This is a genomic window from Acidocella sp. MX-AZ03 (assembly GCF_027626035.1).
GTDB lineage: Bacteria > Pseudomonadota > Alphaproteobacteria > Acetobacterales > Acetobacteraceae > Acidocella > Acidocella facilis.
In genome coordinates, this window is sequence record NZ_CP110774.1 from 1898018 (window position 1) to 2351908 (window position 453891).

Below are 453891 nucleotides of genomic sequence, written 5' to 3' on the forward strand. Positions count from 1 at the left end.
GCAACGCTTCGGCGGCGACCGGACAATCCGTTGCCTTATGCACCTCAAAAAACTTTCGCCGTGCATGTGCCAGGCAAAAAGCCAGCGTCACAGGGCCGCCGGCACGGCCGCGCCGGGTCAACCGATTATATCCGGCATAGCCGTCAACCTGCAGCACGCAAGCTTTGCCCGCGAGATGTTCCTCGACATGCTGACCTTTGCGATCCTCTGCATATAAATACACCACCGCCGGCGGCAGTGCTCCGCCCCAGGGGCGGTCATCGATCGCATAGGCCCAGATCCTTGCGATGCGCGTTCGTTTGCGGGTGCGATCCTGAACCGGCAAGGGCGTGTCATCGCAGAATAGTTTTGGCGCGCTCAAAACGATGGCGCTCAGCAATTCATGCAATGGCTTGCACCACCAAGCCAGCCGGGCGACCCAATGCACCAAAGTCGAGCGGTCGAGCATGATCCCCTGGCCGGCCAGCATCTGCGCCTGCCGGTTCAGCGGCATGTGCCAGGCGAATTTCATCACCGCCACATGCACGAGCAGCGCCGGGGTCGGCAGCCCGCCATCGACCGGTCGCGGCGGCGCCTTGGCCTGCACCACTGCCCCTTCACAAGAGCGGCAGCCATAGCGCGGCCGGTGAATGCGTTTTACGCGTAACACTGCCGGAACCACGTCGAGCATTTCGCTGACATCCTCGCCGATCACATGCAGCTTGCCCTGACAGCAAGGGCAAGCCTTGCGCTCCGGCTCGATCGTGATGTCCACCCGCGGCAGATGCACCGGCAGCCCGCCAATATTGCGCGCCGCCTTTCGCTGCGGCGGCCGGTTTGCGTTCGCCGGCGTTGGCGGTTTGGCGAGTTCCACCGGCGTGCCGGAAAGGTCATCCAAAGCGAGCGGTAACTGGGCCTCGGGCTCAACTTGTTTCTCGGATCGTGCACCAAACAAGGCCCGCTTCAAAGCCGCCACAACGGCCCGGAGGTTCTCGTTCTCCGCCCGCAGGGCTGTATTCAATGCCAGCAGATGCGCTGGATCATGCGGGGAATGTTGGTCATCCGACATGCACGCAAGCTACCAAACAGGCCCGCTGTGCCGCCAGCAAATTACAGCAATTTCTGCGAATTTTCCGCCGGGATCGAGGGCCTCACCAGCGCCGGAGAGCGTGCTGCAATCTGCGTCCAATCCATGCCAGCAAACAGCAGGCGTATCTGCGCGGGGCTCAGTGTGACGGCCCCGTCCTGCACCGGCGGCCAGGTAAATCCGCCTGCCTCCAATCGTTTGGTCACCAGGCAAAGCCCCGTGCCATCCCAAAGCAGCAGTTTAAGCCGGTCCGCGCGCTTGGCCCGGAACACGAAGACATCGCCCGCAAATGGATCGGCCGCCAAAACTTGCGCCACCAGGGCAACAAGACCATCCATGCCTTTACGAAAGTCGACCGGCTTGGACGCCACCATCACCCTTAACCCCGGCCGGGCCGGAATGCCCAGGATCATCGGGCTGGCCCGATCAGACCAAGCACCTGCCGCAAAACAGCCTGGTCAACCGCGCCTTCCACCCGGATCCGGGTACGCCCGATCTCTATCTCAATCGATCCCACGGCTTGATCCCGGGCCGAGGGCGGTCCAGCCGGTTCAGCCATAGGGCAACCAGCCACATCATCCACAATGCGCAACGGAACAAAATCCCCCGCCATCGCCAAATCATTCATCGCCTGGCGACGCCATGTCCAAAGTAAGCCCCGGCTCACCCCATAACGGCGCGCAACCTGCGTAACCACGGCACCAGGCGCAGCACTCGCGGCAAGAATCTCCGCCTTCTCCTCCCGCGTCCAATCCCGCCGCCGACGCCGCCCGGTGATCAGCTCAACACGATGGTAGCCATTGTCCTCATGACTGTGCTGATGTCTGGCTTTAGGACCGTCATTATCCACAATATCGCCCCACACAAATTCAGGGGCATACTGTCCAGTAAATCAAACCGCGCCGCGAGGTGGCGGACTCGCATCGGTTACATTGTGAGTAAGCGGCTCCACTGAGCCTGCAAAAACACCAAAATTTCCAATGAAATCAATGGCGTGCCATTCGCCATGAAAGCGATAACTGGAAGGCTTTGAATTCGTTATAAAAAAAATTTCGACTACTACGCTTAACCTGAACTTACCCGCAATCCGTCCTTTTCGAAAATTCGTGGAACCATGGAATTACTTTATGGGTGCCGCGTGTTTTGACGTAAAAGAGGATCGGACGCGGTGTGAAACGGCGATATTCTGCCCACCGAGCCCAGCTATTTCGGCTGGCGCAATTGTGGGGTTCCGGCAGGCCCCATCACCGCGTCTGTTTGCTCATGCGCTGTGTAACGAGGATGCAAGTCGCAGGCTGCTTCAAGACCACCGCCGCCGCCCTCCCCGCCGGAATGCCAAGCTCGTTATCGCTCCTGCGACAAGCGGTAGAGCCGGCGTCCCAAATCGATGATATCATCGCGCCAGATGAGGGCGTCCAGCCATTCGGTCGGGATGCCGCTCATCCCATAATGGGCGCCAGCAATCTGCCCAGCGACCGCCCCGACTGTGTCGGCATCGTCACCCAAATTCACCGCGCGCAGAACGATGGCTGCAAATCCGTCAGCGGGTGCAAAAGCCCACAGCGCTGCCTCGAACGTATCCAGCACATAGCCGGTGGATTTCACATCCGCGAGCGCACGGGACGCGATCATGGGGGACACGATCTCGACCGTCTCAGCATGGATTAACCGGAAAAGACATGTCGCGAGATCGGCCGCTATGCTTCGGCACGTCGCATTGCGATGGGTGAGATCGCTCTGGCGCTGCGCGATGTGCACCGCCGCCGCCATTGTGTCTAAATGCGCCAACACCGCCGGGGCCAGGCGCATGATGCCGCCATTGCCGGCACTCCACCCTTCATGTTCCGGAAATGTTCCGTGGTCTCGCCATGTGCCCAGGGCGCTGGCTGTCTGGTTGCCAATGTCAAAGCAATCGCCTGTATGGCTGAAATGGCCGTGCTGCCACCAGCTTAGCCAATTATTCATCAGCGTTGAGGCATCGCTCAAAGTGCGGTCCTGTAGCAGCGCCTCCCCCAGTGCCAGCGCCATCGACGTGTCGTCTGTCCAGCCCCCAACCGGCATATTAAACGCACCGCCACCGCGCATGCCGGTGACGGGGTAAAGCTGCCACGTGGCCTGAATTCGACAGAGGTGCCGAGTGCATCGCCGACAGCCAAACCAACCAACGCGCCCACTGCGCGATCTTCCAGCGTGCCAGGTTCAATCATGCGGGTCATTCGGAATCCACCATAGAAAACAAAAGAGTAAGCTCTTTTAAGTCTATTCAGACCTTGACAGCCAATTCATATTTCACCCGTGGCGATTTCAAGCCCGGCGATGCCATTCATTTGCACCCACGCGATGCTTGGCGTTCCGTCAATAGTGCCTGAATGGACACGACACAGGTGGCTAAAGTTGAGTCGCCAGTGGCGAATGGCTCTCAGAGCGCCATCCCTAATTACCATAAAAGGCCGCCTCATTCCCGCGTGGGCGGGGAACGCGCTGTCGAGCGTGAAACCCCGCGGATCCCCTGGGCTGAAACAGCCTCTTACTGAAGCGTCTTCAGAAAACTCTTCTGATAAGAGACGAACGCAACCAGGCACATCAGAACGACAACCCCGAAAGCCAGAACGAAAAGTTGAAATTCGGCGGCCTGAACCAGGTACGCCGTCATCACGAGGAGCACGCCCAAGGGTATATCCAGTGCCATCAGAATCTTGAGAATCAGAACTGGGACCTTCCCGTAGTTCCGCAGCGCGGAGGCCCAGAATGTCAGCGGTATGGCCAGGATCCAGAACAAAGGCTGAGCCTGGGGAAACGGATTTGGCGGCGTCAAACCCAATAACATCAGGCAGAGCGCCAATGATGCCAGATAAACCGCCACCGAGCAGATGAAGGTCGGTATGTCGCGCCTCAGCCGTTCCCATTCCGGGCTGCCGTTGCGACCTTTTTTCACGCGCGCCTGCGGCATGTCACTTGTCCGGTGGAGATGAAATCCAGATGATCAAATCATGGGTAGAACCCGTCAGCGCCGAACCCGCCATGCCGATGCCGGCCGAAACGGCCGACAGGAGCCGCAGCTTGATCACGCTGCTGATCTTGGTGGTACTTACCCGCTTCGCGCCCTGCAACGCCAGTTGCTGCGTAACGCGCAATCTTTGCGGCCGGGACATTTGCGCCCCAAACACATTTTGCCACGTGACACCGGTTTCCTTCATGGTTGCGTCCGCTTCCATGATGTCGGTGATGGCCCCCTTTGCCCCGAGCAACGCAACAACATCCAGGCCGCGCATCGTCCACACATATGCGCCGCTGTTATCGAGCCTGGTATTGACGTTTTCATGCCCGCTGAGCATCGCCCCAACCCTGAACACCGATACGGAACAGGATGCCGTCGATGCCACCGCGCCGCCCCAGAGAAACGAGGTGCCCCAAAGCGATTGGCCACCGGTGACAGGCGCGGTCGCGGCGGTCCCCACAACGCCAACCCAGGCGAGCGCGGCGCCGCCGCAATTGAAGCCGAAGGATAGCCATTCCTGAGCCGGAGACGTACTGGCTGTGCGCGGCTTCGCTGCCACGGTCTTGAGAGCAGGGCTTGGACGGACTTCGAAAATGACCGTATCGCCCCTGGAGGGGCTGGCACGCAACGTGCGGGTCATGGCGTTCGCAATTAAAACGATGCCCATGCCCGCGTTTCGGGCACGGAATCGACGGCTTTGACAAGCACGCTGTCCAAGGGGGGCATCACCAGCCCGAAGCTCAGTTGCGAGGGTTCGGACTTGATAAGGAAGCGCTCATGATGATCATTCCCCTGGGTATTGGCCTGGGATAGTTTGTGGCAGCATGAGCGCCGTTGCAAGCACTGAAGAGCTCCAGAATGGCTTTTCAACGCCCCGCGTAATTGGCGTTCCGTCAATAGCGACCAATGGGCCCGCTGAGCCCTTCGACGGACTGCGCGGTCGATGTTTCGATCGTCGCCCCCGCGTGGGGGCGACTACGCAGGCCTGGGCCATTTTTGCGCCCAAGGCGTTTCGATCCACGCCCCCGCGTGGGGGCGACTCGATTTTGCGCGCTGCCAGCCGTCGCTGAAAATGTTTCGATCCACGCCCCCGCGTGGGGGCGACGGCACGACGGTGTCCGATGTCGTGCTTTTGCGTGTTTCGATCCACGCCCCCGCGTGGGGGGCGACGCTCCAGCGTGGCTTTCTCTTGCGGGGTCATTTGTTTCGATCCACGCCCCCGCGTGGGGGCGACATCCGATGTCGCCTAACGTAACCACGCTGATGCCGTTTCGATCCACGCCCCCGCGTGGGGGCGACTATCGTCGACGGCGAGATCCGCGACCTGGTGGTGTTTCGATCCACGCCCCGCGTGGGGGGCGACTCCAATCTGGCGTTTATCTCAAGGGCACCCTTGAGTTTCGATCCACGCCCCCGCGTGGGGGCGACCTGCACATCCGCGCCGGCAACGTCGAGAAGGTTGTTTCGATCCACGCCCCCGCGTGGGGGGCGACGCGCCGGGATCTTCCGGCAGACCTACGCGGCCATGTTTCGATCCACGCCCCCGCGTGGGGGGCGACTCCAGGCAGATGCCTGCCGGGTCGCACACGGTGGTTTCGATCCACGCCCCGCGTGGGGGCGACTCCAGGCCGGTTTCTGTCCTGCGGTCGAGAGTGAGTTTCGATCCACGCCCCCGCGTGGGGGGCGACACGGCTTCACCGGCACCATCAAGACCCTCACCCTGTTTCGATCCACGCCCCCGCGTGGGGGCGACAGGCCCATGCTTTCCTCGCCGTTCCAGCGGATCGGTTTCGATCCACGCCCCCGCGTGGGGGCGACCCATCCATGCAGATTGGGATGTTTGCGCCAGTAGTTTCGATCCACGCCCCGCGTGGGGGGCGACGCGTGATCGGCTACAAGAGCTTCGATTATGCGTCGTTTCGATCCACGCCCCCGCGTGGGGGGCGACCCGTGCTCGTCGCCGTGGTGCTCTCCTCAACCGGGTTTCGATCCACGCCCCGCGTGGGGGGCGACTTGCCCCTCCCCTCGCCTTCACACGCCAGAAAAGTTTCGATCCACGCCCCCGCGTGGGGGCGACTTGTCTGGCGGCTTTTACGCGCGCGATAATTGCCGGTTTCGATCCACGCCCCCGCGTGGGGGGCGACACTAAAAGATCAAGCAAAAGAGCAAGATTTGGTGTTTCGATCCACGCCCCCGCGTGGGGGGCGACTGCCGCCACTTAAATATTCCATGGCTTTTGACAAGTTTCGATCCACGCCCCCGCGTGGGGGGCGACTGCATTGGTGCCAGCCGCGTCGCGCTTGCCCATGTTTCGATCCACGCCCCCGCGTGGGGGCGACTAACCAGGGATAACGCATTGACCATTCGAAGATGTTTCGATCCACGCCCCCGCGTGGGGGCGACAAACGAGCGTAATCGGCGCTGGCACGTCGATAGAGTTTCGATCCACGCCCCGCGTGGGGGGCGACTATGACCATAGACGCCGTTGGGCTCTTGGCAGACGTTTCGATCCACGCCCCCGCGTGGGGGCGACATTTTAGAATAATCAATGTCTTGCTTCTGACCAGTTTCGATCCACGCCCCGCGTGGGGGGCGACCACTGGCCCGATGTTGTATTTTTTCAATTCCATGTTTCGATCCACGCCCCCGCGTGGGGGGCGACTCGATTTTGCGCGCTGCCAGCCGACGTTGAAAAGGTTTCGATCCACGCCCCCGCGTGGGGGCGACGGTCAGCTGGAACGATTTCCAGGCCGGGTTGATGTTTCGATCCACGCCCCGCGTGGGGGCGACCCCTTGATTATATTCATAGAAATTGCCGGCGTCATTTTTTGCAAATGCGCGAACATCTCACGTCTAACCTCGAAGAGGAGGTTAAATTAACTGCTTCAAAAATAACATATTCAATTATCAAAGATTTTTGTTCTGCGAACCGGCCTGGAGGTAGTTGTCCGCTTCAGGTTCGCGCGGCTAAAATAGCAGAGGGCCTTCTAAATCCACTACTAGCTTTGCACCTACATGCTCAACACGCCGCCGACCATCCGCACCCAGCCGATAAAAGCGCAAACTATCCTCTTTGAGCAGAACCTCGTTGATCAACCGGGCACGCAACTCGACCCACTGCGCAGGGTCTACCTCACATTCAAACACCGAGTTCTGCACGCGTTGCCCATAGTCAAGACAGGCTCGCGCCACTCTCCGCAGCCGCCTCCGACCAGCGGGGGTCGTTGTGCCAACATCGTAGGTAATAAGCATCAGCATGGCCGCTATTTCCAGATAAAGGCCGGATAACCGTCCAGGTCTCCCCGCAAATGTCTCGCCAATAACTGCGCCTGAATATGCGGCACCAAGCCAAGTGTAACCTTCTCGTTCAAAAACGGATGCACCAACTCGTCCTTTTTGCGCTCCTGGTACGCCACCAACACCGTCTTACGGGCATCGTCGGTCAACCTTACCGCTCCCCCTTCTTCAATGACGAAGTCACGCGACGTAAGTTGGCGGCGGTTAATCAGGCTCAGTACGAGGCGATCCGCCAGGATAGGTCGGAACTCCTCCATCAAGTCCAAAGCCAGGCTAGCTCGCCCGGGCCGATCAGCATGGAGAAACCCGACTTGCGGATCGAGCCCCACCCCCTCCAGCGCCGAGCGGCAATCATGCCCCAGCATCGCATAGAGAAAAGAGAGCAAGGCGTTTACCGGGTCCAGCGGAGGACGGCGGGAGCGCACGGAAAAGGAAAACTCTTCAGCGCGGATTAGGTGAGTGAACACGGCAAAATAGACTTGGGCCGCCTCCCCTCCAGACCACGCAGCAAGGCGACACTATCATTGAGCAATACGCGGCGGACAACGTCCGAGAGCCGCGTCTCTGCACGGGCTAAAGCCCCACAAGCCTCGTCCGTGAGAGTTTCGCCGTGATCTCGGAGTGCCCGACGGACAACGGCGCGCTGGTTGGCCGTCTTGGCCGCGACAATACCCCTTACGATGGGAACGCTACGCCCCCCATCGTCGGCAGAACGGTATTGACCGCGACGGAGCAAGACATTGCCACTGCGCGCGCCTTCCATCCGGGCAAGAAAGCGCCCATTTGGTTCAAGGAACGAAACACAAATTCCTGCCTCGGCGCAGGCAGCCAGGGCGGCCGGCGAAGCGCCTGCTCGACTAAAGCAAATCAGGCCAGAAAGCATATGGAGAGGTGCACGGCCTAACTCCTGCGCTTCAGCCTCCACAACCAAATTTTCACCATCCTTGCGGACCCAGGCATTTTCAGTTGTCACATAAATCGTGTTGAGGTGCCTGCGCATGCTCAACGTCCGATCTGACGTTCGAGCCAGGAGGCGATGCGCGGCGGCGACTGCAAACTCTCTGGAGTGCAAAGATCATGCAGCGAACAATTAGCGCAGCTCGGCCTGAATACCGGCGCGGGCGTTTGACCTGACGTCATTAGTGAGCGGGTCTGCCGTGCAATATCCTGTGTCAAGGTGCGAAGGGTATCGTCAAACGCGACCTCCACACGCCGCCGCGTAACGCCATAAAACAACGCGCCTCGGGTACAGCGGTACTGAACATCTCCTCCAGACAGATGGCTTGTGCGCAGAGTTGCACCTCGTCGGCACGGTGTGCCTTTGGCTTGCCGCGTTTGTACTCCACGGGGTAAGGCTGACCATCGCGCAGTTCCACGATATCCGCCTTACCTGTCACGCCCAACCCGAAAGACCGAAGAGTAAGCGCACGCAGAATTTTGACATTCTGCCGACGCTCCGACGGTGCAGTATCGGCACGTTGGTGCATAGCCCGGCCTTCTGCCGTGGCTCTATCCTCTGCCCAAAGCTGCTCCACATGAATGAGAGCACACTGCCGAGGGCAGAACAAAAAATGCTGCAAGGCCGACAGCGGAATCAGCGCCTCTTCCTGCGCATCCGTCCCTGGCACCAGGGTCAACGCTCGATCAACTCCACGCCAGCGGGCAAATTGTCACGATCAACGCGAATTTCATAATCATCGAAGCTTCGAGCCGGAGGCCAGTTATCCGTAGCCTCATCGCCGATCGCATGGGTCTGCCCCTTGAAGCGACGCAACGTGGTGATTCGTCCGAACAATTCGTGGGACGGCGCGTTACCGAGAGGCGATTCGTGCCTAAAAATTAACAGCTTACGCTTAGCCATCTCGCCTCGCGCGGCGGAGCGGTCGTGCTCGAACATGTTCTGATCGAGCGCCTCGAACAAAACCTCCAGATCGTCCTGGGTGAAACCCGTGCCCTTCGTGCCGTGTGACGCGAGAGGCGCGGAAACATAGCCATGCACGCGATAAAGCCCGTAGGGGATGATATGTTTGCGGCCCATGGTTCGCTTGTCACCACGCTTTTCGTCATCGCCTTCGGCAAGGTCCTTCTTCTCCTTCTCGCTGGTCGCGGCCATGCGGGTAATAGAGATCTCCAGCGGCAATACCGGCTCGACGGATTCGGCAAAGCTCAGCTGCACCGGGCCCCTCACCTGGCCGCAATTGATACCGGTCGAGAGGACGGCGCCAAAGGCACGGATGTCAAAGAAATTGTCGCACATGAATTTGCGCAGCTTCAGGGCGTCTTCGTCGCTTTTTGGTGTCAGCTTTGCCGCCGTTTTCACGTCCTTGTAGTCCGGGCATTCGGCGATATAGGCTTCACGGTGCTTTTCGTTGAGCACTGCCCCTCGGTCACATAAATACGATAGCGCGCTCGATCCTCGCGGCTTAGTTCGACCCAATTGCGGATTTTGCGCTTAAGGCAGACATCTGTCACTAGCCCTCGGCTGGTTTCCGGGTCCAAGCGCGGCATGTTGCCGGCATCCGGGTCGCCATTGGGATTGCCATTGGTCACATCGAAGAACAGCACAAAATCGTGCCGCTGCGTCAGGAGCGCGCTCATTCCTTGTTATCCTCTTCCTGTGGCGAAGCGTCGCCAGGACCACGCCAGGCACGCTCATGATAATAACCAACCGCAAAACGCCCCTGCGCTTCGAGGCTTAACGTTTTTGGGAATTCCGTCGGCAAATGAGCAAAAATATCATCTAAGCGACGCTCGACCCACTTACCCTTGCCGCGCTTCATGGCATCAGAAATATGGTTGCGTGCGTTACGCAGGAGGGTTCCGAACACGCGCGCGGGCGTCGCCGAGGCGGCGCCATAATAACGGTCGGCGATGGTGGCATTCACCTTGCCGAGCGCCGCGTATTGCGCGGCTTCGAGCACCGCGAATAGGCGGCCAAGCTGATAGGCCGAATCTGGGTATTCAGTATCGCGTGCCACGGGCAGCGTCTCCTTGGAACGGCGGTTGATACAGGCTTTAATGATCGCGGCGTGCCAGCCGGTAAATGTATCGCCGGCGCGCAGCCGCATAATCACAGCGGCGAGCAATGTGCGCGGATAAGGCTGCCCAGAGAGCACGGCGCGGGTTGTTTCTGCAGCCAGGAGTGGCGGCACATTGTCCCATTTTTCCTGCAGGGCCGTGGTACGGACAAGCAGGTAGTTAATGGATGGCGTGCGCGTCCAAGGCTCAGGCTCGATTCTCAGCGCCTCGAAATGTGAGCCGAGGCGTTCGAAGAAATTACCGAAACTGTCCTCCAGCCAAAACCGTACGGCCAGACGGGCGGCATTGGGGGCCAGACCAAGGATATAAAAGCGCGTATTGGGCTCAAGGGCTGGAAACGCCCCGGGCAGCCGCCCGGCACGGATATCCGCCAAGGTTTCGCGGAGCTTATTGGCCTCGGAGGGATCATCTGGCGGCTCCATGAACATCGCCATAGCCTCTTCGGCGGCGCGGGCGGAGGCTTCACCTCCCCCATCCGCATCGGCCCAGAAGGCGATCGTCGTATCGCCGATTTTGAGCCGATTGCGGCTGTCGCGGTCCAGGAGACGGTTCAGCGCCGTGCCGTAGCGAAAAGCTGCCTGAACAGAGGTCGGAGCATTGGCTCCGCTATCGGCCCCATAAGAGGTAAAAGCATCCGCATTATACGAAACCAACCTCGCCCGGAACTCTGCGCGCCGTCAACGCCTTGAATGGCGGGATGCAGCCGCTCGATAGGCTGTTTTTCACCCGTCACCAAGCAAATGCTGGCTTTCCACACCTGTGCTGGCACTCCGATCAGCCGTTGTGCCGCCGAACGCTCATGCAGATATTCAAGCGGCCCACCCGCCAGGCCGAACACGACGTTCTTATCCAACATGTCCGGCGTGAATCGACCATCCTCGGAGAATGTTTCAGGCCGCCATGAGTCGATAAAAGTCAACAAAGCCGCCAATCCAGCATCGTTCGTGCCCGCCAAACGCTCGTGATGCAGGCGTGCGAATTCCGCGTGCTCCTTCTCGAAAAATCGAACTGATTTCTTGTCTTTGTCCCGCCCAATGCCCAGCGTATAAGCCGTCTTGTCCCAAAGAAAATTACTGCAGACACCAGAGGTACGGATCACTTCCTGCGGTACCGCCAGCCTGCGCGCTTGCGGCTTCTTTTTTGTATAATCGTTCAGATCCTCTACCTTGGCGATGGTGCCATCTGGGTTCAACCACAGGCAAAGTTCGATGGACTTCCTTGAATATCCTGGGGCTCGGCATCACCCCGCGCCGCCATACGGCCATAGTAACGATTGAGCGACTGAAGAATCGTCACGCCACCATCCCTCGGCGGCTAATTTGGCGACGTCGAGCACCCCCTCTTCAAGTCGGGCACGAAAGAAGCGTGAGGTATTGCCGTTGACGAAATCGATATCGTGCAGCATCCAACCCAGATCTCGGTTTTGGTCGGCCACAGGCAAGGTGCTGGCGGGCATTGGCGCGCCATCCTGGATCAAAGCGAAATCGGCGGCGAACTCCCGCGTCCCTAGGCACGGCCGGTGAAAACATTGCCCACTTGCCGCCCGGCGGTTGAACATTGAAATATGCTTGGCTTCGGTATCTTCAGCGCCGGCTTTGTCGGTAAGGCTAAAATGCGCCTCTATGACATAAGCGGCATCCCGCAACAGCGTTGTCGAGCGCTGGGTACCAATGCCGCCTCCAGCCGACAGCCACACCCCCTTCAGGTCGCGGCGCTTCATGGCGCTTCGCGCCGTTGATTCCGAGATTTTGTCGTTCACCTCGTTACGCCGGATGGTTTGAAAGCTAATCGGCTTCAACACGTGAATCCGGTCAACATGCCACCGGAGCGCGGGCTTCCAATGAATCGCCTCCAAAATCCCTCGCGCGGCGGAGGGCGTCATCACATCGTATGAAACGCGTTCAACCTTCATCTCGGGCGGGTAAAGCAGGCATATTGCCCCCACACATGCAGACGGATGCCGTAACTCATGAGAGGCCGCTCCGAATCCCTTTATTTACACGCCCAGCGTGTCTCAAATCTCAAAACCGCGCAACCTCATATTAAAAGAACTTTAAAAAATCAGTACCCCCTCATCACTGGTCAGCAAACCCGTCGTGTCATCATATAGACGGGAATTCTCAACCAGCATGAACCGCTCACCATAGTCTTCGGGGCGAATTGGCTGGATGCCGCCACTTGCACGCAGGACCTTCCACATCGCCTCTGGCACCGGCACCGTGAATAGCTGGAGTTTGCGCATGACGTTGCGGGGCGGCACAGGGGCGGCTCTCAGCGCCGCCAGTGCCTCAGTCACACGGCCTTGCCAATTGACGATAACGCCTCGCATCGTTTCGTCGATTAATTTGAAGGCCTCTGCGATACTCGCGAAGGGGAGATCAGCATCGCTGATGGCCTTTAAAACACCCGGAAGCCCGTCGATCATCAACGCATCCAGACGCTCCGCGCCTCTATTAAAGTAAAGCTCTCGAAAGTAGCGATGAACCGCATCGAGCCCGAGCGGATCAGGCATGTTCAGCGCGCCTTCAGCGGCCTGTGCGAAGGCGCGAAAGGCTTTTGGCGCTTGCCTGGCGGCCGGTGTGAACACGACCACACGCCCCAAACCCGCCTGCTTGCCTTCCCTGTTACAGCGCCCCGCCGCCTGGGCAATCGAGTCAAGGCCAGTTCTGGCCCGCCAAACCTCGGCGAAATCGATATCGACTCCGGCCTCGATCAAGCTCGTCGCGACCAGCCGAACCGGGCGTTGGTCAGCCAAATCTTCGCGGATTTGTGTCAGCACCTCGCTCCGATGGGCGGCGCACATCAAGGTTGTCAAATGCCGTGCGCCGGGCAAAGCTGCAATTTCATCAAACAACGACTTGGCATGGGCTCTACTGTTGACAATGCACAGCATGCGCTCCTGCTCAGCGAAGCGGGCCGCGATGTCGGCATCCGTCACCGGAGAGGGCAAGACCTCAACACGCACACGCTTCAGCGCTGCGAACAGGCCGACTGGGTCTGGCGCTAATTCCCGACTCTGAGGGATATCGAGCCCTAGCTGACGGGAGCCTTTGATGCTGGGCAATGCACCGTCCTGCCGCCGCCAAGCCGGTTGAGTGGCGGTGCACAGCACGACGGAGGCACCGTAATTCAGTGTCAGCTCCTCCAGTGCCGCCAGACACGGGCGCAACACCGGCAAAGGTAGGGTCTGGGCTTCATCGAGCACGATCACGCTCCGCGCCATATTGTGCAGTTTGCGGCAGGCCGAAGGCTTAGCGGCGAACAAACTCTCGAAAAACTGCACCGCCGTAGTCACGATGATGGGCGAGACCCAGTTTTCCGTTGCGTTGCGGAGTTTCTGGACACCGTCAGGGTCGCCTTCCTTCTCCGCCTCCTCCCAATCCAGGCCGCTATGATGTTCGAGCACATCCTCGTCGCCCAGGGCATTCTTGAAGACCTGCGCGGTCTGATCGATGATCGACGTGTATGGCGCGACATAGATAACGCGGCACAGCCCATGCTTTACCGCATGCCTCAGAGCGAAGGAGAGCGACGCCAGAGTTTTGCCGCCCCCCGTTGGCACAGTCATGGTAAATAGCCCTGGCGGCAATTCGGCGCGCGCCACCGCATGTGTCAAAATTTGATGGCGTAAGCCGTTGAGCCCCAGCGCCTGATCCTTGGTAATCCCCGCCATGAAGCGGGCGAGACGGGTTTGGAGCGTAGAGATGGCGGAGAAGCCATCCCGCTTCAGAGTGGCTCCGGGACTATAGAACGCCTCGGTGGCCAGAAAATCCGCGTCCACCAAACAGGAGAATAACATCCGTACGAAAAACGCTTGGCTAAAATTTTTTTCCGGGTTTCGCCGTTTATCTGCAAGCGAAGTCAGCGCCGGTAGGGCACCTGTATACGCTTCCCAGCCAGTGTATTTTTCCAATTTCTTGCAGAGCCGCTCGTTTAGCATCTTGCCGTCAGCTAAGCCGGCATGGTGTCCAGCGATCGCAAAGGCCAAAAACCGCCCCGGCAACCCAAATTGCTGTACAGCTTCCCGCGCTCCCGCTGTGCTGTGGTCAGGACTGCTCCCCTTGCCTCGAATATAGGATTGATAAGCATCCGAGGCTTTGCCGATGTCATGTAAAAGACCCGCAACATGTGCCCAAACGCCCAGGCCCAACGGATCTCCAAATTTTCCCGCCATGCCCGCGACATCGCGCAGGTGATCGCTCAACGGCTCCCATAGGGTCTCATCGGAGAGATTTGGCACCGAGTGGGCAAACCGTTTCATAACCGCACAATAACCCGGCAGCCAGCGATATACGATACGATAAGTCCGAATTTGTCGATTTTCGGGGGAGGATCACGATCTGCACCACTTGGCAGACACTGCCCCGGCCCCCCGCGAATCGGACGCCATGATGCCTCGTTCACTTTCACGAGGTATCCATGACCAATGCGTTCCGTTCTTTTCTCCCGGCCCAGGCCCGCACTGCGGCTGACCGCCCTGTCGAGGGGCTAATCAAGCTCGCGGCAGCCGCCAAGCTTCTCGGCGTCTCGGCCGTGACCATTCGCCGCCGGGTGGCCGATGGCTCGCTTACGCCCGTGCGCATCAACGGGCGGCTCTACTTCGAGCCCGCCGAACTGCGCGTCTTCATCGCACGCCACCGCGAGCTTTGAACGCCATGACCCGCCAGAGGGATGTGCGCGTCTGATCACGTCTGAGCGCGTTCGATCAGGCGCACACAATAACACCGGCCCTCTTCAACAAAAAAAAAACCCCTACCCCTTCTTGTGACTGATAAGGAATGATCATGTTTGATTGCGTAAGTAACGCGACGATCACCCCGGCCATCGATGCGCCGGTTCTAAATCCCTCGCCCGCGACCCGCTTCAGCGACGTGCTGATCGCCGTGCAGAACGCCCCCGGCCTCACTCCAAAGGTCCGTGAAAACCTGCGCGGCGCGGTGACCAAAGCGGCCAGCCTCGTCTCAGCCCAGGGCCTGCACGGCCCTGTTGATATCGAAAAGCTTCGCCGCAAATTCGAGCGCCTGACCCCTGCCCTCCTGGGCATGAAGACCGACAACGCCATGGCGGCGTTCAAGTCGAATCTGCGACGGGCGCTGCGGCTGGCCGGCCACGATATCATGCCCGGCCGGCATGTCACGCCGCTCTCGCCGGACTGGACCGCGCTGATGGCCAAGCTTGGCGGCGCCCCATCGCCATCAAACTCAGCCGCTTCGCCCATGTCGCCTCAGCAAAAGGCTGGGCACCCGATGAGATCACCCAGGCGCATCTGACCCGCTTTGGCGCCATTCTGCGAGAGACCAATCTCGGCTCCAAGGCGGACAAGCTCGTGCGTGGCACAGTCGCCGCCTGGGCGCATGGTCGCCGGCACTGCCCTGACTGGCCCGGCATCGATCTCGGCGCCCCACTCGCCGAAACTCGCTTTTATGCGCTGCCCTGGTCGAGCTTCCCGGCAGGCTTTGCCGAGGACGTAGAGAGTTGGCTGGCCCGCCCGGAGGCTGAGCTCGAACATCTGCTCGCCGCCATCAGCAAGACTGGCTCGCTGCCCGTGCCAGCCTCTCCCAAAGGCCGCAATAATGGCACGCTACGTGCTAGGACCATATCCAACTATCGCGACGCGCTGCGCCGGGCAGCCTCGATCCTGGTGCGGACGGGGCATTGCGACGCGGCACACATCACCAGCCTCACCACAGTGGTTGGCGTCGCGGAACTTCAATGCGTGCTGAGCTTTCTCGCGGCGCGGACAGGCCGGCAGAAAGGTGGCCATCTCGGCTATATCGCCTTCCTCTATTACTTCATCGCCCGGGATTATCTTCGGCTGCCTCAGGGCAAAATCACGCAGCTGGAATATCTCTGGACGAGCCTGCGCGGCGCCCCTGGCGAGATGTCCCCACGCAGCTTTGAGCGGCTGTGCCAATTCGATGATGACGCCAAGACCGTCAACATGGCGCTATTGCCCACATCCCTGGCCCGCGCCGCACGCAAGCGAGATAAGGTCGATACCAGGGCGATCAAGCTGATGCGTACCGCGCTATTCACGGCCATCGCGCTGGATACCGGGCTTCGCGTCGGCAACATCGTCAATTTGCAGCTCGACAAGCACGTGACATTCGCCACCCGCAACAAGCAGCGCATCGCGGTCCTGACCAATCCCGGCGAGGAGGTCAAAAACGGCCGCACGCTGATCTCGGAATTGCGCCCGGAGAGCACGGCGCTGCTGGATCTCTGGCTGGCCGAATATCGACCGGGTACATGCGCGCCCGAGCGCCTGCAGGCTCCCTACCTGTTCCCCAGCCAGTCCGGCGGGCATCTGGCGACCAGCCTGGCGCTGCAAAGCTTCAAGGATCTTGCCGCCTACCATGCCGGGCTCGATGTGACGCCCCATGTGACACGCGCCTATCTCGGCAAACTGCTGCTGGAGGAGAATCCGGACGCGCACAGCACCGTGCAGGCCGTGCTGGGCCATAACAGCGTGGAGACAACGCTGCGTTTTTACGCGCCGGTCCGACCGCTGCTCGCCAAACGCCGGGCGCAGAGGCTGTTGCTTGCCAAACAGCAACAGCGTTCCGGCCAACGCGCACTGCTGAAAGGACAACAGAATGAGCGCTGAGTTAGCACCACGCCGCGCCATGCCATTTGCGGAGTGGCCCGAGCAGGACCGCGTTGCGTGGCTGGCGGCGCAGCAGCCCAGCCCGTTCATGGTCCAACCGCCACCGCTTTGCCGTTGGTGCTCCCGGCAACGCCACGAAGCCGGCAGGCATTACGGCGTGTGGCTGCGTCATCTCGAACAAAACGAACCTTCCCTACTGGCACAGCCATTGGCCAGCCGGATGACCACCGGGCGGCTGGCGCTCTTCCTTCAGGCGCGCGGAAAACAGCTCCAGCCCGGCACACTCGCAAAATCCGTCAACGATCTTTACGGTGTCATGCGCAGCCTGGCGCCGGATCACGACTGGGGCTGGCTGCAGCAGATGCGCAACCTTCTCTCCAGCCATGCCAAACGCCAGCCAGCAAAAGCCAAGGCTCTAACCCACGCCAATGAATTGCTGAACGTCGGGCACGAACTGATCGAAGCGGCCTTCGCTGGCACCGCCACGATCCAGGACCCGTTGGCCTACCGGGACGGGCTGATCATTCTGATGCTGATCCTGGTGCCCGTGCGCATCACCCAGTTCTCAGTGATCCGTCTGGATGAGCATCTGCATCAGGCACAAGATGGCGAATGGCGGTTGCAATGGGCGGCTGAGGAAACAAAAACCCGCAAGGCCGCCATTCATCCTTTGCCACCGGAGCTGGTTGAGGTGTTGCACTTATATATAGAGCAGGTGCGCCCCCGCCTGCTCGCCAAGGCGCCTGCCTGTACCGACGACGGCGCGCTCTGGATCGGTGTGAGCGGCCGGCCGGTGAGCGCTCAGGTCTTACGCAAGATCATCGCGGCGCGCACAAAGGCCGCCCTCGGCTATAGCATCAACCCGCATGCCTTCCGTGCCTCGGCGGCAAGTACCTACGCTATCGAGGCGCCAGACCATGCCCGCGAAGCGCCCGCTCTGCTCGACCACAGCAACCCGCGCACCACCGAGCGTTATTATCTGCTCGGCCAACGCGCCAAACATCTGCTCGCCGCGCATGAGGCACTGCGCCACGCGGGCCGACAAACAAGGTGACGCCTTGCGGCCTCGTGTGGGCCGCCCCCTTAGAACGGGGCAGCCCCTTGCGAGAAGAAGACCGGAGCTTCCGATTAAGCTGCTGTTTTAAAAGCATTTATTTTTCATTTCTCAAGCTTTTTCTCTTGCCCTGGCCTGGCTGGCGGCTAAGATTCCGTTTTTAACCCAAAAGGAGTTTTGCTTTGACACTCGTGCTTTCCATCGAAAGCGGTGAGCGTATCACCGTGGGCGATGATCACTTCACCGCGTTCACCGCGCCACCGCGCCTTGTCTCGTCGGAGACCACCTACCTTTTATCTGAAGACGGCATCGACCTGCCCGGCGGTGTCACTGTGTCCCTGTCCTCCTTGCCGGCGCGCTCCGGCGTGATGCTGTGCTTCATCGGCCCCGCGCATGTACGCATCATCCGTCACCGTCAGGGGCCTGCGGCATGAGCGGATTGAATGGACGGGTCTATCATTTTGACCTTCTCATCGAGATCACTGACGCTTTGGCCTTCTCCTCAGGCGAACTCGCCGCCCACCTCGCAGAGGCGATCTTCGAGCTGGACCACCTCAACTTGCTCTTCCCCGGCCTCAACGTGCCGGAACCCGGTGAGCGCGTTCTCGCTGTGAGCCTGCAACAAACCGGATATGGCCGCCGCGCCTCCATGCCCAGCGCCGCCAGCCTACCGGCAGCCTCACCCCCGCCAGTGCTGAGCAGCAGGACTTGCTCTCGTCTCTGGAAGATGCCGGCATGCGCGTCGGCGACATGATGCGGGATCTGCGGCTGATCAAAGCCAAGGCCGAAGCCTTCGTGGAACGCCTGACTGCAAATACCGCCTGGACCAAACCGCAAACCAAGATCGCCACGGATATGGTGGCGGCAATTGAGGCGCTTCTCGAATCGCACGCGACGCATATCGCGCCGCAGCTGTAGTTGTGGCGGCTTGAACACGACGAGTCGCAACCACGAAGCCCTCAGCCGCCGGATCAAAAAATCCGGCGGTCCCCTCTGATGTCGTATTTTTCCGCTGATCCAATTGCAAAACACCTCGTTGCAATTGGAATTTGGCTCGAATTAGGTGCCACGGTGCAGGCCACCCAAAAATTTTCGGTGCAGCACCTCGATACTCGCGCCCATGCGCAAGCGTGGGAACACCGAATCGGGCCTGCCAAGCCGCCGGGAGCAAAATCTCCCGGCGGTTGAGCGCGTGGCTGCGCCCACCCTACCTGTCACCGATCAGGAACACGCCTTGTTCGCAGCTTTATTCGGCAACCTGATCAATCAGATCCTCTCGGAACCAGACAAATGAAGCTCCGCATTGCTCCCGCCCCCGCGCCTGCCATCACGGCCAGGCGCGGGGTGGTCTACGCCCGCGTCTCCACCGTCCGTCAGGCGGAAGCCGATCTGTCCATCCCCGATCAGATCGCCCAGGCCAGATCCTGGTGTGAGCGCCAGGGGCATGAGCTGGTGCGCGAGTATATCGAGCCGGGTGCCTCCGGGACCGATGAGAGCCGGCAGGTCTTTCAACAATTGCTCGCCGATGCCCGCCTGCAGCCGCGCCCGTTCGACATCGTTGTCGTGCACAGCTTCAGCCGCTTCGCGCGCGACAATCTGGCCTACGCGCTGGCGAAGCGAACATTGAGCAAAGCCGGCATCGCCATCCAATCCATCACCCAGCCTCTCGCCGATGACCCTACCGGCCAGATGGTCGAGAGCATTCTCGTCGCCTTCGATGCCTACACTTCGAAGGAGATTGGCAAACACACCGCCCGCGCCATGAAGGAGAATGCCCGCCAGGGATTCTGGAATGGCAGCCGCCCGCCCTTTGGCTATCAAGTTGTCCAGGCCGAACAGCGCGGCCAGAAGGTCAAAAAGCGGCTGGAGATCGTCCCGGCCGAGGCCGCGCTCGTGCGCCGCATCTTTGGCCTCTACCAGGGGCGGAAGGCGTGCAGCTCGGCGTGAAGGCCATCGTTACCAAACTGAACGCAAGCGGCGAGCGTTTTCGGGGCAAACCGTTCATGATCTCCAACATTCATCGCATCCTGACCGGCGAGACCTACATGGGCCAGCATTGGTTCAACGTGCAGGACAGCCGGACCGGCGCCATTCGCCCGCGCGAGGAGTGGATCAGCGTCGAGGTGCCGCGCATCATCTCCCGCGAAACCTGGGAAGCGGTGCAGGCGCAATTGCGCGAACGCGCCCCGAACAGAACGCCCGCGCGGGTGGTGAGCTCGCCAACCTTGCTGACCGGCATTGCCATCTGCGCCCATTGCGGCGCGGGCATGACGCTGCGGACCGGCAAAGGCTATCGCTATTACACCTGCGCCGGACGCGCCCAGAAGGGGCCTACGCGCTGCGGAGGCTGCACCGTCTCGATGCCCAAGCTCGACCACGCGGTGATCGACACGCTGTCCGAGCGCATCTTCGCGCCTGACAGGCTTGCCAACCTCGTCTCTGCTTATCTCGACAAGGCCAAGGCCGACGCCCAGCAGCAGCGCAGCCAACTCGGCCAGATCAAGGCCGACCTGACCGAGACGGACGGCGCCATCAAGCGCCTGCTGCGCATGGTCGAAGACGGGCTGATGGAGGTCGACGATCCCGCGCTGCGCGAACGCATGACCGCGCTGAAAGCCAAACGTAAAACCCTCACCGCGCAGCTTGACCAGGCGTCCGCCCTGCAACCGACCAACCGCCCGCAGCTTACAGAGGCCAAACTCCAGCGCCTCAGCGAAACCGTCCGCGCCACTTTGCACAAAGCGCCGCCGGACCTGCGCAAGGCCTACATCAAATTATTCGTGGACAAGGTTGTCGTCAGCAAACAGGCGATTGAACTCACCGGGCCGAAATCTCTGATTGTGCGGGCTGCTCTTGCTGACCTGCCAAACACGCCGAACGAAGTTATTACTTTTGTTCGGGAATGGCGTCCCCAAGGGGATTCGAACCCCTGTTACCGCCGTGAAAGGGCGATGTCCTAGGCCTCTAGACGATGGGGACTAAAGGTGGGGCGCTGCTTAATCTACCGTGCGGGGCCTGACAAGCGGCAAAGCATCTTTTTTTGCGCGCTCATATCGCCCCTCCCGGCAGGCGGCGGAGCAATATTTCACTTGGTCCCAGGTTTTCGCCCATTTCCGCCGCCAGGCGAAGGGGCGGCCGCAGGCCGGGCAGATTTTTTCGGGCCGCGCGCTCTTCACGGCCCGGCCAGCACCGCATGGCTCTGGCCGGTGGCGGGGTCCAGCAGCAGCACGCGCTCGCCCTGCGGGCCGCGCACCCAGATCGCCAGTTCCGCCCCGGCGCTGGCGATTCCCGCCACGCGCTCGCCCGGTTGCAACGCCACCATGCCGCCCGCCGCCGGGCCGCCGCCGGCCGGCACCGCCGCGCCCTGCGCCACCACGCCCTGCACCACGCCCTGCACGGCACCCGGCGCCGGCACGCTGGCCGCCGCCACGCTCGGCGTCGACGGCGCGGAAAATCTGGCATAGAGACGGTGAATGATCGTGCCGATGACGACCGTGGTGCCGATGACGATCAGCACCCCCATAATCCCCACCGCCGCCTTCAACCCGCGTAGATTCTGTGGCTGATCCTGCATCTCACTCCATCCTGGCTGGCCCGGACGCATCCGGGCAGCGGCTTGATTCCTACCTTGCCGCGCGCATCGGCACCATCTCGCGCTCCCGCGTCAAGGCCTTGATCCTGGAGGGGGCCTGCAGGCGCGACGGCATCGTCACCACCGACGCCTCCGAGACCGTGCAGCCCGGCACCCTCTACCAGCTCGCTTTGCCCGCCGCCGCGCCCGCTTTGCCCCAGCCCGAATCGCTGCCGCTGGACATTCTTTATGAGGATGACGCCCTGCTCATCCTCGATAAAGCCGCCGGCATGGTCGTCCATCCCGCCCCCGGCAACCCGGACGGCACGCTGGTCAATGCCCTCATCGCTCATTGCGGCGAGAGCCTTACCGGCATTGGCGGCGAGCGCCGGCCCGGCATCGTCCACCGGCTGGACAAGGACACCTCCGGCCTCATGGTGGTGGCGAAAACCGAGCTTGCCCTCACCCGCCTCTCCGCCACCTTCGCCGCCCGCGACATTGAGCGCCGTTATCTGGCGTTGTGCTGGGGCCTGCCCAATCCCGCCAAGGGCCGAATCGAGGGTGATATCGGCCGCGACCCGAAGGACCGCAAGCGCATGGCGGTGGTCAAAAGCAACGGCAAACACGCCGCCACCAATTATCAGGTGCTGGAGCAGGCGGGCTGGCGGCTTCGTTGATCGCCTGCCGGCTGGAGACCGGGCGCACCCACCAGATCCGCGTGCATCTGGCCCATATCGGCCATCCGCTGATCGGCGATCCTGTCTATCTGCGCCGCCGCCCGGCGGCTGCGAAATTGCTGCCGCCGGAGGTCCGGGACATGGCTCTGGACTTCCCCCGCCAGGCCCTGCACGCCGAAACTTTGGGCTTCGCCCACCCCATCACCGGCGCGGCTTTGCGCTTCACCAGCCCCCCACCCAGCGATTTCAAAGCCTTGCAGGACGCATTGCTCGCATGCGCCTGAAACAGGACTAAGACGGTCGTTTTTATTGACGCCTCCGGACGAACGTACGTACACTCCGCCTCGACGCGTTCAGTTCATGAACATTCCTGACCATTTGTTTAGCTGCTTTTAAGCGGCGCCGCGGGATAAGTTTGTTAATGTCTGAGCGTTGAAAAAATTCAAATGACGTTTCCTTTGCCGGCGCCGGATTGGCTGGGCCAGAGCGGAGGAGACGAAAGCCGAGGAGTTTCCGTATGGCCTCCACAATGTCCAGCCTGGCGCCCGATGCCAGCCTCTCCCGCTATATGCAGGAGATCCGCAAATACCCGATGCTCTCCCACCCGGAGGAGGAGGCGCTGGCCCGCTCCTGGCGTGACCATGGCGACCACCAGGCCGCCCACAAGCTGGTCAATTCTCATCTTCGTCTCGTCGCCAAGATCGCCATGGGCTATCGCGGCTACGGCCTGCCTGTCTCCGAGCTGATCTCCGAAGGCAATGTCGGCATGATGCAAGCCGTCCGCCGGTTCGATCCGGATCGTGGCTTCCGCTTGTCCACTTATGCGATGTGGTGGATCCGCGCGGCCATCCAAGAATATATCCTGCATAGCTGGTCCCTGGTGAAAATGGGCACCACCGCCGCGCAGAAGAAACTGTTCTTCAATCTGCGCCGCCTGAAGGGCCAGATGCAGGCGATCGATGACGGCGACCTCTCCCCCGAGCAGGTCACCAAGATCGCCACCGTGCTGGATGTGCCCGAGCAGGATGTGGTGAACATGAACCGCCGCATCTCCTCGCCGGATAATTCGCTGAACGCGCCGATCAAGATGGATGGCGAGGGCGAATGGCAGGATTGGCTGGTGGACGACTCCGAAAGCCAGGAAACCGAGTTGGCGGAGCGCGAGGAGCTGACCGGCCGCAAGGCCTTGCTCGCCACCGCGCTCAAGACCCTCTCCGAGCGTGAACGCCATATCCTGGTCGAGCGCCGCCTGAAGGACAACCCGACCACGCTGGAAGATCTCTCCCAGCATTATGACATCTCCCGCGAGCGCGTGCGCCAGATCGAGGTGCGGGCGTTCGAGAAGCTGCAGAAATCGATGAAGGCCCAGGTGGCCGAGCAGCGCCAGGTGGCCAATGCCAACGCCGCGGCGCTGCGGCTCAACTAATAAAAGTTTTTGGGGCGCAGGCGCCCAGGGTTCCATCGCTGCGTAGCGGCGATGGAAAGGCGCAGGAGGGGTGGGGACTTTTTACAAAAAGTCCCCACAAGCGTTTGGGGTGGTGGCGCTGTCCGTGCCACCGCCCCAAACGTTTTGCGCCCCTTTTTTGAAAAAAAGGGGCGCCCCCAAAAAACTTTTGCAACTTATTTATCGGGCACAAAAAACCGGGGCATTTGCCCCGGTTTTTTGTGCCTAGTCGTCGCGGTGAACTTTTTCCATCCGCTCATGGCGCTCCTGCGCCTCGATCGACATGGTCGCGATCGGCCGCGCCTCCAGCCGCTTCAGCCCGATCGGCTCGCCGGTTTCCTCACAGAACCCGTAAGAGCCATTCTCGATCCGCAGCAGCGCCTGGTCGATCTTGCCGATCAGCTTGCGGGCCCGGTCCCGGGTGCGCAGTTCCAGCGCCCGGTCGGTCTCAACGCTGGCACGGTCGGTGATGTCGGCTTCGAGAATCCCACCCTCGCCCAGCGAGGCCAGCGTCCCATTAGCTTCCTTTACCAGATCAGCCCGCCAGCGCAGCAATTTCTGGCGGAAATACTCGGTCTGCATCGGATTCATGAACTCTTCGTCGTCCGATGGCCGATAATCCGGCGGTAACGAAATCAACATTCCGTCAGATCCTTAAATCTTATAGGCGAGTCCTGTTACCCGCCCCCTTATGGTCGAGCGGGCTTATAGCGATGCACAGGGAACAAGCCAAGCGGCGCGCCGGCTCTTGCGGCCCGCGCCAGCGCGGGCCATGTCACAATTCGCAATGCAAACGGGGTGAAACGCCATAGATACGCCCCAATGCTGATTGTTAATGCCATCATGAACATCGATCCGCGCCCGATCTCCGAAGCCGATTTTGCCCTTGGCGCACCGCTGATTTCGGTCGTGGTGCCGGTGCATAACGAGGCCCCCAACCTGAAGCCGCTGATCGAGGCGATCAGCACGGCCCTGGCCGGGCTCGCCCACGAGATTCTGTATGTCGATGACGGCAGTTCAGATGCCACGCCGCGGATCCTGGCCGAAATCGCCCAGACCCTGCCCACCCTGGTACGGCTGCGCCACGCCAAGAGCTGCGGCCAGAGCGGCGCCGTCATCACCGGCGTCAAGCACGCCAAGGGCACCTATATCGCCACGCTGGATGGCGATGGCCAGAACGACCCGGCGGATATTCCCGCCATGCTGGAGGCCATCCGCACCGCCGAGGCCAAGGGGCCGTTGCCCGTGCTGATCGCCGGCCACCGCGTCAACCGGCAGGATACCAACGCCAAGCGCTATGGCTCACGTCTGGCCAACCGCGTGCGCGCCTGGGCGCTGAAGGATGCCACGCCCGATACCGGCTGCGGCGCCAAGCTGTTCCGCCGCCAGGCCTTCCTGGAGCTGCCGCATTTCGACCATATCCACCGCTTCCTGCCGGCTCTGTTCATCCGCGCCGGCGGCCAGGTGGTCTCGGTGCCGGTGCGCCACCATGCCCGCGCCCATGGCGCCTCGCATTACAATAACTGGCAACGTCTGAAGGTCGGCATCGTCGATCTCGCCGGGGTCGCCTGGCTGCAGCGCCGCTGGAAGGTACCCCAGGTCGAGATCGTCGAATGAATAAAGAGCAGCCCTCCCGCGCCATGGGGCTCGCCGCCGTCACCTCCAAGGCGCTGAAACCGGCCTTGATGGCGGGGGGCTGATCGCCATTGCCGCCGCGCTGCCGCTGCTCGGCCATGGCGCCGCGCAGAGCACGCTTGCCAGCCTGCTGGCCCAGGGCGGGGCGCGCGGCCAGGGGCTGTTCCTGGTGCTCTCCACTTTGCTCATCGCCATCGGCCTGCCCCGGCAGATCCCCGCCTTCGCCGCCGGCTATGCCTTTGGCCCGCTCTATGGCACCGCCATCGCCCTGGTGGCGCAGGTGCTCGCCTGCAGCCTGGATTTCATCTGGGCCCGCGCCGTGGCGCAGGATTTCTGCCGGCGCAAATTCGGCAAGCGCCTGGCCTGGCTGGATCGCACCTTGGTCCGCCACCCTTTCACCGCCACACTGATGCTACGGCTGATGCCGGTGGGCAATAATCTGCTGCTCAACCTCGCCGCCGGCCTCACCTCCGTGCGGTTGCTGCCGTTCCTGGCCGCCTCCGCCATCGGCTTCATCCCGCAAACCGTGGTTTTCGCGCTGCTGGGGCGCGGCAGCGCGCCGGACCATGCTTATATCCTGATGCTGGGGGCCACCACCTTCCTCATCTCCGCCCTGCTGGGCGTGGTGTTGTGGCGCCGGAGCCGTCCCGCCATATAGGCGGCCATGCAAGGCGCCCCCTCCCCACATCCCGGCCTCTCCTTCGGCGCCTTCGTCGCCACCATCGCCATCATCCAGACCATTGTGGCCCTGGCCATCGACATGATGGTGCCCGCCTTGGGCGCCATCGCCACCAGCTTTCATTTGGGCGATGGCAATCAGCGGCAATGGGTCATCGCCATTTTCGTCATCGCCTTCGGCGCCAGCCAGCTCGGCTACGGGCTGGTGGCGGACCGCTTCGGGCGGCGAAAGCTGCTGCTGGGCTGCCTCGGGCTCTACACGCTCTGCGCCTTCGCCGCCGCTCTGGCTGGCAGCTTCAATGCCCTGCTCGCCGCTCGTGCCGCGATGGGCATCGCCGCCGCCGGCTCGCAGGTGATGGTCACCGCCTTGATCCGCGACTGCTATGCCGGCCGGCAGATGGCGAAGGTGAATTCGCTCTCCTTCATGGTGTTTCTCGGCGCCCCGATCATCGCCCCTTCTCTTGGCCAGGCCTTGCTGCTGGTCGCCCCCTGGCGGGCGATTTTCGTGGCGCTCGGCCTCTATGCCGGGCTCACCGCCCTCTGGGTCGCCTGGCGGCTGCCGGAGACGCAGGCCCTGGCGGATCGCCGCCCCGTCGCCTGGCGGCCCTTTCGTAGCGCTGCGATTGCGACGCTACGTAACCGCACCGCGCTCGGCTACACACTGGCGGCGATGCTGCTGCTCGGCGCCTGGCTCGGCTTCATCTATTCCGCCCAGCAGGTCTTCGCCGAGATTTTTCACCGCCCGGCTCTGTTTCCCCCCATCTTTGCCATCTGCTCGATCAGCATGGCGCTGGCGGCGCTGCTGAATGCCCGGCTGGTCGAGCGTTTCGGCATGCGCCGGCTTGCCCATGGGGCGATGCTCGGCTTCATCCTCACCGCCGCCGCCCAGGCCGGCGCCGCCTTCGCCGGCACCGACACGCTCTGGCATTTCGCCATCATCCAGACCGCGATGATGTTCTCCTTCGGCCTGCTGGCCGGGAATTTCTCCGCCATTTCGATGGAGCCGCTCGGCCATATCGCCGGCACCGCCGCCGCGGTGCAGGGCTTCATCAATATGCTGGGCTCGGCGCTGATCGGCATCGTCATCGGGCTGCAGTTCGACGGCACGCTGCGGCCGCTGGCGCTGGGCTTCTGCCTCTGCAGCCTGGCCGGATTCGCGGTGGTGGCCATCGCCGAACGCGGGCGGCTCTTCACCCCGCACAATGTTCAGCAAGAAATCTAGAGCATCAAGCTTTTAGCTTGATGCTCTAAGTTTTGTTTCGGCGAGCAATTTCATGTGTTTAGGTGGACGCTGTCGCGTCAACCTAAACACATATTGCTCTAGATCACCGCGCCGCCAACGAAGGCGCGCCAAGCAGATCCTTATAGATGTCCAGATACTGCGCCGCCATCTCCGCCCGGCCCGGCGGCGGGGTGATGGCGCGGTGCATCTTGTCCCATAATTTCGGCTCGGTCGCCGCCCTGCGCATGGTCTCGGCCAGGGCGCGGGCGTCGCCCAGCTCAAACAGCAGCCCGGTCTCGCCATCGGCGATGCGCTCCGCCGGGCCGCCTTTGTTGGAGGCGATCACCGGCCGGCCACAGGCCCAGGCCTCCGAGATCACCAGGCAGAAAATCTCCCACCAGGTCGAGGGCACCACCACCCAATCCACCCGCGCCATGCGCGCGGCAAGCTGGCTGTGATGATAGCCTCCATTGAAACGCACGTGCTGCGCCTCCAGGGGCTTGGCGGCCTCCTTGGCGAAGAACGCCTCCATCTCCTGGCGGCGCTGCGGGCTGGCGAAATGCATGTTCTCGCCGTTGATTTCCAGGGAAAAATCACTGAACCCCTCGGCGCGCAGAATGGTCACCGCCTCCAGCAGCACATGGATGCCCTTGACATCGATCAGCTGGCCGAAAAACCCGAACCGGTTGCGCCGGGCGGGGGCGGTTTCGCGCACCGGGGCCGGCAGCTCCAGCCCGTTCGGCACATGCCGGAATTTCGCTGCCTGCAGCCCCCAATCGGCGAATTTTTGGATCATGAAGCGGCTGGGTACGGTGAACAGGTCGACCACCGCCAAATGGGCCTTCATCCAGTGCTCGCGCAGAAAAAACTCTTCCGGGCTGCGCTGGGGCAGGCATTGATGGCAGCGCACCTGGCTGGCTTTGTCGCAGAGCGCGCCATCGGTCTTGCGCACCATATGGCCATCCAGCGCGCAGATGGTGAGGAACTCATGCGCGGTAAACACGATTTTCGCCGCCGGCAGCGCGCTGCGCGCCAGCGAGAGATAATCGATGCCGTAGGTCATGAAATGGTGGAAATGCACCACATCCGGCTGGAGGCGCCGCAGGAAGTCGAAAAAGGCTTCAGCCTGCAGCGGCAGCGGCAATTTCTGCCAGACATAGTCATAATCATGGCTGAGAAACAGGAACTCATCCGGCCGTCCGTCAAAGCCGGTGATCCGCGCCCCGCTCTTGAACATCGCCGGGCTGTTATGGTCGGCCGAGCAGAGCAGCGTCGGCGCGACGCCGGGTGTATCCCGCAGCGCCTGGAACAGCTCATGGGCCACCTGCTGGGAGCCGCCGCGCACCAGCTCAGGATGATACATGGCGATGATCAGCACCTTCATGCCGGATCTCCCTGCAAAGCCTCATGCGAAGGGCTTGGCCCCATCAGCGCGCGCGCCGCCAGCGCCCCCCAGCGAAGATTGAACAGCCAGCGATTCACCGCCGCCCCGCCCTCATGCTGGCTCTGCCGCGCCCCGCCTTTGCCTTCCAGATGATAGAACCGCAGATCGCTCTGGAAGGCCGGCTGCCCGGCTTCCAGGCTGCGCAGGCACAAATCCGCATCCTCGTAATGGCCGAAGATGTAATCCTCGGAGAAGCCGTCCAGCGTCTCGAACCAGTCCCGCGCGATCGACATGAAGGCCCCGGTGATCGCCGGCACGAAGCGCGGGCGCAGCAGCGCCGCATCCTCGGCCGGCGCGCCCTTGCCGTAATGCTCCACCCGCAACAGGGTCAGATCCTCCCGCCGCGCCATGGCAAAGCCGGGGCAGCGATCCGCCTCGAAATACATGCCGGCATGCATCAGCGCGCCGTCATCGTAATAAAGTGCCGCGCCAAGCAGCCGGGTCTGCGCCGGCGGCGCGCTAGCGACGAGTTCAAGATGCCGCGCCATCTCGCCAGCGGCTTTCGGGAACACGTCCGGGTTCAGCAGCAGCAGCAGCCGGTCGGTGCGGGCATGGCTGGCGGCGAGGTTGTTGGCGGCGGCGAAGCCGGCATTCTCCGGCAGCAGAATCAGCGTGATATCCAGCCCATGGGTGAGATGGGCGATGCGCGCATCCTTCTGCAGCCGCTCCGCCAGCTCCGGACTGTTGCAGACATAGATATATTCATAATCCCCGGCCCCCGCCTGCCGGGCCAGCAGCGCCTGCTGCAGGATCAGATAATCCGGCTTGCCGAACAGGCAGACGATGACGGAGCCGGAAAGCGCCCGTCCGGGCTGGTGAAACCGCTCGATATAAGGCGCGCTCACCGCGCGGCGGGTCAGCATCCGGCTGAAATCCACCAGCTGCTCGCCGATCCCCGCCTCGATCGCGGCGACGGCGTTGAAATAGCTCGGCCCCGGATAATGCCCGCTGGCCAATTGCTGCAGCACGATGCCGCGCAGCGCCAGATCCTCCATCGGCTCGATGCTGACGATCACCGCCAGCTCGGCGCCGGATTTCAGCCGCATCACCAGATTGCATTTGCCCGGCATCAGCCGCTGCCCGGCATAGAGAAAGCCCCAGAAGCCGATGGCGTGCGGCTGCTGCAGCCCCAACGCCTTTTCCGCATCCGGCCGGCGGGTGCGGGCCAGCCCGGCGGCGGAAAACGCCATCGACCAGCCGGCGACGTAAAGCTCGATCGCATCCAGCCGGTCCAGCGCGTCATTGACCCAGCCAATGACATAGAGCCCGCCGGAGGCAGAGAGCTGCACCGCGTCGATCGCCCCGGCGGGCACGCGCGGCGCGGCATCCGCCTGGCCGGGACGGGCGGTGATGATGACGCGGTCCCGCGGCAGCCCGCCAGGGGTGAAGGCAAGCCGGCCCTCGGCGCGGCCATAATGCTCATAATGCTCGCGCCCGGAGCGGAACTTGCCTTCCGCCACCGCCACCAGCACGTCCGGGTTCAGGCGCAGATAGGTCTGCTCATCGAAATCCGGCGGCACCGGCGCCAAGGCCTGGCCCTTCGCCGGCTTTTTGCCCCCCTCACTCATGCCACTCTCCGCCCAGACGCATCACAGCCTCATTTTTGCTTCGGCGGCTTCACCTCGTTGAGGAACGCCCCCACCTGCCCCGCCTGCTGAAAGGTCAGCGCGCAGGGCATGATGCTCCCGCGCTGCACCGGATAGCGCAGCCCGCTGAGGGCGAAATAATCCCTGCCCGGCGCCAGCGTGACGCTCTGCCGGGCGGGGATGCGCAGCTCAGTCAGAGGCTTGCCGTCCTTGTCCAGCAGCGCGGTCTTGTCGGCATTGCTGCAATCCCAGCCGGTCAGCACATCGTCGGTCGAGCCGTCATTATGGATCTGCAGAAAGCCTTGCGTGCTGGTCTGCTTATCCTTGGTCATATAGACCGAGCCGTGATCCACCCGGATATTGATCGCCGGGTGGTGGTGGCGGCCAGGGCGCCCTGCCCCGCAAGCAGGGGGGCAGCGAGCAAGGGAACGGCCAGAACCGGCAAGGCCAGCAGAGTTTTACGCAGCATCATGCGAGGCTCTCATATTTCTCGAGTTTCCAGGAGTCCGGTTCTTTTGCCGCGATCTCATACCATTCCGCAACCAAAGGATGTGCGCGCACCGCGACGCAATAGGCCTTGGAAGTGTGCGAGAGCGTCGGCTGGAAGGTGAGGAAGCGCGCCACCACCGGGGCGTACATCGCGTCGGCGGCGGTGAAGTCCGCCCCGAACAGGAACGGCCCGCCGGCGCCGAATTTCGCCCGGGTTTCAGCCCAAATCGCCTCGATGCGGGCGATATCGGCCAGGCTCTCTTCATTTCGGCCGAGCCCGGCATAATCCGGGCGGCCCAGCACCATCGGCATGGCAATGCGCAAGGCGCGGAAGCCCGCATGCATCTCAGCGGCGATGGCGCGGGCCTGCGCCCTGGCCAGGCGCTCCGCCGGCCACAGGCTGGGGGTGATCTCGGCGCAATATTCGGCGATGGCGAGGCTCTCCCACACCGTGGCGCCCTCATGCTCCAGGCAGGGCACCATGCCGCTGGGCGAGATTTTCTTCACCTCCGGGGAGTTGCCGCCGGCCAGCGGCACGAAAATCTCCTGCGCCCGCAGCCCGGCCAGCCGCACCAGCAGAAAGCCGCGCAACGACCAGGAGGAATAGCGCGCCGTGCCCAGATAAAGCTTCGCCGTCATTCAGCACCTCCTTTGAACTTGCTCCCAGCAAAGGCCATATCCCCCGGCGCGTGGCAAGGCTGGCCCCGGCGCGGCCCGGCATGATACGGGCCGGCATGGCAGACGCACCGAAAATCTGGGCCGGGCTGGCGCTGACGCGGCCGCTGGTGATGGGAATCCTCAATGTCACACCGGATTCCTTCTCCGATGGCGGCGCCCATGCCAGCCTCGATGCCGCCATCGCCGCCGGGGCAAGGATGCTGGCGCAGGGGGCTGATATTCTCGATATTGGCGGCGAGAGCACCCGGCCCGGCGCGGCCTTGGTGACGCCGGAGGAGGAAATCAGCCGAATCCTGCCGGTGGTGCGGGCGCTGGCGGCGCAAGGCGCGGTGATTTCGCTGGATACACGCAACGCCGCGACCATGGCGGCCGGGCTGGAGGCCGGGGCGCGGATCGTCAATGACGTCTCCGCCCTGCGCCACGATCCCGATGCGGCAAGGCTGGTGGCGCAAACCGGCTGCCCGGTGGTGCTGATGCATATGCGCGGCACCCCGGCGACGATGAACAGCCTGGCGGTCTATGACGATGTGGTGGGCGCGGTGGAAGCCGAGCTGCTGGCGGCGCGCGACGCCGCTCTGACGGCGGGGATCAAGCTGGAGGCGATCTGCCTGGACCCTGGTTTGGGCTTCGCCAAGATCGGGGCGCAGAACATCGTGGTGCTGAAGGCCACCGCGCGGCTGGCCGCCCTTGGCCACCCACTGCTCATCGCCCTCTCGCGCAAGCGGTTTCTGGGGAAATCTCAGGGGAAACCGAGGCCGGGTTGCGCGACCCGGAGAGCCTCGCCGCCGCGGCCTATGCCGTGAGCCAAGGGGCGCATATATTGCGCGTGCATGACGTGGCCGGGACCGTGAAAGCCTTACGGGTCTGGCGGAGTTTAGAGAGAGACGATGGATAAACAGCCCCAACGCCGCCTGTTCGGAACCGACGGGATTCGCGGCACCGCCAATAAAGCGCCAATGACGGCGGAAATGGCGCTCCGGCTCGGCCAGGCGGCCGGGCTGCTCTTCACCAGGGGCAATCACCGGCACCGTGTCATCATCGGCAAGGATACCCGCCTCTCCGGCTATATGCTGGAGCCGGCGCTGACCGCCGGCTTCATCTCGGCGGGCATGAACGTGACCCTGGCCGGGCCGCTGCCGACACCTGCGATCGCCATGCTCACCCGCTCGCTGCGGCTGGATCTCGGCGTGGTCATCTCCGCCTCGCATAACCCGTTCGAGGATAACGGCATCAAGCTCTTCGGCCCGGACGGGGCCAAGCTCTCGGACGAGACGGAAGCCGAGATCGAGGCGCTGATGGCCGAAGACCTTTCGGAGCGCATGGCGCCGCCCGAGAAGCTGGGCCGCGCGGCGCGGCTGGTGGATGCGGCCGGGCGCTATATCGAGGCGGCGAAATTCTCGCTCCCGCGCGGCCTGCGGCTGGACGGCCTGCGCATCGTGCTCGATTGCGCGCATGGCGCCGCCTACAAGGTCGCGCCGGCGGCGTTGTTTGAACTCGGTGCCGAGGTGATCCCGCTCGGCGTCTCGCCCGACGGCTTCAACATCAACCGCGAGGCTGGCAGCACCGCGCCGAGGGCGCTGTGCGAGGCGGTGCTGGAACATCATGCCGATATCGGCATCGCGCTGGATGGCGATGCGGACCGCGTCATCCTGGCCGATGAGCGGGGCGAGATCATCGATGGCGACCAGATCCTGGGCCTCATCGCGCGCGACATGGCGCAGGCGGGCAATCTGCGCGGCGGCGGCATCGTCGCCACTGTGATGTCCAATCTCGGGCTGGAGCGGTTTCTGGCGGATCTGGGCGTCAGCCTCACCCGCACCAAGGTCGGCGACCGGTATGTGGCCGAAGCGATGCGCACGGAGCAGAAAAATCTGGGCGGCGAGCAATCCGGCCATGTCATCCTCTCGGATTTCGCCACCACCGGCGATGGGCTGGTGGCGGCCTTGCAGGTGCTCTCGGTGCTGGTGCGCTCGGGCCAGCGCGCCTCCGAGGCCTGCCGGGTGTTCGCGCCGCTGCCGCAGCTTCTGCGCAATGTCCGCTATCGCGGCGCCTCGCCGCTGGCCTTGCCGCACATCAAGGCCGCCATCGAGGCTGCGGCGAAGCGCCTGCAGGGCACCGGCCGGGTGCTGATCCGCCCGTCGGGCACCGAGCCCTTGATCCGGGTGATGGCGGAAGGCGAAGACCAGGGGCTGATCGAGGAGATCGTCGAGGGCTGTGCGGCGAGATCGCCGCCGCCACCGCGCAGGCGGCGGAATGATCGCGCGTGTCCTTACAGTTGCCGGCTCGGATTCCGGCGGCGGCGCCGGGATCGAGGCGGATCTGAAAACCATCACCGCGCTCGGCGGCTATGGCTGCACCGCCATCACCGGCCTCACCGCGCAGAACACGCTGGGGGTGAAGGATGTGCATCCGGTGCCGCCGGACTTCGTGGCGCTGGCGATGCGCTGCGTGATCGAGGATATCGGCGTCGATGCGATCAAGCTCGGCATGCTGACCAATGCGGCCATCATCCGCGCCGTCGCCGCGACGCTGCCCGACAGCGTACCGATGGTGCTGGACCCGGTGATGGTCGCCACCTCAGGCGCCGTGCTGTTACCCGATGAGGCGATTGCGGCGCTGATCGAAACGCTGATCCCACGTGCGGCGCTGATCACCCCGAATCTGCCGGAAGCGGCGAAGATCACCGGGCTGCCGGTGGGCACGCAAGCCGAGCGCCTGGCCGCCGGGCAGCGTTTGCTGGAGATGGGGGCAAAGGCAGCGCTGATCAAAGGCGGGCATGGCACGGGGCGGCGCTGACCGATCTGCTGGTGACCAGGGACAGCGTCGTCGAGATCACCCTGCCACGCATCGAGAGCCGCAGCACCCACGGCACCGGCTGCACCATGTCCTCGGCCATCGCCACCTCTCTGGCGCAAGGGCTGGCGCTGGAGGCGTCCGTACGGCGGGCGCGGGACTATCTGCAGGCGGCCATCGCCACCGCGCCGGGGCTGGGGGCCGGGCATGGGCCGGTCAATCATCTCGTTTCGATCGAGGCCGTTCGGCTTTAATCCAATCTTAAAAGCGGCCTGCTGTATTGCCCGTACCTTCCACAAGCACGAGCAAGCCGCATGTCCATGATCAAGGCGTTGAACGACCGGCTGAGTTTCATCAAACTATCCGAGCCTCTGCGCGCCCGGCTGCGCGGCGCGAAACCCATCGTCATGGCCGCCCTGCCGGAGGCGCTGGACGCCTCCTACACGCAAATCCGCAAAACCCCGAGGCCGCGAAATTCTTCGCCTCCGAGGAGATGATGCGCCACGCCAAGGAGAAGCAGCGCGCCCATTGGGACGGCATTACCGATGGCCGGCTGGACGAAGCCTATGGCCGCGCCGTCACCTTCATCGGCGAGGTGCATGCCAGGATCGGGCTGGAGCCGCGCTGGTATATCGGCGGCTATAACATCGTGCTGGAGCATCTGCTCACCGCGCTGCTGGAAGCGCGCTGGCCCAAGGCGCGCTTCGGCGCGGCGCAAAACCAGATGCGCCAGCAGGCGATCGAGGAAGCCGTCGCCGTCACCAAGACGACGCTGCTCGATATGGAAATGGCGATCACCGTGTATCTGGAGGTTTCCGACCGCGCCCGCCTGGCCGCCGAAACCAAGGCGCGGGAAAATGCCGCCGCGGTGGTGCGGACGATGAGCCAGGCGATGGAGGCGATGGCGGCGGGCGATCTCACCCACCGCATCGGCAACACCATGCCAGGGGAGTATGACCGGCTACGCGATGATTTCAACGCCGCGCTGGACAAGCTCGCCTCCACCCTCTCCAGCATCCCGAACTCCTCGCGCACCATCAACGGCAATATCGAGGAACTGTCCCAGGCGGCGGACAACATGGCCCAGCGCACCGAGCAGCAATCCGCCAGCCTGCTGGAATCCACCACCGCGCTGAACGTGCTGACCGAAGGCCTGCGCAAGATGGCCGGCGGCGCCGCGGAAGCCAACAAGATGGTCAGCCACGTGAATGCCGGGGCGGCGAATTCGCGCAATGTCGTCGCCGAGGCGGCCAAGGCGATGGGGCAGATCGAAAACTCCTCGCGCGAGATCGGCCAGATCATCGGGCTGATCGACGATATCGCCTTCCAGACAAATTTGCTGGCGCTGAATGCCGGGGTGGAGGCGGCGCGCGCCGGCGATGCCGGGCGGGGTTTCGCCGTCGTCGCCTCCGAGGTCCGCGCCCTGGCGCAGCGCTCGGCCGAAGCCGCGAAAGCGATCAAGGAGCTGATCTCCACCAGCTCCTCGCAGGTCAATCAAGGTGTCGATCTCGTGCGCAAGACCAGCGATACGCTGGATGGCATCATGAGCGGGGTCGGGCAGATCGACGGGGTGATCTCCGACATCGCCAATACCGCCGCCAACCAGTCCGGTGGCCTGAGCGAGGTGAACGAAGCGCTGGGGCAGATGAGCAATGCCGTGCAGCAAAGCACCGCGATGGTGGAGGAAACCACCGCCGCCGTGCATTCGCTGCGGGTGGAGATCGACGGGCTGAACGCGTCGCTGGCGGCGTTCCGCCTGGGCAGCAACGCCTCCGCCCCGCCCAGCCTCAACCGCCTGCCAACCCCGGCCCGCCGGCGGGTGAACGCCCAGGCGGCAAGCCGGGTTTGAAATCCGTCGAAGTCGGGCTAAAGAGAACCGCCTTGGCCAGGTCCGGCAGCGCCGGAAACCAGCCGAGGCGGTTTTTTCTTATGTCTCCGTAGCTCAGCAGGATAGAGCACAGGATTCCTAATCCTGGGGCCGTGGGTTCGAATCCCGCCGGGACATTCCCCCCTGCCCGACAGCGCTTCGGCCCCGCCCACCTCTTGCCCCGCATAGACCTGGCCGCTGCGTCCATCGGCACTGCGTCCATGGGTGATGAAACGCTACCCTCGCCAAAATTCCGCGCAGGGGGTTGTGGCCGGCCTTGATCGTTCCAAATCTCCGAACCATCGGCCGCAGGGACCAGAGAACGGCCCTGCATGATGAAGGATATTCGATGACGAGCTTGAACGAACGGCTTTCCTGGCGCTATGCGACAAAGGCCTTTGACCCGTCCCGGCAGGTGCCGGCGGAAAAACTGAACGCCATCCTGGAAGCGGTGCGCCTGGCGCCGACCTCCAGCGGGCTGCAGCCCTTCGAGCTGCTGGTGGTCACCAACCCCGAGATCCGCGCCAAAATCCGCGCCGTCGCCTGGGACCAGGCGCAGGTGACGGATTGCTCGCATCTGCTGGTCTTCGCCGCCTGGGACGATATCACCCCGAGCGCGTGAACATGATGTTTGACCTCACCAACGAGGTGCGCGGCTTCAAGAACGAAGGCTGGGAAGCCTACCGGCAGAAACTGCTCGGCATCGTCGCCGAACGCGGCACCGAGGCGAATTACCAGGCCGCCGCGCGCCAGGCCTATATCGGGCTCGGCGCGGCGCTGATTGCCGCCGCCTTCGAGAGGGTGGACGCCACCCCGATGGAAGGCTTCGACCCCGAAGCGGTGGATGAGATTCTCGGGCTGAAGGCGCGGCATCTGCGCAGCGTGCTGCTGCTGCCGCTGGGCTACCGCGCGGCTGAGCGCGACTGGCTGGTGAATTTGCAAAAAGTCCGTCGTCCGGCGGAACAATTCATCAGCTACGTGAAATAACACGCCCCTGGCAGCGGCGCGCCCGCGCCGCTGCCGCAGGCCGGGTTTTTCTGTTTGCGCGGACCGGCCCATGCACCTATGGCTTGCGCATGACCGCAGCCTCCGCTCCCCCCTTGCTCAGCACCTTGATCATCCTGCGGGCGAAGCCCGGGCGGGAGAATGCGATCCGCGAGGCGCTGCTGGATCTGGCGGAGCTGACCGGGCTGCAGGAGCCGGGCACGCTGCAGCTGAGCCTGGTTCAGGACCCGCACGATGCCGGGCTGTTCGCCCTCACCGCCCGCTGCCGCGACGAAGCCGCACTCTCCGCCTATCATAATTCCGACCCGATGAACCGCTTCCTGTTTTTCGCCCGCGATCTGCTGGATGGGCCGATGATTCGCGTCGCCGGGCCCGAGCTGTTCGCCTTGGGCTGAGCCGGGAGCCCCCATGCCGCCCGCGCCCGATGCCGCCCGCCCGCTGAATGACCGCGCTTTGCGCTATTTTCTGGCGGTGGTGCGGCTGGGCTCGATCCGCGCGGCGGCCGAGGCGCTGCATGTCGCGCCCTCGGCGATCAGCCGCCAGATCGCCGAGCTGGAGGCCAGTTGCGGCGCGCTGCTGCTGGAGCGCCTGCCCCGCGGCGTGGTGGCGACCGAGGCCGGGCGGCTGGTCGCCGAACACGCCCAGCGCCAGCAGGATGAAGCCACCGCCCTCACCGACCGTCTGCGCCAGCTGCGCGGGCTGCAGCAAGGCATTGTGCAGATTTGCTGCGGCGCCGGATTTCTGCCCGATCTGATGGAAAACGCCCTGGCCGGGTTCGCCCGCGAATTTCCCGGCATCAGCTACCGCATCGTGCTCGGCACCACGGATGCGATCACCGCCGCCGTCGCGGCTGGCGAGACCGATATCGGCCTCGCCTACAACCCCACCGCCCATGCGGATGTGCGCACGGTGGTGAAGGCGCACCAGCCCATCCGCGCCATTCTGCCGCCGGGGCATGAGATGGCAGGGCACCGCAAGCCCGTCAGTCTGCGCAGCTTCGCCTATGAGGCGACGGCGCTGCTGCCGCCCGATCATGGCATCCGCCAGCTGATCGGCCGGGCCGAGGCGAATGGCGGCTTCCGCCTGATCGCCAGGCTGGAGAGCGCCTCCTTCGAAGCGCACCGGCAATTCGTGACCGCCGGCATGGGGGTGGCGTTTCTGCCGGAATTCGTGGTGTTTCCGGAGTTGCGGGACAAGAGGGTGACAGCGCTGCCGCTCTCCGATCCGCTGCTCGCCGAGGCCATGGCGCATTTGCAGGTGCGCGTCGCGCGGCGGCTGCCGGCGGCGACGGAAACGCTGCTGCATTGGCTAGGGGAGCGGCTGCTCGCGCTGCATCCGGCATCATCGTTGCCGTAAAAGCAACAGATCCTTCGAAATTAAGTTCTTTTCCTGAACGCTCCTGGCCGCGAAGCTCCTGCCGAGACCAAGGGGTGTATCGCATATGGAACTACGCAGGATCGGCGTTATCGGGCTGGGCAATATGGGGTTCGGCATGGCCGCCTCGCTCAAGCGCGCCGGCTTTGAGGTGCTGGGCTTCGATATCAGTCCGGCCCGCCGGGCGATGATCGAAGCCGAGGGCATCATCTTCATCGAGGACCAGCTGGCTTTGCTGCGGCAGGTGGACGCGGCGGTGTTCTCCCTGCCCTACGCCAAGGATGTCGAAGCCGTGGTCACCGCCGAAGGGGGCTTGCTGAGCCGCAAGGATGCCTCGGTGCTGGTGATCGACACCTCCACCTCGGACCCCGGCACAACCCGCCGCCTCGCCGCCGCGCTGGCCGCGGCCGGGCATGGCTTGCTGGATGCGCCGGTCAGCGGCGGCCCCTCGGGGCGGCTTCCGGCAGCCTGACAATGATGATCGGCGGCACCGAGGCTGATGTCGCCCGGGCCGAGAAGGTGCTGGCCGCGATGTCCGCCAAGGCCACCCATGTCGGCCCCAGCGGGGCGGGCAATATCGCCAAGCTGGTGAATAATCTGCTGGTGGCGGCGCATCTGGTGACCACCGGCGAGGCGCTGCGCCTTTCCGCCGCCGCCGGGCTCGCCCCGGAAGCGGCGCTGAAAGTGGTGAACGCCGCCACCGGCCGCTCCGCCATCAGCGAGGTGATGGTGCCGCGCTGGGTGTTACCCGCCAGCTTCGATAGCGGCTTCTCCGCCGGGCTGATGCGCAAGGATGTACGCCTGGCGATCGAGCTGGCCGAGGAAAGCGGCGTGGCGCTGCCGCTCAGCCAGCATGTGAAGCAGCTCTGGCAGGAGGCTGGCTGGCTCGCCGACCAGGATGATTTCACCCGCATGGCGGATTACCGCGACCGCAAGGAGATGGCGTGATGCCCGATACGATGACCATGAGCCACGCCGCCGCGCGTGTTGAGGCGCTGATCGGCCAGCTGCTGGGCGGCAAGATGGGCAGCTATATTGCAGGGGAGATCATCCCCGGCACCGGCGCCGCCCTGACCCTGACCAACCCGGCCGACGGCAAGGCCCTGCTCAGCTTCGCCGATGCCGGGGCTTCCGTGGTGGAACAGGCGATGCAGGCCGCCCGTGGCGCCCAGCGCGCCTGGATGGCACAGACCGCCGCCGCGCGCGGCCGGGCGATGAACGAGATCGCCCGTCTGGTCCGTGCCCATGCCGAGGCGCTGGCCGAGCTGGAAATGCTCTCCGCCGGCAAGCCGATCCGCGATACAAGCGGCGAGGTCGCCAAGGTAGCGGAGATGTTCGAATATTATGCCGGCTGGGCCGATAAGCTGCATGGCGAGGTCATCCCGGTTCCCAGCTCGCATCTGAACTATACCCGCCCGGAGCCGCTGGGCATTGTGGTGCAGATCACGCCCTGGAACGCGCCGATCTTCACCGCCGGCTGGCAGATCGCCCCGGCCATCTGTGCGGGCAATGCCGTGGTGCTGAAACCCTCCGAGCTCACCCCGCTCACCTCTCTGGTGCTGGGCAAATTGTGCGAGATGGCCGAGGGCGTGCCGAACGGCTTGGTCTCCATCCTCGCCGGTGCCGGCCCCACCACAGGTGCCGCCGCCGTGGCGCATGCTGATACGCGGCTGGTCGTGTTTGTCGGCTCCGCCGAGGCGGGCGCGCAGATCGCCGCCGCCGCCGCGCGTAACATTGTCCCGAGCGTGCTGGAGCTGGGCGGCAAATCCGCCAATATTGTCTTCGCGGATGCTGACATTGAACGCGCCTTGATCGGCGCCCAGGCCGCCATCTTCGGCGGTGCCGGGCAGAGCTGCGTGGCGGGCTCGCGCCTGCTGGTGGATCGCCGCATCCACGCCCAGTTCGTCGAGCGTCTGGCCGCGGCAGCGGCGAAAATCCCGTTCGGCCTGCCGAGCGATCCCGCCACCCAGATCGGCCCGATCAATAATCGCCGCCAGTTCGAAAAGATCGGCGCGATGGTGGAGGCTGCCACGCAGAGCGGCGCCTTGCTTGCCACCGGCGGCTTCTGCCCGGCCGCGCTGCAAAATAGCGGCGGCTATTTCTATGCCCCCACCATCCTGGCCGATGTCGCGCGCGATGCGCTGATCGCCCGCGAGGAGGTGTTCGGCCCGGTGCTCGCCGTGCTGACCTTCGAGGACGAGGCAGATGCGGTGGCGCTGGCCAACGACACACCTTACGGCCTGGCCGGGGCGGTGTGGACGCAGGATCCGGGCCGCGCCCATCGCGTGGCCGGGGCGGTGCGCGCCGGCACCTTCTGGATCAATGGCTACAAGACCATCAATGTCGCCTCGCCCTTCGGCGGGTTCGGGCGCTCCGGCTTTGGCCGCTCCTCCGGGCGCGAGGCGCTGAGCGCCTACACCCAGATCAAGAGCGTCTGGGTCGAGACCGCCGCCAACCCCGCCGCGCCCTTCGGCTATGTCGGCTGAGCTCCCCGGCTGGGCCGAGTTGCGGGCGGACGCCAAGGCCGGCCTTGGCGACGCGCCGGATCTCGGCCCCATTCTGGCGCCACTGCTGGCGGCGCGCAGCCCGGCTGAGGGGCTGGCCTGCATGCTCAGCCGGCTCCCCCGGCCAATTGGCTGCCCACCGAGCGGCTGCGCGCCATCGCCCTGGCCGCCTATGCCGCCGATCCGGACGCGGTGGCGGCGAGCTTCGCCGATCTGGAGACCATCCACCGGCTGAATTTCGAGCCGGGCGGGCGGCTGGGCATCTGGCTCGGCGGGCGCGGCTTTCACATCCTCGCCGCTTGGCGTGTTGCCCATGCGCTGTGGATGAACGGCCAGCGCGCTCTGGCTTTGGCCTGGAAGACCGGGGCGGGCGTGCTGGGCGCGGATATCCACCCCTCAGCACGGATCGGCCCCGGGATTTTTCTTGATCACGGCATCGGCGTGGTGATCGGCGAGACGGCGGTGATCGAACCTGAAGTCTGCCTCTGGCATGGTGTCACCCTCGGCAGCACGCTGATGCAGGAGGGCGACCGCCATCCGAAAATCCGCCGTGGCGCCATTCTCGGCGCCGGCGCCACCATCCTGGGCAATATCGAAATCGGCGAAGGCGCGGTCGTTGCCGCCGGCAGCATGGTGCTGGCCTCGGTCGCGCCCTTCACCACCGCCGCCGGCAATCCGGCCCGGCCCCGCAGCGCCTACGCCCACCCTTACGGCTATACGAAACAGGACCATACGCTGTGACCACGCTGCCCGGCATCGACCATCCGCTCATCCTGGTCCGCGACATCGAGGCGGCCCGAGCCTTCTATAATTCGCTCGGCTTCACCCTCACCCCGGTCGGCCAGCATCCCTGGGGCACCAGCACCAGCCTGGCGGTGATGGAACGCTGCGCGCTGGAGCTGATGGGCATCTATGACGAAACCTTGATCGACAATCTCGAAATCGGCGGCTTCGCCTTTGGCCGGCACATGCAAGAGGCGCTGGCCGAGCGCGAGGGCATGGCGCTGGTGGCCCTGCACAGTACGGATAGCCGCGCCGACGCGGCGACGCTGAAAGCGCGCGGGCTGATCAGCCAGGGCCCGGTGGATTTCCGCCGCAAGGTTCGCCCGCCGGGCATGGACTGGGACGAGGCTGTGGTCTCGCTGGATATCTTCCTCGATCCTGCTCTGCCGCGCGCCTCGCATTTCCTGGCGCAGCAACATAAGCCGCATCTGCTCTGGCGCCCGGAATGGATGCAGCACGCCAATGGCGCGCATCACATCGCCGCCGTCACCTATCTGGCGCAGGCGCAGGAGAAAGCGCTCTCGCGCCTCACCGCCATGTTCGGCCCCGCAAATCCCGGCCCCGCCGGCTGGGAGGTGCCGACCGGCCAGGGCGTGTTCCGAGTGCTGCACCCGGCGGATTGGGCCTCGGTCTATGGCGACACGCCGCGCCCGGTGCTGGCGCCGAACGTCCCGGCGGGGCGGCGATCGACATCGCGGTGCAGGATCTGGCGGCGGTGCGCGCGCTGCTGGCGCGGGCCGGGCACGATGTCTGCGAGACCGCCTCCGGCCCCGCCGTGCGCGATGTCGCCGCTTGCGGCAATGTCGTCATCCGCTTCGTGAAAGGCTGAGCCCATGACCTCCCGCATCGAAGCGCTCGAAAACGCTGCCGCCGCCTTCGATGCGGGGGACTTCGAAACCCACCTGGCCGGGCTCGTCGCCATCCCCAGCTCCTCGCAGGACCCCGCGCGCGCGGCCGATCTGGGGCGCTATCTGCAGCAGGGCATCGGCCCCTGGCTGGATGCGCTGGGCTTTCACTGGGAACTCCACCCGAACCCGAAGCCGGGGGTCGGGCCGATCCTGCTGGCCGAGCGGCTGGAGGGCGAGGATCTGCCCATCGTGATCACCTACGGCCATGGCGACACGGTGCGCGGCATGGAGGCGCAATGGAGTGCCGGGCGCACGCCCTGGGAATTGCGCCGCGAGCAGCACCCAGACGGCGCGCGCTGGTATGGGCGCGGCAGTGCCGACAATAAGGGCCAGCACGCCATTAATCTGTTCGCGCTCGAACAGGTGCTGCAGGCGCGCGGCGGGAGGCTTGGGGCGAATGTGAAGCTGGTGCTGGAAACCGGCGAGGAGGTGGGCTCGCCGGGCCTGCGCGACTTCGTCGCCGCCCATGCTGCGCGTTTGGCCGCCGACGTCTTCATCGCCAGCGACGGCCCGCGCGTGACCCCGACCACGCCCACCCTGGCCACTGGCACACGCGGCAATTATCATTTCGACCTGGTGGTGGCGCCGCGCCAAGGGGGCGTGCATTCCGGCCATTGGGGCGGGCTGACCACGGACCCGGTGATCGTGCTCTCACATGCGCTGGCCTGCATCGCTGATCGCAATGGCCGCATACTCGTGGAAGGCTGGCGCCCGGCGCCGCTCTCTCCCGAGATCAAATCCATGCTCGCCGGCTGCCCGGTGGATATGGGCGGCGCGGCGGCGACGCTGGAGCCGGGCTGGGGCGAGCCGGGTCTCTCTCCGGCCGAAAAACTCTATGCCTGGAACAGCTTCATCGTGCTGGCGATGCTGTGCGGCGCGCCGGAGGCCCCGGCCAATGCGCTCGCCCCGCGCGCCCATGCGCATTGCCAGATCCGCTACGTGCCGCAGACCGACCCTGAGACGCTGATGCCGGCCTTGCGCGCGCATCTGGATGCGGCGGGCTTTGCCGAGGTGAAGATCGAAAATCCGCGCATCGGCATGGCGGGCAGCGCCTCGGATGCGAACGACCCTTGGGTGGGCTGGGCCGTCGCCAGCATGGCGCGTTCGCTCGGCCACAAGATACAGCACATTCCAGCGACCTCCGGCGGCATGCCGGGGAATGTGTTCCAGGACCATCTGAACACGACGCTGATCTGGATTCCCCACGGCCATAATGGCTGCCAGCAACACGGGCCTGACGAACATCTGCTGGTGGCGGCGGCGCGGGAGGCCGTGCTCGCCTTCGCCGGGTTGTGGTGGGACCTCGGCACCCCGAGACCGCAGAGGGTGCGCCGCCACGAAGAGGGCGGTGATGCAACAAGGACGATCAACAGGACCACACGGTTCCCATGTTTTTTGCGGTGCCGAGGCGGCACGAGGAGTGAGAGATGGAAAACACCACGATCTATGAGGGCACAGCGCCGCCGGCGCAGGGCAATCTGTTCACCAGCTGGACGGTGCATGGCTGGGCGCTGGCGATGACGGTGATCGCCGAGCTGATCGGGCCGATCAACGTGCCGCTGGGCAGCATGAAAGTCACGTTGCTGCCGCTGGTCTGGGGCATGCTGCTCGGCATTTTCGCCGGCATCATCGCCACCAAGCTGCCGCAGGGCCTGGGCGTGCGCCGGGCCGAGCAGCAGAAGGCCTCCGCCATCATTCAGGTTGCGGTGCTGATCTTCGTCGCCGATCTGGCGCTGCTGGTGGGGGCGGCGCTGCCGAAGCTGATCCAGTCCGGCTGGGCGCTGGTGTTCCAGGAGCTGGGCCATTTCCTCGGCACCATCATCATCGCGCTGCCGCTGGCATTGCTGCTGGGCATCAAGCGCGAGGCGGTGGGGGCCACCTACTCCGTCGGGCGTGAGCCGAACCTCGCCATCATCGGTGAAAAATACGGCATGAGCTCGCCGGAAGGGCGCGGCGTGCTGGCTGAATATGTCACCGGCACGGTGGTCGGCGCGGTGTTCATCTCCGTGCTCGCCAGCCTGATCGCCAGCACCGGGCTGTTCAACCCGCTGGCGCTGGCAATGGGCGCTGGCGTCGGCTCCGGCTCGATGATGGCGGCAGCGACCGGCGGCATCGTCGCGCAGTCCCCGGCCGGCATGGCGCATGACATCGCGGCCTTCGCCGCGGCCTCGAACCTGATCACCACGACGGTTGGCACCTATTTCACATTGTTCATCTCGCTGCCTTTGGCGAATTTCATCTATCGCACGCTGGAGCCGATGATCGGCCGCAAGGCTGTCGGCCAGCCGGATGCGAGCCTCTCGGTGAATGACGCCAAGGAGATCGCGTTCGGCTGGGGCACCATGGTCGGGCTGCTGGCCATCGTCGCCTTCATCGCGCTGGTGGCCGGCAACTGGATCACCTACAAGACCGCGCCGCAGGCGGCGCTGCTCGGCACGGTCATCATCGTCGCGGTGGCGGCTTTGGGCGCGACGCTGGCGCGCTTCCTGCCGGTGAAGATCCCGGCGGTGTTCTGGGCCACCTTGATCGGCATGGCGCTGACCGCGCCGTTCTGGCCGGGGGCGCATGCGATCACGCTGCTGACCGGGAAGATGCATTTCCTGGCGCTGGCGACGGTGGTGCTGACCTATGCCGGCATGTCGCTGGCCAAGGATATCAAGCTGTTCAAGGCGCTGGGCTGGCGGATCGTGCTGGTCTCGCTGGTGGCCAATGCCGGCACCTTCATCTTCGCGAGCCTGATCGCGGAAGTCACTTTGCCGAAATAAGGTCGCAAAAGTTCTGGGGGGGTTGTTAATCCCCTCGCAATAGCGGGGCGCCCCAATCGGAGCGCTCCGTTTTTTGTCAGAGCATCATCAAACTCGCATTCCCCCCGGCCGCTGCCAGATTGATGGACAGCGAAACCTCCTCCACCAGAAACTCTGGCCGATACGGCAACGCCTGATCACCGCGCAGCGCATGCACCGGCAGCACAGCCCCCGGCCGGTTTGCGATCTCCTTTGCCACAGCCTGCACATTTCCCGCCTCGGCCAGCACCGCAGCCACCTCATCCGCGCGCGCGGTGAAATGCTGCGCCAGCGCGGGCGGCAGAGCCGGCAGCGCCATGCCCTCCACACAGCCGCGATTGCCGGTGGCGAGGCAGGCGATGATCTGCGCGTAGAGCCCGTTCAGCGTGGCTGGCCGCAGCAGCAGCGCGCCGCGCGGATGCAGCGCGTAGCGGTTACGCTCCCCCACCGGGCCGGGCAGGTCCAGCATTACGCCGGGGAGTGGGGATGCGGCGTAGAGCCGGGCCAAGGCGGCGGCCTCATCCTCGCCCGCCGCATCCGCCCAGGCGATGAAGTCCAGCAACGGCGCGGGGGCAGGCGCGTGGAAGGGCGGCAAAGCGGGCGCGCGCACCAGGCGACTGAGATAAAGCGGCCCGCCGGCTTTCGGCCCGGTGCCCGAAAGCCCGCGCCCTCCGAAAGGCTGCACGCCCACCACGGCGCCGACCATGTTGCGATTGACGTAGAGATTGCCGGCCTTGATCCGCGACGTCACCGCCGCCTCGGTCGCGGCGAGACGGGTATGCAGCCCGAAGGTGAGGCCGTAGCCGGTGGCGTTGATGGCGCTGATCAGGTCCGGAAGCGCGGCACGGCGATAGCGCAGCACATGCAGCACTGGGCCGAACACTTCGCGCTCAAGCTGGGCGATATGGTCGACCTCGATCAAAGTAGGCGCGACGAAATGCCCCTGCCCTGCCGGTGCGGCAAGCCGGGTGACCGGCGCGCCGGATTTTCGTAGCGCTGCGATATGGGCTTCGATACCGGCCTTCGCCTCAGCCGAGATCACCGGGCCGATATCCACCGCCAGCGCGTCCGGCCGGCCCAGGCGCAGCTCCGCCATCGCGCCTTTCAGCATGGTGAGGATGCGATCCGCTGCTTCCTCTTGCAGGCACAGCACACGCAGCGCCGAGCAGCGCTGGCCGGCGCTGTCAAAGCCAGAGAGCAGCACATCCGCCACCACCTGCTCGGGCAAAGCGGTGGAATCGACGATCATCGCGTTCTGGCCACCGGTTTCGGCGATCAGTGGGATGGTCTGGCCGGTTGCGGTGAGGCGCCCGGCGAGCTGCGCCTGGATCAGCCGCGCCACTTCGGTGGAGCCGGTGAACATCACCGCTTGCGTTTCGGGGGCGGCGACCAGGGCAGCCCCGATGGCGCCGTCGCCGGGCAGGAGCTGCAAGGCCTCGGGGGAATGCCGGCCTCGTGCAGAATCGCCACCGCCTGGGCGGCGATCAACGGGGTTTCCTCGGCCGGCTTGGCCAGCACAACATTGCCTGCCGCCAAAGCTGCCGCGATCTGGCCGGTAAAGATGGCCAGCGGGAAATTCCACGGGCTGATGCAGACCACCGGGCCGAGCGGGGCCTGGCCGTCCTGCAGCGTGGCGCGGGCCCGCACGGCGTAATAGCGCAGAAAATCCACCGCCTCGCGGATTTCGGCGATGGCGTTGGGCATGGTTTTGCCGGCCTCGCGGATGATCAGGCCAAGCAGCGGCGCGGAGCGCGCCTCCAGCAGATCAGCCGCACGCTCCAGCGCGGCGGCGCGGGTGGCGACGGGTTCAGCGTGCCAGCTTGCGGCGGCGGCGACGCGCATGGCGTCGGGGATTTGCGCGGGCGTGGCGTCGCGGACCTCACCGACGATGTCGTTGAGATCGGCCGGGTTCAGCACCAGGCGGGGCGCGCTGCCGCCTTGCGCCGGGGCGGCCTGCCAGCGCGTGGCGACACTTGCCTGCAAAGCGGCGGAGAGGCTGGCGAGGGTGGTTTCGTCGCTGAGATCGATCCCCGCGGAATTCCGACGATCAGGATAGAGCGCGGCGGGGGCTGCGATTTTCTCGTGCGGCGCACCGGGAATGGGCGATGCGGCCAGAATCTCCGCCGGGTCGGCCACCAGGGCCGCAACCGGCACCGCCGGATCGGCGATGCGGTTGACGAAGGAGGAGTTCGCGCCGTTTTCCAGCAGCCGGCGCACCAGATAGGCCAGCAGCGTTTCATGGGTGCCAACAGGCGCATAGATCCGGCACGGGCGGCTCCCCACCATTTGCTCATAAAGCGGCTCGCCCATGCCGTGCAGGCACTGGAACTCGTACTGCCCCTCATGAAAATCCGGCCCGGCGAGATGATGGATGGTCGCCAGAGTCTGCGCATTATGCGTGGCGAATTGCGGGAAGATCGCATCCGGCGCGGCGAGCAAAGCGCGCGCGCAGGCGATATAGGCGACATCGGTATGCAGCTTGCGGGTATAGACCGGGAAATCCGCCAGACCGTCCTGCTGGGCACGCTTGATCTCGGCATCCCAGTAAGCGCCCTTGACCAGCCGCACCATCAGCCGGCGCCTGGCGCGGCGTGCCAGATCGACCAGCCAGGCGATCACGGAGGGGCAGCGCTTGCCATAGGCCTGGATGACGAAGCCCAGCCCCTGCCAGCCCGCCAGCGCCGGGTCCAGCGCCAGCGCCTCCAGCAGGTCGAGCGAAAGCTCCAGCCGGTCGGCTTCCTCGGCATCGATGTTCAGCCCGATATCGTAGCGCTTCGAAAGCAGCGCCAGAGCGCGCAGGCGCGGCAGCAGCTCCGCCATCACCCGCCCGGCCTGGGCGCGGCCATAGCGCGGATGCAGGGCCGAGAGTTTGATCGAGATGCCCGGCCCGGCAATAACGCCCTTGCCCGAAGCCGCCTGGCCGATGGCGTGGATCGCGGCCTCATAATCGGCGAAATAGCGGGTGGCGTCCTGCGCTGTCAGCGCCGCCTCGCCCAGCATGTCATAGCTGTAGCGAAAGCCCTTCGCCGCAAACGGGCGGCCATGGGCGAGCGCCTCCTGGATGGTCTGGCCGCTGACGAAAGCGGCCCCCAGATGGCGCATGGCGCGGTCCATCGCGGCGCGGATCAGCGGTTCGCCGGCGCGCCCCACCAGGCGGGTGAGGGCTGCACCCAGGCTGGCCTCGGGGTGCGGCGCCACCAGCCGGCCGGTGAGCGCCAGCCCCCAGGAGGCCGCGTTGACGAACAGGCTTTTCTCAGCCCCCAGATGCGCGCCCCAATCGCCGCCGGCGAGCTTGTCGCGGATCAGCGCGTCACGGGTGGGGGCGTCGGGGATGCGCAGCAGCGCCTCGGCCAGGCACATCAGCGCAATGCCTTCCTCGCTGGAGAGGGCGTAATCCTGCATCAAGGCCGCCATCGGGCTGGCGGGTTTTTGCGCCCGCAGGCGGGTGACCAGGGCGCTGGCGGTTTGCGCGATGGCGGCGCGGTCCTCCGGCGCCAGCGTGGCGGCGGCGAGCAGTGGCGCCATACAGTCCGGCTCGGCGCGGCGATAGAAGGCGGTGATGGCCTGGCGCAAGGCGGTTTGCGGGCCGATGGGCGGGGCGAAAGCGGCGAAAAGCGGGGCGTGGATCATGTTTCACGGCTTAGCATTCGCAGCCAAGGCGATTTGCCTTATAATGACAGTTAGAAATGCTTTTATGACTTATTTTCTTTATATTTTTAGGCAATATTTATGCAAAATCCCGTTTCTATAGCCAATTTAGATGAGTTCGACCACAAGCTCCTCGCTTTGCTCTCCCGCGACGGGCGGATGAGCGTCACCGCCCTGGCGGAGCAGGTCGGCCTCTCCAAAACCCCCTGTCAGGCGCGGCTGAAAAAGCTGCAAGAAAGCGGCGTGATCACCGGATTCCGCGCGGTGCTGGACAGTGCCCGGCTCGGCCTCACCCATATCGCCTTCACCGAGATCAAGCTCTCCGACACGCGCGAGGCGGCGCTAAGCCAGTTCAACGCGGCGGTGCGGCGCATCCCCGAGGTGGAGGAATGCCATATGATCGCCGGACCCTTCGATTATCTGCTGAAAGTGCGGACCGCCGATATTCAGCGCTACCGCGCGGTGCTGGGCGAAGCGATCTCGGCGCTGCCCTTCGTCGCCTCCAGCTCCACCTACGTGGCGATGGAAACCGTGAAGGAACGCTGAGCCAGGCAGGCTTGACAACCTTGCCGTGCGGGTGCTCCCTTGCCCGCACCGAGGGGGGCTCTGCGAGAGAGCTGAGATGTGGCCAGGGGCTTTTGCCCACCGCCGCGGACCCTTTGAACCTGATCCGATTAACATCGGCGGAGGGACGGGGGATGAATTCGTGAATCCATGCACCCGTGCTCCGCTACAAAGGGAGACGTGCCGTGGATATCGAGACCAAGACCCTCAGCGTAACCACTGGGCCGATTGCAGGATCGCGCAAGATCTATTCCCCAGCACCGGGACATCCTGACATCGCGGTTCCGTTCCGAGAGGTGGCACTGCACGCCAGCGCGCAGGAACCGCCGCTGCAGCTTTATGACACGTCCGGCGCCTACACCGACCCGGCTGAGCCCCTCTCGCTTGAGGATGGATTGCCGAAATTGCGTAATGCTTGGCTGAGCAAACGCGGTTTACGCGCCTATGCAGGCCGGCCGGTGAAGCCTGAGGATAATGGCCATGCCAGCGCGGAGACGCTCGTGGCCCCCTGCCCCGCGGCGCATGACGTGCGGATAGGCGATGAGACGGCGCTGGTGACGCAATATGAATTCGCCCGCGCCGGCATCGTCACCGAGGAGATGATCTATGCCGCGCACCGGGAAAATCTCGGCCGGGCAGCCGCGCATGAGCAGGCGCAGGCGAGGGTGGCGGATGGCGAGAGCTTCGGCGCCGCCTTGCCGGAATTCGTCACACCTGAATTCGTGTGCGCGGAAATCGCCGCCGGGCGGGCCATTCTGCCGGCCAATATCAACCATCCGGAGCTGGAGCCGATGGTCATCGGCCGCAATTTCCTGGTGAAGATCAACGCGAATATCGGCAATTCGGCGGTGACCTCCGATGCGGCGGCGGAGGTGGAGAAGCTGGTCTGGGCGATCCGCTGGGGCGCGGATACGGTGATGGATCTCTCCACCGGCCGGAATATTCACAATATCCGAAGCTGGATTCTACGGAATTCACCCGTGCCGATCGGCACGGTGCCGCTTTATCAGGCGCTGGAAAAAGTAGGCGGCGATGCGGCGAAGCTGGATTGGGTGCTGTATCGCGATACGCTGATCGAACAGGCTGAGCAAGGGGTGGATTATTTCACCATCCATGCCGGGGTGCGGCTGGCGCATGTGCCGCTGACGGCACGGCGCGTCACCGGCATCGTCTCACGTGGCGGTTCGATCATGGCGCAATGGTGCCTGGCACATCACCGGGAAAGTTTCCTTTACGAGCATTTCGACGAAATTTGCGACATCATGCGCCGCTACGACGTGTCGTTCTCGCTGGGTGACGGGCTGCGCCCTGGCTCGAACGCGGATGCGAATGACGCGGCACAGTTTGCCGAGCTGGAGACGCTGGGCGAGCTGACGCGCAGGGCCTGGGCGAAAGGCTGCCAGGTGATGGTGGAAGGCCCCGGCCATGTGCCGATGCATAAGATCAAAGCCAATATGGAGAAGCAGCTTGCCACCTGCGGCGAGGCGCCATTCTATACGCTGGGTCCGCTGACCACGGACATCGCGCCCGGCTATGATCATATCACCTCGGCGATCGGCGCCGCGATGATCGGCTGGTTCGGCACCGCCATGCTCTGCTATGTCACGCCCAAGGAGCATCTCGGCCTGCCGAACCGGGAAGATGTGAAAACTGGGGTGATTACCTACAAGCTGGCGGCCCATGCGGCGGACCTGGCGAAGGGCCATCCGGCGGCGCGGCTGCGTGATGACGCGATTTCGCGGGCGCGTTTCGAATTCCGCTGGGAGGATCAGTTCAATCTCGGTCTGGATCCGGATACAGCACGAGCCTTTCACGATGAGACGCTGCCGAAGGAGGCGCATAAGAGTGCGCATTTCTGCTCAATGTGCGGGCCGAAATTCTGCTCCATGAAGATCAGCCAGGATATCCGCGCCGAGGCGCAACGCCAGGAGGGGATGGAAGCAATGCGCGCCGCCTTCACCGAGGCTGGCGGCGCGCTTTATGTGACAGCCAAAGACAAAGGATGACGAATGCCGGGCGGGAGCAGATAGCAACGCCTCCGCCCCCTTCCTGCCCTGCCAGTGACGAGCCCCCGCAGCGCCGCGAATCACCATAACGGCGCCGTCGACAAGAAATACAGGGCATGGCGTTGTTCGCGAAGCAAAAAAGATCCTGGCGACCTAGACATGCTATGCTCGTCGAGTCTGCAGACCACGAGGGAGGCAAGACACTAAATCGCCGAACGACCAAAGTTAAACCTCAGAAACCAGGTTGATCGCCTCACTCGCCATTCCAGCGTTAACGCAGGCGAAATTGATATGACATCGAATGCACAGGCTTGCACCCCTCCTCCCGAAGGAACGATAGAAGCCAAATACAAGCTTTCTTCTATCTGCATTGAAAGTCGGTAACCAGTATTGAACCTTATCCCACACCTCCAATTTCTGACTCCACTGGCTTTTAATCAGGCTTTCTGAGCGATCTGTTCGGATCGCACACTGCCTTTTCCAAGAAAGGCGAGAACAATGCCGGCAAGGAGTGGTGCGATGGATAGCCATGACGTAAAGCCTATATTATCTTCCTTAGATCTTTCGGAAGTGAGCACCGCAAGCTCCAGGCCGTTTTCTCTCTTCTGTTCTGGTCAACAAGGCGATTTCGAGATTGCATATGACCTAGGATTCACGCACGCCCTTATTGACAACGGTGCGCTGATCAATAGCGTGCTCAAAACAGGCCTCGTTCCAATTATGCGAGCGCAGGATACCGAAGCCGCCAGGATGCTGGGTTGGCTAGAAGAGGGCGTTGGAGGATTTTACGTAGAGGCGCTGTCACGGTTATCAGCTGCGACCGTCAATATGTGCTTGAAAGACATCAAGACATATAATAAAAATGTGATTTTCATCGCGGATTGCTTCGGCGCCTCGCCGCAGGAGCTGAAATCTTATGAAGCAGGCGAGTTTGCCTTCGCGAACTCCTCCTCATGCTATTGGGATTTCTCCTCGGGCTGGTTAAATCAGGATACAAACAGAATAGAATCGATCGCCTCGGCTCTTGCCCACGCTTCACCCCCTGGATCCCGTGATTGGAACGGCGCGGCAGCCCGGCGTGCATTGCGGTTTTCAGCATTATTTGCCCCAGGCTGGGCAGTGGATCGCACATTCTTGTTTCAAGGCGATCCAGATTTTCTTAATGAAACTAAAGACCTCTTGGAACTCCGTTGTAAACTTGATCCGATGTCAACGCGGCGTGCGGCACGGCTTATTTCTGCCCCCGGAGGAACGCCAGCGCTTTTGCGGCGCGGTGATCTCGTGATTGGAGTCAATCAATCTCTGGATCGTGCGGCGGCAATGCCCGCGGCCCACATTCTTCCATACCTAGACTGCGCCCTGCTTCAGGATAGCACTGGAGTTGGCGTAACCGCCTCGGGTAACATCACTTTAGCACCGGGTGAAGTAGCGCACTTTATCCGTCAAGCGCTTAGCTTTTCGCATGTCCGCGCACCCATATTGAACACCAACGCACCGCGCATCGCTATTGAATCACTCGCACCTAGCGTTGATCAAGGCCGCTTTCCGACGCGGCGAATTATTGGAGAATTGGTCAAGGTCAGCGCTGATTTGATCACTGATGGCCATGATAAGATCGCCGCGGAACTGGTTTATCGTGCGGGGCCTAACGAAGCTTGGCATAGCTTAGCAATGAACCATAGCGGCAATGACTCTTGGCAAGCTTCCTTTCCGTTAGAAAGGCTCGGGCAATATGAATATTTCGTACAGGCTTGGTTTGATCGTTTTGCAACATTAACCGACGGATTGAGGAAAAAAATTGCCGCTCGACAAAACGTGACGCTTGAACTGCGTGAAGGACTTGCGTTGGTTGACGAAGCCGCTGCCGCGGATACCAGGCTCAATTCAATCGCAGCTCGGTGCAAAGGGCTTGATCAATTAAATTTACAAGAATGCCTTTTGAATCCGGAGTTCGAGAGTACAATCCAAGTCGCATTACCTCGCAGATTCCTTTCAGTCTCTTCAATTATGAAACTCGACTGCGAACAGGCCGGGGCGCGTTTTGCCAGTTGGTATGAAATATTTCCTCGCAGCCAGAGTGGAGACGTAACACGCCACGGCACCTTTACAGATGTAATCTCGCAACTTCCACGTATAGCCGCGATGGGCTTCGATGTGGTTTATTTCCCGCCCATTCATCCAATAGGAAAAACAAACCGAAAAGGGCCAAATAATAGTCTTCAGGCGCAAGCTAGTGACCCCGGAAGCCCTTACGCTATTGGTGATGAAACTGGCGGGCATGACGCGTTGCATCCAGAACTGGGTACGTTAGCTGAATTTAAAAACTTAATCGCTGTGGCGGATAAGCACGGGTTATCAATCGCATTGGATTTCGCGATCCAATGTTCCCCAGACCATCCCTGGTTAAAAACGCGCAAGGAGTGGTTCGACTGGCGGCCAGATGGCTCACTACGTTATGCAGAAAATCCGCCAAAAAAATACGAAGACATAGTCAATGTCGATTTCTACGCTCCTGGTTCTATTCCAGACCTTTGGCTAGCTCTGCGCGATATTGTGCAGTTCTGGGTCGATCAGGGTATACGCTATTTCCGTGTCGATAATCCTCATACCAAACCTCTACCTTTTTGGGAGTGGATGATTGCCGACATCCGCAGCAGACATCCGGACACAATATTTCTAGCTGAAGCATTTACTCGCCCAAAATTGATGTATCGTCTCGCCAAGCTCGGTTTTTCCCAGTCATATACCTACTTTACATGGCGCAACGAAAAACAAGAGTTGATTTCCTACATGGGAGAATTAGCCCATGGGCCGGCCAAAAATTTTTTCCGGCCACTTTTTTTTGTGAATACGCCGGATATCAATCCGATCTTCCTGCAGCGCAGTGGACGCGGAGGGTTTCTTATCCGCGCTGCGTTGGCAGCTACTTTGTCGGGCCTATTCGGTGTCTATAATGGCTTTGAATTATGCGAAGCTGCACCAGTTCCTGGAAAAGAAGAATACCTCAATTCTGAAAAATATGAAATAAAAGCTTGGGATTACGCCAAGGCTGGCAATATCATTTCTGAAATCACGACTTTGAATATGATCCGCCGGGAGACAACGGCATTGCAATCTCATCTCGGGATCGAGTTTCTGCACTGCGAAAATGAAAACATTCTTTATATGAGACGGTATTCAGAGGATGTTAGTTTTATTCTTGTTGTGATTAGCTTGGATCCGCACCAGGTACAGGAGACATTGATTGAAATTCCGCTTTGGCGAGTTGGACTTCCGGATGATGGCGTCGTCGTCGTTGAGGACTTGACTCGATCCAGCAGCTTTTTCTGGCATGGAAAACATCAGAATATCCGTTTAGATCCGCACGAGTTGCCATACAGCATCTGGCGCCTACAGCCATAGAGGACCGAAACATGAATCCGCTTCGCTCTACAGCCGCTGATCCACAATGGTATAAGGATGCCATTATATACCAGTTACACGTGAAATCATTTTTTGACGCCAACAACGATGGTGTTGGAGATTTTCGTGGACTTATTCTGAAGCTGGATTATATCGCTAGTCTGGGTGTTAACACAATTTGGCTGCTTCCATTTTACCCCTCGCCGCGCCGTGACGACGGTTATGACATCGCCGATTATCGTGATGTACACCCCGAATATGGATCAATTGCCGACGTCAAAGCATTCATCCAAGAAGCGCATAAGCGCGAGATGCGTGTCGTAACCGAGCTCGTGATCAATCATACGTCTGACCAGCATCCGTGGTTTCAGCGCGCACGTTTGGCTAGGCCGGGATCTGCCCATAGAAATTTTTATGTCTGGTCTGATAGCGACAAAAAATATGAGCAAACACGTATTATTTTCATCGATTCAGAAAAGAGTAACTGGACATGGGACGAAACCGCTAATGCATTCTATTGGCACCGCTTTTATCATCATCAGCCTGATTTAAATTTCGACAATCCACAGGTTGTAAAAGAAGTTTTAAAGGTCATGCGCTTCTGGCTTGACCTTGGAGTAGATGGCTTGCGCCTGGATGCAGTACCTTATCTGATTGAACGCGACGGCACGAACAATGAAAATTTGCCCGAAACCCATGCAGTTTTACGTCAGATCCGCGCAGCGTTGGACGCTCACGCACCGGGCCGCATGTTGCTCGCAGAAGCCAATCAATGGCCAGAAGATGCCCAGCAATATTTTGGAGATGGCGACGAATGCCACATGTCTTTCCATTTTCCCTTGATGCCTCGAATGTACATGGCGATCGCACAAGAAGATCGTTTTCCAATAACAGATATTATGAGGCAAACACCAGAAATTCCGGCATCTTGCCAGTGGGCGATTTTCCTTCGCAATCACGACGAACTGACGCTAGAAATGGTAACGGACTCGGAGCGTGATTATCTCTGGAACACTTACGCTGCCGACAAGCGCGCCCGCATCAATCTCGGCATACGTCGACGCCTGGCGCCATTAATGGATCATGATCGTCGACGCATTGAATTGATGAACGGGCTCTTGCTCTCGATGCCCGGCACGCCCGTCATCTATTACGGTGATGAAATCGGCATGGGCGACAATATTCATCTTGGCGACAGAGATGGGGTACGCACTCCTATGCAATGGTCACCCGATAGAAATGGAGGCTTTTCGCGTGCAAATCCTGCAGATCTCGTACTTCCAGCTGTCATGGATGCAATCAGCGGCTTCGATGCTATTAATGTCGAACGCCAATCGGCAGATCAATATTCGCTGTTGAATTGGATGCGGAGGATGCTGACCGTACGCAAAAGACACAAATCTTTCGGTCGCGGGATACAGCAATTTCTTTACCCTGCCAACCGTAGAATTCTTGCATTTCTACGCCGCTTCACCAACGAGTCTGGAGACGAGGAAAAAATCCTCTGCGTTTATAACTTATCACGCACGGCGCAAGCGGTGGAGCTGGATCTGTCTGCACTCGAAGGACTTGTGCCCGTGGACCTGATTGGCGGTTCTGGGTTTCCAGCTATTGGCCAACTAACTTATCTTCTGACGTTACCACCGTTTGGATTTTACTGGTTTGCGCTCACCACGGAAGAGGCCTTACCGCCCTGGCATATTAAGCCTTCCACACCACTGCCAGAATTGACGACACTTGTCATCCGCAAAGACGTGAATGAAATCGCCACGGCGCCTGCAAGGCGAATTTTGGAAACCGACATTCTTCCCTCCTACTTAGTCCGTAGGCGTTGGTTCCCGGCCAAGGACCAGGACATTTCCGAAGTACGCTTAACACGAATGCAGCTCATTTCCGAGCATTTGCAAGACGTTTTGCTCACTGAAGTCGAAGTGGAAGTGCGGGGCCATTTGCAACGGTTCAATCTGCCGTTAGGAATTTCTTGGGACGGGGAGACAAATGCACCATTGCCTTCACAATTGGCATTGGCGCGCGTGCGCCAGGGGCGCCGGCTCGGCTATCTTACGGATGCATTCGCGTTAGATTCTTTTCCGGCCTTGATGGTGCGCGCACTCCGCGCTGGACAGACTGTCCAGGTCGCTGATGGAGCTACTATCGTTTCCCGCCCTGAGGCGCCGCTTGCCGCAATCGAGCTACCCGCAGAGCCGGAAATCCGCCGCCTTTCCGCAGAACAGTCCAACAGCTCATTGACCCTCGCACAGAAAATCGTTGTTAAATTGATACGACGAGTGAACTCTGGCATCAATCCTGAAGTCGAAATGATGCGACATTTGACCAAACAAGGCTTTGCCAATACGCCTTCGCTGTTAGGGGAAATTATGATGACCAAACCTGATGGTGAGGTGCATTCAATTGTCGTGGCACAGTCATTTCAAGAGAATCAAGGTGATGCCTGGCAATATACATTGAATTATCTTGATCGGTTTATCGATCAGATAGGCATTGGCGGCCGTAATTCCGAGGATGAAGCAGATCTCATGAATGCCTACGCGAGCTTCGCCCGCGCCCTCGGTACTAGATTAGCAGAGCTACACGAGGTCTTAGCCCGACCGTGCGCAGACAAATCCTTCCATCCAGTGACCGTGTCGCGTAACGAGGCTAAGAAATGGGGCGAGGCTGCGTTCAAACAGTTTGAGGCTGCTTTGGCAGCAATCGAGAAGCTGAAAGAATATTCTGATGAGCAGACGGCGAGGTCAGCAAGGTTTCTACGGGACTGCTCGGGCGATCTACAAAAATTGCTGCCAAGCCTTGCATTGACGGGCGAAGGAACATTGGCAACGCGCGTCCATGGCGATTTTCATTTAGGGCAAGTGCTCGTCAATAGGGGTGACGCCTGGATCATCGATTTTGAAGGCGAACCGTCAAAACCTCTAGCAGAGCGGCGCGCGAAGAGCGCACCGGCTCGCGATGTGGCCGGGCTGCTACGCAGTTTCGATTACGCCATTGCTGTCGCTCAACAAGGACAGAAGACCCTGGAAAAGGCCCAGGCCGAAGCTCCGCTACATCGCTTCTGTGAGACGATGCGCGCTGAGTTCAGCGGGGCATACACAGAAACAAGGCAACAAAGGCAGGACGAACTTCTTCAACTTTTCTTGGTCGAGAAGGCAGCTTATGAGATCTGCTACGAGGCTGCTAACCGACCAAGTTGGACCGGAATTCCGATACGTGGTCTCGCCGCTATTGCATCACGGATTTTAGTGCGGGAAGAACATGATGCTTGATCCGGCGCTTCAAGCTTTGGCAGAAGGGCGGCATGGCGATCCGTTTGCGTTGCTTGGGCCTCACGGAACGATTGTTCGTATGTTGTTGCCGTATGCCAGCCGCGTGGAATTGATAGGACCTACCGGCGTGTCGTTCGCCGAAGCACAGCATCTTGAGCAGGGCGTGTGGGAGGCACGGGTTGATGCGCCAACCGCCTACCGTCTACGGGTCGATTGGGGGGGGTTAGCGAGGAGTTCGAGGATCCCTACAGCTTTGGAACTTTGTTGTCCGACTTCGATCTTTTCTTGCTTAGCGAAGGGAGGCAGCATCTGCTGGCAGATTGCCTCGGCGCGCGGATACTGGAAATTGACGGAGTCCCGGGCGTGCGATTCTCGGTTTGGGCGCCGAATGCGCGACGCGTTTCCGTGGTTGGCGGCTTCAATGGCTGGGACGGGCGACGCCACGCCATGCGCCGGCGCGATGGTGGTGTGTGGGAAATTTTCATACCGTGCCTACCGGCGGGTAGTTTGTATAAATATGAAATTCTCGGGCCGCATGGCTTGCTGCCCTTAAAAGCCGATCCGGTGGCTCGACAAGCGGAATTGCCACCGGCGACGGCGTCGGTTGTGGCGGCACAACTGCCGGCCGTGCTGCGGCGCGCGCCTCTTCCCGATGATGCGCCACTCTCCATCTATGAGGTACACGCGCCCTCTTGGATGCGTCATCACAATGGTGCGAGTTACGATTGGGACGAGTTGGCGGAGCGGCTTGTACCCTACGCGAAAGATCTTGGTTTTACGCATATTGAACTTTTGCCCGTTATGGCCCACCCGTTTGGTGGGTCCTGGGGGTATCAGCCTCTCAGTCAATTCGCGCCGATGCCTAACATGGGTACACCGGACGCATTTGCACGCTTTGTCGGTGCCTGTCACGAGGCAGGTTTGGGTGTGATCCTGGACTGGGTTCCGGCGCATTTTCCATCCGACGAGCACGGGCTGGCGATGTTTGATGGCACCCACCTCTATGAGCATCAGGACCCACGGGAAGGTTTCCATCAGGATTGGAATACGCTGATTTACAATCTTGGCCGCACCGAGGTGAAGCAATTCTTGATTGCCAGCGCGTTATTTTGGTTGGAACAATATGGGGTGGACGGGCTGCGGGTGGATGCTGTCGCCTCCATGCTGTATCGTGATTATTCGCGCGCTGAAGGGCAATGGGTGCCTAACATCCATGGCGGCCGGGAAAACCTCGAAGCTGTGTCATTTTTAAAGGAGCTATCAGAGACGATCGCGGCGCGGGTGCCCGGTGCGTTGCTGATTGCAGAGGAGTCCACCGCTTGGCCTGGAGTCAGCCGTCCGGTGGCCGAAGGTGGGCTAGGCTTTACGCATAAATGGAATATGGGGTGGATGCATGACAGCCTGCATTACGTGCAGGAAAATCCGATCCATCGGGCCTACCATCATGGGCAGCTGACCTTCGGCTTGGTGTATGCGTTCTCAGAGCGGTTTGTTCTGCCAATTTCGCATGATGAGGTAGTGCATGGCAAAGGTTCGCTGCTTGGCAAAATGCCGGGCGATGAATGGCAGCGCTTCGCCAATCTGCGCGCCTACCTTGCCTTCATGTGGGCGCATCCAGGCAAGACGCTTTTGTTCATGGGTTGCGAGTTTGGCCAACCTACCGAATGGAACCATAATGCCGAATTGCCCTGGCACTTGCTGCAATATGCACCGCATGCCGGAGTGCAGGGGCTGGTTCGGCGGCTCAATACAACGCTGGCGAAAAATCCGGCGTTGTATCAGCGTGATTTCACGTCGGACGGGTTTCGCTGGGTGATCGAGGATGATGCCGGGCAGAGCGTCTATGCATTTCTGCGCCAGGGCGCGCCGGACGGGAAACGGGTTCTGGTGCTCAGCAACTTCACCCCCTTGCCGCGCCATAATTATCGCGTCGGTATACCGGAAGGACGGTGGGAAGAGATTTTGAATTCCGATGCGATGGAATTTGGCGGCTCCGGTGTCGGCCATTGCGGTGTGCGCGAGAGCGAGCCGCATCCTTCTCATGGCCAACCGGCCTCCTTGTCCCTGTCTCTGCCGCCACTCGGCGTACTCTATCTGCGGGAGCTCTAGACCATGCCTTGGACGATGCAAAAAATGCTGCCTGGAAAACCATACCCTCTGGGCGCGCATTGGGACGGGCTTGGGGTAAATTTCGCGGTGTTTTCCGCGCATGCGCAGCGGATCGAATTATGCTTGTTCAACCCGGCCGGGCGCAGGGAGGTTCGGCGGATCGAGCTGCCGGACTGCACGGATGAGATTTTTCATGGCTACCTGCCGCAGGCGGGGCCAGGTTTGCTTTATGGCTATCGCGCCCATGGCCCCTACCAGCCGGAGGCGGGGCATCGCTTCAACCCGAACAAGCTTCTTCTCGATCCCTACGCAAAACGTCTTTCTGGCACTTTAACTTTTTCAGAATCGCTGTTTGGTTATAATGTTGGCTCGACGCGCGGCGACCTCTCCTTCGACCGGCGCGATTCCGCGAATTTCATGCCCAAGGCCGTGGTGGTCAACGAGACCTTTCCCTGGGGTCGTGACGCGCCGCCTCACCGGGCTTGGGAAGAGAGCGTGATCTATGAAGCGCATCTGCGCGGCTTCACCAAAACCCATCCTGACGTGGCCGAGAGCGAGCGTGGCAGTTTCGCCGGGTTGGGCAATCCGCGCGTTATCGAGCATCTGGTCAAACTTGGCATCACCGCCATCGAGCTGCTGCCGGTGCACGCCTATCTGCAGGATCATTTCTTGCAGCAGAAGGGTCTGCGCAATTATTGGGGCTATTCCACCCTCGCCTTCTTCGCGCCGGAGCCCGCCTACGTGGCCAACCCAGAGTCCGGTAGCCGGGAAATTCGCGAGACGGTGCGCAAGCTGCATGAGGCCGGGATCGAGATCATTCTCGACGTCGTTTATAACCATACCTGCGAAGGCAGCGAGATGGGGCCAACCCTCTCCTGGCGCGGGCTGGATAATCTCTCCTACTACCAGCCAGTGGCGGATAAGCCGCGCTATCTGGTGAATGACACGGGCTGCGGCAACACGCTGAATGTGGCGCATCCGCGGGTGCTGCAAATGGTGCTGGATTCGCTGCGCCATTGGGTGGAGGAATACCATGTCGACGGGTTCCGCTTTGATCTCGGCTCGACGCTGGGGCGCGAGAGCCATGGCTTTGATCCGCATGGCGGCTTCTTTGACGCCATCCGGCAGGACCCTGTGCTCTCCAGGGTGAAGCTGATTTCCGAACCCTGGGATATCGGCCCTGGCGGTTATCAGCTTGGCAATCATCCGCCGGGCTTTGCGGAGTGGAACGACCAGTATCGCGATACGCTGCGCCGCTATTGGCGCGGCGATGCCGGGCAGCGCGGGGCGCTTGCCGGCAAGCTGATGGGATCGAGTGAGATTTTCGAGCATCATCGCCGCAAAAGCTGGGCCAGTATCAATTATATCGCCTCACATGACGGGTTTACCGTGCATGACCTCGTCACCTACGCGGAGCGCCATAACGAGGCGAATAGCGAGGATAACAAGGACGGGCACGGCGAAAATTATTCCGCCAATTACGGCCATGAGGGCGAGACCGAGGATCAGGCAGTCAATGATACCCGTGCTGCGCTCAAGCGCGCCTTGCTGGGCTCGCTGTTTCTCTCCCACGGCACGCCGATGCTGCAGGCCGGCGATGAGATGGGCCGCACCCAGCAGGGCAATAACAACGCCTATTGCCAGGATAATGAAATCTCCTGGCTCGACTGGTCAAAAAAGGATGAGTGCCTGATCGCGTTTGCGAGCAAGGTGATCGCCCTGCGGACGGCGCATCCGAGCCTACTGCCAGGACATTTCATGCATGGGCGCAAGGAGATTTTGCCCGGTATTCAGGATGCGAGCTGGTTCGATGAATCCGGCAACATGCTGGATGAGGCGGCCTGGGCGGATGCGTCGGCGCAGATGTTCTCGCTGCGCCGCGCGGTGAGAAGCGATGAGCAGCTCGATATCACGCTGGCGATGTTCAATGCCGCCGCCGAGGCACGCGACTACACCCTGCCCGGCCCGGCCATGGGCTGGACATTGGTGCTGGATAGCGCCCGGCCGGATCTGGAGCCGGTGCGCGTGGAGGGCGACAAGGTGCATGTGGCGCCGCGTGCGGTGCTGCTGCTGGTTGCTGACGCGGCGTCATGAGCCTGATCCAATTCGGCGCGCGCCCGCTCAGCACAGTGCAAACCCGCTTCACCCTCTGGGCACCGCAGGCGCGCATGGTCGAGCTGATGCGCGATGGCGCAGCGCAGACCATGCAGCGTGGGGAGACCGGATTATGGACCATCGACGCCGACGCCCCCGCCGGCAGTGCCTACCAATATCGGATCGATGGCGAGACGCTGGTGCCCGACCCGGCCTCCCGTGCCCAGCAGCAGGATGTGCTTGGGCCGAGCCTGGTGGTGGATCTGACCTACGCCTGGCGGCACCCGGAATGGCACGGGCGGTCGCTCAGCGAGACTGTGATCTATGAGCTGCATGTCGGCGCGATGGGCGGGTTTGCCGGTGTCATCGCACATCTGCCACGTCTGGCCGCGTTGGGCGTCACCGCCATTCAACTGATGCCGGTGGCGGATTTTCCCGGACGCTGGAACTGGGGCTATGACGGCGTGCTGCCCTACGCGCCGGATGCGGCCTACGGCACCCCGGCTGAGCTGCAAGCGCTGGTGGATGCGGCGCATGGGCACGGGCTGCAGGCGTTTCTCGATGTCGTCTATAATCATTTCGGCCCGGACGGAAATTATCTGCACGGCTACGCCAGCGATTTCTTTCGCGCCGACCGCTCTACGCCCTGGGGCGATGCGATCGATTTCCGCCGCCGCGCGGTGCGGGATTTCTTCATCGGCAATGCGCTGCAATGGGTGTGCGATTACCGGTTCGACGGGCTGCGCTTCGATGCCGTGCACGCCATCGCCGATAAAGACTTTCTGCATGAGCTAGCCGGCGCCATCCGCAGCGCCACGCCAGGGCGGCATGTGCATCTGATCCTGGAAAATGAGGAGAATGATGCCAGCCTGATCGGCGGCGGGCCGAAGAACTTCGATGCGCAATGGGATGATGATTTTCACCATTGCCTGCATGTGCTGCTGACCGGCGAAAAGGATGCCTATTACGAGGATTTCCAGGATGCCGCGCGGCTGCTGGCGCGCTGCCTGGCGGAAGGCTTCGCCTACCAGGGCGAGCCCTCGCCCCATGCTGGCGGGGCGCCGCGCGGCAGTGACAGCACAAGCCTGCCCACCAGCGCCTTCGTGATCTGCCTGCAGAATCATGACCAGGTCGGCAACCGGGCGTTTGGCGAGCGGCTGCACGCGCTGGCGCATCCGGATGCGCTGCGCGCCGCGGTGGCGTTGCTGCTCTTCACCCCGCAGATCCCGATGCTATTCTTTGGCGAGGAGAGCGGCGAGACCACGCCCTTTCTGTTCTTCACCGACCATCACGATGAACTGCGCCAGGCGGTCACCGAAGGCAGGCGCAAGGAATTCGCGAAATTCCCGGCCTTTTCCGATCCCGAGGTGCGCGAGACCATCCCTGACCCGAACGATCCCGCCAGCTTCGAAGCCAGCCGTCCGCATTTTCCCGAGACCAGCTGGACCGCCCTCTATCAAAGCTGCCTGGCGCTGCGGGCGCGGGAGATCGCCCCGGGTCTGCAAGGCTGCCGCAGCCTGGGGGCGCAGGCGCTGGGCCGGCATGCGGTGCGTGCAAGCTGGCGGATGGACGATGGCAGCCTGCTCACCCTGGCGGCGAATTTCGGGCATGATGCGGTTGCCCTGCAAGCCGCGCCCGGCCGCCAGCTTTACGGCCCGCCAGTGACCGACGCCTTGCCCGCCTGCACCACCTGCCTGTGGCGGGGCGCGTGACGGCGCTGCACCGCGCCGCCGCCCAGGCCGGCATTGCCCGGCGCTGGCTGGATGCTGGGGGTGAGACGCAAATTGTCAGCGACGAGACGCTGCGCCTGGTGCTGGAGGCGCTGGGGGAAAGCCGGGCCGATCAGCCGCAGGCGCTTCACACCGCCTGGGTTGGCCAGGCGCTCCGCCTGCCAGGGCGGCCAGGCGCAGCGCGGGTGATTTACGAGGACGGCAGCACCCAGGCGCTGACAGCGCTGAAGGCGCCAGGCGGTATCGTGCTGCCGGGGCTGGAGCGGGCGGGCTATCATCGCATCGAGATCGGCGCGCGGACGCATGACATCGCGATCGCACCGGGCCGCGCGTACGGCTTGGCCCAACGCAGGGGCGGCTCTGGGGCTGGCCTTGCAGCTATATGCGCTGCGCCGGACGGATGATGGCGGCATCGGCGATTTCGCGGCCCTGGCAGCGCATGGGCGCGAGGCGGCGGCGCAAGGGGCGGATGCGATCGCGCTCAGCCCGGTGCATGCGTTGTTCGCGGGCGATGTCACGCGCTATGCGCCCTATGCGCCGTCCAGCCGCATCGCGCTGAATGTGCTGCATATCGCCCGCGATGCCATCGCCCCGCCGGATGAGCTGATCGACTGGCCGCGCGCCGCCGCGCGCAAGCTCGCCTTGCTGCGGCAGGATTTCGACCATGGCGTCGACGAGGCCGGACTGGCCGCCTATCGGGCACAGGCCGGGGCGGATCTGGAGCAGCATGCGCGGTATGAGGCGCTCAGCCTGCATCTGGGCAGCTGTGACTGGCGGCGTTGGCCGGAGGCGTATCGGCATCCGGACAATCCGGCGCTGGCGGATTTCTCTACCACCCATGCCAAGGAGATCGCCTTCCATGCCTGGGTGCAATGGCAGGCGGAGGCGGGGCTGGAGGCGGCCCAGCAGGCCTGCCGTGGTGCCGGGGCGCGGATCGGGCTGATCAGCGATCTGGCGGTGGGCACCAGTGCGGATGGCGCCCAGGCCTGGGACGGCAGAGCGAGATGCTGAACGGGTTGGAAATCGGCGCGCCGCCGGACCTGTTCAACCAGGAGGGCCAGGGCTGGGGCATTACCGGTTTCTCGCCGCTGGGGCTGCGGCGCAGCGGGTTTTCCGGCTATCTCGCCATGCTGCGCCACGCGCTGCGCCATGCCGGCGGCGTACGCATCGACCATGTGATGGGGCTGAAGCGGCTCTGGGTGGTGCCGCTGGGGCGCTCGCCGCGCGAGGGCGCGTATCTGTCGATGCCCTTTCAAGATCTGCTGCGCCTGACCGTGCTGGAATCGACCCGCCATCGCGCCATCGTGCTGGGCGAGGATCTCGGCACGCTGCCGCGGGGGCTGCGGGCGGATCTGGCGCGCGCCGGGATTGCCGGGATGCGGGTGCTCTGGTTCGAGCGGCGTGGCAAGAGCTTCATTTCCCCGTCCCGCTGGTCGCCGGAGGCGGTGGCGATGACCACCACCCATGACCTGCCAACGGTGGCCGGCTGGTGGCAGAGCGAGGATATCGCCTGGCGGCAGCGCCTGGGGCGGGCCGGCGAGGATGAGGCGGCGCGGGGGAATATCGCGCCGCCTTGTGGGCGGCGTTTCGTCGCTCCGGCGTCACCCGCGCGGCGCAGCCTAGCCCGCAGGAGGCCGGGCCGGTGACGTTGGCGGCGGCACGGCATCTCGGCAAATCCGCCTGCGCGCTGGCGCTGCTGCCGATCGAGGATGCGCTGAGCAGCCCGGATGCACCCAATTTGCCCGGCACCACCGATGAGCACCCCAACTGGCGCCGCCGCCTGCCCGCGGATGCGCCAAGCTTATTCGCCCGGGAGGATGTGAAGGCCCGGCTTTCCGCCCTCGATCAGGCCCGCAAGGAGGCAAAATGACCCTGCGCACCACGCCGCGCGCCACCGCCCGGCTGCAATTCCACAAGGATTTCACCCTCGATGACGCGGTGGCGCTGGTGGCGTACTATGCGGCCCTCGGCGTTTCGCATCTCTACGCCTCGCCGCTGCTGACCGCCCGCGCCGGCTCGATGCATGGCTATGACGTGATCGACCCGACCCGGATCAACCCGGAGCTGGGCGGCATGGAGGCGTTGGAGCGGCTGGTGGCGGCGCTGCGGGCACATGAGATGGGGCTGCTGCTGGATATCGTGCCCAACCATATGGCAGTGGGCGGGGCGGATAATCGCTGGTGGCAGGATGTGCTGGAGCATGGGCAACGCAGCGCCTACGCGAATTTCTTCGATATCGACTGGGATAATCCGGACCCGCTGCTGAACAGGCGGGTGCTGGCGCCGTATCTTGGCTTGCAATATGGCGAGGCGCTGCAATCCGGAGAGATCAAGCTGGCTCTGGCCCAATCGGGCGGGCTGGTGCTGCGCTATCATGAGCATGAATTGCCGCTCTCTCTGGCCAGCATCGCGCCATTGCTGCGCGGGCTTTCCGCCCCGCTGGCGCAGCATTTCGCCGAGGCGGCGCAGGCCGCAAATCCGGCCCAGGCCGGTGCGGCGGCCAAACAGGCGCTGCGGAACTTCGCCACGGCACAGAAGGAAGCGCTGGCGCCGCATCTGGCGGGGTTTTCCAGCCCCGGCCGGCTGCACCAGCTCTTGCGCCGGCAGCATTACCGGCTGGCCTGGTGGCGCACCGCCGCCGCCGAGATCAACTGGCGCCGTTTCTTCGACATTAACAGCCTGGCCGGGCTGCGGGTGGAACGCCCGGAGGTGTTTGACGCCACCCATGGGCTGATTCTGCAGCTTTATGCGCGCGGGCTGATCGACGGGGTGCGGGTGGACCATGTGGACGGGCTGGCAGCACCGGGCACCTATCTGCGCAAGCTGCGCCGGGCGATGGCGGCTGCGGGGGCACAGCGCCCTGCAAGCGCCGCGCAGGGCGCGCCTTATATCGTGGTGGAGAAAATCCTGGCCGCGGGCGAGACGATGCCGGCGCGCTGGCAGGCGGATGGCACCACCGGCTATGACTTCATGGATCAGGTCAGTGCCGTGCTGCACGACCCGTCCGGTGAGGCGGAGCTGACAGCGCTCTGGAGCCTGACCGGGCGCGGCGCGGATTTTATGCAAATCGAGGACCAGGCGCGCCGGCAGATTTTGCGCGACAGCCTGGCCGGAGAGCTGACGCGTCTGGCGGGGCTGCTCACCCGGCTGGCAAGGCAGGACCGCGCCACCACGGATTTCTCCTACTACGTGATCAAGCAAGGGCTGCAGGAGCTGCTGGCCGCCTTTCCGCTCTATCGCATCTATGCCGGCCCGGCCGGGGCGGATGCGGAGGATAGCCGCGCTTTCGACACGGCGATGACGCTGGCCGCGCAGCGCATCCGCCGCGCGGACCGGCAGGTGCTGGACCTGCTGCGCCACTGGCTGCTGGAGGCCCGGCCCTGCGCCCTGCCCGCCGGCCCGGCGCGCGCATTGCTGCTGCATACGCGCATCGCCTTTCAGCAACTCTCCTCCCCCACCGCGGCGAAAGCGGTGGAGGATACGGCGTTTTACCGGTTTGGGCGGCTGCTCTCACGCAATGAAGTCGGCTCCAGCCCTGGCCAGTTCAGCCTCAGCCCGGCCAGTTTCCACGCCCAGGCGGCCTGGCGCGGCGCCTTCACCCCCGGCGCGATGCTCGCCACCGCCACCCATGACCATAAGCGCGGCGAGGATACCCGCGCGCGCCTGGCCGTGCTCTCCGAAATCCCCGGCGAATGGGAGCTGGCGGCGACGCGCTGGATGCGGCTGAACGCGGCGATCCGTGAGCCGGTGGGGCCGGATGCGGCCGATGAGCTGATGCTCTACCAGATGCTGGTGGCGGGCTGGCCGCTGGGGCTGGAGGCGCAGCATCAGGCCGGGATCGAGGCCTATGGCGCGCGGGTGGCGGCCTGGCAGCAGAAATCCCTGCGCGAGGCCAAGCTGCATTCGGAATGGGCGGCGCCGAATGAGGAGTATGAAGCGGCCTGCGAGCGCTTCCTGATGGCCTGCCTGGATGCCAGGCGGCCGATGCTCTACGAGCTGATCGCCTTCGCCAACCGCATCGCCGCCGCCGGGGCGATCAACGGGCTGACGCAGACGCTGCTGCGCCTGACCGTGCCGGGGTGCCGGATCTCTATCAGGGTACGGAATTCTGGGACCAAAGTTTTGTCGATCCGGATAATCGCCGGCCGGTTGATTTCACCGCGCGCATGTCCGGACTGCGGCAAGGGCCAGAGGATCTCACCGCCTGGCGGGATGGGCGGGTGAAGCAGAGCCTGATCGCCCGCGCCCTCGCCGCCCGCCGCGAGATGCAGGGTCTGTTCGCCCATGGCAGCTACGAGGCGCTGGAGGCGGACGGCGATATGGCGGGGCATCTCATCGCCTTCCGCCGGGCGGATTTGCAGCATGAGGTGCTCACCCTCGCCACCCGGCTGGCGGGGGCTTCATGGTGCAGATTCCGCTGCTGCCGCCTTATGTCTGGGGCACCACCAGCCTCGCGGTGCCGTCCGGGCGCTGGCGCGATGAGCTGACCGGCACCGCGTATGAAAGCCCCGGTACGCTGCTGTTGCGCGAACTGCTGGCCAAGCTGCCGGTGGCGCTGCTGCGGCGGGTTTGACATCGCGCGGCGCACTCGATCTCGCTTCTGCGGATCGACGGCGCTAAAGCATGATCTGTTGCGGTGGACGTGACAGCGTTAAATCATGAATTGAAATTGTTTGTAGAAAACAGTGCATCAAGCTTGATGCTCTGTTTCCTCAGGTCGCCGCTTGGTGGCAAAAAAACGGGGCCTCGCGGCCCCGTTTTTGGTTATTTGCGCATCAACCAGCCGGCGAGGAAGGAGACGCCGGCGACAGCCGCCAGTGCGGCCAGGGGCTTGTCCTTCACATTCTCGATCACATCATCGACCGTGGCGCCGAAGCTGCGCTGGGCTTGCCCGGCGGCCTGGTTCCACTTGCCCTCGGCCTGGGTCTTGGCATCGCCGGTCAGGCCGCCCAGCGCATCCTGCACCCGGCCACCAAACTCGCGCGCCGCACCTTTGATTTCGTTTTCGTCCATCACATAAACCTCCTTGGTCTAGCTTGCATGTAGGCGGCGGGAGGCGGCGGCCAATGACGGGAAGATTAAGAGTTTGAAGTGCGCCCCGGCGTATGGCTGTGGCTGTGCGCGCCATGCTCATGCGCCGGGGCGGGGATGAGGTGTAGATGCGCGTGGCGCACCCCGCGCTGGGCGGTCAGCGCATCGGCATGGCGCTGCAGCGCCCGCGCCGGGCCACGCAAAATCGCCACCTCCAGGCACTCATCATGGCCGAAATGCACATGGGTGGTGGCGACGCTGAGATCATGCTGATGGTGCTGCGCCTCCACCAGGCGTTGCGGCAGGTCGCGCTGGGTGTGGTCGTAAACATAGGTCAGGGTGGCGATGCAGGGTGTGGCGCCATCGCGCAGATGGTCCTGGCGCGCCGCCTCGCGCAGCATCTCCCGCACCGCCTCCGAGCGGCTGGCATAGCCGCGCAGCGTCGCCAGCGCGTCCAGCTGGGCGAGAAGCTCGTCATCGATGGTGATGGTGACCCGTTCCATGTGCGGAGTGTGCGGCGAATGCGGGAGCGGTGCAATCTGCGTCAAAAAGCGTATGACAGAATTTTATTTTCCTCATACGCTTGAGGAGACAGGCGATGGAGGCGGAGCTTATGCTGGGCGCGTTGAGGCAAGCAATGGCGGGCGGCGCCGGCAGGCGCGGGGTGCTGATGCTGCTGGGTCTAGCGCTTGCCAATGCGCTGCTCTGGGGCGGGGCACTCAGCCTGTTGCGGCATTATCCGTTGCTGCTGGGCACCGCGCTGCTGGCCTACGGCTTCGGGCTGCGCCATGCGGTGGACGCTGACCATATCGCCGCCATCGACAATGTCACCCGCAAGTTGATGCAGCAGGGGCAGCGCCCGGTTGGGGTGGGGCTGGCCTTTTCGCTCGGCCATTCCACCGTCGTCGTCGCGCTTTCCGCCGCCGTGGCGCTGAGCGCGGCGGCGCTCCAGGGGCGGTTTCACGCGCTCTCCAGCTGGGGCGGTCTGTTCGGCACGCTGGTCTCCGGCCTGTTCCTGCTCGGCATGGCGGCACTCAATCTCAGCATTCTGCGCGGGTTGTTCAAAAGCTTCCGGCGGGTGCGCAAGGGGGGCGCCTACCGGGAGGAGGAGCTGGAACTGCTGCTGGCCCGGCGCGGGGTTTTCGCCCGGCTGTTCCGGGGCCTGTTCGGCATGGTCACGCAGAGCTGGCAGATGTATCCGATCGGCCTGCTGTTCGGATTGGGCTTTGATACCGCGACCGAGGTGGGGCTGCTTGGCATTTCCGCCGCCGCCGCCAGCAAGGGACTGCCGATCTGGACGATCATGATCTTCCCGGCGCTGTTCACCGCCGGCATGGCGCTGATCGACACGGCGGATTCCATCCTGATGCTGGGCGCCTATGGCTGGGCCTTCATGAAGCCGATGCGCAAGCTGTTCTACAACATGACCATCACGGCGGTCTCGGTGCTGGTGGCGGTGGGGATCGGCGGGATCGAGCTGCTGGGATGGTCCAGGGCGCCTTCGTGCTCACCGGGCGGTTCTGGGACCAGGTGTCCTGGCTGAATGGTGATGCTGTCTTCGGGCTGCTCGGCTACGGCATCGTGGCGGTGTTTTTGCTGGCATGGCTGGCATCGGTCGCGATCTACAAGTTCAAACGCTATGACGAGCTGGAGATCGCGCCGGGCGACTAGAGCAATATGTGTTTATCTTGACGCGCCAGCGTCAAGATAAACACATGAGATTGCTCGCTCAAACAAAACCTAGCGCCCTTTCATTCGCCGCCGGCCGCGCCACATTCAAACCTGCAGCATGAGGGGGAGCGGATGCAGGCGCGCACGCGACACAGGCGGGGGCTGTCCCTCGCCATCCTGATCCTCGCCGGATGCGTGAATTATCTGGACCGTTCGGCGCTTTCCATCGGCAATCCGCGGATCCGCCAGGAGCTGCATCTCTCCTACGCCCAGATGGGGCTGTTGCTGGCGGTCTTCGCCTGGGCCTATGGGCTGGCGCAACTGCCGGCCGGGGCGGCGATCGGCCGGTTCGGGGCACGCAAAGTGCTCAGCGCCGGGCTCGTCCTATGGTCGGCGGCACAGATCAGCGCGGGGTTCGTTACCGGGCTGGGGTCGTTTCTGGCCGCGCGCGTCGCGTTGGGGCTGGGGGAATCGCCGATGTATATTGGCGGCACCCGGGTCTGCGCGGATTGGTACCGGGTGAGCGAGCGGGCCTTGCCGATTTCGCTGTTCAACGCCTCCTCCGCCTTTGCCCCGGCGCTGGCACCGCCGCTGCTCACGCTGCTGATGCTGGCCTGCGGCTGGCGCGGCATGTTCGTGGTCGCCGGGCTTGCAGGCCTGGCGGTGGCGCTGGGCTGGGTGCTGTATTACCGCGATCCGGCCCAGGCGGGGCTGGCGCCGGATGATCTCGCGCAGATCGCGCCGGAGGATGCAAGCGAGGCCGCCGGGCTGGGCTGGGTGCTGCGCCAGCCGACCAGCTGGGCGCTGTTTTTCGGGTTCTTCGGGATCATCTATGTCTCCTGGCTCTATGCCACCTGGCTGCCCGGCTATCTGGAGACGGCGCGGCATCTCTCCATCCGCCAGGCCGGGTTTTTATCGAGCTTGCCGTTGCTGGCGGGGTTTGCCGGGGCGGTGCTGGCGGGGTTTCTGGCGCGCGGGCTCGGCCGGCTTGGCTGCAGTCCGGCCTGGGCCTGCCTGGCGCCGGTGATCGCCGGCATGGCGCTGGCCGGGGCCTGCACGCTGGCCGCCGCGTTGGTCTCCGGGCTGGGGGCGGCGATCGCGCTGATCGCGGCGGGGCTGTTCGGCGCCAATCTGGCCTCCAGCTGCGGCTGGGCCCTGGCGGCGATCATCGCGCCGAACAAGGCGGTGGCGACGTTGGAGGCGGTGCAGAATGTCGGCGCCTCGATGGGTGGGGCGCTGGCACCGCTGGTGACCGGGCTGGTGGTGCAGGTCACCGGCTCATTCACCCCGGCCTTTCTGCTGGCGGCGCTCATTGCGCTTGCCAGCGCCGCGATCTATGCGCTCGGCGCCCGGCGGCAGCTGGTTTGACCACGCATCGCCCGCCCTATAGCGATCTGGCCAGACGCAGCCCGGTGAATTGCCAGCGCGCCTCGGTGGGGAAGAAATTCCGGTAGCTGACGCGGGCATGGCCCGGCGGCGTGGCCAGCGAGCTGCCGCGCAGCACATATTGGTTGACCATGAACTTGCCATTATACTCGCCCACCGCCCCGGCCGCCGCCTGGAAGCCCGGATAGGGCGCGTAGGCGCTGCTGGTCCATTGCCAGGCGGCACCGAAAAGCTGCGGCAGGTCCGGCCGATGCCGTGCCGCTGTCTCCCATTCGGCTTCGGTGGGCAAGCGGGCGCCGGCCCATTGCGCATAGGCAGCCGCCTCGAAATAGGAAAGATGCAGCACGGGCGCATCAGGTTGCAAAGCCTCCAACCCGCGCAGGCCGAAGGCGCGCCAACCTTCCGCGCCGGGGCGCCAGTAGAAAGGATGGCTCAGCCCGTTGGCCCGCACAAAATCCCAACCGGCGGAAAGCCAGAGCCCCGGCTGGGTGTAGCCGCCATCCTCGATGAAGCGCAGATATTCGCCATTGGTCACCAGCCGGTCGGCCAAGGCGAAGGGTTCCAGAAAGACGCGATGGCGCGGCAGCTCGTTATCGAAACAGAACCCGCCTTCCTGATGGCCGATCCGCACCAGACTTTCCGGGAACGCCACCCATTCCATCGCGCCGGGCGCCATAGCGGGCTGCGGCGCCTCGTCGTCATAGACCGGGTAGAGTGGGTTCTGCGCCAGCAGATGCAGGCAATCGGTCAGGATCAGCTCCTGATGCTGCTGCTCATGCTGCAGGCCAAGCTCCACCAGAGAGGCAGCTTCCGCCCCCAGCCCGGCCGCGAACAGCCGGGACATTCGCTCCTCCACATTCGCCCGATAGGCCAGAACCCGTGCCAGGCCCGGCCGGGTGAGCAGGCCGCGCTGCGCCCGCGCGAATTTCTCACCGACGCCGTTATAGTAAGAATTGAACAGCACCCTGAAGGCCGGATCGAACGCGGTGAAGCCCGGCTCATGCGCCTCCAGGATGAAGGTTTCGAAGAACCAGCTGGTATGGGCGAGATGCCATTTCACCGGGCTGGCATCGGGCATGGATTGCGCCGCGCAATCCTCTTCCGACAAGGGCGCGGCCAAAGTGCGGCTATGCGCGCGCACCGCCGCGAAGCGCGCCGCCAGGGCGCTGGCGCTTGGCGCTTCAGCCCGCGCGCGCATGGCAGACCAGATAGGCATCATCAGGGTCGCTCCAGCAGGCGATGTCGCTGAAGCCGGCGCTGTGCAGCATCTCCTCGATCCCGGTGCAGGTGAATTTGTAGCAATTTTCGGTATGGATGGTCTCGCCGGCGGCGAAATCCCGGCCACCGCCGGGCCAGCTGACATGGCAGGCGGTGGCGGCCTGCAAATGCATTTCCACGCGGCTATGGTCAGCATTGAATACGGCCTTGTGGCGCCATGAAGCCAGATCGAAATCGCTGCCGAGCAGATGATTGGTCTGGCGCAGCACGTTGCGGTTGAAGGCGGCGGTGACCCCCAGCGCATCGTCATAAGCCGCTTCCAGCATTGCGGCGGGCTTCACCAGATCGAGCCCGATCAGCAGATCACCGCCGGCGGCGCGCAACGTTTCCAGAAACAGCCGCGCCTGCACCGGCGAGAAATTGCCGAGCGAGGAGCCGGGATAGAAGAACAGCTTGTTGGGCAGCGCCTGCACTGCGGCGGGCAAAGCGAAACGCTCCGAAAAATCCAACGCGACCGGGTGGATCTCCAGATCCGGATAGGCCTGCGCCAGTGTCTTCACCGCCTCGCTCAAAAACGCCGTGGAAATATCCACCGGCACGTAATGCCGCACCCGCAGCCGGGCGAGCAGCTTGAACGCCTTGGCGCAATTGCCGGCGCCGAGATCGATCAGCGCCACATCCGCCCCGGCCCGCTGGGCGATGGCGGCGAGGTTCTGGCTTAATATCCGCGCTTCGGTGCGGGTGAGGTAATATTCATCGAGTTCGCAAATCGCCTCGAAGAGTTTCGAGCCCTGGGTGTCGTAGAAATATTTCGGCGGCAGAGTGGCAATTTGACGGGATAGACAAGATGCCAATTCATGCCTGGCGTGCGCCGCATTGATTGCGATCTGGTCGCCCAGTTCGCGCCTCGGGGGTGTGGCTTGTTGCAACGTCGCCGCCCTTTCAAAGATAGCTCCGCGCCACCACTTGGGCAGCCCGCTGCCGCCCCGCAAGAGGAAAGCGTCTGCCACGTGCTACAACGCGGCAATGCGGGGGTCATGAACATGGCGGCAGAAACCCCGGTGGCGTGGATGCCCCGGCTCAGCCGTGGCGGCTGCCGCCACGGCCACGGGCCTGTTTGGTCAGGCCGCGCCCGTTATCGACGCGCTCGGCCAGCCAGTCGCGGATGATCTGCGCCAGCGCGTCCTCCTCCACCTTACCGGCGGCCTCCTGGGCGGGAAACCAGACCCGCCGGCAATGGGGTTTTTCCGGCCAGGTGGCGGCCTCGTTGGAGACCAAAAGCGGAAAGATCTCCACCTCCGCACTCTGCTCGCCTCCCTCCGGCAGGCGCCAGGCCGAGGCATAGGGGCCGAGCGCTTTGCGCGACATCGCCCCCGCACCCCGGCCTGCTGAAACGCCTCGATTTCAGCGGTGCGGTGCGGGTGGCGCGCATCGCTGGGCGCCCCCTTGGGAATGCTCCAGCCGCGCGTCGCCCGGCTGTTGATCAGCAGGATCTCCAGCCCGTGCCGGCCAAGGCGATAAGGCAGGGCGGCAACGAGCGGCAGAGCGGGAGGATCGAGATTCACCATGCCCCGGTTTGGCCAATCGGCGGCGCGATGTCCAGGCTCTTAAGCGCCCCCGCAGGATCTCATGCCGAAAACAACGCCGCATAACGCTCCGGCTTGAACCCGACGATAATCTCGCTCTCACGCACAAGCACGGGACGCTTGATCATCGAAGGCTGCGCCTGCATCAGCGCCAGCGCCTTGGCTTGAGTCAGATCCGCGCGCGTTTCATCAGGGAGTTTGCGAAAGGTGGTGCCGGCGCGGTTGAGCAGCAGCTCCCAGCCGATTTTATCCGCCCAGATGGCCAGTAGCGTCGGCTCAATGCCCGCCTGCTTGTAATCGTGAAACACATAATCGATGCCATACGAATCCAACCAGGACCTGGCCTTTTTCATCGTGTCGCAGGCTTTGATGCCATAGAGTGTCGGTTTGCTCATCATCGCCCTCATCCTCCGCTTCGATGCCATTATACATGACCGGGTCTCCGATAAAATTCCGCGGCGCAGCAAAAAACAAGCTGAAAAAATCTCTTTACACCTGCCGGGCTTGTCAATATTAAACGTTTAACCTGCGAAGATCAGGCGGCCAAGCCACGTTGAAGCAATACGTCAAAACAAGCGGCGCGAAATGCCGCAGGGGGAAATGATGAACCGTTCGATACGCCATATTCTGGCGGGGGCCGCGTCCATTTGCGCGCTCACCTTCGCCACCACAGCACTCAGCCACGCCCAGACCGCGAAGCCGCGGATCGCCATCGTGGTGCGCGATTTCAACAATCCCTATTGGCGGGCGCTGCGCGATGGCGCCGTAGCCGAGGGCAAGAAGCTGGGCGTGCCGGTGAGCGTGCAGGCCGGCGCCAGCGAGACCGACGCGGTCGGCGAGAACGCCAAGATCTCGACCATGGCGAATGAGAATTTCAGCTGTTTCGGGGTGGTGCCGGTGAATGGCACCAATGTCATCACACCGCTGATCCCGATTTCACAGAAGAACATCCCGATCATCAATCTCGATACCGGGCTGGATCCTGACGCGGTGAAGGCGGCGGGGCTGAAGATCACCAGCTTCATCGGCTCGGACAACACCAATGCTGGCGAGCTCGCCGCCAATTATATGCTGGGGCTGCTCGGCGATCATGGCGATGTCGCGATTTTGGAGGGCATTCCGGGCGAGCATAACGGCATTCTGCGCGAGGGCGCGTTTCGCAAAACCACTGCCGGCAAGCTGAACATCGTCCAGGCCGAGGCGGCGGATTACGAGCGCGACCGGGCAATGACCGAGACCGAGGCGATGCTGCGCGTGCACCCCACGCTGGCCGGCATTTTCGCCGCCAATGACGAGATGGGGCTGGGCGCCGCCCAGGCCATCGCCAATGCCGGCAAGTCCGGGCAGATCAAGGTCGTCTCCATCGATGGGGTGAAGGAAGCGCTGCAGGCCGTGCAGTCCGGCAAACTTTCAGGCTCCGTCTCGCAATATCCTTATGCCGAGGGCGAGATGGCGGTGCAGGCTTGCGATGCGCTCTCCCAGGGCAAAGCCGTGCCCGCCCAGATCACCGCGCCGATTAAACTGATCACGCCGAAGAATGCCGACGCCGCGCTGAAATCCTTCCCGCGGCCGTTCTTCAGCTTCACCGACCCCTTCGGCGCGCCGTGAGCGAAGCCGTGGCCAGGCCGGGCGGGATCGCGCTGAAGCTGCGCGATCCCGGTTTTTGGGGCGATAATGCCGCGCTGATCGGGCTGATCGTGATCGGCGCGGCCTTTTCGGTGCTCACCCCTTATTTCCTCACCTGGGCGAATATCAGCGATCTGCTGGTCTCCGCCTCGATCCTGCTGGTGCTGGCCACGGCGCAGCAATTCGCCATCGTCACCGGCGGCATTGACCTCTCCATCGCCGGCAATCTGCCCTGGGCGGCGGTGATCTTCGGGCTCGCCTATAATGGCGGGTTCGGCATCGCGCTCTCGGCGCTGGCCGCGATTGTCGCGGGCACGCTGGTCGGGCTGGTGAATGGCCTGGTCATCGCCAAGCTGAAAGTGAATGATTTCATCGCCACGTTGGGCATGCTGGGGGTGATGAACGGGCTGGCGCTGATCGTCAGTTCCGGCCAGTCCTTCAGCGTCACCAGCCCGTTCCTGCAGGCGCTCGCGCTGGGCTCGATCGGGCCGGTGCGGTATTTCTATCTAATCGCCCTGCTCATCGCCGCCGGCGCGCATCTGCTCTTCACCCATACCGCCTTCGGCACGCATGTGCTGGCCACCGGCGGCAACCGGGAGGCGGCGCGCAATATGGGCATTCCGGTCAACCGCATGCGCATCGCCGTGTATGTGATCGACGGCGCGCTGGTCGGGCTGGCCGCCATCCTGCTGGTGGCGCGCACCGGCGGCTCGGACCCGTCGCTGCAAACCTCGCAGCTGCTCACCTCGATTGCCGCGGTGGTGCTGGGTGGCAGCTCGCTGTTTGGCGGGCGGGCGGCGATTTTGGGCACCGTGGCCGGGGCGCTGGTGCTCACGACCTTGCTCAACGGCTTCACGCTGTTGCAGATTTCGGAATTCTATCAACCCATCGCGGTCGGCATCGTCGTCATCGCCGCCGCCATTCTCAGCAGGTTGCAACGATGAGCCCGGTTCTGGAGGTGAAGGATCTGCGCAAGCAATTCGGCGCGGTGGAGGCACTGCGCGGCGCCGCGCTGTGCTGCCCGGCCGGGGAAGTGACGGCGCTGGTCGGCGATAATGGCGCGGGCAAATCCACGCTGATCCGCTGCATCACCGGCGTGCATCCGCCCGATGGCGGCAGCATCAGCTTTCGTGGCGAGGCAGTGCGCTTTAGCGCCCCCACCGAGGCCCGGGCCAGGGGCATCGAGACGGTCTATCAGGATCTCGCTTTGATCGAGGATCTCGCCGTCTGGCAGAATATGTTCCTGAACCGGGAACTGACCGGCGGCTTCGGCCCGCTACGCTGGCTGCAGCGGCGCCGGATGATCGAGGAAACCCAGGCGCGGCTGGGACGGCTGCTGGTGAACATGCCGCCGGTGCGCGCCAAGGTGCGCCGGCTCTCCGGCGGGCAGCGCCAATCCATCGCCATCGGCCGCGCCGCCTCCTGGGGCTCGGCGCTGGTGATCATGGATGAGCCGACGGCGGCGCTGGGCCTGCGTGAGCGCGGGGCGGTGGAAACGCTGATCGGCAATCTGCGCCATGAGGGCATCGCGCAGCTGATCATCAGCCATGATCTGGAGCAGGTGATGCGGATTTCCGACAGCATCTGGGTGATGCGCGGCGGCCGCACCATCGCGCAGTGGCGCACCAAGGAGGTCGACCGCACGCAGGTGGTCGCCGCCATCGCCGGCGGCGCCGCTTAAGCACGATGGCCCGCCGCCCCGGCCCGTCCCTGCACGATGTCGCCCGCCGCGCGGGGGTTTCCACCGCGACCGTGTCCTTCGTGCTGAATGACAGCAAGCCGGTGGCGGCGGAGACCCGCCAGCGCGTGGAGGAGGCGATCAGCGCGCTGAATTACCGGCGCAGCCTCTCGGCGCGGGCACTGCGCACCGGGCGGCACCATGCGGTGGGGCTGCTGCTGCCGGATCTGATCAACCCGTTCTTCCCGGCGCTGGCGCAGGCGGTGACGCAGGCCGCCTGGCAGCGCGGCCATGCCTTGATTTTGGCCAGTGCCGGCATCGACCATGAGGCGGAGAGCGAGGCGCTGGCGGCGCTGGCGGAGCGGGCGGATGGCATCATCTGGATTCCAGGCTCCACCCGCATCGCCACCCGGCCCAACCTGCCTATGGTGGTGCTTGACCGGCCAGATGCCAGCCTCGCCGCCTATGACAGCATCAGCGCCGATCACCGGGCCGGGGGCGCGGCGGCGGCGGCGCTGCTGCGCCGGCTCGGGCGGCGGCGGGTGGGGCTGCTGGCCGGGCCGGCGCACTCCCCCAGCGCCACCAGCCGGCAAGAGGGGTTTCTGGAGAGCTGGGCGCCGCAGACACCCTTATGGATCCGCGAGGCGCCGTTCACGCTGGATCTGCCGCGCCAGGCGGTGAAAGCCCTGGCCGACCCGGCGCTGGATGCGGTGTTTGCCGCGAGCGATGTGATGGCGATCGGCGCGCTGCGCACGCTGCACGAACTCGGGCGGCGGATTCCGGAGGATGTGATGCTGATCGGCTATGACGACATACCCTGGGCGGCGCTGGTGGAGCCGCAGCTCACCACCATCCGCCAGCCGGTGGCGGCACTCGGCGAGTGCGCGGTGGCAACGTTGGAGGCGCGCATCGCCGCCCCGGACAGCCCGGCCGTGCACCATATTCTACCGATCAGCCTGATCGAACGGGCATCGACCATCATGTCGGGAGGGACAGCACGTGCTCGTCATCGGTAGCGCCAACATGGATGTCGTGGTGCGGGCGGACCGCGCCCCGGCGGCGGGGGAGACGGTGCTGGGGCTGGATTACGCCCTGTATCCCGGCGGCAAGGGCGCCAACCAGGCCATCGCCGCCCGCCGCGCCGGCGCGCAGGTGAAATTTTGCGCCTGTCTCGGCGAGGATGCGCATGGCGCGGCGCTGCAAGCCGCGCTGGCGGCGGACGGGGTGGAGCTGTCCGGCCTGCGCCATTGTGAAACCCCAAGCGGTGTGGCGCTGATCACGGTGGAGGCGAGCGGGGAGAACCGCATCATCGTCGTGCCCGGCGCCAATCATCGCCTCACCCCGGAGATGCTGCCCGCGACCATCCCGCCCGGGACGCTGCTGCTTGCCCAGCTGGAAGTGCCCATAGAGACCGTCCTGGCCGGGGCGGCGAAAATCCGCGCCGCCGGCGGCTGCGTGGTGCTCAACCCCTCCCCTGTCGCGGGGCTGGCGGAGACGGCGCGCGCCCGGCTGCTGGAAGCCGCCGATGTGGTGCTGGCGAATGAGAGCGAGGCGGCGGCGCTGCTCGGCATGCCCACCCTGACCGACCCGGCCCTGGCGGCGCGGCGCCTGGCCCAGGGGCGGCGCGCGGCGGTGATCACCCAGGGGGCCAGGGGCGTGGTCTGGGCCGGGAGCGAGGGGCATGGCGAAATGCCGGCCCATGACATCACCCCGCTCGACACCACCGCCTGCGGAGATGCCTTCGCCGGCGCCTTCGCCGCGGCGCTGGAGGAGGGCGCGGCGCTGGCGCAGGCGGTGCGCTTTGGCAACGCCGCCGGCGCCCTGGCGGCGCTCACCCGCGGCGCCCAGCCCTCTTTACCCCGACGCGACGCGATTCTCGCCCGCCTCGCTTTATCCCCCTGACGGAGTTCCGCCATGCTGCACGGTATCGATCCCTTGCTCACCGCCGACCTGCTGCACGCTTTGCGCGCCATGGGCCATGGCGACAGCATCAGCCTTGTCGACGCGAATTTCCCCGCCACCAGCTGCGCGCGCCGGCTGATCACCCTGCCGGCGTTGGACATCGACCGCGTGTTCGAGGCGGTGCTCAGCGTGCTGCCGGTGGATGATTTCATCCCGCTGCCGCTTTTGACCATGCAGGTTGTCGACGCGCCGCAGGAGGTGCCGGAGGCCGTGGCGCAGATCCGCCAGATCGCGCAGGACAACGGCGTCAGCGCTGATCGGCTGGGCACGATCAGCCGTGAGGCGTTTTACGACCAGGCCCGCGCCAGCTACTGCATCGTGCAGACCGGCGACAGGCGGCTTTATGCGAACGTCATCATCACCAAGGGGGTGATCCGGCTCTGAATTGGCTCGATATGCGCGCAGCACTCGGCTGCATGACCAACGAAGCGCCGGGCGCATGGTTGCTTTTCCGCCTCAGGGTATGGCGCAGTTTTGGTTTCGCGAGGAACCGCATCCTCGAAGGTTTTCATGCCGCACGGACGGCGCCTTTGGCGATGTGCGCATTTCGCCGGGACGTGGCGGCGTTGCCATTGCCTGGCCGTCCGCTTAATCTGGAAAATCTTGGGAACGCTCGACCAGACCGGCATAGTTCATGCCGGGCGCGACGCGGCATGTTTTAGTAAAGAGCCTCATAATGAACGACGTGACGGCTTGGCTGTCCAACGCACATCCGGTTGACAAGAAAAACGCCGCTGAGACGGTTTTTGATGACATACGTTCCGCCATCACCGCGGGGCGTTTGCCGGTGGGGGCGCGTCTGCCTTCCGAGGTGCAGCTGGCACGCGGCTACCAGGTAAGCCGCCCCGTGATCCGCGAAGCATTGCGGTCATTGCAGACTTTGGGCCTGACCCAGACCCGCACCGGCAGCGGCACGTTTGTGGTCACGGCGGCGCCCGACCCTAAGCTCAGCTATGGGACATATTCAGCCCGTGACCTGATCGAGGCGCGCCCGCACATAGAAGCGCCAGCCGCGGCCTTGGCCGCGCGGCGCCGCAATACGGCGCAGGCCGCCAGGCTTCTGGATTTGTGCGATCAGATGGAGCGCGAGGAGGATCTTGGCGCGTGGGGCGGGTTGGATGGCGCGTTTCACAGCCTGATCATCGAGGCCTCGGGAAATGCCGTGTTCGGCAAAATTCTGGGCGATATTCAAAATGCGCTGCTGCGGCAATCGGCATTGCTCAATCTGATGGCGCATCGGCGGGAAGCCTCGAATGTCGAACACCGCCGGATCGCCGAGGCGATCGCGGCGGGGCTTGAGCGTGAGGCTCAGGACGCCATGAGCGCCCATCTCACCCAGGTCAAGAATGTCCTGAACGACATTATCGACCGGACCCAGGCGGTTGAGTGACGGGGGCTAGCTGGTTGAGCAGCCGCTCGGGCGTTAAGAGCTCGTTGAGCTCGGCGGCGGAGAGATAGCCGCCCTCGAGCGTGACATCCACGATCGTACGGTTGGTCTCCAGGGCCTGCTTGGCGATCTTGGTGGCTGCCTGATAACCGATGAAAGGGTTGAGAGCCGTCGCGAGCCCGATGGAGTCCCGCACCCGCTGGGCCATCACCGGTTCATGGGCGGTGATGCCGTCAACGCAGCGCGTGGCCAGGGTGCGGCAGGCGGCGGAGAGGGCGAGCAGGCTATCGAGCAGGGAGCGCGCGATGACGGGTTCGAAAGCGTTGAGCTGAAGCTGCCCGCCTTCGGCCGCCATGGTGATGGTCATATCATTGCCGATGACCGTGAAAGCCACCTGGTTCACCACTTCGGGAATGACCGGGTTGACCTTGCCCGGCATGATGCTCGAACCTGCTTGCATCGGAGGAAGGGAGATTTCGCCCAGTCCGGCGCGCGGGCCTGAGGACAGCAGGCGCAAATCGTTGCAGGTTTTAGATAGCTTGACCGCGACACGCTTGAGAACGCCGGACAGATGCACGAAGGCGCCGGGGTCCTGGGTTGCTTCGATGAGATCGCTGGCGGTCACCAGCGGGCGGCCGGTGAGCCGGACGAGATGAGCACAGGCCCGCGCCGCATAGCCGGCCGGCGCGTTGAGGCCGGTGCCGATCGCGGTCGCACCGAGATTGATTTCGTGAAGCAAGGAAGCTGATTCGATTAGCCGCGCCCGGTCTTCGCCAAGCATCACCGCGAAGGTGCGGAATTCCTGGCCGAGCGTCATGGGCACGGCATCTTGCAACTGGGTCCGGCCGATTTTTAGCAGCCCCTGAAAAGCCTGGGCTTTGCGTTCAAAGGCTTGTTGCAGAACATCCATTGAGGCGGCGAGGTCGTCCACCGCCTCGATCAGGGCGATGTTGAGCGCCGTGGGATAGGCATCGTTGGTTGATTGGCTGAGATTGACATGGTCGTTGGGATGAAGCCGGGCATAATCGCCCCGCTGACTGCCCAGCACCTCGAGGGCGCGGTTGGCGACCACCTCGTTGGCATTCATGTTGGTGGAGGTGCCGGCGCCGCCCTGGATGACATCGACCACGAACTGATCACGCAGCGCGCCGGCCCGGATGTCCTGGCAGGCCTGGGCGATGGCCGCAAATCGCTCGGCGTCGAGCAAACCGAGTTCGTGATTGGCGCAGGCGGCCGCCTCTTTCACGAACATCAAGCCCCGGATCAGGTGGGGGTAATGGCCGATCGGGATGCCGGTGATCTGGAAATTCTCCACCGCCCGGGCAGTGTGAACGCCCCAATAGACGTTGGCCGGAATCTCCTTGGGCCCCAGGAGATCATGTTCGATACGCGGTGCAACCATGGTCGTTTCCTTTTGTTTATGCATTTTCGATCTGTAAAGCTGTAAGACCAATTTTCAGGTACCCTCGTCGTTTCGGGCGTCAATTGATGGGATGAGCTTTTGCAAGGATGGCAGGACTTCAAAAATAAGCCTTGCTGTTAAGCTGTAATACAGATATGGAGCCCCCGGCGTTGCGCCGGCTTCATATGGGCCGTGCTGTGCCGGGAAGCGCCGGCACCGGTTGATGACGCCCACGAAGTACAACCCCATGGAGAGGGATAATGTCAGAGGAAACAAAGGCTTACGAAAAAGCTGTGCAAAAAATAGAAATTGCCGAGGATGCGGGCTACCGAAAGGCGCTGAAACGCCGGCAGATTCAGATGATCGCGGTTGGCGGGGCGATTGGCACGGGGCTGTTTCTGGGAGCCGGCGGGCGGTTTGCGCTGGCCGGGCCGGCGCTGGTGTTTGTTTACGCGCTCTGCGGCTTTTTCGCCTTTCTGGTGATGCGCGCTTTGGGTGAATTGATCATGCACCGCCCCAGCTCGGGTTCATTCGTCTCTTATGCACGGGAGTTCTATGGCGAGAAAATGGCTTTCACGGTGGGGTGGATGTATTGGCTGAACTGGGCCATGACATCGGTGGCAGATGTCACCGCCGCGGCGCTCTATATGAATTTCTTCCAGCATTATGTGCCCTGGCTGCAGGGCATTCCGCAATGGGTGTTCGCCCTCTCGGCGCTGCTGCTGGTGCTGGGCATGAATTTGCTGTCGGTGAAGGTATTTGGCGAGCTGGAATTCTGGTTCAGCCTGCTCAAAGTGTCGTCGCTGGTGGTGTTTCTGGCCGTCGGTATTTATTTCGTCGTCAGCGGTACGCCCATTGACGGCCATACCCCGGGGCTGAGCCTGATTACCGGCAATGGCGGCTTTTTTCCGCACGGCGTCCTGCCGGCGTTGATCATCGTGCAGGGCGTGGTGTTCGCCTATGCCGCGATCGAGGTCATCGGCACGACGGCTGGGGAGAGCGAAAATGTTCAGGCGGTGATTCCCGGCGCCATTCGGTCGGTGGTTCTGCGCTTGGTCGTGTTTTACGTGGGCTCGGTGCTGCTGCTGGCGGTGCTGCTGCCTTATACGGCCTATAGCGCCGGCGAGAGCCCGTTTGTGACCTTCTTTGGCAAGCTTGGGTATAACGACGTGGCCATCATCATGAATTTGGTGGTGTTGACGGCGGTGCTGTCCTCTCTCAACGCGGGTCTTTATTCCACCGGCCGGATTTTGCACGCGCTGGCCGCCTCGGGCTCGGCGCCGGCCGTGTTGATGAAGATGAACAAGGCCGGTGTGCCTTATATCGGGGTGGCCGTTACCGCCGTGGTGACCATGATCGGCGTCGGGCTCAATGCCATCGTGCCCTCCTCCGCGTTCGAGATCGCGCTCAATGTCGCGGCGTTGGGCATTATTTCCGCATGGGGCGTCATTATCCTGTGCCAGCTCAAGCTTTGGCATAAAGCCCGGCGCGGCGAGATGACCCGGCCGGCCTTCCGCATGATGGGCGCGCCTTACACGGGCATTCTCACGCTGGTGTTTCTGGCCGGGGTGCTCGTGCTGATGGCGTTCGATTACCCGACCGGCACCTGGACGATGGCGTCTCTTATTGTCATCGTGCCGCTGCTGGCTGTGGGCTGGCATTTGATGCGCCACCGCCGCGCGCAGGCGGCAGTGGTGAAGTTTCAAACTGAGCAGGAGCCGGCGTGAGCCTTGACGATGCCAAACCACTGGTGGCGGTTATCGCCACTGGTGGAACAATTGCCAGCCAGCGTGGGGCCAGCGGCGCGAGCGCGCCCACGCTGACGGGAGAGAGCCTGCTGGCGCTGGTGCCCCATGACGGGTGCCGGCTCCGCATCCTGGATTTGATGGCCAAGGATTCCGCGAGCCTCACGCTCGATGATCTACAACGGATCAGCGACGCGGTGCAGGCACAGCTGCACGACCCCGATGTGGCAGGGGTGGTGGTTTTGCACGGCACGGACGCGATGGAGGAAACCGCGCTGCTGGTGCATGTGCAGCGGCATCTGACCAAGCCGGTGATCTTCACCGGGGCGCAATTTACCTCGGACCATGCCAAGCCGGACGGCCCGGCCAATCTTGCAGGCGCGATTGCGGCGGCACTTCGCCCCGCGCATGCGGCACAAGGTATTTTGCTTTATTTCGATGAAAAGCTGCTGCCGGTCTGGGGTGTTTATAAATACTCCACCGAAATGGCCGATGCCTTCCGCCAGGCCCGGCCGATGGCATCGCCGGAAAGCCTGGCCCTTGATGGGGACGTTGGGACGGTCCGTGTCGATATCGTCGCGGTTTATCCGGGGTGCGACCAGACACATCTGCAAGCAAGCCTGGCGGCTGGGGCCGATGGCATCGTTCTGGCCGCGTTGGGCTCGGGCAATGCCAATCCGCAGTTGGTGGAGGCGGTCCGGCAGTGCACGGCACGCGCTGTGCCGGTGGTGGTTTCCAGCAGGGTGCCGAATGGGCTATTGACCAGCTCCTATGGCGGCGGCGGCGGCGGGCATGATCTGGCGGCGGCGGGAGCCATTCAGGCCAGCATCTTGCGGCCCGGCCAAGCTCGGATTTTACTGGCGGCCCTCATTGCGGCAGGGCGCGACAAACAGCAGATGCGCGCGACGTTTGGCCAGGACATGTCTATCATTCCGGCGTGAAACGCCTGCCGTGATGTCCGCTCCGCGTAAGCATCCGGCGTCAGCGGCAGCAGGTTGATCAGGCTGCGCCGGCGATGCCGGATGCTTACACAAATGCCAGCGCACCAACGGGTTTCTTGAATTTCTGATGCGTATCAATGCCGCGATTCCCGCCGCTCTGGATGTCCATCAGATGATGAACAACTACGCCACGCCCCCTACGATCAAGACTTGACTGGCCCGGCGGCCGTATTGACATGTTCATCGACACACACAACGAAAATCCAAAACCGTATCGGTGGGTAAAAGCCGAAGACTAGATCTTGGCTTCGGTCAAACGATTCTAACACGAGATAACGAAACGAATTTCAGCTTCGGATGAATAGAGTAAGTATTTTCATACGACTATCGAACAAACGCGTCGTGCAAAATGGGATTGAGCCCGGTAATGGCGATTTGAACGCCGATCCCCAACAGCAAAAAGGCGACCATTCGCGAGACGATGATTTGCCCTGACTGGCCCAGAATGCGGACCATGCGGTCCGACGCGCTGTAGCAAATCCAAATTACCAGCGCATTTGCGAGCACTGCCAACGCGTCTGCTGCATAAAATATCCATGCTTGCGCCCAGCCATCTGGTCGACCCGTTGCCAGGGAAATTGTAACGGCGATCGTCCCGGGTCCGGTGGTGAAGGGTAGCGTGAGAGGGAAAAAAGCATAGCTCGCCAAATCCTGGTCCGCGGCCGCGGCCACTGCTTCAGCGTCTTTTTGTTTCCGCTTGGTCCCGCTCTCTGGGGCATTCAGCATTTCATACGCCCGAACCGACACCACCAATCCTCCGGCGATACGTAGGGCGTTCATCGAAATGCCAAAAAAATTAAGTATGTAGGTGCCGGCCAAGAGCGCCGAAACCATAACAAAAAAGGAATAAAGCGCGACACGCTTGGCCAACCGGTGCCTTTGCGAGACATCTACGTTTCCCGCAACCTCATAAAAAATAATCGCGCCACCAAGCGGATTTATGATGGAAAAGAGCGCCGGAAATGCCAGAAGAAACGCCGATACCGCCTGATGCATACCCGCTCCCTTTCCTCAGAGGCCAGATAGTTCCTTAAATTCCTGTTCCGACAAGATCCTGATACCTAATTCGATCGCCTTCTTCGCTTTCGATCCTGCGTCCTCACCGACAACGACATAGTCTGTTTTTTTCGAAACCGAATCCGTAACCTTGGCTCCTAGCATTTCCGCACGTGCTTTGGCTTCAGGGCGCGCGATTGAAAGCGTCCCGGTAAAAACAACCGTTTTGCCGGCGAAAATCGAATCCTCACCGCCTACAATCTCGGCATCAAGGACGCGGACGTTTTGCTCCAGCGCAGCGAGCGTATCCAGGTTATGACTCTCGCTGAAAAATGCCAATAATTCATGAACAATTGCGGGGCCAATTCCGGAGATTGAGCCTAATTCCAACCTTGCGTCCGAGCCGATTACCTGTGCCGCAAGCATGGACTCTTTCCATATCTTGTAAGAGCCATAATGCTTCGCCAGAAGCTTGGCGTTATTCTCGCCGATGCGGCGTATGCCAAGCGCGAAGATGAAGCGAGCCAAATCCATGTCTCGGCGCGCTTCGATGGCCGCAGACAGCTTGGCCGCCGAAAGCGCACCCCAGCCCTCACGTTTCGCGACAATGCTTTCAAGCGCGGGCAATTTGAAAACATCCGGCGGTCCATCAAGTAAACCCGCCTCATGAAATTCGCTGATTGTCTTTTCGCCCATGCCTTCAATATCAAACGCCGCACGGGAACAAAAATGGATGAGCCGTTCGACGATTTGCGCCGGGCAGGTCAAACCTCCCGTACAGCGTCTGACGACGTCGTCATCGTCCCGGACAGCCAATGCACCACAGGCGGGGCAATGGTCTGGAAAAAGGAAGGGTTCAGCTTTCTCGCCGCGCTGGAGCACCCGCAAGATTTGAGGAATCACGTCTCCCGCGCGGTGCAACTCCACGATATCACCAATACGGAGATCCTTGCGTTCGATCTCGTCTTCATTGTGCAGGGTCGCGTATGTTACTAGCACGCCGCCGACATTCACCGGTTTGAGCCGGGCGCGAGGCGTGAGGGCACCGGTCCTTCCCACCTGAATTTCTATATCTTCCAGAACTGTGCTTGCTTTTTCAGCCGGGAATTTCCACGCCACCGCCCAACGCGGTGCACGACCGACAAAGCCTAGGCGATTTTGCAAGCCGAGATCATTCACCTTATAGACGACACCATCGATATCGTAAGGCAGCTCAGCGCGCTTCTCCCCTATTTCGGTCTGGAAATCTTCAGTACCGCTCTCATTCACCAGGCGGGAAAGCGGATTGACCTGAAAGCCCCAACGCCGGAGCGTTGCCAGATACTCCATATGCGTTTGCGCCACGGACACCGAGGTTTCGCCCTGCGCGTAGACATAAAGCGACAATTTTCGTTTCGCTGTAATGGACGGGTCCAACTGGCGAAGGCTTCCCGCAGCCGCATTGCGCGGGTTGGCAAACTGGCGTTCCTGCGAGGCGTTCAGCGCCAGAAAATCCGCCTTCATCATATAGACTTCGCCGCGGATTTCGATGAACTCAGGCGCATCAGACGGCAATTGGCGCGGCAAGCCGTCCAGCGTCAAGATGTTCGCTGTTACGTCCTCACCCTCACTGCCATCTCCGCGCGTCGCCGCGCGCACGAATTTGTGGTGCTCATACACAAGGGAGATCGACAAACCATCCATCTTTGGTTCGGCGACGAACTCAAGCGCATCTTCCTTCAACCCCAGAAAACGCCTGATCCTTAAAACAAACTCCTCGAATTCTCGGGCGTTGAAAACATTGTCTAATGACAACATCGGCGTCCGGTGAAGAATTTTCTTGAAACCGGAGGCCGGCTTTGAGCCGACTTGCTGCAGCGCCTTCGCGTCGCCGCGCCATTCGGGATGAATCGCAAGTATCGCCTCGGCCTCTTTACGCAGGGCGTCATACGCCGCATCCGGCATGGTCGGCGCGTCTTGCGTATGATAGGCTATATTGGCGGCCTCAATTTGTGCCAATAAACGCAGAAAATTATCTCGGTCTGTCATTTCGTTAAAAGGCTCTCGGCCGCTTGGCGTGCGGCCTGCGTCACGCTTTCGCCGGACAGCATGCGCGCAATCTCCTCGCGCCTTTCCTCATCATTCAACATCTTCACGTCCGTCACGGCCCGGCCGTCTATTTCCAGTTTCTGCACGCGCATCTGCGCGTGGGCCCGCGCGGCCACCTGCGGCGAATGTGTCACCACCAGCACCTGCACCTCGTCGGCAACGCGCGCCAGCCGCTCACCCACGGCAGCCGCCGTCGCGCCGCCAATGCCGGAATCCACCTCGTCGAAGATCAGGGTTTCATTATCCGATCCTGCTGAAAGGACCACTTTCATGGCCAGCATCAGGCGGGACAACTCGCCGCCAGAGGCGATTTTATCAAGAGCGCCTGGCAATTCTCCAGGGTTAGTGGATATCAAAAAACGTATCGCGTCAGTTCCCCGCGGCCCCCATTGCGCCTCTGGCAAGGCACTCGTTTCAACCACAAACCTGGCCCGCTCCAGTTTCAGGGGTGGCAGTTCAACCGCAATCGCCGCCTCCAGCTTGCGCGCGCTCACCTCTCTTTGTTGCGATAAGTTAGCGGCTAAATGGATATAAGCGTCGCGCAGTTTTTGCGTTTCCGCCGATAATTGCGCAAGTCCGGCAACACCACTTTCCAAAGCGCTGAGGCGTTCCCGCAGCGATTGAAAGAATGCCGGCAAATCCGCCACCTGTACCCCATGCTTGCGCGCCGCAGCCCGCAAGGCAAACAACCGCTCCTCCGTCGCTTCCAGGGCCCGCGGATCGTCTTCCTCGGCGGAAGCCAAACGCTCCAGAAAATCTTCCGCTTCAGCCAGCGCGACCTCAGCCCGCTCTATGGCCGCGATGGCAGGACCGGCAGGATTGACGTGGCCCGCCGGCACGGTCACCCGGACAATGGCCCGAGCCGCCGCACGCAAAGCCGCCGCCGGCCCGGCCTGACGACGGTCCTTCGGGCGCAGCTCCGCGATCGCGCTCGCGATCGCCTCGGCACGCCGTTCTCCGGCCTGCAGGCGCAAGCGTTCGGCGGCAAGAGCTTCCTCCTCGCCATCCACCGGCGCTAGCTTTCCTAATTCCGCCGCGGCATGACGCAGAAACTCTTCTTCCTTCGCGGCGTCTTCGATTTTTTGATGGGCCTCAGCAAGGCGCGCCGCCGCGTGCCGCCAGGCTTTGTAGGCGGCGGCGACCAGCTCACGCCCTGCTTCGGGAACCCCGAAGGCATCCAGCAACGCCATATGGTGGGCGGGGTCAGCCAGCCCGACCTGTTCATGCTGCCCTTGCACCTCGATCAGCGACGCGGTGAGGGTTTTCAAAAACCCGGCGCTGACCGGTTGATCGTTGACCAGAGCCCGGGAACGGCCATCCCGCGAGACAATACGGCGCACGAGGATATCTTCGCCGGAATCGAGCCCTTGCTCAGCGAGCAGCCTATGAACGGCATGCCCCGGCGCGGCCGAGAAGCTGGCGGCCACCACAGCCTGAGCGGCACCGGCGCGAATCAGGCCCGAATCGGCCCGGGCGCCCAAAACCAGGCCGAGACTATCCAGCAGAATGGATTTTCCGGCGCCGGTCTCACCGGTCAGCGCTGTCAGTCCGAAGGAAAAATGCAGATCGAGCCGCTCGATCAGCACCACATCGCGGATCGAGAGGCTATTCAGCATTGCCTATCAGAAGGGCCAGTACCAATGGTGCCTCGGCTTGCTCGGCGTTGGGGCCACGGCATCCGTGTTCGCGGACGCTTCGTCTGCCTTATTCACCAGCCCATGAGCCTTCAACTTATCGTAAGCGGCCTTATACCAGGAGCTGCCAGGATAGTTATACCCCAAGACCGACGCGCTACGAATCGCCGCATCGGGCAGCCCAAGGTCGAGATCGACCTCCACCATGCGCTCCAGGGCTTCCGGGGCGAAGGTGGTGGTCTGATAGGAATTCGCCACGGTCTGGTAGCGGCCAATGGCCGCAGCATAGAGATGCTGCTTCTCGTAAAACCGACCGATCACCATTTCATGGCCAGCCAACCGATTATAGGCGAGGCGCATTTTTATCCGCGCATCGCGCGCATAGGCGCTATCCGGAAAGCGGGTCACCACGTCTTGGAGAGCCTGAATCGCTTCGTATGTCGTGGTTTGGTCGCGCTGCACATCGTCAATCTGCTCGTAATAGCAGAGCGCCTTCAGATAATAGGCGTAGGCGACTTCCCCATCCTCGGGTGCAGCTGGATGAAGCGATTCAGGGAGCTGATCGCGTCATCATAGTCCATCTGCTTATATTGTGAGTAAGCCGCCAGGATCTCGGCATGGGTCGACCAGGTGGAGTACGGATAGGTTTCCTGCAAGGCGTTGAAATCGCCCACAGCCTTATCGTAGTCCCCGGCCTGCATCCGCTTCACACCCGCAGCATATGCCTGGTCAGGCGGGGGAACGTTACCGCTGGCGAAGTCCCCCAGCGACGCATCGCCCTTTTTGGAGCTTGAACAGGCCGCCAAGGCGAGGCCAAGAGCGAGCAGGGACAGGCGGACGAAGCCGGTACGAAGATGTGTCATTGCGTCCGGCTTATAGCAGTTAATCCACGAACATGAAGCCTGTAGACGCTCCTGCCGAGAGACCTCCCTCGCGATCGTACCTCCCAACCTCCCTGACTGGCGCCAAGCCCTGACAGGCGTCCGCCGGACGCGGTGCCCACGAAGCCAAAAATGGCGGTTCTGCTTGACTTTGCGCCGATCCGGTCTAAACAGCTGGCTATCGTCAAACCGGACAATCCCCGAACTGAGTGGGGGGATTGTTTAGTCGTTGCCAGGCTCTGGCCGCGCATACCCGTCTCGGGCTGAAAGTTCAGCCTGTTTCAAGGACATATATAGCCACATGGCTTCTTCCTCCACTGCCCTGCGTCATTCCGACGCCCCGGCCTATACCGGCGCCGATGATTTCGCCGCCCTCCTGGATGCCTCCCTCGGCGGCAATGCCGGTTTTGAAGGTTCCGTCATCTCCGGCCGCGTGCTGCGCATCGATGACGATTACGTGATTGTCGATGTCGGCCTGAAGTCCGAAGGCCGCGTCCCGCTGCGCGAATTCGCCCCCGTCGGCGCCAAGCCGGAAGTGAACCCCGGCGATGTCTACGACCTCTTCATCGAGCGTTATGAAGACAAGGACGGCGCCATGGTGCTGTCCCGCGAGAAGGCCCGCCGCGAAGAGAGCTGGACCCAGCTTGAGAAGGCCTTCGAGGTCCAGACCCGCGTCAACGGCGTCATCCATGGCCGCGTCAAGGGCGGCTTCACCGTCGATCTCGGCGGCGCCACGGCGTTCCTGCCCGGCTCCCAGGTGGATATCCGTCCGGTCCGCGATGTCGGCCCGCTGATGGGTGTGGCCCAGCCCTTCCAGATCCTGAAGATGGACCGCCAGCGCGGCAACATCGTCGTCTCCCGCCGCGCGGTCCTCGAAGAGACCCGTGCGGAGCAGCGTTCCGAGCTGATCACCGGCCTCAAGGAAGGCCAGATCCTCGACGGCGTGGTCAAGAACATCACCGATTACGGCGCGTTCGTGGATCTGGGTGGCGTCGACGGCCTGCTGCACGTCACCGACATCGCCTGGAAGCGCATCAATCACCCGGCCGAGGCCCTGACCATCGGTCAGCCGGTCAAGGTGCAGGTGATCCGCTTCAATGCCGACACCCAGCGCATCTCGCTGGGCATGAAGCAGCTCGAGGCGGATCCGTGGGAAGGGGTGGACGTGAAGTACCCGCCGGGCATCAAGGTGACCGGCCGCGTGACCAACATCACCGATTACGGCGCCTTCGTGGAGCTGGAGCCGGGCGTGGAAGGTCTCGTGCACGTCTCCGAGATGTCCTGGACCAAGAAGAACGCCCACCCGGGCAAGATCGTCTCCACCTCGCAGGAAGTGGAAGTGGTCGTGCTGGATGTCGACGCCTCCAAGCGCCGCATCTCGCTGGGCCTGAAGCAGGTGCAGCGCAACCCGTGGGAAGAGTTCCAGGACGAGCACCCGATCGGGTCCATCGTCGAGGGCGAAATCCGCAACATCACCGAGTTCGGCCTGTTCATCGCAGTCGGCCCGGAGATCGACGGCATGATCCACATGTCCGACCTCTCCTGGGAAGAGACCGGCGAGGCCGCCATTGCCAAGTTCGGCAAGGGCGAAATCGTCAAGGCCAAGGTGCTGGACGTGGATGTCGAGAAGGAGCGCATCTCGCTCGGCATCAAGCAGCTTGAGGTCGACCCGGCCGCTGGCGTGCTGGATCGCATCCACAAGAACCAGATCGTCACCTGCACCGTGACCGCCGTGCAGAGCAACGGCATCGAGGTGAAGGTGGACGACGTGCTGACCGGCTTCATCCGCCGCGCCGAGCTGGCCCGCGACAAGGGCGAGCAGCGCCCCGAGCGCTTCGCCGTCGGCGACAAGGTCGATGCCAAGATCACCGCGGTGGACCGCGCGGCCCGCAAGCTGCAGCTGACCATCAAGGGCAAGGAGATCGACGAGGACAAGACCGCGATCGCAGAATATGGCTCCTCCGACTCCGGCGCCTCGCTGGGTGACATTCTGGGGGCGGCGATCCGTCGCCGTAACCAGCAGACCGAAGACTAATCCAGCCCGAACAGGCGTTGGATACGACCCGGCGGCGAAAGCTGCCGGGTTTTTTTGTTTTTTTAAGACAAATCTTTCTTAATGAAGCTGATTGATAAGGCGCAGCGTCGAACCAACCCAAAGGCGCGTGAATGCCCATGAAAACCCCGCTTCAGATGCTGCGCGCGGCTGCCGCGATGGAGGGTCTCTCAAAATCCTACGCGGTGATCGAATTCGCGCCGGCTTGATCGGCCAGGCACATCGGATTCTGGTGACGCCCGAGGAAGCCGCCTCCGCCGCCTATCGCGGCTTCTGGGCCAGCTTGGCGGCGGGCCAGCTCCAAACCGGGGAGTTTCACCGCCGCCGCAAGGATGGGCGGGATTTATGGCTGCAAGCCTCCTACGCGCCCATCCGCGGGCGCAGCGGCAAGGTCACACGGGTGATCAAGCTGGCGCTGGACACAACCGCGAGTCACGAGCAGGCCGAGGCGGATAAAAACTTGCTCAAAGCGCTCGACCGCTCCCAGGCGGTGATCAGTTTCCGGCCGGACGGCACCATCATCGAGGCGAACGAGAATTTTCTTGCCGCGATCGGCTATCGGCTGGACGAGATCCAAGGCCGGCACCACCGCATGTTTGTGGACGCCGCCTATGCGGCCAGCCAGGATTATGAAAATTTCTGGGCAAAGCTGGGAAAGGGAGAGTTTTTGTCCGCCGAGTATAAACGGATTGGCAAGGGCGGCCGGGTTGTCTGGTTGCAGGCAAGCTATAATCCGGTTTTTGATAATGCCGGCAAAGTTGCCAGAATTGTGAAACTCGCCACCGACCTCACCGCGCGCATGGAGAATGTTCGGGAGGTGGGGGCTGGGCTCGCCGCCCTGGCGCAAGGCGATCTGACCGCCGAGGTTAACCACAAGCTGCTGCCCTCCCTCGATACATTGCGGGTGGATTTCAACAACGCCCTGGCGACGCTGCGCAAAACGATGCAAGGGGTTGCCAGCGCGGCGGAAACCATCCTGGACAACGCGACGACGGTCAGCCAGTCCGCCGCCCAACTCTCCCAGCGCACCGAGCAGCAGGCCGCCAGCCTCGAGGAAACCGCCGCCGCGCTGGAGGAGATCACCGTCACCGTCCGCAAATCCGCGGGGAACTCCGCCGACATGCGCAATATGGCGGGCAAGGCCAGGGACGATACGGCAAATTCCGGCCAGGTGGCCGGCGAGGCCGTGCAGACGATGGGCAAAATCGACGAAAGCTTCACAAAAATCGCCAATATCATCGGCGTCATCGACGAAATCGCGTTTCAGACGAATCTGCTGGCGCTGAATGCCGGGGTGGAGGCCGCCCGCGCCGGCGAGGCGGGGCGCGGCTTTGCCGTTGTCGCCACCGAAGTACGCGCCCTGGCGCAGCGCTCCGCCGATGCCGCGAAAGAGATCAAAACGCTGATTGGCGAGGCGGGAGGGATTGTCGGCGCCGGGGTTAGCGCCGTGGCCGAGGCGCGGAAATCGCTGGAGCGGATCGCGGGGCATGTCGATGGCATCAACAGGAGCATCGGTGAAACCGCCGCCAGCGCCCAGGAGCAATCAACGGGCTGGGTCAGATCAATAGCAGCATCGGCGAGATGGACCGGATGACCCAGGCCAATGCGGCGATGGCCCAGGAAGCGGCGGAGGCAAGCCAAAATCTGGAGAGAGCCGCCCAGGGCATTGCCGCGCAGCTGGCGCGCTTCAACACCGGAAAAGCTGGATCCGCAGCCGCCCCGAAACTGGCAGCACGCAAATCGGAGGCCTTACAGGCCAGAAAAACCTTGGAAACGGTCAGATAAACATTGCCGGCAGGGGCGTCAAAATAATCTCCAGAGCCCCATGCCAAAGGCTTTCCCCTAATGCGCCGCGAGCTGAAGCTCCGGCGAGTCCTGAATGAAAACCTCTTCGCCAACGAAAAACCTTTGCGGCGGGGAGGATGGCGGGGGATCAGCGTTTTGACTGAGCCATCGGGCAACTGGACGATAATCTCGTCAGCCGATGAGGACGAGCCAACATCCCCCTGCCCCAGCGCCTGCATCACTGCCCCCAGAGCCTGTCCGCCGGAAACTTGGCGTACAACCAGAATTTTACCCCGCAAAGCGGCGCCGGAGCCAGACATAGCCTGGGGGAGGATGGCGGCGCGGAACTGGCGCAGCCAGCCAGACAACCGGATAATATGATCAATGAAAACCAGGCACGATCCATATCTGGTTGCTAGCATGCGGCCCCGACAACCGATAGCGACAGAAGACGAGGTTTTTCTTGCCGCGAGTTTCCAGCTCGTTTAAGAGGTTATAGCGCCTTGTTTAAGCCATCATTGAGCTAAATAGTTCAAGTGGTGGCCAATAAATCGCGTGGAGGCTTAGATCTTGGGGCTATCGGAAAGCTGGCAGTCAGCTTCACTCGGAAAGCTGCGAAATTCAGACCTGGGCTGGTTGCAGGATGCAGCAGCTTGGCTGTGCTTTCGGCATGCGCGGGTGGCCATAACAGCCGCACTGCCGCTGAATCCACGTCTTATTATCTTTCACACGCTGCCCATAATTATAATCCACCAGGCCCGCCAAGCGATCCATGGGGACCTTACATTAAAGACGCGGCAGCGCATTTCGATGTTCCGGCAATGTGGATCCGCCAGGTCATGCGCGTTGAATCAGGTGGGCATGAATATAGTGGCGGCCATCTGATCGTCTCGTCTGCCGGGCAATGGGCCTTATGCAGTTGGAGCCTGGAACATACCAGGAGATGGCTGACCGCTACGGCTTGGGAAACGACCCGTTTAATCCCTATGATAATATCATGGCGGGCGCCGCCTATATCCATGAGATGTATCAGATCTACGGCTCGCCCGGATTTTTGGCGGCATATAATGCCGGCCCGGGGCGGCTGGACTCGTTCATCAATTATCATCGCCCTCTTCCAAGCGAGACGATCAACTACGTGGCTATGATCGCCCCCAATATTGGCGGTTATTACCCTCGTCGCAGGTCCGCTGCGGATGAGCTCGCCCTGAACACTGAGCCGATGGGACGTAGTGGCGGCATTCTGCCAGACGGGTTTACGCCGGTAGCGCCCACAGCATCGCAATTGTCCGCGCCGGTTGAGGTTGCTTCGCTTGCACCCCGCGCTGGGGCCGAGGACGATTCACCTGCGCCTGTTTCAATTCCCATCTCGTCCATCATGCCGGCACCTGTACAAACGGCGCAGATCCAAACTCAGACCATTACGCCTGAGCAAGCCCCTCCACAGGCCATTCCGGCCCCAGCGCCTCAGCGGGCACAAATCCCTGTGCGTGTCGCATCCGCGTCTACGTCGTCGATCTACGCGCCAAACGCCTTGCCGGTTCCGCCGCCGGCGCCCCCTCCGGTCATTCACAGGACAGAGGTGGCGTTCGCAAGTCAGGCGTTACCGGCCCCGCCCCCCCGCCGGCACGGCATGGATTTTCCTTGGTCCCCTCCGCCATGGCGGCGACGCTGCCGACTCAGCCCGTGGATTTCAACTCGGGCAAGCATAGCTGGGGCATTCAGGTCGGGGCCTATGATAGCTCTTCCAACGCCAAGGCCGCGCTTGGCATGGCGGAACTGACCGGCGCGCAGATTTTGATGAAAGCCCAGCCGATGGTCATGACCATCCACACCGGCGATGGCACGAAATATCGCGCCCGCTTCGTGGGGCTGCATCATGACGAAGCGGTCAATGCCTGCAATCGGCTTTCCACCGGCCCAACGGGATGCGTGATCCTGTCGCCGGACGCGCAATCCTGACCCAGTCCCGGGGCGGCGTCCATGACGTCGGCCCCGGGAGCTTTTCTCCAGCTAAACGGCGCCGTTGGCGATCAACGCCATGCGAACGGCATCCTCAGGAACGTCTCCGCTCGTAAAAGCGCGGCCAATGCCGCGAGTCAGCACGAAATGGAGTTTTCCGTCGCGGTTCTTCTTGTCGAGCTTCATATGCGCCAACAACCTGTCCGCAGATAGGCCGGCGATGCGGGTGGGCAGCCCCACCCCAGCCAAATGCTGGGCGATGCGCGGCGCATCCTCCTGAGGGCCAGCCCCAGCAAAGCCGAGAGATGCGAGGCCAGGACAAGCCCAATGGAAACGGCCTCACCATGCAGCAATTCGCCGCCATAGCCGGTCTCGGCCTCAAACGCATGCGCGAAGGTGTGACCCAGATTAAGAAGCGCCCGACCATCATTGGGTTTGGTTTCCCGCTCATCGTCGCCCACGACGCGCGCCTTGAACTGCACGGCATACTCGACTGCCTGCGCCAGAGCCTGCTTGTCGTCAGCCAACAAGGACGCGGCATGGGCCTCGCACCATTCATAGAAAGCCGGGTCGGCAATCAGGCCAGTTTTTACGATTTCCGCATAGCCGGCCCGGCGCTCGCGCGCCGGCAGCGTGTCCAGGATGCCAGTATCCGCCAGCACCACCAAAGGCTGATAAAAGGCGCCGACGAGATTTTTCCCGTGCGCGGAATTGATGCCGGTCTTGCCGCCAACTGAACTATCAACCTGGGACAGCAAGGTTGTCGGGATCTGAACGAAAGGAACGCCCCGCATAACGGAGGCCGCGGCAAACCCCGCCAAATCCCCGACAACCCCGCCGCCCAGGGCAATGATTGTGGTTCTGCGATCTATTTTCGCGGCCAGCATGTCTTCAACGAGCCGGTGCCAACATGCGAAACTTTTTGAAGCCTCCCCTGGTGGCACGATGAGGGCTTGATGGGCAATTCCCACCTCGTCAAGGCTCCCCTTCAAACCCGCCAAATGCAGATCGGCGACGGTTTGATCCGTGACGATGATGCAGCGGGGCTGGGGCAGCAAGGGCGCAATCAGTGCACCGGCACGCGCGAGCAAACCGTCTCCAATCACGACCTCATAGCTCGATTGGGACAGCGCGACGTCAACTTTTCGGGCCGCGCGATATTGTTCCAGCGCTTGGGCGACTTTGGCAGTGGTCACTTGGGGGGGTCCTCAGATCCATCTACGATGATATCGGCCAACGCATAGACCGGGCTACGCACGGCGGAAAGCTTGCTCAAAATATCCGCGGGATTGCCTGCATTCAAAAGCGGCCGGTGGGTTCTTCCGGAGGTGCGCTGGACGAGCACAGGAATCGGGCAGCGAAGCCAGACCGAAACCGCATATTCGCGGATCGTGGCTCTGGTCTCGGCATCCATGAATGCGCCGCCGCCTGTCGCCAGCACGATCCGGCCTTGGCTCAATAAACGCTTGATGACCCGCTTTTCCCCAGCACGAAAATAAGCCTCGCCATGGGTTTTGAAAATTTCGCTGATCGTCATCCCGGCGGCGCGTTCGATTTCTTCATCAGCGTCAAAAAACGGCAGCTTCAACAATGCGGAAAGCCGCTTCCCAATGGCTGTTTTGCCGGCTCCCATCAGGCCGACCAACACGATGCTTCGTGCCATGTGAGACGCGCTTTCGTCAGGCGCAGTTTGACTATTGAGTGACATCGGCGTGGACGCTTATCACATTGGTTTCAACGGCGTTAGAGGCAGATTATGGCGCAAGATCAAGTCGAAGCCTTTTTGGAAATGCTCGCCGCAGAGCGCGGTGCCGCCCCAAACACGTTAAACGCGTATCAGTCTGATATCATTGACTTTTGTGGATTTTTACCTCCGCAGCAAGGGCTGCTGACCGCACAAGCCTCGGACATCTCGGCCTATCTGCGGAGCCTTGCGCAATCCGGCATGGCCGCCAAAACCCAGGCGCGGCGCCTCTCGACCCTACGGCAATTTTATCTCTTCCTGCTGCGTGAGGGGGTGAGGAATGACAATCCGGCGAGCGAGATGCCCACGCCGAAGAGGCCGAAAAGCCTACCCAAATATCTCAGCGAAAACGAGGTCGATGCCTTGCTGGCCGCAGCCGAACAGATGGATGGTGGCCCCGGTTTGAAGGCACATGCCGGATTGGAAATTCTGTATTCCACGGGCCTTCGAATCAGCGAAATGCTGGACCTGAAGCGCAGCGCGTTCAACCCGAATACGGCAATTCTCTTGGTCAAAGGGAAAGGCGGCAAAGAACGTATTGTGCCCGTTTCCGAGCCTGCACGACGCGCCGCCTCTGCCCTGCAGAGCTTCAGTGGCGCCAAATCCCGCTATCTATTTCCCGGCCGGGATGCCAGCAAACCGATGACACGGCAAGGCTTTGCCTTGCTTCTGAAGCAGCTCGCCTTGGAAGCCGGCCTCGACCCGGCGCGCCTGTCGCCTCATGTTCTCAGGCATTCATTTGCCTCACACCTCTTGGCACGAGGGGCCGATCTGCGCGCGGTCCAAAAGCTCCTCGGCCACGCCGATATCGCCACGACGGAAATTTATACGCATGTGCTGGCGGAGCGGCTGCAAAAATTGGTGCAGGCGCATCATCCGCTTGGCGAGGCAAAGCCTAAGCCGGCAAACGGCTGAAAAGCTTTTTATGAAGCCAGTGAAAGACCGGGTCTCGATGCCGTGCTTCGTGCTGGCGCAAATAAACTTGCATCGCCGGCGGTATCCGCCTTCGCGATGACAGGGGGAAACGTCGCGCCTCGACCATTCCCTGCCAGGCCGCAGACAGGCAGCCATGCCGAGCCGCAATCATCGCGTAAGCACAAAAGAACAACAGCAGAGCCGACATGGGCTGCCGCCATTTTCGACCTATGATAAGCCGGTTGCGCACATAATGGCGCATCCTGTCTCCACGCCATGCGACCCTGGCTTCACCTGCCGTCGCATGAAGAACCTTCAGGCTACCATCATAGATAATACGCCATCCACGGCTGATCGCGGAGAGGCAGAAATCATACTCCTCCCAGGTAAAGAAGAAATTCTCGTCAAACCCTCCGACCGAAGCCCAGGCTGCGCGTCTGATCGCGTAACCGGCGCCGACAAATTTGGTGGTTTCGAATTTTGATTGGTATCGATCGAGCAGCCGGTCCGCATAGCCCCAGCTCGATAGGTCCGGCCCTTTCCCGTCGGACGTCAATATTGCAAAACCCAGCGCGCCAAGTTCTGGCAATCGACTAAAAGCACGCACGGCGCCGGCCACGACGAACCGATCCGCAAAGCAAGCATCGTTATCCAGCCCTATGAGTATCTGCCCATGCCCGCGCGATGCCAGAAGATTGCGCCCCGCGGCAACGCCGATATTCTCGGCGACCGCGTATAATGCGCAGTTATCAACAGCTGAGAGCATCCGCACAAGGGCACGCAGCGTATCGGGAGAAGAGCCCTGGTCCAAAACCGAGATATGGGCGCTGCACCCGCGCTGCGCTTGCGCTGAGGCGATGGCCTGTTTTGTCTCTTCAAGTCTGTTATAACAGAGAATGGTTATATCCGCGTCATAGGCACCGACAGGCGGACGCTGGCCGGCAATCAATTTCGGGACAGTCTCAGACAGCATTATGCGGCCTGAATGGAACTTGCAGCGTTTGAAAAAGTATCTTGATATCGAGCATCAACGACCAGGCCCGAATATATTCAAGATCACTGGATAAGCGCCCTTCCAAAGCGCTGAGCTTTCTGGTCTCTCCACGCTGTCCGCGTATCTGCGCGAGGCCGGTGATACCGGGTTTAACGCGATGCCTGATCTTATAAAGTTTCAGCGCCTGCTCGAAACTTATCCCTTCGACCATGGTTTCCGGTGCATGCGGCCGCGGCCCGACCAGCGACATGTCGCCTTTGAGTACATTGATCAGTTGCAACAGCTCGTCCAGCGACGTACGCCGCAAGAACCGCCCTATTTTCGTAATTCGCAAATCCCCTGCAACGGCTTGCGAAAAGCACGCGTTCCGCACATGACGCATGGTACGAAACTTGAATACCGTAAAGGGCAGTCCCTGCGCGCCGATGCGGCTCTGCCTGAATATAATCGGCCCCGGCCCGCTCACGCTTACAAGGCATGCAATCCCCGCCAAAATCGGTACAAACAGAATGAGCAGCAGCGTGGAAACCACGATATCAAAGCAGCGTTTGGTCCAATCATTTGACGTTACAAGATCGTCCGTCAAAACCGGAACGATCCGGCACGAGCCGCTTTCGCCGCGCAAGCAGGTTGGTATGTTCAACGACACATCGAAAGCAAGCCAGATCCTTACCGGGAACGACAAGATCTCGCGCAACAACGTCGAAAATGCAGCGTCTTCAAATGCATCAAAATCTGAATGATGCACGAACACAACATCCCGCCTTCGTTGGCTGGCGCAACGCGCAATAAAATCATCGCGATCGCGAAATTCAGGCCAATGACTTTGTTCGCGTAGTTCCGCCAGATACAGGACGCCGAGTATCCGTTTTGGCTGTTCCTGTTGGGCTAACGCGAGTTCTAAGTCAGCGGGGCAGTGATCGTGGCAAACCACGAAGACGCCTTCAGAGACTTGTCTCGACGGTTGCGCAGTCTTCAGCAAGAGATGACAGCCAAGCAGCAGCAGCGGCGTGATGGCGAGATCCAGAACGGTCCAATACCCGGTCAGGACAGCCGAATGGTCAAAAAAAGCTGCAAAAGCCAAGGCAGCAGAGCTTGTCGCCACATACGAAATGGCGACCACGACACCGCCATGCCATGATGCACGCAGTTCGAAACATCTATGGGATGCGGCGAGGCTGACCGACAACAACGCCAACGTGCCCCACAGCCCGGCATAGTGCAGCATGTCGCCATTAGCCTCCCCCAGCGCCCGTGTCGCACCAGGAATCAAGAGAATTATAAAAAAATCGGCTATCGGCAGGAGGTATGCAGATCTCGGTTCTGCAACGAAGCGTCTCACAAGCGCGGTCAAGCGATCAGTTAAAGCCACGCGCATACCGTATCCATCCCGATATTCAACCATGGCAAACACCAAAAGGTTGTAAAATTTTTAAATTTTACCTCAGGTTGTATTACCGGAAAACAAACGTTTTGGAAAGAAAATAATTAAAGACCAGTCCAGCGAGCGAACCCGCAGCCACACCAATGATCGGATAAGCCACAACGACGCCGCTCGACGCAACCAGGAAAAAGAAAACGCCGCGATTGGCAACAAAGCCGATCGAGTTCGCAATCAGAAATTTTGCCCACTGCAGATGCAGCGGTGCATGGTCAATGCCTCGAAATGTCCAGATGCGGTTGAGGAACCAGTTGAAGCTTGCCGCGACAACGAAGCTCACCGTCCCCGCCACATATAAATTCACTATAGGATGCAACAGATAAACCGTTGCCGTATCGCACAAAAAACCCAACGTTCCGACGATCGCAAATCGCAGGAACGATGCGCTGACTCCCAAACGAGAGCCGAAGCCCACTATCTTATCGAGCAAATATAGTGGGCTAGCGGCCGTCAAAGCTGTTTTCTCAACCGGCAAACGGATCTTGCATGAGAATGGTATCATCACGCTCCGGGCTGGTGGAGAGCAGCGTTACCGGCGCCTCGACGAGCTCTTCGATACGTTTGACATATTTAATGGCCGCGGCCGGCAATTCCGCCCAGGACCGCGCGCCCTGCGTGCTCTGCGTCCATCCTTCGAGTACCTCGTAAACTGGCATCGCCGCCGCCTGCTTGGACATCGCCGCGGGCAAATGCTTGTAAGGCTGGCCGTCAATCATATAGCCCGTGCAGATTTTCAACTCGGGGAAGCCGTCCAGCACGTCCAGCTTGGTCAGCGCCAGCCCCTGGACGCCGCCGACCTTCACCGCCTGCCGGACCATGGCGGCATCGAACCAGCCACAGCGGCGCTTGCGCCCGGTCACGGTGCCGAACTCATGCCCTCTCTCGCCCAGGCGCTGACCGGTTTCGTCATGCAGCTCGGTCGGGAACGGCCCGGAGCCGACCCGGGTCGTATAGGCCTTGGCAATCCCGAGCACCCGGCCCGCCGCATCCGGGCCCATGCCGGAACCAGAGCCCGCCGTGCTGGCGACCGTATTGGAGGAGGTCACGAACGGATAGGTGCCGTGATCCACGTCCAGCATGACCGCCTGCGCGCCCTCGAACAGGATTTTTTCGCCTTTGGCCTTGGCCTCGGCCAGCCGCTCCCAGACCGGCTCGGCGAAAGGCAGCAGCTTTGGCGCCAGCGCCAGCAGGTCCGCCAGCAGATCTTCCTTCTTGAACACCGCCGCGCCGAGCCCCGCGAGGAGCGTGTTGTGATGTAACAGCAACTCATCCAGCTTGGCCGATAGCGTTTCCGGTTCGGCCAGATCACAAATGCGAATGGCGCGCCGTGCGACCTTGTCCTCATACGCAGGACCGATGCCGCGGCCGGTGGTGCCGATCTTGCGCTCGCCCCGGGCGGCCTCGCGGGCAGCGTCCAGCGCCGCATGCAAGGGCAGGATCAGCGGCGCGTTTTCGGCGATGCGCAGCGTTTCCGGAGTGACCTTGAGGCCCTGAGCCGAGACACGCTCAATTTCGGCCAGCAGCGCATTCGGATCGACGACGACGCCGTTGCCGATGATGCCCAGCTTTCCGTTCACAACGCCAGACGGCAGCAAAGAGAGCTTATAGGTCTGGTTGCCCACCACGAGCGTGTGGCCGGCATTATGCCCCCCCTGAAAGCGCACGACGATGTCTGCCCGGCTGGCGAGCCAGTCCACCACCTTGCCTTTGCCCTCGTCCCCCATTGGGCGCCGATGATTGTCACGTTGGTCATTGTAAAATCCTACTCAGGAGAGGGCGGTAATCACACCCTCGGACAAGAAATGCGAGCAGCCAAGCCGGCGGGCTTCATCGCAAGGCGCGCTGTGCGGTGCAAGCCCCTGCACGGTCGCAAACCCCTCAGCGCGCGCGGCGCGCGCCGCGGCCAGGCTGGAGCCAAACGGTAGATAAAGCCGGGGACGCAGCGTGGCGGGCGGCGTCAGGCGCATGATGCTGTCCGGATAAAGCGTAATGCCGGTCGCGGGCTCGCCATCGCCGCACACATAACGTCCACCACGCCCGAGCTCCATCTGCTGCCCGGTTGCGAACAGCGTCATCGACACCCCGGAATGATAGCGATAGCCACGGAACTCAACCGGATCGACCGTCAGCTGCAAATCCGGCAGCACGGCCTCAACCGCCGCGACCACCTCACCCAGGCGCTCGGCCTGGCCGCGCACGGCCTCCGGCAGCGCCATGGCCCGCAGCGCCGCCACCGCCCGCTGCGCGGGACCACTGGCCTCCAGAAGCTTCAACAGCAAATCCGCCTGCGCGCCCCCAACTCGGCCACGGCAGCGGCATCCTTGCGGTCCAGCGCGTGAGCGAGCGCCGGATGCAGATGCGCCGGAACGGCCTCAAGCAAGCTCGGCACCAGGCGCGGAATGGTCAGATCGATGGAGAGATCCCGCAGCCCCAGCGCTTCGAGCGCGGCGATCGCGGTGACGATGATCTCCGCATCCGCGCTCGCCGTATCATTCCCGATCAGCTCGATCCCGGCCTGGGCGAGCTGGCGTTCCGGCTGCAGCTGGGTGCCACGAACATGCAGGACAGGGCCGCTATAGGTCAGACGCAATGGGCGCGGCGCGGTGGCGAGACGGCTTGCCGCGATGCGGCCAATCTGCGGCGTCATATCCGCCCGCAGACCCATCATGCGCTGACTTTCGGGGTCCATCAGCCGAAACGTCTGCTCCACCGTGGCGGCACCGGAGCCAGAGAACAAGGAATCTTCGAATTCCAGCAAGGGCGGGGTGACGCGCTGATAGCCGTGCGCCGCGAAGCAATCCATAATCGCTTCCACAGACCGCGCCTGCCGCTCCGCTTCCGGCGGCAACAGGTCGGCAAGCCCGGCGGGCAGCAGGGCGGGATGGATATTCGGCGTCTCGTTCATCTTCAACCCGATAATTGGCGCGGCGCTATACCATCATGAACCAGTGGGGCCAATGGACGCGCGCACAAGGCTGGGTTAAGCAACGCTTACTCAACCTTAACGGGTTTAAAAAATGCTCTTCAACAGCAAGCTGTTCGTGTTGGGCTTTCTTCCCGTGGCGTTGGGCGGCTTCCTGCTGCTCGGCCGGTCCCGCCGGTTGGCACTTTTATGGCTCCTGGCATGCAGCCTGTTCTTTTACGCCTGGTGGCGGCCAGAGTTGCTGCTCCTGCTGCTCGGGTCCATTGGCGTAAACTTCGCAGTTGCGGGCCTGGTTTTGCACTCACCGCACACCAGGCTCTGGCTCGCACTCGGAATCTGCCTCAATCTTTGCCTGCTCGGCTGGTTCAAATATGCCGGCATGTTCGGGGTTGAGGGCATCATTCTGCCTTTGGGCATTTCCTTTTTCACCTTTCAGCAGATCATGTTCCTGGTCGATCTGTCCAAAGGCGAGATCGATCCCCCTCCCCTGCTCGATTATGCCTGTTTCGTAGCATTTTTCCCTCATTTGATCTCCGGGCCATTGGTGCGACCCGGCCATATCCTGCCGCAACTTAAGATGCTGGAACCCCGCGAGGGCATAAGCTCGCGGCTGCCGGCAGGCTTTGAGTTGTTTCTTCTGGGGCTGGCAAAAAAGCTGGTGCTCGCCGATGGGCTGGCGCATTTTGCCGGCCCTGGCTTTGCCGCCGCTGCCCGCGGCGAGCCAATTTCACTGATCGAGGCCTGGGTCGCGCTCCTGGCCTATGGGCTGCAAATCTATTTCGACTTTTCCGGTTATTCAGACATGGCCATCGGCCTGGCGCAATTATTCGGCATCCGCTTTCCGGTCAATTTCCGTTCCCCGTATCAGGCTGGGAATATCAGTGAGTTCTGGACCCGATGGAACATCACGCTGAGTTCGTTCCTGAAAGATTATCTCTACATCCCTTTGGGCGGCAACCGGCACGGCGAGGGCAAGCGTGTTCGCAACCTGTTGATCACCATGCTGCTGGGGGCTTATGGCATGGCGCGGCCTGGCGCTTCGTGCTGTGGGGCGGGCTACATGGGCTCTTTCTGGTGCTTCATGGCTGGAGCAGGCGCTGGCATCTGCGCTGGCCGAAAGGCGTTTCATGGGGACTTACATTGCTGTGCGTGCTTCTGGCCTGGGTCCCGTTCCGCGCGCAAAACCTTGCCGCCGTCGCGCAAATGTATCGGGGGCTCGCGGGGTTGAATGGGCTGGCGGTCCCCGCTCTGCTCGCGCCACTTCTTCCAGGCCTGGGACATATCGTGCCCGTGCTGCCCTGGCTTGGCGATGCACGCAGCATTAGCCTGCCGCAGAGCGTGATGATGCTGGCGCTGGGCTGGTTCATCGCGCTCTGTCTGCCGTCTCTCGATCATATGAGCGAGAGACGGCGCAGCCTCGCCTTGATCTCCAGCCTGGCCTTCACGGCACAAGCGCTCTTTTTCGCGCCGTCCGCGATACCTTTTCTTTATTTCCAGTTCTGATGCGCAGGCTGGTGCGAAACGCGCTGCTGGCGGTGGGGCTGTATGCGGTGCTGTTCGGGTTTCTGCTGGACCGGCCGCTGTCACTGGGACCGCTTCGCGCTGAATTGCAGCAAAAAGCCAGCCGACTCTCCCGCCTACCCTCCCCAAAGCTGGTGATTTTGGCGGGATCCAACGGACCTTACTCCCACAGTTGCGCGGTGATCGGGCAGATGCTCGAACTGCCCTGCGAAAATGCCGGAATCGCCGTGGGCTTCGGGCTGGATGAAATCTTCAACCGATATGACGCGCCCCTGCGGCCCGGCGATATTGTGTATATGCCGATGGAGTTCAGCCAGTACGTAATGAGTGCCGCGCAATACCGCGCCTTCGCCGATGGCGAGATGTTGCTTCGCCATGATCGGTCCGCTCTGCTCAAACTGCCTCCGGGGCGTGTGGCTGGCGCGTTATTTTGCTGTACGCTGGCTGATGCCTTGGAGGCGCTGGTGGAGCTGCCCCTGGCAAGGATGAACAGAAATCGCCTCAACCGGGAATATAACGCCGAAGGAGACCGGATCGACAACCAACTGGCGGGTGCCGATCATGCGCTGCTTGCCGCCGCCCCGTCCTCCTATCCGTTCACCGCACGGGATATCGAGACCGGCTACGGCACCCGGTTGATTGAGCGGTTCATAAGCCGCCAACGCGCCAAAGTCGTGATCGTGATCGGCGGTTGGCCGGTGGAGCTGGCCAGCATCCATATTCGGCCCGCAACGCTGGCCGCCGTGGCCCGGATTTACGGGGGGGATTTTCTCGACCTCGAAAACAAGAGCCGGTATCCGTCGGCTGATTTCTTCAACGGGCCCGAACATCTGGTTCAGCCCTGCCAATTCAAACATTCGATCATGGTCGCCCGGGCGCTTGGCCGCATGCTCCACAGAGCTGTATCACCGCCCCGTCCGGTCGTCTCTGCGTTGGCATCCACATGCCCAGGCTGAAGGCATGAGGCTTCCCGCAACAACGAAAATTTGAGGCTTTAGACAATCTTGGCCTCGAACGGCGGTAGATAATCCGGCGCGTCGAATTCCAGCACCCAGATATCAGGATCGAAACGGGTCTGCTTGGCGATATAATCGTCGGCGACCTGTTCACTGACCGGCTCAGCACCCGTGGCGCGCATCCAGGCCAGCTCGCCGGCGACGTCGCGAAATTGGCTAAGGACGATGGAACCGCTACGCCCATAGAGCTTCACCAGCACGCCACCGGCATCCGGATCCCCCTTTCGGACCACGACGCCCGGCTTATTGTCCAGCGTTCCCAGCCGCAATGAAGCCGCAACCCAAATCGCCGCCTTGATCCTGACATCGCCCATGGTAAGTCCTGTTTAAATGCCCTTGCTGCAGGACGCCCTCCTGAAGCCGCGGGTCTTGGTTTGAAACTCAAGAGTTTGGAGTTGCCCGCATGTTCCGCTCGCTGCGTATCGCCATTGCCGCAAGCCTGGCTCTCATCCCATTCGCTAACACGGCAAGGGCGGCGGACAAAATCAGCTTTGGCCTGGATTGGGTCGCGGAACCGGAATATGGCGGCTATTACGAGGCGATCGCCGAAGGGCTTTATAAGAAAGCCGGGCTGGATGTCACCATCTTCCAGGGCGGACCGCAGGTGAACACGGCGCAATTGCTGATTTCGGGCAAGCTGGATTTCGACATCACCTCCAACGCGTTTCTGGCTCTGAACTTCGTGCAGGAACACATCCCTTACGAAGTGGTCGCCGCCGGCTTTCAAAAAGATCCGGACTGCCTGATCGCACATCCAGGCCAGGGCGATGATCACTTCGCCGATCTGAAAGGCAAACCGATCGCGGTCTCGACCGACACACGCGCCAGCTGGTGGCTCTTCCTCAAGGCAAAATACGGCTACTCGGACGCCCAGCTGCGGCCTTATGGATTTTCACTGACGCCTTTCCTGACCAACAAGACCGATATCCAGGAAGCCTACGTCACCTCCGAGCCTTATCTTGTGCATCAGGCCACGGGCGAATGGCCTGTCGTGCTGGCGCTGCCGGACGCTGGGTTTGACGGCTATGCCAGCCTCATCGCGACCAGCGACAAGATGGTGAAAACCCACCCGGACCTGGTGAAACGCTTCATCGACGCCTCCGCGCAGGGATGGTACGATTTCCTCTATAAAGACCCCAAGCCAGCCTTTGCAGCGATCAAGGCCGCCAACCCCGATATGACAGAGGGGTTGATGCAATTCGGGTACGAACAACTCAAGCAGAGGGGGATCGTGGATTCCGGCGACGCCAAAACGCAAGGCATCTACGCGATGACCAATGCCCGCTGGAAAAGCTTTTTCAATCAGATGGCCGCCACGGGAATGTATGACAAGACGCTTGATTATAAGAGCGCCTATACGCTGGAATTCGTCGATCACGGCCGGCCGGCGCAGAATTAATGATCTCACTGCGCCACGTCGCGAAGCAATTCGTCTCCGGCACCAAGGCGCTGGAAGATATCGACGCCGAGATCCAACCCGGTGACTTTGTCGCCCTGCTCGGCCCCTCGGGCTGCGGCAAATCCACGCTGTTGCGTCTGCTCTCCGGGTTGGAGCACCCGTCCTCGGGCGAGATCGACTGGGGCCATAATGGGCCGCCGGCAACCGGCGAGATCGGCTATGTCTTTCAGGACCCGACTTTGCTGCCCTGGGCCGATGCCGCGGAAAATGTCTATCTGCCCTTGCGGCTTCGTGGCGTGAGCCGGGCCGCTGCGATGCCACGGGTCTCTGCCATCTTGAAGCAAATGGGGCTGGCCGGGTTTGAGCAGGCCAAGCCCAAATCATTGTCGGGCGGCATGAAAATGCGCGTCTCCATCGCCCGCGCCCTCGTCTCCAAGCCCTCTTTGCTGCTCCTTGATGAGCCTTTCGCCGCGCTGGACGAATTCACCCGCCACCGTCTGCAGGACGACCTGCTCGCCTTGTGGCGCGAAAACCGCATGACCGTGATCTTCGTGACCCATTCAATATATGAGGCGGCCTATCTTGCCAGCCAGATCATCATCATGACCAGCCGGCCCGGACGGATTTTTACGACGATCACCTCAGACCTGCAGGATGAGGCACAGCGCCGGAACAGCCCCGCCTACCATGCCATGGTGAGTCAAATCACCGAATGCTTCCAGCGTTCCGTGCCAGCATGACCAGAACCATGACCAAGCTCGCACCTTTTATCTTCTTGTTGCTTGCCCTGGGCCTTTGGCAGGCGGCGGTCTGGATCGGCAATGTGCCGAGCTATGTCATGCCGGGCCCGGTCGCCATCGCCACCGCGTTTTTCAAAGCCCGCTGGGCGCTCGGGGCGGGATTGCTCTCGACCCTGGCCGTCACGGTCTCCGCCCTGCTCGCCTCCACCATCCTCGGTGTCGTGCTGGCACTTGCGATGGCCGCCAGCCCGCTCTTTCGCGCCGCGGTGCAGCCTTGGGCGGTCATGCTGCAGGTCACGCCAGTGGTTGCCATCGCGCCGCTGATCATCATCTGGGTTGGCCAACCATTCCTGGCGCTGGTTGCCTGCGCGATGGTGGTTTCGTTTTTCGCGATCCTTTCAAACACGGCCGCCGGCCTCGCCGGCACGCCGGCCGAACTGCTCGACCTGTTCAAACTGAATGGCGCACGGCGCTGGCAGGTTCTGCTGCATCTCTCACTGCCCTACGCCTTGCCCTTCTTTCTGACGGGATTGCGGCTCGCCGGCACGCTGGCGCTGGTCGGGGCCGTCGTCGCGGAATTCGTGGCGGGCTCTGGCGGCTTTGCGTCCGGGCTGGCCTGGGAGATCATCGAGGCAAGCTATCGGCTTGAAATCCCGCGCATGTTTGCCGCCTTGTTTCTGCTCGGCGCGACAGGCGTTGCGATTTACGCTTCGCTGGGTGCTTTGGAGCGGCTGATCCTGACAAGACGGGACGGCCCATAGGCATCCATGCTTGAGCTGCCAAACAAAGCCATGTCGGTTTAAATTCGATTGAATTTTTCGAAAGCCAAGCTAGGTTCGGCTCAGAATTGGAGATGCGTATGACGACGACAGATAAAAAACTCAGCAAGGGCCAGCTCGCTTATGAGCAGGAGCGCGCCAAGAAAGCCGGCAAGAGCCTGGATGATTGGATGAAGCATAAAGCCAGGCTGGCAGCCGAAACAGCACAGCGTACTGCTCCCCCTGTCGAAAAGAAAAAAGGGTTTCTGTCCCGTTTGCTGGACAAAGCGCACAAGCCGATCTGAACCGAGGCGGGATCGTCAAACAAAGAAAGGCAGGCCGTGGGGCCTGCCTTTCTTTTTTATCCCAGGAAGCGCGAAGATTACGCTTCGCTGTCGTCCTCGGCCGCAACTTCCGGCTTCGGACCCGAATCCTGGCCCTTCGCGGAAACGTCACGGTCAACCAGCTCGATCACCGCCATGTCAGCCGCGTCGCCATAGCGCATGCCAGCCTTCAACACCCGGGTATAGCCGCCGGAGCGGGTCTTGTAGCGCGTGGCCAGCGTGTCAAACAGCTTGGCGACGATCGTCTCGTCACGCAGCTTGTCATAGGCCTGACGGCGCGCATGCAAACCGCCGCGCTTGCCGAGGGTGATGAGCTTCTCCGCCACCGGACGCAGTTCCTTCGCCTTCGGCAAGGTGGTGGTGATCTGCTCGTGCTTGATCAGCGCGACAGCCATGTTGCGAAACATGGCCTGGCGGTGGGAGGAGGTGACGCCGAGTTTCCGGCCGGCAATTCCGTGACGCATGATGAGGTGTTCCTGGTTAGACGATAATTAGAAGGGTTGATCGGAGCGCTTGGCCAGCTCTTCAATATTCTCAGGCGGCCAATCGGGCACGGTCATGCCCAGGGACAGCCCCATCGCGGTCAACACTTCCTTGATTTCGTTCAAGGACTTGCGCCCGAAATTCGGGGTGCGCAGCATTTCCTGCTCGCTCTTCTGCACCAGATCGCCAATATACACGATATTGTCGTTCTTCAGGCAGTTGGCGGACCGAACGGACAGCTCCAGCTCGTCGACCTTGCGCAGCAGATTCGGGTTGAACGGCAGCTCGATCCGCGGCTCTTCCGGACGGGCCCGCTGCGGCTCCTCGAAATTGACGAACATGCTGAGCTGGTCCTGCAGGATGCGCGCGGCCAATGCCACCGCATCCTCAGGCGTCACCGCGCCGTTGGTCTCAACCTCGAGAATCAGCTTGTCATAGTCCGTCACCTGGCCGACGCGGGTCTTCTCAACCTTGTAGGAGACGCGCTTGACCGGGGAATAGATCGCATCGACCGGGATCAGACCGATCGGCGCATCTTCCGGGCGATTATTCGCGGCCGGCTCATAGCCGCGGCCGGCATTCACCGTGAATTCCATGCCGAGCTGCGCGCCGTCATCCAGCGTGCAGAGCACGAGATCGGGATTCATGATCTCGATATCGTGGCCGGCCTGGATCTGGCCCGCCTTCACTTCGCCCGGACCGGTCGCGGTGAGCACCATGCGCTTGGGCCCCTCGCCATGCATCTTCACGGCGAGCTGCTTGATGTTCAGCACGATGTCGGTGACATCTTCGCGCACGCCCGGAAGCGTGGAGAATTCATGCAGTACGCCATCGATCCGCACGGCCGTAACGGCCGCGCCCTGCAATGACGAGAGCAGGATCCGCCGCAGCGAATTGCCCAGCGTCATGCCAAAGCCACGTTCCAGCGGCTCAGCGATGATCGTCGCCACGCGCGTCGCATCGGACCCGAACTCGACATCGAGCTGTTCCGGCTTGATCAGCGTCTGCCAGTTGCGCTGCAGAGACAAATTCGACTCTTTCAACATCTACCCCTCCGGCCCGGCAGCGGTGATGAGAACACCGCCGTGGGGGCCTTACAGAAAATACGATTCCGGCGAATTAGACGCGACGGCGCTTACGCGGGCGGCAGCCATTATGCGGAATCGGGGTCAGGTCGCGGATCGCGGAAATCTGGAACCCGACAGCCTGCAGCGCGCGCAGCGCGCTCTCGCGTCCCGAACCCGGGCCGCTGACCTCGATCTCGAGCATCTCCATGCCATGCTCGCGCGCCTTGCGCCCGGCATCCTCAGCGGCGACCTGCGCCGCGTACGGGGTGGATTTGCGGCTGCCCTTGAAGCCCTGCGCGCCGGCGGACGACCAGGCGATGGTGTTGCCCTGCGCGTCGGTGATGTTCACGAAGGTGTTGTTGAAGCTTGCGAGCACATGAGCAACACCAGAGATGATGTTCTTGCGCTCTTTCTTGCGGGGACGGGTGGAGGCGGTCTTCGCCATATCTGTCGAATCCTATGTCTACGGAGGTGTTTAGCGAGTGGCTTTCTTCTTGCCGGCGATCGCCACGGCTTTACCCTTGCGGGTACGGGCGTTGGTATGGGTGCGCTGACCACGGACCGGCAGGCCCTTACGGTGACGCAGACCACGATAGCAACCCAAATCCATCAGACGCTTGATATTCATCGCCGTCTCACGGCGCAGATCGCCCTCAACGCGGTAATCGCGGTCGATCACTTCACGCAGGCGCATGATCTCATCGTCGGAAAGCTGGTTGACGCGGCGCTCAGCCGGGATTTCCAGGGCAGAGCAGATCTCCTGCGCCTTGGCCGGGCCGATGCCATAAATGTAACGAAGGCTGATCACGACACGCTTATTCGTGGGAATGTTTACGCCGGCAATACGCGCCACGGGGTTTCTCCTGAGGTCATAACAAGTAGCGGCGCCCCACCCGGAAGCGCCGCGAAAGCGGGTTATAGCGTCCGCCAATTCAGAGTCAACGACATTCGATCAAATTTTCGTGATCGAACGTCTAAATCCACGCCGGCCTGACCCAGACCGGCGCAGTTGGAGAGGAATCAGGCGGCTACGACGCCGACGCCACGCAGGACTGCTTCAATCTCAGCTTCGACATCAGCCATCTCAGCCATGCCGTCGACCGAATGAAGCCGGCCCTTCTCCTTATAATAAGGAAGAATAGGCGCGGTCTGCGCGTTATAGGCTTCCAGCCGCGCCTTTACGGTCTCCGCCTTGTCGTCCGGGCGCCGGGTAAACTCCGTACCGCCACAGACATCGCAAACACCGGCGGCCTTCGGCTGCTTGAAGCTATCGTGATAGCCCTCACCGCATTTTGCGCAGGTGAAGCGGCCCGAGATCCGGTCAACGAGAATCGCTTCGTCGACCTTCAACTCCACGACGGCATCCAGCTCGATCCCGCGTTCGCCGAGCATTTTGTCCAAAGCCTCGGCTTGTGGAACCGTGCGTGGGAACCCGTCCAGGATGAAGCCCTTGGCGCAGTCGGGTTTGCTGATCCGCTCACCGATCATCCGAACCAGAATATCGTCGGACACCAGCTTGCCGGCATCCATGACGCTCTTCGCTTCCAGACCGATCGGGCTGCCCGCCTTCACTTCAGCCCGGAGCATATCACCGGTTGAGATCTGCGCGACGCCATAACGCGTTTCCAGAAGCTTTGACTGTGTCCCCTTGCCTGCCCCTGGCGGCCCCAGCAAAATCAACTTCACCTGTTTCTCTCCTTACTTGCGGGCCTTACCGCGCCCCTTGCGAAGCAGCCCCTGATATTGATGAGCAAGCAGATGAGACTGGATTTGCGTCATCGTGTCCATTGTAACCGAGACAATGATCAGAAGGGAGGTACCACCAAAATAGAACGGTAGAGCGTAATGGCTCATCGCAAAATCAGGCAACAGACAGACGATGACCAAATAGGCCGCGCCGATCGCGGTCAGACGGGTCAGCACCGTATCGAAATATTTGGCCGTATTCGTGCCCGGCCGGATGCCGGGAATAAAGGCGCCGTTCTTCTTGAGATTATCCGCCGTCTCCTCCGGATTGAACGCAATCGCCGCCCAGACAAAGGAAAACGCAATGATAAGCCCCGCAAAAAGCAGCAAATAGAGCGGTTGTCCGCGCGAGAGCAGGTGCGCAATCGTCTGCAGCCAGACCGGACCACCAGCCGAAAACCCGACCAGCGTCGCCGGAATCACCAGCAGGGACGATGCGAAGATCGGCGGCATAACGCCGGAGGCATTCACCTTCAACGGCATATAATTGGCTTCGCCGCCAAACACTTTCTGCCCCATCTGGCGCTTGGGATGCTGTACCAAAATGCGACGCTGCGCGCGCTCCATGAACACGACAAAGCCGATGATGATCAGCGCCGCGATAAAAATAAAGATGATGAAGAAGGTGGACAGCGCGCCGGTGGAGCCGAGTTCAAGAATATTCGCCACGGCAATGGGCATATTCGCGACAATCCCGGAAAAGATGATCAGGCTGGAGCCATTGCCGATGCCGCGCGAGGTGATCTGCTCCCCGAGCCACATGACGAAGACGGTGCCACCGACCAGGGTGACCACCGCTGTGAACACAAAGAACGGACCTGGATCGATCACAGCGGCGCCGCTGGCGCCATGGACGCGCTCAAGGCTGACGGCGATGCCGTATGCCTGGGCCGCCGCGATCAGCACCGTCAGATAGCGCGTATATTGCGTAATCCGCTGGCGCCCGGAATCGCCCTCTTTCTTCATCGCTTCAAGTGCCGGGATCGTCGAGCTCAACAGCTGAATGATGATCGACGCGCTGATATAGGGAAGGATATTCAGGGCGAAGATGGTCATACGCCCCAGCGCACCGCCGGTGAACATGTTGAACATGCCCAGGAGGCCGTTGCCGTTCTGGCTCATCAGCTGCGCCATCACCGCGCCGTCGACACCTGGCAGGGGAACATAGGTCCCCAGGCGGAAAATGATCAGCGCACCTAGTGTAAACCAGATACGTTTCTTAAGATCTGTCGCCTTGCCGAACGCACTCAGGTTCATGCTCGCGGCCATCTGTTCTGCGGCGGATGCCATATCAATCCCTTATCCAACAAAAACGGCGCTTGCCGGGTGCTTTGCACAACAGCAAGCGCCGTTCATTCAGCGCAAATTCGCCGGTTTTCCCGGCAGAGGCAAGCCCTTAAGCGGCGGGCTCTTCCACCTTGCCACCCAGCGTCGTCACCTTGCCGCCAGCCTGCTCAACGGCCGCAACGGCCGCAGCGGAGGCGCCGGAGACCTCGAGGGTCACGGCCTTCGACAAGGAGCCGCGCGCCAACAGGCGCACGCCATCAGCCTTGTTCAGGCGGACCACGCCGGCTTCCGCCAGCTTGGCCTCGGTGATGGTCTCACCAGCGTTCAGCTTGCCGGCCTCGAGTGCTGCTTCCAGCGCATCCAGGTTCAGCGGCGCGAACACCTTGCGGTTCACGTTATGGAAGCCGCGCTTCGGCAGACGGCGATAGATCGGGAGCTGACCACCCTCAAAGCCATTGAGGGACACGCCCTCACGCGCCTTCTGACCCTTGACACCCTTACCGGAGGTCTTGCCTTTGCCAGAGCCGATACCACGGCCGAGGCGCTTGGACTTGAGACGGGCGCCGGGATTGTCCCGGATTTCGTTCAGTTTCATCGTTGCGATTCCTTACGGCTCAGCCCTGCTCTTCGACTTTGAGCAGATGCTTCACCTTGTTCACCATTCCCAGAACTTCCGGGGTGGCGTTCAGCTCAACGGTACGGCCGATCTTGTTCAGACCGAGACCGACCAGGGTGGCCTGCTGGCCGGGCTTGCGCCCGAAGCCAGAACCCAGCTGGGTGATGCGGATCTTCTTCTCAGACATCGGCGCTCTCCACCTGCTTCTCGGCCGTGCCGAACAGCTCAGCCACTTTCTTGCCACGACGATTGGCAACCTGGCGCGGGCTGGTGGTGTTCTGCAGCGCCGCGAAGGTCGCCTTCACCATGTTGTGCGGGTTACGCGAACCCAGCGACTTGGCGACCACGTCGGCGATGCCCAGCGTCTCGAAGACAGCGCGCAGCGGGCCGCCGGCGATGATGCCGGTACCGGCCGGAGCCGTACGCAGCACAACTTCACCAGCCCCAAACACGCCCTGAACATCGTGATGCAGGGTGCGGCCTTCCTTCATCGGAACGCGGATCATGGTCTTCTTGGCGCGCTCGGTCGCCTTGCGGATCGCCTCGGGCACCTCGCGGGCCTTACCGGCGCCGTAGCCGACGCGCCCCTTCTGGTCACCAACCACAACCAGAGCAGCGAAAGCGAAACGACGGCCGCCCTTCACCACTTTGGCAACGCGGTTGATCGTTACCAGCTTGTCGACGAACTCATCACCGGCCTCGCGGTCACGATCATTGTTGCGATCGCGGTCCCGGCGCTGGCCACCTTCACGTGCTTCACGTGCCATGTGCAAACCCTCTTAGAAGTCGAGGCCGCCCTCGCGGGCCGCCTCTGCCAGGGCTTTGACCCGGCCATGATACAGATAAGAACCGCGGTCGAAGACGACCTGGGTCACACCGGCTTCCTTGGAGCGCTCGGCGATCAGCTTGCCAACGGCGGCGGCGGCATCTTTGTCCGCGCCGGTCTTCAGGCTGGTCTTGAGATCCTTGTCCAGGCTCGAAGCGGCAGCAAGGGTGCGACCCTGCGCGTCGTCGATGATCTGGGCATAGATATGCTTGCCGGAGCGGAACACCGACAGGCGCGGGCGCCCGCCGGACTTCTGCCGGAGCTGATAGCGAAGGCGCGCCCGGCGGCGGGCCTGCAGGTCCAGATTGCTCGACATTATTTCTTCTTACCCTCTTTGCGGCGGATGGCCTCGCCCTCAAACTTGACGCCCTTGCCTTTATACGGCTCGGGCGGACGCCATGCGCGCAGCTCAGCGCAAACCTGGCCAACCTGGCGCTTATCGACGCCCTCGACCTTGATCGAGGTCGGCTTCTCGCAGGTCACCTTGATCCCCTCGGGATCGGGTAGGTGACATCGTGCGAGAACCCAAGATTCACCACCAGGTTCTTGCCCTGCACCGCAGCGCGGTAACCGGTGCCGGTGATTTCCAGGGTCTTGGAGTAGCCCTGGGAAACGCCCTTCACCATGTTCGCGATGTTGGCACGGGTGGTGCCCCACATCATACGCGCCTGGGCTTCCTTGGTTTTCGGCTCAACCGAAACCTTGTTGCCGTCAACCGAGACATTGACCAGATCGGTCAGGGCCAAGGTCTGCTCACCGAGCTTGCCTTTGGCGGTGACGACATTGCCGGAGAGGGCAACGGTCACGCCGGCGGGGATCTCAACGGGATATTTACCAACACGAGACATCTTGGCGCTCCCTTAGAACACGCGGCAGAGCACTTCGCCGCCAACATTGGCAGCGCGGGCTTCCACATCGCTCATCACGCCACGCGGCGTGGACAGGATGGAGACACCGAGGCCATTATAGACGCGCGGCAGCTCCTTGATCTTGGAGTACACGCGGCGGCCCGGACGGGACACGCGGGAGATCTCCTTGATCACCGGTTGGCCTTCATTATACTTCAGCTCGATGCGCAGCTGCGCCACACCGGTGCGCACTTCCTCACGGGAATAGCCACGGATGAAGCCTTCGCGCTTCAGAACTTCAAGCACATTGGCGCGCAGGTTGGACGCCGGCGCAATGCAAGAGGTCATCCGCGCATGCTGCGCATTGCGGATGCGGGTGAGCATATCACCCAAAGGATCGGACATAGACATACTGGATTGCCCTTCCTTACCAGCTGGCCTTGACGACGCCGGGGATCTGCCCGGTGCTCGCCAGGTCGCGGAAGGCGACACGGCAGAGCTTGAACTTGCGGTAGTTACCACGCGCGCGGCCGGTCAGCTCGCAGCGCAGGCGAACCCGCACTTTGGCGCCGTTGCGCGGCAGCTGCGCGAGCTTGAGGCTCGCCTCAAAACGGTCTTCCACGGGCAACGTACGATCCATGATCGTCGCCTTCAGCGCGTCGCGCTTGCCCGCATCACGGGCCGCCATGCGCTCGCGCTTGGCATTCCGGTTGACCTGCGATGTCTTCGCCATTCTCTAAAACCCCTCCGGAACCTGCTGGAACGCCCAGCCGTTTTCCAAATAACTTGCCAAACCCGCCCGCTTACTTAGCGAACGGGAGGTTGAAGCCCTTGAGCAGTGCCTTCGCTTCCGCGTCGGTCTTTGCACTGGTCACGAAGCAAATGTCCATACCCCGGATCGCATCGACCTTATCGTACACGATTTCAGGGAAGATAATTTGCTCTTTCAGACCCAGCGTAAAGTTGCCACGGCCATCGAAACCCTTGTTTGCCGGGAGACCGCGGAAGTCGCGGACGCGCGGCAGGGCGATGGTGACCAGACGGTCAAGGAACTCATACATGCGGTCAGCACGCAGGGTCACCTTGGCGCCGATCGGCAAGCCAGCACGGATCTTGAAGCCGGCGATCGCCTTCTTCGCCACCGTCTTCACCGGCTTCTGGCCAGCGATGAGGGTCAGCTCGGCAACGGCCGCATCCAGCTTCTTCTGGTCGCCGGCGGCTTCGCCGACGCCCATGTTGATCACGATCTTTTCCAGCGTCGGGATCTGCATCTCGTTCGCGTAGTTGAACTCTTTCTTTAGCTCGGCGCGAACAACCTCACGATAGTGAGCCTTCAGACGCGGGAGAGTATTGGTTTCGCTCATTGCGGCCTCCTTCAGCCGTCAATCGCGTTGCCGCTCTTGCGAGCGACACGGACTTTGCGGCCATCGTCCAGCACGCGGAAGCCGACCTTGGTCGGCTTGTCGGTGGCGGGGTCGATCAGCGCCAGGTTCGAGACATGCACGGCGGCCTCGCGAGCGACAATGCCGCCCTCCTGGCCCATGCGGTTCGGCTTGGTGTGGTGCTTGGCAATCGCCACGCCCTGCACAACCGCTTTGTTCGCGGTCGGGTTGACGCTCAGCACCTCACCGGTCTGGCCCTTGGAGGAACCAGAGATGACGAGAACCTTGTCACCCTTCTTGATACGCGCGGCCATAATTACAGCACCTCCGGCGCCAGGCTGATAATCTTCATGAACTTCTTGGCGCGCAGCTCACGAACCACCGGCCCGAAGATACGGGTACCGATCGGCTCCTGCTGCTTGTTCAGCAGCACGGCGGCGTTGCGGTCGAAGCGGATGACGCTGCCATCCGCGCGGCGCACCGGGAAGGCGGTCCGAACGACAACGGCCTGATGGACGTCACCCTTCTTCACCTTGCCACGGGGGATCGCATCCTTGACGGACACCACGATCACATCGCCAACGGACGCGGTCTTGCGCTTGGAGCCGCCGAGCACCTTGATGCACTGCACGCGCTTGGCGCCGGAGTTGTCGGCAACATCGAGATTGGATTCAACGATAATCATGTCTCAAATCCTCTCAGCCAGCCGGCGTTTCGGACAGCGCCGCGCCATTACGCTCGGTCACCACCCAGGTCTTGCGACGGCTGATCGGCGCGCACTCTTCAATGCGAACCAGGTCACCTTCCACGCAGACATTGTTCTCGTCATGCGCCGCGTACTTCTTGGAGCGACGGATGAATTTCTTATACAGCGGATGCATGATGCGGCGCTCGACAAGCACGGTAATCGTCTTGTCCATCTTGTCGCTCACGACCCGCCCGGTCAGAACACGTTTCGGCATGGTACCCTCTTAACCCTTCTCGGCGGTGCGGGCGCGTTCCGCGAGAATCGTCTTAACGCGCGCGATGTCGCGGCGCACGGTGCGCACGCGGCTGGTGTTTTCCTGCTGCCCGGTGGCGCGCTGGAAACGCAGATTGAACTGCTCCTTGCGCAGATCCACCAACAGCGCCTTCAGCTCGTCCGGGGACTTAGCCCGAATGTCAGATGCAGTGGTCATAACTCTTACGCCTCGCCGATACGGGTGACGAACTTGGTGCGGATCGGCAGCTTCGCGGCACCCAGCGACAGGGCTTCACGAGCCAGCTGCTCGGGCACACCGTCAATCTCAAACACAATACGGCCGGGCTGAACGCGCGCGACCCAGTATTCCGGGCTACCCTTACCGGAGCCCATACGCACTTCGGCCGGCTTCGTGGAGACCGGCAGGTCCGGGAAGATGCGGATCCACACGCGGCCAGCACGCTTCATGGAGCGGGTGATGGCACGACGGGCGGCTTCGATCTGACGGGCCGTAATACGCTCGGGCTCCAGCGCCTTCAGGCCAAACGCGCCGAAATTCAGCTGCGTGTTGCCCTTGGCGTTGCCGTGGATGCGGCCTTTGTGCGCCTTGCGGAACTTGGTACGCTTAGGAGACATCATGGCTTCAAATTCCTCTTAGCGCTGCGGGGCCTGTTCGGCCGCGCGCTTGTCCTGCGCGAGCGGATCCTGAACCAGGATCTCACCCTTGAAGATCCAAACCTTAACGCCGCAGGTGCCGTAGGTGGTCATCGCCGTGGCGGTGCCGTAATCAAGGTCGGCACGCAGCGTGTGCAGCGGCACGCGGCCTTCACGGTACCACTCGACGCGGGCGATCTCAGCGCCGCCGAGACGGCCGGAGCAGGTGATCTTGATGCCCTGGGCGCCCAGACGCATCGCGGACTGCACAGCGCGCTTCATGGCGCGGCGGAAGGCCACGCGGCGCTCCAGCTGCTGAGCGATATTCTCAGCCACCAGCGTCGCATCGATCTCCGGCTTGCGGATCTCCATGATGTTCAGCGCGACATCGGTTTTCGCCATGCTGGACAGTTCCTTGCGGAGGCTGTCAATGTCCTGGCCCTTCTTGCCGATGACGACACCGGGGCGGGCAGCGTAGATGGTCACGCGCGGCTTCTTGGCCGGACGCTCGATCACCACGCGGGACACGCCCGCCTGCTGCAGCTTGCCACGCAGATGGCTGCGCAACTTCAGATCGTCGTGCAGCAGCTTGGCGTAGTCCTTGTCGGCGTACCAGCGGCTGTCCCAGGTGCGGGTGATGCCGAGGCGCAGGCCGATCGGATTAATCTTGTGACCCATATTACGCGGCCTCCCCAGCGGATTTCTCGGCGGACTTGGCGGTCTTCTTGCCGAAGCCCGGGCGGGCGTCGCGGCTGGCCTTCTCGGCCGCCTCACGCTCCTCAACAACGATCTTCAGATGGCTGAACCATTTCTCGACCATCGCGGAACGGCCACGGCCACGCGCATGGAAGCGGCGCATCACGATGCCGCGGCCAACCTCGGCGGTGGACACGAACAGCTTGTCCACGTCCAGCTGATGATTGTTCTCGGCGTTGGCGATGGCGCTTTCCAGCAGCTTCTTCACCGCCTTGGCGATGCGACGCTTGGAGAAGGTCAGGTCGGCCAGAGCGCGCTGAGCCGGCAGATTGCGGATGGAGGCCGCAACCAGGTTCAGCTTACGCGGGCTAACGCGGATGTTGCGGGCAATCGCCTCAGCCTGATTATCGGCCAGCGACCGCACTGCTTTGGGTTTGCTCATGATTAGCCCCGCTTCGCTTTCTTATCCGCCGCGTGCCCCGGGAAGGTGCGCGTGGGGAGAACTCACCGAACTTGTGGCCGACCATGTTCTCGGTGACCTGCACGGGCAGGAATTTCCGCCCGTTATAGACACCGAAGGTCAGGCCGACAAACTGCGGCAGAATGGTGGAACGGCGCGACCAGATCTTGATGATCTCGTTGCGGCCGGAGGCGCGGGACGCCTCGGCCTTGCCAAGGAGGTATCCGTCGACGAACGGACCTTTCCAAACAGAACGTGACATCGCTTAGCCCTTCCCGCCCTTCGCCCGGCGGATGATGAGATTGTCGGTGCGCTTGTTGGAGCGCGTCTTGTAACCCTTGGTCGGCTTGCCCCACGGGGTAACCGGATGACGGCCACCGGAGGTACGGCCTTCACCACCACCGTGCGGGTGATCGACCGGGTTCATGACCACACCACGGTTATGCGGCTTGCGGCCCAGCCAACGCGAGCGACCGGCCTTGCCGATCTGCTGGTTGGAATGGTCAGCGTTGGACACCGCCCCCACGGTCGCCATGCACTCGGCGCGCACGATACGCAGCTCGCCGGAACCCAGCTTGATCTGCGCGTAGCCCTGATCCTTACCGACCAGCTGCGCGAAGGTGCCGGCCGAACGAACCAGCTTGCCGCCGGCGCCAACCTTGAGCTCAATATTGTGGATGATGGTACCCACCGGCATCGCGGAGAGCGGCATCGCATTGCCCGGCTTGATATCAGCGCGCGCGCCGGCGATGACATTGTCACCGACCTTGAGACGCTGCGGCGCCAGAATGTAAGCCAGCTCGCCATCTTCGTACTTGATCAGCGCGATGAAGGCGGTGCGGTTCGGGTCATATTCCAGACGCTCGACGGTCGCGGCCACATCGAACTTGCGGCGCTTGAAGTCCACAATACGATAAGACTGCTTATGTCCACCGCCGCGGAAACGGCTGGTGATGCGGCCATGGTTGTTACGGCCACCAGTCGAGTGCTGACCTTCGGTCAGCCCCTTCACGGGCTTGCCCTTCCACAGCTCGCTGCGGTCGATCAGCACTGTGCCGCGAAGGCTCGCCGTGACCGGATTAAAATGCTTCAATGCCATTGTTCAAAAACCTCAGGCGAGACCGGTGGTGAAATCGATGCTCTCACCCTCGGCAAGAGTCACGAACGCCTTCTTCACATCAGAGCGCTGACCGGGACGGCCCTTGAACCGCTTGGTCTTGCCCTTGGTGATCAGCGTATTGACGTTGGTCACCTTCACCTTGAACAGCGCTTCGACCGCAGCCTTGATCTCAGGCTTGGTCGCATCTGCCGCAACCTTGAAGACGAACTGGTTCTTCTCGGAAAGCAGCGTCGCCTTCTCGGTGATGTGCGGCGCACGCACGATTTCGTACATGCGCTCGTCGGAAATTTTCACAGTGCCGGTCATGCCAGGCGCTCCTTCAAACCCTCGACAGCGGCCTTGGTGACCACCAGAACGTCATGCTGCATAATGTCATAGACATTCGCGCCGACGACCGGAAGCACATCCAGCCCCTTCACGTTGCGGGAGGCGCGGCCGAACTTCTCTTCAACAGCGGCATCCACGATCAAGGCGGACTTCCAGCCAAAATTCGCAACCTTGGCGGCAACGTCCTTGGTCTTGTCCAGAGCAGCGACGCCATCAAGCACCACCAGCTTGCCCTCGGCCGCCTTGGCGGAGAGAGCGGAGATCAGACCCAGACGACGAACTTTCTTGTTCAGCGAATAGCCATGATCACGCACAACCGGACCATGGACAGCGCCACCGGTACGGAACTGGGGCGCACGCAGAGAGCCCTGACGGGCGTTACCCGTGCCCTTCTGCTTATACGGCTTGCGGGTCGTGCCAGAAACCTCGCCCATACCCTTCACCTTGTGGGTGCCTGCGCGGCGCTTCGCCAACTGCCAGTGGATCACGCGGGCAATGATGTCCACGCGGGGCTCAGCAGCGAACAGCTCATCCGGCAGCTCAACGCTGCCCGCGGCCTTCGCATCAAAATCAACAACATCAAGCTTCATTGACTCAGCCCTTCAGACCGGCGGGATAGGCTGCATCTTCGGGACGCGCCTTCTTCACCGCATCGCGCACCATCACGTAGCCGCCCTTGGAACCGGGCACCGCGCCATGCAGCAAAACGAGATTACGCTCGACATCCACACCTTCGACCTTCAGGTTCAGGGTGGTGACGCGCTCCTGGCCGAGATGGCCAGCCATCTTCTTGTTCTTGAAGGTCTTGCCGGGATCCTGACGGTTACCGGTCGAGCCCAAGGAACGATGGCTGATCGAAACGCCGTGAGACGCTTCAAGACCGCGGAAGTTCCAGCGCTTCATACCACCGGCAAAGCCCTTACCTTTGGTGATACCGGCAACGTCGACAAACTGACCAACGGTGAAGTGAGCAGCGGACAACACAGCGCCAGGCTCCAGCGCGGCATCGTCAGCCACACGGAACTCAACCAGCTTCTGCGCCGGCTCAACCTTCGCCTTGGCGAAGTGGCCCTTCTGCGCCTTGCTCACATTCTTCGCCTTGGCCTTGCCAATGCCGAGCTGAACCGCGCTGTAGCCATCATTCTCAACGTTACGCGCCGCCACAACCCGCACCTCATCGAGATGCAGAACCGTGACCGGCACATGCGTGCCGTCTTCCTTGAACAGCCGGGTCATCCCCAGCTTTTTTGCGATCACACCGGTACGCATAATACCACCTAAGCTTAGATCTTAATTTCGACTTCGACGCCGGCGGCCAGGTCGAGCTTCATCAGCGCGTCCACGGTCTGCGGGGTCGGGTCAACGATATCCAGCAAGCGCCGGTGCGTCCGAATCTCGAACTGCTCGCGGCTCTTCTTATCGACGTGGGGGAACGGTTCACAGTGAACCGTTCGATATGGGTCGGCAAAGGAATCGGCCCCCGCACCTGCGCGCCCGTGCGCTTCGCCGTGTTCACGATGTCCTTGGTGCTGTTATCCAGCACGCGATGGTCATACGCCTTCAGGCGAATACGGATGTTTTGGTTGTCCATCTTAACTCGAACTCTTCAGATACTGGGGCCGATTGATTACTTGCTGATCTGGGCGACGACGCCCGAACCAACGGTGCGACCGCCTTCGCGGATCGCGAAACGCAGACCTTCGTCCATGGCGATCGGAGCGATCAGCTCAACGGCGATGGTCACGTTGTCGCCCGGCATCACCATTTCGGTGCCTTCCGGCAGCGTCACCACGCCGGTCACGTCCGTGGTACGGAAGTAGAACTGCGGGCGATAATTGGTGAAGAACGGGGTGTGACGGCCACCCTCTTCCTTGGTCAGGATGTAGGCCTGGCCAGAGAACTTGGTGTGCGGCGTGATGGAGCCCGGAGCCGCCAGAACCTGGCCGCGCTCGATGTCCTCACGCTTGGTGCCACGCAGCAGCGCGCCGATGTTGTCGCCAGCCTCGCCCTGATCGAGCAGCTTACGGAACATTTCCACGCCTGTCACGGTCGTCTTGGTGGTCGCACGGAGGCCGACGATCTCGACTTCCTCACCCACCTTGACCACACCGCGCTCAACGCGGCCGGTTGCCACGGTACCACGGCCGGAGATGGAGAACACGTCTTCCACCGGCATCAGGAAGGGCTTGTCGACAGCGCGCTCCGGCTGCGGAATGTAGGCGTCAACCTGAGCCATCAGCTCCAGAACGGCGTTCTTGCCGATTTCCGGGTTGGTGTCGTTCAGGGCGCAAACAGCCGAACCCTTCACGATGGGGATATCGTCGCCGGGGAAGCCGTAGTTGGAGAGCAGCTCGCGCACTTCCATCTCGACCAGCTCGACCAGATCGGGGTCAGCCAGATCCATCTTGTTCAGGAACACGACCAGAGCCGGCACGCCGACCTGACGGGCCAGCAGGATGTGCTCGCGGGTCTGCGGCATCGGGCCGTCAGCAGCGGAGCAAACCAGGATCGCGCCGTCCATCTGGGCGGCACCGGTGATCATGTTCTTCACATAGTCGGCGTGGCCGGGGCAATCGACATGCGCGTAGTGGCGGTTCTCGGTCTCATACTCCACGTGAGCGGTGGAGATGGTGATGCCGCGGGCGCGCTCTTCCGGCGCCTTGTCGATTTGATCGTAGGCGGTGAAGGTCGCGCCACCCTTCTCGGCCAACACCTTGGTGATGGCGGCGGTGAGGGAGGTCTTGCCATGGTCAACGTGGCCGATGGTGCCAATGTTAACGTGCGGCTTGTTGCGCTCAAATTTAGCTTTGGCCATTAAACTGCTCCGTGTGTGCAGGCTAAAAACTTGGAATGGTCAGAAGATTACCAGCGATAATGGCTGAAAGCCTTGTTGGCTTCGGCCATACGATGGGTGTCTTCACGCTTCTTGACCGCAGAGCCGCGATTATTCACCGCATCCTGCAGCTCGTTCGACAACCGCTCTTCCATCGTGTGCTCGCCGCGCTTGCGGGCAGAGTCGATGATCCAGCGGATCGCCAGCGCCTGACGGCGCTCGGCGCGAACCTCGACGGGGACCTGGTAGGTCGCACCGCCAACGCGGCGGGAGCGAACCTCGATCGCCGGCTTCACATTGTCCAGCGCCTCATGGAACAGGCGCACCGGGTCAGCGTTCGGCCCGCCGCGCTTCTTCAGCACGTCGAGGGCTCCATACACGATCCCTTCGGCAACGGACTTCTTGCCGTCATACATCAGCACGTTCATGAAACGGCTGATCACGATATCACCGAACTTGGCGTCCGGCAGAACTTCACGCTTCGTAGCGCGGCGGCGGCGGCTCATCTCAACCTCTCCTTACTTCGGACGCTTGGCGCCATAGAGCGAGCGACGCTTGCGACGCTTCGGCAGACCCTGCGTATCAAGAACGCCACGCAGAATGTGGTAGCGAACGCCCGGAAGATCTTTCACGCGGCCACCGCGGATCAGCACCACGGAGTGCTCCTGCAGGTTATGGCCTTCGCCAGGGATGTAGCTCACCACCTCGAACCCGTTGGTCAGGCGCACCTTGGCAACCTTACGAAGCGCGGAGTTCGGCTTCTTCGGGGTCGTCGTGTAGACGCGCGTGCAAACGCCACGCTTCTGGGGGCAGCCCTCAAGGGCCGGCACCTTGTTGCGCTTGGCTGCCGGCTCGCGGCCCTTGGCGATCAACTGGTTAATGGTCGGCATATCTCATCCTGCTACGTGTTCAAAACCCGAATTCCTTGGCGAGGAACGAATTGTCCACAAGAAATCACCGCAAGGGGTATGGAACCCACCCTTACGGGACTGCTTATCCAGCACACGGCCTAGGTGCTTATTTGCACGGCGCCGCACGCGCTAGACTTTTACAGACAACCCGGACCGGAAACCGGAACCGCGAGAGCGCTCTCCTTAGAAGCCGCTCCCCCCCAAGTCAAGCGATTCCATAGCGCCCTTTATCAAGAAAAACGCTGTATTCCGGAATCCTCATAGCTCATCGCCACGCAGTGAGGCTCTGCAGGCCAGAATCAAAACGGCACCCCGAAGGGTGCCGCTCAATATACCTATATTATAAGGCGAGTCGTTACTCGGCCGCCAGCTCCGGTTTGGTCGACCCGGAACGCCCCCCAACGGACTGGCGGTCGCGCCCAGCCGCGATCGCCCGCAACCGGTTCATCACGGAGCCGGTACCGGCCGGGATCAGTCGCCCGACGATGACGTTCTCCTTCAGGCCGGACAGCAGATCCATCTTGCCGGCGGTCGCAGCCTCTGTGAGGACGCGAGTCGTCTCCTGGAAGGAGGCGGCCGAGATGAAGCTCTGGGTCTGCAGGCTGGCCTTGGTTATGCCCTGGAGCACCGGCAGCCCCACGGCAGGGCGTTCGTCCGCCGCCAGCTTGGCGTTCTCCTGCTCGAACTCCACGCGATCCACCAGCTCGCCCACCAGGAAGGTGGTATCGCCAGGCTCGGAGATCTCGACCTTCTGCAGCATCTGGCGAACGATCACCTCGATATGCTTGTCGTTGATCTTCACGCCCTGCAGCCGGTAGACGTCCTGGATTTCGTTGACCAGGTAGTCGGACAGCGCCTCGACGCCCAGCACGCGCAGAATGTCGTGCGGCACGCGCGGACCATCGACCAGCGGGTCACCGAGGCGGACATAATCGCCCTCCTGAACGGAAACGTGCTTGCCCTTCGGAATCAGATACTCGGTCTCTTCACCGGTCTCGTCATTCTTCACAATGACGCGGCGCTTCGCCTTGTAATCCTTACCGAATTCCACCCGGCCATCAATTTCCGCGATAATCGCATGATCCTTCGGCCGCCGCGCCTCGAACAACTCAGCCACGCGCGGCAGACCACCGGTAATGTCGCGAGTCTTCGAACCCTCACGCGGAATACGCGCCAGCACGTCACCCGCCGCAACCATGGCACCGGATTCGATCGAGAGGATCGAGTCAGGCGACAGGAAGTAGCGCGCTTCGGTCCCGTTCGCGAGGCGCAGGATCTCACCGTTGGAGTCCTTCAGCAGCAAGCGGGGGCGCAGATCCGCGCCACGAGCCGACTGCTTATAGTCCACCACCACCTTGGAGGTCAGGCCGGTGACTTCGTCGGTCCGCTCCACCAACGTCACGCCCTCGATGAGATCGGCATATTCGACGATACCGGCACGCTCGGTAATGATCGGCAGGGTGTAGGGATCCCATTCGGCCAGCTTCTGCCCACGGGCCACATCCGCGCCTTCATCCACGAGGAGTCGCGCACCATAGGGCACACGGAAGCGGGCACGCTCGCGCTTGCCGGCATCGGTGAGGATGATTTCGCAGTTACGGCTCATCACCACCGGCACGCCGGCGGAGTTGGTGACAACCGCACGGTTGCGGATGACCACCGAGCCGTCATGGCTGGCTTCGACGTTGGACTGCTCAGCACCACGCTGTGCCGCACCACCGATATGGAAGGTACGCATGGTCAGCTGCGTGCCCGGCTCACCGATGGACTGCGCCGCGATGACACCCACCGCCTCGCCGACATTCACCGGCGTACCGCGGGCTAGGTCACGGCCATAGCACTTGGCGCAAACCGCGACCTTGGTGTCGCAAGTCAGCACGGAGCGGATCTTCACGATCTCAATACCGGACTTCTCGATCAGCTCGGCATGCGATTCTTCGATCAGCTCATTGCGGGCCACGATCACCTCATTGGTGTTCAGGTCCACAATATCCTCGGCCGCGGTACGGCCGAGAACGCGCTCGGAGAGTGACGCGACGATTTCACCGCCATCGCGTACCGCGCTAACGCTGAGGCCACGCTCGGTACCGCAATCATCCTCGACGATGATGCAATCCTGCGCCACGTCGACCAGGCGGCGGGTCAGGTAACCGGAGTTCGCGGTCTTCAACGCCGTATCCGCCAGGCCCTTACGGGCGCCGTGGGTGGAGTTGAAGTAATCGAGAACCGACAGACCTTCCTTGAAGTTCGCGATGATCGGCTGCTCGATGATCTCACCGGAGGGCTTGGCCATCAAACCGCGCATACCCGCAAGCTGAGACATCTGTGCCGCGGAGCCACGCGCACCGGAATGGCTCATCATCCAGACAGAGTTGGTCGGACGGCCGATCTCCTGCTTGGAAATCTCCTTCATCATCGCGCCGGCAACCAGGTCCTTACACTTCGACCAGGCGTCAACCACCTTGTTGTAGCGCTCGCCAGCGGTGATCAGACCATCCTGGTACTGCTGCTCATATTCGCGCACCTCGGCGATGGTCGTGGCCACCAACTCCTGCTTGGAGTCGGGGATGCGCATATCGTCCTTGCCGAACGAAATGCCCGCCTTCGCCGCGTGACGGAAGCCAAGCCCCATCAAACGATCGCAGAAAATGACGGCTTCCTTCTGGCCGCAGTGGCGGTACACAAGGTCGATCACGTCCTGCACATTCTTCTTGGTCAACATGCGGTTGACCACGGAGAAGTTCAGGTTGGCGTTCAGCGGCAGCAACTGGCCGATGAGCATACGGCCCGGAGTCGTCACCACGATAGAGGTCTTCACCTCGCCGTCCGCGTTCATGTTCTTCACGCGGGCGCGAATCTTGTCGTGCAGCTTAATGGCACCGGCGGTGAGCGCGAATTCGATCTCGCCGACAGTCCCGAAGGCCGACGCCTCCTCATCCTTCGCCTGAACGAATTCCGGCGTCTCAAGAGAGAGATAATACAGACCCAGCACGATATCCTGGCTCGGCACGATGATCGGCTTGCCGTTGGCGGGGCTGAGGATGTTGTTGGTGGACATCATCAGCACGCGGCCTTCCAGCTGCGCCTCGATGGAAAGCGGCACGTGCACGGCCATCTGGTCGCCGTCGAAATCCGCGTTGAAGGCGGTGCAGACCAGCGGGTGCAGCTGGATCGCCTTGCCTTCGATCAGGATCGGCTCGAAGGCCTGGATGCCCAGGCGGTGCAGGGTGGGCGCGCGGTTCAGCATCACGGGATGCTCGCGGATCACCTCTTCAAGGATATCCCAAACCTCGGGACGCTCCTTCTCCACCATCCGCTTCGCAGCCTTGATGGTGGTGGCCAGGCCGTATTTCTCCAGCTTGGCGTAGATGAAAGGCTTGAACAACTCCAGCGCCATCTTCTTCGGCAAGCCGCACTGATGCAGCTTGAGCTCCGGCCCCACGACGATGACCGAACGGCCGGAATAATCGACGCGCTTGCCGAGCAGGTTCTGACGGAAGCGGCCCTGCTTGCCTTTCAGCATATCAGAGAGCGACTTCAGCGGACGCTTGTTGGTGCCGGTGATGGCGCGGCCACGGCGGCCGTTATCGAACAGCGCATCCACCGATTCCTGCAGCATGCGCTTTTCGTTGCGCACGATGATGTCCGGAGCGCGCAGCTCCATCAGCCGCTTCAGACGGTTATTGCGGTTGATGACGCGGCGATACAGATCGTTCAAATCGGAGGTCGCGAAGCGGCCACCATCCAGCGGCACCAGCGGGCGCAGCTCGGGCGGGATGACCGGGATCACGTCCAGCACCATCCATTCCGGGTGGGTGCCGGATTCGAGGAAATTCTCGATCAGCTTCAGCCGCTTGACCAGCTTCTTGCGCTTGGTCTCGGAGGTGGTCTCCTTCAACTCGGAGCGCATTTGCGCCCGTGTCTCAGCCAAATCGATGCCAAGCAGAATGGACTTGATCGCTTCGGCGCCGATGCCGGCGCGGAACCCGTCCTCGCCGAACTCATCCTGCTTGTTGAACATCTCGTCCTCGGAGATGAGCTGGTGCAGCTTGAGGTCGGTCGTGCCCGGCTCCAGCACGATATAGGACTCGAAATACAGAACCTTCTCGACATCTTTCAGCGTCATGTCGAGCATGGTGGCGATGCGGGACGGCAGCGACTTCAGGAACCAGATATGGGCGACGGGCGAAGCCAGTTCGATATGGCCCATGCGCTCACGGCGCACCTTGGCCAGCGTGACCTCAACGCCGCACTTCTCGCAGATGATGCCACGGAACTTCATGCGCTTGTACTTGCCGCACAAGCATTCATAATCTTTGATCGGCCCGAAGATGCGCGCGCAGAACAGGCCGTCGCGCTCGGGCTTGAAGGTCCGGTAGTTGATCGTCTCCGGCTTCTTGATCTCGCCGTAAGACCAGCTGCGGATCTGCTCCGGAGAGGCAATCTGGATCTTGATCTGGTCGAAAGACGTCGTCTGACCAGCATTCCCAAGAATCTTCATCAAATCATTCATCACGCATCATCCTTATCTTGGCCTGGTATCCTGTAGTCGCTCTGGGAACGCCGGCCTTAAGAGGCCGACTGCTCCAGATCGACGTTCAGGCCCAAGGATTTCAGTTCCTTCAGCAGCACGTTGAAGCTCTCGGGGATACCAGCTTCGAAATTGTCCTGCTCGCGCACGATCGCCTCATAGACCTTGGTACGGCCGGAAACGTCGTCGGACTTCACCGTCAGCATTTCCTGCAGCGTGTAGGCGGCGCCGTAGGCTTCCAGCGCCCAGACTTCCATCTCACCGAAGCGCTGGCCACCGAACTGCGCCTTACCGCCCAGCGGCTGCTGGGTGACCAGCGAGTACGGGCCGATGGAGCGTGCATGGATCTTGTCGTCGACGAGATGGTGCAGCTTGAGCATATACATATACCCAACCGTCACCTTGCGCTCGAACGGCTCACCGGTACGGCCATCGATCAGCGTGCTCTGGCCGGAGATGTCGACACCGGCCTTGGCCAGCATCTCTTCGATGTCCGGAATACGGGCACCGTCGAACACCGGGGTCGCGATCGGCACGCCCTTGGTGACGTTGCGGGCCAGCTCGACCAGCGCATCATCATCGAGATCCTTGATCTGGCTCTCGAAGATTTCCTCGCCATAGGCCAGCTTCAGCCGGTCCAGCAGCTCAAGGCGCGCCTCACCGGTGCGGCGATACTCTTCCACCGCCTTGCCGATCTGCTTGCCGAGATTGGCACAGGCCCAACCCAGATGCACTTCCAGGATCTGCCCGACATTCATGCGCGAGGGCACGCCCAGCGGGTTCAGCACCAGATCGACCGGCGTGCCATCCTCCAGGAACGGCATGTCCTCGACCGGCACCACGCGCGAGACCACACCCTTGTTGCCGTGACGGCCGGCCATCTTGTCGCCCGGCTGCAGCTTGCGCTTCACCGCCACGAACACCTTGACCATCTTCATCACGCCGGGGAGCAGCTCGTCGCCGCGCTGAAGCTTCTCGACCTTGCTCTCGAAACGGTCCTGCAGCTTCTTCACGGCGGCGTCGAATTCGCGCTTCATCAGCTCGATATTCGCCATCACCGCATCGTCCTGCACGACCACGTTGCGCCAGGCGCCACGCGGCTGCTCGGACAGCAGCTCGGCGGTGATTTCCGTCCCCGCCTTGATACCCTTGAAGCCGGAGCCAGCAACCTGGCCGATCAGCGCCTCGCGCAGACGGTTCAGGAAGGAGCGCTCCTGGATGCCCTTTTCGTCGTCACGGTCCTTGGCCAGACGCTCGATCTCGGCGCGCTCGATCGCCAGCGCGCGCTCATCCTTATCCACGCCGCGGCGGTTGAACACACGCACATCGACGATAGTGCCGGAGGTGCCGGGCGGCAGACGCAGCGAGGTGTCACGCACATCGGAGGCCTTTTCGCCGAAGATGGCGCGCAGCAGCTTCTCTTCCGGGGTCATCGGGCTCTCGCCCTTCGGCGTCACCTTGCCGACCAGAATGTCGCCCGGGTGAACTTCCGCGCCGATATAGACGATACCGGCCTCGTCGAGGTTGCGCAAAGCTTCCTCGCCGACATTGGGAATGTCGCGGGTGATTTCTTCCTGCCCCAGCTTGGTGTCACGCGCCATCACCTCGAATTCCTCGATGTGGATGGAGGTGAACACGTCATCCTTGGCGATCCGCTCGGAGATCAGGATGGAGTCTTCGAAGTTATAGCCGTTCCAGGGCATGAAGGCGCACAGCGCGTTGCGGCCCAGCGCCAGCTCGCCCAGCTCCGTGGACGGGCCGTCGGCAATGATGTCGCCGGCAGACACGCGGTCACCGACCTTCACCAGCGGACGCTGATTGATGCAGGTGCTCTGGTTGGAGCGCATATATTTGCGCAGACGATAGATATCGACGCCCTGGGTCGCCCCGTCCTCGCCAGTGGCGCGCACGACGATACGTGCGCCATCGATCTGGTCGATGATACCCGCCCGCTTGGCCACGATGGTGGCGCCGGAATCGCGCGCCACAGCCGCTTCCATGCCGGTGCCGACGATCGGTGCGTCGGAGCGGATCAGCGGCACAGCCTGACGCTGCATGTTCGAGCCCATCAGCGCGCGGTTGGCGTCATCATTCTCAAGGAACGGGATCAGCGCGGCGGCCACGGAAACCAGCTGCTTCGGCGAGACGTCGATGGCGGTCACGTCTTCCGGCTTGACCATCAAGAAGTCGCCATTGCGGCGCACGGATACCAGATCGTCCTTGAGCTGCCCGTCCTCGGCCTTGTTGGCGTCGGCCTGGGCGACCACCAGCCGCTCCTCTTCCATGGCGGAGAGATATTTGAACTCCGGCTGCACCTTGCCGTCCGTCACCAGCTGGTAAGGGGTCTCGATGAAGCCGTATTTGTTCACCTTGGCGTAGGTGGCCAGCGAGTTGATCAGACCGATATTCGGGCCTTCCGGCGTCTCAATCGGGCAAATACGTCCATAATGGGTCGGGTGAACGTCGCGGACCTCGAAGCCAGCACGCTCGCGGGTCAGACCGCCCGGCCCAAGCGCGGAGAGGCGACGCTTATGCGTCACTTCGGAGAGCGGATTGGTCTGGTCCATGAACTGGCTGAGCTGGCTGGAGCCGAAGAACTCGCGCACCGCAGCCGCAGCCGGCTTGGCGTTGATGAGGTCGTGCGGCATCACGCTGTCAATATCGACGGAGCCCATACGCTCGCGGATGGCGCGCTCCATACGCAGCAGGCCGACGCGATACTGGTTCTCCATCAGCTCACCGACGGAGCGCACACGGCGGTTGCCGAGATTATCGATATCGTCGATCGCGCCGCGCCCATCCTTGAGCTCGTTCATGATCTTGATGGTGCGCAGAATATCGTCCTTGCGCAGGGTGCGCACGGTATCCGGCACATCGATGCCCAGACGCATATTCATCTTCACGCGGCCCACGGCCGAGAGATCATAGCGGTCGGAATCGAAGAACAGGCCCTTGAACAGCGCCTCAGCGGTCTCGGAGGTCGGCGGCTCGCCCGGGCGCATCACGCGGTAGATGTCGATCAGCGCGTCTTCACGGTTGGCGTTCTTGTCCGCCGCCAGCGTGTTGCGAATCCACGGGCCGTTCTGCTGGTCGATCGCCAGGGTCGGCAGCTCGTCAATGCCCTTATCCTCAAGCGCGGTCAGCTTCTGATCGGTCAGTTCTTCGCCGGCCTCACCAAAGATCTCGCCCGTATTCGGGTCATAGATGTCCTCGCCCAGGTAGCGGCCAACCAGGTCGGCGCGCGCCACCAGCACGTTCTTGGTCTTCTCGGCGATCTTGCGGACGGTACGCGCGGTCAACTTGTCCTCGACCTTGGCGACAACTTCGCCGGTCTGCGCGTCCACCAGATCTTCGATCAGCTTCAGGTTCCGGAAGGAATCCGCCTCGAACGGACGGGACCACTGGCCCTTCTGCTTCGAGAACACGACCTTGCCATAGAAGAAATTCAGGATCTCCTCAGAATCCATGCCCTTGATTTCGCCGATCTCGACGCTCTCGCCCTTGGCGGCGCGGGCCTCGATCAGCTGCTCGGTGGCGGCGGAGGGCAGCGCGTAGAGCAGCGTGGTGGCCGGCAGCTTACGCTTACGGTCGATGCGCACATAAATCAGATCCTTGGCGTCGAACTCGAAATCGAGCCAGGAGCCGCGATAGGGGATCACGCGGGCGGTGAAGAGATACTTGCCCGAGGAATGGGTCTTGCCGCGGTCATGGTCGAAGAACACGCCCGGCGAGCGGTGCATCTGAGAGACGATCACGCGCTCGGTACCGTTCACCACGAAGGTGCCGTTGTCCGTCATCAGCGGCATGTCGCCCATGTAAACAGGCTGCTCTTTGATGTCGCGAATGGAGCGCGCGCCGGTATCCTCGTCCAGATCCCACACGATCAGACGCAGGATCACCTTCAGCGGGGCGGCGTAGGTCATGCCGCGCTGGATGCACTCCTCGACATCATATTTCGGCTCTTCGAGCTCGTAATGCACGAACTCCAGGCGGCCGCGGCCGGCGAAATCGTCGATCGGGAAGACCGACTTGAAGACTTCCTGCAGGCCAGAGTTGGTCCGTGCGTCGGCCTTCACATTCATCTGCAGGAACGAATCATAGCTCGCACGCTGCACGTCGATGAGGTTTGGCATCGGCGCGACTTCAGGGATACGGCTGAAGCTCTTGCGAATGCGCTTGCGGCTGGTGAAAGACCCTTTGCCAAAACCATTGATCGCGTTCATCGCATCACCCTCGGTCAGATTGATCGTCTAAAAAAGCGTAGTCTTAAGAAACAGGTGGCAGGCGGCGCCCCAAAGGTCACCGCCTGCCCTTTTACCCTATGCACGCAACGGCATAATCACACCGTCGCGGGAAGAGGAATTATTTGACTTCGACAGTCGCGCCCTGCTCTTCCAGCGTCTTCTTGATGGCCGCAGCCTCGTCCTTGGAGACATTCTCCTTGACGGTCTTCGGCGCACCCTCGACCAGGTCCTTGGCTTCCTTGAGGCCCAGGCCGGTGATGGTGCGGATTTCCTTGATCACGTTGATCTTCTTGTCGCCGCCATTGGCGAGGATCACCGTGAACTCGGTCTGCTCCTCAGCAGCAGCAGCCGGCGCACCGCCAGCCGGGCAGCAGCGGCAACAGCCACCGGCGCGGCAGCGGAAACGCCCCACTTCTCTTCGAGCAGCTTGGAGAGCTCAGCGGCCTCCAGGACGGTCAGCTTCGACAGCTCTTCAACGAGCGCGTTCAGGTCAGCCATTAGAATAATCCTTCGATAAGATAGGCTTTGTTTGGTTCAATGCAAGGCCGCACCGCGCGGCCCGCGAAAAAGCGACAAGCGGGCGAAAACCTTAGGCCGCCTCGCTCTTCTGGGAATCGGCATACGCCGCGAAGACCCGCGCAAGTTGTCCGGCCGGAGCCTGCAGGACGCCGGCCACCTTGGTCGCCGGGGCTTGGATAAGCCCCAGGAGCTTGGCACGCAGGCTGTCCAGGGACGGCAGCTCGGAGAGCGCCTTGACACCGTCGACATTCAGAACCTGATTGCCGAGGGCGCCGCCCAACAGAACAAACTTGTCATTGGTCTTGGCGAAGTCGACGGCAACCTTGGCCGCGGCAACAGGGTCAGCAGACCATGCCAGCGCGGTCGGCCCCTTCAGCAGGGGCGCGATACCGTCGAACCGGGTTCCTTCAAGAGCAAGAAGGGCCAGACGATTTTTCGCAACCTTGAAGCTCACCCCCGCCTCACGCATCTTGCGGCGCAGATTGGTCACATCAGCCACCGTCATCCCGTCATTCCGGGTGACGACAACCATGGACGTATCCGCGAACACCGCAGACAGTTCAGCGACGAATTCACGCTTCTCTATGCGATCCACATCCGTCTCCAACTTGACGGGCAGCTTGGCGTTGCCGCCTCACCACCCAGGTTACCCAAGCAACCGGGACCATCCCGGCCGCTTTCGCCTGTCCTATGTCAGAACCACCAAAGCCCCGCCGAAGCGAAACATCTGGCACCTCTCTACCGTTTGCGGGCCCCCCATTAAATCCGAGGATACATACGGTCTTGGACAGGTCGGGAGCCTTGCGGCCCCCTGCCCGCTTCGGCCTTCCGGCCAAAGCGTATTCTCAAAAAACCTTAGGCGACGGTGGAGACGTCCACGCGCACGCCAGGGCCCATCGTGGAGGACAGCGCCACCTTCTGCAGGTAGGTACCCTTGGCGCCGGTCGGCTTCGCCTTCTGCACGGCGTCGATCAACGCCTTGGCGTTCTCAACCAACTTGTCCGCCTCGAAGCTCGCCTTGCCGATGCCGGCATGGATGATACCAGCCTTCTCAGCACGGAACTCGACCTGGCCGGACTTGGCAGCGGTGATCGCGCCCTTCACGTCCATGGTCACGGTGCCCAGCTTCGGGTTCGGCATCAGGCCGCGCGGGCCGAGGATCTTACCGAGCTTGCCCACAACGCCCATCATGTCCGGGGTCGCGATGCAGCGGTCGAACTGAATGTCGCCGGCCTGGACCTTCTCAGCCAGATCGTCAGCACCAACCACGTCAGCGCCGGCGGCCAGCGCCTCTTCGGCCTTCGGGCCACGGGCGAACACGCCGACGCGCAGGGTCTTGCCGGTGCCGTTCGGCAGCGAGATCAGGCCACGGACCATCTGGTCGGCGTGACGCGGATCAATGCCCAGGTTCAGCGAGATCTCAATAGTCTCGTCGAACTTCGCGGTGGCATTCTTCTTCGCCAGCGACACGGCATCGGTCAGGGCGTACAGCTTGTTGCGCTCAACCGTCTCGCGGGCAGCGTTCAGACGCTTATCTTTGGCCATCGTTTAGCCCTCCACCACGGTCAGGCCCATGGAGCGAGCGGAGCCCGCCAGCATGCGCACAGCGCCGTCAACATCGTTCGCGTTCATGTCCTTCATCTTGGTCGCGGCGATTTCACGCAGCTGCGCGGTCGTCACCTTGCCCACAGCCGCGCCCTTGCCGGGGTCGTGGTGCCCTTGTCGATGCCCGCCGCCTTCTTCAGGAAGTAGGTATTGGGCGGGGTCTTCATGATGAAGGAGAAGGTGCGGTCAGCAAAGGCGGTGATCACCACCGGAACCGGCATGCCCGGCTCCATCTGCTGCGTCGCCGCATTGAATTCCTTGACGAACTGCATGATATTCAGACCACGCTGGCCGAGCGCGGGACCCACCGGCGGCGACGGGTTCGCCTTGCCCGCAGGGATCTGCAGCTTGATATAGCCGACAACTTTCTTAGCCATTTCTGGCTCCTTTCATCCTATGGCTTGCGCCATTGGACCGCGGTTCAAGCAGCCGGACACACCTGTCCAAGCCTCCCACGTTCCGAGGGGCGGAGCCTTAACTCAACCGTACCCTACTGTCTAGCACCCGCTCGCGTTTTCCCGATAATATAAGCCATGCAAAAAAAAGCGGCCCTTCTGGTTATCGACCTGCAAAATGATTTCTGCCCCGGCGGCGCGCTTGCCGTACCCGGCGGCGATGAAATAGCGCCTTTGATCAACAGCCTGGCGCGGTATTTCGACGACGTTGTGCTCACCCAGGATTGGCATCCGGCTGACCATACCTCCTTCGCCGCCAACCATCCGGGAAAAGCCGCATTTGACACAATCCAACTGCCTTACGGCCCCCAAGTCCTATGGCCCGCCCATTGCGTTATGGGGACACTGGGTGCCGCGCTCGTCCCCGGGCTCGATATTCCACACGCAGGCCTCATCCTGCGAAAGGGCAGCCACTCCTCAATCGACAGCTATTCGGGCTTCCTGGAAGCGGACCGCGCCACACCCACCGGCCTTGCCGGCTATCTGCGGGAACGGAGCATCACACAACTATATATATGTGGCTTGGCCTTTGATTTCTGCGTGCGCTGGACAGCCGAGGACGCCGTCCAAGCAGGCTTCGAGGTTTGGGTTGTTGAGGATGCGTGCCGGGCGATAGATTTACAAGGCTCGAGCGCGAAGGCCCGCGCGGCCATGCAAAACGCTGGGTCAAGCTGACCAAGAGCCAAGATCTCTTGCAGTCACACTAATCGCCCCTCAAAACGCAAAAAACCCCGCAGGAGCGGGGTTTTTCACGGAAATTCATCGATTAATCGACGATGATTGCTGAAACTTCCGGCCCCTTGGAGCCTTGCACCACACTCATCTTCACCGCCTGGCCCTCTTGCAGCGGCGACAAGCCGGCCGCCTCAAGCGCAGTGGCATGGACAAACACGTCCTTGCCGCCAGCTTCCGGGCTGATGAAGCCAAACCCCTTGGTGGCATTGTACCATTTCACGATACCAGCCATCTCAACAGCCGGGCCGGAGGCCTGCTGGCGGGGGGCGCGCGGCGCGCGTGGACGGTCGAAACCTCCGCCACCGAAACCGCCCGGCGCACGCGGCGGCGGGGCATCACCCTCAGTCACGGAAATAACCTGATTGACCTGGCGGCCCTTCTGCCCCTGCCCGACACGGATCTGCAGAACAGAGCCGGGAGTGACGGACTGGAAACCGGCACTCTGAAGCGAGTTTGCGTGAAGAAACACGTCGCCGGAGCCATCTGCCATCTCGACGAAACCAAACCCCTTTTCAGCATTATACCACTTCACAGTGGCCTTTGCTTCGGGGCAGTTGATTGTGCCCCAAACCCCGAGAAAGACGGCGGGAATGAAGGAGCGTTACCATAAAAATTATCGTCGTCGAAACCACGGCGGCGGCTCTGCCGCTGGCGGTCATTCTTCGGGGGTCGCACTATAAAAACTGTCCTCTAAAAGACTTTCGGGGCACCGGGCTCTAGCCAAGCGAAAACAGCATAGGCCACGCTGTGGCGGCCTTCAATCCCGAAATGCTGCTCCAACGCAAGCATTTCAGCTAAAATAGCCGCCATTTTTACGATTCTCGACCCAAATACGCATGAATATGCGCCGCTGCACGGCTGCACGGCTAATCCACCGCTTGTTGCCTGGCGCCCCAGCCCCTAAGAGCCGCTCATGCCCTTCCCCGATACCAATCCCAGCCTCGCCAAAGCTCTCGCTCAGCGCGGCTATGCCGACCCCACCTCCGTACAAAGCGCAGTCCTCACGCCGGAAGCTGACGGGCGTGACCTGCTCGTATCTGCCCAAACCGGCTCCGGGAAGACCGTCGCATTCGGCCTTGCTTTAGCGGGTAGCATCCTCGGCGAGTCCGCGTCGATGCCAGCCACGCACGCGCCTCTGGTGCTGGTGATCGCCCCTACCCGTGAGCTTGCGCTTCAAGTGCATGCCGAATTGACCTGGCTTTACGAATTCACCGGCGCCCGGATCCTGTCCTGCGTCGGCGGGATGGACGCACGACGCGAGGCGCGCCTCCTGGCCGGCGGGTGCCATTTCGTGGTTGGCACGCCGGGCCGTCTGAAAGACCATATCGAGCGCGGCAATCTGCGCCTCGACGAGCTGGAAGCCGTGGTGCTCGACGAAGCCGACGAAATGCTCGATCTCGGCTTCCGGGAAGAACTCGAATTCATTCTCAGCGCGGCGCCGGCCTCCCGCCGCACCTTGCTGTTTTCAGCCACCATCGCGCGCGACATCGCGGCACTGGCCCGAACCTATCAGCAAAATGCCCTGCGTATCGACACCGTCGCCGCCAATCAGCCGCATGCCGATATCGAGTACCGCGCCGTCCGCGCTGCCGGCCATGAACTCGAAGCCGCCCTCGTCAATATATTAAGAGCGCAGGATAGCAGGGCGCTCGTTTTTTGCGCCACCCGGGATACGGTGCGCACGCTTCACGCCAACCTCGTCGCCCGGGGTTTCACCGCGGCAGCCTTGTCGGGAGAACTATCCCAGGCTGAGCGTAACGCCGCCCTGTCCGCGCTGCGCGACGGCCGGGCCCAGGTCTGCATCGCAACAGACGTCGCCGCGCGGGGTTTGGACCTGCCGGATCTCGACCTGGTCATTCACGCGGACCTTCCCACCAACAAGGCAACCTTCCTGCATCGGTCCGGCCGTACCGGGCGCGCGGGGCGTAAGGGGGTTTCTGTCCTGCTCGTCCCGCCGGCGCGTCGCCGCCGGGCGGAGTTGCTCTTGCGGGAGGCGAATGCCCAGGCTGTCTGGGTTGACCCGCCGACGCCGGAGGATATCCGTGCAAAGGATGAGATACGCCTGCTGAACAATCCGCAGCTGCAAGAAACACCCGGCGAATTCGAACTGGAACTCGGCCAGAAGCTTCTGGCCCGGAGTTCACCGGAAATCATCGCCGCGGCTTTTGTGAAACTGGCCCAGGCCCATCTGCCAAGCGCGGCTCACGTCACGATCCTGCCGCCCGAAGCCCAGCGCCCCACCCGCGCGCCGCATACCGGCAAGGCATCCCATACCCACGTCAGCGAGGGAACCTGGTTTCGCGTGGCCCTTGGCCGCAAACAAAACGCCGATCCGCGCTGGCTTGTGCCGCTGATCTGCAAGGCGGGCGGCGTCAGCAAACAAGAGATCGGCGCTATTCGCATTTTTGAGCGCGAAACCAAGTTCGAAATCGCGGCCCATGCCGCGAGCGCCTTTGCCAATGCGGCGAACGCCCAGACCGAGGCGCGGATCGAGCCCGCCGCGCCGCCGAGCAGCCCCTCACGCTCTCGCGCGAACATTTCCGAACGCGGCGATTTCAAAACGAAAGCGGCGCCGAAGCCGTATGCGCCAAAGCCCGGCGGCAAGCTCAGCGAGCAACAGCGCCGGCGGCAGAATAAAGCCTCTCGCCACTGATCGCTATTGATCGGGCCTCGGAGGGGAGCGGATCAACCAGCTAGAGCAATATGTGTTTAGGTTGACGCGCCAGCGTCAAGATAAACACATGAAATTGCTCGCAAAAACAAAAGTTAGAGCATCAAGCTAAAAGCTTGATGCTCTAAGCTCTGCGGCACGCGGTTAATATTGCCGCAACAGCGCGATCAGGCGGCCTTGAACACGGACACGTTCAGCCGGGAAAATTCTGGTTTCATACCGGATATTGGCCGGCTCCAGCGCAATGGACTGCCCTTTCCGGCGCAGCCGCTTTAGCGTCACCTCGTGCTCATCGACCAACGCGACGATAATTTGCCCGTTTTCCGCCGTATCGCCTCGCCTGATGATCACTGTATCGCCGTCCAGAATTCCCGCTTCGATCATCGAATCGCCTTCGACGGTCAGTGCGAAATGTTCCCCGGCGCCAAGCATGGAGAGGGGGATTTCAATCGTCTCTTCATTGTCGCGCAAGGCCTCGATCGGCAGGCCAGCGGCGATTTTACCGTAAAGCGGCAGAGAAATCGCGGAGGGTTCAAAACTCTCCAGCTCATCTTGCTGCGACAGCCCTCGCGTCCCAAAATGTCCTTGAATGACGTTGGGCGCAAAACCATGCGCCTGCGCCTTGCTCGGCGTGATATCCTGCGGCAGCCGCACCACTTCCAGAGCCCTCGCCCTGTGCTTGTGGCGACGCAGGAAGCCTCGTTCTTCCAGGGCGGAAATCAACCGATGGATTCCGGATTTTGAACGGAGGTCCAGGGCCTCCTTCATTTCCTCGAAGCTGGGGCTACATCCGGTCTCGCGCAGATGCCGGTCGATGAATAACAGCAATTCATGCTGTTTCGGCGTCAGCATTGAACATCTCCGAATTTTAAAGCTTCAGGAACAAAGCAACAACACGATAATGTTCTAGTTTAGTTCTTGTTTTCGCGTCAAGCGTTACGAGTGATCCAACCGCAGGATCTCCACGTAACTGCCCGCCTCGATGGCAGGTGAAAACGGCACACGGCGGATCAGCGCGTTGGACCCGGCCAGGGCACGCAGCATTCCTGAATCCTGTACCTGCAGCGGGGTAACCTGCATTTCCCCGTCAGCAGTCTTCGCGATGATCGCCCGCACATAGTCTTCCCGCACATCATTGGCCCGCATCGGCGCTGCCAATCGTACGGTTTCAAAGCCTGGCGATTCAGGGGGCAAACCAGACAGCACCTCAATGGCGGACCGCAAAAACAAAACCGCGCAGACATAAGCGGACACGGGATTGCCGGGCAGCCCCAACACAGGCAGATCACTGAGTCTGCCAAATATCAGCGGCTTGCCGGGACGCATCGCGATTTTCCAGAAATCCAGCGCGAAGCCGTGCTGGGACAACCCTTGCCTGACCAGATCATAGGCGCCAACACTCGCCCCGCCTGTGGTTAGCAACAGATCAGCCCCTTTGGCAGCTAACGCCGCCTGCGCGACTTCATCGGCAGCATCACGCGCAATCGGCAACACCAACGGCTCGCCACCATGGGCTGTAACGAAAGCGCTTAACATCAGGGCGTTGGAGTTGGCGATCCCCCGGCGGGCAGCGGCTCACCCGGCAAGGCAATCTCGTCCCCGGTGCAGAGGATCGCGATGCGCGGGCGCCGGTAAACAGCCAACCAGGGATGCCCCGCCGCGGCGGCAAGTCCGATATCCCGCACAGACAGCCGCGCCCCCGCTGGCAAGACCTGGTCACCGGCTTGTATATCCTGGCCCTTCCGCCGGATATGCAGTCCAGCGCGCACGCTTGCCGCCGGCTCCACCAAATCCGCTGCGACCGAGGCGTTCTCCTGGATCAAAACGGTATCCGCACCGTTCGGGATCGCACTCCCGGTAAAGATCCGAACCGCCTCCCCCGGGCCGACCTCACCCGCGAACGGATGCCCGGCCGGCGCTTCGCCGATCAGCCGAAGCGGCTTGCCGGAGTCAGTGTCAACGGCACGCACCGCATACCCGTCCATGGCCGAAACATCGCCAGGTGGGACAGTCAGCCGGGAGATGACCGGGCGCGCCAGCACGCGGTGATAGGCCTGGGCCAGCCCGACCATTTCAACGGCAACAGGCTTCAAATCCGCGACAATCCGGGCGCGCGCCTCCTCGACGCTGATCATGGCGCCGAAAAATCTCCGCTCTTGCCGCCTGTCTTTCGGGTCAGGCGTATCGCTTCGATCCGCATCGTCTTATCGGCGGCCTTGACCATGTCATAAATGGTCAAAGCCGCGAGGCTCACAGCGGTCAGGGCTTCCATTTCAATGCCGGTGCGTGCCGTTGTCCGGGCTGTGGCGACGATCTCGACCGAATCCTGCTCCAGGATGAGGTCGATGCTGATCGCATCCAGCGGCAGCGGATGGCAGAGCGGGATCAGCTCGCCGGTTTTCTTGGCCGCCATGATCCCGGCAATTCGGGCTGCGGCGAGCACGTCGCCTTTTTCAGCCTGATTATCACGGATCAGGCTGACGGTCTCGGGCCGCATCACCACCCGCCCCTTGGCCTGCGCCTCGCGAAGCGTCACCGTCTTGGCCGAAACATCGACCATACGCGCCGCGCCGTCGGCGCCGATATGGGTAAGCTGGCTCAATGGCCCAAAAGCGCGTGCACAGCGGCTTCCAGATCGTCCTGGCGCATCAGCGATTCGCCGACGAGGAACCCCTGCACACAGACCTTCCGCAGCCTTTCCACATCCTGATTGGTCTTGATGCCCGACTCGGAGATCATGAATTTATTCGGCGGGCACAGGCTGGAGAGCTGCTCGGTCGTCGCAATATCCGTCACCATGGTCTTCAGGTTGCGATTATTGATGCCGATCAGAGGCGTCTGCAGCAGAAGCGCGCGCTCCATCTCTTCTTCATTATGGACTTCGGCCAGAACATCCATATCCAGAGCCCGAGCGAGCCCTTCGAGATCACGGGCCTGATCGTCCTCAAGCGCCGCCATGATCAGCAGAATGCAGTCCGCCCCCATGACCCGGCTCTCATAGACCTGCCATTCATCCAGCATGAAATCCTTGCGAATGACGGGCAGGGAAACCGCTGCGCGGGCCGCCTCAAGATGCGCGGTCTGGCCTTGGAAGTATTTCTCGTCGGTCAGAACGGAAAGGCAGGTCGCGCCGGCGGCCGCGTAGGCCCGCGCCAGCGAGGCAGGCTCGAAATCCGGGCGGATCAAACCGCCCGAGGGCGAGGCCTTCTTGATCTCCGCGATCAGTCCGGCCTGGTCCTGCGCGGCCTTATCCATCAAAGCCCGGCCGAAGCCACGTGTCTTGTCGGCGTCCTTGACCTCGGCCTTCAGCTCATCCAGCGGCCTGCGGCCCTGGCGCTCGGCAACTTCAGCGCGTTTATCCACGCAGATTTTTGCCAGCACATCGTCGATTACAATATTCATGCCTGCTCTCCGGAGACCCGCTTCAACCGTTCCAGAACAGCCAAAGCGTCACCTCGATCTATCGCTTGCGCCGCCAGCTCGACCCCTTGGGGCAGTGTTTCCACCCGGCCCGCCACAATCAGGGCGGCAGCGCTATTCAACAACACCGTATCACGATACGCACCCGCCTGGCCTCGCAACAAAGCCCGTAAAGCCGCCGCGTTATAGGCGGCGTCTCCGCCTTTCAAGGCAGAGGCAGGCGCGGCTTCAAGGCCCGCATCCGCGGCGGTTACCCCGAATTCCCTGATCTCGTTGTTCTTCAACGCGACCACTTGGTTCACGTCGTCGAGCACAAGTTCATCCATGCCGGCGCCATGCACGATCCAGGCGGCTTGCGTGCCAAGATCACGCAACGTCTCCGCCACCGGGCGCAGCCAGAACGGGTCATAGACCCCCATCAACTGGCGGCGCACCCCGGCCGGATTGGCCATCGGGCCGGTCAGGTTGAACAAGGTTCGGGTGCCAAGCTCCACCCGAACCGGGGCAGCGTGCCGCAGTGCGGGGTGATGGCGCGGCGCGAATAGAAAGACGCACCCAACCTCGCGCAGCACCGCCGATAACCTGTCAATGGGCGGCTCGATCGCAACCCCAAGCGCCGTTAATACATCCGCGGCGCCTGAGCGCGAGGACAACGCCTTGTTGCCGTGCTTGGCGACAGGCACGCCACACGCCGCCAGAACGAACGTCGTCGCGGTGGAAATATTGAGGCTGGCGGCGCCATCCCCGCCTGTACCGCAAACATCCATGGCATCCGCCGGCGCTTCGATCCTGGCCATACGCTTGCGCATCGCCGTGACCGCGCCGGTCAGCTCCGCCACTGTTTCGCCGCGTGCGCGCATGGCCATCAGCATCCCGCCGATCTGCGCGGGGTGGCCTGCCCATCCATGACCACGCCGAATGCTTCCTCGGCCTCAGACACGGTCAGGCTTTCCCCCTTACCGAGGCGCGCAAGCACCGGTTTCAGCGAATTATTCACGCAGCAACCGGAACCTTTACCCCTGCGAGACGCAGGAAGTTGCGCAGAATATCATGCCCGTTCGAGGTCGCGATGCTCTCCGGATGAAACTGCACGCCGTAAATCGGCAGCTCCGCATGGCGCAATCCCATGATAATGCCGTCTTCGGTACGCGCCGTGGGCACCAGCGTGCTGGGCAGGGTCGCCTGCTGGACGATCAGCGAGTGATAGCGCGTCGCGGTGAAGGGATTCGGCAAGCCTGCGAAAATGTCGGTATTATCATGGAAGACCGGGCTGGTTTTCCCATGCACGGGCTGTGGTGCGCGCACCACCTGCCCACCAAAGGCCTGGCCGATCGCCTGGTGTCCCAAACACACACCGAACAAAGGCAGATTCGCCGCAGCCGCCGCCTGCACCATCGGCAGACAGATCCCGGCCTCATTCGGCGTGCAGGGCCCCGGCGAGAGCACCACCGCCTGGGGCCGCATGGCCAGAACATCCTCGGGGCTCAACGCATCATTGCGCTTGACTACGCATTCCGCGCCGAGATCCCCGAAAAACTGCACGAGATTGAAAGTGAAGCTGTCGTAGTTATCAATGAGAAGAATCATCGCTCAAGCCCCCGGCGCGCTGACATAGCGCACGGCGTCCTCTGCGGCGCGGAACAACGCGCGCGCTTTCTGCACGCTTTCCATATATTCGGCCTCGGCGTCGGAATCGGCGACCACGCCGACGCCCGCCTGCACATACATGCGGCCCTCCTTCACCAAAGCGGTGCGCAAGCCGATACATGTGTCCATCTCGCCATTCGCGGCGAAATAGCCGATGCATCCGGCATATAGCCCCCGGCGCGACGGTTCGAGCTCCTCAATGATCTGCATCGCCCGGACCTTTGGCGCGCCCGACAAGGTGCCGGCGGGAAATCCGGCGATCAGCGCATCCAGCGCCTCGAGCCCGGCCGCAGCTTGCCCTCAACCGTCGAGGAAATATGCATCACATGCGAAAAACGTTCGATGGCGAAGCTTTGCGCCACGCGCACAGAACCGATTTCCGACACCCGCCCGACATCATTGCGCCCGAGATCCAGCAGCATGAGATGCTCGGCCCGCTCCTTGGGGTCGGCCAGCAACTCTTCTTCCAGCGCGACATCTTCCTCGGTGGTGGCGCCGCGGCGGCGTGTGCCCGCCAGCGGGCGGATGGTCACGGTGCCATCGCGCAGCCGCACCAGGATCTCCGGTGAAGAGCCGACAGCCTGAAAATTGCCGAAATCCAGGAAAAACAGGAAGGGCGCGGGGTTGATCCGCCGCAGACTCCGGTAAAGCGCGAAGGCGGGCAAGGAGAACGGTGCTTCAAAACGCTGCGAGGGCACAATCTGGAAGGCATCGCCCGCGCGGATATAGTTCTTGGCGGTTTCCACCGCGCCCAGGAACTCTTCCTTTTCCATGTTCGAGCTCTGCTCGATCGGCGCCAGCAAACGCCCCTGCAGCTCCGGAACAGGTGCCTCCAGGGCTTTCGCCAGGTCATTCAACTTGGCCTCGGCGGCAGCATAGGCTTGGACCGCCTCCACCCCTTGCTTCGGATAGACCGGCGCCGCCAGGGTCATTTCATCGGTAACATTGTCGAACACGATCAACAGCCCGGACGGGTCAGAATCGCCTCGGGAACGCCCATTACGTCCGGCTTCAGCGCCGGCAGATCTTCCATCAGCCTGACCAGATCATAGCCAAGATATCCGTGCAGGCCGCCAATTCCGGGCGGAAGACCTTCGGGCACTTCCATCCGCGTCTCGGCGATCAGGCCGCGCAGATTTTTGAGCGGCGCCTCGAAAATCTGGGCGAAGCTCTCCGGTTGACTCTGGGCTTCGCGATTGACCGAAGCCACCCCGCGTTCACATTTCCAGACGAGATCGGGCGACAAGCCGATAAAGGAATACCGCCCACGCGTCGCCCCACCTTCCACGCTCTCCAGCAAAAAAGAATAAGGCTGGCCATGCGCGACCTTCAGATAGGCCGCAACCGGTGTCAGCAGGTCGGCGATGCCGTGACGCCAGACCAGCGCGCCGCGACCCTGATCATAGGCGGCACGGAAGGTCTCAAAACGGTCTGGCGAAACGGCATTCATGACAAGACTTCTTTCTTTCCTCACTGATAGATTTGCGCGAACAGCTTCTGGTTCACAGTGACCTTATCGCGCGCCTGCAGTCCGGCCAGAAAACTCCCGCCCAGGTCATCCTGCAAGCCTTTATTCAGGCTCTGCTGCAATTGCGCATACATGGCCGGGTCGCTCTGCGGTGTCGGCTGCACCACCTTGGTCAGCGCCGCGACCAGGAAGCCGTCCGTCGTCTGGATCATCGTAGCCTGACCCGACTTCATCGCGAACAGGCTCGGGACGAGTGTCGAGGGTTGATCCTGGGGCTGGGTCTGCCGCGTGTAAACCGGGCTGGCCGTCGCCGTAAGCCCTTGCGCGCTGGCCGCTTTCGCGATCGGCGTTCCGGTATTCACATTATGCATGAGATCAGCGGCGATCACCTCCGCCTCGCGGATCTGCTGATCCTGTTGCCAGGCCGCCAGAACCTTGGCTTTGGCTTGCGCAAAGGCCTGCACGGCAGGCGGCAGCAGCTTCTGCACCGTCAAAGCGTAATAGCTGCCATCCGGGCCGGACTGAAGCTTTGCGGCTTGCCCCGGTTGCGTTGCAAAAGCAGCCTTGACGATGGCATTGCGCAGATCGTCGCCACCGGGGATCGGCGCGGCCGAGCCATCCGGCGTCTGGCCGCCCGCATCCAGCGTCCCCTCAACCGCGACCAGACCCAGATTGCCCGGAAGCTGGTCCAACGGCGTCTGCCCGGCGAGCGCATCCTGCAGCGCATCGACATTCTTCGCCACATCCGCCTGGGCCTGCTGCAACTGCAATTGCTGCGTCGCCTGCGCGACCAGCTGTGCCCGATCAGGCCCGGACTGACCGATATCCGTCACTTTGAAAAGATACATGCCCTGGCCGCCCGCAATGGGCCCCATCACCTGGCCGGCAGGGGCCGCAAAGATCGCGTTCGCCAGCGCCCCGGACGGGATCTGGTTCTGCTGCATCTTGGCCAACGGCACCGAGACGGCGTGATAGGATTTCGCCAAGGCCTGCATTTTTGCCCAGCTTGCGCCTTTCTTCCAGGCCGCAAGTAGTTGCGAGGCATCCGCCAGATCCTCGACGGAGAGCACATCCGCACTGCGCACCGGCGTGCTCGGGCTGTTTGCCTGCGCCCGCGCGACAGCTGCCTGCACCTCAGCCTCGGATACCTTTTCGTGGGGCGCCATCAAGGCGGGGGACAAAATGACAAGCTGGATTTTACGATATTCCGGCGAAGTGAACTGGCTCTGGTGATTCTGCCAAAAACGCTGCAGCACAGCGTCGGACGGCGTGGCCGGCACCGGCTGCGTGTTGACCGGAACATTTACCAGAGACGCTGTCCGCTGCTCGCCCAGCAATCCAAAAATCTGGCCAAGCATTTCATCCGGCACCTGCGCGCCATTGATGATCGGCGTGATCAACTGGCGCGAGATCACCTCGTCCTTGATCTCATTGATGAACTCGTTTTCGGACAGGCCATTCTGCCGCAGAACCTGCGCGAACTTGGCTTTGTCGAAGCTGCCATTGGTCTGGAAGGCCGGAATCCCGTCCAGCACCGCCCGCACGGCCGCGTCCGGCACGCCGATCCTATCATCAGCCGCCGCCTGGCGCATGATCTTTTCGCGAATGGCGGCCGACAAGGCCTGCTCTGCCAATTGCTGCCGCGTCGCCTGATCCGGCGTCTGGCCCTGTTGCTGGTACTGGTTCAGCGCGCGCTGGTAAGCGGCCTGGACGACACTGACATCGACAGGCTGGCCGGCGACGGTCGCGACCGCATTCGGGCTGCCCGCCATCGTGAAGACGTTGGAGACGCCCCAAAAAATGAACACCACAACCAGCAGCGCGAAGAACACACGCGCCACCCAGCTACCCATTAAATTCCGGACCCAGACCAGCATCGTCTCTCTTTACCCCAAACCGCCGCCTCTATAGCTAGGCGTCATGGACTGGGCAATTCAACGGTGCCGGACAAATCGGTGGGAGGGGGCGTGAATAGCCCCCAAGCCCTGACCACGCCTCATGCCAGAACTTGGCATGAGGGTGTTTGGCAACGTCAAATAGGGCCTCAGTACAATCCCCGCAGAGACGCGGCATCCAACAGCGCGCTTGCCGGCAGGCGATGCGCCTTGGCAGGACGCTCACGCGGCAGAAATGCTGGCTTGCGGCCCTCCAAGGCCATCGCCCGGATCAGCAGCATCGAGATGGCGGCAAGCGCCAGAATGGCAAGAAAGAACAGCATCGGGAAACCCTCCTCGATTGGAAACGGGCATATTATGCTGCGTCGCACCATCGAATCAAAAGCGCATTTGCTGCATGGCAGCGCGCCCGAACCATTCAGCATTATGCAGTATTTATCAGAAGGGAGAGCAGGATGAGGCAACTTATTGCGGGCAATTGGAAGATGTTCGGCAAACGCGCCGATATCGAGGCATTCACGGCGGCCCTTCGCGCCGACGCCCCGGCGCATGTGGACATGCTGGTCTGCCCGCCCTTCACCCTGCTGGACCGTTTTGCCAGCACCTTGGCTGGCAGCAAGATCGCCCTGGGCGGCCAGGACTGCCACCCCGCGGCGGAAGGTGCGCATACCGGGGATATCTCGGCCGCGATGATCCGCGATGTTGGCGCTTCTCATGTCATTCTCGGCCATTCGGAACGGCGCACCAATCACGGCGAGACCAACGCCGTGGTGCGCGGGAAGGCCGAGGCGGCGATCGCGGCGGGGCTTACCCCGGTCATCTGCGTGGGCGAGACCGAGGGCGAGCGCGAAGCCGGCGAGGCTGAAGCGGTCGTTCGCAGCCAGCTGGCGCATAGCCTGCCGGCGCAATTCAGCGGCGTCGTCGCCTATGAGCCGGTCTGGGCCATCGGCACCGGCCGCACCCCGACGGAAGACGATGTCGCCTCCATGCATGCCGCCATTCGCAAGGCGCTGGTCGAGCAACTCGGCACCGCAGGCGCTGCCATTGCGATCCTGTATGGCGGCTCCGTGAAGCCGGCCAATGCCGCCGCTCTGCTGGCATTGCCCGAGGTAGGCGGCGCCCTGGTTGGCGGCGCCAGCCTGAAAGCCGCCGACTTCCTCGCCATCGCGACAGCCGCGCCGCTTTAGGTCCGGCTCTGCGCTTTTCGACCCGCGTGGGCGGCTGCAAGGTTGAATCCTGCGCCCGCCCGCACTAGAAGCGCGCCTATCTGTTTTTGCGGGTTTGTGATGATCAAGGTTCTTCTCGTGCTGCATGTGTTCGTCACCGTGGCGTTGATCGGCGTTGTGCTGATCCAGCGCAGCGAAGGTGGCGGTCTTGGTCTTGGCGGCGGCCAGGGCATGGGCAGCTTCATGACCGGCCGAGGCACGGCAAATCTTCTCACCCGCACCACGGCCATCCTCGGCACGGCCTTCTTCGTGCTCTCGTTGGCACTGGCCCTGCTATATAATGGTAGCGGCACAGCCAATAACGCGGCGATTTTGAACAGCCCGGCGCCGGCGGCACCGTCCGCCCCCGCGCCGAGCGCGCCGTCTCTGCCCTCGTCGCTGCCGCAAACCCCGGCTGACGCGCTGCCTGCCCCCGCCGCGCCGGCGGCGCCGGCCGCGCCCGCGACCCCTGCGCCGAACAAAACCCAGTAATACGGCGCTTCCCTCTTCACCCTCCCATTGCGACTCATGTAAGATTGGATTCCATGACGCGGTTTGTTTTCATCACCGGCGGCGTGGTTTCGTCCCTCGGTAAGGGCATTGCCTCGGCGGCCCTCGGTTCCCTGCTGCAAGCCAGGGTTATTCTGTCCGGCTGCGCAAGCTGGACCCCTATCTCAATGTCGATCCCGGGACGATGAGCCCTTACCAGCATGGTGAGGTGTTCGTGACCGATGACGGCGCCGAGACCGATCTGGATCTCGGCCATTATGAGCGCTTCACCGGCGTTCATGCCAACAAGGCCGACAATGCTACCACCGGCAAGATCTATTCCGGGGTGATCGCCAAGGAGCGCCGGGGCGATTATCTCGGCGCCACCGTCCAGGTGATTCCTCACATTACCGACGCGATCAAGGAAACCGTTCAAAATCAAACGGACGGGCTGGATTTCGTGCTGGTCGAGATCGGCGGAACGGTTGGCGACATCGAGTCGCTGCCGTTTCTTGAAGCCATCCGCCAGCTTGGCAATGAGCTGACCAGCGAACGGGCGATGTTCGTGCATCTGACGCTGGTGCCCTACATCCCGTCCGCCGGCGAGCTGAAAACCAAGCCGACCCAGCATTCGGTCAAGGAGCTGCAGAATGTCGGCATTCAGCCGAACATGCTGATTTGCCGTTGTGACCGGCCAATCCCTGAGAATGAGCGGCGCAAGATCGCCAGCTTCTGCAATGTCCGGGCTGAGGCGGTGGTGCCGGCGCTGGATGTCGATACGATCTACACCGTCCCCATTTCCTACCATGAGGCCGGGATGGATCGGGAAGTGCTGCGCCATTTCGGCCTGCCCTTCGAAAGCGAGCCGGATCTGGCACGCTGGAAATCGATCGTCGATACCGTCCGCTTCCCCGAAGGGGAGGTGCGCATCGCGGTGGTCGGCAAATACACCAACCTGCTCGACAGCTATAAATCCCTGGCCGAAGCCCTGGCCCATGGCGGCATCGCCAACAAGGTCAAGGTCAAGCTGGACTGGATGGATGCCGAGATCTTCGAGCAACCCGATGCGGTTGAGCAACTGGAAGGCGTGCATGGCATTCTGGTGCCTGGCGGCTTTGGTGAGCGCGGGGCCCAGGGCAAGATCGAAGCCGTTCGCTTTGCGCGCGAGCATAAAGTCCCGTTCCTCGGTATCTGCTTTGGCATGCAGATGGCGGTCATCGAATGCGCCCGCAATCTAGCCGGTATGACGGCCGCCTCTTCGACCGAATTTGGCCCCTGCGACATTCCCATTGTCGGGCTGATGACCGAATGGGCGCGGGAAAACGAGATTGAACGCCGCCGCGCCGATGGCGATCTGGGCGGCACCATGCGGCTTGGCGCCTTCCCCGCCACCCTCACCCAGGGCTCGCTCGTGCGCCAAGTTTACGGGGAGCGGCTCATATCGAGGAGCGCCACCGTCATCGCTACGAGGTCAATATCCATTACCGCGAGCAGCTCGAAGCCAAGGGGTTGCGCTTCTCTGGCCTCTCACCGGACGGCATTCTGCCGGAAATCGTCGAATACCCGGATCATCCCTGGTTTATCGGCGTGCAGTACCATCCTGAGCTGAAATCAAAGCCGTTCGACCCACACCCGCTGTTCCAGGGCTTTATCGAGGCAGCGGTCAAGCAATCACGGCTGGTTTAATCGTACAGAAGGCCAATTTCCGCCCGAAAGCTGGAATTGGCCTTCATCTTATAGCAGACAACCCGCCGACACGGCATCTGCCAGCCGGAACGCCCTACGCTCGCAAAAGTCGGATTATGAATAAAAATGAGTCAACGCGATTCGATGATAATCGATCCAATATTCCTGTAAGGAAAATACTCGATCCTAGAACCGAAGTTTAACTCGGCTTTCTACAACTCTAGGCTTATCGGAGTTGATTGAGATTTTGACGGGTGAACGCCACATTCTGCCTGTCAGATCCAAACCAAACCTGACTTTCCCGAGGCGCTGATCGCGCCAGGAGTTTGCCGCGCCGGATGACGTAAAGCCGCTCGGCCCGCAACCGAATCGCTTCCATTTCGTCTTCCGCCTGCAAAACCACCAAATCACCCCAGCTACCAGGGCTCACCCCGTACCCGTCCAGATTCAGGATCTTCGCTGGCGTACTGGTGACAGCGTCGAAACAGGCATCAATCTCTTGCATTGAGGTTAACTGGCCGACATGCAGACCCATCGCGGCCACCTCAAGCATGTCGTGACTGCCAAGCGCGTACCAGGGGTCCATCACGCAATCATGGCCGAACGCTACCGGCACGCCCGCCGCCAGCAATTCTTTCACCCGCGTCATCCCGCGCCGTTTCGGGTAGCTGTCCTGACGGCCTTGTAAAGTTATGTTTATCAGCGGATTGGCAATCGCCGACAGGCCGGATTCGGCAATCAGCGGGATCAATTTCGACACATAATAATTATCCATCGAATGCATGGAGGTCAGATGCGAGCCCGCGACCCTGCCTCCCATACCGTGGCGCAGCGTCTCAGCGGCCAGCGTCTCGACATGCCGTGACAGCGGGTCATCGCTTTCGTCGCAATGCATGTCCACCATGAGACCCGCCTCGGCGGCGATCCTCATCAAGGCCTGGACCGAAAGACGCCCATCCTCCTGCGTGCGCTCGAAATGCGGGATCCCGCCGACCACCTCGACGCCCATCTTCAAGGCTTTACGCAGATTGGCCTCGGCACCACGCGACCGGAAGAAACCATCCTGGGGAAACGCCACCAGCTGGATGTCGATCCACGCGGCCAGATCCTTTTTCAGCTGAAGCAGCGCCTCGACCGCCAAAAGCCGTTCGTCGCACACATCGACATGTGAGCGGATGGCCAGCGTGCCCCGCGCCGCCGACCAGAGGCAGAGTTTTCTGGCGCGCTCGTAAATCGCCTCCTGCGTCAGATGCGGCTTCAGCTCGCCCCAAAGCGCGATCCCTTCGAGCAACGTGCCGGACTCGTTCATTCGCGGCAGCCCCAGAGAGAGGGTGGAATCGAGATGAATATGCGAATCAACGAAGGGCGACGTCACCAGCCGCCCTGTCGCATCGATGTCTTGCGCAGCTTCGCCCTGCACGCCTGCTTCGACCGCCACGATCCGCCCATCGGCAATCGCGATATCCAGATTTTTCCGCCCCCGGGCAGATTCGCGTTTCGCACAATCAGATCGAACATCAGCCACGCCTCACTATGCCGGTATGCCTAGAGCAAACATCGCCTTAACACTTGTTGCCGCGCAAGCATGCCACGACTAGATAAGACCCATGCGCCGCATTCCTGTCCTGTTATCCGCTCTGGTTCTGGCTTCATGCGCCCTCCGGGCCGCCAAACCTTCTCTCCGACACCTGCGGGCCGGATACACAAACCGTCTTAGCCGCGGATGCGTTTCACAACCGCATCCCGCTGGTCTCGGTTCTGCCGGATACGCAGGACTTCCAGGCGCCTCTGCGCAATGCCGTCAACCAGGCCCTGGCGATTAAGTCGGATGCCGCATTCCAGGTCGTCGCCGAGGCACCGGCCACAGGCAACCCGGATACCGATGCGAAAACCCTCGCCGGGCTTACCCCGAGGCGCAGGCCATCGCCAAAGCCATTGTCGCAGACGGTGTCGCAGCATCGCGCGTTTCAACCGGCGCCAAAACTGCGGGGCTGGATCAGGTCATTCTCGTCTACGTCAAATGATCTTCGCCCCTGCTCTATTGATGCCGCTCCTGCGGCAGCTGGATCCGGAACGCGCGCATAACCTGTCTCTCAAGGCGTTGCGCTGGGGCTGGTCGGTACCGACAACACGCCGGACGATCCCTGCCTTTCCACGCAGGCCTTCAGCCGGACACTCTCGAACCCGATCGGACTTGCCGCCGGGTTCGATAAGAACGCCTATGCGGTCACGGCATTGGGGCGGTTGGGCTTCGGGTTTGTGGAGGCCGGCACCGTCACCCCGCGCCCCCAGCCCGGAAACCCGCAGCCCCGGCTGTTTCGCCTGGCCGAGGACAACGCCGTTATCAATCGGATGGGCTTCAACAATCAGGGACTGCAAGCCTATCTTGAAAACCTGAAACAGGCAGACAAAACCCGCCTCGTCCTTGGCGCGAATGTCGGGATCAACAAGGACGGCGCGGATCCGGAGCGCGACTACCCGGCGCTGGTCAAGGCGGTTGCGCCGCATGCCGACTATATCACGATCAACATCTCCTCGCCCAACACGCCCGGCCTGCGCGACCTGCAATCCGAGGAACGGCTGGCCGGCATCCTGGCCGGCATCGACAGCCCGAAGCCGGTTTATGTCAAAATCGCGCCGGATTTGTCGGAGGAGGGGCTGGAAGCCGTCATTGAAGTCGCCATTCAGCATAAAGTGAGCGGCCTGATCATCGCCAACACGACCATCGCGCGCCCGGATACGCTAAAAAGCCCGCTGCGGCGTGAGGCTGGGGGCTGTCGGGCGCACCGCTGTTCAACGCCTCCACCGCGATGCTCGCCCGCGCCTATCGCCTTGCCGGGCGGCAGCTCACTTTTATCGGCGCGGGCGGGGTGTTCACCGCGGAGGACGCGCTGGCAAAACTCCTGGCCGGCGCCTCCCTGGTGCAGATCTATACCGGCTTCGCCTATCAAGGGCCGGCCATGCTGCCAAAACTCAAACACCGGCTCGCGGCCTTGCTGAAGGACCGCGGCTTCAGCACCGTATCCGACGCCGTGGGAGCAGGATTATGACCGGAATCGGCGAGCTTTGCGCTGCGTATGACGGGTTTATCGTCGATCTCTGGGGCGTTGTGCATGACGGTTTCGCCCCTTATCCCGGCGTTCTCGATTGCCTGACTCGCCTCAAGGCGGCGGGTAAACGCGTGGTCTTCCTCTCCAACGCCCCCCGCCGGGCGGCGGGGATTGCCAAATTTCTCGCCAGCATGGGCGTCACACCGGCCTTGCATGACGGCGTCATGTCCAGCGGCGAAGCCGTCTATCTGGGTTTGAAGACCCGCACCGACGAGTTCGCCACCCTTGGCAAACGCCTCTACCATCTCGGCCCGCCCCGCGACCGGGACGTGTTCGACACGCTCGATTATGAAGAGGCCGCCTCTCCGGAGGTCGCTGATTTTGTCTTGAATACCGGACCGGATGACGAGCTGGGTCCGCACAACCCTGATCTCTACCAGCCAGCACTTCAGGCCTGCCTGAAGGCTGGTCTGCCGATGATCTGCGCCAATCCGGACCTCGAAGTGATGAAGGGCAAGGACCGCATCATCTGCGCCGGTTATCTGGCCCAGCTTTACGAGGCGGAGGGCGGCCGCGTCATTCAGCGCGGCAAGCCGGATGCGGCAATTTACAAGCCGACACTCGCCTTGCTCGGTACGACACAGCAGCGCACCCTGGCCATCGGCGATTCGCTGCGCACCGATATTTCCGGCGCGAAAGCCGCCGGCATCGATAGCTGCTGGGTTCTCTCCGGCATCCACGCCCTACATCCCGAGCAGGCGCCTGCGGAAGCGGCAGCCTCGAACCTCTCTCCCACCGCCATCCTGCCAGGATTTTCCTGGTAAGCCTCCGAAAGGACAGACACATGAAGACGATCCTGATCACTGGCGCGACAGCCGGATTCGGCGCCACCTTCGCACGGCGTTTCGTCAAGGACGGGCATCGGGTGATCGCCACCGGACGGCGCGTCGAACGGCTGGAGGCGCTGAAGGCGGAACTGGGCGAGCATGTTCACATCGCGGCTCTGGATGTAACCGATACGAAAGCGGTCGCCGGCTTCGTCGCCGCGCTGCCGGAGGCGTGGCGCAAGATTGACGTGCTGGTGAACAATGCCGGTCTTGCCCTGGGGCTGGCTTCCGCCTGGGAGGCCAAGCTGGATGATTGGGACACGATGGTTGCGACCAACATCACCGGCGTCCTGCATATGACACGCGCCATCCTGCCGCAGATGGTCGAGCGCAATGACGGGCTGATCCTCAATATCGGCTCGATTGCGGGCTCCTACCCCTATCCGGGCGGAAATGTGTATGGCGCCTCCAAGGCCTTCGTGAAGCAATTCTCCCTCAATCTGCGCGCGGATCTGGTGGGGCGGAATGTCCGCGTCACCGATATCGAACCCGGGCAGGTCGGCGGCTCCGAGTTCTCCCAGGTCCGCTTCGGCGGGGATCAGCAACGCGCCGCCAAGGTGTATGAGGACACTGAATCCCTGACCCCGGACGATATCGCCGAAACCGCAAGCTGGCTGGTCAGCCTGCCCGCGCACATGAATATCAACCGGATCGAAATGATGCCGACTTGCCAGGCTTCCGGACCTTTGACGGTGAAGCGCCAGCCCGCCTAAAATACAACGAACCCGAAACAACTATAGACAATCATAGATTGCATTCATAACCTGTCCCCAACTCCAGGGCGGACAGGTCATGAGCATCGCGCGGGTCAACAGCTTCGCCTTTTCCGGCATCGACGCCCAGCGCGTCGAGGTTCAGGTTCAAATCGCCAGCGGCTTGCCGGCGTTTCTCATGGTGGGTTTGCCAGACAAAGCCGTGGGCGAGGCGCGTGAGCGCGTCCGCGCGGCCTTGACGTCGATGGGTTTGGCGCTCCCGCCCAAGCGCATTCTCGTCAATCTTGCCCCGGCCGATATGCTGAAGGAAGGGAGCCATTTCGACCTTCCGGTCGCGCTGGCGGTTCTCGCGGCGATGGATATCCTTCCCGCCGAAGACCTCTTTGCTTTCGCCGCGCTGGGCGAATTGTCGCTCGATGGCCGCCTCAATCCCGCCGCCGGCATTCTGCCCGCGGCCATCGCCGCACAAGGGCAGGGTTGGGGGCTGATCTGTCCGGCCTCACAAGGTGCGGAAGCCGGTTGGGCTGGCGACATGACCATTCTCGCCGCCCCGGACCTGCTGAGTTTGATCAATCATTTTCGCGGCACCCAGCTGCTCGCCCCGCCGCCGCCAGGCACACTGGGCGCCGGCGCACCGAGCTTGGATCTGGCCGATGTCAAAGGCATGGATGTCGCCCGGCGCACGCTGGAGGTCGCCGCGGCAGGCGGGCATAATCTGCTGATGATCGGCCCGCCCGGTTCGGGCAAATCCATGCTGGCCGCAAGGCTGCCCGGGCTGCTCCCGGACCTCACCCCGCGCCAGGCGCTCGAGGTCAGCATGATCCATTCCGTCTCGGGCATGCTCACCAATGGCCAGCTCGTCACCCGGCCACCATTTCGCGATCCGCATTTTTCAGCCAGTCCGGCGGCGATTGCCGGCGGCGGCCTGCGGGCGCGCCCGGGCGAGATCTCGCTCGCCCATCGCGGCGTGCTTTTCCTCGATGAAATGCCGGAATTTCCGCGGGCGACACTGGAGGCCCTGCGCGCGCCCATGGAAACCGGCCAGACCACCGTCAGCCGTGCCGCGGCGCATATCACCTACCCGGCGCGATTCCAGCTTGTCGGCGCGATGAATCCCTGCCGCTGCGGCTATCTGGGCGATGGCGGGCGTGAATGCGGCCGCGCCCCGCGCTGCGGGAAGATTACCAGAGCAAACTTTCCGGTCCGCTGCTGGACCGGATCGACATCACCATTGGCGTAATGCCACTCAGCCCGCGCGAGATGAGCTGGATCCCGGCAGGGGAAAGCAGCGCGGTCGTGGCCCAGCGCATCGCCGAGGCCCGGGCCCGGGCGATCCAGCGCTATGGCGAGGACGGCCCTGGCTCAAACGCCGAAGCCGGTCCGGATCTGATGCCAACCACCATCGAGGCGCGCGAATTTCTGGAACGGGCAGCGGAAAAATTGCAACTCTCCGTGCGCGGCCAGATCAGGGCGCTGCGCGTCGGGCGCACCATCGCCGATCTTGCCGGTGCGCAGGAAACTCAGCGTTTTCATATCGCCGAAGCGCTGACCTACCGCCATAAGCTGCCACAACAAGCCACCCTTGAGCGCCTTCGAGCCACCGGCCATTAGCTTAACGTGCGACGATTTACCCCTGACGAGCATGCAAAAAATCTCTTGCCGCCTTACGGCGTTAAAATCTGCTGAACCCGCGCCTGGAACGCGGCAATGCCATTCTCCCGGCGCAACCGCTTCAAGGCGTTCGCACGCAGCCTGGTCCACAAAGCTTCATCGGAGTCGAGACGCAGAATTGCCCTGGCAAAGGCTTCGGCGTCGAGCGTTGGCACAGCCAATACCTCCTCGCCATCCCGCCAGCCAAGCTGCTCGGCCAGAAGCGTCGTCACAATGCAAGGCACACCGTGCGCCGCAGCCTCGTAAATTTTGTAGGGCGTACCAGCGGCAAAGCGCGTCGGCGCCACGAAAATCCGTGCGGCTTCATAAAGCGGCCTGGTCTGCGCCACCTCGCCAAGCGCCCTCACCCCCTCGCTCATCTTCAACCCGGCAAGTTCAATGCCTGGCGCGCAATATCCCGCGACAGTGAGCAGCGGCGCAGACACGGAGGCTTGCGCCAAAACCGGAAAAATCTCTTGGGTATAATAATTTAACGAATCGGCGTTGGGCGCGTCCGCTTCATGAACCGCACCGATGAAAAGCAACCCGCTACGCGCCGCGAATCCGGGTTTTGTCGGCGTCGCCTCGCGGTAGGTTCCTAATATCTCAACGGTCTGGCCACGCACGCGCTGTAAGAGCTGCGCCTCAGCCTGATTGACCGCAATGATACGCGCCAAATCAGGAAGGTCAGCGAACTCCGCCTGGAGCGCTGTGTCGAGATCAAAGCCTGTTCGCATCATCGCGGCTTTCGTCGCAGCGCGGCAACTGGCGAGCGCCTCTGTGTCCAGAATCACCGGCACCTCATTGCCGGATTCGATGAGCAGCGTGCGCAGCCGGCGCAGATTATGCGTTCGCGCGACCCAGATGCGCTGATAATCCTCTCGCCGCTCGCTTAAAAACGCCTTGATGTCGCCGAACGCCCGGTCATAAAGCACTTCCGCCCGCGCTGGCATGTCGCCCAGCAGGCTCATCACGTCATATGGCGCGCCGTTCATCGGCAAGACGTGAACATCGTAACCGGCTCGGTCTATCGCGTGGACAATGTCATTCGAGCGCACGAACCCTGAGCCAAGACGCCGCAAGGGACCGTATCTTCGATGAAGAGCAGCTTGGGCCGGCCGCTCCTCTCGCGCACCCGCGTCGGGGTCTGCCTGCCAGGCGATGGCTGCGCTTGCAGAAACGCCTTATGTCGCTCGCGAAAAATGCGCCGTCCGCGCCGCATCAGCGCCATGGATGCTTCCGGTGTCACCGCGCTGCCGAATTCCAGATGCTCGACGCTGACCGCGGGATCGTAAACAATCCTGTATCCGGCCTGCAACATGCGCACGCATAAATCCGCATCTTCATAATAGGCCGGCACGAAGGCTTCGTCGAAACCGGCCAGCGCCTTCACCAGCGCCGTGCGGCAAAGCAGAAAGACGGCGGAGCCATAATCGACATCCCGCACGAAATTGGCTCCCGGCGCGAGCGGGGATTCGCCGCGCAAATAGCCGCTTGTGGTTCCGTCATCCCAGATGATCGAGCCCGCTTCCTGCAGGCAGCCATGGGTTCGGACGATCTTGCCACACACCGCGCCGATATCCGCAGCGGCGCTGAGCCGCGCCATGGCAGACGCGACGGCGCCAAATCCCAGCGCAACGTCGTTATTCAGATAAAGCAGGCAAGGTGCCGCAACATGCGCCAAGGCCTGGTTGCACGCCTTCAGGAACCCGACATTCTGCGGGTTTCTGAGCAGCGCCATCCCCCGCACATAGTGCTCGATCCGGCGCGTATCATCCTCTGAGGCATTATCGACCAGGATGAGTTGGATCTTCCCCCCAAAATTCTGCCGCAGCGACGCCAAGCTTCGCATGGTCAGCTCAAAGCGCCCATACGCGACCATGATCACTGCGACATCCGGCGTGCCGGCAAACGAGAAATCCAGCCCCTGCCTGGCAAACAAAGCGAGATCGGCGCGGGCCTTGCGGATGAACCCCTCGCGGGCTGGATACTCCTCCAGCCCGGAGCGTTTAACAGGCGGGCTGTAAGCCAGCCCCTCCGTCAACCCGGCGCGCCTGAAATGCGCGAAGGCATCGCGAAACAATCCGGCGTTCAACGCATCCCTTACGGACCTGTGCATATCGCGATAATAGGCCAGATCGATCTCGGCCGATGGTTGCCGCAACTCGAAGCACCCGTGCTGGACGAATTGCTGATAGGCGTTGCGGTACAACCCCGCCGCGATGGCCGCATCAATATCCGGATAACGCTGGCGATAGAAACGCTCGGAGAATTGCGGGACGGGATCGAACAGCTCCGGCGTGTCGTTGGTGAGATAGTGATGCAGGGCGGCGAGATAATCGCCGCGCAAGATCGCCTGCTTCGCCACGGGATGCTGTTCAACATACCATGCCGGGTCGAAATAGATCGACGGCGCCAACTCGTCACGGCCAGAGCCCAGACAGGCCAGGAAATGAACATAGGGGCCCGGCCCGTCGATTTCCTCCGCCGAGCAGGAAGCTGCCAGAGCCTGGTCGCGGTAATAGGGCGCATCGAACAGATAATGCCCCACCCGCGCTTCGCTCTGCCCGGAGCGCAGATAATGATCATAGCGCCCGAAACAGCCGTGAAGTTCGAGATTCTCCAGGCTCATATCGTCGTAAAGTTCGGCATAGAGCGCGTCGTCGAACAGCCAATGCGGAGAGACACCGCGCCAGCCATGCTGGCAGTAATGATCGAACCCGGACGCGTATTGGCCGGATCGCACCAGCGCCGCCACGTCCGGGTTGCTGGCGAGATAATAGGCTTCATCAAATAATGGTGACGGGCTGTGCCCCAGCCTGGCCCCGACCTGAAGATAATAGTCCAGCGCCGCCGCTTCAGGGGCATCTACACATAATGCCCGCGCATCGGGATAATGATGCAGATACCAGCCACGATCGAACATTGCCCAGGCCGGCCTGAGCTTGGCATCGCTGCGCAGAAGAAGGTGAGCGGCTTGCGGCATTTACGCCCATAGGTTGCACCGCGCCGCCTTGTTGGCAAGCCGCAACAAACAGCTCAGCCGCCGGAGAGCACCTTGAACATGGCTCTGGTCAGGCATGAGAGCTCGTCCGGCGAGATTGTGAACGCCGGTGTGAGGTACACAATATCCCGGAACGGCCTGATCCACACACCTTGCGCCATCAGCTTCTGGCGCAGCCCGGCGGGGTCCTTGATCGCGTCCAGCTGCACGACGCCGATGGCCCCCATCACCCTGACATCCTTCACCCCAGGCAGGGCCCGGCAGGGCTCCAGCTCGCGCGCCAGCTGTACGGAAATCGCCGCCACCTGCTGCAAGCGCGGCTCGGTTTCAAACAGATCCAGCGAGGCATTGGCCGCGGCACAGCCAAGCGCATGCGCCATATAGGTCGGGCCATGCATCAAGGCGGTCATCGGGCTGTCCGAGAGGAAGGTCTCAAACAGCCGGTCGGTCGCGATGGTCGCGGCCAACGGGCTGGTCCCCCGGTCAGCGCCTTGGACAAGGTGACGATATCCGGCGCCACCCCCGCCTGCTCGAAGGCAAACATGCTCCCGGTGCGCCCGAAACCGGTGAAAATCTCATCGAAAATCAAAGTCAGGTCATAATGGTCCGCCGCCGCGCGGAGCCTCTGCAGCACAGCAGGCTCGTGAAACACCATCCCCCCGGCGCCCTGCACCAGCGGCTCGACGATGATCGCGGCAAGGCTCTGATGCTCGCGCGCCAGCAGCGCCTCGAAAGCGGCGATGCTGGCGGCATCCCGTGGCAGCGGCACCACCGGATTGTCCGGCAATAGCCCGGCAAAAAGGCTGTGCATCCCTTCCTCAGGATCGCAGACCGCCATCGTGCCGATGGTATCGCCATGATACCCGCCGGCGAATGCCAGCACCTTGGTCCGCCCCCGCAATCCGCGATTCAACCGGGACTGCACCGCGATCTTGATCGCGACTTCGACCGCGACCGAGCCGGAATCGGTGAAAAAAACGCGGTTGAGGTCACCCGGCATCAGTGCGGCGAGACGTGTGGAAAGCTTATACGCCGCTTCATGCGCCAGCCCGCCGAACATCACATGCGGCATCGCCTCCAGCTGCCGGGCCACTTCCTGTCGCAGATGCGGGTGGTTATAGCCGTGGCAGGCCGTCCACCAGCTCGCGATGCCATCGATCAGCGCGCGACCATCCTCAAGGATGATCCGCGCCCCCTCGGTGCGCGCCACAGGCGTCGGCAACGGCGCTGTCTGCATCTGCGCATAAGGCAGCCAGACATGCCGCCAGCCGGTCTCCAGCCAGGACATCTTACTGCGCCGGCTGCAGACCCAGCTTGGCGAACAGCGCCTCATCGCGCGGCACGGTGGCGTTCTTGGTGGTCAGCAGCTTCTCGCCATGGAAGATCGAGTTCGCCCCCGCCATGAAGCACAGCGCCTGCGCCTCGTCGCTCATCGCCTCACGGCCGGCGGAGAGACGCACATAGCTCTTCGGCATGGTGATGCGCGCCACCGCGACAACCCGCACGAAATCGATCGGGTCGATCCTCTCCGCCTTCGCCAGCGGGGTACCCTCGACCGCGACCAGCGCGTTGATGGGCACGGATTCCGGCGGAGTCGGCAGGCTGGCCAAGGTGGCGATCAGCCCGGCGCGGTCGCTCTCATCCTCGCCCATGCCGACGATGCCGCCACAGCAGACATTGATGCCCGCGTCACGCACCGCATCCAGCGTATCCAGCCGGTCCTGGTAGGTCCGGGTGGTGATCACCTTGCCGTAATATTCGGGCGAGGTGTCCAGGTTGTGATTGTAATAATCCAGCCCCGCCGCCTTCAGCTTCCGGCTCTGGAACGGGTCCAGCATGCCCAGCGTCACGCAGGTTTCCATACCCAGCGCCTTCACGCCTTCGATCATCTCGCACACCGTGTCGAGATCATGGTCCTTCGGGCTGCGCCAGGCGGCCCCCATGCAGAAGCGGCCAGCGCCTTTCTCCTTCGCGGCGCGCGCCTCTTCCAGCACCGTCTCAATCGCCATCAGCTTCGAGGCCTTGGTCCCGGTCTCGTACTCGGCGGCCTGCGGGCAATAGCCGCAATCCTCCGGGCAGCCGCCGGTCTTGATCGAGAGCAGGGTCGAAATCTGGACGCGCGTCGGGTCGAAATGCGCGCGGTGAACGCTCATCGCCCGGAACAGCAGCTCCGGAAAGGGCAGATCCAACAAGGCCTGCACCTCGGCGCGGGTCCAACGGGCACGGATTTCGATATGGCTTTCAGGCACGGCGCAGAACACTCCAGACGCGGCAATATCCTCCAGACTAACCTCAAGCAAACTCTGAGGAAAGACCCGGTGGCCCATGCCGGCTATTCGGGTAGTGCAGGCGGCATGAAAGGCTATTTTGTCACCGCCACTGGCACCGATACCGGTAAAACCTTCTGCACGGCCGGGCTTTTGCGCGCCAACCCGGCCCTGCGGGCCATCAAACCGCTCTTATCCGGGTTCGAGGACGGCAACGCCGCCGAATCCGATTCCGGCCAACTGCTTGCCGCGATGGGCCGGACCGTTGATGCCGCGCAGATCGCCGCCATCACCCCCTGGCGCTTCAAGGCCCCGCTTTCGCCTGACATGGCGGCGGCGCGCGAAGGCCAGAGCATCTCTTATGAGGCCTTGCTCGCCTTCTGCCGTGCCGAGTTGGCGCGGGGGACCACGCTGATCGAGGGGGCCGGCGGCGCGGCGGTTCCTTTGACCGAGACCCGGATGACAGCGGATTGGATCAAGGATCTGAACCTCCCGGTGCTGCTGGTCACCGGCAGCTATCTGGGCAGCATCAGCCATTGCATCACCACGGCTGAGTTCCTGTTGCGCCGTGACATTCCTATCCGGGCGATTCTTTTGAATGAAAGCCCGGTGGCCCCGGTGCCCACCGCCGAAACCGCAGCCGCGATCTCCCGCTACCTGCCCTGCGACATCGTCACCATTCCCCGGAATGCGCAAACGGGGGATTTCGCACCCCTCGCTCTCAGCCTCTGAGGCTGGCTATTTCCTGAGCGCCATTTTGATCGGCCCGTGCGCGCGCCCGTGGGTGAATTGCTCCACCACCGGATCGGTCGTGGTCAGCAGCTCCGGCGCCGGGCCGGTCCAGCTGATCCGCCCATCATAAAGCATCGCCGCCTTGTCGCCGATGCGCTGGGCGGAGGCCATGTCATGGGTGATGGCGATCGAGGTGCTGCCCAGCTTTTTAACGCAATCGACGATCAATTCGTCGATCACGGCCCCCATGATCGGGTCCAGCCCCGTCGTCGGCTCGTCGAAGAACATGATCGCCGGCCGCGCGGCGATCGCCCGCGCCAGGCCGACGCGTTTTTGCATGCCGCCGGAGAGTTCGGAGGGCGACAAGCCCGCCACATCCGCCCCCAGCCCGACCTGGGCCAAAACCTCGATGGCCTGATCCCTGGCCTTCGCCCGGCTCACCTTGCGCTGCGCCAGCGGGCCGAAGGCGACATTTTCCCAGACCGACAAAGAATCGAACAAGGCGCCGTTCTGGAACAGCATGCCGATCTGCTGACGCAAAGCCCGCGCCTGCGCGGCGGGGCCTTCAGCACATCCACCTCGTCAATCTCGATCACCCCGGCGTCAGGGGTGACCAGCCCGAGTATGGATTTCAGCAACACCGACTTGCCGGTACCGGACCCGCCGATCACCACCAGCCCGGTGCCGGCGGCGATATCGAGATCCACCCCATCCAGCACCTTCTTCGCCCCGAAATGCTTTTTCAGCCCCCGGATACGGATTTTAATCTCGCTCATTTGACGAACAACACCTGTGTCAGCACGTAATCGAGCGCCAGAATCAGAATGGAGGCCGAGACCACCGCCGAGGTCGTCGCCGCGCCGACGCCCTGGGCGCCGCCGCGCGAGCGATAGCCATTAAAGCAGCCCATCAGCGCGATCACGAACCCGAACACCGCCGCCTTGATCAGGCCGGAGACGACATCCTGGCTCTGCAGATTGGAAAATGTGCTGGTGAGGTACCCACCGGAGGAGAAGCCCAATTTCTGCGTCGCCACCAGAAACCCGCCCATCACCCCAGAATATCGGCCATCATCACCAACAGCGGCAAGGCGATGGTCGCGGCCAGCAAGCGCGGCGCCACGAGATATTTCATCGGATCGGTGGATAAGGTGGAAAGCGCGTCAATCTGGTCCGTCACCCGCATCGTGCCCAGCTCGGCGGCGATCGCCGCACCGGCGCGCCCGGAGACCATCAGCCCGGCCAAAACCGGCCCCAACTCGCGCGTCACGGAGAGCACCACCACCGAGGCAATGGCGCTTTCCGCGCCGAAGCGGGAAAAGCCGGTATAGGATTGCAGCGCCAGCACCATGCCGGTGAACAAGGCGGTGAGCGCCACCACCGGCAGCGAGAAAAAACCGATTTCCATAAAGGCGCGGGCCAGCTGGCGCGGATAAAAGGGCGGCCGGACCATATGCGACACGCCGCGCAGCGCGAAGATCCCCAGCTCGCCGATATACTCCACGACCCCAAGCACGAGCGCGCCGAGCCAGGCCACCGCATCCAACAGGATCGTCATGCGTCGATATATCGCCGCTCATAGCGGCGCCCCAAAGAGGTCAATATTTCATAGCCGATGGTCTGCGCTTCACGTCCAAGCGCATCCGGACCATGGGCCGGATCGAGGAGGGTGAGCAGATCGCCCGGCTTGGCCTGCACGTCGGTCACGTCGAAGGTGGATAGATCCATCGACACCCGGCCTACCAGGGGAACCGGGGTATCGTCAAAAACCGCGCTGCCGCGATTTGAAAGGCTGCGATGCAGTCCATCCGCATAGCCCACGCCGATGGTGGCGATCCGGCTCGGGCGCTGCGCGGTCCAGGCACCGCCATAGCCAACCGAGGTGCCGGCTGAATGTCATGGATCTGCAGGATCGGCGCCCGCAACCTGACCGCCGGCCGCATCGGCTGGGCCTGCGCGGGGCTGGTATTGAGCCCGTACAGCGCAGCCCCTGGACGGATCAGATCCAGATGAAACGCCTCGCCCAGGAAACTGCCGGGCGAATTCGCGATGCTGCGTTTCGCCCCCGGAAATTGCCCCGCCAGCGCCAGAAACCGGGCCAACTGGTCGCGGTTGCGTGGATCATCCGGCATCTCGGCGGCAATGAGATGGGTCATCACCGTGTCAACCACGATCCCCTCCAGCCGCGCCGGCTCCTCCCGCAAAACCGTCAATTCCTGCACGGAGAGGCCCAGCCGGTTCATGCCCGTTTCCAGGTGCAGAAAGGCCGGCAATTTGCGCTCCAGCCGGCCGGCCGCCGCGCGCCATTGCTCGACGTCATGCAGCGAACCCAGAACCGGGGTCAACCTGTGCGCTATGAAAGCCGCCGCGCTATGCGGCGCCACCCCGTTCAACGCCAAAATCCGCGCATCGGGCAGAATTTCCCGTAGCGCCACCGCTTCCGCCAGATGCGCGGTAAAAAAGGTCGTGCAGCCCGCCGCCGCCAGGGCCGGCGCCACCCGCGCCGCACCCAGCCCATAGGCGTCGGCCTTCACCACCGAAGCGGCCTCCCCCTTGGTCATCCCCGCCAGCAGCCGCCAATTGGCAACGACAGCGCCGAGATCGATGTCGAGAAAGGCCGTCACATCATCTCATCATTATGGTGGGTATCGAGATTTTCGAACCTGGTGAACTCGCCTTCGAACAGCAAATCGATTTTGCCGGTAGGGCCGTGACGCTGCTTGGCGACGATCAGCTCGGCCTTCTGGTAAACGGACTGCATATCCGCCTTCCATTTCTCATGCGCCTCCTGATATTTCGCCTCGTTCTCGAAGGTGGTGATCTTCGGCTCGCGCTGCGCCAAGTAATATTCATCGCGGTAGATGAACATCACCATGTCGGCATCCTGCTCGATGGACCCTGATTCACGCAGATCCGAGAGCTGCGGGCGCTTGTCGTCGCGGCTTTCCACCGAACGCGAGAGCTGAGAGAGGGCAATCACCGGCACCGCCAGTTCCTTGGCGATCGCTTTCAACCCCTGGGTGATCTGGCTGATTTCCAGCACCCGGCTTTCCGGCTTGGTGCCCAAGGCCGGGCGCATCAGCTGCAAATAATCCACGATCACCAGCCCCAGCCCCTGGGTACGCTGCAAGCGCCGGCAACGGGTGCGCAAGGCGGAGAGGGTGATCGCCGGGGTATCGTCGATCACCAACGGCACATCCGCGATCTCCCGGCTGACCCGCACGAAGGTGTCGAAATCCTTGGTCGAGATCTCGCCACGGCGGATCTTGTCGCCCGAAACCCGCGCCTGCTCGGCCAGAAGACGGGTGGCCAGCTGGTCCGCGCTCATTTCCAGCGAAAAGATCGCCACGCATTGATTGGCCATGGCGTTCGGGTTCTCGGCCCGGGCATTATTCAGCATCGCCTTGGCGGCCCCGAAGGCAATCTTGGTCACCAGAGCGGTCTTGCCCATGCCGGGGCGCCCGGCGAGAATCACCAAGTCCGACTTATGCAGACCACCGGTGCGCTTGTTCAAATCCCGCAGGCCGGTATCCAGGCCGGAGACCGAGCCCTGGTTGCGGAACGCCTTTTCCGCCAGCTCGATCGCCGCGACCAGCGCGTCGTGAAAGGAGATCCCCTTGCCTTCGGCGCCGCCCTTGGTGGCGAGGTTGAACAAGGCCTGCTCGGAGCGCTCGATCTGCGCCTTGCCGTCCAGCTCGGCTTCCGAGGCGAAGGCGTCATTCACCATCACCTCGCCGATATCGATCAGTTGCCGGCGCAGCCAGGCATCATGGATCAGCCGCCCGTAATCGCCGGCATTGATGATGCCGACCATGGCGGAGAGCAGCTGCGCCAGATAGGCGGTGCCGCCCACCTCCTCCAGCACGCCGGAGTGCTCCAATTCGGCACGCAGCGTGATCGGGTCGGCCACCTGATTTTGCTCGCACCGCCGCGCGATGGCCTGAAAGATCCGGCCATGAATCGGGTCGGCGAAATGCTCGGGCGCCAGGAAGTCCGAAACGCGCTCGAACGCCTTGTTATTCGCCAGAAGCGCGCCCAGCAGCGCCTGTTCAGCCTCGATATTACTGGGCGGGAGACGCGAGGGCAGGCCGGTGGAGGGAGGGTCGTAGGAGTCCATGCGCCTGTCTCATACCCCATGTCGCTTCCCCCCGCCAGGGCAGGCGACATGGATACAGCCTCGCCCCCGGTGTATAGCGGGGACAAGCAGGAGGCGCATCATGACCACCGCGGCGAAGCGGCATTTCGATCCGGCACGCCTGTTCCACCCGGCCTCCATCTGCCTCAGCGGCAGCCTGACCAGGCTTGGCGCAAAAGTGCTGGCGCATCTGCGCGCCGGCGGCTTTGCCGGCCCCATCGGCACGGCCGAGCATGATCCGGTAGTGAATGCCGATCTGGCGCTGGTCGCGGACGACGCGCCGGACATTCCGGCCGCCCTGGCCGCGCATGCGGCGCGCGGGGCGCGGGGCGCCATTGTCCTGTCTTATATGCAAGGCCCCGGCCTGCGCGAGATGGCGCTGGCGGCGGGCATCCGCACGCTCGGGCCGCATAGTTTCGGCATGGTGCTGCCCGGGCTGGGGTTGAATGCCAGCCCCCTGCCGTTTGTGCCGGGCAAAGGCCGGGTGGCGCTGGTCGGCCAGTCCTCCGCCATCGCCCGCACGGTCATCGACTGGGCGGTGCCGAACAAGGTTGGGTTCAGCCATCTGATCGGCATTGGCGGCAATGATGCGACAATCGGCTTCGGGCTGGTGCTCGACCATCTCGGCCGTGACCCCGGCACGGCGGCAATCATGGTCGAGATCGACCGGCTACGCGACCCGCGCGCCTTTTTCTCTGCCGCGCGCATGGCGGCACGGCTGCGCCCGGTGGTCGCCATTGCCCCTGGTTTGCGGCTGAAGGACCCGAACGGTGGCGCCTATGCCGGGATGGAAGCCGCTCTGGCACGGGCCGGCGTGCTGCTCACCGCTTCGGTCAGCGAATTCCTGGCCGCGGCCGAGACGCTAACCCGGGTGAAGCCCGCCCGCGGCGAAACCCTCGCCATCGTCACCAATTCAGTCTCTCTCGGGCGCCTGGCCGCCGATGAGGCGCTGCGCGCCGGGCTGAAACTCGCCACCCTCTCCCCAGAATCGGCGCAAATCCTCAGCCTCGCCGCCAACCGGGTGCCGCCCGCCACCGGGCCGATTTTCGCTGGCAAGAAAAGCCCGACCGCGATGGCCGACATCGCCGCCCTGCTCTCCTCGGCGCCGGAGATTGGCGGCATTCTGGTCATCCACGCGCCTTCTGGCGAGGATGACGGCGCCGCGATCGCGGCGCTGACCGCCTGCGCGAAGACCGTGAAGATCCCGTTGCTGATCGCCGCCATGGGCGAGGCCACCGGGCTTGGCCACCGGCATACGCTGAGCCAGGCACGGCTGGCCTGTTTCGACAGTCCGGAGGCCGCCATCGCCGGGTTCCGGCATCTGCTGGAAAACCGCCGCAACCGGGCCCAGGCGCGCGAGCTTCCCGCCGCCGCGGTGCTGCAGGTACAGCCTAACAGCGCCAGCGTGATGGGACGCATCGAAGCCGCCCGGGCCGAGCGGCGCGACCAGCTGGTGCAGGACGAGGCGCTGGCGATCATCGGCGCCTATCATATCCCGACACTGGAGAGCCGCCACGTCAACACCCCGGGCGAAGCCGCCGCTGCCGCCGCGACGCTGGGCTTTCCGGCGGTCCTGAAACTCGCCCATCCGGACATGCCGACCCACCTGCTGGCCGGCTCCGTGGTGCTTAACCTGCCCGACCCCGACGCCGTTCTCGCCGCCGCCCGCGCGATTTTGAACCAGCTGCAGAGCCTGAAGGCAGATATCAGCAAGGCCGGTTTCGTCGTACAGGCGCAGGCGCCCCACGGCACCATGCTGCGGATCCGAGTCAGTGACGACCCGATGCTGGGCCCCGTGATCAGCTTTGGCGAAGGTGGCGGCGACCCTGAGACCATCTCCCATCTCAGCACCGGCCTGCCGCCGCTCAACCTCACTTTGGCGCATGCGATGATCCACCGCGCCCCGATCGCGCGCCAGTTGGTGGCGCATCGCGGCCAGGCGGCGGCGGATGAAGAGGCCATCGCCGCGACCTTGGTCCGGGTCTCGCAGCTGATCATCGATACGCCTGAAATCCAGGCGCTCGATATCGACCCTCTCTTCGCCTCACCGCTCGGCGCGGTGGCGGCCAGCGCCCGCATCTGGCTGCGCCCTGCCGGCGCCGCGCGCCCGGCTCTGGTCATCCCGCCTTACCCGAGTGAGCTGATCCGCCATTACACCGCCCGCGGCCAGAATTTCCTGCTGCGCCCGATCCGCCCCGAGGATGCCGACGCCCATGCCGCGATGATCGCGCGCTTCTCCTCGGAAGATATGCGCTACCGGTTTTTCTCACCGATGAAGCAATTGCCGATCGAGCAGATCGTGCGCCTCGCCGATGTCGATTATTCCCGCGAGATGGCGATGATCGCCGTGCATGAGGCGACGGGCGACACGGTCGGCGTCGCCCGGCTGGTCTGCAACGACACCGATGGCACCTCGGCCGAATTCGCCGTCGCCATCGATCCCGGCGCCAAGACCTTCGGCCTCGGCACGGCGCTGATGAAAAGCGTCATCGAATGGGGCCGCGCCCAGGGGTGAAAGAGATTTCCGGCCAGATTCTGGCGGATAACGCGCCGATGCTGGCCTTCATCAAACGGCTCGGCTTCAGCCTCGCCCGCATGCCCGAGGAACCGGACATCATGGAAGCCACCCTCGCCCTCTGACCGCCGCCCGCTGCCCCCGCCAGCGGCGATGGCCTGCCATGCCTGACCAATCCTGGCTTTTCGTACAGATTTCCAACAATTCCTCTTGAACTCCCCGCCCCGTCATGCTTAAGCCGCGCCTTCCCTGCCGGGTGCGTGGCATCGTGCCCGGCTATGCTCACCCCAATTCCGGGCGGCCCTGACCAGGGCCTGAGCTGATCAAGCCAGAGGGGGACATATGCCGTTATATGAAACCGTGGTGATCGCGCGCAGCGAGATCACCCAGGCGCAGGCTGACGCCGTCGCCGACGCCGCGATCCAGACCATTGAAACCGATGGCGGTGCCATCCAGAAGCGCGAATATTGGGGCCTGCGCCCGCTCGCGTACCGCATCAAGAAGAACCGCAAGGGTCATTATATCCTTCTGGGCCTCAATGCGCCGTCCGCCGCCGTGCAGGAAATGGAGCGCCAGCTGACCCTGAATGAAGACGTGCTGCGCTTCATGACGGTGCGCGTCGAAGAGATCAACGAGGAGCCCTCCGCGATTCTCTCCCGCAAGGCTGATGAGCGTGACCGCAATTTCCGTGGTCCGAAGCCGGCTGGCCGCTTTGAATCCGGCCGCAAGCGCGGCTTCGACGAGCGTGAGGAATTCCGCGCCCGCGACGAATTCCGCGCCGACCGTGACGAGTATTCCGCTGAGGAGGACGTCTAATGTCCGAGACCAACGAACCGACCACCGGCCTGCGCCGCCCCGCCGTTGGCGCCCGCCGCCCGTTCTTCCGCCGGAAGAAATCCTGCCCATTCTCCGGCCCCAACGCGCCGGCGATCGATTACAAGGATGTGCGTCTGCTGTCCCGCTTCCTCTCGGAGCGCGGCAAGATCGTCCCGTCCCGCATCACCGCCGTCTCCGGCAAGAAGCAGCGTGAGCTGGCGAAAGCCATCAAGCGCGCCCGCTTCCTGGCGCTGCTGCCGTATGTGCTGAGCTGAGGAAGGATAGAGACCAATGGCAAACATTGAACTGATCCTGCTCCAGCGCGTCGAGAAGCTGGGCCAGATGGGCGAGCTGGTGAAGGTGAAGCCGGGCTATGCCCGCAACTTCCTGCTGCCACAGGCGAAAGCCGTGCGCGCCACCAAGGCGAACAAGGAGCGCTTTGAGAATGAGCGCGCTCACCTCGAAGCGCAGAACCTGAAGCGCCGCGAGGAAGCCGAGCGTGTGGCCGAGCGCGTCGATGGCCTGACCGTGACCCTGATCCGCCAGGCCTCCGAGGCCGGCGCGCTCTACGGTTCCGTCTCCAGCCGCGACATCGCCGAAGCCGCCACCGCGGCCGGCCTGGGCATCGAGCGTAGCCAGGTCCTGCTGGTGCACCCGATCAAGAATCTGGGCATTTCCGCCGTGCGCGTCGAGCTGCACCCGGAAGTCCATATCGAGATCAAGGTGAACGCCGCCCGCTCCGTCGAAGAGGCAGAGAAGCAGGCGCGTGGCGAGACCATTGCCCGCGAGGAAGACGAGCAGCCGGATCTCGGCCCGCTCTTCGGCCAGGAAGAAGAGGAACCGGCGGCCTAATCAGGCCCCGCACTCATTCCCGCGTCCCGTCGATTAAAAGAGGCCCTTGCAAAAAATGTAGGGGCCTTTTTTCTTGAACATCTTCTTTTAGCGGTGGTTAATAACTAGCTACGTTCAGTCTTGAGACAAGGAGACTGACGTGATCTGGCTGTATCGAAAGCTTTTGGATCGCTGCCTAGTCAAACTGGTGCGGCGCGGTTCCCTCCTCGTATTGTGGCCCGACGGGTCACGGACCGAATATGGAGGGAGCGAGGGGTTCAAGGCCGGTATACGGCTCAAAGACAACGAAGCCGTTAAGGGATTGGCCCTAAATCCAGGCCTCGCCGTCGGCGAAGCCTACATGAACGAAACCTTGATCCCGCTGAACTGTTCCATCCACGACGTATTGTGCGTGATGATGGATAATCTCCAGGACACCAACCTTCCCATCCTGAAAATCGCGGAAAATGCCGGGCGCCTGATGAGGCCCATCCTGCAGGCGAACAACGCCATCCGCTCCAAGAGCAATGTCGCCCATCATTATGATTTGAACGGGCGGCTCTATTCCCTCTTTCTCGACCGCGACCGGCAATATAGCTGCGCCTATTTCACCTCGGACGAGGTGACCCTGGAAGAGGCGCAGCTGGCCAAGAAGCGTCACATCGCCGCCAAGCTGAAGCTGGACCGGCCTGACCTCGAAGTGCTTGATATCGGCTGTGGCTGGGGCGGAATGGCCCTCACCTTGGCCAAGGAGTTCGGCGCCAAGGTCACCGGCATCACGCTCTCCGAGGAGCAGCTGGCCGCCGCCCGTGCCCGCGCCAAGCAGGAAGGGCTGGAAGATCGCGTCAATTTCGAACTGATCGATTACCGCGCCATGGACCGGCAATTCGACCGCATCGTCTCGGTCGGCATGTTCGAGCATGTCGGCGCGCCGAATTACGAAACCTTCTTCAGGACCGTGAAATCCTGCCTGAAGCCGGATGGCGTGGCGCTGATCCACTCCATCGGCCGCTTCGACGGGCCCGGTGCCACCAACCCCTGGATCGCCAAATATATCTTCCCCGGCGGTTACTCCCCTGCCCTCTCCGAGGTTCTGGGCCGGTGGAGAAAGCGGGGCTGCGTACCACGGATATCGAAATCCTGCGCCTGCATTACGCCAAGACCCTGGCGCATTGGCGCCGGCGCTTCGCCGCCAACCGGGATACGATCGCCTCGCTTTATGACGAACGCTTCTGCCGGATGTTTGAATTCTATCTCTCCGGCTCCGAGCTGACCTTCCGCCTCTCCGACCATATGAACTTCCAGATCCAGCTGGTGCGCCAGCAGGAAGCCCTGAAGCTCACCCGCGATTATATGTACGACACCGAACGCCGCGCCGCACAGCTTGCCTCCGCCGCGGAATGACGGATAAGGGAGCCATGTGGCTCCCTTTTTCAAAGCCTAAAATTCCCGTGGTCCAGCTGCGCGGCATCATCGCCGCGCGGCCGGGCATGTTGAACCTCGAAGGCTGCGCCCCGTTGCTGGAGCGCGGCTTTGCGCTGGCCAAGAAATCCGGCCATCTGGTGCTGGCGATCGAGAGCCCCGGCGGCTCGGCCACCCAGTCTGACCTGATTGGCCAGCTGATCCGCCGCCGGGCTGAAAAAACTGACATCAAGGTCACCGCCGTGATCGGCGATCTCGGCGCCTCGGGCGGCTATTGGCTGGCCTGCGCGGCGGATGAGATCTACGCCTCGCGCCTCTCCATCGTCGGCTCCATCGGGGTGGTGACGGAGGGCTTTGGCCTCAGCGATTTCATCGCCCGCTATGGCATCGAGCGCCGCACCCTCACCGCCGGCGCGAACAAGCGCCGCAACGACATGTTCGCGCCGCGCCGCGCCGAGGACGAAGCCTTCACCCAAAGCCTGCTCGACGATATCCATGTGATGTTCAAGGACTGGGTCCGCAGCCGCCGTGGCAGCCGCCTGACCAGCGATGAAACCCGCATTTTCGATGGCGGCTACATGCTGGGCGAGCAGGCCAAAGCCCTCGGGCTGATCGATGGCTTCGGCGATGTCGAGCAAATCGTAAAAGCCCTCGGCGGCGAGAAAGCCCGCCCGCTTTGGCTGAAACCCAAGCCGCCGCGCGGCCTCTGGCGCCTGATTTTCCGCAACGCGGCGGAAGCGATGCTGGATGTCGCCGAGGAACGCGCCGCAAGCATCCGAGTCAAATGACCATGTCCAGCCTGACCACCCGCCGCGCCACCCCGGCCGACACCGACTTGTTCCTGCAAATGTGCCGGGATTTCCACCTGGAAGACGGCTCCCCGCTGGATGCGGCCGGAGAAGCCACCATCGCCCATATCTGCGCGGGTGAAGCCCTGGCCCCCGCCTTTTTGCTCGAACATGAGGGCGCGCCAGCCGGCTTTTTCGTGCTCACGCTGGGCTACAGCGTCGAGAATGGCGGCACTGACGGGTTCATTGACGATATCTATCTGATCCCGGCTTTGCGCGGCCGGGGCTGGGCCGGCAAGCGGTGGGACTCGCCATCGCCGCGGCGCGCGAGGTTGGCATCCGCGTCCTGCTGCTGGAGGTGGAGGCGCATAATGAACGCGCCTACAGCCTCTACAGAAAAATGGGCTTCGCCGACACCAAGCGCCGCCTGTTGCGTCAGGTGATCGCGGAAGATTAGCGCCAGACTGTCAGCGCGCCGATAAATAGCAGCCCGAACACCACCGCCGCGACATTCAGCGCCAGAAATTTACCGAAACGCTGCCATCCCTGCCGGGCGGGGTATCGAAATCGATGTCATACTCGCTGGCCGGGGCGTGGGCATGGCCCTCCGGGTGGGTGCTGGTCATGTGAGGTTTCCCGCGTCGTCTGTTTCGTTGCGGAAAACCTATCCTCAGCCCTGTTTCGTAGGCAAGCTGATTTTGCGCGCCAGTTCCGCCAGCATCGCCGGGTAGAGCTTGTGCTCCTGCTCCAGCACCCGTGCCGCCAGCGCCGCCTCGTCATCGCCCGGCAGCAGCTTCACCCGCGCCTGGCCCAGAACCGGGCCTTCATCCATGCCTTCCGTCACCAGATGCACGGTGCAGCCATGCTCGGCCTCGCCCGCCTCGATGGCGCGCTGATGCGTATCCAGCCCGGGAAATTTCGGCAGCAGCGAGGGGTGGATATTCAGCATCCGCCCCGCCCAACGCTGCACCAGCCAGGGGGTGAGCAGCCGCATATAGCCAGCTAGGCAGATAATCTGCACATCCCGCGCCCGCAGTTGCGCGTCGATCGCCCGCTCATGCGCCTCACGGTCCTTGCCGAACGGCTTGGCCGGCACGGCCATCGCCTCAACGCCAAGCCCGCGCGCAATCTCCAGCCCGGCCGCCTCCGGCTTGTTGGAGAGCACCAGCACGATCTCAGCCGGAAACTCTGGCGCTTGCGCGGCCTTCACCAGCGACACCATGTTGGAGCCGCGTCCGGAGATCAGAATCGCAACGCGCGGCTTCATCAGGCGAAGAGCTTATCCTGGCCTGCGACGACGATGCCCTCTTCGGCGGTGACATGGCCGAGCAGGAAAGGCTGCTCGCTAGCCTCACGCAGCAGCGCCATCGCGGCCTCGGCATCGCTGACGATCAGCGTCATGCCCACGCCGCAATTGAACACCCGCAGCATCTCTTCCGGCGCCACCTTCGCGGTCTGCGCCAGGAAGGAGAAGATTTCCGGCATCGCCCAGGGCCGTTCAGCCTGGCGCCGCAGCCCTTCGGCAGCGCACGCGGCAGATTGCCCGGCAGGCCGCCACCGGTGATATGCGCCGCCGCCTTCATCAGCCCGGCCTTATGCAGCGCCAGCATCGGCTTCACGTAAATGCGGGTCGGGGTGGTCAGCAGCTCGGCCGCGCGCTGGCCGAGGATCTGCGAATCCCACCCCAGCCCGGCATCCTGCATGATCCGGCGGACCAGCGAGAAGCCGTTGGAATGCACGCCCGAGGAGGGCAGCGCCAAAATCGCATCTCCCGGCGCCACGCCGGCCGGCAGCAGCGCCCCGCGCTCAGCCGCCCCCACGGAGAAGCCGGCCAGATCATAATCGCCCTTGGCGTACATGCCCGGCATTTCCGCCGTCTCACCGCCCACCAGGGCGCAATCGGCCTGCTTGCAGCCCTCGGCGATGCCGGCGATGATCCGCTTGGCGGCATCCACATCCAGCGCCCCGGTGGCGAAATAATCCAGGAAGAACAAAGGTGCCGCACCCTGCACCACCAGATCATTCACGCACATCGCCACCAGATCGATGCCGACATAGTCGTGGATCCCGGTCTCGATGGCGATTTTCAGCTTAGTGCCGACGCCATCGGTGGTGGAGACCAGCACCGGGTCGGTAAAGCCCGCCGCCTTCAAATCGAACAGCGCGCCGAAGCCGCCCAGCCCGCCCATCACGCCGGCACGGGTCGTCGCCTTGGCCATCGGCTTGATGGCTTCCACCAGCGCGTCGCCCGCCTCGATATCCACCCCGGCATCCCGGTACGTCACGCTAGTCATGTCAGCCTCCGATGCGCTAAGCCAGCGCCATGGCGCTGCTTCAAAATTCCGGCGAAATCCCGCCGCCTTTCAACACAGCCGGCGGGGCCGCGCAATCTTACCAGGGGCATGATGTACGAAAACAAGGCCGATATGCAGCGCTATAAGCGCGTGCAGTGGCAGCGTCTGGCGCTCTTGGTCGTGGTGATGGCCGCATGCTGGCTCTGCTTCCGGCTTTTCTCCTCGATCCTGCTGCCCTTCGTCGTCGCCGCCGGACTGGCCTATTTCCTTGATCCCCTGGTGGAACGCCTCGACGATCTCGGCATCAGCCGGCCCTATGGCACGCTGCTGGTGCTGCTGGCTTTCGGCGTGGCCGTACTTCTGTTCATTCTGCTGCTCTATCCGGTGATCGCGGCGCAGGCTTCATCCTTCATCTCCAACGTCCCCACCTATATCCAGACCGTCCAGGCGGATTTCGCCAGCCTGATGCGCAATCTGCAGCACCGCCTGCCCTATCAGCTGCGCACCAAGCTGCAGGATCTGGCCTCCAACCAAGCCGATACGCTGGTGACCTATGCCGGCAAGGCCGCCTCCAACATCATCGGCAGCGGTTTCGCGGTGGTGAATGTGCTCACCCTGCTCATCGTCACCCCGGTCGTCACCTTCTATTTCCTGCGTGACTGGCCGAGCATCATCCGCCATGTCGATAGCTGGCTGCCGCGGCCTTATGAAGGTCTGATCCGCGCCCAGGCGGTGGAGATCAACAAGATCCTCTCCGCCTGGATCCGCGGCCAGGCGATCTGCTGCCTCGCCCTGGCCGCCATCTACGCCATCGGCCTCACCGTGATCGGGCTGGATCTCGGGCTCATCGTCGGGCTCACTGCCGGCATCCTCTCCTTCATCCCCTATGTCGGCACGCTGCTGGGCGGCATCACCGCGATGCTGCTGGCACTCAGCCAGAATCAGGGCTGGCATGGGGTAATCGCGGTGCTGATCGTCTTCGCCGTCGGCCAGGGGCTGAATGACTATATCATCCAGCCCCGCTTCCTGGGCGACCGGGTCGGCCTCTCCGCCGTCTGGGTGATCTTCGCCTTGTTCGCCGGTGGCGCCGCGTTCGGCTTCCTCGGCATCATGCTGGCGGTGCCGGTCACCGCCACGCTGGGGTCCTCACCCGCTTCTGGCTGCGCCGCTATCTGCTCTCGCCACTTTATCTCGACGCTCCGCCCGAATGAGGCAACTCGTCCTGCCCTTCGCGGAATTGTCGCTGCCTTATACGGAGGAGGATTTCTGCCCCGCCCCTCCAACGCGGCCGCGCGCGAATGGCTGGCCCGGCCGGAAGCCTGGAGTAATGGAAGGCTGGTGCTGTGGGGCGAGGCCGGCTGCGGCAAAACCCATCTGCTGCATCTCTGGGCGCAGAGCCAAGACGCGCGCATTGTCGATGGCGCCTCGCTGCGCGGCCTCATCCGCCCCACCCGCCCGGTGGCGGTGGACGATGCCGATCTCACGCCCGAACCCACCGCCCTGCTGCACCTGCTCAACGCTGCCGCCGAGGACGGGCTGCCGGTCCTGCTCGCCTCCCGCCCGCCGCCGATCCGCATGGGCTACAAGCTGGCGGACCTGACCAGCCGCTTGCGCGCCTCCGCCAGTGTCGAAATCCGCGCCCCGGAGGATGAGTTGCTGGAAGCGCTGCTCACCCGCCTGGCCGCCGCCCGCCAGCTCAGCCTGCCCCTACCAGTACGCAACCTGCTGCTCCTGCACCTCCCCCGCGCGCCCGCCTTTTACCGCGAAGCCATCGCCCGGCTGGACCGGCTGGCGATGGATCGCGGGGCGCGCATCACCCGCCCGATGGCCATGGAAATCCTGGCGGAGATCGCCTCCGACGCGTAAAGTTTTTACTCAATCATAACATGTCATCTTTGATGACCTTGGTATAAATCGGTCATGGACCAGCAGAATCCCCCGCCTGTCGTTGAAACCGCGCCCGACCATGCGATCGGGCTGCATGACCCCGCCCGCTTCATCAACCGGGAACTCTCCTGGCTGGATTTCAATTTCCGGGTGGTCTCGGAGGCGCGCAACGCCCGGCACCCGCTGCTTGAGCGGCTGCGCTTCGTCTCCATCAGCGCCTCCAACCTGGATGAGTTCTGCTCCGTCCGCGTCGCCGGGCTGATCGGCCAGGCTCGCGCCGGGGTGCTGGAACATTCCGCCGACGGCCTCACCCCCGCCCAGCAGCTGCAGGCGATCAAAATCCGCTCGCGCGAGCTGATCAACGCCCAGCAATCGGCGTTTGATGAGGTGCGGGGCCTGCTGGCCAAGGCCGGGCTGGTGGTTCTGGCCGCCGCCGAGCTGACCACGGACGATGCCAGCTTCCTCGATTCCTATTTCATGGAACGCGTCTTCCCGGTGCTCACCCCGCTGGCGGTGGACCCGGCGCACCCCTTCCCCTTCATCCCGAATATGGGGCTGGTGATGGCGCTCTCCCTGGCGCGCGACGATGATCGCGGCCAGATGTCGGCGCTGATCCCGCTGCCCAGCCAGATCGAGCGCTTCATCCGCCTGCCCTCCGGCACCGGCCCGATCCGCTTCATCATGCTCGAAGAGCTGGTGGCGATGAACATGCAGCGCCTGTTTCCCGGCTTCTCGGTCCAGGGCTCCGGCCTGTTCCGGCTGATCCGCGATACGGACGTGGAGTTCGAGGAGGAGGCCGAGGATCTGGTCCGCTCTTACGAAAGCGCGCTGAAGCGCCGCCGCCGCGGTGTCGCCATCCAGCTCACCATCCAGGCCGACATGCCCGATGATCTGCGCGAGCTGGTGATCGACGCGGTCGAGGCCCCGCCCGAGGAGGTCTACACCGAATCCGGCATCATCGGGCTGGTCGATGTGAAGCAGCTGATCGTCGATGACCGGCCCGACCTGCTCTTCGCCCCCTACACGCCTCGATTTCCCGAGCGTATCCGCGATTTCGCGGGGGATTGTTTTGCCGCCATCCGGGCCAAGGATATTCTGGTCCATCACCCGTTCGAGAGTTTCGATGTGGTGGTGCAGTTCCTCCGCCAGGCGGCCATCGATCCGAATGTCGTCGCGATCAAACAGACGCTCTATCGCACCAGCCGCGACAGCCCCATCGTCAAGGCGCTGATCGAAGCCGCCGAGGCCGGCAAATCCGTCACCGCCATGGTGGAGCTGAAGGCCCGCTTCGATGAGGAGGCGAATATCCGCCTCTCCCGGGCGCTGGAAGCTGCCGGGGTGCAGGTGGTGTTCGGCTTCGTGGGGCTGAAGACCCACGCCAAGCTCTCCTACGTGGTGCGGCGCGAGGCCGGCAGCTTGCGCGCCTATGCGCATTTCGGCACCGGCAATTACCACCCGATCACGGCGCGCATCTATACCGATCTCAGCTTCTTCACCTGCGATCCGGCGATGACCCGCGACGCGGCGCGGCTGTTCAACTACATGACCGGCTACGCCAAGCCGGAGGCCATGGAGCAGCTCGCCTTCTCACCGCTGACCACCCGCAAGACGCTGGAACAGCAGATCGACCACGAGATCGCCAATGCCAAGGCCGGCAAGCCGTCGGGCATCTGGCTGAAGATGAACTCGCTGGTGGATGCCAAGCTGATCGACCATCTCTACGAGGCCAGCCGGGCGGGTGTGCCCATCCAGGCGGTGGTGCGCGGCATTTGCTGCCTGCGCCCCGGCGTGCCGGGCCTCTCCGAGACGATCAAGGTGAAATCCATCGTCGGGCGCTTCCTGGAGCATTCACGGATCTATATTTTCGCCAACGGCCAGGCCATGCCCTCGCGCGAGAACAAGCTGTTCATCTCCAGCGCCGACTGGATGGAGCGCAACATGGATTTCCGCGTGGAAACGCTGGTGCCGATCCATAACCCCACCGTGCATGCGCAGATCCTGGACCAGATCATGGTCGTCAATCTGCGGGACGACGCGCAGAGCTCCGAGTTGCGCGCCGATGGCAGCTGGGTGCGCGTCACCGCCGGCGACCCGCCAGCCTCCGCGCATGACTACTTCATGACCAACCCCTCTCTCTCCGGCCGCGGCTCCGCCCTGCATGGCGGCCTGGCCACTGAGCGGGTGAAGCCAAAATACAAACGCCGGATGGACTAGCGGCGCCCGCCAAAGGTGCAAAGCGGGACGGAAATTCCCGCTCCGCCATGCCCGCTTGAGGCTGGATTTTTGGATTTCCCTGTGCCATACGCCCAACCGGCCGCACAGGCTCATGCCGTCCTAGCTCAGTTGGTAGAGCAACTGATTCGTAATCAGTAGGTCGCCGGTTCGATTCCGGCGGACGGCACCAGGTTTTCCAGGAAAACAAAGATTTCAGTCGAACCTGCGCATGACGCGGGAGACGCTTCGAAATCACGGACCTTATGCGGACCAGCCGAAAAAAGAATATCTTTTTTCCGCCGCCGCGCGGCGGGAATGGCCATCAATCCGTGAAATCGGCCCGCGTCTTCGCCCGGCGCCAGCGCTCGCGCTCGTGTCGCTTGAGTTCAGCCCGCAGCGCCCGCTGGCGCGGCGGGGATCTGGTTTTCGGGTATTGCGCGACCCGCGCCATCCGCTGCGCCTGACAGAGCGATCCAGCACGGGCCTCACACCGATTTTTAATCAAAAATGAGACAATTTTATATTTATCACAGATAATTGTCTCGAATAACGAGAAAATTTGTTTCTAATTTATTTACTTTTATACATTCATCCTGAATAAAAGCCGCGCTTTCGCAATGTTTCCTGCTTTTCGTCGCAGTGAAAAATTTTTGATCCGGAGCGTTTTATGGCCAATACACTTGTTTCAACCACCTTCTCCAACGCGGTGTTCAGCCCTGCTTCCGGCGTTTCCGGTGGCGAGACGATTTCGGGCCATCTTTTCGCGACCTATAACAGCGCCGGGACCTTGATCAGCGAGACAGGCACCATCTCCCTGACGGAAACGCTGACCGCCGGCGGCGTCACCACCGAGACCTTCACCCTGAACAACGCGGGGACACTTGTCGGCAATCAATCCAGCGGCAGCGGGATTAATTACAACACCTCGAACGGCACGAACTCGGGGTACGAGATTTTCATTCCCGAGGCCTCGTCCTCCGGAACCGGACCGACCTTTACGGATCTGCATCTGGACTGGAATTCGGCCACCAACCCGGTCTTCTTCCTGGGCCAGGAAACCAACACGACCAGCGGGAACGCGCAATATTCGGCCTTGATGCAAGGCTACAACGCGCTGACCCTGACCTCGAGCGGCACCGAGGTCAGCACCGTGACCACCCTCTGCTTCTATGCCGGCGTCCGCCTGGCCACCCCGACCGGCGACGTGCCGGTAGAGTCACTCCAGCCGGGCGATCTCGTGCTGACGCGCAATGGGCCGATGAAGGTGCGCTGGCTTGGCCAGAGCCACGTCTCCACCCGCTTCGCTGATCCGCTTCGCACGCTGCCGATTCGCATCACCGCCGGGGCGCTGGGCGCCGGCCTGCCGAAGCGCGACTTGCTGCTCTCGCCGGACCACGCGATTTGCCTGGATAATATATTGGTGCAAGCGAGCGCCCTGGTGAACGGCACAACCATCCTGCGGGACGCGAATGTGCCGGAATGCTTCACCTATTATCATGTTGAGCTGAGCAGCCATGAGCTGCTGCTGGCTGAAGGGCTGGAAGCGGAAAGCTTTGTCGATAATGCCGAGCGTCGGAGTTTCCATAATTGGGATGAGCGCACCGCGCCCCTGGCGCCGATCGCCGAAATGGACATGCCGCGCGTGAAGTCCGCCCGTCAATTGCCCGCTGCCCTGCGGCAGCAGCTGACGGCCGAGGCCGCATAGAGCCTCAAGCTTTTAGCTTGAGGCTCTATGTTTTGTTTTAGCGAGCAATGGGCGTCCAAGGTGGGACGGATCGCCCCACCTTGCGTTCACGCTTGCGCATGGCTCAGTACAGAGGCGGTTTTAGGAGGCCGTGAGATGGCGGAAGAGGTGGGATTCGAACCCACGGTACGCTTGCACGCACGGCGGTTTTCAAGACCGCTGCCTTAAACCACTCGGCCACCCTTCCAGCGCCGCCGGGCGTTTATATCCACCCGGCGGCCATCCTTTCCCGCGTCAGGCCTCCAAGGTCAAGCGCACCCCGAGCCGCCCGGCCAGATCCTGGATGAACTGCCAGGCCACCCGCCCGGAGCGGCTGCCCCGCGTCATGCTCCATTCCACCGCCGCCGCGCGCAGCTCAGCCGTCTCGATCGGCAGCCCGTAGGCCGCCGCATAGCCCTCGACCATCGCGAAAAACTGCTGCTGGTCGCCGTTATGGAAGCCGATCCACAGCCCGAACCGGTCGGAGAGCGACACCGCCTCCTCCACCGCCTCGCCGGGATTGATCGCGGTCGAGCGCTCATTATCGATCATGTCGCGCGGCATCAGATGCCGGCGGTTGGAGGTGGCATAGAACAGCACGGTCTCCGGCCGCCCCTCGATGCCGCCATCCAGCACGGATTTCAGCGCCTTGTAATCGGCATCGCCCTTCTCGAAGGAGAGATCGTCGCACAGGATCAGGCTGCGGCGCCGGGCGGCGCGCAGCACATTCAGCAGTGCCGGCAGCGAGCCGATATCCTCGCGGTGGATCTCGATCAGCGCCAGCGAATCCTTCAGCTGCCGGTTGGCCTCGGCATGGGCCGCCTTCACCAGCGAGGATTTACCCATCCCCCGCGCGCCCCAGAGCATGGCGTTATTCGCCGGCAAGCCCTTGGCGAAGCGCAGCGTGTTCTCCAGAATCAGCGCCTTCTGGCTCTCCACCCCCTGCAGCAGCGAAATCTCCACCCGCGAGACCTGCTTCACCGGGCTCAGCCCGCCAGAGTGCGGATGCCAGACGAAGGCATCCGCCTGCATCAAATCCGGGGTGCGCGGCGGCGGCGGCGCCAGGCGCTCCAGCGCCTCGGCGATCCGGCGCAACAGGTCATCATCCATTCTCGTCTCCTCCTGTTGACTGCATCGGCGCGCACCCTATGGTCCGCGCAACTTCACGGCAACCAGGAGTGCCCATGTTCATGTCCGCCGCTTATGCGCAAACCGCTTCCGGCGCCGCCGCCTCCGGCCCCGCCGGAATCGCCGCGCTGATGCAGTACGCGCCGATCGTCCTCATCGTCATCGTCTTCTATTTCCTGCTCATCCGCCCGCAGCAGAAGCAGCAGAAAGAGCTGAAAGCGAAGCTCGGCGGGCTCAAGCGCGGCGACAAGGTCGTCACCGCCGGCGGCATCGTCGGGCTGGTGAAGAAGACCGCCGAGGGCTCCAACGAGATCGAGGTCGAGATCGCCCCGAACGTGACAGTGAGCATCGTGCGCTCGACCATCACCACCGTGCTGGCGCCGGCCGCGCCGGCCAATGACTCGGTGAAGAAGTAAGACGGAACTTGGGGCTTTTTGAAAAAAGCCCCCACCCCCAAACTTTTACTCCCCTAGGCCGCTGCCTTGGCGCCGTTCGCGCTCAAGGGGAACAGCATGGCGACATTGCAGCGCTCATAGCGCGCCCCGAATTCCCGCATGATGCCCTCGTCATGCCGGAAGCCCAGCTTCTCATATAGATGCACGGCGGCGGCGGATCTGCTGTTGGACAGCAGATAGAGCCGCCTCGCCCCAGCGCCCGCACCCTGGCGATCATCTCGCGCAGCAGAAACTCCCCCGCCTTGCGGCCCCTTGCCGCCTCCAGCACCCCCATCTTGCCCAGCTCATACTGGCCCTCGCCAGTCTTCAGCAGCGCGCAGGTGCCGACCACCCCGAGCCCCTGCGCCTCGACGAACCAGATCTCCCCGCCCTTTTCGATGATCCGCGCCCGCGGATGATCCAGCACGTCGAGATCCGCGGGCTCCAGCCGGTACATCGCCTCGATCCATTCCCGGTTGATGGCGCCGAACAACGCCGCCCGCTCATCGCTGAAGGGCAGCAGCCGCAGCCCGGCCGGGGCAAAACGCTGGTGCAGCGGCTTTTGCGCCAAAGCCGTCTCGATCGCATCGATCTGCGCCAGAAACTGCGTCTCCATCCCGGCCAGCAGATCCCTCACCGCCGCCTCCACCTGCGGCCAGACCAGCGCCTTCGAGCAGGCCATATCCGCCTCGCCCCGCGCGGTGAGCGAAACCGTCTTGTGCCGCTGGTCCTTATGCAGCCGGTCGATCGCCACCAGCCCCATCTGCGCCAGCTTCGCCGCGTTGCGGGTGATCGCCGGCTGGCTCAGCCCCATCGCCTGGGATAATTCCCCGATGGTCTGCGGGCCATACGCATCCAATGTCGCCAACAGCGAATATTGTGCGGGCTGGATCTCCAGCCCCACCGCGCCGCCGAGTGCCGCCACATCGCCCTGCATCCGCTCCGCCAGCCGCTTCAATCGGCTGGCCAGAAACAAAGCCGGACGCTCCTTCAGAATATCGCCGCTCATTCCCGCACCATAAATATAACAAGACATATAACTTGCTATGTTTTTGCGCTGGAAAGCCCCGCATGGCAATAGGGGGCTCTAAAATCAGTGGCTGCGGGCGGTGGTGTAACGCGCGACCCCGGCCAGGGCGGCGCGAACCTCGCTCTCGGGGAAGGCGGCAAGGCGGTTCACGGCGCTATCGATGAACGCATCCGCGCGGGCGATGGTGCGCGCCGTGCAATCATGTTTCTCGATCAGCTTCAGCGCGGTGGCCAGATCTTCCTCGGTCTGCTCGCTGGCTTCCAGCGTGCGCTGCCAGAAGCCGCGCTCGTCCGCATCGGCATCCTGCAGTGCCAGGATCACCGGATAGGTCAGCTTGCCCTCGCGGAAATCATCGCCCACGGTCTTGCCGAGCTGCGCCTGGTTGGCGGCGTAATCCAGCGCGTCATCCACCAGCTGGAAGGCCATGCCCAGATCCATGCCGAAATCGCGCAAGGCGGCGCAATCCTGCGCACTCGCCCCGGCAATCACCCCGCCCACTTCCGAGGCCGCCGCGAACAAAGCTGCGGTCTTGCCGCGAATCACCTCGAAATAGGTCTCCGGCGTGGTGGAAATATCGTTCTGGGTGGTCAGCTGCAACACCTCGCCCTCGGCGATGGTGGCGGAGGCGGAGGAGAGGATGCGCAGCACCTCCAGCGAGCCATCCTCGACCATCAGCTCGAAGGCGCGGGAGAACAGGAAATCCCCGACCAGCACCGAAGCCTTGTTGCCGAACACCGCATTGGCGGAGGCAAAGCCCCGGCGCAGCAGCGATTCATCCACCACATCGTCATGCAGCAGCGTTGCGGTATGGATGAACTCCACACAGGCGGCGAGATTGACCTGCCGCCCGCCGGTGTAGCCACAGAGCTTGGCCGCCGCGAGGGTGAGCAGCGGGCGCATGCGCTTGCCCCCCGCCGCGACGATATGCGCCGCCAGCTGCGGGATCAGCGCCACCGGGCTGTCCATCCGCGCCACGATGGCCTCGTTCGTCGCCTGCAGCTCTGCCTCCAGCAGCGCCGTCAGGCGGGCCAGCGCGTCGGTGGTCGGCTCTGTCGTCAAAGGGGTCGCATTGTCCAAAATCAGCGCCCTAACCTATCCAAGCAAATTGCGTTAGCACCATATCAGGCGGGTTGTCGGAAGGGTCAAGCGGGTGGTCGAGGATGAGACGAGTGCGGGCACGCTGCTGGGCGGGCGGCTGGCCTACCGGCAGCTGCGCGCCGGGCATCGCAGCGGCTTCGAGCCGGTGCTGATGGCCGCCTTCTGCCCCGCCCGCCCCGGTGTGCGCGTGCTGGAGCTGGGCACCGGCGCGGGGCGGCGCTGCTGTGCCTGCGCGCCCGGCTGGGCGGGATCACCGGTATCGGGGTTGAGCGTCACCCCGCCCTCGCCACCCTGGCCCAGGCGAATTTCACCGGCAATGGCTTTCACGATCTCGCTGGCTTGCAGGCGGATGCCACCCGCCTGCCCTTCGCAAGCCAGACATTCCAGCATGTGATGGCCAATCCGCCCTGGTTCGCGCCGGATGGCACACACTCCCCGATTCTACCCGCGCCCTGGCCCATCACGCCACCGCGGGGCTGCTCGCCGGCTGGATCGGCGAGGCGCTGCGGCTGCTGCGCGACCAGGGCAGCCTGACCCTGGCCTTGCCCGCCGCCAGCTTCGCCCAGGCCGCCAGCCTGCTGCGCCCGGCCTGCGGCGGCATCACCTTGCTGCCGCTCTGGCCGCGCGCCGGGGAGGCCGCGAAGCTGATCCTGCTGCGGGCCTGCAAGGCCAGCCGCGGCCCGGATGTGATCCTGCCCGGCCTAGCGCTGCACGATGAAGCCGGCATCACCGCCGCCGCGCAAGCCGTGCTGCGCGACGGCGCCGCGCTTGACGCGCCGTAACGCCCCCCCTAACGCCAGATCCATGCAGCGCGCCGCGAACCGTTTTCTCACCCTGGAAATCGCCCGGTTCATCGCTGCCTTCTGCGTCGCCACCGACCATCTGGCCGGGCTCGCCACCCGCAACGGTACCAGCGCCATGCCCTTCGGCTTTTCCCTGCCGCCGATCGCCGCGGTGCTGTTCTTCTTCGTGCTCTCCGGCTTCGTCATCCAGAGCGCCCATGCGCGCGACCTCGGCCAGATCGGCGCCCTGCCGCGCTATCTCTGGCGCCGGATCTGGCGCATCTATCCGCTCTACTGGCTGTCGCTGATCATGCCGCTCTGGTTTCTCTGGCACAGCAGCAGCCTGGCCTATCTGGCGCAGACCATCAGCCTGGCGCCAATCTCTTCCTTCTCTATGCCCGAGGCCAATCCCCGGCCTGGACGCTGCGCTTCGAGCTGGCCTTTTATATCATCTTCGCCCTCACCTTGCTGCCGCGCCTGGGCCGCTGGGTGCTGGGCATCTGGCTGGCGCTGCTGCTGCTCTACTGGTTCCCGCATCTGTTTCATGTCGTGGTGCGGCCCTATTTCCAAGCCTTGCCGGCCGGCTTCGCCTGGTATTTCTTCGGCATCCACGATCTGCTGTTTCTCTGCGGGGTGGAGGCCGCGACGCTCCTCGCCCGCCGCCCTTTGCCCGGCTGGGGGTTATGGGCGCTGCTCGGGGCTTCGGCGATCGCGGTACTGGTCCTACTCTCCCGCCAGCATTGGGGGTTCGACTATCCCGACCGCACGCTGGAACTCTTCACCGGCATTGGCTTTGCGGGGCTTATCCTGGCGCTGACCGGGCTGGAGCAAAGCCAGCGCCTCACCCCGCCGCGCTGGGGCGCCGGGCTGGGGGCGATGTCCTATCCGCTCTATCTGATCCATGCCGATTGCGGGGCGCTGCTGATCAAAACGCTGCAAGCCGCCGGGCTGTGGCATAGGCTGCCGGTGCCGGAGCTGTTCCTTTTGGAAATGGCACTCTCACTCACCGCCGCCGCTTTGCTCGCCTTTCTGATCGACAAGCCCTTGCAGCGCCTCGCCCGCCGGGTGGTCTAACCCGCTATTCCAGCGCCAGACAGGCGGCCAGCGGGTCTTCCAGCGCGTTGATGTTGGAGAGCAGATGGATCGCCCGCTCCGGATGCTCATCCTCATCGCCGAGCAGATCAGAGGAGACGCTCAGCGTTCCATCCCACAAAATCCGCACATTCAGCGGCCGCGAGACCGGGGCCTGCACCTGCACCCAGCCGCGGCGCTCCGGCGGCTGGCTCGACGGCGCGGGCGGCGGCGGCGGGGCGTTGCGGTCATAGCCGCGTCCGCCCGGCGGCTGAAACAGCAGCACCCGCTCAGCCGGGAAGGCGCTCAATTCCCGCGCCAGCCAGGCCCATTCATCGGTCGAGAGAAACTCCGCCTGGCGGAAATCCTGCGGGATCTGCGGCCCGTCGAACGTATAGCGAATTTCCACCTGCCAGGCCTGCTTCTCCTCGAGCAGGATGCGCGCCAGCCCGGGCAACTCCTGCAGATTGGCGCGATAGGCCATCAGATTATAGCGAATACGCGGCGCCCCGACGTCTGCCCGAACACCTCCAGCAGCAGCGCCAGATTCTCCAGGAAAATCCCCTGGCGCGCGCCCTTGCGCATGCGCTCATAGACATCCTTGTCGAAGCTCTCCAGCGAGATATTGATATGGTCCAGCCCGGAGCCGGCCAGCGCCTCGAAGAACTCCCGCTTCTGCCGCTTGGCCAGATTAGTGGTAAAGAACAGCTTGCGCCGGTATTCACGCGGCACCAGGGCGATGAACTCCATCAACCTGGGATGCAAGGTCGCCTCATGCAGGCAGGAGAGCCAGAAATTCCCGTCCGGCACGTAGGGGATCAGCCGCAACGCCGCCTGGAAGGTCGCCTCCTCCATCACATTGGTGCGGAACGTCTCAGTGTAATCATAAACGCAGAACGGGCAGCGCAGATTGCAATTATTGACGATATCCAGCCGCACGCATTGCAGCGGGTGAAATTTCCGGTTCAGCCGGGGCGAGCGCTCCACCACATGCGCCGAGCCATGCACCCGCACGATCAGCGCCTCGCGCTCCACCTCGCTCAGTTCGCGGTCGAACAGCACGAAGAAGGCATTCTGCCCATCGCCCAGCCCGGCCTTGCGCAACATGTCGTTGGTCTGCGCCGCGACATGGCGTTGCAGCAGCACCTCACCGCCCGCCCCCGGCAGCAGCAAATCGATGACCACCCGGCGCGCCCCATCCGCCAGGTCCCGCACCCAACCGGCAACATGCCGCGTGCTGCAGGCATCGACAAAGCCCTGATACGGCCCCTGCCCCGGCGGGTCGGTGCGCAGATTCGGCGCCAGCTCCAGCCGGTGCGCCGCCCCTTGCGGGCGCACGTAAACCAGTTCGCGCTCAGCCTCACTCAGCGGCGGGTTGAAATGCGCCTCGAAGGCGTAGCCGCCATCGCCGACACCGACCTGCACCAGGATTTCGCTGAACCCGTCCGCGCGGCCGGAGGCCAGCACGCGCTCTGCTTCATCGCCCGGCAGCACCACCTCGTAGGCGAGACGCGCGTTGGCGTCGTTCACATCGCGCAGCCAGCCTTTCACATGCGCGATGCTGCGTTCATCGACATAACCTTGATAAAGCGGGGTCATCGCATTCATGCCGGGACAGTACGGCAAACCGGCCGGCGCGTACAATCGCGCCGGCGCCGCGGCGGCTTGACGCTCCCCCGGCCTTTGCCGAAAACCCCGGGCAGCATGAACGCTCCCACCGCCCCGGTCCGGCGAAGCTGCGCACGCTGGAAATTGGCCGCTTCATCGCCGCCAGCCTGGTGATGGCAACGCATCTCATCTGGTTCGCCAGGGCCTATGGGCTGGCGGGGCAGGCGGCACTGCTGGGCGGCTTCGTGCCGCCCGCGCCCTTCGCCGTGCAGTTCTTTTTCACGCTGAGCGGCTTTGTGATGGTCTGCGCGCATGGCCGGGAGTTTGGACAGCATGGGCCAGCGCGCGCTTCTGGTGGCGCCGGGCGCGGCGCGTCTATCCGATGTACTGGCTCTCCCTGCTCCTGGTGCTCTGCGCCCTGCGGGCGATGCCGGAAGCCGGGCGGGTGCTCGGGCTGGTCACGCTCGCCCCGTATTTCACCCCGGATATCGTACCCCCCGCCTGGTCGCTGCGGCTGGAGATCGCGTTTTATCTGCTTTTCGGGCTCTGCCTGCTGCCGCGAATCGGCCGCGCGCTGCTGGTCCTCTGGGTGGCGGGCGCGGTGGCTCTTACCTATTGGCCGCATCTGCAGGCGGACCTCGTGCCGCAGGCGCTGCGCGCGCATGCCGTGCTGTTCCTGTTCGGAACCAATTTCACCTGCTTTCACCTGCAATTCTTCGGCGGCATGCTGGCGGGCTGGCTCTACCAAACCCGCCCCCGGGCCCGCGCCTGGCCTGGGGCGTGCTCGCGGCCGGCGCGGCCGCGCTGCTGCTTTGTCTGCCGTTCCTGCACTGGGGCAACGCCTATTACACACCGGCCCTCGCCCCGGTGCTGTCACTGGGCTTCGGCGCGGTGGTGCTGGGGCTGGCGGCGCTGGAGACGGCTGGGGCGATCCGGCCGACCGCACTGGCGACGCGGCTGGGGGCCATCTCCTACCCGCTTTATATCCTGCATGGCAGTTTTCTGGCGCTCTTCACCGCCTTGGCCGCGCCATCGCGCCTGCATCTCGGGCAAGGCGGGCAATATGCGCTCCTGCTCGGGGCGATGCTGGCCATTTACGCGCTCAGCGCCGCCGCCGCCTTTTTCATCGACCAACCCTTGCAACGCCGCCGCCGGCGCGCCTGAGCACAGGCCCGCGCCCTGGCCCCAAACCCGACTCAGAAAATCTTCCCAGACTTGATCTGGTCTGGATTGCGCGTCCGCCCACTATATGTTGTTATGCGCTTCCGTTTTTGACCCTCTGGAGTATCGGCAGCGATGAACATGATGACCAAGCCGGAAGCCCCGCTGCTCGATGACGGCGTGCAGATGCCGGGCCGCTTCCGGGTCAATGTCGATCGCAGCCGCGATTCGCTGCTGACCGATTTCGGCCGCGCCACGCTGGACGACCGCTATCTGCTGCCCGGCGAGGGCTATCAGGACCTCTTCGCCCGTGTCGCCTCCTATTATGGCGACGACCAGGCCCACGCCCAGCGGCTTTACGACTACATCTCCAAAATGTGGTTCATGCCCGCCACCCCGGTGCTCTCCAATGGCGGCACGGATCGCGGCCTGCCGATCTCCTGCTTCCTCAACGAAGCCACCGACAGCCTGGATGGCATTGTCGGGCTTTGGAACGAGAATGTCTGGCTCGCCTCCAAGGGCGGCGGCATCGGCTCCTATTGGGGCAATCTGCGCTCGATCGGCGAGAAGGTCGGGCAGAACGGCAAAACCTCCGGCATCATCCCCTTCATCCGGGTGATGGATTCTCTCACCCTGGCGATCTCCCAGGGCTCGCTGCGGCGCGGCTCGGCGGCGGTCTATCTACCGGTCTGGCATCCGGAGATCGAGGAGTTCGTCGATATGCGCCGCCCGACCGGCGGCGATCCCAACCGCAAGGCGCTCAACCTGCATCACGGCATCCTGATCTCGGATGATTTCATGCGCGCCGTGGAGCAGGACGAGATGTGGGGGCTGCGCTCGCCGAAGGACCATAGCGTGGTGCGCTCGATCTCGGCGCGCGCGCTCTGGATCCGCATCCTCACCACCCGCATCGAGCAGGGCGAGCCCTACATCATCTATTCCGACCATGTTAACGATGCCCGCCCGCAGCAGCATAAGCTGGCCGGGCTGGAGGTGAAAACCTCCAATCTCTGCGCCGAGATCACCTTGCCCACCGGCATCGACCAATATGGCAAGCAGCGCACTGCAGTGTGCTGCCTCTCCTCGCTCAATCTGGAGACCTGGTTCGAATGGCACCAGGATGAGCGCTTCATCGAGGATGTGATGCGCTTTCTCGATAACGTGCTGGAGGATTTCATCCAGAAGGCGCCGGATTCGATGGAGCGGGCCAAATATGCGGCGATGCGCGAGCGCTCCGTCGGCATGGGGGTGATGGGTTTCCATTCCTTCCTTCAGGACAATTCCATCCCCTTCGAGAGCGTGATGGCGAAGGTGTGGAACACCCGCATGTTCAAGCATATCCGCGCCCAGGCGGATGCGGCCTCGAAAACCCTGGCGGCCGAGCGCGGCGCCTGCCCGGATGCGGCGGATTACGGCATCCAGGAGCGTTTCTCCCACAAGATCGCCATCGCCCCCACCGCCTCGATCTCGATCATCGCCGGCAATGCCTCGCCGGGGATCGAGCCGATCAGCGCCAATGTGTTCCTGCAGAAGACGCTCTCGGGCAGCTTCTCGGTGCGCAACCGGGCGCTGAAGAAGGTGCTCGCGGCGCATGGCTTCGACGACGAGGACACCTGGTCCTCGATCACCGTGAACAAGGGCTCGGTCCAGCATCTGGACTTCCTGAGCCCGCATGAGAAAGACGTGTTCAAAACCGCCTTCGAGCTGGACCAGCGCTGGGTGATCGAGCATGCCGCCGACCGCACCCCCTTTATCTGCCAGAGCCAGTCGATCAACCTGTTCCTGCCGGCGAATGTGAATAAGCGCGATCTGCACCAGATTCATTATCAGGCCTGGAAACGGGGGGTGAAATCGCTCTATTATTGCCGCTCACTCTCCATCCAGCGCGCCGATACGGTGTCCGAGAAGAAACCCACCGCCGCCCTGAAGCCCGCCGAGCCCACGGCAAATTACGAAGAATGCCTCGCCTGCCAGTAAGGCAAGACTTGTTATAAAAGTTTTGGTGCCGCTTTTCTCAAAAAGCGGCGAAAAACCGACGCCGATTGACGGAAAGCCGCGACATGACCGACCACGCCCCGAAGATGGACCTGCTGACCGAAAACCCGGTCTATAAGCCCTTCCGCTATCCCTGGGCCTATGAGGCCTGGCTGACCCAGCAGCGCGTGCACTGGCTGCCCGAGGAAGTGCCGCTGGCGGAGGATGTGCGCGACTGGCACAAGAAGCTCACCGAAGGCGAGCGCAATTTGCTGACCCAGATTTTCCGCTTCTTCACCCAGGCGGATGTCGAGGTGAATAATTGCTACATGAAGCAATATTCACAGGTCTTCAAACCCACCGAAGTGCTGATGATGCTCTCGGCCTTCTCCAATATCGAGACCGTGCATATCGCCGCCTATTCGCATCTGCTGGATACGGTGGGCATGCCCGAACTCGAATATCAGGCCTTCCTCAAATACAAGGAGATGAAGGACAAGTACGATTACATGCACAGCTTCTCGATGGAGAGCAAGCATGAAATCGCCAAAACCCTAGCCGCCTTCGGCGCCTTTACCGAGGGGCTGCAGCTCTTCGCGACCTTCGCCATCCTGCTGAACTTCCCGCGCTTCAACAAGATGAAGGGCATGGGGCAGATCATCACCTGGTCGGTGCGCGATGAATCACTTCATTGCGATTCGATCACGAAATTATTCCTCACCTTCATCTCGGAAAACCCCGAGGTGTGGTCCGAACAATTGCGCCAGGAGCTGTACCAGACCTGTGCCACCATCGTCGACCATGAGGACGCCTTCATCGATCTCGCCTTCGAGTTCGGGGCCGTGGAAGGGCTCACCGCCGCCGAGGTCAAGCGTTATATCCGCTATATCGCGGACCGGCGACTGGCCGGTCTGGGGCTCAACGCGCTCTTCCACGTCGAGAAGAACCCGCTGTCCTGGCTGGATGAAATGCTCAACGCCGTCGAGCACACGAACTTCTTCGAGAACCGCTCGACCGAGTACAGCAAGGCGGCGACCTCGGGCAGCTGGGAAGACGCCTTCGCCGATTTCGACACACCCACCACGGGAGGTTGAGATAAATTTTACGATATCGTACTTAAATTTCATTTAACGTCAACCTCTGGATGGAACGAATTTTTTCGTTCTTTTCCAGGGGCTTGTTTTTTCTGTAGCGCGAAGTCTAAATTTCTCTTAAGAATCACGCCGTGGAGAGTTCAACCCACACCTCCTATGAAAGGGAGGTGAATATTGAGAGCCCGGACTTGGCAGACTTCGCAGGACGCTTGACCTACATCATTACGGCAGCGCCCTGCCATCTTTTAAGCCGTTAAGTTAACGAAACGTTGTAAACTCGGATCGAAACGCACCATGTCAGGTTTTCAAGGCCCCGATGAAGAGTTTGAAGCTGGTGGCGCCCGCGCTTCGGGTGGCACGCCGCGCTATAGCCGCCGCCTGTCGGACAAGATTCTGCTCGCCTTCCATCATGCCTGCGATCAAGGCGATTACGAAATTGCCGAGCAGCTGCTGCGGATTCTTGAATCGATGCTGACCCGACGCACGGTTCCGCCGGATTCCAACCGCCGCAAGAGCATCGAGAGCTTGGTGGCGGCGCATGAGCGCCTCTGGCATCTGCGCCATCCGGACGAAGCCGTCGCCTGACCGGCCGCCCGCTCAGGCGACGTATTTGCGGAACATCTCGTAGCCATCGACGTGAAAGGCCAGGCCGGACCATTGGTTCCGCTGGTCGTACCAGATGCTGAGATGCAGCTTCCCGGTGACGTCGAAACGCTGTGCGAGAATGGTGCCGCCATTCGCGTCCGGTAGCTTGTTCCAGCCCGGCGAATTCACGATGGCCGGGTAGTGCCGCCCGGTTTCCACGTTCAGAATCATCGCCTGCAGCATGGCGCGGTTCCAGTAGGTGAGCGGCAGCATCGGCGGTGTGCCGGTATATTGATAATCCCCTGCCTTGGTCGCCTGCACCGCGAAGCCGCCGGGAATCGGGCTCGCCTGCACCGAAAGCAGGGTGCCGTTATGGTTCACCTGGCTCTGCAGCCCGACAAACGCATCCCCCCGCCATTGCTCCACGGCATGGCCGCGATAGCGAAACACCGGAATCCCGGCGATGGTCACCACCATATCCGCCTGGATATCCACCTTCAGCCCATCGCCATCCTGGGTGAATGTCATCAATTGTTCACCGATCGGCGAGCCATTGCGCAGAATCTGAAACCGCATCTGCCCGCTGGGCGGCACCGGCAGGGCGGAGACGGCTTGCGCCGGCGCCCATGGGGCCGCCGTCAACGCCGCTGCCCCCGCCAGAAATCCACGCCGCTCCAGCCTGCCTTGCATCATGCGCGTCTGCACTCCGTCCGGTTCATTTGCCGCCTGAGATAGGGGCGACAGCGCCCTTTTACCATGGCACAATCGCCCCATGCACCAGCTGATTCTCCTTCGCCACGCCAAGGCCGAACCGCAGGCCGAGGGCCAGTCCGACCATGACCGCGCCCTTACCGAGACCGGGCGCGAGGCGGCGCGGCGTGTCGGTGCCGCCATGCGCCGCGCCGGGCTGGCGCCAGAGGTGGTGCTGGTCTCCACCGCCACCCGCACCCAGCAGACGCTGGAAGGGCTGGAGGATGCGACGGTCTGGGATGAATGGCCGAATATCGACCAGCTGCCGCAGCTCTATATGGCCACCCCGCCGCAGATTTTGAACACGCTGCGCGACCTGCCGGAGACGGTGCGCAGCGCCATCGTCATCGGCCATAATCCCGGCCTGCACGAGCTGGCGCTGAGCCTGGCAGGGGAGAGCCGGGCGGATGCCACGCTGGCGCGGATCGATGCCGGCTACCCCACCGCCAGCCTCTCGGAATTCCTGGTCACCAGCAGCTGGCGCCAGCTCGGCCCCGGCACATCCAGCCTCAAACGCTTCCTGCTGGCCAAGGACCTGGCATAACGAAGGTTTCGGGGGCATCCGCGCCGCGGCCCCCGACTTTCATTTCACCCTGCCCGATGCCCGGTCAGCGCATCTCCGGCATCGCGCGGCAGCCGCGCGCAAAGCGGCGAGGCCAGCAGCGCCACTAGGCTGACCACGATGAAAGCGATATCGTAATCGCTGAGGCTGGGTGTGGCGTGCCCGGTCAGGAAGCTGGAAATCTCCAGGCTCGCCGCTCCCACCACCACCCCCATCGTCAAGGAGAGCTGCTGCACAGTGGTGTAGAGCGTGGTCGCGGCGGACATGCGCGAGCGCGGAATATCGCCATAGGCGATGACGTTATAGGCGGTGAATTCCAGCGAGCGGAAGGTGCCGGCCACCAGCAGCACCAGCGCCATCAGCCAGGCCGGCCAGGTTGGCGAGAACAGGGCGCTCGCCGCCAGCATCAGCGTCGCCGCCACCCCGTTCCAGATCAGCACCGAACGGAAGCCGAAGCGGGTCAGCAGCGGCGTCGCGGCCGGCTTCATCGCAATCGCCCCGGCGGCGGAGGCGAAGGTGATCATGCCGCTCTGCAAGGGGGTTTTGCCGAATCCCAGCTGCAACATCAGCGGCAGCAGAAACGGCACCGCCCCTACCGCCACCCGGAAGAAGGTGCCAGCGGTCAGCGAAATCGAGAAGGTCGGCACCCGGAACAGCGAGAAATCCAGGATCGGATTGGCGGCGTTGCGGGCGTGGCGCCAATAGCCAAGGCAGGCCAGGATACCGAGCAGGAAGGCAAGCAGCGTCCAGGGCAGCGGGATCAGCCCGCGCCCGATCGTCTCCATGCCGATCATCAGGAAGGCCATCGTCCCACCCGAGAACACCAGCCCCAGACGATCGAGCTGCCCGCCTCGCCCCTCCTCGCGCACATCGGGAATGAACATCGACACCGCGATGGCGCCGGCAATGCCGATCGGCACATTGATGTCGAACACCCAGCGCCAGGAGGCGACAGAGACGATCAGCCCGCCCAAGGGCGGCCCAGCACCGGGCCGAGCAGCGCCGGCACGGTCAACCAGGCCATCGCCGCCACCATCTGGCTGCGGCTGACCGAGCGCAGCAGCAATAGCCGCCCCACCGGCAGCATCATCGCCCCGCCCAGCCCCTGCACCACCCGCGCCGCCACCAGCACCAGCAAACTCGGCGCGATGCCGCAAAATACCGAGCCGAGGGTGAAGATGATCACCGCCGCGCGAAACACCTGCCGCGCCCCGAACCGGTCCGCTACCCAGCCCGAGGCCGGCACGAACACCGAAAGCGCGATGAGATAGGAGGTGACCGAAACGCTCATATAAAGCGGATCGATGTGAAAGCTTTTCGCCATCGCCGGCAGCGCCGTGGTGACCACGGTCGAATCCAGATTTTGCATGAACAAGGCCACGGCGATGATGATCGCCGTGGTCCGCATGCGTTTGGTGGGAACCTCCGGCTCGATCTCCTGCTCGATCTCGCTGCTCATGGATCGAGCGGCCTCGCCTCCTCCGCCAGCATCACCGGAATGCCATCGCGAATCGGGTAGGCCAGCCGGGCTTTTTCGCTCACCAGCTCCTGGCGGGCCCGGTCATAGGTCAGCGGCCCGCGCGTCACCGGGCAGACCAGCATTTCCAACAGGCGCGGGTCGATCCCCGGCTCATCCGCTTCAACACTCATCCCACCTCAACTCGCTTTCGGCGTTTTATCCTGCCCGGCCCGCCATCGAAGGCGTCGATCTCCAGCAAGGCACGCAAGGCCTCCGCGCGCTGCGCCGCGTCACGGGCTTCCAGTAAAGCCTGCTTTTCCTCAGGCGAAAACGGGCAAGCCATGCAGAGCGAGGTGACCAGGGCCGCGTCGCTCATCTGGCCGATCGCCTCCCAGTTCGCCTCCACCTGCGCCGCGGCGAAATAGCGGCCCAGCGCATCCAGCAAAATCTGCCGGGGAATGGCAGCGGGAGCGGCTCGGGCGAGAGATCCGCCGCATAGCCGGCCAGCCCCGCCTGCACCCGCCGATAGCCCCGGCGCAGGCCGGTCTCCTCAACGATGGTGAAGCGGATCACCCCGGTCAACGCGATCAGATAGCGCCCATCATCGGTTTCCTCGAAACTGGAAATCCGCCCCAGGCAGCCGGTGCGGTACAGGCCGGGACCGGTCTCGCCCTGCGCCAGCCGCCGATCCGGCTGCACCATGCCGAAATAGCGCCCCTGCCCCAGCGCATCCTCGACCATCGCCAGATAGCGCGGCTCGAAAATATTCAGCGGCAACTGCCCGCCGGGCAGCAGCAGCGCCCCGGGCAGGGGAAACACCGGGAACTCCTCCGGCAGATCCTCAAGGCGGGGGATGATGATCGCCATTCAGCTGAACAACAGGGCAGAGAGCTTGCGCCGGGTCGCCATCGTCGCCGGGTCGTCCATGCCCCAGGCCTCGAAGAATTTCAGCAGCTGCAGCCGCGCCCCGTCCTCGTGCCAGGCGCGGTCGCGCTTGATGATCTCCAGCAGCGCCGAAGCCGCCTCGGCGCGGGCGCCACTGGCGTTCAGCGCCGTCGCCAGCTCGTAGCGTGCCTCATGATCGTCCGGGTTCGCGGCCAGGCGCTGCTCCAGCCCGGCCATGGCGGACTGCGCCTGCCGGCCTTCCTGCGCCAGGGTCAAAGCCGCGCGCGCGCCGGTGATCTCGGCATGATTGGCCAAGGCTGGCGGCACTTGGCCCAGCAGCTCCTGCGCCTGTGCTTCCTCGCCCAGCGCCAGCAACGCGCGCACCAGCCCGCCCCAGGCCTCTGGCTTGTCCTGCGTTTCCTGCAGAGCAGCCCCGAAATATTGCGCCGCCGCCTCGGCCTGGCCCTGCTCCAGCAGCGCCTTGCCCTCGGCGATCAGCGCCTCACCCGGCGCCGCGCTGCCTGCCAGCTTCAGCAACCCCTCGACGAAGCGCTTCAGCTCGCTCTCCGGCACAGCACCCGAAAACGTATCCGCGATCTGCCCCTGCCAGAACGCCACCACCGTCGGCACCGATTGCAGCGGCAGCCCCATGCGGGTGAGCTGGCCGACGAGGGCCTGATTCTGATCGACATCGATCTTCACCAGCCGCACCCGCCCGGCCTGCGCGGTGACCGCCCGCTCCAGCGCCGGGGTCAGCGTCTTGCACGGGCCGCACCAGGTCGCCCAGAAATCCACCAGCACCGGCAGCTCACGCGACGCCTCGATGACATCGGCCATGAAATTCGCCTGGTCGCCATCGATGATGAAGGGCGCGGCCCCGGCCGGCTGCGCGCTGGGCGCGTCGTTGAACAGCGTGCTCATGATCTGCTTCCGTCTCAATGTTTCCTGGCTCTTATATATAGGATGCGCTGGCGGCCTCCCACCCCAAAGCGCGACACCCGGCGAAACCCGTTTTCGCCCGCTTGCAATCCCCGCGCCTGCCTATAAAGAGCCTCCCACGCCGCGAGCGGGCGTAGCTCAGGGGTAGAGCACAACCTTGCCAAGGTTGGGGTCGAGGGTTCGAATCCCTTCGCCCGCTCCAATTAAAACGGTGTCTGTAGCGCGCGGGCGTAGCTCAGGGGTAGAGCACAACCTTGCCAAGGTTGGGGTCGAGGGTTCGAATCCCTTCGCCCGCTCCAGATCCGGTCGTTCCAAGCTGAGCTTTTTAAGGCCGCCCGGCAATAGGCATCCGAATTTACAGATCGGGTCATCCCGCTTAGGCTTAAGGCATCACAACAGAAACATATCAGGGCAATTTCATGCCAGATGGAGCGGCACCCACGCGGTCGCGAGGCGATATGATTGCCAGTGCGGCGCTCCAAGCGGCTGCGGCTCACGCAACCGCCCGCTACGCAACGCCACCCCTCTCTGATCAAGCTTTCGATTGTTCATATTTTGTCTGGCTCACCTTGAAAAAGATCAATCCTCTTTTTCGACGGGAAAGCTCGAAAATGATTGCCGAGGACCGCTTGCTATTTCAGCCGGTCATTGGCCAACCGCAAGCCGGCGACATCATCTATTTTCCACCGTCAGCGGTCGGGCTCGAGGTAAAGCGTGGCGATAAACGAATTTATCCCGGGCATGTCGCGGTCATGCTCTCGCCGACAAGGTTTCTCGGCATGCAAAGCCACGGGCTAGGACAGGTCGAAACCAGCAATCCATGGTGGGGATCCCGTCCGTTCCGGTTTTTCCGCTATATCGGTCCGGCATCATGACACGCCTTGCCGCACTCTCCTCCTGCCTCGCTGTCCTGGCCTGGGCTGGTATCGCCCGCGCCCAGCCCGCGCCGCCAGACTTGATTGGCATCTGGCGGGTGACGGCGCAGCTCTGCCAGGGCTGTGCCGCCATCCCACCACCGGACTTACAGGTCGAAATCAAAATCATGGCGGACAGCTTCAAGGACCCGCTCTCGGCAAATTGCCCAGCCAACGCCGCCTACATCACCACGCCCCTTGGCGCCGAGGATCGCGCCGCCCTGCTCCCGCCCGCTGACGCCCACGCCAAAACGGCTTTCCTCGTCATACTCGAATGCGCGGTCGCCACACCACCTGGTCCGCCGCCTTATCCGCCCGTGACCCGCCTGATCCTGCTAGACCGGAACCACGCCCTCTATCCGTTTGAAGGTCAATCCACCCTTCTGCTGCGCCGCGTTTCAGCAAATTAAGCCGATCCCCCTGCCTTGCGCGTCGCGCCTCTTGACGCAAGCGGCAGGACACGGCTTGAACCATTGCGTATGAAGGCGCCTACCCCTCCCGCCCGGACCGAGAAAACCGAAGCCGCACACCGCGCCCGCGCGGAGGCCAAGGCGGCCGCGCTGCGCGCCAATCTCGCCCGCCGCAAGGCCCAGGCCCGCGCCAAACCCGCCGACGACAAGAAGGACGAACCCGCATGCCCGTGATGCCCGACCATTGGATCCGCCAACAGGCGATGGAGAAGGGCATGATCGAGCCTTTCGTGGAAAGCCAGAAGCGCGACGGCGTCGTCTCCTACGGCCTCTCCTCCTATGGCTATGACGCGCGCTGCTCGGAGAATTTCAAGGTCTTCACCAATGTCGATTCGGCCATCGTCGACCCGAAAGCCTTCAGCCCGGCCAGCTTCGTGGACCGCACCGGCCCGGTCTGCATCATCCCGCCCAACAGCTTCGCGCTGACCAACACGGTGGAATATTTCCGCATCCCGCGCGATGTGCTGGTGATCTGCCTCGGCAAATCCACCTATGCGCGCTGCGGCATCATCGTGAATGTCACCCCGCTGGAGCCGGAATGGGAAGGCCAGGTGACCATCGAGATTTCCAACACCACCCCGCTGCCCGCGAAAATCTACGCCGGCGAGGGCATCTGCCAGTTCCTCTTCCTCAAGGGCGACAGCCCCTGTGAGATCTCCTACGCCGACAAGGCGGGCAAATATATGGGCCAGCGCGGCGTGTCGCTGCCGAGGATGTAAGTTCAGACCATGGATTCGATTCGTATTACCGGCGGCGTGCCGCTTTCCGGCACCATCGCCATTTCCGGCGCCAAGAACGCCGCCCTGCCGCTGATGACCTGCGGCCTGCTCACCGATGAGCGGCTGGTGCTCTCCAATGTCGCCAAACTGGCCGACATTGCCACGATGTCCGACCTGCTCGCCCAGCACGGCATCGAAGTGACGCACGCCGGGCGCGATGTCACCCTCGGCGGCAAGATCACCAATACCGAGGCCCCTACGAGATCGTGCGCAAGATGCGCGCCTCCTTCCTGGTGCTGGGCCCGCTGCTGGCCCGCCTCGGCCAGGCCCGCGTCTCGCTGCCCGGCGGCTGCGGCATCGGCACCCGCCCGGTCGATCTCCACCTGAAAGGGCTGGAGGCGATGGGCGCTTCCATCGAGCTCGATGGCGGTTACGTCGAAGCGCGCGCGCCCAAGGGGTTGAAGGGGGCGGAAATCGTCTTCCCCTTCGTCTCCGTCGGCGCCACCGAGAACCTGCTGATGGCCGCCTCCCTGGCCGATGGCATCACGGTGCTGAAAAACGCCGCCCGCGAGCCGGAAATCACCGATCTCGCGAAATGCCTGATCGCCATGGGCGCCAAAATCGAGGGGCTGGAGACCGACACCCTGACCATCCACGGTGTCACCAGCCTGCACGGCGCCCACCATGACATCCTGCCCGACCGCATCGAGACCGGCACCTATGCCTGTGCCGCCGCCATCACCGGCGGCGATGTGTTCCTGGAAAACGCCCGCGCCTCCGACCTCGGCGCCGTGCTCACCGCGCTCAACGAAGCCGGCGTCATCATCACCGAAGCCGAAAACGGCTTCCGCGTCACCCGCGCCAACGGGCTGCACGGGGTCGATGTCACCACCGAGCCCTTCCCCGGCTTCCCCACCGACATGCAGGCCCAGTTCATGGCGCTGATGACGGTCGCCGACGGCGCCTCGCTGATCACCGAAAACATCTTCGAAAACCGCTTCATGCACGTGCAGGAGCTCAGCCGCATGGGCGCCAAAATCAACATCCAAGGCTCCTCCGCCATCGTCCGCGGCGTCAAGCACCTCACCGGCGCCCCGGTCATGGCCACAGATCTGCGCGCCTCCTTCTCCTCGTCCTCGCCGCCCTGGCCGCCCAAGGCGAAACCACCATCTCCCGCGTCTACCATCTCGACCGCGGCTACGAAGCCGTCGAAGCCAAACTCGCCGCCTGCGGCGCCCGGATCGAACGGCTGGTCTGAAAACGGGGGACGGGGCAGAGCAAGGGGACGCTGTCCCCCTTGACCCCTGCAAAGGGCCGAGAGGCCCTTTGATCCCATTCTATTCGGGTCTGTGAAGGGAGGGCCGGCAACGGCGCCTCTCAAAACGCATGCGCGTGAATGGCCCTCCCTTCACAGACCCGGGTGGGTTCCAAGGGCCTTCCGGCCCTTGGCGGGGGTGCAGGGGGCAGCGCCCCTGCTTTGCCCCTACCCCATCTCCATACCCGCCATCGCTGGCGGTGGCAGTTGCATCAGCACGCCGGCGGCGGCGAGGAGGATGAGGCCGAGGGCGATTTCCCAGGCGATGGCGCGGCGCAGGGCTTTGCGGCTGGCGGGCAGGGTTGGGGTGAGGCGGAAGCGGTTGCGGGCGGCCAGGGCCAGCAGGGCTGCGAAGAGGACGGTTTTGAGCAGGGCGGCGGCGCCGTAGCCGGTGGTGAGAAAGGCGCTGAGAAGACCGATCAGCAGCCAATATTGCAGGAAGGCGCTGGCCAAGATGAGGGCGACGCAGATGAGGCCGAGGCGGGAATAGGCTTGTGCCAGGGCTTGCGGGGTATCTGAGCGGGCAACCGCCAGCGCCAATGCCGGCAGGGTGCCGAGCCAGCAGGCGGCGGCGCCGATATGCAGCAGCGAGAAGGCGAGCAGGGCATTGCCTTCGGGACCACCCATGGCGGCGCCATGGCCGAGCCAGGATTGCGCCAGCACGCCCAGCCCGGCCAGCAGGGCGGCGACCCGCCAGCGCCCGGCCTGGGCGCAGAGCATGGCCAGCAGCAGCGCGCCCATCCGTGCCAAGGTAAGCCAGCCAAAGCGTGTATAGCCCGCCACCAGCGGCAAAGCGGCAAACACGCTGGCGGGGGCGTCGGCGCTGGCGAAATAGGCGGTTTGCAGCCAGAACCAGGCCGCCCCGCCGGCCAGCGCCAGGGCGAATCCGCCCCAGGCCAGGCGTTTCAGCCCTGGCAACGGCCCGAACATGGCGGCGAAGAAAGCCGTGCCGAACGCCCCGAAATACCCGGCCAGATGCAGCCCCCGGCAGAGCCCGCGCAGGACCAGCCAGGCGCTGTCATCCATCAATTGGTGACGGTGAAGCTGAATTTGCCGTGGGTTTTATGGGTATCGACCGAGAGCGCGTGCCAATCGACGGTATATTTGCCGGCCATCTGCAAATGCAGCTTCACGCTCAGCTCGTTCGGGTGGCCCGGCACGGTTTGCGGCGCGCCTTGCTCGGCATGCATGCCCATGCTGTCCAGCACGGTCACGGTGCAGAATTTCGGCTGCACGGCTTCGGTGAAGGTCAGCAGCAAGGCGGAGGTGCTGGGCGCCACCTTGGCCCCGGCGGCGGGGGTGGAGGCTTTCAGATGGGCATGGGCAAAAGCGGCCGGGGCGGCGGCCAGCATCAGGCTGGCGGCGGCGGCGAACAGAGACAGGCGCATGATATCCTCCGAGACGAGATGACCTCGTCTCTAGAGCAAAGCCTCACACGTGGGAAGCTTCGCGTCCCAACCCGACTTAAAAATGCGTGGGAGGCGTCGCCTCCCACGGCGCGATCAGAACATGTTCAGGAAGCGCTGGAACAGCCCCGGCTGCGCGGTGCTTTCCTGCGGGGTGCTGCCTTTCGTGGCGGGCTCGCCGAGGGCGGCGTTTTCCTGCAGGCGGCGCTGCTCGGCATCGGCATTCACCACGGCCGGCGCGTTCGGGTTGCTGCCCATCAGCTTGTCGACGAAATTGCCCGACTTGCTGGCGACGGCGGCGTTCTGGTTCACTTCGGCGCGGATATTGCCCTGCGGCGTCGGCCCGGCCTGGTTCAGGAAAGCTTCACCGGCCGGCGAGATCTGCTGGGGCCCGGAGGGCAGCGCGTTGGAGGCGGAGATGATGTTCGCCCCCTGCTCGGCGGCATTCACCTGCTGCGTCGGCGGCTGGCCCGGATTCGGGGTCTGCAGCTGGCCCAGCTCCGGCGGCAGCGAGAGCGGCGGCAGCGTGCCGACCTGATAGGCATCGGGCGGATTGGCTTCCAGCCCGAAGCTCTTCTTCATGTTGTCGCTGCACCCGGCCAGCGCCAGAGCGAGCAGGATGGTCGACGGAACGGCAAGGGCGCTGCGTGTGATCATGGCTGTCTTCCTATCCTTCCCGCTGATCCGCCGCAACAGGCGGCTTGCGGCGCAATTGCTCGATCATCAGCGCGATGACCCCGCAGACGATGGCCGAATCCCCGACATTGAACACCCAAGGGTAGGCCAGCGCGCCGATATGCACATGGATGAAATCCACCACCGCGCCGTAGCGCAGCCGGTCCAGCACATTGCCCACCGCCCCGCCGGCGATGGCGCCGACCGCGATGGTCACCACCCAATCCGTGGTGCGCGCCATCCAGACCAGCAGCGCGATGACGACCAGGCTGGCCAGCACCGCCAGCAAAATCTTCGCGCTGAACCCGGCGAACAGCCCGAACGTGATGCCGTGATTCCAGACCAGCACGAGGTCCAGCACCGGCAGCGGCGAGAGCACCTGGCCGTTCTGCAAATGCCAAACATGCAGCACCGCATATTTGCTCGCCTGATCGGCGGCAAAAACCAGGATCGCGACGATCAGCCCGCTGAGGAACCGCATCAGCGCGGCGCCTCGACCGCCTCGCAGCAGCGCTGGCAGAGCGTGGGATGGGCAGGGTTCGCGCCCACTTCCGGCAGCACTTTCCAGCAGCGCTCGCATTTCTGCCCCGGCGCCACGGCGGCCCCGGCTTCATCGCCGAACATCGCCCCGGAGGTGATGCAGATTTCCGCCCAGAAGGCCTCGCTGCCCAGCGCGCTCGCCGGGGTCGGCAGCAACGCCACCGTCTGCAGCGAGGAGCCGACCTCCTTGGCCGCGCGCATTTTCTCAATCGCCCCGGTGACCTCGCCGCGCACCGCGCGGATCTGCGCGAACCCCTCGGCCAGCGCCTCATTGCGCCAGGCGCCCGGCGCTTCCTCGAAGGCTTCCAGATGCACGGAGGCCTCAGCGCCATAACGCGCCATCCAGGCCTCCTCGGCGGTGAAGGGCAGCGCCGGCGCCAGCCAGGTGGTCAGGCAGCGGAACAGAATATCCAGGAAGGAGCGGCAGGCCCGGCGCGTGGCCGCGGAGGGCGCGTCGCAATACAGGCTGTCCTTGCGGATATCGAAATAGAAGGCGGAGAGATCGGTGGCGCAGAAATGATGGATGGCAGGGTACACGCCGGTCCAGTCATGCCCCTCCACCGCCGCCTGCAGCTTCGCGTACAGCTCCGAAAGCCGGTGCAGCAGGAATTTCTCCAGATCCGGGAAATCCGCCACCGGCACCCGCTCAGCCTCGGAGAACCCGTCCAGCGAACCCAGAATCCAGCGCAAGCTGTTGCGCAGCCGCCGATACAGCTCCGCCTGCTGCTTCAAAATTTCCGGGCCGATGCGCAGATCCTCGGAGATGTCCGAATTCAGCACCCAGAGGCGCAGAATATCGGCGCCGTATTTGTCATTCACCTCCTGCGGGCGGTGACATTGCCGAGCGATTTCGACATTTTCCGGCCCTGCTCATCGAGCACGAAGCCATCGGTGACGATCGCCTTGAACGGCGCCACGCCGCGCGTGCCCACCGCCTCCAGCAGCGAGGACTGGAACCAGCCGCGATGCTGGTCCGAGCCTTCCAGATACACATCCGCCGGCCATTTCATCCCCCGCGCTTCCAGCACGAAAGCATGGGTGGAACCGGATTCGAACCAGACATCGACGACGTCGAAAATCTGCTCGTAATTGTCCGGGTCATAGTCCGGCCCAAGGAAGTCAGCCGCCGGGCGGGCATACCAGGCATCGGCACCTTCTGCCGTGAAAATCTCCACCACCCGGTTCACCACCGCCTCGTCGCGCAGCGGCTCATGGCTGCGCTTATCGACGAAAATGGCAATCGGCACGCCCCAGGCGCGCTGGCGCGAGATGCACCAATCCGGCCGGCTCTCCACCATGGCGCGGATGCGGTTGCGGCCGATCTCGGGCACGAATTTGGTCGCGTCGATGGCGTCCAGGGCTTTCTCGCGGATCTTGCCGTCGCCATCCATGGCGATGAACCACTGCGCCGTGGCGCGATAGATCAGCGGCGCCTTGGAGCGCCAGCTATGCGGGTAGGAGTGCATGAACTCGTTGCGATGCACGAGATTGCCCGCCTGGGTGAGCGCCGCGCAAACCGGGTCCGCCGCCTTGTACACATGCACCCCGGCGAAAAGCGGCACATTCTGGTAATAGGTGCCGTCATCGGCCACCGTATCCGGCACGGAAATGCCATTGGCCTTGCAGAGCTGGAAATCATCCTCGCCATGGCCCGGCGCCATGTGCACGATGCCCGTCCCCGCCTCCATGGTGACGAACTCGCCCAGCATCACCGGCACGGTGAAATCATAGCCCGGATCGGCCTTGGCCAGCGGGTGGTAGAAGCGCTTGCCCTCCAGCTCCGCGCCCTTGAAGCGCTCACCGATCTCGAAGCCGGTGATGCCGACCTCCTTGGCGAAGCCCTCCAGCAGCTCGACCCCGACAATGAGCTTTTCGCCCGCCACCGCCAGGCCGCCCTCCGCCACCTCCTTCACCGTGACGATCGCGTATTCCAGCTCATGTCCCGCAGCGAGACCGCGATTGCCGGGGATGGTCCAGGGCGTGGTCGTCCAGATGACGATGGCGACACCGGCCAGATCCGCCTCCGCCGCCGGGAACCGTACATAAATCGCGGTATCCTTCTTGTCGTGATACTCGACCTCGGCTTCCGCCAAAGCGGTCTTTTCCACCGGACTCCACATCACCGGGCGCAGGCCGCGATAGAGCGCGCCATTGAGCAGGAATTTGCCGATCTCGCCGGCAATCGCCGCCTCGGAGGCGAAATCCATGGTGGCGTAGCGCGCCGCCCAATCGCCCATCACGCCCAGGCGCTGGAACTCGGCCGACTGCACATCCAGCCAATGCGCCGCGTACTCCCGGCATTCCTTGCGGAATTCCAGCACCGGCACCTGGTCCTTATCCAGCTTCTTGGCGCGGTATTTTTCCTCGACCTTCCATTCGATCGGCAGGCCGTGGCAGTCCCAGCCGGGATGTAATCCACATCCCGCCCGGCCATGGATTGGGCGCGGTTGATGACGTCCTTGTGAATCTTGTTCAGCGCGTGACCGATATGCAGATTGCCATTGGCGTAAGGCGGGCCGTCATGCAGCACGAACGGGGTCTTGCCCTGGGCTGCCTCGCGCAGCCTGGTCCAGAGATGCATCTCCGCCCAGCGCTTGAGCATTTCCGGCTCGCGCTTGGGCAGCTCCCCGCGCATCGGGAAATCCGTGCGCGGCAGGAACACGGTGGCTTTATAATCGGTCGGTTCGGTCATGGGAAAAGATCACCTGGCGGCGTAAGAATGACTCGGCGGAAGCAGCTTTGCGCGGAAAAACCCGTTTCAGGCCCGGGCAGGCGATATAATTCGGGCGATTTGGCCGGTCATGCGCATCTTATGTGGCCGCGCCGGGCAGAGCGTCAAGCGCGTGCCGGGCTTCGCGCGCATCCCGGGCGATCTGCGCCTTCAGCGCGTCGAAAGAGGGGAATTTTTGCTCATCGCGGATGAAATGGCGCAGCTGCACCGAAAGCTCCTGGCCGTAGAGATCGCCCTCGAAATCGAAGAAATGCGCCTCCAGCCGGGACTGGGTGCCGCCCACGGTGGGGCGCAGGCCGAGATTGGCCACCCCCTTCACCAGCTTGGCCCCGATGCGGGTGGTGACGGCATAAACCCCGCGCTGCGGCTCCAGATGCCGGCCCAGCTCGATATTGGCGGTGGGAAAGCCGATGGTGCGCCCGCGCGCATCACCATGCAGCACCGGGCCGCGAATGGAATAAGGCCGGCCCAGCAGTGCTGCGGCGCGCTCAGGATAGCCATCCTGCAGCAGCCGGCGGATGCGGCTGGAGGAGATGGGCCCCTGCGCGTCAGCCACCGCCGGGACGATGGACAAGCCGATGCCGAGATTTTCCGCCCGGTCCGCCAGAAACGCCACATCCCCGCCGCGCCGGTGACCAAAGGCGAAATCCGCGCCGCAGGAGAGATGCACCGCGCCGATGCTCTTGAACAATATCTCCTGCACGAAGGCCTCGGCGGTGAGATGGGAGAATTCCGCGTCGAACGGCAGCTGGTAGAGGATGTCCACCCCCAGCGCCTGCAAAGCCGCCGCGCGCTCGGCCGCCAGGGTCAGCCGGAATGGCGCATCCTGCGGGCGGAAGAACTCGCGCGGATGCGGCTCGAAGGTCAGCACCGCGCGCGGCGCGTCCGGCCGGGCGGCATGCGCGGCGCGGAGCACCGCCGCATGGCCGATATGCACACCGTCGAAATTGCCCAGCGCCACGCTGGCCCCGCGCGCTGCCACCGGCACTGTCCGCCAATCCGAATAAATCTTCATGCCCGTGCTAAAGCCCCCACCCTTGGCCGCGGGTCAAGGGTATTGCAGAAGATGGACGCGAACAAATGCGGGAAGGATCGCACATGCGCCGGATACTCAAGGGGCTGATCGGGCTGGTCATCGTGCTGGCGCTGCTTTGGCTGGGGCTGTGGCTCTATGCGGAAATGCGGCTGAAACAGCTGGTGACGGCGCAGATCGACCAGATCAATGCCAGCGGCACGGTGCAAATCAGCTATGACCGCCTGACCAGCAGCCGCTCGCCGCTGGTGGCCAGCGTCACCCTGGTCAATCCGCGCTGGAGCGAAACCCCCGCCCCCGGCGCCGGCCCGCTCTCGCTCCACGCCGCCAGCTTCGGCGCGCATATCGACCTGCTTCGCCCGTTGATCCTGCATATCGACGTGCCGCACAGCCTCGACATCTCCACCCCCCGCGCTTCGGGCGCGCTGACCTTCGCCGTGGCGCAGATGACCGAGCGGCTGAATCCCGGCGTCTGGCTCGGCCATACCGACAATCCGGTGCGCGCCGGGGATGCGCGTTTCGCCGGCATTAATCTGCTGGCCAGCAATGGCAGCCTGCAGGTGGCCAGCATCGACAGCCTGGTGCTGCACCAGGCGCTGGACGCCACCGCCGGCAAGGGCCAGACGGCCCTGGCGGCGACCCTCCAGATGCGCGGCTTCGCGCTCTCGCCGATCCTCGCCCGGCTGATCAATTTGCCCTTCGATGGCAAGCTGGCCGGGCTGGATCTCTCCGTGCGGCTCTCCGGCCCGCTGGACTGGCAAAGCCTGGCCCGCCAGGAGGCCGCGCTGCCGGATGAGACGGCGCGGCATAAATTCATCCTGCAGGCGCTGCATCAATGGGCAATGGCGGGCGGCAGCGCCACCGGCAAGGCGCATCTGGCGCTGGGCCCCAGCCAGCTGGACGCCGCCGGCCATACGGTTTTCGACGCGAACGGCCAGCCCTCCGGCGCCTCCAGCCTGAAGGCCGACCATCTGGACGCGCTGAGCGCGGCGCTGACCAAATCCTACCCCTTCCTGCAAGGCTGGGTGGCGCAGGCCCAGGCCCGCTTCTCGCCCTATATCTCCAGCAACGCCCAGGATGGGCAGATGCTCGCGGTGCAGACGCGTTTTGGCAAGGATGGCGTGTTCATCAACGACACCCGCACCGGGGACATGCCGCCGCTGGATTGGGACAAGCTGCTCAACCCGCCGCCGCCCGCGCCGCCCCCGGCCACCGCCCCGGGCGATGGCTCCGGCGCCGCGTCGCCATAAAAAAAGGGCCGAAAGGCCCCTTTTTCGTAAACCGGGCGCCGTTACTGGTTGGCGATCTTGTTGATCTGCCCCTGCATCGCCTTCAACAGCGCCGAAACCTGGCCGCCATTATCCGTGATCACCCCGGCATAATCATTGCGGGTGGTGATGCGCAGGCTGGTCCCGGCGACGATCACATCGATGATCTTCGGCTGGCCGCTCTCATCCTGCACCACCCAGCCCACATCCGCCGGCGCCTTGCCCGGCGCGGTCACGGTGGTGTCCACCAGCACGTTATTGCCCTGCGGGGCGGCGCTGTTCACGGTGAAGCTCACCCCCTGATAGGCCTTGATCTGGTAAGTGATGTTATAGCTCAGCAGCTGGTGAAACAGGCTCTGGAATTGCTGCTTCTGCGCCGGGGTGGCGACATTGATATAGCGCCCCAGCACATAATCGCCGACCTGATCGACATCGACGATCTGGTTGACCAGATCGCGCAGCTGGCTCGCCTTCTGGCTCTGCGAACCTGGCCCGTCGACGATGGCGACCAGCTTGTCGCCGGACTGGGTGATGAAGCTCTTGGCGGCGTCCGGGGACATCGCCTGGGCATGGGCGGCACCCGCCATCGCGGCGAGCATCGGCGCGGAGGCCACGGCCCCCAGAATGAAACGACGGAACATCATGCGTTTATGAAATCCTCGATATGATAAGGCTTACTGGTGGTACCAGTTCGGCCAGGTGCGTTTGTCGCGCTGCTCAACCTGCTTCTGCTCTGAGGCACGAGATTGGCGATAAAGGCTCCGGAATGTGGCATAGGGGTCCAGGGCGGTGGCGTTGATCTGGTCGATCGGCTGCAGATATTCGGCGCGGGTATTGATCAGATGGATACCGGTCTCGGAATAGCCGAAATCGGTCAGGGCGCCGCTCACCGGGGCGGCCTCCATCGGGGTGGCGAACCAGGAAACCGGATAATTCATCGCATCGCGCACGCCGGAGGGGCCGAAAGCGGGCAGGTAGAGATACGGGCCGGGCGGCACGCCCCAGGTCGCCAGGGTGATGCCGAAATCCGTATCGGTCTCGGGGTAGCCCATGGCGCTGGCCGGGTCGAAAATACCGCCAATGCCGATGGTGGAGTTGACCAGGAAGCGCACCATGGCGCTGCCGGCATCGGTGGGGTGGCCCTCGGCCATGAAATTCAGCATCCGCGCCGGCTCGCCGATATTGCTGGCGAAATCCCCCACATGGTTGCGGATACCCTGGGTGGTGATCGCCACATAGCCCTTGGCCACCGGCTTCATCACATAGGTATCGAGCTTGTTGTTGACCTTGAAGAAGACGCGGTTGGTCGGCTCCAGCGGGTCGTTCAGCTGCTGATAGGCCTGATAATCGGCCGTGTCGGATTTCGGCGGCGGGGTGGCGCAGCCGGTGAGCGCCCCGGCCAGAACCAGGCCCGGGAGGGTGATGGCCAGCCCTTGCGTAAGCCGGCGTTTCAAAGACGTCTTCATCCTTAACTTCTTTCCTGGCTGCGGGCCGCAAATACGGCGGCACCCTCACATGTGAGGCAGATTACAGCAGGGTCAAGCACCGCGCCATCGCTTCCCCTCCAGCTGTGGCTTGCGCGCCACTTGCATGGTAACAGCAACCCCCTCTACGGAACGATGACCATGACCCATTCCCCTGTCCGACACACTCTGGAACGCTGGGCGCAAGGCGAGCGCATCGCCCCGCTGCCGGCGCGCGACGGCGCCGCCCCGCCCGCCATCTCCTTCGAATTCTTCCCGCCCAAGACCGAGGCGCTGGAGGCCCAGCTCTGGTCCTGCATCGAGCGTCTGGCCAGGCTGCGGCCGGATTTCGTCTCCGTGACCTACGGCGCCGGCGGCTCCACCCAGGAGCGCACCCATGCCACGGTGCTGCGCCTGGTCAAGGAAACCGACCTCACCCCCGCCGCCCATCTCACCTGTGTAGGCGCCACCAAAGAGGCGGTGAACGAGGTCGCTCAGCGTTACTGGGAGGCCGGGGTCAAGCATATCGTCGCGCTGCGCGGGACATGCCGGGTGGGGCCGCCTACGCGCCGCATCCGGGCGGCTACGCTTTCGCGGCGGATCTGGTCGAAGGGCTGAAAAAAGTCGCGGATTTCGAAATCTCGGTCGCCGCCTATCCGGAAACCCACCCGCAGGCGGCCAGCCCCGAGGCGGATCTGGATAATCTCAAGCGCAAGCTCGATGCCGGGGCGACCCGCGCCATCACCCAGGTATTCTTCGACAATTCCATCTTCCTGCGCTTCCTGGACAAGGCCCTGGCCGCCGGGATCAAGGCGCCGATCGTCCCTGGCATTCTGCCGGTGACCAATTTCAAGCAGGCGAAGAGCTTCGCCGAGGCCTGCGGCACCTCGGTGCCCGCCTGGATGGCCGATATGTTCGACGGTCTGGACGACGACATCGAGACCCGCCGCATGGTCTCCGCCGCCATGGCCGCCGAGCAGGTGCGCCTGCTGCAGGCCAACGGCATCGACGAGTTTCATTTCTACACGCTGAACCGGCCGGACCTGACCTACGCCATCGCGCGCATCCTCGGCGTGAAGCCGGAGGCCCCGGCGGCTTGAGCGCCTATCTGGAGGGGCTGAACGCCGCCCAGCGCGAGGCGGTGGAGAGCACCGAGGGCCCGGTGCTGGTGCTGGCGGGGGCGGGCACGGGCAAAACCCGGGTGCTCACCACCCGCTTCGCGCATATATTGCTCAGCCGCCGCGCCTTCCCCAACCAGATTCTCAGCGTCACCTTCACCAACAAGGCGGCGCGGGAGATGCGCGAGCGCGTCGCCAAGATCATGGGCGGGCCGGTGGAAGGGCTCTGGCTCGGCACCTTCCACGCGCTCTGCGCCCGGATGCTGCGCCGCTTCGCCGATCGCGTCGGCCTGACCAACAGCTTTTCCATTCTCGACACGGACGACCAGCTGCGCCTGCTCAAGCAAATCCTGGACGCGGCGAAGGTGGATTTCAAACGCTGGCCGCCAAATTCGCTAATGGCGCAGATCCAGAGCTGGAAAGACAAGGGCTATATGCCAGGCCAGGTGCCGGTGGCCGATGCCTCCGACTACGCCAATGGCCGCGCCGACGAGTTCTATGCCGCCTACCAGTCCCGGATGCGCCAGCTCAATGCCGTGGATTTCGGCGACCTGCTGCTGCTGATGGTGCATCTGCTGAAGACCGACGCGGAAGTGCTGGCGCATTATCACCGCGCCTTCCGCTATATTCTGGTGGATGAGTACCAGGACACTAATCTGGTGCAATATTATTGGCTGCGGCTGCTCGCCCAGGGCCACAAGAATATCTGCTGTGTCGGTGATGACGATCAGAGCATTTATAGCTGGCGCGGTGCCGAGATCGAGAACATCCTGAAATTTGAACGGGATTTTCCGGGGGCGAAAATCATCCGGCTGGAATCCAATTACCGCTCCACCGCCCCCATCCTCGCCGCCGCCTCGCACCTGATCGCCCATAACGAGGGGCGGCTGGGCAAAACCCTGCATTCCGGCAAGGAAAATGCCGAGGGCGAGAAGGTTGAGGTGATCTCCTTGTGGGATTCCGAGGAGGAAGCCCGCACCGTGGGCAGCCGCATCGAGAGCCTGTGGCGATCCGGTGAATCCCTCAATGAAATCGCCATCCTGGTCCGTGCCGGCTTCCAGACCCGCGCCTTCGAGGAACGGCTGCTGACCCTCGGCGTCCCCTACCGCATCGTCGGCGGGCTTCGCTTTTATGAGCGCGCCGAAATCCGCGACGCCATCGCCTATCTGCGGGTGCTGGGCCAGCCTTCGGATGATCTGGCCTTCGAACGCATCGTCAATACCCCGAAGCGCGGCGTCGGCGATGGCGCGCTGCGCAACCTGCACGAAGCCGCGCGCACGCACGGGCTGTCGCTGCATGACGCGACGCTGAAGCTGATCGAAGAGAACGGGCTGCGCGGCAAGCTCGGCGCCACGCTGCGCGGGCTGATGGAGCAGTTCGCGCAATGGCGCGATATCCTCGCCGCGCAAGGCCCGGTGGTGGCGCTGGACACGCTGCTGGAAGAAAGCGGCTACATCGCCATGTGGAAGGCCGACAAGGCCCCGGACGCGCCGGGCCGGCTGGAAAACCTCAAGGAGCTTTCCCGCGCTTTGGCGGATTTCGGCACGCTGCAGGAATTTCTGGAGCATGTCGCGCTGGTGACGGAAGCCGAAGCCCAGGAGGACGGCGCCAAGGTCTCGATGATGACACTGCACGGCGCCAAGGGGCTGGAATTCGACAATGTCTTTCTCCCCGGCTGGGAGGAAGGCGTGTTCCCCAACCAGCGCTCGCTCGATGAGGGCGGCAATAAGAGCCTGGAGGAGGAGCGGCGGCTGGCTTATGTCGGCATCACCCGGGCCAGACACCGCGCCATCATCCTGCACGCCGCCAACCGGCGCATCTATGCCAATTGGCAAAGCTCGATTCCCAGCCGCTTCATCGAGGAGCTGCCGGAAGAGGTCATCCGCCGTTCCGGCTCCGCCCAGCCCGCCGGCGCCCGCGCTGCCCTGCCCGCCACGCAATTCCCCCTGCAGGCCCGCCGCCCGGATGCCTGGGAGGTGCAGGCCAGGCCCGCCCGGGCGCAAAAAATCCCGGTCGGCGCGCGGGTATTTCACCAGAAATTCGGCTATGGCCGGGTGATCGCGGCCGATGACGACCGGCTGGATATCGATTTCGAGACATCAGGAGAAAAACGCGTGCTGGACCGTTTCGTGGAGCGCCAGGATGGCTGAGGAATTGCTGGACTGCATCAGCCTGCGGGTGCCGGCCGAGGTGATGGAGACGTTCGAGGCCGCCCTCTCCAGCGTCTGCCGCGCGGTCTCCTTCTACCACGATGAAGATGTCGATGAATGGGACCTGCAAGGGGTGAAGGAGCGCGGCGAACATGAGGCCGACCTCGCCGCCGCGCTGATGATCGCCGAAATGGTCTCCGGTGTCTCGCCCGAGATCACCCGCGGTCTGGTGCCGGTCGGCGGCTGGCTGGCGCGCACCCAGCAGGCCTTCCCGGAGCAACTGATCGGCAAGCGCTTCGCCATTCGCGGCACCCATATCCAGGATGCCAAGCTGCCCGGCCGGATCACCATCACGCTCGATGCCGGTCTGGCCTTCGGCACCGGCGAGCATAATTCCACCCGTGGCTGCCTCGTCACGCTCGCGGACCTGGTGAAGCACCACCACCCGCGGCGGATTCTGGATCTCGGCACCGGCTCGGGCATTCTCGCCATCGCCGCCGCCAAGCTGCTGCACAAACCCGTGCTGGCCACCGATATCGATCCCCGCGCCGCCCGTGTCGCCGCTGAAAACGCCAAGCTGAACGGGGTGCAGGGCATGATCCGCGCCATCCAGGCCGATGGCTGGCAGGACCCGCGTATCACCAAGGCCGCGCCGTTCGATCTGGTATTCGCCAACATCCTGGCCCGGCCGCTTTGCGCCATGGCGCATCAGCTCGCCGCGCATCTGGCCCCGGGCGGAGTCGCCATCCTGGCCGGGCTGCTCAATACCCAGGTGAACTGGGTGCTCTCCTGCCATCGCCGCGCCGGGCTGCGGCTGGAGCGCCAGCTCATCGATGGCGCCTGGTCGATCCTGACCCTGCGCAAATAACCCTTCCATTCCGACAAAACTGCCATGCAAAGCCGTTTGTTGCAGTGCAGCAGAAGCCGGGAGGATAAGGGATCAAGGTTTAGCTGGAGGCCGTCCTTCAACCCTGGGCAACTGCCCTCATTTGAAGGAGCTTAACAATGAGCTTTAAGAGCAGCTTTGAGACGATGGGCGAAGGCATGATCGCCGCCGCCGAAGGCAATCAGATCATCGCGCAGGAAATCGCCCGCGCCGTGAAGACCCTCTTCGCGAAGATCTTCCACCGCAAGCCGGCCACCCTGCCCGCTGAATAAGCGTCCCGGCCTGGTCCGCAAAAACCCCAGAGCCTCAGGCCCTGGGTTTTTCTTTCTGGCACCCAGTCTTAGAGCATCAAGCTTTTAGCTTGATGCTCTAACTTTTGTCTTTGCGAGCAATTTTATGTGTTTATCTTGACGCTCCCGCGTCAACCTAAACACATATTGCTCTAGTGATTGAGCGCCTGCACGATCTCTTCGGTCATCTTCTTCGCATCGCCGAACAGCATCATCGTGTTGTCCTTGAAGAACAGCTCATTCTCCACGCCGGCATAGCCGGACGCCATCGAGCGCTTCACGAACAGCACGGTCTTGGCCTTGTCGACTTCCAGGATCGGCATGCCGAAGATCGGGCTGGCCGGGTTGGTCTTCGCGGCCGGGTTGGTGACGTCGTTGGCGCCGATCACATAGACGACATCCGCGGTGGCGAATTCGTTGTTGATCTGCTCCAGCTCGAACACCTCGTCATACGGCACATTGGCTTCCGCCAGCAGCACGTTCATGTGCCCGGGCATACGCCCCGCCACCGGATGGATGGCGTATTTCACTTCCACCCCTTCCTTCTTCAGCGTGTCTGCCATCTCGCGCAGCGCGTGCTGGGCCTGCGCCACCGCCATGCCATAGCCCGGCACCACGATCACCTTGGAGGCATTCTTCATGATGAAGGCCGCATCGTCGGCGGAGCCATGCTTCACCGCCTTGTCGCCGTTGGAAGCGCCGGCAACCGCCCCGGCATCGCCGGAATTGCCGAAGCCGCCGGCAATCACGTTGATGATCGAGCGGTTCATGCCCTTGCACATGATGTAGGACAGAATCGCACCCGAGGAACCAACAAGCGCGCCGGTGATGATCAGCGCCAAATTGCCGATGGTAAAGCCGATGCCCGACGCCGCCCAGCCGGAATAGGAATTCAGCATCGAGACGACGACCGGCATGTCCGCCCCGCCGATCGGGATGATCAGCAGGAAGCCCAGCGCCAGCGCCACCAGGGCGATCAGCGAGAACAGCACGGTGCTGCCGCCGGAAGCGACGAAGGCGATGATCAGCAGCACGATCAGCACGCCCAGCCCGCCATTCAGCTTATGCTGGCCCGGGAAGGTGATCGGCGTGCCCTTCATCAAGGCCTGCAGCTTGGCGAAGGCGATCAGCGAGCCGGTGAAGGTGATCGCGCCGATGGCCAGGCCGATCGACATTTCGATCAGGCTCTCGGTATGGATATTGTGCGGCGTGCCGATGCCAAAGCTCTGCGGCGCGTTCAGCGCCGAGGTGGCGACGAACACGGCGGCCAGACCCACCAGCGAGTGGAAGGCCGCGACCAGCTGCGGCAGCGCCGTCATCTTGATCTTCTGCGCCACCACCAGCCCGATGCCACCGCCGATGGCGATGCCCAGGATGATGGTCAGCGCCCAGCCCCAATCCATCCCGCCATGCAGGAAGGTGGCGAGGATGGCGATGACCATGCCGATCATGCCGAAGCGGTTGCCCTGGCGCGAGGTGGTGGGATGCGAAAGGCCGCGCAGCGCCAGGATGAACAGAACCGCCGCGACGAGATACGCAAACGAGGTGAGAGACTGGTTCATCGGGCGTTACTTCTTCTTGAACATGGCCAGCATGCGGTTGGTGACCGCGAAGCCGCCGAAAATATTGACGCTGACCAGCACCACCGCCAGGAAGCCGAACACATGCGCCACCATCGAGCCATGCAGCCCGGTGGCCAGCATTGCGCCGACGATGATGACGGAGGAGATCGCGTTGGTCACCGCCATCAAAGGCGAGTGCAGCGCCGGGGTGACCGACCAGACCACGTAATAGCCGACAAACACGGCCATCACGAAAATGCTGAACAGGAACACGAAGGGCGCCGCCGGCGGCGCGTGCTGGGCCGCAACGGCGGCAACCCCGGCGGCGTTCTGCGCCAGGATCGAGGCCTGATGGGCGAGGTCCGCCGCCTGGGCGGCCAAGTCTGCGGGTGTCATGATGATGAAGCCTCCCTGCGAATTAAACGGCGGGCTTGAAGTTGGGATGGACGATCTCGCCGCCCTTGGTCACCAACGCGCCCTTGATCAGATCATCCTCCGGCTTCAGGTTCGGCGCCTTGGCGTCCTTGTCCAGAAATTGGTGAGGAAGGTGAGCAGATTGCGGGCATAAAGCTGGCTGGACGCCACCGCGATCCGCGAGGGCCAGTTCTTGTGGCCGATGATCTTCACCCCGTTCGGCGTGGTGATGGTCTCGCCCGGCACCGTCTCGGCGCAATTGCCGCCGGCCTCGGCCGCCAGATCGACGATGATCGAGCCAGGCTTCATCGAAGCCACCATCTCCGAGGTGACGATGACCGGCGCCTTGCGGCCCTGCACCAAGGCGGTGCAGATCACGATGTCGTTCTTGGCCACGGTGCTGGCCATCAGCTCCGCCTGTTTCTTGCGGAACTCATCCGACATCTGCCCGGCATAGGGCCCGGTCTGCTTGGCGGATTCCTCGTCATCCACGCCGATATAGCTGGCGCCGAGGGATTTGATCTCTTCCTTGGCCGCCGGGCGCACATCCGTGCCCGAGACCACGCCGCCGAGGCGCCGCGCGGTGGCGATCGCCTGCAACCCCGCCACACCGGCGCCGATCACAAACACGCGCGCCGGCGCGACAGTGCCGGCGGCGGTCATCATCAGCGGAAAGCCGCGGGAGAATTCATAGGCCCCCTCGATCACGGCGCGGTAGCCGGAAAGGTTGGCCTGGGAGGAGAGCACATCCATGCTCTGCGCGCGGGTGATGCGCGGCAGCAGCTCCAGCCCCACCGCGTCGATCCGCGCGGCCGCCAGAGCCGGCGCCAGCGTGGCATCCGAGGCCGCGCCGAGGGTTGCGATCAGCAGCGTCCCCGGCGGGATCAATGCCCGCACCGCCTCGTCCGGCGCGGCGACGGCGAAGAGAATCCCAGCACCCGCCAGCGCGGCGGCCGCATCCGGCACAATCTCGGCGCCCGCCGCGATGAATTCCGCATCCGGAATCGCCGCCGCGATCCCCGCCCCGGTCTCGATCGCCACCGTCAGGCCCAGCCCGATCAGTTTCTTCACCGTGTCAGGCGTGGCCGCCACGCGGAGTTCCCCCGCACGACGCTCCTTCAAAACCGCTAACCGCATACCCTGGTCCTCAAACGCTTGAAAATTTTCTGTTACCTTGTGTTAAGGCGCTGGATATTACAAGCCCGCGCCCGCCGCGCGGCCCCGCCTGGCGCGTCGGCACAACCCTCGGGACCAGGCCGCGTTTTCCGGTTTGTTTAGTTTTATGGACGCGCGAGCGCCGCGCCCGCCCGCGGCTCCGGCAGGCTGCCCGCCGCGCCCAGGCGCACCGCCACATGCCCCTTTTCAGCGGAAACACCTATATATTCATAGGTCAGGCCGGATTGCGCGATGAATTCCTGGAAGGCCTTATATTCATGCCCGCGCCAGCCGGGATAATTGAAATATTCATCAAACAGAATGACCGTCCCCGGCACGATCCGCCCCGCCAGGGCGGAAAAAATCGTCACCGTGCTGGTATAGATGTCACAGTCAACGTGCAAAAACGCAACATCTCCGGCATGGGCGGCGAGGAAGGGCGGCAGCGTCTGGTCGAACCAGCCCGGATGCAGCCTGGCATTGGCGGGAACCTTGGGCAGCTTGCCCTTCTGGGTGAAGGCGCCGGCCCCTTCCCTGGTGCCGGCCCAATCCTCCGGCAGCCCGCCGAAACTGTCGAACCCATGCACCTCGCGCGGCGTCTGGCCCGCCAGATTGCGCAAGCTGGCCCCACCGGCGACGCCGAATTCCAGCACCAGCCCCTCCTGGGGGGCGCGGCCGAGGGCAAAGCGCGCCAGCTCGTAGCGGTCCGCCAGCACCATCGCCTCTGGCATATGCGCGATCACATACTCAACCGCCTCGCGCTTGGCGTGCAGGCGCAGATCCAGCCAGAGATCGTTCACATAGATCGAGTGCAGCAGCTTCCGATAGGCCCGGGCGAGAAGCCCGGACCGCAGGCCGCGTTTGAGAATCGCCATGGGTGGGTCCGCCTTGCTGAGGGTTGAGGTTTACTTGGCCTCCGGCACCCCGGCAATCTTCAAGGCATCCGCCTGGCGCGCCGCCAGCTCGGCCTCGTCGAACCCGGCCACCGTCTCCTGGAATAGCCGGCACCAGTTCAACTCCGCGCCGAGGCGCATGAACACCGCCCCCAGCCCGATGGCGGAGCGGTCCATCAGCACGAATTCGCGCGGCGGGCGCACCCCGCCGGTGCGCTGCAAGCCCGCATGCACCTTCTGCGCCACCTCGCGGCCAAATTCCGTACCCTGGCCGACCTGGATCGGCCGCACCCGGTCCTCGATCAGCGGCTGGTAGAGGAATTTCGCCCACTCATTCAGCACCGCCACCTGCTCGTCGGTGATGCCCTTGAAGCCCCAGATGTCATAGGCGTGGCGGGCGCGGGCCTCGTCAGCCTCGCGCACGGCATTGTAGAGCTCCAGCACGCCGCTGACGAATTTCGGCGGAAACACGCGGATGGAGCCATAATCCAGCAGATTGAGCCCGCCGCTCTCGCTGACCTGGTAATTGCCCAGATGCGGATCGCCATGGATCACGCCATAGCGATAGAACGGGATATACCAGGCCCGGAACAAGGCCGTGGCCAGGGCGTTGCGCGCCTCCTGGCTCGGGTTGGCCGCCATCCAGTCCCGGAAGCCCTGGCCTTTCAGCCAGGTCATGGTCAGCATCCGGGTGGTGGTATAGCCCTCCACCGGCTCCGGCACATTCACATCCGGCACATCCGCCAGCATCAGCCGGTAGAGCCGGATCTGCGCGGCCTCGCGCTGATAATCCAGCTCCTCGCGGAAGCGCTCGGAGAGCTCGACGAAGATATCGTCCTGGATGATCGCGTTATCCATGCGCCGGTAAACGGCCATGGCCATCTTCACCTGGCGCAGATCCGCCTCGATGACGCTGGGCATGTCAGGATATTGCAGCTTCACCGCCACGTCCCGGCCATCCGGCAGCACCGCGCGGTGCACCTGCCCCAGGCTGGCGGCGGCCACCGCCTCGCGGGTGAAGCTCTGGAACTTGCCCTCCCAATCCGGCCCCATCTCGCCGGACATGCGCCGGCGCACGAAGGGCCAGCCCATCGGCGGGGCGTTGGCCTGCAATTCCGCCAGCTGCTTGGCATATTCCGGGGGCAGCGCGTCCGGCACGGTGGAGAGGAACTGCGCCACCTTCATCATCGGGCCCTTCAGCCCCCGAGCAGCGCCTTCAAATCCTCGGCATGCTTGGCCTGGTCGGTCTTGATGCCGAAGACCCGCTCGCCGGCGATGCGCGCGGCAATGCCGCCCACCGCCCCCGAGGTGCGGGCCATACGCCGCATCTCGCCGAAAAAATTGCCGTCCTTGCGATCGCTCATGCGTTTTCCAGCTCGTCGATAAAGCCTGAGATCACGTCCAAACCCTTGTTCCAGAAAGCCGGGTCGGAGGCGTCCAGCCCGAACGGGGCCAGCAGCGCCTTATGCCGCTTGGTGCCGCCGGCGGCCAGCATGTCGCGATATTTCGCCGCGAAGCCCGCCTTATCCGGGCTCTCCTGGTAAACCGCATAGAGCGCATTCACCAGGCAATCCCCGAAAGCATAGGCATAGACATAGAAGGGGGAGTGGAAGAAATGCGAGATATAGGCCCAGAAGACCTTGTAATCCTCGGTGAAATTGAAGGCCAGCCCAAGGCTCCTGGTCTGCACGTCCAGCCAGATCTCGGCAATGCGCTCGGGCAGGATCTCGCCCTGGGCGCGTTCGGTATGGAAGGCGACCTCGAATTCGTGGAAGGCGATCTGCCTCACCACGGTGTTGAGCATGTCCTCCACCTTCTGCGCCAGCATGATGCGCCGGCGGGCCGGATCGGTCTCGGCATCCAGCAATGAGCGGAAGGTCAGCATCTCGCCGAACACGCTGGCGGTCTCGGCCAGGGTCAGCGGCGTGCCGGCGAGCAGATAGCCTTGCTTGGCGGCCAGCGACTGATGCGCGCCATGGCCCAGCTCATGCGCCAGCGTCATCACATCCCGCGCCTTGCCGTGGAAATTCATCAGCACATACGGATGCACCGAGGGCACGGTGGAATGCGAGAAGGCGCCGCCGGCCTTGCCCGGACGCAGATCAGCGTCGATCCAGTTTTTCTCGAAGAAGGGCTTGATGGTCTCGGCCAGCTCCGGGGAGAAGCCGCCATAGGCGTTCAGCACGATGTCACGCGCCTGCTGCCAGGAAATATGCTTGTCCAGGTCCGCCGGCAGCGGGGCGTTGCGGTCCCATTGCTCCAACTTCTCCAGCCCCAGCCATTTCGCCTTCAACGCATAATAGCGGTGCGATAGCCGGCCATAGGAGGATTTCACCGCGCCGACCAGCGCCTCCACCACCTCATCCTCGACCATGTTGGCGCGGTTGCGGAAGGACCAGGGATGCGGATAAGCGTGCCAGTCATCGTCGATCGCCTTGTCCTTGGCGATGGTGTTGAGCACCAGGGCGAATAATTTCTCATTCTGCGCCATCGTCTTGGCGACCGCCTTGAAGGCGTCCTCGCGGACGGCGCGGTCAGTGTCGGAGAGCTTGTTCAGCGCCGCGGAGAGAGTCAGCTCCTCGCCGCGGACCTCCAATCGCAGCGCTGCGATGGTTTCGTCGAACAGCCGGGTCCAGGCGGAATGGCCGGTGACCTCCTTCTCCATGAACAGTTGTTCGATGACATCCTCACGCTGGTGCGGCAGGAACACACGTAGATCCCGCAGCCAGGATTCGTAGCGCTGCAACTCCGGGGCGCGGAGCTTTTCCGCCAGCGCTTCGTCCGAGAGGCGGTTCAGCTCTAGGGTGAAGAACAGGGTCTTGGTGCCGAGCGCGGTCAGCTTCTCGGACATGGTCTGGTAGAACTGACCGTGAGCGGCAATCGAGCTGTCCGCCGCGAACAGCAGCCCGGCATAGGACATGATCCGGCCGGGGATTTCCTGCAGCGCCTCATAGGTGCGAATCGCCTCGGCCAGTTCGGCGCCGGAGAGAGCTTCGAGCTTGCCCTGATAGGCGGTAAAAGCCTCGGCGCGCTGCTGCACATCCTGCAGATCGGCGGCCAGGCGCGGGTCAGCGGTAGAGGTGTAGAGATCGTTCAGATCCCAGCTCGGCAGGGATGCAGCATTTCCGGCGGAGAGCCCCTCGGGCTGCCAGTTGATCCGTGCCTGCTTCATATCCGCTCCGTTCCTTCAAATCTCACGGAACAGATTTAGGCGTTGCGGCGCCAAGGTCAAACGGGGGCTTTGCCCCCCGTATCTTTTACACCTTTGGGGCTTTGCCCCCGTGTCTTTTACATGCCGATGGCGCGGCGATAGATGTCGAGCAGGGTCTCCTGCTCCTCCACCTCGGCCGGCTCCTGCTTGCGGATCTTGATCAGCTGGCGGATCACCTTCACGTCGAAGCCGGCGGATTTGGCTTCGGAGAAGATGTCCTTGATGTCGTTGGCCAGCGCCTTGCGCTCCTCTTCCAGACGCTCGATGCGCTCGATGATGCTGCGCAGCCGCTCGCCGGCGATATTGGTCGGTTTCTCTTCGGTCGATACAGACATAGCCCACTCCAGGTCAGGGCGGCGGGGATAAAGAAGCGGCCGCCCCAGGTCAACGAGATTTTACGTGGCACCGGTCTCGAACGGCCCGCGTCCAGTCGCAAACGTTTTTGAGGGTAAGGGAAGTTTTTTCAAAAACTTCCCTTAATGCCCCGGATTGGCCGCCTTGAACGCCGCCTGCTGCTCGGGCTCGCCGGTTTCTGGTGTAGCGCCTGCCACTCCTTATAGGGCATCCCGTAGATGATCTCGCGCGCCTGCGGATCGCTCAGCTCGATCCCCTGCGCCTGCGCCGCCTCGCGATACCAGCGCGAGAGGCAGTTGCGGCAGAAGCCGGCCAGATTCATCAGATCGATATTCTGCACGTCGGGGCGTGCCCGCAAATGCGCCACCAAAGCGCGAAAGGCGGCCGCCTCCAGCCGCTCCTGGGTAGCGCTATCCATCAAGGGGTTGCTCAAGTTTCTGCTCCCGCTCATAGTCGCGGCGTGGAAAACGCCTATTTCAACGACCTTAAAAATTACCGGTCGGGCAGCACAGGGGTCGCCCCTGGCCCGGGCGCCAGCCTGCCGCAGGCGCGGGCCGGGCGCAATATGGCGCTGCCGCTCTCCACAAACCGATTTTAAACAACAAACCGAGGTTTTCGCATGGAACGTCTGCGCCGCCACCGCCGCACCAAGGTCATCGCCACGCTGGGGCCGGCCAGCTCCACCCCGGAGATGATCCTGCAGCTCTTCCAGGCCGGGGCGGATGTATTCCGCCTGAATTTCTCCCATGGCGCGCATGCGGACCACGCCCAGCGCATCGAGATGATCCGTGCCGCCGAGAAGCGCACCGGCCGGCCGATCGGCATTCTGGCGGATGTGCAGGGGCCGAAGCTGCGGGTGGGCAGCTTCCAGTCCGGCCGGGTGCAGCTGCAGACCGGGGCGCAATTCACCCTGGATATGAACCGCGCCCCTGGCGATACGCGCCGGGTCTGCCTGCCGCACCCCGAGATCATCGCCGCCGCCGAGATCGGCGCGACGCTGCTGCTCGATGACGGCAAATTGCGGCTGAAAGTGCTGCGCAAGCGCGATGATCATCTGCTGACCGAAGTGGTGGTGGGCGGCGTGCTCTCCGACCGCAAGGGCGTGAACGTGCCGGATGTGGTGCTGCCGATCCCGGCTTTGACCGAGAAGGACCGCGCCGATTTGGATTTCGCCCTGCCGCTGGGCATCGATTATATCGGCCTCTCCTTCGTGCAGCGGCCGGAAGACGTGATCGAGGCCAAGCGCATCGCCGCCGGGCGGGCGCTGGTGATGGCCAAGCTGGAGAAGCCGCAGGCGCTGGATAATCTGGACGGCATCATGGCCGAGGCGCAGGCGGTGATGGTGGCGCGCGGGGATCTGGGCGTCGAGCTGCCGCCGGAAGAAGTGCCGATCGCGCAGAAGCGCATCATCCGCGCCGCCCAGCAGCGGGGCCTGCCGGTGGTGGTGGCGACCCAGATGCTGGAGAGCATGATCACCGCCCCCGCCCCGACCCGCGCCGAGGCTTCGGACGTGGCGACCGCCGTGTTCGATGGCGCCGATGCGGTGATGCTCTCGGCCGAGAGTGCCGCCGGCCAGTTCCCGCGCGAGGCGGTGAACATGATGGACCGCATCATCGCCCGGGTGGAGCGCGACGAGGATTGGCGCGGCGGGCTGGATGCCAAGCGGCCGCAGCCGGAGAAGAACTCCGCCGACGCCATCGCCGCCGCCGCCGTGCAGGTGGCGCATACCATCAATGCCAAGGCGATCGTGGCGCTGACCGAATCGGGCTCCACGGCGCTGCGCGTGGCGCGCGAGAAGCCGGACTGCCCGGTGATCGGGCTGACCGTGAACGAGGCGGTTTCGCGCCGTCTGGCGGCGGTGTGGGGGGTACATGCGGTGCGCGCCGAAGCCGCCCATTCAATGACCCAAGCCGTTGAACATGCACAGAAAATCGCCCGGGTGGAGGGGTTTGCCAGCAAGGGCGACGAGATCGTCGTGGTTGCCGGCGTGCCGTTCGGCCAGGCGGGGACCACCAACGCGCTGCGCGTGGCAAAACTCTAAGCCCTCGGCCCGCCCCTTCATTACTTTTTGCTCGCCTTTGAGCAAATGTTTTATTATGAAGGGGTTGGCGTAGATCTTTCTTGGCCTGAGCGGCTTGGCCGCGCCTGCCGGCACCTGTAAGATGGGGGCCGGTTTCAAGGCTTCGACAGGTTGAGGATTTTCACTTTGCACAGTTCACGCAAGGCCACGGCGTATGGCAAGATCGCGTTCGGCATGGGCGCCGCGGCGCTGCTTCTCACCGCCTGCCATCGCCCGGCGCCGGTGACGGCGCCGCAGGCCGCCGCCACGCCGGTCGGGCATATTTATGCCGTCGCCGTGGCGGTGCCGCCGCCGGTTTCGCCGAAGATCAAGTTCACCCCGGCCGAGCAGGAGAAGATCCAGCAGGCCTTCAACGTGGTGGCGTTGAAATCCGCCTTGATGGTCGCCGCCCTCTCCTGCGACCAGCGCGACAAATATGACGCCTTCATGCACAGCTTCCAGCCGCATGTGCTCGACGCCCAGCATGAGATGGATGCCTATTTCCACAAGGCGAGCGGCCCCTATAGCGGCCAGAAGATGGAAGACAGCTTCATCACCCTGCTGGCCAACAACCAGTCGGTCGCCGGCATCGCCCAGGGGCAGATTTTCTGCCTGAACAACCAGGCCGAATATAACGCCGTGCTGGCAATGAAGACGCCAGACCAGCTCGACAGCTTCGTCACTGACGCGCCGCCCGGCGCTACCACGCAGGTTGCCAGCGCCGCCGTCCCGGCCGCGCCTCCCGCCCCGGTGAAAACCGAGCACAAGGCCAAGAGCGTGAGCCACAAGAAGCCGGTGGAAAAGGTGAAGGCGAAGACCGCCAGCGGCAGCCATCCGGAAGTGGCGAGCAGCAAGAGCCCGTAACGCCCGGCACTTTACGAAAAAAACCCGCCTTCAGGCGGGTTTTTTTGGCTTGGCCAGATGATGAGGACAAGCAGCAGCACCAGCCCCGCGCCGGCCGGCCAGGCGAAGGTCGAGATGAAGCCGTAAAGGCCGGTGAAGCCCCAGAACAGCATGATCGCCGCCTGCCAGCGCCAGCCGCGCGCCGCCGCGTAGCGCAGCAGCGCCAGCGCCAGCACCGACATGTCGTAGATATAGCCGAAGGAGGTGGCCAGGAAGATCAGGCAGGTTGTCACCGCCGCGCGTCCGGCTAGGCCGAACCGCCCGGCCCCGGCGCCGGACCAGACCCGCCAGCACGCCACCCCGGCGCCGATGCTCACCAGCAGCTGGCAAAGCCCGGAAAGGCGATCCGGCATCCCCAGCGTACGGAAGAACACATAGGGCGTCACCATCATATGCTGCTGCAGGGCCGAGGGGCGGCGGCATCGTTCAAGGCGGTATGCAGCTCGATGCTGAAAAACAACCGCCACACCCAGGGGCCGAATATAAGCATTGGCAGCAGGCAAAGAAGGCCGGCCGTGATCGCGGCCGCGGCGACGCCGCGCCATTGCCGCGCGGCAATGAAACAGACCGGTAGCAGCAGGGCAAATTGCGGCTTGACGACGACACAGCCGGCGGCGATCCCGGCCAGGATCGGCGCCTCCTCCAGCAGGCACAAGGCCAGCAGCAGGGCCTAGGAAATGAACAGCCCGGTCTCGCCCATGGCCAGGCAATAAAGCACGGGCGGAGACACGCAGCCGAGCAGAAGCAGCCCAGGACGCAGCCCGGCCCGCAGACCGCAGAGCACCAGCGTCAAAAGTCCCGCCGCGTCCCATAGCAGAGTGCCGGGATTTGCCGGGAGCAACGCGAACGGTGTCGCCAGCAACAGAAAGGGCGGGGGGTATTGCAATTCCCCGACGGCGTTTGAATGTGCCAGCACGGCGCGGGCACCATCGCGGAAAATGTGGAAATCGCCAGGACCGATCCAGCCTTGCGGCAGGATCTGCCGATGCACCACCAATATGTCGATCACAATCGCCAACAAATTGGCGAAGACCGAGACGATGAACCAAAGGGGCGGCATGATGGCCCGCGCTTAGAAGGCCGCCTCGGTGAAGATGCGGGTGATGTCGCCGTTCCAGGCGCCGTGATAGCGGGCCAGCCAGTGCTCCGCCTGGGTGGGCGCGCCGTTGGCGATCTCCTGCAGCGGGGCCAGGTAGAGGCTTTCATCCGCCCCGGCGGCGTTGCCCCGGGCGCGGGCCTTGAGGCCCTGGGCGGCGATGGCGACGACCTCTTTCGCCAGATCCCGCAGGCTGCCTTTCCCGAAGGGCGTGTTGATGCCGCTGACCGGCACAGCGGCACGCAGGGCCAATATGTCCGCATGGCGCCAGGTTTTGATCAGCGCCTGGGCGGCGGCCAGCGCCGCCGCGTCGTAGAACAGCCCGGTCCAAAGGGCGGATTGCGCCAGCATCATCTCCGGGCGGCCGGAATCAGCGCCCCGGGTTTCGATATATTTCTTCAGCCGCACATCCGGGAAGGCGGTGGTGGAATGGTCCGCGAAATCGCCGATGGTGGCGCGTTCGCCCTCCAGCCCGGCCAGCCTGCCCGCCATGAAATCGCGGAAGGAGGCGCCGGCGACGTCGTGATAGCCGCCGTCGCGATAGACGAAATACATCGGCACATCGAGCAGCCAGTTGGCATAGGCCTCGAAGCCGAACCCGTCCTCGAAGATCACCGCCGGGATGCCGGAGCGGGCATTGTCGGTATCGGTCCAGACATTGGCGCGGTTGGAGAGCAGGCCGTTGGGCTTGCCCTCATAGAAGGGCGAGTTGGCGAACAGGGCGGTGGCGAGCGGCTGCAGGGCAGCGCCGACGCGCATCTTCGCCACCATGTCCGCCTCGGAGGTGAAATCCAGATTCACCTGCACGGTGCAGGTGCGCAGCATCATGTCCAGCCCGCGCGTGCCGACCTTGGGCATGTAGCCGCGCATGATCTTGTAGCGGCCCTTGGGCATCCAGGGCATGGCGGCGCGGGTGGCGGTGGGGTGGAAGCCCAAAGGCGCGAAGCCCAGCCCCAGCGCCGGGGTGACGGCGCGCAGCCGGGCGACATGCGCATCCAGCTCCGCCTTGGTGGCGTGCAGATCCGCCAGCGTGCCGCCGGAGAGCTCGAACTGCCCGCCCGGTTCCAGCGAGATCGAGGCGCCGCCCGCCCCTTTCAGCCCGATGATGTTGCCATGATCGAGGATCGGCGCCCAGCCGTCGCGCGCCTGCACGGCGCGCAGCAATGCGCCGATGCCATCCGCCCCCTCATAGGCGGGCGGGGTGAAATCAGCGGCGCGGAAGCCGAAGGCCTCATGCTCGGTGCCGATGCTGTACTGGGCGGCCGGCTTCGCGCCGGAGTCCAGATAGGCCGCCAGATCCTTGACGCTTTCAACCACACGCGCGTCAGCGTCACCGGGATTTGACAAGTCTCTCTTCCTTCAAACTCTGTGTTTCAGGCGCGATGCCGGGCGCTGTCTCAGGGCTGGGCTGCGAGTTGCAGCGCCAGCCCGGCGATGGCGGCGGTTTCGGCCCGCAGGATGCGGCTGCCCAATGACACGCGTGTAATGATGGGTGTTCGCGCGATAGCTTCAAGCTCCTGATCGGTAAAGCCCCCCTCCGGACCGACCATCAAGGCGCTGGGGCCGGAGGCTGGGCCAAGCAGGGCAGCGTCGCGCCGCTCATCGGCGATGCAAAGCGGGCGCTGCGCCGGCCAGGCCGCCATCAGCTTCATCACCGGCAGCGGCGCGCGGATTTCGGGGACATGCAGGCGCTCGCATTGCTCCGCCGCCTCGGTGGCGATGGCGCGCAGGCGTTCGAGATTCACATGGTCCGCATTGGTGCGGGCGGTGATGATCGGCTGGATCACGGAGACGCCGAGCTCGGTGGCTTTTTCCACCACCAGATCGGTTTTCTGTCGTTTCAGCAAGGCAAAGCAGAGCCAGGCATCGGGCTCCGGCGCCGGAACCCGGGTCTGCTGGGTGGGCTCCAGAATCGCGGCCTTGCGGGAGATTTTGGCGATGCGGGCGCGCCATTCCCCGGCCTGGCCATTAAAAACCCGTATTGTATCGCCCTCGCCCAGCCGCATGACATTGGCGAGATAATGGGCCTGGCCATCGGAGACGGCAAAGCCCTCGCCGGCGCCGGGGAGATCGGGAACATGCAGACGAATTGACGTATCGGCCATGCCGGGCTGAATAGCAGATATGAGCGGATTTACCGATATCAGGCGCGGCGGCTGGGTGGCGCGTCTGCCCGAGCGTTACCTTCCCTATGTGCTGCTGGCGCGGCTGGACCGGCCGATCGGCGCCTGGCTGCTATTTCTGCCCGGGCTGTGGGCGATTTGCCTGACCGCGAAAAATTTCTGGTGGGGGCTGTGGTTCACCGTGCTGTTCGGCATCGGCAGCGTGGTGATGCGCGGGGCGGGCTGCGTGGTGAACGATCTCTGGGACCGCAAAATGGATGCGATGGTGGAGCGCACCCGCGGCCGCCCGCTGGCCTCGGGCATGGTGACGCCGATTCAGGCGCTGGGCTTCCTGGCGATCCTCTGCGCCATCGGGCTGGCGATATTGCTGACGCTGAACAATACCGCGAAGCTGCTGGGGTGGTCTCCTTGGTGCTGGTGGTGCTGTATCCGCTGGCCAAGCGCGTCACCTGGTGGCCGCAGGCCTTTCTCGGGCTCACCTTTGGCTGGGGCGCGCCGTTGGGTTTCGCCGCGGCAAGGGGGCATCTCACCTGGCCGGTGCTGTTCCTCTATCTCGGCGCGATTTTCTGGATCATCGGCTATGACACGATCTATGCGCATCAGGACCGCGAGGATGATACGCTGATCGGGGTGAAATCCACCGCGCGGCTGTTCGGCACGCGTACCCGCGAGGCGCTGTGCATTCTCTACGCGCTGGCGTTTCTGATGCTGCTGATCGCGATGTCCGGCTTTTCGCTGCACCCCTGGGGCTATTGGCTGATGGTGGTGCCTGGCGCGCTGCTGGCCTGGCAGATTATCAGGCTGGATATTGATAATCCGGCGCGGTGCCTGGCGCTGTTCAAGCTGAACCGGGATGTGGGGTTGGCAGTGGCGGCGGCGATTTTGATGGGGTGGATGTAGGGTTCAAAAGTTTTTGGGAGGCGGCCCTTTTTTCAAAAAGGGCCGCAAAACGTTTGGGGTGTTGGCAACGCAGGTGCATACGCCCAGGCCTCCCCGCCCCTTTTTTGAAAAAAAGGGGCGGCCCCAAAAAACTTTTGGCACCTATCCTTTGGTTTCCACCTGATCGTCCAGCCGGTGATCCTCGATCCCCGCCGGCTCCAGATGCACGCTCACCTCCACCCGGCCCGGCAGCGCCCGGCGCACCGCGCGCTCCACCGCATCGCCGATGGCATGGCCCTCATTGACGCTGAGCCGCCCCTCCACCTCCAGATGGAATTCCACGAACGCCCGGTCCCCGGCATGGCGGGTGCGTAGATCATGGATATCCTCCACCCCCCGGCAGCCCAGCGCGGTGCGGCGGATCATCATCCGGTCGGTCTCGGTCAATTCGCGGTCGAGCAACTGGCTCAGCGCCTCATTCGCCACGAAGCGCGCATTCCACATCATGTAAAGCGCGATCAGCAGCGCGAAGGCCGGGTCGGCGCGGGTCCAGCCGGTGAAATGGGTCAGCGCCAAAGCCGCCAGCACGGCGGCATTCACCGCGACATCCGTGAGGTAATGCGCACGGTCGGCGGCGATGGCGGTGGAGCCGGTACGGCCCACCACCCAGCTCTGCATCACCACCAGAACGATGGCGGCGAGCAGGCTCAGCGCAATGATCATGATGCCGAAATCCAGCGCTTCCAGTCTTTCCGGAAACACCAGCCGTTCGATGGATTGGAAGGCCAGCACCATCGCCGCGCCGGCCAGCAGCATCGCCTGGGTGAAGGCGGCGATGGCCTCACCCTTGCCATGGCCGTAGCGATGATCCGCGTCCGCCGGGCGCTGGGCGTAGCGCACCCCATAAAATGTGGCGAGGCTGGCGCCGACATCCACCAGCGCATCCACCGCCGAGGTGAGCAGGGACATCGAGCCGGTGGCGATCCAGGCGGCGAATTTCACCACCACCAGCACCACGGCAAAAGCCAGGCTGGCGCCGCTGGCGGCCTTGCGCAGCGTCGCGTCGGTCGGATCTGTCGTGCTCATGAGAGCGGTTTAGCGCGAAGCCCCCCGCCAACCCAAGACGCAAGATTGACGACGCGGCCCTAAACGCGGGAGAAGCATCACGCCGGGGTGTCCGCATCGTGCGGGCTGAGATCATACCCGTAGAACCTGCCTGGGTCATGCCAGCGAAGGGAGAGCGCCAATGAGCCTCAATAGACGTCTATTCCTCTCAACCGCCAGCGCTGCGCTTGCCGCGCCGGCTCTGGCCCGCGCCGCGACCGCGACGCCGTTCACGCTGATTCTCGACTGGTTCGTGAATCCCGACCATGCCCCGCTCTTCGCCGCGAAATATTGCGGCGCCTATGCCAAGGCCGGGCTGGATGTGAAGCTGGTGGCGCCGACCGACCCGGATCTGCCGCCGCGCCTGGTTGCCGCCGGCAAGGCCGATGCGGCGCTGACCTACCAGACCGAGCTGTACCTGCTGGTCGACCAGGGGCTGCCGGTGCGCCGGACCGGCACGCTGATCGACAAGCCGCTGAACACGCTGACGGCGCTGAAGGCCAGCGGCATCACCAAGCTGCAGGATCTGAAAGGCCGCAAGGTCGGCTATTCGGTGGCGGGGTGGAGCCGGTGATCATCGGCGCGATGCTCAAGCATGTCGGCATGAGCCTGGCCGATATTCAGCTGGTGAATGTCAATTTCGAGCTGGTTTCGGCATTGCAGAGCAAATCGGTCGACGCGGTGATCGGCACCTACAGGAATTACGAGGATATTCAGCTGGCGCAGGCCGGGCTGGACCCGGTGATCTTCCTGCCGGAGGATTACGGGGTGCCGGCCTCGGATGAGCTGCTGCTGCTCTCCAATGAAAGCGGGCTGAAGAACACGGCGCTGAAGGCGTTTTTGAGCGCGCTGAAGGAAGGCGTGGCGGCGTTGCAGGCAGACCCGGAGGGGATGCTGAAGCAATTCCTGAAGGATAATCCGAGCCTGAACGACAAGCTCGACATCGCTTCCTGGCACGCGATGCCGCCCTACTTCGCGAAGGACCCGGCGAAGCTGAACGACGCCCGCTATCTAACCTACCGAGACTTCCTGTTGGCCAACGGCGTGATCAAGAAAAAGCTGCCCTTAGGCAACTACGCCGTCCAAATCGAAGCCTAAAGTTTTCAGACGTTTTTGGGGTGTGGGGGATTTTTACAAAAATCCCCCACGTCTTTCTTAGTGGAAAATGATTTCCACCCGGCGGTTCTGCGGCTCACGCACACCCGGGCCGGTCGGCACCAGCAGATGCGTCTCGCCATAGCCATGCATCTCGATCTCGTTGGCCGGCACGCCATCGGCGACGAGCTGGGCGGCAACCGCCTTCGCACGTTTCACGGACAGGCCCATATTGTAGGTCGCGGTCCCCGAGGTATCGGTGTAGCCGTTAACCTCCAGCGTGGTGACGTTCTGCGTCTTGGAGTCGGAGGCGGCCTGCGCGATGATCTGGGTCGCGCGCGGGTCAGGCTGTATTTATCCCAGTCGAAGAACACCAGATAGGTCTTGGCCGGGCGGGCGCCGGGGCCGCGGCGGGCGCGGCGGCCGGCTGCGGCGCCGGGGCCGGCGGGGCTGGCGGGGCGAATTCGTACCGCAGACCGATATTGATCTGGTTGTTATACTCGCCCTGCTGCTTGAAGCTGGCGGGGATGCCGGCATTGTCGATCGCGTAACGGCGCGCCGTGGTCAGGCCGATGAAGCGATATTCGACGGTGGCGGAGAGGCCCATCACCGGCGCGATCGGGAAGGACAGGCCGACAATGCCCTGATAGGCGAAGGAGCCGCGCGCCTGGTTGACGTTGAAACCGCCCGCCTTGGCATCGCTGTAGCGGGCTTCCTGCCAGCCGATGCCAGCACCGAGATAAGGATAAAGCCAGGGCAGGCCGATATCGAAATCATAAACGCCGTTGACGAAGCCGCCATACTGGCTCTCATGCCCGCTGCCCTTGGCGGCGACGCCGCCGGACTTCACCTTGTCCAGCCCGTTACGGATATAGTCGCCTTCCAGCTCGACCCGCCAGCCATTATTGAAGCCGTAGCCGATGGCGGCACGGGCATCAAAGCCGTTCTTGAACACCGCCTTGGTGTCGCCAGAGAGATTGGCGCCGCCGGCGACATAATTCTTCTGGGTGGTGGCGCTCTTCAGATCCAGGCCGCCGCCCAGGCTGACATAGGGGCCGGCCACTGGCTGGGCCTCTGCCCGGCCGGCCAGCGCCAGCGGCACGGCCAGCATTGTCGCGGCGAATAAGGCGGCTCGAAACTGCATGATCTGATTTCCTTCCGACAGGCGCCATTCCAGAACGGCACTTGAGCCTATGTGGAGGCAAATGGGCCGGTTGCGAAGGGGCACGCGCACGCGGCGCTTTGCTGTAGCCAAAATGCAACGCGCCTCACGCGCCTGGCAATAAAAAACCCCGGCAGTTGCCTGCCGGGGTCTCATCCACGCTTGCGCGAAGATTAGTGGAAGATGATTTCCACGCGACGGTTCTGCGGCTCGCGCACACCCGGGCCGGTCGGAACCAGCAGGTGGGTTTCGCCATAGCCGTGCATCTCGATCTCGGAGGCCGGCACACCGTCGGCGACGAGCTGGGCGGCAACCGCCTTCGCGCGCTTCACAGACAGACCCATGTTGTAGGTCGCGGTACCCGAGGTGTCGGTGTAGCCGTTGACTTCCAGGGTGGTGACGTTCTGCGTCTTGGAGTCGGACGCGGCCTGCGCGATGATCTGGGTCGCGCGCGGGGTCAGGTTGTACTTATCCCAGTCGAAGAACACCAGGTAGGTCTTGGCCGGGGCCGGAGCCGGAGCAGCGACCGGGGCAGGAGCCGGAGCCGGAGCCGGCGGGGCCGGCGGCTGGAACAGCTGATAGCGCAGGCCCAGCAGGAAGGTGTGGCTGGTGGACTGGCCGACATGCAGCTGCCCGCCGCCCGGCTGGATCGCCGCGTAGTTGCGGCTGGCGGTCAGCTGGGTGAACTTATACTCGGCGGTCAGGGACAGGCCCGGCACCATCGCCAGCGGGTAGGACACGCCGCCGATGATGTTGTAGGCGAAGGAGCCCTTGGTGCCGCCGACGCCAACGCCGTTATTCACGACATGGCTGTCGAACTTCTGCCACTGGTAGCCAGCGCCGGCGCCGACATAGGGGAAGATCGGCAGGCCGACATTGAAGTCGTACAGCACGTTGACCATCGGGCCATAGGTGTTCAGACCGCCGGTGACGCGGGTCTGGCCGAGGCCGCCGTTGCCATCAACCTTGTGCGCGGTGTCGCGGTAGAAGTTGCCGTTCAACTCGACGCGGAAACCGTTGCCGAAGCCATAACCCACGGCGGCGTCGCCGGAGTAGGAGTCACGGAACAGCATCTTGCCGGACGAGCCGGTGGAGCGGCTGTTGATGTTGATCGGGTTCTGGATGGTGGTGCCAGCACCCAGGCTGACATAAGGGCCGGTAACCGGCTGCGCGTGCGCCGCGAGGGGCAGCGCAAGGCAGGTGGCGGCGGCAAGGGCTAAGCGCAGCTTCATGACGTGACTCCAAAAGTGAGTGCGTTTAATTAACCAAGGTCTATTTAGCCCTGCCGACGGGAATTCAACAGATCAAAACGGGTTTCGATTTTAACATTCTGGACCTGTGGCATTTTGGGCACAACCTGATGATCGTACAGGAAATTTTACGAGCAGTTCATAACCCGGAAAGCTTCCCCAGCGTTCCCCGCATCGGTGGCCCCTGGGGCGGAGCGCACCATCCAGCCATGATAGAGCGGTGCGCTGCCGGAACCATCTTTTGGTTGCAACGTCAAAAAGATCGCCACATCAGGAAGTTGTCCCGGCGGGCGGGTGACGCAGGCCTGCACGCTGACAATCAGGTCGCCCGCGGTCGCCTGGCCGCCGACGGGGATGGTCAAGGTCGAGGTGCTGCCATCGGCCTTGCTCAACACCCCGATCTCGGCGGTCTTGCCAGGGACCCAATCATTCGGCGGGGTCGGCGCGACATCGTTGTTGGGCAGCGGGGCGGGGTTGTTGCCGCTGGGGCCTGGCGCCACCGCGCCATTGCCGGCGGGGGCGGGGGCGGGGCGGGTTGAGCCCGTTCGGCGCCGCCGGGGAGACGACCTGCGCCTGCGCGGTGCCGCCATTATCGGTATTCGCGCCATTGCCGTTATCGGCGGCGCCGCTGCCATTATCGGCGTTGTCGCTGCCGGGCGGGGGCAGCGGGGTTTCCACCAGGCCCGGCGGTGGGGCGGGGCTGGGGGCGACGGGCGCCACCGGGGCGGTTGGCGGCGCCGCCACCACGGGCGGCGCCGCCGGCACCAGCACAGCGGGGGCCTGCGTGCCGCCAGCGCCCTGGCCAGGGCTGCTCTGCCCCAGCATGCTCTGCGCGAAGGCCGCGCCGCCGATCAGCGAGACGGCGCTGGCCAGAAGGAGAAGGCGCATTATTTCGACAGCGCCATCGGGTTGCTGGGCTGGGCTGGCGCGGACGCGCCGGCGGTGCCGCCCTGCGCGCCGCTCTGGCCGTTGCTCTGCCCACTGCCCTGGCCGCTGCTCTTGGCGCCGCCGCCATTGCCCATCGAGAAGATGAACTTGCCGAGCAGATCCTCGAGATTCACCGCCGACTGAGTGACCTGGAAGCTGGCGCCGGGCTTCATCATCGTATTGGAGCCACCGGGCGAGATCGAGATATAGGAGCCGCCGAGCAGGCTGTCGGAGGTGATCGAGGCGCTGCTATCCTCGGGCACCTTGATATCGCTATTGATGGCGAGCTTGACCTGCGCGGCATAGGTGGTGGGGTTCAGCGTCTCGGCGGCGACATGGCCGACGACGACGCCGCCGATCTTGACATCCGCGCCGACGCTGAGCGCGCCGACGGAGCCGAACTGCGCCTGCAGCGGATAGCCGCCCGTGTTGACCTCACCCGCCCCACGCAGCGCGTAGAGCAGGAACAGCACGGCGACGATGATGACGGCAAACCCGGCGGCGAGTTCCGGAACGCGGCGGACCATCAGCCTTGATCCGGGGTCCAGGATTCATAATCCGCCGAGGCCGCGGCGCGCTTGCCGCCCATGTAGTCATGACCGGCCGGGCGGTAGCTCGCCGGCGTGCCGGTGAGGTTGGGCTTGTGCGGGCGCTGCCAGGCGCGGGGCGCGGCGGCAAGCGGCGCATCCGTGAGGTGATGCAGCCAGGCATGCCATTGCGGCGGCACCACCGAGGGGTCCTGCACCCCGGCATAGACCACCCAGCGCCGGGCGCGCGGCTTGCCCGGGCGCTCGAAATACTGGTTCCCCGCCTCGTCCCGGCCGATGAAGCGGCCTTTGAAGGTGGTGAGGAAAAACAGACCGGGATTCAGGATCAGGCGCTTGAGGCCAAGCGGCTTTGCCTTATCGGTGGAGGCGGGGCCGGTCGCGGCCGGGCTTTGGGCGGCGTTGCTCATGGCTGTGATATAGGTGAAGCCGCGCGAATGGTCCATCTCGCCGGTGCAACGCAGCGTGACGGCATGATGGAAAAGCTATCCACAAGATTCTGTGGGTCAGGCCGAGATTCAACACAAGATGCACTTTAATTGAGTCATATCAGGGCCTAAACTCGATCCATGGCACAGATCCGAACCGATAAATCCTGGCACGGCGTCAAGCTCGCGACCTTCGAGGCCGCCCCCGATCCGGATGCCGAGACCGTGCTGGTCACGCTGCCCGCCGCCTGGGGCAGGAGGCGGCGAACGCGCTGGCCGCCATTCTGCCGGGCCGGCGGATGCGCCATATCGCCGAGGCGGCGGAGAGCTGGATCGCGCCGATCGCGGCCCGCGCTTTGGCCGCCGGGCTGGGCGAGCGCATCGGCCATGAGCTGCACGCCATGCTGGCCGCGCACCGCGCCAGCCCCAGCGGCAATGTCTGGCGCAACCGCGCCGGTGGGCAGCCGGGCTTTGTGTTTAACCCTTCCGCTTATCTTGATGAGGCGGGCGGGTTCGACTTCGCCGCCCTTGGCCATGACGTGCAGCTGGCGGTGACGGCGCTGACCCTGGCCGCCCCTCCGAGCACCGGCTGCGGCTGGGTTTTACCGATTTCAATTTGTTCCTGGCGCGGCTGGGGCTGGCTTACGACTCGGCGCCGGCGCGGGATCTGGCGGTGACGCTGACCGGCTTCATCGGCGCCGAGGCGGATCTGGCCTCCGCCCGGCTGCTGGCACGCGGCAATGCGCCGGGCACGCGCATCACCGCCCCGGCTTTGCCAGAGGATGGCGTGCTACCCGGGCTGCGCGAAGCGGCTTTGGCGGCGCAGGAGCAGGCGCTCAGCTTCGGCCAGCGCCGGCATGAGAGCCTGCTGGGCTTCCTCGGCGAGGCCGAGATCGAGGCGCTGCTGGGCGCCGAACAGGTGAATTTCGCCCCTGCCCTCTCGCCGCTGAACCAGGATGGCGGGCTGGCGCACTGGGCGTTGCAATCCCTGGCGGCGCGCGGGCTAACGGCAGAGCGGGCGCTAGCCCGGATGCTGGCTGGCGAGGATTTATTCCCGCTGCCCCGCTCGAGCGCCCATGGCGCCATGCACGACGCGCTGGCCGCTCTGGTCCCCGTCATGCCGCGCCGCCCAGCGCCGCTGACTGCCCCCGCCGCGCAGGTCAACCGCGAAATGCTGCCGGCCCGGCGCACCGGCTATACCCAGAAGGTGGCCGTGGGCGGGCACAAGCTGTTCCTCTCCACGGGAGAATATAAGGACGGGCGGCTGGGTGAGATCTTCATCGCCCTGCACAAGGAGGGCTCGGCCTTCCGCGGGCTGATGGATGCCTTCGCCATCTCGGTCAGCATCGGGCTGCAGCACGGCGTCAATCTCTCCACCTATGTCGAGGCCTTCACCTTCACCCGCTTTGGGCCGGCCGGCGTGGTCGAAGGGGACCCGGCGGTGCCGGCCGCGACCTCGATGCTGGATTATGTCTTCCGCAATCTGGCGGTGAATTATCTTGGCCAGACCAACCTCGCCCCGGCCGGCATTGACGCGCCGGATGAGCTGGGCGACGGTGCGGCGGAACGCGCCCCCTTGCTGCCGCTGGACCTGCCGGCCCCGGCCCCGCGCGAACGCCGTCGCAATTTGAAACTGGTGAGCTGAGATGAGCATTTCCGAGCGCCTGGCCGAGCTGGGCATCACACTGCCGCAGGCGATGGCGCCGGTTGCGAATTATGTGCCGGTGAGCATTACCGGCAATTTGGTCACGGTCAGCGGCCAGCTGCCGGCGATCGCCGGCAAGGTCGCCGTGACCGGCAAGCTCGGCGCCAGCGTGGCGCTGGAAGAAGGCCAGCACGCGGCGCGGCTCTGCCTGATCAATGTGCTCGCCCAGCTGCAGGCGGCGTTGCCGAATGGGCTGGAGAGCGTGACCAAGGTGGTGCGGCTCGGCGGCTTCATTTCCTGCACCCCGGATTTCACCCAGCATGCGGTGGTGATGAACGGCGCCTCCGATCTTTCGGTGGCGGTGTTTGGCGAGGCCGGGCGGCATGCGCGCTCCACCGTGGGCGTGGCGTCGCTGCCGCTGGACGCGGCGGTGGAGGTCGAAGGGCTGTTTTATATCGGTTAATTCACCCTCCGCGTGATTTTGACCGTTTTTCTGCCTTTATTATCGCGGTTATAAGTCGGCCATGAGTCATACCGACATCCCGTCCCTGCCTCTGCGCATGGCGGTGAACATCGTTCTGGATGGCGCCTTTGCGGCTTTCGCTGTGGGCGCCAGCTTCTGGCTCGCCAATCCCGCGGCGCCGGTGCCGCACCCGCATATGCTGCCGGTGGCGGGTGCCGGGGCAATCTGGCTGCTCGGCATTCCCTTCGGCCTGTCGCGCCTGCATTGGCGCTTCGTCTCGATGCGCGATCTGATGGGGCTAGGGCTGGCGGCACTGGTGACGGCGCTGATGCTGTGCCTGCTGATGGTCGGGGCGGGCATCGCCCTGCCCTCCGCCTCCTTCCCGGTCATCCTGGCTCTTACCCTCGGCGCGGCGCTGACTGTACCGAAATTGATCTACCGGCTGATCCGCCAGAAGCGCGGCGCGCGGGGCGCGGCCCAGACCGCCCTGCTGGTCGGCGATGGCGAATATGCCGAGATGTTTCTCGCCGCCCATGCCCAGCAGGCCAGCGCGCCCTATCGCATCACCGGGCTGATCTCGCTTTCCGAGAAACATATCGGCCGGCGCGTGCACGGGCTGGACGTGCTGACCGCCGCCGATGGCGCCGGGGACATGCTGGAACGGCTGGCGGAAAAGCCGGATCTGCTCATCGTCACCGCGCCGCATTTCACCGGCGACCGGCTGCAATGTCTGATGCGCGCCGCCGAGGCCCGCAATATCCGGGTGATGCGCGCCCCCAGCCTGACCCGCCTGGCCCGGCCGACCAGAAGATGGCGCTGCAACCGATCGCCATCGAGGATCTGCTCAACCGCCGCCAGGTGCAGCTGGACCGTGCCGCGATGGCGGATCTGATCGCCGGCAAGCGGGTGATGGTGACCGGGGCGGGCGGGAGCATCGGCTCCGAACTTTGCCGGCAGCTGGCGATGTTCACCCCGGCGGAGATTTTGCTGCTGGACAGCTCCGAATTCGCGCTCTGGCAGATCGATCTGGAAATCCGCGAACTGGCCCCGGCACTGCCCCGGCGCGCGGTGGTGGCGGATGTGCGCGATGCGCCGCATATGCGCGCCATCGCCGATGAGTTTCTGCCGGATCTGGTCTTTCACGCGGCGGCGCTGAAGCATGTGCCGATCGTCGAGGCGAACAGGCTGGAAGGGCTGCGCACCAATGCGCTGGGTACCCAGGTGGTGGCGGATGCCGTGGCCGCCGCCGGGGCCAGCCTGATGGTGCTGATCTCGACCGACAAGGCAGTGAATCCGAGCTCGGTGATGGGCGCCTCGAAGCGGCTGGCGGAGATGTATGCGCAGGCGCTGGATGTGCAGGCGCGCCGCAGCCAGCAGGGGCTGCGCTGTGTGACCGTGCGCTTCGGCAATGTGCTGGGCTCCACCGGTTCGGTGGTGCCTTTGTTCCGCCGCCAGCTGGCGCAAGGCGGGCCGCTCACCGTGACTGATCCCGGCATGCAGCGTTATTTCATGACGGTGCGCGAGGCGGTGGGGCTGGTGCTGCAGGCCTCGGCCGTCGGCAGCGGCGCCGAGGCGATCCCCGATGGCGGGATTTTCGTGCTGGATATGGGCGAGCCGGTGAAGATCGTCGATCTCGCCCGGCAGATGATCCGCCTCGCCGGGCTGAAGCCGGATGAGGACATCCAGATCAAATTCACCGGGCTGCGGCCGGGCGAGAAATTATTTGAAGAATTGTTTCACGGCGCCGAGCAGCCGGTGCCGACTGAGCATGAGGGGCTGCTGATGGCCACCCCGCGCCTGGCCGATCTGGCGGCCGTGCGCCGCGCCATGGAGGCGTTGGCCAGGCACGCGGCGCGTGGCGACGAGGCGCAGGCAATGGCGCTGCTGCAGCAGATGGTGCCGGAATTTTTCAGCCCCGCGCCTCTCGCGATTCCGCACGCAGCCGAGTAGTCTGCGGCGTCATGAACGCCCAGGCTTTTCCCCCGATCCCGTTTCTCGACCTCAAGGCGCAACAGGCGCGGCTTCCCGGGCTGAAAGCCCGGCTCGACGCGGTTCTGGCGCATGGGCAATATATTCTCGGGCCTGAGGTGCATGAGCTGGAAGCCAAGCTTGCCAGCTTCTGTGGTGCTGCGCATTGCGTCAGCGTCTCCTCCGGCACGGATGCGCTGCAGATCGCGCTGATGGCCGAGGGCATCGGGCGCGGCGATGCCGTGTTCCTGCCCGCCTTCACCTATACCGCCACTGCCGAAGTGCCGCTGCTGCTGGGGGCAACGCCGGTATTCGTGGATGTCGATCCCCGCACCTTCCAGATGGATCTGGCCAGCCTGGAGGCGCGCATCGCCGCTGTGAAGAAGGCGGGGGCGTTGCGGCCGCGGGCGATCATCGGAGTTGATCTGTTCGGCCAGCCGGCGGACTGGGCCGGGATTGCAACCATTGCGGCGCGCGAGGGGCTGTTTACGCTCGATGATTGCGCCCAGAGCTTCGGCGCCGCGCAAGGCGGGGTACGGCTGGGCAAAGCCGCCGATGCCACCGCCACCAGCTTTTTCCCTTCCAAGCCGCTCGGCGCCTATGGCGATGGCGGCGCCTTGTTCACGCAATCCGCCGAGCGCGCGGCGCTCTATCGCTCACTGCGCACCCATGGCGAGGGCACGACCCGCTATGAGGTGCTGCGCACCGGCATGAATGGCCGGCTGGATACGATGCAGGCCGCCGTGCTGCTGGCAAAGCTCGAGGTCTTCGAGGCGGAATTGGTTCGGCGCGAGGAGATCGCCAAAATTTACGACGCGGCGCTGAAAGACGTGCTGGCGGTGCCGGCGCGGATGCCCGGGAGCCAGAGCGCCTGGGCGGTTTATTGCGTGACGCTGCCAGATGAAGCCACCCGCGAGGCGGCGAAGGCGGCGCTGGCGGCGGCTTCCATCGGCCATGCGGTGTATTATCCCCGTGCCTTGCACCAGCAGCCGGCCTATCAGCCTGCGCATGACGGCCCGGCGCTGCCGGTGGCCGAAAGCCTGGGGGCAAGGGTGCTGGCGCTGCCGATCCACCCCGACCTTTCCGATGAGCAGGCGCAGCGCGTCGCCGCGACGCTGATCCAGGCGCTGGGGGTTAGCCATGCCGCGCGGCGATCTGTTCCCCGATATCGGGCCGTTTGAGACCGGCTATCTGCCCCTCTCCGAGGGCATGTGATGTACTGGGAGCAGGTCGGCAACCCGAATGGCAAGCCGGTTTTGTTTCTGCATGGCGGCCCGGCGCCGGGGCCGGGGCGGTGCATCGGCGGTTTTTCGATCCCAGCATCTGGCGGGTGATCATTTTCGACCAGCGCGGCGCCGGGCGGTCGCGCCCGCTGGGGGGCTGGAGAACAACAATACCCCGCAGCTGATCCGCGATATCGAAACGCTGCGAAATTTCCTGAATATCGAGCGAATGGTGCTGTTTGGCGGCTCCTGGGGCTCGACCCTGGCGCTGGCCTATGCGCAGGCGCATCCCGAGCATGTGGCGGCGGCGATTTTGCGCGGCATCTTCCTCGGCCGGACGCAGGAGGTGGAGTGGTTCCTGCACGGGCTGCAGCGCGTGTTTCCGGACGCCCACGCCGCCTTCACCAGCTTCCTGCCGCCGGAAGAGCGCGGCGATATCCTCGGCAATTATTTCAAGCGCCTGACCGACCCGGACCCGCGCATGCAGGCCGAGGCGGCGCGGGCCTGGAGCGTGTATGAGGGCTCCTGCTCGACGCTGCTGCCGAGCTTCGAGGCGGTCTCCGCCTTCGCCCAAGACCGCACCGCGATCGGGCTGGCAAGGATCGAGGCCTATTATTTCCGCAATGATCTGTTCCTGCCGCCGGGCGGGCTGCTGGCGCATATGCACCGGCTGCAGGGCATTCCCGGCGAGATCGTGCAGGGGCGCTATGACATGATCTGCCCGGCGCAATCCGCCTTCGAACTCGCCGCCGCCTGGGAGCAGGCAAGGCTGACCATCGTGCCGGATGCCGGGCATTCGGCACTGGAACCGGGCGTGCGCACGGCGCTGATTTCCGCCCTTGAGCGCTGCCGGGGGCTGTTATGAGCCTGACCCGCCGCACCTTGCTGGGGGCCGGGCTGGCCCTGCCCTTCGCCCGCCCGGGCCTGGCCGCACAGCCTGCCGCCCCCTGGCCCGGCGCGCTGGTGATGGGCACCGGCGCCCCCGGCGGGGCGTTTGCGATTTTCGCCCCGGCCTGGGGCGAGCTGGTGCAGCGGGAAACCGGCATCGATATCGCCTACCGCACCACCGGCGGTTCCAGCGCCGATCTGCTGCTGATCGAGGAAGGCAAGGCGCAGCTTGGGCTCTCCAGCACGGCGGTGGCGGCGCAGGGGCGTTCCGGCCAGGGCAGCTGGACCGCCGGGGTAAAGCTGAACGGCTTCCGCGCCCTGTTCCCGGCCTATGCCTCCAGCCTGCAGATCGTCGCCTCCACCGGGGCAGGCGTGCGCGAGCTGGCGCAGTTGCAGGGGCAGGTGGTCGGCGTCGGGCCGGATGGCTCCAGCAGCGCCGATACGGTGAAACAGATTCTGACAGCACTGGGCGTGGCCCCTGCCCGGGTGGTGAGCGGCGATTACCAGCAGCAGGTGCTGGCGATGCTGAAAGGCGAGCTGGCGGCCTGCGCCTTTATCGGAGCGCCGCCGCTGCCGGCGCTGAACGCGGCGGCGATGGGGCGGCACCTGGCGCTCATCGGCATGTCCGCCGCGCAATCGGCCCAAGTGGCGCATAAGCTGCCGGGATTTTTCCGGACGGTTCTGAGCGCCGATACCTTTCCGGGGCAGAGCGTGAATGTCGGCACGGTGGGGACATCGAATGTCGCGGTCTGTGCGACCGACCTGCCGGACAGCCTGGCCGAGGCGGTGACACGCGCGGCGCTGAAGAACCGCAAGCTGCTGGGCGTGGCCGTGCCGGCGGCGGGGCATGCGCAGGAGCTGGCGCCGATTTACGCGGCGGGGATTGCGTTTCATCCTGGTGCGGCCAGGGCGTTGCGGGCGGCGGGGTACCGGCTGCCGCAGAAGGCTGTGCAGGGTTAGGCTTGGCGGCCATGACTTTGCTCATACGCGCCGCGACCCTGGACGACCACGACGCCCTTATCGCTCAAATTTGGACACTGAACTGTTTTGAGCAAGAGCTGACCCACGATCGCCGTACAGATTTGGCGGGCGCGCGTGAGACATTGACCGACATGATCGCGGCGGCCAGTGAGGACGGAGCTTTGCTCGTTGCGGAACAAGACGGGACGGTGAGCGGGCATTTATGCCTGCTGTACCAGTCAGACGACGCCTACGTGATCGAAGAGCTGCGTGATCATGCGCTTATTTCAAGTCTGTTCGTCAACGAGCCCTGGCGCGGCAAGGGGATTGCCCGGGGCCTGATCGCGCACGCGGAAGCTCTCTGCAAAGCACGCGGCGTTCAACGGCTGCGGCTATTTACCTTATCTGGCAATGCGCGTGCCCGGCATATTTATGAAGAGGCTGGTTTTTCGGTTCAGGGTTTGGATATGGTGAAGCCGCTTACGTCGTAGAGCATCATGCTTTTTGCTTTATGCTCTCCGACGAGACGGGTTTACCCCATTCGTTCTAAACCAACCGCCCCTCGCGCAGCGTGATCTGGCGGTCCATGCGCGCTGCCAGCTCGGGATTATGCGTGGCGATCAGCGCGGCGGTGTTTTCGCTGCGCACCACATGCAGCAACTCCTCGAACACGATGTTGGAGGTGGCGACATCGAGATTTCCCGTCGGCTCGTCGGCCAGCAGCAGCGAGGGATGGTTGGCGAGCGCCCGGGCGATGGCCACGCGCTGCTTCTCGCCGCCCGAAAGCTTGCCCGGCAGATGCGTCGCGCGCGGACCCAGACCGAATTTTTCCAGCAATTCCATGGAGCGTTGATGCGCGGCCGCCTGCGGCACACCGGCGATCATCTGCGGGATGGAGATATTCTCCAGCGCGGTGAATTCCGCCAGCAGATGATGGAACTGATAGACGAAGCCGATTTCCTGGCGGCGCATCGCGGTGCGCCCGGCATCGTTCAGCTCGGCGGCGTTCTGGCCGCGAATGATCACCGCCCCTGCATCCGGCTTTTCCAAAAGCCCTGCCAGATGCAGCAAGGTTGACTTGCCGGAGCCGGAGGGCGCGACCAGGGCGACGATCTCGCCCGGGGCCAGGGTCAGCTCCGCGCCGTCCAGCACGGTAAGGCCGCCAGCATCGGACTGGTAGGTGCGGCGGACCGCCTTCATCGAGAGCAGATATTCACTCACTGCGCAGCGTCTCCACCGGGTCGATCTTCGCCGCCCGCCAGCTGGGATAGAGGGTGGCCAGCACCGAGAGCACCAGCGCCATCAGCACAATCTCCACCACCTCGCGCCAATCCAGCTCGGCCGGCAGGGATTCAAGATAATAGATGGTCGGGTCGAAGAGTTTCTGGCCGGTGATGTGCTGGATGAACAGCCTGATATCGTTGATGTAGTGGCAGAACAGCACCCCCAGCGCGAAGCCGAAGAAGGTGCCGAGCACGCCGATGGAAGCGCCCGCCATCAGGAAGATGCGCAGCACCGAACCGGAACTCGCCCCATCGTGCGCAGGATCGCAATATCCTTCGCCTTGTCCTTCACCATCATGATCATCGAGGAAATGACATTGAAGGCGGCGACGATGATGATCAGCGTCAGGATCAGGAACATCACATTGCGCTCGACGGTGACGGCGGCGAGGAATGAATCGTTGTTCTGCTTCCAGTCCTGAATATTCAAGGGCTGGCCTGGGAACATGTTGAGGATCGCCTGCTTCACCGCTTCATCGTGATCCGGGTCGGTGACGAAGACCTGGATCTGGCTGGCGCTGCCGGTCTGCTGGAACAAGGTCTGCGCGGCGTCCAGCGGCAGGAAGACGAAGCTCGAATCATATTGCTGCATGCCGGTCTGGAAAATCGCCACCACATGGAAGGCCTGGATCGACGGGATGGTGCCGATGACGGTGGCTTTTCCTTGCGGCAAAATCAGCGAGATTTGCGAACCGACGGAGAGGTTGAATTGCTGTGCCAGCCCGGCGCCGATGGCAATCGCATCGCCGCCGGTGAGGTTGGCGAGCGAACCGGCGACGACATGGTGGGAGACGGTCGGCAGCTGTTTCAGCCCGTCCAGCGTAATGCCGCGCGCGATGCCGCCGGTGGCCCCGCCTTGCGGGCCGGACATCAGCACCTCGCCCTGCGAGATCGGGAAGGCGCCGGTGACATCCTTGATGGTCCGGATCTTCTGCGACATCGCATCATAATTGGTCAGTGGCTGGCCGGCGCCATAGATGCCGATATCGCCATTGAGCCCGAGAATCTGGCTGAGCAACTCCTGGCGGAAGCCATTCATCACCGAGGTGACGATGATGAGTGTGGCGACGCCAAGCGCGATGCCGACGAGCGAGAAAATCGCGATCACGGAGACGAAGCGCTCGCCGCGCCGGGCGCGCAGGTAACGCGCCGCGATCTTCCGCTCGAAGGCGTTGAACATCAGAAGCGAACCTTTGCCAGTGCCTCGTCCACCGGTAGCTCGAAACGCTCGCCCGTGGCGCGGCGCTTCAGCTCCACCATGCGGTTCGCCGCCCCGCGCGGGCCGACGATCATCTGCCAGGGATGGCCCATCAGATCGGCCTCGGCGAATTTCGCCCCGGCGCGCTCCTCGCGGTCGTCATAGAGCGCGTCCTGGCCCAGCGCCTTGTAGAGTTCCTCGCACAGCCCGTCAGTAACGCTATCGCCCTGACGCAGATTGAGGATGGCGGCCTTGAAGGGGGCGATCGCATCCGGCCAGATGATCCCGGCCTCGTCATGCTTGGCCTCGATGATGGCGCCGACCAGGCGGGAGACGCCGATGCCGTAGGAGCCCATCTCGGGGAAGATCTTGCCGCCATCCGGGCCGATGACGCTGAAATTCATCGATTTCGAATATTTGGTGCCGAAATAGAAGATCTGGCCGACCTCGATGCCGCGGCCTTCGCGGCGGCGCGCCTCGGGGATGGTCTCCCAGGTGGCCAGATCATGCTTCTCATCCGTGGCGGCGTAGATTGTGGTCATCTGCTCGTAGAATTTTTCCACGTCGTCATGCGCGAAGGCATCGCCCGCCTCGAAATCCGCATCATAGAACACGCCGGATTCGCCGGTGGGGGCGAGGATGTGAAATTCATGGGAAAGATCGCCACCGATCTGCCCGGTATCGGCGCGCATCGGGATCGCGGTGATGCCCAGGCGCTGGAAGGTGCGCATATAGGCCAGCATCATCTGCTTGTAGGTGATCACCGCACCTTCGCGGTCGAGGTCGAAGCCGTAGCCGTCCTTCATGTAGAATTCGCGGCCGCGCAGCACGCCAAAGCGCGGGCGCACCTCGTCGCGGAATTTCCACTGGATCTGGAAAGCGTTCTGCGGGAGGTCGCGATAGCTCTTCACCGAATCACGGAAGATCGAGGTGATCATTTCCTCGTTGGTCGGGCCGTAGAGCAGCTCGCGCTCATGCCGGTCGGTGATGCGCAGCATCTCCTTGCCGTAGGCGTCATAGCGGCCGGATTCGCGCCAGAGATCCGCGCTCTGGATGGTCGGCATCAGCACTTCCTGGGCGCCGGCCGCCCATTGCTCCTCCCGCACGATCTGCGCGATCTTGTTCAGAACCTTGATGCCCGTCGGCAGCCAGGCATAGATGCCCGAGGCCATCTGCCGGACCATGCCGGCGCGCAGCATCAGCCGGTGCGAGACGATCTGCGCTTCGGCGGGCGTTTCCTTGAGGGTGGGGATCAGGCTTTTGGACAGACGCATGATGAACCTTAAAACAGGGATTGAGGCTTTTCGGTGGCCGGGGGCGGCGGCGCTTGGGCGGGCGCATCCTCGGCCAGCCAGCGATTGGCGGCACGGCGCGCCGGCTGCTCGACGAAGCCGCGCAGCAGGATCGCGAGGATGAAGGTGAGGCCGGTCATGATCAGCGCGAAGAGCGCTTTCTCATCGGTGGGTTGCCAGCCGAGATGACGGAAGAGCTGTACCGTCAGCAGTTCGGCGATGGCGAAGCTCATATAGAAACAATAAGACAGCAGGCCGAGAAAATGCAGCGCTGGGCGGCGGCCGAAAGCCGGCGGGCGCTGCGCGTCATACTGCATATAGAGCCCGAACAGCAGCATCCACAGCCCGAGCACGGTGGCGACATCCACCGTCAGCGCACCGAGCAGGATCAGCGCCGCGCCACCGCCGATGAAGACCCGGCGCCAGACATCATAATCGGCGGCCGCTGAGGCGATACGGACCATCACCATGCCGGCGAGAAATTCCGGAATCAGGCGCCAGAGCCCGGCGGCGAAGGCGAGATTGAGGGTCTCGCCGGCGAAATAATAGATCAGCCCCATCACCGGGAAGACGACGATGGCGAGCTGCAGGGAGACCCCTCGGTCCCAATAGGTCAGCAGCAGCGCGAAGAGCGGGAAGAGCAAATAGCCGGCCCATTCCGTGCTCACCGACCAGGCCGGGTAGTTCCAGGCGCCGAAATGGTCCAGCCCCAGCCCTGCACCAGGAAGAGATTCTCGACGAAGCTGCCGAGGCCGAAACGCTGCGGACTTTGCGGGGCGATACCCAGCGCGCTACCCAGCGCCAGCAAGGCGAGCAGGATCAGCAAGGTGGCCAGATGCACCGGATAGATGCGCGCCAGGCGCTTGCCATAGAAGCGCAGCCAAGCCTGCGGCGGGGCCGGGCGGAATCGCGCATCGACCTGATCCATGTTCGGGGCGTTGAATTCCTGGTGGGTGTGCATCAGCACCAGCCCGGAGAGGATGAAGAACCCGTCCACCCCCATATAGCCATGCCGCACCAGCCCGGCGGCGGGCCCCAGCCAGGCGGAGAAATGCAAATGCAGATCCAGGTGATAGACGAACACCCAGGCCGCGAAGGCGGCACGGCAGATCGTCAGGTCGGTGAGTTCCGGCTTCTGGCTCATCATCGGCGCCCTGCTCTAAATCAATCTTCGGTCAGATAGAAGCTGCGCCGGGGCGCCCAGGACAAAATGGCCGAAAAGAAAGAAGCCCGCCAGCCCATAAGGGCGGCGGGCCAAGTTCAGGGAGGAAACGCCAGTCACACGGCAGGATGAAGAACCAAACTCCATCCGTACCCACATAATGCGCCGCAACATGGAGAGAAAGCCAGAAAAAACACCTCACTAAAAGCAAGTTTTTTAGGCTTCTGGACTAGTTATGCACCGCGTTTAGGCATGATGACTGAAAACCCTTAAAACTCGCCCAATTTTCACTCAAACCTGCAAAATATGCACCTCGACCAGAGGACGCTTGCCCAGCTTCTTGCCGACGATGCGGCGCAGACCGGCCCGGGCTGCGTCGGCGAAGGCGGCCTCGTCCTGGCGCAAGGACGGGGCGAGGTCTTCCAGAAGCTCCTGGAATTCCTCCTCAAAAGCGCGGCGCTGGCGGGCATCCAGCTCCTCCAGCAGGCCGGGGCGGAAATTTGCGGGGTGCCGCGCAGCGCCCCCCTGGAGTCGATGGCCAGGCTGCCGACAACGACGCCATTGAACAGCATGCGCTTGCGCGCCGCGAGCACGCCGCCTTTCAGCGGCACGATGCGCTCGCCATCCACCACCAGCCGGCCGGTGGGCACGCTATCCACCACCGCCGGGCCGTTGCCGCCGAACAGCACCACATCGCCATTCTCCACCAGCAGCGTCTCGATGCCGTTTTCCTTGGCGAAGGCCGCCTGGGTGGAGAGGTGACGCCATTCGCCATGGGTCGGGATTATATATTTCGGCCGGACCAACTTGTAGAGCTTGCGCAGCTCCTCACGCGCCGGGTGGCCGGAGACATGAACGAACTCCTCGCCATCCACGATCACCTCGACCCCGCGCCGTGCCAGCTGGTCCTGCACCGTGAAGATGGCGCGCTCATTGCCGGGGATGGTGCGGGCGGAGAAGATCGCCTTGTCGCCCTCGCCCAGCACGGCGTAGCGGTGGGTGTCGGCGGCGATGCGAGCCATGGCGGAGCGCGGCTCACCCTGGCTGCCAGTGACCAGCAGCAGGAGATTGTCATCCGGGATCGCGCCGATCTCGTCCTCGGGCACGAAATCCGGCACATCGCGCAGATAGCCGGCCTCCTGGGCGGCGGCGATGTAATTATTCAGGCTGCGCCCGACCAGCGCCACATGTCGCCCGGCGATCTCGCCGGCGGCGATGATGCTGGCCACGCGCGCGACGTTGGAGGCGAAGCAGGTGACGGCGATGCGCCCATCCAGCTCCGGCAGCAGCGCCTCGAAGCTCTTTTTCACATCGGATTCCGAGCCGGAATGGCCCTCGACCATGGCGTTGGTGGAATCCGAGACCATGGCCAGCACGCCCTTATCGCCCAGTTCGCGCAAGGCGGCCTCGTCCGTCACGTCGCCGATGACCGGGCCGTTATCGAACTTCCAGTCGCCGGTATGCAGCACGGTGCCGTAGCTGGTGGTGATCGCCAGCGCCTGGGCCTCAGGCGTGGAATGGGTCATGCGGATATAGCGCAGGCTGAACGGGGCCAGCTCAAAGGCGCCCCGGGCGGGATGATGTGGATCTTCACCTCGCGGTGGAAGCTCACCTCCTGCAGCTTGCGGCGGATGACGGCGGCGGCGAAGGGGGTGGCATAGACCGGGCAGCGCAGCTGCGGCCAGAGCCGGGCGATGCCGCCAATATGGTCCTCATGCGCATGGGTGATAACCAGGCCGAGCAGATCCTCGCGCTGCTGCGCGATGAAGGCCGGGTCCGGCAGCAGGATTTCCGCCTCCGGCGTCTCCGGCCCGGAAAAGCCCATGCCGCAATCCACGGCCAGCCATTTGCCGTCACAGCCATAGAGGTTGAAGTTCATCCCGATCTCGCCGGTGCCGCCGAGCGGCACGAAGATGAACCCCGCCTCGGCCTCGTCGATGACGGGGGCGGTCTTGCCTTTGGATTTAGCCACGAATTGGTCTGCTCCTCGCGTGTCGTCAGTCAGTTTCAAGGAACCGCGCGCGATCGCGCGGCAAAGAAGGGGGCTTATTGCGCATGGAGAGCAGGCGCAACCCTTCCAGCGTCAGGTCTGGGTCAATGGCGGTGAATTTGGCGGTGCCTTCGGCGAAAAGCGGGGCGAGGCCGCCGGTGGCGATGGCTTTCAGCTTCGCCCCGAACTCGCCCTCGATGCGGGCCAGCAGCCCCTCGATCAGCCCGATATAGCCCCAATAGATGCCCGATTGCATGGCCGGCACGGTATCGCGTCCGATCACCATCTGCGGCCGGCCGATGCCGATGCGCGGCAGCCGGGCGGCGGCCTGGTGCAGCGCCTCGATGGAGAGATTGATACCCGGCGAAATGGCGCCGCCGATATAGGCGCCGGTTTCGTCCACCACATCGAAGGTGGTGGCGGTGCCGAAATCCACCACCACCAGCGGCCCCTGGTAATGCTGGTGCGCCGCCAAAGCGTTGAGCAGACGGTCCGCCCCGACCCCTTCGGGGTTGGCGGTCTTGATCTGAAAGCCCCAATCCAGCGCGGCGCGGGCCACCAGCGGCTCGGCCTCGAACCATTCCCGGCAGAGGCGGCGCAGATGGTACAAGGCGGCGGGGACGACGGTGCCAATGACGGCGCGGGTGATTTCCTGGGCGGAGATGCCGGCGCGGGCCAGCAGCACCTCCAGCCAGACGCCATATTCATCCGAGGTGCGCTGGGCGGAGGTCGCCAGCCGCCAATTGCCCCGCCATTGCGTGCCGTCATGCACGGCGAACACGATATTGGTGTTGCCTGCATCGATGACCAGAAGCATCCGCCCCTCCTCGCTCTTACCCGTTCGCCAGCAAGACTTCGCCGGTATTGAGCGCCTCGATACGATTTTCGCACTGCAACAGCAATTCACCGGCGGGCGAGAGACCGGCGAACAACCCGCTGCGGCGCTGGCCGGCGAAGGCGATATCAAGCTTGGTGCCGAGCGGATGGCCCAGCGCCAGCCAGGCGGCGCGGATCTCCTCGCCCGGCGCCTCCAGCAGCGGCTCCAGCCGGGCCAGGATGGCGCGGGCGGCGTCCTCCGGGGCCAGGACCAGCCCTTGCGCGGCCAGGGCCGTGGTGCGCCTTCCGGGGATTTCCGGGGCTTGGCGCAGATTGATGCCGATGCCGATGACCAGCCAGTCCAGCCGGGCACCGTCAGGCACCGCGTCGATCAGGATGCCGGCGAGCTTGGCGCCGTCGCAGAGAATGTCATTCGGCCATTTCAGCGACAGGCCCTGCGCCCCCTGCCCCGCCAGCGCCTGCGCCACGGCGATGCCGGCGATCAGCGAGAACAGCCCGGCTTCCGCCGCCGGACGGGCCGGGCGCAGCAAAATGGAGAGGTTGAGATTGCCTTCCGGCGCGCTCCAGGCCCGGCCGCGCGAGCCGCGCCCGGCGGTCTGGCGCAGCGCCAGCACCGCGAGGCCGGAGGGCTCACCCGCCTTGGCGCGGGTGACCACAAGATCGGAGGTGGACCCCAGCTCCTCGTAACATTCGAGGCGCCAGGGGATCACCCCATCAGCGCTTTCGCGGCTTCGCCGGCCACCGCCATCAGCGGGCCGGGGAGAATGACGAAGACGATGGTGGCGAAGGCGCCGACCGCCATCACGAACCCGGCCCCGGCGGAGACGCGCTCGAAATTCGGCTGGCCCTTATCGAAATACATCACCTTGATCACGCGCAGATAATAGAAGGCGCTGACCACGCTGGCGACGATACCGATGATGGTGAGCGTATCCAGCCCGGCATTGAAGGCGGTGGCGAAGACGTAGAGCTTGGCGAAGAAGCCGGCCAGCGGCGGAATGCCGGCCATGGACCACATGAACACCGCCATAGCGAAGGCAAAGCCAGGATGCTCGGAGGCGAGACCGGCGAGATCGCTGATCTTCTCCACAGATTGGCCGTTGCGGCGCATCGCCACCACGCAGCCGAAGACGCCGAAGGACATCACCACATAGATGGCGATATAGACCAGGCTGGCCTGGATGCCGTCCACCGTGCCGGTGGCCAGGCCCATCAGCGCGTAGCCCATATGGCTGATCGAGGAATAGGCCAGCAGGCGCTTGATATTGCTCTGGCCGATGGCGGCGAGCGCGCCGATGACCATGGAGAGCACCGCCAGGATCTGGATCAGCGCCGACCACTGGCCGGTGAGATGCCCGAACGGCCCGGCCATCACCGAAAGGAACAGCGCCATGGCGGCGGCCTTCGGCGCGGTGGCGAAGAGAGCTGTTACGGAAGTAGGCGCGCCCTCATACACATCCGGCGCCCACATATGGAACGGGGCGGCGGAGATCTTGAAGGCGATGCCGACCAGCACGAACACCACACCGGCAATGGTGCCGACACCGGCGGTGCCGCTGCGGAACACTTCGCCAAGTGCTGCGAAATTGGTGGTGCCGGCGAAGCCATAGACGAGCGAGATGCCATAGACGAGCAGGCCGGAAGCCAGCGCGCCGAGCACGAAATATTTCAGACCCGCCTCTGTGGAGCGTAGATTATCCCGCGCCAGCGCCGCGCAGATATAAAGGGCGAGCGATTGCAGCTCGAAGCCGAGATACAAGGTCAGCATGTCGGCGGCGGAGATCATCGCGATCATGCCGATGACGGCGAACAGCACCAGGATCGGATATTCGAACCGGGCAATGCCTTCGCGCTTATTGTAATCGACCGAGAGGATCAAAGCCGCGATGGCGCCGAGATAGACCAGCGTATCCGCAAAGCGGGTGAACAGGCTGGTCTTGAACAGACCGTTCCAGATCAGCGTGTCCGGTGCCAACAGATTGACCACGGCGGCAACCGCCAGCAGCACCACGGCGCCGAAGGTGACGGCCGGGGTGGTTTCGGATTTTTTCGCCAGCACGCCGCCGGTCAACAGCACCATGCCGCCAAGGCCCAGAACCAGGGCCGGGAGGAGAGCGTAGAGTTCGGTCATTTTGCGGTCACCATGGCCAGCGCCATATGCGGGTTGAGGGCAGCGGAATGCGCCTGCACGAGGGCGTTGATCGGCGCATCGAAGGCATGGGTGAAGCTGGAGGATAGACGCCCAGCCACATCACCAGCACCGCCAGCGGCAGCAGCATGGCGTATTCACGGCCCGTGAGGTCTTTCAACCCCGCCAGCTCAGGCCTCGCATATTTCTCAAAGAGAACCGCGCGCACCAGCACCAGCGAGTAGGTGACGCCGAGCACCATGCCGGCACCGCCGAGCAGCGAGACCCAGAAATTCACCTTCAGCGCGCCGACGATGACCAGGATTTCACCGATGAAGCCCGACGTGCCGGGCAGGCCCATATTGGCCAGGGTGAAGAACATCAAGGCCGCCGCGAAAACCGGCATGTTGCTGGCCAGCCCGCCGAGATTTTTCAGCGTCAGGCTCTGGCCACGGGCGGTGAGGATGCCGGCACAGATGAACAGCCCGGCGATGACGAGGCCGTGGCTGAGCATCTGGAACAAAGCGCCCTCGATGCCTTCCACCGTGAAGGTGAACAGCCCGATGATGATGACGCCCATATGCGCGACCGAGGAGTAGGCGATCATGCGCTTCATATCCGTCTGCGCCAGCGCGACATAGGAGATGTAGATCACCGCCACCACGCCCAGTGTGAACATCAGCGGCTCGGCGGCGTAGGAAGCGTTGGGCAGCATCGGCAGGGCAAAGCGCAGGAAGCCGTACGCGCCCATCTTGGAGAGCACGGCGGCGAGCATGATGGTGCCGGGCACCGGGGCCTCGCCATACGCGTCCGGCAGCCAGGTATGCAGCGGCCACACCGCGGCCTTCACGCCGAAGGCGGCGAGGAAGGCGAGGAACAGCCACATCTGCGCATGCGCCGGGATGGCGGCATGGGTGATCACCGCGATGTTGGTGGTGCCGAGATGGCGCCAGATCCAGACCAGGGCCAGCAGCATGAACAGCGAGCCTGCCAGGGTGAAGACGAAGAATTTCACCGCCGCGTAGATCCGGCGTTCCCCGCCCCAGACGCCGATGATGAGATACATCGGCAGCAGCACGGCTTCGAAGAAGATGTAGAAGAGCACGAAATCCGTGGCGGCGAACATGCCGATGGTCATCGTCTCCAGCAGCAGCATCGCGGCGAAGAAGGAGCGCGCGCGGGTCTTGATGCCGTTGCTCGAGAGGATGGCGATCGGGTCAGCACCAGGGTGAGCAGGATGAGGAACAGGCTGATGCCGTCCACGCCCATGCGATATTCGACATTGATGCCCGAGAGCCAGGGCATCGCCTCGACGAACTGGTAGCCGGCGATGCCGGTATTGAACTGCGTCCAGACATAAACGCCCAGAACCAGCACCAGCACCGAGAAACCGAGCGCGATGGCCCGCGCCCGGCAGGCGATCTTCGCCTCATCGCCGCTCAGCGTGGCGATGATGAAGGCGCCTAGCAGCGGCAAATAGGTGATCAGCGAGAGGATGGGAAAACCAAGCTGGTTCATATCACTTCACCCAGATGAAGAGGCTGACGAAGACCAGCAGGCCGATCAGCATGACGAAGGCGTAGAGCGCGATGGAGCCGGTTTGCAGCTTCACGGCCTGGGCGGAGGCATCAGAGGTGATCGCCGCCAGCCCCTTGGGCACGCCGTCAATCACCTGCTCATCGCCGACGCGCCAGACGAATTTCGCCAGCTTCAGCGAGGGCCGCACCAGCAGCGCATCGTAGAGCTCGTCGAAATACCACTTGTTCAGCAGGAACTTGTAAACCGGCGAGAAGCTTTGCGAGAGCCGGCCCGGCAGCGAGGGCACCAGCAGGTAGAAGAGCACCGCAACCAGAATGCCGAAAATACCGACCAGCAGCGGCGCCATTTTCGCGAGCGCCGAGATGTCCTCCATGTGGAACATGGCGGAGTTCGCGGCCACCGCGATGGAGCTGCCCCAGAAGCTCTGGAAGTTGGCGCCGATGAAATCCGGCTTCAGCGCGATGCCGGAACCGAACGCGCCGATGGCCAGGAACAGCAACGGCACCAGCATCACCGCCGGGCTTTCATGCACATGGTCCTGCACATGCTTGGGCGCGCGGACTTGCCGGTGAAGACCAGGAAGAACAGGCGCGAGGTATAGAAGGCGGTCAGCCCGGCGGCAGCGGTACCGCAGACCCAGCCATAGGTGCCCATGCCGGTATGCGCGGCCAGCGCCGCATCCAGGATCGCATCCTTGGAGTAATAGCCCGAGAAAGGCGGGATCGCGATCAGCGCCAGCGAGCCGATCAGCATCATCGCGCAGGTGAAAGGCAGTTTGCCCGCCAGACCGCCCATCAGCCGGATATCCTGCTCGTCGGACATCGCATGGATGACGGAGCCGGCGGAGAGGAAGAGCAGCGCCTTGAACAGAGCGTGGTTGATGAGATGAAACATCGCCACCGGGTAGGCGCCGACACCGGCGGCCAGGAACATGTAACCCAGCTGCGAGCAGGTGGAGTAGGCGATGACGCGCTTGATGTCGTTCTGCACGCAACCGATGGTGGCGGCGAAAAAGGCGGTGGTGGCGCCGATGAAGGTGATGAAGCCCATCGCCTCCGGGGCCAGATTGATCAGCGGCGACATGCGCACGATCATGAACACCCCGGCCGCGACCATGGTGGCGGCGTGGATGAGGGCGGAGATCGGCGTCGGGCCTTCCATCGCATCCGCCAGCCAGGTGTGCAGGACAATCTGCGCGGATTTACCCATGGCACCGATGAAGAGCAGGAAGGCGATGATCTCCAGCACCGGCAGCGAGGTGCCGAACAGCGTGTAATGCTGGCCGGCATGCGCGGCGGCACCGGCGAAGATCACATCGAACTGCGTGCTCTGGAAGGTGAAATAGACCAAGGCGATGCCGACGGCGAAGGCGAGATCACCCACGCGGTTGACGATGAAGGCCTTGATGGCGGCATCGTTGGCGGCTTTGCGGTCATACCAGTAATTGATCAGCAGGTAGGAGACGAGGCCGACCCCTTCCCAGCCGAAGAACAGCTGCAGCAGGTTATTCGCCGTCACCAGCATCAACATCGCGAAGGTGAAGAGCGAGATATAGGACATGAAACGCTGCGGCGTCTTGTCATGCGCCATGTAGCCCACGGAATAGATATGGATGAGCATGGAGACCACGCTCACCATCAGCACCATCACCAGGCTCAGCTGGTCCTGCCGCAGCGACCAATCCGGGGTGAAGCCGCCGACATGGAACCAGGTAGCGAGATGCAGCGGCGCCTGCACCCCGGCCCGGTAGGCCAGGATGGCGAACAGCGCCGAGACCAGCATGAAGGCGACGCTGGCCCCCAGCGACGCGGCACGCCCGATGAAGGGGCGGGCGATGCCCGCGAGAATGGCGCCGACCAGCGGCGCGAAAACGGCAATCAAGGTGAACATGTTCAGCCCTTCATCAACGTCACGTCCTCGACCTCGATCGAGCCGCGATTGCGGAAATAGATGACCAGGATGGCGAGACCGATCGCCGATTCAGCGGCGGCGACGGTGAGCACGAACATGGTGAAGACCTGGCCCACCATGTCATGCAGCGCGCCGGAGAAGGCGACGAAGTTGAGATTGGCGGCGAGCAGGATCAGCTCGATCGACATCATGATGACGATGATGTTCTTCCGGTTCATGAAGATGCCGAAGATGCCGATGACCAGCAGCATCGCCGAGACCACCAGATAATGCGACAGCGGTATGAGCATTACAGCGTCTCCTCGTGAGTCTGCTTGGCCGGCAGCGCGGCACCCTGGCCGAGCGGGGCGTTGACCAGGGCCAAAGTCTGCTTCGGATCGCGCGCATGCTGCGCGCTGAGATTCTGATGCAGCGAGCGCTTGCGGTCGCGGTGGGTGAGCACGATCGCGCCGATCATCGCCACCAGCAGCACGATGCCGGAAAGCTGGAACACCGGCAGGTAGGAGGTATAGAGCAGATTGCCCAACGCCACCGAGCTGGTGACATTATCCGGGTGGGGAACATCCGATCCGCACCGCCCGCCGGGGCGATCGCCCAATTGCCGGCGATGAAGGCCAGCTCGATGAACATGATGAGCGCCACGAGCGCGCCCACCGGCGCATAGCGCTGGAAGCCTTCGTTGAGGGCGACGAAATCCACATCCAGCATCATCACCACGAAGAGGAAGATGACGGCGACGGCGCCGACATAGACGATGGCGAGGATGAAGGCCAGGAACTCCGCCCCGGTGAGCAGGAACAGCACCGCCGCATTCACGAAACCGAGAATGAGGAAGAGCACGGCATGCACCGGGTTGCGGCTGGTCACCACCATCACCGCCGAAGCCAGCAGGATTAAGGAGAAGAGATAGAAAGCGAGATTTGCGATCATGTGCTTGGGGCCCTTACCGGTACGGCGCGTCCAGCTCGAGCCGCTTGGCCAATTCCGGCTCCCAACGGTCGCCATTATCCAAGAGCTTCGCCTTGTTATACATCAGTTCCTCGCGCGTTTCGGTCGCGAACTCGAAGTTCGGGCCTTCGACGATGGCATCGACCGGGCAGGCTTCCTCGCACAGGGCGCAATAGATGCACTTGGTCATGTCGATATCGTAGCGCGTGGTGCGGCGCGAGCCATCCTCGCGCGGCTCGGCCTCGATGGTGATGGCCTGGGCCGGGCACACCGCTTCGCACAATTTGCAAGCGATGCAGCGCTCTTCGCCATTCGGGTAGCGGCGCAGCGCGTGCTCACCCTTGAAGCGGGCCGAGGTGGGGTTCTTTTCGAACGGGTAGTTGATGGTCGCCTTGGGCCGGAAGAAATAGCGCAAGGTGATGCCCAGGCCGCAGAGAATTTCCCACAGCACCAGGCCCCATGTCCAACGCAGGACCTTGTTCATGATTGCGCTCCCTTACGCATGCGCCAGCAGGCCGGAATATTCCATCACGCCCGCAACGAGGACGAGATAGACGAGCGAGATGGGCAGGAACACTTTCCAGCCCAGCGCCATCAGTTGATCGTAGCGCAGGCGCGGCAGCGTGGCGCGCACCCAGACGAAAACGAACAGGCAGATGAGCACTTTGAAGATGAACCAGAGCGGCCCCGGGATCATGGTGAAGGGCGCGAACGGGATCGGCGAGAGCCAGCCGCCCAGGAAGAGCGTGGTCGTCATGCCGCTGATCAGGATCATGTTGGCATATTCGCCGAGGAAGAAGAGCCCGAAGGACATCGAGCTATATTCCACGAAGAAGCCGGCGACGATTTCCGATTCACCTTCCGCCAGATCGAACGGGGCGCGGTTGGTTTCCGCCAGGCCTGAGATGAAGAAGATGATGAACACCGGGAAGAGCGGGATGGCGAACCAGAGATGCTTCTGCGCCAGCACGATATCGTTGAGGTTCTGGCTGCCGGCGAGGATCAGCACCGTCACCATCACGAAGCCCATCGAGACTTCGTAGGAGACCATCTGCGCCGCCGAGCGCAGCGCGCCGAGGAAGGCGTATTTGGAATTGGAGGCCCAGCCGGCGATGATGATGCCGTAGACGCCAAGCGACGAGACCGCGAAGAGATAGAGCACGCCGACATTGATGTTGGCGATGGCCCAGCCATTATTCACCGGCATCACCGCCCAGGCGATGATGGCGAGGCCGAACGTGATCATCGGCGCCAGGATGAACAGCACCTTGTCCGAGCCGGTCGGCAGGATGGTTTCCTTCATCAGCATCTTGATCGCGTCCGCGAAAGGCTGCCAGAGGCCGAACGGGCCGACCACGTTGGGGCCCTTGCGCAGCTGGATGGCGCCCATCACCTTGCGCTCGAAATAGGTGAGGTAGGCGACGCCGATCAGCAGCGGCACCACCAGGGCCAGGGTTTTCAGGAGCGTGAGGATCACGATCCCGGTATCGGTATCCCAGAACGGCATGGTCATTCCGCGGCCTCCGCGAGGGCAGGATTAAGGGCGGCCACGCAGGCGGCCATGGTCGGGCTGGAGCGGCTGATCACGTCGGTCTGGTAGTAATTCGCCAGAGCCGGGTGAAGGGGGCATCGCCCAGCGCGCCGTAGCTGGCGGGGCGGCCGTATCCGTGCCCGCGAATCGGCGGAATTCTTGCCCAAACACCGGGTAATTGGCTTTCAGATGCGCGCGCAGCTGTTCCAGAGTGTCGTAGGGCAGCGCGTGGCCTAGATAGGCGGAGATGGCGCGCAGAATGCGCCAATCCTCACGTGCATCGCCCGGCGGCTTTACCGCGATATAGGCGCTCTGCACCCGACCCTCCGTGTTGACGTAGGTGCCATCTTTTTCGGTGTAGGCGGCACCGGGCAGGATGACGTCCGCGCGGGAGGCCCCGGCATCGCCGTGATGGCCCTGATAGATCACGAAGCTGCTGTTGGGGATGTTGCGCACGGCCTCGTCATCGGCGCCGAGCAGCCAGAGCACGTCGGCGGCACCGCCCAGCATCGCCTGGGCGCTGAGGCCGTTGGTGCCGGGCAGCAAGCCCAGATCCAGCGCGCCAACGCGGGAGGCCGCGTGCTGCAGCACGTTGAAGCCATGCCACTCGGCATTCAGCATGTTGAACTGCGTGGCCAGCTTCCAGGCGGTGGCGTGCAAAGCCGCACCATCCGGCCGGGCCAGCGCGCCGGCGCCGATGATGAGCATCGGCTTGGCCGCACCCTTCAGCACTTCGGCGAATTCATGCGTGCCGTCCAGCAGCGCCTGCAAGGCCGCCGGGCCTTCGCCCAAATGCGTGGTCTTGTAGGTGAGATCGGCGTTTTCGCCGATCACGCCGACCTGGAATTTGCCCGCCAGCCAGCGCTTGCGGATACGCGCATTCAGCACCGGTGCCTCATGGCGCGGATTGCTGCCGATGATCAGCAGCGCATCCGCTTCCTCGATGCCGGCGATGGTGGTGTTGAAGCTGTAGAAGGCGCGCTTCGAAACATCATAGGCGGCGCCATCAATCCGGCAATCGATATTGGCCGAGCCCTGCCCCGCCATGAATTCCTTCATCGCCAGCATGGATTCGACATCCGCCAGATCACCGACCAGCGCGCCGATCTTCTCGGGTGCCGTGGCTTTGATCTTGCCGGCGATGGCGGCGAAGGCTTCTTCCCAGCTTGCCGGGCGCAGCTTGCCGTTTTCGCGAATCCAGGGACGATCCAGCCGGCGGCGCTTCAGCCCATCGACGGAGAAGCGGGATTTATCGCCCAGCCATTCCTCATTCACCTCGTCATTGATGCGCGGCAGAATGCGCAGCACTTCCGCGCCGCGCGCATCAATGCGAATGTTGGAGCCGAGCGCGTCCAGCACGTCGATGCTGTCGGTCTTGCGCAGCTCCCAGGGGCGGGCGGTGAAGGCATAGGGCTTGCTGGTCAGCGCGCCGACCGGGCAAAGATCGATGATATTGCCGGAGAGTTCGGAAGTCAGCGCCTTCTGCACGAAGGTGCCGATCTGCGTGCTCTCGCCGCGGAAGGTGCCGCCCAGCTCCGCCGTGCCGGCCACCTCGGTGGTGAAACGCACGCAGCGTGTGCAATGGATGCAACGCGTCATCGTGGTGCGCACCAGCGGGCCCCAATCGGGCTGCGCGACGCTGCGCTTGTCTTCCTCGTAGCGCGAGGTGTCGCGACCATAAGCCACGGCTTCGTCCTGCAGATCGCACTCGCCACCCTGGTCGCAGATCGGGCAATCCAGCGGATGGTTGATCAGCAGGAATTCCATCACGCCGCGCCGGCCCTTGCGGACCATCTCGCTATCGGTGTGCACCACCATGCCATCCGCCACTGGCTGGCCGCAGGAGGCGACAGGCTTCGGCGGCATCTTCTCGATTTCGACGAGACACATGCGGCAATTGCCGGCCACCGAAAGCCGCTCATGATAGCAGAAGCGAGGAATTTCGATCCCCGCCGCCTCGCAGGCCTGGATCACGGTCGAGCCGTTGGGGACTTCGACCTCGATGCCATCGATTGTGAGCTTGGCCATGGCTTACTCCGCCGCCTGCGCCGCCACCGGCGGCTGATAATCGGTCGCGCGGGCTTCCACCTCGGGGCGGAAGGCGCGCATCATGCCCTGAATCGGCCAGGAAGACGCCTCGCCGAAGGCGCAGATCGTGTGGCCCGCCACCTGGGTGGTCACCTGCTCGAGCAGATGAATATCCGCCAAAGTCGCTTTATTCTGCACGATGCGATCCATCTGGCGCATCATCCAGCCGGTGCCTTCGCGGCAAGGGGTGCATTGGCCGCAGCTCTCATGCTTGAAGAATTTCGAAAGCCGCCAGATCGCCTTCACCACGTCCACGGATTTATCCATGACGATGATGGCGCCGGAGCCCATCATGCTCTTGGACGCCGCCAGGCTGTCGAAATCCATCAGCTGGGTGTCGCACATCGCCTTGTTCAGCACTGGGGAGGAGGCGCCGCCAGGGATGACGGCGCCGAGATTATCCCAGCCGCCGCGCACGCCGCCGGCATGTTTCTCGATCAGCTCGCGCAGCGGAATGCCTAGCTCTTCCTCGACATTGCAGGGATTATTCACATGGCCGGAGATGCAGAAGATCTTGGTGCCGGCATTTTTCGGCTTGCCCAGGCCCGCGAACCAGGCGCCGCCACGGCGCATGATCGTCGGCACGCCGGCGATGGTCTCGACATTATTCACCGTCGTCGGGCAACCATACAGCCCCATCGCCGCCGGGAAGGGCGGCTTCATCCGCGGCATGCCCTTTTTGCCTTCCAGGCTCTCCAACATCGCGGATTCCTCCCGCAGATGTAGGCGCCGGCGCCACGCTGCAGCACGAGGTCAAAATCCCACCCCGAACCTGCCGCATTCTTGCCAATTAAACCCGCTTCATAGGCTTCGTCGATCGCGAATTGGAGGCGCTGGGCTTCGTTGTAATACTCGCCGCGAATATAGATGAAGGCCTTGTTCGCCCCCATCGCGAAAGAGGCGATCAGCGCGCCTTCGATCAGCTTATGCGGTTCGTTGCGGATGATGTCGCGATCCTTGCAGGTGCCAGGCTCGGATTCGTCGGCATTGATGACGACGTAGGACGGGCGGCCATCGCTCTGCTTGGGCATGAAGGACCATTTCATGCCGGTGGGAAAGCCAGCCCCGCCACGCCCGCGCATGCCCGAGGCTTTCATCTCCTCGATCAGCGCATCGCGGCCCTTGGCGATGATCTCGGCGGTGCCGCTCCAATCGCCCCGGGCGCGGGCGCCGGCAAGTTTCCAATCCTGCTGGCCGTACAGGTTCTGATAGATGCGGTCTTCATCTTTCAGCATCGGCTCACTCCCCGGCGGTTGGGTTGGAGGTCAAAGAGGTCAGCCCGGCGGCGGGCGCGGAAGAGGCCCGCCCGCCAAGCGAGCCGGCCGGCGGCAAGGGCTTGCCCGCCTTCAGATCGGCCAGCAGCGCCTCGACGCGCTCGGCATTCATGTCCTCATAATAATCGTCGTTGATCTGCAAAATCGGCGCGTTCACGCAGGCGCCGAGGCATTCCACCTCTTTGAGCGTGAACAGCCCATCCTCGCTGGTGCCGCCGAAATGGGCGACGCCGCTGGCCTTCTTGCAGGCGGAGACGATGTCATCCGAGCCGCGCAGCCAGCACGGCGTGGTGGTGCAGACCTGCAGATGATATTTGCCGACCGGCTTCAGATTGAACATCGTGTAGAAGGTCGCGACCTCATACACGCGCATCGGCGAAACCCCGAGGATTTCAGCTGCAACATCCATTGCCGCGCGCGGCAGCCAGGCGGAGCCGGTCTGCTCGCCCATCTGGCGCTGCGCCAGATCGAGCAGCGACTTCACCGCGCTCATCTGCTTGCCCTCGGGATATTTCTTGATCGCCTTCTGCACCAACTTCATGTTGGCGTCGGTATAGGCGAAGCTGGTCGGTTCTGCGTGATTGATGCTCACCGGTCGATCTCACCAAAAACAATGTCGAGCGATCCGAGGATCGCCACCATGTCGGCCAGCATATGGCCTTTGCACAGCCTGTCCGCGGCCTGCAGATGCGCGAAGCCGGTGGAGCGGATCTTGCAGCGATAGGGCCGGTTGGAGCCATCCGCCTGCAGATACACGCCAAACTCACCCTTCGGCGCTTCCACGGCGGTGTAGGTGGCACCGGCGGGAACGTGATAGCCTTCGGTATAGAGCTTGAAGTGATGGATCAAAGCTTCCATCGAATGCTTCATCTCGGCGCGCGTCGGCGGGGTGATCTTGCGATCCTGCACCTTGATCGGCCCCGGTTTCATTTTCGCCAGCGCCTGCTTGACGATTTTCACGCTCTCGCGCATCTCGGCCATGCGCACCAGATAGCGGTCGTAAGAATCGCCATGCTTGCCGACCGGAACATCGAATTCCACCTCGGCATATTTGTCGTAAGGCTGGGCGCGGCGCAGATCCCACGCCACGCCAGAGCCGCGCAAAGACGGGCCGGAGAAGCCCCAGGCCAGCGCTTCATCCGCCGAGATCACGCCGATATCGACGAGACGCTGCTTGAAGATGCGGTTGCCATTCAGCAGGTTTTCCATCTCATCGATGAATTTCGGATATTCATCGGCCCAGGCCGCGATATCCGCTTCCAGCCCTGCCGGCAGATCCTTCGCCACCCCACCGGGGCGGAAATAATTCGAGTGGAAGCGCGCCCCGGAGGCCCGCTCATAAAATTCGAGGAGCTTTTCCCGCTCCTCATACATCCACAGGCTCGGCGAAATCGCGCCGCAATCGAGCGCGAAATGACCAATGGCGAGCAGATGGTTGAGCACGCGGGTCAGCTCCGCGAACAGCACGCGAATCCATTGCGCCCGCTCCGGCGCCTGCACGCCCAGCAGCTTTTCGGTGGCGAGCGCGAAAGCATGCTCGCAGCCCATCGGCGAGACGTAATCCAGACGGTCGAAATACGGCACCGCCTGCATATAGCTCTTATACTCGATCAGCTTTTCGGTGCCGCGATGCAGCAGCCCGATATGCGGATCGCAGCGCTCGATCACCTCGCCATCCATCTCCAGGATCAGACGCAACACGCCATGCGCGGACGGATGCTGCGGCCCGAAATTGATGGTGTGGCTATCGACCTCGAAAATCTTGGTCTTCGCGACGGCCTCGCTCATGACCGGCTCCTGTTCACCTTCTCATCGCCGGGGAGCAGGGTCATGCCTTCCCAGGGCGAGAGGAAATCGAAATTCCGGAATTCCTGCGTCAGTTTAACCTTGTCGTAAACCACAGCACGGCGCTCATCGTCATAATGCACTTCGACATAGCCGGTGAGCGGGAAATCCTTACGCAGAGGATGACCCTCGAACCCGTAATCGGAGAGGATGCGACGGTGATCAGCCAGCCCGTTGAAGCGAATGCCGAACAGATCCCAGACCTCGCGCTCCCACCAGCCGGCGACCGGCCAGATATCGGTGACGGAGGCCACTTCGGCCGCCTCATCGGTGGAGAAGATCACGCGCACGCGCTGATTGCGGGTGACGGAGAGCAGGTTATAGACCACCTCGAAACGCTGCGCGCGTTCAGGATAATCCACGGCGCAGATATCCATCACCTGCTGGAATTGGAGCTGGTCACGCAGGGCCAGCAGCAGCGCATGGGCGGCCTCGCGTGTGGTGAGGATGATCGCCTCGCCCAGCGCGCGCTTCACCTCATGCGCCCCGGCAGCGCGCTCAGCCCCACCAGAATGTCATCGACCGGCGCGGCAGGCGCCTCGGTCTGAATGTCGGTTTCTTCAGCCACGCAGCACCGTCCCCGTCCGCCGGATCTTCTTCTGCAATTGCATGATGCCGTAGACCAGCGCCTCCGCGGTGGGCGGGCAGCCCGGCACATACACATCCACCGGCACGATGCGGTCGCATCCGCGCACGACGGAATAGGAATAATGGTAATAGCCGCCGCCATTGGCGCAGCTGCCCATCGAGATCACCCAGCGCGGCTCGGGCATCTGGTCATAGACCTTGCGCAGAGCCGGGGCCATCTTGTTGGTCAGGGTGCCGGCGACGATCATCACGTCCGACTGGCGGGGCGAGGCGCGCGGGATAATGCCGAACCGGTCGAGATCATATTTCGGCATGTAAGCGTGGATCATTTCCACGGCACAGCAGGCCAGGCCGAAGGTCATCGGCCAGAGGCTGCCGGTGCGCGCCCAGTTCACCACCTTGTCGATATTGGCGACGATGAAGCCCTTGCCGGCGAGCTCTCCGGTAATGCCCTTGATCACCGCATCCTGCTCGGCCCCAGGCGGCAGCGCCTCCCGGTTCCAGGCGATGTCAGCATTGTTTGGCGCAGTGCTCATGGCTTTATTCCCAATCCAAGGCGCCCTTGTTCCACTCATAGATGAAGCCGACCGTGAGCACCGCCAGGAAGGCCATCATCGACCAGAACCCGACCAGCCCGATATGGCCCAGCGACACCGCCCAGGGGAACAGAAACGCCACCTCGACATCGAAGATCACGAAAAGAATGGCCACCAGGTAAAAGCGCACATCAAAACGCCGGCGGGCATCGCCGAACGCCTCGAAGCCGCACTCATAAGCCGACAGCTTTTCAGCATAGGGTTTCTGCTTCCCGGCCAGCAGCGAGCCGGCGATGAAAGCAACGCCCAGAATAGCGGCGAGGGCGACGAAAATGAGAATCGGAAAGTACTGAGCCAGGTTCAGCTGCACTTGTGCTCATCTCCTTGATCGCGCCGGCATAGCCAAAACGGCCAACCGTAGTGGATTATTACCCGCCGTGTCGCACCGCAACAGCCTGCGGTCAACCCCGCCCCAAAATGGACAGCCATGCTGCGCAAACGCGTGAAGACCGCACGAAATCGCACGGCGCATCGTAACCTTATTCAATTTTAGGAATAATGAAAATCTTTGCCGAAGCAAGCTTTGCCGGAGCAAGGAATGGCGCGAGTGACGGGGCTCGAACCCGCGACCTCCGGCGTGACAGGCCGGCGCTCTAACCAACTGAGCTACACCCGCGTAAGGCGTGGCGGCGATGTACTTGGCATTGAAATCAGCGTCAAGCGTATGACATCGCGTTTGCGCAAATTACTGTGGATATTTTCGCGGCGAGGTTTGCCGAAATGATCCATAAGCGTTGTTTCGTATAGGCGGTGACGGTTTCGAACCGCCGACCCTCTCGGTGTAAACGAGATGCTCTACCGCTGAGCTAACCGCCCCCATACGAAGCGGGGGAATGGATGAAACACCATCCATTCCCGGTTCAGGCCAGGCCTGAATTAGTTGACGGCGTCTTTCAGCGTCTTGCCGGGCTTGAAGCGCACGGAAGTGGAGGCCGGAATGTCGATCTCCTCGCCGGTGCGCGGGTTGCGGCCCTTGGAGGCCTCACGCTCGGCGGTGGCGAAGGTGCCGAAACCGACCAGGCGAACCTCTTCCTTCTTCTTCAGCGTCTTCTCGATCGCACCGAACACGGCATCGACCACTTCCGCGGCCTTCGCCTTGGACAGATCGGCTTCCTCGGCCACGGCGGCGATCAGATCATTCTTGTTCACGGGCAAAACTCCCTGTTGTCGGGTTGGGTGTGACGGGCTTGTCCGCAAACAGCGCGGGCAGTCCACAAAAAAGAGTGGCGCGCGGTCATAACCAAATCGCGCGCCACCCGTCAAACGCTTGGGTTTGCTTAGTGCGGGAGAGAGGCGCTCACCTCGCCATCCGGCGCCTTCGCCAGCTCCTCCGGCGCTTCGTCCCACTCGATCGGCTCAGGGGCGCGCACCAGCGCCTTGCTGATCACCTCATCGACATGGCTGACCGGTAGGATGGTCAGGGATTTCTTCACATTCTCAGGGATTTCAACGAGATCCTTCTCGTTATCCTTGGGGATGAAGACGGTGGTGATGCCGGCGCGCAGGGCCGCCAGGAGCTTTTCCTTCAGGCCGCCAATCGGCAGAACCCGGCCGCGCAGGGTGATTTCGCCGGTCATGGCGATATCCTTACGGATCGGTATGCCGGTGATCGCGGAGACGATGGAGGTCGCCATCGCGATGCCGGCCGACGGGCCATCCTTCGGAGTCGCGCCTTCCGGCACGTGCACATGGATGTCGCGCTTATCGAAGAAAGGCGGCTTGATGCCGAACTGGGTGGCGCGCGAGCGGATATAGGAATAGGCCGCCGCCACGCTTTCCTTCATCACATCGCCGAGCTGGCCGGTCTGCTTGATGCCGCCCTTGCCGGGCAGCAGCACACTCTCGATGGTCAGGATCTCGCCGCCCACCTCGGTCCAGGCCAGGCCGGTGACAACCCCCACCATGTCCTCCGCCTCGGTCTCGCCGAAGCGGAATTTCGGCACGCCGGAGAATTTCTGCAAATTCTCCTTGGTGATCTTCACCTTCTTGGTCTTGGCGGTGACAATCTCCTTCACCGCCTTGCGGGCCAGGGTCGCCAGCTCGCGTTCCAGGTTACGCACGCCGGCCTCACGCGTATAGGTGCGCACCAGCTCGAGCATGGCGTCGTCGGAGACGGACCATTCATCCTTCTTCAACCCATGCGCCTCGCCCTGCTTGGGCAGCAGATGGCGCTTGGCGATCTCCACCTTCTCATCCTCGGTGTAGCCGGGGATGCGGATGATCTCCATGCGGTCCAGCAGCGGCTGGGGCATGCGCAGGCTATTGGCGGTGGTGACGAACATCACGTCCGAGAGGTCGTAATCCACCTCCAGATAATGGTCGGCGAAGGTGGAATTCTGCTCCGGGTCCAGCACCTCCAGCAGGGCCGAGGCCGGATCGCCGCGCCAATCCGCGCCGAGCTTGTCGATCTCATCCAGCAGGAAGAGCGGGTTGGAGGTCTTCGCCTTCTTCATGCCCTGGATGATCTTGCCCGGCATGGAGCCGATATAGGTGCGGCGGTGACCACGGATTTCCGATTCGTCGCGCACCCCGCCCAGCGACATGCGCACGAATTGCCGCCCCGTCGCCTTGGCGATGGATTTGCCCAGCGAGGTCTTGCCGACGCCGGGCGGGCCGACCAGGCAGAGGATCGGGCCGCGTACCTTCGGGCTGCGCGCCTGCACCGCCAGATATTCGACGATGCGCTCCTTGATCTTGTCCAGGCCGAAATGCTCCTCGTCGAGCAGCTTCTCCGCCTCGATCACGTCATTCTTGATCTTGCTGCGCTTCTTCCAGGGGATGCCGACGATCCAGTCCAGATAATTGCGCACCACCGTGGCTTCCGCGCTCATCGGGCTCATCGAGCGCAGCTTCTTCAGCTCCGCCAGCGCCTTCTCGCGCGCTTCCTTGGAGAGCTTGGTGGCCTTGATCTTTTCCTCAAGCTCGGCAGTCTCGTCCTTGCCGTCCTCGCCCTCGCCCAGCTCCTTCTGAATCGCCTTGAGCTGCTCGTTGAGGTAATATTCGCGCTGGGTCTTCTCCATCTGCCGCTTCACGCGGTTGCGGATCTTTTTCTCGACCTGCAGCACGCCGATTTCGGATTCCATATGGTTGAAGACGCGCTCCAGCCGCTCCGCCGTGCTGTCCAGTTCCAGCAGCTCCTGGCGGTCGGAAATCTTCAGCCCGAGATGGCTGGCGACCGTATCGGCCAGCTTCGAGGGGCTTTCGATCTGGTTGACCGAAACCAGCACCTCCGGCGCGATCTTCTTGTTCAGCTTGATATATTGCTCGAACTGCGCGACCACGGTGCGGCCCAGCGCCTCGACCTCCTTGGCCTCGTCGCCGCGATCCTCGATCGGCTCGGCCACCACCTCGAAGAAATCCTCGGTGGCCTTGAAATCGGTGATTTTCGCGCGGCGCAGACCTTCCACCAGCACCTTCACGGTGCCGTCCGGCAGCTTCAGCAGCTGCAAAATCGTGGAAACGGTGCCGACACGGTAGATATCATCGGCCGCCGGGTCGTCCTGGGCGGCGTTTTTCTGCGCGACCAGCAGGATCTGCTTGTCTTCCTTCATCACGCTTTCCAGCGCGCGCACGGATTTTTCGCGCCCCACGAAGAGCGGCACGATCATGTGCGGGAACACCACGATATCGCGCAGCGGCAGCACCGCGAGGGTCTCTGTGGGCGATCCGGGGTCTTTAACGTCAGACATATATATATTCCTTAGGTCTGTCGGCTGCCCTCAACAGGCACAGCGCGATGCGCCGTCTTTTACGGCCACATTCGACATATCGGCAGGTGAGCAGGCCCCTGCAAGCCCGCTTCACGGCGAGGCTTGCAAGGCAGAAGCGCCTCAGGAGGCGTTTTCGGCCCGGGTCTCGGAGTAGAGATAGAGCGGCTCGGCGCGGCCTTCGGCCACCTCGCCGGAAATCACCACCTCGGAGACGCCTTCCAGGCCCGGCAGGTCGAACATTGTGGCGAGCAGGATGCCTTCCATGATCGAGCGCAGCCCGCGCGCGCCGGTCTTGCGCTTGATGGCGCGGTTGGCAACCACTTTCAGCGCATCCTCGGTGAAGGTGAGCTTCACCCCCTCCATCTCGAACAGCCGGCCATATTGCTTGACCAGCGCGTTCTTCGGCTTGGTGAGAATCTCGATCAGCGCCGCCTCATCCAGATCCTCCAGCGTGGCGACCACCGGCAAACGGCCGATGAATTCCGGGATCAGGCCGAATTTCAGCAGATCCTCCGGCTCCACCTCGCGCAGGATGGCACCCATGCGGCGCTCATCCTGGGAGCGGACATCCGCGCCGAAGCCGATGCCCGAGCCCTTGCCGCGGGCGGAGATGATCTTCTCCAGCCCGGCGAAGGCGCCACCGCAGATGAACAGGATATTGGTGGTGTCCACCTGCAGGAATTCCTGCTGCGGATGCTTGCGCCCGCCCTGCGGCGGCACGCTGGCCACGGTGCCTTCCATGATCTTCAGCAGCGCCTGCTGCACGCCCTCACCGGAGACATCGCGGGTGATGGAAGGATTGTCCGACTTGCGGGAAATCTTATCCACCTCGTCGATATAGACGATGCCGCGCTGGGCGCGCTCGACATTATAATCGGCGGCCTGCAGCAGCTTGAGGATGATGTTCTCCACATCCTCGCCCACATAACCGGCCTCGGTCAGCGTCGTCGCATCGGCCATGGTGAAGGGCACGTCGAGGATTCGCGCCAGGGTCTGGGCCAGCAGCGTCTTGCCCGAGCCGGTCGGCCCGACCAGCATGATGTTGGACTTCGCGATCTCGACATCGTTGCTCTTGGTCGCGTGAGAGAGGCGCTTGTAATGGTTATGCACCGCCACCGAGAGCACGCGCTTGGCATGCATCTGGCCGATGACATAATCGTCGAGCACCTTGCAGATCTCACGCGGCGTCGGCACGCCGTCGCGCGTCTTCACGAGATGCGTCTTATGCTCCTCGCGAATGATATCCATGCACAGCTCGACGCATTCATCGCAGATGAACACGGTCGGGCCGGCAATGAGCTTCCGCACCTCATGCTGGGACTTGCCGCAAAAGGAGCAGTAAAGCGTATTTTTTGTGTCGCCCGATTTACTGGTCATAGTCACTCCACAACCCGCGTCTTAGCTGAAAAGACTAATCCCCCGTGCCAGAGGGCACAAGCGCCGGGTTTTTTCATAAAATTACAGGGTTTTCAGACCTGTATCGAAAATTTCCGGCCGGGGACGGCCTCTTTTTGCGTCGCGGAACGTCAAAAAACTGAAAAATCCGGCCGTCCTTTTGTTGAACGGACCGGATTTCCGAAACCTTCGGAAGGCTTGGGCGCGAGGCTTAGCTTCCGCTGGAGTCGGGCTTCGGCGCGTCGCTCTTCAGGCTGCCGGTCTCGGACTGGTACTTCACCACCTCGTCGACAATGCCGAAATCCTTGGCCTCATCCGCCGACATATAGGTATCGCGCTCCAGCTTCGCCTCGATGGCTTCGAGGGGCTGGCCCGTGTGATCCACATAGATCTGGTTCAGCTTGGAGCGCAGCTTGAGGATCTCGCGCGCCTGGATTTCGATATCCGTGGCCTGGCCCTGGGCGCCGCCGGAGGGCTGGTGGACCATCACCCGGGCATTCGGCAGGGCGAATCGCTTGCCCTTGGCGCCGGCGCAGAGCAGCAGCGAGCCCATCGAGGCGGCCTGGCCCAGGCAGACGGTGGACACCGGCGAGCGGATATATTGCATCGTGTCATAGATGGCGAGGCCGGAGGAGACGACGCCGCCCGGGCTGTTGATGTAGAAGGAGATTTCCTTGTTCGGATTCTCGCTCTCCAGGAACAGGAACTGGGCGCAGAGCAGGGACGACACGACATCGTTCACCTGGCCGGTGAGGAAGACGATGCGTTCCTTCAGCAGCCGGGAATAGATGTCGTAAGAGCGCTCGCCGCGCGCGGTCTGCTCGACGACCATGGGCACGAGGTTGTTGTTATAGACCTCGACAGGATCCCGATCCCACATGTGTTTTCAATCCTTTATCAAATAACCGCAGCTTCCGCCTCGTTACCGCGCCAGCACGTGGCCGCCATAACCGCGAAACACGGCGTCATGCTTCTTAGGTTAGAGCATCTTTCCGGTTCGTCTAGAGGCGCCTCAGAAAGGTGAAGCCGTTTCCCCTCGCGGAGAAACGGCTTCACCCTAAAATCGCAAAAGTTTTTGGTGCCGCTTTTTTCAAAAAGCGGCTGCTTTCTTACTCTTCCGGGTCCTTCGCGAGTTCCTCGGCGGAGACGCTGACCTCATCCTGCTTCACGGAGCCGAGCAGGAAGTCGATCACCTTATCCTCGAAGATCGGGCCGCGGAAACGCTCCATCTGCTGCGGGTTCTTGCGGAAGAACTCGACCACCTGCATCGCCTGCGGGCCATAGCGCATCGCCTCGTTGAACATGGCGCGCTGCAGCTCCTGGTCGGTCACCTGCACCTCGTTGGCGCGGCCGATCTCGGCGACCAGCAGGCCCAGCCGCACACGGCGATCGGCGATCGCCCTGTACTCGGCCTTCAGGGTCTCTTCGTCCTTGCCGGCATCTTCCGGGTCCTGCTCGCCGGCTTCCTTCTCGGCCTCAACCTGCGCCCAGATCGCGTCGAACTCGGCATCGACCAGCGACACCGGGGCCTGGAACTGCGCCTTCTCGGCCAGCACGTCCAGCAAAGCGCGCTTCAGCTTGGCGCGGGTCAGGCCTTCATATTCACGGCCGATCTGCTCCTTCACGCGCTCCTTGAGCTGCTCCAGCCCTTCGAGGCCCATGGTCTTGGCCAGCTCGTCATCCAGCACCGGCACCTCTGCCACGGCCAACTGCTTGGCGGTGATCTCGAATTCGGCGGTCTTCCCGGCCAGGTCCTTGGCGCCGTATTCCTCGGGGAAGGTCACGGTGATGGTCTTGGTCTCGCCCACCTGCATGCCGACGACCTGCTCGGTGAAGCCAGGGATGAAGCCCGGGCCTTCGACGATCAGCGCCACATCCTGGGCGGTGCCGCCCTCGAAGGCCACGCCATCGATGCGGCCGATGAAATCGACCGTCAGCTGCTCGCCGGCCACGGCCGGGCGGGTCTCTTCGACCTTGGTGAAGCTCTTGCGCTGCTCGGCGATGTTTTTCAGGCTTTCCTCGACCTTGTCATCGCTGACCGCGGCGACCGGCTTGGAGAGGGTGACATCGGACAGGTCCGGCACCGCCACCTCGGGGAGGATTTCCATCTCGACGGTGAATTCCAGCTCGGACTCGGTGCCCGGCTTGACGATTTCCAGCTTCGGCTGCATCGCCGGGCGCAGATTGCGCTCGGTGAGGAGCTGGGAATGAGCCTGGTTCACCGCGCCCTCGACGATCTCGGCGGCCACGGCCTCGCCATAGCGCTTGCGCACGATGTTCATCGGCACCTTGCCGGGGCGGAAGCCCGGCATCTGGATGGTCTTGCTCAGCTCGGCCAAACGCTGCTCACGCTTGGCGGCCAGTTCGGGTTCGGGAACCACGACCGTGAAGCCGCGCTTCAAGCCGTCGGAGAGCGTTTCGGTAACCTGCATGGGACGAACAAACCTCGTTAAATCAACAACAAAGCGGTCTGGTGCGGGCGGAGGGACTTGAACCCCCATGGCTTTCGCCACCAGAACCTAAATCTGGCGTGTCTACCAGTTTCACCACGCCCGCATCCGGGCCGACAAACTTAAGCCGGGGCGCATAGCGCGTGTTGCGCTGTTTCACAAGCTTGCCCCTCGTCTATCGGCATAAAAGCGACTAATTCCGCTTCATGGACAGGCAGCGCACCCCGGTTTCACGCGAAAATCCTCGCCCCGCGCGGCGGCGGCGCTGGATCTGGTATGTCGGCGGGGCGGTGGCGCTGGCCGTGGCGGTGCCGGTCGCGGGGGCGGCCTGGTTCGTGGCGCGGTTCAACCCGAATGATTACGCGCCGCAGATCATCACGGCGGTGCAGCAGGCGACCGGGCGGCAGCTCAGCATTGGCGGGCCGATCAAGCTGCAGCTCTCGCTGACCCCGACCTTGACCGCCAGCACGCTCAGCCTCTCCAACCCGCAAGGCTTTGCCGACCCGTCGCTGCTGACGCTGGACCAGGTGCAGGCGCAGATCGCGCTGCTGCCGCTGCTGCATCATCAGGTGAATATTCTGCGCCTGGTGCTGGTCGGCCCGAAACTTTATCTGGAGCGCGACGCAAAGGGCCAGGCGGACTGGAATTTCGCCCCGGCCGCCAGCGCCCCCGCCACCCCGGCCGAGACCGCCCCGGCGCCGAACGGCAAGCGTCCGCGTTATAAAGTGGCGCTGCAGGCGGTGGAGTTGCGGAATGGCCAGATTATCCTGCGCGGCCCCGGCAGCAGCCCCCGAATGTGATCCAGCTCACCAGACTGACCGGCCAGGCCAGCTCGCTGCAGGCGCCGTTGCACCTCACCGGGGCGGCTGCCATCGGCGCCACCAAGCTGACCATGCAGGGCATGGTTGGCCCGGTGGCGCGGCTGACCGGCAGCGGCGACAGCCCCTGGCCGGTGGATCTGAATTTCGGCTTCGCCGGCGCCAGCGCCACGCTGCAGGGCAAGGTGACGCGCCCGCAAAATGCCAGCGGCTATGATCTGGCGCTGAACGCCACCATCCCGGCGCTGGCCAGCCTCACCGCCGCCCTGCCCCCGTCCTGGCTGGGCGGGCTCAGCCTGCCGCCGCTGCAAAATCTCAGCCTCACCGCGCGCATCGCCGATCAGGGCGCGAAGCTGCCGGCGATCAGCAATGTGTCGCTGAAGGCCGGGGCAGCGGACCTCTCCAGCCTGCGCCCGGGCCTGACCCTGGCGGCGCTGGATCTGGAGCTGCCGGGGCTGGACCGTTCCGGCACGCTGAGCGCCAAAGGCACGCTGGGGGCGATGCCTTTCGCCTTGCAAGGCAATTTCACCGCGCCCAGCGCCTTCATCCCGGCCAACTGGCTGCCGGCCAGCACCCCGCCGGCCGGCAATTTCGCCGAGAGCCTGAATGCCAGCCTGGGCAATGCCAGCCTCAGCCTGACCGGCGGCATCGCCACCCCGCACACGCTGGCCGGGGCGGCGTTGGCGCTCAGCCTCTCCATCCCCGACCTCGCCGCCTTGTCGCCCGCCGCCGGCACCGCCTTGCCCGGCTGGAAAAACATCTCGGTGAAGACCACGCTGATCGACCCTGGCGGGCAGGGGCTGGACCATGCAATCGGCTTCGACAGCCTGGCCGCCAACATGGATAATGCCAGCTTCGGCGGCGATGCCAGCCTGAGCTTCGGCGCCACGCCGAAGCTGGAGCTGGATCTTAACATCGCCCAGGCGGATATCGACGCGCTCGCCGCCGCCTGGCCGGCCGCCAGCGCCCCCGCCACCCCGGCGACAAGCCCAGCCGCGGCACCGCCAGCACAGCTGGTGCCGGACATCGCGCTGCCGGTCAGCCTGCTGCGCCGCGCCAGCGCCGATGTGATGCTGCACGCCGATTCCCTGACCTATGGCAAGGCGACTTACAGCGCCGTGCAGGCCCATGCGGTGCTGAACAAAGCCGTGCTGACAATCAGCCCGCTCACCGCGCAGCTGCCGGGCGGGGCGATCACCGCCTCCGCCAGCCTCGATGCCAGCACCGACCCGGCCAGCGCCAGCGTCAAGCTCAACGCCCCCGCCTTGGCGCTGGGGCCGTTCCTGCATGGGTTCGGCGTGCAAAACATGGCGGAGGGCACGGTGCAGGTGCGGCTGGATGCCAGCGGGCACGGCAATACCCTGCCGGCTTTGCTCGGTTCCGTCACCGGCCAGTTGGGCATCGCCAGCGTCAATGGCGTGGTCGATGGGCGGGTGATCGGGCAGATTTTCGGCGGCGCGCTGCAATCGGTCGGGCTGCCGGCCAATCTCGCCGGGGCACAGGGGCCGGTTTCCGTGCGCTGCGCGGCGCTGCGGCTGGATGCGCAGAACGGCACCGGCACGGTGAAGGCGCTAACGCTCGATTCCAGCCGGCTGCTGCTGCAAGGCGGCGGCTCGGTGAATTTCGCCGATGAAACGCTGGGGCTGGTGCTGAAGCCGCGCCTCGCCGTCGGCGGTACCAATGTCACGGTGCCGGTGCAGGTGGGCGGAACCTTCCTCGCCCCGCGCTACAGCTTGGCGCCAGAATCGGCGGTGCGTGCGGCTGCTGCCGCGGCCAGCGGGCTCGCCGCCAATCCGGTGCAGAAAGCGCTGGGGGCGAACACGCTGCTGGGCCAGGTGGCTGGGCTGCTCGGCAATGACAGCCATGCCGATGTCTGCCCCGCCGCGCTCAGCCTGGCGCGGATGGGCGCCCCTGGCCCGGCGCCGGCCGCCCCCGCCAGCGCCAGCGCTCCCGCCGCCGGCAATTCTGCCCCGGCCAACGGGCCGCGCAATCTGCTGCAAGGCATCCTCGGCCAATGAAGCGCTTCTGGACCCTGGCCGCGCCGCTGCCGCAGGATGGCGGGTTTCGCGTGCAGCTCGACAAGCGGCTGGTGAAAATGCCCTCGGGCGCACCGCTCACCGTCGCCTCGCTGAAGCTGGCGGAGGCGATCGCGCAGGAATGGAACCGCACCGGCGCGGAATTCACCCCGGATGATCTGCCGCTGACCCAGATGGTCTGCACCGCGCAGGAACGGGTGGCGCTGCACCGGGAGGAGATCATCCGCCAGCTCGCCGCCTATGGGCTGAACGATCTGCTCTGCTACCGCGCCGAGGGCCCGCCGGAGCTGGCGGCGCGCCAGCACGCGCAATGGGACCCCTGGCTGCGCTGGCTGAACGCCACCCATGGCATCGGGCTGATCACCACCATCGGGCTGATGCCGGTGAACCAGCTGCCCTGGACCAAGGAGAAGCTGGAAGCCTTGCTGGCCGTGCGCGACGATGCGGCGCTGGCCGCGCTCGGCGTGCTGATCCCGGCGCTGGGCAGCTTCGTGCTTGGGCTGGCCGCCGCCGAGGGCGCGTTGGAGGCGCAGGCCGCCTGCGCCGCCGCCGCATTGGACGAGCTTTGGCAGGCCGAACAATGGGGCGACGACCCGCTGGACGAAGCCCGCCGCGCGCGGGTGCTGGCCGATGTCAGCGCCGCGCTCGATTTCCTGAACCTCACCCGCGCATGAGCGCGCTGCACCTGCTGATCTCCGGGCGGGTGCAGGGCGTTGGCTATCGGGACTGGCTGCTGCGCCGGGCACGCGCGCTGGGGCTGCAAGGCTGGGTGCGCAATCTGACGGATGGGCGGGTGGAGGCCGTGCTGGCCGGGCCGGACGCGGCCGTGCAGGCGGGCGTGCGCGCCTGCCAGGATGGCCCGCCTCTGGCCCAGGTGTTGAATATCGCCACCACGCCCTGCCCCGCCCCCGGCACCGACGGCTTCGAAAAAAAGCCCACGTCAGCGGAACAATATCGCCCGAATTGACTGGCGTGGCGGATCGGCGGCGTTTATAATCTTAAACACACCCCGATCTGGCGGGCGTGATGTCACGCGATGGAGATGGACCCGGAATGAGCACGAACAGCGAGTTGATGGCGCGCCGCATGGCGGCGGTGCCGCGTGGCGTGGGCAATGCCCATGCGGTTTTCACCGCCCGCGCGGAGAATGCCGAGCTGTGGGATGTCGAGGGCAAGCGCTATATCGATTTCGCCGGCGGCATCGCGGTGCTGAATACCGGCCATCGCCACCCGAAAGTGATGGCGGCGGTGCAGAAGCAGATGGAGGCCTTCACCCATACCTGCTTCCAGGTCACGCCGTATGACAGCTACATTGAGCTGGCGGAGAAGCTGAACGCCATCGCCCCGATCGAGGGCGAGGCGAAGACGATTTTCTTCACCACCGGCGCCGAGGCGCTGGAGAATGCGGTGAAGATCGCCCGCGCCGCCACCGGCCGCCCCGGCGTGATCACCTTCGCCGGCGGCTATCATGGCCGCACCATGCTGACCATGGCGATGACCGGCAAGGTGCTGCCTTACAAGAAGAAATTCGCCCCGATGCCGGCGGAGATCTACCATGTGCCGTTCCCGCACAAGCAGTTCGAGGTCAGCGTCGAGGACTCGCTGAAATATATCGACATGCTGTTCCGCGCCGATATCGAGCCAGGCCGCGTCGCCGCCATCGCGCTGGAGCCGGTGCAGGGCGAAGGCGGCTTCCTGCCCGCCCCTGAGGAGCTGCTTATCGGGCTGCGCAAGATCTGCGACGAACATGGCATCCTGCTGATCATCGACGAGGTGCAGACCGGCTTTGCCCGCACCGGCAAGATGTTCGCCATCGAGCATTCCTCGATCAAGCCCGACATCATGACGGTGGCGAAGTCGCTCGCCGGCGGCTTCCCGCTCTCGGCGGTCATCGGCAAGGCCGAGATCATGGATGCGGCCGAGCCGGGCGGGCTGGGCGGCACCTATGCCGGCTCGCCCTTGGGCTGTGCGGCGGCGCTGGCGGTGCTGGAAGTGATCGAGGAAGAGAAGCTGGTCGAGCGCGCCAATGTCATCGGCGCGCGGATGAAGACCAGGCTGGAGGCGATGGCGCAGCGCAACGACGCCCACCCGATCGCCAATATCCGCGGCCCCGGCGCGATGATCGCCTTTGACGTGGTGAAGACCCGCGGTACCGACGAGCCGGACCCGGAGGCGACGAAGAAGATCCTCGCCGCTGCCAAGGAAAAGGGGCTGATCCTGCTCTCCTGCGGCGTGTTCGGTAATGCCGTGCGGCTGTTGATGCCGCTGACCATCTCCGATGCGCTGCTCGAAGAAGGGCTGGATATCCTGGAAGCCTCGCTGGCCAGCTGACGCAAGCCGGCCATCCGCCAACAGAAAAGGCCCCGTCACCGGGGCCTTTTTCATGCGTGCGGGAAGCGATTAGAGCCTCAAGCTTTTAGCTTGAGGCTCTAGGTTTTGTTTTAGCGAGCAGTTTCATGTGCTTAGCCTGACGCTGCCGCGTCAATCTAAACGCATATTGCTCTAACCCGCATCGACCACGAACATCCGCGCCTCCTGCGCCGCTTGCCGCTCTTGCTTGATCGGCCCGTACGCCTCGGAATGATAAAATTCCAAAGCTTGCGCCAAGGTCGGAAATTCGAAAATTCCCGCCAGCGGCAGCGGCGTCACATCCCCCTCCAGCTGTGCCGCGACCGGCCCGAAATGCAGAATTTTCCCGTCCGCCGCCGCGAGTGCAGCCTGAAAGCGTGGGGCCAGAGCGGCCTGCTTGGCCGCATCGATCACCCGCAGATTGACATGAACATAAGCCGCCACGTGCGCCTCCCCTCACGAACCTTAGAGCAATATGTGTTTAGATTGACGCGGCAGCGTCAAGCTAAGAAAATGAACTTGCTCGCTAAAATAAAACCTAGCAGTTTGCTGAAAAACCCCGAAACTTGGTTTTATTTTTTCTGATTTAGCTTTGGGGCCTGGATTTTGGTTCAAGTGATTGAAGTTTCTTGCCGGTTTCTGGACTTTTTTCGTCCAGCGGACAGACTCGTCCCTTATATTGCCACCATTTTTGGAATGCGTACCAGATTATAGGCGATCAGGTTGAGCATGAAGGTGCCGGCGACCCGCGCAACGCCGCGCAGCTTGGTCTTGCGCATCGTGCCGTGCTGCTTGCCCCAGCCGAATATGCACTCGATCATCGCCCGGCGGGTCTGCGACATCGCATAACCGGGATGGCGCGTGGTGCGTCCGTCAATCGCGCTGCGGCGGTGCCTGCCGGTTTTGGTCTCACCGTTGTTTTGTGTGACATGCGGTGTCACGCCGGCGTCGCGCAGATTGGCGACATGATCGGCGGTATCGTAAGCCTTGTCTTCGCCTACGGTGATCCGCCCGGCGGCCGACTTGGCTTTGGCTTTCAACATCGCTTCCGAGGCTTCACGCTCAGCCGTGCCTGTGGCCTGGGTCACTCGGCCACCCACCGCCAAGCCGTGCCGGTTGTCCATCAGCGCGTGCCCCATATACGAAAGCTTTGCCTCCCGCCCAGCGGCCTTGCGGTACAGCCGGCTTTCCGGGTCGGTGGTGCTGGCATGGGTATCGTTCTTACGCTTCTGACCGTGGAAATCCGAACCATCATCGTCGCTGCCATCCTTCGGCCGGAAGCTCTTCTGCGACGCCCACGCCTCGATCAGCGTGCCGTCCACCGAGAAATGCTCATCCGATAGTAGCGGCGTCACCCGCGGGTGGTTCAGCAGCCGGCTCATGAATTTCTGGAATATATCGCCGTTCTGCAGGCGCTCGCGGTTCTTGCTAAACGTGGTCGGGTTCCAGACCGGATCATCCGGGGATAAGCCCACAAACCAGCGGTACAGGAGATTATAATCCAGTTGCTCCATCAACTGCCGTTCCGAGCGAATCCCGTACAGCACCTGGATCAGCAGCGCGCTCAGCAATTGTTCAGGCGGCACCGAGGGCCGGCCTTCCCTGGAATACAGCCAGGCAAAGCTGCGGCTCATCTCATGCAGAACATCCCGCACCAAAGCACGGATCGCTCGCAACGGATGGGTCGCCGGAACCCGTGTTTCTGGTGAAACATACGAAAACATCCCGCCCTGATCTCGAAAAGAACCCCGCACCCCACGCCTCACAAAACCTGCCAGCCAAAGTGAATCACATCATAATCCCGGCCGCCAGGAGTTTTTCAGCAAACTGCTAGAGCGTCAAACGGCCTTGCCGACCTCGGCCGCGACATGCGCGACGAACCGCGCCGCTGCCGCGACCAGATCCTCAGCCACCGCCTCACCCAGATCCGCATCCCCCGCCGCCCAGGCGGCTTCGATGGCGGGCTTGGGCACGGTATCGAATTCCACCGGCGCTTCCACGCTCAGCCCCTCGAAATCGAGCGTGCCGAAATCCCGCACCTTCAACCCCAGCATCTCGCCCCCTCAGGCGCCCCGGCGGCATCCCGGATGGTGTCCGCCCGCAACGCCCGGTTCAGCGAGAGCAGCGGCTCCGCCCCATGGCCGAAGCGCCCGGCGGCGCCATCCAGCCGGCGTTCCATCAGCTGCCGGGCGATTTTCCAGAGATAGAAGGACGGGATCACCAGCCCGGTGCGGCGTTTGATCGCCAGCGTCACCTCATGCACCACCGGCACATTGCCGCCATGGGCGTTGAGGATGACGATGCGCCGCAAGCCATGTCGCAGCAGCCCTTCCAGCAGCTCCGCCAGCACGCGCCTGAAACTCTCCGGCGCGAGCGCCAGCCCGCCGGGGCTGGGGGCAAAATAATCCGCGACACCGAAGGGCAGTGTCGGCGCCATCACGCAGGGCGTGCCGGCCTCATTCGCCGCGCGGGCGATGCGTTCGGCGATCTCATCGGCCAGGACAAAATCCCCATCGGCTGATGCGGGCCATGATCTTCCTGGCTGCCCAGCGCCAGCAAAATCACCGGCTGGCGCTGGGCCAGAACAGCAAAATCCGGGGCGGTGAGGTCGGCCAGCCTGACGCTGGCAAAGGGCTTGTGCATGCGCTCCATCCTGCCAGCCCGACTGGACAGTTTCCAGCCTTGGCGGCTAATTCGCGCCAACAGAGCAAGGGGCTGACATGTCGAACCAGAACGCGGACCAAAAGATCGTCCCGGTGATTCTTTGCGGCGGCTCCGGCACGCGGCTCTGGCCGGTTTCGCGCAAGAGCTTCCCTAAGCAATTCTGGCCGCTGCTCTCCACCACCCCGATGCTGGCCGAAACCGCCCTGCGCGGCACGGGCGCTGGCTTCGCCGCCCCGATCGTTGTTGCCAATCAGGAGCATCGCTTCATCGTCGCCGAACAGCTGCGCGATGCCGGGGTGAAGGCGCCGCGCATCCTGCTGGAGCCGGTGGGCCGCAACTCTGCTCCGGCCATCGCCGCCGCCGCCCTGCTCGCCGCCGAGACCGACCCGCATGCCGTGCTCTGGATCATGGCCGCTGATGCCGCCATTCAGGATGAGCCGGCCCTGCATGAGGCGCTGGCGAAAGCCGCCGCCGCGGCCCGCGCCGGCTATATCGTCACTTTCGGCATGCAGCCGACGGCAGCCGAGACCGGCTATGGCTATATCGCCCAGGGCGAGGCGCTGCCCAACCTCTCCGGCGTGCACAAGCTGGCCCGTTTCGTGGAAAAACCCGACGCCAGCCGCGCCGCGCAGATGCTCGCCGAAGGCGGTTATCTCTGGAATTCCGGCATGTTTATCTTCCGGGCCGATATCATGATCGAGGAGCTGCAATCTCTGGCTCCCGAAGTGCTCACCGCCGCCCGTGCCGCTGTTGCCGCGCGTCATGACGATCTGGACTTCATCCGGCTGGATGAGGCCAGCTTCGCCGCCGCGCCAGATATCTCGATCGACTATGCGATTGCCGAGAAGACTCATAAGGCCGCCGTCGTGCCAGCTGCTCTTGGCTGGTCGGATGTCGGCTCCTGGTCGGCTCTGGCCGAGATCGCGCCGAAGGATTCCGCCGGCAATTTCGCCCAGGGCGACGTGGTGCTGGAAAATGCCGAGAATTGCTACGCCCGCTCGGAGGGCATGCTCACCGCCCTGCTCGGGGTGCAGGATCTCGTCGTCGTCACCACCCAGGATGCGGTGTTGGTGGCGCATAAATCCGAGGCGCAGAACGTCAAGACAATCGTCGACAAGCTGAAGGCCCAGAAGCGGCCGGAGGCGGAGGCGCAATATCGCAGCTATCGCCCCTGGGGGTTTTATGAAAGCCTGATCCAGGGCGAGCGCTTCCAGGTGAAGCGCATCGTCGTCTGGCCCGGCCGCCGGCTCTCGCTGCAGAAACATTTCCATCGCGCCGAGCATTGGGTGGTCGTCGCCGGCTGTGCCTTGGTGACGCGTGACACCGAGGAGCTGTTGATCCAGGAGAATGAGAGCATCTATCTGCCGCTCGGCTGTGTCCACCGGTTGGATAATCCGGGAAAAATCCCGCTGACCCTGATCGAGGTCCAGTCAGGCTCCTATCTCGGCGAGGATGATATCGTTAGAATCGAGGACCATTACGGGCGGAGCTAGAGCGGGCAACTGTATCCGATCAGACGAGTCCGTTTGATCGGATGTTGCTCTAGCCGCGCATTTGCGCCTCGATCTCCTCCAGCGAGCGGCCCTTGGTTTCCGGCACCAGCTTGTAGGTGAACAGAAAAGCCGCCCCGGTCAGCACCGCATAGACCAGGAAGGTGGCACTCTGGCCGATCCCCTTCAGCAGATCGAGGAAGGTCAGCGAGACCAGCATGTTGAAGCCCCAATTGGCGATGGTCGCCAGGCTCATGCCGCGCCCGCGGATCGCCAGCGGGAAAATCTCCGCGATCAGCAGCCAGAAAACCGGCCCCAGCCCGATCGCGAAGAAGGATACGTAAGCCGCGATCAGCAGGATCACCAGCACCGCCACCAGATGGCCACCGCCAGCATGCAGCCCAATGGCAAAGCAGGCGCTGATGCCCAGCAAGCTCACAAACATTCCCACCAGCCCGACCAGCAGCAGCGCACGCCGCCCGGCATGGTCCAGCAGCCGCATGGCGATGATGGTGAGGATGACATTGATAAGCCCGATCCCGGCCGTCACCAGAATCGCCCCGGCGCTGCCGGTCATGCCGCTATCCTTGAAGATGGTGGGGGCGAAATAGATGACCGTGTTGATGCCGGTGATCTGCTGAAAAATCGCCAGCCCCACCCCGATCATCACCGGCAGCCGCGCCCCGGCGGCGAATAGCCGGCTGAAGGGCGCGCGCTGCTTGTCCGCCTCGGCGATATCCTGGCGCAAGGCCGCAAACTCCTCCCCGGAATCGCGTCCTGGCCGCAGCCTGGTCAGCGCGTCCTTGGCCTTCTCCTCCTGCTGGTGCGCCAGCAGCCAGCGCGGGCTCTCCGGCAGCAGCGCCATGCCGATCAGCAGCGCCGCCCCGGGAATCGCCGCCAGCCCCAGCATCGCCCGCCAGACCACATCATGCCCGCCGCCGCCATGGGCAAGAAAGGTCATCGCATAATCCAGCACGTAGGAGAGAAACGCGCCGATGGTGATGAAAAGCTGGTTGATGGTGACGATGGCGCCGCGCTTCTCCGGCGGGGCGATTTCGGAGAGGTAGAGCGGGGTGAGCATCGAGGCCACACCGATCGCCAGCCCCACCACCAGCCGCCCGGCGATCAAGGCCGGCAGCGACCAGGCGGCAGCGCAGAGCAGCGCGCCCGCGACGAACACCAGCCCGGTGAAGAGCAGCACGATCCGCCGCCCCAGCGCATCCGCCAGCGCCCCGGCAAAGGCCGCGCCCAGCGCCGCCCCGGCCAGCGTCACCGCGACCACGACGCCCTGCATCGCCCCCGACAGGCTGAAACTCTCGCGGATATAAAGCAGCGCCCCGGAGATCACCCCGGTATCATAGCCAAACAGCAACCCGCCCAAGCCGGCTACAATCGCGATCGTTCCAAACCCCATCTGGCGGCGCATGCTGTGCTCTCCTGCGTTCTGGATCAGCAGGTTGGGCCGCCAGGCGGGTGATTCAAGCACGCAACGGGGTCAGCCGGCCGCCTCCTCCGGCGTGCGCAGGGCCAAGGAGAGCGCGTGCAGCCCGGTCTCGAACTCCGATTTCAGCGCCTCATTCACCGCGCGCTGGCGGGCCAGGCGGCTCTGCCCGGCGAAGGCGGCGGAGACCATCGCCACGCGGTAATGCGTCTCGCCCGCCGGCAGGCCGTTGCGCTCGCCATGATGCGCATGGCGGCGGCTTTCATCCTCAATCTCCAGCGCCAGCGGCGCGAAGCCCGCCTCCAGGGTGGTACGTATGCGGTCAAGCCTGCTTGTCATCATCTGCTCCGTTTTCTGTCCCGCGCCGCGCGCATGGCGGGCGAAGTTCATGTTGCCGCGCGGCCTCTCAACGCGCACATTAGGCCCATGTATTCTTCCGACGACAAGCCGACCAGCCGCCGCCGAGCCTATGTGCCGGACCCGGCCGCCCCGGCCAGCCTTGCGAAAGCCCGGGCTGCGCCCTGGCGGGCGAATTCCGCGCGCCGAAATCCCGCTCCACCTTGCGCGAATTCCATTGGTTCTGCCTGGAACATGTGCGCGCCTATAATGCCTCCTGGGATTATTATAAGGGCATGTCGCCCGAGGAGATCGAAGCGGCCACCCGGGAGGATTCCTCATGGCAGCGTCCCACCTGGCCGCTGGGCCAGAACGGCCGCGCCGCCCGCCTGGAAGAGGCGATCGAGGCGGAGCTGCACGCCTTCGCCTTCGGCAAGCGCCCGCAGAAAAAGCCGCCCGCTTCGGATACGCCGGCTGAATTGCGGGACCCGTTGAATGTGTTCGGCCTCGCCTGGCCGGTGACGCTGGAGATGGTGAAGACCCGCTACAAGGAGCTGGTGAAGCGCCACCACCCCGACATCCACCACGGCGATGCCGCGGCCGAGGAAAGATTGAAGACGATCAACCTTGCCTATGCGGCGCTTCGTGGCAAACTGACAATGTCGCCGCAGCCGGACGCCTACGCCGCCTCACCCTGACCCTCCGGCCGCCGGCCCAAGCGCCCCATGCGCGAAGCAATTAGGAATGGATTGAATGAACGACGTCGCCACCGAAACCCGCCCCCTGCCGACCTCGGCGATCGATCTGCCGGATATCACGGTGAAGGTCCGCGAGCTCTTCGGCATCGAGTCGGACCTCGAGGTGCCGGCCTTCTCCCAGCGCACCGAGCATGTGCCCGAGATCGACCCGACCTATAAATTCGACCGCGAGACCACGCTCGCCATCCTCGCCGGCTTCGCCTTCAACCGCCGCGTGATGGTGCAGGGCTATCACGGCACCGGCAAATCCACCCATATCGAGCAGGTGGCGGCGCGGCTCAACTGGCCCTGCATCCGCGTCAATCTGGACAGCCATATCAGCCGTATCGATCTCGTCGGCAAGGACGCGATCGTGCTCAAGGACGGCAAGCAGGTGACGGAATTCCGCGAGGGCATCCTGCCCTGGGCGCTGCAGCATGCCTGCGCTTTGGTGTTCGACGAGTATGATGCCGGCCGCCCGGATGTGATGTTCGTGATCCAGCGGGTGCTGGAGGTCGAGGGCAAGCTGACGCTTTTGGACCAGAACCGCGTCATCCGCCCGCATCCGGCCTTCCGGCTGTTCGCCACCGCCAACACGGTGGGGCTGGGCGACACCACCGGCCTCTATCACGGCACCCAGCAGATCAATCAGGGCCAGATGGACCGCTGGAACATCGTCGCCACGCTGAACTATCTGCCGCACGCCCAGGAAGTCGCCATCGTGATGGCGAAGATGGGGATCGATGCCAAGAACGAGGCGGAGAAGAAGCGCGTCGGCGCGATGGTGGCGCTGGCCGACCTCACCCGCGCCGGCTTCATCGCCGGGGATCTCTCCACGGTGATGTCCCCGCGCTCGGTGATCACCTGGGCGGAGAATGCGCGGATTTTCGGTGATCTCGGCTTCGCTTTTCGGCTCACCTTCCTGAACAAATGCGACGAGGCGGAGCGCCAGACCGTGGCGGAATATTACCAGCGCTGCTTCAACGAAGAGATCCCGACCGGCCTGCGCAAGAGCGCCTGAGCCGATGAGCGGCAAGCAGGACCAGGGCCGGGCGGAGGACTTCAAGCGCGCCACCGCGAGCACGCTGCGCGCCATGGCGCGCACGGCGGATGTGCAGGTGGCATATCAGCCTGGCCCCTCCGGGCTGGTGGGCAAGCGCGCCCGCCTGCCCGCCCCCTCCCGCGCGCTGGCCGACCCGGAGATGCTGAAGCTGCGCGCTGCGGCGGATGCCATCGCTTTGCGGCTGCGCCACCATGATGACGGCCTGCATAATGCCCGCGCCCCGCAAAGCCGCGAGGCGAAGGAGGCGTTCGACGCGCTGGAGCAGGCGCGGGTGGAGGTGGTCGGCTCGGAATTCATGGCCGGTGTCGCCGCCAATCTGCGCACCAGGCTGGGGGATGATTATATCCAACAAGGGCTGGACCAGATCACCGCCCGCGACCAGCTGCCACTGACCGCCGCTCTCGCGCTGATGGCTCGCGCCAAGATGGACCCGGGCTCGATCCCCGACTCCGCCAAGCCGGCTCTGGCGCTCTGGCGGGACGCGCTGGATGCCAATGCCAACAGCGCCCTGAACGAGCTGGCCGCCGCGCGCGACAACCAGACCGATTTCATCACCGCCGCCCGCAAGCTGCTCGCCGCCATGGAGCTGGCCGAGGGCGAGGTGGAGCCGGGTGACGATGACGAGTCCGAGCAAGAGAATGAGGGCGGCGAGCAGACGCCGCAGCAGGATAATTCCCAGGACAGCCAGGGCGAGAGCCAGCAGGAGGAGGCCCCGATGCTCGCCTCCGCCCGGAAATGGCCGAGGCCGAGGGCGCGGACGAGCCCGGCGAGGACGAGGAGGACGCCCAGGATATGGGCGCGGATGATGGCGAGGCCCCGGCCGGCCCGCAACAGCGCCGCCCGCCCGCCCCCAGCGACGACCATACCAGCTACCGCGCCTTCACCCGCGCCCATGACGAAGAGATCGAGGCCGAGGATCTGTGCGACCCGGACGAGCTGGGGCGGCTGCGCACCCAGCTCGACCAGCAGCTGCAGCATCTGCAGGCGGTCGTCTCCAAGCTCGCCAACCGGCTGCAGCGCCGCTTGCTCGCCCAGCAGACCCGCGCCTGGAGTTTGATCTGGAAGAGGGCATGCTGGACCCGGCCCGGCTCTCGCGCGTCATCGCCGACCCGCTGCTGGCGCTGACCTATAAGCGCGAGCGCGACACGGATTTCCGCGACACGGTGGTGACCTTGCTGATCGATAATTCCGGCTCGATGCGCGGCCGGCCGATCACCGTGGCGGCGATGTGCGGGGATATTCTCGCCCGCACGCTGGAGCGCTGCGCGGTGAAGGTGGAGGTTCTGGGCTTCACCACCCGCGCCTGGAAGGGCGGGCAGAGCCGCGAATCCTGGGTGGCGGCGGGCAAGCCGGCGCATCCCGGACGGCTGAATGATCTGCGCCACATCATCTACAAGGCCGCCGACACACCCTGGCGCCGGGCCCGCAAAAATCTCGGGCTGATGCTGCGCGAAGGGCTTCTGAAGGAGAATATCGACGGCGAGGCGCTGCTCTGGGCCTATAAAAGGCTGCTGAACCGGCCGGAGCACCGGCGGATTCTGATGGTGATCTCGGACGGCGCGCCGGTGGATGATTCAACGCTTTCGGTGAATGCCGGGAATTATCTGGAGCGGCATCTGCGCGACGTGATCAAGGAGATCGAATCCCGCGACGCGGTGGAGCTGATCGCCATTGGCATCGGCCATGACGTGACGCGGTATTACCGCCGCGCGGTGACGATCGTGGACGCCGAGGAGCTGGGCGGCACGATGATGCGCAAGCTGACGGAATTGTTCGACGAGGACGCGGCGGATGCCTGGGCAAGGTTTGCGAGCCGGCAATCGACGATGGTTGCGTGAGGGGGTGGGGCGGCTTGCGCCCCAATTTTACCGTTTAAAGCATCGCGTGGAGCGTCCATTAGCGGGCGAATAGCGTCAGGTCGCGCCAGCCATATGCCACCTCGTCGAACGTGGCGTCTGGCCTCTCATCTTTTTTCTCGCCAACCAACGTGCCGCCAAGCCGTTCGTAAAAGCCACGGGCTGCGATATTTTCGCGCAATACCCATAGCGCGGCCCCTACGAAACCTAACTTCGTCAGAGCCTGCGCCATTTGCGTCATAAGCGAGCGTCCCAGCCCCAAACGCTGATGAGACCGCAACAGATATATTGCGCTAATCTCACCACCAAAGCCCAGCTGTGCAAGCGCCTTCTCACGCTGCCCCCCACAAGAGCCAAAACCAACTATTTGCCCATGCATTTCGGCGACATAGACTTTTGTTTCCGCTGACGTCGCTGGGGCACTAAGGAATTCACGCCACATGTCGGTTCTAGCTTCAACGGAAAGAGCCGCCAACATCTCATCGGGAAGAATGCCTGGATAGGACTCACGCCAGGCCGCAACATGCACAGCGGCGAGCGAACCTACATCACTTAAGTTTGCGACGCGAAGCTGGATGGCACTCATGTTTCCCTTACCCTCAAAATGCGACGTTCATTCAGGTTCCCAGCTGCCACGCTGGATAACGATCCTGTAACCGTCAGGGTCTTCAAAAGTACAGCCAAAGTTATCCCAATATGGATTGAACGCCGGCACAGGCATAAATCCCGCAGATCTCATGCTATTTATAGCGGCAGTCCATTCGTCGTGATCGTGTAGGTAGAATATCAAAAGATTGTCCTGTGTCGGTGCCCGACCGACCGTATGGCCTTGTGCACGGGTGAACTCAAAATGAAAAATAACACCGACTTTTCCTAGCATAATGCCGTCAAAGCCATTGTGATTTTCAAATCGACACAATACGTCCAATCCGAGACCGTCTCGATAAAATGGAATCAAAGCCTCGATATTGTCAGTTGGACGCGCAACGCGAAGCTGTACAGCTGAAAGCATGTAAATATCTTAAATCGAGCATTTTGAACGCTGCAAGCGATACATTCATGGCGACTACCGTTGCCCCGTTAGCCTGTCTTTGATGTCTGCTTCTTGGATTACTTGCTCATCACCGGACAGACCGCCCTCCGCCGCCCCTAAAACAACCTCGCCCCATTCGGCACGCCCTGATCCGGCGCGAACAACACCACCTCGCCCTCCGCATCAGGAAACCCCAGCGTCAGCACCTCGGACATGAATTTGCCGATCTGCCGGGGCGGGAAATTCACCACCGCCGCCACCTGCCGCCCCACCAGCTCCTCCAGCGTATAATGTTTGGTGATCTGCGCGCTGGAGCGCTTCACCCCGATCCCCGGCCCGAAATCGATGGAGAGCTTGTAGGCCGGCTTGCGCGCCTCCGGGTAGGGCTCGGCGGTCAGAACCGTGCCCACCCTGATATCCACGGCGAGAAACTGGTTGAAATCGATCTGATCGGCGGCGGGGGCTTCATGCGGATGAGTGAGATGCATGTGCAAATGCTAGAGCAACATCCGATCAAACGGAATCGTTTGATCGGATAAAGTTGCTCGCTCAAACAAAAAGCGAGAGCGTGCTCCGCGCGCGAAGGTGAGCGGAATACGCTCTCGCACGTTCTCAATGCGGCACGAAACGGACATGGAAGGTGACGATGGAGGGCACCTCCACCCCGCCGCGCGTCGCCGGCTGGTAGCGCCAGCCCAGCGCTGCGGTGCGCACGCTCGCATCCAGATCCGCATAGCCACTGCTCTGGGTCAGCTCGAAGCGCTCCACCCGGCCATCCGGGCCGACGATCAGCCTGAAGCGCACCACCCCCTGCTCGCCGGCCAGAATCGCCGCGCGCGGATAATCCGGGGCCTGGTTATCGGCAAAGGCCACCGCCGGATGCAGCACCGCCACCGTCACCGCCGCCTGCTTCTGCGCCTTGATTTTCGCGCCGGACATTGACGGGGCGGCGGGCGGCAATGCTTTGGCCACCTCCCTGGCCGGCTTGGGCGGGGCCGGCGCAGCCACCGGGGTTGGGGCGGGCGCGGGGGCGGCGGGGGCGGCAGATCGGCCTTCGGGCTGGGCGGCGCGGGCAGCGCCGGCGCCGGGCTGCGCGTCGGCGGCGTTTGCGGGCTGGATGACGGGGCCGCGCTTGGGGCTGGCGGGGCGGGGTGCGGTAGGGGAGAGGTTTTCGGTGTCGGCTGGATGGTACCCTGCGGCGCGGTCTCGGAGACGATGCTGATCGCGATCGGCTCCGGCGGCGGCTTCGGCAGCACCAGCCGCCCCAGCCAGAGCAAGGCCACAACCGCCGCCAGATGCGCGGCCACCGCCAGCAGCGCCATGCGCCATGGCCAGCCGGGCCGGGCGATGCGCACAGCCTGCAGCCGGTCCGCTTCCGCCGCGCGCAGCCGCGACAGCTCAGGTGCCAGCGCCACGCCAACCAGGCGCAGCCGCGCCGCCGCCCCGGTCATGCCGCCAAATACCCGATTTCAAATGCGCCGATCACCCGAAAATGCTACCAGGGCTTAACCGCGCGGTGCAATGATCGTGATGATCTCGGCCCAGGAACAATCTTCATCCGCATCGTCCTGTGGCGCTGAATGGCTTCTGTGATGCGATGGCCAGTTGCGGATCCGCGCATCGGTTCTGGTAGAGAAAGACGTGGGGTGTTTTTGCCCCCCACCCCGAAAATTTTGTGCCTGTGCTGCTGGGATTTGCAATGGCCTCAGCCGCCTGCAACCTCACTCTTCAGCCGATACGGCACCACGCCGCGCGCGGCCGTGCCGGTATCCAGCGCCGCGCCCAGCGGCGGCACCGAGCGGTGGCGGCAATCGGTCCGCGAACAAGCCCGGCAGCCCGGGCCGATCGGCTCCGCCGCCTTGGCATTGCCGAGATCCAGCCCCGCCGCATACACTGTCTGCGCCGCATGGCGGGTCTCGCAGCCCAGCACCACCGCCACCGCGCGTGGCCGGGAGAGGTAAGACCCGCCGCCCCGCCCCACCGTGCGGGCGATGTTGAGATAGATCGCGTCATCCGGCGTGCGCGCCAGCTGCACCAGGATTTCGCCAGGATGCGAAAACGCCCGGTACACATTCCAGAGCGGGCACGGCCCGCCGAACTGCGCGAACTGAAAGCGCGTGGCGGAGGAGCGCTTGAGCACATTCCCGGCAATGTCGGTCTTGGCGAAAAAGAACGGGATCCCCGGCAGGTCCGGCCGCTGCAGGGTGGAAAGCCGGTGGCAGACCTGCTCGAAACTCGCCCCGAACTGGCGCTGCAGGCGCTGGATATCGTAGCGCGCCGTTCTGGCCGCATCGTGAAACCGGCCATAAGGCAGCACCAGCGCCCCGGCGAAATAATTCACCAGCGCCAGCCGCGCCAGGCCGTACGTCTCCTCGGCCGAAAACCGCACCCGGCGCAGCTCCGCCTCGATCGCCCGCTCCTGCTCCAGCCGGGCGATCACATGCGCCAGCCAGAACATCTCGCTCTCCGGCGCCGCCTCGGCGGCCAGATGCAGCGCCTTGGCACGGCGATTGAGCCGCCAGAACATCCCCTCCGCCAGCAGGCCGGGCGCCGCACTCACCGAAATCCCGTGGGCGTCGCGCAGATACCGGCGCAGATCCTCGCGCAACGTCAGCGGCGAAAACCCTTGCCCCTCGAACAGCGCCTCCGCCGCCCGGTCCAGCGCCTCGAAATGGTTGCGGCGGGACTGCACCCAGTCGCGCACCTCGTCATAGGGAAATAACGGCAGACTGGCCGGGGCGTGGGCCAGGGCGGCGCGCTGCGAGTCGTAGGCCCGGTAGAGGGTCGCGAACGCTTCCGCCAGATGCGGCGCGCCGCGCACCAGCGCCTCGATCTGCGCTGGCGCGCCGGGATGGGCGCGAAATAGCGGGTCGGCCAGATCCTCGCGCAATTGCTGCGCCAGCCTGGCATCCTCGCCATCCTGGAAATAGCTGCTTGGCAAATCCAGCCTGGCCGCCGCACGGGCCAGCAGCCGGGCGGTCAGCGGCCGCTGCTCCGCCTCGATCTGGTTGAGATAGCTGGGCGAAATCCCCAATTCCACGGCGAGCGCCCGCTGCGTCAGCCCGGCGCGCTCGCGGGCCTGGCGCAGCCTCGTCCCTGCGAAGATTTTTGGCGCTTTCATACGTTTAAATTTGCAAAATTAACAAAATCCGTCCAGCGCCTTCGCATCATTCCTCTGGACGCGTCGCACCCATAGGATATCTCCAACGCAAACGCCCAAGCCGCAGGAGAGAATGCGATGAACGATACCGCCACGCTGCCGAAGCCGAAGAAATCCGTCGCCCTGTCCGGCATCGCCGCCGGCAATACCGCGCTTTGCACCGTCGGGCGCACCGGCAATGACCTGCATTATCGCGGCTATGACATTCTGGATTTCGCCGAGGCGGCGGAATTCGAGGAAATCGCGCATCTGCTGGTCCATGGCACGCTGCCGAACAAGGCCGCGCTCGCCGCCTACAAAACCAAGCTGCGGGCGATGCGCGGCATCCCCGCTGCCGCCCGCGCGGTGCTGGAGCAGATCCCCGCCAGCGCGCATCCGATGGATGTGATGCGCTCTTACGTCTCCGTGCTCGGCACCATCCTGCCCGAGGCGCATGACCATAACCAGCCGGGGGCGAAGGACATCGCGGACCGGCTGATGGCTTCGCTCGGATCGGCGCTGCTCTATTGGTATCATTATTCCACCAACGGCAAACGCATCGAGGTCGAGACCGAGGATGACAGCATCGGCGGGCATTTCCTGCGGCTGCTGCATGGGCGTAGCCCCTCCAAGAGCTGGGTGCGGGCGATGCATACCTCGCTGATCCTCTATGCCGAGCATGAGTTCAACGCCTCCACCTTCACCGCGCGGGTCATCGCCGGCACCGGCTCGGATATGTATTCGGCGCTGACCGGCGGTATCGGCGCGCTGCGCGGCCCCAAACATGGCGGCGCCAATGAATTCGCCTTCGAGGTGCAGAAGCGCTACGCGACCCCGGACGAGGCGGAGGCTGATATCCGCGCGCGGATGGAGAAGAAGGAGGTCATTATCGGCTTCGGCCATCCGGTCTATACCATCGCCGACCCGCGGAATGTGGTGATCAAGCGTGTCGCCCGGCAGCTTTCGGAGGAGGCGGGCAGCACCGCCATGTTCGATATCGCGGCGCGGATTGAGGCGGTGATGATGGAGGCGAAGAAGATGTTCCCGAACCTGGATTGGTTCTCCGCTGTCTCCTATCACATGATGGGGGTGCCGACGCTGATGTTCACGCCGCTTTTCGTCATTGCCCGCACCGCCGGCTGGAGCGCGCATGTGATCGAGCAGCGGATTGATGGCAAGATCATCCGCCCTTCGGCCAACTATACCGGGCCGGAGAATCTGCCGTTCGTGAAGCTTGAGGATCGGTAGCAAAAGTTTTTTGGTGCCGCTTTTTTTCAAAAAAGCGGCGAAAGACCGTGACGTATGGCAACGCCACCGCCACCCCCACACATTTTGCAGCCCTTTTTGAAAAAAGGGCTGCACCCCAAAAACTTTTATAATTTTGGAGCGTGCCGCGATGACCTATTTGAGCGCTGAATCCTATTCCAACGTCCCCGCCGGCGAGCGTTTCCGCGCCCTGCTCGCCCGCCCCGGCATTCTCGGCATTCCCGGCACCCATAACGGCCTCGCCGCCCAGCAATCCAAAGACGCCGGCTTCGAGGCCGCCTATCTCTCCGGCGCCGCGATGACCGCCTCGATGGGCCTGCCCGATCTCGGCATCATCACCGTCGATGAAGTCTGCTTCTTCATCCGCCAGGTCGCCCGCGCCTCCGGCCTGCCGGTGCTGGTGGATGGCGATACCGGCTATGGCGAGGCGCTGAACGTCATGCACATGGTCCGCAGCTTCGAGGATGCCGGTGCCGCCGCGGTGCATCTGGAAGACCAGATCCTGCCAAAGAAATGCGGCCATCTGAACGACAAGAAAATCGCCCCGGCGCAGGATATGGCGGCGAAGATCGCCGCCGCCCGGCATGCGCGCCGGCATCTCTACATCATCGCCCGCACCGATGCCGCCGCCTCGGAGGGTATCGACGGCGCGGTGGCGCGGGCCAAACTCTATATGGAAGCCGGCGCCGATGCGATCTTCCCCGAGGCGCTGAACACCGAGGAGATGTTCCGCGAATTCGCGAGACGCATGCAGGGCACGCCTTTGCTCGCCAACATGACCGAATTCGGCCGCACCCCCTTCTATACCAAGGAACAGTTCGAGGATTTCGGCTATAAGATGGTGATCTGGCCGGTCACTTCGCTGCGCGTCGCCGCCCTGGCGCAGGAGAAGCTCTACAAGGCCATCGCCAAGGATGGCGGGGCGCAGAATTGCGTCGAGCAGATGCTCACCCGCAAGGATCTCTACGCCACCATCGATTATGCCGGGTTCGAGGCGCTGGATGCGACCATCGTGAAAACCATCATCCCCGAAGCCATGCCGCAATAGATGGCCCAGGCGGCATGGATACACTATATCCTCTCCATGCCGCACGATGCCGCCCCACCCCACGAGACCGAGATTGCCGCCCGGATCAAGGCCGCGGAGGCCACCTGCGCGCAGCACGGCACCCAGCTCACCGCCCTGCGGCGGGAGGTGCTGGAGCTGATCCTGCAGGCCAGCGCGCCGGTGACGGCCTATCAGCTGCTCGACCAGCTGAAGCCGATCCGCAAATCCGCGGTGCCGCCGACCATTTATCGCTCGCTGGAATTTCTGCTGGAAAACCGGCTGATCCACCGGATCGAGCGGCTGAACGCCTTCGTGCCCTGCGCCGAGGCGGACCATCATCATGACGACGCGCAGTTTCTGATCTGCAAACGTTGCGGCGCGGTGACGGAGATCGAGGATCACGCGGTCTCGCACGCCCTGGCCAGTGCCGCCGCGCGGCAGGGGTTTTCCATCAGCCGCGCCGTCATCGAAGTCGAAGGGCTGTGCGCCAACTGCGCCGAACAGCCGGCCTGAACCGGCGCTGTCAGGCCCGCGTCATCCGCGCCGCCAAATAAACCAAAGCCGCGCCCACCCCGGTGAAAAACCCTATCGGCCAGTCGCTGACATACGCCAACGCCAGCGAGACCGAGGACAGCCCCAGCGCCAAGCCCATCGAGAGCAGGAACGCCCCGCCCGGCCGGGCACAGAGCCGCGATGCCGCCGCCCCTGGCCCCAGCATCAGGCTGAACACCAGCAGCGCCCCGGTCACCGGCACCGCGAAGCCCGCCGCCAACGCCAGCAGCGCCAGGAACAGAAATTCCAACAGGGCCGGGTTGCCGCCTTGCACGCGGGTCAGCTCCGGGGAGAGGGCGGAGAGGCTGAGCGGGCGCATCGCCCCCCACAGCGCCACCGGCACACAGAGCCCGATGGCCCCCAGCACCGGCAGATCCGCCGGACCGAGCGCGAAGACCTGCCCGAATAGCAGCCCATAGACCGACCCGGCATAATGGCCGGACAGCGAGAGGAACAACGCCCCCAGCGCCAGCAGACCGGAGAGCAGCAAGGCGGTGGCGGAATCCCGCCGGGCGCGGCGCTGCATCAGCGCCAGCAGCCCGGCCCCGCCGAGCGCGAAGCCGCCCAACCCCAGCCAGAGCGGAAAGCCGAACAGGCTGGCCGCCGCCGCGCCTGGAAAGGCCGCCATCGGAAGCGAATGCGCGGCGAAGCCAGCGCGGCGGACCACCACGAAATATCCCGCCGCTCCGGCCGCCAGCGCCACCAGGCTGGTGGCCAGCCAGATTTCCGCCAGCCAGCTCATGCCCTGCGCCCCCAGCGCGCCGCCTCATGAAACAGAAACAGCAGCGCGACGATGAAGAAGCTCACCGGCCAGGTCCGCCCCGGGATCCAGCCATAAGAAGCATAAGCCAACACCACCCCGCCCCAGCAGGCGGCCAGCCCCAACCCCATCGAGAGCAGCACCGCCCGCAATGGCGAGCCGGCCAGCCGCAAGGCGCTCGCCGCCGGGCCGATCAGCAGGGCTGTGGCCAGAATCGCGCCGATGGTCATCGCCGCCAGCGTCACCCCCAGCGCCAGCAGCGCCAGAAATGCGAATCCGAGGGCACGCACCGGCAGCTTCGCCACAAGCGCCAGCTCGGCATCAAATGTGGCCAGCAGCAGCGGCCGAGCGATGAGCACCAGCCCCAGCAGGCACAGCCCCGCCAGCCCACTGGCCCAGAGCGCGGTGCCGGGCGGGGCGGAGAACATCGCCCCGAACATCACCGCCTGCGCCGCCCCGGAGGCTCCATGGCCAGTCAGGCAAAAATGCAGCAAAAGCGCCGTCACCCCCAACCCGGCGCCGAGCAAGATGCCCGCCGCCTCATCCCGCGCCGCCGCCCGCCGTGGCTGCAGCAGCTCCAGCGCCCCCACCCCGGCGATGCCGAACAGCAGAAACCCCAGCAGCGGCGAAATCCCGAACAAGAGCGCGCCCGCCCCGCCGGCAGAGCTGACATCAGCAAGCGCATGGCCGGCAAAAGCCTGGCCGCGCAGCACGGTGAATACCCCCAGCGCGCCGCAGAGCAGCCCGGCCGCCGCACTCAGCAGCAGCGCGGTCTGCACCGGCCCGCTTTGCAGAAACGCCATCATCTTACGGGATGGCCGTCACGTGCGCGGCCTCGCATTCCGCGCAGCACGCCTCGTCCTCCGGTTCGAACCCGCCTTGCCCGGCCACCACCAGCACCCGCCCATGCACGCGGATCACGTCGATATGGTAGCCATAGAGCTTCGAGAGCACTTCCGTGCGCACCACCTTCTCCACTGGCCCGCAGATCGCCCTGCCATTGGCGACATAAAGAATGCGGTCCATCACCGGCAACAGCGGGTTCATGTCATGCGCACAGAGCAGCACGCTCATCCGCCGCTCCCGGCAGAGCCGGCGCAGCAGCGCTACGATCTCGGCGGCGGCCTTGATGTCCAGATTGGCCAGCGGCTCGTCCAGCAGCAGCAATTCCGGCTGGCGCACCAGCGCATGGGCGATCAGCACACGCTGCTGCTGCCCGCCCGAAAGCCGGCCGATGCGCTGCTCGGCGAAGCCCTCCGCCTCCACCGCCTGCAAGGCGGCCGCCACCGCCGCGCGCCGGGCGCGCGAGGGCAGCGCGAAGCCGAATTTATGCCCATCCAGCCCCAGCGCCACGAAATCCTTCGCCCGCACCGGCAGATCCGGCTCCAGCACGATTTTCTGCGGCACATAGCCGATCCGCCCGCCGGCCTGGATCTGCCCGGAGGCGGGCAGCAGCCCCAGAATCGCGCGCAGCAGCGTGGTTTTGCCAGCACCGTTGGCGCCGATCAGCCCGCAGAAACTGCCCCGCGGCAGCGCGAAGCTGATATTGCGCAGCACCTCGCGCCCGCCATGGGCGACGGCCAGATCGGTAACTTCGAGTGCCGGCTGATCCACCAATGAGTCCTTGAATAAAAAACAAAAAGTTTTTTGGTGCCGCTTTTTTTCAAAAAAGCGGCAAAAACCGTGACGTGTGGCAACGCGATTGCCACCCCCAGGCCTTCGTGGGGACTTTTTGAAAAAAGTCCCCACCCCTCCGACGGCCTTCCACCGCCGCTACGCAGCGGCGGAACCTTCGCCGCCTACGCCCCCAAAAACTTTCGCTACTTCAGAGCGGGGCGTTGAAAGGTCAAGCCCTTACTTCGCGGCCAGCGCCCGATTCAGCGCCGTCGTCGCCTGCAGCATCCAGTCCTGGTAATGCTTGGCGCTGCTCGGCATCAGCTCATAGACCGGCACAATCTGCACCTGGTGCTGCCTGGCCAGCGCCAGCAGCGCCTCGGTCTGCGGGTCCGTCACCTGCTCATTATAGGCAAAGAGCTTCACCTTGTTGTCGCGCAGCAGCGCCTCTTCCGCCGCCACATCCTGCGGCGCCGGATCGGTATCGTTCATCACCGACAGCTCATAGGAAAACGGCGTCATGATCTTCAACCCGGCCTCCTGCAGCAGATCATCCGCCACCGGCTCCGTCACCGCCACCGGCGCGCCCGCATAATCCTCCTTCACCTTGGCGATCTCCGCCTTCCACGGCGCCAGCGCGGCATCGAAAGCTTTCAGATTGGCCTGATACTGCGCCTTGTGCGCCGGGTCCTTGGCCTCGAAAAACGCCGCCGCGGCGGCCGCCACGGCCGGCATCGTATCGGTGCGGTACCAGAGATGCGGGTTGGGCGTGCTATCGGGCAGCTTCAGCAGCGCCTGCGCGCTCAACAGCTTGGCATGGCCGCCCTTCAGCAGCTGCGCCGCCCAGGAATCGTAGCCCAGCCCGTTTTCCACCACCAGATCGGCCTTGCGGAACTGTGCGGCGATACGCGGCGTCGCCTCGAACTCATGCGGATCGGTGTTCGGATCGGACTGGATCGCGCTCACCTTTACATAAGGCCCGCCGATCTGCGCCAGCACGTCCGCATATTGATTTTCCAGCCCGACCGCATGCAGCACGGGCTGCGCCATCGCCAGATGCCCGGCCAGGCCAAAAACCAGCGCCAAACCGATACGATGAAACAGCATACGCCAACTCCCAAACGTCACGTCTGGGATTGATATATTATATCATCTCATTCGTCCAGCCTGTTTAGCGGGTCAGCGCCTCCAGCCGGGATTTGTCGAGAAACTGGATCCGCCGCGCCGAGATCAGCTTCACCACCCCGTCGCGCTCCAGCTGCGACAAGGTGCGGGAAATGGTCTCGATCGTCAGCCCGAGATAATCGGCGATATCCTGGCGCGAGGTCACCAGCTCCACCACCGGCCCCAGGGCGGGCAGGTCGAGCAGGAAATGCGCCAGCTTCTGCGGCGCGTTGCAGCGGCCGAGCAGCAGCGCATGGGTCTGGGCGCGCTGCAGCGCCTGCATGGCGTAATGATAAAGCTGCGCCGCTTCCTGCGGGTCGCTCTGCAGGGCCGGCTGGCGCAGCGCCACCAGCGTGCAGTCGCTCACCGCTTCGGCACAGAGCGTGTGCACGCCGTTCAGCTCGAAGCCAAACACATCGCCCGGCCGGTAGAAGGCATCGATATGCCGGCGCCCATCCGCCTGGAAGGCGCAGGCCCGCACCAGCCCGGAGACGACCCGGTACATGCAGCGCGCCGCATCACCCTGGCTGAAGACACTCGCCTCCGCCGCCACATGCAGAACCGGGGCGGCGTGCTGCGGGGCCGGACGGCCCGGCACCATCGGTGGGACCCGAAATTGCGGCGCTTGCGACCTCATTATGGTGACTGACATTTTGCGATCCCCTCAAAGACAGAGGGATCTAGCGCCGCGCCGCGCCGCCTCGCTATCCGGTTTGTTCCTTAAGGGATTCTACGTAGTCCCGCCGCCCCGGCACGCAGGCGACGATGGTCTCCACCAGCACATCGCCCTGCACCGGGGTTTCCAGCACCAGCCACACCCCGGCCGCCCGGGCCTGCGCCTGCATCTGCGGCGAGAGAGACGGCGCCAGCAGCAGCACCCTGGCCGCCACGCCCGCCTGGCGCACCAAGGCGGCCAGGGCGCAGCCATCCAGCTGCGGCGGCGCATGGCGCAGCACCAGACAGACGGCGAGGGACAGATCCCGCCGCGCCAGCAACGCGCTCCCACTGGCGCAGAGCCCGACCTCCACCCCTTCCAGCGCCAGCGCGAAACGCAAGGCCTGGCCCACCGGCTCCTCATCCGAATGCACCAGCACCAGCGGCCGTGACTCGGCCATATGCTCCCAACCCCTCTTCAACGCTGCGCTGCCGCCTCAACAGGCATTTTCGCCCTCACCTTGTCCGCCCCGCCCGGCATCTGCCTTGATACACCGCAACTTCACGACGTTTTGAACCGCAAACAGGTGATTGCGCTGTGATTTTAATCGGGTAATGTCATTGAAACCGCATCCCGGCAGGCGGGCCGGGGCGGTCTGTCAAACATGGGAGACAACATGAAAAAATTCCTCGCGCCGGCCATTGCCGCCGCCTGTCTGCTCGCCGGCCTGGCGCCCGTGGCCGCCTCGGCCAAGGACTTCAAGGAAATCAAGTTCGGCGTCGACGCCACCTACCCGCCCTTCGAGAGCCTCTCCTCCTCGGGCCAGTTCCAGGGTTTCGACATCGATCTCGGCAACGCCATCTGCGCCGAGCTGAAGGTGAAATGCGTGTTCGTGAGCCAGTCCTTCGACGGCATCATCCCGGCGCTGGAAGCCCGCAAGTTCGACGCGATCCTGTCCTCGATGACCGTCACCCCGGAGCGCGCCAAGCAGGTCGCCTTCTCCTCCGAGATGTATGACGAGCCGACCAGCCTGATCGCCAAGAAGGGCTCCGGCCTGCAACCGACCGCGGCGAGCCTGAAGGGCAAGACCGTCGGCGTCGAGGCCGGCACCATCCAGGAGACCTATGCCAAGACCTACTGGCAGCCGAACGGCGTCAACGTCGTCTCCTATCAGGGCCAGGATCAGGTCTATGCCGATCTGCTCTCCGGCCGTCTGGATGCCTCTCTGCAGGATAGCGTCGAGGCCGATTACGGCTTCCTGAAGACCCCGAAGGGCGCTGATTACGCGCTGGCCGGCAATGTCACCTCCGATCCGAAGGACGTGCTGGGCTCCTACATCGCCATCGGCGTGCGCAAGGACGAGCCGGCGCTGCTGAAGAAGATCGACTGGGCGATCGCGCAGATCCACAAGAACGGCACCTACAAGAAGCTGCAGGCGAAGTATTTCAACTTCAGCATCTACAACGCCGCCGCCGCCAAGCAGGCGCCCTGATTCTCAAGACCATCCGGCCCCGGCATCTTTGCGCCGGGGCCGGCTTTCGCTACAGGGCTGGAGCATGTTCAATCTCGGTGGCTACGGGCCGCAACTTCTCGCCGGCACCATCACGACGATCGAGCTCTCATTGCTCTCGCTCGTGGTCTCTTTCCTGCTCGGCCTCATCGGCGCCTCGGCGAAGCTCTCCAGGAACCGCACCGCCCGGACCCTGGCCACGCTCTACACCACCCTGATCCGCGGCGTGCCCGACCTGGTGCTGATGCTGCTGATTTTCTATTCGCTGCAGATCTGGATCAACGATCTCACCGACTGGATCGATAATCTGCAAAACGCGGTGGATCTGGAATTCAATCTCGACCCGTTCACCAGCGGCGTCATCACGCTGGGCTTCATCTATGGCGCCTATTTCACCGAAACCTTTCGCGGCGCCTTCATGGCGGTGCCCAAGGGCCAGTTGGAAGCCGCGCGGGCGTTCGGCATGCGCCCCTTCCTGGTCTTTCGCCGGGTGCTGTTCCCGCAGATGATGCGCTACGCCCTGCCCGGCCTTGGCAATAACTGGCAGGTGATCCTGAAAGCCACCGCCCTGGTCTCGATCATCGGCCTCACCGATGTGGTGAAAATCGCCCAGCAGGCCGGCGAGGCCACCTTCGAAACCTTCTACTTCATCAGCATCGCCGGGGCGGTCTATCTGGTGCTCACCATCATCTCCAACGGCGTGCTGCTGCTGCTGGAGCGCAAATACATGATCGGCGTGCGCAAGGCGGTGCTATGATCTATATTCTCCAGCATTACGGCCTGGCGCTGCTGGTCTCCGACGGCTACCAGATGACCGGCGTGGCGATGACGTTGTGGCTGCTGATCATCTCATGCGCCATCGGCTTCTGCCTGGCGCTGCCCCTGGCGATCGCGCGCAATTCCAAAAATCCGCTGATCTGGGGCCCGGTCTGGCTCTATGGCTTCATCTTTCGCGGCACCCCGCTCTATGTCCAGCTGCTGCTGATCTATACCGGCATTTATGGGCTGCATTTCGTCCATGACACGCCGCCGCTGGCGCATTTCTTCCGCTCCGCGCTGAACTGCACCCTGCTCTCCTTCGCGCTGAATACCGGCGCCTACACGACCGAGATTTTCTACGGTGCCATCCGTGACACCGCCTTTGGCGAGGTCGAGGCCGGGCGCGCCTATGGCATGTCGCGCGCCACACTCTACCGGCGCATCATCATCCCCTCCGCGCTGCGCCGCGCCTTGCCGATGTACAGCAATGAGGTGATCCTGATGCTGCACGCCACCACCTTGGCCTTTACCGCCACGGTGCCGGACATTCTGAAAGTGGCCAATGACGCTTATACCGCCACCTACGCGCCGTTCGATGCGTTCGGGCTGGCGGCGATGATCTATCTCTGCATTTCCTTCACCCTGATCTTCTGCTTCCGCCGGGCAGAGCGGCATTTCCTGGCGCATCTGGGCACTTAAAGCCCTTTAAAATGATCAAAAGTTTTTGGGGGTGCGGGGACTTTTTTCAAAAAGTCCCCACAAACGTCTGGGGTGGAGGCACCGGCGTCGCCTCCACCCCAGACGTTTTCGCCGCCTTTTTTGGACAAAAGGCGGCACCCAAAAAACTTTTACAACTTTTTTCAGCGGGCTGTTTCAGGCACCGCCTTCGGTTGTGTTTCGCTGCCGGCCCGGGTTAGAGTGGCTGCACAACAACGCCACCAGGGAGCATGAAGACCAAGCCCTCCACCCATGCCCCGGCAGACGCCGCCTGGCTGGACCGCGAAGCGCATCTGCGCTCCATCCTGGAGACCGTGCCCGACGCCATGGTGGTGATCGACGGGCAGGGCGACATCATCTCTTTCTCCGCCGCCGCCGAAAAGCTCTTCGGCTACCAGGAGGCCGAGCTCACCGGCCGCAATGTCAGCCTGCTGATGCCCTCCCCCTATCGCGAGCAGCATGACCAATATCTCTCCCGCTACCTCACCACCGGCGAGAAACGCATCATCGGCGCCTCACGCGTGGTAATGGGCCAGCGCCGCGATGCCACCACCTTCCCGATGGAGCTCTATATCGGCGAGGCGGCGATGGGGGCGCGGCGCGTCTTCACCGGCTTCGTGCGCGACCTCACCGAGCGCCAGGAAACCCAGGCAAGGCTGCATGAGCTGCAATCCGAGCTCGCCCATATGTCGCGCTTCACCGCCATGGGCGAGATGGCCTCCACCCTGGCGCATGAGCTGAACCAACCGCTCACCGCCATCGCCACCTATCTCAGCGGCTGCAAACGCCTGCTGGCGCGCGGCGCTGCCGACCCGGCGCTGCTGCAGGACGGCATCGAGCGCGCCGCCGAGCAGGCGCTGCGGGCCGGGCAGATTATCCGCCGCCTGCGCGACTTCGTCACCCGCGGCGCCACCGAGCGCCAGCGCGAAACCCTGCCCAAGCTGATCGAGGAAGCCAGCGCCCTGGCGCTGATCGGGGCGCGCGAAAGCGGGGTGCATGTCGGCTTCAGCTTCCATCCGGACTGCCCCGTCGTCATCGCCGACAAGGTGCAGATCCAGCAGGTGCTGGTGAACCTGATCCGCAACGCGATGGAGGCGATGCAGGGCAGTGAAGTCAAAACCCTGCAGATCGAGACCGCCCCGCTGCCCGATGGGATGGTGCGCATCTCAGTCGCCGATACCGGCCCCGGCATCGCCCCGGAGGTCGCGGCCCAGCTCTTCCAGCCTTTCGTTACCACCAAGGCGAGCGGCATGGGGGTGGGGCTTTCGGTCTCGCGCACCATCATCGAGGCGCATGGTGGCAAGCTCTGGGCAGAGCCGCGCCCCGGCGGCGGCACCCTCTTCGCCTTCACCTTGTGCACCGCATGAGCACCAACATCGTCCATCTCATCGATGATGACGAGGCGGTGCGCGCCGCTCTGGTGTTTCTGCTGGCCAGCGCCGGCCACAGCGTGCGCGCCTACGACTCGGCCAGCGCCTTCCTGGACAGCCCCGTCCCGCTCGCCCCGGGCTGCATCGTCACCGATGTAAGGATGCCGGGTTTGAGCGGGCTGGATCTGCAACGCACCCTCACCGAACGGCGGATCTTCCTGCCGGTCATCGTCATCACCGGCCATGGCGACGTGCCGCTGGCGGTGGCGGCGATGAAGAACGGGGCGGTGGATTTCATCGAGAAGCCCTTCTCGGACGACACCCTGCTGGCGGCGGTGGAGGAAGGCTTCGCCCGCCAGGCCCGCGCCCTGGCCGGCGCGGCGGATGCCGAGGCCATCCTCGCCCGGCTGCGCCGCCTCACCCCGCGCGAGGCGGAGGTGCTGGACGGGCTGGTGCAGGGGCTGCCGAATAAGAGCATCGCCTATGACCTCAAGATCAGCGCCCGCACGGTGGAAATCCACCGCGCCAACCTGATGGAGAAGATGCAGGCCGGCAGCCTGCCGGATCTGGTCCGCATGGTGCTCACCGCCCGCGCCGCACCCTGACCGCCCCCGCTAGAGCAACATCCGATCAAACGGACTCGTTTGATCGGATAAAGTTGCTCGCTCGAACAAAAAGCGAGAGCGTGTTCCGTGCACCAACGTGAACGGAATACGCTCTAGGTCGTGTCTGCATTCATAGATTCCCTTTGTTTGTGATTTCTGATTCAAGGCTTGAGGAGGGTTCTTGCCTTGAGCAGACGGACACTGACGGACGAACAATGGAACCGCATTGAGGGTCACTTGCCTGGCCGTGTTGGCACCCCTGGCCGAAGCGGGGTGGACAACCGACTTTTTGTTGATGCGATCTTATGGATGGCTGGCAATGCGGCGCGTTGGCGAGATTTGCCGGAGATGTTTAGCAAATGGACGGCGGTACATGCGCGGTTCCGGCGTTGGTCTCATGCGGGCGTTTGGGAAGCGCTATTCAAAACCCTGGCGGATACGCCGGATTTTGAATACGTCCTGATTGATAGCACCATCTCGAAAGTCCATGCCGATGCGGCAGGGGCAAAAGGGGGGCTGAAGCTGCCGCCATTGGGCGTTCACGCGGCGGACTGACGACCAAGCTCCATGCCGCGGTCGATGCACTTGGCTTGCCGCTGCGCATCCACCCGACGCCGGGACATCACGGCGATTGCCCACAGGCGGAAGCCCTGCTGGATGGGTTGCAGGGTGTTGGTCATGTCATCGCTGACGCTGCCTACGACGCAGATCCCCTACGCGCTTTCATTGCCAATGATCTCGGTGCAACCGCTCAGATCAAGGCTAATCCCAGCCGCGCCATAAGCCCCCCAATCGACTGGAGGCTCTACAAGGAGCGCCATCAGGTCGAGTGCTTCTTCAATAAACTCAAACGCTTCCGCAGAATCGCCCTCAGATGCGAAAAAACCATCAAAGCCTTCATGGGCTTCGTACATCTCGCTTGCGCCATGATTTGGCTACGATGAATGCAGACACGACCTAGCGTGGTTTTTCCGCCCCCATCGCCGCCCAGGCTTGACTCTGGGGCTTGAGGGGCGCACAGGCTCGGCCCTGGAAAAAACCGTCGTGCTGCGAGTGTTCGCACCACGGCGCGTTTTGCGTTGCGTGGGCTGGCGGCATCTGATGTGCCCGAGCCCGGCGGGGCGCGCAAGGAGTGGAGTTTGACCTGATGTTCGACAATCTGTCGGGCAAGTTCAGTGATATTTTCGACAGGCTCCGCCGTCGCGGGGCGCTGTCGGAATCTGACGTCACCGAGGCGCTGCGCGAAATCCGTCTGGCGCTGCTGGATGCGGACGTGGCGCTGCCGGTGGTCAAGGATTTCGTGGCCAAGGTGCGCGAGCAGGCGGTGGGCGCGGAAGTGCTGCGCTCGGTCACGCCGGGGCAGATGGTCGTCAAGATCGTCAATGACGCGCTGATCGAGGCGCTGGGCGGGCTGCCCGCCCCGCTGAACCTGCTGGCCCCCGCCCCGCTGCCGATCCTGATGGTGGGTCTGCAGGGCTCCGGCAAGACCACCACCTCCGGCAAGATCGCGCTCCGCCTGCGCACCCGCGAGCGCAAGAAGGTACTGCTGGCCAGCCTGGATACGCAGCGCCCGGCCGCGCAATTGCAGCTGGAACAGCTCGCCCAGCGGGCCGAGGTGACCAGCCTGCCGATCATCGCCGGGCAGACGCCGTTGCAGATCGCCAACCGCGCCATGGATACGGCACGGCGCGAATCCTACGATGTGGTGATCCTGGATACGGCCGGGCGCCTGTCCATCGACCTGGCGTTGATGGAGGAGGTGAAGGCGATCCGCGCTGCGGTGAACCCGGTGGAGACGCTGCTGGTCGTGGACGCGATGACCGGCCAGGACGCGGTGACCACCGCGACCGCCTTCAACGAAGCGGTGAGCATTACCGGCATCGTGATGACGCGGCTGGATGGCGATGCGCGCGGCGGTGCGGCGCTGTCCATGCGCGCGGTCACCGGCGCGCCGATCAAGCTGATCGGCCAGGGCGAGAAGCTGGATGCGCTGGATGAATTCAACCCGGAGCGGATCGCCGGGCGGATTCTCGGCATGGGCGATATTGTCGGGCTGGTCGAGAAGGCCGCCGAGACGATCGACAAGGCCGAGGCCGAGAAGCTCGCCAAGCGGATGGCGAAGGGCAAGTTCGATCTGGACGATTATGCCTCGCAGCTGAAGCAGATTTCCAAGATGGGCTCGATGTCCGGGATTCTTGGGCTGCTGCCCGGCATGGGCAAAATGAAGCAACAGATCGCCGATGCGAATCTCGACCAGACGGTGTTCAAGCGCCACCTCGCCATCATCGGCTCGATGACGGCGGCCGAGCGCCGGGCGCCGGATATCATGAAGGCCAGCCGCAAGAAGCGCGTGGCGGCCGGCTCCGGCACCTCGGTGCAGGAGGTGAACAAGCTGCTGAAGCAGTTCGACGATATGTCGACCATGATGAAGCGGATGAACAAGATGGGTGGGCCTGAGGCGATGATGCGCCAGATGCAGGCCGCCATGGGCGGCGCCAAGGGCGGCCGCAAACCCTTTTAACGTTTACGATGAAACCAAGGAGTCTCTATGTCTGTTAAAATCCGCCTCTCCCGCGCCGGCGCCAAGAAGCGCCCGTTCTACCATATCGTGATCGCCGATGCGAACGCGCCGCGCGACGGCAAGTTCATCGAGCGCGTCGGCACCTACAACCCGATGCTGCCGGCCGAGCATGCCGAGCGCGTGCTGCTGAAGACCGAGCGCCTGCAGTACTGGCTCTCCAATGGCGCCCAGGCGACCGACCGCGTCGCCCGCTTCCTGGCCAAGGCCGAGCTGATCAAGGCCCCTGTTTATGCCGAGCAGCCGAAGCAGTCCGCGCCGAAGAAGAAGGCCCAGGAGCGCGCCGCCGCCAAGGCCAAGGCCGAAGCCGCCGCTTGAGCTTTTGAGGGCATAGACAGAGGCATAGTGTGGAAGACCGGCTGATCCTGATGGGCGTGATTGGCAAGCCGCATGGCGTGCGCGGGCAAGTGCGCGTGCACGCTTACGGGGAGGAGCCCGATCTCCTCAGCCAGCATGTGCTTGTCGACGCCAAGGGCCGGCATTTCGCGCTCGACTGGGCGCATGACAATGTCGCCTGGATCAGCACGGTCGAAGGTTCCACCCGCACCCGCATCACCGACCGTGACATTGCCGCGCGCCTGACCAATGTCGAGCTGTTCCTGCCCCGCTCCGTTTTGCCGGAGACCGAGGAGGAGGAGTTCTACCTGGCCGATCTGATCGGGCTCAATGCCCAGGATGAGCAAGGCCAGGTGCTGGGCAAGATCGGCAATGTGCTGGATTACGGTGCCGGTGCGAGCCTGGAGCTGACCCCCGGCGGATTGCTGATCCCCTTCACCCGGGCCTGCGTGCCGGTGGTGAAGCTGGCCGATGGCTATGTGGTGGTGAACCCGCCGCTAGAGATCGAGGCCAAGGACGACACGGCCAACACCGAGGAGCCCAGCCTATGAACTGGCGCGCCGATGTGCTGACCCTGTTTCCCGCCATGTTCCCCGGCACGCTGGGCGAGTCCCTCGCCGGGCGGGCGCTGGAAGCCGGCACCTGGAGCCTGCAGGCCACGGATATCCGTGAATTCGGGCTGGGCCGCCACCGTGCGGTGGACGACACACCCTTCGGCGGCGGTGCCGGCATGGTGCTGCGCCCGGATGTGGTGGATGCCGCCATCTCCAGCGTCGCGGATGACCGCCCGCTGATCTTCTTCACCCCGCGCGGCGCGCCTCTCACCCAGGCGAAGGTGCGCGAGCTGGCGGACGGACCGGGTGTGATCCTGGTCTGCGGCCGGTTCGAGGGGATCGACCAGCGCGTGATCGAGGCACGCGGGGCGAGGAGATCAGCATCGGAGACTATGTGCTCTCCGGGGGCGAGCTGCCGGCTCTGGTGTTGCTGGATGCGGTAGTCCGCCTGCTGCCCGGCGTCATGGGCCATGCGGAAAGCGGCACGGAGGAGAGTTTTTCTCAGAAGCTGCTGGAATACCCGCATTTCACCCGCCCCGCCGAATGGGACGGCCGCGCGGTGCCAGAGGTGCTCACCTCCGGCAACCATGCCGCCATCGCCAGCTGGCGGCAGGACCAGGCCATCGCCATCACCAAAACCCGCCGACCCGACCTCTATGCCCAATTTGTTGCAACCGGTGCGCCAGCACCCTAAACACCCGTTTCGAGAAGGACCTAACCCATGAACATCATCCAGACCCTCGAGGCTGAGCAGATCGCGAAGCTGACCGAGACCAAGACCATCCCGGCCTTCGCCCCCGGCGACACGCTGCGCGTGAACGTGACCGTGAAGGAAGGCGAGCGCTCCCGTATCCAGGCCTTCGAAGGCCTGTGCATCGCCCGCTCCAACCGTGGCCTGAACTCCTCCTTCACCGTCCGTAAGATCTCCTACGGCGAAGGCGTGGAGCGCGTGTTCCCGCTCTATGCCCCGATCATCGCGGAGATCAACGTGATCCGCCGCGGCGACGTACGCCGCGCCAAGCTCTACTACCTGCGCGGCCGCCGCGGTAAGTCCGCTCGCATCGCCGAGAAGGCCCGCGAGGTCACCACGACCGAGGCCGCTCAGTAAGGAAGACCGCAGGGGTTTCACCCCCTGCACCCCCACCAAGGGCCGGAAGGCCCTTGGAACCCACCCGGGTCTGGGAAAGGGAGGGCCGATCCACCATCTAGCGTGGAGAGGGCTTTTGCCGGCCCTCCCTTTCCCAGACCCGAATTTATGGGATCAAAGGGCCTCTCGGCCCTTTGCGGGGGTCCAGGGGCAGCTGCCCCCTGGGCTTTCTTACTTTGAGGAGGCCTGAAGACGATGCCGCGGACGTTGTTTGACAAGATTTGGGATGCCCATGTGGTGGATCGGCTGGAGGACGGCACGTGCGTTCTCTATATCGACCGCCATCTCGTTCATGAGGTAACCAGCCCGCAGGCATTTGAGGGGCTTCGCATGGCGGGCCGCAAGGTTCGCCGGGTGGAGAACACCATCGCCGTCGTCGACCATAACGTGCCGACGAGTGCTGAGCGTCTGACCGAAGTGAACGAGCCCGAGAGCGCGCTGCAGATTGCGACGCTGGAGCAGAACGTCAAGGATTTCGGGGTGACGTACTTCCCGATGTCGGACGTGCGGCAGGGCATTGTGCATGTGATCGGGCCGGAGCAGGGCATTTCGCTGCCGGGCATGACGATTGTGTGCGGCGACAGCCACACCTCCACCCATGGCGCGATGGGCGCGCTGGCCTTTGGCATCGGCACCTCGGAGGTGGAGCATGTGCTCGCCACCCAGACGCTGCTGCAGAAGCCGGCGAAGAACATGCTGATCCGCGTGGATGGCAAGCTGCCGGAGGGCTGCTCGGGCAAGGACATCATGCTGGCGGTGATCGGCAAGATCGGCACCGGCGGCGGCACCGGCTATGTGATGGAGTTCGCGGGTGAGGCCATCCGCGCGCTAGACATGGCGGGGCGTTTGTCCATGTGCAACATGTCCATCGAGGGCGGCGCGCGCGCCGGGCTGGTGGCGCCGGATGAGGTGACCTTTGAATATATCAAGGGCCGGCCGTTCGCGCCGAAGGGGGCGGATTTCGACGCCGCCGTGGCCTATTGGAAGACCCTGCCGAGCGATGAGGGCGCGCATTACGACAAGATCGTCGAGCTGCGGGCCGAAGATATCATTCCGCAGGTCACCTGGGGCACCAGCCCGGAGACCGTCATTCCCGTCACCGGCAGCGTGCCGAACCCGGCGGATGAGCCGGACGCGGCCAAGCGCGCCCAGATGGAGCGGATGCTGAGCTATATGGGGCTAGAGGCCGGGCAGAAGATCGAAGGCACCAAAATTGACGTGGTGTTCATCGGCTCCTGCACCAATTCGCGCATCGAGGATCTGCGCTCGGCCGCCCATGTGGCCAAGGGCCGGCATGTGGCGCCGGGCGTGCGGGTGCTGGTGGTGCCGGGCTCCGGCCTGGTGAAGCAGCAGGCTGAGGAAGAAGGTCTGGCGAGGATCTTCACCGAGGCCGGGTTTGAGTGGCGCGAGGCCGGGTGCTCGATGTGCCTGGGCATGAACCCGGACAAGCTGACGCCAGGCCAGCGCTGCGCCTCCACCTCCAACCGTAATTTCGAGGGCCGCCAGGGGCCGGGCGGGCGCACCCACCTGCTCTCCCCGGCCATGGCCGCCGCCGCCGCCGTGACCGGCGTGATCACCGATGTCCGGGAGCTGATCTGATGGATAAGTTCACCACCCTCACCGCGATCGCCGCGCCGCTGAACATCGATAATATCGATACCGACAAGATCATCCCGGCGCGGTTTTTGAAGACCATCAAACGCACCGGGCTTGGCAAGAGCGTGTTCGCTGACATGCGCTATAATGCCGACGGCTCGGACAAGGCCGATTTCGTGCTCAACCAGGAGCCTTATCGCAAGGCGCAGATCCTGGTGGCGGGCGATAATTTCGGCTGCGGCTCCTCGCGCGAGCATGCCCCCTGGGCGCTGCTGGATTTCGGCATTCGCTGCATCATCGCGCCCAGCTTCGCGGATATCTTCTTCAATAACAGCTTCAAGAACGGCATCCTGCCGATCGCGCTGCCGGAAGAGATCTGCGCGAAGCTGCGCGAGGACGCGGCGATGGGCGGCAATGCCCGTCTGACCGTGGACCTTGAGCGGCAAATGGTGGTGCGCCCGAATGGCGAGGAGATCCCCTTCCAGGTGGACCCGTTCCGCAAACATTGCCTGCTTGGCGGGCTCGACGATATCGGGCTGACGCTGGAACACGCGGCCGCGATCGATTCCTATGAGTCGAAAATCCCGGCCTGGACGCCGAAAATTCAGGGAGCGTAATCATGGTTGCCAATAAGAGTGTGCTGCTGATGCCGGGCGACGGCATCGGCCCCGAAGTGATGGCCCAGGCCAAACGCGTGCTGGGCTGGCTGCAGGAGAGCAAGCGCGCCAGCTTCGCCATCACCGAGGAGCTGGTGGGTGGCGCCTCCATCGACGCGCATGGCGTGCCGCTGACCGATGCCGCGCTGGCCGCGGCCAAGGGCGTGGATGCGGTGCTGTTCGGCTCCGTCGGCGGCCCGAAATGGGACAAGGTGCCATTTGACATCCGCCCTGAGGCCGGGCTGTTGAAGCTGCGCGCCGAGCTGCAGGTGTTTGCCAATCTGCGCCCGGCGAAAGTGTTCGACGCGCTGGTGGATGCCTCCTCGCTCAAACCAGATCTGGTGCGCGGGCTGGATATCATGATCGTGCGTGAAGCCACGGGCGGGGTGTATTTCGGCGAGCCGCGCGGCATTGAGACGCTGCCGGACGGCACCCAGCGCGGCATCAATACCGAGGTGTACACCACAGGCGAGATCCAGCGTGTCGGCCGGGTGGCCTTTGAGCTGGCCCGCAAGCGGCAGAATCGCGTGTGCAGCGTGGAGAAGGCCAATGTGATGGAATCCGGCCTGCTCTGGCGCCAGGTGATGACCAAGCTGCAGCAGGACGAATTCCCGGATGTGGCGCTGAGCCACATGTATGCCGATAATTGCGCGATGCAGTTGGCGAAGAACCCGAAGCAGTTCGATGTCATCGTCACCGGCAATCTGTTCGGGATCTGCTGTCTGACCTCGCGGCGATGCTCACCGGCTCGCTGGGGCTGCTGCCCTCCGCGACTCTGGGCGCCAAGGACGCCACCGGCCGCCTGCCGGGCTTCTACGAGCCGATCCACGGCTCCGCCCCGGACATTGCCGGTCAGGCCAAGGCGAACCCTCTGGCGCAGGTGCTGAGCCTGGCGATGATGCTGCGCTACTCTTTCGACATGGACGAGGATGCCGCCGCCATTGAGGCCGCGGTGGAGCGCGTTCTGGCCAAGGCCGGCCGCACGCCTGACATCGCCGCTCCCGGCCGCGCCGTCCTTTCCACAGCGGAAATGGGGGATGCGCTGCTCGCAGAGCTGCAGGCGATTTAATTTTAAGGTGGGGGTTGCCTGCGCAAGACGCTTCGGTTACACCCCGCCCACCGCGCGCTCGTAGCTCAGCTGGATAGAGCATCAGACTACGAATCTGAGGGTCAGGAGTTCGAATCTCTTCGGGCGCGCCAACTAATTCCTTGAAAATAAAGCGAAAGCGGGTCGGTCCTGGCGCACCGGCCCGCTGGCGTTTTGGCGCCGCCCACCACTATCCCCTCAACGGTCGCGGAACGCCGCAGTTCGCCCGGTGGGAAGCTGCGGCGGCGCCGGCATGCGCGCCGGAGCGTCAGGCCAATTCCGCCCCGACCATCCGACCCACGCCGGCGAGGATGGGCGGCAGGATTTCCGGCTTCGGGTGTCCGCCCTGGGTGTAGGCGCAGATGACGATCGGCCTGTCCGGGGCTGGCCACGCCACCGCGATGTCGCCCAGCGCGTCCTTGCCGTTGTTGCCCGTCTTGTCCGCCACCTCCCAGCCCTTGGGCAGGCCGGCGCGCAGCAGCGCCCCGCCGGTCTGGCAGTTCAGCATCCAGCCTGTGAGCCGCGCGCGCGAGGTCGGGGAGAGCGCATCGCCCAGCAGGAAGCGCTGGAGGTCTCCCGCCATGGCGGCGGGCGTGGTCGTGTCCCGCGGGTCGCCCGGCGGCGAGAAATTCAGGCGCGGCTCGGTGTGGTCGAGGCGCGTCACTTCATCGCCCTCTCCCCGCCAGAAGCGGGTCAGCGCGGCCGGGCCGCCAACGCTCATCAGGAGCAGATCCGCGCAGGTATTATCGCTGACCTCGATGGCGGCCTGGCACATGGCCTCGACCGTCATGCCGCCCTCGGCAAGATGAAGCCGCGCAACCGGCGCGTAGTTGGAGATCTGCGCCACGCCGTAGTGGACGAAGCGGCCGAGCTGCTCATCGCCCTTGTCCACGCGCGAAAGCACGCAGGCCACCAGCGACATCTTGAAGGTGCTGCACATCACGAAGCGCTCGTCAGCCCGCCAGGACAATGTCCGCCCGGTGGCGAGGTTGCGGGCGTGGACGCCGATGCGCCCGCCGGTCTTGCGTTCGCTCTCCGCCAGGAAACTGGTCGCCTCATCCGCCTGGGCGGATGAGGCATAGAGCGCGGGCAGAGCCGCGAGGAGCATACGGCGAGGCATCTTCATGCCGAGATGCCTTCCAGTCCGGCGCACCGCTTGGCCGACGGCTTGCAGCGAACACCGCCGCTCGGTTCAAATGTCATTACGCTCTCTTCCTCTTCCGCCCCGCCGGCAGCGAGGGCGGCGCCCCGCCACCCGGGCCGGGGTCGGCGAACAGCGCCGCGATCTCCACCCCAGCGCCGCCGCGATCTTCTCCAGCACCGTCAAAGTCGGGTTCTCAAGGCGCCGCTCGATCCGGCTCATGTAGGTCCGGTCCACGCCGGCGTCGACCGCGAACGCCTCCTGCGACACCCCGCGCTCGACGCGAAGCCGCCTGATGTTCACCGCCACTCTCTCCCGCGCGTCCATGGTCGGGCGACCACATATTGCGAAGGCCTATTATTCCACGCATAATGGACCCATGATTGTGAAGATCGGGACAGGTTCGGGGTGGGCGCGCGGGTGCCGCGGGCCGGCGTGATCCCGCCGGCGGCCCTGCTGGTCGGGATCACCTGCCTCGGGGTGATGATGGCCCTGATGCCGGCCAACAGGCTGCTCACCCTGCTGGGCCTGCGGCGCTGGCGGCTGGCCGCGCTGTTCATCCCCCTGGCCGGGCCGTTCGTCTTCATGTGGCTGGTGGCGTTCCCGGGCAGGGCTGCATGTGCGCCTGCGGAAGCCGTGCCGCGGGAGCCGGGCTGAGGTCTCAACCACCACGTTGAATTACCTCATCCAATTATGACCAATCGACGAGGTGATTGTCGGAACGATTAGCCTCAGCTAGTGATTGCACATAGATACCCACGTCCTCCAAAGCTGTAGTGGATACCAAAATTGGTGCAAAAGCGCGTACTCATCACCGACGTCGACAATACCTTGCTGGACTGGCAGGACCTTTGGTATCAGACCTTTTCGGCAATGATTGCGAAAGTGATCGAGATATCTGGTGTCGACCCTGAAATGCTCTATGCGCAGTGCAGTGTCATTCACCAAAAGTATGGCACTAGCGAGTACTCGCGGTTACTTGGCGAATTGCCCTGCTTGCGAGAATTGTACGGCAGCAACGTTCTAGCTGTCATGGCACCTGCTATTGACGCGTTTCGTGAAGCTCGGCGGCGCGCTTTACAACTCTACCCAACCGTTGAGGATACACTAAAAATCTTAAAGACTTCGGGCGTACCTATTGTCGCTTTCACGGAGTCCAAAGCTTTCTACACCAACTACCGCTTCCGCAAGCTAGGCCTAGATGGTCTGGTTGACTATCTATACTCTCCGGAAGATCACAGCATGCCAGAGGACACTTCTGACACTAGGTATTATGAACCCGAAAGCTACACATTTAAGCACACGATCCATCGCTACACTCCCGAAGGAGAGCTGAAGCCGAATCCTGACATTTTACTCCAGATTATTTCTGACTTGTCTGTGTCCATCGACGAAGTTGTGTATGTCGGAGACAATATTCTCAAGGACGTTCTCATGGCTCAACAGGCTGGCGTGGCTGATGTCCACGCGCGCTATGGCGCAAGCCAACACAAACCCGAATACGAATTGCTGCGGAAGGTCACGCATTGGACCCCTGAAATGGTCGAGCGTGAACGCAATGCCTTGAAACTTGGGGAGGTGGTGCCGACCCATGTTCTAGATAAGAACTTTGCACAAATTCTTAAACTATTTGAAGCACCCTGATGGCCGATTCCGATACACCATCGCCGCTAGCAGCGGGCCAAATTGAAATCTGGAAAAAGATCGTCGACGTACAGCAGCACTTCAACGACCTTGAACTGCGTATCCGCAACTTCGCCCTGATTATCACGGGCGCTTTCCTTGGCATGGGGGATATGCGATTACAAATGGCGGCATCATCAAGATCTTCGGGATCGGAATATCTATTGCCGGACTTGTTGTCTTTTCTGCCATCCTCCCGCTACTCGCATTCTATTTCATGGACAGACTATGGTACCATCGCTTATTGCAAGGCTCGGTTCAGGCCGGCATTGACGCAGAAACTGCTCTTAAAGACCTTGGCTATAAAGTGGATCTCGGGTCAGAAATCTCGGCCAAGAGTCCATTCAAGCTATGGGTGTTCAAGGCCAAAATCCGTTCTGGACGCAAGATGGACATTTTCTACTGCACATTAATTATTGCGTTGCTAGTCGTCGCTTGCGTCGTCGGCTTTGGGCTTCGTCCTCAACTAAAATCAATGGTAGAACCAACGATCAAGGCTGCTAGTAGTGGTGCACCGGCTTTCTCTCCAGCCAGTGGCATGGGTACCTCATCACCCTGCTCAACCAAAGCGAATACGATAAAGCCCAAAGTTACTAGCTAGGTCACGCCCGAAGGCCCGCCAGACAACCATGCCCACATGGCGCAGACGCCGGCGACGGTGAGGACGAGGTCGAGCTGGGGCGCCAGGCGCAGTTCGACCTCGGCGCCCAGCAACGCCATCACCACCGGCAGGGTGAGGATGGTCTTCGCCGCGACCGGCAGGCGGTTCCAGAGGCCGCGCTTTCTGGCCTCCGGAGCTGGGGGCTGCCCACGGTGGGGCGCAATCTCGGCGGTGGAGAGCTGGTTCTTCTCGTTCTGCATGGTGGTTCCTTTCGAGTTTCTGATTCGGCGATGGAAGGGGAAGGCGCTTCGGCGCCTTCCCCTTCCTCGTTTCGGTTCTGGCCCGCCCGTTTGGGTCAGGCAGCATCCCGCACGTCTTTCTCCACCGTTGCTGCCCGCTTTGCCTCGGGCAGTAGGTTCCATGCCCGCAGGGCGGTGGTTGCGGTGTCGATCAGGCGCTGCGGGGCGTGGTGGGCGTAGCGCTGGGTCGTGCTGAGCTGGCTGTGGCCCAGCACCGTGCCGATCTCGTTCAGCGGCGTGCCGGAATTGGCCAGGGCACTGGCGAAGCTGTGCCGCAGATCGTGGATGCGCAGATCCTCCGGCAGCCCCGCCGCCACCCTGGCCCGCCGCCACGCGCCGCGCACGCCCTCCACCGGCTGCCCGGCCCGGCGGGCGCTGGGGAACACGTGTGGGTTCTCCGGGTGGATGGCCCGCTTGGCGAGCTGGCGCTGGAGGATGGCCACGGCGACCGGCGAGAGCGGGATGTGCCTCGTGCGGCCCGATTTCGAGCGCGGCACGGTGAGGATGCAGCGCTCGAGGTCGACGTTCTCCCAGGTGGCGTTCAGCACCTCGCCCCGGCGCGCGCCCGTGACGATCAGCAGGGCCAGCACCGCCGCCGCCGTCTCGTCCTTGTCCGCGTCGAGGGCCTTGACCAGCGCCCGGGTCTCGCCTGGGCTCAGGTACTTGTCGCGGTGCTGCTCTCGCAACATCCCCGGCGAGGCGGCCGGGTTCTTGCCCTCGTACAGCTGCCACCGGAGCGCCGAGTTGAACAGGGCGCGGACGCATGCCAAATGCCGATTCACCGTGCCCGCGGCAAGACCTTCCGCGACGAGCTTGCGCCGCAGCTCGACGACGTCCGCCTGCGTCACCTCGTCCAGCGCCTTCTTGCCCAGGGCGGGCAGGATGCGCTTGCGCAGGTAGGCCTCGGTGTTGTGCGCCGAGCGCTGGTGCTCCCGCGCGTGCGGCAGGTATCTGTCGCGGACGAACTCGTCGACCGTTGGCACGGCCCTGAGCTTTGCCTTCTCCGCCGCCGGATCGCCGCCCAAGGAGACCTCGACCTTCAACTGCTCGGCGCGCTTGCGGGCTTGGTCCACGGTGACGTCGCCAAGGCGGCCTAGCCGGACCTCGTGCTGGCGGCCGCGCGCGTCCTTGTACCGGAAGTAGAACGTCACGGTGCTTCTGCGCTGCTCGGCGATGAAGCCGACCAGCCTATTGTCGAAGACGCGGTGCTTGGCCGTGCCCTTGGGCAGCGGCGGCAGCTTTTGCACGGAGCTGCGCGTGATGGTGACGGCGGGCATGGTGGTCCTTCCATTTCTGGGCGTGGGGGTCATGGGGAGCGCCCGCGCGCTGGGGCTTCACGCCCCCGGTCGCGGGCCTCTTGCCGGGAGGGCGCACGGCTATGCCCGCGCCGTGCTCTGGCAGCGCCGGGCCTTGATGAAAGCCTCCAGATCGTCCTGGCGGTATCGGATGTACCGGCCCGAGAGCTTGATGAAGGCCGGCCCGGTGCCGGCGCCGCGCCAGCGCTCCAAGGTCTCCGACGAAACGCCGAGCAGCTCACCCGCCTGGCGGGCGGTGAGCAGCTTCGTCGGCGGCGCCGGCTCGGCGTTCTCGGCGGCGGTGATCGTGCTGGTCGCGCTGTCACCGGTCTCGGCAGCGGTAGTCATGTGCTTGGCCATGTCGAATTGTCTCCATATCTGGCGCCGGGGCGTGCTTGCCCCGGCTCGTCCATGGAGGTGTTCGACCGCCCAACTTTGCCGCCTAAGGCCATCGCCGGTCCGCGTTGGCCGGCGACGAAGATGGCAGAGCCGCGCTTGCAGGTTCAAAACCCGCGAGGCGCGTTGGCAACCAATCCGTACACCCGGCCTTGCTGCCTGTCCCGGCCCTATTCGGCCATGCCTTCTTCGCTGGCCCCGGCCCTACCCGGCCGCACCGGCTTCACCCGCCGCCACGCGCGCGAGCCGCACGCGCCTGATCTCGGCCGCCAGGGCCTCGCGCACGGCGTTGCGGCAGGTCCAAAGCCGGGAGATGTACGGCGCCCGCTCCGCCCATTCCCGCAGCGCCTCGTCGACGACGATGATGAGCTGCTCTGGCACGATGCCCTCATCGCGGCTTTCCGGGTCGGGGCAGAGGACGAGGTCCAGCTCGCCGCTTCGCGCCTCCGTCCAGCCATAGGGCGAGGGCAGAACGCCGGGCGCGAAGCTGACGCCGCCGCCCAGGGGGTCGCCTGGCGGCAGCAGCCGGATCGCCTTGCCCAGCGCCTCCAGCACGGCGAGGGCGCCGCCCTCCGGCGCCCGCGCCTGCTCCAGGGTCATGCGTGCCCGCGCGATGCAGAGCAACTGGCGCAGCGTCCAGCCCACCGAGGCGGAGGCGACGGTGCCGTAGCGAACTGGAACGCCCACACCGTCCGCGCCGGTGTCGAGCACGACGGTCCAGAAGCGCTGCTCCCAGTAGGGCAGCACGTCGGTGCCGAGGAAGTACAGGAAGCGCTTGCCGTCGGCCGTGCGGCGCTCCGCGAGAATCTCGTCGTCGGAGAAATCGATCATCGGCCTGCATTCCCTTCCAGGCTTGGCGTATTTGACGCCGTACTGGCGGAGGAGACCGTTTCGGTTCCATCCATCTCGGCCAGATCAGACATACTGGCGCTGTCCACCTCGAACACCAGCCAGAGGTCATCACTTTCAACGGACACAGCCACACCCTCGGGAATCTTGAAGGCGTTGATCTCCTCTTCGTTGGGATCGTCGTTGAGGCGGAACAGGTCGGCCGGCTCGCGCACCGCGATGCCGAGCGTGGCAAAATACCTGACGATGCTGAGCGGGTCCTCGCCGGTGCGCACGGCCTCGTCGAATTTGATCCGCCGCACCTCTGGCAGCTTCTCGATGCTGGAGTAGCGCCGCAGCAGCTCTTCCAGCGTGTGGGTCTCATGTTGGTCCATGTGATGGGGCTCCAGACGCAGGAAGCCCGCCTTTGCGGACGGGGCTTCCTGCTGGTTCGGGGTGGATGGATCTCCCGGGCCGGCAACGGCCTGGGCGAGAGCATCACATGCGGTTGAGTGGTTGGGCGTTGGCGCCGATGCGCCGTCCGGTTCAGCCCGGGCCCGGCTCGGCGTCGCAATCAGCCAAATGCGCCGCCCAGCGCGCACTGGCCCGCTCCGCCTCCAAGGCCAGCGCCACGCGCACCGCGCGCCGCGCCTGCCAGCAGGTCCTCCTCCACGGCGTGACCGGCAACCAACTGCTCAGCGCCAGTTCGATCAGGAGCAAAAGTTGCTCAGGCGAAACGCCGCGCTGCCGCGCCTCGGCGTCAGGGCACATCTGGATGGAGAACCGCCCAGCCCTGGCCAGGCTCCATGGAAACGGCGAGGCCGGGCTGCCCGGCGGCGCCGGCTCGAAGGAGACCGGCGGCACCGCCCAGCCATCCTGCGGCTCGCGGTGCATGGCGGCGGCGCGGTCGAGATGGCGGACGATCTCGGCCACAACCGCTTCGCCGGAATGCGCCTGCTCCGCCTCGAACCGGGCCAGCGCCACGGCCAAGAGCTGGCCGATGCTCCAACCATCGTACGGGCCAAGTTTGGCGAGGCGAACGAACGCACCGCCGTCTGAGGTCTCGACCGCCGCGCCCCAAAGGCGCAGCGGCCGGCCCGGGATCAGGTCGGTGGTGAGGAGCGCGACGTTGCGTCCGGCGCTGGTCGTGCGCCACGCGACATTGTCGCGCCCGCTTCCGCCCTTGGCGGTGGACGCGGGCCTGGCGGGTGCGGTTTGGGTGCTGGATTCCATGGCCGCCTCCTTCATTTGGTGAAGACCGCCCATTGCCCGTCCGGAACGAGATAGACGGCGATGCCCTCCTCGACGCGGAAGGCTTCGAGTTCCTCCTCGTCGGGATCGGCGCAGGCGGCGAAGAGATCTTCGAGATTCTCGACCTTCCTGTCCAGATCGCGGAAGTATTCAATCAAGCGCAACGGATCGTCACCGCGCGCCAGGGCGTCGGCCAGGCGCAAATGCGGCACGTGCCGGGGCAAATCGTGGCCCTCGGCGTGCTGGCGGATCAGTTCGTCCAAGGTTCGGAGCTGGGCTGGGATTTGGGTCATGTCGATGGTCTCCAAGGCGCGGGACGGCCAGCCCTCAAAGGCTGGCCATCCCGTGCCGACCGGGGTTGCTGGGCCCGCACCGCGCGGGCGAAACCATGACATGCGCCCGGGGTGGAGGGGAGCAGCGGTACCACCCCAGTTCCACAGCGTTTCCACCCAGCCAGAGCATCTGGCTGGACCCCTCTGGGGCTCAGGGTGGAAAGGTGGAAACTGATCGACGAAAAAGACGACAGCGAAGAGTTGGAGACGCAGCGAAAAACGGTCTCGCCAGGCCACCGAAAAAATCCAGCACCGTTTTTCCATCCAATCTTTCCACCTTTCCACCCACCACGCCGCGCCGCCCGCCGCAGGGCGGGCAGCCACTGGCCTAGATGTCCTCCGCCGCCTCCGCGAGGTGGCGGAAGCTGTATTCGGCGGTGTTCTTCCGGGACTGAACCTGGATGGTGAAACGCTCGCGCAGTGCCTCCAGGGAATGCGCCAGGGCGTGGCAGAAGCTCCGCTCCCCCATGCCCTCCGGCATCGGCCGCCTGTGCCGTTCGCCGGCCTCGCAGAGCTCCCGGTACAGCGCCGCCGCCCTGATCCACCGGCCGGCGTTGGCGGGCGTTCTGAGCCATATCTCCAGCAGGGCGGCGATGGGGTCGCCCTCAGCGGCGAAGCCCACCTGGGCGCGCTGGAGCCGCCGGAACGCCTCCTGCACCTCATCCTCCTCGCCTCGGTACCGGGCGACCCGCACCGCGAAGGCGTAGAAGTCCGCCATGCGAACATCGCCGGAGATATCGTCATCGCCGTGATCGCGCATCGCGCGCGTCACCTCGGCCAGATCGTGCAGCAGGTTGGTCATCAGCACCGCCCGCTCCTCGACCGTCCGGCGGTCCAGCTCAGACAGCCCCCGGAAACTCTCCAGGCGCCTGGTGCGCAGCAGCAGCAGGCGCTCGGCCACGTCATCGCGCTTGAAATGAGGCGTCCTCGAGGTGAGGATCACCCAGGCGATCGATTTGATCGAGGCCATCGTGTTCGTCGTGTAGAGCACCCGCTTCTTGACCCTGCCGCCGGTGGCCACGGTGGCGAGCTTGTCCGCCAGCCACTTGCGATCGGTGTCGGCATTGTCCGCCACGAGAAGGGCGGTAGCCGAGATCGCGGCGTCAAAATCTTTCACGTCATCGGTCATCGACGCGACATCGAAGTTGCGGCCAAAGAACATCGTGCCAATCCGCTTCGCCGCCGCCGTCTTGGCGGAGCCCTTTTCGCCAACAAGGGCGAGGATCGGCTTGGTCGGCATCAATTCGGGGAAGAACCGCGCCCAAATCCAATAACGGAGCAGCGCGAGCCCCTGCGCGGGGGTCATGAGCCCGGGCTCAAGGCTCAGGCCGTTCTCCAACATGCGCTGGATCGGATCGCGCCCGCGCTCATCCCGCATGTCCGGGTCGAAATCATCTACCATGTAGAACGGTTCCGCCTCGGGCTCTTGCAGGAAGAGGACGCCGTCCGCGCCATTCTCCACGGCCTCAATGCCGGCGGGCGTGATCTTGTAGATGAGCCCCGCCTGGTTGAAGACGTAGCAGGCATTGCGGCGCTGGCTGTAGTGCGCGAGGTGCCTCACCTCGGTCGGCGTGCCCCGGGTCGTGGCTTCGATCAAAAGATGCGGTGCCAGATAGCTGAAGAGCGTCTCTGAACGGTTGACGCCAAATTCGGCGAGCAGCCTCACCAGCGCCTGGTTTTCGCCGTCAAGCGGGATGAGCCGGCGCTCGGCAAGGTCGAAGTAGTACCCAACGTCCTGCTCATGGTAGAATTTGCCTCTGCTTCTCAGCTTCTCCGTGAGAAACTCGGCCGCGGCCTGATCGCGGCGGTGGGGACGCAGCTTCCCCGGTTGTCACGGATGTCGTTCATCTCTTCGAGGAAGGTGACGCGAGGGCTGGCCGATGCATCGAACAGCTGCGCCAGATGGGCCTCCGTCCAGCCGGCGGCAACCGTGGGAATGGCGCCGCCATCGCCGCCGCCATTCGCCAGGCCGCCGCCTTCAATCGGGCGGCGATCATGCGCGAAGACCGCCACCCGCGCGGCGCCGGCACGGCGTATCTGGTCGGCCGCCTCCTTCACGAAGGCGCGCCCCTCATCCGTATCGTCGGACCAGAGCAAAACCTGGCGCCCGCCGAGCGCCGCCCATTCCGCGCCCCGAATGCCGAAGGTGCCGAAGAGCGGGCAAGTGACCGCCCAGCCGGGGAAATCCGCCGCTGCCTGATCCGCGGAAGGTTCATCCCTGACGACCAGCACCGGCGCGGCCGGTTCCGCGGCAAGCTCGGGCAGGCGATAGAGGACATGCCGCTTCCCCGGCCCCTTCCAAAGCCAGCGCCGGGTTTCCTCCTCATCGCCCCAGAGCGTAAGCGGCCGCGTGGTCAGCTTGCCCTGATCCCAGAACGAGCAAACGTGCCAAAGGGCCTCGCCGGTGCTATTCCTGTAGGTGTGAACCGACGCCGCGGCGCCAAGCTTGGGATGGTCCGTGTCGGGGTCAGGCGCATCTGCCGGAATCGGGATCAGCGGCTGATCCGGCTTGGCGGGGGCAGGCTCATAGCACGCGGCGCTTTGAGCGATCCGCGCAATCTCCTCCTCGCCGAGCGGCGGTTCGCATCTGGCCGCGTTGATCTCCAGCAACTGGGCAAGAATCTCGTCGGCTTCCTCGCCCTTGCTCCGCATGCCGCAGCCAATCCGAAAGAGGGTATCGTTGCGCCCACCCTCCGAAATCGACTCGCCGGCCTTTGCGGGGGCCGCCGCCATTTTGGCTTGACCCGCACGCCCCTTGGCGCTTGCCAGCGCACACAGCCAATCGGGCGCCGGCAAGACGGCATCCCGGGAAAAGCCATCCACCCAGGAATAGCTGCCGCCAGAGGCGTGAATGCTCGGCGCGGCCACGATGTAGCCGCCGTCGCCCCGCAGATCGAGGCCGGGAAGGCCGTCAAGCTTCGTGCAGTTGCCGATCCTAGCCTCAGGGCACCGGAAGAAAAGGTGCCGCCCGCCACCGCCGGAATTCGCCGAGAGGGTGGTGGGCAAAGCGGTATGCCGCTTGCAGAGTTCCTCGAGGCTCTCACCGCCGCCGTGGCGCGGATCGATGTCGAGCACCATCAGGCCCGAGAGCACCCCGGTGGCAATACCGACATTGGCGTCTGGCCAGCGCCCGAACCAGCGGGCAATGACCGCGGAATCCGACGACGCATCCTTCACGCCATTCTTCGTTCGCGGATGCTTGCCGGGGGTCGGGCAGGCGGCGCGCTTTTCGCAAGTGCAATTCCCGCCGGCCACGCTGTGCAGGGGGATCACCGGCCAACCCAGGGCGGCGTATTCCAGGGCCGTCGCCTCGCACCTCGCGCGCGGCCTGGTGGATTGTACCGCCGGCGTCGCATCCCCTTCGCCGGCGGAGCCATCGCTGCCGCCAAGGAAAGATTCCAACCGCTCCAGCCAGCCGGGGTTGGCAAGCAGCCTGTCGCGCGCCGCCGCGACAATCGCGCCGATGGCGTTGGGCTGGCCCGGCTGCCAGGTTTGGCTCACCCAGTCCAAAGGCGGCAGGCACAGCTTGGCGGCACCATCCATGAAGGCGGCGTCTCCGCCTTCCAGGCGGCGGCGCAAATCATCCAGCGCCCGCTCGGCCGCCTCGCCGAGCGCCGTGGAAACCTTCGCCGGCGGCCTTTCGCCGCCCTCTCCGCCGGAAACTTCGGCGGGGTGAGCCGCGGCCGCTCCCGCGCCGCTGGCCATTTCGGAAACATCAGGGGTGCGCGAGGCCTGGCCGATGGAATCGGCCGCGCCCGCGCGTGTTTGATCGTTGGACATAGTTCGCCCTTCACCAGGAAATAGGAAAAATGCCGCCGGCGGTCCCCGCCGGCGTCCAAGCCATGCGATCGGCAATGAGCCGATTCGATGCTTTCATGCGGAATGTCATTGGTGGGGCTGTCCCGACCAACTCGTTCGCGCACGCCCAAAAGAGAGACGCTGGCGATTATCGACAGCGTCTGCTCGATCACCGAACCCAGTCTTCAGACCAAGTGGCGATCTCCCGGCCAGCGTCCTTGGCGTGAGGTAATCCAAGCCGATTCGCCTGCTGGTTCGTCAACCAGATCCTCAGGCTCAAAAAAAGCACCACGGCTTGCATGGGATTGCTCCCAGGGGTGCGATGGCGCGGATAATCCTTCTGGATCAAGGAGGCAAGTCCTCCGTGCAAAAAATTCCGTCTCAAAAATGAGCCCAGTACATGACGCGGAAATCGCCCAGCCTAGAGCCGTGGCAGCACGAAAAAGGGGAAGGCGCTTCCGCGCCTTCCCCAACCAATCTCAGCCTCTAACCTGAAGAACGCGTCTAACCTGAAGCACACGTCGCCGCGCGAACCAGTATGCTGGCGGCATCAACCGGTCCAGAGACAACACCAGTCCCTCGGTATTGAAAGCAGTCCAAGCCGAATGATGCGGCGCCGAAGTCTCTGCCCTGCTGGCGGAAACGGGTGCTATGGTGAGGTATGGACGATATCGGCAATCCGCTCCCCCTTCGCGCTAACCGTTCCGGCGGCAGTGCAACCGCAAGCGGCACCAACTTCCATGCAGCTCTGTGTGCAATCGCGATGGTGCACATTGCTCGCGGTACCGCGCTCGGCTGGTTACCTGACCTAGTCGAGGACCGCGCAGTTGAACTTGAGGCTGAAACCGGCGGTCCAGGCGACGACATGGCCCTATCGCTCGTTAATGGGCAACGTATTGAGGTCCAGGCGAAACGCGGTTTGCGCGCCGGCACCGAACTCTGGGACACCCTACTCGCGCTTGCCCGTGGTATCTCTGCCGGTGCGATAGATTTTGGGTTGCTTGCCGTTTCGGCTGACTCGAGCCGCTCGATCACGCACCTCCTCGCTCGCGATCTCACGCGGCTGGGCGATGGCCGCCGCGACGACCTAAGCAAGCTCGGTAAAGAATTTGTCTGTCGTCTCGAGGGAATAGGGCTGTCGATCGAAGCAAGTTGCGCTAAGCTCCGAATCAAGAGCTTCGCTGTGACGCCAGAGAATTCGGCGTCGGTCGACGCAATGCGGGCGGAGCTCTCGTGCTTGCTAGCCAATGCTGGGGCTACAACAGCAGCTCAAGCGGTGCTGCTTGCGGACGCAGCCCAACTGATCGCAATGCGCGGAAGGCGTACCGCTGTGTCGATTGCGCGCTCGCTCACCGCAGGAAGTATCGTGCTGCGTGAGGGCGCAGACGCCGGGACGGCAGGAATCGTTGCTAGGCTCGCACGCTGGACCCTGCAGGCACGTGCGAGCTACGGGATCGTTGGTATGGCCAAGCAGTTGTCGATCGGGTCGGCCTGGCTTGAGCAGCATGCGCGGGTCGTCCACCCTGCCGAACCTCATCGCGATCTTGCATCTGCGCTCGCGGCCTATCAGAAGCTCGAAGGAATGCCGGAGGTGGGTGCCAAACGCACCATCGATGCCAAGGGCATCGCCCGCTTCATCCGACATGCGATCGTGATCGGTGGCCCTGGCATGGGCAAGAGCACGCTCGCTCAGAAGCTCGCGTACGAATATGCGCTGGATGGGTATCCCGTGCTCATGGTCAAGCTGAAACTGTTGGTCGAGCGCATCCGCCGACAGGGTGCGGGTTTCGAAGAGGCAATCTTTGCGCTCGGCCTCGACCGCAGCGGCATCGGGACAGAGGCGGCACGGCGCGCAGGCATTACCAACTGGGTACTGCTGTGCGACGGCCTCGATGAATGTGGAGTGCATCAGCGCAGCATCACTGACCAACTCGCCGAATTTGCACTTGGCCACCCGCAGTACCGAATCGTCGTCACGACCCGGCCGATTGGATATGTGCCGGGCCGACTTGCTGAATGGCGTCATTATGAGCTCGTGCCCTTCGGTGAGGAAGACCGGCGCCCAAACGTACCCAGGCTTCTGGAAGTGCTCGGCGTTAATGAGGAAAATGTGAAAACCGTCGAGGCATTGATCGAACGTGCAAGCAAGAGCGAGATGATCGGAACCTTGCTTAAGACCCCTCTCATGTTGACGCTCGCCGTTGTCGTCGCGATTCGATGCGGTGCGATTGGACCGACACGCTGTGAACTCTACAATCAAGTGCTTGGACTTATCCGCGAGGCAACAGGAGAGCGGAACGAAATTGTTGCGATACCCGTGAGCGTGCTCGATAGGTTCATTGAACTGATCGCACTGGAAGCACTCATTCGCCCAACAGCGACTGCCGAGAATACGCTCAACCGTACGTCCGGGCAGCTAGCCCAGGCGCTCGGCACTCCCCCTCTCGCCGCAAGGGGAACTGCCGATACCGTACTTGCTTATTGGGTTGGGACAGGGTTGGTCGAGCATGTCCAGCACGATGGAATCCAAGCGCTTTCATTTGTGCATCGGAGCTTCGCCGAATTCTTGGCCGCGCGCCACGTTGCAGGGCTTACTGAGCCAGCGCGATCAGAGGCGCTTAGGGAGATCGGGCAACTTCCTGGATGCGACCAATTCGTCGAGTTCGCCGGCTCACTCGGGCTTGCAGACGCTGTGCTCACAGCGCGCGGCCGCAACTATGATGACCCCGAGCAGATCATGCGTGCGCTTCGCATCGCGCGAGTCAGTGAACATCCACCTACTCCCGAGACTATCCAGCCCTGGCTCGAAGCGGTGTTCAAGGCTGCAGCGACGGTCTCCGCCTTCACGATTTTTGAGATGGGGGCAGATCTCTTGGCTCTCTGCCCGCGTTATCCTGGCACCATTGCAATATTGTCACGGTCAGCCTGTGGCGGAGAACGTCCCGCGATTCGGCTGCTTGGTTGGGCATGCAGACTGAATTGTGGTCCGAGTTGGTGCACGGATACAGAAGCCTTACGGGCGCTTCGCGACGCAGCGATTATCCTGCCGTCTGATCCAAGGGAGAGCTCGCTTCGTAGATTGCCGCTTCCCAGACACGACACTGCGCTCTCTCTCGGCTTCGGTATCGCTCTTACCCGACGCTTCGCGACAGTTCGAGATCCAGATCTTGATCAGTTGCTATTGTCGATGTTTGATCATGGCGACTTTTCAATTATGAGCTCGGTGATGGAGATTTCCCATGTCCTCGAGTTGCTGGGCAGACAGGACCTCGGCGAACAGGCACGGGTCCGCTGGGTCGGGGGCACAACGATACCCGAGTTAAATCTTGATCTCCCTCAGTATCTTGAGGCAGTGCGTAGATTTGAAATTCGCACGTTTGAAGCACTAGCTGGAATGCGCCTTGAGGAGATGCCCGAGTTGCCTGACGACGGGCGCCCACTCATTGCACTCAGCGGTTTCCTCTCTATGGTCAAGATGGGAGATATGGTGATTTCAGATGTATGGCACTGGCGGGGCGAGCAGAATCGCTTGCTCGAATGGGCGGTGCTTGGTGCAATCGCGAAGATTTCCGATATTGAGCTCGAGCTCTTAACCAAAGACGCGATCCTTGCGGCACGTGCGGCGCATGCGCCGTCCAACGATGAGGGGAGTGTGATCTGGGGGCGACCGCTCAAAATGGACATATGCGAACCGGATTGGACAAAGGCAAGGCAACTCCAACTTGATCCTGCGCAACTCCAACTGGCGATCCGTCATGGTTCCTCGTGGTTCGCTGACGTGGCGGTCAATCTCCTTGATCATACGCTCGACCACGATCGTCGCGAAAATGTCGTCGAGACCTTGCTCACGATTCAAGATGATGACGCTGTTTTAGCAGGTGTAAGACTCGCAATTGGGCTTCCTGTGCGCCGTGCGAGAGCACTTTTGCTCGCGCATTTGCGTGGTCGACCAGTCGAGACCTTCCGCCATATCTTTGCCGGCCTGAAGCACCTTCCACTCGAGCCCGATCAACAGCTACTCGAGGTAATTGAGGCGGTTCTTCTTAGTGAGCAGGGTGATGCAGCAAAGGCCGCTGCGATTCTGCTTGCCGGCCTGCCTCCTACGCCCGAAATCCTGTCGCTCGCGCATACTGCCTTTGAGGCTTGGCGCAATAGGCAGCCGCGCGTCAAACGGGAAGGCATAGTACCAGCATCGCCCCTTGAACCGCTGCTACGATTCTTGCTGGACCACAATCCACCTGGCGACGCCGAACTACTAGCAGTTTGCTGAAAAACCCCGAAACTTGGTTTTATTTTTTCTGATTTAGCTTTGGGGCCTGGATTTTGGTTCAAGTGATTGAAGTTTCTTGCCGGTTTCTGGACTTTTTTCGTCCAGCGGACAGACTCGTCCCTTATATTGCCACCATTTTTGGAATGCGTACCAGATTATAGGCGATCAGGTTGAGCATGAAGGTGCCGGCGACCCGCGCAACGCCGCGCAGCTTGGTCTTGCGCATCGTGCCGTGCTGCTTGCCCCAGCCGAATATGCACTCGATCATCGCCCGGCGGGTCTGCGACATCGCATAACCGGGATGGCGCGTGGTGCGTCCGTCAATCGCGCTGCGGCGGTGCCTGCCGGTTTTGGTCTCACCGTTGTTTTGTGTGACATGCGGTGTCACGCCGGCGTCGCGCAGATTGGCGACATGATCGGCGGTATCGTAAGCCTTGTCTTCGCCTACGGTGATCCGCCCGGCGGCCGACTTGGCTTTGGCTTTCAACATCGCTTCCGAGGCTTCACGCTCAGCCGTGCCTGTGGCCTGGGTCACTCGGCCACCCACCGCCAAGCCGTGCCGGTTGTCCATCAGCGCGTGCCCCATATACGAAAGCTTTGCCTCCCGCCCAGCGGCCTTGCGGTACAGCCGGCTTTCCGGGTCGGTGGTGCTGGCATGGGTATCGTTCTTACGCTTCTGACCGTGGAAATCCGAACCATCATCGTCGCTGCCATCCTTCGGCCGGAAGCTCTTCTGCGACGCCCACGCCTCGATCAGCGTGCCGTCCACCGAGAAATGCTCATCCGATAGTAGCGGCGTCACCCGCGGGTGGTTCAGCAGCCGGCTCATGAATTTCTGGAATATATCGCCGTTCTGCAGGCGCTCGCGGTTCTTGCTAAACGTGGTCGGGTTCCAGACCGGATCATCCGGGGATAAGCCCACAAACCAGCGGTACAGGAGATTATAATCCAGTTGCTCCATCAACTGCCGTTCCGAGCGAATCCCGTACAGCACCTGGATCAGCAGCGCGCTCAGCAATTGTTCAGGCGGCACCGAGGGCCGGCCTTCCCTGGAATACAGCCAGGCAAAGCTGCGGCTCATCTCATGCAGAACATCCCGCACCAAAGCACGGATCGCTCGCAACGGATGGGTCGCCGGAACCCGTGTTTCTGGTGAAACATACGAAAACATCCCGCCCTGATCTCGAAAAGAACCCCGCACCCCACGCCTCACAAAACCTGCCAGCCAAAGTGAATCACATCATAATCCCGGCCGCCAGGAGTTTTTCAGCAAACTGCTAGACGAACTGGCCCGATCTGACATGGGAATACGGAATATGATCGAGGCGCGTCTCCATGCTCGCTTCCAAGCAGATGGAGCACTACGCGCGAAGGTCATTGCCCGCGCCGAAGCTGGCACACTGCCTGCCGATGCACTAGCCGGCTTCCTAAGATTGGGAGTGACACTCAACGAGGCTCTGGTGTCTCGACTGTTTCTACTATTCGACCACCCTGAGGTAGGTATACGCCGTGCGGCGATGTTGGTACTCGACCTCTATATATTACCCGCTGTAGCGATCGACGCTGCAATTACAAAGCTTTCTCAAGATCCGTCGAGAGAGATTCGCGATGCCGCTTCGGAGCTTCGACTCAAGCAACTGCGGCTCATCCAAATTGCACTGGGCGAGAAGAAAGCCAAGACTGATAATCCAGGGTGATCTGCCGCTTCGCGTCCCCGCTGCAGTGCTGAACAGGACCAGCATGACCGCCAACTAGCGGAAAGGCTCCGGCAGCTGAGCTGTGCGTCCCCCCAGCTTCCCCTCAGCTTCCCCTCACAATCCCCTCGGGCGGGCGGCGGCGAAGAGCGGCGGTTTGAGGCCAACAGGGGATGCAGCCCGCATCCAACGCGACCGCCGGCATGGCCAGGCGGGGTCATGCGCGGCCCGCAGAGGCGGATAAGGGGTCCTGAAATTTAGTTTCGAACCTACTACGAATCTGAGGGTCAGGAGTTCGAATCTCTTCGGGCGCGCCACGGAATTCCTTGAAATACAAGTGAAAATGGGCCAGCCGGCGACGGCTGGCCCATTAGCGTTTTGGGTCTGCCCACCACTATCCCCTCAACGGCCCCAGAACGCCGCACTTCGCCCGGTGGGAAGCGGCTCTCAGGCCCGCTCCAGAGCCGCGGCTGGTACTTGGCCGCGCCGGATGACACGGAGCGCAACGGCCTGCACCAGCAACGCGGCCGCCGTCGCGGCCAGGAAGGCGAGAAACGTGCCGGCCGGCACCAGGAGCAAGCCAAGGACGAAGAAGAACGAGGCGAAGCCGTACAGCGCCAGCACCATGCCGCGCAGCACCTGCCTCGCCATTTCCGCGCCCCTCATATGGTGCGCGAAGATGGCGAGGATGGCGCCGAACACCGGGAAGCTGGCGAGCATCCCAGCGGTCCGCGGCCCAACGAACGCGGCCGCGGCGGTGAGAACCAAGACCAAGCTCGTCGCCACCACCATGCGGGCGGGCAGATCCCACCAGGGTGCCGCGATGACGCCGCGGGCGGCCACGCGATGGGGAATGAGCCGCGCGGATACCGTGAGCGCCAGCAGCGCCAGGACGAAGAAACCCCAGTGCGGCAGGGGAACGACCGCAAGAAAAAGCCTACGCACGCGTAGGCGGCAGCTCCACCCGGCAGGGCCACCATCCAACCCCGCCGCGCCAACAGGGCGTACGCGAGGCTGAAGAAGGCTTGCGCGGCCGTGCCAGCCAGGGACCCGTTGCTGGCGGCTGCGGCGAACCCGGGGCCGTACTGGACGGCGAGAAAGACGGCCACAGGCCCGGACGTGAGGGGCAGACCAACGAGCCAGCCGCCGATCGCATCCCCCAGCGCCGCCCGGCGAGGCTGGCCGCCAGGATCAATAGCGGCGGCAGGACGAGCTTGAAGGCGATCAAATCCATGCCTAGGCGTATGACATGGCAGGCCCGCGAAGGCACCCCGTCATGGAAGCCGCGATGCCATTTCCCATCACCCGGCGGCGCATATGACCCGCCCAAGCCATCATGCAGGCTTCCGCCTCTTCCTTCCCGCCGGCAGCGAGGGCGGCGCCCCATCCTCCGGCCCGGGGTCGGCGAACAGTGCCGCGATCTCCACCCCCAGCGCCGCCGCGATCTTCTCCAGCACCGTCACCGTCGGGTTCTCAAGGCGCCGCTCGATCCGGCTCATGTAGGTCCGGTCCACACCGGCGTCGACCGCGAACGCCTCCTGCGAAACCCCGCGCTCGACGCGAAGCCGTCTGATGTTCACCGCCACTCTCTCCCGCGCGTCCATGGTCGGGCGACCACATATTGCGAAGGCCTATTATTCCACGCATAATGGACCCATGATTGTGAAGAACGGGACAGGTTCGGGTGGGGGTGCGGGTGCTGCGGGCCGGCGTGATCCCGCCGGCCGCGCTGCTGGTCGGGATCACCTCCCTCGGGGTGATGATGGCCCTGATGCCCGCCAACAGGCTGCTCACCCTGCTGGGCCTGCAGCGCTGGCGGCTGGCCGCGCTGTTCATCCCCCTGGTCGGGCCGTTCGTGTTCATGTGGCTGGTGGCGTTTCCGGGCAGGGCTGCATGTGCGCCTGCGGAAGCCGCGCGGCGGTAAGCCTGCTGAGGGTTCCAAAAGGAAGGGAGCGCTGGGTACCTGCACCCAGCGCTCCTCAACCGTTTCAATGGAATTCAGTGCTTTCAACCCTCAGGGTGCTAGCCTAGCCTGCAACCGTGGAACGCAAAAGTCGATGAAGGCACGAACTTTGTGTGGCACCATATCGTCGTGACTATGCAAGATATGGACTGGAAGACTTGCCGGCGCGAAATCGGAAAGCACCTCCCGCAGCAGGCCTGATCGGAGGGCTGGTCTGACATGATAGCAGAAAACGCGAATGAGGCCCGCGCCGGCAATGCCGGCGTCGATCACTGATTCGATCGCATCAAACATGATGCGGGATCGTATCGGCACGACAGCCAACCCCTCCGGCCGAGCAAAAAGCCATTGCCCCGCAGGATCAAATCCATGGAAGCCAACGCACTCATGCGTTTCCAATTCAGCAAGCGTTCGCGGCTCTCCACGGCGCACCAGGTAGTCCGGGCTCGCGCATACCACGCGGCGGATCGTGCCTATCCGCCGTGCGCGGCGGCTGCTATCTGGCAGTTGGCCAATACGAACAGCAAGGTCGATACGCTCGTCCTGCATGTCCAGCACGCGATCATTGAAGCGGCAATTTAGGCGAACATCGACGAACTGCGCCATGAATTCCACCATGACAGGCACGAGATGCATGCGTCCGAAAACCAGCGGCGCGGTCACCGTCAATTCTCCCCGCGGGCTCTGATACTCGCCGGCTGCCATCCGTTCCGCTTCACCGATCTGCTCCAGCACCTTGCGGCAGGCCAAGACATAGGGAGCACCGGCATCCGTCAGCGTGACCTTTCGGGTGGTACGTTGCAGCAGCTTCGTCCGCAGATGCGCTTCAAGCTCCGCCACGCGCCGACTCACCGTCGTCACCGGTACCCGCAGTTTGCGCGCTGCGGCGGAGAAACTGCCCGTCTCCACCACTGCGAGCAGAGTGGTCATCGCGTCAAGTCGGTCCATGATTATACCACTCCACAGGAAGATGATCACCAATCTTAGCCAATTATCACGCTGAGGAGGAAGGTGCACATTTCCTTTCATCGAAACCCGAAAGGAACCCAAACGATGAACACTTACTCTCGCAAGACCGCCCTGATCACCGGCGCCTCCAGCGGCATCGGTGCCGTCTATGCCGACCGGCTGGCCCGTCGCGGCTATGACCTGATCCTGGTGGCCCGCGATGCCGCCCGCCTGACGGCGGTGGCCGAAGCCGCCACCCGCCATGGCGTGGCCGTCGAGACGATCCGCGCCGATCTGAACGAAGCCACCGATGTCCGCCGCGTGGAAGAGCGGCTGCGCACGGACAGCGCCGTAACCATGCTGGTCAACAATGCCGGTATCGGTGCCGCCCCGGGCCTTGCCAATGCCAATGTCGATGCGCTGGAGCAGATGATCCAGGTGAACGTGACGGCGCCGACCCGTCTTGCCGCCGCAGCGGCCACTGCCTTCTCCGCCGCCGAACGGGGCACCATCGTCAATATCTCCTCGGCGCTTGCTCTCGCGCCGGAGCTTTTCAGCGGCGCCTACAGCGGTACCAAGGCCTATATCCTCAACCTTTCGATCTCGCTCCGCCAGGAAGTAGCGCCGCGCGGTGTGCAGGTGCAGGCCGTGCTGCCCGGCGCCACCCGCACCGCCTTCTGGGCCCTGCCGGTGAGAGCCTGCCGGCCGAGATGGTCATGGACGCCGAGGAGCTTGTGGACGCGGCACTGGCCGGCCTCGATGCGGGCGAAGATGTCACCATTCCTTCGCTGCCGGACCGCGCCGACTGGGATAGCTTCAATGCCGCCCGCGGCCGGCTCGGCCCCAACCTCTCCCGCCAGCATGCCGCCGACCGCTACGGCAAGACCGCGGCCTGAACGCACCCCGCCCCTCTTGCTCAAGAAAAATCGAACCGCGCTGTGGAGGCCCGAAGGGCCTTACGCGCCATCAGAAGGACAAAATGTCATGACCAGCTTCTCCGAATACCGCGTGCCTACCGCCAACGGCAACGTCTATGTGCGGGACTATCCGGGCAACGGCCCCGCCTTCGTGATGCTTCACGGCTTCCCGGACAACGGGCATATCTACGACGATCTCATTCCGCACCTCGTCGCCGGCGGCCGCCGGGCGATTACCATCGACTTCCTGGGCTTCGGCGCCTCCGACAAGCCGGAGGGCGCGCAATACAGCTTCGCCCAGCAGCGCGACGATGTCGAAGCCGTGCTTGACGCCCTGCAGCTCGACAAGGTTGTGCTGGTCGGCCATGACGCCGGCGGCCCAGCCGCCCTCAACATGGCACTCGTCCATCCAGAGCGCGTCGCCTCAGTCGTGCTGATGAACGTCTTCTACGGCGAGGCGCCGGGCCTTCTGGTGCCGGAGCTGATCGAGCTCTTCTCGCACAAGCCGCTGCAGTCCCTCGCGCGGCATTTCCTGACGAGCCCGCAGCAATTCGCTTGGCTGATCGAGTTCCAGCGCCAGTTGCTGTTGGGAGACGCGGCGCTCACCGGCCAGACCCGCTACCAGGAACTGCTCGGGCCGTTGATCGACGCCAACTTCCGCCAGCAGCCGAGTGCCGCCATCGCCTTCGCGCAGATGACGAGCCAGTTGAAGGATGAGGTCGCGGCGAATACCGGCCGCACCGTGGCGCTCCGCCGGTCGGAGGTGCCTGTGGTGCTCATCTGGGGCCGCAACGACCCCTATCTGCATCTCTCGACGGCGGCCTTCCTCCAGGCCCAACTCCGCAACGTCTCGCTCCACGCGCTGGACGCCGGGCATTGGCCGCAGATCGACGCGGCCGAGGAATCCGCCCGCATCATGCTCAACGCCTGATTACAAGCTGCACCCGGCCAGTGACGGCCGGGTGCGCGTCCTCTGATCCCAGGAACCCGACATGACACGCACGCTTTCGGCCGGCCTTGCCTTGCTCGCCGCCACCAGACCCGGAGAGGCGCAGACTCAGCACCTCCCCGCGCCCACCACCCGCATCTTGGCAATCGGCACGATCACCCCGGGCGCTAGCCTCGCCTCCGTCCGCGCCGTTCTGCCGACCGAGGTGCGCGAGACGGTGAAGCTCTACCTCGCCGGCAAGATCGACCAGTGGTTCTCGCTCGCCGACCGCAACGGTGTGGTGTTCCTGCTCAACGTGACGGATCTCAAAGAAGCTCACGCGATGCTGGAAGCCCTGCCGCTGGGCCAGGCGCATTTGATGCAGTTCCAGCTTCTCCCGCTCGCACCTCTAAACCCCCTGCGACAGCTTCCCGGGTTCGCAGATAGCTCTCCCTGAATGAGACGGCTGACTTGGCGATCGTACATTTCTTGCAGTGGCGGCGAAATGATCCCGCCCTTTTATCAGGAGACTAAAATGCCCGACCACATGGCTATACCTCCCTCCGCGACGCAGATATCAGACAAGCTCTTCATCTCTCCTCAGCCGAGGCTTACGGATTTTCCCGATCTTGCCGCCGCCGGGTTCAAGGGCGTCATCAGCAATCGCCCGGCGGACGAACAGGCCGGGCAACCGCGCCCGGCGGCCGAGCAGCAGACCGCCGAGGCGGGCGGCATGTCCTTCCATTTCATACCCGTGACGACGTCGACAATTACCGAAGCCGATGTGCGATCCTTCCAGAGGGCAGTCTCTGAGGTTCCCGGCCCGGTCTTCGCGCATTGCAGAAGCGGGGTCCGGTCCGCGAGCCTCCATGTCATCGGCGAGGTGCTGGACGGGCGCCTCGCCCGGGAGGACTTGGCCGGCCTCAGTGCCAAATGGGGCATCGATCTTTCAGTTGCCGCCAAATGGCTGGCGCGCGATCAGGAACGGCGGCCGCGTGTCAAGGGCTTCTTCGATCCGCGCACCTTCAGCGCGCAATATGTCGTGTCGGACCCTACCACCGGTCATTGCGCGATCATTGATCCCGTACTGGATTTCGACGAAAAATCAGGCTCTATTGCCACGACGAGCGCCGATGCCATCTTGCGCTACGTGGCAGAGGAGAAGCTGATCGTCCAATGGATCCTCGATACGCATCCGCATGCCGACCATTTCTCCGCCGGCCACTATCTGCACGAAAAGACCGGCGCGCCCACGGCGATTGGCGCGCATGTGGTCGAAGTACAGCGGTTGTGGCGGTCGATCTACAACTGGCCTGACCTCAAGACCGACGGTTCCCAGTGGGACCATCTTTTCGAGGATGGCCAGCGCTTTGCCATCGGCACGATCGACGCACAGGTTCTCTTTTCCCCGGGCCATACGCTGGCATCAATCACCTATGTGATCGGCGATGCCGCCTTTGTCCACGATACGATCTTCATGCCTGATTCCGGCACAGCGCGCGCAGATTTCCCAGGCGGCAGTGCCGAGCGGCTTTGGGAGTCGCTCCAGGCGATCCTGGCTTTGCCGGAGGAAACGCGTATCTTCACCGGCCATGATTATCAGCCCGACGGCCGTGCGCCGCGGTGGGAGAGCACGGTCGCCGAACAGAAAGCCCGGAATAGCCACATTGCTGGAGTAGACAGAGCAAAGTTCATTGCCCTGCGGGAAGCGCGGGACAGAGACTTGCCGATGCCGAAGCTCATCCTGCACGCCCTCCAGGTCAACATCATGGGCGGGCGCCTTCCCGAGCCTGAGAGCAACGGTCTTCGCTATCTCAAAATACCGGTCAATGCCTTGGGGGATGTGGCGTGGGGGCAGTGATCGCAGAATTTATGCTCAATACCGAGTTATTTGACAAAGATCAGACCGCATGTGCTTGAGAGGTTCGCTGAACCACGTGGGGTAGGTATCTGCCGGACTACGCGGCGGAGGCGACCGCAATTGTCAGGGTTGACAGCCACGAACGGCGGTTCCGCTTTCGACTCGATCATACCGATTAGAGAATGATCGATTCCGTCTATCATCACCCGGAACTGGACTGTCAGGCCCCAACCATCTCAGCTTGGGCAGACAAAAAATTGTACGTAATGGTGCGCTGGGCGAAAAAGCCCAGCGCACCATCGAAATTTCCAGCACTCATACCATCGCGAAGGTGCGCCAAAGAACCTCGCCCAGATGGCGCAGATATGGGCGGCGGTCGCCATGAGTCTGGTCACTTCCCCAGGGAGGTCGACGGCAACCCCAGATTACGCTGATGATGATGTATAACTCAGCGCCAATAGGCTTGCAGATGCCGGACTCATGGGTAGTTCTCGCAAACTGGCCGCGAACCTCTCGACGAGGCCGACCCGCGAGAACTGAGCCAATTCATTCACCCCAGACCGGCTGGACAGGTGCATGGCGTCGTACAGGCAGACCGGGAGCTTGCGATTGCTCTTGAACCGACGATCTGGGCCGCCGCTCTTGTTGGGGTGCTCCCACGTGTGATCGACGACTTGGGCATCGTTCGGTGGAGAGCCGCTCTCAATGAAACGCGATGGCTGGTGCCTGATTTGGAGATCTCCGTACCCAACGGCGCCGAACTTCTTCCCGTCCTGCACAAGCACGACCTCTGGAAAAAAATAGAACGTGCACCTACCCAATCCAAGTGCGGGCGGCGTGATGTTGCAACGGAGCACCTTCGGCAGGCTGTACCCCAAGCGTGCAGTCTTGCGATTGACCAAGTGATCCGCTCCGGCGTTTCGTTTCCATGTGGTTAGATCATGGACAGCACCTCCAGCCTGGATGTGCCACCGTCCTCGGCAGACCACGAGAGCGTCGTACTCTTTCGTGACCTGTTCGAACTTGGTCCCGGCTTCTGAGTCGAGGTTGTAGAAGAGCACGCTCCTTCGCAGGAACTGATCCAACCATGCACCCGTGGCCCAGGCCGGCAATGCCAGCAGTAGGATGATGATGCTAATCACAGGGCCATTCTGGCCCAAGGAGCCACTCGCCATCATGGCTAACAAGCCAAGGCAGGCAACACCGATGCCAAGCAATCGACCAAGTGGAATCCGCGCTTGCTTGGCATTCAGATCGTCGATCAGCTCCGACACCGAGCAGTCCTGCATCTGCGTGACATCTCCCGACGCTACTTCGACCATCACGACTTGCCCGGCATCGGCTGGTGTGATTGGCTGATCTACCTTGTGCACGGATGCCGGTCGCTGCTGACGAACTGGACGCTGAGAGCGACCGCCACCTATTGAAGCCCTGTAGTAGAGGCCGCCGCATCCCGCTTGGATGTAATGCCCTCGCGGACCGGTTCCAATCCTGAGCCCCTTGACGCCGACCGAAAGGCCAATCCCGGACTTCGACAGATTGAAACGGAACGGACCGGCCGAGACAGACTTGCGCACGTAGAATGGCATGACTTTCCTCTTCTCCAGAAGCTCTCCTATACGTTACGATACAGAAAATTTCACACACCAACCAGCCCCTCGATGGAGCTTCATGCTCTGTCAGACGAACCTCTCAACCACGCCCACATGGCACAGATTCCAGCGGCGGTGAGGACGAGGTCGAGCTGGGGCGCGAGCCGCAGCTCGATTTCCGCGCCCAGCAGCGCCATCACCACCGGCAGGGTGAGGACGATCTTCACCACGGCCGGCAGGCGGTTCCAGAGGCCGCGCTTTCTGGCCTCCGGAGCTGGGGTCTGCCCCTGGCGCGGCGGCACGATCTCGGCGGCGGTGGCGAGCTGGTTCTTCTCGTTCTGCATTGTGGTTCCTTTCGGGTTCTGGTTCGGCGATGCATCGGGGAAGGCGCTTCGGCGCCTTCCCCTTCCTCGTTTTGGGTCTTCGGTTCGGGCGCGGTGGTTGTGCTGGCCTCAGTGGTTGTCGTGGTTCTGCCCGCCTGCTTGGTTCAGGCGGCGTCCCTCGCGCCTTCCTGCACCACGTCCACCTCCGCGCCCTCGGCCTGCTGTGCCTCGGGCAGCAGGTTCCACGCCCGCAGCGCGGTTGTTGCGGTATCGATCAGCCTCTGCGGCGAGTGGTGCGCGTACCTCGTCGTCGTGCTGAGCTGGCTGTGGCCCAGCACGGTGCCGATCTCGTTCAGCGGCGTGCCGGCGTTGGCCAGGGCGCTGGCGAAGCTGTGCCGCAAATCGTGGATGCGCAAATCGTCCGGCAGCCCCGCCGCTTTCTTCGCCCGCACCCAGGCGCCGCGTACGCCCTCCACCGGCTTGCCCGGCAGGCGGGCGCTGGGGAAGACGTAAGGGTTCTCCGGGTGGATGGACCGCTTGGCGAGCTGCCGCTGGAGGATCGCCACGGCCACCGGCGAGAGCGGGATGTGCCGGGTGCGGCCCGATTTCGAGCGCGGCACGGTGAGGATGCAGCGCTCAAGGTCGACGTTCTCCCATTTCGCCTGCAGCGCCTCGCCCCGGCGGGCACCCGTGACAGCCAGCAGCGCCAAAACCGACGCGGCGGTCTCGTCCTTGTCGCCGGCCAGGGCGCGGAAGAGCGCTTGCGTTTCCGCCGGGGACAGGTACTTGTCGCGGTGCTGCTCCCTGAGCATGCCGGGCGAGCTGGCGGGGGTCTTGCCCTCGTAGAGCTCCCATTTCAGGGCCTGGTTGAACATGGCGCGTAGGGTGGCGAGGTGACGATTCACCGTTCCGTTGGCCAGGCCCTCCGCCTGGAACCTCCTGCGCATCTCCGCGACATCGGCCTGTGTGACCTCGTCCAGGGCCTTCTTTCCGATGGCGGGCAGGATGCGCAGGCGCAGATAGGCCTCGACGTTGTGCGCTGAGCGCTGGGGCTCCTGGACGTGCGGCAGGTATCTGTCCCGGGCGAACTCCTCGACGGTGGGCACGGATTTGAGCTTCGCCTTCTCCGCCACCGGGTCGCCGCCCAGGCTGACCTCGGCCTTGAGCTGCTCGGCGCGCCTGCGGGCCTGGTCAACGGTGACGTCGCCGAGGCGGCCCAGCCTGATCTCGTGCTGGCGGCCGCGCGCGTCCTTGTACCGGAAGTAGAACGTCACGGTGCCGCGCCGCTGCTCGGCGATGAAGCCGACGAGGCGATCGTCGAAGATGCGCTGCTTGACAGCACCTTCCGCGAGCGGCGGCAGCTTCTGCATCGTGGTGCGGGTGATGGTGATCGCGGCCATGGGGTTCCTTTCCATTGGCTGGATGGATGGGGTGGATGGGCATGGGGGTCATCGGGGTCTTGGGCGGTGATGCCTGGCGCGGGCATCTCGCCCAGGTGGACGTGCCGCTTCCGGCGCCGGGCCGAGAGCAGCAGGCGGACGATGCTCACCCGGCGGTGCTGCTGCGGCGGGCATTCTGGATGAAGGCTTCCAAATCGTCCTGCTTGTACCGGACGTACCGGCCCGAGAGCTTGACGTAGGCCGGCCCGGTGCCGGCCCCGCGCCAGCGCTCCAGCGTCTCCGGCGAGACGCCAAGCAGCTCACCCGCCTGGCGGGCGGTGAGCAGCTTCATCGGCGCCGGCGGTTCGGTGGTGGCGGCGGCGGTGATCGTGCTGGTCGCACTGTCGCCGTTCTCGGCGGCGGTGGTCATGTGCTTGGCCATGTCGAATTGTCTCCATGTCTGACGCCGGGGCGGGCTTGCCCCGGCTCGTCCATGGAGGTGTTCGCCGACCCAACTTTGCCGCCAAAAACCTTCGCTGGTCCGCGTTGGCCTGCGAGGAAGACGGCAGGGCCGCGCTTACAGGTTCAAAATTCGCGAGGCGCGTTGGCGACCAATTCTCACATCCTGCCTTGCTGCCTGCCCTGCCCTATTCGGCCATGCCAGTTTCTCTGGCTTCTGCCCTACCGACCTTCGCCGGCTTCACCCGCCGCCAGACGCGCGAGCCGCACGCGCCTGATTTCGGCGGCCAACGCCTCGCGCACCGCGTTGCGGCAGGTCCACAGGCGCGAGAGATACGGCGCCCGCTCCGCCCAGTCCCGCAGCGCCTCGTCCACGACGATCAGGATTTGCTCAGGCACGATGCCCTCCCGGCGGCTTTCGGGTCGGGGCAGAGCTCGATCGCCAGGTCGCCGGAGCGCGCCTTGGTCCAGCTGTAGGGTGAGGTCACGGCGCCGGGGCAGAATTCCACCCCGGCGCCGAGAGGCTCGCCCGCCTGCATCTGCCTGACCGCTTTGCCCAGCGCCTCCAGCACGGCGAGCGCGCCGCCCTCCGGCACCCGCCCGTATTCCAGCGCCGCGCGGGCCTGCGCCACGAGGATCAACTGGCGCAATGTCCAGCCCGCCGGGGCGGAGCAGACCGTGCCGTACCGCACCGGCAGGCCGAAGCCGTCGCCGCCGGTGTCCAGAATCGCCACCCAGAATTTCTGCGTCCAAAAGGCCTGCACATCCGCGTTGGTGAACAGCGCGAAGCGCTCGCCGTCTCCGGTGCGGCGCACGGCGACGATGGATGTCTCATCGAAGTCGATCATCGGCCCGCTCCTCCTTCGGCGCACGCAACAGGCGTCGCGGCACTGGAGGATGATTCCGTTTTGGTTCCGTCCGACAGATCAGACAGGCCGACACTGTCCACCTCGAACACCAGCCAGAGGTCATCGCTCTCGACGGACACAGCCACGCCCTCGGGAATTTTGAAGGCGTTGATTTCTTCCTCGTGGGGATCGTCGTTGAGGCGGAACAGGTCGGCCGGCTCGCGCACTTCGATGCCGAGCGTCTTGAAATACTTGACGATGCTGAGCGGGTCCTCGCCGGTGCGCACGGCCTCGTCGAATTTGATCCGCTGCACCTCTGGCAACTTCTCGATGCCTGAGTAGCGCCGCAGCAATTCCTCCAGCGTGTGGGTCTCATGTTGGTCCATGTGGTGGGGCTCCAGACGCAGGAAGCCCCGCCTTTGCAGGCGGGGCCTCCTGCTGGTTCGGGGTGGATGGATCGCCCGGGCTGCAACGGCCTGGGCGAGAGCATCACATGCGGCTGAGCGGTTGGGCTTTGGCGCCGATGCGCCACGCCGTGCTAGGCATCTTCCTCCATCTATATTGGAGGAAGTAACGAGGCGGGTGGGCCGGTTCAGCCCAGGTTCGTCTCCGCGTCGCAATCCGCCACGTGCGCCGCCCAGCGCGCCCTGGCCCGCTCCGCCTCCAAGGCCAGCGCCGTGCGCACCTCGCGCCGCGCCTGCCAGCAGCTCCTTCTCCACGGCGTGACCCGCAGCCAACTGGTCAATGCCATTTCGATCACGGTCAGAAGTTGCTCGGGCGTGACGCCGCGCTGCCGCGCCTCGGCATCCGGGCACAGCTGGATGGCGAACTGCCCTGCCCTGGCCAGGCTCCATGGAAACGGCGAGGCCGGACTGCCCGGCGGCGCCGGCTCAAAGGAAACCGGCGGCACCGCCCAGCCATCCTGGGCTCACGGTGCATTGCGGCGGCGCGGTCCAGGTGGCGGACGATCTCGGCCAGGACGGCCTCGCCGGAATGCGCCTGCTCCGCCTCGAACCGGGCCAGCGCCACGGCCAAAAGCTGGGTCAGGCTCCAGCCGTCGAAAGCGTTGAGAGTGGCGAGGCGGATGAACGCGCCACCATCCGCGACCTCGACCGCCGCGCCCCAAAGGCGCAGTGGCCGGCCCGGAATCAGATCAGTGGAGATAAGCGCGACATCGCGCCCGGTGCTGGTCGCGCGCCACGCGACGTTGTCGCGGCCGCTTCCGCCCCAGCAGTGGATGCGGGCCTGGCGGATGCGGTCGGGGTGCTGGATTCCATGGCCGCCTCGTTCATTTGGTGAAGACCGCCCATTGGCCATCCGGAACGAGAAAAACGGCTATTCCTTGCTCGATGCGGTAGGCCTGGATTTCCTCCTCGCCGGGGTCGGCGCAGGCTGCAAAGAGCTCTTCCAGGTTCTCGATCTTCGTGCCCAGATCGGCGAAGTATGGAAGCAGATGCAGCGGATCATCGCCGCGCGCCAGGGCATCGGCAAGGCGCACGTGCGGAATGTGCCGGGGCAAATCGTGGCCCTCGGCGTGCTGGCGGACCAGTTCGTCCAGGATGCGGATCTGGGGCGGAAGTTGTGTCATGTCGATGGTCTCCAAGGCGCGGGGTGGCCAGCCCTCAAAGGCTGGCCACCCCGTGCCGACCGGGGTTGCTGGGCCCGCACCGCGCGGGCGAGACCATGACATGCGCTCCAGCCGGGACGCCGCCGCGCCCTGGGTGGTGCAGAGGAAGAACGGAAGGGTCAGGCGCTTCACGGCGCCTGGCCCTTCCGTTCCACCCACCCCCAGCCTTCGACGGTCGGAGACCGGGGAAGACGAAGCGATCTCAACTTAGGCAAAAAAGTGCGGGCAACATGTCACTGTGGGGTGGGGGCTTTAAGGCCCCCACCCCACAGTGACATGCCATCGCCCAGGCCGGCGTGACGTTTCGCCGCCGAGGCCGCCAAAGCCCAGGCGGGCCTGGGCATGACCCGCGCGGGGCAACTCAGTCTCCAAGCGAGAGCCGACAAGCTTTGCTTCCACGAGATGAGCGGAACCGTGCCATCGAGACAATCACCTCATCCCTTCAAGGGGATGAGGTGATTGTCGTGCGGGAAAAAGCCAGCCCATTCAAGCGCCCCAGCGCGCGGATCGGACAGCGCCAAAAATTCTTCCACCACCTCTTGAACCAGTTTGGCGCCAGCACATTTGATGCAGTCCCCCGCCGCCATCCTGGCTGCGGGGCGACGACCACCAAAAACGCGGAGAAGCCAAATTCTCAATGCCAGCATCGCCCCCTCGGGCGACAAGGTGAATAATTTCGCGCTGCCGACCTTCACGCCCGCGACGGATGCCACGCATCCCGCAGTGGGCGACGCGGACAGCAACGCCGGGGCGCCAATGGCGCATGCAGCCCCCGAGGATGGGGCGATGAAGAAACGAAGAACCAGGAGAGCGCGAACAGCGCCAAGCTGGCCGAGACCGAACAGGAACAATCCGCGGGCACGGAGGAAATGCTGCTCGGCGGCGTTTCCGCGCGGGCGGTCAACGCCGCCTTGCCGCCTGGCCCGGATGGGGGCAAGGCCGATGGGCCCGATCAGCCTACCAACCGCCATGAGCGGCGCGCCTATCCGGCTACCCATGACGGGGCGCCGGCACCCTCGCGGCTGCCGGTGGCGCCGCCGCTGGCAAACGGCCCCGCGCATGCGGGCAACACCGGCGAGGCTGTGCCGGAAACGGGTGAAGGAGGTGGCCAGGGCATCCCGCCCGCTTCGCGGAACCTGGTGCTGACCAGCCTTTCGGGCTTCGCCGACGTCATCAACCAGCCGAATGATCCGGTCATCGGCTCGCTGGAACCGGGGCTTCTTGGCAAGATCATCGGTGTGCCGGGCATCAGCAAGAGCACCGCCGTCCTCCACATGGGCGTGGCCACGGCCGGCGGCCGCCCGTTCGCGGGGCTGGATGTGCCGAGGCCGCAGAGGGTGCTGATCTACACGCCCGAAGACCCCGACAAGGAGATCGCCCGGCGGCTGTATGCCGCCTGCCGCGAGCTGGGCGCCGATGAGGAAATCGTCGACCAAAACCTCCAGGTCGCCAGCTTCAGGCGCGGCGGCCCGCTGCTGGCGAAGGCCGTCAATGGCGGCCAGGAACTGTCGGAGCTTGGTGAAGAGCTGCGCGATGCGATCCGGGATCACCGCGCGCGGCTAGTCATTTTCGACCCCCTTGTGGAAGTCCACACCGCCCCGGAATCGGATAATGGCGAAATGCACGGGGTATTCAGCGCGTTCCGCGATCTCGCGCGCAACAACAACTGCGCCATCCTCATCACCCATCACGTCACCAAGGATGCGAAGGGCAACCTGACCATGTTCAACGGTCGCGGCGCCGGCTCCATGGCCGGGGCGGTGAGGGTCATGTTTGGCCTGGAGGAGATTTCCAAGAAGGAGGCTGATGAAGTGGTGCTGCGGCACTCGGGCAGCACCACGCGGGATTTCGTAACCTTCTCGATGCTGAAGGCGAATTACGAGAAGGTCCCCGGCACCTCGGTCACGCTGAGGCGCGTGGACAATGTGGTCGGCGCCGGCCGCGCGCCCAGCCTGCGGGCGCTCACCGGCTAGCCGCAGGTGTAGCGGATTGGGGGCGGCGTGCGCGGGAATCAGCGTACACCGCCGTACAGAGCCGCGCCCCGGGCGGGCGCGGCAACCCGGAATTTCAAGGACCCTACATGCTGACGATGAAGAACTCCGCCGTGCAGGCGGAAGACAAGCACATTGCGGTCGCGCTCCGTGCGGCATTTGGCATTTCTTCGAGGTTTGACCTTGCGGAGATCGTGGCGAGATTCAAGGAGCTCCGCGAGGACAATATCACCCCCGCGGATGGTTTGATCGAGTTGGGGAAGATGGTCGCCTATCTACGCATGAAGCCCGTGCGGAAGAAGCCGAACCGGACGGTGTGGCCGATGTACATTGTCCGCGACCAAATACATGACCTCTTGGTGCGATACGGTTCCACGAGCACATGGCAGGTCATCAAGTCCATCGCTCTGGATAACCCTGGGTGGATTCCGAAGGAAGACGTGGGGCTCACGCTCCTGTACATGGACCTCGGCGGGGAGCTTGAAATCGACGAGGATGGTGTCTGGGCGGTGGATGGAAGCTTCATCCGCAAAGAGGTCTACGTCCCGGTGGATAGCTCGATTCACTGAAGAAGCAGCAAGCCGCCGTTGAAGGCGGCTTGCTGGCTAGGAGGGCCACGAAGCCCGGGCGGCGCGATCAAAATCGATGTGCCGCGATGGATGCCGGGGAACCGGCATTCGCGCTTCAGACCGAAATCTGGGGCGAATCCTCAAAGGATTTCAATATGCGAGATACACGAATATCCATGGACGAGCGGGCGACCCTGCGACAGGCGCTACAGCAGATGGTGGTAGCGGCAACGCAGATTCTGGCGGTGCTGGACGCCACCGATTTCTTGGAGGTTGGGCCAAGGGCACCACGCCGAGAGGCCCCTGTCGCCGTGAGGATCGAAAAAGTTCTGATGGAGCAAGGAGTAGCTAGCGTGCGGCGGATTAAGTGGGAACTGGCCCATGATGGCCATGGCGAGGTTACGCATGGGTGCGCCAGCGGCACCCTCGACACCATGAAGAAGAGGGGCCTAGTCACCCTCAGCAACGGTCTGTGGCGCTTGGCCATGGACGAGTCGCTTGCCACGGAACCCAACGAGCAGGAAGCCGGCTAACACCTCAAGCAGGCCGATGTATCGAAACGATGGACGGTGGCGGCCCTGAAGGCCGTCGCCGTCCTGATGCAGCTTTTGTGGAGATGCCATGGCCAAGAAGACCAAGGCGTCCAGCCTGAAGGCGCTCGCCGGCTAGAGACGCGGCACTAGCGGCAGGGCTTGGGCTGGTATGCCGTCAGTCAGAGCATGCTGCCACCAAGAATCTGACGGAGCTGCTGGAGATCGTTGAAGGCGCCATCGTGAGGCATCCGACCGTGGCAGGGGAGATGTCGGCGATGCGCGATGAAATCCTCGAACTCATTCGGCTGAAGGCGCGGCGGGAGAAGCTGCTCGTCCGCCGGTCGGCCGTTTCAAAAGCAGGCCGATGAACGCGGCCAGGATTAAATGGCCAAACACTAGGAACACGAAGCTGAGCGGCCATTCAGGTTCAAATACCGATGCGCGGCCGAGCCATCATCACGACAAGCAAGGAGAGTTCGTGACCATGAACATCAAGACCAAGAAGCTGACCACCGCTGCCGGCAACCTCGAGCTGGTGAACACCCTCGGCGCGGGGCTGGGCCTGCCCGCCTGCACCGACGCCGGCGCCTTCATCGCGATGCTCGACGAGAAGATCGATGCCGGCAAGGCTGAACTGACCAAGCTGGCCAGCATGCGGGACACCGTCGCCAGGCTGGCTGGCGGCCGCCGCATCCACCGGCCGTGGACCCCCGGCGCCAACACCATCTACGCCCGCGTCCTCGGCATCCTGCGGCGGCACGGCACCCTCACCCGCCCGCAGATCGCGGACCTCCTCGCCGCCGAGGATGCCGGCGAGATGCCCCTCGGCTCCATCTCCGCCGCGCTGTCGAAGCTCGCCGAGGCTGGCCTGATCGATGGCGGTAGGTTGGGCTGGAAGCTGACTGACGTGGATACCGGCGCGGCCGAGTGAGCTGCGGGGCATCTTCCATATCCTGAAAGTCAAGTAACGGAGCACCTGGGCCGTTTCGGTCCAGGTGCCCTTCTCGCGCCGGGCCTACGCCGCCGCGCGGCGCTTGATCTCGTCCAGCACGGCCAGCAGCGCGTCCGCCGCCTCGCCGCCGAACAGCCCGTCCAACCCCTGGTCGTTGAGGTCGGTGTAGGGCGACTCATACAGCCGCGCCGGGTCCATCACGCCGCTCTCGGTCACTGAACCGCGCAATGTCTGTTTGACCTCTTGACAGATTTGGCAAGAGGTTTCGTTAAGAAGCAGATTGATGATAGAACATGTATCAAACTTTGAGGCGTTTGCTCGGCATGACAATGGGGCTAAAGGACTGGATTGATCTAGCCGGCGCGGTCGGTTCCGTTATTGTGGCCGTAGGAACCGGGGCACTGGCATGGGCTACATTCTCTCTGGCCCGATTCACGAAAGCCACGGTAGCCGATGCAGAGAAGGCCATGCAGCAGGCGGACCAGCATCATCGAGAAAATCTGCGTCCGTTCTGTGTAGTCGAGTTTCGGGAATCCAGTGCGCAAAAGCCATTTGGCGCGGACTTTAACATCCGAACGGCGACCCCAGGGCCACAGTATTTTGCAGGGGATGACAAGCCCTACATTTCGATCAAGGGGCGCTTGTACAACAGAGGGCTTGGGCCGGCAAGGGATGTCGCAGCCTACCTCAACTGGGGCAGCAGTGTTGAGGGCCTGGCATACTGGCTCACGCATCCGATTGTTGTGTGCGGATTGATAGCGGCAAATGAGAGCATCGAAATCAACCTGTCGATTGAGGCGCATCACGTGGCAACCAAGGTTGCAGATGGGAAGCGAGTGTCCACGCAAGCACTCGAATGGGTAGCCAATGATGCCTACGAGGTGGTCTTGCGTTACAGGGATATTTTCGACACTCCGTTCCGCACGATTCATGCACGGGGATTTCTACAAAATTTAGCCGTGGATGTCGCGGTAGCCGGCGGTGACAAGAAATTGGAGGCGCAGCAATCCATTCGCGCGAACAGACCGGCGCCAGTATTTTTGACGGGCGAGCAGCCATGGGCAACCCTGGCAGACAAGCCACAACCGCCGCCGGGATGGCTTGGATCAGTGGACACAGAATTAAGCGTTGAAGCGCCGTTTAGGCATGACGTTTAATTTGCCGTGAGGATAAGCAGGAAATGACAGGCACATGAACGACCAAGCTGCCCCGATGACCCCAACTGAAACGGATGAGCCTGTGGTCATGGTTTCGGGCATTCCCGACATGAACCGCCCACTATACCGAATTTTTCCTTTGTGGTTCTTTGAGGCCGCGTTAACAACAAATGCCGGAAATTTGTTCCTTATTCGTCCCGATGCTTGGGAAGACCCGTACGAGGACATCTGCAGTAAGATAATGTTGCAGACTCCAGACCATAAGCAGAAAATGTTGTCGCCATATCTAAGGCCCGCCTTTGCTCAATGCTGGTCATTCGAGGGGCAATCAGACGCTTTGCTTCGCGCATATTCCAGGGTCAACAGGGACGCGGCGACGGGACGAAATACAGAGCCAAAGTTTGAAGGTGTGCAGGTTAAAACCACCCGGCAAAGCTTGTTTGCGCCATCAACAAATTTTCCAAGAAGAGAAGGAATTCCGAACTGAAATTTTACCTGGGAGCCATCCAATACTCTGAAAATCCCGGAGGAGAAGTCGCCGCACTGCTTGACCAAGTTGGTCCGGTCGCGATTGGCAAAGGCGACCATCGGGCGGCGTCCCTGTTAAAGAAACGCCTAGCTTTCCGGCATGAAGAGGAAGTCCGCATTATTCTTGTCGGTACAGAAGACATGCGCACAGATCGGTTTCTTGTGGACATCGATCCGAATGAGGTATTTGACGAAGTTTATTTTGACCCCAGACTGATAATGTTTGAGCGTATCGAAAGAGAGCAGCGGACAAGAGAGCTGGGATATAAGGGGTCGTTTGGCCACAACGATCTATATCAGCTGTCGTTCTTCATAACGCCTCTCTCGCAATCCTGGACTGATCAGACGGAGTCTTTAGAGTGATCTAGGCTTTCCGGCTCAACCGCCGTACCTGTGGCGCCAGATGCTGGCATTGTGATGGTACTGATCGGCGAGGCCGTAGGACCTGTAACGCCCGAAACGGCCAATGCAAAAGACGCGACTCCGACTAGCAGGTCAGGGGGACGAGCATACGGATCAGGATCAGGATGCGGGTTCTTCTTGATTACTGAGACCAGACCTGAGCCCGACAGACGTCTTCATGATGTCCCAAGCGTTTTTGACCATGTGATAGAATTCGGGCATCGAGACTGTTCCTACGCCGGAAGTTCCAATAGCAATCGCCCTCTCTGCGGGGGAAGCCCATTCCCCGGCAATAGACATATGCCACGACATATGCTAACTGAATAGCATGGAACCCACCCGCCACGTCAAGCTCTTCAAGAACGGCCGGAACCAGGCCGTGCGCATCCCCGGGAGTTCGAGCTGCCGGGCGAGGACGCCGTCATGCACAAGGAAGGCAACCGGCTGATCATCGAGCCGGCGGCACCCAGGTCTCTGCTGACGTTGCTGGCTACCCTACCCGCCTTGGATGAGGATTTCGCGCCGATCGAGGACCTGCCGCCGGACGACGTGGCGCTCTGATGCGCTACCTGCTGGACACCAACATCCTCTCCGATCTCATCCGGCATCCGCAAGGGCGCGTGGCCGAGCAGATCAGGCGCGTTGGGGAAACCGAAGTCTGCACCAGCATCATCGTCGCTGCCGAGCTGCGCTTCGGCGCCGCCAAGCGCGGCTCCGCGCGGCTGGCCACACAGCTCGAAGCGGTGCTGTCCGCGCTGGACATCGTGCCGTTCGAACAGCCGGCGGACGAGTCCTACGGCACCATCCGGGCGCAGTTGGAGCAGGCCGGCACGCCCATCGGCGGCAATGACCTTCTGATCGCCGCCCATGCCAAGGCGCTTGGCTGCACTGTGGTGACGGACAATGAGCGGGAGTTCCGGCGGGTCGAAGGGCTGGCCTGCGAGAATTGGCTGCGGGGCTCGTAGGGGCTTCCCACCACAATCCCCCGAGCGATCGGCGGCGACGGGCGGTAATCGGGTGCTACCGCGGGGTACAGGCCGTCCGGGTTGTGTGCCACGGTGTAGTGATGGTAGGTCATCAAGGACGACCGCATACGATCAAGGGCGTCCTGGATTTCGTTACGAACCTACTACGAATCTGAGGGTCAGGAGTTCGAATCTCTTCGGGCGCGCCAACTAATTCCTTGAAAATAAAGCGAAAGCGGGTCGGTCCTGGCGGACCGGCCCGCTGGCGTTTTGGCGCCGCCCACCACTATCCCCTCAACGGTCGCGGAACGCCGCAGTTCGCCCGGTGGGAAGCTGCGGCGGCGCCGGCATGCGCGCCGGAGCGTCAGGCCAATTGCGCCCCGACCATCCGACCCACGCCGGCGAGGATGGGCGGCAGGATTTCCGGCTTCGGCTGTCCGCCCTGGGTGTAGGCGCAGATGACGATCGGCCTGTCCGGGGCTGGCCAAGCCACCGCGATGTCGCCCAGCGCGTCCTTGCCGTTGTTGCCGGTCTTGTCCGCCACCTTCCAGCCCTTGGGCAGGCCAGCGCGCAGCAGCGCTCCGCCGGTCTGGCAATTCAGCATCCAACCCGTGAGCCGCGCACGAGAGGCTGGAGAGAGCGCGTCGCCCAGCAGGAAGCGCTGGAGGTCGCCCGCCATGGCGGCGGGCGTGGTCGTGTCCCTCGGGTCGCCCGGCGGCGAGAAATTCAGGCGCGGCTCGGTGTGGTCGAGCCGCGTCACCTCGTCCCCCTCCGCCCGCCAGAAGCGGGTCAGCGCGGCCGGGCCGCCCACGCTCAGCAGCAGCAAATCCGCGCAGGTGTTGTCGCTGACCTCGATGGCCGCCTGGCACATGGCCCCGACCGTCATGCCGCCATCGGCCAGATGAAGCCGCGCCACCGGCGCGTAGTTGGAGAGTTGTGCCGCGCCGTATTGGACGAAGCGGCCGAGCCGCTCCTCGCCCTTGTCGACGCGCGAGAGCACGCAGGCCACCAGCGACATTTTGAAGGTGCTGCACATCACGAAGCGCTCGTCCGCCCGCCAGGACAATGTCCGCCCGGTGGCGAGGTTGCGGGCGTAGATTCCGATGCGCCCGCCGGTCCGGCGTTCGCTCTCCGCCAGGAAGCTGGTTGCCTCATCCGCCCTGGCGGAGGAGGCGCAGAAGGCGGGCAGAGCGGCAAGAAGAACGCGGCGAGGCATGTTCATACCGGGACGAGGAGCAGCTTGGCCGACCCCGTGTCAACATGTTTATCTTGTGCCGGCAGCGCTGCTCATCCTGTTGAGATCAGCATGTTCACGGCACTCACGAAAATTATGGCCTGCGTGGGCGCGGAGCGCACCGCCGGAACCTACGCGAACACGCGCCCAAACTTGGAAGCGAAGCCGAGTATGGTCGGTTGCGCCCTCTTCCTCCAGAAGAGTCTCAATGGTGTAAGGCTGAGCGTCATTGGTTCATCTCCTCACCAAAACCCGCCCATCGGGATGAGCGCATCAAGCCTTTTGCTGGCTGCTCTCATTTTTGTTTGGCTCCGCAATTTCATGCGTTTATCTTGACGCCACCGCGTCGGCCTAAACATATGTTGCGCCCGCCGATCACCGCTCAGACCGCGGCCTCCAGGCGCGCGGATGGCTGCACGAGATGGCGGCCCGCCATGGCCGTCCAGTGCAGATCGCCGGCATAACGCCAGGCCATTTGCCCGGCCTCATCAAGGGCGAAGAGATGCATCCAGCCATGATCGAACAGAGCGCGCACCTCCGGATGGCGGCCGAGGATCTCGGACATGGCGTCGCGCGGCGCCTCGATGCAGACGGATAGGCGCAGCGGATCGTGCGCGTAGCGCGCGCCATCGTGAACCGACTGCCAGGGCAGGCCGGCGCGCAAGCTGCCGCCATTGCCCTCGGCCACCCCGATCCCGCCGATGACGTTGTGCAACAGCTTGTTGCCGCTGCCGAACAAGTCCGGCGCCACGGTGGAGCCGTAATATTGCAGGCTGATCCAACTGGCGACGACGATCGGCGCGGTCATGATCAATTCCAGAACCCCAAAGCCCTTATCCTGCTTCCAATCGTAATCATGCAGGAAGGCGCGTCCTTCCATACTTTTGCCGGCGGTGCGCCGGCGCGGCGCGGCGATGAAGGCCTGGCAGCCGGCAAGCGCCCATTCGGGCCGGGTTTCCGACCAGTCGCGGCTGCGCCTGTGAAGGGCCGCCGCGCCCGCGGCGCGCGGCAGGCGCAAGGCGCGCTCGGCCCGGGCAAGCTTGCCTGCCGCGGCGAGCCAAGCCTTGGCCTGTTCAAGGTCGGCCTTGTGGGCAGCAGACAGATGATCCTCCTCATAGAGCGTCACATCGTCCGTGGTGGTGAGGTGCAGCGCGGCCACGAAGAGCGTGCCGGCGGGGATCTCGATGCCGTTCGCCGCCAGCCCGTCTCTCACCTGCGCATCGTTGAGAAGCGCGGCGAGCAGCCTGGCATTGACCTCGCCCGAATAGCCGCCGCAGGCGCCGCAATGCAGCGCGCTGGCGTGCGGATTATTGACGACATTGGCGCCGTGCCCGACGAGCAGCACCAGCGGCGCGAACCCGCTGGTGAGGGACATGGCGCGCAGCACGGCCTTCGCGGCATCGATCTTAACCGCCACATCCAAAGCGGGATCGAGCCGGGGCGGCGGCTCGTCCGGCGGCGGGAGCGCATGCAGCCCCAGCGCATCGCTCAGGAGCTTACCCGCATAGACCGGCCCCGTGGCCTCGACGAAGGCGAAGGAGGACACCGCCGCGAGCTTGAACCGCCCCCAGGCGCGCTTTGCGCGCGCCTTGAACCGCGCGGACTGATCCTTCGCGTGGAGATCGGGGCCGCCAGCGCAGGAGCGCAGCGCCGGCGCAAGCAGGACCGGCAGGCGCCGCTCCTCGACATCCGAGGCGAAGCGCCGATGCGCGGTGCCCAGACCGAAAAACCCGGCGAAACCCATGGTTTGGATCCGGGGATCGAGACCTTCCAGCGCCCGGCGGAAGATTTCGGAGCGCACATCGATGCAAAACGCGGCCTGGAGCGCGGGCCTGGCAAGCGCCGCCCCCTGTGGCGGTTCCGCGAGCCGGCGCGCGAGCTGGTTTTGCGCGGCCCGCTCGGCAGCCTCCTGCAGGATGGCATCGATGCTGCCCTCGGGCGTTGCCGCAACCGGGCGGCATGCGCCACGCGCACGCTGGCCCAGCCATCCGCGATCCCGGCTTCGTAGCGCAGAAACAGCGCCTCCTCCCAAATCAGCCGGATGGCGAGGATATCGGTGATCGTCTCATCCGCGCCGCCGGCAAGCTCAGCCTGCCACAGCTTGTAGCGGGCATATTGCGCCCAGCCGCCGAGGGTCATGAGCATCTGGTGGAAATATGTGTCGGCGGCATCGGCGGGCAGGCTCAACCGGTCCACCGCCCGTGCGGCCACCGCCAAACCGGTCTCCGGCGCTTCCGCCACGTGACGGGCAAAGCCGGGCAGGCCGAGGATTTCCGGCGTGATGTCGTGGGTGGCGGAAGCCCGCCAGGCGGCATAGGCGCTTTTTTCCTTCGGTGCGGCCCAAAGCGCCTGGCCTTCGTCGAAATATCCGCCAGCCCAGGCACCGAAGCGGTCGGCGATGATACCCGGCCAATCGATGCCGGTATACGGGACGCGAGATCGGCGATAGACGGCAGCGGGCTGGGTGGCGGCATTTCAACCGCCGCCGCCGCCTTCAAAGCCGCCACATCGGCTGGCTTGGGCCCGGCCGCAGCCGCGAGCGCCGCCGCGAGGTCAGCATCGCCGATCACCCCCGCCGCGATTTTCTCCGCGTACCAGCGCCGGGCATGGTGACGCGCGCGCCCGCGATCCGCGCGAGCCGCGCCCCGGCCACGGCGAGAGGCTCACCGGCTTGCCCGAGAAACGGATTGACCGCGACACTGGAAGCCAGGGGCCAGGCGGGCGGTATGGCGCGGGCGGCCCGGTCCATCGCCGCCTGCACGGCGGGCGGGGCGGGCCAGGCGGGGGAGATTTCATTGATCATGGGCGTTGCTCCCGGCGGGAATGGATGAGCTGCGGATGGACCAGGCGTTGATCAGCCGGTCGAAGATGGCGTTGGCGTAGAGCCCGTTGGATAAATGCACGCGCAGCCCGGCGGCCGCGGGGTGGAAAGCCCAGAGCGGAAACAGAGCCTGTGCGATGGCAACCAGGCCGAAGCTGGCGGCGGCGAGGACGAGCAGCGTCCATTCGAGCGGATCCGGCGCCGGGGGTGCTGGCAAGATGCCCGCCGTGATCGAGATCGCCGCCCATTGCAGGGTGAAATAGGCCACCGAAACTGCCACCGCGTAGAAGGCTGTGCGCTGGGTCAGCGCCTTGGGCGCGGCATCCGCGAAGCCTTGCGCGAGCATGTAGGCGACGCCGAAGATCAGGATGACGCCGAGCACAATGGCCTGCGGCGATTTGTGCGCGACGCCGAAGCCGGCGCCAAAGAGACCATAAATGACGAAAGCCGAGAGAAAGGCGCGCGCGACGGCCCCGGCCTTCGGCACGGCGACCGGGCCTGGCCTGCGTAGGGCCGCCACCCGCTCCACCGCGCCGCCCGATGCCAGAAAGGAATGCGCCTTGTAGAGTGAGTGGGCGACGATGTGCAGCAGCGCCAGCGGGAACAGCGCCAGCCCGCATTCCAGGATCATGAAGCCCATCTGCGCCACCGTGGACCAGGCAAGCGAGGTTTTGACGGCGGGCTGGGTCAACATCACCAGACTGCCGAAGAGCGCGGTGAACCCGCCAACCATGACAAGCACCGCGAGAACGCCCGGCGCCAGCAACATGACATCGGCGAAGCGGACCAGAAGGAAGCCGCCGGCATTGATCACCCCCGCATGCAGCAGGGCCGAGACCGGGGTCGGCGCCTCCATGACTTCGGTCAGCCAGCCATGGGTGGGAAACTGAGCCGATTTGAGCATCGCGGCGGCGGCGATGAGCGAAGCCGCGCCGGCCGCCATCTCGCCACCCGCGCCTGACCGCGCCGCCGCCATGATTGTTCCGATTTGAAAACTTCCGTAAGCGGCGGCCAGCAACAGCGCGGCGCCAAGAAGCGCGGCATCGCCAAGACGCGCGGTGATGAATTTCTTGCGCGCCGCCCGCCGCGCGGCGACACGCTACGGATAGAACAGCAACAGCCTGTGCAGGAACAGGCTCGTGGCGATCCAGGCGATGACCAGCTGGACCAGATTGCCGGCGGTGACCAGCAGCGCCACGGCGGCCAGCGTCAGGCAGAGCCAGGCGGTGAAGCGGCCTTGCCGGTCATCGCCATCCAGATAGCGGCGCGCATATCGCACGACGATCCAGCCCACGAACGTCACCAGCAGCAGCATGGCCACGCTGACGGCATCGAGCCGGACGGACAGGCCGGCACCTTCAATGCCGATGACGCGACCATCGCCGGCGCCGTGAAGGATCAAGCTCCCGGCCGCCGCCAGCAAGGCGAGAAGCGAGACGGCTTCGGCCAGCAGCGGGGCGTATTTGGGCCGTGGCCCATGATCGAAAAAGCCGGTTGCCCCGGCGAGAAGCAGCGGAACCGGCGCCAGCAGCGGCGCGAGGAATGGCAGCACGAAAATCCCCTTCAAACGCAAAGACTGTTCGGGGTTGGTAGCTGATCGGGAAATCCGAAAAAAATTCATTGTTTGCGCAAATTCGTTCGTTTTAATAGAACGATATGAGGGACCTGAACTATAATCATCTGCGCTATTTCTGGGCGGTGGTTCATGCCGGCGGCCTGACCCGGGCGGCCGCGATGATGAACCTGTCGCAATCAGCGCTTTCGGTGCAAATTCAGAAGCTTGAACACCAGATCGGGCATCCGCTCTTCGAGCGGGCCGGCCGGAAGCTGGTGCTGACCGAAGCCGGCCGGATCGCGCTCGACTATGCGGATACGGTGTTCAAGGCGGGCGAGGAGCTCATGAGCACCTTGCGCGGGCAGCCCCTGGCCACCCGCCAGGTGCTGCGCGTCGGCGCGCTGACGACCTTGTCGCGAAATTTCCAGCTTGAGTTCCTTCGCCCCCTGGTAGGGCGGGCGGATGTTGAGCTGATCGTCCGCTCGGGCAATATCCGCGATCTGCTCGCCCAGCTGGAGGCGCACGCCCTCGATGTGGTCCTGGCCAACAGCGCCGCGCCGCGCGACGCGCGGTCCTCATTGCGCAATCATCTGCTCAACGAACAGCCTGTCAGCCTGGTCGGCCGTCCGCGCGCAACCCGGCGCAAGTTCAAGTTTCCGGACGATCTGCGCTCCGAACCCATTCTCTTGCCGAGCCTCGATAGCGATATCCGCGTCGCCTTCGACCGCGTGCTTGAGCTGGCGGGATCAGACCCATCATCCTCGCCGAAGTCGATGACATGGCGATGCTGCGCTTGCTGGCGCGCGAGCGCGAGGGCGTGACCCTGGTGCCGCCGATCGTTGTCCGCGATGAGCTGAACACGGGTGTTCTCGTCGAGCATTGCCGGATCGAGGACGTGACCGAGACGTTTTATGCCATCGTCCAGAAGCGGCGTTTTCCCAACCGGCTCCTGAGTGAGCTCCTGCCTGCCGGCAAGGGGTGAAGCCGCGCCGCACCTGCGCCGATCACGGCGCAGAAGGACACATCATGCCCGCCGCCACAAACGCCGCAGGCGCAGGAAGCCATTATAGAGCCACTCGGCCAACGCCAAAATTGGCGCCCGCCGCAACAGCCAGGCGGCGGGCTTGAAGGCCGGCAATTGCTCCCAGATCAACGCGAAGGCGGCGGCGCCATTGACCAGCGTGCCATCGCCCCGCCGCGCGTGCAGACGCGCCAGCGCCTGGCCGCGGGTGAGATCCGCCGCCACGAGCTCGGGAGCCTGTGAAATATCCTGCCAGGCGATGCGCTCAGCGCCCGGGCAGGTTTGGTAAAAGCCGATCTCGCGCCGGCAGACCGGGCAGCCGCCATCGTAATACACGACTGGTTTCGGCATCTATGGCAACTCCTTCAGCAAGGCCGGAATATGCGCCTTGAAGTCAAAAAAGCCGCGCCGGGCGAGCGGCCAGCAGCGCGCATCAAACGCCCGGCGCAGGCGGTGAAGGCGAAGCCCCGCGCCATGCAGCTTCGCCTCGGCCGCGCGCAAGGCATCCGCCGTCCACCCCACCGGCGCATAGGGTGTAATCACCGCCTCCGCGCCCGCATCCCGCGCCCAGGCGGCGAGCGCGTCGGGCGCGAGCACAGGCGCGGCCAGGCCGTAAGCCCGGCTGGCCTGGCTCAGGCTGCCGGCGAGCGCCGCCCGCGTCCAGCCCGCAGCCTGTTCGCTCACCGGACCAAATGCGCGCGCGGCCGCCGGGGCAAGGCCGCCCAGCGCCACGATATTCATGCCGGCAAGCGCCAGCCCCCGGCGCCCAGATCATCCTCATGCAGCAGCAAGGCGAGCTTGCCCCGGGGAGGTCGTCGATGGCCGGCAGGGTTTGCATGGGGGGCGGATTGGGCTCGGCCACCGGCTCTGGCGCCTCGTTCAGCACCCCGTAAGGCGCAAAACGTCCGTTGCTGTAGTGCGCGATATTCGCCGCACGGGCGATATAGGGCTTATTCGGCGTCTGACATCCGGCCACCCAGCGCCAAGAGAGGAGGTTGGAGGCGGCATCGGCATCGAGCAGGTGCTGGAAGAAAAAATCCGCGCCCAGAAGCCACGGCAGTTTGAGCGTGAAGCACCAGATGCTGGCAAACCACATGCGGGTATGGTTGTGCAGCGTGCCGGTCTGCGCCAGCTCCCGCGCCCAGGCGTCAAAACAGCCGATCCCGGTCTCTCCGCGCATCGCCTGCACGGCCCGCGGCATCAGCGCCGCATCCTCCCGCAACGCTGCCAGACGCTGCCTGTAGCTGGTCCACAGCGCCGGGCGCAGCTCCAGCCAGCCTTTCCAATAGATCCGCCAGAAAACCTCCTGGATGAATTTTTCCGCGCCGCCCGCGCCGTGCCGCGCGATGACCGCCGAGATCACCTCAACCTCACTCACCAGCCTATGGCGCAGATAAGGGGAAAGACCCGAAACGGCGCTGGGCGCGCCCGGGCCCGGATCGGTGTTGCGCCCCGCCGCATAGGCGCGGCCTGCCCGGGGCGTAAACGCGGCCAACCGGGCCAAGCCGGCCTCGCGGATGGGCGGCGGCGGGCTGAAGATGCCGTTGATCGCGGGTTGATTAAACGTCATGCGCGCTCACCAGGGCACGCCAGACATCCCCCCGCGGGCGCGCGCCACTGCCCGGACAATGCGCCCGCAGAATCGGCTCTGGCCGGCCAAAGCCCGGCTGCGGATAATGATCCCCGTTCGTGCACAAGCTGCCTTCCTATTCCTGCCGGCTTACGCAGCTGGACCGCCACCGGATCAACCGCACGCGTAAAATCATCTCCGGGATTGGCAGATGCGCGGCCAGTGAGCGTCTCGCCAGCCGGTTTTCGCAGCTTTGTTTGCCCTGCCGCGACCCTGCGGCTATGCAGTATGTCAGTATGTAACGGAGGCACCATGTCCTGGCTGCACCACCCATCCGACCAGCCCGAGGGCGCCGCCGCTCTGGTGATCACCCCGGTCAGCCACGACATCGGCGGGCTGCGTGTGCGCCGGGCGCTGCCCCATGCCAGCCAGCGCATGGTCGGGCCGTTCGTGTTTCTGGACCATATCGGCCCCGCACAGTTCGAGGCCGGGCATGGGCTGGATGTGCGCCCGCATCCGCATATCGGGCTGGCCACGCTCACCTATCTGATGCAGGGGCGCATCCTGCACCGCGACACGCTGGGCAGCGCCCAGGAGATCCGCCCTGGTGCGGTGAACTGGATGACGGCCGGGCGCGGCATCGCCCATTCCGAGCGCTCGCCTGAGGATGCCCGGCGCGGCGCACAGCCGATTCTGGGGATTCAGAGCTGGGTGGCGCTGCCGAAGGCGCATGAGGAAGCGGCTCCCGGGTTTTTCCATCATGAGGGCACCACCCTGCCGCAACTTGAGGATGGCGGTATCGTGGCGCGGATCATCGCCGGGCGGGCCTATGGCGCAACCGCGCCGGTGAAAGTCTTTTCGGACACGCTTTATGTGGATGTGAGCCTTGGCATCGGCAGCGCCCTGCCCTTGCCGGATGAGCATGAGGAACGCTCGGTGCAGATCATCGCCGGTGAGGTCGAAATTGCCGGGGAGCGCTTCGGCGAGGGGCAGTTCCTGGTTTTCCGTCCCGGCGATGCGATCACCATCCGCGCCTTGGCCGATAGCCGGCTGATGCTGCTGGGCGGCGAAGCGCTGGATGGGCCGCGCCATATCTGGTGGAATTTCGTCTCCAGCTCGAAAGAGCGTATCGAACAGGCGAAACAGGATTGGGTCCAGCACCGTTTCGGGTTAGTCCCGGGTGACGACCAAGAATTCATCCCGCTGCCGGGAAGCAAGCCGGTTGGGTCATAAGGAGGCCGAATGAGCGAGAGCGTTACCGTTACCGTCACCCGTCAGCAGGATTTTCAGTTCCTGGTGGAATTCGGGCCGCAATATGCCACCATGATCGCCGATGAGCCGGCGCCGGTGGGAGAGGATATGGGGCCCTCGCCGCAGCATCTGCTGGCCGCCTCCATCGCCAACTGCCTCTGCGCCAGCCTCACCTTCGCCTGCCGGAAATATCACGAGGACCCGGGCGAGTTTTCCGCCAGCGTCACCTGTGAGATCGGCCGCAACGCGGCGAAGCGGCTGCGGGTCACCCGCATCGATGTCGCCATCACCATGAATGGCGACCCGGCCGCGGTGCCGCATCTGAACCGGGCGCTGGCGAGCTTCGAGGATTTCTGCACCGTCACCGAAAGCGTGCGCGCCGGGATCGAGGTGAATGTGCAGGTTCTGGGGCCGGACGGCGCCAGGCTGGGGCAGTAGTCCAGGCAACGCGGCGGCCCCACGCCGCGCTTGCATTCCCCACCGCCTGCGGCCAGATTTTCCCCAAAGCAAAACGGCTGCCCGCAAAGACCCGGCGGCGAGGGGAAACGCGATGAGCACGCAGGCGCATGTGCGCGAAATCGAAACCGTCTGGCAGGGCGGGGCCTCGGGCGGGATTCCTACGTCATCCAATCCTGGCGGCGCTGCCTGGATGAGCATCATCTCGACCCGGCGGCGCGCTGCGAGGCGGTGATCCTGCCCGAGGCGCGGCTGAATGAGCATCGCGAACAGGCGCAGGCGCTGATCGGCATCGCCAGGGTCGGGCTGGAGCGGCTCTACGGGCATATCTCCGGCCAGAATTACGTGCTGCTGCTGACCGACCGCGAGGGCATCGCGGTCGAATATTTCGGCGATCCGCGCCAGGCGCGGGAGCTGCGCAAGGCCGGGCTGTATCTGGGCGCGGACTGGGCGGAGGCGCGGGCGGGCACCTGCGCGGTGGGGGCCTGCATCGCCACCGGCGAGGCGCTGACCATCCATCAGACCGACCATTTCGACATGACCCATACCCCGCTCTCCTGCACCGCCGCGCCGATCTATGATCTGGATGGAAGGCTTTGCGCGGTGCTGGATATCTCCCTGCTCACCTCGCCGGATGAGAAGCTGAGCCAGGTGCTGGCGCGGCATCTGGTCAGCGCCACGGCGCGGCGGATCGAGCTCGCCAATCTGATGGCGCAGACCAGCCGGCAATGGGTGCTACGCTTCGCCGCCGCGCCGGATTTCCTGGATGTGGACCCTGAAGGGGCCATCGCCGTGGACGCGGCAGGGCGGATCACCGGGATGACCAACCAGGCCGCCAGGCTGCTGGCGCGGGCGGCGGGGCAGGATTGGCGGTGCCCGGAGGCGCTGCTCGGGCAGAGGCTGGAGCGGTTTCTGGAGCTGGATGTGAACGGACTGCCCGGGCTGATGCGCGGCCGCCCGGCGCAGGAGCGCGGCTTGCGCACCCGCGACGGGCAGATTCTGTTCGCCCATGCCATCGAGCCGCCGCCGCGCCCAAAACCCCGCGCGGCCCTGGCTTCCATCGGCGGCATCCCGGCGCCGCTGCGCGCTCTGGCCGCCCCCGGCGCGGTGATGGATGCGCTGCTGGCCAAGGCGGCGCGGCTGGCCCGCACCGATTTGCCGCTGTGCATCCAGGGCGAAACCGGCACCGGCAAGGAGGTTCTGGCCCGCGCCATCCATGACGCCAGCGCGCGGCGCGGTGATTTCGTGGCGCTGAACTGCGCGGCCTTGCCGGAGGGCCTGATCGAAGCGGAATTATTCGGCCACGCGCCGGGCGCCTTCACCGGCGCCGCGCCAAAAGGCCGCAAGGGGCTGGTGGAGGCGGCGGATGGCGGGACGTTGTTCCTGGATGAGATCGGCGACATGCCGCTCACCCTGCAGACCAGGCTGTTGCGGGTGCTGGCCGAGCAGGAGATCCAGCCGCTGGGCGGCGGCGCGGCGCGGCGGGTGAAGCTGCGCGTGCTCTGCGCCTCCCACCGCGACCTCGCAGGGCTTGTCGCGCAAGGGCTGTTCCGGGAGGATCTCTATTACCGCCTGCACGCCGCCAGCCTCACCTTGCCGCCCTTGCGGGCGCGGGAGGATTTTGACTGGCTGGTGGCGCGGCTGCTGGCGCGGCACAACCAGGACAGGCTGCGGCTGAGCGCAGCCGCGCTGGCGGCGTTGCGGGCACATGGCTGGCCGGGCAATCTGCGCGAGCTGGACCATTGCCTGGCCACCGCCTGCGCCCTGTGCGAGGGCACGGAGATTACCCCGGAGAATCTGCCCGTGGCCCTGGCCCTGCCGGATGAGGCCGCACAGCTGCGGGCCGCCCTGGCTGAGTGCGGCGGCAATGTCTCGGCGCTGGCGCGGCGGCTGCGGATCGACCGCACCACGGCGCACCGGCGGCTGCGCAAGGCCGGGCTGCGCCGCCACAGCTGAGCGCCACAGATACCGCCACACTGTGGCGCGTCCGGGCGGTGGTTTTAACTATTTATCAACACCTTAATTTTGGCACGCGGCTTGCGCTTGATCTCCTGCAAACAAAACCAGGAGGACCAAGAGTTGCGAGCCTTACGTTTCCACGCCGCGCGCGATTTGCGCATTGAGGAGATCGCGGCGCCATCCGCCCCGCCGCCGGGGCAGATTCTGGTGCGCAACCGCTTCGTCGGCATCTGCGGCACCGATCTGCATGAATATGCCTACGGGCCGATCTTCATCCCCACCAGCCCGCACCCGTTCACCAAGGCGCATGGGGCGCAGATCCTCGGCCATGAATTTGGCGGGGTGGTGGAGGCCATCGGCGCCGGGGTGAGCCATGTGCAGCCGGGCGACCGTGTGTCCATCCAGCCGCTGATCATGCCGCGCGCGGGCGATTATTTTGCCGACCGGGGCTTGTTTCATCTGAGCCCGGAACTGGCGCTGGCGGGGTTGAGCTGGGCCTGGGGCGGCATGGCCGAGGCGGCGTTGCTGAATGACTATAATGTCGTGAAAATCCCTGACAGCCTCAGCGATGAAGAGGCGGCCTTGGTGGAGCCGAGCGCCGTTGCGGTTTATTCCTGTGACCGCGGCGGGGTGCGCGCCGGCGCTTCCGTGCTGGTCACCGGGGCCGGGCCGATCGGGCTGCTCACCGTGCTGGCTGCCCGCGCCGCCGGCGCCGGGCCGCTTTTCGTCTCCGACCTCAACGACGCCCGGCTGGCCTACGCGAAATCGATCGTGCCTGAGCTGATCGTGATCAATCCGAAGCGCGAAAATGTCGGTGAGATGGTGCGCGCACAGACCGAGGGCGGCGTTGGCTGCGATGTGGCGCTGGAATGTGTGGGCAATGAGCATGCGCTGAAGGCTTGCCTGGATGCGGTGCGCAAGCAGGGCGTGGTGGTGCAGACCGGCCTGCATCCGCATGAAAATCCTCTGGATTGGTTTCAGGTGACGTTCAAGGATGTCGATCTGCGCGGCGCCTGGGCCTATCCCACGCATTACTGGCCGAGGGTGATCAGGCTGATCGCCAGCGGCGCGCTGCCGGCCTCGAAAGTGGTGACAGCAAAAATCAAGCTGGAAGACGCGGTGAAAGAAGGCTTCGACGCCCTGCTGGACCCCAGCGGCAAACATTTAAAAATCCTGATCGACCTGCAAGCCTGAAATCAAAAAAGTTTTTGGGGGTGTGGGGTGTTTTTTCAAAAAGACCCCACGTCTTTCCTCACAAAAGGAAAACGGACATGAACAAAATCAGCAAAGAGACAAAATCTGCGACGCCACGCGCCATTGTCGAAGCCTGGCTGACCAGCTTCAACGGCGCACTCGCGGCCGGGACGCGCGGACGGCGGCCAAGCTGTTCGCTGCCACCAGCTTCTGGCGCGACCTCATCGCCTTCACCTGGAATCTGAAAACCGTTGAAAACCCTGATGGCGTTCGCGACATGCTGGAAGCGACGCTGCCAAATCTAGGGGCGGTGCGCTTCAGCATCGAGGAAGAGCCCAGCGAGAGCGGCGGCGTGGTGGAGGCGTGGCTGTCCTTCGAGACCGGGCTTGGCCGGGGCCAGGGGCATTTGCGGCTGAAGAATAACGAGGCCTGGACACTGCTGACCACGCTTACCGAACTGAAAGGGTTTGAGGAAAATTCAGGCCCACGCCGGCCGCTGGGGGCCGAGCACGGCATTTCCAAGCACCGGCTGAGCTGGAGCGAAAAACGCCAACATGAGGCTGAGAATTTGGGTTATGAGACCCAGCCTTACGTGCTGATCATCGGCGGTGGCCAGGGCGGGATCGCGTTGGGGGCGAGATTGCGCCAGCTCGGCGTGCCGCATATCGTCATCGACAAGCATGACAAGCCCGGCGATCAATGGCGCAAGCGCTATAAATCCCTCTGCCTGCATGATCCGGTCTGGTACGATCATCTCCCCTATATCGATTTTCCGAAGAACTGGCCTGTGTTCGCGCCGAAGGACAAGATCGGCGACTGGCTGGAATTCTACACCAAGGTGATGGAGGTGAATTACTGGAGCAAGACCATCGCCAAGCACGCCGAATATGACGAGGCGAGCAAGACATGGCGCGTAACCGTTGAACGCGACGGCAAGGAGATCGAGTTGCGTCCGACGCAATTGGTGCTGGCCACCGGCATGTCCGGCAAGCCGAATATCCCGGCCTTCAAGGGTATGGATAAATTCAAGGGCGAGCAGCAGCATTCCTCGCAGCATCCGGGGCCGGATGCGTATGCGGGCAAGAAAGTTGTTGTCATCGGCGCGAATAATTCCGCGCATGACATCTGTGCGGCACTCTGGGAGGTTGGCGCGGACGTGACCATGGTGCAGCGCTCCTCCACCCATATCGTGCGCTCTGACTCGCTGATGGAAATCGGTCTCGGCGATCTCTATTCCGAGCGCGCCGTGGCCAACGGCATCACCACCCGCAAGGCGGATATGATCTTCGCCTCGCTGCCCTACCGGATCATGCATGAATTCCAGATCCCGATTTACGACGCCATCAAGAAACGCGATGCGGATTTCTATGCGTCGCTGGAGAAGGCCGGTTTCATGCTGGATTTCGGCGCGGACGGCTCCGGCCTGTTCATGAAATATCTGCGCCGCGGCTCAGGCTATTACATCGATGTCGGCGCCTGCGAGCTGGTGGCCAATGGCGGGATCAAACTGAAATCCAATGTCGAAATCGAGGAGATCACCGAGACAGGCGTGAAGTTTGTCGATGGCACCGCGCTGCCGGCGGATCTCATCGTCTATGCCACCGGCTATGGCTCGATGAATGGCTGGGCGGCGGATCTGATCAGCCAGGAGGTCGCGGACAAGGTCGGCAAGGTCTGGGGCCTGGGCTCAGACACGCCGAAAGACCCCGGCCCCTGGGAAGGCGAGCAGCGCAATATGTGGAAGCCGACGCAGCAGGAAAATCTCTGGTTCCATGGCGGCAATCTGCATCAGTCCCGGCATTACTCGCTGTATCTGGCGCTGCAGTTGAAAGCACGGATGGAGGGGCTGCCGACACCGGTTTACGGGCTTCAGAGTGTGCATCACCTGAAATAGCCCGGCCCGGGCCCCGCTTTCCCTCTGGGCGGGGCCCGGTTTTTTGAAAAAAAGCAGCAAAAACGGGTGGGGTGGCGGCAACGCTGGTGCCATCACCCCAAATCTTCGTGGGGACTTTTTGAAAAAAGTCTCCACCCCTCCGGCGGCTTTCCAACACCGCTTCGCGGTGTCGGAACCTTTGCCGCCTACGCCCGCAAAAACTTTTCCCCCCTCAGGCCTGTGCGTTTCGCAAGATCCGGTCCAGCGTCTGGAATATTCGTGGATCGGCGCATTGCGCGACGTTGAAGCGCAAAAACCCTGACGCCGTCTGCGCCGGGCTGAACACATTGCCGGGTGCGAGCACCACATCATGCGCCAGCGCCTGGCGGGCGAGCTGCGCCGCATCCACCCCTGCCGGCAATTCACACCACAGAAACATCCCCGCTTTCGGCATCATCCAGGGCCGCACGCCAATCGCCTGCAACCGCCCCGCCACCTGCCCCATCGCCGCCGCCAGCCGGGCCCGCAGCGCCTCCACATGCTTGCGCCGCCCGCCATCGCGCAGCACCGCCAGCAGCAGCTCCGCGCTCAACCGGCCGCTGGCGAAATTGGTGGCGATTTTCAGATCGATCAGCCCGTCGATCCAGCCCGGCTTCACCGCGATATAGCCCAGCCGCAGCGAAGCCGAGATGGTCTTGGAAAAACTGCCAATCTGCACCACACGCTCCAGCCCGTCGAAGGCGGCGAGGCGTGGCGAGGGCTCGGCCTCGAAATCCGCGAAAATATCGTCCTCGATGATGATCAGGTCATGCTGCTCGGCCAGCTTCAGCACACGATGCGCGCTGGCCGGGGCCAGTGCTGCGCCGGTCGGGTTATGCACGGCGCAGTTGGTGATGTAGAGGCGCGGTTTTTCCGCCGCCAGCACCTGCGCGAACGCCGCCAGATCCGGCCCCTGCGGCGTGTAGGGCACGCTCACCACCCGCACCCGATGCGCGCGCAGCAACGCCCGGAAATTGAAATAGCAGGGATCATCCACCAGCACCGTGTCGCCCGGCTCCAGCAGAAACCGGCACAGCAGATCCACCGCCTGGGTGCCGGAGTCGGTGAGCAGGATCTGCCCCGGCGCGGCCGGCACACCCTGCCCCACCAGGCGCCGCGCCAGATACTCGCGCAAGGCCGGCAGTCCGAGCGGGCTGCCATAATCCCCAGCACCGCGGCCTCCGCCCGTGCCAGCCCGCGCAACGCCCGGCGCAGACTATCCTCCGGCAGCCAGGAGGGCGGCAGCCAGCCGCAGCCGGCTTGAGCACATCAGCCGGCGTCTCCAGCGTCTGCCGCGAGACCCAGAGCGGATCGACATCGCGGTCCAGATCCGGGCCGGCTTCGGCCAGGTTCAGCGGCGGGGTGCGCCCGGCGACGTAAAACCCCGAACCCCGGCGGGATTCGATCACCCCTTCCGCCACCAGCCGGTCATACGCCTCCACCACCGTGCTTTTGGACACCCCCGCCTGCCCCGCCTGCACCCGGATGGAGGGCAGCCGCATCCCGGCCCCCAGCCCGCGCGACGCGATGCGCCCGCGTATCTCCCCGACAAGCTGCGCCACCAGGCTGGCTTCGGACATAGTGTACTCTCAACATTACCAGTACAGTTTGGTTGAATTGTACCTATCCTTATCTGGCTCCGCCAGAGGCTTTCCGGCCCTATCGGCTTTTTTCGGGCAGGAGCGACGATGAACAAGACGATGGGCGGCTTTGTCTGGGGCGGGCTGGGGATGATCTGTTTCAGCGGCTCGATGCCCGCCACCCGCGCCGCCCTGGCCGGGTTCGACCCGGTATTTCTCACTCTGGCTCGCGCCGTGCTGGCCGGGCTGCTGGCCCTGGCGGCCTTGCTGGCGCTGCGCCAGAGCCGGCCGGCGCGGGTGATCTGCTCTCGCTCGCCATCGTCGCCTTCGGGGTGGTGCTGGGCTTTCCGCTGCTCACCGCCCTGGCGCTGCGCCATATCGATGCCGCGCAATCGCAGATTTTCCTTGGCCTGCTGCCGCTCTCCACGGCTTTGTTCGGGGTGCTGCGCGGCGGTGAGCGCCCGCGCAGCGGCTTCTGGATCTTCGCGCTGCTGGGCAGCGCGTGTGTGGTGCTGGTGGCCTTGCGCCACAAGGCGCAGCTGCCGCCGGCCGGCGTGGGGCTGATGCTGGCCGCCATCCTGGTCTGTGGCCTGGGCTATGCCGAGGGCGCCAAGCTCGCCCGCCGGTTGGGCGGCTGGCAGGTGATCTCCTGGGCGCTGGTGCTGGCCCTGCCCTGGATGCTGGCGCTGGGCTGGCTCAACGCCCCGCCAGCTTCGCTGGCGTGCCCAAGGGCGCCTGGATGGGGCTGGGCTATGTCGCCTTGTTCAGCATGCTGATCGGCTTCATCTTCTGGTATCGCGGGCTGGCTTTGGGGGCATCGCCGCTGTCGGGCAGCTGCAGCTTTTGCAGCCGGCGCTGGGGCTGGCCGTCTCGGCGGTGGTGCTGCATGAGACAGTGCCGCCGACGGTGTTTGCCAGCATGGTCGCCATTGCCGCCTGTGTCGGCGGGGCGCGGCGCTTCATTTAACCCGGCCCGAGATTGCCCCGCCACGGCGCGGGGTTGTACCCTTGGGCATGGCCAGCTCCTCCCTCGCCCGCCCGTCGGCGGACCCGCACGACCTCCTGCACCGGGTCTTCGGCCTGCCCGGCTTTCGCGGCCAGCAGGAAGAGATCGTCCAGCATGTCTGCGCCGGCGGCGATGCGCTGGTGCTGATGCCAACCGGCGGCGGCAAATCCCTCTGCTACCAGCTCCCGGCTCTGTGCCGGGAGGGGGTTGGCATCGTCGTCTCGCCTTTGATCGCACTGATGCGCGACCAGGTGGCGGCGTTGCGCCAGCTCGGCGTGCCGGCGGCGGCGCTGAATTCCAGCCTCATCGCGCCCGAGCGCGCCCAGGTGCGCTCTGATCTTCGCGCCGGCCGGCTGAAGCTGCTCTACGCCGCCCCGGAACGGCTACTGATGCCGGATTTCCTGGAGATGATGGATGGCGCGCGCATCGCCCTCATCGCCATCGACGAGGCGCATTGCGTCAGCCAATGGGGGCATGATTTCCGGCCGGAATATCTGGGCCTCTCGCAGCTGGCCGAGCGCTTCCCCGGCGTGCCGCGCATGGCGCTCACCGCCACCGCCGACCCGCAGACCCGCCAGGACATTGCCCAGAGGCTGGGGCTGGAGGAGGCGCCGCTGTTCCTCTCCAGCTTTGACCGGCCCAATATCCGCTACGCCGTGCTGCGCAAGGAGGCGCCTTTGCGCCAGCTGCAGACCTTCCTGCGCGCGCATGAAGGCGAGAGCGGCATCGTCTATTGCCTCAGCCGCAACAGCGTCGAGCAGACCGCCGCCGCGCTGAACCAGCACGGCATCCGCGCGCTGCCCTACCATGCCGGGATGCCGGCCGAGACCCGCGCCGCCAACCAGGACGAATTCCTGACCACCGAGGAGGGGCTGGTGCTGGTCGCCACCGTGGCGTTCGGCATGGGCATCGACAAGCCGGATGTGCGCTTCGTCGTGCATCTGGACCTGCCCTCCAGCCTGGAGGCCTATTACCAGGAAACCGGCCGCGCCGGGCGCGACGGGCTGCCGGCGGAAACGCTGCTGCTCTATGGCATGCAGGATCTGGTGCTGCGCCGGGGAATGATCGAGCAGAGCAACGCCCCGGCTGAGATCAAGCAGGTGGAGCGGCGCAAGCTGGATTCGCTGCTGGGCGTCTGCGAGACCATCACCTGCCGGCGCCAGGCGATATTGGCGCATTTCGGCGAAACCCTAGCCCAGCCCTGCGGCAATTGCGATAATTGCATCACCCCGCCGAAACCTGGGACGGCACCATCGCCGCGCAGAAAGCCCTCTCCGCCGCCTGGCGCACCCGCCAGCGCTTCGGCGTCGGTCATCTCACCGATATTCTGCTCGGGTGAAGACCGAGAAGGTGGAGCGTTTCGAGCATGACCAGCTGCCGACCTTCGGGGTGGGCAGCGAGTTGGACCGCAAAGGCTGGGGCTCGGTGTTCCGCCAGCTGATCGTGCGCGGGGCGCTGGAGGTGGACCATGAAAATTACGGCGCGCTCTGCCTGACCGAAAGCGGCGAGGCGATCTTGCGCGGCAAGGAAAGCGTGCGGCTGCGCCAGGAAGCCACCAGCGGCACTGCGCGCGGGCTGCTGAAAAAGAAAGCCAACCGGCTGGAGGTGGCGGAGGCAGACCAGGCGCTGTTCGAGGCCCTGCGCGCCGAACGCTCGCGCCTCGCGAAGGCGCAGAACGTGCCGGCCTATGTGATCTTCCACGACGCCACCCTGGCCGCCATCGCCACCGCCCGCCCCGCCAACGCCGCCGCGCTGGCGGAGATACCGGGCATCGGCGCGTCGAAGATCGAGCGCTACGGGGCGGAGATTTTGGAGATTGTGGGGGCGGGGACGTAGCCGCCGAGATTTACCCCGCCCGCCATTGCGCTATAGCCTGCCGCCATCGCTCGAAACCTACGGACTGGTCCGATCTGACATGACAAACACGCTGCGTGGTGCCGATTATATCGCCGAATTCCTGGTCGGGCGGGGGTGAAATCCGTCTTTTTGGTGCCGGGCGGGGGAACATGTTCCTCTCCGATGCAATGGGCCAGGCCGCCGGGCTGGAGGCGGTGCCGATGCATCATGAGCAGGCCTGCGCCATGGCGGCGGAGGCCTATTCGCGGGTCACCGAGCAGGTGGGTGTCGCCCTCGTCACCTCCGGCCCCGGCGCCACCAATGCCATCACCGGCGCGGGCGAGGCCTGGGCGGAATCCTGCCCGCTGCTGATCATCTCCGGCCAGGTCAAGCGCGCCGATCTCAAGGGTGACTCCGGCCTGCGGCAGAAAGGCCCGCAGGAGGTCGATATCGTCGAGATGGTGAAGGGCATGACCAAATATGCCGTCACCGTGATGGACGGGCAGGATCTGCGCTATCATCTGGAAAAAGCCTTGCACCTCGCCACCACCGGCCGCCCCGGCCCGGTCTGGCTGGATGTACCGCTGGATATTCAGGGCGGGCCGGTCGAGCCAGCGGCGATGCGCGGCTTCACCCCCCGGCCCCCGCCCGGCAGCGCCGTTGCGCGCCGCGGCGGCGCGGATGATCGAGCTGATCAACGCGGCCGAGCGGCCGATCTTCTTCATCGGCCATGGCGTGCGCCTGGGTGGCGCCGCGACGTTGCTGAGCGAGATGATCGAAGCCTTCGGCATTCCGGTGCAGACGAGCTGGAACGCGCAGGACATGCTGCCCGCGGATCATCCGCTGAATTTCGGCAAGCCCGGCACGGTGGCGCTGCGCGCGCCGAATTTCGCCATCCAGAATGCCGATCTGCTGATCTGCATCGGCACCCGGCTGGACAATTCCCTCACCGCCTTCAATCCCGGCCGCTTTGGACGGGCCGCGCGCAAGGTGATGGTGGATGTGGACCCGGTGGAGCTGCATAAATATACCCATGAGATCGAGCTGAAAGTGCTCGCGGACGCGAAGGACTTCATCGCCGCCGCGCTCGCCGAAAAAGCCGGCCTGCAACCGCGCGACCGCAGCGCCTGGTTCGCCCGCTACGGCGAATGGAAGCGGCGCTACGCGCTGAATGGCGGCGCCCCCTGGCCGGCTTCGGGCGAGATCAGCCATTTCCATTTGATCAGCGCCTTCGCCAAGGCATTCCCGGAAAACGCGCTGGTGATGACCGGCGGCTCCGGCCTGGCGATCGAGAGCTTCTGGATGACCTTCGAGGCCAAACGCGGCCAGCGCCTATGCACCACCTCCGGCCTCGGCTCCATGGGCTACGGCCTGCCGGCGATGATCGGCGCCTGCGTGGCGCGCGGGCGGGTGCCCACCATCGGGGTGGAGAGCGATGGCAGCTTGATGATGAATTTGCAGGAGCTGGCCACCCTGCGCGGGCTCAACCTGCCGGTGCGGATGTTCATCATCAATAATCGCGGCTACGCCTCCATCCGCAACACCCAGCGCAATTACTTCAATGGCCGCTATGTCGGCACCGGGCCGGAGGCGGGGCTGTTCATGCCGGATTTCGTCGCCCTGGCGCGGGCGATGGGGCTCCCCGCTATGCGCATCGAGGACGCTGCCGATCTGGAGTCCGGCATCGCCCACGCGCTGGCGCAGCCCGGCCCGTTCATCTGCGATATCAGCGTCACGCCGGATGAATCGCTCTGGCCGAAAGCTATCGCGGTGCCGCAGGCGGACGGCACGCTGCTCTCGATGCCGCTGGAGGACATGACGCCGCTGCTGCCACGGGAGGAGCTGCGGGCGCAAATGCTGGTCGGGCTGACCGAAGAATCAGAAAAAATCGTCCTCTGATCCCTCACCCACCGCGCATTGACAGCACGGCGCCGACCCCCCACCCTCCTGGCCAACGGCCGGCCTGAAGGCAGAGCGAATTGAGGGTGCCAAAGACAACATGGGCTTGAAAACATGGGTTTGAAATCATGGGATCGGCAGCGCCGTGAGCGCCAGGCGCGGCTTGATGCGGCGGCACCCCTCGCCCAGGGCAAGATCGTCCCCACGGCACGGGTCAGCGCCCTGCTGCGCGCCCTCATCCGCCCCGGGGACCGGCTCTGCCTGGAGGGCGACAACCAGAAGCAGGCGGATTTCCTGGCCGATGCGCTGGCGGCGCTGGACCCGGCCGAGATCCATGATCTGCACATCGTGCAGTCCGGCGTGGTGCTGCAGGCGCATCTGGATCTGTTCGAGCGCGGCCTCGCCCGCAAGCTGGATTTCTCCTATTCCGGCCCGCAAAGTGCCGCCATCGCCCGCGCTTTGGATGCCGGCAAAATCGAGCTTGGCGCGGTGCACACCTATATCGAGCTGTTCGCCCGCTATTTCATGGATCTCACCCCGAATGTCGCGCTGATCGCGGCGGTGCAGGCGGACCATGAGGGCAATCTCTATACCGGCCCGAATACCGAGGACACGCCGACCATCGTCGAGGCCACCGCCTTCAAATCCGGCATCGTGGTGGCGCAGGTGAACAAGCTCGTCGACAAGCTGCCCCGCGTCGACATCCCCGGCAGCATGGTGGATTTCGTCATCGAGGCGGACCGGCCCTTCTATGTCGAGCCGCTCTTCACCCGCGACCCCGCCGCCATCACCGAGGTGCAGATTTTGATGGCGATGATGGCGCTGAAGGGCATCTACGCGCCCTATGGCGTGCGCCGGCTCAATCACGGCATCGGCTTTCCCACCGCGGCGATCGAGCTGATCCTGCCGACCTATGGCGAGGCGCTGGGGCTGCGCGGCAAAATCGCCACGCATTTCGCCCTCAACCCGCACCCGACGCTGATCCCCGCCATCGAAACCGGCTGGGTGGAGCAGGTACATTGCTTCGGCAGCGAGGTGGGAATGGACCAGTATATGTCCGCCCGGCCGGATATCTTCTTCCTCGGCCAGGATGGCACGCTGCGCTCCAACCGGCTGATGTGCCAGACCGCCGGGCTCTATGCCTGCGACATGTTCATCGGCTCGACCTTGCAGATCGACCTCGCCGGCAACAGCTCCACCTTCACCAATGGCCGCATCGCCGGCTTTGGCGGGGCGCCGAACATGGGCGCGGATGCGCGCGGCCGCCGCCATGCCTCGCCGGCCTGGATGCAGGCCGGACAGGAGGCCGCCGGCGAGGCCGGCAGCCTGGTGCGCGGGCGCAAGCTGGTGGTGCAGATGGTGGAGACCTTCGGCGAAAAGCTGGTGCCGCGCTTCGTCGAGGAGTTGGACAGCGTGCGCATGGCCCGCGACCTCAAGCTCGATCTCGCCCCGGTGATGATCTATGGCGACGATGTCACCCATATCGTCACCGAGGAAGGCATCGCCAACCTGCTGCTCTGCCGCAGCACAGAAGAGCGCGAACAGGCGATCCGCGGTGTCGCCGGCTTCACCCCGATCGGGCGCGGGCGCGACCGGGCGGTGGTGGAGCGCTTGCGCGCCCGCAAGGTGATCCAAAGGCCGGAAGATCTCGGCATCTCGCCGCTGGACGCCACCCGCCAGCTGCTGGCGGCGCGCTCGGTGCAGGATCTGGTCGCCTGCTCCGGCGGGCTGTACCGGCCGCCGGCGAAATTCAGGAATTGGTAGGAGAACCGCGATGGAGCAGTTCCAGATCCGCATCGAGCCAGCCCGCCCCGCGCCGGGTGGGCGCCGTTTGGCCAGCCTTGGCGTCAACGCCTCCGGCAATCTCGAATTGCTGGTCGAGCGCAGCCTGCCGCCCGGCGAGGCGGTGTTTGACATCGCCACCGCCGCCACCGGTTTTCGGGATTTGTGGGAGGCGGTGATCAGTGATCTCTGTGCGCGCCTGCCGGTCGGCGGGCTGCATTTTTCCATCAATGATGGCGGGGCGCGGCCGGATGTGGTCGGGCTGCGGCTGATGCAGGGGGCCGCGCTGATGGAGCAGCCGGCATGAACGCACCCGGTATGAACGCGCAGAGCGATTATTATTACGAGGCCTCCGCCCGCGAGCGCGCGCAAGGTCTGCTCGACCCTGGCAGCTTCACCGAATTCATGGGCCCGCAGTCACGCTGCCTCAGCCCGCATCTGGCGCAATTCAACCTCACCGGCGCCTTCGATGACGGCATCATCATCGGCGCCGGCCTGCTGCAGGGCATGCCGGTCTATGTCGCAGCACAGGAGGGGCGGTTCATGGGCGGCGCCTTTGGCGAGCTGCACGGGGCCAAGCTGGTCGGGCTGCTGCGCGCCGCCGCCGCGCAAAAGATCACCGCCGTGCTGCTGGCGCTGGATACGGGCGGGGTGCGGTTGCAGGAGGCCAATGCCGGCGAGATGGCGATTTCCGAGGTGCTGCGCGCCATCGTCGCGGCGCGCCGCGCCGGGGTGGCGGTGATCGCGCTGGTCGGCGGGCGGGCCGGGGCGTTCGGCGGCGGCGGCATCATCGCCGCCAGCTGCAGCCGCATCATCGTCTCCGGCCATGGCCGCATCAGCGTCAGCGGTCCGGAAGTGATCGAGACCAACAAAGGTGTGGAGGAGTTCGACTCCAAGGATCGCGGGCTGGTCTGGCGGGTCACGGGCGGGCGCTCGCGCGCGCTGCTCGGCGGCGCGGATGCCTATGTCGCGGACCGTATCTCCGCCTTCCGCGATGCCGCCCTGGCGCAGATCCCCAACGCCCCGCCCTTCACACTGGAGAGCCTGCAGGCCGAACAGGCGCGGCTGAGCCAGCGCCTCGCCGCCTATGGCGTCTGCCGGGATGCGACCGAGATCTGGCGCCAGGCCGGGCTCGAGACGCCCGCACCTGTCGCGGATCTCTCTGAGGCGGATTATGCTGGCCTCTCTCGCCTTCCGGAGGCCGACCATGACGCGCGATGAGCTGCTGACCGCCCTGTTTCCCGCCGGCTGCAGCATCCAACCCGGCGGCTTCGGCACGCTGCGCGGCATGGCCGAGTTGCCGGGCACCGGGCGGGTCGAGATCATCGGCATCGAGGCCGGCACGCCGCTGGGCATCGAGGGCGCGCTGATCCTCTCCGGCCATGTGCTGGATCTGGTCGCCGCCGCAAGCCGGGCGCCGCTGCTGGTGCTGGTGGATACCGCCGCCCAGGAGATGGCCCGGCGCGAGGAGCTGCTGGGGCTGAATGAGGCGCTGGCGCATCTCGCCAAATCCCTGGCCCTGGCCGCCGAGACAGGCATGTTCACGCTCGGGCTGCTCTATGGCCGCGCCGCCGCCGGCGCCTTCATCGCCACCGCCCTCTCCACCCAGATGCTGGTGGCGCTGCCGGATGCCTATCCCAGCGTGATGGACCTGCCCTCCATCGCCCGCGTCACCAAGCTCAAGCTGGAGACGCTGGAGGCGCTGGCGCAGACCACGCCGATCTTCGCCCCGGGCTTGAGCCGCTATTCGCCACCGGGCGATCGCCGAGATCTGGCCGCCGGAGGCGCTGGCCGCGCGGCTGGCCGCCACCCTCGCCGCGCCGCCGCCGCGCGCGGATACGCGTGACGCTCTGGGTCAGGCCAGGGGCGGGCGCAAGCGGGCGCATGACATCGCGGCACAGGTGATGGCGCAAGCCGCCGCGCATGGCTGAAGCGCCCGGCTGGCCGCGCCACGCGCTGGTGCGGGTGGCGCCAGCCGCCTGGGCGGCGGCGCTGGACGGGCATGCGCAAGCCGGGCTGGCGCTGCTGCAAGGCTGGGCTGCGCAAGGCTGGCCGGCGATCATCCGCCGCCCGCAACCTTGCGACGCGCCAGGGCTGGTGCCGCTGGGCGTGCCCTTGCCGCCGGCGCAGGGCAAGCAGCGCATCGCCCTGGCCGTGCCGGCCAGCGCCATCCTCACCACCACCCCGCCGCCGCCGCTGGCGCAGGCCGCCATAGCCGCCCCGCCCAGCTGGCAGCCGCGCATCGCGGCCCTGCTGGCGCTTGCCACCCAATACGGCATCGTCCCCGCCTGTTTCGGCGGGCTGGCCTGGCAGCATCTCACCGGCCTCGCCTATCTCAGCCCGTCCTCGGACCTCGACACGCTCTGGCCGCTCAACACCGCCGACATGGCGCCGGGTTTGGCCGCCGATTTGGCGCAGGCGGCGGCGGGGCCCGGCCCGCAGCTGGATGGCGAATTGCTCTTCCCCGGTGGCATGGCCGTGAACTGGCGTGAATTCCACGCCGCCGGCCCGGATGACATGCTGCTGGTGAAAGAGGCGCGGCGCGCCCGGCTGCTGCCGCGCGTCACCTTGATGCAGGCGGCATGAACGCCCCGCGCCCCACCCACGCCCCGGCTTTAGCGCCCGAGGCCATCGGCGCCGCCGCCAGCCGGGCGCTGCTGCGTGAACTGGCCGTCTGGCCCAAGCCGGGCCTGGTCAGCCACCGGGATTCCGGCAGCCATCGGGACATGGACGCCGCGACCTTGCGCGCCAGCGCCCTCACTCTACGCCCCTTCTTCACCGCCCTGGCGGCGGCGGGCCAAGCGGGTGCGGCGATGGACTGGCTGCGCGCCATCGGGCTGCAAGCCGAGGCGGCGATGCTGCGCGCCACCGGCGGCGTCAACACCCATCGCGGCGCGATTTTCGGGCTCGGCCTGCTCGCCGCCGCCGCCGGCAGCGGCGCTGCCCCCGCCACGCTGGGCCGGGTGGTGGCGGCGCGCTGGGGGCGGCCATCGGGCGCGGGCCGGTGCCTTTGTTCAGCCATGGCAGCCAGGCGCTGCGCCGCTACGGCGCCGGCGGCGCCCGGGCGGAGGCGATGGCCGGGTTTCCCTCGGTCTATGAGATCGCCCTGCCGGCCCTGCGCAGCGCCGCCAGCGCCCAGGAGGGTGCGGTGCAGGCCTGCTTCGCCCTCATCGCGCAGGTGAGCGACACCAATCTGCTGCATCGCGGCGGGGCGGACGGGGCCCGCTTCGCCGCCGCCCAGGCCGCGGACTTCCTGGCCACAGGCGGCGTCCATGCCCCTGGCTGGCAGGCTCGCGCCGCCAGCGTGCATGACGCCTTCGTCGCCCGGCATCTCAGCCCCGGCGGCTGCGCCGATCTGCTGGCGATGGCGCTGTTCATCGACGCGCTCGCCCGGCCATGACCCCGCCCGCCTTTCTCTGCGCCGGCCAGGGCGGCCAGCACCCCGCCATGTTCGGCCCGCTGGCGCAGGCACCCGAGGCTGAACCCGTGTTCGCCGCCGCCGCCAGCCTGCTGGGCGAAGACCCGCGCAGCCTGGTGGCGCGGCCCGGGGCGGATCTGTTCTCCGGCCGCGTTGCGCAAATCCTCTGCTGCACCCAGGCCCTCGCCGGCTGGGCCGCGCTCGCCCCGGCGCGCGGCTTACTGGCGGGCTACAGCATCGGCGAGCTGGCCGCCTGGGGCTGCGCCGGGATATTCGATGCCCCAACCACGCTGCGCCTGGCCGCGACGCGCGCCGAACTGATGCGGGACGCCGCCCCGCCCGGCCATGGGCTGGCGGCGATCCTCGGGCTGGACCGGACGCTACTGGACCCGCTGCTGACAGCCCACGGCGCCGTCATCGCCATCGTTAACGCGGCAGATCATGTCGTCGTCGGCGGGGCGGATGAAAGGCTGGCGGCCCTGTGCGAAGCGGCCCTGGCGCGGGGCGCCGGGCGGGCGGTGCGCCTGCCGGTTGCCGTACCCGCCCACACCCCGTTTCTGCAGGACGCCGTTTCCCCCTTCGCGGCCGCCCTGCGCGCCGCCGGGCCGCGCCCGCCCCGGCCAGGGTTGCGCCTGCTGGGCGGGCTGGATGGGCGGCCGGTCTTCGATCTCGACGCGGGTATCGACGCGCTGGCCCGCCAGCTTGCCGCGCCGATCAACTGGGCCGCCTGCCTCGATGGCTGCGCGGCCAGCGGCGCCACCCGCGTGCTGGAGTTCGGCCCCGGCCGCGCGCTCGCCCACATGGCCGCGCCGCTCTTTCCCGGCGGCGCGGCGCGCGCGCTTGAAGAGTTCCGCAGCCTCGCCGGCATCACGGGCTGGCTTGCTGGATAGGCAAAAAAAATGCCGGCTGACGCCGGCATTTTTCGTGATGCGCGCGGTGCTCAGTAATCCGCGTTCATGTCGATCTTGGTGGTATCCGGCGTCATCAGAATGGCGATGATCGCCGCCAGCGCATACACCATCACGATCCCACCGATATAGAGATAGGCGTGATGAATGCCGAGATCCTTCAGGATCTGCCCGGCGATGATCGGCAGCAGGCCGCCGCCATAGACCTGGCTGATCTGATAACCGGCACTCGCCCCGGAGGCGCGATAGCGGGTCGGGAAATTCTCGGTGTAGAAGGTCGGGATCGCGCCATAGCCGAAGCCGAACACGAAGCCGAAGCCGATGATTTCCGCGATCGCCGCCAGATAGATGTTCTGGGTGTTGATCAGATAGAAATACGGAATGATGAAGACCAGGAACACCACGGCGGAAATCAACAGCACGGTGCGGCGGTTGATCTTATCCGCGAGCAACGAGCCGATGACCATGAACACCAGCATGAAGGCGGCGGCGATCAGCCCGATCACTTCCGCCTGCGTCGCGGTGAAGCCGACAGCTTTCATGTAGCTGGTGCCGAACACGAAGGAGAGGAAGAAGGCGCCGGAGAACATCGCATTCACGAAGGAGGTGCGGATGATGCGCAGCGGCATCTCGCGCCAGACCCGCGCGGCCGGGAAGTCCAGCACATGGCTCTTGTCGCGCAGCTTGTCGAACAGATAGCTGTCCTCGGTGCGCGAGCGGATCAGGATGCCGACGATGGCGACCAGGAAGCCGATGAAGAAGAAGATGCGCCAGCCCCAGGCGATGAAATCCGCAGGGCTCATCAGCGATTTCACGAACAGCACCGAGGTGAAGCCGAGAATCAGCCCGATCGGAATCGCAAACCCGACCCAGGCGCCCCAGAAGGCGCGGTGCTTGGTGTTGGCGGCCTGCTCGACCACCCAGGTGGAGGCGGTGCCAAACTCGGCGCCGAAGCTGATGCCCTGGCAGAGACGGAAAATCACCAGCAGCACCGGTGCGACCACGCCAATGGAGGCGTAGGTCGGCGTCAGCCCGATGGCGAGGGTGGAAATACCCATCAGCACCAGCGCCCAGACCAGCGCATCCTTGCGCCCATATTTATCGGCGATATTGCCGAAGATGAAGGCGCCAAGCGGGCGGATGATGATGCCCAGACCATAGACGCCGATCGCGGCGGCCACCGCGGCCAGCCCCGGCAGCTTGAAGAACAAACCGCCCCAGATGGTGGCGGCGGTGATGCCGGTGACCAGAAAGTCATATTGTTCGATGACCGATCCGATCAAGCTGGCAACAGCAACCTTGCGGATCTGCTCGGCACTCGGCACGACGAGGCTTTCGCTCATACTCCCCCTTATTACGAAAAATATATCTTGGGAAAAGCGATAACCCCAAATAAAGCCGCGCGCCAGAGATTTACCCGGCGCGCGCGCATGACAATTTGGGCAAGTTTGCACCGCAGCACAGCCGAATGGCCCCGCTACGCTGGCTCAACCAGCTTCGCGCTGCTCCCGGGCATTGCGCAGCAGGGCGGCGAAACGGTAGAGCCCGTGCACGAATTTGCTGTAGGGCATGGTCACGAAAAACCCCAGCACCAGGCCGAGATGCACGCACAGCGTTACCCCCTGGGCGCTGGTGCCGCGCAGGGCCAGCAACAAAAGCCCGGTCGCGGCAATCAGCAACAGCAGCAGCAACAGCCCGGCGTCCGCCCCCAGCAACTCACGCGCCTGCGGTTCCTGGTCCGCCTGCAATTTCACCCAGAGCAGCCCGGCACAACCGAAGATGATGCCGATGCCACCAGCCAGCCCCAGCAGCACCGGCAGGCTCAGCAACGGGTAGGGTGCGGGCCAGCCGAGGATCAGATCCTCAAAGGCGCCGACGCTGGTGGCGGCAAAGCAGAGCAGAAACCCGTAGGCCATCAGATGATGCAGATGCCGGCGTGTGGTGGAAAAGCTGCCATCCTTGTCATTGCAGCCATGGCCGTTGCCGCCGAAATAGCGCAGGCTGGCGGCATCCTTGCAGGCCTGGCGCAGATCCTTCACGCTCCAGCCACGCGTGCCGCTGGCCTTCCAGTAGGAGGCCAGCCCCATGCCCATCGCCAGCACCGCGAACAGCCCGGCGGCCAGCGCCGTCAGCGTCATCACCGCTTTCGGGATGATCAGGTAGAATCCAGCCCCCGGCGTCACTGGCAGAACACCGAAGATCGTCCCCGGCGATTGCAGCAGGAAAGTCAGCAGCAGCACCAGCGCGATGCCGCCCGCCATCGCCAGCGACGTCACCAGCCCGTTGCGGGCGAAGGCCCGGCCCAGCGGCGCCGGCCAGGCATGTTCGGCATAGCTCTCCTGGCGCAGCAGCGCGAAGCTGCGGGCGACATTGATGCCGAATTCATGCGGCGGCGCATATTGGCAGGCATAGTAACAGCCTTTGCAGCCATGGCAGAGATTGGCGAGGTAGGAGAGATCACCCGCGGCGAAATCGCGATGCAGCTCCATCGCCGGAAACACCGCGCAGAACCCTTCGCAATAGCGGCAGGCATTGCACACTTCCATGGCGCGGCGGCTATCGGCCATCGCCGGGCTCTCGATCATTTCAACGCTGGACATTGCGCGCCGCCTCCTTGCCCGCGATGCGGCCAAACACCGTGCCGATCGCCATGCCGAACCCCGCCAGATAGCCTTTGCCGAGAATGCTGCCGGCCATGATTTCCCCCGAAGCGTAGAGATTTTCCATCACACCGCCATCCTGCATGATCACTTCCGCGCGCTCATTCACCTTCACGCCGAGATAGGTGAAGGTGATCCCCGGCCGCAGCGGATAGCCGATGAAAGGCGCTTGCAAAATCGGCCGCGCCCAGTTGGTCTTTGGCGGTTCCAGCCCTTGCGTATGCACGCCGTCGAGCCTGGAGCTGTCGAAATCGCCGGGCACGCAGGCGGCATTGTAGGCGGCCACGGTCGCTTCCAAAGCCGCGGGCTCCAGGCCCAGCTTTTCCGCCAGCGCGGCGATGCTGTCCGCCTTGATCGCCGGAAATACCGACGGCATGAAGAGTTTTTCCGCCTGGCTGTCGATGATGCTGTAGGCGACCTGGTCCGGCTGCTGCGCCACCAGCCGCCCCCAGATCGCGTAGCGCTTCGGCCAGACATCCTCGCCCTCATTATAGAAACGCTGGCCATGCTTGTTGACGACGATGGAAAACGGCACGCAATCCAAACGGGTGGCGATGCCGCCATCGAATTTCGGCGCCCGGCCATCGATGGCCACGGCATGGCATTGCGTCGGATCACCGACCGAGGCGATGCCCTGGTCCAGCAGATGACGCAGCACCCGCCCCTGCGCGTAGGGCGTGCCGCGGATCAGGAAATTCTCCGCCTGTGGCCCCCAGGCCTGTTTCAGCCACTCGATATTCGCCTGAAAGCCGCCGGACGCGGCGATCACGACCTTGCCCGCCACCTCCAGCGGAAACCCCTTGCAGACGACCTTCAGCCGCCGCACCCGGCGGCCCTCAAGGGCCACTTCGGTGACCTGGGTGTCGTAGAGCACCTCCACCCCCAGCGCCTCGGCGGTGGCATAATAGGCGTTCAGCAACGCCTTGCCGCCGCCCAGGAAGAACGCGTTGGTGCGCGAGAGGTTCAGCGTGCCGGTCAGCGAGGGCTGAAATTTCACCCCGCAGCGCGCCATGAAGGGCAGCGCCTCCTGGGTGGCGCGGATGGTCAGCCGCGCCAGCGCCTCATCGGTCTGGCCCCCGGTCACCCGCAGCAGATCGTCCCAGTACTCATCTTCCAGATAGGACTCGGTCAGCACCGAGGTGGGGGCGGCATGCATGGCGCGGATATTTCGCGTGTGGCGGGAATTGCCGCCGCGCATCGCCTTTGGCGCGTGTTCCAGCACCAGCACGCTGGCCCCGGCCAGCCGCGCCTCCAGGGCGGCGGTGAGGGCCGCGTTGCCGCCGCCAATCACCACAATGTCGTAACGCAGGGCTTTCTGATCCATCCCGGCCTCGCCTTTGTATGCAGTTGCATACAATTATCGGCGATAGCCTTGTCCTGTCAATCCGCCGGCTCATCGCGCCGCCGCGCATCAGGCCCGCCCCCGCCGCACGCCCGCCTGGGGTGGGCAGGCCGGCGCACAGCCCCGGCAGCCTCAAAATGCCCGCAAGTCAGCCGGTGAAGCGCTGCTGCAAAAGCTGGATGCGGGTCTTGAAGGCATTGCGGATATGCTCCCGCGCCGCCGCCTCCGCTCCCTCCGGATCCCGCGCGGCAATGCGCGCGACGATGGCGGCATGGTCCTCCACCGACGACGCCCCCCGCCCCGGCGCGCCCAGCGTGGTGCCCGGCAGCAACGCCAGCGACAGGCGCAGATTTTCCAGCGCCTGGGCCAGATACTGGTTGCGCCCGGCATCGCGCAGCTGCTGGTGGAAGGCCCGGTTGGTACGCGCCAGCATGACGGCATCCTCGATGCGGGCACGGTCCGCCGCCACCATCTCCTCCAGCACGCTGATCTCGATGGCCGAGGCATGCTGCGCCGCCAGCCGCGCCGCGGTGCCTTCCAGCACCTCCCGCAGCGCGTACAGCTCGGCGATCTGGTTATAATCCAGCGAGGTGACGGCCATGCCCTGATGCGGCTCATGGGTGATCAGCCCCTGCTGCTCCAGCCGCTTCAGCGCCTCGCGGATCGGCGTACGGCTGAGCGCGAAACGCTGCGCCAGCTCGGTCTCGCGCAGCCGGGTGCCGGCCGGCAGGGCGCCGTTCTCGATGCCTTCCAGCAGCAGCTCATAGGCATCGCGGCCGCTGGAGCGGCTGGGTTTGCGGGCGATATTGTCTTTCTGCGCGGCCATGGAAACGCCTCTGCTGTGCGCCCCGCTTATGCCGCCGGGGCGCGCCGGTTTCAAATCCGGCGCTGGCGGATCTCGATGGTGATGTGCGAGAGCCCCTCAAACCCCTCCAGCCGGGCGCGGTAGAAATCCTCATCCCGGCCTTTGGCGCTGGCAACCGACAGGATCGCCCCCAGATGCCCCGGCCCCAGCCGCCAGAGATGCAGGTCCAGCACCTCGTCTCCGGCGCGGTTGACGATGCCGCGAATGGCGCGCTCCATCTTCTGGTCCGGGATCATGTCGAGCAGAATGGCGCCGGTATCGCGCAGCAGCCCGTAGGACCAGCTAAGGATCACCACCGCCCCCAGCACGCCGACCAGCGGGTCCATCCACACCCAGCCAAAGGCGCGTGCCAGCAGCAGCCCGATGATCACCGCCAGCGAGACGGCGGCATCCGCCGCCACATGCACCAGGGCGGCGCGCATGTTATTGTCCCGCCCGGCATGGTGGTGATGATCATGGTCATGGTCATGATCGTGGCCGTGACCGTGGCTATGGCCGTGATGGTGATGATGCCCGCCGGAGAGCAGCCAGGCGCTGGCGATATTCACGACCAGCCCCAGCCCCGCGATCGGCAGCGCCTGCGCGAAATCGATCGGCACCGGAGAAAAAAACCGGCCCACCGCCTCGTAGAAGATCAACAGCGCGATCATCGCCAGGATGATGGCGCTGGTGAAGCCGGCAAGATCGCCCAGCTTGCCGGTACCAAAGGAAAAGCGCGGATCGCGCGCATGGCGCCTGGCATAGCGATAGGCCAAAGCCGCCAGCAGCAGCGCCCCGGCATGGGTGCTCATATGCAGCCCATCCGCCACCAATGCCAGCGAGCCGAACAGCCAGCCGCCGACAATCTCCAGCAGCATCATCGCGCCGCACAGCGCGATCACCCACCAGGTGCGGCGCTCGCTATTGGCATGGTCCGCACCCAGAAACACATGCTCATGCGCCAGGCTGTTGCTCTCGCTCATTTCAGATAAGTCCTCACGATTTCCAGAAGCTGCGCCGCCGCGTCGCGGTCCAGCGCGCCAGGATGGGCGGCCTCATCGACCAGATGGTTCTGCACATGGTCCTCGACCACCACCGCCATCAGCCCGGCGGTGGCGCCGCGCATCGCGGCGATCAGATGCATCACCGTCTCGCACCCCGCCTCGCTCTCCAGCGCCCGCTCGATCGCCTCGACCTGGCCGCGGATGCGCCGCACCCGCGCCAGCAGGCGCTGCTTGTCTTTCACCGCATGCGTCATCCCGGCGCCATAGCATACCCCCCTACCCTATTCAACGCCCCGGGTGGCGGGCGGCCTCACCGCCCCCCTGCCCCCGCGCCGGGATACAAGCCGCCGGCCAAACCCGCTGCCGCCAGCGCGTTGACGGGCAGCGGCGCGCACGATAACGCACCCGCAAGGTCCGCGAACGGGCCGTTGACGCCAGAGGCAAAAGAAAAAAGATGCAGAGTTTGCAACCAGGCGACATCGCCTGGGTTTTGATGTGCACGGTGCTGGTCCTGCTGATGACGGTGCCGGGGTTGGCGCTGTTCTATGCCGGCATGGTCCGCAAGAAGAACGTGCTGGCCACCATGATGCAATCCTTCATGCTGTGCGCGCTGGTGAGCGTGCTCTGGATGCTGGCGGGCTACTCCCTCGCCTTCGGCCCGGCAATGGCTGGATCGGCGATGGCTCGCGCCTGTTGCTGGCGGGCCTCGCCAATGGCTGGGACAAGCCCTTCACCATCGCCGCCGGCACCCCCTTCGCGGTGCAGACCGGCATTCCTGAGAGCGTCTTCCTGATGTTCCAGATGAGCTTTGCCATCATCACCCCGGCGGTGGTCACCGGCGCCTGCGCCGACCGGATGAAATTTTCCGCCCTGCTGGTGTTTTTCACCTTCTGGTCGCTACTGGTCTATGCGCCGCTGGCGCATTGGGTGTGGTCGCCGAATGGCTGGCTGGCGCGGCTTGGCCTGGCGGATTTCGCCGGCGGCACGGTGGTGGAAATCAATTGCGGCGTCACCGGGCTGGTCTGCGCGCTGATGCTCGGCAAGCGGCTGGGCTATGGCCAGGAGAACATGGCGCCGTGGAATCTCAGCTATGCGGTCATCGGCGCCTCGCTGCTCTGGGTCGGCTGGATGGGCTTCAATTCCGGCGGCGCGATGGGGGCCAACCCGCGCGCCGGCATGGCCGTGCTGGCCACCCAGATGGCCGCCGCCGGCGCCACACTGGCCTGGGCCGGGGTGGAATGGGTGCTACGCGGCAAGCCCTCTGTGCTGGGGGCAATCTCCGGGGCGGTGGCCGGGCTGGTCGCGATCACCCCGGCCAGCGGCTATGTGCTGCCCGGCCCGGCCTTGCTGATCGGCCTCGTTGCCGGGGCGGTATGTTTCTGGACAGCGACCGAGCTGAAGCATAAATTCGATTACGATGACAGCCTGGATGCGTTCGGCGTGCACGGCATTGCCGGCATCATCGGCACGCTCGCCACCGGCTGGTTCGCCTTCGGCCCGCTCTCCAACAATGCGGCCATTGGCGGGCTGCATCTGCTGGGCGTGCAGGCGCTGGGCGTTGGCGTGGCCATTCTGTACTGCGCCGCGGTCAGCTGGGTGCTGCTGAAACTCACGGATCTGCTGGTCGGGCTGCGTGTCAGCCGCGAGGAAGAGCGCGAAGGGCTGGATGTGGTTCTGCATGGCGAGCAGATCTTCTGACGCAAAGCCGCCCCAAAACGCCGCGCCGCCTCAGCCCGAGCGGGTGAAGCGCAACACATTGCCGGGCGGCGAAGCGCGCAGCAGCTCCGAAACCTTGGCCCGCAGCTCCTCCTCCTGGAAGGGCTTGCGGATGATCTGCGCCTCGCCGACCCCATCCAGCGAGGTGAGATCGACATAGCCGGTGACGAACAGCACCTTCAGCCCCGGCCGCAAGGCCTGGCCCTCCCGCGCCAGCTCCACCCCGCTCATCCCCGGCATGGCGAAATCCGCCACCAGCAGATCCACGCGCTGCTTCGTCCGCAAAATCGCCAACGCCTCGGCTCCGCTGGCGGCCTCCGTCAGCCGATAGCCAGCCTCGCCCAGAACCGTGCTGGTCACCTCGCGCACTTGCGGATCATCATCCACCACCAGCACCGTCTGCCCGGCCTGCGCCGCCGGAACGGGGGCATGCGCCGCCGCGTCCGGCCCGGCTTCCTGCGCCGTCTGCGTACGCGGCAGAAATACCGAGATGGTGGTGCCAACCCCGATCCGCGTCTCGATATTCACCCCGCCGCCGGACTGCGCGGCGAAGCCATAAACCTGTGCCAGCCCCAGCCCTGAGCCCTTGCCCACCTCCTTGGTGGTGAAGAACGGTTCGAACGCCTTGGCCAGCACCTCCGGGCTCATGCCGGTGCCGGTATCGCGCACCGAGAGCATCACATAATCCCCCGGCGGCGGCTCCTCCGGGCGCTGGCGCGGGCCGGTGCGGCTGACATTCGCCGTCTCCAGCGTCAGCGTGCCGCCCACCTCTATCGCATCGCGGGCATTGATCGCGAGGTTGAGGATGATCAGCTCGATCTGGGTCGGATCGACCAGCGCGCTCCACAAATCCGCGCGCAGATTCGTCTCGATGCGAATGGAGCCGCCCATCGTGCTTTGCAGCAGCTCGCGCATGCCCTGCACCGTCTCGTTCAGATCCACCGCCTTCGGCTCCAGCCGCTGACGGCGGGAGAAGGCGAGCAGCTGCGCGGTCAGCGAGGCGCCGCGCTCGGCCGCGCTGCGCATAGTCTGCAAACGCTGCAGGAATTTATCATCCTCGGCGGTTTTCAGCCGGCGCTCGGCGAAGCCGATATTGCCGAGAATCACAGTGAGCAGATTGTTGAAATCATGCGCCACGCCGGAGGTGAGCTGGCCCACCGCCTCCAGCCGCTGCATCTGCCGCAGCGTCTCCTCCACACGCTGGCGCTCCTCGATCTGCGCCGCCAGCTCGGCATTACGCTCGGCCAGGGCGATCCGCGCCTCGCGCTCGGCGGTCACATCCCGCCCGGCGAGATAGACCGCCCCCTCCTCCGCCACCGCCCCCCAGGAAATCCAGCGCCAGCCGCCATTCTGGTGGCTGAACCGGTCCTCCCGGCGCGGCGGCTTGCGGCCATCGCGCAGCTCTTGCAGCACCTCCGCCAGCCCGTCGCGATCCTCCGGATGCAGCAGCAGGCTCAGCAGGCAGCCATCCAGCCGGCCTTCCTGATAGCCAAGCAGGCTCTCCCAGGCCGGGTTGGCGCGGCGAATGCGCCCGCCCAGATCGACCACGGCGAACAGCTCGTCGCTCAACCGCCAGATCCGGTCGCGCTCGGCGGTGCGGATCGCCACCTGGCGCTCCAGCTCCTGCGCCTCGGCGCGCATGATCTCCTGGGCGTGGCGCTCCTCGGTAATGTCGCGCACCACCCCCACCAGCCGCAGGCTGCGCGTGGTATCGGCCAGCGCCTGGCCATGCACGGCCACCCAGCGCAAGGCGCCGCCGGGCAGGGTGATGCGGATATCCTGCTGCACCCGCGCGGTCTTGCCGGATTGCCCCTCCAGCGCCGCGCGCAGCGCCGCGAACAAGGCCGCGCCATCTTCCTCGTGGCAGCGCGCGCGCAAAAATTCCAGGCTCAGCTCGTCCTGCGGGCCGGCGCCGAAAATCCAGCGCGCGGTGTCGTCCCAGCGCAGCGTCTCGCTCTCCGGGGCATATTCCCACAAGCCCAGCTTCGCCGCCTCGGCGGCGAGGCGGGCATTCATCTCGCTGCGCTCCAGCGCCGCCAGCGCGTCCCGGCGCTCGCCGCGCTCGCGTGCCTGGTCCAGCGCCCGGCGCACCGCCGGGGCGACGCGCGAGAGATTACGCTTCAGCACATAATCCAGCGCCCCCAGCTTCAGCGCATTGGTGGCGAATTCCTCCCCCACCACGCCGGAAACGAACACGAAGGGCAGATGCGGGCGCAGCTCCTGGGCGATGGCCAGCGCGCTCAGCCCGTCGAAATCCGGCAGCGAATAATCCGCCAGCACCACATCATGCGTATCGCGCTTCAGCGCCGCGCGAAAATCCGCCTGGGTGGCGACGCAGGTGATCTCCGCCTCCAGCTCCGCCTTGCGCAGATGCGCCGCCACCAGCTCGGCATCGACCGCGCTATCCTCTAGCAGCAGAACCCGAACCGGCGTCTCAGATGCCATTGGATCGCGCACCCGGCGGCGGCTCGTTCAAAATCGCCCAGAACATCCCCAGATCCTGGATCGCCTCGAAAAACGCGTTGAAGTCCACCGGCTTCACCACGAAGGCGTTCACCCCCAGCTCATAGCTGCGCAAAAGGTCGCGCTCCTCGCGCGAGGAGGTCAGCATCACCACCGGGATCTGGCGCTGCATCGGGTCGGACTTCACCTTCTCCAGCACCTCCAGCCCATCCACCTTCGGCAGCTTCAGATCCAGCAGCACCACCGCCGGGTCGCCCGGCACGCGGTTCTCGTGGGCGCCGCGCGCATAGAGATAATCCAGCGCCTCCGCCCCGTCCCGCGCCACCACGATCTCGTTGGCGAGCTGGCATTTGGCCAGCGCCGCGAGCGTCAGCTCCAGATCCCTCGGATTGTCCTCGACCAGCAAAATAGGTCGCAAATCAGCCACTTATCGTCTTCCTTTTGTCATGCCCAGCCTCGGGTAGCACGAAACTGAAGCGCGCGCCCTTGCCTGGCTCACCGTGCGCCTCGACCGTGCCGCCATGGCGCTCGACAATCCGTTTCACCAGCGCCAGCCCGATGCCGGTGCCCTCAAACTCCTCAATCCGGTGCAGCCGCTGGAACACCCCGAACAGCTTGCCGGCATAGGCCATCTCGAAGCCGACGCCATTATCCTCCACCCAGTAGCGGATTTTGCCGCCCTGCGCCGTACCGCCAACTGAAATCCGCGTCATCTCCCGGCCACGGGTATATTTGATCGCGTTCTGCAGCAGGTTCTGCCAGACCTGCCGCAGCATGGTGGCATCGCCCCAACCATCGGGCAGGGGCTCGACCCGCCACTGCACCAGCCGCCCGCCCAACTCCGGCTCCAGCAGCCGGCGCGCCTCCTGCACCAGCTTCGCCATATCGACCCGGGTTTTATGGAGCTGGCTGCGGCCGAGCTGGGAGAAGGCCAGCAGATCATCCACCAGCCGCCCGGCGGAGACCGCCGCGTCCTTGATCGTGGTGACGTAATGACGCGAGCGCTCATCCAGCGAGCGCTCACGATCCGAAAGCAGCTCGGCGAAACCGACAATATGCCGGAAAGGGGCGCGCAGATCATGCGAGATGGAGTAGGAGAACGCCTCCAGCTCGCGGTTGGAGCGCTCCAGCATATCGGTCAGCTCGGCCCGCTCCTCCGCCCGGCGCAGCACCAGCGTCTGGATGGCGTTGCGAAAGGAGATCGCGGTTTCAATCTCGGCCGGGCGCCAGGGGGCGCTGCGCAGCTCCACCCGCTCTTTCCACATCTCAAAGGATTTGCGCGGGTGCAGCCGGCCGGAAACCGGCTCCGCCGCCTTCACCGGATTGCCGCTCCATTCCACCGTGCGCACCAGCTCCGGGCGGAACCAGAAGACGTAATCCGCATGCACCTGGGAGGTGGAGATCGCCAGCATGCCGCTGGCCTGGGCGCCGAAGCCCGCCGCCTGCGGCCAACGCTGAGCCAGGCTGTCAGTCTCGAATTGTTCTTCCCCGGCGGCCTGCAGATCGGCCGCAAAGGCTTTGATCGCCGCCTCATCCGGCGTCTGCCCGGTCATCCAGACCTTGCCCTGGATGATGGTCGCCGCCCCTTGCGCGCGCAGCATGGCCAGCAGCTCGGCCGCATGCGCGGCCAGCCCCGCCTGCAGGCTCGGCGCCTCCGCCAGCCCGGCCAGCAGGCTCTGCTCGACCGCCGAAAGCGCCAGCCGCTCCGCCGCCAGCCCGGCCTGCAGCCGGGTCTCGATATGCATCGACAGCACTTGCCCCAGAATGTCGCAGGCATTGCGAATCTGCGGGTTGACCATGCGCGGCGCCGCGTTATGCGCCGAGATCAGCCCCCAGAGCGCGCCATTCACCAGGATCGAGACCGACATCGAGGCGCCGGTGCCCATATTGCGCATATATTCCAGATGCACCGGCGAGACGCTGCGCAAGCCCGCGCGGGAGAGGTCCAGCGGCGCCTGGTCCACCGGGCTGTTCACCGGCTCGATCGGGCAGGGCGTGTAATCCACCGCAGGGATCAGCCGGATGCGGCTGAGCCGGTACAAAGCCCGGGCCTGTTCGGGAATGTCGGAGGCGGGAAAACGCAAACCCTGATAGCTGGGCAGCACGCCATCATTGGCCTCGGCCAGCACGGTACCGTCGCCGGTCTCATCGAAACTATAGACCAGCACGCGGTTGAACTGCGTCAGCGCGCGGATTTCGCGCACCGCGGCGCGCGCCACCCCGGCCAGATCCGCCGAAGCGCTGAGATCCGCCATGAAGGCGCTGAGCCGGGATAGAGGCTCTCCAGCGCCTCCTCATCCGGCTGCGGCGGCGGCTCGAATTCCAGCAGCGCGCCTTGCGGGGTGAGATGCCCTTGCAGCTGCCAGCGCCGCCCGGCGACCTCCAGCACTTTCAGGAACACGACATCGCCGCTCTCCAGCCAGGCGCGCAGCGGCGCCTTAAGCCCTGAAAGCCCGGCTGGCAGGGGACCAGGCGCCAGCTCGACCCCCAGCATCGCCGCTGCATTGCGGCTCATCTGGCGCAGGGCCAGGGTCTGCGGATCGAAACAGAGCAGCGCGCCATGCGGCTGGATGGCCCCGGGAATGCGGATCGGCTCGGCGGCGCAAGCCTCCAAGGCGGCGCGATAGGGCAGCGCGCTCATCCCGCAAACCCGCTTGCCAGTTTGGCCGGCGCCTGCTGCCCCGCATGTTTAATCGGCATAGGCATCTCCCCAATCACCCCAATCTGAACCACCGAGAGGCTTGTAATGCAAGGAGCCTGACCTCGTTTTCATGTTTTGGCAGCGTGCCGCTCAGGCAGGGCTGCGGGAGGCATCTTTGATGCTGCATGGTTTCGATCCGAACGGGCTGCAGATCGGCGAATTGTCGCTGGCCTTTCTATTTTCCGCGCTGATCGGCACCGAGCGGGAGATCCGGCAGAAAAGCGTCCGCTTTCCCATCTGCTGGTGGCGCTTGGCGATATCGAGGGGGTGCGGGAGGGGACGCGGATGGACGAGGCGGCCGGGTTCGAATAAGCCCATGATATCTAAATGAATATCAGCCCCATCCCGCCCAGCGCGCCAAGCCCCACCACCGCCAGCGGCGGCAGCTTGGCAACCAGCAGCAGTAGAAACAGAACCAGCGCCAGCGCCGCATCGGCCGGGCGCAGCACCGCGCTGGTCCAGACCGGGTTATAGAGCGAAGCGGCCAGCAGCCCGACCACGGCGGCATTCACCCCGCGCATCGCCGCTTGCGCGCCGGGCCGCCGGCGCAGCGCCGCCCAGAAGGGGAGTGCGGCCAGCAAAATCAGCATCCCCGGCAGGAAGATCCCGATCAGCGCCAGCGCCGCCCCGCCCGGCCCCGGCAAGGGGGCGGCCAGCGTGCCGAGATAGGCGGCGAAGCTGAACAGCGGGCCGGGCACCGCCTGCGCCGCGCCATAGCCGGCCAGGAAGGCGCTCGAACTCACCCAGCCCGGCGCCACCACCGCATCGCGCAGCAGCGGCAGCACCACATGGCCGCCGCCAAATACCAGCGCCCCGGCATGGTAGAAGGCCGCCATCACCGCCATGGACGGCATCCAGGCCAGCATCGGCAGCCCGAACAGCAGCAAAAAGAACAGCCCCAGCGCCACCAGCCCGGCCCGGCGCGAGACCGGCATCTGCGTCAACGGCTCCGGCACGCCGCCGCCCTGGCACAGCGCCAGCCCCGCCAACGCCCCCAGCGCGATCACCACCAGTTGCATCGCCCCGCTCTGCGCGCTGAGGATCAGCAGCCCGCACGCCACCGCGATGCCGGCGCGCCGGAGATCCGGGCAGAAGGATTTCGCCATCCCCCAGACCGCCTGCGCGACGATCGCCACCGCCACCAGCTTCAGCCCGTGCAGCAGCCCTTGCCTCAGCCCCCCGTTCAGATGCCCGGCACCATAAGCGAAGGCGACCAGCAACAAGGCCGAAGGCAGCGTGAACCCAACCCAGGCCGCCAGCGCCCCCGGCAGCCCCGCCCGCAACAGGCCGATGGCAAAGCCGACCTGGCTGCTCGCCGGGCCGGGCAGGAACTGACAGAGCCCGACCAGCTCGGCATAATCGCGCTCCGCCAGCCAGCCACGCTTGCTCACGAACGCCGTGCGGAAATAGCCGATATGCGCCACCGGCCCGCCAAAGCAGCTGCAGCCCAGCCGCAGGAAAATCCGCAGCACCTCCAGCGCGCTGCCCTTGCTCTCCTCCATGGCGCCCCCCTGATCGCCATGCTCGTAACAGTCCGCACCCGGTTCAGGCCAGCGCGTCATCAAAGCGTCATCCTTCAACCGCCGCATGAGCGCGGCAGACCTCCACGAAGGCCCGCACCGCCCCCGGCAGATCGCGCTGGCTGGGATAATAGAGATGCCAGCCGGGAAAAGGCGGCGCGTAATCCCGCAACAGCCCGACCAGCCGCCCGGCCTCGATATGCGGGCGCAGCAGCTGCTCCGACATGAAGGCGATGCCCACACCCTGCAGCGCCGCCCGCAACGCCACCTCCCGGTGCGAGACGATCAACGGCCCGCCCACCGCCACCGCGAACCAGCGCCCATTCTGCCCGAACTCCCAGTTATAAATCCCTGCCCGGCCGGGCGGGCGGATATTGATGCAGCGATGGCCCAGCAGATCCCCCGGCGTCTGCGGCACCCCGAACTTGTCCAGATATTCAGGCGAAGCGGCGGCGATCTGGCGCATGTCCCCGCACAGCCGCAGCGCCACCATGTCCTGCTCCAGCAGCTCGCCGATGCGGATGCCGACATCGAACCCCGCCTCGACGATGTTGGTGACGGCGTCATCCACGGTGATGTCCAGCACGATGTCCGGATAGGCCGCATGAAACGCCCCCAGCAGCGGCTCGATGAAGGCGGCGCAGGGCTGGGCCGGGGTGTGCAGCTTCACCAGCCCGGCCGGCGTGTCCCGCAGGCTGGCGACATCCTCAAGTGCCGCCTGCATCTCCGCCATCGCCGGCTTGAAGCGCGCCAGCAGCCGGGTGCCGGCGGCGGTGAGCGAGAGGCTACGGGTGGTGCGGTTGAGCAGCCGCACCCCCAGCGCCTCCTCCAGCTCGCGGATCATCTGGCTCAGCGTCGGCGCGGCGATGCGCAGCCGGGTCGCGGCGCGGGCGAAATTCTGTTCCTCCACCACCGTCACGAAGGCCCGCAGCCGGGCAAACTCAGTTCCGCGCATTATACCTCAAAACTCGAATAGCCTGTTTCAATTCTACCCTATTAACCTAACGGCGTGGGGCGGGATATGACAGTCCGAGAAAACGGAGTGTGAAGCCATGGAGATCGACATCGCCATCATCGGCGGCGGCGCCGCCGGCATCGGTGCGGCGCGCCATCTGGCCGGGCAGGGACGCAAGGTGATGCTGATCGAGGCAGCAGCACGCCTGGGCGGGCGGGGCTGGACCCTGGATCTGGCCGGGCTGAAGCTGGATATGGGCTGTGCCTGGCTGCATTCGGCCAGCCGCAATGTTTGGACGCGGCTGGCCGAGGCCGCCGGGGTGGAGATCTATCGCCGCCCCTCCGCCTGGCGCCGGCAATATCGCGATCTCGGCTTCACCCCCGCCGAGCAGGATGCGGCGAGCGAGGCGTTCGATGCCTGGTCGCAACGCCTGATCGACAACCGGCCGGCGGATGATGTCGCCGCCGGCGCGCTGGAGCCGGGCGGGGCGTGGAATGATTATATCCGCACCATCGTCGGCTTCATCAGCGGCGGCCGGCTGGAGGACATATCCGCCGCCGATTACGCCGCCTATGAAGAGGCCTCCACCGACGAGAACTGGCGCATGCCCGGCGGCTATGGCGCGCTGATCACCTCCCATTTTCCGGCCGGGGTGGATTTGAAACTCTCCACGCCGGTGCAGGAGATTTCCCTCACCGCCGCGGGCGTGGCGCTGACCACGCCGGGCGGGGCGATCCGCGCGCGCGCCGCCATCCTCACCTGCTCCACCGCGATGCTGGCGGACGGGCGGATCAAGCTGCCGGCGGGGCGGCTGCGTGGCGGGAGGCGGCCGCACAGCTGCCGCTCGGCCATGACGAGAAGGTAATTTTCGAGCTGCTGGAACCCGCAGCGTTCGAGCCCCGCAGCCATCTGCTCGGCGACCCGCGCGATGTGAAAGCGATGAGTTACGGCATCCGGCCCATGGGTTTGCCGACCATCGAAGCCTATCTCGGCAATGACAGCGCCGAGATCATCACCCGCGAAGGCCCGGTCGCCGCCTACGCGGCAGCCATGGACGGGCTGGCGAAGCTGCTGGGTGCCGATGTGCGCAAACAGCTGCGCCCGCTGATCACCACCGACTGGACCCGCACCACCCATATCGGCGGCTCCTACTCCTACGCCCGCCCCGGCCAACGCAGCGCCCGCGCGACGCTGGCGCGGCCATTCGAGAACCGTCTGTTTTTCGCAGGGGAGGCGACACATGCAACGGATTTTTCGACCGCGCATGGGGCGTATGAGAGCGGCGTGCGGGCGGCGACGGAGGTGTTGGGGGCGATGACACGGGTAGGGTGAGGGGAGTTTTTAAGCTGACGCAAAGGATCGCTTTTGCACGGCTGATTTGCGGGGCGTGATGGCAAAGCGGGCATCTGTGAGTGACGGCTTACGACCCCTGGCGGACATATACCGGCATGGGAGATCATCTCAAGAGCAGACGTTCGGCCGTCTGAGGCTACCGAAACTTTCCCTATTGTTTGGTGGTATCCAGCGAACGCTTCTTCATGGCCAAGAGTATGCATGCTAAGAGTATGTAATGAACATCTGCATCTTTTGTCCAACAGTGCTAACCCCAGATACGAAGCCTGAGCATATTTGGCTAAACGCGCTCGGGGGCGTGCCACCACTCGTGGCGTCATTTGTTCAGAATGCAACAACACATTCGGATCTACAATTGACACTGCACTTGCAAGCCAAGTTCAGGATCTTCGTACACTGCTTAATTTGTCGTCTGGAGACAGAAGAACGCCACCGCCGTTGCAAGTAACCATTGAGGAAAATCAGAAATTTGTCGTTTGGCCTGATGGCCGGATAGAGCTGAGACAGAAGCCATTTATAATCGAAAAACGAAGCGACGGCGGATTTGACGTTACCATTAAAGCAAAAGACTTGGAACACGTTGACAGTCTTATGCCTCATGTCGCTGCGGCCATCGGAATCTCAGAAGAAAATCTAAGAAACCAATTAGGGCGGGCAAATGCGCGTGAAATTATACAGCCTGGTCCACAGGTAACAAGAAATATGGCATTTGGTGGCCATGATCCGTTGCGATCGCTTGCCAAATCGTGCCTTGTCTTATGGAATAAGAGTGGGCAGGATAATGCGATCAAAGAATCTCCCTTTGACGCCGTCAAAGTGTTCGTCACACGTGGTGATCAAACATTTTTGTCAAATAAGATAAAATTAGACGGACGCCCAATTCCAGGCGCAGACATCCTTGCAAGTAAATTCGGTCCAATTTTCAACCTTATTTTTGTCAAAAGCGACAGTAACGGAAAAATACTTGCTTATGTAGGTAACTATAACACAGCATACTGGCGTATAGTCATTGCCGAGGCGGGCGGAATGCCCAACCGAGCGGTTGGGTTGGTCTCCAACCCTCTTAACCCAAATAACTGGTCGTATCTACCAAACTATGGGTTTGACCTTGATATTTCCTGGCTAGAGACACCTACTATTGATGAATCGAGTAGAAATCCAGGAGACTCTATCGGCGCCGCACTCAAAGACCATACTGAAAAGCAGCAAGAACAGCATATCCACGAAATGCTTATTGACACGTTTCGGGAATGCCAGATCAGCGAAGGCAGCGTCATTACCGAAGAAGCGATAGAAAGATTTTCTCAACGCTTCGCTCTTTGGCTGTTACGAGCCAAAACAGATCGCCCCCTTTCAAGCGAAGAAATTAATTCGCTAATATCTTTGAATAAGGGCTGACTAATTCTTGCCATCAAGTAGGAACCACCTTACTGCCAGTCAGGATCGGATGTGGGTTGAGCGTCTAATTTCTTGTAGGAGTGGTCCAAAAGTCGCCATTCCGCTATCCCCCACTAACCTCCCCTACCCCCCGTTCGGATCCCCCGCCGCCGTCGCCCAGGCCAGTTCCACCAGCGTCACGATTCGTCTCCCCGCCCCGTCCTGCTGGCACACAATCAGCCCCTGCTCTTCCATGTAGGTGAGCAGCCGCCGCGCGCGGCCCATTGAGCGGGTGCCGTAGGCGCGGGCGATGGCGGCGTCCGAGGGGCAAGGGGCACCATCCTTCGCGGCGCGGGCGATCATCATATAGATCCCCTGCATGTCCTCCGGCAGCAGGCCAGCGCGGGCGGTCACGTCCTGCCACACCTCCTCCTGCGCCATCTCGGCGGAGATGCCGGCACGGGCGCGCGTCAGCATCCGGCGGAAGGCGGCTAGGTCCGGCGCGCCATTGCCCATGCCCTCGATCCGGCAGCGCACCAGAAAATCCTGATACAGCACGCCGACGGTGCGAAACCCCGCCTCCGGGTCGGCCAGGATGGCGGCGAGGATCTTGTCCAGCCGCGCACGGCGGACGGCGAGCTCCTCCGGGCTGGGCGGGGCGGCCGCTTCCTCGGCACGCTCCTGCACCGCCGGGGCGGCTTGCATCAGCTGGCTGATCAGGTCCGGCGGCGGCGGGGCCGGGGCCCGGCGCACCGGGCGCGGGGCGTCCGGCGGAGGTGCTGCCAGAATCACCGCATGCGCATCCTCCAACGCCGCCCCCGGCAGCGGGGTCAGGCGCGGGGTGGAGGTACGCGGCGCGGTCTGCGTGGCGCCGATGCGAATCGAGAGCGGCCGGCGCGACAATGCCGGGCCGAGCGCCATGAAATGCCCGCGCTCCAGGTCCCGGAACGCCTCCGCCTGGCGGCGCTCCATGCCCAGCAGATCCGCCGCCCGCGCCATATCGATATCCAGAAAGGTGCGGCCCATCAGGAAGTTGGAGGCCTCGGCGGCGACATTCTTGGCCAGCTTGGCCAGGCGCTGGGTGGCGATGACCCCCGCCAGCCCGCGCTTGCGCCCGCGGCACATCAGATTGGTCATCGCCCCGAGAGAGAGCTTGCGGGCCTCGTCCGCAACCTCGCCGCCGACGGCGGGAGCGAAAAGCTGGGCCTCGTCCACCACCACCAGCACCGGGTACCAATGGTCGCGCGGCACCTCGAACATGCCGCCGAGAAAGGCGGCGGCGCGGCGCATCTGGGTCTCCGCGTCCAGCCCTTCCAGGTTCAGCACGGTAGAGACGCGGTGCATCCGCGCCCGCTCGCCGGCCAGTTGCAGCCCCTGCTCGCTATGCGCCTCGGCATCGATCACCAGATGCCCGAAGGCCTCGGCCAAAGTAACGAAATCGCCTTCCGGGTCGATGATCGCCTGCTGCACCCAGGGCGCGCTCTGCTCCAGCAGCCGGCGCAGCAGATGGGACTTGCCGGAGCCGGAATTGCCCTGCACCAGCAGGCGGGTGGCGAGCAGCTCCTCCAGATCCATGGCGGCCGCAACCCCGCCGGGCCCCTGCCCCATATCAATCGCTACCGTCATATCCCGAGTCCAAAGCCCTGCATCGCCGGGAGGGCTTATCAACCGCGGCGGGCCGCGTCGAGGCTGGTGCGAATCCTTGAAAACAACCTTCTGAAAATTTGCGAAAGTTTTTTGGTGCCGCTTTTTTTCAAAAGAGCGGCGAAAACGGCTGGGCGTAGGCAACGCCGCCGTCACCCCGCGAACCTTCGTGGGAAGTTTTTGAAAAAAGCTCCGACCCCCTCAAAAACTTTTACAACTCTCGCTTAATGATGCCGATTCAACGCGGCCACGAAGCTACGGCTGAAGGCGGTGGCGTTATGGGTGCGGATATGCTCCAGCAGCGCCTCGTGCCGCTCCTGGCGCTCCTCCAGGCTCATGCTCATCGCCCGATCCATCGCCGCCGCCATCGCGTCGATGTCATAGGGGTTGACCAGCAGCGCCTCGGGCAGCAGCGAGGCCGCCCCGGCGAAGCGCGAAAGGATCAGCACCCCCGGGTCCGCCCCGTCCTGCGCGGCGATATATTCCATCGCCACCAGATTCATGCCGTCACGCAAAGGCGTGACCAGCCCGATATGCGAGATCCGGAACATCCCCGCCAGCAGGCCACGCCCGGCCGCGCGGGTCATGTAGCGCAGCGGCACCCAGTCGAAATCCGAGAACGCGCCATTGATGGCGCCGGCCTTGTAGGCCAGCTCGTCGCGCAAGGATTTGTACTTCTCCACCTCCTCGCGCGACGGGGCGGCGACCTGCAGGAAGCTGATCCTGCGCCGATGCTCGGGATAGCTGCCGAGGAAGCGCCGATAGGCGTCGAAACGCGCCGGCAGGCCCTTGGTATAGTCCAGCCGGTCGGCGCTGATCATCAGCGTGCGCCCGTTCAGGCTTTCCACCACGCGCTTGGCCTCCACCCGGCGGATGGCGCGCCCGGCGAGGCGCGAGAAGCCCTCCACATCGATGCCGATCGGCGTGACCACGACGCGGATGCGCCGCCCCTCATGCAGCACATCATCGCCCTGCACCTGGTAACCATGCGCCGCCATCGCCTCGAGAAACCGCGCCCGGTCCGGGGGGTATGAAAGCCGATCACGTCATGCGCCAGCATGCCGGCCAGCAGCTCCTCCGCGCAGGGCAGCAGCTCAAACAAAGCCGGCGCCGGGAAGGGAATGTGCAGGAAGAAGCCGATGCGGTTGCGCACCCCGCGCCGACGCAGATCCGCCGCCACGCCGAGCAGCTGGTAGTCATGGATCCAGATCAGATCATCCGGCCGCAGCAGTGCCATCAGCGCTTCCGCGAATTGCTCATTCACCTCGCGATAGGCCTTGTACTCGGCGGAATCGAAGGTGACGAAGCTCGGCATCATGTGAAAGAGCGGCCAGAGCGTGGCGTTGGAAAAGCCGAGATAGAAGGCGCGGTGGTCAGCCTCCGCCAGATCGATGGTGGCGTAGGTCACACCTTCGGCCTCGGCGCGGGTCACCTCATGGGAGCGCGTGTCGATGCATTTGCCCGACCAGCCAAACCAGACCGAGCCCGGCACCAGCGCATCGGCCAGCCCCACCGCCAACCCGCCGGCGCGCGGCGCGGCGCCATCCGAGACATCCGGGACGCGATTAGAGACGATTACGAGGCGCGCCATAGCCCCTCCTCCCAGCCGCGCGAGAGACGCATCGCGCAGAGAATCAAGCCCACATGGGAATAGGTTTGCGGAAAATTGCCCCAGAGCCGGCTGGGCGTGCCATCCTGCGCGGGCTCCACATCCTCGGCCAGCAGCCCGACATGGTTGCGCGCCGCCAGAATGCGCTCGAACAGCTCCATCGCCTGCGCCCGCCGCCCGGCCAGCGCCAGGGCGCTGACATGCCAGAAGCTGCACAGCAAAAACGCGGTTTCCGGCAGGCCGAAATCATCCGGATCGTCATAACGCATCACGAAGCCGCCATGCATCAGCCGGCGCTCGACCATATCCAAGGTCGCCGCGAATTCCGGGGATTTCGCGTCGATGAAGCCGATATTGGGCAACACCAGCACCGAGGCATCCGCCACCTCCTGATCCAGCGCACCGGAGATCCAGCCTTCCCTGGTCACCACCCGGCGCATGATTTCCGCGCGCAGGCTCTGGGCGCGCAGGGTCCATTGCGCCGCCTCCGCCTCCAACCCCAAGGTCGAGGCGATCATCGCCAGGCGCGAGAGGGCGGCCCAGCACATCGCGGCGGAGAAGCTATGCACACGGGCCATGCCGCGAAATTCCCACGGCCCCGCATCCGGCTCCAGCGCCACGCGCTCGGCTATGTCGCCCAGCTCGCAGAGCTGGCGATAGAGCGCCTCATCGCCGCGCACCCGCAGCCGGCGGTCGAAGAAAAGCTGCGCCAGGCTCATGATGATCGAGCCATAGGCATCGTTCTGGCGCTGCCCGGCGGCGCCATTGCCGACCCGCACCGGCAGATTGCCCTCGCCATAGCCGGTCAGCGCCGGGGCGATATATTCATCCAGCTTCATGCCCGGCGCGATGGGAAAGAGCGGCGGCAGCTCGCGCGGGCCGGCACTGGTGACGGTATCCAGCACGAAGCCGAGATAGGTCTCCATCGTCCGCGTCGCCGAGAGCTGGTTGAGGGCGGCGATGGTGAACATCGAATCACGCAGCCAGCAGAAACGGTAATCCCAGTTGCGCCCGGAGCCCTGGGCCTCGGGCAGCGAGGTGGTGAGGGCCGCGACGATGCCGCCAGTATCGTCATAAGAGCAGAGCTTGAGCGTGATCGCGGCGCGGATCACCGCCTCCTGCCAGTCGAACGGCACGTTCAGGCTGGCGACCCATTCCTCCCAATAAGCCCGGGTTTCGGCCAGGAAATGCGTGGCCAGCTGGTCCGGCGCCTGGTTCAGCGGCTCATCCACGCTCAGCACCAGCGTGCCCGGCCGGCCCAGCGTGAGCGGCTGCTCATGCACGATATGCGAGATCGGCAGATCCGTGGTCACCCGCAGGGCGAATTCCGGGCCGACAAAACGCAGATGATTGCTGCCAATCCCCGGCTTGGGATGCTCCGCGCCATAGGCGAAGCCCGGCTTGATGCGCAGCTTCACCCGCGGCCGCCCAGCGAGCGGCTCCAGCCGGCGCATGAGCATGTAGGGATGGAAAACCCGCCCATAAAGCCGGAAACGCGGGCAGAAATCCAGCACCCGCAGCGCATTGCCCTGATCATCGCGCAGGATCGTCTCCAGGATCGCGGTATTGGGCAGATAGCTCTGTGTCGCCTCGACCTGGCCGACCAGCTCGACATGCATCTCCCCTTGCTCAGCCGGGCCGCCAAGCAGAGCGTGAAAGACCGGGTCGCCATCCAGCCGCGGCCAACAGCACCAGACATGCCGGCCGTCCCGGTCCACCAGCGAGGCGATGGCACCATTGCCGATGACGGCGAGGTCAAGATTGGAGCGTAGCGACATCCATCCTCCCTTTTTCCAGGCTGGCGGCCAGCCAGGCGCGCACCGCCTCGACCTTGCCACCGAAATCACGGGCGACATGCAGCCCCATCCCGCCCATCTCACGGGCGCGGGCGATGGCCGGCTCGTCCGTCACATCATCGCCGATGAAGACCGGCCGGCGCCCCGCATAAGGCGGCAGCGCCATGAAGCGCTCCAGCGCCGCGCCCTTATCCGTGCCGCGCTGGCGGATTTCCAGGGCGGCGTGCGCCGGCATCAGCACCAACCCGGGATGCGGCGCGGCCAGCGCCTGGCCCAGCTCGGTCAGCGCCTCCTGCGCCTGCGGGGCGGCGCGCCAATGCAGCACCAACCCGAAGCGTTTTTCCTCCAGCAGCGTGCCAGGATGGCGCCCCACTGCCTCGGCCAGCGGCGCGCGCAGCGCCTGCAAGGCGGGGTCCGGCCGCGCCTCGGCGATGATCGCCCCGTCCCCGGCGCGCAACACGGCGCCATGCTCCGCCCCGGCGGCGAAACCTGCCCCGAGCAGCTGGTCGATATCCGCCAGACGGCGGCCGGAGAGCAAAGCCAGCGCCCCATCCAGCCAGCCCGCCAGCCCGCGCAGCAGCGGCGGCAGACCAGGCGGCACCTCCACACCCAACGGATCAACAGAGAAGTTGAGAAGCGTTCCGTCAATATCGAGGAACAGGGCGCAATCATGTGCCAATTCGGGCGGAGAGTTCTGGTGGCGCATCCGACCGATATGGCCACGGAAATGCTGCCACATCCTAACCGCGACATGAAGATCCTGTAACACCAGCCATTTGTGGCGGAATGCCGATGTCGCGCTTGCCATTTTGGCCCGATTTCTGCCACACCCCGTCCCCCAGAACGGTCACGCGATCCGAATTACAGCCATAAGGCCAAAACATGTCCGATATGATATCGATTGATAAGCCCGGCAGCCGCCATGACGGGCCGACCATCGCCTTGCACTGGCTCACCGCCCTGCTGGTTGTGGTGAACTTCCTGCTGGCGGAATTCTGGGATTTTTTCTCCAAACCGAACCATCATCTGATGATCGTGCTGCATATGTCTTTCGGGCTGCTGCTCACGGCGGTGTTCGTGCTGCGGCTGGTCTGGCGCGCCCGCCCCGGCCACACCCAGTTCGACGACGGCAAGGACCTGCTCAATCGCGGTGCGCGCGGGCTGCACCACCTGCTTTATCTGTTGCTGGGCGCGGAAATCCTGCTCGGCTTCGCCACACGCTGGACGGATAACCAGCCCTTGAGCTTCTTCGGCCTGCCGATCCCTTCGCCCTTCGGCGATTTTTCCAGGGCGACCGGGCATTTCGTCGACCAGATCCATGATTATGTCGCCTGGACGATCATCATCCTCGCCGGGCTGCATGCGCTGGCGGCGTTGGTGCATCATTATGTGCTGAAGGACGGGGTGCTGCGCCGCATGCTGCCGCGCGGCTAGAGCAGCATCCGATCAAACGGACTCGTTTGATCGGATAAAGTTGCTCGGGCAAACAAAAAGCTAGAGCGTATTCCGTGCACCAAAGTGAACAGAATACGCTCTAGCCGCAAATCTTTATACGCTCTTTATGGCGCCGCGATGCCTTCCGCATCGCGGCTTTATTTTTGTCCGCCTACACCACAGGCTTCCATAGGAGGCCGTAAATGGGCGATCTCGTCACCATCATCTTCGGCGCGATGATTTTCGCGTTGTTGATCCTTTATGTTCCCGCCTGCGAGCACGTATGATGCTGGACCAGGCTCTGGGGGCGCCATCTGCGCCGTGCTGCTGGTTTATCTGGTCTGGGCGATGCTGCGCCCTGAAGATTTCTGAGAGAACTCCCATGACAATTCAGGGCATCGCGTATATCGCGCTGGTCTTTCTGCTCGTGCTCGGCGCGGCGTTTCCGCTCGGGCGCTATCTGGCGGCGATTTTTGAAGGGCGGGTGCGGTTTCTGCGCCCGCTCGAAACCGGGATTTACCGGCTGGCCGGGGTGGATGAACGCCGCGCCATGGGGTGGCAAAGCTACGCGGTGGCGTTGCTGCTGCTCAGCGTGATCCATTTCGCGCTGCTCTATGCGATTTTGCGGCTGCAATTCTATCTGCCGATGAACCCGCAACATATCGCCGGCATGTCGCCGCGCCTGGCCTTCAACACCGCCGCCAGCTTCGCCACCAACACCAACTGGCAGGCCTACGCGCCGGAGGCGCAGATCTCTGACGGTGCGCAGGCCTATGGGCTGGCCGTGCATATGTTCATCTCCGCCGCCGCCGGCATCGCCGCCGCCGCCGCGATGATGCGCGCCTTTACTGGAAACGCGGCGCGGCTGGGGAATTTCTATGTCGATCTCACCCGCATCACCCTTTATCTGCTGCTGCCCGGCGCTTTAATCGCGGCGGTGCTGCTGGTGCTGGCGGGCGTGCCGCAAAGTTTCTCTGGCTTCATCACCGCGCACACGCTGCAGGGCGGCACGCAGACCATCGCCATCGGGCCGGTGGCGTTGCAGGAGGCGATCAAGGAGCTGGGCACCAATGGCGGCGGCTTCTTCAACGCCAATTCCGCGCATCCGTTCGAAAACCCCAATGGCTGGACCAACCTCTTTGAAAACTGGCTGCTGCTGGTGATCGGCTTCGCCCTGCCCATCGCCTTCGGCCATATGGTGAAGGACAAGGCGCAGGGCCGCGCGCTGATGGCGGCGATGGCGATCATCCTGGCGCTGGGCTGCATCGGCGCCTACGCGGCGGAGGCGCATGGCAACCCGTTGCAAATCGCCGCCGGCGTCGCGCCGGGCGGCAATTGGGAAGGCAAGGAAATGCGCTTCGGCATCGCCCCCAGCACCACCTTCAACGTCTCCGCCACCGGCACCTCAACGGGTGCCGTGGACAGCTTCACCGACAGCTACACCCCGCTGGGCGGTGCCGTGCCGCTGTTCCTGATGCAGCTGGGCGAGGTGACACCGGGCGGCGTCGGCTCGGGCTTCTACACCATCATCGTCTTTGCTTTGTTCTCGGTGTTTATTGCGGGTTTGATGGTCGGGCGGACACCGGAATATCTCGGCAAGAAGGTGCAGGCGAAGGAGATCAAGCTCGCCATGCTCGGCGTGCTGATCCTCACGCTGTTCATCCTGGCCGGGGCTGGCTTCTCGCTGGTCACCAAATCCGGGCTGGCCTCCTTGGCGAATGCCGGGCCGCACGGCCTCACCGAGATGCTCTATGGCTGGACCTCCGCCACCGAGAATAATGGCAGCGCCTTCGCCGGCCTCTCCGCCGACACGCCCTTGCTGGATTACGGACTGGGGGCGGCGATGCTGTTCGGGCGTTTCGCCTTCATGATCCCGGTTCTGGCCATCGCCGGCTCGCTCGCCGCCAAGCCGCGCCTGGCCGCCAGCGCCGGCACCTTCCCCACCACCGGCCCGCTTTTCATCGGGCTGCTCATCGGCGTCATCATCATCCTCGGCGGTCTGCAATTCCTGCCGGCCGATACGCTGGGCCCGCTCGCCGAACATGTGCTCCTGCAAGCTGGAAAGATTTTCTGAAATGTCGAACGCTGAAACAATTTCCCTGTTCGATGCCGGCATCATGCGCCGCGCGGGCCTGGATGCGCTGGCCAAACTCAACCCCGTCACGCTGATGCGCAATCCGGTGATCTTCGTCACCGAGATCGTCTCGGCCCTGGTCACCGCCACCGGCATCGAGGCGCTGGTGACACACCGGCCGGCGGAATTTCCCCTGGTCATCGCGGCCTGGCTGTGGCTGACGGTGATCTTCGCCACCTTCGCCGAGGCGGTGGCGGAAGGGCGCGGGCGGGCGCGGGCGGAAACGCTGCGCCGCGCCCGCTCGGATACCATGGCCAAGCTGCTCACCAACCCGCCCAACCGCGCCCTCTACAAACCCACCGCGGCACCTGATCTGCGCCAGGGCGATATCGTGCTGGTCGAGATGGGGGACATCATCCCCTCGGACGGCGAGATCATCGAAGGTGTCGCCAGCGTCAATGAAAGTGCCGTCACCGGCGAATCCGCCCCGGTCGTGCGCGAGGCGGGCGGCGATCGCTCGGCGGTGACCGGCGGCACCCAGCTGGTCTCGGACTGGCTGGTGATCCGCATCACCGCCGATGCCGGCAACACCTTTCTGGACCGCATGATCTCGCTGGTGGAAGGTGCTGAGCGCCGCAAGACGCCGAATGAGATCGCCCTGAACATCCTGCTCGCCGGCCTCACCTTGGTGTTTCTCATCGCGGTGGTGACACTGGTTGGCTTTGGCGCTTATTCCGGAACGAGCTTTTCCATCCCCGTGCTGGCGGCTTTGCTGGTCTGCCTGATCCCCACCACCATTGGCGGGCTGCTCTCGGCCATCGGCATTGCCGGCATGGACCGGCTGGTGCGCTTCAATGTCGTCGCCACCTCCGGGCGCGCGGTGGAGGCGGCGGGCGATGTCGATGCGCTGCTGCTCGACAAAACCGGCACCATCACCTTCGGCAACCGCATGGCCTCGGCCTTCTATCCGGTGAATGGCGTGCAGGAGCGCGATCTGGCGCAGGCCTGCGCCATGGCGAGCCTGGGCGATGAAACCCCGGAAGGCCGCTCCATCCTCGCCCTGGCGCGCGACAAATACAGCCTCACGCCCGAGCGTCCGGCGGATGCCACCATCATCCCCTTCAGCGCCAATACCCGCATGTCCGGCATCGACAGCGCTGGGCAAAGCTTCCGCAAAGGGGCTGTGGATTCCGTGCTGAAAGCGCTGAACACGCAAGGCGACGACGCCTTCGCGCAGGCCGCTGCGCGCATCGGCCGCGCCGGCTCCACCCCGCTGGCGGTGGCGCTGAACGACAAGCTGCTCGGGCTGATCGAGCTGAAAGATATCGTCAAACCCGGCATCAAGGAACGCTTCGCCGCCTTGCGCGCCATGGGCATCCGCACCGTTATGGTCACCGGCGATAACCGCGTCACCGCCGCCGCCATCGCCGCCGAGGCCGGGGTGGACGACTACATCGCCGAGGCCACACCGCAGAACAAGCTTGATTATATCAGGAAGGTTCAGGAAGAAGGCCGCCTGGTCGCGATGTGCGGCGACGGCACCAACGACGCCCCGGCCCTGGCCCAGGCGGATGTCGGCGTGGCGATGCAGACCGGCACCCAGGCGGCGCGCGAGGCCGGCAACATGGTGGATCTGGACAGCGACCCGACCAAGCTGATCGAGATCGTCGAGATCGGCAAGCAATTGCTGATCACCCGCGGGGCGCTGACCACCTTCTCCATCGCCAACGACATCTCAAAATATTTCGCTATCCTGCCGGCGATTTTCGTGAGCACCTACCCGCAGCTGGGGTCTTCAACATCATGCATCTGCGCAGCCCGGAGAGTGCGATCCTCTCGGCGGTGATCTTCAATGCGCTGATCATCGTGGTGCTGGTGCCGCTCGCGCTCAAGGGGGTGAAATTCCGCGCCATCGGCGCCGCCGCCCTGCTCAAGCGCAACCTGCTGATCTACGGGCTGGGCGGCCTCATCGCGCCCTTCGCCGGGATCAAGCTGATCGACATGCTGCTTGGCCTGATCTGAAGGAACATCATCATGATACTCCGCGAACTTCGCCCGGCGCTCTCGCTGGTCGTGCTTTTCACACTGGGCCTTGGTTTCATCCTACCGGAGGCCTTCACCGGCGCCATGCAGGCGGCGCTGCCCGTCCAGGCCAATGGCTCGCTGCTGCGCCAGAACGGCCAGATCATCGGCTCCGCCTTGATCGGGCAGAATTTCACCGGGGCGGATTATTTCCAGCCCCGTCCCTCGGCGCTGATGGGTACGGATGCCAAGGGCAACGCCATCCCCACCCCGTATGACGCCAGCGAATCCGGCGCCTCGAATCTCGGCCCCACCAGTGCCGCGCTGCAAACCGCCATCCAGCAGCGCGTCGCCACCTACGTTAAAGCCTATGGCCCGGGGCCGGTCCCGCCGGATGCCGTCACCAGCTCCGGCTCCGGGCTGGACCCTGACATCTCGCTCGCCAACGCGCTGCGTCAGGCTCCCGCCATCGCCGCCGCGCGGCATCTGCCGGCAGCGACCGTGACCGACCTCATCGCCCGCTCGACCCACCATGCTGTGCTCGGCGTCATCGGCACCGACCATGTGAATGTCCTCGAACTCAATCTTGCGCTGGACAAGCTCAGCCGCTCATAAACCAGCATGGCGAAAGACGAGGATACACGGCCGGACCCGGAGGCGCTGCTGGCGGCGGCGGCACGGGACGGGCGCGGGCGCCTGAAAATCTTCCTCGGCGCCGCACCCGGTGTCGGCAAGACCTGGGAGATGCTGGACGCCGCCCAGGCCAAGGCCGCGCGCGGGCTGGATGTGGTCGCCGGGCTGATCGAAACCCATGGCCGCGCCGGCACCCTCGCCAAGATCGGCACGCTGGAACAGCTGCCCCGGCATGCCGTTCCCTATCGCGGCCAGAGCCTGGAGGAGTTCGATCTGGAGGCCGCCCTGGCCCGGCGCCCGCAGCTGCTGCTGGTCGATGAGCTCGCCCACACCAACGCGCCGGGCCAACGCCATGCCAAACGCTGGCAGGATGTGCAGGCGCTGCTGGAGGCGGGCATCGATGTCTGGACCACGGTGAATGTCCAGCATCTGGAAAGCCTGAACGACCAGGTGGCACGCATCACCGGGGTGCGGGTGGCCGAGACCATCCCGATACAATGCTGGACATGGCCGATGAGATCGAGCTGATCGACCTGCCCCCGGCGGAGCTGCGCGGGCGGCTGCAGGAGGGGCAGATCTACCGGCCGGAGGTGGCGGCGCGGGCGCTGAAGGATTTCTTCCGCGAAGGCAATCTCGGCGCGCTGCGGGAGATGGCGCTGCGCCGCGCCGCGCAGCGGATCGACAAGGATGTCACCCGCTATATGCGCCTGCGCGCCATCCCCGGCCCCTGGCCGGTGGCCGAGCGGGTGCTGGCGCTGGTGGCAGCCGATGGCGCCGCCGGCAATGTGGTGCGTCACGCCGCCCGGCTGGCGGAGGCGCTGCACGCCCCCCTCACAATCTTTCATATCGAGCGCGGCAGCGACGATGCCAGGCTGCAGGCGGCACTGGATCTGGCGCTGCAGCTGGGCGGCCAGGTGGTGACCCAGAGCGCGACAGACATTGTCGGCGCGGTGCTGGATTATGCCGCCCGGCAAAATATCACCCATATCGTCATGGGACGTCGCGCGGTCTCACGCTGGCGGCCGGGGCGGCGGCTGGCGGAGGCGCTGACCCGGCGCGCCAGCGCCTACACCCTGCATTTCGTGCCCGTCCCCGCGGCGGCGCCAGCACCGCCGCGCCGCCCCCGCCGGCCGGATTGGGAACCCTACGCGGTCGCGGCGACGCTGCTGGGCCTCGTCACCCTCAGCGGGCTGGCGGCGCGCGCCTATGTGCCGCAGGAGGCGATGGGGCTGATCTTCACCGGCCTCATCGTCGCCATGGCCAGCCGCTCCGGGCGCAATGCCGGGCTGTTCACCGCCATTGCCGGCTTCCTGCTGTGGAATTTCTTCTTCCTGACGCCGCTCTACACGCTCTCGGTGGCGGACCCGCGGGATGTGGTGGCGCTGCTGGTATTCCTGCTGGTGGGGGTGCTCACCGGCCAGCTCGCCGGACGGGTGCGCCAGGAGGCCGGGGCGGCATCCGCGCGGGTGGAGGCGCTGCGGCGGATCTCGCTATTCGGCCAGCGCCTCTCCCGCGCCGCCACCTTGTCGGACGTGCTGGCCTGCAGCGCCGAGGAAGCGGCCAGCCTGACCCCGGCCGGCATTGTGCTGCTGGCCGATGCGCAGGGGCTGCGCGCCGAAGCCAGCCACCCGCCCGGCACGGCTTTGGACGAGGCGGCGCAGGCGGCGGCGCAATGGTGCGCCACCCATGGCATGGAAACCGGCGCCGGCACCTCCACCCTGCCCTCGGTGCCCTGGCGGTTTCTGCCGCTCACCAACAGCCAGGGCTGCATCGGCGTGCTCGGCGCCCGGCCGCTGGCCCCGCCCAGCGCGCCGCTGGCCCAGGCGCTGGCCGCCCTGGCCGGGCAAAGCGCGCTGGCCATCGAGCGCGCCCGGCTCTCGCTCACCACCGCCCGCGCCGAGGCCCAGCAGGACAGCCAGAAGCTGCGCAACGCTTTGCTCTCCTCGCTGAGCCATGATCTGCGCACGCCGCTCACCTCCATCCGCGGCGCCGCCGAGACGCTGTCCCAGGCCGGGCCGGCGCTGGATGAGGCCACCCGCGCCGATATGCTCGCCAGCATCATCCAGGACAGCGCGCTTATGACCAAATTCCTCGCCAACATCATGGATATGGCGCGGGTGGAGGCGGGCGGGCTGACCGTGCGCCGGGAGCGGGTGAAGCTGGAGGAGATCGTCGAGGCCGCCATCGCGCGGGTGGCCGGGGCGGTCTATACACGCGTCAATATCGCGCCCGATGCTGTCTTCGCCCAGGCGGACGCCGGGCTGCTGGAACAGGTGATGGTCAATCTGCTGGACAATGCCGTGAAATACGCCCCGCCGGACAGCCACATCACCGTCAGCGCGGTGCGCGATGGCGCGCTGGTGCGGCTGAGCGTGGCCGATGCCGGGGTCGGCATCGCGCCCGGCGAGCTGGATTCGGTGTTCGACAGTTTCTTTCGCGCCAGCCGGGGCGACAGGGTGGCGCCGGGCACCGGGCTGGGGCTGGCCATCGCCAAGGCCTTCACCGAGGCGATGGGCGGCAGCATCCGCGCCCAGAGCCCGCGCACGGATCTGCCGGCCGACGGGCTGCCGGGGACGATCATCGCGCTGGAGCTGCCGGCGGCATGATCTCGGGACGCATTCTGGTGGTGGATGACGAGCCGCAGATCCACCGTTTCCTGGCCCCGGCGCTGAGCGCCGCCGGCTTCACCCCGCTGCGCGCCGAACGCGGCGAGGAGGCGCTTCGCCTGGTGGCCGGCAACGCCCCGGACCTGGTGCTGCTGGATCTCGGCCTGCCGGACATGGATGGCCAGGAGGTATTGCGCCGCTTGCGGGATTTCTCCGCCGTACCGGTGATCATCCTCTCCGCGCGCGAGCGCGAGGCGGAGAAGATCGCCGCCCTCGATGCCGGGGCGGATGATTATGTGGAAAAACCCTTCGCGCTGGGCGAGCTGCTGGCGCGCATCCGCACCGCCTTGCGCCGCCAGGGCCAGCCCGCCGCCGCCCCGGTGCTGGAGCTGGCCGGGCTGCGGCTGGAGGCGGACAAGGCCTGGCTGGATGGCGTGGCCCTGGCGCTGACCAAGCGCGAGCAGGCGCTGCTGCTGCTGCTGGCCCGCAATGCCGGGAGGGTACTCACCCACCGGCAGATCCTCACCGCCCTCTGGGGCCCGGCCCATACCGAGGATGTCGCCTATCTGCGCGTCTATATTGGCCAGCTGCGCCGCAAGCTGGGCGAGGACTTCGCCGCCCGGCTGAAAACCGAGCCGGGCGTGGGCTATCGGCTGGAAGGGTAAGCCCAGCCTACTGTTCGGTATCGCCGCCGCCAGAGGGCGAGGCCGCGCCGCCATCATCCTGATATTGAAACGTGGCGCTGTCATAATCATCGGCGCTGATGACGATCTTCTGCCCCTGCTCGGCCTGATAGACCTCGAAGCCGATCGTGTTGCCCTGATCGTCGCTATAGGTGCTGCCATCCGGGCGGGTGTAGGAAAAGCTGTACACCGCCCCGCAATTCGCCGCCCCGCGACGGGATCGTAGGATTCCAGGAAGAATTTGCTCAGGGTCAGCTTCATCGACCCGCCGATCTTGCTGGCCTGCGCGTCTGTCATGCCATCGGGCAAGGACTGGGTGAGCGTGGCCAGCGCCAGTTGGAAGGCGGCCAGTTGCGCCGCGCTCTTGCTCGGCGCCGACCAGCATTCCCCGGCATCGCCCCGGCCCAGACCCGCCTGTTTGTCGGCGGAATGGCACCCGGTCAGAGCCAGCAAGGCGAATGCCGCAATCAATCTCTTCATAACGACCCTGAAAATATCCTGCGCGGCGTTCCAAAGCCGCCAGCGTCTGGGGTGACGCTCTCGGTTTGGTCGGACGCGCTCGTTGTTGTGTGTCTCCCGACGCGGGCGCGTCAGGATAAACCCTATTGCTCTACAGCAATATCCGATCAAACGGAATCGCTTGAACGGATAAAGTTGCGGGCTCGAACAAAAAGCGAGGGCCTGGTCCACGCGCCAGCGTCAAGATAAACACAGGGAAGCGCTCGCCGATACCAAAGTCGGAGCCTCGGGCTAAGAGCGTGCGGCTCTAACCGCGCGGCGACGCGAAATCACGCCGCCCCCGGAAGCGGCTTCACAAAGAATTCACCATGTTCCGCAACAAAACGGCCGGGGGCTGAAATTTCACCGGAACGCCCCGAAAAGCGCTTTAAATTCAGCGCACAACCAAGTTTAGTCTCTTTTTAAAAACAACCCACATCATACGGTACGGACGCTACACGTCAAAATCGCACCGGCGGCGGCCCGAGGGCCATGTGGCCCCGTGTGGCAATATTACTGCATTGACAATAAAGGATTAAACAACCGTTAATGTGACCATCGAAAACAAAGTTGCGTCCGCAACGAGGCAGAGGCTGGCGATATGACGACAACGGTGGATGTGACGCTCAGCTCGACATTGATCGATGAACTGACCAACAACAACACCGCCTCGTCGGTCTATGTCGTTTATTACGACAATGGCGGCCCGACCACCGGCACCTGGACCACGCTGTTGACCGATGGCACCGTGGTCGGCGGCACGGCCGCCAGCATCTCCAGCACGCTCAGCGGCGAAAGCGTGCCGGTCACCCTGCCCGGCAGCTTCGCCAGCGGCAAGATCTATATTCTGGCGCAGAGCGAGGCCAATGGCGCCAACGGCCCCTCGCTCTCCAGCCTCATCACCCAGCAGAGCGACATCAACGCGCAAACCGCCGCCGCCAATCATTTCGGCTATGATTCGGTCGAGCTGAACCTCACCGGCACCGCCACCGATGCCGGCAACCTCACCTCCGTGGTCCAGTACGGGCTCAGCCTGGGGATGGGGGTGAGCTACACGAGCGGCGCCAGCGCCTCGGTCGGCTACGACATCACCGGCACCGCGCTGGAAACGCTGCTCGCCCATGCCGGCGCCACCTTGAGCACCTACAGCACCGGGCCGCTGGCCGGCTCCCTCGCCAGCGCCATCCCGCCAGCAACACGCTGGACTGGGCCGGCTATGTCACCACCGTCAGCTCGATTGCCAGCGACATCGAGATTTCCGGCTTCTTCAATGGCGGCGCGGATGCCGGCGGCACCTACCATAATGCCGGTTATTTCGATTACGCGGTGAGCGCCGGCACCAGCAGCGGCAGCCTGGTCTTCACCCTCACCCCGCAGCCCGACAGCCAGATCCAGGGCACCATCTATATCGACGCCGGCAATCTGGAAAACAGCATCTACGCCACCGACGGCACCGCCACCATCGTCTCCAATGGCAGCGTGTTCACCACCATGAACACCGGCGCCAATAATGAATGGGGCACGGTGCTGCGGCAATTCCTGGTCGGCTTCGATGCCGGCTATTACGGCACCAGCGGCGTTCCGGTGAACGGCCAACTCGGCGGCAGCATCGATCTGAACAAGAGCGCCAACTGGGACCCCACCTACGCCTTCGGGCGCAGCCTCAGCAGCACCATCATCGCCGGCCACACCTACAACGGCTACGCCGCCGCCTTCGCCAGCTATTCGAATTCCTACGGTTTCAACTATGCCGACGCCGAGACCGCCGCCTACACCACGGGCGGGCCGCTGCTCGCCCTCGCCGAGCCCGGCAGCACCATAGATGTCTCCACCATCGACCTCACCGTGTTCGGCGCCACCGATACCCCGACCGGCTATACCGCCCCACCATCGCCAATATCGTCTCCGCCAGCACCTACACGCCGGTCACCGGCACCAGCGGCAATAATATCGTGCTGGATTTCGCCACCGGCAACGGCACCAATGCCGGCGTGGTGCTGGCCGACAACGCCACCATCGAGCTGCGCCTGCTCACCTCGGACGCCAACAACGTGCCGACCTTCGGCGACACCATCACGCTGAGCGGTTCGCTGTGGCAGCAATGGGATATCTCGCAAAGCAACGGCATTTACAGCGCCAGCGCCAATACCAGCGCGACCATGGCAACGGGCAATCTGATGCTCGACAACCTGCCGATGAACAGCGCCGGCGGCACCGAATGGTATCAGGTGGTCGAGACCAACGGCACCGAGAGCAAGACCTTCAACCTCTATCTCACCGCCGAGACCAGCGCCGTCACCAATGCCAGCAGCATCACTTACGGCACGGATACGATCAACGACGCGACGCTGACCGCCGGCACCCTGGATAACGGCAATTTCGCCAGCGGCAGCATCGTCGCCAGCATCGTCAATGCCCAGCTCGCCGAGAGCAACGGCACCTGGGCGCTGCAGGCCGGCACGCTGGTCACCGGGCTGGGCAGCGACATCACCATCCAGGACGGCACCATCACCGCCGGCACGCTCGACGGCAACCTCGTCACCTACGTCATCAACGGCACGACTTACACCAATGCCGGGCTGCGCGATGCCGGCGTGAGCGGCACGGCGCTGAATAACGACGTGTTCGCCTTTGGCACCATCGCCGGCGGCAGCGTGACCGCCGGCACCGTCTCCGGCTATGTCGTCACCGGCGGCACCTCGCTGAATGGCGGCCAGCTGATTGAAGGCGCGACGCTGACCAACGCCACCCTCACCGCCGAGCAGGTGACCGGCGGCAGCATCACCGCCCCGCTGACCATCGCCTCCGGCACGGTGAACGGCGCGCTGGTCACGGGCGGCACCGTGACCACCCCGCCCGCCATCCTCAACCCGGATTATAGCGGCCAACAAGCCTCCGCCGGGTGGATGGGCTGGGCGTGGTCTCGGGCACGAGCGGCACCAGCGTGCCGCAATATGTCAACAGCCTGACCTACAACCTCGCCGGCAGCGACGGCACCGCCAGCGACCCCAATCTGGTGCAGGAAAACACCGCCGGCACCGTCATCGCCGGGCTCTCTCTCGCCGCCGCGCCGGTGGTGGGCACCTTCTCCGGCACGAGTTTCGAAGCCCTGGCCGGACAGACCTTCTCGGGCGATACGCTGACTGTGAGTGCCGGCAGCCTGACCACCATCGGCAGCGCCGCGCTCAACACCATCACCACCGCCGAAACCCTGCTCTCCTTCGGCTGGACCGGCGATGACAACGCCTCCGGCACCTGGACCAGCGGCACCGTGACCGGCAGCAATAGCAGCCTCTGGGCCTCCACCTACACCAACAAGGTGAATGGCGAGGATGCGGTGGTGATCCGCCTGACCGACACCGCCAACAACACCACCCAGACCATCATTACCACAGCCGATGCGGATGGTGCCTGGGCCAGCACCGCGACCCTGGTGAATCAGGGCAGCTACGACGTGACGATGCAGGATTACCAGAATCTCGGCAGCGCCGGCGCGCCGGTCACACTGGGATCGGCGCTGACCGCGCAAAGCTACAAGCTGGTGCTGGTGGAAACCGGCACGCCCTGCTTCTGCCCGGGCACGCGCATCCGCACGCCGGCCGGCGAAACCCCGGTCGAGGCGCTGTCCATCGGGGATCTGGTACAGACCGCGAGCATGGGCCGCAGCCAATCAAATGGATCGGCAAGCGCGCTTATGCCAACCCGTTCCTCGCCGCCAACCGCGGCGTCTGGCCGGTGCGCATCGAGGCCGGGGCGCTGGGCGAGGGGCTGCCCGCCCGGCCGCTGATCGTCTCGCCAGAGCATGCGATGCTGCTGGAGGGGCATCTGGTGCCGGCCAAGCATCTGGTGAATGGCCGCAACGTCACCCTCATCGAGGCACCGGCGCGGGTCGAATATCTGCATATCGAGCTGGAGCGCCACGAAATCCTGTTCGCGGAGGACGCCCCCACCGAGAGCTTCATGGATTGCGCCAGCCGCAACATGTTCCACAATGCCGATGAGTTCGCCGCCCTCTATCCGGACGATACCCGCCCGCAATGGAAATTCTGCGCGCCGGTGCTGGAAGGCGGCCGCCGGCTGGCGGCGCTGCAACGGCGCATCCTGGCGCGTGCCCAGCGGCGCGGCAACGCGCAAGGCGCGGTGCAAGGGGTTCTGGACGAGGCGACGCGGCATCTGGTGCGCGGCTGGCCTGGATGAAGGATCAGCCGCAGGAAAGCCTGGAGCTGGAGATTTTCAACCACGAGACCAGGATCGGCAGCGTGCTCGCCAACCAGTTCCGCGCGGATCTGGCGGAGGCCGGCATCGGCAATGGCTGGCATGGCTTCAGCTTCACCCTGCCGCGCCCGCTGCCCGCCGGGCAGGCGCATCTGATCAGCGTGCGCGCCGCCGGCTGCGGCACATTGCTGAGCGGCGCCCCGGCGCCGATCGCCCCGCGCACCACGCTGGACGCGGCGGCCCTGGCCAGCCTGCGCGATGCGCTGGACGAGGCGCGCGGCTGCAGCGGCGAGGGCGATGCGCTGCTGGCGCTGCTGCTGGACGAGGTCGAGCAGCTGAAGGGCCAGCAGGCCGCGCAGCGCCACAACGCCGGGCCGATGCGCCGCCAGCGCGGCAGCCAGGCCGCCCTGCCGGCAAAGCGGGCGCTGGTGATCGACGATGCCTGGCCGCGGCCGGACCGCAATGCCGGGGCCCAGGCCATCCTCTCCCATATGCGCGCCTTGCAGGCGCTGGGCTGGCACGTCTCCTTCCTGCCGCGCACCGGCGCCGCGCCGGATGGCGCCGCCCAGGCGCTGCTGGCGGCGCAGGGCATCGCCTGCCTCGCCGCCCCCGCCATCGCCTCGGTGGAGGAAGCGCTCTGCCGCCAGGCCGGGATGTTCGAGCTGGTCTATCTGCACCGGGTCAGCGTCGCCGCGCCCTATATGAGCCTGATCCGGCATTACCAGCCGCGCGCGAGAGTGATGTTCAGCGTCGCCGACCTGCATCATCTGCGCCTGGGCCGCCAGGGCGAGATCCAGGAGCGCCCGGAGCTGACCCGCGCCGCCCAGCGCCAGCAGGCGCAGGAATTCGCGGTGATGCTGCAGGCCGATGCCGTGCTCACCCACTCCCCGGCCGAGGCGGCGCTGCTGCGCCAGGCCGGGCTGGAGGCGCAGAAGCTGCATCTGGTGCCCTGGGCGATCAAGCCGGTGAAGCCCGCCATGCGCACCGACCGCGAGGGGCTGCTGCTGGTCGGCAATTTCGCGCATGAGCCCAATCTCGACGGGCTGCTCTGGTTCGCCCAGGCGGTGCTGCCCGCCCTGGCCGGGCAGCGCCTCACCGTGGTCGGCGCCGGGCTGCCGCATGGCGTGGCGCAGATGCTACGCACGCAAGGGGTGGAGCTGGCCGGCGCGGTGGAGGATCTCGCCCCCTATTACGCCCGCGCCCGCCTGGCGCTGGCGCCGCTGCGCTTCGGGGCGGGGATCAAGGGCAAGGTGCTGGAGGCCTGGGCGCATGGCCTGCCCTGCGTGATGACACCGATCGCCGCCGAGGGGCTGGAGCTGCCCCCGCTTTGCGCGCCGCCGTGGCGCCGGATGCGGCCGGGCTCATCGCCGCGATCGGGACGCTGAGCCAGGATGCGGGTGCGTCGAAGGCGCATGTCGCGGCCGGGCGGGCGCTGCTGCGGGCGGGCTTTACCGCCAAGGCGGTGGAGAGCGCCCTGGCCAAGGCGATCGCGCCGATGACGTCTTCCGTGGTGACGATCAACCGGGGTGAACCCCCGGAACCTTTTGAACCTTAGAGGCCGGCGGGCGCGGGGCCGCCGGTGGCCCAATCCAGCAGCTCGACGATATGGGCGACCGGCAGCCCGGAATGCTGGCCGATCTGCACCGCGCAGCCGATATTGCCCGTCGCCACCACATCCGGCCACAGCGCCTCCAGCGTCTGCGCCTTGCGCGCGCCGAGCTGCCCGGCGATCTCCGGCTGGAAAATATTATACGTCCCCGCCGAGCCGCAGCAGAGATGCGAATCCGCCGGCAGCTTCACCGTAAACCCCGCCGCGCGCAGCAGATTCTGCGGCCCGGTGGTCAGTTTCTGGCCATGCTGGATCGAGCAGGGCGGATGATAGGCGACGATCCGCGCCGGGATCTCCACCCGCGCCGGCAGCCCCGCCGCCTCGATCACCTCCGAGACATCCTTGGCCAGCGCCGAAACCCGCGCCGCCTTCTCCGCGTAAAGCGGATCGTCACGCAGCATATAGCCGTAATCCTTGATCGTGGTGCCGCAGCCCGAGGCGGTGATGACAATCGCCTCCAGTCCGGCCTCGATCTCCCGGCTCCAGGCCTCAACATTGCGCCTGGCCGCCGCCAGCGCCTCGGCCTCGCGCCCCATATGGTGGGTGAGCGCGCCGCAGCAGGCCTCGCCGGGGGCGAAACTCACCTGATAGCCGCAGCGCTCCAGCAGCCGCACGGTGGCGGCGCGGATTTCCGGGCGCAGCACCGGCTCTGCACAGCCTTGCATCAGCACCACCCGCCCGCGCGCCCCGGCGGGGCTGGCGGGTAGCGGCGCCTGGGGGGCAGCCTGGCCGGTGCCAGTTGCAGCATCGAAGCCGCCGGGCGCAGCGGGCGGATGCCCTGCAGCAATCCCGCCAGCGGCCGCGCCAGCCCGGCCAGGCGCAACGCCGCCCGAAAGCGCTTCGGGTAAGGCAGCACCGAAGCCACCACCGCCCGCAACACGCGCTCCGCCAAAGGCCGGCGATAATGCGTCTCGACATAGGCGCGGGCATGGTCCACCAGATGCATGTAATTCACCCCCGAGGGGCAGGTGGTCATGCAGGCCAGGCAGGAGAGGCAGCGATCCACATGCTTGACCACCTCCGGCCCCGGCACACGCTCATTCTCCAGCATGTCCTTGATCAGATAGATCCGCCCGCGCGGGCTATCCAGCTCATTGCCGCCGAGCACATAGGTCGGGCAGGTGGCGGTGCAGAAGCCGCAATGCACGCATTTGCGGATGATCGCCTCGGAGGCGGCGATGTCCTTGTCGGCGAGCTGGGCGGGGGAGAAATCAGTCTGCATCGGCCTCGTCCAGAAAGCGGTTGGTCTCGAAGATCCCCATCGGATCAAAGCCGCGCCGCACCCGCCGCGAGAGCGCCTCCACCCCCGGCGCCTGGGGATGCAGCGCCGGAATGCGGGCACGTATTTCCGCCGGGGCACGCATGAGCGTGGCATGGCCGCCCGCCGCGTCCGCCGCTTCACGGATGAGCGCCTCATGCCCCTCCGGCGCCAGCCAGATCAGCCCGCCCGCCCAATCCGCCAACCAGGCCCCGCCCGCCGCCAGCAGCGGCGCGATAGCCCCCAGCGCGGCGCGTGGCGGCAGGCTGAGCCGCCATAGCGGTGCCTCGGTCGTCAGCCCCGCCCCGCCTTGCACACGCGCCCAGAGCGGCGCCGCATCGTCCAGCGCCTCAGGCGGCCCATAGGCCGCCAGCGCCGCACCCAGATAGTCACGCCGCGCCGCGATCGACGGGCCGACGCCATCCAGCCGCAACATCGTCGCCTCGCCGGGCAGATGCGCCGCCGCCGCCACATCGCAGGGCGCGCGCAAGGCCGCGCGCATCAGCGCGAAGGCCGGCTCATCCGCCAGCCCGCGCCAGCACAAAGTCACGCGCTCCGGCGCCCGGGGCAGCACTTTCAGCGTCACCTCCGTCAGCGCCGCCAACCGCCCCCAGGAGCCGCAGAGCAGCTTCGGCAGATCATAGCCGGTAACATTCTTCACCACTTTCGCCCCGGCCCGGAATATCTCCCCCGGCCGGACACCGCCTCGAACCCAAGCAGATGATCCCTGGCCCCGCCGGCGGAGACCCGGCGCGCGCCCGCCACCCCGGCCGCCAGCACCCCGCCAATCGTGGACCCGGCCGCGCCATAAGGCTCAAACGCCAGCCCCTGCCCGCGTTCAGCCACAGCCGCCTCGATCTCGGCCAGAGGCGTGCCGGCGCGGGCGGTGAGCACCAGCTCCGCCGGGTCATATTCCAGAATGCCCGAAAGCCCGGCCAGGCAGAGCCTCGGGACCTCGCGCGGCGCGCCGATCCCCGCCCGCGTGCCGCCGCCGATAACCTCCAGCTTCTCACCGCCCGCCAGCGCCTGGCCGATGATCTCGCCAACCTCTTTGGTATTTTGGGGCTTCATGCTCAGAACCTTGGCAGTTCGGGAAACGGCACGGCACCGCGATGCACATGCATCCGCCCCAGCTCCGCACAGCGATGCAGGCTCGGGAACACTTTCCCCGGATTGAGCAGCAGCTCAGGGTCAAACGCGCATTTCAGCCGCTGCTGCTGGCGCAGATCACCCTCGGAGAACATCGCCGGCATCAGATCCCGCTTCTCCACCCCCACCCCATGCTCGCCGGTGAGCACCCCGCCCACCTCGACGCACAAGCGCAGAATATCCGCGCCAAATTCCTCCGCCCGCTCCAGCTCGCCGGGCTTGTTGGCATCGTACAGGATCAAAGGATGCAGATTGCCGTCCCCGGCATGGAACACATTCGCCACCCCAGCCCATATTGTTCGGAGAGCGCGTTCATCCGCCGCAGCACCACCGGCAGCTTGGCGCGCGGGATGGTGCCATCCATGCAGTAATAATCCGGCGAAATCCGCCCCACCGCCGGAAACGCCGCCTTGCGCCCGGCCCAGAAGGCCAGCCGCTCCGCCTCATCGCGGGAGATGCGGATCATCCCCGCCTGGTTGGCCCGCGCAATCGCCTCGACCTCCTGGATCAGATGGCTGCATTCCGCCTCCGGCCCATCCAGCTCGACGATCAGCAGCGCCTCCACATCCAGCGGATAACCGACCTGCACGAAGGCCTCGGCGGCATGGATGGCGGGCTTGTCCATCATCTCCATCCCGGCCGGGATGATCCCCGCGGCGATCGTATCCGCCACGCATTGCCCGGCGGCTTCCACGCTGGGAAAGCCGATCAGCAGCGCCTTCGCGGTCTCCGGCTTCGGCAAAATCCGCACCGTCACCTCCGTCACCACCCCAGCAGCCCCTCGGAGCCGACGATGATGCCGAGCAGATCCAGCCCCGGCGCCTCCAGCGCCTTGCCGCCGAAGCGCAAAATCTCTCCCTCCATCGTCACAAGCTGCACGCCCAACACGTTATTGGTGGTGAGACCGTATTTCAGGCAATGCACCCCGCCGGAATTCTCCGCGACATTGCCGCCGATGGAACAGGCGATCTGGCTGGACGGATCCGGCGCATAATAAAACCCTTCGCCCTCCACCGCCTTGGTGATGGCGAGGTTGGTGACCCCGGGCTGCACCACCGCCAGCCGATCCTCATAGTCAATTTCAAGGATTTTCTTGAACCGCCCCATGCCGAGCAGCACGGCGTCCGCCAGCGGCAGCGCCCCGCCGGAGAGCGAGGTGCCGGAGCCGCGCGGCACCACCTTGATATTCTGCCCTTTGCAGTAGCGCAGCACCGCCGCCACCTGCTCCACCGTCTCCGGCAGCACCACCACCATCGGCGGCTGCCGGTAGGCGGTGAGGCCGTCCGATTCATAAGGCCGCAGCTCATGCGGCGCGTCGATCACCCCTTCGCCGGGGACGATCTGGCGCAGCGCCTTGATGATCTCGTCGCGCCGGGCCAGCACACGCTGGTCCGGCAGAGGCATTTGCAGGGACATCCTCGAACTCTCTTGCTGTCTTTATCGCGGCTCCAGCCTATTTCACGCCGGATCCGCCCCTCAGGGCAAGAGCAATTGGTCAGGCCGCATGGCTGACGCCGGCCAGGCTTTCCATCCTGGCCTTGTCGGCTTTCAGCGTCGCCGCATCGCCGGAATAAACCATCTCGCCATCGGCCAGCACATAGGCGCGGTCCGCCAGCTGCAAGGCCAGCATGGCGTTCTGCTCGACCAGCAGCACCGACATGCCCTCCTTCTTCATCCGCGCGATGGTGCGCATCACCTCCTGCACGATCACCGGCGCCAGACCCTGGCTCGGCTCGTCCAAAATCAGCAGCTTCGGGTTCAGCAGCAGCGCGCGGGCAATCGCCAGCATCTCCTGCTCGCCGCCCGAAAGCCGCCCGCCCTTGCTGGCGCGGCGCTCGAACAGCCGGGGAAACAGCTCATACACCGTCTCAATATTCCACGGCCCGCTGATCTCCGGCGGCACCTGCAGATTTTCATGCACGCTCATATGGCCGAAAATCTTGCGCCCCTCCGGCACATAGCCGACGCCGGAGACCGCGATCTTATGCGGCGAGGCGCGGGTGAGGTCACGCCCGAACAGTTTCACACTGCCGGCTTTTGGCGGCGTGAGGCTCATCACGCTGCGCATGGTGGTGGTTTTGCCAGCGCCATTGCGGCCCAGCAGCGCCACCAGCTCGCCCTCCTCCACCTTCAGCGACACGCCGTGCAGAATATGGCTCTTGCCGTAATAGGTGTGCACACCATCGATTTCCAGAACCGCGCTCATGCCGCGTTCTCCTCCAGCGCATTGCCGAGATAGGCCGATTGCACGCGGGATTTTCGGAAATCTCCCTGGCCGTGCCCTCCGCCAGCATGGTGCCGTTATCCAGCACGGTAATCCGGTCCGCGATGCCGAACACGATCGCCATATCATGCTCGACGAACAGGATGGTGATGCCTTGCTCCTTGTTCAGCCGGCGGATCAGATCGGTCATGTGGTTGGTTTCCTCATCACCCATCCCCGCCGTCGGTTCATCCAGCAGCAGCAGCTTCGGATGCCGCGACAGCGCGATGCCAACCTCGACGACGCGCTGATCCCCATGCGACATCTCGCCGACGATCCGGTCCATCTTCGGGCCGATCCGGGTGATCGCCGCCAGCTCCTCCACCTTCGCCTCGACCTGGTTGCGAACATTGCGCGAGATCCAGGGCCGCAGCTGCAACCCCATCGCCGTCTCCACCGCCACGCGCAGATTTTCATAGACGCTGAGCGAGAGAAACACCTGGGTGATCTGGAAGGTGCGGATGATCCCCCGGCGCACCAGCGCGTTCGGCGAGACCGCAAGGATCGGCTGGCCATCGAACTTGATGCTGCCTTCGCTGGGCGGGAAGTAGCCGGAAATCAGGTTGAACAAGGTGGTCTTGCCCGCCCCGTTCGGCCCGATGATGGCGCGCAGCTCGCCTTTCTCCACCGACAGCGAAATCCCCTTCAGCGCCTGCACCGCGCCGAAGCGGCGGCCGACGCCATCCAATGTCAGGAAGCTCATGACCGCGCCCTCCCCTTGATGAAGCCCAGCAGACCTTGCGGGAAGAACAACACCGCCAGCACGAAGATCAGACCGATGAAGCTCATCCAGTTCTGCGTCACGCTGGAGAGATAATCCTGCGCGACGATGAAGATGATCGCCCCCAGGAACGGCCCCCAGTAAGAGCGCATCCCGCCCAGCACGCAGATGACGACGAAGGAGCCCGAAAGCTGCCAGCCGAGATTATCCGGCGAGGCAAAGCCGGTGAGCAGCGCATTCAGCGCCCCCGCGAGCGCGGTGATGAAGGTGGAAATCGCGAACGCCACCCAGATCTGCTTATCCACCGCAACGCCTAGAAAGCGCAGCCTGGTGGTGTTCTCGCGCACCGCCACGAAGCTATGGCCGAGCGGCGAGCGCAAAATCTGCCAGAGCACCAGCATCACCACCGCGAACAAGGCCAGCACCAGATAATAAAACCGCACCGGCCCCATGTGGATCGCATGCCCGCCCAGATGCAGCGGCACGCGCGAGAAGCCGGTCAGCCCATCCTCACCGCCGGTCAGCGCATTCCAGCGCACCGCGATGAAATAGAACATCTGCCCGAAGGCGATGGTGATCATCGCGAAATAGATGCCCTTGCGCTTCATCGCCATCGGCCCGACCAGAATGCCGGCGATGCCGCCCAGCACCGTGCCCGCCAGAATCGCCAGCGGCAGCGAGGGCGCGATATAGATCAGGCACAGCCCCGCCCCGTAGGCGCCCAGCCCGAAATAGGCGGCATGGCCAAAGGAAAGCCCGCCGGTATAGCCGAGCACGAGATTCAGCCCGGAGGCGGCGATGGCGTAGATCAGCGCGCGTGTGGCGAGATCCGTATAGCCACCCAGAGCCGGCAGCCAGAGCGGCACCAGCAGCAGCAGCACCCAGATGCCGGCCGCCACCAGCATGCGCGCGGAGCCTTGCGCCGCCGCCGGTTTGGTTTCGATGGAGGCGCTCATTCAAACAATCCTTCCTGACCGAGCAGGCCACGCGGCCTGAGGACCAGCACAACAGCCATGATCACATAGATCACCACCTCCTGCGCGACGGGGAAAAACGCCGCGGTGATGCCCGAGGCGATGCCGATGATCAGCCCGCCCAGCACGGAGCCGATCAAGCTGCCGACACCGCCGACGATGATCGCCACGAAAGACGGCATGATCAGCGAGGAGCCGATCGAGGGCGAAAGCCCGAGCTGCCCCGCCGCGAGAATCCCGCCAGCCCGGCGAGGAAAATGCCGATGCCGAAATTCGCAGCGCGCAGGAAGAAGATATTCACCCCCATCGCCGAGATCGTCTCCAGATCCGCATTGCCGGCGCGGATGCGGATGCCGATGCGCGTATAACGCAGCACCGCGAACAGCGCGCCGGTGACCAGAATGGTGATCGCGATCAACACCAGCCGATAGCCGGTGAGGAAAAACAGCGAGGCGGACAGCGGGGTGTTCAGATAATTGGGTAGCACGAAGGGCTGCCCGACCGAGCCCCAGATGGTGCGGATCAGATCCTCCATGATCATCGCCAGCCCGAAGGTGAGCAGCAGCGAGAACAAAGGATCGCGCCCATAAAGCGGACGGATCAAAATCCGTTCGACCAGCAGGCCGAGCACCACCGCCCCGAACGGCGCCAGGATGAGACTCCCCCAGAACCCGACATAAGGCTCGATGGTGAAAGCCAGATAGCCGCCCAGCGCCATGAAGGTGCCGTGCGCGAAATTGATGACGCCGTTCAAGCCCAGGATCAGCGACAGCCCCAGCGCCATCAGCGCGTAGAAGATGCCGACGATCAGCCCGTTGAACGCGCTGTACATAATCAGTGATTCCACGGTGTTTCGCCCTTAAAGCGCCACGCGGCGCAGCTTTTCATTGCAACCGTGCATAACGGAAAAGGGAGCCGGCATCCCCACGCCGGCTCCCTTGCGGTCACGCCAAGGCTCAGCTCGGATAGACGAGCTTGCAACCGGCCTCGGCCGGGGATTTCGCGATCGTCCCGCTCGGCACGGTCTGCGCCACGTTGAACAGGTTGGGATAGGTGGCGCCGTTGGGCACGTTGCCGGGGAACATGTTGGCGATCATCTGATGATCCTCCGCCCGGTAATAGCACTTGCCCGGCTGCAGCGCGACTTCCGGCGGCAGCACCAGCCCTTCCAGCGCCCGCACAACCTTCAGCGCATCCAGCGACTTCGCCTGGTTCGCCGCCAACGCGATGGCATGCGCCGAGGCATAGCCGAACCAGGTGCGCGCGGTCGGCACCTTGCCGTTATATTTCGCTTTATGCGCGGCGACGAAATCTTCCAGATGCGCGACGCCGGGCTGGTTCCAGTACCACTCGAACGTCCACCAGCCGAGCCGCGCCGCCGGTGGCAGCGCCTCCAGAACTTCCAGCTCCTGCTGCGCGCCGGCAATGGTCATCTGCGTGTTCATGCCGAACTGCACAGCCTGCTTCAGCACATTCACCAGATCGTCGCCCGCCTGCAGGCAGATCAGCACGTCCGGCTTCGCGGCCCGCGCCTGGATCAGGTAGGAGGAGAAATCCGTGGTGCCCAAAGGTGCCAGCGCGTTGCCTAGCGACACACCGCCGGCCTTGGTCAGCTGCGCGACATAATCATCATGCAGCGAATGGCCGAAAGCATAGTCCGGCGTGATGAAAAACCATTTCTTGCCGAATTTCTGATAGAGCAGATCGAAGTCCGCGGCGGTTTCCAGCCAGGTGGTGGAACAGGTGCGGAAAGTATTCCAGGTGCAGTTCTTGCCAGTGATCGGATCGGCATGGCCGCCAGTGTCGATGTAAAGCAGGTTATGCTGGCTGGAGAATTGCGCCAGCGAGGCGGAAACAGCAGAGTTCACCGACCCCATCAGGAAATCCACCTTATCCTGACTGACCATTTTCTGCGCCTTGCTGACGGCCGGGCCGGGCAGGCCTTGCGAATCTTCCACCAGCAGCTGCACCGGGCGGCCGAGAATGCCACCCTTCTTGTTGATCTCATCCACGGCCATGGTGGCGCCGCGAATCTGATTCTCGCCCAGGGCGGCATAGGTGCCAGTGCGCGGATCGATATTGCCGATCTTCACCGGCGATTCACTCTGGGCCCAGCTGACTTCAGGAAGAATCAGGCTTGAGGCGGAGGCGGCAGCGCCAGCCTTCAGCAAGCCACGACGATTCAAAGAGGCGGTATTTTTGAAGACCATCTTGTTATTTCCTCATTTATTTCGGTTAGCCGCGAAATTTTTGTTAAGTTCGTCGAATTTTTAGGAGATATTCCTTCGCCGTTGCGTTAATGTCAACAATCCTTTGCGCGGATCCGCGCGAAAACCGCATCAGCCCCACACATCTTGATAAAGTGCTACAATTTCGGCGGCCTCAGGCACGCGCGGGTTGTTGCCCGGCGAGCCGGAGGCCAGCGCCTGCTCAGCCATCAATGGCAGCAGCTGCCTCCAGCGCGCCGCATCGAGCCCGTAATCTTTCGGGCTGGGAACCGCCAAATCCTCATTCAGCCCCCGCAACGCCTCCACCAGCGCTGCCGCCGCCGGCGCATCCGCGGCACTGGCCGGGGCGATGCCCATGGCCCGGGCGCAATCCGCATAGCGCGCGACATTGCCCTCGATCGACCAGCGCGTGATGGCGGGCAGCAGCATCGCGTTGGAAAGCCCGTGCGCGACATGAAAATGCGCGCCGATCGGCCGGCTCATGCCATGCACCAGGCAGACCGAGGCATTGGAAAACGCCATCCCCGCCTGCATCGCGCCCAACATCACCTGCTCGCGCGCGGCGCGGTTGCCGGGTTCGTGATAGGCGGTGCGCAGGCCACGCCAGATCGCCTGCATGGCGGCGATCGCCATCGAATCCGAAAACGGGTTGGCCAGCCGCGAAACATAAGCCTCGATCGCATGGGTCAGCGCGTCGATCCCGGTATCGGCGGTCAGGCGCTTGGGCATGGTCAGCGTCAGTTCGTAATCGACGATGGCGAGCGTCGGCAAATAAGCCAGGCCCGGACAGAGCATTTTCTCATCGGTTGCGGTATCGGTGACGATGGTGAAGCGCGTCGCCTCGGAGCCGGTGCCCGCCGTGGTGGGGATGGCGATGATCGGCAGGCCGGGAGTCATCTCCTGATGCGGGGCCTTCAACGCCCGCATCGTGCCCGGGCGCGGCGCCAGAATGGCGGCGGCCTTGGCGGTGTCGATCGGGCTGCCGCCGCCAAAACCGATGACGCAATCCGCCCCCGCTTCGCGCACGAACGCGGACGCGGCGGCGACGCAATCGCTGGTCGGGTCAGGAACGGTGTCCGAAAACACCGAGGCATGCAGGCCGGATTTGCCAAGAACATCCTGCAGCCGCTCAACCATACCACTTTGCAGCAGGAATTTGTCAGTGATGATGGCCGGGCGCGTGAGGCCGAGTTGCAGCAGCGCCTCGCCGGTTTCGGCCAGAGCGCCGCCACCGATGCGCACCACGCGCGGAAGCATGATTGCTGACATTATGTCTCCCTTCTCACCTTTGCCTCTGACGGGCCGGATTTGAGCATCACCTTAGCCTTGACAGCTTCCGCAGGAATACAGGAAATATCAACCATCAACTGTGCGGAATTGCACATATGAGACCGGGGTTCGACTGGAACGATCTGCGCTATTTCCTCGCCGTGGCGCGCAGCGGCACCATTTCCCAGGCCGGGCGGATGCTGGCGGCGGACCACGCGACGGTGGCCAGGCGGATCAGCGCGCTGGAGGCGGCCTTGGGCGTGTCCCTGTTCGTGCGCAATGCCCGCGGCTATTCCCTCACCCGCCAGGGCGAGGCGCTGCTGGAACAGGCCGGACGCATTGAGATAGAGGCCGGCCAGCTGGAGGAGCGGCTGGGCGGCGGCCAGATCAGCGCCAGCGGGGCGGTGAAGATCAGCGCGCTGGAGGGCATCGGCAATTTCTTCCTGGCCGGGCGGCTGGCGCGCTTTGCCGCCGCCCATCCAAGGCTGGCGGTGGAGCTGCTGACCATCCAGCAAGTGGTCTCGATGTCGCGCCGGGATACGGATATCCTGATCACCCTCACCCCGCCGGAGTCGCGCAAGCTGGTCTCGGAGAAGCTCACCGATTACCGTTTATTCGTGTTCGGGACGAAGGATTATCTGAACGCGCACAAGCCGATCCGCAGCGCGCAGGATTTGCGCGGGCATGATTTCGCGTTCTATATCGATGAGCTGATTTTCACCCGCGGGCTGGATTATCTGACCGAGCTGGAACCGAGCCTGCGCGCGCGCCTGCAATGTTCGAGCATTCACGCGCAGCTGGAAGCCGCCTGTGCCGGCCAGCAGCTTTGCCTGCTGCCCGGCTATGTGGCGCAAAGCCGGCCGGAGCTGGTGGCGGTACTGGCGCAGACGCTGCATCTGCAACGCAGCTACTGGGCGATGGTACATGCGGACCTCGTCCACAGCATGCCGGTGAAGCTGGCGCTGGCCTTCATCCGCCAGGAAATCAAAAATGCCGCGCCTCTGTTTTTAGGCAACGACCTGCTGGCGGCCGCACCGAAAACCGGTTCTAGCAGTTTGCTGAAAAACTCCTGGCGGCCGGGATTATGATGTGATTCACTTTGGCTGGCAGGTTTTGTGAGGCGTGGGGTGCGGGGTTCTTTTCGAGATCAGGGCGGGATGTTTTCGTATGTTTCACCAGAAACACGGGTTCCGGCGACCCATCCGTTGCGAGCGATCCGTGCTTTGGTGCGGGATGTTCTGCATGAGATGAGCCGCAGCTTTGCCTGGCTGTATTCCAGGGAAGGCCGGCCCTCGGTGCCGCCTGAACAATTGCTGAGCGCGCTGCTGATCCAGGTGCTGTACGGGATTCGCTCGGAACGGCAGTTGATGGAGCAACTGGATTATAATCTCCTGTACCGCTGGTTTGTGGGCTTATCCCCGGATGATCCGGTCTGGAACCCGACCACGTTTAGCAAGAACCGCGAGCGCCTGCAGAACGGCGATATATTCCAGAAATTCATGAGCCGGCTGCTGAACCACCCGCGGGTGACGCCGCTACTATCGGATGAGCATTTCTCGGTGGACGGCACGCTGATCGAGGCGTGGGCGTCGCAGAAGAGCTTCCGGCCGAAGGATGGCAGCGACGATGATGGTTCGGATTTCCACGGTCAGAAGCGTAAGAACGATACCCATGCCAGCACCACCGACCCGGAAAGCCGGCTGTACCGCAAGGCCGCTGGGCGGGAGGCAAAGCTTTCGTATATGGGGCACGCGCTGATGGACAACCGGCACGGCTTGGCGGTGGGTGGCCGAGTGACCCAGGCCACAGGCACGGCTGAGCGTGAAGCCTCGGAAGCGATGTTGAAAGCCAAAGCCAAGTCGGCCGCCGGGCGGATCACCGTAGGCGAAGACAAGGCTTACGATACCGCCGATCATGTCGCCAATCTGCGCGACGCCGGCGTGACACCGCATGTCACACAAAACAACGGTGAGACCAAAACCGGCAGGCACCGCCGCAGCGCGATTGACGGACGCACCACGCGCCATCCCGGTTATGCGATGTCGCAGACCCGCCGGGCGATGATCGAGTGCATATTCGGCTGGGGCAAGCAGCACGGCACGATGCGCAAGACCAAGCTGCGCGGCGTTGCGCGGGTCGCCGGCACCTTCATGCTCAACCTGATCGCCTATAATCTGGTACGCATTCCAAAAATGGTGGCAATATAAGGGACGAGTCTGTCCGCTGGACGAAAAAAGTCCAGAAACCGGCAAGAAACTTCAATCACTTGAACCAAAATCCAGGCCCCAAAGCTAAATCAGAAAAAATAAAACCAAGTTTCGGGGTTTTTCAGCAAACTGCTAGCGCAATAAGTGTTTAGGTTGACGCGGGAGCGTCAAGATAAACACATAAAATTGCGCGCAAAAACAAAAGTTAGAGCATCAAGCTAAAAGCTTGATGCTCTAAAACGCCATGGTGAAATCGATGAGAGACGGTTTGAGACCGCCTCCTTGAAACAATTACGCGGTTTTTGACGAAGACAGAGAAAGCCTGCGGGGTTTTGAAAAAAGCCTTCACATCCGCAAAGTTTTAGGGGCTGTCCCCGATCTTCATTCATCTGGCCATTATGTCGATCCCGAGTCTCTTCGCCTTTTGCCCGTGGCGTCAAGGGCGCGCGGCTTCGCCGCGCGTCGCCGAAGGCGAGTAAACCCCTTGACGCCACGGGCAAAAGGCGAAACCCTGCAATGATCGAAATAATGCTGATCCTTCAAAGCGTTGAAGGCATAAGACGGAAAGTTATCTAGGACAGCCCCAATTTTTATATCTTCACCCGGGGTTGGTGATCAGTTCCTTGATCCGCGCCGCCAGCGTCTCCAGCGCAAAGGGCTTGGTCAGCACATGCATGCCCGGTTCCAGATGGCCGTTGCCGATGATGGCGTTCTCCGCATAGCCGGTAATGAACAGCACATTCAGCGCCGGCCGCGTGGCGCGCGCGGCATCCGCCATCTGCCGCCCATTCATGCCGCCCGGCAGCCCCACATCAGTGACCAGCAGGTCGATCCGCATATCCGATTGCAGCACCCGCAGCCCGGCCGGGCCGTCCGCCGCCTCGATGGCGGCATAGCCCAGCTCTTCCAGCACCTCCATCACCAGCATCCGCACGCTGGGCTCATCATCCACCACCAGCACCGTCTCGCCATGGCTGGCGCGCGGCGCCGCGCGCAGCTCCGGCACCGGCTCGCCCGCCGCCTCCTCGCCGGCGAAGCGCGGCAGATACAGGCTCACCGACGTGCCATGTCCCGGCTCGCTATAAATCCGCGCCACCCCGCCGCTCTGGCGCACGAAGCCGTAGATCATCGACAATCCCAGCCCGGTGCCCTGACCCAGCGGCTTGGTGGTGAAAAACGGGTCGAACGCCTTGGCGATCACCTCCGGCGGCATCCCCGCTCCGGTATCGGTGACGCAGAGGCAGACATATTGCCCCGGCGGCAGATCGCGCGCCCGCGCCGTGCGCGGGTCCAGCCAGCGATTGGCGGTCTCGATGGTCAGCCGGCCGCCATGGGGCATCGCGTCGCGGGCATTGATGCAGAGATTGAGCAGGGCGTTTTCCAGCTGCGGCGGGTCCACCAGCGTCGCCCACAGCCCGGCCGCGCCCACCACCTCGATCTCCACCTCCGGCCCCATGGTGCGGCGGATCAGCTCCTCCATACCGCGCACCAGCCGGTTCATGTCGGTCGGTTTCGGGTCCAGGGTCTGCCGGCGGGAGAAGGCCAGCAGCCGGTGGGTCAGCGCCGCGGCGCGCCGGGCGGCGCCTTGCGCGGCATTCAGATAGCGGTCCAGCTCGTTCAGCCGGCCCTGATTCACCCGGGTGCCGAGCAATTCCAGGCTGCCGATGATGCCGGTGAGCAGATTGTTGAAATCATGCGCCAGCCCGCCGGTCAGCTGCCCCACCGCTTCCATTTTCTGGGATTGGCGCAGCTGCTCCTCGGCGCGCATCAGCTCCGCCGTACGCTCAGCCACGCGCTGCTCCAGCGTCTCGTTCAGGCTGCGCAGCGCGGCGGCGGCGCGCTCGCGCTCGGCCAGCATCATCCGGCGCTCCTGCACGTCCAGCAGCACGCCGTTGAAGGTCAGCGGCGTGCCATCCGCATCATGCTCCACCCGGCCATTCGCCTCCACCCAGTAATATCGCCCATCGGCGCGGCGCACGCGATATTGGTGGGCATAGGGCCCGCCCCGGGCGATCACTGAGTCGATCGCGCCCATCAGCCCCGGCAGATCGTCCGGATGCACGCTGGCCATAATCTGGGACAGCTCCAGCCCTTCCAGCCCCCATTCCGGGTCCAGCCCGAAATTCACGGCAAACGCGGCATCCACCACAACCAGGCCGGTGCCGAGATTCCACAGCCAGGTGCCGATAATCGCCCCGGCCGCGAGCGCGAACTGCAGGCGCTGCCCGTTCTCGCGGGCCAGCGCCTCGCTTTCGCGCAGCGCCGCCTCGGTCCGCTTGCGCGCGGTGATATCGCGAAACAACACCGAAACCTGGCGCTGGTTCGCCGGGCCGATGCGATTCGCCGAGACCTCAATGACCCGCCCGACCTCGGTGAACGCCCGCTCAAAGCTCACCGCCTGGCCCGTGCGCAGCACCTCGCCATAAATCTCCAGCCAGCCCTCAGCCGCATTCGGCGCCACCTCGCGCAGCGTCTTGCCGACGATGCCGGCAATGCCGGTATGGCGCTCATAGCCTTCATTCGCCTCGATATGCACATAATCGGAGAGCGGACCGTGCGGCCCGTCGAAAAACTCGATGATGCAGAAGCCTGCATCGAGATTATTGAACAAAGCGCGATAGCGCGCGGCGTTCTCGGCATCCTGGCTCTGGCGCCGCGCCTGCTCGCGCAGCGCCAGCTGCGCGCTCGCCTGCCCGCCCAGCAGCGTCAGCGCCGCGACCTGCTCCTGCGAGAGCCCGCCAGGCCGCGCCGCCAGATCGACCACGCAGAGCGTCCCGAAAATCGCCCCGTCCGCATCGCGCAGCGGCAGACCGGCATAGAAGCGCCAGCCTTCGCGCAGCGCGGCATTCGCCGCGTGCGCCGGCACCGCTTCGATGTCGGGAATGCTCAGCATCGCGCCGGCGGCGGTCACCAGCGGGCAGAAGCCATGGGAGAGCGGCAAAATCGCGTCCGCCTGCGCCGCCGTGCCGAATTGCCCCAGCACCAGCTGCCCGGCGGAGGTGACGCGCGTCACCCGGCCCGCCGCCACCCCGCAAATCTGCGCGGCCAGCTGGGCCAGCCCGTCCAGTGCGCCGCTGCGAGCCACTGCCGTCACATGCCAGGTTCCATCACATGTCCGCTTCCATCACATGTCCGCTTCCATTTACGCCGACGCCGACCTGGCATCGATCCGGGGAGACCCAGCTTCCTAGCATCCGGGACGACCCGACCCCGGCACAAGCCCTGGCGCCTAAAAATCTTATGACACTAATGCAATTTGCCTTACCTTTTTCCATATGTAGTGTGACGCGCGGTTTAACCAACAGATCATTGAATAGAGACCAGGATGAAGCGGACCCCAGGCTGGCAGGCGAATCGACGCGCGGCAGGATCGGAATTCGCCATCACCATCGGTCTCGGTCTCACCATCCTCTTCTTCCTGATCAGCGGCGCCACCGCCTATTTCAATCTGCGGACGATCCAGCGCGACAATGCCGAAATCTCGCATTCGCACGATGTGCTGGCCAGCCTATCGGCCCTGCGCGCCACGGCGCTGGATGCCGAAACCGGGCAGCGCGGCTACATGCTCACCGGCGATGTCGCCTATCTCGCCCCCTATGATAACGCCATCGCCAACATGGCGCCGCAAATCGACACGCTGGCGTGGCAGGTCAAGGATAACCCGCAACAGGTCGCGCGGATCGCGCCGCTGCGCCAACATGTGGCGGCCAAGCTGGCGGAGCTGAAACAGACCATCGCCCTGACCCAGTCCGGCGACAAGCCCGCGGCGATGGCGATCATCGCCAGCAATCGCGGCAAGATCGAAATGGACGATATCCGCGATCTGCTCGGCGAGATGGACCAGACCGAGGAAGTGCTGCGCGCCCAGCGCCTGCGCGAGATGGCGGCCGCCTACCAGCACGCGATGGCCAGCGGCATCGCCTCCGGCCTGGTCAGCATCATTCTGGCGCTGGTGGTGGGCTGGCTGATCCGCCGCGCCACGCTGCAACGCCAGCGCCAGGACTGGATCCAGTCCGCCCAGGTCGGGCTGGAGGCGGCGATGCGCGGCCAGCCGGATGCGGCGCGGCTGGGCGAGAGCATCCTCGCCTTCATGTCCAACTATTTCGGCGCCGTCGCCGGGGTGATCTATGTCGCCGACGAGGACGGCTTCGCGCGCACCGCCAGCTATGGCGTGCCGGCCACCGCCTTCCTGCCGGCGCGCATCACCGCGCATGACGGGCTGCTCGGCGAGGCGGTGGCGAAGACCCATCATATCGTGCTCGAAAACGTGCCGGAAGGCTATCTCACCTTCGGCACCGCGCTCGGCCAGCGCAGCCCGCGCCAGCTGATCGTGGTGCCCGGCAGCATCGAAGGCGTGGCCAACACGGTGCTGGAGCTGGGCTTCATCCAGCCGGTGGATGGCGAGGTGGTGGCGCTGCTGGACAAGCTCTCCGCCGCCATCGCCATGGTGGTGCGCGCCACCCGCTACCGCGACGAGCTGAAGGCGCTGCTGGCGGAAACCCAGCAAAAATCCGAGGAACTTCAGGTGCAGGGGGAGGAGCTGCGGGTCTCCAACGAGGAGCTGGAGGAGCAGAGCCGGGCGCTGAAGGAATCCCAGGCGCGGCTGGAGCAGCAGCAGGCGGAGCTGGAACAGGGCAATGCCCGGCTGGAAGAACAGACCCAGCTGCTGGAAAGCCAGCGCGACGAGCTGGAAAAAGCCAATGGCTTCATCCAGCTGAAGGCGCGCGAGCTGGAGCAGGCCAGCCGCTATAAATCGGACTTCCTGGCCAATATGTCGCACGAGCTGCGCACGCCGCTGAACTCGCTTTTGATCCTGGCCAAGCTGCTCGCCGATAACCCGACCAACACGCTCTCCGCCGAGCAGGTGAAATACGCCCAGACCATCCAATCCTCCGGCAATGATCTGCTGACCCTGATCAACGATATTCTCGATCTCTCCAAGATCGAGGCCGGGCATGTCGAAATCCAGCCGGATCATGTGAAGCTGGAGCGCATCGCCACGCATCTGCGCCAGATGTTCGAGCCGATCGCCCGCGAGCGGCGGATCGGGCTGGTGATCGAGGCCGCGCCGGACGCGCCGACCAGCATGGTGACGGATTCCCAGCGCCTGGAGCAGGTACTGAAAAACCTGCTCTCCAACGCGCTGAAATTCACCGAAGCCGGCGAGGTGCGGCTGAGCATGCAGCGCGCCGATGGCGGGCGGATCGCCTTCGCCGTGTCAGATACCGGCATCGGCATTTCCGAAGAGCAGCAGGCGCATATTTTCGATGCCTTCCATCAGGCGGATGGCACCATCAGCCGCAAATATGGCGGCACCGGGCTGGGGCTGTCGATCTCGCGCGAGCTCGCCCGGCTGCTCGGCGGCACGCTGGGGGTGACGAGCACGCTCGGCCAGGGCAGCGTCTTCACCGTGACCCTGCCGGAGACGTTCGATCCCGGCTTGGTGGCGCCGCGCCCCGCGCGCCCGGCCAGCTTCCCGGCGCCGGCCGCCTTGCCCGCCCCGGCCCCACCCGCGCCCGCCCGGCGCCAACCCCACCGCTGAGCGATGACCGCGACTCGCTGGATCAATCCCGCCGGGTGCTGCTGGTGGTGGAGGACGACCAGGCTTTTGCCGGCATCCTCAAAAATCTCTCGCATGAGATGGGCTTCCAGGTGCTGCTCGCCGGCACCGCCGAGGAAGCGCTCAGCCTGGCGCGCGACCTCACCCCGAGCGCGATCATCCTGGATGTCGGCCTGCCCGACCAGTCCGGCCTCTCGGTGCTCGACCGGCTGAAGCGCAACGTGCATACCCGCCACATCCCCATCCATGTCGTCTCCGCCGGCGATCATGCGCAGACCGCGCTGTCGCTGGGCGCGGTCGGCTACATGCTCAAGCCGGTGCGCCGCGAACAGGTGGCGGAGGTGCTGGCCAAGCTGGAAGCCAGGCTGGAGCAACGCATGCACCGCGTGCTGATCGTCGAGGATGATGAGCGCCAGCGCGACGCCGTTTCCAAGCTCCTCGCCTCGGACGATACCGAGACCGTCACCGCCGGCACCGCCGCGGAATGTCTGGAGCTGCTGCGCACCCAGACCTTCGACTGCATGGTGCTGGATCTCTCGCTGCCCGACACTTCCGGCTACGCGCTGCTGGAGACGCTGAGCCAGCAGGATGCCTATTCCTTCCCGCCGGTCATCGTCTATACCGGCCGCGAGCTTTCGGCCGATGACGAGCTGCGGCTGCGCCGCTATTCCAAATCCATCATCATCAAGGGCGCCAAATCCCCCGAGCGGCTGCTCGATGAAGTCACCTTGTTCCTGCATCAGGTGGTGGCCGAGCTGCCGGAGCAGCAGCAGAACATGATCCGCCAGGCCCGCAACCGCGACGCGCTGCTGGAAGGAAGGCGCATCCTGGTGGTCGAGGACGATGTCCGCAATGTTTATGCGCTCACCAACATATTGGAGCCGCGCGGCGCGCTGGTGGAAATCGCCCGCAATGGCAAGGAGGCGCTGGAGCGGCTGGCGACCTCCCAGCTGCATCGCGAGCTGGCGGTGGATCTGGTGCTGATGGATGTGATGATGCCGGTGATGGACGGGCTCACCGCCACCCGTGCCATCCGCGAAAACCCCGCCTGGGCCAAGCTGCCGATCATCGCGCTCACCGCCAAGGCGATGCCCGACGACCAGCAGCGCTGCATCGAAGCCGGCGCCAGCGACTATATGGCCAAGCCGCTGGATGTGGAGAAGCTGCTCTCGCTGGTGCGGGTCTGGATGCCGAAATGACCCGCGCCAATGACTGACCAGGTCGAGGAGATCGAAATCCAGCTGCTGCTGGAAGCGCTCTATCTGCGCTATCATTACGATTTCCGCCATTACGCCGCCACCTCGATCAAACGCCGGCTGCGGCTGGCGCGCGAGCAGATGGGCTTTGCCAGCATCTCGGCGCTGCAGGAGCGGCTGCTGCATGACGAGACGATGCTGCCGCACATGCTGGGCTATCTCACCGTGCAGGTCAGCGAAATGTTCCGCGACCCGAGCTATTTCAAGGCCATCCGCGAAACCGTCATCCCGCATCTGCGCACTTACCCGTCGCTGAAACTCTGGATCGCCGGCTGCGCCGATGGCGAGGAGCTCTATTCCTTCGTCATCCTGTTCCGCGAGGAAGGGCTGGAGGAGCGCACGATCTTTTATGCCACCGACATCAATCAGGACGCGCTGGCCCGCGCCCGCGCCGGCATTTACGGGCTGGAACGGATCCAGCTTTTCACCGAAAACCATCGCAAATCTGGCGGCAAATCCTCGCTCTCGGACTATTACAGCGCCGGCTACGGCCGCGCGGTGTTCGATAAATCCCTGCGCGAGCGCGTGCTCTTCGCCGATCACAGCCTGGTCACCGACGCGGTCTTCGCCGAGATGAATCTGATCTCCTGCCGCAACGTGCTGATCTATTTCAACCGCACTTTGCAGGACCGCGCCATCGGGCTGTTCAAGGATTCGCTCTCCCGCAAGGGGTTTCTTGGGCTGGGGGCGAAGGAGAATCTGCGCTTCTGCGCCCATGCCGATGCCTTCAGCGAATTCAACCGCGAGGAGCGGCTTTACCAGAGGCGCGACGGATGAGCGCGAGACGCTGCCGTGCCGTGGTCATCGGCGCCTCCGCCGGCGCGCTGGAGGCGTTGGGCACGTTCCTGCCCGCCCTGCCCGCCAGCTTCCCGCTGCCGGTTTTCGTGGTGGTGCATGTGCCGCCGGACCGCAAAAGCCTGCTGGCGGAGCTGTTCGCGCGCCGCTGCGAGATGCGGGTGCGCGAGGCGGAGGACAAGGAGCCGATCGAGCCCGGCACAATCTATTTCGCCCCGCCGAATTATCATATGCTGGTCGAGACCGAGCAGGCTCTGGCCCTGTCGGCGGATGAGCCGGTGCTCTATTCGCGCCCCGCGATCGATATTCTGTTCGAGAGCGCCGCCGATGTGTATGGCCCGGCCCTGGCCGCGCTGGTGCTCACCGGCGCGAATGAGGATGGGGCAAGGGGCCTGCGGGCGGTTGAAGCCGCCGGCGGCCAGGTCGCCGTGCAGGACCCGAAAACCGCCTTCGCCGCCGCCATGCCGGAGGCGGCTTTGGCGGCCTGCCCGCGGGCCCGTATCGTCACACCCGGCGGCGTCGCCGCCTATCTGCAAGAGCTGGCGGCGATGCCGCCCGTCGATGAGAACTGAGAGACCGCATATGGCACCCGTCTATTTCCTTCTGGTCGACGATCTTGAAGAGAATTTGCTCTCGCTGGACGCGCTGCTGCGCCGCGACGGGCTGGTGCTGCTGAAGGCGCGCTCGGGCGACGAGGCGCTGGAGCTGCTGCTGACCCATGACGTGGCGCTGGCGCTGGTGGATGTGCAGATGCCAGGCCTCAACGGCTTCGAGCTGGCCGAGCTGATGCGCGGCAATGAGCGCACCAGGCGCATCCCGATCATCTTCGTCACCGCCGGCGCCTCGGACACGCAGCGCCGTTTCCAGGGTTATGGCGCCGGCGCGGTGGATTTCATCTATAAGCCGATCGAGCCGGATATTCTGCGCAGCAAGGCCGAGGTGTTTTTCGAGCTCTACCGCCAGCGCCAGCAGCTGGCCGAACAGCGCGACACGCTGCGCCAGCAGGCCGAGGCGCTGCGCGACGCCGACCGGCGCAAGGATGATTTCCTCGCGACATTGGCGCATGAGCTGCGCAACCCGCTGGCGCCGCTGCGCCACGGGCTGGACCTGCTGCGGCGCAACCCCGGCCGCGACCAGGCCGCCGACATCCACGCGATGATGGACCGCCAGCTGACGCAGCTGGTGCGGCTGATCGACGATCTGCTGGATGTCTCGCGCATCAGCCAGGGCAAGATCGAGCTGCGCCTGGCGCCGGTGCCACTGAGCGATGTGCTGCGCCTGGCGCTGGAGACCAGCCAGCCGCTGATCGCCGCCGCCGGCCACAACCTCACCGTCCTGCAGCCGCAGACGCCGCTCTGGCTGCAGGCGGATCTCTCCCGGCTGGCGCAGATCATCGGCAATCTGCTCAACAACGCCGCCAAATACACCCCTGCCGGCGGCCATATCACGCTGGATGCCCATCAGGAGGGCGAGGCGGCGGTGATCAGCGTCATCGATGACGGCATGGGCATTCCCGCCGAGATGCTGGAGTCGGTCTTTCAGCTTTTCACCCAGATCGATGCGCATCGCCACCAGGCGCAGGGCGGGCTTGGCATCGGTCTGGCGCTGGCGCAGCAGCTGGCGGCGCTGCAAGGCGGGCAGATCAGCGTGGAGAGTGCTGGCCCCGGCCAGGGCAGCCGCTTCACCATCCGCATGCAGCTGATCGAGGCGCCGCCTCTGGCCGCGCCGGCCCCCGCCGCCAGCGCCCCCGCTTCCGGCCCGCGGCGCATCCTGGTCGTCGATGACACAGTCGAAGTGGCGCAGACCGTCGGCTGGATGCTCGACGAGATGGGCCACGACTATGAGCTGCTGCATGACGGGCACGGCGCGCTGGACGCGGCACGGCGCTACCGGCCGGATATCATCCTGCTGGATATCGGCCTGCCCGGGCTGAACGGCTATGAGGTCTGCCGCCTCCTGCGCCAGGAGGCCGCCTTGCGGGGCATTCAGATCGTCGCCCAGACCGGCTGGGGCCAGGAGCGCGACAAGGAACGCGCCGCCGAGGCCGGGTTCGACCATCATCTGGTCAAGCCGGTCTCCTTCGAGGCGCTGGAAGCGCTGATCGCCGACATAGCGCAACATGACCCTCACTGGACTCAGTCAGGGCCATAAAGTTGCTCGCCAAAACAAAGATCTGGAGCGCGCTGACCGTTTACGGTCGGCGCGCTCCAGCCACCGCGCGGGTCTGACCCGCCCCTCAACTGAGAATTATTATCATCTCCTATTGCGTTTTAATTGAGAATGGTTTTCATTCTCTTTTAGAAACCTGGGAGACTGATTTTATGCCCTCACGCACGCTGCTGACCCTCTTCGGCCTGACCCTGGCCCTGCCCGCCTATGCCCAGACCGACCATCCCGGACCTGGCTATCTCGGCGGGTTGAAGCATGAGCGGCTGATCACCTCCACCGTGCCGGCCAACGGCGACCAGAACCCCTACGCCATGGCGGTCTCCCCGGTCTCCGCCGGCAGCCTGCAAAAGGGCGACCTGCTGGTGGATAATTTCAACAACAAGGCCAATCTGCAGGGCACCGGCACCACGATCATCGATTACCGCCCCGCCACCAGGCAGACGACGACCTTCGCCACCCTGCCCGCCAAGCTCGCCGGCTGCCCCGGCGGGGTCGGGCTTTCCACCGCCATGGCGGTGCTGAAATCCGGCTGGGTCATCGTCGGCTCCGCCCCCTCCACCGACGGCACCACCAAGACGCTGGGCAAAGGCTGCCTGATCCTGCTGGATTCCAGCGGCAAGCTGGCGGGCACGCTGGCCGGCCCGGATATCGACGATCCGTGGGGCAACATGGCCTGGATCGATGAGGGCGACAAAGCCACACTCTTCCTTTCCAATGCCGGCTTTGGCATCGGCGCCACCGGCCAGCCCGTGCAGAACACCGCCACCGTGCTGCGGCTGGAGCTGAACATTCCCGCCGGCAAACCGCCTGAAGTGACGAGCCAGACCGTGATCGGCACTGGCTTCGGCGCCCAGGCGGATGCCAGCGTCTTCCTAGTCGGCCCCACCGGCCTGGCCTTGGGCAAGGATGGCACGCTCTATGTCTCGGACGCGATCGGCAACCGCATCGTCAAGATCACCGACGCCGCCACCCGGACGGACAGTGCCGGCACCGGCACCGAGGTCAGCAAGGGCGGGCTGCTGAACCGGCCATTGGCCCTGACCATGACCCCGAACGGCAACCTGATCGCGGTGAACGGGCTGGATGGCCGCGCCGTCGAGATCGACCCGGCTTCGGGCCAGCAGATCGGCGATAAATGGCTGGATAAGGACCAGGCCCAGACCCCGCCGGGCAGTGGCGACCTGTTCGGTCTGGTGACGACGCCGGACGGCAAGGGGCTCTATTATGTCGAGGACGACATGAACACGGTGCAGCTGGCGCAATGAGCACGGATACACCCAAGGCGCCCTCGCGGCGCCGCTTCCTCGGCACGGCCGGGCTGGCGGGCGCCGCCGCCAGCCTGCCCGCCGCCGCCGCCGCGCGGATGCAGGCGGCCGGGACCACCCTGCCATTCTATGGCCCCCGCCAGCAGGGCATCACCACCCCGATGCAGAGTGCCCTATATTTCGCGTCCTTCGATCTCGAAACCGAACACCGCGCCGAGCTGATCGTCCTGCTGCAACGCTGGACGGCGGCATCGGCCCGGATGACCGCCGGCCTACCGGCCGAGCCCGGCACCCAGCAGGAGGACGAGCCGGGGCTCGATAGCGGCGAGGCGCTGGGGCTGACCCCGGCGCGGCTCACCCTCACCTTCGGCTTCGGCCCGGATCTGTTCACGCTGAACGGCAAGGACCGTTACGGGCTGGCCGCCCGCCGCCCGGCGGCGCTGGTGGATCTGCCCGCCTTCAACGGCGACCAGCTGGTGGCGGGCCAGTGCGGCGGCGCGCTCTGCGTGCAGGCCTGCGCCGACGATCCCCAGGTGGCCTTCCACGCCGTGCGCCAACTCTCCCGCCTCGCCTACGGCACCGCGACGCTGAAATGGGTGCAGACCGGCTTCTCCACCGCCCCGCGGAGCAAGGGCACGCCACGCAATCTGATGGGATTCAAGGACGGCACCATGAACCCGACCGGCCATGAGATGGATGCGGTGGTCTGGGCCGGGGCGGATGCCGGCTGGATGCAGAATGGCAGCTACATGGTGGCGCGGCGCATCCGCATCGCCCTGGAACATTGGGACCGGATGAAGGTCGGCTTCCAGGAGCAGACCTTCGGCCGCCACAAGGCCAGCGGCGCCCCGCTCGGCGGCACGCGCGAGTTCGACACGCCGAATTTCAACGCCACCGACAGCGACGGCAATTATGTCATCCCGCAAACCGCCCATGCCAGGCTGGGCGCGGCGGCACTGAATGATGGCGCGCAGATCCTGCGCCGCTCTTACGGCTATAATAACGGCGCCGATTTCACCGCCGAGCGCTGGCCGCCCTGGACGCAGGGGATCGAGTTCGAGTCCGGCCTGTTCTTCCAGGCCTATCAGAAAGACCCGCGCAACGGCTTCATCAAGATTTTCGACAAAATGTCGAAATTCGACGCGCTGAACCAGTTCACCACCCATGTCGGCAGCGCCGTGTTCGCCTGCCCGCCAGGGGCGCAGCCGGGCAGCTATATCGGCGCGCCGCTCTTCGCGGCCTGACGCACCTGCATCCGGGCGGCAAAAAGGGCTTCGGCGCGACGCTGAAGCCCTTTCGCGTTCACCCACGGAGGGCGGAAATTACTGGGCGGTGCCGTACTGGCGCACGCCATCATTGCCCGGGCAATAGCAGCGCCCGCCCACCGGCACGCTCACCTCCATCGGGCAGATATAAGCGCCGGCATGGCAGGATTGCGCCGCCCCCGCATCGGCCGGCGCGACGGGCGCGGCAGGGGCCACCGGCGCCACGGGCGCGACCGGCGCCTGCGCGATATAGCCCGGATAAGGCTCATAATAGCCATCCGGCACCGGCGCCGGGGCCGGCGCGACATAAACCGGCGGCGGGGCGTAATAAGGCGGATAGACATAAGGCCCCGGCACCACGATCGGCGCCACGTCGATCCCGATCCCCCATCCCCAACCGCCACCATGCCAGCCATCATGCGCCTGGGCGCGCCCCGGCAGGGCCAGCGCCCCCACCGCCAGGGCGGACAGTACAGCAAGCGGTTTCAAGAGATAACGCATCGAACCACCCTCTTCGCAAAAAAGGTTACAAGCTCAAATTTAACGGAAGATTGTAACTCATTTTTTGCCAAACCCACGCGTCTCCCCCAAGGCCGGGCTGGCCTCAGCGTTGGGGCTCAGCCTGGCGCTCAGCGCCGCCTTGCTTCTCGCGGCGGCGCCTGCCGGGAGGCAGGCGGCCGGGCGACAGCGGAGATCCCGCGATCCTCCAGCAGCGGGCGGACCTTATGCCAGAGCTGGTAGGCGGCATCGGGGTCGCTCCCCGCCTCTTCCCACATCACGAACAAGCGCTCGCGCACACGCGCATGGGCGGAACTGGTTTGCAGAGCCATTTCAACGATCCTCCATCACATCTTGACGATCGGCGGCCACACGGGCCCGCCCCCTTATAGCGCATGCGCCAGGCAAAGGCGGCTGGGGGACCGGTTAAAGCCGCTTCATGAAACGCGAGGAGCGCGGCGCCCGCGGCTCAATCGTCGCGATGATGGTCCACCATCCGCCGCCGGGCCTGGGTGATGTGAAACTGCATGGCGATGCGCGCCGTTGCCCCGTCCTGGCCGCGGATCGCTTCCAGAATCAGCTCATGTTCGCGCAGCACCACGCTGGCGCGCTCGCGCGGGCTGGTGCGGGTGAGGCTGAGCGAGACGCTCATGAACCCGCTCACCGCCTGGTGCAGATGCTCCATCGCGCTCGCATAGAAATGATTGCCGCTGGCCCGGGCGATGGCCATGTGAAACGCCAGATCCCCGGCCGGGGTCAGCACGCCGCGCTCGGCCTCCTGGCGGAAATGCGCGTGCGCCGCCTCGATGGCGGCCAGCTCCCCGGCATTGCGCCGCTCCGCCGCATGTTCCGCCGCGCTCCCCTCCAGCACCACCCGCACCTCGACCGAGCGCAGATAATCCGCGACCTGCTCAGGCGCCGCGAAACTGGCCAGCCGCTCCGCCGGGCGCGCCATCACGTAGGTGCCCGAGCCCTGGCGCGCCTGCACCAGCCCATCCGCGCCCAGACGCTGCAAGGCCTGGCGCACCACCGGGCGGGAGACGCCGAACATCTTGCAGAGATCCACCTCCGCCGGCAGCCTGGTGCCCTCGGGCAGGCGGCCGGAGAGGATCTGCTCCAGGATCTGGCCATAAAGCTGGTCGCCCATGCGCTGGCGGCGGGTGAGCACCAGGCTCGGCGGCTCCGCCATCGGCGGCATCATCGTCTTGGTCGGGGCGTGGGCCACCGTGGCAAATCTCCTTTTGGCGCGAGATTACCCCAGCCACGCGCACAGGCGAAGGCCCGAACCGCACCCTTCGCGCGCGTAAAGCCAGGATTTTCTCGTTCCGGTCATTTCCGCTTCATTACAAAAGTGATAGAGCTCGGACAAACGGGAGCGAATCATGCGCAAGCTATTCATCACCACCTTCCTTTTCAGCCTCGCCAACCTGCCCGCGGCGGCGCAGCCTTTGCAGGGCCTGCCGCCCGGCCCGCTCGGCGCCGCCATTCAAAGCGGCCATGACTTGATCATGCAGACCGGCACCAATGCCGCCTCGAAGGGCTATATCGGCAACGCGCTCACCTGCGCCAACTGCCATACTAATGCCGGCAATAACGATCATCCCGGTAATTTCCTCAACACCGCCAGCGAATACCCCTCCTTCTCGCCGCGCGAGGGGGCGGTGATCACGTTGGAGGACCGCATCGCCAATTGCTTCATGCGCAGCATGAACGGCAAGCGGCCGAGCACGGACAGCGCCGTGGTGGTGGACATGGCCGCCTATATCGACTGGCTGGACCGCGACAAGAAAGTGGAAGCGCTCGCCACGCCCACCCCCAGCCCCTACCCGGCGATGGTGAAGGCCGCCACTGCGGCGGACTATGCCGCCGGCCAGACGCTCTACAAGCAGAACTGCGCCGCCTGCCACGGCGCCAACGGCGCCGGCATGGGCAGCTTCCCGCCGGTCTGGGGCGCGCGCAGCTATAATGCCGGGGCGGGGCTGGCCAACATCGCCAAGCTCGCCACCTGGGTGAAGGGCAATATGCCGCTCGGCAACCCGCATCTCAGCGAACAGCAAGCCTTCCAGGTGGCGCTTTATGTCGACACCCAGCCCCGGCCGGATTTCGTGCTGCAGGACCATCTGCCGCCCGGCCAGGCCTATAACGCCAAGGTGCGCAGCGAGACGGACAGCGTCGCCAGCAATCTGAAAAAAGCCGGGCTATCCGCCGCCACCCTGCAAGGTCAGACGCCTTAAGCGAACAGCGCCTCCAGCGAAGCCGCCAGCGCCATCACCTTTCCATCCTCGCCGCGCCCGCCGATGATCTGCAGGGCCACCGGCAGCCCGGCCTTGGTCTTGCCGCACGGCACCACGGCGGCGGGCTGCTGGGTGAGGTTGACCGGGTAGCTGAACCCGGCCCATTCGGTCCAGCGCGTGAGCCCGGCGCCCGAAGGCACCTCGGCCCCGGCCTCGAAAGCCGGAATGGCGGTGCCCGGCGAGAGGATGAAATCATACTCCGCCAGTGCCGCATCCATCGCCGCGCCGAAATCCGCCCGGCGCACCTGGGCGCGCACCAGCTGCACCGCACTCATCCGCGCCCCTTGCGCGGCGATTTCCAGGAACCCCGGATCGATCCCGGCGCGCTTTGCCTCCGGCACCCCCGCCAGGCGCGTCGCCGCCCCGGAAAACCAATGGTCATGGAACAAGTCCAGCAAATCGCCGCCCGGCAGCGTGAAGGGCGAAATCTCCGCCCCCTGCCCCGCCAGCTCTGCGATCCTGGCATCGATGATCGCGCCCAGCTCCGCATCCAGCGCCCCCGAAGGCGGGATGCGCCAATAGCCGATCTTCAGCCCTTGGGCGAAAGCGGGGCAGCCTCCAGCCCCGGAAACTGCCCGCCCCCTGGTTCCAGTCACGCCGGTCCCGGCCGGACATCGCCTTCAGCATCGCCAAACCGTCCGCGACATTCGCCGCCATCGGGCCGATATGCGCCACCGTGCCGAAGGCGCTCGCCGGATAGGCCGGCACCCGCCCAAAACTCGGCTTGATCCCGAAAATCCCGCAGAAACTCGCCGGCACCCGGATCGAGCCGCCGCCATCCGAGCCCAAATGCAACCGCCCCGCCTGCATCGCCGCCGCCACCGCCGCCCGCCGGAGGAGCCGCCGGAGGTCTTGGAGGGGTCATGCGGGTTGCGGGTGATGCCGAAGGCGGGGCTGTCGGTCAGCGCCTTCCAGCCAAATTCCGGCGTCGTCGTCTGGCCGATGAACACGCAGCCCGCCTCGCGCAGCTTGCGCACCGCAGGCGCATCCTCCGCCAGGGCGTGGCGTCGGTGGTCTCGCTGCCATAACGCACCGCCCAGCCCTGCACCCAGACGATATCCTTCAACGTCGTCGGCACCCCATCGACCTCGGAGAGCGGCGCGCCCATCCGCCAGCGCGCCTCGGACGCCTTGGCCTCCGCCAGCGCGCCGTCGCGGTCGAGAAAGGTGAAGGCGTTGAGGGCGGGGTTGATCGCCTCGGCCCGTGCCAGCGCCGCCTTGGTCACCTCCACCGGGAGAGATCGCGCCTGCGGTACGCCGTCGCCAGCGCGGCGGCATCGAGCTGGCAAAGCTCAGGGGCGGGGGCAGCGCATCCATGCATCACCTCTTGCATTCACAGGCGCCCAGGCCAGCACTCCCGGCGGCGCCCGGCAAGGGGCCAGCGGCGATTTTTATCCGCCGATCTGGCCTGCTCCCTTGCCCCGCCCCCGCCCTGGCCGCAGAAGGGCGGCAGAGATCGAACAAGGCCGGACCATGCGGATTTTTGCCCAGACACTCTTCGATGGTGAGCGTTTCACCGGCCCGGCCACGGTGGAAATCGCGGCCGGGCGCATCCTCGCCATCCACCCAGGCGCCGCCAATCCGGACCTGGAGCTGCAACATGGCATCCTTGGGCCGGGGCTGATCGATCTGCATAATAACGGCGCCTTCGGGGTGGATTGCGCCAGCGCCACGCCGGCGGAATGGGACAAATTCGCCACCGGCCTCGCCGCGCGCGGCGTCACCTCCGTGCTGCCCACGATCATCACCCAGCCTCTGCCGGCCATCGCTGAAGCCGCAACCCGGCTGCGCGCCGCCATGGCGCGTCACCCCGGCCTGCTCGGGCTGCATCTGGAAGGCCCGTTCCTGGCCCCCGCCAAGCGCGGCGCCCACCGGGCGGACTGGCTGCGCCTGCCGGACCAGGCGGCTTTGGATGAGCTGCTGGACGGCCCCGCCGCCGCCGTGCTGAAGCTGCTCACCCTGGCCCCGGAGCTGGAGTACGCGCTGCCCGCCATCGCCCGGCTCACAGCATCGGGCATCCGCGTTTCGCTCGGCCACACCAATGCCGATGCCGCGCAGATGCGCGCCGGGGTGGCGGCCGGGGCGCGGCTGGTGACGCATCTCTTCAACGCCCAATCCCCGCTCGGCCACCGCGCCCCCGGCGCGCCCGGCATCGGCCTCACCGACCCGCTTCTCGCCCCCTGCCTCATCGTCGATGGCGTGCATGTCGATCCGGCTTTGCTGCAGATCGCCTTCGCCGCCTGCCCGCGCGCCATCGCGGTGACGGATTCCATCGCTCTGGCCGGGCTGGAGCCTGGCGCGGAACTGGAATTTGGCGGCGCGACGGCCATTCTCGGGCCGGATGGCGTCGGCCACCGGGCGGATGGCACCATCGCCGGCGCCGCGATCACGCTGGATGAAGGGGTGCGCCGGATGATCTTCTGGGGCATCGCCCCGGAAATCGCTTTGGCCGCCGCCACCTCCCGCCCCGCCGACGCGCTCGGCCTCAACCTTGGCCGCATCGCGCCGGGGGCGGCGGCGGATCTGGTCTGGTGGTCGGAGGATTTCCAGGCCTTGCAGGTCTGGCAGGCCGGCCAGCCCGGCAGCCCGGCCACGCCGCGCGGCACCGAGGCCCCGCGCCTGGAGCTGCTGGACCTGGAAGCCCGCCCCACCGAGGAGATCATCCGCCTCTTCCTCACCCAGGAAGCCACCGCCCAGCGCGCGCTGAACAGCACCTCCCCGGCCCTGGCCCGGCTGGCGGATGCCGTGGCGGCCCGGCTCGCGGCGGGGGGCGGCTGTTTTACGCCGGGGCCGGCACCTCCGGCCGGCTCGGGCTGCTGGATGCGGTGGAATGCCGCCCCACCTTCGGGGTCGCGCCCGGGCTGATCGTGCCGCTGCTGGCCGGCGGCGAGGGCGCCTTCATCCAGGCCGCCGAGGGCGCGGAGGATGACGAGGACGCCGCCCGCGCCGCCCTCGACGCGCAGCGGTTCTGCGAGAGGGACGCGCTGGTCGGCATCGCCGCCTCCGGCTCCACGCCTTACACGCTGGCGGCGCTGCGCCATGCTGCGGGGCTGGGCGGGCTCACCGGCGCCATCGTCAACAATACGGCCTCACCGATGGCGGCCGCCGCGCGGATCGCCGTGGAAATCCTCTCCGGCCCGGAGATCATCGCCGGCTCCACCCGCCTTTCCGCCGGCTCCACGGAAAAGATCGCGCTGAACATCCTCTCCTCCACCGTGATGATCCGTCTTAATAAAACCTTTGGACCTTTCATGGTGGATATGCGGGCCAGCAACGCCAAGCTGCGCCGCCGGGCGGTGCGGATGGTGACCGGGCTGACCGGCGTGGATGAGCAAACCGCAAGCCTTGAACTGGAGGCGTGCGACATGCATGTTAAACTTGCCGTGCTGGCCATCAGGCTTGGCCTGGCGCCGGATCTGGCGCGGGCGAGGCTGGCGGCGGCGGGTGGCTCGCTGCGGCGGGCTTTGACTATGGATTGAGCGTGGATTCGGTCTGACGGGACGAAGAAATGGCCGGGAATATCATCGGTTTCGCAAGAAAGGCGGACGATTTCATCATAGACCGGCTGTTGCAGCCGGGGGTCGATTACGCGGCCTGGCTGTTCGGCCTGCCGCTTTTCACCCTGGCCCGCATCTCCACCGGCGCCGGCGCCCTCGCCGGGCTGCTCTGGGTGCATCTGTTCGACCGCCCCTACACCTCGGATTTTTTCGAAGACATGATCTGCCTCGGCATCATGGCCGGGGCCGCGCATCTGCAAATCAACAGCCAGCAGGCCCGCACCGGCCGGCGCGCCCATGTCGCCCCGGCGGTGCGCCTTTCGGGGCTGCTCTGGCGAACCTTGTGGCTGCTGGATCTGGTGCTGTTCCCGACCCAATGGCCGCTGGAAGCCCATGCCCAGCTGATCGGCAATTTCGCCTGGACGTTGCTGCTGGTGCTGCCCTACTGGCTGATCTGCTGCCGCGAGGCGCCGCCGCTGGAGCGGGTGGGCGAGCTGCGCTACGCCACCATCCCGGTGCGCTAAGAGACTAAATAAATTTGCAAAAGTTTTTGGAGTGAAGCCCTTTTTTCAAAAAGGGCTTCAGAACGTCTGGGGTTTTGACGGCTTAGGTGCCCCCCCCCGCACGTTTTCGCCGCTTTTTTGAAAAAAAGCGGCACCAAAAAATTTTTATAACTTTTCCCCCGGATTAAACCGCCCGCAGCGCCAGCCACCACATCACCAGCCCGGCCAGCGCCAGCAGGCACCCCACCAACCCGGTCTGCGGCAGCGCCGCCCCCAGGCTGATCGCCACCCCCGCCAGCAATGGCCCGAGCGCATTGGCCACGTTCATCGCACTCTGGTTCAGCGCCGCCGCCAGCGTCTGCGCCCGGCCCGCCACCAGCATCAGCCGCGCCTGCAAGGGCGAGCCCAACCCGCCGCCGCCGCCGATCAGCAAGGCCGCCAGGCACATGCTCCAGACATGCCCGGTCATCAACGGATACAGCGCCAGCGCCGCCGCACTCCAGATCAGCACCCCCGCCACCGTCGGCATCAGCGCCTTGTCGGCGAAGCGCGCGGTGAGGATATTCCCCACCGTGATCCCCACCCCGAAACAGCCCAGCACCAGCGGCACCAGATAAGGCGCGCCATGCGTCACCTGCAGGAAAGTAGAGGCGAAATAGGTATAGGCCGCGAAAATCCCGCCAAAGCCGATCGCGCCGATGGCCGCCGTCAGCCAGACATGCTTGTTCTTCAGCGCGTCCAGCTCATCCAGCGGGTTCTTCGCGGGTTCCCCGCTATTATCGCGCCGCGGCACCAGCTTCCACACCATCACCGCCGTCACCAGCGCCAGCACCGCCACCAGCACGAAGGCCAGCCGCCAGTTCAGCAACTGGCCGATGGCATTGGCCAGCGGCACGCCGAAAATCGTCGCCACCGTCAGCCCGGTGATGACGCTGGCAATCGCCTGGGTGCGCTTCTCCGCCGGCACCAGCTCGGCCGCGACCAGCGAGGCGACGCCGAAATACGCCCCATGCGGCAGCCCGGCCAGGAAGCGGAACACCAGCATCCAGCCAAAGCTCGGCGCCAGACCGCTGAGCAGATTGCCGAGCGCGAACAGCACCATCAGCCCGATCAGCAGCCGCCGCTGCGGCAGCTTCGCCGCCGCCACGCACAGGATCGGCGCGCCCACCACCACCCCCAGCGCATAGGCGCTGATCACCCGCCCGGCCTGGGCGATATCCACATGCAGCCCTTGCGAGAAATAGGGCACCAGCCCCATCGTGCCGAACTCGGTGGTGCCGATGGCGAACCCGCCTGTGGAAAGCGCCAGCAAGGCCAGCCCGGCATTGCCCGCACGCGGGAGGTTTTGATCCATCAGCCCCATACTCGATTTGTTCGGAAGGCCCCGGGACGGGCTTGCCGCCATGTGGGAGGATGCGCGCCGCCGGTCAAGCCCTTGCCCTGCCCGGGAAAATATGGCTGGCTATGGTTAACGGCGTTAATAATCGCCATTATTCCAAGGAACCGTGCCCATGACCCTGCCCGCCTGGCTGGAACCCCGCCTGTCTCTGCCCGCCATCGCCGCGCCGATGTTCATCATCTCCCGGCCGGAGCTGGTCATCGCGCAATGCAAAGCCGGCATCGTCGGGGCCTTTCCCTCGCTCAATGCCCGTCCCTCCGGCGTGCTGGAAGAGTGGCTGACCCGCCTGCGCGCGGAACTGACCGACGCGGACGCCCCCTTCGCGGTCAATCTCATCGTCCACAAGACCAATCCGCGCCTGCAGGAGGATCTGGCGCTGTGCGTGAAATATCGGGTGCCCATCATCATCACCTCGCTCGGCGCGATGCCGGAGGTGAATGAGGCGGTGCATGGCTATGGCGGGCTGGTGCTGCATGATGTCATCAACGATGAATTTGCCCACAAAGCCGTCGCGCGCGGCGCGGATGGGCTGATCGCGGTGGCCGCCGGGCCGGCGGCCATGCTGGCACCATCAACCCGTTCGCCTTGGTGCAGGAAATCCGCGCCTGGTTCGATGGCCCGCTGGCGCTCTCCGGCGCCATCGCCAATGGCCGCTCCATCGCCGCCGCCCGCGCCCTGGGGGCGGATCTGGCCTATATCGGCTCCGCCTTCATCGCCACGCAGGAGGCCGACGCCCCCGCCGCCTATAAGCAAATGGTCGTGGAGAGCAGCGCCAAGGACATCCTCTATTCCAACCTCTTCACCGGGGTGCACGGCAATTACCTGATCCCCAGCATCAAGGCGGCGGGGCTGGACCCGGCCCTGCTGGCCGGCGCCGACCCGGCGAAAATGGAATGGAGCCAGGTGGTGAATGGCAGCAAGGCCTGGCGGGATATCTGGGGGCTGGCCAGGGCATCGGCGCTGTGCGCGACATCGTCCCGCCGCCACCTTGATCGCCCGGCTGCGCGATGAATACCAGGCCGCGCTGGCACACCTCGGCGCCGAGACGAACGCCTGATCCGCTAATCCGGCCTGGGGCGGGTGCCGCGCACCAGAGCGCGCATCATCTCATGGCGCAAGCTGGTGAAATTCAGCGTCTCGGAGCGGATCTTGCCGGTCATTTCCAGCGTGATCAGCCCGTGCAGCCCAGCCCAGAACAGATGCCCGAGCACGCTGGCATCCGTCTCCAGCCCGCCCTGCGCCACCATGCGCTCGACATAGAGCGTCATGTTCCCCCGGGCGCGCGCCAGCGCCGCGCTGAATTCCGGATACTCATCCGGGTCCGGCTGGTTGAGCGCGTAGATCAGCCGGTAGGCATCCGGATTCTCGAAGGCGAAGGCGACATACGCATCCCCGACCGCGCGCGAAATCTCCCAGACATCGCCGGGCCCGCCGATGGCCGCCTCCAGTGCCTCGGAGAGCCGGTTCAGCGCCCGCGCCCGGGCGGCGGCCAGAATCGCCTCCTTGTTCGGGAAATAGCGATACAGCGCCGTCGCGGACCAGCCCAGCTCACGCGCGATCGAATGGGTGGAGACATTCTCCAGCCCCTGCGCCACCGCCTGGCGCTCGGCCACGCGCACGATTTTCTCGCGGGTTTCCGCGAGACGGTCTTCTGACAAAGCTTGCGGCATTCAGGCTCCGGTGTCGGTCGTTACCAGAGAGACATGGGCGCTGACGATTCGCCAGCCAAGATCCTGAAACCGAACCCAGATTTGCGTCTGACGCCCACGCCGCGCCTCACCCTCGCGCTCGAACTCGGTGGTGGCGACCCCGTGGTCAGGCCCGAAGGCGACGATGCGGGTATTGATCAGCCGCCGCTTCGGCGAGCCGCCGGCCCGCCCTTGGCGAAACGCGGCGATCTCCTCGATCCCGTAAGCCGCCCCGTTATCGCCAAAGCGCAGCGCCTGCGGGCTCGGCCAGAAAAACCCGTTCAGCGCCTCGATATCATTGGCCATCAAGGCCCGCTCATAGGCGGCGAACAAATCCTCCAGCTCGGCCTTCGCCGCCGGCTCGTCGATGATCACCCGACCACCTTCGCCGCCAGCACCCCCGCCGCCTCCAGCCGCGCCGCCGCCGCCAGTGCCAGCGCCTCACGCCCAGGCGCGGCGATG

The 453891-nt window shown here is 64.1% G+C and carries 422 protein-coding genes, 10 tRNA genes, 65 pseudogenes, 2 CRISPR repeat arrays and 2 riboswitches (2 of these 501 only partly in view); of the genes and pseudogenes, 227 read left to right on the forward strand and 270 right to left on the reverse strand.

Translation table 11 applies throughout. The annotated features are described in order from the left end of the window. The 14 genes and pseudogenes from tnpC to GT370_RS10615 all read right to left on the reverse strand — a co-directional run. On the reverse strand, nucleotides 1-1048 hold the 5' portion of the coding sequence (tnpC, locus tag GT370_RS10550; protein WP_008495811.1) for an IS66 family transposase. It extends 500 nt beyond the left edge of the window; 1048 of the gene's 1548 nt are visible here — the first part of the coding sequence; it begins with the start codon at nucleotides 1046-1048; the stop codon falls past the left edge of the window. Between the two features lie 41 nt (nucleotides 1049-1089). Continuing rightward, on the reverse strand, nucleotides 1090-1479 hold the full coding sequence (gene tnpB / locus GT370_RS10555; protein WP_144052888.1) for an IS66 family insertion sequence element accessory protein TnpB: 390 nt from the start codon (nucleotides 1477-1479) through the stop codon (nucleotides 1090-1092). After that, complete coding sequence (tnpA, locus tag GT370_RS10560; protein ID WP_083878915.1) at nucleotides 1476-1916, reverse strand: IS66-like element accessory protein TnpA; 441 nt, start codon at nucleotides 1914-1916, stop codon at nucleotides 1476-1478. The genes tnpB and tnpA overlap by 4 nt, the downstream gene beginning before the upstream one ends. A gap of 494 nt (nucleotides 1917-2410) precedes the next feature. After that, the gene (locus GT370_RS10565) at nucleotides 2411-3187 is read right to left on the reverse strand and encodes an ADP-ribosylglycohydrolase family protein (protein ID WP_270184383.1); all 777 of its coding nucleotides are present in this window, start codon (nucleotides 3185-3187) and stop codon (nucleotides 2411-2413) included. 406 nt (nucleotides 3188-3593) lie between these two features. Then, nucleotides 3594-4016: a hypothetical protein gene (locus tag GT370_RS10570; RefSeq protein WP_008494669.1), complete on the reverse strand. Its 423-nt coding sequence runs from the start codon at nucleotides 4014-4016 to the stop codon at nucleotides 3594-3596. A 1-nt stretch (nucleotide 4017) separates the two neighbouring features. Further along, nucleotides 4018-4704, reverse strand: coding sequence for a hypothetical protein (locus tag GT370_RS10575; RefSeq protein WP_270183044.1), 687 nt, complete (start codon nucleotides 4702-4704; stop codon nucleotides 4018-4020). Nucleotides 4705-5009: 305 nt separating this feature from the next. Next, nucleotides 5010-5619: direct repeats of the CRISPR family, unit length 27 nt; unit sequence GTTTCGATCCACGCCCCCGCGTGGGGG. Nucleotides 5620-5720: 101 nt separating this feature from the next. Then, a CRISPR array of direct repeats spans nucleotides 5721-6787; the repeat unit is 27 nt; unit sequence GTTTCGATCCACGCCCCCGCGTGGGGG. A gap of 244 nt (nucleotides 6788-7031) precedes the next feature. Beyond that, nucleotides 7032-7322, reverse strand: a complete 291-nt coding sequence (gene cas2 / locus GT370_RS10580) for a CRISPR-associated endonuclease Cas2 (protein ID WP_008494667.1) — start codon at nucleotides 7320-7322, stop codon at nucleotides 7032-7034. 5 nt (nucleotides 7323-7327) lie between these two features. Beyond that, a pseudogene (gene cas1c / locus GT370_RS10585) lies at nucleotides 7328-8361 on the reverse strand (type I-C CRISPR-associated endonuclease Cas1c). Between the two features lie 2 nt (nucleotides 8362-8363). Beyond that, on the reverse strand, nucleotides 8364-8570 hold the full coding sequence (locus tag GT370_RS10590; RefSeq protein ID WP_270183045.1) for a Dna2/Cas4 domain-containing protein: 207 nt from the start codon (nucleotides 8568-8570) through the stop codon (nucleotides 8364-8366). Continuing rightward, nucleotides 8534-8989 carry a CRISPR-associated protein Cas4 gene (cas4, locus tag GT370_RS10595; RefSeq protein WP_270184384.1) on the reverse strand — a complete coding sequence of 152 codons (456 nt, stop codon included), beginning with the start codon at nucleotides 8987-8989 and terminating at the stop codon, nucleotides 8534-8536. Before cas4 ends, GT370_RS10590 begins: the two co-directional genes overlap by 37 nt. A gap of 5 nt (nucleotides 8990-8994) precedes the next feature. Then, nucleotides 8995-9959 (reverse strand): annotated as a pseudogene (gene cas7c, locus GT370_RS10600) (type I-C CRISPR-associated protein Cas7/Csd2). Continuing rightward, a pseudogene (gene cas8c, locus GT370_RS10605) lies at nucleotides 9956-11592 on the reverse strand (type I-C CRISPR-associated protein Cas8c/Csd1). The pseudogenes cas7c and cas8c overlap by 4 nt, the downstream one beginning before the upstream one ends. A gap of 48 nt (nucleotides 11593-11640) precedes the next feature. Then, nucleotides 11641-12312 carry a type I-C CRISPR-associated protein Cas5c gene (gene cas5c, locus GT370_RS10610; protein ID WP_442865417.1) on the reverse strand — a complete coding sequence of 224 codons (672 nt, stop codon included), beginning with the start codon at nucleotides 12310-12312 and terminating at the stop codon, nucleotides 11641-11643. Between the two features lie 141 nt (nucleotides 12313-12453). Continuing rightward, nucleotides 12454-14604: a CRISPR-associated endonuclease Cas3'' gene (locus tag GT370_RS10615; protein WP_270183046.1), complete on the reverse strand. Its 2151-nt coding sequence runs from the start codon at nucleotides 14602-14604 to the stop codon at nucleotides 12454-12456. 215 nt (nucleotides 14605-14819) lie between these two features. Here GT370_RS10615 and GT370_RS10620 point away from each other — a divergent pair, with 215 nt between their 5' ends. The 10 genes and pseudogenes from GT370_RS10620 to GT370_RS21445 form a co-directional block, all read left to right on the forward strand. Continuing rightward, nucleotides 14820-15050, forward strand: a complete 231-nt coding sequence (locus GT370_RS10620; protein ID WP_008494659.1) for a helix-turn-helix domain-containing protein — start codon at nucleotides 14820-14822, stop codon at nucleotides 15048-15050. Nucleotides 15051-15184: 134 nt separating this feature from the next. Further along, a complete protein-coding gene (locus GT370_RS10625; RefSeq protein WP_270183047.1) occupies nucleotides 15185-15670 on the forward strand; it encodes a hypothetical protein in 486 nt (161 codons plus the stop codon). A 56-nt stretch (nucleotides 15671-15726) separates the two neighbouring features. Further along, nucleotides 15727-17007 (forward strand): tyrosine-type recombinase/integrase, encoded by a 1281-nt coding sequence (locus tag GT370_RS10630; protein WP_270183048.1) that lies wholly within the window; start codon nucleotides 15727-15729, stop codon nucleotides 17005-17007. Next, entirely contained in the window at nucleotides 16997-18061 is a 1065-nt protein-coding gene (locus GT370_RS10635; RefSeq protein WP_083878698.1) for a tyrosine-type recombinase/integrase, read from the forward strand. Before GT370_RS10630 ends, GT370_RS10635 begins: the two co-directional genes overlap by 11 nt. Nucleotides 18062-18243: 182 nt before the next feature. Next, complete coding sequence (locus GT370_RS10640) at nucleotides 18244-18495, forward strand: hypothetical protein (RefSeq protein WP_008494656.1); 252 nt, start codon at nucleotides 18244-18246, stop codon at nucleotides 18493-18495. Continuing rightward, nucleotides 18492-18815, forward strand: a complete 324-nt coding sequence (locus GT370_RS10645; RefSeq protein ID WP_270183049.1) for a hypothetical protein — start codon at nucleotides 18492-18494, stop codon at nucleotides 18813-18815. The genes GT370_RS10640 and GT370_RS10645 overlap by 4 nt, the downstream gene beginning before the upstream one ends. Next, nucleotides 18797-18979 (forward strand): hypothetical protein, encoded by a 183-nt coding sequence (locus GT370_RS10650; protein WP_270183050.1) that lies wholly within the window; start codon nucleotides 18797-18799, stop codon nucleotides 18977-18979. The genes GT370_RS10645 and GT370_RS10650 overlap by 19 nt, the downstream gene beginning before the upstream one ends. A gap of 78 nt (nucleotides 18980-19057) precedes the next feature. After that, nucleotides 19058-19249, forward strand: coding sequence for a hypothetical protein (locus tag GT370_RS10655; RefSeq protein WP_144052758.1), 192 nt, complete (start codon nucleotides 19058-19060; stop codon nucleotides 19247-19249). A 102-nt stretch (nucleotides 19250-19351) separates the two neighbouring features. Beyond that, a complete protein-coding gene (locus GT370_RS10660) occupies nucleotides 19352-20008 on the forward strand; it encodes a recombinase family protein (protein WP_270183051.1) in 657 nt (218 codons plus the stop codon). Beyond that, nucleotides 20005-20397, forward strand: a pseudogene (locus GT370_RS21445) (recombinase family protein); the annotation flags it as partial. The gene GT370_RS10660 and the pseudogene GT370_RS21445, both read left to right, overlap by 4 nt. A 567-nt stretch (nucleotides 20398-20964) precedes the next feature. Here the strand turns inward: GT370_RS21445 and GT370_RS10670 are convergent. From GT370_RS10670 to GT370_RS10680, 3 genes are all read right to left on the reverse strand, one after another. Further along, nucleotides 20965-21040, reverse strand: a tRNA-Glu gene (locus tag GT370_RS10670). A gap of 17 nt (nucleotides 21041-21057) precedes the next feature. Next, nucleotides 21058-21237: a DUF2256 domain-containing protein gene (locus tag GT370_RS10675; RefSeq protein WP_008494652.1), complete on the reverse strand. Its 180-nt coding sequence runs from the start codon at nucleotides 21235-21237 to the stop codon at nucleotides 21058-21060. Further along, nucleotides 21234-21635 carry a hypothetical protein gene (locus tag GT370_RS10680; RefSeq protein WP_270183053.1) on the reverse strand — a complete coding sequence of 134 codons (402 nt, stop codon included), beginning with the start codon at nucleotides 21633-21635 and terminating at the stop codon, nucleotides 21234-21236. Before GT370_RS10680 ends, GT370_RS10675 begins: the two co-directional genes overlap by 4 nt. Here GT370_RS10680 and GT370_RS10685 point away from each other — a divergent pair. From GT370_RS10685 to rpoH, 3 genes and pseudogenes are all read left to right on the forward strand, one after another. Then, nucleotides 21620-22299 (forward strand): annotated as a pseudogene (locus GT370_RS10685) (pseudouridine synthase); the annotation flags it as partial. The gene GT370_RS10680 and the pseudogene GT370_RS10685 overlap by 16 nt on opposite strands. Before the next feature lie 6 nt (nucleotides 22300-22305). Further along, nucleotides 22306-22593 (forward strand): hypothetical protein, encoded by a 288-nt coding sequence (locus GT370_RS21450; RefSeq protein WP_442865554.1) that lies wholly within the window; start codon nucleotides 22306-22308, stop codon nucleotides 22591-22593. 233 nt (nucleotides 22594-22826) lie between these two features. Next, nucleotides 22827-23735 carry an RNA polymerase sigma factor RpoH gene (rpoH, locus tag GT370_RS10690; protein WP_035180392.1) on the forward strand — a complete coding sequence of 303 codons (909 nt, stop codon included), beginning with the start codon at nucleotides 22827-22829 and terminating at the stop codon, nucleotides 23733-23735. A gap of 243 nt (nucleotides 23736-23978) precedes the next feature. Here the strand turns inward: rpoH and dksA are convergent, their stop codons facing one another. Continuing rightward, nucleotides 23979-24392 (reverse strand): RNA polymerase-binding protein DksA, encoded by a 414-nt coding sequence (gene dksA, locus GT370_RS10695; RefSeq protein ID WP_026440636.1) that lies wholly within the window; start codon nucleotides 24390-24392, stop codon nucleotides 23979-23981. 183 nt (nucleotides 24393-24575) lie between these two features. Here dksA and GT370_RS10700 point away from each other — a divergent pair, with 183 nt between their 5' ends. From GT370_RS10700 to GT370_RS10710, 3 genes are all read left to right on the forward strand, one after another. Continuing rightward, nucleotides 24576-25370: a glycosyltransferase family 2 protein gene (locus GT370_RS10700; RefSeq protein WP_008494648.1), complete on the forward strand. Its 795-nt coding sequence runs from the start codon at nucleotides 24576-24578 to the stop codon at nucleotides 25368-25370. Nucleotides 25371-25557: 187 nt separating this feature from the next. Then, entirely contained in the window at nucleotides 25558-26046 is a 489-nt protein-coding gene (locus GT370_RS10705; RefSeq protein ID WP_270183054.1) for a TVP38/TMEM64 family protein, read from the forward strand. Between the two features lie 6 nt (nucleotides 26047-26052). After that, entirely contained in the window at nucleotides 26053-27288 is a 1236-nt protein-coding gene (locus GT370_RS10710) for an MFS transporter (protein ID WP_008494645.1), read from the forward strand. A gap of 103 nt (nucleotides 27289-27391) precedes the next feature. Here GT370_RS10710 and GT370_RS10715 read toward each other — a convergent pair whose 3' ends face one another. The 4 genes from GT370_RS10715 to GT370_RS10730 form a co-directional block, all read right to left on the reverse strand. After that, complete coding sequence (locus GT370_RS10715) at nucleotides 27392-28672, reverse strand: glycosyltransferase family 4 protein (protein WP_008494643.1); 1281 nt, start codon at nucleotides 28670-28672, stop codon at nucleotides 27392-27394. Continuing rightward, nucleotides 28669-30300 carry a glycosyltransferase gene (locus GT370_RS10720; RefSeq protein ID WP_270183055.1) on the reverse strand — a complete coding sequence of 544 codons (1632 nt, stop codon included), beginning with the start codon at nucleotides 30298-30300 and terminating at the stop codon, nucleotides 28669-28671. The genes GT370_RS10715 and GT370_RS10720 overlap by 4 nt, the downstream gene beginning before the upstream one ends. 29 nt (nucleotides 30301-30329) lie before the next feature. Then, nucleotides 30330-30671, reverse strand: coding sequence for a copper chaperone PCu(A)C (locus GT370_RS10725; RefSeq protein WP_270183056.1), 342 nt, complete (start codon nucleotides 30669-30671; stop codon nucleotides 30330-30332). A gap of 115 nt (nucleotides 30672-30786) precedes the next feature. Continuing rightward, a complete protein-coding gene (locus tag GT370_RS10730; RefSeq protein ID WP_008494640.1) occupies nucleotides 30787-31446 on the reverse strand; it encodes a glutathione S-transferase in 660 nt (219 codons plus the stop codon). 95 nt (nucleotides 31447-31541) lie between these two features. On the opposite strand from GT370_RS10730, the gene folP reads away from it, so the two are divergent. From folP to GT370_RS10820, 17 genes and pseudogenes are all read left to right on the forward strand, one after another. Then, on the forward strand, nucleotides 31542-32288 hold the full coding sequence (gene folP / locus GT370_RS10735; RefSeq protein WP_270183057.1) for a dihydropteroate synthase: 747 nt from the start codon (nucleotides 31542-31544) through the stop codon (nucleotides 32286-32288). An 84-nt stretch (nucleotides 32289-32372) separates the two neighbouring features. Next, nucleotides 32373-33742 (forward strand): annotated as a pseudogene (gene glmM / locus GT370_RS10740) (phosphoglucosamine mutase). After that, nucleotides 33739-34532: pseudogene (thiD, locus tag GT370_RS10745) on the forward strand (bifunctional hydroxymethylpyrimidine kinase/phosphomethylpyrimidine kinase). The pseudogenes glmM and thiD overlap by 4 nt, the downstream one beginning before the upstream one ends. 60 nt (nucleotides 34533-34592) lie before the next feature. After that, a complete protein-coding gene (locus GT370_RS10750) occupies nucleotides 34593-34775 on the forward strand; it encodes a hypothetical protein (RefSeq protein ID WP_270183058.1) in 183 nt (60 codons plus the stop codon). Continuing rightward, nucleotides 34772-36127 (forward strand): methyl-accepting chemotaxis protein, encoded by a 1356-nt coding sequence (locus tag GT370_RS10755; RefSeq protein WP_270183059.1) that lies wholly within the window; start codon nucleotides 34772-34774, stop codon nucleotides 36125-36127. Before GT370_RS10750 ends, GT370_RS10755 begins: the two co-directional genes overlap by 4 nt. Nucleotides 36128-36208: 81 nt before the next feature. Continuing rightward, nucleotides 36209-36283 (forward strand) — tRNA-Arg (locus tag GT370_RS10760). A gap of 211 nt (nucleotides 36284-36494) precedes the next feature. Continuing rightward, nucleotides 36495-36767 (forward strand): nitroreductase family protein, encoded by a 273-nt coding sequence (locus GT370_RS10765; protein ID WP_270183060.1) that lies wholly within the window; start codon nucleotides 36495-36497, stop codon nucleotides 36765-36767. 2 nt (nucleotides 36768-36769) lie between these two features. Next, nucleotides 36770-37132 (forward strand): nitroreductase family protein, encoded by a 363-nt coding sequence (locus tag GT370_RS10770; RefSeq protein ID WP_270183061.1) that lies wholly within the window; start codon nucleotides 36770-36772, stop codon nucleotides 37130-37132. 89 nt (nucleotides 37133-37221) lie between these two features. Beyond that, on the forward strand, nucleotides 37222-37545 hold the full coding sequence (locus tag GT370_RS10775) for a putative quinol monooxygenase (RefSeq protein ID WP_035180396.1): 324 nt from the start codon (nucleotides 37222-37224) through the stop codon (nucleotides 37543-37545). 13 nt (nucleotides 37546-37558) lie between these two features. After that, complete coding sequence (locus GT370_RS10780; RefSeq protein ID WP_008494633.1) at nucleotides 37559-38506, forward strand: LysR family transcriptional regulator; 948 nt, start codon at nucleotides 37559-37561, stop codon at nucleotides 38504-38506. A 78-nt stretch (nucleotides 38507-38584) separates the two neighbouring features. After that, nucleotides 38585-39472: pseudogene (locus GT370_RS21455) on the forward strand (NAD(P)-dependent oxidoreductase); the annotation flags it as partial. After that, the gene (locus GT370_RS10795) at nucleotides 39472-41010 is read left to right on the forward strand and encodes an aldehyde dehydrogenase family protein (RefSeq protein ID WP_008494630.1); all 1539 of its coding nucleotides are present in this window, start codon (nucleotides 39472-39474) and stop codon (nucleotides 41008-41010) included. The pseudogene GT370_RS21455 and the gene GT370_RS10795, both read left to right, overlap by 1 nt. Next, nucleotides 41000-41263, forward strand: a complete 264-nt coding sequence (locus tag GT370_RS10800) for a hypothetical protein (protein ID WP_270183062.1) — start codon at nucleotides 41000-41002, stop codon at nucleotides 41261-41263. The genes GT370_RS10795 and GT370_RS10800 overlap by 11 nt, the downstream gene beginning before the upstream one ends. Then, nucleotides 41221-41769, forward strand: coding sequence for a serine O-acetyltransferase (locus tag GT370_RS10805; RefSeq protein ID WP_270183063.1), 549 nt, complete (start codon nucleotides 41221-41223; stop codon nucleotides 41767-41769). Before GT370_RS10800 ends, GT370_RS10805 begins: the two co-directional genes overlap by 43 nt. Then, nucleotides 41766-42632, forward strand: coding sequence for a VOC family protein (locus GT370_RS10810; RefSeq protein WP_270183064.1), 867 nt, complete (start codon nucleotides 41766-41768; stop codon nucleotides 42630-42632). The genes GT370_RS10805 and GT370_RS10810 overlap by 4 nt, the downstream gene beginning before the upstream one ends. Nucleotides 42633-42644: 12 nt before the next feature. Then, complete coding sequence (locus tag GT370_RS10815) at nucleotides 42645-44240, forward strand: M20/M25/M40 family metallo-hydrolase (protein WP_270183065.1); 1596 nt, start codon at nucleotides 42645-42647, stop codon at nucleotides 44238-44240. Next, the gene (locus GT370_RS10820) at nucleotides 44147-45484 is read left to right on the forward strand and encodes a DUF3100 domain-containing protein (protein WP_008494626.1); all 1338 of its coding nucleotides are present in this window, start codon (nucleotides 44147-44149) and stop codon (nucleotides 45482-45484) included. The genes GT370_RS10815 and GT370_RS10820 overlap by 94 nt, the downstream gene beginning before the upstream one ends. Nucleotides 45485-45560: 76 nt before the next feature. Here GT370_RS10820 and putA read toward each other — a convergent pair. Further along, nucleotides 45561-49132 (reverse strand): annotated as a pseudogene (gene putA / locus GT370_RS10825) (bifunctional proline dehydrogenase/L-glutamate gamma-semialdehyde dehydrogenase PutA). A gap of 99 nt (nucleotides 49133-49231) precedes the next feature. On the opposite strand from putA, the gene GT370_RS10830 reads away from it, so the two are divergent. The 13 genes and pseudogenes from GT370_RS10830 to GT370_RS10890 all read left to right on the forward strand — a co-directional run bounded on the left by GT370_RS10830 (nucleotide 49232) and on the right by GT370_RS10890 (nucleotide 68823). Then, nucleotides 49232-49696 carry an Lrp/AsnC family transcriptional regulator gene (locus GT370_RS10830; RefSeq protein ID WP_008494625.1) on the forward strand — a complete coding sequence of 155 codons (465 nt, stop codon included), beginning with the start codon at nucleotides 49232-49234 and terminating at the stop codon, nucleotides 49694-49696. A 41-nt stretch (nucleotides 49697-49737) separates the two neighbouring features. Next, nucleotides 49738-49859, forward strand: a riboswitch (TPP riboswitch). Nucleotides 49860-49899: 40 nt separating this feature from the next. Beyond that, the gene (gene thiC / locus GT370_RS10835; RefSeq protein ID WP_039885215.1) at nucleotides 49900-51720 is read left to right on the forward strand and encodes a phosphomethylpyrimidine synthase ThiC; all 1821 of its coding nucleotides are present in this window, start codon (nucleotides 49900-49902) and stop codon (nucleotides 51718-51720) included. A gap of 519 nt (nucleotides 51721-52239) precedes the next feature. After that, entirely contained in the window at nucleotides 52240-55122 is a 2883-nt protein-coding gene (locus tag GT370_RS10840) for an alpha-1,4-glucan--maltose-1-phosphate maltosyltransferase (protein WP_240376629.1), read from the forward strand. Nucleotides 55123-55133: 11 nt separating this feature from the next. Next, complete coding sequence (treS, locus tag GT370_RS10845) at nucleotides 55134-58403, forward strand: maltose alpha-D-glucosyltransferase (protein WP_039885214.1); 3270 nt, start codon at nucleotides 55134-55136, stop codon at nucleotides 58401-58403. Further along, a pseudogene (gene glgB / locus GT370_RS10850) lies at nucleotides 58396-60512 on the forward strand (1,4-alpha-glucan branching protein GlgB). The gene treS and the pseudogene glgB overlap by 8 nt, the downstream one beginning before the upstream one ends. Nucleotides 60513-60536: 24 nt before the next feature. Continuing rightward, nucleotides 60537-62606, forward strand: coding sequence for a glycogen debranching protein GlgX (gene glgX / locus GT370_RS10855; RefSeq protein WP_008494620.1), 2070 nt, complete (start codon nucleotides 60537-60539; stop codon nucleotides 62604-62606). Beyond that, nucleotides 62603-64318, forward strand: coding sequence for a malto-oligosyltrehalose trehalohydrolase (gene treZ / locus GT370_RS10860; protein ID WP_008494619.1), 1716 nt, complete (start codon nucleotides 62603-62605; stop codon nucleotides 64316-64318). Before glgX ends, treZ begins: the two co-directional genes overlap by 4 nt. Then, nucleotides 64315-64740, forward strand: coding sequence for a hypothetical protein (locus GT370_RS10865; RefSeq protein ID WP_270183066.1), 426 nt, complete (start codon nucleotides 64315-64317; stop codon nucleotides 64738-64740). The genes treZ and GT370_RS10865 overlap by 4 nt, the downstream gene beginning before the upstream one ends. Continuing rightward, entirely contained in the window at nucleotides 64709-65347 is a 639-nt protein-coding gene (locus tag GT370_RS10870; RefSeq protein ID WP_270183067.1) for a 4-alpha-glucanotransferase, read from the forward strand. Before GT370_RS10865 ends, GT370_RS10870 begins: the two co-directional genes overlap by 32 nt. Beyond that, a complete protein-coding gene (locus tag GT370_RS10875; RefSeq protein WP_270183068.1) occupies nucleotides 65341-65982 on the forward strand; it encodes a 4-alpha-glucanotransferase in 642 nt (213 codons plus the stop codon). Before GT370_RS10870 ends, GT370_RS10875 begins: the two co-directional genes overlap by 7 nt. Then, complete coding sequence (locus GT370_RS10880) at nucleotides 65979-66206, forward strand: 4-alpha-glucanotransferase (RefSeq protein WP_270183069.1); 228 nt, start codon at nucleotides 65979-65981, stop codon at nucleotides 66204-66206. Before GT370_RS10875 ends, GT370_RS10880 begins: the two co-directional genes overlap by 4 nt. Continuing rightward, nucleotides 66203-68560: a malto-oligosyltrehalose synthase gene (gene treY, locus GT370_RS10885; RefSeq protein WP_270183070.1), complete on the forward strand. Its 2358-nt coding sequence runs from the start codon at nucleotides 66203-66205 to the stop codon at nucleotides 68558-68560. Before GT370_RS10880 ends, treY begins: the two co-directional genes overlap by 4 nt. Further along, nucleotides 68557-68823, forward strand: coding sequence for a hypothetical protein (locus GT370_RS10890; RefSeq protein WP_270183071.1), 267 nt, complete (start codon nucleotides 68557-68559; stop codon nucleotides 68821-68823). The genes treY and GT370_RS10890 overlap by 4 nt, the downstream gene beginning before the upstream one ends. Before the next feature lie 277 nt (nucleotides 68824-69100). Here the strand turns inward: GT370_RS10890 and GT370_RS10895 are convergent, their stop codons facing one another. Both GT370_RS10895 and nikR read right to left on the reverse strand, forming a co-directional pair. After that, nucleotides 69101-69349, reverse strand: coding sequence for a CsbD family protein (locus GT370_RS10895; protein WP_008494615.1), 249 nt, complete (start codon nucleotides 69347-69349; stop codon nucleotides 69101-69103). A gap of 65 nt (nucleotides 69350-69414) precedes the next feature. Further along, on the reverse strand, nucleotides 69415-69870 hold the full coding sequence (gene nikR / locus GT370_RS10900; RefSeq protein WP_008494614.1) for a nickel-responsive transcriptional regulator NikR: 456 nt from the start codon (nucleotides 69868-69870) through the stop codon (nucleotides 69415-69417). Nucleotides 69871-69965: 95 nt separating this feature from the next. On the opposite strand from nikR, the gene GT370_RS10905 reads away from it, so the two are divergent. The 3 genes from GT370_RS10905 (at nucleotide 69966) to GT370_RS10915 (ending at nucleotide 72406) form a co-directional block, all read left to right on the forward strand. Continuing rightward, entirely contained in the window at nucleotides 69966-70910 is a 945-nt protein-coding gene (locus GT370_RS10905; protein WP_270183072.1) for a HoxN/HupN/NixA family nickel/cobalt transporter, read from the forward strand. After that, on the forward strand, nucleotides 70898-71038 hold the full coding sequence (locus tag GT370_RS10910) for a hypothetical protein (RefSeq protein WP_270183073.1): 141 nt from the start codon (nucleotides 70898-70900) through the stop codon (nucleotides 71036-71038). Before GT370_RS10905 ends, GT370_RS10910 begins: the two co-directional genes overlap by 13 nt. Nucleotides 71039-71170: 132 nt before the next feature. After that, on the forward strand, nucleotides 71171-72406 hold the full coding sequence (locus GT370_RS10915; protein ID WP_008494612.1) for an MFS transporter: 1236 nt from the start codon (nucleotides 71171-71173) through the stop codon (nucleotides 72404-72406). A 16-nt stretch (nucleotides 72407-72422) separates the two neighbouring features. Here GT370_RS10915 and egtB read toward each other — a convergent pair whose 3' ends face one another. The 4 genes from egtB to GT370_RS10935 all read right to left on the reverse strand — a co-directional run bounded on the left by egtB (nucleotide 72423) and on the right by GT370_RS10935 (nucleotide 75626). Continuing rightward, on the reverse strand, nucleotides 72423-73643 hold the full coding sequence (egtB, locus tag GT370_RS10920) for an ergothioneine biosynthesis protein EgtB (protein WP_083878696.1): 1221 nt from the start codon (nucleotides 73641-73643) through the stop codon (nucleotides 72423-72425). Beyond that, entirely contained in the window at nucleotides 73606-74571 is a 966-nt protein-coding gene (gene egtD, locus GT370_RS10925) for an L-histidine N(alpha)-methyltransferase (protein WP_008494610.1), read from the reverse strand. Before egtD ends, egtB begins: the two co-directional genes overlap by 38 nt. 151 nt (nucleotides 74572-74722) lie before the next feature. Beyond that, complete coding sequence (locus GT370_RS10930; RefSeq protein ID WP_270183074.1) at nucleotides 74723-75010, reverse strand: hypothetical protein; 288 nt, start codon at nucleotides 75008-75010, stop codon at nucleotides 74723-74725. A gap of 259 nt (nucleotides 75011-75269) precedes the next feature. Beyond that, a complete protein-coding gene (locus tag GT370_RS10935) occupies nucleotides 75270-75626 on the reverse strand; it encodes an ArsC family reductase (protein ID WP_008494608.1) in 357 nt (118 codons plus the stop codon). A 187-nt stretch (nucleotides 75627-75813) separates the two neighbouring features. Here GT370_RS10935 and GT370_RS10940 point away from each other — a divergent pair, with 187 nt between their 5' ends. The 7 genes from GT370_RS10940 to GT370_RS10970 all read left to right on the forward strand — a co-directional run bounded on the left by GT370_RS10940 (nucleotide 75814) and on the right by GT370_RS10970 (nucleotide 81884). Beyond that, nucleotides 75814-76836, forward strand: a complete 1023-nt coding sequence (locus GT370_RS10940) for a sugar ABC transporter substrate-binding protein (protein ID WP_008494606.1) — start codon at nucleotides 75814-75816, stop codon at nucleotides 76834-76836. Next, nucleotides 76833-77798 (forward strand): ABC transporter permease, encoded by a 966-nt coding sequence (locus GT370_RS10945; RefSeq protein WP_008494605.1) that lies wholly within the window; start codon nucleotides 76833-76835, stop codon nucleotides 77796-77798. Before GT370_RS10940 ends, GT370_RS10945 begins: the two co-directional genes overlap by 4 nt. After that, nucleotides 77795-78535 (forward strand): ATP-binding cassette domain-containing protein, encoded by a 741-nt coding sequence (locus tag GT370_RS10950; RefSeq protein WP_008494604.1) that lies wholly within the window; start codon nucleotides 77795-77797, stop codon nucleotides 78533-78535. The genes GT370_RS10945 and GT370_RS10950 overlap by 4 nt, the downstream gene beginning before the upstream one ends. A gap of 5 nt (nucleotides 78536-78540) precedes the next feature. Further along, on the forward strand, nucleotides 78541-79548 hold the full coding sequence (locus tag GT370_RS10955; protein ID WP_051622251.1) for a LacI family DNA-binding transcriptional regulator: 1008 nt from the start codon (nucleotides 78541-78543) through the stop codon (nucleotides 79546-79548). Then, nucleotides 79532-80434 carry a ribokinase gene (locus tag GT370_RS10960; protein ID WP_270183075.1) on the forward strand — a complete coding sequence of 301 codons (903 nt, stop codon included), beginning with the start codon at nucleotides 79532-79534 and terminating at the stop codon, nucleotides 80432-80434. The genes GT370_RS10955 and GT370_RS10960 overlap by 17 nt, the downstream gene beginning before the upstream one ends. A gap of 12 nt (nucleotides 80435-80446) precedes the next feature. Continuing rightward, complete coding sequence (locus GT370_RS10965) at nucleotides 80447-80878, forward strand: RbsD/FucU family protein (RefSeq protein ID WP_008494599.1); 432 nt, start codon at nucleotides 80447-80449, stop codon at nucleotides 80876-80878. A gap of 250 nt (nucleotides 80879-81128) precedes the next feature. Next, a complete protein-coding gene (locus GT370_RS10970; protein ID WP_270183076.1) occupies nucleotides 81129-81884 on the forward strand; it encodes a FadR/GntR family transcriptional regulator in 756 nt (251 codons plus the stop codon). Here the strand turns inward: GT370_RS10970 and GT370_RS10975 are convergent. Then, nucleotides 81856-83283: an aspartate ammonia-lyase gene (locus tag GT370_RS10975; protein WP_008494597.1), complete on the reverse strand. Its 1428-nt coding sequence runs from the start codon at nucleotides 83281-83283 to the stop codon at nucleotides 81856-81858. The two genes, GT370_RS10970 and GT370_RS10975, sit on opposite strands and share 29 nt — an antisense overlap. 260 nt (nucleotides 83284-83543) lie before the next feature. Here GT370_RS10975 and GT370_RS10980 point away from each other — a divergent pair, with 260 nt between their 5' ends. Both GT370_RS10980 and GT370_RS10985 read left to right on the forward strand, forming a co-directional pair. After that, entirely contained in the window at nucleotides 83544-85010 is a 1467-nt protein-coding gene (locus GT370_RS10980; protein ID WP_008494596.1) for an amino acid permease, read from the forward strand. Further along, nucleotides 85007-85969, forward strand: a complete 963-nt coding sequence (locus GT370_RS10985) for an asparaginase domain-containing protein (RefSeq protein ID WP_008494595.1) — start codon at nucleotides 85007-85009, stop codon at nucleotides 85967-85969. Before GT370_RS10980 ends, GT370_RS10985 begins: the two co-directional genes overlap by 4 nt. Before the next feature lie 384 nt (nucleotides 85970-86353). On the opposite strand, the gene GT370_RS10990 is transcribed toward GT370_RS10985, so the two are convergent. From GT370_RS10990 to GT370_RS21460, 4 genes and pseudogenes are all read right to left on the reverse strand, one after another. Beyond that, nucleotides 86354-87025 (reverse strand): MarC family NAAT transporter, encoded by a 672-nt coding sequence (locus GT370_RS10990; RefSeq protein WP_008494594.1) that lies wholly within the window; start codon nucleotides 87023-87025, stop codon nucleotides 86354-86356. Nucleotides 87026-87040: 15 nt separating this feature from the next. Beyond that, on the reverse strand, nucleotides 87041-89053 hold the full coding sequence (gene ligA / locus GT370_RS10995) for an NAD-dependent DNA ligase LigA (RefSeq protein WP_008494592.1): 2013 nt from the start codon (nucleotides 89051-89053) through the stop codon (nucleotides 87041-87043). Continuing rightward, on the reverse strand, nucleotides 89050-90729 hold the full coding sequence (recN, locus tag GT370_RS11000) for a DNA repair protein RecN (RefSeq protein WP_008494591.1): 1680 nt from the start codon (nucleotides 90727-90729) through the stop codon (nucleotides 89050-89052). The genes ligA and recN overlap by 4 nt, the downstream gene beginning before the upstream one ends. Nucleotides 90730-90735: 6 nt before the next feature. Next, nucleotides 90736-91610, reverse strand: a pseudogene (locus GT370_RS21460) (outer membrane protein assembly factor BamD). A 319-nt stretch (nucleotides 91611-91929) separates the two neighbouring features. Here GT370_RS21460 and rpsA point away from each other — a divergent pair. The 5 genes and pseudogenes from rpsA to GT370_RS11035 all read left to right on the forward strand — a co-directional run bounded on the left by rpsA (nucleotide 91930) and on the right by GT370_RS11035 (nucleotide 97428). Beyond that, a complete protein-coding gene (gene rpsA, locus GT370_RS11015) occupies nucleotides 91930-93663 on the forward strand; it encodes a 30S ribosomal protein S1 (protein ID WP_008494589.1) in 1734 nt (577 codons plus the stop codon). A gap of 223 nt (nucleotides 93664-93886) precedes the next feature. After that, nucleotides 93887-95275, forward strand: a complete 1389-nt coding sequence (locus GT370_RS11020) for a methyl-accepting chemotaxis protein (RefSeq protein WP_270183078.1) — start codon at nucleotides 93887-93889, stop codon at nucleotides 95273-95275. Beyond that, the gene (locus GT370_RS11025) at nucleotides 95263-95466 is read left to right on the forward strand and encodes a hypothetical protein (protein WP_270183079.1); all 204 of its coding nucleotides are present in this window, start codon (nucleotides 95263-95265) and stop codon (nucleotides 95464-95466) included. Before GT370_RS11020 ends, GT370_RS11025 begins: the two co-directional genes overlap by 13 nt. Before the next feature lie 943 nt (nucleotides 95467-96409). Further along, a pseudogene (locus GT370_RS11030) lies at nucleotides 96410-96514 on the forward strand (hypothetical protein); the annotation flags it as partial. Nucleotides 96515-97110: 596 nt separating this feature from the next. Next, the gene (locus GT370_RS11035; RefSeq protein ID WP_270183080.1) at nucleotides 97111-97428 is read left to right on the forward strand and encodes an SPOR domain-containing protein; all 318 of its coding nucleotides are present in this window, start codon (nucleotides 97111-97113) and stop codon (nucleotides 97426-97428) included. A gap of 51 nt (nucleotides 97429-97479) precedes the next feature. On the opposite strand, the pseudogene aroB reads toward GT370_RS11035, so the two are convergent. Continuing rightward, nucleotides 97480-99091: pseudogene (aroB, locus tag GT370_RS11040) on the reverse strand (3-dehydroquinate synthase). A gap of 93 nt (nucleotides 99092-99184) precedes the next feature. Here aroB and GT370_RS11050 point away from each other — a divergent pair. Further along, complete coding sequence (locus GT370_RS11050; RefSeq protein ID WP_008494583.1) at nucleotides 99185-100087, forward strand: site-specific tyrosine recombinase XerD; 903 nt, start codon at nucleotides 99185-99187, stop codon at nucleotides 100085-100087. On the opposite strand, the gene GT370_RS11055 is transcribed toward GT370_RS11050, so the two are convergent. The 5 genes and pseudogenes from GT370_RS11055 to GT370_RS11075 all read right to left on the reverse strand — a co-directional run bounded on the left by GT370_RS11055 (nucleotide 100068) and on the right by GT370_RS11075 (nucleotide 105427). After that, entirely contained in the window at nucleotides 100068-101060 is a 993-nt protein-coding gene (locus tag GT370_RS11055; RefSeq protein ID WP_008494582.1) for a glycosyltransferase family 2 protein, read from the reverse strand. The two genes, GT370_RS11050 and GT370_RS11055, sit on opposite strands and share 20 nt — an antisense overlap. Further along, complete coding sequence (locus GT370_RS11060) at nucleotides 101050-102486, reverse strand: exopolysaccharide biosynthesis polyprenyl glycosylphosphotransferase (protein ID WP_051060329.1); 1437 nt, start codon at nucleotides 102484-102486, stop codon at nucleotides 101050-101052. The genes GT370_RS11055 and GT370_RS11060 overlap by 11 nt, the downstream gene beginning before the upstream one ends. Before the next feature lie 49 nt (nucleotides 102487-102535). Next, entirely contained in the window at nucleotides 102536-102997 is a 462-nt protein-coding gene (locus GT370_RS11065; protein ID WP_270183082.1) for a GtrA family protein, read from the reverse strand. Beyond that, a pseudogene (locus GT370_RS11070) lies at nucleotides 102987-104275 on the reverse strand (adenylosuccinate synthase). Before GT370_RS11070 ends, GT370_RS11065 begins: the two are co-directional and overlap by 11 nt. A 13-nt stretch (nucleotides 104276-104288) precedes the next feature. Next, nucleotides 104289-105427, reverse strand: a pseudogene (locus GT370_RS11075) (ATP phosphoribosyltransferase regulatory subunit). A gap of 112 nt (nucleotides 105428-105539) precedes the next feature. On the opposite strand from GT370_RS11075, the gene GT370_RS11080 reads away from it, so the two are divergent. Genes GT370_RS11080 through GT370_RS11090 form a run of 3 tightly spaced genes read left to right on the forward strand, consistent with a single transcriptional unit; the run spans nucleotide 105540 to nucleotide 107922 of the window. Then, complete coding sequence (locus GT370_RS11080) at nucleotides 105540-106673, forward strand: MBOAT family O-acyltransferase (protein WP_270183083.1); 1134 nt, start codon at nucleotides 105540-105542, stop codon at nucleotides 106671-106673. 56 nt (nucleotides 106674-106729) lie between these two features. Then, nucleotides 106730-106948 (forward strand): hypothetical protein, encoded by a 219-nt coding sequence (locus GT370_RS11085; protein ID WP_270183084.1) that lies wholly within the window; start codon nucleotides 106730-106732, stop codon nucleotides 106946-106948. Nucleotides 106949-106959: 11 nt separating this feature from the next. Next, complete coding sequence (locus GT370_RS11090) at nucleotides 106960-107922, forward strand: hypothetical protein (RefSeq protein ID WP_270183085.1); 963 nt, start codon at nucleotides 106960-106962, stop codon at nucleotides 107920-107922. A 38-nt stretch (nucleotides 107923-107960) separates the two neighbouring features. Here the strand turns inward: GT370_RS11090 and GT370_RS11095 are convergent, their stop codons facing one another. Beyond that, nucleotides 107961-108296 (reverse strand): DUF1491 family protein, encoded by a 336-nt coding sequence (locus GT370_RS11095; RefSeq protein ID WP_008494574.1) that lies wholly within the window; start codon nucleotides 108294-108296, stop codon nucleotides 107961-107963. Between the two features lie 89 nt (nucleotides 108297-108385). Between GT370_RS11095 and GT370_RS11100 the strand changes: the two genes are divergently transcribed. The 4 genes from GT370_RS11100 to GT370_RS11115 all read left to right on the forward strand — a co-directional run bounded on the left by GT370_RS11100 (nucleotide 108386) and on the right by GT370_RS11115 (nucleotide 111184). Further along, complete coding sequence (locus GT370_RS11100) at nucleotides 108386-109381, forward strand: ABC transporter substrate-binding protein (RefSeq protein WP_008494573.1); 996 nt, start codon at nucleotides 108386-108388, stop codon at nucleotides 109379-109381. Continuing rightward, a complete protein-coding gene (locus GT370_RS11105; protein WP_008494572.1) occupies nucleotides 109381-110121 on the forward strand; it encodes an ABC transporter ATP-binding protein in 741 nt (246 codons plus the stop codon). The genes GT370_RS11100 and GT370_RS11105 overlap by 1 nt, the downstream gene beginning before the upstream one ends. Then, nucleotides 110118-110882 carry an ABC transporter permease gene (locus GT370_RS11110; RefSeq protein ID WP_008494571.1) on the forward strand — a complete coding sequence of 255 codons (765 nt, stop codon included), beginning with the start codon at nucleotides 110118-110120 and terminating at the stop codon, nucleotides 110880-110882. The genes GT370_RS11105 and GT370_RS11110 overlap by 4 nt, the downstream gene beginning before the upstream one ends. A 98-nt stretch (nucleotides 110883-110980) precedes the next feature. Beyond that, nucleotides 110981-111184 carry a hypothetical protein gene (locus GT370_RS11115; protein ID WP_008494569.1) on the forward strand — a complete coding sequence of 68 codons (204 nt, stop codon included), beginning with the start codon at nucleotides 110981-110983 and terminating at the stop codon, nucleotides 111182-111184. 77 nt (nucleotides 111185-111261) lie between these two features. On the opposite strand, the gene rplQ is transcribed toward GT370_RS11115, so the two are convergent. From rplQ to rplK, 36 genes and pseudogenes are all read right to left on the reverse strand, one after another. Beyond that, nucleotides 111262-111687, reverse strand: coding sequence for a 50S ribosomal protein L17 (gene rplQ / locus GT370_RS11120; protein WP_008494568.1), 426 nt, complete (start codon nucleotides 111685-111687; stop codon nucleotides 111262-111264). A gap of 27 nt (nucleotides 111688-111714) precedes the next feature. After that, the gene (locus GT370_RS11125) at nucleotides 111715-112734 is read right to left on the reverse strand and encodes a DNA-directed RNA polymerase subunit alpha (protein WP_008494567.1); all 1020 of its coding nucleotides are present in this window, start codon (nucleotides 112732-112734) and stop codon (nucleotides 111715-111717) included. Between the two features lie 91 nt (nucleotides 112735-112825). Next, a complete protein-coding gene (gene rpsK / locus GT370_RS11130; protein ID WP_008494566.1) occupies nucleotides 112826-113218 on the reverse strand; it encodes a 30S ribosomal protein S11 in 393 nt (130 codons plus the stop codon). Between the two features lie 30 nt (nucleotides 113219-113248). Beyond that, nucleotides 113249-113626: a 30S ribosomal protein S13 gene (gene rpsM, locus GT370_RS11135; protein ID WP_008494565.1), complete on the reverse strand. Its 378-nt coding sequence runs from the start codon at nucleotides 113624-113626 to the stop codon at nucleotides 113249-113251. Nucleotides 113627-113793: 167 nt separating this feature from the next. Then, entirely contained in the window at nucleotides 113794-114459 is a 666-nt protein-coding gene (locus tag GT370_RS11140; RefSeq protein WP_008494564.1) for an adenylate kinase, read from the reverse strand. A gap of 12 nt (nucleotides 114460-114471) precedes the next feature. Beyond that, on the reverse strand, nucleotides 114472-115809 hold the full coding sequence (secY, locus tag GT370_RS11145) for a preprotein translocase subunit SecY (RefSeq protein WP_008494562.1): 1338 nt from the start codon (nucleotides 115807-115809) through the stop codon (nucleotides 114472-114474). Nucleotides 115810-115915: 106 nt separating this feature from the next. Beyond that, nucleotides 115916-116401 carry a 50S ribosomal protein L15 gene (gene rplO, locus GT370_RS11150; RefSeq protein ID WP_008494561.1) on the reverse strand — a complete coding sequence of 162 codons (486 nt, stop codon included), beginning with the start codon at nucleotides 116399-116401 and terminating at the stop codon, nucleotides 115916-115918. Nucleotides 116402-116420: 19 nt separating this feature from the next. Continuing rightward, nucleotides 116421-116609 carry a 50S ribosomal protein L30 gene (gene rpmD, locus GT370_RS11155; protein WP_008494560.1) on the reverse strand — a complete coding sequence of 63 codons (189 nt, stop codon included), beginning with the start codon at nucleotides 116607-116609 and terminating at the stop codon, nucleotides 116421-116423. Beyond that, nucleotides 116602-117189, reverse strand: a complete 588-nt coding sequence (gene rpsE, locus GT370_RS11160; protein ID WP_008494559.1) for a 30S ribosomal protein S5 — start codon at nucleotides 117187-117189, stop codon at nucleotides 116602-116604. Before rpsE ends, rpmD begins: the two co-directional genes overlap by 8 nt. A 12-nt stretch (nucleotides 117190-117201) precedes the next feature. Further along, nucleotides 117202-117564, reverse strand: coding sequence for a 50S ribosomal protein L18 (rplR, locus tag GT370_RS11165; protein WP_008494558.1), 363 nt, complete (start codon nucleotides 117562-117564; stop codon nucleotides 117202-117204). Then, nucleotides 117564-118096 (reverse strand): annotated as a pseudogene (gene rplF, locus GT370_RS11170) (50S ribosomal protein L6). The gene rplR and the pseudogene rplF overlap by 1 nt, the downstream one beginning before the upstream one ends. A 12-nt stretch (nucleotides 118097-118108) precedes the next feature. Beyond that, entirely contained in the window at nucleotides 118109-118507 is a 399-nt protein-coding gene (gene rpsH / locus GT370_RS11175; RefSeq protein ID WP_008494556.1) for a 30S ribosomal protein S8, read from the reverse strand. A gap of 16 nt (nucleotides 118508-118523) precedes the next feature. Beyond that, nucleotides 118524-118829 carry a 30S ribosomal protein S14 gene (gene rpsN, locus GT370_RS11180; protein ID WP_008494555.1) on the reverse strand — a complete coding sequence of 102 codons (306 nt, stop codon included), beginning with the start codon at nucleotides 118827-118829 and terminating at the stop codon, nucleotides 118524-118526. A 70-nt stretch (nucleotides 118830-118899) separates the two neighbouring features. Beyond that, nucleotides 118900-119460: a 50S ribosomal protein L5 gene (gene rplE / locus GT370_RS11185; RefSeq protein WP_008494554.1), complete on the reverse strand. Its 561-nt coding sequence runs from the start codon at nucleotides 119458-119460 to the stop codon at nucleotides 118900-118902. Between the two features lie 11 nt (nucleotides 119461-119471). After that, complete coding sequence (gene rplX / locus GT370_RS11190; RefSeq protein ID WP_008494553.1) at nucleotides 119472-119792, reverse strand: 50S ribosomal protein L24; 321 nt, start codon at nucleotides 119790-119792, stop codon at nucleotides 119472-119474. 2 nt (nucleotides 119793-119794) lie between these two features. Next, entirely contained in the window at nucleotides 119795-120163 is a 369-nt protein-coding gene (rplN, locus tag GT370_RS11195; protein WP_008494552.1) for a 50S ribosomal protein L14, read from the reverse strand. A gap of 13 nt (nucleotides 120164-120176) precedes the next feature. Next, nucleotides 120177-120440 carry a 30S ribosomal protein S17 gene (gene rpsQ / locus GT370_RS11200; protein ID WP_008494551.1) on the reverse strand — a complete coding sequence of 88 codons (264 nt, stop codon included), beginning with the start codon at nucleotides 120438-120440 and terminating at the stop codon, nucleotides 120177-120179. Between the two features lie 9 nt (nucleotides 120441-120449). Next, a complete protein-coding gene (gene rpmC, locus GT370_RS11205) occupies nucleotides 120450-120656 on the reverse strand; it encodes a 50S ribosomal protein L29 (RefSeq protein ID WP_008494550.1) in 207 nt (68 codons plus the stop codon). A gap of 5 nt (nucleotides 120657-120661) precedes the next feature. After that, complete coding sequence (gene rplP / locus GT370_RS11210; protein ID WP_008494549.1) at nucleotides 120662-121078, reverse strand: 50S ribosomal protein L16; 417 nt, start codon at nucleotides 121076-121078, stop codon at nucleotides 120662-120664. 15 nt (nucleotides 121079-121093) lie between these two features. Further along, nucleotides 121094-121771 (reverse strand): 30S ribosomal protein S3, encoded by a 678-nt coding sequence (gene rpsC, locus GT370_RS11215; RefSeq protein WP_008494548.1) that lies wholly within the window; start codon nucleotides 121769-121771, stop codon nucleotides 121094-121096. Nucleotide 121772: 1 nt separating this feature from the next. After that, complete coding sequence (gene rplV / locus GT370_RS11220) at nucleotides 121773-122231, reverse strand: 50S ribosomal protein L22 (protein WP_008494547.1); 459 nt, start codon at nucleotides 122229-122231, stop codon at nucleotides 121773-121775. Between the two features lie 2 nt (nucleotides 122232-122233). Then, nucleotides 122234-122511: pseudogene (gene rpsS, locus GT370_RS11225) on the reverse strand (30S ribosomal protein S19). A gap of 3 nt (nucleotides 122512-122514) precedes the next feature. Next, on the reverse strand, nucleotides 122515-123348 hold the full coding sequence (rplB, locus tag GT370_RS11230) for a 50S ribosomal protein L2 (protein ID WP_008494545.1): 834 nt from the start codon (nucleotides 123346-123348) through the stop codon (nucleotides 122515-122517). A gap of 12 nt (nucleotides 123349-123360) precedes the next feature. Next, the gene (locus GT370_RS11235) at nucleotides 123361-123657 is read right to left on the reverse strand and encodes a 50S ribosomal protein L23 (protein WP_442865539.1); all 297 of its coding nucleotides are present in this window, start codon (nucleotides 123655-123657) and stop codon (nucleotides 123361-123363) included. Nucleotides 123658-123671: 14 nt separating this feature from the next. Further along, nucleotides 123672-124286, reverse strand: a complete 615-nt coding sequence (gene rplD / locus GT370_RS11240) for a 50S ribosomal protein L4 (RefSeq protein ID WP_008494543.1) — start codon at nucleotides 124284-124286, stop codon at nucleotides 123672-123674. Between the two features lie 4 nt (nucleotides 124287-124290). Beyond that, nucleotides 124291-124965, reverse strand: coding sequence for a 50S ribosomal protein L3 (rplC, locus tag GT370_RS11245; protein ID WP_008494542.1), 675 nt, complete (start codon nucleotides 124963-124965; stop codon nucleotides 124291-124293). Between the two features lie 14 nt (nucleotides 124966-124979). After that, nucleotides 124980-125287, reverse strand: a pseudogene (gene rpsJ / locus GT370_RS11250) (30S ribosomal protein S10). 36 nt (nucleotides 125288-125323) lie between these two features. Beyond that, the gene (gene tuf, locus GT370_RS11255; RefSeq protein WP_008494540.1) at nucleotides 125324-126511 is read right to left on the reverse strand and encodes an elongation factor Tu; all 1188 of its coding nucleotides are present in this window, start codon (nucleotides 126509-126511) and stop codon (nucleotides 125324-125326) included. A gap of 47 nt (nucleotides 126512-126558) precedes the next feature. Continuing rightward, a complete protein-coding gene (rpsG, locus tag GT370_RS11260; RefSeq protein WP_008494539.1) occupies nucleotides 126559-127035 on the reverse strand; it encodes a 30S ribosomal protein S7 in 477 nt (158 codons plus the stop codon). Nucleotides 127036-127047: 12 nt separating this feature from the next. Further along, entirely contained in the window at nucleotides 127048-127419 is a 372-nt protein-coding gene (gene rpsL / locus GT370_RS11265) for a 30S ribosomal protein S12 (protein WP_008494538.1), read from the reverse strand. Between the two features lie 376 nt (nucleotides 127420-127795). Then, nucleotides 127796-131953, reverse strand: a complete 4158-nt coding sequence (gene rpoC / locus GT370_RS11270; protein WP_008494536.1) for a DNA-directed RNA polymerase subunit beta' — start codon at nucleotides 131951-131953, stop codon at nucleotides 127796-127798. A gap of 56 nt (nucleotides 131954-132009) precedes the next feature. Further along, nucleotides 132010-136194, reverse strand: coding sequence for a DNA-directed RNA polymerase subunit beta (rpoB, locus tag GT370_RS11275; protein WP_008494535.1), 4185 nt, complete (start codon nucleotides 136192-136194; stop codon nucleotides 132010-132012). Between the two features lie 139 nt (nucleotides 136195-136333). Next, nucleotides 136334-136713, reverse strand: a pseudogene (rplL, locus tag GT370_RS11280) (50S ribosomal protein L7/L12). 91 nt (nucleotides 136714-136804) lie between these two features. Beyond that, nucleotides 136805-137329, reverse strand: coding sequence for a 50S ribosomal protein L10 (gene rplJ, locus GT370_RS11285; protein WP_008494533.1), 525 nt, complete (start codon nucleotides 137327-137329; stop codon nucleotides 136805-136807). Nucleotides 137330-137589: 260 nt separating this feature from the next. Continuing rightward, complete coding sequence (gene rplA, locus GT370_RS11290; RefSeq protein ID WP_008494532.1) at nucleotides 137590-138279, reverse strand: 50S ribosomal protein L1; 690 nt, start codon at nucleotides 138277-138279, stop codon at nucleotides 137590-137592. A 3-nt stretch (nucleotides 138280-138282) separates the two neighbouring features. Beyond that, nucleotides 138283-138716 (reverse strand): annotated as a pseudogene (gene rplK, locus GT370_RS11295) (50S ribosomal protein L11). 156 nt (nucleotides 138717-138872) lie between these two features. Here rplK and pncA point away from each other — a divergent pair. Continuing rightward, complete coding sequence (gene pncA, locus GT370_RS11300; RefSeq protein ID WP_270183086.1) at nucleotides 138873-139469, forward strand: bifunctional nicotinamidase/pyrazinamidase; 597 nt, start codon at nucleotides 138873-138875, stop codon at nucleotides 139467-139469. Between the two features lie 91 nt (nucleotides 139470-139560). On the opposite strand, the gene GT370_RS11305 is transcribed toward pncA, so the two are convergent. After that, nucleotides 139561-140061 carry a cold-shock protein gene (locus GT370_RS11305; protein WP_035179628.1) on the reverse strand — a complete coding sequence of 167 codons (501 nt, stop codon included), beginning with the start codon at nucleotides 140059-140061 and terminating at the stop codon, nucleotides 139561-139563. 381 nt (nucleotides 140062-140442) lie between these two features. Between GT370_RS11305 and GT370_RS11310 the strand changes: the two genes are divergently transcribed. Beyond that, nucleotides 140443-142182 carry a DEAD/DEAH box helicase gene (locus GT370_RS11310; protein WP_051060324.1) on the forward strand — a complete coding sequence of 580 codons (1740 nt, stop codon included), beginning with the start codon at nucleotides 140443-140445 and terminating at the stop codon, nucleotides 142180-142182. Between the two features lie 162 nt (nucleotides 142183-142344). Here GT370_RS11310 and lexA read toward each other — a convergent pair whose 3' ends face one another. The 9 genes and pseudogenes from lexA to GT370_RS11355 all read right to left on the reverse strand — a co-directional run bounded on the left by lexA (nucleotide 142345) and on the right by GT370_RS11355 (nucleotide 150953). Beyond that, the gene (lexA, locus tag GT370_RS11315; RefSeq protein ID WP_008494524.1) at nucleotides 142345-143052 is read right to left on the reverse strand and encodes a transcriptional repressor LexA; all 708 of its coding nucleotides are present in this window, start codon (nucleotides 143050-143052) and stop codon (nucleotides 142345-142347) included. Nucleotides 143053-143136: 84 nt separating this feature from the next. After that, nucleotides 143137-144335: pseudogene (locus tag GT370_RS11320) on the reverse strand (molybdopterin molybdotransferase MoeA). Beyond that, nucleotides 144332-144802, reverse strand: coding sequence for a cyclic pyranopterin monophosphate synthase MoaC (gene moaC, locus GT370_RS11325; RefSeq protein ID WP_008494522.1), 471 nt, complete (start codon nucleotides 144800-144802; stop codon nucleotides 144332-144334). The pseudogene GT370_RS11320 and the gene moaC overlap by 4 nt, the downstream one beginning before the upstream one ends. Then, entirely contained in the window at nucleotides 144799-145602 is an 804-nt protein-coding gene (gene trpC / locus GT370_RS11330) for an indole-3-glycerol phosphate synthase TrpC (protein WP_008494521.1), read from the reverse strand. Before trpC ends, moaC begins: the two co-directional genes overlap by 4 nt. Then, nucleotides 145599-146617, reverse strand: a pseudogene (trpD, locus tag GT370_RS11335) (anthranilate phosphoribosyltransferase). Before trpD ends, trpC begins: the two are co-directional and overlap by 4 nt. Next, the gene (locus GT370_RS11340) at nucleotides 146614-147207 is read right to left on the reverse strand and encodes an anthranilate synthase component II (RefSeq protein WP_008494519.1); all 594 of its coding nucleotides are present in this window, start codon (nucleotides 147205-147207) and stop codon (nucleotides 146614-146616) included. Before GT370_RS11340 ends, trpD begins: the two are co-directional and overlap by 4 nt. Before the next feature lie 3 nt (nucleotides 147208-147210). After that, a pseudogene (trpE, locus tag GT370_RS11345) lies at nucleotides 147211-148717 on the reverse strand (anthranilate synthase component I). A 20-nt stretch (nucleotides 148718-148737) separates the two neighbouring features. After that, nucleotides 148738-150612, reverse strand: coding sequence for a SurA N-terminal domain-containing protein (locus GT370_RS11350; RefSeq protein WP_008494517.1), 1875 nt, complete (start codon nucleotides 150610-150612; stop codon nucleotides 148738-148740). 167 nt (nucleotides 150613-150779) lie between these two features. Continuing rightward, nucleotides 150780-150953 carry a hypothetical protein gene (locus GT370_RS11355; RefSeq protein WP_234730161.1) on the reverse strand — a complete coding sequence of 58 codons (174 nt, stop codon included), beginning with the start codon at nucleotides 150951-150953 and terminating at the stop codon, nucleotides 150780-150782. Between the two features lie 132 nt (nucleotides 150954-151085). Here GT370_RS11355 and tpiA point away from each other — a divergent pair, with 132 nt between their 5' ends. From tpiA to GT370_RS11370, 3 genes and pseudogenes are all read left to right on the forward strand, one after another. Beyond that, complete coding sequence (tpiA, locus tag GT370_RS11360) at nucleotides 151086-151817, forward strand: triose-phosphate isomerase (protein WP_039885202.1); 732 nt, start codon at nucleotides 151086-151088, stop codon at nucleotides 151815-151817. A gap of 99 nt (nucleotides 151818-151916) precedes the next feature. Next, nucleotides 151917-152327: a preprotein translocase subunit SecG gene (gene secG / locus GT370_RS11365; RefSeq protein ID WP_270183087.1), complete on the forward strand. Its 411-nt coding sequence runs from the start codon at nucleotides 151917-151919 to the stop codon at nucleotides 152325-152327. Nucleotides 152328-152380: 53 nt separating this feature from the next. Beyond that, a pseudogene (locus GT370_RS11370) lies at nucleotides 152381-154010 on the forward strand (CTP synthase). A 226-nt stretch (nucleotides 154011-154236) separates the two neighbouring features. On the opposite strand, the gene GT370_RS11375 reads toward GT370_RS11370, so the two are convergent. Further along, nucleotides 154237-155535 (reverse strand): cytosine deaminase, encoded by a 1299-nt coding sequence (locus tag GT370_RS11375; RefSeq protein ID WP_442865418.1) that lies wholly within the window; start codon nucleotides 155533-155535, stop codon nucleotides 154237-154239. Between the two features lie 495 nt (nucleotides 155536-156030). Between GT370_RS11375 and GT370_RS11380 the strand changes: the two are divergent. The 4 genes and pseudogenes from GT370_RS11380 (at nucleotide 156031) to GT370_RS11395 (ending at nucleotide 160271) form a co-directional block, all read left to right on the forward strand. Continuing rightward, a pseudogene (locus GT370_RS11380) lies at nucleotides 156031-157060 on the forward strand (quinone-dependent dihydroorotate dehydrogenase). Then, a complete protein-coding gene (locus tag GT370_RS11385; RefSeq protein WP_008494509.1) occupies nucleotides 157057-157884 on the forward strand; it encodes a TIGR01459 family HAD-type hydrolase in 828 nt (275 codons plus the stop codon). The pseudogene GT370_RS11380 and the gene GT370_RS11385 overlap by 4 nt, the downstream one beginning before the upstream one ends. Nucleotides 157885-157904: 20 nt before the next feature. Next, nucleotides 157905-158660, forward strand: coding sequence for an SDR family oxidoreductase (locus GT370_RS11390; protein WP_008494508.1), 756 nt, complete (start codon nucleotides 157905-157907; stop codon nucleotides 158658-158660). A gap of 79 nt (nucleotides 158661-158739) precedes the next feature. Beyond that, a pseudogene (locus GT370_RS11395) lies at nucleotides 158740-160271 on the forward strand (YifB family Mg chelatase-like AAA ATPase). Between the two features lie 53 nt (nucleotides 160272-160324). On the opposite strand, the gene GT370_RS11400 reads toward GT370_RS11395, so the two are convergent. The 4 genes and pseudogenes from GT370_RS11400 to bioB all read right to left on the reverse strand — a co-directional run bounded on the left by GT370_RS11400 (nucleotide 160325) and on the right by bioB (nucleotide 165575). After that, nucleotides 160325-161368 carry a glycosyltransferase family 4 protein gene (locus GT370_RS11400; protein ID WP_270183088.1) on the reverse strand — a complete coding sequence of 348 codons (1044 nt, stop codon included), beginning with the start codon at nucleotides 161366-161368 and terminating at the stop codon, nucleotides 160325-160327. Further along, a complete protein-coding gene (locus tag GT370_RS11405) occupies nucleotides 161338-163296 on the reverse strand; it encodes a glycosyltransferase family 2 protein (RefSeq protein WP_270183089.1) in 1959 nt (652 codons plus the stop codon). Before GT370_RS11405 ends, GT370_RS11400 begins: the two co-directional genes overlap by 31 nt. Nucleotides 163297-163349: 53 nt before the next feature. Next, a pseudogene (locus GT370_RS11410) lies at nucleotides 163350-164602 on the reverse strand (adenosylmethionine--8-amino-7-oxononanoate transaminase). Nucleotide 164603: 1 nt separating this feature from the next. Beyond that, nucleotides 164604-165575: a biotin synthase BioB gene (gene bioB, locus GT370_RS11415; protein ID WP_008494503.1), complete on the reverse strand. Its 972-nt coding sequence runs from the start codon at nucleotides 165573-165575 to the stop codon at nucleotides 164604-164606. 93 nt (nucleotides 165576-165668) lie between these two features. Here bioB and bioD point away from each other — a divergent pair, with 93 nt between their 5' ends. Continuing rightward, nucleotides 165669-166313, forward strand: coding sequence for a dethiobiotin synthase (bioD, locus tag GT370_RS11420; protein ID WP_008494502.1), 645 nt, complete (start codon nucleotides 165669-165671; stop codon nucleotides 166311-166313). Nucleotides 166314-166319: 6 nt separating this feature from the next. Here bioD and GT370_RS11425 read toward each other — a convergent pair. The 5 genes and pseudogenes from GT370_RS11425 to GT370_RS11440 all read right to left on the reverse strand — a co-directional run bounded on the left by GT370_RS11425 (nucleotide 166320) and on the right by GT370_RS11440 (nucleotide 170429). Continuing rightward, nucleotides 166320-167089: pseudogene (locus tag GT370_RS11425) on the reverse strand (ABC transporter ATP-binding protein). Continuing rightward, nucleotides 167086-167870, reverse strand: a pseudogene (locus GT370_RS11430) (MlaE family ABC transporter permease). The pseudogenes GT370_RS11425 and GT370_RS11430 overlap by 4 nt, the downstream one beginning before the upstream one ends. Further along, entirely contained in the window at nucleotides 167867-168148 is a 282-nt protein-coding gene (locus GT370_RS20865) for an alanine racemase (protein ID WP_333490073.1), read from the reverse strand. Before GT370_RS20865 ends, GT370_RS11430 begins: the two are co-directional and overlap by 4 nt. Beyond that, on the reverse strand, nucleotides 168052-168936 hold the full coding sequence (locus GT370_RS11435) for an alanine racemase (protein WP_333489929.1): 885 nt from the start codon (nucleotides 168934-168936) through the stop codon (nucleotides 168052-168054). Before GT370_RS11435 ends, GT370_RS20865 begins: the two co-directional genes overlap by 97 nt. After that, nucleotides 168933-170429: a replicative DNA helicase gene (locus GT370_RS11440; protein WP_008494497.1), complete on the reverse strand. Its 1497-nt coding sequence runs from the start codon at nucleotides 170427-170429 to the stop codon at nucleotides 168933-168935. Before GT370_RS11440 ends, GT370_RS11435 begins: the two co-directional genes overlap by 4 nt. A 100-nt stretch (nucleotides 170430-170529) precedes the next feature. Between GT370_RS11440 and GT370_RS11445 the strand changes: the two genes are divergently transcribed. The 8 genes and pseudogenes from GT370_RS11445 (at nucleotide 170530) to GT370_RS21465 (ending at nucleotide 177276) form a co-directional block, all read left to right on the forward strand. Beyond that, entirely contained in the window at nucleotides 170530-172962 is a 2433-nt protein-coding gene (locus tag GT370_RS11445) for a bifunctional acetate--CoA ligase family protein/GNAT family N-acetyltransferase (RefSeq protein ID WP_270183091.1), read from the forward strand. Continuing rightward, entirely contained in the window at nucleotides 172941-173087 is a 147-nt protein-coding gene (locus GT370_RS11450) for a hypothetical protein (RefSeq protein ID WP_270183092.1), read from the forward strand. Before GT370_RS11445 ends, GT370_RS11450 begins: the two co-directional genes overlap by 22 nt. Nucleotides 173088-173304: 217 nt before the next feature. Beyond that, the gene (rpsF, locus tag GT370_RS11455; protein WP_008494495.1) at nucleotides 173305-173778 is read left to right on the forward strand and encodes a 30S ribosomal protein S6; all 474 of its coding nucleotides are present in this window, start codon (nucleotides 173305-173307) and stop codon (nucleotides 173776-173778) included. Beyond that, the gene (gene rpsR / locus GT370_RS11460) at nucleotides 173778-174053 is read left to right on the forward strand and encodes a 30S ribosomal protein S18 (protein WP_008494494.1); all 276 of its coding nucleotides are present in this window, start codon (nucleotides 173778-173780) and stop codon (nucleotides 174051-174053) included. The genes rpsF and rpsR overlap by 1 nt, the downstream gene beginning before the upstream one ends. A gap of 16 nt (nucleotides 174054-174069) precedes the next feature. Continuing rightward, nucleotides 174070-174630 (forward strand): 50S ribosomal protein L9, encoded by a 561-nt coding sequence (gene rplI / locus GT370_RS11465; RefSeq protein WP_008494492.1) that lies wholly within the window; start codon nucleotides 174070-174072, stop codon nucleotides 174628-174630. A 148-nt stretch (nucleotides 174631-174778) separates the two neighbouring features. Beyond that, a pseudogene (locus GT370_RS11470) lies at nucleotides 174779-176013 on the forward strand (class I SAM-dependent methyltransferase). Nucleotides 176014-176060: 47 nt separating this feature from the next. Next, entirely contained in the window at nucleotides 176061-176819 is a 759-nt protein-coding gene (locus tag GT370_RS11475) for a S49 family peptidase (protein WP_008494490.1), read from the forward strand. Between the two features lie 301 nt (nucleotides 176820-177120). Further along, the gene (locus GT370_RS21465) at nucleotides 177121-177276 is read left to right on the forward strand and encodes a GNAT family N-acetyltransferase (protein WP_442865419.1); all 156 of its coding nucleotides are present in this window, start codon (nucleotides 177121-177123) and stop codon (nucleotides 177274-177276) included. A 213-nt stretch (nucleotides 177277-177489) separates the two neighbouring features. Here the strand turns inward: GT370_RS21465 and purN are convergent, their stop codons facing one another. Both purN and purM read right to left on the reverse strand, forming a co-directional pair. Then, nucleotides 177490-178086: a phosphoribosylglycinamide formyltransferase gene (purN, locus tag GT370_RS11485; protein WP_008494488.1), complete on the reverse strand. Its 597-nt coding sequence runs from the start codon at nucleotides 178084-178086 to the stop codon at nucleotides 177490-177492. Continuing rightward, a pseudogene (purM, locus tag GT370_RS11490) lies at nucleotides 178086-179113 on the reverse strand (phosphoribosylformylglycinamidine cyclo-ligase). Before purM ends, purN begins: the two are co-directional and overlap by 1 nt. Nucleotides 179114-179221: 108 nt before the next feature. Between purM and GT370_RS11495 the strand changes: the two are divergent. The 5 genes from GT370_RS11495 to GT370_RS11515 all read left to right on the forward strand — a co-directional run bounded on the left by GT370_RS11495 (nucleotide 179222) and on the right by GT370_RS11515 (nucleotide 184919). Continuing rightward, nucleotides 179222-180979, forward strand: a complete 1758-nt coding sequence (locus tag GT370_RS11495; RefSeq protein ID WP_270183094.1) for an AI-2E family transporter — start codon at nucleotides 179222-179224, stop codon at nucleotides 180977-180979. A 54-nt stretch (nucleotides 180980-181033) separates the two neighbouring features. Next, a complete protein-coding gene (locus GT370_RS11500) occupies nucleotides 181034-183214 on the forward strand; it encodes an RNA degradosome polyphosphate kinase (RefSeq protein ID WP_008494484.1) in 2181 nt (726 codons plus the stop codon). A gap of 114 nt (nucleotides 183215-183328) precedes the next feature. Further along, nucleotides 183329-183404, forward strand: a tRNA-Thr gene (locus GT370_RS11505). 39 nt (nucleotides 183405-183443) lie between these two features. Further along, nucleotides 183444-183725 carry a hypothetical protein gene (locus GT370_RS11510; protein ID WP_144052753.1) on the forward strand — a complete coding sequence of 94 codons (282 nt, stop codon included), beginning with the start codon at nucleotides 183444-183446 and terminating at the stop codon, nucleotides 183723-183725. Between the two features lie 156 nt (nucleotides 183726-183881). After that, nucleotides 183882-184919 carry a Hint domain-containing protein gene (locus GT370_RS11515; protein WP_008494482.1) on the forward strand — a complete coding sequence of 346 codons (1038 nt, stop codon included), beginning with the start codon at nucleotides 183882-183884 and terminating at the stop codon, nucleotides 184917-184919. Between the two features lie 136 nt (nucleotides 184920-185055). On the opposite strand, the gene GT370_RS11520 is transcribed toward GT370_RS11515, so the two are convergent. Then, a tRNA-Ser gene (locus tag GT370_RS11520) sits at nucleotides 185056-185145 on the reverse strand. A 47-nt stretch (nucleotides 185146-185192) separates the two neighbouring features. Then, the gene (locus GT370_RS11525) at nucleotides 185193-186047 is read right to left on the reverse strand and encodes an ATP-binding protein (protein ID WP_008494481.1); all 855 of its coding nucleotides are present in this window, start codon (nucleotides 186045-186047) and stop codon (nucleotides 185193-185195) included. A gap of 74 nt (nucleotides 186048-186121) precedes the next feature. Between GT370_RS11525 and yajC the strand changes: the two genes are divergently transcribed. Next, the gene (gene yajC / locus GT370_RS11530; protein WP_008494480.1) at nucleotides 186122-186481 is read left to right on the forward strand and encodes a preprotein translocase subunit YajC; all 360 of its coding nucleotides are present in this window, start codon (nucleotides 186122-186124) and stop codon (nucleotides 186479-186481) included. Nucleotides 186482-186563: 82 nt separating this feature from the next. On the opposite strand, the gene GT370_RS11535 is transcribed toward yajC, so the two are convergent. Then, the gene (locus tag GT370_RS11535; protein ID WP_270183095.1) at nucleotides 186564-187508 is read right to left on the reverse strand and encodes a bifunctional helix-turn-helix transcriptional regulator/GNAT family N-acetyltransferase; all 945 of its coding nucleotides are present in this window, start codon (nucleotides 187506-187508) and stop codon (nucleotides 186564-186566) included. An 84-nt stretch (nucleotides 187509-187592) separates the two neighbouring features. Beyond that, nucleotides 187593-188588, reverse strand: coding sequence for a polyprenyl synthetase family protein (locus tag GT370_RS11540; RefSeq protein ID WP_234731065.1), 996 nt, complete (start codon nucleotides 188586-188588; stop codon nucleotides 187593-187595). 91 nt (nucleotides 188589-188679) lie between these two features. Between GT370_RS11540 and GT370_RS11545 the strand changes: the two genes are divergently transcribed. Then, nucleotides 188680-189021 carry a hypothetical protein gene (locus tag GT370_RS11545; protein ID WP_270183096.1) on the forward strand — a complete coding sequence of 114 codons (342 nt, stop codon included), beginning with the start codon at nucleotides 188680-188682 and terminating at the stop codon, nucleotides 189019-189021. Nucleotides 189022-189087: 66 nt separating this feature from the next. Here GT370_RS11545 and GT370_RS11550 read toward each other — a convergent pair whose 3' ends face one another. Beyond that, nucleotides 189088-189294 (reverse strand): hypothetical protein, encoded by a 207-nt coding sequence (locus GT370_RS11550; RefSeq protein WP_270183097.1) that lies wholly within the window; start codon nucleotides 189292-189294, stop codon nucleotides 189088-189090. Between the two features lie 34 nt (nucleotides 189295-189328). Beyond that, the gene (locus GT370_RS11555; protein WP_270183098.1) at nucleotides 189329-189616 is read right to left on the reverse strand and encodes a hypothetical protein; all 288 of its coding nucleotides are present in this window, start codon (nucleotides 189614-189616) and stop codon (nucleotides 189329-189331) included. Nucleotides 189617-189874: 258 nt separating this feature from the next. Between GT370_RS11555 and GT370_RS11560 the strand changes: the two genes are divergently transcribed. Then, nucleotides 189875-190483, forward strand: coding sequence for a hypothetical protein (locus GT370_RS11560; RefSeq protein ID WP_270183099.1), 609 nt, complete (start codon nucleotides 189875-189877; stop codon nucleotides 190481-190483). 4 nt (nucleotides 190484-190487) lie between these two features. Here the strand turns inward: GT370_RS11560 and GT370_RS11565 are convergent, their stop codons facing one another. Beyond that, the gene (locus GT370_RS11565; protein ID WP_270183100.1) at nucleotides 190488-190964 is read right to left on the reverse strand and encodes a hypothetical protein; all 477 of its coding nucleotides are present in this window, start codon (nucleotides 190962-190964) and stop codon (nucleotides 190488-190490) included. After that, a complete protein-coding gene (locus GT370_RS11570) occupies nucleotides 190964-192079 on the reverse strand; it encodes a radical SAM protein (RefSeq protein WP_270183101.1) in 1116 nt (371 codons plus the stop codon). Before GT370_RS11570 ends, GT370_RS11565 begins: the two co-directional genes overlap by 1 nt. A 789-nt stretch (nucleotides 192080-192868) precedes the next feature. On the opposite strand from GT370_RS11570, the gene GT370_RS11575 reads away from it, so the two are divergent. The 4 genes from GT370_RS11575 (at nucleotide 192869) to GT370_RS11590 (ending at nucleotide 196902) form a co-directional block, all read left to right on the forward strand. Further along, nucleotides 192869-193252: a hypothetical protein gene (locus GT370_RS11575; protein WP_270183102.1), complete on the forward strand. Its 384-nt coding sequence runs from the start codon at nucleotides 192869-192871 to the stop codon at nucleotides 193250-193252. Nucleotides 193253-193384: 132 nt separating this feature from the next. Then, on the forward strand, nucleotides 193385-195226 hold the full coding sequence (locus GT370_RS11580) for a ribonucleoside-diphosphate reductase subunit alpha (protein ID WP_008494471.1): 1842 nt from the start codon (nucleotides 193385-193387) through the stop codon (nucleotides 195224-195226). Nucleotides 195227-195309: 83 nt separating this feature from the next. Further along, the gene (locus tag GT370_RS11585) at nucleotides 195310-196317 is read left to right on the forward strand and encodes a ribonucleotide-diphosphate reductase subunit beta (protein WP_039885315.1); all 1008 of its coding nucleotides are present in this window, start codon (nucleotides 195310-195312) and stop codon (nucleotides 196315-196317) included. 294 nt (nucleotides 196318-196611) lie between these two features. After that, a complete protein-coding gene (locus GT370_RS11590; protein WP_008494469.1) occupies nucleotides 196612-196902 on the forward strand; it encodes a hypothetical protein in 291 nt (96 codons plus the stop codon). A gap of 12 nt (nucleotides 196903-196914) precedes the next feature. Here the strand turns inward: GT370_RS11590 and GT370_RS11595 are convergent, their stop codons facing one another. Beyond that, nucleotides 196915-197595 carry a DUF6134 family protein gene (locus tag GT370_RS11595; RefSeq protein WP_008494468.1) on the reverse strand — a complete coding sequence of 227 codons (681 nt, stop codon included), beginning with the start codon at nucleotides 197593-197595 and terminating at the stop codon, nucleotides 196915-196917. A 79-nt stretch (nucleotides 197596-197674) separates the two neighbouring features. On the opposite strand from GT370_RS11595, the gene GT370_RS11600 reads away from it, so the two are divergent. Continuing rightward, nucleotides 197675-198196: a SixA phosphatase family protein gene (locus GT370_RS11600; RefSeq protein WP_008494467.1), complete on the forward strand. Its 522-nt coding sequence runs from the start codon at nucleotides 197675-197677 to the stop codon at nucleotides 198194-198196. 44 nt (nucleotides 198197-198240) lie between these two features. Here GT370_RS11600 and GT370_RS11605 read toward each other — a convergent pair. From GT370_RS11605 to GT370_RS11625, 5 genes and pseudogenes are all read right to left on the reverse strand, one after another. Then, a pseudogene (locus GT370_RS11605) lies at nucleotides 198241-199673 on the reverse strand (MFS transporter). Beyond that, a complete protein-coding gene (locus GT370_RS11615) occupies nucleotides 199670-199864 on the reverse strand; it encodes a Trm112 family protein (protein ID WP_008494464.1) in 195 nt (64 codons plus the stop codon). Before GT370_RS11615 ends, GT370_RS11605 begins: the two are co-directional and overlap by 4 nt. After that, nucleotides 199861-200049, reverse strand: coding sequence for a hypothetical protein (locus GT370_RS20870; protein WP_333489930.1), 189 nt, complete (start codon nucleotides 200047-200049; stop codon nucleotides 199861-199863). Before GT370_RS20870 ends, GT370_RS11615 begins: the two co-directional genes overlap by 4 nt. Beyond that, a complete protein-coding gene (locus GT370_RS11620; protein WP_333489931.1) occupies nucleotides 200046-200540 on the reverse strand; it encodes an LON peptidase substrate-binding domain-containing protein in 495 nt (164 codons plus the stop codon). Before GT370_RS11620 ends, GT370_RS20870 begins: the two co-directional genes overlap by 4 nt. Next, a complete protein-coding gene (locus GT370_RS11625; protein ID WP_008494462.1) occupies nucleotides 200541-201479 on the reverse strand; it encodes a thioredoxin family protein in 939 nt (312 codons plus the stop codon). A 145-nt stretch (nucleotides 201480-201624) separates the two neighbouring features. Between GT370_RS11625 and GT370_RS11630 the strand changes: the two genes are divergently transcribed. The 7 genes and pseudogenes from GT370_RS11630 to murA all read left to right on the forward strand — a co-directional run bounded on the left by GT370_RS11630 (nucleotide 201625) and on the right by murA (nucleotide 204901). Beyond that, nucleotides 201625-201699, forward strand: a tRNA-Gly gene (locus GT370_RS11630). A gap of 22 nt (nucleotides 201700-201721) precedes the next feature. Continuing rightward, nucleotides 201722-201796: transfer RNA gene (locus tag GT370_RS11635), tRNA-Gly, on the forward strand. A 159-nt stretch (nucleotides 201797-201955) separates the two neighbouring features. Further along, a complete protein-coding gene (locus GT370_RS11640) occupies nucleotides 201956-202372 on the forward strand; it encodes an NlpC/P60 family protein (RefSeq protein ID WP_168118426.1) in 417 nt (138 codons plus the stop codon). Beyond that, entirely contained in the window at nucleotides 202369-202821 is a 453-nt protein-coding gene (locus GT370_RS11645) for a hypothetical protein (RefSeq protein WP_039885191.1), read from the forward strand. Before GT370_RS11640 ends, GT370_RS11645 begins: the two co-directional genes overlap by 4 nt. A 69-nt stretch (nucleotides 202822-202890) precedes the next feature. Next, nucleotides 202891-203055 (forward strand): hypothetical protein, encoded by a 165-nt coding sequence (locus GT370_RS11650; RefSeq protein ID WP_168118425.1) that lies wholly within the window; start codon nucleotides 202891-202893, stop codon nucleotides 203053-203055. Next, the gene (gene dcd, locus GT370_RS11655) at nucleotides 203046-203600 is read left to right on the forward strand and encodes a dCTP deaminase (protein ID WP_008494460.1); all 555 of its coding nucleotides are present in this window, start codon (nucleotides 203046-203048) and stop codon (nucleotides 203598-203600) included. The genes GT370_RS11650 and dcd overlap by 10 nt, the downstream gene beginning before the upstream one ends. A gap of 9 nt (nucleotides 203601-203609) precedes the next feature. Then, nucleotides 203610-204901 (forward strand): annotated as a pseudogene (murA, locus tag GT370_RS11660) (UDP-N-acetylglucosamine 1-carboxyvinyltransferase). 182 nt (nucleotides 204902-205083) lie between these two features. Here the strand turns inward: murA and GT370_RS11665 are convergent. From GT370_RS11665 to GT370_RS11690, 6 genes and pseudogenes are all read right to left on the reverse strand, one after another. Continuing rightward, on the reverse strand, nucleotides 205084-205941 hold the full coding sequence (locus tag GT370_RS11665; RefSeq protein WP_270183105.1) for a copper resistance D family protein: 858 nt from the start codon (nucleotides 205939-205941) through the stop codon (nucleotides 205084-205086). Continuing rightward, entirely contained in the window at nucleotides 205941-206303 is a 363-nt protein-coding gene (gene copC / locus GT370_RS11670) for a copper homeostasis periplasmic binding protein CopC (protein WP_008494457.1), read from the reverse strand. The genes GT370_RS11665 and copC overlap by 1 nt, the downstream gene beginning before the upstream one ends. 114 nt (nucleotides 206304-206417) lie before the next feature. Beyond that, the gene (locus tag GT370_RS11675) at nucleotides 206418-206978 is read right to left on the reverse strand and encodes a DUF3035 domain-containing protein (RefSeq protein ID WP_008494456.1); all 561 of its coding nucleotides are present in this window, start codon (nucleotides 206976-206978) and stop codon (nucleotides 206418-206420) included. 10 nt (nucleotides 206979-206988) lie between these two features. Continuing rightward, entirely contained in the window at nucleotides 206989-207477 is a 489-nt protein-coding gene (gene lspA / locus GT370_RS11680; protein WP_008494455.1) for a signal peptidase II, read from the reverse strand. Then, nucleotides 207477-210228: pseudogene (gene ileS / locus GT370_RS11685) on the reverse strand (isoleucine--tRNA ligase). Before ileS ends, lspA begins: the two are co-directional and overlap by 1 nt. Before the next feature lie 118 nt (nucleotides 210229-210346). Beyond that, nucleotides 210347-211282 carry a bifunctional riboflavin kinase/FAD synthetase gene (locus GT370_RS11690; RefSeq protein WP_008494453.1) on the reverse strand — a complete coding sequence of 312 codons (936 nt, stop codon included), beginning with the start codon at nucleotides 211280-211282 and terminating at the stop codon, nucleotides 210347-210349. Nucleotides 211283-211365: 83 nt separating this feature from the next. Between GT370_RS11690 and GT370_RS11695 the strand changes: the two genes are divergently transcribed. Next, nucleotides 211366-212550, forward strand: coding sequence for a DUF2125 domain-containing protein (locus GT370_RS11695; RefSeq protein WP_008494451.1), 1185 nt, complete (start codon nucleotides 211366-211368; stop codon nucleotides 212548-212550). Between the two features lie 41 nt (nucleotides 212551-212591). On the opposite strand, the gene GT370_RS11700 is transcribed toward GT370_RS11695, so the two are convergent. Together GT370_RS11700 and GT370_RS11705 are read right to left on the reverse strand one after the other, a co-directional pair. Continuing rightward, complete coding sequence (locus GT370_RS11700; RefSeq protein ID WP_008494450.1) at nucleotides 212592-213212, reverse strand: MlaC/ttg2D family ABC transporter substrate-binding protein; 621 nt, start codon at nucleotides 213210-213212, stop codon at nucleotides 212592-212594. Nucleotides 213213-213242: 30 nt separating this feature from the next. Further along, complete coding sequence (locus GT370_RS11705; protein WP_008494449.1) at nucleotides 213243-214034, reverse strand: MlaA family lipoprotein; 792 nt, start codon at nucleotides 214032-214034, stop codon at nucleotides 213243-213245. A gap of 159 nt (nucleotides 214035-214193) precedes the next feature. Here GT370_RS11705 and metF point away from each other — a divergent pair. From metF to GT370_RS11725, 4 genes and pseudogenes are all read left to right on the forward strand, one after another. After that, a pseudogene (gene metF / locus GT370_RS11710) lies at nucleotides 214194-215131 on the forward strand (methylenetetrahydrofolate reductase [NAD(P)H]). After that, a complete protein-coding gene (locus tag GT370_RS11715; protein ID WP_008494447.1) occupies nucleotides 215128-217299 on the forward strand; it encodes an ATP-dependent helicase in 2172 nt (723 codons plus the stop codon). The pseudogene metF and the gene GT370_RS11715 overlap by 4 nt, the downstream one beginning before the upstream one ends. Next, the gene (locus GT370_RS11720) at nucleotides 217292-218167 is read left to right on the forward strand and encodes a 50S ribosomal protein L11 methyltransferase (RefSeq protein WP_008494446.1); all 876 of its coding nucleotides are present in this window, start codon (nucleotides 217292-217294) and stop codon (nucleotides 218165-218167) included. The genes GT370_RS11715 and GT370_RS11720 overlap by 8 nt, the downstream gene beginning before the upstream one ends. A 137-nt stretch (nucleotides 218168-218304) precedes the next feature. Next, complete coding sequence (locus GT370_RS11725; protein ID WP_155992657.1) at nucleotides 218305-218457, forward strand: hypothetical protein; 153 nt, start codon at nucleotides 218305-218307, stop codon at nucleotides 218455-218457. A gap of 170 nt (nucleotides 218458-218627) precedes the next feature. Here GT370_RS11725 and GT370_RS11730 read toward each other — a convergent pair whose 3' ends face one another. From GT370_RS11730 to GT370_RS11765, 8 genes and pseudogenes are all read right to left on the reverse strand, one after another. After that, nucleotides 218628-220037: an NAD(P)(+) transhydrogenase (Re/Si-specific) subunit beta gene (locus GT370_RS11730; protein ID WP_008494444.1), complete on the reverse strand. Its 1410-nt coding sequence runs from the start codon at nucleotides 220035-220037 to the stop codon at nucleotides 218628-218630. Between the two features lie 6 nt (nucleotides 220038-220043). Beyond that, nucleotides 220044-220433, reverse strand: coding sequence for a proton-translocating transhydrogenase family protein (locus tag GT370_RS11735; RefSeq protein WP_026439696.1), 390 nt, complete (start codon nucleotides 220431-220433; stop codon nucleotides 220044-220046). Between the two features lie 105 nt (nucleotides 220434-220538). Beyond that, nucleotides 220539-221543, reverse strand: coding sequence for an NAD(P) transhydrogenase subunit alpha (locus GT370_RS11740; protein ID WP_442865420.1), 1005 nt, complete (start codon nucleotides 221541-221543; stop codon nucleotides 220539-220541). A 188-nt stretch (nucleotides 221544-221731) separates the two neighbouring features. Further along, on the reverse strand, nucleotides 221732-222481 hold the full coding sequence (locus GT370_RS11745; protein WP_008494441.1) for a class I SAM-dependent methyltransferase: 750 nt from the start codon (nucleotides 222479-222481) through the stop codon (nucleotides 221732-221734). 30 nt (nucleotides 222482-222511) lie between these two features. After that, nucleotides 222512-223863 (reverse strand): annotated as a pseudogene (locus GT370_RS11750) (ABC1 kinase family protein). Continuing rightward, nucleotides 223860-225671, reverse strand: coding sequence for a M3 family oligoendopeptidase (locus GT370_RS11755; protein ID WP_008494439.1), 1812 nt, complete (start codon nucleotides 225669-225671; stop codon nucleotides 223860-223862). The pseudogene GT370_RS11750 and the gene GT370_RS11755 overlap by 4 nt, the downstream one beginning before the upstream one ends. Nucleotides 225672-225787: 116 nt before the next feature. Continuing rightward, nucleotides 225788-226045 carry a DUF2312 domain-containing protein gene (locus GT370_RS11760; protein ID WP_008494438.1) on the reverse strand — a complete coding sequence of 86 codons (258 nt, stop codon included), beginning with the start codon at nucleotides 226043-226045 and terminating at the stop codon, nucleotides 225788-225790. 141 nt (nucleotides 226046-226186) lie between these two features. Continuing rightward, nucleotides 226187-226482 (reverse strand): annotated as a pseudogene (locus GT370_RS11765) (DUF1244 domain-containing protein). Between the two features lie 201 nt (nucleotides 226483-226683). Here GT370_RS11765 and pyk point away from each other — a divergent pair. Next, nucleotides 226684-228105 carry a pyruvate kinase gene (gene pyk / locus GT370_RS11770; protein WP_008494436.1) on the forward strand — a complete coding sequence of 474 codons (1422 nt, stop codon included), beginning with the start codon at nucleotides 226684-226686 and terminating at the stop codon, nucleotides 228103-228105. A 165-nt stretch (nucleotides 228106-228270) separates the two neighbouring features. Next, entirely contained in the window at nucleotides 228271-228987 is a 717-nt protein-coding gene (locus GT370_RS11775) for a hypothetical protein (protein WP_008494435.1), read from the forward strand. An 11-nt stretch (nucleotides 228988-228998) separates the two neighbouring features. On the opposite strand, the gene GT370_RS11780 is transcribed toward GT370_RS11775, so the two are convergent. The 4 genes and pseudogenes from GT370_RS11780 to GT370_RS11800 form a co-directional block, all read right to left on the reverse strand. Next, a complete protein-coding gene (locus GT370_RS11780; RefSeq protein ID WP_270183106.1) occupies nucleotides 228999-229418 on the reverse strand; it encodes a hypothetical protein in 420 nt (139 codons plus the stop codon). Further along, a pseudogene (locus GT370_RS20875) lies at nucleotides 229415-230086 on the reverse strand (glycosyltransferase family 87 protein). Before GT370_RS20875 ends, GT370_RS11780 begins: the two are co-directional and overlap by 4 nt. A gap of 12 nt (nucleotides 230087-230098) precedes the next feature. Continuing rightward, nucleotides 230099-231469 carry a glutamate--cysteine ligase gene (locus GT370_RS11795; protein ID WP_008494431.1) on the reverse strand — a complete coding sequence of 457 codons (1371 nt, stop codon included), beginning with the start codon at nucleotides 231467-231469 and terminating at the stop codon, nucleotides 230099-230101. Nucleotides 231470-231519: 50 nt separating this feature from the next. Beyond that, nucleotides 231520-232227 (reverse strand): 16S rRNA (uracil(1498)-N(3))-methyltransferase, encoded by a 708-nt coding sequence (locus GT370_RS11800; RefSeq protein WP_008494430.1) that lies wholly within the window; start codon nucleotides 232225-232227, stop codon nucleotides 231520-231522. A gap of 19 nt (nucleotides 232228-232246) precedes the next feature. Between GT370_RS11800 and ubiA the strand changes: the two are divergent. Continuing rightward, nucleotides 232247-233145: pseudogene (gene ubiA, locus GT370_RS11805) on the forward strand (4-hydroxybenzoate octaprenyltransferase). 141 nt (nucleotides 233146-233286) lie between these two features. On the opposite strand, the gene GT370_RS11810 reads toward ubiA, so the two are convergent. Then, nucleotides 233287-234210 carry a cation diffusion facilitator family transporter gene (locus GT370_RS11810; RefSeq protein ID WP_008494428.1) on the reverse strand — a complete coding sequence of 308 codons (924 nt, stop codon included), beginning with the start codon at nucleotides 234208-234210 and terminating at the stop codon, nucleotides 233287-233289. A 73-nt stretch (nucleotides 234211-234283) separates the two neighbouring features. Further along, nucleotides 234284-234379: riboswitch (TPP riboswitch) on the forward strand. Here GT370_RS11810 and GT370_RS11815 point away from each other — a divergent pair. Next, nucleotides 234371-235326 (forward strand): annotated as a pseudogene (locus tag GT370_RS11815) (ABC transporter substrate-binding protein). Its footprint overlaps the riboswitch before it by 9 nt. A gap of 57 nt (nucleotides 235327-235383) precedes the next feature. On the opposite strand, the gene GT370_RS11820 reads toward GT370_RS11815, so the two are convergent. The 7 genes from GT370_RS11820 to GT370_RS11850 form a co-directional block, all read right to left on the reverse strand. Further along, nucleotides 235384-235677, reverse strand: coding sequence for an OmpA family protein (locus tag GT370_RS11820; RefSeq protein ID WP_333490074.1), 294 nt, complete (start codon nucleotides 235675-235677; stop codon nucleotides 235384-235386). Beyond that, nucleotides 235667-236467 (reverse strand): outer membrane protein, encoded by an 801-nt coding sequence (locus GT370_RS11825; RefSeq protein ID WP_270183108.1) that lies wholly within the window; start codon nucleotides 236465-236467, stop codon nucleotides 235667-235669. Before GT370_RS11825 ends, GT370_RS11820 begins: the two co-directional genes overlap by 11 nt. A gap of 191 nt (nucleotides 236468-236658) precedes the next feature. Beyond that, nucleotides 236659-237717 (reverse strand): OmpA family protein, encoded by a 1059-nt coding sequence (locus GT370_RS11830; protein WP_270183109.1) that lies wholly within the window; start codon nucleotides 237715-237717, stop codon nucleotides 236659-236661. Between the two features lie 146 nt (nucleotides 237718-237863). Then, the gene (locus GT370_RS11835) at nucleotides 237864-238235 is read right to left on the reverse strand and encodes a DUF2155 domain-containing protein (RefSeq protein WP_144052749.1); all 372 of its coding nucleotides are present in this window, start codon (nucleotides 238233-238235) and stop codon (nucleotides 237864-237866) included. After that, entirely contained in the window at nucleotides 238162-238623 is a 462-nt protein-coding gene (locus GT370_RS11840) for a hypothetical protein (RefSeq protein WP_270183110.1), read from the reverse strand. The genes GT370_RS11835 and GT370_RS11840 overlap by 74 nt, the downstream gene beginning before the upstream one ends. Beyond that, nucleotides 238623-239189 (reverse strand): outer membrane lipid asymmetry maintenance protein MlaD, encoded by a 567-nt coding sequence (gene mlaD / locus GT370_RS11845; protein ID WP_234731014.1) that lies wholly within the window; start codon nucleotides 239187-239189, stop codon nucleotides 238623-238625. Before mlaD ends, GT370_RS11840 begins: the two co-directional genes overlap by 1 nt. Further along, on the reverse strand, nucleotides 239189-239653 hold the full coding sequence (locus tag GT370_RS11850) for an NADH-ubiquinone oxidoreductase subunit NDUFA12 family protein (RefSeq protein ID WP_008494421.1): 465 nt from the start codon (nucleotides 239651-239653) through the stop codon (nucleotides 239189-239191). The genes mlaD and GT370_RS11850 overlap by 1 nt, the downstream gene beginning before the upstream one ends. A gap of 281 nt (nucleotides 239654-239934) precedes the next feature. On the opposite strand from GT370_RS11850, the gene GT370_RS11855 reads away from it, so the two are divergent. The 9 genes and pseudogenes from GT370_RS11855 (at nucleotide 239935) to GT370_RS11895 (ending at nucleotide 247273) form a co-directional block, all read left to right on the forward strand. Then, on the forward strand, nucleotides 239935-240312 hold the full coding sequence (locus GT370_RS11855; protein WP_270183111.1) for a hypothetical protein: 378 nt from the start codon (nucleotides 239935-239937) through the stop codon (nucleotides 240310-240312). Next, nucleotides 240252-241280, forward strand: a complete 1029-nt coding sequence (locus GT370_RS11860) for a TSCPD domain-containing protein (protein ID WP_270183112.1) — start codon at nucleotides 240252-240254, stop codon at nucleotides 241278-241280. Before GT370_RS11855 ends, GT370_RS11860 begins: the two co-directional genes overlap by 61 nt. Nucleotide 241281: 1 nt before the next feature. Further along, a complete protein-coding gene (locus GT370_RS11865; protein WP_008494419.1) occupies nucleotides 241282-241743 on the forward strand; it encodes a RidA family protein in 462 nt (153 codons plus the stop codon). 61 nt (nucleotides 241744-241804) lie between these two features. Then, nucleotides 241805-242635, forward strand: coding sequence for a nucleoside-diphosphate sugar epimerase/dehydratase (locus GT370_RS11870; protein WP_270183113.1), 831 nt, complete (start codon nucleotides 241805-241807; stop codon nucleotides 242633-242635). Then, nucleotides 242554-243693, forward strand: a complete 1140-nt coding sequence (locus tag GT370_RS11875) for a UDP-N-acetylglucosamine 4,6-dehydratase family protein (RefSeq protein ID WP_270183114.1) — start codon at nucleotides 242554-242556, stop codon at nucleotides 243691-243693. Before GT370_RS11870 ends, GT370_RS11875 begins: the two co-directional genes overlap by 82 nt. Before the next feature lie 11 nt (nucleotides 243694-243704). Then, a complete protein-coding gene (locus GT370_RS11880) occupies nucleotides 243705-244892 on the forward strand; it encodes a DegT/DnrJ/EryC1/StrS family aminotransferase (RefSeq protein WP_270183115.1) in 1188 nt (395 codons plus the stop codon). Continuing rightward, nucleotides 244852-245799, forward strand: a pseudogene (gene pip / locus GT370_RS11885) (prolyl aminopeptidase). The gene GT370_RS11880 and the pseudogene pip overlap by 41 nt, the downstream one beginning before the upstream one ends. After that, complete coding sequence (locus GT370_RS11890; RefSeq protein WP_234731019.1) at nucleotides 245796-246782, forward strand: TAXI family TRAP transporter solute-binding subunit; 987 nt, start codon at nucleotides 245796-245798, stop codon at nucleotides 246780-246782. Before pip ends, GT370_RS11890 begins: the two are co-directional and overlap by 4 nt. 11 nt (nucleotides 246783-246793) lie before the next feature. Next, nucleotides 246794-247273 (forward strand): GNAT family N-acetyltransferase, encoded by a 480-nt coding sequence (locus GT370_RS11895; protein ID WP_168118424.1) that lies wholly within the window; start codon nucleotides 246794-246796, stop codon nucleotides 247271-247273. 55 nt (nucleotides 247274-247328) lie between these two features. On the opposite strand, the gene GT370_RS11900 is transcribed toward GT370_RS11895, so the two are convergent. The 32 genes and pseudogenes from GT370_RS11900 to GT370_RS12045 form a co-directional block, all read right to left on the reverse strand. Further along, entirely contained in the window at nucleotides 247329-247982 is a 654-nt protein-coding gene (locus GT370_RS11900) for an ABC transporter ATP-binding protein (protein ID WP_083878719.1), read from the reverse strand. Nucleotides 247983-247995: 13 nt separating this feature from the next. Then, a pseudogene (locus GT370_RS11905) lies at nucleotides 247996-249245 on the reverse strand (lipoprotein-releasing ABC transporter permease subunit). Beyond that, the gene (gene proS / locus GT370_RS11910; protein ID WP_008494410.1) at nucleotides 249245-250537 is read right to left on the reverse strand and encodes a proline--tRNA ligase; all 1293 of its coding nucleotides are present in this window, start codon (nucleotides 250535-250537) and stop codon (nucleotides 249245-249247) included. The pseudogene GT370_RS11905 and the gene proS overlap by 1 nt, the downstream one beginning before the upstream one ends. An 8-nt stretch (nucleotides 250538-250545) precedes the next feature. Continuing rightward, nucleotides 250546-251223 carry an acyltransferase family protein gene (locus tag GT370_RS11915; protein ID WP_270183117.1) on the reverse strand — a complete coding sequence of 226 codons (678 nt, stop codon included), beginning with the start codon at nucleotides 251221-251223 and terminating at the stop codon, nucleotides 250546-250548. After that, the gene (locus tag GT370_RS11920; protein ID WP_270183118.1) at nucleotides 251220-251702 is read right to left on the reverse strand and encodes an acyltransferase family protein; all 483 of its coding nucleotides are present in this window, start codon (nucleotides 251700-251702) and stop codon (nucleotides 251220-251222) included. The genes GT370_RS11915 and GT370_RS11920 overlap by 4 nt, the downstream gene beginning before the upstream one ends. Nucleotides 251703-252008: 306 nt before the next feature. Beyond that, nucleotides 252009-253656: pseudogene (locus GT370_RS11925) on the reverse strand (ribonuclease J). A 58-nt stretch (nucleotides 253657-253714) separates the two neighbouring features. After that, entirely contained in the window at nucleotides 253715-254524 is an 810-nt protein-coding gene (locus GT370_RS11930; protein WP_008494407.1) for a type III pantothenate kinase, read from the reverse strand. 16 nt (nucleotides 254525-254540) lie between these two features. Then, entirely contained in the window at nucleotides 254541-255254 is a 714-nt protein-coding gene (locus GT370_RS11935; RefSeq protein WP_008494406.1) for a biotin--[acetyl-CoA-carboxylase] ligase, read from the reverse strand. Then, nucleotides 255251-256675: an NADH-quinone oxidoreductase subunit NuoN gene (nuoN, locus tag GT370_RS11940; RefSeq protein ID WP_008494405.1), complete on the reverse strand. Its 1425-nt coding sequence runs from the start codon at nucleotides 256673-256675 to the stop codon at nucleotides 255251-255253. The genes GT370_RS11935 and nuoN overlap by 4 nt, the downstream gene beginning before the upstream one ends. Before the next feature lie 7 nt (nucleotides 256676-256682). Further along, nucleotides 256683-257828, reverse strand: a complete 1146-nt coding sequence (locus GT370_RS11945) for a complex I subunit 4 family protein (RefSeq protein ID WP_333489932.1) — start codon at nucleotides 257826-257828, stop codon at nucleotides 256683-256685. After that, nucleotides 257807-258190 (reverse strand): hypothetical protein, encoded by a 384-nt coding sequence (locus tag GT370_RS20880; protein WP_333489933.1) that lies wholly within the window; start codon nucleotides 258188-258190, stop codon nucleotides 257807-257809. The genes GT370_RS11945 and GT370_RS20880 overlap by 22 nt, the downstream gene beginning before the upstream one ends. 1 nt (nucleotide 258191) lies before the next feature. Continuing rightward, nucleotides 258192-260101 (reverse strand): annotated as a pseudogene (gene nuoL / locus GT370_RS11950) (NADH-quinone oxidoreductase subunit L). A gap of 2 nt (nucleotides 260102-260103) precedes the next feature. Beyond that, nucleotides 260104-260412 (reverse strand): NADH-quinone oxidoreductase subunit NuoK, encoded by a 309-nt coding sequence (nuoK, locus tag GT370_RS11955; protein WP_008494402.1) that lies wholly within the window; start codon nucleotides 260410-260412, stop codon nucleotides 260104-260106. Beyond that, nucleotides 260412-260648 (reverse strand): hypothetical protein, encoded by a 237-nt coding sequence (locus tag GT370_RS20885; protein ID WP_333489934.1) that lies wholly within the window; start codon nucleotides 260646-260648, stop codon nucleotides 260412-260414. Before GT370_RS20885 ends, nuoK begins: the two co-directional genes overlap by 1 nt. Further along, nucleotides 260576-261052 carry an NADH-quinone oxidoreductase subunit J gene (locus GT370_RS11960; protein ID WP_333489935.1) on the reverse strand — a complete coding sequence of 159 codons (477 nt, stop codon included), beginning with the start codon at nucleotides 261050-261052 and terminating at the stop codon, nucleotides 260576-260578. Before GT370_RS11960 ends, GT370_RS20885 begins: the two co-directional genes overlap by 73 nt. A gap of 13 nt (nucleotides 261053-261065) precedes the next feature. Next, on the reverse strand, nucleotides 261066-261554 hold the full coding sequence (gene nuoI / locus GT370_RS11965) for an NADH-quinone oxidoreductase subunit NuoI (protein ID WP_008494399.1): 489 nt from the start codon (nucleotides 261552-261554) through the stop codon (nucleotides 261066-261068). Nucleotides 261555-261566: 12 nt separating this feature from the next. Then, complete coding sequence (nuoH, locus tag GT370_RS11970) at nucleotides 261567-262577, reverse strand: NADH-quinone oxidoreductase subunit NuoH (RefSeq protein ID WP_008494398.1); 1011 nt, start codon at nucleotides 262575-262577, stop codon at nucleotides 261567-261569. 2 nt (nucleotides 262578-262579) lie between these two features. Then, nucleotides 262580-264629, reverse strand: a pseudogene (gene nuoG, locus GT370_RS11975) (NADH-quinone oxidoreductase subunit NuoG). Between the two features lie 3 nt (nucleotides 264630-264632). Beyond that, nucleotides 264633-265924, reverse strand: a pseudogene (gene nuoF / locus GT370_RS11980) (NADH-quinone oxidoreductase subunit NuoF). Between the two features lie 4 nt (nucleotides 265925-265928). After that, nucleotides 265929-266555, reverse strand: coding sequence for an NADH-quinone oxidoreductase subunit NuoE (gene nuoE / locus GT370_RS11985; protein WP_008494395.1), 627 nt, complete (start codon nucleotides 266553-266555; stop codon nucleotides 265929-265931). Then, entirely contained in the window at nucleotides 266552-267751 is a 1200-nt protein-coding gene (locus GT370_RS11990) for an NADH-quinone oxidoreductase subunit D (protein WP_008494394.1), read from the reverse strand. The genes nuoE and GT370_RS11990 overlap by 4 nt, the downstream gene beginning before the upstream one ends. Continuing rightward, nucleotides 267748-268284 (reverse strand): NADH-quinone oxidoreductase subunit C, encoded by a 537-nt coding sequence (locus tag GT370_RS11995; protein WP_234731038.1) that lies wholly within the window; start codon nucleotides 268282-268284, stop codon nucleotides 267748-267750. Before GT370_RS11995 ends, GT370_RS11990 begins: the two co-directional genes overlap by 4 nt. Before the next feature lie 84 nt (nucleotides 268285-268368). Then, nucleotides 268369-268932 (reverse strand): NuoB/complex I 20 kDa subunit family protein, encoded by a 564-nt coding sequence (locus GT370_RS12000; protein ID WP_026439729.1) that lies wholly within the window; start codon nucleotides 268930-268932, stop codon nucleotides 268369-268371. A gap of 4 nt (nucleotides 268933-268936) precedes the next feature. Beyond that, the gene (locus GT370_RS12005) at nucleotides 268937-269302 is read right to left on the reverse strand and encodes an NADH-quinone oxidoreductase subunit A (protein WP_008494391.1); all 366 of its coding nucleotides are present in this window, start codon (nucleotides 269300-269302) and stop codon (nucleotides 268937-268939) included. Nucleotides 269303-269531: 229 nt separating this feature from the next. After that, a tRNA-Asp gene (locus GT370_RS12010) sits at nucleotides 269532-269608 on the reverse strand. 128 nt (nucleotides 269609-269736) lie between these two features. Then, nucleotides 269737-269808: transfer RNA gene (locus GT370_RS12015), tRNA-Val, on the reverse strand. Nucleotides 269809-269868: 60 nt separating this feature from the next. Next, nucleotides 269869-270147 (reverse strand): HU family DNA-binding protein, encoded by a 279-nt coding sequence (locus tag GT370_RS12020; RefSeq protein ID WP_035179664.1) that lies wholly within the window; start codon nucleotides 270145-270147, stop codon nucleotides 269869-269871. Nucleotides 270148-270269: 122 nt separating this feature from the next. Then, on the reverse strand, nucleotides 270270-272681 hold the full coding sequence (lon, locus tag GT370_RS12025; RefSeq protein ID WP_039885187.1) for an endopeptidase La: 2412 nt from the start codon (nucleotides 272679-272681) through the stop codon (nucleotides 270270-270272). Between the two features lie 141 nt (nucleotides 272682-272822). Then, nucleotides 272823-274079 carry an ATP-dependent Clp protease ATP-binding subunit ClpX gene (gene clpX / locus GT370_RS12030; protein WP_008494387.1) on the reverse strand — a complete coding sequence of 419 codons (1257 nt, stop codon included), beginning with the start codon at nucleotides 274077-274079 and terminating at the stop codon, nucleotides 272823-272825. A 229-nt stretch (nucleotides 274080-274308) separates the two neighbouring features. Further along, nucleotides 274309-274977: an ATP-dependent Clp endopeptidase proteolytic subunit ClpP gene (gene clpP / locus GT370_RS12035; RefSeq protein WP_008494386.1), complete on the reverse strand. Its 669-nt coding sequence runs from the start codon at nucleotides 274975-274977 to the stop codon at nucleotides 274309-274311. A gap of 229 nt (nucleotides 274978-275206) precedes the next feature. After that, nucleotides 275207-276529: a trigger factor gene (gene tig, locus GT370_RS12040; protein ID WP_008494385.1), complete on the reverse strand. Its 1323-nt coding sequence runs from the start codon at nucleotides 276527-276529 to the stop codon at nucleotides 275207-275209. Between the two features lie 39 nt (nucleotides 276530-276568). Continuing rightward, a tRNA-Leu gene (locus tag GT370_RS12045) sits at nucleotides 276569-276653 on the reverse strand. Nucleotides 276654-276753: 100 nt separating this feature from the next. On the opposite strand from GT370_RS12045, the gene GT370_RS12050 reads away from it, so the two are divergent. The 5 genes from GT370_RS12050 (at nucleotide 276754) to gabT (ending at nucleotide 281732) form a co-directional block, all read left to right on the forward strand. Continuing rightward, nucleotides 276754-277347, forward strand: a complete 594-nt coding sequence (locus GT370_RS12050; RefSeq protein ID WP_270183119.1) for an AsmA family protein — start codon at nucleotides 276754-276756, stop codon at nucleotides 277345-277347. After that, nucleotides 277344-279383 (forward strand): AsmA family protein, encoded by a 2040-nt coding sequence (locus GT370_RS12055; protein WP_270183120.1) that lies wholly within the window; start codon nucleotides 277344-277346, stop codon nucleotides 279381-279383. The genes GT370_RS12050 and GT370_RS12055 overlap by 4 nt, the downstream gene beginning before the upstream one ends. After that, nucleotides 279380-280075 (forward strand): ATP12 family protein, encoded by a 696-nt coding sequence (locus tag GT370_RS12060; RefSeq protein ID WP_008494383.1) that lies wholly within the window; start codon nucleotides 279380-279382, stop codon nucleotides 280073-280075. Before GT370_RS12055 ends, GT370_RS12060 begins: the two co-directional genes overlap by 4 nt. Beyond that, the gene (locus GT370_RS12065; protein ID WP_008494382.1) at nucleotides 280072-280368 is read left to right on the forward strand and encodes an acylphosphatase; all 297 of its coding nucleotides are present in this window, start codon (nucleotides 280072-280074) and stop codon (nucleotides 280366-280368) included. The genes GT370_RS12060 and GT370_RS12065 overlap by 4 nt, the downstream gene beginning before the upstream one ends. An 86-nt stretch (nucleotides 280369-280454) precedes the next feature. Next, the gene (gene gabT, locus GT370_RS12070; RefSeq protein WP_008494381.1) at nucleotides 280455-281732 is read left to right on the forward strand and encodes a 4-aminobutyrate--2-oxoglutarate transaminase; all 1278 of its coding nucleotides are present in this window, start codon (nucleotides 280455-280457) and stop codon (nucleotides 281730-281732) included. Nucleotides 281733-281903: 171 nt separating this feature from the next. On the opposite strand, the gene GT370_RS12075 is transcribed toward gabT, so the two are convergent. From GT370_RS12075 to GT370_RS12095, 5 genes are all read right to left on the reverse strand, one after another. Next, the gene (locus tag GT370_RS12075; RefSeq protein WP_008494380.1) at nucleotides 281904-282194 is read right to left on the reverse strand and encodes a DUF1330 domain-containing protein; all 291 of its coding nucleotides are present in this window, start codon (nucleotides 282192-282194) and stop codon (nucleotides 281904-281906) included. A 230-nt stretch (nucleotides 282195-282424) separates the two neighbouring features. Continuing rightward, entirely contained in the window at nucleotides 282425-283504 is a 1080-nt protein-coding gene (locus tag GT370_RS12080; protein WP_083878918.1) for an IS5 family transposase, read from the reverse strand. Between the two features lie 84 nt (nucleotides 283505-283588). Next, nucleotides 283589-283804, reverse strand: a complete 216-nt coding sequence (locus GT370_RS12085) for a hypothetical protein (protein WP_270183121.1) — start codon at nucleotides 283802-283804, stop codon at nucleotides 283589-283591. Next, nucleotides 283792-284250 carry a creatininase family protein gene (locus GT370_RS12090; protein ID WP_333490075.1) on the reverse strand — a complete coding sequence of 153 codons (459 nt, stop codon included), beginning with the start codon at nucleotides 284248-284250 and terminating at the stop codon, nucleotides 283792-283794. Before GT370_RS12090 ends, GT370_RS12085 begins: the two co-directional genes overlap by 13 nt. After that, nucleotides 284187-284393, reverse strand: a complete 207-nt coding sequence (locus GT370_RS12095; protein WP_270183122.1) for a hypothetical protein — start codon at nucleotides 284391-284393, stop codon at nucleotides 284187-284189. Before GT370_RS12095 ends, GT370_RS12090 begins: the two co-directional genes overlap by 64 nt. Nucleotides 284394-284470: 77 nt before the next feature. On the opposite strand from GT370_RS12095, the gene GT370_RS12100 reads away from it, so the two are divergent. Continuing rightward, nucleotides 284471-285907: a mannose-1-phosphate guanylyltransferase/mannose-6-phosphate isomerase gene (locus GT370_RS12100; protein ID WP_008494378.1), complete on the forward strand. Its 1437-nt coding sequence runs from the start codon at nucleotides 284471-284473 to the stop codon at nucleotides 285905-285907. A 49-nt stretch (nucleotides 285908-285956) separates the two neighbouring features. Here GT370_RS12100 and GT370_RS12105 read toward each other — a convergent pair whose 3' ends face one another. Beyond that, nucleotides 285957-287330: a sugar porter family MFS transporter gene (locus GT370_RS12105; protein WP_008494377.1), complete on the reverse strand. Its 1374-nt coding sequence runs from the start codon at nucleotides 287328-287330 to the stop codon at nucleotides 285957-285959. A 69-nt stretch (nucleotides 287331-287399) separates the two neighbouring features. Beyond that, nucleotides 287400-287684: a BolA family protein gene (locus GT370_RS12110; protein ID WP_026439737.1), complete on the reverse strand. Its 285-nt coding sequence runs from the start codon at nucleotides 287682-287684 to the stop codon at nucleotides 287400-287402. A gap of 221 nt (nucleotides 287685-287905) precedes the next feature. On the opposite strand from GT370_RS12110, the gene GT370_RS12115 reads away from it, so the two are divergent. The 3 genes and pseudogenes from GT370_RS12115 (at nucleotide 287906) to cobT (ending at nucleotide 291319) form a co-directional block, all read left to right on the forward strand. Beyond that, complete coding sequence (locus tag GT370_RS12115) at nucleotides 287906-288379, forward strand: J domain-containing protein (RefSeq protein WP_270183123.1); 474 nt, start codon at nucleotides 287906-287908, stop codon at nucleotides 288377-288379. Between the two features lie 55 nt (nucleotides 288380-288434). Beyond that, a complete protein-coding gene (cobS, locus tag GT370_RS12120; protein WP_008494374.1) occupies nucleotides 288435-289439 on the forward strand; it encodes a cobaltochelatase subunit CobS in 1005 nt (334 codons plus the stop codon). Nucleotides 289440-289443: 4 nt separating this feature from the next. Further along, a pseudogene (gene cobT, locus GT370_RS12125) lies at nucleotides 289444-291319 on the forward strand (cobaltochelatase subunit CobT). Nucleotides 291320-291377: 58 nt separating this feature from the next. Here the strand turns inward: cobT and GT370_RS12130 are convergent. The 6 genes from GT370_RS12130 to GT370_RS12155 all read right to left on the reverse strand — a co-directional run bounded on the left by GT370_RS12130 (nucleotide 291378) and on the right by GT370_RS12155 (nucleotide 295491). Beyond that, entirely contained in the window at nucleotides 291378-291923 is a 546-nt protein-coding gene (locus GT370_RS12130; protein ID WP_008494372.1) for a GNAT family N-acetyltransferase, read from the reverse strand. 27 nt (nucleotides 291924-291950) lie between these two features. Further along, nucleotides 291951-292349 (reverse strand): VOC family protein, encoded by a 399-nt coding sequence (locus tag GT370_RS12135; protein WP_008494371.1) that lies wholly within the window; start codon nucleotides 292347-292349, stop codon nucleotides 291951-291953. 137 nt (nucleotides 292350-292486) lie between these two features. Beyond that, nucleotides 292487-292858 carry a tRNA-binding protein gene (locus GT370_RS12140; protein WP_008494370.1) on the reverse strand — a complete coding sequence of 124 codons (372 nt, stop codon included), beginning with the start codon at nucleotides 292856-292858 and terminating at the stop codon, nucleotides 292487-292489. A 124-nt stretch (nucleotides 292859-292982) separates the two neighbouring features. Further along, nucleotides 292983-293309 carry an energy transducer TonB gene (locus GT370_RS12145; protein ID WP_008494368.1) on the reverse strand — a complete coding sequence of 109 codons (327 nt, stop codon included), beginning with the start codon at nucleotides 293307-293309 and terminating at the stop codon, nucleotides 292983-292985. Next, the gene (locus tag GT370_RS12150) at nucleotides 293267-293821 is read right to left on the reverse strand and encodes a hypothetical protein (RefSeq protein WP_270183124.1); all 555 of its coding nucleotides are present in this window, start codon (nucleotides 293819-293821) and stop codon (nucleotides 293267-293269) included. Before GT370_RS12150 ends, GT370_RS12145 begins: the two co-directional genes overlap by 43 nt. A gap of 254 nt (nucleotides 293822-294075) precedes the next feature. Next, the gene (locus tag GT370_RS12155; protein WP_008494366.1) at nucleotides 294076-295491 is read right to left on the reverse strand and encodes a helix-turn-helix transcriptional regulator; all 1416 of its coding nucleotides are present in this window, start codon (nucleotides 295489-295491) and stop codon (nucleotides 294076-294078) included. Between the two features lie 117 nt (nucleotides 295492-295608). On the opposite strand from GT370_RS12155, the gene prpC reads away from it, so the two are divergent. From prpC to GT370_RS12170, 3 genes are all read left to right on the forward strand, one after another. Next, nucleotides 295609-296757: a bifunctional 2-methylcitrate synthase/citrate synthase gene (prpC, locus tag GT370_RS12160; RefSeq protein WP_008494365.1), complete on the forward strand. Its 1149-nt coding sequence runs from the start codon at nucleotides 295609-295611 to the stop codon at nucleotides 296755-296757. A 148-nt stretch (nucleotides 296758-296905) separates the two neighbouring features. Further along, entirely contained in the window at nucleotides 296906-297823 is a 918-nt protein-coding gene (prpB, locus tag GT370_RS12165; RefSeq protein WP_008494364.1) for a methylisocitrate lyase, read from the forward strand. Beyond that, nucleotides 297824-298336, forward strand: a complete 513-nt coding sequence (locus GT370_RS12170) for a Fur family transcriptional regulator (RefSeq protein ID WP_008494363.1) — start codon at nucleotides 297824-297826, stop codon at nucleotides 298334-298336. A gap of 10 nt (nucleotides 298337-298346) precedes the next feature. Here GT370_RS12170 and GT370_RS12175 read toward each other — a convergent pair whose 3' ends face one another. The 6 genes from GT370_RS12175 to GT370_RS12200 form a co-directional block, all read right to left on the reverse strand. After that, nucleotides 298347-299117 (reverse strand): metal ABC transporter permease, encoded by a 771-nt coding sequence (locus GT370_RS12175; protein ID WP_008494362.1) that lies wholly within the window; start codon nucleotides 299115-299117, stop codon nucleotides 298347-298349. Beyond that, nucleotides 299114-299941, reverse strand: a complete 828-nt coding sequence (locus GT370_RS12180; RefSeq protein WP_240376619.1) for a metal ABC transporter permease — start codon at nucleotides 299939-299941, stop codon at nucleotides 299114-299116. Before GT370_RS12180 ends, GT370_RS12175 begins: the two co-directional genes overlap by 4 nt. 1 nt (nucleotide 299942) lies before the next feature. Further along, on the reverse strand, nucleotides 299943-300749 hold the full coding sequence (locus GT370_RS12185; protein WP_039885301.1) for a metal ABC transporter ATP-binding protein: 807 nt from the start codon (nucleotides 300747-300749) through the stop codon (nucleotides 299943-299945). A gap of 240 nt (nucleotides 300750-300989) precedes the next feature. After that, complete coding sequence (locus GT370_RS12190) at nucleotides 300990-301856, reverse strand: metal ABC transporter solute-binding protein, Zn/Mn family (RefSeq protein WP_008494357.1); 867 nt, start codon at nucleotides 301854-301856, stop codon at nucleotides 300990-300992. Nucleotides 301857-301920: 64 nt separating this feature from the next. Beyond that, nucleotides 301921-302514 (reverse strand): helix-turn-helix domain-containing protein, encoded by a 594-nt coding sequence (locus GT370_RS12195; RefSeq protein ID WP_008494356.1) that lies wholly within the window; start codon nucleotides 302512-302514, stop codon nucleotides 301921-301923. Between the two features lie 103 nt (nucleotides 302515-302617). Then, complete coding sequence (locus GT370_RS12200) at nucleotides 302618-303028, reverse strand: transcriptional regulator (protein WP_008494355.1); 411 nt, start codon at nucleotides 303026-303028, stop codon at nucleotides 302618-302620. Between the two features lie 216 nt (nucleotides 303029-303244). On the opposite strand from GT370_RS12200, the gene GT370_RS12205 reads away from it, so the two are divergent. The 15 genes and pseudogenes from GT370_RS12205 (at nucleotide 303245) to GT370_RS12275 (ending at nucleotide 315596) form a co-directional block, all read left to right on the forward strand. After that, nucleotides 303245-304060 (forward strand): ABC transporter substrate-binding protein, encoded by an 816-nt coding sequence (locus tag GT370_RS12205; protein WP_008494354.1) that lies wholly within the window; start codon nucleotides 303245-303247, stop codon nucleotides 304058-304060. 64 nt (nucleotides 304061-304124) lie between these two features. Continuing rightward, the gene (locus GT370_RS12210; RefSeq protein WP_008494353.1) at nucleotides 304125-304835 is read left to right on the forward strand and encodes an ABC transporter permease; all 711 of its coding nucleotides are present in this window, start codon (nucleotides 304125-304127) and stop codon (nucleotides 304833-304835) included. Next, nucleotides 304832-305536 (forward strand): histidine ABC transporter permease HisM, encoded by a 705-nt coding sequence (gene hisM, locus GT370_RS12215; protein ID WP_008494352.1) that lies wholly within the window; start codon nucleotides 304832-304834, stop codon nucleotides 305534-305536. The genes GT370_RS12210 and hisM overlap by 4 nt, the downstream gene beginning before the upstream one ends. Before the next feature lie 248 nt (nucleotides 305537-305784). Beyond that, the gene (locus GT370_RS12220) at nucleotides 305785-306921 is read left to right on the forward strand and encodes a sensor histidine kinase (protein ID WP_008494351.1); all 1137 of its coding nucleotides are present in this window, start codon (nucleotides 305785-305787) and stop codon (nucleotides 306919-306921) included. After that, nucleotides 306918-307529 (forward strand): response regulator FixJ, encoded by a 612-nt coding sequence (gene fixJ / locus GT370_RS12225; RefSeq protein WP_008494349.1) that lies wholly within the window; start codon nucleotides 306918-306920, stop codon nucleotides 307527-307529. Before GT370_RS12220 ends, fixJ begins: the two co-directional genes overlap by 4 nt. A 186-nt stretch (nucleotides 307530-307715) precedes the next feature. Continuing rightward, nucleotides 307716-308473, forward strand: a protein-coding gene (locus tag GT370_RS12230; RefSeq protein WP_270183125.1) for an IS5 family transposase whose coding sequence is annotated in 2 segments (ribosomal slippage) — nucleotides 307716-308034 and nucleotides 308034-308473 — 759 coding nt in all. Because the reading frame shifts where the segments join, the coding sequence is not laid out codon by codon here. Nucleotides 308474-308676: 203 nt separating this feature from the next. Then, the gene (gene ffh, locus GT370_RS12235; RefSeq protein WP_008494348.1) at nucleotides 308677-310050 is read left to right on the forward strand and encodes a signal recognition particle protein; all 1374 of its coding nucleotides are present in this window, start codon (nucleotides 308677-308679) and stop codon (nucleotides 310048-310050) included. Nucleotides 310051-310077: 27 nt separating this feature from the next. Next, nucleotides 310078-310425, forward strand: a complete 348-nt coding sequence (gene rpsP, locus GT370_RS12240; RefSeq protein WP_008494347.1) for a 30S ribosomal protein S16 — start codon at nucleotides 310078-310080, stop codon at nucleotides 310423-310425. 29 nt (nucleotides 310426-310454) lie between these two features. After that, the gene (gene rimM / locus GT370_RS12245; RefSeq protein WP_008494346.1) at nucleotides 310455-310994 is read left to right on the forward strand and encodes a ribosome maturation factor RimM; all 540 of its coding nucleotides are present in this window, start codon (nucleotides 310455-310457) and stop codon (nucleotides 310992-310994) included. Beyond that, nucleotides 310991-311691, forward strand: a pseudogene (trmD, locus tag GT370_RS12250) (tRNA (guanosine(37)-N1)-methyltransferase TrmD). The gene rimM and the pseudogene trmD overlap by 4 nt, the downstream one beginning before the upstream one ends. A gap of 27 nt (nucleotides 311692-311718) precedes the next feature. Continuing rightward, entirely contained in the window at nucleotides 311719-312105 is a 387-nt protein-coding gene (gene rplS, locus GT370_RS12255) for a 50S ribosomal protein L19 (protein WP_008494344.1), read from the forward strand. A 234-nt stretch (nucleotides 312106-312339) separates the two neighbouring features. After that, nucleotides 312340-313743: a 3-isopropylmalate dehydratase large subunit gene (gene leuC / locus GT370_RS12260; RefSeq protein ID WP_008494343.1), complete on the forward strand. Its 1404-nt coding sequence runs from the start codon at nucleotides 312340-312342 to the stop codon at nucleotides 313741-313743. Then, nucleotides 313743-314357 (forward strand): 3-isopropylmalate dehydratase small subunit, encoded by a 615-nt coding sequence (leuD, locus tag GT370_RS12265; protein ID WP_008494342.1) that lies wholly within the window; start codon nucleotides 313743-313745, stop codon nucleotides 314355-314357. Before leuC ends, leuD begins: the two co-directional genes overlap by 1 nt. Before the next feature lie 2 nt (nucleotides 314358-314359). Next, nucleotides 314360-315465: pseudogene (gene leuB, locus GT370_RS12270) on the forward strand (3-isopropylmalate dehydrogenase). A gap of 54 nt (nucleotides 315466-315519) precedes the next feature. After that, nucleotides 315520-315596: transfer RNA gene (locus GT370_RS12275), tRNA-Arg, on the forward strand. 155 nt (nucleotides 315597-315751) lie between these two features. Here GT370_RS12275 and bla (GT370_RS12280) read toward each other — a convergent pair. Continuing rightward, nucleotides 315752-316609 carry a class A beta-lactamase gene (gene bla / locus GT370_RS12280; protein WP_039885186.1) on the reverse strand — a complete coding sequence of 286 codons (858 nt, stop codon included), beginning with the start codon at nucleotides 316607-316609 and terminating at the stop codon, nucleotides 315752-315754. A 66-nt stretch (nucleotides 316610-316675) separates the two neighbouring features. Further along, complete coding sequence (locus GT370_RS12285) at nucleotides 316676-316933, reverse strand: helix-turn-helix transcriptional regulator (RefSeq protein ID WP_270183126.1); 258 nt, start codon at nucleotides 316931-316933, stop codon at nucleotides 316676-316678. A 111-nt stretch (nucleotides 316934-317044) separates the two neighbouring features. Between GT370_RS12285 and GT370_RS12290 the strand changes: the two genes are divergently transcribed. From GT370_RS12290 to GT370_RS12300, 3 genes are all read left to right on the forward strand, one after another. Continuing rightward, nucleotides 317045-317281 carry a hypothetical protein gene (locus GT370_RS12290; protein WP_270183127.1) on the forward strand — a complete coding sequence of 79 codons (237 nt, stop codon included), beginning with the start codon at nucleotides 317045-317047 and terminating at the stop codon, nucleotides 317279-317281. Between the two features lie 135 nt (nucleotides 317282-317416). Next, a complete protein-coding gene (locus tag GT370_RS12295) occupies nucleotides 317417-318268 on the forward strand; it encodes an HAD family hydrolase (protein ID WP_039885185.1) in 852 nt (283 codons plus the stop codon). Further along, nucleotides 318268-318720 carry a hypothetical protein gene (locus GT370_RS12300; RefSeq protein ID WP_270183128.1) on the forward strand — a complete coding sequence of 151 codons (453 nt, stop codon included), beginning with the start codon at nucleotides 318268-318270 and terminating at the stop codon, nucleotides 318718-318720. The genes GT370_RS12295 and GT370_RS12300 overlap by 1 nt, the downstream gene beginning before the upstream one ends. Nucleotides 318721-318904: 184 nt before the next feature. Here the strand turns inward: GT370_RS12300 and GT370_RS12305 are convergent, their stop codons facing one another. From GT370_RS12305 to GT370_RS12345, 9 genes are all read right to left on the reverse strand, one after another. Continuing rightward, nucleotides 318905-319168, reverse strand: a complete 264-nt coding sequence (locus tag GT370_RS12305) for a hypothetical protein (RefSeq protein WP_008494334.1) — start codon at nucleotides 319166-319168, stop codon at nucleotides 318905-318907. A 95-nt stretch (nucleotides 319169-319263) separates the two neighbouring features. After that, nucleotides 319264-320484: a site-specific integrase gene (locus GT370_RS12310; protein ID WP_008494333.1), complete on the reverse strand. Its 1221-nt coding sequence runs from the start codon at nucleotides 320482-320484 to the stop codon at nucleotides 319264-319266. A 99-nt stretch (nucleotides 320485-320583) separates the two neighbouring features. After that, nucleotides 320584-320850, reverse strand: a complete 267-nt coding sequence (locus GT370_RS12315; RefSeq protein ID WP_240376617.1) for a helix-turn-helix transcriptional regulator — start codon at nucleotides 320848-320850, stop codon at nucleotides 320584-320586. 252 nt (nucleotides 320851-321102) lie between these two features. Beyond that, entirely contained in the window at nucleotides 321103-321729 is a 627-nt protein-coding gene (locus GT370_RS12320; RefSeq protein WP_008494329.1) for a hypothetical protein, read from the reverse strand. Further along, entirely contained in the window at nucleotides 321726-322121 is a 396-nt protein-coding gene (locus GT370_RS12325; protein ID WP_008494328.1) for a hypothetical protein, read from the reverse strand. The genes GT370_RS12320 and GT370_RS12325 overlap by 4 nt, the downstream gene beginning before the upstream one ends. Nucleotides 322122-322272: 151 nt before the next feature. Continuing rightward, nucleotides 322273-322959, reverse strand: a complete 687-nt coding sequence (locus tag GT370_RS12330) for a hypothetical protein (protein WP_240376615.1) — start codon at nucleotides 322957-322959, stop codon at nucleotides 322273-322275. Nucleotides 322960-322970: 11 nt separating this feature from the next. Beyond that, nucleotides 322971-323285, reverse strand: a complete 315-nt coding sequence (locus GT370_RS12335; RefSeq protein WP_008494326.1) for a hypothetical protein — start codon at nucleotides 323283-323285, stop codon at nucleotides 322971-322973. A gap of 352 nt (nucleotides 323286-323637) precedes the next feature. Beyond that, on the reverse strand, nucleotides 323638-324975 hold the full coding sequence (locus GT370_RS12340; RefSeq protein WP_270183129.1) for a hypothetical protein: 1338 nt from the start codon (nucleotides 324973-324975) through the stop codon (nucleotides 323638-323640). Nucleotides 324976-325073: 98 nt separating this feature from the next. Next, the gene (locus GT370_RS12345) at nucleotides 325074-327089 is read right to left on the reverse strand and encodes a bifunctional DNA primase/polymerase (protein ID WP_270183130.1); all 2016 of its coding nucleotides are present in this window, start codon (nucleotides 327087-327089) and stop codon (nucleotides 325074-325076) included. A 679-nt stretch (nucleotides 327090-327768) separates the two neighbouring features. On the opposite strand from GT370_RS12345, the gene GT370_RS12350 reads away from it, so the two are divergent. Further along, nucleotides 327769-331377, forward strand: coding sequence for an NACHT domain-containing protein (locus tag GT370_RS12350; RefSeq protein WP_270183131.1), 3609 nt, complete (start codon nucleotides 327769-327771; stop codon nucleotides 331375-331377). A gap of 121 nt (nucleotides 331378-331498) precedes the next feature. Here GT370_RS12350 and GT370_RS12355 read toward each other — a convergent pair whose 3' ends face one another. After that, nucleotides 331499-332578 carry an IS5 family transposase gene (locus GT370_RS12355; RefSeq protein WP_083878918.1) on the reverse strand — a complete coding sequence of 360 codons (1080 nt, stop codon included), beginning with the start codon at nucleotides 332576-332578 and terminating at the stop codon, nucleotides 331499-331501. 115 nt (nucleotides 332579-332693) lie between these two features. On the opposite strand from GT370_RS12355, the gene GT370_RS12360 reads away from it, so the two are divergent. Beyond that, on the forward strand, nucleotides 332694-333074 hold the full coding sequence (locus GT370_RS12360; RefSeq protein ID WP_144052747.1) for a hypothetical protein: 381 nt from the start codon (nucleotides 332694-332696) through the stop codon (nucleotides 333072-333074). Between the two features lie 444 nt (nucleotides 333075-333518). Here the strand turns inward: GT370_RS12360 and GT370_RS12365 are convergent, their stop codons facing one another. Both GT370_RS12365 and GT370_RS12370 read right to left on the reverse strand, forming a co-directional pair. Continuing rightward, entirely contained in the window at nucleotides 333519-334016 is a 498-nt protein-coding gene (locus GT370_RS12365; RefSeq protein WP_270183132.1) for a hypothetical protein, read from the reverse strand. A 389-nt stretch (nucleotides 334017-334405) separates the two neighbouring features. Continuing rightward, nucleotides 334406-334651 (reverse strand): helix-turn-helix domain-containing protein, encoded by a 246-nt coding sequence (locus GT370_RS12370; RefSeq protein ID WP_270183133.1) that lies wholly within the window; start codon nucleotides 334649-334651, stop codon nucleotides 334406-334408. 116 nt (nucleotides 334652-334767) lie between these two features. On the opposite strand from GT370_RS12370, the gene GT370_RS12375 reads away from it, so the two are divergent. Then, nucleotides 334768-334995, forward strand: coding sequence for a hypothetical protein (locus GT370_RS12375; protein WP_270183134.1), 228 nt, complete (start codon nucleotides 334768-334770; stop codon nucleotides 334993-334995). A 90-nt stretch (nucleotides 334996-335085) separates the two neighbouring features. Here GT370_RS12375 and GT370_RS12380 read toward each other — a convergent pair whose 3' ends face one another. Further along, nucleotides 335086-336012 carry a LysR family transcriptional regulator gene (locus tag GT370_RS12380; RefSeq protein ID WP_270183135.1) on the reverse strand — a complete coding sequence of 309 codons (927 nt, stop codon included), beginning with the start codon at nucleotides 336010-336012 and terminating at the stop codon, nucleotides 335086-335088. Nucleotides 336013-336087: 75 nt separating this feature from the next. Between GT370_RS12380 and GT370_RS12385 the strand changes: the two genes are divergently transcribed. The 3 genes from GT370_RS12385 (at nucleotide 336088) to blh (ending at nucleotide 339688) form a co-directional block, all read left to right on the forward strand. Beyond that, nucleotides 336088-337830, forward strand: a complete 1743-nt coding sequence (locus tag GT370_RS12385; RefSeq protein WP_270183136.1) for an SDR family NAD(P)-dependent oxidoreductase — start codon at nucleotides 336088-336090, stop codon at nucleotides 337828-337830. A 61-nt stretch (nucleotides 337831-337891) separates the two neighbouring features. Continuing rightward, nucleotides 337892-338284 (forward strand): hypothetical protein, encoded by a 393-nt coding sequence (locus tag GT370_RS12390; RefSeq protein WP_008494314.1) that lies wholly within the window; start codon nucleotides 337892-337894, stop codon nucleotides 338282-338284. Nucleotides 338285-338332: 48 nt separating this feature from the next. Beyond that, nucleotides 338333-339688, forward strand: a complete 1356-nt coding sequence (gene blh / locus GT370_RS12395) for a bifunctional sulfur transferase/dioxygenase Blh (RefSeq protein ID WP_333489938.1) — start codon at nucleotides 338333-338335, stop codon at nucleotides 339686-339688. A gap of 425 nt (nucleotides 339689-340113) precedes the next feature. On the opposite strand, the gene GT370_RS12400 is transcribed toward blh, so the two are convergent. The 8 genes from GT370_RS12400 to GT370_RS12435 all read right to left on the reverse strand — a co-directional run bounded on the left by GT370_RS12400 (nucleotide 340114) and on the right by GT370_RS12435 (nucleotide 345199). Continuing rightward, a complete protein-coding gene (locus GT370_RS12400) occupies nucleotides 340114-341277 on the reverse strand; it encodes a DUF4236 domain-containing protein (RefSeq protein ID WP_083878659.1) in 1164 nt (387 codons plus the stop codon). A gap of 80 nt (nucleotides 341278-341357) precedes the next feature. Then, the gene (locus GT370_RS12405; RefSeq protein WP_008494311.1) at nucleotides 341358-341624 is read right to left on the reverse strand and encodes a hypothetical protein; all 267 of its coding nucleotides are present in this window, start codon (nucleotides 341622-341624) and stop codon (nucleotides 341358-341360) included. 143 nt (nucleotides 341625-341767) lie between these two features. Continuing rightward, nucleotides 341768-343003 carry a site-specific integrase gene (locus tag GT370_RS12410; protein ID WP_008494310.1) on the reverse strand — a complete coding sequence of 412 codons (1236 nt, stop codon included), beginning with the start codon at nucleotides 343001-343003 and terminating at the stop codon, nucleotides 341768-341770. A gap of 145 nt (nucleotides 343004-343148) precedes the next feature. Further along, on the reverse strand, nucleotides 343149-343424 hold the full coding sequence (locus tag GT370_RS12415) for a helix-turn-helix transcriptional regulator (RefSeq protein WP_008494309.1): 276 nt from the start codon (nucleotides 343422-343424) through the stop codon (nucleotides 343149-343151). Nucleotides 343425-343663: 239 nt separating this feature from the next. Then, a complete protein-coding gene (locus GT370_RS12420) occupies nucleotides 343664-343840 on the reverse strand; it encodes a hypothetical protein (RefSeq protein ID WP_270183137.1) in 177 nt (58 codons plus the stop codon). Then, complete coding sequence (locus GT370_RS12425; protein WP_270183138.1) at nucleotides 343822-344289, reverse strand: hypothetical protein; 468 nt, start codon at nucleotides 344287-344289, stop codon at nucleotides 343822-343824. The genes GT370_RS12420 and GT370_RS12425 overlap by 19 nt, the downstream gene beginning before the upstream one ends. Next, entirely contained in the window at nucleotides 344286-344675 is a 390-nt protein-coding gene (locus tag GT370_RS12430; protein ID WP_008494307.1) for a hypothetical protein, read from the reverse strand. The genes GT370_RS12425 and GT370_RS12430 overlap by 4 nt, the downstream gene beginning before the upstream one ends. Nucleotides 344676-344881: 206 nt before the next feature. Next, nucleotides 344882-345199: a hypothetical protein gene (locus tag GT370_RS12435; protein ID WP_270183139.1), complete on the reverse strand. Its 318-nt coding sequence runs from the start codon at nucleotides 345197-345199 to the stop codon at nucleotides 344882-344884. 47 nt (nucleotides 345200-345246) lie between these two features. On the opposite strand from GT370_RS12435, the gene GT370_RS12440 reads away from it, so the two are divergent. Beyond that, complete coding sequence (locus GT370_RS12440) at nucleotides 345247-345588, forward strand: hypothetical protein (protein ID WP_270183140.1); 342 nt, start codon at nucleotides 345247-345249, stop codon at nucleotides 345586-345588. Here GT370_RS12440 and GT370_RS12445 read toward each other — a convergent pair. Further along, the gene (locus GT370_RS12445) at nucleotides 345578-346048 is read right to left on the reverse strand and encodes a hypothetical protein (protein WP_240376609.1); all 471 of its coding nucleotides are present in this window, start codon (nucleotides 346046-346048) and stop codon (nucleotides 345578-345580) included. The genes GT370_RS12440 and GT370_RS12445 overlap by 11 nt on opposite strands. A gap of 302 nt (nucleotides 346049-346350) precedes the next feature. After that, nucleotides 346351-346767, reverse strand: coding sequence for a hypothetical protein (locus tag GT370_RS12450; RefSeq protein ID WP_270183141.1), 417 nt, complete (start codon nucleotides 346765-346767; stop codon nucleotides 346351-346353). Nucleotides 346768-346785: 18 nt separating this feature from the next. On the opposite strand from GT370_RS12450, the gene GT370_RS12455 reads away from it, so the two are divergent. The 5 genes from GT370_RS12455 to GT370_RS12475 all read left to right on the forward strand — a co-directional run bounded on the left by GT370_RS12455 (nucleotide 346786) and on the right by GT370_RS12475 (nucleotide 349940). Beyond that, nucleotides 346786-347889 (forward strand): AAA family ATPase, encoded by a 1104-nt coding sequence (locus GT370_RS12455; protein WP_205619790.1) that lies wholly within the window; start codon nucleotides 346786-346788, stop codon nucleotides 347887-347889. A gap of 107 nt (nucleotides 347890-347996) precedes the next feature. Continuing rightward, complete coding sequence (locus GT370_RS12460) at nucleotides 347997-348476, forward strand: hypothetical protein (protein ID WP_008494302.1); 480 nt, start codon at nucleotides 347997-347999, stop codon at nucleotides 348474-348476. Between the two features lie 86 nt (nucleotides 348477-348562). After that, nucleotides 348563-349009 carry a hypothetical protein gene (locus tag GT370_RS12465; protein WP_008494301.1) on the forward strand — a complete coding sequence of 149 codons (447 nt, stop codon included), beginning with the start codon at nucleotides 348563-348565 and terminating at the stop codon, nucleotides 349007-349009. Nucleotides 349010-349248: 239 nt separating this feature from the next. Continuing rightward, nucleotides 349249-349377, forward strand: a complete 129-nt coding sequence (locus GT370_RS12470; protein ID WP_256378777.1) for a hypothetical protein — start codon at nucleotides 349249-349251, stop codon at nucleotides 349375-349377. 116 nt (nucleotides 349378-349493) lie between these two features. After that, nucleotides 349494-349940, forward strand: a complete 447-nt coding sequence (locus GT370_RS12475) for a hypothetical protein (protein WP_008494300.1) — start codon at nucleotides 349494-349496, stop codon at nucleotides 349938-349940. 84 nt (nucleotides 349941-350024) lie between these two features. Here the strand turns inward: GT370_RS12475 and GT370_RS12480 are convergent, their stop codons facing one another. Beyond that, nucleotides 350025-350177, reverse strand: coding sequence for a type I restriction-modification system, R subunit (locus tag GT370_RS12480; protein WP_008494299.1), 153 nt, complete (start codon nucleotides 350175-350177; stop codon nucleotides 350025-350027). A gap of 77 nt (nucleotides 350178-350254) precedes the next feature. Between GT370_RS12480 and GT370_RS12485 the strand changes: the two genes are divergently transcribed. The 4 genes from GT370_RS12485 to GT370_RS12500 all read left to right on the forward strand — a co-directional run bounded on the left by GT370_RS12485 (nucleotide 350255) and on the right by GT370_RS12500 (nucleotide 353013). Further along, on the forward strand, nucleotides 350255-351118 hold the full coding sequence (locus GT370_RS12485) for a hypothetical protein (protein WP_008494298.1): 864 nt from the start codon (nucleotides 350255-350257) through the stop codon (nucleotides 351116-351118). Nucleotides 351119-351152: 34 nt separating this feature from the next. After that, nucleotides 351153-351605 carry a hypothetical protein gene (locus tag GT370_RS12490; RefSeq protein ID WP_270183142.1) on the forward strand — a complete coding sequence of 151 codons (453 nt, stop codon included), beginning with the start codon at nucleotides 351153-351155 and terminating at the stop codon, nucleotides 351603-351605. An 866-nt stretch (nucleotides 351606-352471) separates the two neighbouring features. Next, a complete protein-coding gene (locus tag GT370_RS12495; RefSeq protein ID WP_270183143.1) occupies nucleotides 352472-352609 on the forward strand; it encodes a hypothetical protein in 138 nt (45 codons plus the stop codon). Further along, entirely contained in the window at nucleotides 352609-353013 is a 405-nt protein-coding gene (locus GT370_RS12500; protein WP_008494293.1) for a type II toxin-antitoxin system VapC family toxin, read from the forward strand. Before GT370_RS12495 ends, GT370_RS12500 begins: the two co-directional genes overlap by 1 nt. A gap of 364 nt (nucleotides 353014-353377) precedes the next feature. Here GT370_RS12500 and bla (GT370_RS12505) read toward each other — a convergent pair whose 3' ends face one another. Next, nucleotides 353378-354229: a class A beta-lactamase gene (gene bla / locus GT370_RS12505; protein WP_205619804.1), complete on the reverse strand. Its 852-nt coding sequence runs from the start codon at nucleotides 354227-354229 to the stop codon at nucleotides 353378-353380. 24 nt (nucleotides 354230-354253) lie between these two features. Here bla (GT370_RS12505) and GT370_RS12510 point away from each other — a divergent pair, with 24 nt between their 5' ends. Further along, nucleotides 354254-354583: a hypothetical protein gene (locus tag GT370_RS12510; protein WP_144052744.1), complete on the forward strand. Its 330-nt coding sequence runs from the start codon at nucleotides 354254-354256 to the stop codon at nucleotides 354581-354583. 46 nt (nucleotides 354584-354629) lie between these two features. On the opposite strand, the gene GT370_RS12515 is transcribed toward GT370_RS12510, so the two are convergent. The 5 genes and pseudogenes from GT370_RS12515 to GT370_RS12535 form a co-directional block, all read right to left on the reverse strand. Next, nucleotides 354630-356279, reverse strand: coding sequence for a putative inorganic carbon transporter subunit DabA (locus GT370_RS12515; RefSeq protein ID WP_270183144.1), 1650 nt, complete (start codon nucleotides 356277-356279; stop codon nucleotides 354630-354632). Nucleotides 356280-356284: 5 nt separating this feature from the next. Continuing rightward, a pseudogene (locus tag GT370_RS12520) lies at nucleotides 356285-356665 on the reverse strand (putative inorganic carbon transporter subunit DabA); the annotation flags it as partial. A 148-nt stretch (nucleotides 356666-356813) separates the two neighbouring features. Further along, entirely contained in the window at nucleotides 356814-357050 is a 237-nt protein-coding gene (locus GT370_RS12525; protein ID WP_270183145.1) for a putative inorganic carbon transporter subunit DabA, read from the reverse strand. Beyond that, nucleotides 357040-358146 (reverse strand): annotated as a pseudogene (locus GT370_RS12530) (proton-conducting transporter transmembrane domain-containing protein); the annotation flags it as partial. The gene GT370_RS12525 and the pseudogene GT370_RS12530, both read right to left, overlap by 11 nt. Nucleotides 358147-358167: 21 nt before the next feature. After that, the gene (locus tag GT370_RS12535; protein ID WP_240376608.1) at nucleotides 358168-358620 is read right to left on the reverse strand and encodes a hypothetical protein; all 453 of its coding nucleotides are present in this window, start codon (nucleotides 358618-358620) and stop codon (nucleotides 358168-358170) included. 182 nt (nucleotides 358621-358802) lie between these two features. On the opposite strand from GT370_RS12535, the pseudogene GT370_RS12540 reads away from it, so the two are divergent. Then, nucleotides 358803-359605: pseudogene (locus GT370_RS12540) on the forward strand (LysR family transcriptional regulator). A gap of 42 nt (nucleotides 359606-359647) precedes the next feature. Here the strand turns inward: GT370_RS12540 and GT370_RS12545 are convergent. Next, nucleotides 359648-359995 carry a thiol-disulfide oxidoreductase DCC family protein gene (locus tag GT370_RS12545; protein WP_008494289.1) on the reverse strand — a complete coding sequence of 116 codons (348 nt, stop codon included), beginning with the start codon at nucleotides 359993-359995 and terminating at the stop codon, nucleotides 359648-359650. Nucleotides 359996-360077: 82 nt separating this feature from the next. Then, nucleotides 360078-361214 carry an FAD-binding domain-containing protein gene (locus GT370_RS12550; protein WP_270183146.1) on the reverse strand — a complete coding sequence of 379 codons (1137 nt, stop codon included), beginning with the start codon at nucleotides 361212-361214 and terminating at the stop codon, nucleotides 360078-360080. 312 nt (nucleotides 361215-361526) lie between these two features. Between GT370_RS12550 and GT370_RS12555 the strand changes: the two genes are divergently transcribed. From GT370_RS12555 to GT370_RS12580, 6 genes are all read left to right on the forward strand, one after another. After that, nucleotides 361527-362447 (forward strand): pirin family protein, encoded by a 921-nt coding sequence (locus GT370_RS12555; protein WP_008494284.1) that lies wholly within the window; start codon nucleotides 361527-361529, stop codon nucleotides 362445-362447. A 9-nt stretch (nucleotides 362448-362456) separates the two neighbouring features. Continuing rightward, nucleotides 362457-362903 (forward strand): OsmC family protein, encoded by a 447-nt coding sequence (locus tag GT370_RS12560; protein ID WP_008494283.1) that lies wholly within the window; start codon nucleotides 362457-362459, stop codon nucleotides 362901-362903. 112 nt (nucleotides 362904-363015) lie between these two features. After that, the gene (locus tag GT370_RS12565) at nucleotides 363016-363156 is read left to right on the forward strand and encodes a hypothetical protein (protein ID WP_270183147.1); all 141 of its coding nucleotides are present in this window, start codon (nucleotides 363016-363018) and stop codon (nucleotides 363154-363156) included. Continuing rightward, a complete protein-coding gene (locus tag GT370_RS12570; RefSeq protein WP_270183148.1) occupies nucleotides 363153-364877 on the forward strand; it encodes a sigma-54-dependent Fis family transcriptional regulator in 1725 nt (574 codons plus the stop codon). Before GT370_RS12565 ends, GT370_RS12570 begins: the two co-directional genes overlap by 4 nt. A 123-nt stretch (nucleotides 364878-365000) precedes the next feature. Then, the gene (locus GT370_RS12575; RefSeq protein ID WP_008494281.1) at nucleotides 365001-366074 is read left to right on the forward strand and encodes a 2,3-butanediol dehydrogenase; all 1074 of its coding nucleotides are present in this window, start codon (nucleotides 365001-365003) and stop codon (nucleotides 366072-366074) included. Nucleotides 366075-366351: 277 nt separating this feature from the next. Continuing rightward, complete coding sequence (locus GT370_RS12580) at nucleotides 366352-367968, forward strand: flavin-containing monooxygenase (RefSeq protein WP_270183149.1); 1617 nt, start codon at nucleotides 366352-366354, stop codon at nucleotides 367966-367968. A 211-nt stretch (nucleotides 367969-368179) separates the two neighbouring features. On the opposite strand, the gene GT370_RS12585 is transcribed toward GT370_RS12580, so the two are convergent. Continuing rightward, nucleotides 368180-369121: an aminotransferase-like domain-containing protein gene (locus tag GT370_RS12585; protein ID WP_333489939.1), complete on the reverse strand. Its 942-nt coding sequence runs from the start codon at nucleotides 369119-369121 to the stop codon at nucleotides 368180-368182. A 298-nt stretch (nucleotides 369122-369419) separates the two neighbouring features. Then, nucleotides 369420-369566 (reverse strand): annotated as a pseudogene (locus GT370_RS20890) (PLP-dependent aminotransferase family protein); the annotation flags it as partial. Nucleotides 369567-369598: 32 nt separating this feature from the next. On the opposite strand from GT370_RS20890, the gene GT370_RS12590 reads away from it, so the two are divergent. The 13 genes and pseudogenes from GT370_RS12590 to GT370_RS12645 all read left to right on the forward strand — a co-directional run bounded on the left by GT370_RS12590 (nucleotide 369599) and on the right by GT370_RS12645 (nucleotide 380396). Continuing rightward, nucleotides 369599-370342, forward strand: coding sequence for a DMT family transporter (locus GT370_RS12590; protein WP_333489940.1), 744 nt, complete (start codon nucleotides 369599-369601; stop codon nucleotides 370340-370342). A 67-nt stretch (nucleotides 370343-370409) separates the two neighbouring features. Beyond that, the gene (locus GT370_RS20895) at nucleotides 370410-370532 is read left to right on the forward strand and encodes a hypothetical protein (RefSeq protein WP_333489941.1); all 123 of its coding nucleotides are present in this window, start codon (nucleotides 370410-370412) and stop codon (nucleotides 370530-370532) included. A 47-nt stretch (nucleotides 370533-370579) separates the two neighbouring features. After that, nucleotides 370580-372407, forward strand: a pseudogene (gene recQ, locus GT370_RS12595) (DNA helicase RecQ). A 188-nt stretch (nucleotides 372408-372595) separates the two neighbouring features. Continuing rightward, nucleotides 372596-372808, forward strand: a pseudogene (locus GT370_RS20900) (thiamine pyrophosphate-binding protein); the annotation flags it as partial. A 280-nt stretch (nucleotides 372809-373088) separates the two neighbouring features. Then, a complete protein-coding gene (locus GT370_RS12605) occupies nucleotides 373089-374306 on the forward strand; it encodes a thiamine pyrophosphate-binding protein (protein ID WP_270183150.1) in 1218 nt (405 codons plus the stop codon). A gap of 114 nt (nucleotides 374307-374420) precedes the next feature. Continuing rightward, the gene (gene mdcA / locus GT370_RS12610) at nucleotides 374421-376070 is read left to right on the forward strand and encodes a malonate decarboxylase subunit alpha (RefSeq protein WP_039885176.1); all 1650 of its coding nucleotides are present in this window, start codon (nucleotides 374421-374423) and stop codon (nucleotides 376068-376070) included. 10 nt (nucleotides 376071-376080) lie between these two features. Beyond that, nucleotides 376081-376395, forward strand: coding sequence for a malonate decarboxylase subunit delta (locus GT370_RS12615; RefSeq protein WP_008494273.1), 315 nt, complete (start codon nucleotides 376081-376083; stop codon nucleotides 376393-376395). Further along, nucleotides 376392-377309, forward strand: coding sequence for a biotin-independent malonate decarboxylase subunit beta (locus tag GT370_RS12620; protein WP_051060315.1), 918 nt, complete (start codon nucleotides 376392-376394; stop codon nucleotides 377307-377309). Before GT370_RS12615 ends, GT370_RS12620 begins: the two co-directional genes overlap by 4 nt. Then, on the forward strand, nucleotides 377296-377934 hold the full coding sequence (locus GT370_RS12625; RefSeq protein ID WP_270183151.1) for a biotin-independent malonate decarboxylase subunit gamma: 639 nt from the start codon (nucleotides 377296-377298) through the stop codon (nucleotides 377932-377934). The genes GT370_RS12620 and GT370_RS12625 overlap by 14 nt, the downstream gene beginning before the upstream one ends. Before the next feature lie 77 nt (nucleotides 377935-378011). Next, entirely contained in the window at nucleotides 378012-378674 is a 663-nt protein-coding gene (gene mdcG, locus GT370_RS12630; RefSeq protein ID WP_270183152.1) for a malonate decarboxylase holo-[acyl-carrier-protein] synthase, read from the forward strand. Continuing rightward, a pseudogene (locus tag GT370_RS12635) lies at nucleotides 378671-378997 on the forward strand (triphosphoribosyl-dephospho-CoA synthase); the annotation flags it as partial. The gene mdcG and the pseudogene GT370_RS12635, both read left to right, overlap by 4 nt. Before the next feature lie 95 nt (nucleotides 378998-379092). Continuing rightward, complete coding sequence (locus GT370_RS12640; RefSeq protein WP_270183153.1) at nucleotides 379093-379488, forward strand: triphosphoribosyl-dephospho-CoA synthase; 396 nt, start codon at nucleotides 379093-379095, stop codon at nucleotides 379486-379488. Further along, nucleotides 379485-380396 (forward strand): acyltransferase domain-containing protein, encoded by a 912-nt coding sequence (locus GT370_RS12645; RefSeq protein WP_270183154.1) that lies wholly within the window; start codon nucleotides 379485-379487, stop codon nucleotides 380394-380396. The genes GT370_RS12640 and GT370_RS12645 overlap by 4 nt, the downstream gene beginning before the upstream one ends. Before the next feature lie 50 nt (nucleotides 380397-380446). Here the strand turns inward: GT370_RS12645 and GT370_RS12650 are convergent, their stop codons facing one another. The 6 genes from GT370_RS12650 to GT370_RS12675 form a co-directional block, all read right to left on the reverse strand. Next, entirely contained in the window at nucleotides 380447-381757 is a 1311-nt protein-coding gene (locus tag GT370_RS12650) for an MFS transporter (RefSeq protein WP_008494267.1), read from the reverse strand. 144 nt (nucleotides 381758-381901) lie between these two features. After that, nucleotides 381902-383014 (reverse strand): tricarballylate utilization 4Fe-4S protein TcuB, encoded by a 1113-nt coding sequence (tcuB, locus tag GT370_RS12655; protein ID WP_008494266.1) that lies wholly within the window; start codon nucleotides 383012-383014, stop codon nucleotides 381902-381904. Next, complete coding sequence (gene tcuA / locus GT370_RS12660) at nucleotides 383001-384398, reverse strand: FAD-dependent tricarballylate dehydrogenase TcuA (RefSeq protein WP_008494265.1); 1398 nt, start codon at nucleotides 384396-384398, stop codon at nucleotides 383001-383003. The genes tcuB and tcuA overlap by 14 nt, the downstream gene beginning before the upstream one ends. 166 nt (nucleotides 384399-384564) lie before the next feature. After that, nucleotides 384565-385242 carry a GntR family transcriptional regulator gene (locus GT370_RS12665; RefSeq protein WP_008494264.1) on the reverse strand — a complete coding sequence of 226 codons (678 nt, stop codon included), beginning with the start codon at nucleotides 385240-385242 and terminating at the stop codon, nucleotides 384565-384567. Between the two features lie 50 nt (nucleotides 385243-385292). Continuing rightward, nucleotides 385293-386243 carry a CDF family Co(II)/Ni(II) efflux transporter DmeF gene (gene dmeF / locus GT370_RS12670; protein ID WP_008494262.1) on the reverse strand — a complete coding sequence of 317 codons (951 nt, stop codon included), beginning with the start codon at nucleotides 386241-386243 and terminating at the stop codon, nucleotides 385293-385295. Next, nucleotides 386240-386518: a metal/formaldehyde-sensitive transcriptional repressor gene (locus GT370_RS12675; RefSeq protein WP_008494260.1), complete on the reverse strand. Its 279-nt coding sequence runs from the start codon at nucleotides 386516-386518 to the stop codon at nucleotides 386240-386242. Before GT370_RS12675 ends, dmeF begins: the two co-directional genes overlap by 4 nt. Before the next feature lie 200 nt (nucleotides 386519-386718). On the opposite strand from GT370_RS12675, the pseudogene GT370_RS12680 reads away from it, so the two are divergent. Continuing rightward, nucleotides 386719-387962, forward strand: a pseudogene (locus GT370_RS12680) (ammonium transporter). A gap of 30 nt (nucleotides 387963-387992) precedes the next feature. On the opposite strand, the gene GT370_RS12685 reads toward GT370_RS12680, so the two are convergent. The 6 genes from GT370_RS12685 to GT370_RS12710 form a co-directional block, all read right to left on the reverse strand. Continuing rightward, a complete protein-coding gene (locus GT370_RS12685) occupies nucleotides 387993-390425 on the reverse strand; it encodes a response regulator (protein ID WP_008494258.1) in 2433 nt (810 codons plus the stop codon). Beyond that, a complete protein-coding gene (locus GT370_RS12690) occupies nucleotides 390415-390870 on the reverse strand; it encodes a response regulator (protein ID WP_008494257.1) in 456 nt (151 codons plus the stop codon). The genes GT370_RS12685 and GT370_RS12690 overlap by 11 nt, the downstream gene beginning before the upstream one ends. Then, on the reverse strand, nucleotides 390863-392698 hold the full coding sequence (locus GT370_RS12695) for an ATP-binding protein (RefSeq protein WP_270183155.1): 1836 nt from the start codon (nucleotides 392696-392698) through the stop codon (nucleotides 390863-390865). Before GT370_RS12695 ends, GT370_RS12690 begins: the two co-directional genes overlap by 8 nt. Continuing rightward, nucleotides 392626-393084 carry a hypothetical protein gene (locus GT370_RS12700; RefSeq protein ID WP_270183156.1) on the reverse strand — a complete coding sequence of 153 codons (459 nt, stop codon included), beginning with the start codon at nucleotides 393082-393084 and terminating at the stop codon, nucleotides 392626-392628. The genes GT370_RS12695 and GT370_RS12700 overlap by 73 nt, the downstream gene beginning before the upstream one ends. A gap of 383 nt (nucleotides 393085-393467) precedes the next feature. After that, the gene (gene chrA, locus GT370_RS12705; RefSeq protein WP_442865421.1) at nucleotides 393468-394706 is read right to left on the reverse strand and encodes a chromate efflux transporter; all 1239 of its coding nucleotides are present in this window, start codon (nucleotides 394704-394706) and stop codon (nucleotides 393468-393470) included. A gap of 7 nt (nucleotides 394707-394713) precedes the next feature. After that, nucleotides 394714-395619 (reverse strand): LysR family transcriptional regulator, encoded by a 906-nt coding sequence (locus GT370_RS12710; RefSeq protein WP_008494252.1) that lies wholly within the window; start codon nucleotides 395617-395619, stop codon nucleotides 394714-394716. Nucleotides 395620-395716: 97 nt separating this feature from the next. Here GT370_RS12710 and GT370_RS12715 point away from each other — a divergent pair, with 97 nt between their 5' ends. The 3 genes from GT370_RS12715 (at nucleotide 395717) to GT370_RS12725 (ending at nucleotide 398370) form a co-directional block, all read left to right on the forward strand. Next, complete coding sequence (locus GT370_RS12715; RefSeq protein WP_270183157.1) at nucleotides 395717-396484, forward strand: FAD-dependent oxidoreductase; 768 nt, start codon at nucleotides 395717-395719, stop codon at nucleotides 396482-396484. A gap of 11 nt (nucleotides 396485-396495) precedes the next feature. Next, on the forward strand, nucleotides 396496-396951 hold the full coding sequence (locus GT370_RS12720) for an FAD-dependent oxidoreductase (protein WP_270184390.1): 456 nt from the start codon (nucleotides 396496-396498) through the stop codon (nucleotides 396949-396951). 459 nt (nucleotides 396952-397410) lie between these two features. Then, nucleotides 397411-398370: a hypothetical protein gene (locus GT370_RS12725; protein ID WP_270183158.1), complete on the forward strand. Its 960-nt coding sequence runs from the start codon at nucleotides 397411-397413 to the stop codon at nucleotides 398368-398370. Between the two features lie 123 nt (nucleotides 398371-398493). Here the strand turns inward: GT370_RS12725 and GT370_RS12730 are convergent, their stop codons facing one another. The 4 genes and pseudogenes from GT370_RS12730 to otsB form a co-directional block, all read right to left on the reverse strand. Continuing rightward, nucleotides 398494-399975, reverse strand: coding sequence for an ATP-binding protein (locus GT370_RS12730; RefSeq protein WP_270183159.1), 1482 nt, complete (start codon nucleotides 399973-399975; stop codon nucleotides 398494-398496). A 242-nt stretch (nucleotides 399976-400217) separates the two neighbouring features. After that, a pseudogene (locus tag GT370_RS12735) lies at nucleotides 400218-401584 on the reverse strand (alpha,alpha-trehalose-phosphate synthase (UDP-forming)). Continuing rightward, nucleotides 401569-403380, reverse strand: a complete 1812-nt coding sequence (locus GT370_RS12740; protein WP_008494245.1) for a glycoside hydrolase family 15 protein — start codon at nucleotides 403378-403380, stop codon at nucleotides 401569-401571. The pseudogene GT370_RS12735 and the gene GT370_RS12740 overlap by 16 nt, the downstream one beginning before the upstream one ends. Next, nucleotides 403358-404137, reverse strand: coding sequence for a trehalose-phosphatase (otsB, locus tag GT370_RS12745; RefSeq protein WP_008494244.1), 780 nt, complete (start codon nucleotides 404135-404137; stop codon nucleotides 403358-403360). The genes GT370_RS12740 and otsB overlap by 23 nt, the downstream gene beginning before the upstream one ends. 143 nt (nucleotides 404138-404280) lie before the next feature. Here otsB and GT370_RS12750 point away from each other — a divergent pair, with 143 nt between their 5' ends. The 9 genes and pseudogenes from GT370_RS12750 to GT370_RS12780 all read left to right on the forward strand — a co-directional run bounded on the left by GT370_RS12750 (nucleotide 404281) and on the right by GT370_RS12780 (nucleotide 412832). Continuing rightward, nucleotides 404281-404832, forward strand: coding sequence for a cytochrome b (locus tag GT370_RS12750; protein WP_008494243.1), 552 nt, complete (start codon nucleotides 404281-404283; stop codon nucleotides 404830-404832). A 261-nt stretch (nucleotides 404833-405093) separates the two neighbouring features. Continuing rightward, a complete protein-coding gene (kdpF, locus tag GT370_RS21470; RefSeq protein WP_442865422.1) occupies nucleotides 405094-405204 on the forward strand; it encodes a K(+)-transporting ATPase subunit F in 111 nt (36 codons plus the stop codon). A gap of 10 nt (nucleotides 405205-405214) precedes the next feature. Continuing rightward, entirely contained in the window at nucleotides 405215-406906 is a 1692-nt protein-coding gene (gene kdpA / locus GT370_RS12755) for a potassium-transporting ATPase subunit KdpA (RefSeq protein ID WP_008494242.1), read from the forward strand. A 1-nt stretch (nucleotide 406907) separates the two neighbouring features. Further along, complete coding sequence (kdpB, locus tag GT370_RS12760) at nucleotides 406908-408752, forward strand: potassium-transporting ATPase subunit KdpB (RefSeq protein ID WP_442865423.1); 1845 nt, start codon at nucleotides 406908-406910, stop codon at nucleotides 408750-408752. Further along, nucleotides 408710-408928, forward strand: a complete 219-nt coding sequence (locus GT370_RS21475; protein WP_442865424.1) for a hypothetical protein — start codon at nucleotides 408710-408712, stop codon at nucleotides 408926-408928. The genes kdpB and GT370_RS21475 overlap by 43 nt, the downstream gene beginning before the upstream one ends. Nucleotides 408929-408940: 12 nt before the next feature. After that, nucleotides 408941-409543, forward strand: coding sequence for a potassium-transporting ATPase subunit KdpC (gene kdpC / locus GT370_RS12765; RefSeq protein WP_008494240.1), 603 nt, complete (start codon nucleotides 408941-408943; stop codon nucleotides 409541-409543). Nucleotides 409544-409672: 129 nt separating this feature from the next. Then, nucleotides 409673-410181 (forward strand): annotated as a pseudogene (locus GT370_RS21480) (histidine kinase); the annotation flags it as partial. A gap of 372 nt (nucleotides 410182-410553) precedes the next feature. Continuing rightward, nucleotides 410554-412167 carry a sensor histidine kinase gene (locus tag GT370_RS21485; RefSeq protein ID WP_442865540.1) on the forward strand — a complete coding sequence of 538 codons (1614 nt, stop codon included), beginning with the start codon at nucleotides 410554-410556 and terminating at the stop codon, nucleotides 412165-412167. Continuing rightward, nucleotides 412164-412832: a response regulator transcription factor gene (locus tag GT370_RS12780; RefSeq protein ID WP_008494236.1), complete on the forward strand. Its 669-nt coding sequence runs from the start codon at nucleotides 412164-412166 to the stop codon at nucleotides 412830-412832. Before GT370_RS21485 ends, GT370_RS12780 begins: the two co-directional genes overlap by 4 nt. A gap of 7 nt (nucleotides 412833-412839) precedes the next feature. Here the strand turns inward: GT370_RS12780 and GT370_RS12785 are convergent, their stop codons facing one another. Then, nucleotides 412840-413040: a hypothetical protein gene (locus GT370_RS12785; RefSeq protein ID WP_270183160.1), complete on the reverse strand. Its 201-nt coding sequence runs from the start codon at nucleotides 413038-413040 to the stop codon at nucleotides 412840-412842. Nucleotides 413041-413949: 909 nt separating this feature from the next. Between GT370_RS12785 and GT370_RS12790 the strand changes: the two genes are divergently transcribed. The 5 genes and pseudogenes from GT370_RS12790 to GT370_RS12810 all read left to right on the forward strand — a co-directional run bounded on the left by GT370_RS12790 (nucleotide 413950) and on the right by GT370_RS12810 (nucleotide 419118). Continuing rightward, the gene (locus GT370_RS12790; RefSeq protein ID WP_270183161.1) at nucleotides 413950-414678 is read left to right on the forward strand and encodes a hypothetical protein; all 729 of its coding nucleotides are present in this window, start codon (nucleotides 413950-413952) and stop codon (nucleotides 414676-414678) included. A gap of 622 nt (nucleotides 414679-415300) precedes the next feature. Then, complete coding sequence (locus GT370_RS12795; RefSeq protein ID WP_270183162.1) at nucleotides 415301-416317, forward strand: hypothetical protein; 1017 nt, start codon at nucleotides 415301-415303, stop codon at nucleotides 416315-416317. Nucleotides 416318-416808: 491 nt separating this feature from the next. Further along, nucleotides 416809-417545 (forward strand): annotated as a pseudogene (locus tag GT370_RS12800) (Hint domain-containing protein). Continuing rightward, nucleotides 417542-418948, forward strand: a complete 1407-nt coding sequence (locus GT370_RS12805) for a glycosyltransferase (RefSeq protein WP_270183163.1) — start codon at nucleotides 417542-417544, stop codon at nucleotides 418946-418948. The pseudogene GT370_RS12800 and the gene GT370_RS12805 overlap by 4 nt, the downstream one beginning before the upstream one ends. Beyond that, nucleotides 418903-419118 (forward strand): hypothetical protein, encoded by a 216-nt coding sequence (locus tag GT370_RS12810; RefSeq protein ID WP_270183164.1) that lies wholly within the window; start codon nucleotides 418903-418905, stop codon nucleotides 419116-419118. Before GT370_RS12805 ends, GT370_RS12810 begins: the two co-directional genes overlap by 46 nt. Here the strand turns inward: GT370_RS12810 and GT370_RS20905 are convergent. The 12 genes and pseudogenes from GT370_RS20905 to GT370_RS12865 form a co-directional block, all read right to left on the reverse strand. After that, complete coding sequence (locus tag GT370_RS20905) at nucleotides 419115-419837, reverse strand: heterodisulfide reductase-related iron-sulfur binding cluster (RefSeq protein ID WP_333490076.1); 723 nt, start codon at nucleotides 419835-419837, stop codon at nucleotides 419115-419117. The two genes, GT370_RS12810 and GT370_RS20905, sit on opposite strands and share 4 nt — an antisense overlap. Continuing rightward, nucleotides 419837-420394, reverse strand: a complete 558-nt coding sequence (locus GT370_RS20910; RefSeq protein ID WP_333489942.1) for a 4Fe-4S dicluster domain-containing protein — start codon at nucleotides 420392-420394, stop codon at nucleotides 419837-419839. Before GT370_RS20910 ends, GT370_RS20905 begins: the two co-directional genes overlap by 1 nt. After that, entirely contained in the window at nucleotides 420384-421091 is a 708-nt protein-coding gene (locus tag GT370_RS12820) for a hypothetical protein (protein WP_270183165.1), read from the reverse strand. Before GT370_RS12820 ends, GT370_RS20910 begins: the two co-directional genes overlap by 11 nt. Further along, nucleotides 421088-421501, reverse strand: coding sequence for an FAD-binding protein (locus GT370_RS12825; protein ID WP_270183166.1), 414 nt, complete (start codon nucleotides 421499-421501; stop codon nucleotides 421088-421090). Before GT370_RS12825 ends, GT370_RS12820 begins: the two co-directional genes overlap by 4 nt. A gap of 2 nt (nucleotides 421502-421503) precedes the next feature. Then, nucleotides 421504-422995 (reverse strand): annotated as a pseudogene (locus GT370_RS12830) (FAD-linked oxidase C-terminal domain-containing protein). 79 nt (nucleotides 422996-423074) lie between these two features. Beyond that, nucleotides 423075-423689 (reverse strand): ABC transporter ATP-binding protein, encoded by a 615-nt coding sequence (locus GT370_RS12835; RefSeq protein ID WP_270183167.1) that lies wholly within the window; start codon nucleotides 423687-423689, stop codon nucleotides 423075-423077. After that, nucleotides 423586-424545 carry an ABC transporter ATP-binding protein gene (locus tag GT370_RS12840; protein ID WP_270183168.1) on the reverse strand — a complete coding sequence of 320 codons (960 nt, stop codon included), beginning with the start codon at nucleotides 424543-424545 and terminating at the stop codon, nucleotides 423586-423588. Before GT370_RS12840 ends, GT370_RS12835 begins: the two co-directional genes overlap by 104 nt. Next, nucleotides 424542-425519 (reverse strand): branched-chain amino acid ABC transporter permease, encoded by a 978-nt coding sequence (locus GT370_RS12845; RefSeq protein WP_008494225.1) that lies wholly within the window; start codon nucleotides 425517-425519, stop codon nucleotides 424542-424544. The genes GT370_RS12840 and GT370_RS12845 overlap by 4 nt, the downstream gene beginning before the upstream one ends. Beyond that, on the reverse strand, nucleotides 425516-425707 hold the full coding sequence (locus GT370_RS12850) for a hypothetical protein (RefSeq protein ID WP_270183169.1): 192 nt from the start codon (nucleotides 425705-425707) through the stop codon (nucleotides 425516-425518). Before GT370_RS12850 ends, GT370_RS12845 begins: the two co-directional genes overlap by 4 nt. A 14-nt stretch (nucleotides 425708-425721) precedes the next feature. After that, nucleotides 425722-426384, reverse strand: a complete 663-nt coding sequence (locus tag GT370_RS12855; RefSeq protein WP_270183170.1) for a branched-chain amino acid ABC transporter permease — start codon at nucleotides 426382-426384, stop codon at nucleotides 425722-425724. A 109-nt stretch (nucleotides 426385-426493) separates the two neighbouring features. Continuing rightward, nucleotides 426494-427630, reverse strand: coding sequence for an ABC transporter substrate-binding protein (locus tag GT370_RS12860; protein WP_270183171.1), 1137 nt, complete (start codon nucleotides 427628-427630; stop codon nucleotides 426494-426496). 246 nt (nucleotides 427631-427876) lie between these two features. Beyond that, the gene (locus GT370_RS12865; RefSeq protein ID WP_039885166.1) at nucleotides 427877-429034 is read right to left on the reverse strand and encodes an iron-containing alcohol dehydrogenase; all 1158 of its coding nucleotides are present in this window, start codon (nucleotides 429032-429034) and stop codon (nucleotides 427877-427879) included. A gap of 116 nt (nucleotides 429035-429150) precedes the next feature. On the opposite strand from GT370_RS12865, the gene GT370_RS12870 reads away from it, so the two are divergent. Together GT370_RS12870 and GT370_RS12875 are read left to right on the forward strand one after the other, a co-directional pair. Beyond that, nucleotides 429151-430122 carry a LysR family transcriptional regulator gene (locus GT370_RS12870; protein WP_270183172.1) on the forward strand — a complete coding sequence of 324 codons (972 nt, stop codon included), beginning with the start codon at nucleotides 429151-429153 and terminating at the stop codon, nucleotides 430120-430122. Nucleotides 430123-430161: 39 nt separating this feature from the next. Then, nucleotides 430162-431241, forward strand: coding sequence for an IS5 family transposase (locus GT370_RS12875; RefSeq protein ID WP_083878918.1), 1080 nt, complete (start codon nucleotides 430162-430164; stop codon nucleotides 431239-431241). Nucleotides 431242-431839: 598 nt separating this feature from the next. Here GT370_RS12875 and GT370_RS12880 read toward each other — a convergent pair. Continuing rightward, nucleotides 431840-434335 (reverse strand): ATP-binding protein, encoded by a 2496-nt coding sequence (locus GT370_RS12880; RefSeq protein ID WP_144052743.1) that lies wholly within the window; start codon nucleotides 434333-434335, stop codon nucleotides 431840-431842. Between the two features lie 231 nt (nucleotides 434336-434566). Here GT370_RS12880 and GT370_RS12885 point away from each other — a divergent pair, with 231 nt between their 5' ends. The 7 genes from GT370_RS12885 to GT370_RS12915 all read left to right on the forward strand — a co-directional run bounded on the left by GT370_RS12885 (nucleotide 434567) and on the right by GT370_RS12915 (nucleotide 443530). Further along, entirely contained in the window at nucleotides 434567-436783 is a 2217-nt protein-coding gene (locus GT370_RS12885) for a CHASE3 domain-containing protein (RefSeq protein WP_270183173.1), read from the forward strand. Between the two features lie 35 nt (nucleotides 436784-436818). After that, nucleotides 436819-438000 (forward strand): response regulator, encoded by a 1182-nt coding sequence (locus GT370_RS12890; protein ID WP_270183174.1) that lies wholly within the window; start codon nucleotides 436819-436821, stop codon nucleotides 437998-438000. Nucleotides 438001-438009: 9 nt separating this feature from the next. After that, nucleotides 438010-438834 carry a CheR family methyltransferase gene (locus tag GT370_RS12895; RefSeq protein WP_008494216.1) on the forward strand — a complete coding sequence of 275 codons (825 nt, stop codon included), beginning with the start codon at nucleotides 438010-438012 and terminating at the stop codon, nucleotides 438832-438834. After that, complete coding sequence (locus GT370_RS12900; RefSeq protein WP_008494215.1) at nucleotides 438831-439424, forward strand: chemotaxis protein CheB; 594 nt, start codon at nucleotides 438831-438833, stop codon at nucleotides 439422-439424. Before GT370_RS12895 ends, GT370_RS12900 begins: the two co-directional genes overlap by 4 nt. A 10-nt stretch (nucleotides 439425-439434) precedes the next feature. Then, the gene (locus tag GT370_RS12905; protein ID WP_008494214.1) at nucleotides 439435-441003 is read left to right on the forward strand and encodes a response regulator; all 1569 of its coding nucleotides are present in this window, start codon (nucleotides 439435-439437) and stop codon (nucleotides 441001-441003) included. Nucleotides 441004-441173: 170 nt separating this feature from the next. After that, nucleotides 441174-442286, forward strand: coding sequence for a hypothetical protein (locus tag GT370_RS12910; protein WP_008494212.1), 1113 nt, complete (start codon nucleotides 441174-441176; stop codon nucleotides 442284-442286). Further along, nucleotides 442283-443530, forward strand: a complete 1248-nt coding sequence (locus tag GT370_RS12915) for a Dyp-type peroxidase (protein ID WP_270183175.1) — start codon at nucleotides 442283-442285, stop codon at nucleotides 443528-443530. Before GT370_RS12910 ends, GT370_RS12915 begins: the two co-directional genes overlap by 4 nt. A gap of 78 nt (nucleotides 443531-443608) precedes the next feature. On the opposite strand, the gene GT370_RS12920 is transcribed toward GT370_RS12915, so the two are convergent. From GT370_RS12920 to GT370_RS12930, 3 genes are all read right to left on the reverse strand, one after another. Next, nucleotides 443609-444052 carry a hypothetical protein gene (locus tag GT370_RS12920; protein ID WP_008494210.1) on the reverse strand — a complete coding sequence of 148 codons (444 nt, stop codon included), beginning with the start codon at nucleotides 444050-444052 and terminating at the stop codon, nucleotides 443609-443611. 128 nt (nucleotides 444053-444180) lie between these two features. Next, nucleotides 444181-444381 (reverse strand): hypothetical protein, encoded by a 201-nt coding sequence (locus tag GT370_RS12925; protein ID WP_008494209.1) that lies wholly within the window; start codon nucleotides 444379-444381, stop codon nucleotides 444181-444183. A gap of 137 nt (nucleotides 444382-444518) precedes the next feature. Continuing rightward, on the reverse strand, nucleotides 444519-445274 hold the full coding sequence (locus GT370_RS12930) for a FadR/GntR family transcriptional regulator (RefSeq protein WP_008494208.1): 756 nt from the start codon (nucleotides 445272-445274) through the stop codon (nucleotides 444519-444521). Between the two features lie 157 nt (nucleotides 445275-445431). Here GT370_RS12930 and GT370_RS12935 point away from each other — a divergent pair, with 157 nt between their 5' ends. Continuing rightward, nucleotides 445432-446283 (forward strand): c-type cytochrome, encoded by an 852-nt coding sequence (locus GT370_RS12935; RefSeq protein WP_008494207.1) that lies wholly within the window; start codon nucleotides 445432-445434, stop codon nucleotides 446281-446283. Here GT370_RS12935 and GT370_RS12940 read toward each other — a convergent pair. From GT370_RS12940 to GT370_RS21500, 4 genes and pseudogenes are all read right to left on the reverse strand, one after another. Then, nucleotides 446280-446939, reverse strand: a complete 660-nt coding sequence (locus tag GT370_RS12940; protein WP_270183176.1) for an amidase family protein — start codon at nucleotides 446937-446939, stop codon at nucleotides 446280-446282. The two genes, GT370_RS12935 and GT370_RS12940, sit on opposite strands and share 4 nt — an antisense overlap. A 49-nt stretch (nucleotides 446940-446988) precedes the next feature. Further along, nucleotides 446989-447153: pseudogene (locus tag GT370_RS21490) on the reverse strand (amidase family protein); the annotation flags it as partial. A 77-nt stretch (nucleotides 447154-447230) separates the two neighbouring features. Beyond that, nucleotides 447231-447320, reverse strand: a pseudogene (locus GT370_RS21495) (hypothetical protein); the annotation flags it as partial. 95 nt (nucleotides 447321-447415) lie between these two features. Continuing rightward, a pseudogene (locus tag GT370_RS21500) lies at nucleotides 447416-447574 on the reverse strand (amidase); the annotation flags it as partial. Nucleotides 447575-447815: 241 nt separating this feature from the next. Here GT370_RS21500 and nagA point away from each other — a divergent pair. From nagA to GT370_RS12960, 3 genes are read left to right on the forward strand one after another with little or no spacing between them, the layout of a single operon-like run. Beyond that, on the forward strand, nucleotides 447816-449207 hold the full coding sequence (gene nagA, locus GT370_RS12950; protein ID WP_270183178.1) for an N-acetylglucosamine-6-phosphate deacetylase: 1392 nt from the start codon (nucleotides 447816-447818) through the stop codon (nucleotides 449205-449207). Beyond that, nucleotides 449159-449821, forward strand: a complete 663-nt coding sequence (locus GT370_RS12955; RefSeq protein WP_270184392.1) for an N-acetylmuramic acid 6-phosphate etherase — start codon at nucleotides 449159-449161, stop codon at nucleotides 449819-449821. Before nagA ends, GT370_RS12955 begins: the two co-directional genes overlap by 49 nt. Nucleotides 449822-449850: 29 nt before the next feature. Beyond that, nucleotides 449851-450363, forward strand: a complete 513-nt coding sequence (locus GT370_RS12960) for a hypothetical protein (RefSeq protein WP_008494203.1) — start codon at nucleotides 449851-449853, stop codon at nucleotides 450361-450363. 163 nt (nucleotides 450364-450526) lie between these two features. Here GT370_RS12960 and GT370_RS12965 read toward each other — a convergent pair whose 3' ends face one another. Together GT370_RS12965 and GT370_RS20915 are read right to left on the reverse strand one after the other, a co-directional pair. Further along, complete coding sequence (locus GT370_RS12965) at nucleotides 450527-451696, reverse strand: MFS transporter (protein ID WP_240376607.1); 1170 nt, start codon at nucleotides 451694-451696, stop codon at nucleotides 450527-450529. 136 nt (nucleotides 451697-451832) lie between these two features. Then, entirely contained in the window at nucleotides 451833-452243 is a 411-nt protein-coding gene (locus tag GT370_RS20915; RefSeq protein WP_333489943.1) for a hypothetical protein, read from the reverse strand. 86 nt (nucleotides 452244-452329) lie between these two features. Between GT370_RS20915 and GT370_RS20920 the strand changes: the two are divergent. Further along, nucleotides 452330-452488: pseudogene (locus tag GT370_RS20920) on the forward strand (nitronate monooxygenase); the annotation flags it as partial. A gap of 12 nt (nucleotides 452489-452500) precedes the next feature. Continuing rightward, nucleotides 452501-452752 (forward strand): hypothetical protein, encoded by a 252-nt coding sequence (locus tag GT370_RS20925; protein ID WP_333490101.1) that lies wholly within the window; start codon nucleotides 452501-452503, stop codon nucleotides 452750-452752. Nucleotides 452753-452802: 50 nt separating this feature from the next. Here the strand turns inward: GT370_RS20925 and GT370_RS12975 are convergent, their stop codons facing one another. The 3 genes in view from GT370_RS12975 to GT370_RS20930 are tightly spaced (each overlapping or abutting the next) and all read right to left on the reverse strand, a layout consistent with a single transcriptional unit that may run on beyond the window. Further along, nucleotides 452803-453411 (reverse strand): TetR/AcrR family transcriptional regulator, encoded by a 609-nt coding sequence (locus tag GT370_RS12975; RefSeq protein ID WP_008494200.1) that lies wholly within the window; start codon nucleotides 453409-453411, stop codon nucleotides 452803-452805. Continuing rightward, nucleotides 453412-453804: an oxalurate catabolism protein HpxZ gene (hpxZ, locus tag GT370_RS12980; RefSeq protein ID WP_008494199.1), complete on the reverse strand. Its 393-nt coding sequence runs from the start codon at nucleotides 453802-453804 to the stop codon at nucleotides 453412-453414. It lies immediately after the preceding gene. Next, a protein-coding gene (locus GT370_RS20930) for an amidase family protein (protein WP_333489944.1) crosses the window boundary here: on the reverse strand, nucleotides 453801-453891 show its 3' end. Its footprint extends 272 nt past the window's final position; the window shows 91 of its 363 coding nt (coding positions 273-363); its start codon lies off the right edge, out of view; the stop codon is at nucleotides 453801-453803. The genes hpxZ and GT370_RS20930 overlap by 4 nt, the downstream gene beginning before the upstream one ends.

Bases quoted from the DNA above. Each gene is read 5' to 3' on its own strand.
- GT370_RS12895 (WP_008494216.1), top strand. From the start codon at position 438,010: ATGACTGACCAGGTCGAGGAGATCGAAATCCAGCTGCTGCTGGAAGCG.
- bioD (WP_008494502.1), top strand. From the start codon at position 165,669: ATGAAAGGCTATTTTGTCACCGCCACTGGCACCGATACCGGTAAAACC.
- GT370_RS12920 (WP_008494210.1), bottom strand. From the start codon at position 444,052: ATGCGTTATCTCTTGAAACCGCTTGCTGTACTGTCCGCCCTGGCGGTG.
- GT370_RS12150 (WP_270183124.1), bottom strand. From the start codon at position 293,821: ATGACCGGGGCGGCGGCGCGGCTGCGCCTGGTTGGCGTGGCGCTGGCA.
- GT370_RS12410 (WP_008494310.1), bottom strand. From the start codon at position 343,003: ATGGCCGCGATCACCATCACCCGCACCACGATGCAGAAGCTGCCGCCG.
- cas2 (WP_008494667.1), bottom strand. From the start codon at position 7,322: ATGCTGATGCTTATTACCTACGATGTTGGCACAACGACCCCCGCTGGT.
- leuD (WP_008494342.1), top strand. From the start codon at position 313,743: ATGGATAAGTTCACCACCCTCACCGCGATCGCCGCGCCGCTGAACATC.
- rplV (WP_008494547.1), bottom strand. From the start codon at position 122,231: ATGAGCAAACCCAAAGCAGTGCGGTCGCTGGCCGATAATCAGGCTGAG.
- GT370_RS12865 (WP_039885166.1), bottom strand. From the start codon at position 429,034: ATGTCAGCAATCATGCTTCCGCGCGTGGTGCGCATCGGTGGCGGCGCT.
- nuoI (WP_008494399.1), bottom strand. From the start codon at position 261,554: ATGAACAAGGTCCTGCGTTGGACATGGGGCCTGGTGCTGTGGGAAATT.
- GT370_RS10680 (WP_270183053.1), bottom strand. From the start codon at position 21,635: ATGCAGGATCAGCCACAGAATCTACGCGGGTTGAAGGCGGCGGTGGGG.
- lexA (WP_008494524.1), bottom strand. From the start codon at position 143,052: ATGCTGACGCCGAAACAGCATGAATTGCTGTTATTCATCGACCGGCAT.
- GT370_RS12625 (WP_270183151.1), top strand. From the start codon at position 377,296: ATGACGCGCGATGAGCTGCTGACCGCCCTGTTTCCCGCCGGCTGCAGC.
- GT370_RS11405 (WP_270183089.1), bottom strand. From the start codon at position 163,296: ATGCCGCAAGCCGCTCACCTTCTTCTGCGCAGCGATGCCAAGCTCAGG.
- GT370_RS12065 (WP_008494382.1), top strand. From the start codon at position 280,072: ATGAGCGCGCTGCACCTGCTGATCTCCGGGCGGGTGCAGGGCGTTGGC.
- GT370_RS12495 (WP_270183143.1), top strand. From the start codon at position 352,472: ATGCACAAGGAAGGCAACCGGCTGATCATCGAGCCGGCGGCACCCAGG.
- GT370_RS12715 (WP_270183157.1), top strand. From the start codon at position 395,717: ATGGAGATCGACATCGCCATCATCGGCGGCGGCGCCGCCGGCATCGGT.
- kdpC (WP_008494240.1), top strand. From the start codon at position 408,941: ATGATACTCCGCGAACTTCGCCCGGCGCTCTCGCTGGTCGTGCTTTTC.
- GT370_RS11895 (WP_168118424.1), top strand. From the start codon at position 246,794: ATGACTTTGCTCATACGCGCCGCGACCCTGGACGACCACGACGCCCTT.
- GT370_RS10775 (WP_035180396.1), top strand. From the start codon at position 37,222: ATGACCGCAGCCTCCGCTCCCCCCTTGCTCAGCACCTTGATCATCCTG.
- GT370_RS11615 (WP_008494464.1), bottom strand. From the start codon at position 199,864: ATGAGTGTTGAAGCGGATGAGCCGGGGATCGACCCGCGCCTGTTGGAA.
- GT370_RS12110 (WP_026439737.1), bottom strand. From the start codon at position 287,684: ATGACAAGCAGGCTTGACCGCATACGTACCACCCTGGAGGCGGGCTTC.
- GT370_RS11445 (WP_270183091.1), top strand. From the start codon at position 170,530: ATGACCACCGCGGCGAAGCGGCATTTCGATCCGGCACGCCTGTTCCAC.
- dmeF (WP_008494262.1), bottom strand. From the start codon at position 386,243: ATGAGCGAGAGCAACAGCCTGGCGCATGAGCATGTGTTTCTGGGTGCG.
- GT370_RS12545 (WP_008494289.1), bottom strand. From the start codon at position 359,995: ATGCCGAAACCAGTCGTGTATTACGATGGCGGCTGCCCGGTCTGCCGG.
- GT370_RS12180 (WP_240376619.1), bottom strand. From the start codon at position 299,941: ATGATGGCGTTTCTGCAAAGCGGGCCGGTGCAGACCGCGCTGCTGCTG.
- GT370_RS11755 (WP_008494439.1), bottom strand. From the start codon at position 225,671: ATGAAGCAGGCACGGATCAACTGGCAGCCCGAGGGGCTCTCCGCCGGA.
- GT370_RS11595 (WP_008494468.1), bottom strand. From the start codon at position 197,595: ATGATGCAAGGCAGGCTGGAGCGGCGTGGATTTCTGGCGGGGGCAGCG.
- secG (WP_270183087.1), top strand. From the start codon at position 151,917: ATGATCAAGGTTCTTCTCGTGCTGCATGTGTTCGTCACCGTGGCGTTG.
- nuoN (WP_008494405.1), bottom strand. From the start codon at position 256,675: ATGACCGAACTCTACGCTCTCCTCCCGGCCCTGGTTCTGGGCCTTGGC.
- GT370_RS12325 (WP_008494328.1), bottom strand. From the start codon at position 322,121: ATGGACCAACATGAGACCCACACGCTGGAAGAGCTGCTGCGGCGCTAC.
- GT370_RS12405 (WP_008494311.1), bottom strand. From the start codon at position 341,624: ATGCAGAACGAGAAGAACCAGCTCGCCACCGCCGCCGAGATCGTGCCG.
- tcuB (WP_008494266.1), bottom strand. From the start codon at position 383,014: ATGTCCAGCGTTGAAATGATCGAGAGCCCGGCGATGGCCGATAGCCGC.
- GT370_RS11695 (WP_008494451.1), top strand. From the start codon at position 211,366: ATGCGCCGGATACTCAAGGGGCTGATCGGGCTGGTCATCGTGCTGGCG.
- GT370_RS11385 (WP_008494509.1), top strand. From the start codon at position 157,057: ATGACCGGAATCGGCGAGCTTTGCGCTGCGTATGACGGGTTTATCGTC.
- GT370_RS11855 (WP_270183111.1), top strand. From the start codon at position 239,935: ATGCGCCATATCGCCGAGGCGGCGGAGAGCTGGATCGCGCCGATCGCG.
- treY (WP_270183070.1), top strand. From the start codon at position 66,203: ATGACCCTGCGCACCACGCCGCGCGCCACCGCCCGGCTGCAATTCCAC.
- GT370_RS12965 (WP_240376607.1), bottom strand. From the start codon at position 451,696: ATGGATCAAAACCTCCCGCGTGCGGGCAATGCCGGGCTGGCCTTGCTG.
- GT370_RS10780 (WP_008494633.1), top strand. From the start codon at position 37,559: ATGCCGCCCGCGCCCGATGCCGCCCGCCCGCTGAATGACCGCGCTTTG.
- GT370_RS11095 (WP_008494574.1), bottom strand. From the start codon at position 108,296: ATGGGCGATGTCAGGATCAAGGCGGCGATTTGGGTTGCGGCTTCATTG.
- GT370_RS12915 (WP_270183175.1), top strand. From the start codon at position 442,283: ATGAGCACGGATACACCCAAGGCGCCCTCGCGGCGCCGCTTCCTCGGC.
- GT370_RS11865 (WP_008494419.1), top strand. From the start codon at position 241,282: ATGAGCATTTCCGAGCGCCTGGCCGAGCTGGGCATCACACTGCCGCAG.
- pyk (WP_008494436.1), top strand. From the start codon at position 226,684: ATGGAACGTCTGCGCCGCCACCGCCGCACCAAGGTCATCGCCACGCTG.
- GT370_RS11760 (WP_008494438.1), bottom strand. From the start codon at position 226,045: ATGTCTGTATCGACCGAAGAGAAACCGACCAATATCGCCGGCGAGCGG.
- mdcA (WP_039885176.1), top strand. From the start codon at position 374,421: ATGGGTTTGAAATCATGGGATCGGCAGCGCCGTGAGCGCCAGGCGCGG.
- GT370_RS10660 (WP_270183051.1), top strand. From the start codon at position 19,352: ATGAAGCTCCGCATTGCTCCCGCCCCCGCGCCTGCCATCACGGCCAGG.
- GT370_RS10720 (WP_270183055.1), bottom strand. From the start codon at position 30,300: ATGAGTGAGGGGGGCAAAAAGCCGGCGAAGGGCCAGGCCTTGGCGCCG.
- GT370_RS11440 (WP_008494497.1), bottom strand. From the start codon at position 170,429: ATGGACTCCTACGACCCTCCCTCCACCGGCCTGCCCTCGCGTCTCCCG.
- GT370_RS11960 (WP_333489935.1), bottom strand. From the start codon at position 261,052: ATGATCGCAAATCTCGCTTTCTATCTCTTCTCCTTAATCCTGCTGGCT.
- GT370_RS10950 (WP_008494604.1), top strand. From the start codon at position 77,795: ATGAGCCCGGTTCTGGAGGTGAAGGATCTGCGCAAGCAATTCGGCGCG.
- tcuA (WP_008494265.1), bottom strand. From the start codon at position 384,398: ATGGATCAGAAAGCCCTGCGTTACGACATTGTGGTGATTGGCGGCGGC.
- GT370_RS12350 (WP_270183131.1), top strand. From the start codon at position 327,769: ATGGACGATATCGGCAATCCGCTCCCCCTTCGCGCTAACCGTTCCGGC.
- GT370_RS11830 (WP_270183109.1), bottom strand. From the start codon at position 237,717: ATGAAGCTGCGCTTAGCCCTTGCCGCCGCCACCTGCCTTGCGCTGCCC.
- GT370_RS12145 (WP_008494368.1), bottom strand. From the start codon at position 293,309: ATGTCCGGCGCGAAAATCAAGGCGCAGAAGCAGGCGGCGGTGACGGTG.
- GT370_RS10770 (WP_270183061.1), top strand. From the start codon at position 36,770: ATGATGTTTGACCTCACCAACGAGGTGCGCGGCTTCAAGAACGAAGGC.
- GT370_RS12190 (WP_008494357.1), bottom strand. From the start codon at position 301,856: ATGCTGTTTCATCGTATCGGTTTGGCGCTGGTTTTTGGCCTGGCCGGG.
- GT370_RS12750 (WP_008494243.1), top strand. From the start codon at position 404,281: ATGTCCGATATGATATCGATTGATAAGCCCGGCAGCCGCCATGACGGG.
- GT370_RS10820 (WP_008494626.1), top strand. From the start codon at position 44,147: ATGGAAAACACCACGATCTATGAGGGCACAGCGCCGCCGGCGCAGGGC.
- GT370_RS20910 (WP_333489942.1), bottom strand. From the start codon at position 420,394: ATGCAGACTGATTTCTCCCCCGCCCAGCTCGCCGACAAGGACATCGCC.
- GT370_RS10715 (WP_008494643.1), bottom strand. From the start codon at position 28,672: ATGAAGGTGCTGATCATCGCCATGTATCATCCTGAGCTGGTGCGCGGC.
- GT370_RS12780 (WP_008494236.1), top strand. From the start codon at position 412,164: ATGATCTCGGGACGCATTCTGGTGGTGGATGACGAGCCGCAGATCCAC.
- rpsH (WP_008494556.1), bottom strand. From the start codon at position 118,507: ATGTCTATGTCCGATCCTTTGGGTGATATGCTCACCCGCATCCGCAAT.
- rpsN (WP_008494555.1), bottom strand. From the start codon at position 118,829: ATGGCGAAGACATCGCAGGTCAACCGGAATGCCAAGCGCGAGCGCATG.
- lspA (WP_008494455.1), bottom strand. From the start codon at position 207,477: ATGCGGTTCCTCAGCGGGCTGATCGTCGCGATCCTGGTTTTTGCCGCC.
- GT370_RS12975 (WP_008494200.1), bottom strand. From the start codon at position 453,411: ATGCCGCAAGCTTTGTCAGAAGACCGTCTCGCGGAAACCCGCGAGAAA.
- rpsE (WP_008494559.1), bottom strand. From the start codon at position 117,189: ATGGCACGTGAAGCACGTGAAGGTGGCCAGCGCCGGGACCGCGATCGC.
- GT370_RS12550 (WP_270183146.1), bottom strand. From the start codon at position 361,214: ATGACGTTTAATCAACCCGCGATCAACGGCATCTTCAGCCCGCCGCCG.
- tuf (WP_008494540.1), bottom strand. From the start codon at position 126,511: ATGGCCAAAGCTAAATTTGAGCGCAACAAGCCGCACGTTAACATTGGC.
- GT370_RS11800 (WP_008494430.1), bottom strand. From the start codon at position 232,227: ATGGCCGATACGTCAATTCGTCTGCATGTTCCCGATCTCCCCGGCGCC.
- GT370_RS11665 (WP_270183105.1), bottom strand. From the start codon at position 205,941: ATGGATGACAGCGCCTGGCTGGTCCTGCGCGGGCTCTGCCGGGGGCTG.
- GT370_RS11310 (WP_051060324.1), top strand. From the start codon at position 140,443: ATGCCCTTCCCCGATACCAATCCCAGCCTCGCCAAAGCTCTCGCTCAG.
- GT370_RS10915 (WP_008494612.1), top strand. From the start codon at position 71,171: ATGCAGGCGCGCACGCGACACAGGCGGGGGCTGTCCCTCGCCATCCTG.
- GT370_RS12555 (WP_008494284.1), top strand. From the start codon at position 361,527: ATGTCCTGGCTGCACCACCCATCCGACCAGCCCGAGGGCGCCGCCGCT.
- GT370_RS11570 (WP_270183101.1), bottom strand. From the start codon at position 192,079: ATGACCCCGCTTTATCAAGGTTATGTCGATGAACGCAGCATCGCGCAT.
- tig (WP_008494385.1), bottom strand. From the start codon at position 276,529: ATGCAGGTTACCGAAACGCTCTCCGACGGCTTGAAGCGCGGCTTCACG.
- GT370_RS12605 (WP_270183150.1), top strand. From the start codon at position 373,089: ATGATCGAGCTGATCAACGCGGCCGAGCGGCCGATCTTCTTCATCGGC.
- rpsK (WP_008494566.1), bottom strand. From the start codon at position 113,218: ATGGCGAAGACCGCCTCCACCCGTCCCCGCAAGAAAGAGCGCAAGAAC.
- rplN (WP_008494552.1), bottom strand. From the start codon at position 120,163: ATGATTATCGTTGAATCCAATCTCGATGTTGCCGACAACTCCGGCGCC.
- GT370_RS11730 (WP_008494444.1), bottom strand. From the start codon at position 220,037: ATGAACCAGTCTCTCACCTCGTTTGCGTATCTCGTCGCGGCGGTTCTG.
- GT370_RS11525 (WP_008494481.1), bottom strand. From the start codon at position 186,047: ATGGATGATGACCTGTTGCGCCGGATCGCCGAGGCGCTGGAGCGCCTG.
- GT370_RS10935 (WP_008494608.1), bottom strand. From the start codon at position 75,626: ATGATGAGCAAACCGACACTCTATGGCATCAAAGCCTGCGACACGATG.
- kdpA (WP_008494242.1), top strand. From the start codon at position 405,215: ATGACAATTCAGGGCATCGCGTATATCGCGCTGGTCTTTCTGCTCGTG.
- GT370_RS12685 (WP_008494258.1), bottom strand. From the start codon at position 390,425: ATGGCATCTGAGACGCCGGTTCGGGTTCTGCTGCTAGAGGATAGCGCG.
- GT370_RS11720 (WP_008494446.1), top strand. From the start codon at position 217,292: ATGGCTGAGGAATTGCTGGACTGCATCAGCCTGCGGGTGCCGGCCGAG.
- GT370_RS21475 (WP_442865424.1), top strand. From the start codon at position 408,710: ATGCATCTGCGCAGCCCGGAGAGTGCGATCCTCTCGGCGGTGATCTTC.
- nagA (WP_270183178.1), top strand. From the start codon at position 447,816: ATGCGGATTTTTGCCCAGACACTCTTCGATGGTGAGCGTTTCACCGGC.
- rpsA (WP_008494589.1), top strand. From the start codon at position 91,930: ATGGCTTCTTCCTCCACTGCCCTGCGTCATTCCGACGCCCCGGCCTAT.
- rpsR (WP_008494494.1), top strand. From the start codon at position 173,778: ATGTCCGAGACCAACGAACCGACCACCGGCCTGCGCCGCCCCGCCGTT.
- GT370_RS11565 (WP_270183100.1), bottom strand. From the start codon at position 190,964: ATGGCCTATCGCGCCAATCTGCAGGAGTTGCCCGGGCTGGCGCGCATC.
- bla (WP_205619804.1), bottom strand. From the start codon at position 354,229: ATGCCTCGCCGCGTTCTTCTTGCCGCTCTGCCCGCCTTCTGCGCCTCC.
- GT370_RS12130 (WP_008494372.1), bottom strand. From the start codon at position 291,923: ATGAGTGCCATCCAGCTTCGCGTCGCAAACTTAAGTGATGTAGGTTCG.
- rplQ (WP_008494568.1), bottom strand. From the start codon at position 111,687: ATGCGTCACGGAATTGCCGGCCGGAAACTCGGCGTCACCTCCTCCCAC.
- rpoC (WP_008494536.1), bottom strand. From the start codon at position 131,953: ATGAATGATTTGATGAAGATTCTTGGGAATGCTGGTCAGACGACGTCT.
- GT370_RS11390 (WP_008494508.1), top strand. From the start codon at position 157,905: ATGAAGACGATCCTGATCACTGGCGCGACAGCCGGATTCGGCGCCACC.
- rplE (WP_008494554.1), bottom strand. From the start codon at position 119,460: ATGAGCGAAACCAATACTCTCCCGCGTCTGAAGGCTCACTATCGTGAG.
- tpiA (WP_039885202.1), top strand. From the start codon at position 151,086: ATGAGGCAACTTATTGCGGGCAATTGGAAGATGTTCGGCAAACGCGCC.
- GT370_RS12485 (WP_008494298.1), top strand. From the start codon at position 350,255: ATGTATCAAACTTTGAGGCGTTTGCTCGGCATGACAATGGGGCTAAAG.
- treZ (WP_008494619.1), top strand. From the start codon at position 62,603: ATGAGCCTGATCCAATTCGGCGCGCGCCCGCTCAGCACAGTGCAAACC.
- GT370_RS12500 (WP_008494293.1), top strand. From the start codon at position 352,609: ATGCGCTACCTGCTGGACACCAACATCCTCTCCGATCTCATCCGGCAT.
- rplS (WP_008494344.1), top strand. From the start codon at position 311,719: ATGAACATCATCCAGACCCTCGAGGCTGAGCAGATCGCGAAGCTGACC.
- GT370_RS12710 (WP_008494252.1), bottom strand. From the start codon at position 395,619: ATGCGCGGAACTGAGTTTGCCCGGCTGCGGGCCTTCGTGACGGTGGTG.
- GT370_RS11810 (WP_008494428.1), bottom strand. From the start codon at position 234,210: ATGAGCACGACAGATCCGACCGACGCGACGCTGCGCAAGGCCGCCAGC.
- GT370_RS12580 (WP_270183149.1), top strand. From the start codon at position 366,352: ATGCTGGAAGCGACGCTGCCAAATCTAGGGGCGGTGCGCTTCAGCATC.
- GT370_RS12105 (WP_008494377.1), bottom strand. From the start codon at position 287,330: ATGCGCCGCCAGATGGGGTTTGGAACGATCGCGATTGTAGCCGGCTTG.
- chrA (WP_442865421.1), bottom strand. From the start codon at position 394,706: ATGACGCGCTGGCCTGAACCGGGTGCGGACTGTTACGAGCATGGCGAT.
- GT370_RS12925 (WP_008494209.1), bottom strand. From the start codon at position 444,381: ATGGCTCTGCAAACCAGTTCCGCCCATGCGCGTGTGCGCGAGCGCTTG.
- nuoH (WP_008494398.1), bottom strand. From the start codon at position 262,577: ATGCCGTTCTGGGATACCGATACCGGGATCGTGATCCTCACGCTCCTG.
- tnpB (WP_144052888.1), bottom strand. From the start codon at position 1,479: ATGATCCTGGGCATTCCGGCCCGGCCGGGGTTAAGGGTGATGGTGGCG.
- GT370_RS12490 (WP_270183142.1), top strand. From the start codon at position 351,153: ATGAACGACCAAGCTGCCCCGATGACCCCAACTGAAACGGATGAGCCT.
- GT370_RS12175 (WP_008494362.1), bottom strand. From the start codon at position 299,117: ATGAGCTGGCTGGCGGAAATCTGGCTGGCCACCAGCCTGGTGGCGCTG.
- fixJ (WP_008494349.1), top strand. From the start codon at position 306,918: ATGAGCACCAACATCGTCCATCTCATCGATGATGACGAGGCGGTGCGC.
- GT370_RS10840 (WP_240376629.1), top strand. From the start codon at position 52,240: ATGGATAGCCATGACGTAAAGCCTATATTATCTTCCTTAGATCTTTCG.
- GT370_RS10940 (WP_008494606.1), top strand. From the start codon at position 75,814: ATGCCGCAGGGGGAAATGATGAACCGTTCGATACGCCATATTCTGGCG.
- treS (WP_039885214.1), top strand. From the start codon at position 55,134: ATGAATCCGCTTCGCTCTACAGCCGCTGATCCACAATGGTATAAGGAT.
- GT370_RS11850 (WP_008494421.1), bottom strand. From the start codon at position 239,653: ATGGACCATTCGCGCGGCTTCACCTATATCACAGCCATGAGCAACGCC.
- GT370_RS11625 (WP_008494462.1), bottom strand. From the start codon at position 201,479: ATGAGCACGCTGTTCAACGACGCGCCCAGCGCGCAGCCGGCCGGGGCC.
- GT370_RS10755 (WP_270183059.1), top strand. From the start codon at position 34,772: ATGATGCGCCACGCCAAGGAGAAGCAGCGCGCCCATTGGGACGGCATT.
- GT370_RS11355 (WP_234730161.1), bottom strand. From the start codon at position 150,953: ATGCTGTTCTTTCTTGCCATTCTGGCGCTTGCCGCCATCTCGATGCTG.
- pncA (WP_270183086.1), top strand. From the start codon at position 138,873: ATGCAAAAAAAAGCGGCCCTTCTGGTTATCGACCTGCAAAATGATTTC.
- clpX (WP_008494387.1), bottom strand. From the start codon at position 274,079: ATGACCAGTAAATCGGGCGACACAAAAAATACGCTTTACTGCTCCTTT.
- GT370_RS10710 (WP_008494645.1), top strand. From the start codon at position 26,053: ATGCAAGGCGCCCCCTCCCCACATCCCGGCCTCTCCTTCGGCGCCTTC.
- GT370_RS12805 (WP_270183163.1), top strand. From the start codon at position 417,542: ATGAAGGATCAGCCGCAGGAAAGCCTGGAGCTGGAGATTTTCAACCAC.
- copC (WP_008494457.1), bottom strand. From the start codon at position 206,303: ATGCGCCTGTCTCTGTTCGCCGCCGCCGCCAGCCTGATGCTGGCCGCC.
- GT370_RS11875 (WP_270183114.1), top strand. From the start codon at position 242,554: ATGGCGCTGCAACCGATCGCCATCGAGGATCTGCTCAACCGCCGCCAG.
- GT370_RS12905 (WP_008494214.1), top strand. From the start codon at position 439,435: ATGGCACCCGTCTATTTCCTTCTGGTCGACGATCTTGAAGAGAATTTG.
- GT370_RS11650 (WP_168118425.1), top strand. From the start codon at position 202,891: ATGAAGGCGCCTACCCCTCCCGCCCGGACCGAGAAAACCGAAGCCGCA.
- mdcG (WP_270183152.1), top strand. From the start codon at position 378,012: ATGGCTGAAGCGCCCGGCTGGCCGCGCCACGCGCTGGTGCGGGTGGCG.
- GT370_RS11105 (WP_008494572.1), top strand. From the start codon at position 109,381: ATGATCTCACTGCGCCACGTCGCGAAGCAATTCGTCTCCGGCACCAAG.
- GT370_RS11500 (WP_008494484.1), top strand. From the start codon at position 181,034: ATGGACCAGCAGAATCCCCCGCCTGTCGTTGAAACCGCGCCCGACCAT.
- GT370_RS12310 (WP_008494333.1), bottom strand. From the start codon at position 320,484: ATGCCCGCCGTCACCATCACGCGCAGCTCCGTGCAAAAGCTGCCGCCG.
- GT370_RS12315 (WP_240376617.1), bottom strand. From the start codon at position 320,850: ATGACTACCGCTGCCGAGACCGGTGACAGCGCGACCAGCACGATCACC.
- GT370_RS10635 (WP_083878698.1), top strand. From the start codon at position 16,997: ATGAGCGCTGAGTTAGCACCACGCCGCGCCATGCCATTTGCGGAGTGG.
- GT370_RS11510 (WP_144052753.1), top strand. From the start codon at position 183,444: ATGACGCGGGAGACGCTTCGAAATCACGGACCTTATGCGGACCAGCCG.
- prpB (WP_008494364.1), top strand. From the start codon at position 296,906: ATGACCTATTTGAGCGCTGAATCCTATTCCAACGTCCCCGCCGGCGAG.
- ligA (WP_008494592.1), bottom strand. From the start codon at position 89,053: ATGACAGACCGAGATAATTTTCTGCGTTTATTGGCACAAATTGAGGCC.
- clpP (WP_008494386.1), bottom strand. From the start codon at position 274,977: ATGTGGGATCGGGATCCTGTCGAGGTCTATAACAACAACCTCGTGCCC.
- GT370_RS10895 (WP_008494615.1), bottom strand. From the start codon at position 69,349: ATGGACGAAAACGAAATCAAAGGTGCGGCGCGCGAGTTTGGTGGCCGG.
- rplR (WP_008494558.1), bottom strand. From the start codon at position 117,564: ATGTCGAGCAATCTGGACCTGCAGGCCCGCCGCCGGGCGCGCCTTCGC.
- GT370_RS12300 (WP_270183128.1), top strand. From the start codon at position 318,268: ATGGCCGATTCCGATACACCATCGCCGCTAGCAGCGGGCCAAATTGAA.
- GT370_RS10765 (WP_270183060.1), top strand. From the start codon at position 36,495: ATGACGAGCTTGAACGAACGGCTTTCCTGGCGCTATGCGACAAAGGCC.
- yajC (WP_008494480.1), top strand. From the start codon at position 186,122: ATGTTCATGTCCGCCGCTTATGCGCAAACCGCTTCCGGCGCCGCCGCC.
- GT370_RS11585 (WP_039885315.1), top strand. From the start codon at position 195,310: ATGACCGACCACGCCCCGAAGATGGACCTGCTGACCGAAAACCCGGTC.
- GT370_RS12935 (WP_008494207.1), top strand. From the start codon at position 445,432: ATGCGCAAGCTATTCATCACCACCTTCCTTTTCAGCCTCGCCAACCTG.
- GT370_RS12085 (WP_270183121.1), bottom strand. From the start codon at position 283,804: ATGCTGGGGTTGAAGGTGCGGGATTTCGGCACGCTCGATTTCGAGGGG.
- rpsF (WP_008494495.1), top strand. From the start codon at position 173,305: ATGCCGTTATATGAAACCGTGGTGATCGCGCGCAGCGAGATCACCCAG.
- GT370_RS10750 (WP_270183058.1), top strand. From the start codon at position 34,593: ATGTCCATGATCAAGGCGTTGAACGACCGGCTGAGTTTCATCAAACTA.
- GT370_RS11945 (WP_333489932.1), bottom strand. From the start codon at position 257,828: ATGCTGCTGCTGGAGACGATGACCATCGGCATGTTCGCCGCCACGGAT.
- GT370_RS11780 (WP_270183106.1), bottom strand. From the start codon at position 229,418: ATGATGGTGACGCCCTATGTGTTCTTCCGTACGCTGGGGATGCCGGAT.
- GT370_RS12060 (WP_008494383.1), top strand. From the start codon at position 279,380: ATGAAGCGCTTCTGGACCCTGGCCGCGCCGCTGCCGCAGGATGGCGGG.
- rplA (WP_008494532.1), bottom strand. From the start codon at position 138,279: ATGGCCAAAGATAAGCGTCTGAACGCTGCCCGCGAGACGGTTGAGCGC.
- GT370_RS12135 (WP_008494371.1), bottom strand. From the start codon at position 292,349: ATGCTTTCAGCTGTACAGCTTCGCGTTGCGCGTCCAACTGACAATATC.
- GT370_RS20905 (WP_333490076.1), bottom strand. From the start codon at position 419,837: ATGCAAGGCTGTGCAGAGCCGGTGCTGCGCCCGGAAATCCGCGCCGCC.
- GT370_RS12305 (WP_008494334.1), bottom strand. From the start codon at position 319,168: ATGCAGAACGAGAAGAACCAGCTCTCCACCGCCGAGATTGCGCCCCAC.
- GT370_RS11050 (WP_008494583.1), top strand. From the start codon at position 99,185: ATGGCGCAAGATCAAGTCGAAGCCTTTTTGGAAATGCTCGCCGCAGAG.
- GT370_RS11675 (WP_008494456.1), bottom strand. From the start codon at position 206,978: ATGATCACACGCAGCGCCCTTGCCGTTCCGTCGACCATCCTGCTCGCT.
- GT370_RS11920 (WP_270183118.1), bottom strand. From the start codon at position 251,702: ATGATGAGCCAGAAGCCGGAACTCACCGACCTGACGATCTGCCGTGCC.
- lon (WP_039885187.1), bottom strand. From the start codon at position 272,681: ATGTCTGACGTTAAAGACCCCGGATCGCCCACAGAGACCCTCGCGGTG.
- proS (WP_008494410.1), bottom strand. From the start codon at position 250,537: ATGCGTCTGTCCAAAAGCCTGATCCCCACCCTCAAGGAAACGCCCGCC.
- GT370_RS10965 (WP_008494599.1), top strand. From the start codon at position 80,447: ATGCTGCACGGTATCGATCCCTTGCTCACCGCCGACCTGCTGCACGCT.
- GT370_RS20870 (WP_333489930.1), bottom strand. From the start codon at position 200,049: ATGAGCGACGCGGCCCTGGTCACCTCGCTCTGCATGGCTTGCCCGTTT.
- GT370_RS12910 (WP_008494212.1), top strand. From the start codon at position 441,174: ATGCCCTCACGCACGCTGCTGACCCTCTTCGGCCTGACCCTGGCCCTG.
- GT370_RS11600 (WP_008494467.1), top strand. From the start codon at position 197,675: ATGCACCAGCTGATTCTCCTTCGCCACGCCAAGGCCGAACCGCAGGCC.
- GT370_RS12430 (WP_008494307.1), bottom strand. From the start codon at position 344,675: ATGGACCAACATGAGACCCACACGCTGGAGGAATTGCTGCGGCGCTAC.
- cas5c (WP_442865417.1), bottom strand. From the start codon at position 12,312: ATGAAGGTTGAACGCGTTTCATACGATGTGATGACGCCCTCCGCCGCG.
- GT370_RS12885 (WP_270183173.1), top strand. From the start codon at position 434,567: ATGAAGCGGACCCCAGGCTGGCAGGCGAATCGACGCGCGGCAGGATCG.
- GT370_RS12465 (WP_008494301.1), top strand. From the start codon at position 348,563: ATGGATGCCGGGGAACCGGCATTCGCGCTTCAGACCGAAATCTGGGGC.
- GT370_RS11745 (WP_008494441.1), bottom strand. From the start codon at position 222,481: ATGGCGATTCTCAAACGCGGCCTGCGGTCCGGGCTTCTCGCCCGGGCC.
- GT370_RS12000 (WP_026439729.1), bottom strand. From the start codon at position 268,932: ATGAGCACTGCGCCAAACAATGCTGACATCGCCTGGAACCGGGAGGCG.
- rpmD (WP_008494560.1), bottom strand. From the start codon at position 116,609: ATGTCTGAGAAGAAGATCCGCATCACCCAGCTGGGTTCTGGCTTCGGG.
- GT370_RS10700 (WP_008494648.1), top strand. From the start codon at position 24,576: ATGCTGATTGTTAATGCCATCATGAACATCGATCCGCGCCCGATCTCC.
- kdpB (WP_442865423.1), top strand. From the start codon at position 406,908: ATGTCGAACGCTGAAACAATTTCCCTGTTCGATGCCGGCATCATGCGC.
- GT370_RS12560 (WP_008494283.1), top strand. From the start codon at position 362,457: ATGAGCGAGAGCGTTACCGTTACCGTCACCCGTCAGCAGGATTTTCAG.
- GT370_RS12790 (WP_270183161.1), top strand. From the start codon at position 413,950: ATGACGACAACGGTGGATGTGACGCTCAGCTCGACATTGATCGATGAA.
- GT370_RS11700 (WP_008494450.1), bottom strand. From the start codon at position 213,212: ATGATGTTCCGTCGTTTCATTCTGGGGGCCGTGGCCTCCGCGCCGATG.
- GT370_RS10800 (WP_270183062.1), top strand. From the start codon at position 41,000: ATGTCGGCTGAGCTCCCCGGCTGGGCCGAGTTGCGGGCGGACGCCAAG.
- rpmC (WP_008494550.1), bottom strand. From the start codon at position 120,656: ATGACCACTGCATCTGACATTCGGGCTAAGTCCCCGGACGAGCTGAAG.
- rpoH (WP_035180392.1), top strand. From the start codon at position 22,827: ATGGCCTCCACAATGTCCAGCCTGGCGCCCGATGCCAGCCTCTCCCGC.
- GT370_RS12695 (WP_270183155.1), bottom strand. From the start codon at position 392,698: ATGGCGGATCTCAGCGCTTCGGCGGATCTGGCCGGGGTGGCGCGCGCC.
- GT370_RS11890 (WP_234731019.1), top strand. From the start codon at position 245,796: ATGAGCCTGACCCGCCGCACCTTGCTGGGGGCCGGGCTGGCCCTGCCC.
- egtB (WP_083878696.1), bottom strand. From the start codon at position 73,643: ATGATGCCTATCTGGTCTGCCATGCGCGCGCGGGCTGAAGCGCCAAGC.
- blh (WP_333489938.1), top strand. From the start codon at position 338,333: ATGATCCCGCCCTTTTATCAGGAGACTAAAATGCCCGACCACATGGCT.
- GT370_RS11555 (WP_270183098.1), bottom strand. From the start codon at position 189,616: ATGACGAAGCCGGAGAGCACGAAGAAGAACAGCACCGCGGCGATCGGC.
- rpsC (WP_008494548.1), bottom strand. From the start codon at position 121,771: ATGGGTCACAAGATTAATCCGATCGGCCTGCGCCTCGGCATCACCCGC.
- GT370_RS12665 (WP_008494264.1), bottom strand. From the start codon at position 385,242: ATGGCCGCGCAGAAAGACAATATCGCCCGCAAACCCAGCCGCTCCAGC.
- GT370_RS11825 (WP_270183108.1), bottom strand. From the start codon at position 236,467: ATGCAGTTTCGAGCCGCCTTATTCGCCGCGACAATGCTGGCCGTGCCG.
- GT370_RS10625 (WP_270183047.1), top strand. From the start codon at position 15,185: ATGTTTGATTGCGTAAGTAACGCGACGATCACCCCGGCCATCGATGCG.
- GT370_RS12650 (WP_008494267.1), bottom strand. From the start codon at position 381,757: ATGAGCGAAAGCCTCGTCGTGCCGAGTGCCGAGCAGATCCGCAAGGTT.
- GT370_RS10650 (WP_270183050.1), top strand. From the start codon at position 18,797: ATGCGCGTCGGCGACATGATGCGGGATCTGCGGCTGATCAAAGCCAAG.
- nikR (WP_008494614.1), bottom strand. From the start codon at position 69,870: ATGGAACGGGTCACCATCACCATCGATGACGAGCTTCTCGCCCAGCTG.
- GT370_RS12360 (WP_144052747.1), top strand. From the start codon at position 332,694: ATGATCGAGGCGCGTCTCCATGCTCGCTTCCAAGCAGATGGAGCACTA.
- secY (WP_008494562.1), bottom strand. From the start codon at position 115,809: ATGGCATCCGCCGCAGAACAGATGGCCGCGAGCATGAACCTGAGTGCG.
- GT370_RS12615 (WP_008494273.1), top strand. From the start codon at position 376,081: ATGGAGCAGTTCCAGATCCGCATCGAGCCAGCCCGCCCCGCGCCGGGT.
- GT370_RS12425 (WP_270183138.1), bottom strand. From the start codon at position 344,289: ATGATCGACTTCGATGAGACATCCATCGTCGCCGTGCGCCGCACCGGA.
- rplX (WP_008494553.1), bottom strand. From the start codon at position 119,792: ATGGCCGCGCGTATCAAGAAGGGTGACAAGGTTCTCGTCATCTCTGGT.
- GT370_RS12330 (WP_240376615.1), bottom strand. From the start codon at position 322,959: ATGGAATCCAGCACCCAAACCGCACCCGCCAGGCCCGCGTCCACCGCC.
- GT370_RS12460 (WP_008494302.1), top strand. From the start codon at position 347,997: ATGCTGACGATGAAGAACTCCGCCGTGCAGGCGGAAGACAAGCACATT.
- GT370_RS11900 (WP_083878719.1), bottom strand. From the start codon at position 247,982: ATGAAGGCGGTCCGCCGCACCTACCAGTCCGATGCTGGCGGCCTTACC.
- dcd (WP_008494460.1), top strand. From the start codon at position 203,046: ATGCCCGTGATGCCCGACCATTGGATCCGCCAACAGGCGATGGAGAAG.
- GT370_RS11930 (WP_008494407.1), bottom strand. From the start codon at position 254,524: ATGCTTCTGGTCATCGATGCAGGCAACACCAATATCGTGTTCGCCGTG.
- GT370_RS12960 (WP_008494203.1), top strand. From the start codon at position 449,851: ATGGCCGGGAATATCATCGGTTTCGCAAGAAAGGCGGACGATTTCATC.
- rplI (WP_008494492.1), top strand. From the start codon at position 174,070: ATGGCAAACATTGAACTGATCCTGCTCCAGCGCGTCGAGAAGCTGGGC.
- GT370_RS10620 (WP_008494659.1), top strand. From the start codon at position 14,820: ATGACCAATGCGTTCCGTTCTTTTCTCCCGGCCCAGGCCCGCACTGCG.
- GT370_RS10645 (WP_270183049.1), top strand. From the start codon at position 18,492: ATGAGCGGATTGAATGGACGGGTCTATCATTTTGACCTTCTCATCGAG.
- GT370_RS11515 (WP_008494482.1), top strand. From the start codon at position 183,882: ATGGCCAATACACTTGTTTCAACCACCTTCTCCAACGCGGTGTTCAGC.
- rplP (WP_008494549.1), bottom strand. From the start codon at position 121,078: ATGATGTCTCCTAAGCGTACCAAGTTCCGCAAGGCGCACAAAGGCCGC.
- GT370_RS12870 (WP_270183172.1), top strand. From the start codon at position 429,151: ATGAGACCGGGGTTCGACTGGAACGATCTGCGCTATTTCCTCGCCGTG.
- GT370_RS12525 (WP_270183145.1), bottom strand. From the start codon at position 357,050: ATGATCAATGAAATCTCCCCCGCCTGGCCCGCCCCGCCCGCCGTGCAG.
- GT370_RS12200 (WP_008494355.1), bottom strand. From the start codon at position 303,028: ATGGCCGAGTCACGGCCGCTGGTGCTGGTGCATTCGGATGAGGAGCCG.
- GT370_RS12845 (WP_008494225.1), bottom strand. From the start codon at position 425,519: ATGAGCGCCTCCATCGAAACCAAACCGGCGGCGGCGCAAGGCTCCGCG.
- GT370_RS11025 (WP_270183079.1), top strand. From the start codon at position 95,263: ATGGACCGGATGACCCAGGCCAATGCGGCGATGGCCCAGGAAGCGGCG.
- GT370_RS10815 (WP_270183065.1), top strand. From the start codon at position 42,645: ATGACCTCCCGCATCGAAGCGCTCGAAAACGCTGCCGCCGCCTTCGAT.
- GT370_RS10970 (WP_270183076.1), top strand. From the start codon at position 81,129: ATGCCGGGCGCGACGCGGCATGTTTTAGTAAAGAGCCTCATAATGAAC.
- GT370_RS11990 (WP_008494394.1), bottom strand. From the start codon at position 267,751: ATGAGCGAGGCCGTCGCGAAGACCAAGATTTTCGAGGTCGATAGCCAC.
- GT370_RS11620 (WP_333489931.1), bottom strand. From the start codon at position 200,540: ATGGCGATCATCATCCCCCGCCTTGAGGATCTGCCGGAGGAGTTCCCG.
- GT370_RS11495 (WP_270183094.1), top strand. From the start codon at position 179,222: ATGATGTACGAAAACAAGGCCGATATGCAGCGCTATAAGCGCGTGCAG.
- kdpF (WP_442865422.1), top strand. From the start codon at position 405,094: ATGTTCCCGCCTGCGAGCACGTATGATGCTGGACCAGGCTCTGGGGGC.
- GT370_RS21485 (WP_442865540.1), top strand. From the start codon at position 410,554: ATGGGACGTCGCGCGGTCTCACGCTGGCGGCCGGGGCGGCGGCTGGCG.
- leuC (WP_008494343.1), top strand. From the start codon at position 312,340: ATGCCGCGGACGTTGTTTGACAAGATTTGGGATGCCCATGTGGTGGAT.
- GT370_RS11705 (WP_008494449.1), bottom strand. From the start codon at position 214,034: ATGAAGACGTCTTTGAAACGCCGGCTTACGCAAGGGCTGGCCATCACC.
- cobS (WP_008494374.1), top strand. From the start codon at position 288,435: ATGAACGACGTCGCCACCGAAACCCGCCCCCTGCCGACCTCGGCGATC.
- bla (WP_039885186.1), bottom strand. From the start codon at position 316,609: ATGAAGATGCCTCGCCGTATGCTCCTCGCGGCTCTGCCCGCGCTCTAT.
- GT370_RS20880 (WP_333489933.1), bottom strand. From the start codon at position 258,190: ATGAACCAGCTTGGTTTTCCCATCCTCTCGCTGATCACCTATTTGCCG.
- hisM (WP_008494352.1), top strand. From the start codon at position 304,832: ATGATCTATATTCTCCAGCATTACGGCCTGGCGCTGCTGGTCTCCGAC.
- GT370_RS11340 (WP_008494519.1), bottom strand. From the start codon at position 147,207: ATGATTCTTCTCATTGATAACTACGACAGCTTCACTTTCAATCTCGTG.
- GT370_RS10830 (WP_008494625.1), top strand. From the start codon at position 49,232: ATGCAAAATCCCGTTTCTATAGCCAATTTAGATGAGTTCGACCACAAG.
- GT370_RS11840 (WP_270183110.1), bottom strand. From the start codon at position 238,623: ATGCGCCTTCTCCTTCTGGCCAGCGCCGTCTCGCTGATCGGCGGCGCG.
- GT370_RS12170 (WP_008494363.1), top strand. From the start codon at position 297,824: ATGGCCCAGGCGGCATGGATACACTATATCCTCTCCATGCCGCACGAT.
- GT370_RS10930 (WP_270183074.1), bottom strand. From the start codon at position 75,010: ATGTCGCGCAAAGCGCTCGGCCCCTATGCCTCGGCCTGGCGCCTGCCG.
- GT370_RS11535 (WP_270183095.1), bottom strand. From the start codon at position 187,508: ATGAGCGGCGATATTCTGAAGGAGCGTCCGGCTTTGTTTCTGGCCAGC.
- GT370_RS12210 (WP_008494353.1), top strand. From the start codon at position 304,125: ATGTTCAATCTCGGTGGCTACGGGCCGCAACTTCTCGCCGGCACCATC.
- GT370_RS12565 (WP_270183147.1), top strand. From the start codon at position 363,016: ATGAGCACGCAGGCGCATGTGCGCGAAATCGAAACCGTCTGGCAGGGC.
- GT370_RS11725 (WP_155992657.1), top strand. From the start codon at position 218,305: ATGAGCTTTAAGAGCAGCTTTGAGACGATGGGCGAAGGCATGATCGCC.
- GT370_RS12155 (WP_008494366.1), bottom strand. From the start codon at position 295,491: ATGAAAGCGCCAAAAATCTTCGCAGGGACGAGGCTGCGCCAGGCCCGC.
- GT370_RS10795 (WP_008494630.1), top strand. From the start codon at position 39,472: ATGCCCGATACGATGACCATGAGCCACGCCGCCGCGCGTGTTGAGGCG.
- rplB (WP_008494545.1), bottom strand. From the start codon at position 123,348: ATGGCATTGAAGCATTTTAATCCGGTCACGGCGAGCCTTCGCGGCACA.
- GT370_RS10575 (WP_270183044.1), bottom strand. From the start codon at position 4,704: ATGACCCGCACGTTGCGTGCCAGCCCCTCCAGGGGCGATACGGTCATT.
- rpoB (WP_008494535.1), bottom strand. From the start codon at position 136,194: ATGAACGCGATCAATGGTTTTGGCAAAGGGTCTTTCACCAGCCGCAAG.
- GT370_RS10905 (WP_270183072.1), top strand. From the start codon at position 69,966: ATGGAGGCGGAGCTTATGCTGGGCGCGTTGAGGCAAGCAATGGCGGGC.
- GT370_RS12475 (WP_008494300.1), top strand. From the start codon at position 349,494: ATGAACATCAAGACCAAGAAGCTGACCACCGCTGCCGGCAACCTCGAG.
- rpsQ (WP_008494551.1), bottom strand. From the start codon at position 120,440: ATGCCGAAACGTGTTCTGACCGGGCGGGTCGTGAGCGACAAGATGGAC.
- GT370_RS10655 (WP_144052758.1), top strand. From the start codon at position 19,058: ATGTCGTATTTTTCCGCTGATCCAATTGCAAAACACCTCGTTGCAATT.
- GT370_RS11590 (WP_008494469.1), top strand. From the start codon at position 196,612: ATGTCAGGTTTTCAAGGCCCCGATGAAGAGTTTGAAGCTGGTGGCGCC.
- GT370_RS10730 (WP_008494640.1), bottom strand. From the start codon at position 31,446: ATGACGGCGAAGCTTTATCTGGGCACGGCGCGCTATTCCTCCTGGTCG.
- GT370_RS11060 (WP_051060329.1), bottom strand. From the start codon at position 102,486: ATGGTTGAATATCGGGATGGATACGGTATGCGCGTGGCTTTAACTGAT.
- GT370_RS12415 (WP_008494309.1), bottom strand. From the start codon at position 343,424: ATGGCCAAGCACATGACCACCGCCGCCGAGAACGGCGACAGTGCGACC.
- GT370_RS12220 (WP_008494351.1), top strand. From the start codon at position 305,785: ATGAAGACCAAGCCCTCCACCCATGCCCCGGCAGACGCCGCCTGGCTG.
- GT370_RS11690 (WP_008494453.1), bottom strand. From the start codon at position 211,282: ATGAAGATTTATTCGGATTGGCGGACAGTGCCGGTGGCAGCGCGCGGG.
- GT370_RS12455 (WP_205619790.1), top strand. From the start codon at position 346,786: ATGCTGCTCGGCGGCGTTTCCGCGCGGGCGGTCAACGCCGCCTTGCCG.
- GT370_RS11350 (WP_008494517.1), bottom strand. From the start codon at position 150,612: ATGCTGGTCTGGGTCCGGAATTTAATGGGTAGCTGGGTGGCGCGTGTG.
- GT370_RS11880 (WP_270183115.1), top strand. From the start codon at position 243,705: ATGAACGCCCAGGCTTTTCCCCCGATCCCGTTTCTCGACCTCAAGGCG.
- GT370_RS11580 (WP_008494471.1), top strand. From the start codon at position 193,385: ATGAACATGATGACCAAGCCGGAAGCCCCGCTGCTCGATGACGGCGTG.
- GT370_RS12100 (WP_008494378.1), top strand. From the start codon at position 284,471: ATGTCGAACCAGAACGCGGACCAAAAGATCGTCCCGGTGATTCTTTGC.
- ffh (WP_008494348.1), top strand. From the start codon at position 308,677: ATGTTCGACAATCTGTCGGGCAAGTTCAGTGATATTTTCGACAGGCTC.
- purN (WP_008494488.1), bottom strand. From the start codon at position 178,086: ATGAAGCCGCGCGTTGCGATTCTGATCTCCGGACGCGGCTCCAACATG.
- rpsL (WP_008494538.1), bottom strand. From the start codon at position 127,419: ATGCCGACCATTAACCAGTTGATCGCCAAGGGCCGCGAGCCGGCAGCC.
- GT370_RS12385 (WP_270183136.1), top strand. From the start codon at position 336,088: ATGAACACTTACTCTCGCAAGACCGCCCTGATCACCGGCGCCTCCAGC.
- GT370_RS12900 (WP_008494215.1), top strand. From the start codon at position 438,831: ATGAGCGCGAGACGCTGCCGTGCCGTGGTCATCGGCGCCTCCGCCGGC.
- prpC (WP_008494365.1), top strand. From the start codon at position 295,609: ATGAACGATACCGCCACGCTGCCGAAGCCGAAGAAATCCGTCGCCCTG.
- GT370_RS11450 (WP_270183092.1), top strand. From the start codon at position 172,941: ATGGGGCCGCGCCCAGGGGTGAAAGAGATTTCCGGCCAGATTCTGGCG.
- GT370_RS12740 (WP_008494245.1), bottom strand. From the start codon at position 403,380: ATGTCGCTACGCTCCAATCTTGACCTCGCCGTCATCGGCAATGGTGCC.
- GT370_RS12205 (WP_008494354.1), top strand. From the start codon at position 303,245: ATGAAAAAATTCCTCGCGCCGGCCATTGCCGCCGCCTGTCTGCTCGCC.
- GT370_RS12390 (WP_008494314.1), top strand. From the start codon at position 337,892: ATGACACGCACGCTTTCGGCCGGCCTTGCCTTGCTCGCCGCCACCAGA.
- glgX (WP_008494620.1), top strand. From the start codon at position 60,537: ATGCTGCCTGGAAAACCATACCCTCTGGGCGCGCATTGGGACGGGCTT.
- gabT (WP_008494381.1), top strand. From the start codon at position 280,455: ATGAGCACGAACAGCGAGTTGATGGCGCGCCGCATGGCGGCGGTGCCG.
- rpsP (WP_008494347.1), top strand. From the start codon at position 310,078: ATGTCTGTTAAAATCCGCCTCTCCCGCGCCGGCGCCAAGAAGCGCCCG.
- GT370_RS12195 (WP_008494356.1), bottom strand. From the start codon at position 302,514: ATGGTGCCGGGCCGTCCGGCCCCGCAGCACGCCGCCCCGGTTCTGCAT.
- GT370_RS12050 (WP_270183119.1), top strand. From the start codon at position 276,754: ATGGACAGGCAGCGCACCCCGGTTTCACGCGAAAATCCTCGCCCCGCG.
- GT370_RS12620 (WP_051060315.1), top strand. From the start codon at position 376,392: ATGAACGCACCCGGTATGAACGCGCAGAGCGATTATTATTACGAGGCC.
- GT370_RS12320 (WP_008494329.1), bottom strand. From the start codon at position 321,729: ATGATCGATTTCTCCGACGACGAGATTCTCGCGGAGCGCCGCACGGCC.
- GT370_RS12140 (WP_008494370.1), bottom strand. From the start codon at position 292,858: ATGCATCTCACTCATCCGCATGAAGCCCCCGCCGCCGATCAGATCGAT.
- GT370_RS12700 (WP_270183156.1), bottom strand. From the start codon at position 393,084: ATGAGCGCGCTGCCCTATCGCGCCGCCTTGGAGGCTTGCGCCGCCGAG.
- GT370_RS11110 (WP_008494571.1), top strand. From the start codon at position 110,118: ATGACCAGAACCATGACCAAGCTCGCACCTTTTATCTTCTTGTTGCTT.
- nuoK (WP_008494402.1), bottom strand. From the start codon at position 260,412: ATGCTCATACCGCTGTCGCATTATCTGGTGGTCTCGGCGATGCTGCTG.
- trpC (WP_008494521.1), bottom strand. From the start codon at position 145,602: ATGAATATTGTAATCGACGATGTGCTGGCAAAAATCTGCGTGGATAAA.
- rpsG (WP_008494539.1), bottom strand. From the start codon at position 127,035: ATGAGCCGCCGCCGCCGCGCTACGAAGCGTGAAGTTCTGCCGGACGCC.
- GT370_RS10990 (WP_008494594.1), bottom strand. From the start codon at position 87,025: ATGCATCAGGCGGTATCGGCGTTTCTTCTGGCATTTCCGGCGCTCTTT.
- GT370_RS11080 (WP_270183083.1), top strand. From the start codon at position 105,540: ATGCTCTTCAACAGCAAGCTGTTCGTGTTGGGCTTTCTTCCCGTGGCG.
- GT370_RS11735 (WP_026439696.1), bottom strand. From the start codon at position 220,433: ATGACACCCGCAGACTTGGCCGCCCAGGCGGCGGACCTCGCCCATCAG.
- GT370_RS12730 (WP_270183159.1), bottom strand. From the start codon at position 399,975: ATGACGGTAGCGATTGATATGGGGCAGGGGCCCGGCGGGGTTGCGGCC.
- rplC (WP_008494542.1), bottom strand. From the start codon at position 124,965: ATGCGTACCGGTGTGATCGCAAAAAAGCTGGGGATGACCCGGCTGTTC.
- GT370_RS12825 (WP_270183166.1), bottom strand. From the start codon at position 421,501: ATGAAGCCCCAAAATACCAAAGAGGTTGGCGAGATCATCGGCCAGGCG.
- GT370_RS11640 (WP_168118426.1), top strand. From the start codon at position 201,956: ATGATTGCCAGTGCGGCGCTCCAAGCGGCTGCGGCTCACGCAACCGCC.
- GT370_RS10570 (WP_008494669.1), bottom strand. From the start codon at position 4,016: ATGCCGCAGGCGCGCGTGAAAAAAGGTCGCAACGGCAGCCCGGAATGG.
- GT370_RS12400 (WP_083878659.1), bottom strand. From the start codon at position 341,277: ATGCCATTCTACGTGCGCAAGTCTGTCTCGGCCGGTCCGTTCCGTTTC.
- GT370_RS11055 (WP_008494582.1), bottom strand. From the start codon at position 101,060: ATGCTGTCTGAGACTGTCCCGAAATTGATTGCCGGCCAGCGTCCGCCT.
- recN (WP_008494591.1), bottom strand. From the start codon at position 90,729: ATGCTGAATAGCCTCTCGATCCGCGATGTGGTGCTGATCGAGCGGCTC.
- GT370_RS12675 (WP_008494260.1), bottom strand. From the start codon at position 386,518: ATGACGCATGCGGTGAAAGACAAGCAGCGCCTGCTGGCGCGGGTGCGG.
- otsB (WP_008494244.1), bottom strand. From the start codon at position 404,137: ATGTGGCAGCATTTCCGTGGCCATATCGGTCGGATGCGCCACCAGAAC.
- GT370_RS10980 (WP_008494596.1), top strand. From the start codon at position 83,544: ATGTCAGAGGAAACAAAGGCTTACGAAAAAGCTGTGCAAAAAATAGAA.
- GT370_RS12840 (WP_270183168.1), bottom strand. From the start codon at position 424,545: ATGAGCTTCCTGACATTGGATGGCGTCGGCCGCCGCTTCGGCGCGGTG.
- mlaD (WP_234731014.1), bottom strand. From the start codon at position 239,189: ATGGTCCGCCGCGTTCCGGAACTCGCCGCCGGGTTTGCCGTCATCATC.
- GT370_RS11870 (WP_270183113.1), top strand. From the start codon at position 241,805: ATGAGTCATACCGACATCCCGTCCCTGCCTCTGCGCATGGCGGTGAAC.
- folP (WP_270183057.1), top strand. From the start codon at position 31,542: ATGGCAGACGCACCGAAAATCTGGGCCGGGCTGGCGCTGACGCGGCCG.
- GT370_RS12645 (WP_270183154.1), top strand. From the start codon at position 379,485: ATGACCCCGCCCGCCTTTCTCTGCGCCGGCCAGGGCGGCCAGCACCCC.
- rplD (WP_008494543.1), bottom strand. From the start codon at position 124,286: ATGAAGCTTGATGTTGTTGATTTTGATGCGAAGGCCGCGGGCAGCGTT.
- GT370_RS12095 (WP_270183122.1), bottom strand. From the start codon at position 284,393: ATGCACAAGCCCTTTGCCAGCGTCAGGCTGGCCGACCTCACCGCCCCG.
- GT370_RS10955 (WP_051622251.1), top strand. From the start codon at position 78,541: ATGGCCCGCCGCCCCGGCCCGTCCCTGCACGATGTCGCCCGCCGCGCG.
- GT370_RS12345 (WP_270183130.1), bottom strand. From the start codon at position 327,089: ATGTCCAACGATCAAACACGCGCGGGCGCGGCCGATTCCATCGGCCAG.
- GT370_RS11115 (WP_008494569.1), top strand. From the start codon at position 110,981: ATGACGACGACAGATAAAAAACTCAGCAAGGGCCAGCTCGCTTATGAG.
- GT370_RS10975 (WP_008494597.1), bottom strand. From the start codon at position 83,283: ATGGTTGCACCGCGTATCGAACATGATCTCCTGGGGCCCAAGGAGATT.
- GT370_RS11645 (WP_039885191.1), top strand. From the start codon at position 202,369: ATGACACGCCTTGCCGCACTCTCCTCCTGCCTCGCTGTCCTGGCCTGG.
- GT370_RS11100 (WP_008494573.1), top strand. From the start codon at position 108,386: ATGTTCCGCTCGCTGCGTATCGCCATTGCCGCAAGCCTGGCTCTCATC.
- GT370_RS10875 (WP_270183068.1), top strand. From the start codon at position 65,341: ATGCTGAACGGGTTGGAAATCGGCGCGCCGCCGGACCTGTTCAACCAG.
- rplO (WP_008494561.1), bottom strand. From the start codon at position 116,401: ATGAAACTGAACGAAATCCGGGACAATCCCGGCGCCCGTCTCAAGTCC.